The 457191-nt window shown below is 65.1% G+C and carries 419 protein-coding genes, 5 tRNA genes and 1 other RNA gene (2 of these 425 cut by a window edge); 215 read left to right on the forward strand and 210 right to left on the reverse strand.

Features of this window, described 5'->3' with window-relative positions; all coding sequences use genetic code 11:
• From AM2010_RS08815 to AM2010_RS08830, 4 genes are all read left to right on the forward strand, one after another.
• Positions 1–948 carry the 3' portion of a lipopolysaccharide biosynthesis protein gene (locus AM2010_RS08815; protein ID WP_236699492.1) on the forward strand. The gene continues 582 nt to the left of window position 1, outside the view, so the window shows 948 of its 1530 coding nt (coding positions 583–1530); its start codon lies off the left edge, out of view; its stop codon occupies positions 946–948.
• Positions 949–1043: 95 nt separating this feature from the next.
• Positions 1044–2021 carry a retroviral-like aspartic protease family protein gene (locus AM2010_RS08820; RefSeq protein WP_053044026.1) on the forward strand — a complete coding sequence of 326 codons (978 nt, stop codon included), beginning with the start codon at positions 1044–1046 and terminating at the stop codon, positions 2019–2021.
• 66 nt (positions 2022–2087) lie between these two features.
• Positions 2088–3905, forward strand: a complete 1818-nt coding sequence (locus tag AM2010_RS08825) for an ABCB family ABC transporter ATP-binding protein/permease (RefSeq protein ID WP_047806749.1) — start codon at positions 2088–2090, stop codon at positions 3903–3905.
• A 135-nt stretch (positions 3906–4040) separates the two neighbouring features.
• A complete protein-coding gene (locus AM2010_RS08830) occupies positions 4041–5546 on the forward strand; it encodes a SulP family inorganic anion transporter (protein ID WP_047807845.1) in 1506 nt (501 codons plus the stop codon).
• Between the two features lie 65 nt (positions 5547–5611).
• Here AM2010_RS08830 and AM2010_RS08835 read toward each other — a convergent pair whose 3' ends face one another.
• From AM2010_RS08835 to AM2010_RS08855, 5 genes are all read right to left on the reverse strand, one after another.
• A complete protein-coding gene (locus AM2010_RS08835; RefSeq protein WP_156178728.1) occupies positions 5612–5920 on the reverse strand; it encodes a hypothetical protein in 309 nt (102 codons plus the stop codon).
• 132 nt (positions 5921–6052) lie between these two features.
• The gene (locus AM2010_RS08840; RefSeq protein WP_047806751.1) at positions 6053–6457 is read right to left on the reverse strand and encodes an ACT domain-containing protein; all 405 of its coding nucleotides are present in this window, start codon (positions 6455–6457) and stop codon (positions 6053–6055) included.
• On the reverse strand, positions 6457–7758 hold the full coding sequence (gene hslU / locus AM2010_RS08845; protein ID WP_047807846.1) for an ATP-dependent protease ATPase subunit HslU: 1302 nt from the start codon (positions 7756–7758) through the stop codon (positions 6457–6459). Before hslU ends, AM2010_RS08840 begins: the two co-directional genes overlap by 1 nt.
• Before the next feature lie 26 nt (positions 7759–7784).
• The gene (gene hslV, locus AM2010_RS08850; RefSeq protein WP_047806752.1) at positions 7785–8345 is read right to left on the reverse strand and encodes an ATP-dependent protease subunit HslV; all 561 of its coding nucleotides are present in this window, start codon (positions 8343–8345) and stop codon (positions 7785–7787) included.
• A 51-nt stretch (positions 8346–8396) separates the two neighbouring features.
• Positions 8397–8867 carry an outer membrane protein assembly factor BamE gene (locus tag AM2010_RS08855; protein WP_047806753.1) on the reverse strand — a complete coding sequence of 157 codons (471 nt, stop codon included), beginning with the start codon at positions 8865–8867 and terminating at the stop codon, positions 8397–8399.
• 242 nt (positions 8868–9109) lie between these two features.
• Between AM2010_RS08855 and AM2010_RS08860 the strand changes: the two genes are divergently transcribed.
• Both AM2010_RS08860 and AM2010_RS08865 read left to right on the forward strand, forming a co-directional pair.
• A complete protein-coding gene (locus tag AM2010_RS08860) occupies positions 9110–9553 on the forward strand; it encodes a ubiquinol-cytochrome C chaperone family protein (protein ID WP_236699494.1) in 444 nt (147 codons plus the stop codon).
• Positions 9550–10074 (forward strand): YceD family protein, encoded by a 525-nt coding sequence (locus AM2010_RS08865; protein WP_053044027.1) that lies wholly within the window; start codon positions 9550–9552, stop codon positions 10072–10074. Before AM2010_RS08860 ends, AM2010_RS08865 begins: the two co-directional genes overlap by 4 nt.
• A gap of 44 nt (positions 10075–10118) precedes the next feature.
• Here AM2010_RS08865 and ssb read toward each other — a convergent pair whose 3' ends face one another.
• The 7 genes from ssb to AM2010_RS08900 form a co-directional block, all read right to left on the reverse strand.
• Positions 10119–10676 carry a single-stranded DNA-binding protein gene (gene ssb / locus AM2010_RS08870; RefSeq protein WP_047806755.1) on the reverse strand — a complete coding sequence of 186 codons (558 nt, stop codon included), beginning with the start codon at positions 10674–10676 and terminating at the stop codon, positions 10119–10121.
• 105 nt (positions 10677–10781) lie between these two features.
• Positions 10782–11246 carry an Rrf2 family transcriptional regulator gene (locus AM2010_RS08875; RefSeq protein WP_047806756.1) on the reverse strand — a complete coding sequence of 155 codons (465 nt, stop codon included), beginning with the start codon at positions 11244–11246 and terminating at the stop codon, positions 10782–10784.
• Between the two features lie 101 nt (positions 11247–11347).
• Positions 11348–11758, reverse strand: a complete 411-nt coding sequence (locus AM2010_RS08880; RefSeq protein WP_047806757.1) for a nuclear transport factor 2 family protein — start codon at positions 11756–11758, stop codon at positions 11348–11350.
• Positions 11759–11898: 140 nt separating this feature from the next.
• Positions 11899–12321, reverse strand: coding sequence for a nucleoside-diphosphate kinase (gene ndk / locus AM2010_RS08885; protein ID WP_047806758.1), 423 nt, complete (start codon positions 12319–12321; stop codon positions 11899–11901).
• Between the two features lie 97 nt (positions 12322–12418).
• A complete protein-coding gene (locus AM2010_RS08890) occupies positions 12419–12913 on the reverse strand; it encodes a hypothetical protein (protein WP_047806759.1) in 495 nt (164 codons plus the stop codon).
• Between the two features lie 58 nt (positions 12914–12971).
• A complete protein-coding gene (locus AM2010_RS08895; protein ID WP_047806760.1) occupies positions 12972–13415 on the reverse strand; it encodes a DNA polymerase III subunit chi in 444 nt (147 codons plus the stop codon).
• Between the two features lie 10 nt (positions 13416–13425).
• Positions 13426–14883, reverse strand: coding sequence for a leucyl aminopeptidase (locus AM2010_RS08900; protein WP_047806761.1), 1458 nt, complete (start codon positions 14881–14883; stop codon positions 13426–13428).
• A 114-nt stretch (positions 14884–14997) separates the two neighbouring features.
• Between AM2010_RS08900 and AM2010_RS08905 the strand changes: the two genes are divergently transcribed.
• From AM2010_RS08905 to rsmA, 4 genes are all read left to right on the forward strand, one after another.
• Positions 14998–17331 carry an LPS-assembly protein LptD gene (locus AM2010_RS08905; RefSeq protein WP_047806762.1) on the forward strand — a complete coding sequence of 778 codons (2334 nt, stop codon included), beginning with the start codon at positions 14998–15000 and terminating at the stop codon, positions 17329–17331.
• A 144-nt stretch (positions 17332–17475) separates the two neighbouring features.
• The gene (locus AM2010_RS08910) at positions 17476–18807 is read left to right on the forward strand and encodes a peptidylprolyl isomerase (protein WP_047806763.1); all 1332 of its coding nucleotides are present in this window, start codon (positions 17476–17478) and stop codon (positions 18805–18807) included.
• A complete protein-coding gene (pdxA, locus tag AM2010_RS08915) occupies positions 18804–19823 on the forward strand; it encodes a 4-hydroxythreonine-4-phosphate dehydrogenase PdxA (RefSeq protein ID WP_047806764.1) in 1020 nt (339 codons plus the stop codon). Before AM2010_RS08910 ends, pdxA begins: the two co-directional genes overlap by 4 nt.
• A complete protein-coding gene (rsmA, locus tag AM2010_RS08920; RefSeq protein ID WP_047806765.1) occupies positions 19820–20641 on the forward strand; it encodes a 16S rRNA (adenine(1518)-N(6)/adenine(1519)-N(6))-dimethyltransferase RsmA in 822 nt (273 codons plus the stop codon). The genes pdxA and rsmA overlap by 4 nt, the downstream gene beginning before the upstream one ends.
• Positions 20642–20770: 129 nt before the next feature.
• On the opposite strand, the gene AM2010_RS08925 is transcribed toward rsmA, so the two are convergent.
• Both AM2010_RS08925 and AM2010_RS08930 read right to left on the reverse strand, forming a co-directional pair.
• On the reverse strand, positions 20771–21649 hold the full coding sequence (locus AM2010_RS08925; protein WP_047806766.1) for an OmpA family protein: 879 nt from the start codon (positions 21647–21649) through the stop codon (positions 20771–20773).
• Positions 21650–21882: 233 nt separating this feature from the next.
• The gene (locus AM2010_RS08930) at positions 21883–23982 is read right to left on the reverse strand and encodes a malate synthase G (protein WP_047806767.1); all 2100 of its coding nucleotides are present in this window, start codon (positions 23980–23982) and stop codon (positions 21883–21885) included.
• Between the two features lie 154 nt (positions 23983–24136).
• On the opposite strand from AM2010_RS08930, the gene AM2010_RS08935 reads away from it, so the two are divergent.
• From AM2010_RS08935 to AM2010_RS08950, 4 genes are all read left to right on the forward strand, one after another.
• Positions 24137–25345 carry a hydrolase gene (locus tag AM2010_RS08935; RefSeq protein ID WP_047806768.1) on the forward strand — a complete coding sequence of 403 codons (1209 nt, stop codon included), beginning with the start codon at positions 24137–24139 and terminating at the stop codon, positions 25343–25345.
• Positions 25342–26358 (forward strand): arginine N-succinyltransferase, encoded by a 1017-nt coding sequence (locus tag AM2010_RS08940; protein ID WP_047806769.1) that lies wholly within the window; start codon positions 25342–25344, stop codon positions 26356–26358. Before AM2010_RS08935 ends, AM2010_RS08940 begins: the two co-directional genes overlap by 4 nt.
• Positions 26359–26419: 61 nt before the next feature.
• Positions 26420–27670, forward strand: a complete 1251-nt coding sequence (locus AM2010_RS08945; protein WP_047807848.1) for an N-succinylarginine dihydrolase — start codon at positions 26420–26422, stop codon at positions 27668–27670.
• A 131-nt stretch (positions 27671–27801) separates the two neighbouring features.
• Complete coding sequence (locus tag AM2010_RS08950) at positions 27802–28047, forward strand: hypothetical protein (RefSeq protein ID WP_047807849.1); 246 nt, start codon at positions 27802–27804, stop codon at positions 28045–28047.
• 46 nt (positions 28048–28093) lie between these two features.
• Here the strand turns inward: AM2010_RS08950 and ssrA are convergent.
• Both ssrA and mscL read right to left on the reverse strand, forming a co-directional pair.
• Positions 28094–28440, reverse strand: a transfer-messenger RNA (tmRNA) gene (gene ssrA, locus AM2010_RS14040).
• A gap of 44 nt (positions 28441–28484) precedes the next feature.
• Positions 28485–28922 (reverse strand): large conductance mechanosensitive channel protein MscL, encoded by a 438-nt coding sequence (mscL, locus tag AM2010_RS08955; protein ID WP_150115336.1) that lies wholly within the window; start codon positions 28920–28922, stop codon positions 28485–28487.
• Between the two features lie 157 nt (positions 28923–29079).
• Between mscL and AM2010_RS08960 the strand changes: the two genes are divergently transcribed.
• The 5 genes from AM2010_RS08960 to AM2010_RS08980 are packed head-to-tail and all read left to right on the forward strand — an operon-like array spanning position 29080 to position 32606.
• On the forward strand, positions 29080–29757 hold the full coding sequence (locus AM2010_RS08960; protein WP_047806771.1) for a LemA family protein: 678 nt from the start codon (positions 29080–29082) through the stop codon (positions 29755–29757).
• Positions 29754–30605, forward strand: a complete 852-nt coding sequence (locus AM2010_RS08965; RefSeq protein WP_338047398.1) for a TPM domain-containing protein — start codon at positions 29754–29756, stop codon at positions 30603–30605. The genes AM2010_RS08960 and AM2010_RS08965 overlap by 4 nt, the downstream gene beginning before the upstream one ends.
• A 3-nt stretch (positions 30606–30608) precedes the next feature.
• Positions 30609–31283, forward strand: a complete 675-nt coding sequence (locus AM2010_RS08970) for a TPM domain-containing protein (protein WP_047806773.1) — start codon at positions 30609–30611, stop codon at positions 31281–31283.
• Positions 31283–31822 carry an NUDIX hydrolase gene (locus AM2010_RS08975; RefSeq protein ID WP_047806774.1) on the forward strand — a complete coding sequence of 180 codons (540 nt, stop codon included), beginning with the start codon at positions 31283–31285 and terminating at the stop codon, positions 31820–31822. Before AM2010_RS08970 ends, AM2010_RS08975 begins: the two co-directional genes overlap by 1 nt.
• 1 nt (position 31823) lies before the next feature.
• Entirely contained in the window at positions 31824–32606 is a 783-nt protein-coding gene (locus AM2010_RS08980) for an SDR family oxidoreductase (RefSeq protein ID WP_047806775.1), read from the forward strand.
• 37 nt (positions 32607–32643) lie between these two features.
• Here the strand turns inward: AM2010_RS08980 and AM2010_RS08985 are convergent, their stop codons facing one another.
• The gene (locus AM2010_RS08985; protein WP_047806776.1) at positions 32644–32868 is read right to left on the reverse strand and encodes a PspC domain-containing protein; all 225 of its coding nucleotides are present in this window, start codon (positions 32866–32868) and stop codon (positions 32644–32646) included.
• Entirely contained in the window at positions 32865–32984 is a 120-nt protein-coding gene (locus tag AM2010_RS14335) for a recombination protein F (protein WP_201784070.1), read from the reverse strand. The genes AM2010_RS08985 and AM2010_RS14335 overlap by 4 nt, the downstream gene beginning before the upstream one ends.
• 229 nt (positions 32985–33213) lie before the next feature.
• On the opposite strand from AM2010_RS14335, the gene recF reads away from it, so the two are divergent.
• The gene (recF, locus tag AM2010_RS08990) at positions 33214–34296 is read left to right on the forward strand and encodes a DNA replication/repair protein RecF (RefSeq protein ID WP_047806777.1); all 1083 of its coding nucleotides are present in this window, start codon (positions 33214–33216) and stop codon (positions 34294–34296) included.
• Positions 34297–34320: 24 nt separating this feature from the next.
• Here recF and AM2010_RS08995 read toward each other — a convergent pair whose 3' ends face one another.
• Positions 34321–35028 carry an arylesterase gene (locus AM2010_RS08995; RefSeq protein ID WP_047806778.1) on the reverse strand — a complete coding sequence of 236 codons (708 nt, stop codon included), beginning with the start codon at positions 35026–35028 and terminating at the stop codon, positions 34321–34323.
• A 47-nt stretch (positions 35029–35075) separates the two neighbouring features.
• Between AM2010_RS08995 and AM2010_RS09000 the strand changes: the two genes are divergently transcribed.
• Together AM2010_RS09000 and AM2010_RS09005 are read left to right on the forward strand one after the other, a co-directional pair.
• Entirely contained in the window at positions 35076–35765 is a 690-nt protein-coding gene (locus AM2010_RS09000; protein WP_047806779.1) for an ABC transporter ATP-binding protein, read from the forward strand.
• Positions 35734–38277: an ABC transporter permease gene (locus AM2010_RS09005; protein WP_047806780.1), complete on the forward strand. Its 2544-nt coding sequence runs from the start codon at positions 35734–35736 to the stop codon at positions 38275–38277. Before AM2010_RS09000 ends, AM2010_RS09005 begins: the two co-directional genes overlap by 32 nt.
• Positions 38278–38631: 354 nt before the next feature.
• Here AM2010_RS09005 and AM2010_RS09010 read toward each other — a convergent pair whose 3' ends face one another.
• Together AM2010_RS09010 and AM2010_RS09015 are read right to left on the reverse strand one after the other, a co-directional pair.
• Positions 38632–41256 carry a TonB-dependent receptor gene (locus AM2010_RS09010; protein ID WP_047806781.1) on the reverse strand — a complete coding sequence of 875 codons (2625 nt, stop codon included), beginning with the start codon at positions 41254–41256 and terminating at the stop codon, positions 38632–38634.
• 252 nt (positions 41257–41508) lie between these two features.
• On the reverse strand, positions 41509–41997 hold the full coding sequence (locus tag AM2010_RS09015; protein ID WP_236699495.1) for a DUF805 domain-containing protein: 489 nt from the start codon (positions 41995–41997) through the stop codon (positions 41509–41511).
• 169 nt (positions 41998–42166) lie between these two features.
• On the opposite strand from AM2010_RS09015, the gene typA reads away from it, so the two are divergent.
• Positions 42167–44002 carry a translational GTPase TypA gene (gene typA, locus AM2010_RS09020; protein ID WP_047806782.1) on the forward strand — a complete coding sequence of 612 codons (1836 nt, stop codon included), beginning with the start codon at positions 42167–42169 and terminating at the stop codon, positions 44000–44002.
• A 66-nt stretch (positions 44003–44068) separates the two neighbouring features.
• Here the strand turns inward: typA and AM2010_RS09025 are convergent, their stop codons facing one another.
• Positions 44069–44830 (reverse strand): ZIP family metal transporter, encoded by a 762-nt coding sequence (locus AM2010_RS09025; protein WP_236699496.1) that lies wholly within the window; start codon positions 44828–44830, stop codon positions 44069–44071.
• A 215-nt stretch (positions 44831–45045) separates the two neighbouring features.
• Here AM2010_RS09025 and putP point away from each other — a divergent pair, with 215 nt between their 5' ends.
• Positions 45046–46518 carry a sodium/proline symporter PutP gene (gene putP, locus AM2010_RS09030; protein WP_047806783.1) on the forward strand — a complete coding sequence of 491 codons (1473 nt, stop codon included), beginning with the start codon at positions 45046–45048 and terminating at the stop codon, positions 46516–46518.
• A gap of 98 nt (positions 46519–46616) precedes the next feature.
• Positions 46617–47291 (forward strand): extensin family protein, encoded by a 675-nt coding sequence (locus AM2010_RS09035; RefSeq protein ID WP_047806784.1) that lies wholly within the window; start codon positions 46617–46619, stop codon positions 47289–47291.
• Positions 47292–47295: 4 nt separating this feature from the next.
• Here the strand turns inward: AM2010_RS09035 and AM2010_RS09040 are convergent, their stop codons facing one another.
• The 7 genes from AM2010_RS09040 to AM2010_RS09070 form a co-directional block, all read right to left on the reverse strand.
• A complete protein-coding gene (locus AM2010_RS09040; protein ID WP_047806785.1) occupies positions 47296–47898 on the reverse strand; it encodes a response regulator transcription factor in 603 nt (200 codons plus the stop codon).
• A gap of 169 nt (positions 47899–48067) precedes the next feature.
• Positions 48068–48838: a proteasome-type protease gene (locus AM2010_RS09045; protein ID WP_047806786.1), complete on the reverse strand. Its 771-nt coding sequence runs from the start codon at positions 48836–48838 to the stop codon at positions 48068–48070.
• Positions 48838–49653, reverse strand: coding sequence for a transglutaminase family protein (locus AM2010_RS09050; protein ID WP_047806787.1), 816 nt, complete (start codon positions 49651–49653; stop codon positions 48838–48840). The genes AM2010_RS09045 and AM2010_RS09050 overlap by 1 nt, the downstream gene beginning before the upstream one ends.
• Positions 49654–49656: 3 nt before the next feature.
• Positions 49657–50601 carry an alpha-E domain-containing protein gene (locus AM2010_RS09055; RefSeq protein ID WP_047806788.1) on the reverse strand — a complete coding sequence of 315 codons (945 nt, stop codon included), beginning with the start codon at positions 50599–50601 and terminating at the stop codon, positions 49657–49659.
• A 16-nt stretch (positions 50602–50617) separates the two neighbouring features.
• A complete protein-coding gene (locus AM2010_RS09060; RefSeq protein ID WP_047806789.1) occupies positions 50618–52045 on the reverse strand; it encodes a circularly permuted type 2 ATP-grasp protein in 1428 nt (475 codons plus the stop codon).
• Between the two features lie 71 nt (positions 52046–52116).
• Entirely contained in the window at positions 52117–52890 is a 774-nt protein-coding gene (locus tag AM2010_RS09065; RefSeq protein ID WP_047806790.1) for an esterase/lipase family protein, read from the reverse strand.
• Positions 52891–52994: 104 nt separating this feature from the next.
• The gene (locus AM2010_RS09070; RefSeq protein WP_047806791.1) at positions 52995–53537 is read right to left on the reverse strand and encodes a DUF3617 domain-containing protein; all 543 of its coding nucleotides are present in this window, start codon (positions 53535–53537) and stop codon (positions 52995–52997) included.
• Positions 53538–53640: 103 nt separating this feature from the next.
• Between AM2010_RS09070 and uvrB the strand changes: the two genes are divergently transcribed.
• The 6 genes from uvrB to AM2010_RS09095 all read left to right on the forward strand — a co-directional run bounded on the left by uvrB (position 53641) and on the right by AM2010_RS09095 (position 58601).
• Complete coding sequence (gene uvrB, locus AM2010_RS09075; RefSeq protein WP_047806792.1) at positions 53641–55830, forward strand: excinuclease ABC subunit UvrB; 2190 nt, start codon at positions 53641–53643, stop codon at positions 55828–55830.
• An 89-nt stretch (positions 55831–55919) separates the two neighbouring features.
• Complete coding sequence (locus tag AM2010_RS14490; RefSeq protein WP_338047428.1) at positions 55920–56057, forward strand: hypothetical protein; 138 nt, start codon at positions 55920–55922, stop codon at positions 56055–56057.
• 29 nt (positions 56058–56086) lie between these two features.
• Positions 56087–56200, forward strand: coding sequence for a type II toxin-antitoxin system RelE/ParE family toxin (locus AM2010_RS14495; RefSeq protein ID WP_338047426.1), 114 nt, complete (start codon positions 56087–56089; stop codon positions 56198–56200).
• Positions 56172–56492 (forward strand): HigA family addiction module antitoxin, encoded by a 321-nt coding sequence (locus AM2010_RS09085; protein ID WP_047806793.1) that lies wholly within the window; start codon positions 56172–56174, stop codon positions 56490–56492. Before AM2010_RS14495 ends, AM2010_RS09085 begins: the two co-directional genes overlap by 29 nt.
• A 50-nt stretch (positions 56493–56542) precedes the next feature.
• A complete protein-coding gene (locus AM2010_RS09090; protein WP_047806794.1) occupies positions 56543–58039 on the forward strand; it encodes a S10 family peptidase in 1497 nt (498 codons plus the stop codon).
• Positions 58011–58601 carry a hypothetical protein gene (locus tag AM2010_RS09095; protein ID WP_047806795.1) on the forward strand — a complete coding sequence of 197 codons (591 nt, stop codon included), beginning with the start codon at positions 58011–58013 and terminating at the stop codon, positions 58599–58601. Before AM2010_RS09090 ends, AM2010_RS09095 begins: the two co-directional genes overlap by 29 nt.
• On the opposite strand, the gene AM2010_RS09100 is transcribed toward AM2010_RS09095, so the two are convergent.
• Entirely contained in the window at positions 58519–60675 is a 2157-nt protein-coding gene (locus tag AM2010_RS09100; RefSeq protein ID WP_236699498.1) for a protein-disulfide reductase DsbD family protein, read from the reverse strand. The genes AM2010_RS09095 and AM2010_RS09100 overlap by 83 nt on opposite strands.
• A gap of 40 nt (positions 60676–60715) precedes the next feature.
• On the opposite strand from AM2010_RS09100, the gene AM2010_RS09105 reads away from it, so the two are divergent.
• Positions 60716–61927: an FAD-dependent monooxygenase gene (locus AM2010_RS09105; protein WP_082132989.1), complete on the forward strand. Its 1212-nt coding sequence runs from the start codon at positions 60716–60718 to the stop codon at positions 61925–61927.
• A 1-nt stretch (position 61928) separates the two neighbouring features.
• Here AM2010_RS09105 and AM2010_RS09110 read toward each other — a convergent pair whose 3' ends face one another.
• From AM2010_RS09110 to hemC, 3 genes are read right to left on the reverse strand one after another with little or no spacing between them, the layout of a single operon-like run.
• On the reverse strand, positions 61929–62843 hold the full coding sequence (locus AM2010_RS09110) for a hypothetical protein (RefSeq protein ID WP_047807852.1): 915 nt from the start codon (positions 62841–62843) through the stop codon (positions 61929–61931).
• 51 nt (positions 62844–62894) lie between these two features.
• Positions 62895–63578 carry a uroporphyrinogen-III synthase gene (locus tag AM2010_RS09115; protein WP_047806798.1) on the reverse strand — a complete coding sequence of 228 codons (684 nt, stop codon included), beginning with the start codon at positions 63576–63578 and terminating at the stop codon, positions 62895–62897.
• Entirely contained in the window at positions 63575–64504 is a 930-nt protein-coding gene (gene hemC, locus AM2010_RS09120) for a hydroxymethylbilane synthase (protein ID WP_082132856.1), read from the reverse strand. Before hemC ends, AM2010_RS09115 begins: the two co-directional genes overlap by 4 nt.
• A 45-nt stretch (positions 64505–64549) precedes the next feature.
• Between hemC and tsaD the strand changes: the two genes are divergently transcribed.
• The 9 genes from tsaD (at position 64550) to AM2010_RS09165 (ending at position 73100) form a co-directional block, all read left to right on the forward strand.
• Complete coding sequence (tsaD, locus tag AM2010_RS09125; protein ID WP_047806799.1) at positions 64550–65578, forward strand: tRNA (adenosine(37)-N6)-threonylcarbamoyltransferase complex transferase subunit TsaD; 1029 nt, start codon at positions 64550–64552, stop codon at positions 65576–65578.
• Positions 65575–66600, forward strand: coding sequence for an NAD(P)H-dependent glycerol-3-phosphate dehydrogenase (locus tag AM2010_RS09130; protein ID WP_047806800.1), 1026 nt, complete (start codon positions 65575–65577; stop codon positions 66598–66600). Before tsaD ends, AM2010_RS09130 begins: the two co-directional genes overlap by 4 nt.
• A complete protein-coding gene (locus tag AM2010_RS09135; protein WP_047806801.1) occupies positions 66597–68096 on the forward strand; it encodes a lipopolysaccharide biosynthesis protein in 1500 nt (499 codons plus the stop codon). Before AM2010_RS09130 ends, AM2010_RS09135 begins: the two co-directional genes overlap by 4 nt.
• Positions 68097–68180: 84 nt before the next feature.
• Positions 68181–68921, forward strand: coding sequence for an OmpA family protein (locus tag AM2010_RS09140; protein WP_047806802.1), 741 nt, complete (start codon positions 68181–68183; stop codon positions 68919–68921).
• A gap of 112 nt (positions 68922–69033) precedes the next feature.
• The gene (locus AM2010_RS09145; protein WP_082132857.1) at positions 69034–69660 is read left to right on the forward strand and encodes a hypothetical protein; all 627 of its coding nucleotides are present in this window, start codon (positions 69034–69036) and stop codon (positions 69658–69660) included.
• Positions 69661–69745: 85 nt separating this feature from the next.
• Positions 69746–70111, forward strand: a complete 366-nt coding sequence (locus tag AM2010_RS09150; RefSeq protein WP_047806803.1) for a response regulator — start codon at positions 69746–69748, stop codon at positions 70109–70111.
• 156 nt (positions 70112–70267) lie between these two features.
• Positions 70268–71443: an acyl-CoA dehydrogenase gene (locus AM2010_RS09155; protein WP_047807855.1), complete on the forward strand. Its 1176-nt coding sequence runs from the start codon at positions 70268–70270 to the stop codon at positions 71441–71443.
• Positions 71443–72093, forward strand: a complete 651-nt coding sequence (maiA, locus tag AM2010_RS09160) for a maleylacetoacetate isomerase (RefSeq protein WP_047806804.1) — start codon at positions 71443–71445, stop codon at positions 72091–72093. The genes AM2010_RS09155 and maiA overlap by 1 nt, the downstream gene beginning before the upstream one ends.
• A complete protein-coding gene (locus tag AM2010_RS09165) occupies positions 72090–73100 on the forward strand; it encodes a fumarylacetoacetate hydrolase family protein (RefSeq protein WP_047806805.1) in 1011 nt (336 codons plus the stop codon). The genes maiA and AM2010_RS09165 overlap by 4 nt, the downstream gene beginning before the upstream one ends.
• Before the next feature lie 138 nt (positions 73101–73238).
• On the opposite strand, the gene AM2010_RS09170 is transcribed toward AM2010_RS09165, so the two are convergent.
• The 4 genes from AM2010_RS09170 to AM2010_RS09185 all read right to left on the reverse strand — a co-directional run bounded on the left by AM2010_RS09170 (position 73239) and on the right by AM2010_RS09185 (position 80462).
• Positions 73239–76439: an autotransporter family protein gene (locus tag AM2010_RS09170; RefSeq protein ID WP_047806806.1), complete on the reverse strand. Its 3201-nt coding sequence runs from the start codon at positions 76437–76439 to the stop codon at positions 73239–73241.
• Positions 76440–76555: 116 nt separating this feature from the next.
• Positions 76556–78937 (reverse strand): TonB-dependent receptor, encoded by a 2382-nt coding sequence (locus tag AM2010_RS09175; protein ID WP_047806807.1) that lies wholly within the window; start codon positions 78935–78937, stop codon positions 76556–76558.
• Positions 78938–78939: 2 nt separating this feature from the next.
• Positions 78940–79878 (reverse strand): FecR family protein, encoded by a 939-nt coding sequence (locus tag AM2010_RS09180; protein WP_053044029.1) that lies wholly within the window; start codon positions 79876–79878, stop codon positions 78940–78942.
• Between the two features lie 56 nt (positions 79879–79934).
• Positions 79935–80462 (reverse strand): RNA polymerase sigma factor, encoded by a 528-nt coding sequence (locus AM2010_RS09185; protein ID WP_047807856.1) that lies wholly within the window; start codon positions 80460–80462, stop codon positions 79935–79937.
• 97 nt (positions 80463–80559) lie between these two features.
• Between AM2010_RS09185 and AM2010_RS09190 the strand changes: the two genes are divergently transcribed.
• The 3 genes from AM2010_RS09190 to AM2010_RS09200 are packed head-to-tail and all read left to right on the forward strand — an operon-like array spanning position 80560 to position 83163.
• Positions 80560–80847: a hypothetical protein gene (locus AM2010_RS09190; RefSeq protein WP_047806809.1), complete on the forward strand. Its 288-nt coding sequence runs from the start codon at positions 80560–80562 to the stop codon at positions 80845–80847.
• A gap of 18 nt (positions 80848–80865) precedes the next feature.
• Positions 80866–82077: an acyl-CoA dehydrogenase family protein gene (locus AM2010_RS09195; protein WP_047806810.1), complete on the forward strand. Its 1212-nt coding sequence runs from the start codon at positions 80866–80868 to the stop codon at positions 82075–82077.
• A 15-nt stretch (positions 82078–82092) separates the two neighbouring features.
• On the forward strand, positions 82093–83163 hold the full coding sequence (locus tag AM2010_RS09200) for an acyl-CoA dehydrogenase family protein (RefSeq protein WP_047806811.1): 1071 nt from the start codon (positions 82093–82095) through the stop codon (positions 83161–83163).
• A 16-nt stretch (positions 83164–83179) separates the two neighbouring features.
• Here AM2010_RS09200 and AM2010_RS09205 read toward each other — a convergent pair whose 3' ends face one another.
• Positions 83180–84412 (reverse strand): TetR/AcrR family transcriptional regulator, encoded by a 1233-nt coding sequence (locus AM2010_RS09205; protein ID WP_047806812.1) that lies wholly within the window; start codon positions 84410–84412, stop codon positions 83180–83182.
• 62 nt (positions 84413–84474) lie between these two features.
• On the reverse strand, positions 84475–86229 hold the full coding sequence (locus AM2010_RS09210; RefSeq protein WP_047807857.1) for a class I adenylate-forming enzyme family protein: 1755 nt from the start codon (positions 86227–86229) through the stop codon (positions 84475–84477).
• Positions 86230–86552: 323 nt separating this feature from the next.
• Between AM2010_RS09210 and AM2010_RS09215 the strand changes: the two genes are divergently transcribed.
• Positions 86553–87788 carry a serine hydrolase domain-containing protein gene (locus AM2010_RS09215; RefSeq protein WP_047807858.1) on the forward strand — a complete coding sequence of 412 codons (1236 nt, stop codon included), beginning with the start codon at positions 86553–86555 and terminating at the stop codon, positions 87786–87788.
• Between the two features lie 15 nt (positions 87789–87803).
• Positions 87804–89843 carry a 3-hydroxyacyl-CoA dehydrogenase NAD-binding domain-containing protein gene (locus AM2010_RS09220; RefSeq protein WP_047806813.1) on the forward strand — a complete coding sequence of 680 codons (2040 nt, stop codon included), beginning with the start codon at positions 87804–87806 and terminating at the stop codon, positions 89841–89843.
• A 111-nt stretch (positions 89844–89954) separates the two neighbouring features.
• Here the strand turns inward: AM2010_RS09220 and AM2010_RS09225 are convergent, their stop codons facing one another.
• Together AM2010_RS09225 and AM2010_RS09230 are read right to left on the reverse strand one after the other, a co-directional pair.
• Complete coding sequence (locus AM2010_RS09225; RefSeq protein WP_047806814.1) at positions 89955–91076, reverse strand: NADH:flavin oxidoreductase; 1122 nt, start codon at positions 91074–91076, stop codon at positions 89955–89957.
• A gap of 4 nt (positions 91077–91080) precedes the next feature.
• Positions 91081–91479 (reverse strand): RidA family protein, encoded by a 399-nt coding sequence (locus tag AM2010_RS09230; RefSeq protein ID WP_047806815.1) that lies wholly within the window; start codon positions 91477–91479, stop codon positions 91081–91083.
• Positions 91480–91613: 134 nt separating this feature from the next.
• On the opposite strand from AM2010_RS09230, the gene AM2010_RS09235 reads away from it, so the two are divergent.
• A complete protein-coding gene (locus AM2010_RS09235) occupies positions 91614–92504 on the forward strand; it encodes a LysR substrate-binding domain-containing protein (RefSeq protein ID WP_047806816.1) in 891 nt (296 codons plus the stop codon).
• Positions 92505–92527: 23 nt separating this feature from the next.
• Here the strand turns inward: AM2010_RS09235 and AM2010_RS09240 are convergent, their stop codons facing one another.
• Together AM2010_RS09240 and AM2010_RS09245 are read right to left on the reverse strand one after the other, a co-directional pair.
• The gene (locus tag AM2010_RS09240) at positions 92528–92935 is read right to left on the reverse strand and encodes a VOC family protein (protein ID WP_047806817.1); all 408 of its coding nucleotides are present in this window, start codon (positions 92933–92935) and stop codon (positions 92528–92530) included.
• The gene (locus tag AM2010_RS09245; protein ID WP_047806818.1) at positions 92935–93591 is read right to left on the reverse strand and encodes a hypothetical protein; all 657 of its coding nucleotides are present in this window, start codon (positions 93589–93591) and stop codon (positions 92935–92937) included. The genes AM2010_RS09240 and AM2010_RS09245 overlap by 1 nt, the downstream gene beginning before the upstream one ends.
• 106 nt (positions 93592–93697) lie before the next feature.
• Here AM2010_RS09245 and AM2010_RS09250 point away from each other — a divergent pair, with 106 nt between their 5' ends.
• From AM2010_RS09250 to AM2010_RS09260, 3 genes are all read left to right on the forward strand, one after another.
• Positions 93698–94597, forward strand: a complete 900-nt coding sequence (locus tag AM2010_RS09250) for a LysR family transcriptional regulator (RefSeq protein ID WP_160325592.1) — start codon at positions 93698–93700, stop codon at positions 94595–94597.
• Positions 94598–94753: 156 nt separating this feature from the next.
• Positions 94754–95692, forward strand: a complete 939-nt coding sequence (locus AM2010_RS09255) for an acyl-CoA thioesterase (protein ID WP_236699499.1) — start codon at positions 94754–94756, stop codon at positions 95690–95692.
• A gap of 182 nt (positions 95693–95874) precedes the next feature.
• Positions 95875–96687 carry an SDR family NAD(P)-dependent oxidoreductase gene (locus AM2010_RS09260; RefSeq protein ID WP_047806821.1) on the forward strand — a complete coding sequence of 271 codons (813 nt, stop codon included), beginning with the start codon at positions 95875–95877 and terminating at the stop codon, positions 96685–96687.
• A gap of 25 nt (positions 96688–96712) precedes the next feature.
• On the opposite strand, the gene feoB is transcribed toward AM2010_RS09260, so the two are convergent.
• From feoB to AM2010_RS09280, 4 genes are all read right to left on the reverse strand, one after another.
• The gene (gene feoB / locus AM2010_RS09265) at positions 96713–98569 is read right to left on the reverse strand and encodes a ferrous iron transporter B (RefSeq protein WP_047806822.1); all 1857 of its coding nucleotides are present in this window, start codon (positions 98567–98569) and stop codon (positions 96713–96715) included.
• Entirely contained in the window at positions 98566–98805 is a 240-nt protein-coding gene (locus AM2010_RS09270; protein ID WP_047806823.1) for a FeoA family protein, read from the reverse strand. Before AM2010_RS09270 ends, feoB begins: the two co-directional genes overlap by 4 nt.
• A gap of 71 nt (positions 98806–98876) precedes the next feature.
• A complete protein-coding gene (locus AM2010_RS09275) occupies positions 98877–99551 on the reverse strand; it encodes a COQ9 family protein (protein ID WP_047806824.1) in 675 nt (224 codons plus the stop codon).
• 2 nt (positions 99552–99553) lie between these two features.
• On the reverse strand, positions 99554–100189 hold the full coding sequence (locus AM2010_RS09280; RefSeq protein ID WP_236699500.1) for an ankyrin repeat domain-containing protein: 636 nt from the start codon (positions 100187–100189) through the stop codon (positions 99554–99556).
• A 101-nt stretch (positions 100190–100290) separates the two neighbouring features.
• On the opposite strand from AM2010_RS09280, the gene AM2010_RS09285 reads away from it, so the two are divergent.
• The 8 genes from AM2010_RS09285 to AM2010_RS13790 all read left to right on the forward strand — a co-directional run bounded on the left by AM2010_RS09285 (position 100291) and on the right by AM2010_RS13790 (position 107376).
• On the forward strand, positions 100291–100911 hold the full coding sequence (locus tag AM2010_RS09285; RefSeq protein WP_047807860.1) for an SCO family protein: 621 nt from the start codon (positions 100291–100293) through the stop codon (positions 100909–100911).
• Complete coding sequence (locus AM2010_RS09290; protein WP_047806825.1) at positions 100899–101342, forward strand: YcgN family cysteine cluster protein; 444 nt, start codon at positions 100899–100901, stop codon at positions 101340–101342. Before AM2010_RS09285 ends, AM2010_RS09290 begins: the two co-directional genes overlap by 13 nt.
• A complete protein-coding gene (locus AM2010_RS09295; protein WP_047806826.1) occupies positions 101339–102064 on the forward strand; it encodes a M48 family metallopeptidase in 726 nt (241 codons plus the stop codon). The genes AM2010_RS09290 and AM2010_RS09295 overlap by 4 nt, the downstream gene beginning before the upstream one ends.
• Positions 102065–102117: 53 nt before the next feature.
• Positions 102118–102567 (forward strand): hypothetical protein, encoded by a 450-nt coding sequence (locus AM2010_RS09300; protein WP_047806827.1) that lies wholly within the window; start codon positions 102118–102120, stop codon positions 102565–102567.
• Between the two features lie 7 nt (positions 102568–102574).
• Positions 102575–103588, forward strand: coding sequence for a bifunctional diaminohydroxyphosphoribosylaminopyrimidine deaminase/5-amino-6-(5-phosphoribosylamino)uracil reductase RibD (gene ribD, locus AM2010_RS09305; protein WP_047806828.1), 1014 nt, complete (start codon positions 102575–102577; stop codon positions 103586–103588).
• 5 nt (positions 103589–103593) lie between these two features.
• Positions 103594–104211 (forward strand): riboflavin synthase, encoded by a 618-nt coding sequence (locus AM2010_RS09310; protein ID WP_047806829.1) that lies wholly within the window; start codon positions 103594–103596, stop codon positions 104209–104211.
• Between the two features lie 193 nt (positions 104212–104404).
• A complete protein-coding gene (locus AM2010_RS09315) occupies positions 104405–106765 on the forward strand; it encodes a TonB-dependent receptor domain-containing protein (protein WP_082132861.1) in 2361 nt (786 codons plus the stop codon).
• A gap of 194 nt (positions 106766–106959) precedes the next feature.
• Positions 106960–107376: a hypothetical protein gene (locus AM2010_RS13790; RefSeq protein WP_058350945.1), complete on the forward strand. Its 417-nt coding sequence runs from the start codon at positions 106960–106962 to the stop codon at positions 107374–107376.
• Between the two features lie 71 nt (positions 107377–107447).
• Here AM2010_RS13790 and AM2010_RS09325 read toward each other — a convergent pair whose 3' ends face one another.
• A complete protein-coding gene (locus tag AM2010_RS09325) occupies positions 107448–108623 on the reverse strand; it encodes an amino acid aminotransferase (RefSeq protein ID WP_047807863.1) in 1176 nt (391 codons plus the stop codon).
• 90 nt (positions 108624–108713) lie between these two features.
• Positions 108714–109517, reverse strand: coding sequence for a DUF1134 domain-containing protein (locus AM2010_RS09330; protein ID WP_047806830.1), 804 nt, complete (start codon positions 109515–109517; stop codon positions 108714–108716).
• Between the two features lie 228 nt (positions 109518–109745).
• Here AM2010_RS09330 and AM2010_RS09335 point away from each other — a divergent pair.
• A tRNA-Ser gene (locus AM2010_RS09335) sits at positions 109746–109837 on the forward strand.
• Between the two features lie 79 nt (positions 109838–109916).
• Here AM2010_RS09335 and AM2010_RS09340 read toward each other — a convergent pair.
• Together AM2010_RS09340 and AM2010_RS09345 are read right to left on the reverse strand one after the other, a co-directional pair.
• A complete protein-coding gene (locus AM2010_RS09340; protein WP_047806831.1) occupies positions 109917–110705 on the reverse strand; it encodes a TSUP family transporter in 789 nt (262 codons plus the stop codon).
• Positions 110706–110823: 118 nt separating this feature from the next.
• On the reverse strand, positions 110824–111561 hold the full coding sequence (locus tag AM2010_RS09345) for a siderophore-interacting protein (protein WP_236699501.1): 738 nt from the start codon (positions 111559–111561) through the stop codon (positions 110824–110826).
• Positions 111562–111943: 382 nt separating this feature from the next.
• Here AM2010_RS09345 and AM2010_RS09350 point away from each other — a divergent pair, with 382 nt between their 5' ends.
• From AM2010_RS09350 to AM2010_RS09365, 4 genes are all read left to right on the forward strand, one after another.
• A complete protein-coding gene (locus AM2010_RS09350) occupies positions 111944–112933 on the forward strand; it encodes a right-handed parallel beta-helix repeat-containing protein (protein ID WP_047806832.1) in 990 nt (329 codons plus the stop codon).
• The gene (locus tag AM2010_RS09355) at positions 112930–113280 is read left to right on the forward strand and encodes a hypothetical protein (protein ID WP_047806833.1); all 351 of its coding nucleotides are present in this window, start codon (positions 112930–112932) and stop codon (positions 113278–113280) included. The genes AM2010_RS09350 and AM2010_RS09355 overlap by 4 nt, the downstream gene beginning before the upstream one ends.
• A gap of 31 nt (positions 113281–113311) precedes the next feature.
• The gene (locus tag AM2010_RS09360; RefSeq protein WP_047806834.1) at positions 113312–114700 is read left to right on the forward strand and encodes a P1 family peptidase; all 1389 of its coding nucleotides are present in this window, start codon (positions 113312–113314) and stop codon (positions 114698–114700) included.
• 236 nt (positions 114701–114936) lie between these two features.
• Positions 114937–117063, forward strand: a complete 2127-nt coding sequence (locus tag AM2010_RS09365) for a TonB-dependent receptor (RefSeq protein ID WP_047806835.1) — start codon at positions 114937–114939, stop codon at positions 117061–117063.
• A gap of 233 nt (positions 117064–117296) precedes the next feature.
• Here AM2010_RS09365 and AM2010_RS09370 read toward each other — a convergent pair whose 3' ends face one another.
• The gene (locus tag AM2010_RS09370) at positions 117297–118712 is read right to left on the reverse strand and encodes a peptide MFS transporter (protein WP_236699502.1); all 1416 of its coding nucleotides are present in this window, start codon (positions 118710–118712) and stop codon (positions 117297–117299) included.
• A gap of 34 nt (positions 118713–118746) precedes the next feature.
• A complete protein-coding gene (locus tag AM2010_RS09375; protein ID WP_053044031.1) occupies positions 118747–121851 on the reverse strand; it encodes an LpqB family beta-propeller domain-containing protein in 3105 nt (1034 codons plus the stop codon).
• Positions 121852–122184: 333 nt separating this feature from the next.
• Here AM2010_RS09375 and AM2010_RS09380 point away from each other — a divergent pair, with 333 nt between their 5' ends.
• The gene (locus AM2010_RS09380) at positions 122185–123273 is read left to right on the forward strand and encodes a PepSY-associated TM helix domain-containing protein (protein WP_047806836.1); all 1089 of its coding nucleotides are present in this window, start codon (positions 122185–122187) and stop codon (positions 123271–123273) included.
• On the opposite strand, the gene AM2010_RS09385 is transcribed toward AM2010_RS09380, so the two are convergent.
• A complete protein-coding gene (locus tag AM2010_RS09385) occupies positions 123239–124381 on the reverse strand; it encodes a carbohydrate porin (protein ID WP_053044032.1) in 1143 nt (380 codons plus the stop codon). The genes AM2010_RS09380 and AM2010_RS09385 overlap by 35 nt on opposite strands.
• Positions 124382–124604: 223 nt before the next feature.
• Here AM2010_RS09385 and AM2010_RS09390 point away from each other — a divergent pair, with 223 nt between their 5' ends.
• Positions 124605–125591, forward strand: a complete 987-nt coding sequence (locus tag AM2010_RS09390) for a LysR substrate-binding domain-containing protein (protein WP_047806837.1) — start codon at positions 124605–124607, stop codon at positions 125589–125591.
• 15 nt (positions 125592–125606) lie between these two features.
• Here the strand turns inward: AM2010_RS09390 and AM2010_RS09395 are convergent, their stop codons facing one another.
• Positions 125607–126800, reverse strand: coding sequence for a serine hydrolase domain-containing protein (locus AM2010_RS09395; RefSeq protein ID WP_047806838.1), 1194 nt, complete (start codon positions 126798–126800; stop codon positions 125607–125609).
• A gap of 159 nt (positions 126801–126959) precedes the next feature.
• On the opposite strand from AM2010_RS09395, the gene AM2010_RS09400 reads away from it, so the two are divergent.
• The 5 genes from AM2010_RS09400 (at position 126960) to AM2010_RS09420 (ending at position 133142) form a co-directional block, all read left to right on the forward strand.
• Positions 126960–127637 (forward strand): FMN-binding negative transcriptional regulator, encoded by a 678-nt coding sequence (locus AM2010_RS09400; RefSeq protein WP_082132865.1) that lies wholly within the window; start codon positions 126960–126962, stop codon positions 127635–127637.
• Positions 127638–127752: 115 nt separating this feature from the next.
• Positions 127753–129126, forward strand: a complete 1374-nt coding sequence (locus AM2010_RS09405; protein ID WP_047807868.1) for an aspartate aminotransferase family protein — start codon at positions 127753–127755, stop codon at positions 129124–129126.
• A 13-nt stretch (positions 129127–129139) separates the two neighbouring features.
• Entirely contained in the window at positions 129140–130603 is a 1464-nt protein-coding gene (locus AM2010_RS09410; RefSeq protein ID WP_082132866.1) for an NAD-dependent succinate-semialdehyde dehydrogenase, read from the forward strand.
• 105 nt (positions 130604–130708) lie between these two features.
• Positions 130709–131812, forward strand: coding sequence for an alanine dehydrogenase (gene ald, locus AM2010_RS09415; protein ID WP_047806840.1), 1104 nt, complete (start codon positions 130709–130711; stop codon positions 131810–131812).
• A 19-nt stretch (positions 131813–131831) separates the two neighbouring features.
• A complete protein-coding gene (locus AM2010_RS09420; protein WP_047806841.1) occupies positions 131832–133142 on the forward strand; it encodes a putative porin in 1311 nt (436 codons plus the stop codon).
• Here AM2010_RS09420 and AM2010_RS09425 read toward each other — a convergent pair.
• Together AM2010_RS09425 and AM2010_RS09430 are read right to left on the reverse strand one after the other, a co-directional pair.
• Positions 133139–134335: a CaiB/BaiF CoA transferase family protein gene (locus tag AM2010_RS09425; RefSeq protein ID WP_047806842.1), complete on the reverse strand. Its 1197-nt coding sequence runs from the start codon at positions 134333–134335 to the stop codon at positions 133139–133141. The two genes, AM2010_RS09420 and AM2010_RS09425, sit on opposite strands and share 4 nt — an antisense overlap.
• A 7-nt stretch (positions 134336–134342) precedes the next feature.
• A complete protein-coding gene (locus tag AM2010_RS09430) occupies positions 134343–135521 on the reverse strand; it encodes an acyl-CoA dehydrogenase (protein WP_047806843.1) in 1179 nt (392 codons plus the stop codon).
• Between the two features lie 148 nt (positions 135522–135669).
• Here AM2010_RS09430 and AM2010_RS09435 point away from each other — a divergent pair, with 148 nt between their 5' ends.
• Positions 135670–136533 (forward strand): LysR substrate-binding domain-containing protein, encoded by an 864-nt coding sequence (locus AM2010_RS09435; RefSeq protein WP_053044034.1) that lies wholly within the window; start codon positions 135670–135672, stop codon positions 136531–136533.
• 30 nt (positions 136534–136563) lie between these two features.
• Here AM2010_RS09435 and AM2010_RS09440 read toward each other — a convergent pair whose 3' ends face one another.
• Both AM2010_RS09440 and AM2010_RS09445 read right to left on the reverse strand, forming a co-directional pair.
• Positions 136564–137409, reverse strand: coding sequence for a formylglycine-generating enzyme family protein (locus AM2010_RS09440; protein WP_053044035.1), 846 nt, complete (start codon positions 137407–137409; stop codon positions 136564–136566).
• A gap of 40 nt (positions 137410–137449) precedes the next feature.
• Positions 137450–140725, reverse strand: coding sequence for an LpqB family beta-propeller domain-containing protein (locus AM2010_RS09445; protein WP_047806846.1), 3276 nt, complete (start codon positions 140723–140725; stop codon positions 137450–137452).
• 208 nt (positions 140726–140933) lie between these two features.
• On the opposite strand from AM2010_RS09445, the gene AM2010_RS09450 reads away from it, so the two are divergent.
• A complete protein-coding gene (locus tag AM2010_RS09450; RefSeq protein ID WP_053044036.1) occupies positions 140934–141494 on the forward strand; it encodes a GNAT family N-acetyltransferase in 561 nt (186 codons plus the stop codon).
• A 27-nt stretch (positions 141495–141521) separates the two neighbouring features.
• Here the strand turns inward: AM2010_RS09450 and AM2010_RS09455 are convergent, their stop codons facing one another.
• Complete coding sequence (locus tag AM2010_RS09455) at positions 141522–143873, reverse strand: TonB-dependent receptor (protein ID WP_160325593.1); 2352 nt, start codon at positions 143871–143873, stop codon at positions 141522–141524.
• A 114-nt stretch (positions 143874–143987) separates the two neighbouring features.
• On the opposite strand from AM2010_RS09455, the gene AM2010_RS14285 reads away from it, so the two are divergent.
• Positions 143988–144326: a hypothetical protein gene (locus tag AM2010_RS14285; protein WP_053044038.1), complete on the forward strand. Its 339-nt coding sequence runs from the start codon at positions 143988–143990 to the stop codon at positions 144324–144326.
• Between the two features lie 52 nt (positions 144327–144378).
• On the opposite strand, the gene AM2010_RS09460 is transcribed toward AM2010_RS14285, so the two are convergent.
• The 4 genes from AM2010_RS09460 to AM2010_RS09475 form a co-directional block, all read right to left on the reverse strand.
• Entirely contained in the window at positions 144379–145956 is a 1578-nt protein-coding gene (locus AM2010_RS09460; RefSeq protein ID WP_150115330.1) for a CehA/McbA family metallohydrolase, read from the reverse strand.
• Positions 145956–148415: a TonB-dependent receptor gene (locus tag AM2010_RS09465; protein ID WP_160325594.1), complete on the reverse strand. Its 2460-nt coding sequence runs from the start codon at positions 148413–148415 to the stop codon at positions 145956–145958. Before AM2010_RS09465 ends, AM2010_RS09460 begins: the two co-directional genes overlap by 1 nt.
• A 286-nt stretch (positions 148416–148701) precedes the next feature.
• A complete protein-coding gene (locus tag AM2010_RS09470) occupies positions 148702–149667 on the reverse strand; it encodes a FecR family protein (RefSeq protein WP_047806849.1) in 966 nt (321 codons plus the stop codon).
• The gene (locus tag AM2010_RS09475) at positions 149634–150191 is read right to left on the reverse strand and encodes an RNA polymerase sigma factor (protein WP_058350948.1); all 558 of its coding nucleotides are present in this window, start codon (positions 150189–150191) and stop codon (positions 149634–149636) included. Before AM2010_RS09475 ends, AM2010_RS09470 begins: the two co-directional genes overlap by 34 nt.
• Before the next feature lie 232 nt (positions 150192–150423).
• On the opposite strand from AM2010_RS09475, the gene AM2010_RS09480 reads away from it, so the two are divergent.
• A complete protein-coding gene (locus AM2010_RS09480) occupies positions 150424–151458 on the forward strand; it encodes a Vgb family protein (protein WP_053044040.1) in 1035 nt (344 codons plus the stop codon).
• Positions 151451–151963, forward strand: a complete 513-nt coding sequence (locus AM2010_RS09485; protein WP_058350949.1) for a choice-of-anchor V domain-containing protein — start codon at positions 151451–151453, stop codon at positions 151961–151963. Before AM2010_RS09480 ends, AM2010_RS09485 begins: the two co-directional genes overlap by 8 nt.
• A gap of 57 nt (positions 151964–152020) precedes the next feature.
• Here AM2010_RS09485 and arsH read toward each other — a convergent pair whose 3' ends face one another.
• From arsH to AM2010_RS09520, 7 genes are all read right to left on the reverse strand, one after another.
• Positions 152021–152761 (reverse strand): arsenical resistance protein ArsH, encoded by a 741-nt coding sequence (gene arsH / locus AM2010_RS09490; protein ID WP_047806852.1) that lies wholly within the window; start codon positions 152759–152761, stop codon positions 152021–152023.
• Between the two features lie 12 nt (positions 152762–152773).
• Positions 152774–153844, reverse strand: coding sequence for an ACR3 family arsenite efflux transporter (arsB, locus tag AM2010_RS09495; RefSeq protein ID WP_047806853.1), 1071 nt, complete (start codon positions 153842–153844; stop codon positions 152774–152776).
• Positions 153845–153864: 20 nt separating this feature from the next.
• Entirely contained in the window at positions 153865–154293 is a 429-nt protein-coding gene (gene arsC, locus AM2010_RS09500) for an arsenate reductase (glutaredoxin) (RefSeq protein ID WP_047806854.1), read from the reverse strand.
• Positions 154290–154646 carry an ArsR/SmtB family transcription factor gene (locus AM2010_RS09505; RefSeq protein ID WP_047807873.1) on the reverse strand — a complete coding sequence of 119 codons (357 nt, stop codon included), beginning with the start codon at positions 154644–154646 and terminating at the stop codon, positions 154290–154292. Before AM2010_RS09505 ends, arsC begins: the two co-directional genes overlap by 4 nt.
• A gap of 173 nt (positions 154647–154819) precedes the next feature.
• Positions 154820–156478: an alkaline phosphatase D family protein gene (locus tag AM2010_RS09510; RefSeq protein ID WP_047806855.1), complete on the reverse strand. Its 1659-nt coding sequence runs from the start codon at positions 156476–156478 to the stop codon at positions 154820–154822.
• 14 nt (positions 156479–156492) lie between these two features.
• Positions 156493–158820, reverse strand: a complete 2328-nt coding sequence (locus AM2010_RS09515; RefSeq protein ID WP_047806856.1) for a TonB-dependent receptor — start codon at positions 158818–158820, stop codon at positions 156493–156495.
• A 147-nt stretch (positions 158821–158967) separates the two neighbouring features.
• On the reverse strand, positions 158968–159582 hold the full coding sequence (locus AM2010_RS09520) for a TetR/AcrR family transcriptional regulator (protein ID WP_047806857.1): 615 nt from the start codon (positions 159580–159582) through the stop codon (positions 158968–158970).
• A 90-nt stretch (positions 159583–159672) separates the two neighbouring features.
• On the opposite strand from AM2010_RS09520, the gene AM2010_RS09525 reads away from it, so the two are divergent.
• From AM2010_RS09525 to AM2010_RS09550, 6 genes are all read left to right on the forward strand, one after another.
• Positions 159673–160314, forward strand: coding sequence for an NAD(P)H-dependent oxidoreductase (locus AM2010_RS09525; RefSeq protein WP_047807874.1), 642 nt, complete (start codon positions 159673–159675; stop codon positions 160312–160314).
• Between the two features lie 33 nt (positions 160315–160347).
• On the forward strand, positions 160348–160761 hold the full coding sequence (locus AM2010_RS09530; protein ID WP_047806858.1) for a DUF2946 family protein: 414 nt from the start codon (positions 160348–160350) through the stop codon (positions 160759–160761).
• A gap of 74 nt (positions 160762–160835) precedes the next feature.
• A complete protein-coding gene (locus tag AM2010_RS09535) occupies positions 160836–161405 on the forward strand; it encodes a copper chaperone PCu(A)C (RefSeq protein WP_236699503.1) in 570 nt (189 codons plus the stop codon).
• A gap of 25 nt (positions 161406–161430) precedes the next feature.
• Positions 161431–162021: an SCO family protein gene (locus AM2010_RS09540; protein WP_047806860.1), complete on the forward strand. Its 591-nt coding sequence runs from the start codon at positions 161431–161433 to the stop codon at positions 162019–162021.
• A gap of 34 nt (positions 162022–162055) precedes the next feature.
• Positions 162056–164056, forward strand: a complete 2001-nt coding sequence (locus tag AM2010_RS09545) for a TonB-dependent receptor family protein (protein ID WP_047806861.1) — start codon at positions 162056–162058, stop codon at positions 164054–164056.
• 15 nt (positions 164057–164071) lie between these two features.
• The gene (locus AM2010_RS09550; protein ID WP_047806862.1) at positions 164072–165415 is read left to right on the forward strand and encodes a PepSY-associated TM helix domain-containing protein; all 1344 of its coding nucleotides are present in this window, start codon (positions 164072–164074) and stop codon (positions 165413–165415) included.
• 262 nt (positions 165416–165677) lie between these two features.
• On the opposite strand, the gene AM2010_RS09555 is transcribed toward AM2010_RS09550, so the two are convergent.
• The 6 genes from AM2010_RS09555 to AM2010_RS09580 form a co-directional block, all read right to left on the reverse strand.
• The gene (locus AM2010_RS09555) at positions 165678–166118 is read right to left on the reverse strand and encodes a hypothetical protein (protein ID WP_047806863.1); all 441 of its coding nucleotides are present in this window, start codon (positions 166116–166118) and stop codon (positions 165678–165680) included.
• Between the two features lie 158 nt (positions 166119–166276).
• Positions 166277–167491: a hypothetical protein gene (locus AM2010_RS09560; RefSeq protein ID WP_047806864.1), complete on the reverse strand. Its 1215-nt coding sequence runs from the start codon at positions 167489–167491 to the stop codon at positions 166277–166279.
• Between the two features lie 77 nt (positions 167492–167568).
• Positions 167569–168093, reverse strand: a complete 525-nt coding sequence (locus AM2010_RS13800; protein ID WP_053044042.1) for a hypothetical protein — start codon at positions 168091–168093, stop codon at positions 167569–167571.
• Positions 168094–168095: 2 nt separating this feature from the next.
• Positions 168096–170270: a putative toxin gene (locus tag AM2010_RS09570; RefSeq protein ID WP_047806865.1), complete on the reverse strand. Its 2175-nt coding sequence runs from the start codon at positions 170268–170270 to the stop codon at positions 168096–168098.
• A 531-nt stretch (positions 170271–170801) separates the two neighbouring features.
• Positions 170802–171434 carry a hypothetical protein gene (locus AM2010_RS09575; protein ID WP_047806866.1) on the reverse strand — a complete coding sequence of 211 codons (633 nt, stop codon included), beginning with the start codon at positions 171432–171434 and terminating at the stop codon, positions 170802–170804.
• Positions 171431–183535: an RHS repeat domain-containing protein gene (locus AM2010_RS09580; RefSeq protein WP_047806867.1), complete on the reverse strand. Its 12105-nt coding sequence runs from the start codon at positions 183533–183535 to the stop codon at positions 171431–171433. Before AM2010_RS09580 ends, AM2010_RS09575 begins: the two co-directional genes overlap by 4 nt.
• A 574-nt stretch (positions 183536–184109) precedes the next feature.
• Here AM2010_RS09580 and AM2010_RS14290 point away from each other — a divergent pair.
• From AM2010_RS14290 to AM2010_RS09645, 13 genes are read left to right on the forward strand one after another with little or no spacing between them, the layout of a single operon-like run.
• Positions 184110–184562, forward strand: coding sequence for a flagellar basal body rod C-terminal domain-containing protein (locus AM2010_RS14290; protein ID WP_160325596.1), 453 nt, complete (start codon positions 184110–184112; stop codon positions 184560–184562).
• Complete coding sequence (locus AM2010_RS09590; protein ID WP_047806869.1) at positions 184559–185332, forward strand: flagellar hook basal-body protein; 774 nt, start codon at positions 184559–184561, stop codon at positions 185330–185332. The genes AM2010_RS14290 and AM2010_RS09590 overlap by 4 nt, the downstream gene beginning before the upstream one ends.
• A gap of 52 nt (positions 185333–185384) precedes the next feature.
• The gene (locus AM2010_RS09595; protein ID WP_047806870.1) at positions 185385–186023 is read left to right on the forward strand and encodes a hypothetical protein; all 639 of its coding nucleotides are present in this window, start codon (positions 185385–185387) and stop codon (positions 186021–186023) included.
• Positions 186020–186610 carry a flagellar basal body L-ring protein FlgH gene (locus AM2010_RS09600; protein ID WP_053044043.1) on the forward strand — a complete coding sequence of 197 codons (591 nt, stop codon included), beginning with the start codon at positions 186020–186022 and terminating at the stop codon, positions 186608–186610. Before AM2010_RS09595 ends, AM2010_RS09600 begins: the two co-directional genes overlap by 4 nt.
• A 2-nt stretch (positions 186611–186612) precedes the next feature.
• Entirely contained in the window at positions 186613–187740 is a 1128-nt protein-coding gene (flgI, locus tag AM2010_RS09605; RefSeq protein ID WP_082132871.1) for a flagellar basal body P-ring protein FlgI, read from the forward strand.
• Between the two features lie 10 nt (positions 187741–187750).
• Complete coding sequence (locus tag AM2010_RS09610; RefSeq protein ID WP_047806871.1) at positions 187751–188098, forward strand: flagellar basal body rod protein FlgB; 348 nt, start codon at positions 187751–187753, stop codon at positions 188096–188098.
• On the forward strand, positions 188095–188532 hold the full coding sequence (flgC, locus tag AM2010_RS09615; RefSeq protein ID WP_053044045.1) for a flagellar basal body rod protein FlgC: 438 nt from the start codon (positions 188095–188097) through the stop codon (positions 188530–188532). Before AM2010_RS09610 ends, flgC begins: the two co-directional genes overlap by 4 nt.
• Positions 188529–188855: a flagellar hook-basal body complex protein FliE gene (gene fliE / locus AM2010_RS09620; RefSeq protein WP_053044046.1), complete on the forward strand. Its 327-nt coding sequence runs from the start codon at positions 188529–188531 to the stop codon at positions 188853–188855. Before flgC ends, fliE begins: the two co-directional genes overlap by 4 nt.
• Before the next feature lie 28 nt (positions 188856–188883).
• Positions 188884–190095, forward strand: a complete 1212-nt coding sequence (fliF, locus tag AM2010_RS13805; RefSeq protein WP_053044047.1) for a flagellar basal-body MS-ring/collar protein FliF — start codon at positions 188884–188886, stop codon at positions 190093–190095.
• Positions 190088–190477 (forward strand): hypothetical protein, encoded by a 390-nt coding sequence (locus tag AM2010_RS14340; RefSeq protein WP_211255415.1) that lies wholly within the window; start codon positions 190088–190090, stop codon positions 190475–190477. Before fliF ends, AM2010_RS14340 begins: the two co-directional genes overlap by 8 nt.
• Entirely contained in the window at positions 190474–191217 is a 744-nt protein-coding gene (locus tag AM2010_RS09635; RefSeq protein WP_047806873.1) for a FliH/SctL family protein, read from the forward strand. Before AM2010_RS14340 ends, AM2010_RS09635 begins: the two co-directional genes overlap by 4 nt.
• Positions 191214–192536: a FliI/YscN family ATPase gene (locus AM2010_RS09640; RefSeq protein WP_047806874.1), complete on the forward strand. Its 1323-nt coding sequence runs from the start codon at positions 191214–191216 to the stop codon at positions 192534–192536. Before AM2010_RS09635 ends, AM2010_RS09640 begins: the two co-directional genes overlap by 4 nt.
• The gene (locus tag AM2010_RS09645) at positions 192526–192981 is read left to right on the forward strand and encodes a hypothetical protein (protein WP_047806875.1); all 456 of its coding nucleotides are present in this window, start codon (positions 192526–192528) and stop codon (positions 192979–192981) included. Before AM2010_RS09640 ends, AM2010_RS09645 begins: the two co-directional genes overlap by 11 nt.
• Before the next feature lie 316 nt (positions 192982–193297).
• On the opposite strand, the gene AM2010_RS14295 is transcribed toward AM2010_RS09645, so the two are convergent.
• The gene (locus AM2010_RS14295; RefSeq protein ID WP_169747784.1) at positions 193298–193579 is read right to left on the reverse strand and encodes a hypothetical protein; all 282 of its coding nucleotides are present in this window, start codon (positions 193577–193579) and stop codon (positions 193298–193300) included.
• Positions 193580–193598: 19 nt separating this feature from the next.
• On the opposite strand from AM2010_RS14295, the gene AM2010_RS14300 reads away from it, so the two are divergent.
• The 10 genes from AM2010_RS14300 to AM2010_RS09695 are packed head-to-tail and all read left to right on the forward strand — an operon-like array spanning position 193599 to position 199253.
• Positions 193599–193757, forward strand: a complete 159-nt coding sequence (locus AM2010_RS14300) for a hypothetical protein (RefSeq protein ID WP_169747785.1) — start codon at positions 193599–193601, stop codon at positions 193755–193757.
• Positions 193758–193759: 2 nt separating this feature from the next.
• The gene (locus AM2010_RS09655) at positions 193760–194218 is read left to right on the forward strand and encodes a flagellar hook assembly protein FlgD (RefSeq protein WP_236699513.1); all 459 of its coding nucleotides are present in this window, start codon (positions 193760–193762) and stop codon (positions 194216–194218) included.
• A 1-nt stretch (position 194219) separates the two neighbouring features.
• On the forward strand, positions 194220–195392 hold the full coding sequence (locus AM2010_RS09660) for a flagellar hook protein FlgE (protein WP_047806877.1): 1173 nt from the start codon (positions 194220–194222) through the stop codon (positions 195390–195392).
• The gene (locus AM2010_RS09665; protein WP_047806878.1) at positions 195389–196159 is read left to right on the forward strand and encodes a FliM/FliN family flagellar motor C-terminal domain-containing protein; all 771 of its coding nucleotides are present in this window, start codon (positions 195389–195391) and stop codon (positions 196157–196159) included. Before AM2010_RS09660 ends, AM2010_RS09665 begins: the two co-directional genes overlap by 4 nt.
• Complete coding sequence (locus AM2010_RS09670) at positions 196153–196422, forward strand: FliM/FliN family flagellar motor switch protein (protein ID WP_047806879.1); 270 nt, start codon at positions 196153–196155, stop codon at positions 196420–196422. Before AM2010_RS09665 ends, AM2010_RS09670 begins: the two co-directional genes overlap by 7 nt.
• Positions 196423–196433: 11 nt before the next feature.
• Positions 196434–196829 carry a flagellar biosynthetic protein FliO gene (locus tag AM2010_RS09675; protein WP_058350953.1) on the forward strand — a complete coding sequence of 132 codons (396 nt, stop codon included), beginning with the start codon at positions 196434–196436 and terminating at the stop codon, positions 196827–196829.
• A complete protein-coding gene (fliP, locus tag AM2010_RS09680) occupies positions 196826–197542 on the forward strand; it encodes a flagellar type III secretion system pore protein FliP (protein ID WP_236699512.1) in 717 nt (238 codons plus the stop codon). The genes AM2010_RS09675 and fliP overlap by 4 nt, the downstream gene beginning before the upstream one ends.
• Positions 197543–197544: 2 nt before the next feature.
• Positions 197545–198291 carry a sigma-70 family RNA polymerase sigma factor gene (locus AM2010_RS09685; protein ID WP_053044048.1) on the forward strand — a complete coding sequence of 249 codons (747 nt, stop codon included), beginning with the start codon at positions 197545–197547 and terminating at the stop codon, positions 198289–198291.
• A gap of 35 nt (positions 198292–198326) precedes the next feature.
• Positions 198327–198881 (forward strand): tetratricopeptide repeat protein, encoded by a 555-nt coding sequence (locus tag AM2010_RS09690; RefSeq protein ID WP_150115344.1) that lies wholly within the window; start codon positions 198327–198329, stop codon positions 198879–198881.
• 12 nt (positions 198882–198893) lie between these two features.
• Positions 198894–199253, forward strand: a complete 360-nt coding sequence (locus tag AM2010_RS09695; protein ID WP_047806881.1) for a hypothetical protein — start codon at positions 198894–198896, stop codon at positions 199251–199253.
• A 6-nt stretch (positions 199254–199259) separates the two neighbouring features.
• Here AM2010_RS09695 and AM2010_RS09700 read toward each other — a convergent pair whose 3' ends face one another.
• From AM2010_RS09700 to AM2010_RS09725, 6 genes are all read right to left on the reverse strand, one after another.
• On the reverse strand, positions 199260–200372 hold the full coding sequence (locus AM2010_RS09700) for a tetratricopeptide repeat protein (RefSeq protein WP_047806882.1): 1113 nt from the start codon (positions 200370–200372) through the stop codon (positions 199260–199262).
• Positions 200369–202423 (reverse strand): flagellar biosynthesis protein FlhA, encoded by a 2055-nt coding sequence (locus tag AM2010_RS09705; protein WP_047806883.1) that lies wholly within the window; start codon positions 202421–202423, stop codon positions 200369–200371. The genes AM2010_RS09700 and AM2010_RS09705 overlap by 4 nt, the downstream gene beginning before the upstream one ends.
• A complete protein-coding gene (locus AM2010_RS13810) occupies positions 202416–203504 on the reverse strand; it encodes an EscU/YscU/HrcU family type III secretion system export apparatus switch protein (protein ID WP_053044050.1) in 1089 nt (362 codons plus the stop codon). The genes AM2010_RS09705 and AM2010_RS13810 overlap by 8 nt, the downstream gene beginning before the upstream one ends.
• 2 nt (positions 203505–203506) lie before the next feature.
• Positions 203507–204277 carry a flagellar biosynthetic protein FliR gene (locus tag AM2010_RS09715; RefSeq protein WP_053044051.1) on the reverse strand — a complete coding sequence of 257 codons (771 nt, stop codon included), beginning with the start codon at positions 204275–204277 and terminating at the stop codon, positions 203507–203509.
• Positions 204278–204287: 10 nt separating this feature from the next.
• Entirely contained in the window at positions 204288–204557 is a 270-nt protein-coding gene (fliQ, locus tag AM2010_RS09720) for a flagellar biosynthesis protein FliQ (protein ID WP_047806884.1), read from the reverse strand.
• Between the two features lie 172 nt (positions 204558–204729).
• Complete coding sequence (locus tag AM2010_RS09725; RefSeq protein WP_047806885.1) at positions 204730–208062, reverse strand: amidohydrolase family protein; 3333 nt, start codon at positions 208060–208062, stop codon at positions 204730–204732.
• A 96-nt stretch (positions 208063–208158) separates the two neighbouring features.
• On the opposite strand from AM2010_RS09725, the gene AM2010_RS09730 reads away from it, so the two are divergent.
• Positions 208159–210366, forward strand: a complete 2208-nt coding sequence (locus tag AM2010_RS09730; RefSeq protein ID WP_236699510.1) for a thiamine pyrophosphate-dependent enzyme — start codon at positions 208159–208161, stop codon at positions 210364–210366.
• Positions 210363–211406, forward strand: a complete 1044-nt coding sequence (locus AM2010_RS09735; RefSeq protein ID WP_047806887.1) for an acyl carrier protein — start codon at positions 210363–210365, stop codon at positions 211404–211406. The genes AM2010_RS09730 and AM2010_RS09735 overlap by 4 nt, the downstream gene beginning before the upstream one ends.
• Here AM2010_RS09735 and AM2010_RS09740 read toward each other — a convergent pair.
• A complete protein-coding gene (locus AM2010_RS09740) occupies positions 211400–213424 on the reverse strand; it encodes a TonB-dependent receptor plug domain-containing protein (RefSeq protein ID WP_047807887.1) in 2025 nt (674 codons plus the stop codon). The two genes, AM2010_RS09735 and AM2010_RS09740, sit on opposite strands and share 7 nt — an antisense overlap.
• Positions 213425–213534: 110 nt before the next feature.
• On the opposite strand from AM2010_RS09740, the gene AM2010_RS09745 reads away from it, so the two are divergent.
• The 4 genes from AM2010_RS09745 to AM2010_RS09760 all read left to right on the forward strand — a co-directional run bounded on the left by AM2010_RS09745 (position 213535) and on the right by AM2010_RS09760 (position 217787).
• Positions 213535–215043, forward strand: a complete 1509-nt coding sequence (locus AM2010_RS09745) for a flavin-containing monooxygenase (protein ID WP_047806888.1) — start codon at positions 213535–213537, stop codon at positions 215041–215043.
• 73 nt (positions 215044–215116) lie between these two features.
• The gene (locus AM2010_RS09750) at positions 215117–215878 is read left to right on the forward strand and encodes a competence/damage-inducible protein A (protein WP_047806889.1); all 762 of its coding nucleotides are present in this window, start codon (positions 215117–215119) and stop codon (positions 215876–215878) included.
• A gap of 35 nt (positions 215879–215913) precedes the next feature.
• Positions 215914–216876: a polysaccharide deacetylase family protein gene (locus AM2010_RS09755; protein WP_047806890.1), complete on the forward strand. Its 963-nt coding sequence runs from the start codon at positions 215914–215916 to the stop codon at positions 216874–216876.
• Entirely contained in the window at positions 216876–217787 is a 912-nt protein-coding gene (locus AM2010_RS09760) for a GNAT family N-acetyltransferase (protein WP_053044052.1), read from the forward strand. Before AM2010_RS09755 ends, AM2010_RS09760 begins: the two co-directional genes overlap by 1 nt.
• A gap of 21 nt (positions 217788–217808) precedes the next feature.
• Here AM2010_RS09760 and AM2010_RS09765 read toward each other — a convergent pair whose 3' ends face one another.
• The 5 genes from AM2010_RS09765 to secE form a co-directional block, all read right to left on the reverse strand.
• Complete coding sequence (locus AM2010_RS09765) at positions 217809–217988, reverse strand: hypothetical protein (RefSeq protein ID WP_047806891.1); 180 nt, start codon at positions 217986–217988, stop codon at positions 217809–217811.
• A 129-nt stretch (positions 217989–218117) separates the two neighbouring features.
• Positions 218118–218813 carry a 50S ribosomal protein L1 gene (rplA, locus tag AM2010_RS09770; RefSeq protein ID WP_047806892.1) on the reverse strand — a complete coding sequence of 232 codons (696 nt, stop codon included), beginning with the start codon at positions 218811–218813 and terminating at the stop codon, positions 218118–218120.
• A gap of 4 nt (positions 218814–218817) precedes the next feature.
• Positions 218818–219249: a 50S ribosomal protein L11 gene (gene rplK / locus AM2010_RS09775; RefSeq protein WP_047806893.1), complete on the reverse strand. Its 432-nt coding sequence runs from the start codon at positions 219247–219249 to the stop codon at positions 218818–218820.
• A gap of 219 nt (positions 219250–219468) precedes the next feature.
• Positions 219469–220005: a transcription termination/antitermination protein NusG gene (nusG, locus tag AM2010_RS09780; protein ID WP_047806894.1), complete on the reverse strand. Its 537-nt coding sequence runs from the start codon at positions 220003–220005 to the stop codon at positions 219469–219471.
• Between the two features lie 32 nt (positions 220006–220037).
• Positions 220038–220232 carry a preprotein translocase subunit SecE gene (gene secE / locus AM2010_RS09785; protein ID WP_047806895.1) on the reverse strand — a complete coding sequence of 65 codons (195 nt, stop codon included), beginning with the start codon at positions 220230–220232 and terminating at the stop codon, positions 220038–220040.
• Between the two features lie 259 nt (positions 220233–220491).
• Between secE and AM2010_RS09790 the strand changes: the two genes are divergently transcribed.
• Complete coding sequence (locus AM2010_RS09790; protein WP_047806896.1) at positions 220492–222030, forward strand: alanine/glycine:cation symporter family protein; 1539 nt, start codon at positions 220492–220494, stop codon at positions 222028–222030.
• 83 nt (positions 222031–222113) lie between these two features.
• On the opposite strand, the gene AM2010_RS14305 is transcribed toward AM2010_RS09790, so the two are convergent.
• Positions 222114–222266 (reverse strand): hypothetical protein, encoded by a 153-nt coding sequence (locus tag AM2010_RS14305; RefSeq protein WP_169747786.1) that lies wholly within the window; start codon positions 222264–222266, stop codon positions 222114–222116.
• Between the two features lie 311 nt (positions 222267–222577).
• Here AM2010_RS14305 and AM2010_RS09795 point away from each other — a divergent pair, with 311 nt between their 5' ends.
• Genes AM2010_RS09795 through AM2010_RS09805 form a run of 3 tightly spaced genes read left to right on the forward strand, consistent with a single transcriptional unit; the run spans position 222578 to position 225200 of the window.
• On the forward strand, positions 222578–223222 hold the full coding sequence (locus tag AM2010_RS09795) for an SRPBCC family protein (RefSeq protein ID WP_082132876.1): 645 nt from the start codon (positions 222578–222580) through the stop codon (positions 223220–223222).
• Positions 223222–224403, forward strand: a complete 1182-nt coding sequence (locus AM2010_RS09800; RefSeq protein WP_047807889.1) for a zinc-dependent alcohol dehydrogenase — start codon at positions 223222–223224, stop codon at positions 224401–224403. The genes AM2010_RS09795 and AM2010_RS09800 overlap by 1 nt, the downstream gene beginning before the upstream one ends.
• A gap of 2 nt (positions 224404–224405) precedes the next feature.
• Positions 224406–225200, forward strand: a complete 795-nt coding sequence (locus AM2010_RS09805; RefSeq protein ID WP_047806898.1) for an SDR family NAD(P)-dependent oxidoreductase — start codon at positions 224406–224408, stop codon at positions 225198–225200.
• A gap of 95 nt (positions 225201–225295) precedes the next feature.
• Here AM2010_RS09805 and AM2010_RS09810 read toward each other — a convergent pair whose 3' ends face one another.
• The 5 genes from AM2010_RS09810 to AM2010_RS09830 all read right to left on the reverse strand — a co-directional run bounded on the left by AM2010_RS09810 (position 225296) and on the right by AM2010_RS09830 (position 231125).
• On the reverse strand, positions 225296–226189 hold the full coding sequence (locus tag AM2010_RS09810; protein ID WP_236699509.1) for a cation efflux transmembrane domain-containing protein: 894 nt from the start codon (positions 226187–226189) through the stop codon (positions 225296–225298).
• Positions 226190–226218: 29 nt separating this feature from the next.
• Positions 226219–226671, reverse strand: coding sequence for a hypothetical protein (locus AM2010_RS09815; protein ID WP_047806900.1), 453 nt, complete (start codon positions 226669–226671; stop codon positions 226219–226221).
• Between the two features lie 203 nt (positions 226672–226874).
• Complete coding sequence (locus AM2010_RS09820) at positions 226875–228149, reverse strand: aminotransferase class V-fold PLP-dependent enzyme (protein WP_047806901.1); 1275 nt, start codon at positions 228147–228149, stop codon at positions 226875–226877.
• Positions 228149–230518 (reverse strand): TonB-dependent receptor plug domain-containing protein, encoded by a 2370-nt coding sequence (locus AM2010_RS09825; RefSeq protein ID WP_047806902.1) that lies wholly within the window; start codon positions 230516–230518, stop codon positions 228149–228151. The genes AM2010_RS09820 and AM2010_RS09825 overlap by 1 nt, the downstream gene beginning before the upstream one ends.
• Positions 230519–231038: 520 nt before the next feature.
• Positions 231039–231125 (reverse strand) — tRNA-Leu (locus AM2010_RS09830).
• Positions 231126–231305: 180 nt separating this feature from the next.
• Here AM2010_RS09830 and AM2010_RS09835 point away from each other — a divergent pair.
• Positions 231306–232256, forward strand: coding sequence for an SDR family NAD(P)-dependent oxidoreductase (locus AM2010_RS09835; protein WP_047806903.1), 951 nt, complete (start codon positions 231306–231308; stop codon positions 232254–232256).
• Between the two features lie 61 nt (positions 232257–232317).
• On the opposite strand, the gene AM2010_RS09840 is transcribed toward AM2010_RS09835, so the two are convergent.
• A complete protein-coding gene (locus tag AM2010_RS09840; protein WP_047806904.1) occupies positions 232318–232803 on the reverse strand; it encodes an NfeD family protein in 486 nt (161 codons plus the stop codon).
• 3 nt (positions 232804–232806) lie between these two features.
• Positions 232807–233817: an SPFH domain-containing protein gene (locus AM2010_RS09845; RefSeq protein ID WP_047806905.1), complete on the reverse strand. Its 1011-nt coding sequence runs from the start codon at positions 233815–233817 to the stop codon at positions 232807–232809.
• A 151-nt stretch (positions 233818–233968) separates the two neighbouring features.
• Between AM2010_RS09845 and AM2010_RS14410 the strand changes: the two genes are divergently transcribed.
• Both AM2010_RS14410 and AM2010_RS09855 read left to right on the forward strand, forming a co-directional pair.
• A complete protein-coding gene (locus AM2010_RS14410; protein ID WP_236699508.1) occupies positions 233969–234346 on the forward strand; it encodes a hypothetical protein in 378 nt (125 codons plus the stop codon).
• Positions 234347–234438: 92 nt separating this feature from the next.
• Entirely contained in the window at positions 234439–234789 is a 351-nt protein-coding gene (locus AM2010_RS09855) for a response regulator (protein WP_269084060.1), read from the forward strand.
• Positions 234790–235550: 761 nt separating this feature from the next.
• On the opposite strand, the gene AM2010_RS09865 is transcribed toward AM2010_RS09855, so the two are convergent.
• A complete protein-coding gene (locus tag AM2010_RS09865; protein ID WP_047806908.1) occupies positions 235551–236432 on the reverse strand; it encodes a dienelactone hydrolase family protein in 882 nt (293 codons plus the stop codon).
• Positions 236433–236563: 131 nt separating this feature from the next.
• Between AM2010_RS09865 and AM2010_RS09870 the strand changes: the two genes are divergently transcribed.
• Entirely contained in the window at positions 236564–238078 is a 1515-nt protein-coding gene (locus tag AM2010_RS09870) for an aldehyde dehydrogenase family protein (protein ID WP_047806909.1), read from the forward strand.
• Here the strand turns inward: AM2010_RS09870 and AM2010_RS09875 are convergent.
• From AM2010_RS09875 to AM2010_RS09885, 3 genes are read right to left on the reverse strand one after another with little or no spacing between them, the layout of a single operon-like run.
• Positions 238062–238628 (reverse strand): DUF421 domain-containing protein, encoded by a 567-nt coding sequence (locus AM2010_RS09875; RefSeq protein WP_047806910.1) that lies wholly within the window; start codon positions 238626–238628, stop codon positions 238062–238064. The two genes, AM2010_RS09870 and AM2010_RS09875, sit on opposite strands and share 17 nt — an antisense overlap.
• Positions 238629–238688: 60 nt before the next feature.
• Positions 238689–239543: a formyltetrahydrofolate deformylase gene (purU, locus tag AM2010_RS09880; RefSeq protein WP_047806911.1), complete on the reverse strand. Its 855-nt coding sequence runs from the start codon at positions 239541–239543 to the stop codon at positions 238689–238691.
• A gap of 2 nt (positions 239544–239545) precedes the next feature.
• Positions 239546–240562, reverse strand: coding sequence for an NAD(P)H-dependent flavin oxidoreductase (locus tag AM2010_RS09885; RefSeq protein ID WP_047806912.1), 1017 nt, complete (start codon positions 240560–240562; stop codon positions 239546–239548).
• Between the two features lie 235 nt (positions 240563–240797).
• Between AM2010_RS09885 and katG the strand changes: the two genes are divergently transcribed.
• Both katG and AM2010_RS09895 read left to right on the forward strand, forming a co-directional pair.
• Entirely contained in the window at positions 240798–243014 is a 2217-nt protein-coding gene (katG, locus tag AM2010_RS09890) for a catalase/peroxidase HPI (protein ID WP_047806913.1), read from the forward strand.
• A gap of 150 nt (positions 243015–243164) precedes the next feature.
• Positions 243165–245216 (forward strand): S46 family peptidase, encoded by a 2052-nt coding sequence (locus AM2010_RS09895; protein ID WP_047806914.1) that lies wholly within the window; start codon positions 243165–243167, stop codon positions 245214–245216.
• 34 nt (positions 245217–245250) lie between these two features.
• Here the strand turns inward: AM2010_RS09895 and purT are convergent, their stop codons facing one another.
• The 4 genes from purT to AM2010_RS09915 form a co-directional block, all read right to left on the reverse strand.
• Complete coding sequence (gene purT, locus AM2010_RS09900; protein ID WP_047806915.1) at positions 245251–246417, reverse strand: formate-dependent phosphoribosylglycinamide formyltransferase; 1167 nt, start codon at positions 246415–246417, stop codon at positions 245251–245253.
• An 86-nt stretch (positions 246418–246503) separates the two neighbouring features.
• Entirely contained in the window at positions 246504–247415 is a 912-nt protein-coding gene (locus tag AM2010_RS09905; protein WP_047806916.1) for a GGDEF domain-containing protein, read from the reverse strand.
• Between the two features lie 223 nt (positions 247416–247638).
• On the reverse strand, positions 247639–248304 hold the full coding sequence (locus AM2010_RS09910; RefSeq protein WP_047806917.1) for a helix-turn-helix domain-containing protein: 666 nt from the start codon (positions 248302–248304) through the stop codon (positions 247639–247641).
• Positions 248305–248388: 84 nt separating this feature from the next.
• Positions 248389–249669 (reverse strand): aspartate kinase, encoded by a 1281-nt coding sequence (locus AM2010_RS09915; RefSeq protein ID WP_047806918.1) that lies wholly within the window; start codon positions 249667–249669, stop codon positions 248389–248391.
• A gap of 80 nt (positions 249670–249749) precedes the next feature.
• Between AM2010_RS09915 and ubiG the strand changes: the two genes are divergently transcribed.
• Positions 249750–250508: a bifunctional 2-polyprenyl-6-hydroxyphenol methylase/3-demethylubiquinol 3-O-methyltransferase UbiG gene (gene ubiG, locus AM2010_RS09920; RefSeq protein WP_047806919.1), complete on the forward strand. Its 759-nt coding sequence runs from the start codon at positions 249750–249752 to the stop codon at positions 250506–250508.
• On the opposite strand, the gene AM2010_RS09925 is transcribed toward ubiG, so the two are convergent.
• Together AM2010_RS09925 and AM2010_RS09930 are read right to left on the reverse strand one after the other, a co-directional pair.
• Positions 250505–251572 carry a glycerophosphodiester phosphodiesterase family protein gene (locus AM2010_RS09925; protein WP_047806920.1) on the reverse strand — a complete coding sequence of 356 codons (1068 nt, stop codon included), beginning with the start codon at positions 251570–251572 and terminating at the stop codon, positions 250505–250507. The two genes, ubiG and AM2010_RS09925, sit on opposite strands and share 4 nt — an antisense overlap.
• Positions 251551–251901 (reverse strand): ArsC family reductase, encoded by a 351-nt coding sequence (locus AM2010_RS09930; protein WP_047806921.1) that lies wholly within the window; start codon positions 251899–251901, stop codon positions 251551–251553. The genes AM2010_RS09925 and AM2010_RS09930 overlap by 22 nt, the downstream gene beginning before the upstream one ends.
• Positions 251902–252100: 199 nt before the next feature.
• Between AM2010_RS09930 and AM2010_RS09935 the strand changes: the two genes are divergently transcribed.
• Positions 252101–252586: a DUF2165 family protein gene (locus AM2010_RS09935; protein ID WP_047806922.1), complete on the forward strand. Its 486-nt coding sequence runs from the start codon at positions 252101–252103 to the stop codon at positions 252584–252586.
• A gap of 57 nt (positions 252587–252643) precedes the next feature.
• Here AM2010_RS09935 and AM2010_RS09940 read toward each other — a convergent pair whose 3' ends face one another.
• The 8 genes from AM2010_RS09940 to AM2010_RS09975 form a co-directional block, all read right to left on the reverse strand.
• Complete coding sequence (locus AM2010_RS09940) at positions 252644–252955, reverse strand: antibiotic biosynthesis monooxygenase family protein (protein ID WP_047806923.1); 312 nt, start codon at positions 252953–252955, stop codon at positions 252644–252646.
• A 7-nt stretch (positions 252956–252962) separates the two neighbouring features.
• Entirely contained in the window at positions 252963–253433 is a 471-nt protein-coding gene (gene ruvC / locus AM2010_RS09945) for a crossover junction endodeoxyribonuclease RuvC (protein ID WP_047806924.1), read from the reverse strand.
• Positions 253434–253661: 228 nt separating this feature from the next.
• Complete coding sequence (locus tag AM2010_RS09950) at positions 253662–254408, reverse strand: YebC/PmpR family DNA-binding transcriptional regulator (RefSeq protein ID WP_047806925.1); 747 nt, start codon at positions 254406–254408, stop codon at positions 253662–253664.
• Positions 254409–254501: 93 nt separating this feature from the next.
• Entirely contained in the window at positions 254502–254963 is a 462-nt protein-coding gene (locus tag AM2010_RS09955) for an AAC(3)-I family aminoglycoside N-acetyltransferase (RefSeq protein ID WP_047806926.1), read from the reverse strand.
• A gap of 1 nt (position 254964) precedes the next feature.
• Complete coding sequence (locus AM2010_RS09960; RefSeq protein ID WP_201784075.1) at positions 254965–255312, reverse strand: heavy metal-binding domain-containing protein; 348 nt, start codon at positions 255310–255312, stop codon at positions 254965–254967.
• Between the two features lie 13 nt (positions 255313–255325).
• Positions 255326–256141: an SDR family oxidoreductase gene (locus tag AM2010_RS09965; protein WP_047807892.1), complete on the reverse strand. Its 816-nt coding sequence runs from the start codon at positions 256139–256141 to the stop codon at positions 255326–255328.
• Positions 256142–256305: 164 nt separating this feature from the next.
• Entirely contained in the window at positions 256306–256542 is a 237-nt protein-coding gene (locus AM2010_RS09970; RefSeq protein ID WP_047806927.1) for a DUF2312 domain-containing protein, read from the reverse strand.
• 95 nt (positions 256543–256637) lie between these two features.
• A complete protein-coding gene (locus tag AM2010_RS09975) occupies positions 256638–256961 on the reverse strand; it encodes a DUF1244 domain-containing protein (protein ID WP_082132993.1) in 324 nt (107 codons plus the stop codon).
• A 47-nt stretch (positions 256962–257008) separates the two neighbouring features.
• On the opposite strand from AM2010_RS09975, the gene pyk reads away from it, so the two are divergent.
• Together pyk and AM2010_RS09985 are read left to right on the forward strand one after the other, a co-directional pair.
• Entirely contained in the window at positions 257009–258463 is a 1455-nt protein-coding gene (gene pyk / locus AM2010_RS09980) for a pyruvate kinase (protein WP_047806929.1), read from the forward strand.
• A 118-nt stretch (positions 258464–258581) separates the two neighbouring features.
• Positions 258582–259148 carry a cation efflux transmembrane domain-containing protein gene (locus tag AM2010_RS09985; protein WP_420834959.1) on the forward strand — a complete coding sequence of 189 codons (567 nt, stop codon included), beginning with the start codon at positions 258582–258584 and terminating at the stop codon, positions 259146–259148.
• A 7-nt stretch (positions 259149–259155) separates the two neighbouring features.
• On the opposite strand, the gene gltX is transcribed toward AM2010_RS09985, so the two are convergent.
• From gltX to rpoB, 4 genes are all read right to left on the reverse strand, one after another.
• The gene (gene gltX / locus AM2010_RS09990; protein WP_047806931.1) at positions 259156–260499 is read right to left on the reverse strand and encodes a glutamate--tRNA ligase; all 1344 of its coding nucleotides are present in this window, start codon (positions 260497–260499) and stop codon (positions 259156–259158) included.
• Positions 260500–260526: 27 nt separating this feature from the next.
• Complete coding sequence (locus AM2010_RS09995; RefSeq protein ID WP_047806932.1) at positions 260527–260970, reverse strand: hypothetical protein; 444 nt, start codon at positions 260968–260970, stop codon at positions 260527–260529.
• A 120-nt stretch (positions 260971–261090) separates the two neighbouring features.
• Positions 261091–265413 (reverse strand): DNA-directed RNA polymerase subunit beta', encoded by a 4323-nt coding sequence (gene rpoC / locus AM2010_RS10000; protein ID WP_047806933.1) that lies wholly within the window; start codon positions 265411–265413, stop codon positions 261091–261093.
• A gap of 62 nt (positions 265414–265475) precedes the next feature.
• Positions 265476–269669, reverse strand: coding sequence for a DNA-directed RNA polymerase subunit beta (rpoB, locus tag AM2010_RS10005; RefSeq protein ID WP_047806934.1), 4194 nt, complete (start codon positions 269667–269669; stop codon positions 265476–265478).
• A 421-nt stretch (positions 269670–270090) separates the two neighbouring features.
• On the opposite strand from rpoB, the gene AM2010_RS14465 reads away from it, so the two are divergent.
• From AM2010_RS14465 to rplL, 6 genes are all read left to right on the forward strand, one after another.
• Positions 270091–270219, forward strand: a complete 129-nt coding sequence (locus AM2010_RS14465) for a hypothetical protein (RefSeq protein ID WP_269084059.1) — start codon at positions 270091–270093, stop codon at positions 270217–270219.
• 14 nt (positions 270220–270233) lie between these two features.
• Positions 270234–270779, forward strand: coding sequence for a DUF2975 domain-containing protein (locus AM2010_RS10010; RefSeq protein ID WP_047806935.1), 546 nt, complete (start codon positions 270234–270236; stop codon positions 270777–270779).
• Positions 270779–271012, forward strand: coding sequence for a helix-turn-helix domain-containing protein (locus tag AM2010_RS10015; RefSeq protein ID WP_047806936.1), 234 nt, complete (start codon positions 270779–270781; stop codon positions 271010–271012). Before AM2010_RS10010 ends, AM2010_RS10015 begins: the two co-directional genes overlap by 1 nt.
• 91 nt (positions 271013–271103) lie before the next feature.
• The gene (locus tag AM2010_RS10020) at positions 271104–271361 is read left to right on the forward strand and encodes a hypothetical protein (protein ID WP_047806937.1); all 258 of its coding nucleotides are present in this window, start codon (positions 271104–271106) and stop codon (positions 271359–271361) included.
• A 321-nt stretch (positions 271362–271682) separates the two neighbouring features.
• Positions 271683–272198 (forward strand): 50S ribosomal protein L10, encoded by a 516-nt coding sequence (rplJ, locus tag AM2010_RS10025; RefSeq protein WP_047806938.1) that lies wholly within the window; start codon positions 271683–271685, stop codon positions 272196–272198.
• 74 nt (positions 272199–272272) lie between these two features.
• Positions 272273–272647, forward strand: a complete 375-nt coding sequence (gene rplL, locus AM2010_RS10030) for a 50S ribosomal protein L7/L12 (protein ID WP_047806939.1) — start codon at positions 272273–272275, stop codon at positions 272645–272647.
• 110 nt (positions 272648–272757) lie between these two features.
• Here the strand turns inward: rplL and AM2010_RS10035 are convergent, their stop codons facing one another.
• Positions 272758–273150, reverse strand: coding sequence for a c-type cytochrome (locus AM2010_RS10035; protein WP_082132994.1), 393 nt, complete (start codon positions 273148–273150; stop codon positions 272758–272760).
• Positions 273151–273310: 160 nt separating this feature from the next.
• Between AM2010_RS10035 and AM2010_RS10040 the strand changes: the two genes are divergently transcribed.
• The 3 genes from AM2010_RS10040 to groL all read left to right on the forward strand — a co-directional run bounded on the left by AM2010_RS10040 (position 273311) and on the right by groL (position 276944).
• On the forward strand, positions 273311–274726 hold the full coding sequence (locus tag AM2010_RS10040; protein ID WP_047806940.1) for an MATE family efflux transporter: 1416 nt from the start codon (positions 273311–273313) through the stop codon (positions 274724–274726).
• Positions 274727–274897: 171 nt separating this feature from the next.
• A complete protein-coding gene (gene groES / locus AM2010_RS10045; RefSeq protein ID WP_047806941.1) occupies positions 274898–275185 on the forward strand; it encodes a co-chaperone GroES in 288 nt (95 codons plus the stop codon).
• 112 nt (positions 275186–275297) lie between these two features.
• Positions 275298–276944, forward strand: a complete 1647-nt coding sequence (gene groL / locus AM2010_RS10050; RefSeq protein WP_047806942.1) for a chaperonin GroEL — start codon at positions 275298–275300, stop codon at positions 276942–276944.
• 115 nt (positions 276945–277059) lie between these two features.
• Here the strand turns inward: groL and AM2010_RS10055 are convergent, their stop codons facing one another.
• Positions 277060–279285, reverse strand: a complete 2226-nt coding sequence (locus AM2010_RS10055; RefSeq protein WP_047806943.1) for a DUF305 domain-containing protein — start codon at positions 279283–279285, stop codon at positions 277060–277062.
• Positions 279286–279475: 190 nt separating this feature from the next.
• On the opposite strand from AM2010_RS10055, the gene AM2010_RS10060 reads away from it, so the two are divergent.
• Both AM2010_RS10060 and AM2010_RS10065 read left to right on the forward strand, forming a co-directional pair.
• Positions 279476–279883, forward strand: coding sequence for a baeRF12 domain-containing protein (locus AM2010_RS10060; protein WP_047806944.1), 408 nt, complete (start codon positions 279476–279478; stop codon positions 279881–279883).
• 138 nt (positions 279884–280021) lie between these two features.
• Positions 280022–281074 (forward strand): serine hydrolase, encoded by a 1053-nt coding sequence (locus tag AM2010_RS10065; RefSeq protein ID WP_082132880.1) that lies wholly within the window; start codon positions 280022–280024, stop codon positions 281072–281074.
• Between the two features lie 146 nt (positions 281075–281220).
• On the opposite strand, the gene AM2010_RS10070 is transcribed toward AM2010_RS10065, so the two are convergent.
• A complete protein-coding gene (locus AM2010_RS10070) occupies positions 281221–281505 on the reverse strand; it encodes a hypothetical protein (protein WP_047806945.1) in 285 nt (94 codons plus the stop codon).
• A gap of 210 nt (positions 281506–281715) precedes the next feature.
• On the opposite strand from AM2010_RS10070, the gene polA reads away from it, so the two are divergent.
• The 3 genes from polA to AM2010_RS10085 are packed head-to-tail and all read left to right on the forward strand — an operon-like array spanning position 281716 to position 286966.
• Positions 281716–284574 carry a DNA polymerase I gene (gene polA / locus AM2010_RS10075; protein WP_047806946.1) on the forward strand — a complete coding sequence of 953 codons (2859 nt, stop codon included), beginning with the start codon at positions 281716–281718 and terminating at the stop codon, positions 284572–284574.
• Between the two features lie 44 nt (positions 284575–284618).
• Positions 284619–285839, forward strand: coding sequence for a sensor histidine kinase (locus AM2010_RS10080; protein ID WP_236699507.1), 1221 nt, complete (start codon positions 284619–284621; stop codon positions 285837–285839).
• Positions 285840–285886: 47 nt separating this feature from the next.
• Positions 285887–286966 carry a mechanosensitive ion channel family protein gene (locus AM2010_RS10085; protein ID WP_047806948.1) on the forward strand — a complete coding sequence of 360 codons (1080 nt, stop codon included), beginning with the start codon at positions 285887–285889 and terminating at the stop codon, positions 286964–286966.
• A 72-nt stretch (positions 286967–287038) separates the two neighbouring features.
• On the opposite strand, the gene AM2010_RS10090 is transcribed toward AM2010_RS10085, so the two are convergent.
• A complete protein-coding gene (locus AM2010_RS10090) occupies positions 287039–289345 on the reverse strand; it encodes a CDC48 family AAA ATPase (RefSeq protein ID WP_047806949.1) in 2307 nt (768 codons plus the stop codon).
• Between the two features lie 432 nt (positions 289346–289777).
• Here AM2010_RS10090 and AM2010_RS10095 point away from each other — a divergent pair, with 432 nt between their 5' ends.
• Genes AM2010_RS10095 through AM2010_RS10110 form a run of 4 tightly spaced genes read left to right on the forward strand, consistent with a single transcriptional unit; the run spans position 289778 to position 293068 of the window.
• Entirely contained in the window at positions 289778–290500 is a 723-nt protein-coding gene (locus AM2010_RS10095) for a CoA transferase subunit A (protein ID WP_047806950.1), read from the forward strand.
• Positions 290497–291282 carry a hypothetical protein gene (locus AM2010_RS10100; protein WP_058350952.1) on the forward strand — a complete coding sequence of 262 codons (786 nt, stop codon included), beginning with the start codon at positions 290497–290499 and terminating at the stop codon, positions 291280–291282. Before AM2010_RS10095 ends, AM2010_RS10100 begins: the two co-directional genes overlap by 4 nt.
• A gap of 3 nt (positions 291283–291285) precedes the next feature.
• Positions 291286–291921: a CoA transferase subunit B gene (locus AM2010_RS10105; RefSeq protein WP_047806952.1), complete on the forward strand. Its 636-nt coding sequence runs from the start codon at positions 291286–291288 to the stop codon at positions 291919–291921.
• Between the two features lie 4 nt (positions 291922–291925).
• Entirely contained in the window at positions 291926–293068 is a 1143-nt protein-coding gene (locus tag AM2010_RS10110; protein ID WP_047806953.1) for a CaiB/BaiF CoA transferase family protein, read from the forward strand.
• A 1-nt stretch (position 293069) separates the two neighbouring features.
• Here AM2010_RS10110 and metK read toward each other — a convergent pair whose 3' ends face one another.
• The 6 genes from metK to hisS form a co-directional block, all read right to left on the reverse strand.
• Positions 293070–294278 carry a methionine adenosyltransferase gene (gene metK, locus AM2010_RS10115; RefSeq protein WP_047806954.1) on the reverse strand — a complete coding sequence of 403 codons (1209 nt, stop codon included), beginning with the start codon at positions 294276–294278 and terminating at the stop codon, positions 293070–293072.
• Between the two features lie 46 nt (positions 294279–294324).
• Entirely contained in the window at positions 294325–295911 is a 1587-nt protein-coding gene (lnt, locus tag AM2010_RS10120; RefSeq protein ID WP_047806955.1) for an apolipoprotein N-acyltransferase, read from the reverse strand.
• A 42-nt stretch (positions 295912–295953) separates the two neighbouring features.
• Positions 295954–296847, reverse strand: coding sequence for a DUF4167 domain-containing protein (locus AM2010_RS10125; RefSeq protein ID WP_338047399.1), 894 nt, complete (start codon positions 296845–296847; stop codon positions 295954–295956).
• Between the two features lie 57 nt (positions 296848–296904).
• On the reverse strand, positions 296905–297747 hold the full coding sequence (gene prmC / locus AM2010_RS10130; RefSeq protein WP_047806957.1) for a peptide chain release factor N(5)-glutamine methyltransferase: 843 nt from the start codon (positions 297745–297747) through the stop codon (positions 296905–296907).
• A complete protein-coding gene (prfA, locus tag AM2010_RS10135) occupies positions 297740–298810 on the reverse strand; it encodes a peptide chain release factor 1 (protein WP_047806958.1) in 1071 nt (356 codons plus the stop codon). Before prfA ends, prmC begins: the two co-directional genes overlap by 8 nt.
• Before the next feature lie 145 nt (positions 298811–298955).
• Positions 298956–300206 carry a histidine--tRNA ligase gene (gene hisS / locus AM2010_RS10140; protein WP_047806959.1) on the reverse strand — a complete coding sequence of 417 codons (1251 nt, stop codon included), beginning with the start codon at positions 300204–300206 and terminating at the stop codon, positions 298956–298958.
• Between the two features lie 105 nt (positions 300207–300311).
• On the opposite strand from hisS, the gene ppa reads away from it, so the two are divergent.
• Positions 300312–300839: an inorganic diphosphatase gene (ppa, locus tag AM2010_RS10145; protein ID WP_047806960.1), complete on the forward strand. Its 528-nt coding sequence runs from the start codon at positions 300312–300314 to the stop codon at positions 300837–300839.
• A 40-nt stretch (positions 300840–300879) separates the two neighbouring features.
• Here ppa and AM2010_RS10150 read toward each other — a convergent pair whose 3' ends face one another.
• From AM2010_RS10150 to AM2010_RS10160, 3 genes are all read right to left on the reverse strand, one after another.
• The gene (locus AM2010_RS10150; protein WP_150115341.1) at positions 300880–302301 is read right to left on the reverse strand and encodes a mechanosensitive ion channel family protein; all 1422 of its coding nucleotides are present in this window, start codon (positions 302299–302301) and stop codon (positions 300880–300882) included.
• Positions 302298–303641 (reverse strand): TldD/PmbA family protein, encoded by a 1344-nt coding sequence (locus AM2010_RS10155; RefSeq protein ID WP_047806961.1) that lies wholly within the window; start codon positions 303639–303641, stop codon positions 302298–302300. The genes AM2010_RS10150 and AM2010_RS10155 overlap by 4 nt, the downstream gene beginning before the upstream one ends.
• A gap of 67 nt (positions 303642–303708) precedes the next feature.
• Positions 303709–304098, reverse strand: coding sequence for a hypothetical protein (locus AM2010_RS10160; protein ID WP_047806962.1), 390 nt, complete (start codon positions 304096–304098; stop codon positions 303709–303711).
• Between the two features lie 187 nt (positions 304099–304285).
• On the opposite strand from AM2010_RS10160, the gene lptB reads away from it, so the two are divergent.
• The 5 genes from lptB to trmB all read left to right on the forward strand — a co-directional run bounded on the left by lptB (position 304286) and on the right by trmB (position 309241).
• Complete coding sequence (lptB, locus tag AM2010_RS10165; RefSeq protein WP_047806963.1) at positions 304286–305071, forward strand: LPS export ABC transporter ATP-binding protein; 786 nt, start codon at positions 304286–304288, stop codon at positions 305069–305071.
• A gap of 67 nt (positions 305072–305138) precedes the next feature.
• Positions 305139–306587, forward strand: a complete 1449-nt coding sequence (gene rpoN, locus AM2010_RS10170) for an RNA polymerase factor sigma-54 (RefSeq protein ID WP_047806964.1) — start codon at positions 305139–305141, stop codon at positions 306585–306587.
• Between the two features lie 183 nt (positions 306588–306770).
• Complete coding sequence (gene ctrA, locus AM2010_RS10175) at positions 306771–307466, forward strand: response regulator transcription factor CtrA (protein ID WP_047806965.1); 696 nt, start codon at positions 306771–306773, stop codon at positions 307464–307466.
• 206 nt (positions 307467–307672) lie between these two features.
• Positions 307673–308437 (forward strand): sulfite exporter TauE/SafE family protein, encoded by a 765-nt coding sequence (locus tag AM2010_RS10180; RefSeq protein ID WP_047806966.1) that lies wholly within the window; start codon positions 307673–307675, stop codon positions 308435–308437.
• Between the two features lie 102 nt (positions 308438–308539).
• Complete coding sequence (gene trmB, locus AM2010_RS10185; RefSeq protein ID WP_047806967.1) at positions 308540–309241, forward strand: tRNA (guanine(46)-N(7))-methyltransferase TrmB; 702 nt, start codon at positions 308540–308542, stop codon at positions 309239–309241.
• 25 nt (positions 309242–309266) lie between these two features.
• On the opposite strand, the gene AM2010_RS10190 is transcribed toward trmB, so the two are convergent.
• Both AM2010_RS10190 and AM2010_RS10195 read right to left on the reverse strand, forming a co-directional pair.
• Positions 309267–310397, reverse strand: coding sequence for a PepSY-associated TM helix domain-containing protein (locus AM2010_RS10190; RefSeq protein WP_047806968.1), 1131 nt, complete (start codon positions 310395–310397; stop codon positions 309267–309269).
• Entirely contained in the window at positions 310397–312457 is a 2061-nt protein-coding gene (locus tag AM2010_RS10195) for a TonB-dependent receptor plug domain-containing protein (protein WP_047807896.1), read from the reverse strand. The genes AM2010_RS10190 and AM2010_RS10195 overlap by 1 nt, the downstream gene beginning before the upstream one ends.
• A gap of 177 nt (positions 312458–312634) precedes the next feature.
• Here AM2010_RS10195 and AM2010_RS10200 point away from each other — a divergent pair, with 177 nt between their 5' ends.
• Complete coding sequence (locus AM2010_RS10200) at positions 312635–313336, forward strand: DUF3592 domain-containing protein (RefSeq protein WP_053044054.1); 702 nt, start codon at positions 312635–312637, stop codon at positions 313334–313336.
• Between the two features lie 12 nt (positions 313337–313348).
• Here the strand turns inward: AM2010_RS10200 and AM2010_RS10205 are convergent, their stop codons facing one another.
• Positions 313349–315613 carry an NADP-dependent malic enzyme gene (locus tag AM2010_RS10205; protein ID WP_047806969.1) on the reverse strand — a complete coding sequence of 755 codons (2265 nt, stop codon included), beginning with the start codon at positions 315611–315613 and terminating at the stop codon, positions 313349–313351.
• 133 nt (positions 315614–315746) lie between these two features.
• Between AM2010_RS10205 and mutS the strand changes: the two genes are divergently transcribed.
• Genes mutS through AM2010_RS10220 form a run of 3 tightly spaced genes read left to right on the forward strand, consistent with a single transcriptional unit; the run spans position 315747 to position 319216 of the window.
• Positions 315747–318383 carry a DNA mismatch repair protein MutS gene (gene mutS, locus AM2010_RS10210; protein ID WP_047806970.1) on the forward strand — a complete coding sequence of 879 codons (2637 nt, stop codon included), beginning with the start codon at positions 315747–315749 and terminating at the stop codon, positions 318381–318383.
• 25 nt (positions 318384–318408) lie between these two features.
• Entirely contained in the window at positions 318409–318837 is a 429-nt protein-coding gene (locus tag AM2010_RS10215) for a hypothetical protein (RefSeq protein ID WP_047806971.1), read from the forward strand.
• Positions 318815–319216, forward strand: a complete 402-nt coding sequence (locus AM2010_RS10220) for a YidH family protein (protein ID WP_047806972.1) — start codon at positions 318815–318817, stop codon at positions 319214–319216. The genes AM2010_RS10215 and AM2010_RS10220 overlap by 23 nt, the downstream gene beginning before the upstream one ends.
• 15 nt (positions 319217–319231) lie before the next feature.
• Here the strand turns inward: AM2010_RS10220 and AM2010_RS10225 are convergent, their stop codons facing one another.
• From AM2010_RS10225 to gluQRS, 5 genes are all read right to left on the reverse strand, one after another.
• The gene (locus tag AM2010_RS10225) at positions 319232–319570 is read right to left on the reverse strand and encodes a hypothetical protein (RefSeq protein WP_047806973.1); all 339 of its coding nucleotides are present in this window, start codon (positions 319568–319570) and stop codon (positions 319232–319234) included.
• 53 nt (positions 319571–319623) lie between these two features.
• The gene (locus AM2010_RS10230) at positions 319624–320493 is read right to left on the reverse strand and encodes a 3-hydroxyacyl-CoA dehydrogenase family protein (protein ID WP_047806974.1); all 870 of its coding nucleotides are present in this window, start codon (positions 320491–320493) and stop codon (positions 319624–319626) included.
• Positions 320494–320588: 95 nt separating this feature from the next.
• Positions 320589–321158 carry a cob(I)yrinic acid a,c-diamide adenosyltransferase gene (locus AM2010_RS10235; protein ID WP_047806975.1) on the reverse strand — a complete coding sequence of 190 codons (570 nt, stop codon included), beginning with the start codon at positions 321156–321158 and terminating at the stop codon, positions 320589–320591.
• 15 nt (positions 321159–321173) lie between these two features.
• The gene (locus tag AM2010_RS10240) at positions 321174–321404 is read right to left on the reverse strand and encodes an HIG1 domain-containing protein (protein ID WP_047806976.1); all 231 of its coding nucleotides are present in this window, start codon (positions 321402–321404) and stop codon (positions 321174–321176) included.
• A 16-nt stretch (positions 321405–321420) separates the two neighbouring features.
• The gene (gene gluQRS, locus AM2010_RS10245) at positions 321421–322263 is read right to left on the reverse strand and encodes a tRNA glutamyl-Q(34) synthetase GluQRS (RefSeq protein WP_047807898.1); all 843 of its coding nucleotides are present in this window, start codon (positions 322261–322263) and stop codon (positions 321421–321423) included.
• Between the two features lie 137 nt (positions 322264–322400).
• On the opposite strand from gluQRS, the gene AM2010_RS10250 reads away from it, so the two are divergent.
• Both AM2010_RS10250 and AM2010_RS10255 read left to right on the forward strand, forming a co-directional pair.
• Positions 322401–323006: an HNH endonuclease gene (locus AM2010_RS10250; protein WP_047806977.1), complete on the forward strand. Its 606-nt coding sequence runs from the start codon at positions 322401–322403 to the stop codon at positions 323004–323006.
• Entirely contained in the window at positions 323003–323635 is a 633-nt protein-coding gene (locus tag AM2010_RS10255; protein WP_236699506.1) for a hypothetical protein, read from the forward strand. Before AM2010_RS10250 ends, AM2010_RS10255 begins: the two co-directional genes overlap by 4 nt.
• A 38-nt stretch (positions 323636–323673) precedes the next feature.
• On the opposite strand, the gene kynU is transcribed toward AM2010_RS10255, so the two are convergent.
• The 6 genes from kynU to dksA form a co-directional block, all read right to left on the reverse strand.
• Positions 323674–324891: a kynureninase gene (kynU, locus tag AM2010_RS10260; protein ID WP_047806978.1), complete on the reverse strand. Its 1218-nt coding sequence runs from the start codon at positions 324889–324891 to the stop codon at positions 323674–323676.
• Positions 324891–325682, reverse strand: coding sequence for a tryptophan 2,3-dioxygenase (locus AM2010_RS10265; protein ID WP_047806979.1), 792 nt, complete (start codon positions 325680–325682; stop codon positions 324891–324893). The genes kynU and AM2010_RS10265 overlap by 1 nt, the downstream gene beginning before the upstream one ends.
• 50 nt (positions 325683–325732) lie before the next feature.
• Positions 325733–326152 carry a DUF4112 domain-containing protein gene (locus tag AM2010_RS10270; protein WP_047806980.1) on the reverse strand — a complete coding sequence of 140 codons (420 nt, stop codon included), beginning with the start codon at positions 326150–326152 and terminating at the stop codon, positions 325733–325735.
• A gap of 20 nt (positions 326153–326172) precedes the next feature.
• Positions 326173–327648: an ABC transporter substrate-binding protein gene (locus AM2010_RS10275; RefSeq protein ID WP_047806981.1), complete on the reverse strand. Its 1476-nt coding sequence runs from the start codon at positions 327646–327648 to the stop codon at positions 326173–326175.
• Positions 327649–327725: 77 nt separating this feature from the next.
• Positions 327726–328103: a PilZ domain-containing protein gene (locus AM2010_RS10280; RefSeq protein WP_047806982.1), complete on the reverse strand. Its 378-nt coding sequence runs from the start codon at positions 328101–328103 to the stop codon at positions 327726–327728.
• Positions 328104–328238: 135 nt separating this feature from the next.
• Positions 328239–328697 (reverse strand): RNA polymerase-binding protein DksA, encoded by a 459-nt coding sequence (gene dksA, locus AM2010_RS10285; RefSeq protein ID WP_047806983.1) that lies wholly within the window; start codon positions 328695–328697, stop codon positions 328239–328241.
• A gap of 283 nt (positions 328698–328980) precedes the next feature.
• On the opposite strand from dksA, the gene AM2010_RS10290 reads away from it, so the two are divergent.
• Positions 328981–329310, forward strand: a complete 330-nt coding sequence (locus AM2010_RS10290; RefSeq protein WP_047806984.1) for an SEL1-like repeat protein — start codon at positions 328981–328983, stop codon at positions 329308–329310.
• Positions 329311–329340: 30 nt separating this feature from the next.
• On the opposite strand, the gene AM2010_RS10295 is transcribed toward AM2010_RS10290, so the two are convergent.
• Genes AM2010_RS10295 through AM2010_RS10315 form a run of 5 tightly spaced genes read right to left on the reverse strand, consistent with a single transcriptional unit; the run spans position 329341 to position 332618 of the window.
• The gene (locus AM2010_RS10295) at positions 329341–330492 is read right to left on the reverse strand and encodes a GNAT family N-acetyltransferase (RefSeq protein ID WP_053044055.1); all 1152 of its coding nucleotides are present in this window, start codon (positions 330490–330492) and stop codon (positions 329341–329343) included.
• Positions 330489–331253, reverse strand: coding sequence for a glycerophosphodiester phosphodiesterase family protein (locus tag AM2010_RS10300; protein WP_047806985.1), 765 nt, complete (start codon positions 331251–331253; stop codon positions 330489–330491). The genes AM2010_RS10295 and AM2010_RS10300 overlap by 4 nt, the downstream gene beginning before the upstream one ends.
• Positions 331250–331708: a RidA family protein gene (locus AM2010_RS10305; protein ID WP_047806986.1), complete on the reverse strand. Its 459-nt coding sequence runs from the start codon at positions 331706–331708 to the stop codon at positions 331250–331252. The genes AM2010_RS10300 and AM2010_RS10305 overlap by 4 nt, the downstream gene beginning before the upstream one ends.
• Complete coding sequence (locus tag AM2010_RS10310) at positions 331705–332349, reverse strand: HAD family hydrolase (protein WP_047806987.1); 645 nt, start codon at positions 332347–332349, stop codon at positions 331705–331707. The genes AM2010_RS10305 and AM2010_RS10310 overlap by 4 nt, the downstream gene beginning before the upstream one ends.
• Positions 332346–332618, reverse strand: a complete 273-nt coding sequence (locus AM2010_RS10315) for a DUF3572 domain-containing protein (protein WP_236699505.1) — start codon at positions 332616–332618, stop codon at positions 332346–332348. The genes AM2010_RS10310 and AM2010_RS10315 overlap by 4 nt, the downstream gene beginning before the upstream one ends.
• 102 nt (positions 332619–332720) lie before the next feature.
• Here AM2010_RS10315 and AM2010_RS10320 point away from each other — a divergent pair, with 102 nt between their 5' ends.
• From AM2010_RS10320 to AM2010_RS10340, 5 genes are all read left to right on the forward strand, one after another.
• Positions 332721–333104, forward strand: a complete 384-nt coding sequence (locus tag AM2010_RS10320) for a response regulator (protein WP_047807902.1) — start codon at positions 332721–332723, stop codon at positions 333102–333104.
• Positions 333105–333214: 110 nt separating this feature from the next.
• Positions 333215–333460, forward strand: a complete 246-nt coding sequence (locus AM2010_RS10325) for an acyl carrier protein (protein WP_047806988.1) — start codon at positions 333215–333217, stop codon at positions 333458–333460.
• Positions 333457–334707 carry a serine palmitoyltransferase gene (gene spt, locus AM2010_RS10330; RefSeq protein WP_047806989.1) on the forward strand — a complete coding sequence of 417 codons (1251 nt, stop codon included), beginning with the start codon at positions 333457–333459 and terminating at the stop codon, positions 334705–334707. The genes AM2010_RS10325 and spt overlap by 4 nt, the downstream gene beginning before the upstream one ends.
• Positions 334708–334739: 32 nt before the next feature.
• Positions 334740–335762, forward strand: a complete 1023-nt coding sequence (locus AM2010_RS10335; RefSeq protein ID WP_150115340.1) for a GSU2403 family nucleotidyltransferase fold protein — start codon at positions 334740–334742, stop codon at positions 335760–335762.
• A 39-nt stretch (positions 335763–335801) separates the two neighbouring features.
• Positions 335802–336233: an OsmC family protein gene (locus tag AM2010_RS10340; protein ID WP_047807903.1), complete on the forward strand. Its 432-nt coding sequence runs from the start codon at positions 335802–335804 to the stop codon at positions 336231–336233.
• A gap of 6 nt (positions 336234–336239) precedes the next feature.
• On the opposite strand, the gene AM2010_RS10345 is transcribed toward AM2010_RS10340, so the two are convergent.
• The gene (locus tag AM2010_RS10345; protein WP_047806991.1) at positions 336240–336878 is read right to left on the reverse strand and encodes a YqaA family protein; all 639 of its coding nucleotides are present in this window, start codon (positions 336876–336878) and stop codon (positions 336240–336242) included.
• 355 nt (positions 336879–337233) lie between these two features.
• Here AM2010_RS10345 and AM2010_RS10350 point away from each other — a divergent pair, with 355 nt between their 5' ends.
• From AM2010_RS10350 to AM2010_RS10440, 20 genes are all read left to right on the forward strand, one after another.
• Positions 337234–337770 carry a hypothetical protein gene (locus tag AM2010_RS10350; RefSeq protein ID WP_047806992.1) on the forward strand — a complete coding sequence of 179 codons (537 nt, stop codon included), beginning with the start codon at positions 337234–337236 and terminating at the stop codon, positions 337768–337770.
• Positions 337757–339124 (forward strand): DNA-packaging protein, encoded by a 1368-nt coding sequence (locus AM2010_RS10355; RefSeq protein ID WP_047806993.1) that lies wholly within the window; start codon positions 337757–337759, stop codon positions 339122–339124. Before AM2010_RS10350 ends, AM2010_RS10355 begins: the two co-directional genes overlap by 14 nt.
• 171 nt (positions 339125–339295) lie before the next feature.
• Positions 339296–340432: a phage portal protein gene (locus AM2010_RS10360; protein WP_047806994.1), complete on the forward strand. Its 1137-nt coding sequence runs from the start codon at positions 339296–339298 to the stop codon at positions 340430–340432.
• Positions 340433–340606: 174 nt separating this feature from the next.
• A complete protein-coding gene (locus tag AM2010_RS10365) occupies positions 340607–340915 on the forward strand; it encodes a DUF6127 family protein (RefSeq protein WP_047806995.1) in 309 nt (102 codons plus the stop codon).
• The gene (locus AM2010_RS10370; protein WP_047806996.1) at positions 340915–341304 is read left to right on the forward strand and encodes an HK97 family phage prohead protease; all 390 of its coding nucleotides are present in this window, start codon (positions 340915–340917) and stop codon (positions 341302–341304) included. The genes AM2010_RS10365 and AM2010_RS10370 overlap by 1 nt, the downstream gene beginning before the upstream one ends.
• A gap of 190 nt (positions 341305–341494) precedes the next feature.
• Complete coding sequence (locus tag AM2010_RS10375; protein WP_047806997.1) at positions 341495–342649, forward strand: phage major capsid protein; 1155 nt, start codon at positions 341495–341497, stop codon at positions 342647–342649.
• Between the two features lie 297 nt (positions 342650–342946).
• Positions 342947–343498 carry a head-tail connector protein gene (locus AM2010_RS10380; RefSeq protein WP_047806998.1) on the forward strand — a complete coding sequence of 184 codons (552 nt, stop codon included), beginning with the start codon at positions 342947–342949 and terminating at the stop codon, positions 343496–343498.
• Entirely contained in the window at positions 343495–343665 is a 171-nt protein-coding gene (locus tag AM2010_RS14210) for a hypothetical protein (protein WP_156178734.1), read from the forward strand. Before AM2010_RS10380 ends, AM2010_RS14210 begins: the two co-directional genes overlap by 4 nt.
• 3 nt (positions 343666–343668) lie before the next feature.
• On the forward strand, positions 343669–344073 hold the full coding sequence (gp17, locus tag AM2010_RS10385) for a tail completion protein gp17 (RefSeq protein WP_047806999.1): 405 nt from the start codon (positions 343669–343671) through the stop codon (positions 344071–344073).
• A gap of 181 nt (positions 344074–344254) precedes the next feature.
• Positions 344255–344662 (forward strand): phage major tail protein, TP901-1 family, encoded by a 408-nt coding sequence (locus tag AM2010_RS10390; protein WP_047807000.1) that lies wholly within the window; start codon positions 344255–344257, stop codon positions 344660–344662.
• Positions 344659–344994: a gene transfer agent family protein gene (locus tag AM2010_RS10395; protein ID WP_047807001.1), complete on the forward strand. Its 336-nt coding sequence runs from the start codon at positions 344659–344661 to the stop codon at positions 344992–344994. Before AM2010_RS10390 ends, AM2010_RS10395 begins: the two co-directional genes overlap by 4 nt.
• The gene (locus AM2010_RS10400) at positions 344995–345228 is read left to right on the forward strand and encodes a phage tail assembly chaperone (protein WP_082132882.1); all 234 of its coding nucleotides are present in this window, start codon (positions 344995–344997) and stop codon (positions 345226–345228) included. It abuts the gene before it with no gap.
• A complete protein-coding gene (locus AM2010_RS10405) occupies positions 345215–345790 on the forward strand; it encodes a hypothetical protein (RefSeq protein ID WP_047807003.1) in 576 nt (191 codons plus the stop codon). Before AM2010_RS10400 ends, AM2010_RS10405 begins: the two co-directional genes overlap by 14 nt.
• Before the next feature lie 366 nt (positions 345791–346156).
• Positions 346157–348493 carry a DUF2460 domain-containing protein gene (locus tag AM2010_RS10410; RefSeq protein ID WP_047807004.1) on the forward strand — a complete coding sequence of 779 codons (2337 nt, stop codon included), beginning with the start codon at positions 346157–346159 and terminating at the stop codon, positions 348491–348493.
• Entirely contained in the window at positions 348490–349305 is an 816-nt protein-coding gene (locus AM2010_RS10415; RefSeq protein WP_047807005.1) for a DUF2163 domain-containing protein, read from the forward strand. The genes AM2010_RS10410 and AM2010_RS10415 overlap by 4 nt, the downstream gene beginning before the upstream one ends.
• Positions 349302–349718, forward strand: coding sequence for an NlpC/P60 family protein (locus AM2010_RS10420; protein WP_047807006.1), 417 nt, complete (start codon positions 349302–349304; stop codon positions 349716–349718). The genes AM2010_RS10415 and AM2010_RS10420 overlap by 4 nt, the downstream gene beginning before the upstream one ends.
• Before the next feature lie 5 nt (positions 349719–349723).
• Positions 349724–351907 carry a phage tail protein gene (locus AM2010_RS10425; RefSeq protein ID WP_047807007.1) on the forward strand — a complete coding sequence of 728 codons (2184 nt, stop codon included), beginning with the start codon at positions 349724–349726 and terminating at the stop codon, positions 351905–351907.
• Between the two features lie 23 nt (positions 351908–351930).
• Positions 351931–352392: a DUF2793 domain-containing protein gene (locus tag AM2010_RS10430; RefSeq protein ID WP_047807008.1), complete on the forward strand. Its 462-nt coding sequence runs from the start codon at positions 351931–351933 to the stop codon at positions 352390–352392.
• A 193-nt stretch (positions 352393–352585) separates the two neighbouring features.
• Positions 352586–353671, forward strand: coding sequence for an OmpA family protein (locus AM2010_RS10435; protein WP_047807009.1), 1086 nt, complete (start codon positions 352586–352588; stop codon positions 353669–353671).
• A 91-nt stretch (positions 353672–353762) separates the two neighbouring features.
• A complete protein-coding gene (locus AM2010_RS10440) occupies positions 353763–354293 on the forward strand; it encodes a superoxide dismutase family protein (protein WP_047807010.1) in 531 nt (176 codons plus the stop codon).
• Positions 354294–354383: 90 nt separating this feature from the next.
• Here the strand turns inward: AM2010_RS10440 and AM2010_RS10445 are convergent, their stop codons facing one another.
• The 7 genes from AM2010_RS10445 to AM2010_RS14470 all read right to left on the reverse strand — a co-directional run bounded on the left by AM2010_RS10445 (position 354384) and on the right by AM2010_RS14470 (position 361193).
• Positions 354384–355997 (reverse strand): spinster family MFS transporter, encoded by a 1614-nt coding sequence (locus AM2010_RS10445; protein ID WP_082132884.1) that lies wholly within the window; start codon positions 355995–355997, stop codon positions 354384–354386.
• Positions 355978–356682: a 7-cyano-7-deazaguanine synthase QueC gene (gene queC / locus AM2010_RS10450; protein WP_047807011.1), complete on the reverse strand. Its 705-nt coding sequence runs from the start codon at positions 356680–356682 to the stop codon at positions 355978–355980. The genes AM2010_RS10445 and queC overlap by 20 nt, the downstream gene beginning before the upstream one ends.
• Positions 356683–356749: 67 nt before the next feature.
• Positions 356750–357187: a DUF3617 domain-containing protein gene (locus tag AM2010_RS10455; RefSeq protein WP_053044056.1), complete on the reverse strand. Its 438-nt coding sequence runs from the start codon at positions 357185–357187 to the stop codon at positions 356750–356752.
• A 45-nt stretch (positions 357188–357232) separates the two neighbouring features.
• The gene (gene hslO, locus AM2010_RS10460; protein WP_047807012.1) at positions 357233–358126 is read right to left on the reverse strand and encodes an Hsp33 family molecular chaperone HslO; all 894 of its coding nucleotides are present in this window, start codon (positions 358124–358126) and stop codon (positions 357233–357235) included.
• Between the two features lie 46 nt (positions 358127–358172).
• The gene (argF, locus tag AM2010_RS10465) at positions 358173–359102 is read right to left on the reverse strand and encodes an ornithine carbamoyltransferase (protein WP_047807906.1); all 930 of its coding nucleotides are present in this window, start codon (positions 359100–359102) and stop codon (positions 358173–358175) included.
• A complete protein-coding gene (locus tag AM2010_RS10470) occupies positions 359102–360292 on the reverse strand; it encodes an aspartate aminotransferase family protein (RefSeq protein WP_047807907.1) in 1191 nt (396 codons plus the stop codon). Before AM2010_RS10470 ends, argF begins: the two co-directional genes overlap by 1 nt.
• Before the next feature lie 130 nt (positions 360293–360422).
• Positions 360423–361193: a cold-shock protein gene (locus AM2010_RS14470; RefSeq protein ID WP_047807013.1), complete on the reverse strand. Its 771-nt coding sequence runs from the start codon at positions 361191–361193 to the stop codon at positions 360423–360425.
• A gap of 251 nt (positions 361194–361444) precedes the next feature.
• Here AM2010_RS14470 and AM2010_RS10480 point away from each other — a divergent pair, with 251 nt between their 5' ends.
• Entirely contained in the window at positions 361445–362251 is an 807-nt protein-coding gene (locus AM2010_RS10480) for a TerC family protein (protein WP_047807014.1), read from the forward strand.
• A complete protein-coding gene (locus tag AM2010_RS10485; RefSeq protein ID WP_047807015.1) occupies positions 362248–362688 on the forward strand; it encodes a protein tyrosine phosphatase family protein in 441 nt (146 codons plus the stop codon). Before AM2010_RS10480 ends, AM2010_RS10485 begins: the two co-directional genes overlap by 4 nt.
• 9 nt (positions 362689–362697) lie before the next feature.
• Here AM2010_RS10485 and AM2010_RS10490 read toward each other — a convergent pair whose 3' ends face one another.
• Complete coding sequence (locus AM2010_RS10490) at positions 362698–364131, reverse strand: amidohydrolase (protein WP_047807016.1); 1434 nt, start codon at positions 364129–364131, stop codon at positions 362698–362700.
• Positions 364132–364228: 97 nt separating this feature from the next.
• Between AM2010_RS10490 and AM2010_RS10495 the strand changes: the two genes are divergently transcribed.
• From AM2010_RS10495 to AM2010_RS10505, 3 genes are read left to right on the forward strand one after another with little or no spacing between them, the layout of a single operon-like run.
• Complete coding sequence (locus tag AM2010_RS10495) at positions 364229–364627, forward strand: hypothetical protein (protein WP_047807017.1); 399 nt, start codon at positions 364229–364231, stop codon at positions 364625–364627.
• A 9-nt stretch (positions 364628–364636) separates the two neighbouring features.
• On the forward strand, positions 364637–365584 hold the full coding sequence (locus AM2010_RS10500) for a sterol desaturase family protein (RefSeq protein ID WP_047807018.1): 948 nt from the start codon (positions 364637–364639) through the stop codon (positions 365582–365584).
• Positions 365585–365610: 26 nt separating this feature from the next.
• On the forward strand, positions 365611–367197 hold the full coding sequence (locus AM2010_RS10505) for a GMC family oxidoreductase (RefSeq protein WP_047807019.1): 1587 nt from the start codon (positions 365611–365613) through the stop codon (positions 367195–367197).
• Between the two features lie 149 nt (positions 367198–367346).
• Here the strand turns inward: AM2010_RS10505 and AM2010_RS10510 are convergent, their stop codons facing one another.
• From AM2010_RS10510 to glpX, 15 genes are all read right to left on the reverse strand, one after another.
• A complete protein-coding gene (locus AM2010_RS10510; RefSeq protein WP_047807020.1) occupies positions 367347–368684 on the reverse strand; it encodes an ammonium transporter in 1338 nt (445 codons plus the stop codon).
• Between the two features lie 29 nt (positions 368685–368713).
• The gene (locus tag AM2010_RS10515; protein ID WP_047807908.1) at positions 368714–369052 is read right to left on the reverse strand and encodes a P-II family nitrogen regulator; all 339 of its coding nucleotides are present in this window, start codon (positions 369050–369052) and stop codon (positions 368714–368716) included.
• Between the two features lie 153 nt (positions 369053–369205).
• Complete coding sequence (locus AM2010_RS10520; protein ID WP_047807021.1) at positions 369206–369904, reverse strand: endonuclease/exonuclease/phosphatase family protein; 699 nt, start codon at positions 369902–369904, stop codon at positions 369206–369208.
• A gap of 17 nt (positions 369905–369921) precedes the next feature.
• Complete coding sequence (locus AM2010_RS10525; protein WP_047807022.1) at positions 369922–370512, reverse strand: pyridoxamine 5'-phosphate oxidase family protein; 591 nt, start codon at positions 370510–370512, stop codon at positions 369922–369924.
• Between the two features lie 64 nt (positions 370513–370576).
• Positions 370577–372097: a peptide chain release factor 3 gene (locus AM2010_RS10530; protein ID WP_047807023.1), complete on the reverse strand. Its 1521-nt coding sequence runs from the start codon at positions 372095–372097 to the stop codon at positions 370577–370579.
• A gap of 66 nt (positions 372098–372163) precedes the next feature.
• Complete coding sequence (locus tag AM2010_RS10535; protein WP_047807024.1) at positions 372164–372916, reverse strand: SDR family NAD(P)-dependent oxidoreductase; 753 nt, start codon at positions 372914–372916, stop codon at positions 372164–372166.
• Entirely contained in the window at positions 372913–375303 is a 2391-nt protein-coding gene (gene pheT, locus AM2010_RS10540; RefSeq protein WP_047807025.1) for a phenylalanine--tRNA ligase subunit beta, read from the reverse strand. Before pheT ends, AM2010_RS10535 begins: the two co-directional genes overlap by 4 nt.
• A complete protein-coding gene (gene pheS, locus AM2010_RS10545) occupies positions 375300–376400 on the reverse strand; it encodes a phenylalanine--tRNA ligase subunit alpha (RefSeq protein WP_047807026.1) in 1101 nt (366 codons plus the stop codon). Before pheS ends, pheT begins: the two co-directional genes overlap by 4 nt.
• A 56-nt stretch (positions 376401–376456) precedes the next feature.
• The gene (locus AM2010_RS10550) at positions 376457–377341 is read right to left on the reverse strand and encodes an AraC family transcriptional regulator (protein WP_047807027.1); all 885 of its coding nucleotides are present in this window, start codon (positions 377339–377341) and stop codon (positions 376457–376459) included.
• A 156-nt stretch (positions 377342–377497) separates the two neighbouring features.
• Positions 377498–377857 (reverse strand): 50S ribosomal protein L20, encoded by a 360-nt coding sequence (gene rplT, locus AM2010_RS10555; protein ID WP_047807028.1) that lies wholly within the window; start codon positions 377855–377857, stop codon positions 377498–377500.
• A gap of 29 nt (positions 377858–377886) precedes the next feature.
• Positions 377887–378090 carry a 50S ribosomal protein L35 gene (gene rpmI, locus AM2010_RS10560; RefSeq protein WP_047807029.1) on the reverse strand — a complete coding sequence of 68 codons (204 nt, stop codon included), beginning with the start codon at positions 378088–378090 and terminating at the stop codon, positions 377887–377889.
• A gap of 149 nt (positions 378091–378239) precedes the next feature.
• Positions 378240–380252 carry an LTA synthase family protein gene (locus tag AM2010_RS10565; protein WP_160325595.1) on the reverse strand — a complete coding sequence of 671 codons (2013 nt, stop codon included), beginning with the start codon at positions 380250–380252 and terminating at the stop codon, positions 378240–378242.
• A gap of 54 nt (positions 380253–380306) precedes the next feature.
• Complete coding sequence (gene hisN, locus AM2010_RS10570; RefSeq protein ID WP_047807031.1) at positions 380307–381095, reverse strand: histidinol-phosphatase; 789 nt, start codon at positions 381093–381095, stop codon at positions 380307–380309.
• 12 nt (positions 381096–381107) lie between these two features.
• Complete coding sequence (locus AM2010_RS10575) at positions 381108–382043, reverse strand: ribose-phosphate pyrophosphokinase (protein WP_047807032.1); 936 nt, start codon at positions 382041–382043, stop codon at positions 381108–381110.
• A gap of 160 nt (positions 382044–382203) precedes the next feature.
• Positions 382204–383187 (reverse strand): class II fructose-bisphosphatase, encoded by a 984-nt coding sequence (gene glpX, locus AM2010_RS10580; protein WP_047807033.1) that lies wholly within the window; start codon positions 383185–383187, stop codon positions 382204–382206.
• A 57-nt stretch (positions 383188–383244) separates the two neighbouring features.
• Here glpX and AM2010_RS10585 point away from each other — a divergent pair, with 57 nt between their 5' ends.
• Positions 383245–383781: a hypothetical protein gene (locus AM2010_RS10585; protein ID WP_150115339.1), complete on the forward strand. Its 537-nt coding sequence runs from the start codon at positions 383245–383247 to the stop codon at positions 383779–383781.
• A gap of 10 nt (positions 383782–383791) precedes the next feature.
• On the opposite strand, the gene AM2010_RS10590 is transcribed toward AM2010_RS10585, so the two are convergent.
• Together AM2010_RS10590 and AM2010_RS10595 are read right to left on the reverse strand one after the other, a co-directional pair.
• Entirely contained in the window at positions 383792–385102 is a 1311-nt protein-coding gene (locus tag AM2010_RS10590) for a homoserine dehydrogenase (RefSeq protein WP_047807910.1), read from the reverse strand.
• Positions 385103–385190: 88 nt separating this feature from the next.
• Positions 385191–386045, reverse strand: a complete 855-nt coding sequence (locus AM2010_RS10595) for a hypothetical protein (protein ID WP_047807034.1) — start codon at positions 386043–386045, stop codon at positions 385191–385193.
• Positions 386046–386378: 333 nt separating this feature from the next.
• On the opposite strand from AM2010_RS10595, the gene AM2010_RS10600 reads away from it, so the two are divergent.
• From AM2010_RS10600 to AM2010_RS10615, 4 genes are all read left to right on the forward strand, one after another.
• Positions 386379–387050, forward strand: coding sequence for an energy transducer TonB (locus AM2010_RS10600; protein ID WP_047807035.1), 672 nt, complete (start codon positions 386379–386381; stop codon positions 387048–387050).
• Positions 387051–387127: 77 nt separating this feature from the next.
• Positions 387128–387928 carry a MotA/TolQ/ExbB proton channel family protein gene (locus tag AM2010_RS10605; RefSeq protein WP_047807036.1) on the forward strand — a complete coding sequence of 267 codons (801 nt, stop codon included), beginning with the start codon at positions 387128–387130 and terminating at the stop codon, positions 387926–387928.
• 75 nt (positions 387929–388003) lie between these two features.
• Positions 388004–388537, forward strand: coding sequence for an ExbD/TolR family protein (locus tag AM2010_RS10610; protein ID WP_201784074.1), 534 nt, complete (start codon positions 388004–388006; stop codon positions 388535–388537).
• A gap of 35 nt (positions 388538–388572) precedes the next feature.
• Entirely contained in the window at positions 388573–389019 is a 447-nt protein-coding gene (locus AM2010_RS10615; protein ID WP_047807038.1) for an ExbD/TolR family protein, read from the forward strand.
• A gap of 157 nt (positions 389020–389176) precedes the next feature.
• On the opposite strand, the gene AM2010_RS10620 is transcribed toward AM2010_RS10615, so the two are convergent.
• The 5 genes from AM2010_RS10620 to AM2010_RS10640 all read right to left on the reverse strand — a co-directional run bounded on the left by AM2010_RS10620 (position 389177) and on the right by AM2010_RS10640 (position 395222).
• Positions 389177–391636: a ligase-associated DNA damage response DEXH box helicase gene (locus tag AM2010_RS10620; protein ID WP_047807039.1), complete on the reverse strand. Its 2460-nt coding sequence runs from the start codon at positions 391634–391636 to the stop codon at positions 389177–389179.
• A 195-nt stretch (positions 391637–391831) separates the two neighbouring features.
• A complete protein-coding gene (locus tag AM2010_RS10625) occupies positions 391832–392650 on the reverse strand; it encodes a DUF2059 domain-containing protein (RefSeq protein ID WP_058350951.1) in 819 nt (272 codons plus the stop codon).
• Between the two features lie 28 nt (positions 392651–392678).
• Positions 392679–394082 carry a phosphoglucomutase/phosphomannomutase PgmG gene (pgmG, locus tag AM2010_RS10630; protein WP_047807040.1) on the reverse strand — a complete coding sequence of 468 codons (1404 nt, stop codon included), beginning with the start codon at positions 394080–394082 and terminating at the stop codon, positions 392679–392681.
• A 9-nt stretch (positions 394083–394091) separates the two neighbouring features.
• Positions 394092–394388 carry a J domain-containing protein gene (locus AM2010_RS10635; RefSeq protein WP_047807041.1) on the reverse strand — a complete coding sequence of 99 codons (297 nt, stop codon included), beginning with the start codon at positions 394386–394388 and terminating at the stop codon, positions 394092–394094.
• Positions 394389–394394: 6 nt separating this feature from the next.
• Complete coding sequence (locus tag AM2010_RS10640; RefSeq protein ID WP_047807042.1) at positions 394395–395222, reverse strand: division plane positioning ATPase MipZ; 828 nt, start codon at positions 395220–395222, stop codon at positions 394395–394397.
• A gap of 56 nt (positions 395223–395278) precedes the next feature.
• On the opposite strand from AM2010_RS10640, the gene panC reads away from it, so the two are divergent.
• On the forward strand, positions 395279–396145 hold the full coding sequence (gene panC / locus AM2010_RS10645) for a pantoate--beta-alanine ligase (RefSeq protein WP_047807043.1): 867 nt from the start codon (positions 395279–395281) through the stop codon (positions 396143–396145).
• A 27-nt stretch (positions 396146–396172) separates the two neighbouring features.
• Here panC and AM2010_RS10650 read toward each other — a convergent pair whose 3' ends face one another.
• From AM2010_RS10650 to AM2010_RS10675, 6 genes are all read right to left on the reverse strand, one after another.
• A complete protein-coding gene (locus tag AM2010_RS10650) occupies positions 396173–396694 on the reverse strand; it encodes a DUF4019 domain-containing protein (protein WP_082132886.1) in 522 nt (173 codons plus the stop codon).
• Positions 396691–397518, reverse strand: coding sequence for an outer membrane protein assembly factor BamE domain-containing protein (gene bamE / locus AM2010_RS10655; protein ID WP_053044060.1), 828 nt, complete (start codon positions 397516–397518; stop codon positions 396691–396693). The genes AM2010_RS10650 and bamE overlap by 4 nt, the downstream gene beginning before the upstream one ends.
• 53 nt (positions 397519–397571) lie before the next feature.
• A complete protein-coding gene (locus AM2010_RS10660) occupies positions 397572–406691 on the reverse strand; it encodes a hypothetical protein (RefSeq protein WP_082132887.1) in 9120 nt (3039 codons plus the stop codon).
• Positions 406692–406786: 95 nt separating this feature from the next.
• A complete protein-coding gene (locus AM2010_RS10665; RefSeq protein WP_047807046.1) occupies positions 406787–407227 on the reverse strand; it encodes a DUF4019 domain-containing protein in 441 nt (146 codons plus the stop codon).
• A 667-nt stretch (positions 407228–407894) separates the two neighbouring features.
• A tRNA-Gly gene (locus AM2010_RS10670) sits at positions 407895–407968 on the reverse strand.
• Positions 407969–408367: 399 nt separating this feature from the next.
• Positions 408368–409438, reverse strand: coding sequence for an acyltransferase family protein (locus AM2010_RS10675; RefSeq protein ID WP_047807047.1), 1071 nt, complete (start codon positions 409436–409438; stop codon positions 408368–408370).
• A 690-nt stretch (positions 409439–410128) separates the two neighbouring features.
• Here AM2010_RS10675 and AM2010_RS14215 point away from each other — a divergent pair.
• On the forward strand, positions 410129–410266 hold the full coding sequence (locus AM2010_RS14215; RefSeq protein ID WP_156178736.1) for a hypothetical protein: 138 nt from the start codon (positions 410129–410131) through the stop codon (positions 410264–410266).
• Between the two features lie 388 nt (positions 410267–410654).
• Here the strand turns inward: AM2010_RS14215 and AM2010_RS14220 are convergent.
• Positions 410655–410717, reverse strand: a tRNA-Gly gene (locus AM2010_RS14220).
• Between the two features lie 161 nt (positions 410718–410878).
• Between AM2010_RS14220 and cysD the strand changes: the two genes are divergently transcribed.
• Genes cysD through AM2010_RS10695 form a run of 3 tightly spaced genes read left to right on the forward strand, consistent with a single transcriptional unit; the run spans position 410879 to position 414464 of the window.
• Complete coding sequence (cysD, locus tag AM2010_RS10685) at positions 410879–411796, forward strand: sulfate adenylyltransferase subunit CysD (protein ID WP_269084056.1); 918 nt, start codon at positions 410879–410881, stop codon at positions 411794–411796.
• On the forward strand, positions 411796–413721 hold the full coding sequence (gene cysN, locus AM2010_RS10690) for a sulfate adenylyltransferase subunit CysN (RefSeq protein ID WP_047807050.1): 1926 nt from the start codon (positions 411796–411798) through the stop codon (positions 413719–413721). Before cysD ends, cysN begins: the two co-directional genes overlap by 1 nt.
• Before the next feature lie 5 nt (positions 413722–413726).
• The gene (locus AM2010_RS10695) at positions 413727–414464 is read left to right on the forward strand and encodes a 3'(2'),5'-bisphosphate nucleotidase CysQ (protein ID WP_047807913.1); all 738 of its coding nucleotides are present in this window, start codon (positions 413727–413729) and stop codon (positions 414462–414464) included.
• 3 nt (positions 414465–414467) lie between these two features.
• Here the strand turns inward: AM2010_RS10695 and AM2010_RS10700 are convergent, their stop codons facing one another.
• The 8 genes from AM2010_RS10700 to pepN all read right to left on the reverse strand — a co-directional run bounded on the left by AM2010_RS10700 (position 414468) and on the right by pepN (position 423956).
• Positions 414468–415043, reverse strand: coding sequence for an OmpA family protein (locus tag AM2010_RS10700; protein ID WP_160325573.1), 576 nt, complete (start codon positions 415041–415043; stop codon positions 414468–414470).
• A 17-nt stretch (positions 415044–415060) separates the two neighbouring features.
• Complete coding sequence (locus AM2010_RS10705; RefSeq protein WP_047807051.1) at positions 415061–416914, reverse strand: cation:proton antiporter; 1854 nt, start codon at positions 416912–416914, stop codon at positions 415061–415063.
• A 63-nt stretch (positions 416915–416977) separates the two neighbouring features.
• Positions 416978–417514 carry an adenine phosphoribosyltransferase gene (locus AM2010_RS10710; protein WP_047807052.1) on the reverse strand — a complete coding sequence of 179 codons (537 nt, stop codon included), beginning with the start codon at positions 417512–417514 and terminating at the stop codon, positions 416978–416980.
• 79 nt (positions 417515–417593) lie between these two features.
• Positions 417594–418454 (reverse strand): cytochrome c1, encoded by an 861-nt coding sequence (locus AM2010_RS10715; RefSeq protein ID WP_047807053.1) that lies wholly within the window; start codon positions 418452–418454, stop codon positions 417594–417596.
• A 27-nt stretch (positions 418455–418481) separates the two neighbouring features.
• Complete coding sequence (locus AM2010_RS10720; RefSeq protein WP_047807054.1) at positions 418482–419774, reverse strand: cytochrome b; 1293 nt, start codon at positions 419772–419774, stop codon at positions 418482–418484.
• Positions 419775–419791: 17 nt separating this feature from the next.
• Positions 419792–420379 carry a ubiquinol-cytochrome c reductase iron-sulfur subunit gene (gene petA, locus AM2010_RS10725; RefSeq protein ID WP_082132890.1) on the reverse strand — a complete coding sequence of 196 codons (588 nt, stop codon included), beginning with the start codon at positions 420377–420379 and terminating at the stop codon, positions 419792–419794.
• A gap of 177 nt (positions 420380–420556) precedes the next feature.
• Positions 420557–421309: a peptidoglycan editing factor PgeF gene (gene pgeF, locus AM2010_RS10730; protein ID WP_047807055.1), complete on the reverse strand. Its 753-nt coding sequence runs from the start codon at positions 421307–421309 to the stop codon at positions 420557–420559.
• Positions 421302–423956 carry an aminopeptidase N gene (pepN, locus tag AM2010_RS10735; protein ID WP_047807056.1) on the reverse strand — a complete coding sequence of 885 codons (2655 nt, stop codon included), beginning with the start codon at positions 423954–423956 and terminating at the stop codon, positions 421302–421304. The genes pgeF and pepN overlap by 8 nt, the downstream gene beginning before the upstream one ends.
• A 54-nt stretch (positions 423957–424010) precedes the next feature.
• Here pepN and AM2010_RS10740 point away from each other — a divergent pair, with 54 nt between their 5' ends.
• Positions 424011–424805: a Rossmann-fold NAD(P)-binding domain-containing protein gene (locus tag AM2010_RS10740; RefSeq protein ID WP_047807057.1), complete on the forward strand. Its 795-nt coding sequence runs from the start codon at positions 424011–424013 to the stop codon at positions 424803–424805.
• Between the two features lie 9 nt (positions 424806–424814).
• Here AM2010_RS10740 and AM2010_RS10745 read toward each other — a convergent pair whose 3' ends face one another.
• Together AM2010_RS10745 and AM2010_RS10750 are read right to left on the reverse strand one after the other, a co-directional pair.
• The gene (locus AM2010_RS10745; RefSeq protein WP_047807058.1) at positions 424815–425735 is read right to left on the reverse strand and encodes a DMT family transporter; all 921 of its coding nucleotides are present in this window, start codon (positions 425733–425735) and stop codon (positions 424815–424817) included.
• The gene (locus tag AM2010_RS10750) at positions 425732–426727 is read right to left on the reverse strand and encodes a threonine aldolase family protein (protein ID WP_047807059.1); all 996 of its coding nucleotides are present in this window, start codon (positions 426725–426727) and stop codon (positions 425732–425734) included. Before AM2010_RS10750 ends, AM2010_RS10745 begins: the two co-directional genes overlap by 4 nt.
• Before the next feature lie 51 nt (positions 426728–426778).
• On the opposite strand from AM2010_RS10750, the gene AM2010_RS10755 reads away from it, so the two are divergent.
• Positions 426779–427099 carry a GNAT family N-acetyltransferase gene (locus AM2010_RS10755; protein ID WP_047807060.1) on the forward strand — a complete coding sequence of 107 codons (321 nt, stop codon included), beginning with the start codon at positions 426779–426781 and terminating at the stop codon, positions 427097–427099.
• 13 nt (positions 427100–427112) lie between these two features.
• Here the strand turns inward: AM2010_RS10755 and AM2010_RS10760 are convergent, their stop codons facing one another.
• The 3 genes from AM2010_RS10760 to AM2010_RS10770 all read right to left on the reverse strand — a co-directional run bounded on the left by AM2010_RS10760 (position 427113) and on the right by AM2010_RS10770 (position 430008).
• Entirely contained in the window at positions 427113–428642 is a 1530-nt protein-coding gene (locus AM2010_RS10760) for a PH domain-containing protein (protein WP_047807061.1), read from the reverse strand.
• A gap of 2 nt (positions 428643–428644) precedes the next feature.
• Positions 428645–429112: a PH domain-containing protein gene (locus tag AM2010_RS10765; RefSeq protein WP_047807062.1), complete on the reverse strand. Its 468-nt coding sequence runs from the start codon at positions 429110–429112 to the stop codon at positions 428645–428647.
• 155 nt (positions 429113–429267) lie between these two features.
• Positions 429268–430008 carry an SDR family NAD(P)-dependent oxidoreductase gene (locus tag AM2010_RS10770; protein WP_047807916.1) on the reverse strand — a complete coding sequence of 247 codons (741 nt, stop codon included), beginning with the start codon at positions 430006–430008 and terminating at the stop codon, positions 429268–429270.
• A 100-nt stretch (positions 430009–430108) separates the two neighbouring features.
• On the opposite strand from AM2010_RS10770, the gene AM2010_RS10775 reads away from it, so the two are divergent.
• Positions 430109–430726 (forward strand): TetR/AcrR family transcriptional regulator, encoded by a 618-nt coding sequence (locus tag AM2010_RS10775; RefSeq protein ID WP_047807063.1) that lies wholly within the window; start codon positions 430109–430111, stop codon positions 430724–430726.
• Between the two features lie 58 nt (positions 430727–430784).
• Positions 430785–431813, forward strand: coding sequence for a LacI family DNA-binding transcriptional regulator (locus tag AM2010_RS10780; RefSeq protein ID WP_053044063.1), 1029 nt, complete (start codon positions 430785–430787; stop codon positions 431811–431813).
• 96 nt (positions 431814–431909) lie between these two features.
• On the opposite strand, the gene AM2010_RS10785 is transcribed toward AM2010_RS10780, so the two are convergent.
• Positions 431910–434915 carry a TonB-dependent receptor gene (locus tag AM2010_RS10785; protein WP_047807064.1) on the reverse strand — a complete coding sequence of 1002 codons (3006 nt, stop codon included), beginning with the start codon at positions 434913–434915 and terminating at the stop codon, positions 431910–431912.
• Positions 434916–435169: 254 nt separating this feature from the next.
• On the opposite strand from AM2010_RS10785, the gene AM2010_RS10790 reads away from it, so the two are divergent.
• Positions 435170–437698 (forward strand): glycoside hydrolase family 3 protein, encoded by a 2529-nt coding sequence (locus AM2010_RS10790; protein WP_047807918.1) that lies wholly within the window; start codon positions 435170–435172, stop codon positions 437696–437698.
• A gap of 18 nt (positions 437699–437716) precedes the next feature.
• Here AM2010_RS10790 and AM2010_RS10795 read toward each other — a convergent pair whose 3' ends face one another.
• The 3 genes from AM2010_RS10795 to AM2010_RS10805 all read right to left on the reverse strand — a co-directional run bounded on the left by AM2010_RS10795 (position 437717) and on the right by AM2010_RS10805 (position 440630).
• Complete coding sequence (locus tag AM2010_RS10795) at positions 437717–438916, reverse strand: MFS transporter (RefSeq protein WP_047807065.1); 1200 nt, start codon at positions 438914–438916, stop codon at positions 437717–437719.
• A 58-nt stretch (positions 438917–438974) separates the two neighbouring features.
• A complete protein-coding gene (locus tag AM2010_RS10800; RefSeq protein WP_047807919.1) occupies positions 438975–440264 on the reverse strand; it encodes a sugar MFS transporter in 1290 nt (429 codons plus the stop codon).
• 291 nt (positions 440265–440555) lie between these two features.
• A tRNA-Thr gene (locus tag AM2010_RS10805) sits at positions 440556–440630 on the reverse strand.
• A gap of 89 nt (positions 440631–440719) precedes the next feature.
• On the opposite strand from AM2010_RS10805, the gene AM2010_RS14310 reads away from it, so the two are divergent.
• The 11 genes from AM2010_RS14310 to AM2010_RS10855 are packed head-to-tail and all read left to right on the forward strand — an operon-like array spanning position 440720 to position 450749.
• Complete coding sequence (locus AM2010_RS14310) at positions 440720–440881, forward strand: hypothetical protein (protein WP_169747787.1); 162 nt, start codon at positions 440720–440722, stop codon at positions 440879–440881.
• Between the two features lie 34 nt (positions 440882–440915).
• The gene (gene gpmA / locus AM2010_RS10810; protein WP_047807066.1) at positions 440916–441602 is read left to right on the forward strand and encodes a 2,3-diphosphoglycerate-dependent phosphoglycerate mutase; all 687 of its coding nucleotides are present in this window, start codon (positions 440916–440918) and stop codon (positions 441600–441602) included.
• 1 nt (position 441603) lies between these two features.
• Positions 441604–442113 carry a 5-(carboxyamino)imidazole ribonucleotide mutase gene (gene purE / locus AM2010_RS10815; RefSeq protein ID WP_047807067.1) on the forward strand — a complete coding sequence of 170 codons (510 nt, stop codon included), beginning with the start codon at positions 441604–441606 and terminating at the stop codon, positions 442111–442113.
• Positions 442110–443165, forward strand: a complete 1056-nt coding sequence (locus tag AM2010_RS10820) for a 5-(carboxyamino)imidazole ribonucleotide synthase (protein ID WP_047807068.1) — start codon at positions 442110–442112, stop codon at positions 443163–443165. The genes purE and AM2010_RS10820 overlap by 4 nt, the downstream gene beginning before the upstream one ends.
• Positions 443166–443167: 2 nt before the next feature.
• Positions 443168–443662, forward strand: a complete 495-nt coding sequence (locus tag AM2010_RS10825) for a dihydrofolate reductase (RefSeq protein ID WP_047807069.1) — start codon at positions 443168–443170, stop codon at positions 443660–443662.
• A complete protein-coding gene (locus AM2010_RS10830) occupies positions 443659–444843 on the forward strand; it encodes a dipeptidase (protein WP_047807070.1) in 1185 nt (394 codons plus the stop codon). Before AM2010_RS10825 ends, AM2010_RS10830 begins: the two co-directional genes overlap by 4 nt.
• On the forward strand, positions 444840–445766 hold the full coding sequence (locus AM2010_RS10835) for a bifunctional riboflavin kinase/FAD synthetase (RefSeq protein WP_047807071.1): 927 nt from the start codon (positions 444840–444842) through the stop codon (positions 445764–445766). Before AM2010_RS10830 ends, AM2010_RS10835 begins: the two co-directional genes overlap by 4 nt.
• Entirely contained in the window at positions 445766–446830 is a 1065-nt protein-coding gene (locus AM2010_RS10840; protein WP_047807072.1) for a glycerophosphodiester phosphodiesterase family protein, read from the forward strand. Before AM2010_RS10835 ends, AM2010_RS10840 begins: the two co-directional genes overlap by 1 nt.
• Before the next feature lie 49 nt (positions 446831–446879).
• The gene (gene ileS / locus AM2010_RS10845) at positions 446880–449792 is read left to right on the forward strand and encodes an isoleucine--tRNA ligase (protein ID WP_047807073.1); all 2913 of its coding nucleotides are present in this window, start codon (positions 446880–446882) and stop codon (positions 449790–449792) included.
• Positions 449789–450319 (forward strand): signal peptidase II, encoded by a 531-nt coding sequence (gene lspA / locus AM2010_RS10850; RefSeq protein WP_047807074.1) that lies wholly within the window; start codon positions 449789–449791, stop codon positions 450317–450319. The genes ileS and lspA overlap by 4 nt, the downstream gene beginning before the upstream one ends.
• Position 450320: 1 nt before the next feature.
• Positions 450321–450749, forward strand: a complete 429-nt coding sequence (locus AM2010_RS10855; RefSeq protein WP_047807075.1) for a DUF3035 domain-containing protein — start codon at positions 450321–450323, stop codon at positions 450747–450749.
• 76 nt (positions 450750–450825) lie between these two features.
• Here AM2010_RS10855 and AM2010_RS10860 read toward each other — a convergent pair whose 3' ends face one another.
• Positions 450826–452118, reverse strand: a complete 1293-nt coding sequence (locus tag AM2010_RS10860; RefSeq protein WP_047807076.1) for a hemolysin family protein — start codon at positions 452116–452118, stop codon at positions 450826–450828.
• A 162-nt stretch (positions 452119–452280) separates the two neighbouring features.
• Here AM2010_RS10860 and AM2010_RS10865 point away from each other — a divergent pair, with 162 nt between their 5' ends.
• Positions 452281–452970: a YiaD family glycine zipper/OmpA-like lipoprotein gene (locus AM2010_RS10865; protein WP_047807077.1), complete on the forward strand. Its 690-nt coding sequence runs from the start codon at positions 452281–452283 to the stop codon at positions 452968–452970.
• A gap of 64 nt (positions 452971–453034) precedes the next feature.
• Here the strand turns inward: AM2010_RS10865 and AM2010_RS10870 are convergent, their stop codons facing one another.
• Positions 453035–453823, reverse strand: coding sequence for a 3'(2'),5'-bisphosphate nucleotidase CysQ (locus AM2010_RS10870; protein ID WP_047807078.1), 789 nt, complete (start codon positions 453821–453823; stop codon positions 453035–453037).
• A gap of 102 nt (positions 453824–453925) precedes the next feature.
• On the opposite strand from AM2010_RS10870, the gene sucC reads away from it, so the two are divergent.
• A complete protein-coding gene (gene sucC, locus AM2010_RS10875) occupies positions 453926–455125 on the forward strand; it encodes an ADP-forming succinate--CoA ligase subunit beta (RefSeq protein WP_047807079.1) in 1200 nt (399 codons plus the stop codon).
• A 21-nt stretch (positions 455126–455146) separates the two neighbouring features.
• On the opposite strand, the gene AM2010_RS10880 is transcribed toward sucC, so the two are convergent.
• Positions 455147–455644 (reverse strand): DUF6265 family protein, encoded by a 498-nt coding sequence (locus AM2010_RS10880; RefSeq protein ID WP_244881989.1) that lies wholly within the window; start codon positions 455642–455644, stop codon positions 455147–455149.
• A 236-nt stretch (positions 455645–455880) separates the two neighbouring features.
• Between AM2010_RS10880 and AM2010_RS10885 the strand changes: the two genes are divergently transcribed.
• On the forward strand, positions 455881–456627 hold the full coding sequence (locus AM2010_RS10885; RefSeq protein ID WP_047807080.1) for an electron transfer flavoprotein subunit beta/FixA family protein: 747 nt from the start codon (positions 455881–455883) through the stop codon (positions 456625–456627).
• Positions 456628–456680: 53 nt separating this feature from the next.
• Positions 456681–457191: the 5' portion of an electron transfer flavoprotein subunit alpha/FixB family protein gene (locus AM2010_RS10890; RefSeq protein WP_047807081.1), read on the forward strand. 419 nt of this gene lie beyond the right edge of the window; the window shows 511 of its 930 coding nt (coding positions 1–511); its start codon is at positions 456681–456683; its stop codon lies beyond the right edge, outside the window.

A 457191-nucleotide genomic window follows, 5' to 3' on the forward strand; every position in this document is an offset into this window, starting at 1 on the left:
CGCGCGGTAGGGCTGACCCTGGCCGCACGGGTACTGGTAAAGCCGGTGTTCGATCTGCGCGGTGCGGGCGATCTGATCACGTTCGGCGGCGCGCTGACGCTGTGCCAGCTGTTCTGGATCGTCCAGAGCCAGAGCGACATCGTGATCGCCGGCCGCGCGCTGGAGACGCACGATCTCGGCCTCTATTCCGAAGCCCTGTTCCTGACCCTGATCGTGACGGGCCGCTTTCTTCCCCCGATCAACGAGGTCGCCTTTCCCGCTTATGCCGAGCTGCACAAGGCGGGGCGCACGCTCGCGCCCTATTTCCTGCGCAACGCGCGCATGGTGCTGCTGGTCGTCGCCCCGATCTACGTCGGGCTCTCTCTCACGGCGGAACCTGCGATTCTCACGCTGTTCGGGGAGAAATGGGCGGAAATGGCGCCCTTTGTCGCGGGTCTGGCGCTGGCGATGCCGTTCTTTGCCCTGCAGATCATCTGTTCACCGACAACGAACGCGATGGGCCGTCCCCGGATCTATCTTACGACCGCGTTCTGCGGGGCGATCATATTCCCTGCGCTGTTCCTGGCGGGGATTCGCTTCGGCCCCATCGGTCTCGTCTATGCCTGGTGGATCGCCGCGCCGGCCCTGCTCGCCGTGACGCTGGCCCTGACCTTGCCCGTGATCGGCGCGCGCCTGCGCGATCTGGTCGTAGCGATCGCCCCCGTAGCGGCCGCAAGCGGACTGATGGCAGGAGCGGTTGCCGCGACCCAGCCTCTCGTTACGGAATGGTACCCGGTCGCGCAGCTCGCTGCCCTGGGTGCGATCGGCGCGAGCACATATGCCGTCACCTTGTGGTTTATATGGCCCGAAGTCGTTCGCGATGCCTGGGCAATGCTGCGCAGACGCTCCGCACCACTGGAGGTCGAAACGATCCCGCCCGATGCCGCTGCGGGTGCTTCGGCGACCTGACCGCTGCCGATTGCGCGCGGCACGCTTCCGGCGGCGATTCGTCGCTGAGCCCCCACTGTGGTATGATGGTCTGCCCGCCAAGGGGAGAGACCGCCATGCCGTTCCTGCTATTTGCCGCAAGCGCGCTGCTACAGACCGCTGCGCCCGAACCGATCGACACGCCGCCGCCGATCGTCGAGGCCGAGCCGATCGAGACGACGGCATCGCTGCTGGAACAGATCGCCTCCGCCGGGGGCGAGACCATCGAAAGCCGAACCGACTACTTCCAGCGGATGACCGTGCCGGTGACTATCGCCGGCCGCGGGCCTTTCCGTTTCATGATCGACACCGGGTCCCAGGCGACGGTGGTAACGCGCGGCCTGAAAGACATGCTCGCCCTCCCCTCTCTCGGCAGCGCGACCGTGGTCGGAATGGCGAGCGCGCGCGAAGTCGAACTGGTGCAGCTCGACGGCCTCGAATTTGCAGCTCGCACGTTCGACGACATCCACGCCCCGCTGCTGGAAGCGCGGCACATCGGCGCCGACGGCATTCTGGGCTTGGACAGCCTGCAGGATCTGCGCGTCCTGATAGATTTTCGCGAGAACACGATTTCGGTCGACGATGCGGAGGCGCTGGGCGGCAATCGCGGATACGAAATCGTCGTGCGTGCGCGGCGCAAGCTCGGCCGCCTCATAATTGCCAACGCCCGGATCGACGGCGTTCGTACGGCAGTGGTGATCGACACCGGCGCTCAGGGGAATCTGGGCAATATAGCGCTACAGCAGCGCCTGCGCGCGAGGAAGCGGGAAGAAGTCCGCACGACGGACGTTCACGGGACCGAGCTGGTCGGCAATCTCGCCATTGTCCGCAATCTGAAGATCGACGATTTCCAGCTGACCAACGTGCCGGTCGCCTTTGCCGATGGCCCGGCCTTCACTGCCCTCGGGCTGGCGGATACGCCCGCACTCGTCCTGGGTATGCGCGACCTGCGATTATTCGACCGAGTGGCGATCGACTTCGAATCGCGCACGGTCCTGTTCGATTTGCCTTATGGTGCCGCGCGCCGCCCCTATTATTCGTATGGGCGGATGTAGCCCGCTTCGCTGACCTGCCGCCGCCCTGCATTGCGCGCAGCGGGGGCAATCGCCACATAGCGCGCGATGCAGCGTAACGCTTCCCCCCCGGCCCCCGCGCCCGCAGATGGCTGGGCGACCATCCGCCGCTTCCTTCCCTATCTCTGGCCACGCGATAACGCCGCGCTTCGCCGCAGGATCGTCGGCTCGCTGATTCTGGTGCTGCTGGCGAAGGGGACCACGCTCGCCCTGCCCTACGCCTACAAGCATGCCGTCGATGCGATGACCACACCCGCCAACGAAGTGGCGATGGTCGCCATCGCTTTCGTCCTGGCCTACGCCGCCGGTCGGTTTGCCAGCGTCGTGTTCGACAATATGCGTAATGTGACGTTCGAGCGCGTCGGACAGGAAGCGACGCGCCACCTGGCCGAAGATACGTTCGCCCGCCTGCATCGCCTGTCGCTGCGGTTCCACCTTTCACGTCGCACGGGAGAAGTGACCAAAACCGTCGAGCGCGGGACCAAGAGCATCGATTCGATGCTCTATTTCCTGCTGTTCAACATCGCCCCCACGGTGATCGAGCTGATTGCGGTCGCGGTGATCTTCTACCTCAATTTCGGCTGGGGCCTCGTTCTCGCAACCGCGCTGACTGTTGCCGCCTACGTCGCCGTCACGCGCTGGATCACCGAATGGCGCGCGCGCCTGCGCAAGGAAATGAACGACCTCGACGGGCAGGCCCTGTCGCGCGCAGTCGATTCGCTGCTCAATTATGAAACGGTGAAGTACTTCGGGGCGGAGGCGCGCGAACGGGAGCGGTACGGAAACTCCGCCCGGGCTTATGCCGAAGCCGCCATTCGCAGCGAAAACTCGCTCGGCCTGCTCAACGTCACGCAATCGCTGATCACCAATCTGCTGATGGGCGGCGCGATGGCCTATACCGTTTGGGGCTGGAGCCGCGGCGAGCTGACCACCGGCGATCTCGTGTTCGTGAACACCTATCTCGTCCAGCTCTTCCGCCCGCTCGACATGCTCGGTTGGGTCTATCGCACGGTGCGGCAGGGGCTGATCGACATGGCGGCGATGTTCGAACTGATCGACACCGATGCGGAAGTCGCAGACGCCCCCGGCGCGCCTGCGCTGGTGGTTCGCAGGCCCAGCGTTGCGTTCGAAGACGTCGTCTTCGGTTACGAGCCGGAACGAACGATTCTTCACGGGCTCAGTTTCGAAGTGCCTGCCGGCGCGCGGGTCGCGATCGTCGGCCCATCGGGCGCGGGCAAGTCGACCATCGCCCGCCTGCTGTTCCGATTCTACGATCCCTGGTCGGGACGGGTGACGATCGACGGGCAGGATATCGCGCAGGTCACGCAGGCCAGCCTGCGCGCCGCAATCGGGATCGTCCCGCAGGACAGCGTGCTGTTCAACGATACGATCGGCTATAATATCGGATACGGCCGCGACGGGGCAACGGATGAAGAGATCGCCGCTGCCGCGCGCGATGCCGCGATCTGGCCGTTCATCGATCGGCTTCCCGAAGGCCTGAACACCGAAGTCGGCGAGCGCGGCCTCAAGCTTTCGGGCGGGGAGAAGCAGCGAGTCGCGATTGCCCGCACCCTGGTAAAGGACCCGCCAATCCTGCTGCTGGACGAAGCCACGAGCGCGCTCGATTCGCGGACCGAGCAGGACATTCTTGCGACGCTCCACCGTGTCAGCGAGAACCGGACCGGCCTGTCCATCGCGCATCGCCTGTCGACCATCGCCGACGCTGACGAGATTCTGGTGATGGACCAGGGCCGCCTGGCCGAAAAGGGCAGCCATACCGCCCTGCTGCGGGCCGATGGCCTCTATGCAGAAATGTGGCGACGGCAACAGGCGGAACGACGCCGGCCGGGAAATACGCCAGCCTAGAACCAGGCGGGCGAAGCGCCCCGCCTTGCTTCCCCAGCACGCCGCGAGCGGGTTGCACCGGGGGCGATGATCGGTCAGAGGGACATGCTGCATCGCAGCATCGCCAATGCAGGCGACCAACGACGGAACTTTGCCATGATTTCAACCGCCGCGTTCAAGCGCGACTGGTTCGGCCAGCCACGCGCCGACATTCTCGCCGGAATCGTCGTCGCTCTGGCGCTGATCCCCGAAGCCATCGGGTTCTCGATTATCGCCGGTGTCGATCCGCGCGTGGGGCTCTATGCCTCGGTCGCGATTGCGATGGTGATCGCCTTCACCGGCGGGCGCCCCGGCATGATCTCGGCCGCAACGGCGGCGGTCGCAGTGGTCGTGGTGCCGCTGGTGCGCGATCACGGGGTCGAATACCTCTTCGCCGCGACGATCCTGATGGGCATCTTCCAGGGTATCGCCGCGCTGCTGCGGCTCGACCTGCTGATGCAGTTCGTCTCCCGCTCGGTCATCACCGGCTTCGTCAATGCGCTGGCGATCCTGATCTTCATGGCGCAATTGCCGCAGCTCGACCCCACTGCCGACGGTATCGGCTGGATGACTTACGCCATGGTCGCCGCCGCGCTGGCGATGATCTACCTCATCCCCAAGGTCTTCACCGCCGTGCCCAGCCCGCTGATCGCGATCATCGTGCTGACCGCGCTGTCGATCTGGATCGATGCGCCGGTCAACACGGTGGCCGACATGGGCGAACTGCCCGAGGGCCTGCCCTATTTCGCGCTGCCCGATGTCCCGCTCAACTGGGAAACGCTGGCGATCATTGCGCCCTACTCGGCCACCATGGCCGCGGTCGGCCTGCTCGAATCGCTGCTTACCGCCCAGATCGTCGACGACATGACGCATACTGGCAGCAACAAGCGCCGCGAGAGCGGTGGCCAGGGCGTTGCCAATGTGGTTGCCGGGCTGTTCGGCGGCATGGGCGGCTGCGCGATGATCGGCCAGTCGGTCATCAACGTCACCAGTGGCGGACGCGGGCGCTCGTCCAGCTTCGTCGCGGGTCTTTCGCTTCTCATCCTCATCGCGGTGCTCGGCGATATCGTCGGCCAGGTGCCGATGCCGGCGCTGGTCGCGATCATGATCATGGTGTCGATCGGGACCTTCTCGTGGAACTCGATCCCCAATATCGGCAAGCATCCGTGGCAAAGCTCGGTGGTGATGCTGGTGACGGTGGCCGTGGTCGTGGCGACGCACAATCTGGCGCTGGGCGTGCTGGCAGGCGTGATCCTGTCGGGCGTGTTCTTCACCCACAAGGTGATGACCATGTTCGAAGTCGTACGCGAGCGCGAGGGCGAAACCGCGATCTACCGCGCCAAGGGGCAGATCTTCTACGCCAGCGTCGAACGGTTCGAGGCCGCGCTCGGCCCCGAAAGCACGCAGCCCGATCCCGCCGACCACGTGATCATCGACGTATCGAAAGCGCATTTCTGGGACATCAGCGCGGTCGGCGCGCTCGACAAGGTGGTCGAACGCATGCGCCGCAACGGTCGGAGTGTACAGGTCATCGGGCTCAACCGCGCGAGCTCGGATCTGGTCGACAAGTTCGCGCTGACCGACAAGACCGGCGTGGAGATCGGCCTGGCGCCGCATCCTTGAGCGAGCTTTCCGCTTGTGGGGTTGGAAAGGGATATGAAGGTTTGACGCCAACGTTGCACTGAGGCTCATTCTGAGATTGGATCGTCCAACCAAACTTCGTGGGCGTTTAGACTACTGAAGTCAGCTGCCATAACGAGGTCTCGCCAGTCTATCTGACCAAGCGCCGTTGCTTCTGCCAGTTTGTCGAGCGATCCAGAGCTGATCTTGAGCGCTGCTGCGCGGACTCGCTCTATCCACATTGGATCTGCAAAGCCGCCGGGAATACGTGGGCCACACTCAGATAACAGCAACTGGTGGGCGATTTGCTGCTCATCAGTGGCAAACAACTCGGCCAACTTGGTGGCTAAGCGCGGTGTTAAAGCGATTTCGGACACCATTGTATGGCTAGCTGCTCAGATCAAACCCGCAAGAGCAGCGCCGACAAAGCTGTTAACGTCCGCAATCGGGTCGCAAAGCACCATTCAGTAATGGCCGCTCTGGGTCGGGAACGCTTCCCGAAAAATCCGCTACTTCCATGACGCCGCCAGATTGCGCAGCACATTGAGTGCCTCGTCGGCGTCGCCGGTAGGCACGAAGGCATGATCGTGGTGGTACGCCGCGACCATGTTGCAGGCGATGCCCGTCTCGGCCAGCGCACCCGACACGGCGGCGGTCAGCCCCACGCCTTCGAGGTCCGAATGCACCATCAGCGTGATGCGCGCGAAGTCAGGGCCTTCGATGCCCAGTTCTTCGGCCACGGCGGTCGGGACGATCGCGGTTACGCCCTCATCCTCGCGAAACGTCCCGATGGCCGCGCCGAGCAGTTGCGGGGCGGTGTCCGGGCTGACGAGAACGAAGCGCCAGCTGCGCGGATCGAGCCGGGGCGCCATGGCGGCGATCATCGCCCGGCCATCGCGCACCGGCCCCTCCATTACAGGATGTACTTGCTGAGGTCGGCGTCGCCGGCCAGCTCCTCCAGCCGTTCGCGGACATAATCGGCGTCTATCGTCACGGTTTCGCCGGAGTGATCCTCGGCCGTGAAGCTCAGTTCCTCCAGCAGCTTTTCCATCACCGTCTGCAAACGCCGCGCGCCGATGTTTTCGACGCTTTCGTTTACCTGAGCCGCAATGCGCGCGATTTCCTGCACGGCATCGTCGCCGAGCTCGAGCGTGACCTGCTCGGTCCCGATCAGCGCCTTGTACTGTTCGACCAGGTTGGCCCGCGTTTCGCTGAGGATGCGGACGAAGTCCTCCTCCGTCAGGGCGCGCAGTTCGACCCTGATCGGCAGGCGGCCCTGCAACTCGGGCAACATGTCGCTGGGCTTGGACAGATGGAACGCGCCACTGGCGATAAAGAGGACGTGATCGGTCTTCATCGGCCCGTACTTGGTCGAAACCGTCGTGCCTTCGATCAGCGGCAGCAGGTCGCGCTGCACGCCCTCGCGGCTGACCGAACCGCCGCGCACATCGCTGACCGCGATCTTGTCGATTTCATCGAGGAACACGATCCCGTTGGTTTCGGCATTTTCCAGCGCAACGCGGGCGACGTCGTCCTGATCCAGCCGGCGTTCGGCCTCTTCCTCGACCAGCTTGTCCCAGGCATCGGGGACTTTCAGCTTGCGCCGCTTGAGGTTCTGCTTGCCCATTGCCTTGCCCAGCATGTCGGACAAGTTGATCATCCCCACGTTGCCGCCCATGCCGCCCAGATCCAGCGGCATCTGCGGCGCTTCCTCGACTTCGATCTCGACCTCTACGTCGTTCATCGCGTTCTGGACGATCCGTTCGCGAAACGATTCGCGCGTCGCCTCGCTGGCGTTTTCGCCGACCAGCGCCTTGAGCAGGCGATCCATCGCCGCCTTCGACGCTGCCTCGCGCACGGCCTCGCGCCGGCGATCTTTCTCCAGCCGGATCGCTTCTTCCACCAGATCGCGCGCGATCTGTTCGACATCGCGCCCGACATAGCCGACTTCGGTGAACTTGGTCGCTTCGACCTTCACGAACGGTGCCTCTGCCAGCTTCGCCAGCCGGCGGCTGATTTCCGTCTTGCCGCACCCCGTCGGCCCGATCATCAGAATGTTCTTGGGCGTCACCTCGTCGCGCAGATCGGGCGCAAGCCGCTGCCTGCGCCAGCGATTGCGCAGCGCGACCGCAACGGCACGCTTGGCATCCTTCTGGCCGACGATGTGCTCGTCCAGAGCGGCGACGATCGCCTTCGGGGTCATTGATTCGGTCATATTGCGATACAATCCGGTCAGCAGGTTCAGACGGTTTCGACCGTCACATTGCCATTGGTGAAAACGCAGATGGCGGCCGCGACCGCCATCGCCTTGCGCGCGATCGTTTCGGCATCGTCTTCATAGGCATCGAGCGCACGCGCAGCGGCAAGGGCATAGTTGCCGCCCGATCCGATGGCGGTGATCCCCGCCTCCGGCTCCAGAACGTCGCCATTGCCTGTCAGGACGAGCAGGGCGTCCTTGTCGGCGACGATCATCAGGGCTTCCAGATTGCGCAGATACTTGTCGGTCCGCCAGTCCTTGGCGAGTTCGACGGCGGCGCGCATCAGCTGGCCGCTATATTGCTCCAGCTTTTTCTCGAGCCGTTCGAACAGGGTGAAGGCATCGGCCGTTGCACCGGCAAATCCGGCGATGACCGCATCGTCTTTGCCGATGCGGCGCACCTTGCGCGCGTTGGGCTTCATCACCGTGTTGCCCATGGAGACTTGCCCGTCCCCGGCGATCACGGTCTGGCCGCCCTTCTTCACGCCGATGATGGTGGTTCCGTGCCACTGGATCAGGCCGTGACTTGCTGCGTTTTCGCTCATGCCTCGCGATATGGGGAGGCCGCGGCCCCGGTCAAGCGAAGCGGGCCCAGGTCAGGTGCCCGGACCGGCCCCGCCACCCACGCCGGCGGCACCGACCTGGCCGATATTGCCGAACAGATCCTCGAAGAAGCCGCGCTCGCGCCCGAGTGTCGGCGTTTCATCACCATCGGGGCTGAGATAGGCGACCTTTTCCAGCCCCGACTGTTCTGCCGCAACGACGTTGCCGCTGCCATCGAACGAAACCGCCAGAACCGAATGTTCCCTGATCGTCGGGCTGACGAAAGGCCGGCGGCCGGTCACGCTGGACACATAATACCAGGTCGGCTGGCCGAACTGGCTGGTGAACGTCGGGCGTCCCAGAGTCGCGGCGACCGACTGCTGATTGTCGATCCCCGGCTGAATGGCCGAAACGAGTGTCGGGTCCTGGATATAGCCGCGGCTTTCGCGGATCGCGCTGCACCCGCTTGCCGCCAGCGCCGCCGCCAGAACAGCCGCCACGCCGAGAACCTTGCCTGCCTTCATCGAGAAACCTTCCGAAATCGTCGCCCACACCCTTTGCCAGGTGCGGAGAAACCTTCTATCGGCGCGAGCCTTACGGCGATGCGCGCGCGCTTGCAACTTTGCCACTTGCGCGGATTGGCTGTGGCGGCTTGAATTGCCGCTGAACACGCGGACAGGCACGACAGGCAATGTCAATTCTAACGAAGATTTTCGGGCGTCGGAGCGATCCGAGGGACGACCTCATCCCACTCTGGCGCGCGGTCGTGGCCACGGCGCGGCAGCCGCAGTGGTATGGCGAATGCGGTGTCGCCGATAGCGAGGAAGGGCGTTTCGACATGCTCTGCGCCGCGCTGGCCACCGTGATCGTCCGCATGGAACGCGACGAAGATCTGCATGCCCGCACCGCGCTGCTGACCGAACTGTTCGTGGAGGACATAGAAGGTCAGTTGCGCCAGCAGGGGATCGGCGATCCGACGCTGGGCAAGCGCATGGGCAAGCTGATGAGCGCGCTGGGCGGGCGGATCGGGGCCTACCGCACCGGCCTCGCCGCTGCCGACGATAGCGCCCTGATCGAAGCGGTCGAACGCAACGTCACCTTCGCCGGGACGCCCGATGCCGGGTGCGTGGCGCAGCGCCTCAGGACATTTCACGGTGCCTTGCTGGAGATTGCCGACGCGAGATTTCTGGACGCGGAGTTTGCGCGATGAGCCAGAACCAGAACGAGATGTCGCGGATCGTCCGGCTGCGCCATGCGGATGGCGAAGCCATGACGATAGAGGCCACTGCCGATGAACGGATCGCGCTGGCCGAAAGGTTCGGCGTGGTTGCAGTCGACAGTCTGCAGGCACGGGTTTCGCTGAAGCGCGAAGGCGAAGTTGTCGCCGTGACCGGCCGCCTGGAAGCCGATCTGATCCAGAGCTGCGGGATTTCGAACGAGGATTTTCCGGTTCGGATCGAAGAACCGTTCGTGGTCCGCTTCGTACCCCAGATGGCGCACAGCGTGCCGGACGAGGAAATCGAGCTGGAGGAATCCCAGCTCGACGAAATCGAATATTCAGGCGATTCGTTCGATCTGGGCGAGGCGATCGCCCAGTCGCTGGCTCTCGCGATCGATCCCTACGCGGAGGGGCCAAACGCCGATGTCGTGCGCCGCGAAGCCGGTATAGTTTCCGATGAAGCACCTTCGGGCCCCCTCGCCGACGCTCTCAGGAAACTGAGCGAGGGATGAACGCGCCGGGCGCAGGGCAAGGCCCCGGCCCGGCTGCCGTAACCTCAGAACGGAATATCGTCGTCGAGATCGTCGTAATTGGAACCGCCGGACGCAGCGCCGCCGCCGACTGAGCCGCCGCTCGATCCTGCACCGCCGCCCTGGTTCCAGCCGCCGCCGCTTGCGCCGCCGCCGCTACCACCGCCGGACGAACCACGATCCCAGTTGCCACCGCCGCTGCGCTGGCCACCACCACCGCCCCCGGCACCGGGAGGACCGTCGAGCATCGTTAGCGTTCCGGTGAAGCCGCGCAGCACGATTTCCGTCGAATAGCGATCCTGACCGTTCTGGTCCTGCCACTTGCGGGTCTGCAACTGCCCTTCGACAAAGACCTTGGAACCCTTGCGCAGATAGTTCTTCGCAACGTTGATCAGCCCTTCGGAAAAGATCGCGACGCTATGCCACTCGGTCCGTTCCTGACGTTCGCCGGTGTTGCGGTCTTTCCACTGCTCGCTGGTGGCAATGCGCAAGTTGCAGACCGCGCCGCCGTTCTGAAATTCGCGTACTTCGGGATCGGCGCCGAGATTGCCGATCAGCATGACTTTGTTGAGGCTGCCCGCCATAGGAATCGCTTTCCTCTCGATATCAGGCCGGTGGCTTAGCCAATGGCACAGTGGCGCGCCACCCCGGGGCCGCGCCAAACTGAAGATAGTTTTGTACTCGCGACGTCAGCCGGAACAGCTTTCGTCCGCGTGATTTCCCCCGGCAATGCGGGCGAATCGCTGTTCGAAATCGTGGGCCAGATCCGCGACCGCTATCGATTCGAACCGATCGCGCAGCAGTGCCTCCGCTTCGCCCAGGGTTTCGGCCATGCGCGCATCGACGGCCTGTTCCACAAGGCAATCGGGCCGTTCGGCATTGGGGCCGATATTGAACAGGGTCGGCTCGCCGATGGCCCGATAAACGTCCAGCAGGGTGATGGAGCCGAGCGCACGCTTCAACTCCCAGCCGCCGCCATGCCCCTTCTCCGATGCGACGATGCCCCGGTCTCTCAGCCCGGCCATCATCCGGCGCACGACGACGGGATTGGTGTTCAGCATCCTGGCAATATCGTCCGAAGTCGCGCGCTTCACGTGCCGGTCCAGATGGATCAGCACGTGCAGGGTTCGGGCCATGCGGGTATCGCGGGACATGCGGCTCTGCCTTTCAGGAGGCCGGCGAATATGTCGGATGGGCGCCGCTGGCAACGCCCGGCCCCAGGCCTGGCAGAGGGCCCTGCTCAGGAAATTGGCGTTCAGCGCAGTTCTGCGCCGCGCGCCACCTCGGGCATGAGTATCCGGGCAAGCGCGGGCGAATCTTCGCCATAGCTTTGCCAGTGGGTCAGCTTGCCGCCCTGCGCACGCGCGCGCCATAGCGTGTCGTGCGACAACCGCTCTTCCCGCGCAGACGTGCGCCCTTTCAGCAGGACATCGCCTTCGTGCATGACGATCGTCATATCGTGCAGCTTGTATTCGGGGTCGAGTTCGAACAGGCGGCGCGTCGCGGTTGCGACGTTCTTGCGCCCTTCGATCCATTCACCGCGACTGTCGACGTAACGCACATGCTCATCGAGCAATGCGTCAACCCGCGCGGCATCGCGCGAGTTCATCGCCGCGACATACGATTTCACCACCCTTATCGGTTCGGGCGTGTTCCATTCGAACATGGTTCGGCCTTCCCGCACCGCCTTTGTGGCCGGATCCCGTCATACGGCCATCGAACGATACGGGCGCGACCCTACCACCGGGGGTCGAGTCGCGCCTAATCATGTAAACAGATTTACGATCAACTCGGCTTCAGCGGCGATCAGCCGACGATTTCGTCCTCGTTGAAGAAGAAATCGATTTCGATTTTGGCGTTCTCGTCGCTGTCCGAACCGTGGACCGTGTTCGCTTCGATGCTTTCGGCAAAAGTCTTGCGGATCGTGCCTTCGTCGGCATCGGCCGGGTTGGTCGCGCCCATCACGTCGCGGTTGCGCTTGACTGCATCGACGCCTTCCAGAACCTGGACCACGACAGGGCCGCTCATCATGAATTCGACCAGTTCGCCGAAGAAGGGGCGTTCCTTGTGAACGGCGTAGAAGCCTTCGGCCTGTTCGCGGGTCATGCGGATGCGCTTGGACGCGACGACGCGCAGCCCGGCGTCTTCCAGCATCTTGGTGACCGCGCCGGTCAGGTTGCGGCGGGTGGCATCGGGCTTGATGATCGAAAAGGTGCGGGTGACCGCCATGGGTTGTTCCTTCGGTATCGGGGAGTGCGGAAATTCGTGCGGCGCGCAAGTAGCCTCGCCGTGCGTTTGCCGCAAGCCCGGTTGATCACCGCGGCTACTAGAAGGCCTCGCCCGCCATCAGCTGGCCAGTGGTCTGTTCGCCCTCCGCCGTCGCGGTGAAGCTGAACGGCGAACCGTCGCGGGCCTTGCCGCCGATCATGCGCATGGTGTCGGTTGTCATGTCCAGCGTGATGTCGACGCCGGCGCTCTCCGCCTGCCTGCGATAGAACGCGATCATGTCTTCTGGCGCGGCGTCCGATTCCATCGTCACCAGCGCGCCTTTCGATCCGGCTTCCGCGAACACCGTATTGGTCGATACCGTCGCGCCGGGATAGACCGTGAAGCCCTGCGGCAGATCGACCGGCACATCCGCGCCCGACCGCATCACCGCAGTTCCATCGTCCGTTTCCATCCGCGCAGTGACGCCTTCCCCGTCACGCTCGACCGCATAAGTGCCCGATCCATCGTCCCCGTCGCCGAACGTGCCCGATGATTCCCCGCTGCACCCCGCCAGCCATATCGCCAGCGCCATTCCGATGATCGATCGCTTCATGGAAATCCCCTTCGGCCGGCCAAATGCAGGCGGCAGCCTAGGCCGCCGATGACAAAGATCAACGCTTGCGGACCCATTTGCCCGCCTCAAGCTCGTGGAATTCCCGCTCGATATCGTCGCGCCCGTCGAACCGCCGCCAGACATCGCGGGCAGCGGCGCGGCCGTCTTCGTCGAAGAACAGCAGCGCGCGGTCGAAGGCTTCGGCGGCGTCGCGCCATTCGCCGTCGGCCAGCGCCACGACCTGCGCGCCGTTTTCCGCAGCGCAGGCTTGCGACAGGAGCACGGGCTGATGTGCAGCATGAGCCCCGTCTGCGCGACCGTTGGCGAGAAATTCCGCCGGCGCATTGTCCCACAGGGCACCGCCGATACGGTCGAGCAGCTCTGCGTCACCAGCCACGACCAGAAGACGCTGCCCCTGGCGCAGCGCCGCGCGCGCTATCAGCGGCAGGACCCGCTCCACCGGCTGCCCCGGCGCGAGATAGAACCCGACGCGCGAGGCCACGCCGGCAGCCTCAGCCTTCCAGAGTGTTGCGCACGAAGCGATCTATCAGACGCGCGCCGTAGCCGGTTGCACCCTTGTCCCAGGTGGCACCCGGCTTTTCCGCCCAGACCATGCCCGCGACATCGCAGTGCGCCCAGGCCACGCCCTTGTCGATATAGCGCTGGAGGAACTGCGCGGCGGTGATCGAGCCGGCAGGGCGCGGCCCGACGTTCTTCATGTCGGCGATCTGGCTGTCGATCAGCTTGTCGTACGCCGGATCGAGCGGCATGCGCCACAGCTTGTCGCCGCTGGCCTTGCCCGCCGCCAGCAGATCTTCGGCCAGGCTGTCGTCGTTTGCGAAAACACCCGCGTGTTCGCTGCCGAGCGAAATCACCATTGCGCCTGTCAGGGTGGCGAAATCCACGATCCGCTTGGGCGAATATTCCTTCTGCGCCCAGTGCAGCGCATCGCACAGGACCAGCCGCCCTTCGGCATCGGTATTGATGACTTCGATTGTCTGGCCCGACATCGAGGTGAGGATATCGCCGGGCCGGATCGCATTGCCATCGGGCATGTTTTCGACCAGGCCGACCACGCCGACGACATTGGCCTTCGCCTTGCGCCGCACGACCGCGAGCATTCCGCCGACCACTGCGCCGGCGCCGCCCATGTCCCACTTCATGTCTTCCATGCCCGCACCGGGCTTGAGCGAAATGCCGCCGGTGTCGAAAGTGACGCCCTTGCCGACGAAGACGGTCGGGGCTTCCTGCCCGCCGCCGTTCCAGCGGATCGCCAGCAGTCGCGAAGGCTGGGCCGAACCCTGCCCCACGCCCAGCAGCGCACCCATGCCGAGCCGTTCCATCTCGTCTTCATCGAGAACGGTCAATTCGGCACCGGTCCCCTCGAACGCTTCGCGGCACTTTTCCACGAAGCTGAGGGGGTAGACCTTGTTCGGCGGCTCGGTCACGAGTTCGCGAGTCAGCTCGACCCCGTCGGCCAGTGCCGCCGCATCGGCCCAGGCACCCTCGGCGCCATCGGGTGCGCCCACGGCCACCACGGTTTCCAGCGAACGCTTCTGCTCGTCCTTCAGCCGGGTGCGATAGGCATCGTGCCGCCACGCCCGCAGGCGCAGGCCGAGAAGAACCGCGGCCACCGCGTCGGCGGACAGGCCGGACGCGGAAAAGTCGATCGTCAGCGTCGTTTCACCCGACGTCAGATAGCGGGCGGCGAGCGCCGCACCGGCTTTCTCCAGCCCGGCGGTCCGCGCTTCGCCATCCGGCGAACCCGCGCCGGCCAGCGCCACGCGCGTAACGGTGCCGCCGCGGTCGACGAACCCTTCGAACAGCTCGCCCGGCCTGCCCTTGAACCTGGCGGACCGTGCGCCTTCGGCCAGAGTGGGCTCGATCCCGTCGGGCAGAGTGTCGCGATCGGCGACCAGCGCAATCAAACGGTTTCCTGCCGGGAGGGTGGGGGAAAATTCGAAATTCATGAAAACTCCGGGAATTTGCTTTGCGCGGCACCCTGACGCCTGGCTGCGCCGGGCCGTGGGGGGCGATATGCGATGGCGATTGCGATTAGGCGCGACCGGTGCAATAGGCAAGCCATGCTCCCCGCTTCGCCGACCGCGCCGCAAGCCGACAACAGCCGCTTGTTTCGGGCTGCATGGCTCACGGGCGCAGCGCTGGCCGCGCTTGCGGTTCCGGCCATCTCACACGCGCAGGACGGGTCACCCGCCCCAACGGAAGAAAGCCCCGCCCCAGAAGACGATCTGCTGCGCACGCCCCTGCCGCCCGCCAACCCGGCCGACATGCCCGTCGCCCCGGCGAGCGATGACGAGATCGCGTTCGAAACCGATACGCTCGCCTACGATTCGAGCGGCGACATCGTCACCGCCACCGGCAATGTGGTGCTGCGCAGTGCCGACCGGTCGGTTCGCGCCGATCAGGTCACCTGGAACCGCGCCACCGGCCAGATCGTGGGCAGCGGCAATGTCCGCTTCGTCGATGAAGAAGGGAACCAGCTCTATACCTCGCGGATCGAACTGACCGACAAGTTCGAAGCGGGCGCGATGGAAGATCTGCTGCTCGCGCTGCGCGAAGGCGGAAGGCTGGCGGCGGAGGCGGGCACGCGGGGCGATGACGGCACCGTCATCCTGACCAGCGCGGCCTATACCGCCTGCGCGGTGAGCGACGCCGAAGGCTGCCCCAAGAACCCGAGCTGGCGCGTTACGGCGGACCGGGTGGTCTACGACCCGGCAGACAACCGGGTGCGTTTCACCGGCGCCTTCCTGGAAATCTTCGGCGCGCGCCTCCTGCCCTTGCCGGGCCTCTCGATCCGCACTGACGGGCGGGCGGTTTCGGGTTTCCTGGTCCCTGACCTGCGAGTTTCGGAATCGAACGGGGTGGAAGTCAGCGGCAGTTATTACTGGCGCGTGGCCGACAACAAGGACCTGACCCTTGGCGCGCACGTGTTCACCGAAGCCCCGCCGATGGCATCGGCCCAGTGGCGCCATCTTACGGAAAGCGGTGCCTATCAGATCACCGGCTACGCCACCCACAGCAGCCGCATTTCCGACATCACCAGCGCGGCGATTTCGGAAAGCGATCCGCGCGGATATCTGTTCGCCAACGGCAAGTTCCAGTTCGACCCGCACTGGAGCCTGACCGGGTCGCTCCGCCTCGCCAGCGACCGCACTTTCCTGCGCCGGTACGACATCAGCCGCGACGACCGCCTGCGATCGACGTTCGATCTGGAGCGGATCGACGACAATTCCTACCTCTCGATCGCCGGCTGGGCGACGCAGACCTTGCGGATCGGGGTGCCGCAGGGCGAAGTGCCGGTGGCGCTGCCGGTGATCGACTATCGCCACCGGCTGGCCGATCCGGTCGGCCTGGGCGGCACGCTGGAACTGCAGCTCAATTCGCTGGCGATCATGCGTGACGAGGGGCAGGACACGCAGCGCGCCTTTGCCGGTGCGCGGTGGGATCTGAAGCGCATTACCGGCATGGGCCAGGTGGTCACGCTGACCGGGATGGTGCGCGGCGATGTCTATCACAGCGACGAGAACGCGCTGACCGAAACCGCCGTCTATCGCGGTAATCCGGGCTGGGAAACGCGCGGGATCGCGGTCGCCGCGCTCGACATCGAATGGCCTTTCGTCGGCGAAGCTTTCGGCGGCACGCAGGTCTTCACCCCGCGGGTGCAGTTCGCCGCCAGCCCACCGATCCGCAATCTGCAGGTGCCGAACGAGGATTCGCGGGCCATCGATCTGGAGGATTCGAACCTCTTCGCGCTCAACCGTTTCCCCGGCTACGACCGGGTCGAAGACGGCGCGCGGATGACATACGGGTTCGACTGGGAGCTTCAGGTGCCCGACTGGCGCGTTCGCACCACCGTCGGCCAATCCTACCGCTTCGACAAGGACCCCGGCATCTTCATCGACGGCACCGGCCTTAGCGAACGGATATCCGATTTCGTGGGCCGGACCGAAGTGCGATACCGCGACTTCGTCAGCTTCACGCACCGGTTCCGGCTCGACAAGGACAACCTCGCCGTACGCCGCAACGAGCTTGACGCAACCGTGGGCAGCAAGCGGACTTACGCCGAGATCGGCTATCTCCGCCTCGACCGCGACATTGCGGAGGAGATCGAGGATCTGCAGGACCGCGAGGAATTGCGCCTGGCGACCCGTATCGCATTTGCCCGCTACTGGTCGCTGTTCGGCGCCGGTGTGTTCAACCTGACCGATCGGCAGGAGGATCCGACCTTCACATCGGACGGTTTCGATCCGGTCCGCACCCGGCTGGGCGTCGCCTACGAAGACGACTGCCTCGAATTCGGCGTCACCTGGCGGCGCGACTACACCGACGCGGGCGATGCCCGGCGCGGCGACACGTTCCAGTTCTATTTCGCGCTGCGCAACCTCGGCTTCCGCTAGCCGGTTGCACAGGTCGCCGACCATCGCGATTGGCAGTCGGGCGCAAGTGCGCTATCCGGCCGATCACTCAGCTTTGGTTAAGTCGTCGATGGCGATAGGCCGGGCCAGATGCGGGCGCCAGTTGCGCCGTAACGGGATTTGCACGTGATCGAATACAGGTTTTCCAAGTTTCTTGCCGGTCTTGCCGCCATGAGCCTCGCGACCGCGCCGGTCGCGCTTCAGGCGCAGTCGGCCGTGGCGTCCAATCCGCTCGACATTCCCGACAACGTGTCGCTGCTGAAACAGAGCGATCCGAACGTGCGCACCGCCACCGCGGTGGTCAACGGATCGGTCATCACCCGGACCGATATCGAACAGCGGCTGGCCCTGCTGCTGTCGTCGGCCAACCTCCCGCCCGAACAGATGCAGGCGGCCCGTATGCGGATTTTCCGCAATCTGATCGACGAAACGCTTCAGATCCAGGCGGCAGAGGCGCAGGAAATGCCCGTCACCGATCAGGAAGTTCAGTCCCAGTACGCTGAAATCGCCCGACGCAACGGGCAGGACGCGGCCGGAATGGATCAGGCGCTGCGGGCCATGGGATCGTCCCCCGCCTCGCTCAAGCGGCAGCTCCGCGCCGAAATCGCCTGGCAGCGCCTGTTGAGCCGCAACGTCGCCCCGTTCGTCAACGTTTCGGCGGAAGAGGTGAAGGAAGTTCTGGCCCGGATGGAGGCTGATCGCGGCAAGGAAGAATACCGTCTGGGCGAAATATTCCTGGCCGCCACGCCCGCGAGCAGCGCCGCGGTGCAGGAAAATGCTCGCCAGATCGTGGAACAGCTTCGCCGCGGGGCCGACTTTTCGGTCTATGCCCGCCAGTTTTCCGAAGCGACCACCGCGGCCAATGGTGGCGATCTCGGCTTCGTCCGGCTCGAAACGCTGCCCGCCGAAATGGCGTCCGTCGCCCGCGAAATGCAGCCGGGCCAGCTGGTCGGACCGTTCGAAATTCCCGGCGGGTTCGAAATTCTCTATCTGATCGACAAGCGGCAGATCGGCATGGCCAATCCGCGCAATGCGATCCTCAGCCTAAAGCAGATTTCGATCAGCTTCCCGCCCAATTCCACCGACGCGCAGGCAAGCGCGCGGGTCGAACAGTTCGCCGCCGCGATCCAGGGCATGCGCGGCTGCGGCGATGCAGAACGTGTCGCGGCGGAAATCGATGCCGAGGTGGTGACCAACAACGGGATGCGCGTCGCGCAGTTGCCCGAACCGTTGCAGCCCGCAATCCTCGAACTCCAGGTCGGGCAGGCGACACCGCCGTTCGGATCGATCGAGGAAGGCGTGCGCGTTCTGCTGCTGTGCGGACGCGACGATCCGCAGGCGGAAGGTGGCCCCACTTTCGATCGGGTCATGTCCCAGATCGAAGACGACCGCATTGCCAAGCGCGCGCAAAGCTATCTGCGCGACCTGCGCAACGACGCCTACATCGAATACAATTGAGCGTCGCGTCGCCCGGTCCACTCTCCGGCCCGCTGGCGATCTCGCTCGGCGATCCGGCAGGGATCGGGCCCGAGCTGATTGCGGAAGCATGGTCGCGCCGCGATAGCGAGCGGCTGCCCCCTTTCGCCGTGATTGGCGGAGCGGAGATTCTACGCGCCGCGGCACGCTCTCGCGGGATCGAGCTTCCGGTGAAAGCCATCGCCAGCCTCGATGCCGCGGGCGATGCCTTTGCCGCCGCCCTCCCCGTGCTGGACCTGCAAGACGGCGCATGGTCCCCCGGTGCCCCGTCGCGCGAAGGCGCGGAACTGGCGATGGGTTCGCTGGCAGAGGCAACCCGGCGCACCGTTCGGGGTGAGGCCGCCGCGCTGGTCACTGGCCCTGTCGCCAAGGCCCGTCTGGCCGAAGTCGGCTTCGACCACCCCGGCCAGACCGAATATGTCGCCACCGCCTGCGGGATCGCGTCCGGCGATGCGGTGATGATGCTCGCCGGCCCCCGCCTGCGTGCGGTGCCGCTGACCGTTCATGTCGCGCTGGCTCAGGTGCCCACCCTGCTGACGCGGGATCTGATCGTGCGCCGTGCACGGATCGTGGCGACGGCGCTGCAAAGCGATTTCGGCGTTTCGCGTCCGCGCCTCGCCATAGCCGGCCTCAATCCCCATGCCGGTGAAGACGGGCGGTTCGGTGATGAGGAGCAGCGCATCATCGCCCCCGCCGTGGCCCTGCTGCGCGAAGAAGGAATCGACGCCGCCGGCCCGTTCCCGCCCGATGCCATGTTCACCGCACGGGCGCGCGAGCAGTACGATGCCGCGCTGTGCATGTTTCACGATCAGGCGCTGATCCCGCTCAAGACGCTGGATTTCGATGAGGGCGTGAATGTCACCCTGGGCCTCCCGCTGGTCCGCACCAGCCCCGATCATGGCACGGCTTTCGACATTGCGGGCAAGGGGCTGGCCGATCCCGGCGCAATGATCGCGGCCATCCGCATGGCCGGCGATTGCGCAGCGCGCCGGGGATGAGCGTCACCCTCCCCCCCTTGCGCGAGGTGATCGCCCGGCACGGCCTCAACGCTTCCAAAGCGCTGGGACAGAACTTCCTGTTCGACGCACAACTGCTCGACCGGATCGCCGCAATTCCCGGCGATTTGCAGGGCAAGGCCGTGCTGGAGATCGGGCCCGGCCCCGGCGGGCTGACGCGCGCCCTGCTCAAGGCCGGGGCGCGGGTGACGGCGATCGAGATGGACCGCCGCTGCCTGCCCGCACTTGCCGAACTGGATCTGGCCTATCCGGGTCAGCTGCGGGTGATCGAAGGCGATGCCATGCGGATCGACCACGACGCGGAAATGGGCGAACCTTACGCGGTGGTTGCCAACTTGCCCTATAACGTCGGCACCGCATTGCTGGTGCGCTGGCTGGGCGGCGCGACATGGCCTCCACGGTGGACCAGCCTGACGCTGATGTTCCAGCAGGAAGTGGCGCAGCGCATCGTCGCAGGGCCGGGCACCGGCGCCTATGGCCGGCTGGCAGTACTGGCGCAGTGGCGCAGCGCCGCCAGGCTGGCGATGAAGGTGCATCGCAGCGCCTTCACCCCGCCGCCCAAGGTGATGAGCGCGATCGTCCATATCGAACCCGGAACAATGCCCGATGGGGTTGCGCCGCGAACGCTGGAACGGGTGACAGAAGCCGCCTTCGGCCAGCGGCGCAAGATGCTGCGGCAGAGCCTGAAGGGCCTGCCGGGCGCGCTCGACGCGCTGGCCGCCACCGGGATCGATTCGCAACGACGGGCGGAAACGCTAGACGTTGCGGATTTCGTAGCGGTTGCCCGCGCGCTCGGCTGATGGCCGGCCCCGCCGCGGACCGCCCGGAGGGCATCCGCGGCGGAAGACCCGGCGTGCATCAGAAGTCCGAGTAACTCGCCGGCAATCTGGTGACGCGGGGCAGGCCTGTACCGCCGCCCCGCGCGCCGGTCAGAGGCCTTCCACGCTCTTGCTGACGAGGATATTCACTGCGACGCGGCGGTTCTGCGCCTTGCCTTCCGGCGTCATGTTATCCGCCAGCGGATCGGCTTCGGCCATCCCGGTCGGGGTCAACATGCGATAGGGTGCCCAGCCGCAGGCCTGCTGCAGATAGTTGACCACGCGGCTGGCCCGCTTCTCGCTGAGCTGCTGGTTGAATTCCTGGCTTCCGGTCGAATCGGTGTAGCCGACGACCAGCATCAGGGCGTTCTCGGTCGCTTCGGCCTGAGCGGCGGTGGCGCAAAGATCGGCCTTCGCCTGTTCGGACAGAACGGCCTTGCCCACATCGAAATGCACGTTGGCCGTGCCCCTGATGTTGTATTTGTCGATATCGCCCATGCGGCCGCGCAGCGCCTCGGTCGCCGCAGTCTGCTCGGCAAAACCCTGCGCGGTGCCGTTGCGGATCATCGAGGCGATACGAAGATCCTTGTCCTTGAGGTCGATCCGGCTGGCAATCAGGCCGCCGCCCCATTCCACGGTTTCCACCGATACCGGCAAACCGTTGAGCAGCGCGTCGGCGGCAAGGGTATCGCGGTCGAGGCCCAGGAAACCGCCGCGAGCCCTGATTTCGGTGGCCTGCCCCACCGCGACAACGGTGTAGGTGCCGTCCTCACCCGTGACCTGCAACCTGTCGCCATCGCGCGCGGAGATGACGCCTTCGATCTCCGGCCCTTCGGGAAGGTCCGTCAGATCGGCTGGAAGCGAGCCGTAGACGGTCGTTTCGTACTGGTCCTGCGCCGCCTGCTGCTGCGCGTAGGCGCCGCCCGAAACCGACACCGAAAGCATCGCCAACAGGAACAGCCCCTTCGGCTTTCTGGAAATGAAACTCATTGCATTACTCCTTCGATCTGCATCAGCCGGCCCTGGGTGACCGGCTGTTGAGACCCCCCACCTTGTTCGCTGCATGTCGCGCGGCGCACACCCGCACCGTTCGACATCGCGACGGCACGGCTGTTCAGAATAACCTTTCGGACCGGTGAACGCTCCCGGTCCGTCGTGCCCAGTGCGGTCGGCCCGCGCGCGAGTTGCGATGAACCGAACCGCCGGGGTGGCGCCGGCAACCGCTACCCCTGCTTCGCCACCGCGCGCCATTCGTGCAGCAGCGGCTCGGTATAGCCGCTCGGCTGATCTACTCCCCTGAACACGAGATCGCAGGCAGCGCGGAAGGCCGGGCCGTCCTCGTTCCCGGCAAGCGGCACGTAAGATGGATCGCCCGCATTCTGCTGGTCCACTTTCGCGGCCATGCGGCGCAAGCTGTCCATCACCTGATCGCGCGTGCAGACGCCGTGGAGCAGCCAGTTGGCCATGTGCTGGCTGGAAATGCGCAAGGTCGCACGGTCTTCCATCAGCCCGACATCGTGAATGTCGGGGACCTTGGAACAGCCGACCCCGTGATCGATCCAGCGCACGACATAACCGAGCAGGCCCTGGGCGTTGTTGTCCAGTTCTTCGCGCACTTCGTCTTCCGGCCAGTTCGTCCCATCGGCCAGCGGGATCGCCAACAGCGCATCCAGCCCCGGCGCCGCGCCCAGTTCGCTCTGCCGGGCAAAAACGTCCAGCCGGTGATAGTGCAGCGCGTGCAGCGTGGCGGCGGTCGGACTGGGGACCCAGGCGGTGTTCGCGCCAGCCTGCAGATGGCCGATCTTCTGTTCCATCATATCGGCCATCATATCGGGCGCGGCCCACATGCCCTTGCCGATCTGCGCCTTGCCCGACAGTCCGCAGGCAAGACCGATCGCGACATTGCGCCTTTCATAGGCGTCGAGCCAGGTGCTGGTCTTCATCGCGCCCTTGCGGATCATCGGCCCGGCCTGCATCGACGTGTGGATTTCATCGCCCGTGCGATCGAGGAATCCGGTATTGATGAACGCGATCCGGTCCTTCACCGCGTGAATGCAGGCGGCGAGATTGGCGCTGGTGCGCCGTTCCTCGTCCATCACGCCGACCTTGATCGTATGGCGGTCGAGGCCCAGCAAATCCTCTACTGCATCGAACAGGTCGTTGGTGAAGCTGCATTCCTCGTCGCCGTGCATCTTGGGCTTCACGATATAGATGCTGCCCGCACGGCTGTTGCGGAACCGCGAATGCCCGCCAGTGTCGAGCGCGCCGATCGCGGCGGTGAACACCGCATCCATGATCCCTTCGGGGATTTCCGCCCCATCGGGCAGCACGATCGCCGGGTTGGTCATCAAATGGCCGACATTGCGAACGAACAGCAGGCTGCGCCCCGGTAGCGTGCGTTCGCTGCCGTCGGGGGCGGTGTAAGGCACATCGTCGGACAACGCGCGGGTCACACTGCGCCCGCCCTTTTCGAACGTCTCGTTCAGATCGCCGCGAATGACGCCCAGCCAGTTGCGATAGGCCAGCGCCTTGTCCTCGCCATCGACGGCGGCAACCGAATCCTCGCAATCGCAGATCGTCGTCAGCGCGGATTCCAGGACGACATCGGCGATCCCTGCCGGATCGTCCTTGCCCACCGGATGATCGCGGTCGATCACCACCTCGATATGCAGGCCGTTGTTCACGAACAGCGGGCCGCGCGCGGTCCGCCCGGCGAACTGCGCCGGATCGGCCAGCGCGATGTCACCTGAAAGGTCGGACACATCGGCCCACGAACCCGAAGCGAGCGGCACCGTATCATCGAGGAACCGGCGAGCGCGGGCAATCACCGCCGCGCCGCGATCCGCATCGTAACCGCCCGGCCGCGCGGCGGGCGCGTCGAGCGCATCGGTGCCGTAGAACGCATCATAGAGGCTGCCCCAGCGCGCGTTTGCAGCGTTGAGCAGGAAACGCGCGTTGAGCACGGGCACCACCAGCTGAGGGCCGGCCATCGTGGCGATTTCCGCATCGACATTGCGCGTGCCGATGGCGAACGGTTCAGGCTCCGCAACGAGATAGCCGATTTCTTCCAGAAACGCGCGATAGGCGCCGGCATCGTGGCTCCCCCCCTTGTGCTCCCGATGCCATGCGTCGATTCTGGCCTGCAGATCCTCGCGCTTCTGCAGGAGCACGCGGTTACGCGGGGCGAAGCGCGCCACGAGGTTGGCAAATCCGCGCCAGAAAGCGTCGATGTCCTGCCCCAGCACGGGGAGGACATCGTCCTCCAGCAGCTCCGCAAGCGCGGGGTGAACCTGCAATCCGGCGCGTTCGATCTTGTCGTTCATTGGTCCTCACTCGTTGCTGGCTGCACGAACACTACGTGCGCGATTGTGGCATTATCCCGGGGAGGAGGACAGCCGCGCTATGGCCAAGCCAGCGGCGGATTGCAACGGGAACGGGCTTGGACTGGCGCCCCCGCCGGGCTAGACCGGGTTACGAATGAAACCGGATCTGGACACCACCGCCGTGCTCGACGCGATCGACGCCCCCGCCATGCTGGCGCAAGTGCAGGCGTGGAGTGCGATCAACACGGGGACCGCCAACCTGGAAGGGCTGGCGCGCCAGGCCGATGCCCTGGCCGAAGCGTTCGCCGTGCTTCCGGGGGAGATCGAAATGATCGACCCTGCGCCGGTGACCGCGATCGCGGCCGACGGGGCGGAGGTGGAGCGGCAATTCGGCCGGCATCTCGTCCTGCGGGTGCGCCCCGATGCGCCGCGCCGCCTGCTGCTGACCGGACACATGGATACCGTCTTCCCCCTCGACCATCCGTTTCAGGACCAGCGCTGGCTGGACGACGAAACGCTGAACGGCCCCGGCCTTGCCGACATGAAGGGCGGGATCGCGGTCATGCTCCATGCCCTGAAGGCGTTCGAGGCGAACGATGCGGCCCCGCATCTCGGCTACGACGTGATGATCAATTCGGACGAGGAAACCGGATCGCTGGCCTCGGCCCCGCTGATCGAGCAACTGGCACAAGGCAAATATGCCGCGCTGACGTACGAACCATCGGCCCTGCCCGACGGCACGCTCGCCCACGCGCGGGGCGGCAGCGGCAATTACTCGCTGACGATCACGGGCAAATCCGCCCACGCGGGGCGCAACCCGGAAGATGGGCGCAATGCCATCGTCGCCGCCGCCGCGCTGACGATGGGGCTGAAGCGGCTCCAGGACGGGGACTGCCCGGTCAATCCGGCACGGATCGAAGGGGGCTCCGCCAACAACGTCGTGCCCGATCACGCGGTTCTGCGGTTCAATATCCGCCCCAAGAGCCCCGATGCCGCCGAACGGTTCGAACGCGGGCTGGCCGAACTGGTGGGCGAGGTGCAGCAGGCGCACGACGTCGCGATCCATCGCCACGGCGGGATCACGCGCCCGCCCAAGCCGGTCGATCGCCGGGCCCAGAAGCTGTTCGACCTCGTCCATGAATGCGGCGTCTCGCTGGGGCAGGACATCGGCTGGAAATCCACCGGCGGCGTTTGCGACGGCAACAATATCGCCGCCACCGGGGTCCCCGTGGTCGACACGATGGGGGTGCGCGGCGGCGCGATCCATTCGCCGGATGAATTTCTTATCGTTCCCTCGCTCGCCGAACGCGCCGCTCTCAGCGCGCTGGTGCTGGGCAGGCTTGCCACTGGAGATCCCGTTTGACTTTCGCCCTGCGCGCCGCGCGCACCGACGACCTCGAACCCATTTACGAAATGGCCAAGCTGACGGGCGGCGGGTTCACCAACCTGCCCCCCGACCGCGATGCGCTGACGGCCAAACTGGCACGCGCCGATGCCGCCTTCGCCCGGCGTGAAGACGAGCTGGGCGACGATCAATTCGTGCTGGTGCTGGAAAATACCGCAAGCGGCGAAGTGCGCGGAACGTGCCAGCTGTTCACCCAGGTCGGGCAGCAATGGCCGTTCTATTCCTATCGTCTGACCACACTGACCCAGCATTCGCAGGAACTGGACCGCACGGTCCGGGCCGAACTGCTCAGCCTCGTCACCGATCTGGAAGGGTGCAGCGAAGTTGGCGGCCTGTTCCTGCATCCGGGCGAGCGTGCCGGCGGGCTGGGCCTGCTGCTCGCGCGCAGCCGGTATCTGTTCATCGCCATGCATCGCCGGCGCTTTGCCGATCGCGTACTGGCCGAATTGCGCGGGATTATCGACGAACGCGGCGGTTCCCCCTTCTGGGACGGGGTGGCCGGGCGCTTCTTCGGCATGAGCTTTCAGGAAGCCGATTATTTCAACGCGATCAACGGCAACCAGTTCATCGCCGACCTGATGCCCAAGCACCCGGTCTATATCGCCATGCTGGACGATGATGCGCGCAGCGTAATCGGCCTGCCGCACCCATCGGGCCGGGCGGCGATGAAGATGCTGGAGAACGAAGGCTTCGCCTACGAAGGGTATCTCGACATATTCGACGGCGGACCGACGATGACGGCGCGAACCGACCGGGTGAAAAGCGTCGCCGCTGCAAAGCCGCTGGAAATCGAACGCTGCGATCTCGATTATGGCGAACGTGCGATCGTCGCGACCGGCGAACTCGAAGGGTTCCGGGCCGCATACGGGATGCGCGAAATCACGCCCGAAGGCACAGTGGCAATCGACCAGGCGGCGGCAGGCGCCCTGAAGGTTGCGCCCGGCGACGTGATCTGGAGCGTGGCGCGGTGAACCGGCATTGCCGCCCGCCCCGGCCGGCACCAGGAACGCGAAGATCGAAGGACAAGCCGCGATGGCACTGACGGAAATCAATTTCGACGGGATCGTCGGCCCCAGCCATAACTATGCCGGGCTCAGCCTCGGCAATATCGCCAGCGCCAGCCACAAGGGCGATCCATCCTACCCGCGCGCCGCCGCGTTGCAGGGTCTGGAGAAAATGCGCGGCAATCTGGCGCGCGGCCTGCCGCAGGGTTTTCTGCTGCCTCTGCCCCGTCCCAACGACAGGCTGCTGCACCGTCTGGCGGTCGATGGCACCGTCGATCGCGCGCTGATCGCCGCGGCCTGGTCTGCCAGTTCGATGTGGACTGCCAACGCGGCCACAGTCAGCCCGGCGCCCGATACGGCGGATGGTCGCTGCCACCTGACGCCGGCCAACCTGTCGACCATGCTGCACCGCGCGCAGGAATGGCGCGACACCAAACGCCAGCTGGCCATCGCTTTCGCGGACGAGGCCCATTTTGCCGTGCACGACGCCGTACCGGGCAGCTTCGGTGACGAAGGCGCGGCCAATCACATGCGTTTTTGCGAAGGGCACGGCGCGCCGGGGGTCGAGGTATTCGTCTATGGCCGACCCGGTGGCCGCTTTCCCGCGCGTCAGCACGAACAGGCCAGCCGCGCGGTCGCCCGCCTCCATGGCCTGGCGCCGGAGCGGACCGTTTTCGTGGAACAGAACCCTGCCGCGATCGAAGCCGGCGCGTTCCACAACGATGTCGTCGCCGTGGCCAATGAACGCGTGCTGTTCTGCCACGAGCAGGCTTTCGCCGACCGGTCGGGAGCCTACGAGGCGATTCGCGGGCGGTTTCCGGCGCTGGAGGTGGTGGAAGTTCCCGCCAGCGCGGTGAGCCTGGCCGAAGCAATCCGCACCTATCTGTTCAACGCGCAGCTCGTCACGCTGCCCACCGGGGCAATGGCACTGGTCGTGCCGGAAGAATGCCGCGAAAGCGCCGCGGTATGGAGCTGGTGCGAGGGGATGCTGGCAGGCAACGGGCCGATCCGGCAAGTCATTCCGGTCGATGTGCGCCAGTCCATGGCCAATGGCGGCGGCCCTGCCTGTCTGCGGCTGCGGGTGGTGGCCGATCCGGCGACGGTCGACCCGCGTTTTCTGCTGGACGAGGCGAAGGCCGAACGGATGGAGCGCACGATCGCCGCCCATTGGCCCGTACAGATCGATCCGGCCGATCTGGGCAGCAGCGACCTTGCCCGGCAAGTGCGCGCGGCCCGGCTGGCGCTGCTGGAACAGCTCGATCTGGCACAGCTTGGTTAACGCGCTGGACTCACCGTCGGCCCGGCTTACAATCCTGAAGCAGTTAACCATTGCGGCGCGCAGGTATCCACGACTGGCACGCCGCTTGCGTCCTGACCCGTTAACCGGGATCGGTTCGACAAAGGATGTTCATGCTTCGCAAGTTGGCCCGGCTGTTCGTGATCAAGACGCGGTTCGAAGCCTATCTGATCATCTACGCCCTGGCGCTGGGCGCGACCGCACGGGGCACGGCCTATCTCGGGCAATATCCGGGTTGGGGCGGCAAGCTGCTGTTCCTCGCCTGCACGGGCGCGGTGTTCCTTGCCGGCGCCAAGATCCTCGACGCGCTGCGTTACGAGCGGGAACGCAGGCAGGCGGACCGTGAGGCACCGCGCTGAGGGGAATGAAGGTGGGGGATTCTGTTGCTAGGCTCCCCCGGGCCCCCGGTATCCGTTCTGTTGACCGGTCGGTCCAACCGCGCTCTTAGCTTTATAAATTCAGGCCGTTAGGCCGTCACATTACGCAGCGAGAGCAAGTGCTTCATTATCGTTGGCACTTGTGAGTTTTGAGCCTTTAACGGGTTACTCAGCCCGGGCGAAAACGATGCCTTTCAACACACGTCGATCCTGGTTCGGCCCCATCAGGAAACGTTTGCCGTCAAACGCCTTTTGGTGGAGCCGCCGGGTACTGCCCCCGGGTCCGTTGTGCCTATTGCACACCGCAATTTATCGCCATAGCCGACTGACGCCGGCACCGCCCTATATAGGGCACTGGCGATTAATGTGAAGTGACCGGAAAATGGCCGCTGGGGTGCCCGCGCGACGCAGGCCGAACCTCAGCCCCGCTTCTTCAGCTCGTCGCGGATTTCCTTGAGCAGGTCGAGCTCGGTCGGACCGGCGGGCTTTTCTTCCGGCGGCTTGTTCTCGAACTCCGCCATCACCTTGTTGGCATAACGGACCAGCAGGAAGATGATGAAGGCCAGGATCAGGAAATTGATCACCGCCGTTATCAGCGCGCCATAACCGATCATCGCCGCACCCGCTTCCTTCAGCGCGGCATAGTCGCCGGTCGAACCTTCGTACCCCTCGGGTACGCTCAGGAGGATGAAATAGCTGGAGAAATCAACACCGCCGAAGATCCAGCCGATTACCGGCATGATCACGTCTTCGGTCAGCGAAGTGACGATGGTGGTGAAAGCCCCCGCGATGATGACCGCAACGGCCAGTTCCATCACGTTGCCCTTGGCAACAAACGCCTTGAATTCCGCAAGCACCGTTTCGAACCTCCAATGAACCTGGATGGCGGACATGCCAGTGTAAAGCGCTCCTGCCAAGTCCGGGGAAATTCTTGAAAAGCGCTTTGGGTGTGCTATCTGCGCAATACAGATTGTCGCGGTGCACGGTGCGACCGCGCAAGGGGAGCTTTGTTCGATGAACTGGAAGTCCGTCCGCCGCTTTTCGCTCGTTGCCCTCGCCTCGATCGGGCTGGCCGCCTGCGGGATCAACTCGGTCCCCGCTGCGGAAGAAAACGCCAAGGCGAAATGGGCCGACGTCCAGGCCGCGTTCCAGGAACGTGCGAACCTGATCCCCAATCTCGAACAGATCGTCCTGTCTTCGGCGGAGCAGGAACGCGAAACCCTGAACGAGGTGATCGAGGCGCGCGCTTCGGCCACCCGCCCCGAAATCCAGGTCGATGGCGCGGACCTCAGCAATCCGCAGGCAATGGCGCAGTACCAGCAGGCGCAGAGCCAGCTTGGCGGCGCGCTGAGCCGGCTGCTGGTGTCGGTCGAGCGCTATCCCGAACTGCGCAGCCAGGAAAACTTCGGCCGTTTCATGACCCAGATCGAAGGGCAGGAAAATCGCATCCGCGTCGCCCTGCGCGATTATAACGAGGCGGTGCGCCAGTATAACACCACGATCCGCACCTTCCCCGATACGATCGGCGCGAACATCATCCACGGTGCCGAAGCGATGGTCCCGTACGAAGCGGTGACCGAAGGGGCAGAAGTCGGTCCGACGCTGAACATGCGCGCCGGCAACGGCGGCGATACCAACGCAGGTGCGAACGATAACACCGCCGACCAGCCTGCCGCTGCGGCGAACAATTGACCCTGGCACCATCGCGCGCCGTGCGTGAGGCCCTGCGTCTGCTGCTGATCCTGGCGGCAGCGCTGGGCCTGGCACTGCCTGCCGCGGGGCAGGATTTCCCCGAGCGCGGCACCGCGCCCGTGGTCGATGCCGCGAACATCATCGACGAAGCGACCGAAGCCGAGCTGACCCAGGCGCTCACCGCCTTCGAACAGCGCAACCAGCGCCAGTTCGTGATCGCCACGATCCCCGATCTGCAAGGCTACGACATTTCCGATTACGGATACCGCCTCGGCCGCGAATGGGCGCTGGGCGATGCGGAGAACAACGATGGCATCATCCTGATCGTCGCGCCGAACGAGCGGCGGATGCGGATCGAGGTTGGCTATGGCCTCGAAGGGATAATCCCCGATGGCCTCGCCTTCGAATATGTCGAGGAAATGAAACCCTATTTCCGCGACGGCGATTATTCCGCCGGGATCGCGCTGGGCGCACAGCGGGTCATCAACCAGCTCGAATTGCCGCCGGAAGAAGCCGCGCAGGTCGCGGCGCAGGCCGAACAGTCACGCCAGAGCGAGGGGGGCTTCCCCTTCGGCGCGCTGATCTGGCTCGCCTTCCTGTTCATTTTCTTCGTCCTGCCGATGTTCGGCCGCGGGCGCCGGCGCCGTTATCGCAGCGGAATGGGCGGGGTCGTGGGCGACATCGTGCTGTGGGAAGCCGGCAAGGCAATCGCGCGCGGCCTGTCCGATGACGACTGGGGCGGTGGCGGCGGATTTGGCGGTTTCGGCGGCGGCGGAGGGGGCGGCTTCGGCGGCTTTTCCGGCGGCGGCGGCAGTTTCGGGGGCGGCGGCGCCTCCGGGGGGTGGTAAGCGATGGGATATCTTGACGCCAACGGACATCGCACCGTCACCGACGCGGTGGCGGCGGCCGAGCTGGAAACCTCTGGCGAAATCGTGACCGTGATCGGCGACCGGTCGGATGAATACAACGATATCGCGCTGCTCTGGGCCATAGCCGCCGCGTTCACCGCGATGAGCGTGCTCGCCCTTTTTCCCAAATTCTTCCTGGGTCTGATCGACGCATTGATGGGCGGGTGGACGCACGAATGGACGCCGGGCGAGCTGTTCGGCATTCTCACCGCAGTCGGCCTGCTGAAATTCGCCGGGGTCTGGGCGATCCAGCTGTGGCAGCCGCTCAAGTTCGCGCTCGTCCCCGGCCCGGTGAAAAGCGCGCGCGTTCATGCCAAGGCGGTCAAACTGTTCAAGGTGGGGGCGGAGCGGCGCACGCATGGGCGCACGGGCGTGCTGATCTACCTTTCAATGCGCGAACACCGGGCGGAAATCGTCGCCGACCAGCCGATCGCGGAGATCGTCCCGGCAGAAGTCTGGGGCGAGGCGATGGCCGACATGCTCGCGGAAATTCGCAAGGGCTGCGTGGCCGAAGGCATGGCCGCCGGGGTCCGCGATGTCGGCAAGGTTCTTTCCGGCGAGTTTCCGCGCGCCGAAGACGACCAGAACGAATTGCCCGACCGGCTGATAGAGGTCTGATGACCGCCGACCGGGACGCACCCGAACACGTCGTCTGGCAGGGCAAGTACATCGTCGCCAAAACCCGCGGGCGGTGGGAATACGTTTCGCGTGCGCGCGGCATTCGGGCGGCGGTGATCGTAGCTGTCGAAGACGGCCATGTCCTGCTGGTCGAGCAGTATCGCGTTCCGCTGGGCCGGGTGTGCCTGGAACTGCCGGCAGGGCTGGTGGGCGACGACGCGGGCTGCGAAGACGAAGCGGTCGAAGCCGCCGCGATCCGCGAGCTGGAAGAAGAAACCGGCTATACCGCAGCGCAGATGGAAAACCTGGGCGAATTCCATTCGTCGCCCGGCATGGTCAGCGAAAGCTTCACGCTGATGCGCGCCCGCGGGCTCAGCCGCTTCGGCGAAGGTGGCGGTACCGATAGCGAAGACATCACGGTCCACCGGGTGCCGGTGGGCGAGATCGGCGAATTCGTTGCCCGGCGCCGCGCGCTGGGCCATGCGGTGGACGTTCGGATCGCCCTGCTGCTCGCGGGCGGCATCGTTGGGGAGGATTGATATGGCAGGCAGATGCGCAGGCAAGCTGGCGCTGGTGACCGGGGCGGCTCAGGGTCTGGGGGCAGCGCACGCACGGCGCCTGGCCGAAGAGGGTGCGCGCGTGCTGTGCACCGATATCAATGGCGAAGGTGCGGCGGCGACGGCGGTGGCAATCGACCGCGATCTGGGCGATGGCACGGCGTTCTCATGCGCACACGACGTGACCGTGCCGGAACAGTGGGAGGCGGCAGTCGAAACTGCGCGCGACCGGATGGGCGGGCTCAACGTGCTGGTCAACAACGCCGGGATCGGCGTGGGCGGCAATATCGAAACTTGCGACTTCGCCGATTGGAAGCGCTGCTTTTCAATCAATGTCGATTCGATCTTCCACGGCTGCCAGAAGGCCCTGCCGCTGATGCGCGAGCACGCGCCGGGATCGATCGTCAACATCTCCAGCATCGCCGGGCTGATCGCGAGCGATACGATGCCCGCCTACAACGCCAGCAAGGCGGCGGTCTGGATGCTGTCCAAATCGATCGCGCTGCACTGCGCGAAGAACAACATGGGCATTCGCTGCAATTCGGTGCATCCGACGTTCGTCGATACGCCGATCCTCGACGGAACGGCGCAGCAGCACAATCTGGAAAAGGGTGTACTGCTGGAAAAACTGGCGCGGCAGATACCGCTGAAATTCGTGGGCGAGCCGAACGATATCGCCAATGCCGTGGTCTATCTGGCGAGCGACGAAAGCCGCTTCATGACCGGGGCCGAAATCAAGCTCGACGGCGGCATTTCGGCGATGTGACGGGGCGGCGATGTGACGGGCCCCGCCGGGGAGCCCGTCAATCGGCGATCAATGCGATGGCGAGATAAACCAGGATCAGCGATCCGAACCCGATCAGCGTGCCGGCGACGAAGGCGATCCGAACCCAGGTCGGATCGGTTTCGAAGTAGTTTGCGATCCCCCCGCATACGCCGAACAGCTTGGCATTGCCCTTGTCGAGGCGAAAATTGCGGTCCGGCGTCACTGCGGTCCTGTCGTCGTGGTGGTGGTCGAGCCGGCTCATACCAGGATACCGGCGGGGCTGGCGGGGACGATCGCTGCGGCGAAGAAGACGGCCGAAACGGCGAAGGCGGAAACCGCGGCGATGACCCGGTTGCTCATGTCGTTGAACGATTGCATGGTAAGTATTCCCTTCCTTTGTTGCGGTCCGAGGGGCGATCCCTGCGAACACCCAATGCTTTGCACGGGGCGTGCCAGTTTTGAAAAACCGCAGAATTCCGCGGTTTCTTTGGTGGAAGCGCTCAGTTCACCCACCGTTCATTCCCGGACTTTGGGAAATTTCACCACATATCGGGATCGGCAAAATGGATAGTCTTGCACGACGCGCCCGGCTATCGCCTGCGCTTCGATGACGCTCGATCTCATCTCCCTTTCCGACTTCCGCAATCATGCCCGCAGCGAGCTGTCGGGCACTGCCCATTTCAACCTCCTCACCGGGGAAAACGGTGCGGGGAAGACCAACGTTCTGGAAGCGCTGTCGTTGCTCGCGCCCGGCCGGGGGCTACGGCGCGCACCGGTGGCGGAAATGGCGCTGGCCGATGGCGCGGGCGGATTCGCGATCGGCGCCACCCTGGCCGACAGCGGGGGGGAACCGGTGCGGCTGGGCACCTTCGTCCGCCCCGACCGCCCCAACCGCCGGCTGGTTCAGGTCAATGGCGCGGAAGCGAGCGCGGCGAGCCTGGGCGAATGGCTGGCGCTGAGCTGGCTGACCCCGGCGATGGATCGCCTTTTCGCCGATAGCGCAGGCGGGCGGCGGCGCTTTGTCGACCGCATGGCCCTCGCGCTCGATCCCTCCCACGCCCGCCATGCGACCCGCTACGAAGCTGCCCTGCGCGAACGCAACCGGCTGCTGGGCGACGATGCCCCGCCCGATCCGGTGTGGCTCGACGGGGTGGAACGGCATCTGGCCGAACACGGCAGCGCGCTGGCCCAGGGGCGATCGCGCACCATCGCCGCGGTGGCGGGCGCGCTGGCTTCATTCCCGGACGAACCTTTCGCCCGCCCCACCCTCGCCTATGCGGCCGGGGGCCCGGTCGAACGGGCAGACCTTGCCGAGGCCCTGCGCGAAAATCGCCGCCGCGACCGGCAGGCTGGACGGACCCTGATCGGTCCGCATCGTGACGACATGGCGGTTGTCATGGCGGGAAAGGACATGCCCGCTGCGATCTGTTCGACCGGAGAGCAGAAGGCGATGCTGATCGCGATCACCCTCGCCCATGCCGAACTCGCGGCGCAGGGACGGCCCGGCGTGCTCCTGCTCGACGAAGTGGCCGCGCATCTCGACCCGGTCCGGCGAGAGGCGCTGTTCGATCGGCTGCGCACCGGCGGCTCGCAAGTCTGGCTGACCGGCACCGAGCCGACCCCGTTCGCCGCCATCGCAGAAGAGGCGGCGATGTGGACGGTCGAACGCGGGCAGGTCGCCCGGCGCTAGATACCTGGCGCCAGACCGCTGGCGTCAGCTACCGCTATCCGCTTCGTCGTCCGGCAGGGCCGTGACCACGGCGCCGGCCGTTGCCGCGACGAGAGCCTCGATCCCTTCGGCTGTGGGATGAATGCGGTCGGGCTGGATCAGCTCTGGCCGATCATAGACCGGCTCAAGAAAGAACGGCACCAGATCGGCATCATATTCCTCCGCCAGCGCGGGATAGAGCGCATCGAATGCCTGCTGGAATTCCGGCCCGTAATTGGGCGGCGCGCGCATTCCCATCAACAGGACCGGAATGTCGCGCTGCCGCAGGATTTCCAGCATCTGCGCCAGATTGGCCTGCGTTTCCGCCGGCTGAAGGCCGCGAAGCAGATCATTGCCCCCCAGTTCCAGAATCACCAGGTCGGGCGCGCGATCCTGCGCGTCGAGCGTGAAAGTCAGCCGCTGCAGGCCCGCCGCGCTGGTATCGCCGGAAACGCCGGCATTGGCGATCCGGGCATCTATCCCGCGTGCCCGAAGCGCGTTTTCCAGCCGCGCGGGATAGCTTTCCCCTTCGTCCAGATTGTATCCGGCAAACAGGCTGTTCCCAAACGCCAGAATGCGCCGTTCCGGCCCACTGACCGGGGCTGCCTCGGTCGCAATTTCCTCCTGCCCCGCAACTTCGCGCGGCGGCGCATCGCCGCTGCCGCACCCGGCCAGCAGAAAAGCGGCAATGATCGACGAACGGGCGAGACGCATCGGCAAGGCTCCTTGTTCCTTTCCCATGCCTATGCCATCGCCAGCACGTGACAAGTCCCTCTCTCGCCATTTCGGCACGAAATCTCACTCTCACCCTTGGCCAGTCCGGCACACCGGTGGAGATCCTTCGCGGGATCGACCTCGACGTGCGGACCGGCGAAATCGTGGCGCTGCTGGGCCCCTCGGGATCGGGCAAAAGCTCGCTGATGGCGGTTCTCTCCGGGCTCGAACGCGCCAGCGGCGGGACCCTGCAGGTCGCCGGGCAGAATTTCGCCACGATGGGGGAAGACGCGCTGGCTCTGGCGCGGCGGGGACAGATCGGGATCGTCCTTCAGGCCTTCCACCTTCTGCCCACGATGACCGCGCTGGAAAACGTCGCCACCCCGATGGAGCTTTCCGGGGCGAGCGATGTCAGGGCCCGCGCCAGGGCGGAGCTGGAGGCGGTCGGCCTGGGCCATCGCCTCGACCACTATCCGCAGCAGCTTTCCGGCGGCGAGCAGCAGCGCGTGGCGATTGCCCGCGCGATCGCGTCGCGCCCGCAACTGATCTTTGCCGACGAACCGACAGGCAACCTCGACGTGGCGACCGGGCATGACATTATCGACCTGCTCTTTTCCCGCCGCGAGGAAACCGGGGCCACCCTGCTGGTGATAACGCACGATCCCGAACTGGCCGCGCGATGCGGGCGGGTCGTGACGATCGAGGATGGCCGGATCGCGAGCGACACCGGTGGCTAGAGCGCTACCGCTGGCCACCGCCTGGGCGATTGCCCGGCGCGATCTCAACGCGCGGTTCAAGGGGCTGCGCCTGCTGCTCGTCTGCCTGTTTCTCGGCACCGGGGCGCTGGCCGCGATCGGCACGCTGACCGGCGCGATCGAAAGCGAGCTGGAAGAAAGCGGGCAGATCCTGCTCGGCGGCGATCTGGAAGTCGAGGTCTGGCAGCGCGACTTGCGCCCCGACGAGAAGGCGGCGCTTGGCGAATATGGCCGGGTGTCGGGCGGCACGCGGCTGCAGGCAATGGCGAGCGCGGGCGACAACGCCGCCCCGGTCGAACTGAAGGCCGTTGACGAGGCCTGGCCGCTCTACGGCACATTGACGCTGGCCGACGGGCGGACGGCAGGCGCCCCGGCAGCGGGGGAAGCGTGGCTGGCGCCGGGCGCAATCGATCGGCTGGGGATCGCAGTGGGCGACGAGTTCCGCATCGGCACGCAGAACGTGGTCGCCGCGGGAATTATCGCCGATGAGCCGGACCGCCTTTCCGAAGGGTTCCAGCTTGGCCCCACGGTCATCGTCGCCGAGGATCTGCCGCACCGTGCGGACCTGATCGCGCCGGGCGCGATGTACCAGAGCAAATACCGCGTCGCCTTCACTCCCGACCGCGACCCGGACACGGTGGAGGAAGCGCTGGAAGAGCGCTTCCCCGATGCCGGGTTCGATTTCCGCACCCGCGACCGCGCTTCGCCGGGGGCGGACCGGTTCGTCGGGCGCATGGGCGAATTTCTCGCCCTCGTCGGACTGGCGGCGCTCGTCATCGCCGGGATCGGGATCGGCGGCGGGGTTACCTCCTATCTGGAGGCACGCCGCGCGAGCATCGCAACGCTGAAAGTGCTGGGCGCGACCAGCAGCGATATCGCGCGGATCTACGCACTCCAGATCGCCGCCGCCGCGCTGGTGGGCAGCGGACTGGGGCTGGCGGCGGGCGTGCTGGTCACGCCGCTGCTTTCCGCCGTGCTGCAGGATCTTCTGCCGGTTCGCAGCGGCTTCGTGTTCGCGCCGGGCGCGCTGGCGCTGGCCGCCGGATACGGGCTGCTGGTTGCCCTGGTCTTCGCCGCGACGCCGCTGCTGCGCGCGCGCCGTTTTCCGGCAATGGCGCTGATGCGCGCCGGCATCGTCCCGCTGGTCCGCGACCGAACCGCCTTGCGCTGGGTGCTGGCGGGCCTTGCGGCAATCGTCGCGCTGGTCCTGCTCACTTCGCGCGATCCGATGCTGGCGGCGATGTTCCTGCTCGGCGCGGGGGCGACGCTGGGGATGCTGGCGCTGCTCGGCCGCGCGATTGCCTGGCTGGCGGCGCGCCTGCCCCGGCCCGCCAACCCACTGCTGCGCAATGCGATCGCCAGCTTCCATCGCCCCGGGTCATCGACCGGTCCGCTGGTCACGGCGCTCGGCTTCGGCCTGTCGGCGTTCGTCCTCCTGGCCGGAATACAGACGGCGATAAACGGCAATATCGAACGCCGCGTACCCCAGCAGGCGCCCGACTATTTCGTGCTCGACATTCCGCGCGACCGCGCTGCGCAGTTCGAAACGCTGGTGGAGCGGGAGCATCCGGCAGCGGAGATCCGAATGGTGCCGGCGCTGCGCGGGGCCGTGTTGGCCTACGGCCCGCGCGATGCCATGACGCGGGTCGCCGATCTGGAGGAAATTCCCGACGGCGCATGGGGCCTGCGCGGAGAGCGCGGCCTGACTTACGCCGATCAGGTGCCACCCGGAAACACCCTGGTCGAAGGCGAATGGTGGGGTCCGATGTGGAGCGGGGAACCGCTGGTCTCGGTCGACGAGGAACTGGCCGAAGCCGCCGGAATCGCGATCGGCGACTATATCACCATCGGTGTTCTGGGGATCGAGCGCACCGCGCGGGTCGCCAGCCTGCGGCGGATCGACTGGGAAAGCATGGGGTTCAACTACGTCTTCGTGTTCAGCCCCAATGTCCTGCAGGACGCACCGCACAATCTCGCCGCGACCATCCAGTTGCCCGAAGGGTCCGACACCGGCCCGCTGCTGCGGGAACTGGTCGGTGCCTTCCCGTCCAGCTCTGTGATCGAGATCGGCGGGGTCCTGGCACAGGCGCGTACGATTCTGGGGCAAGTGAGCATTGCAACCTTTGCCGCGGCCTCGGTCGCGGTTCTCGCCGGGCTGGCCGTGCTGATCGGGGCAATCGCCGCCGCCCGGGCCGCGCGCACATACGATACGGTGGTTCTGCGGGTACTCGGCGCAAGCCGACGGCAAATATTGACGATGCAGCTGGTCGAATACGGGCTGCTGGCGCTAGCCCTGGCGGCGGTCGCCTTCGCGCTGGGGTCTGCCCTGGCCTGGCTGGTCGTCACCCGCCTGTTCGAATTCGACTGGCTGCCCAACTGGGGCGCCATGCTGGCCGTGCTGGGTGCCGGGCTGCTGGTGGTCGTGGTGTTCGCCCTGGCCGGCTCCCTCCCCCTGCTCCGCGCCCGACCGGCACAAGCCCTCCGCGCGCTGTAGCGGCGCTGATCTGGGCACGGCGCAACGTGCGAACGTGTGAGGCACCGTCGTGTTTCTCCGATCCCTCGCACAGGAGGCGGAAAGGATCGGTCTTCGCGAGGTGATCCCCTGCGAAAGCAGGGGTCCAGGACGGCGGGCGCCGGGACTACTTCTGAGTTCCTGCTTTCGCAGGAACTCACGACGGGTGAAGCGCTCCTTGCGATGCCAAGCCGTCCGGCGATGACAACGAACGCTCTCCGCAAAACCTCTCCGATGTGATCCCCAGCCTGCGCGGGGGATCGGGCTCCATACGAGAAAGGGGGCCACCTTGCGGCGCCCCCCTTCGTCTTTGATCGTCGGCTGCCGCCGCGCCGGTCAGAACTTGAACCGCACGGTCCCGCCGTAAGTCCGCGGCTGGTTGGGGTAGCCCGAGACGGTGCCCGCCTGGGCCACGCCGTCGAAGATCTGCGTGATATACCGGTCGTCGGTCAGGTTGCGAACGAACGCGCTGACTTCCAGCCCCATGTCGAGCGCCAGCGTGAGCGACGCGTTCACCTGGTTGACCTCGCGCCGGTACAGGCGCGCCATCGCGATGCCTGCCTCGTTGCTGCCGAACCCGGTCAGGCCGTCGGTGATCTGCGTATTGCTCTCGTGATAATAATCGAGCCGGCCGATCAGCGCATTGCCCGTCATGCCGAATTCGTGCGTGTAGGTGGCCGAAGTTGCCAGCGTGAATTCGGGAATGCCCGCCGGGCGCGTGCCCGACAGGTCGCCCAGGGTGGAGTTCGGGAAGCTGTCGTACTTCGGATCGAGGTAGGTCAGCGCGAAAGTGAACACCAGCGGATCGGCCGGCTGGATCACCGAATCGAACTCGAAACCGCGAGTCGATTGCTTGCCCGCATTGGCCAGCGCGAAACCGGTGCCGGTGAAGACGTTCGACTGGAAGCCTTTCAGCGTCTGGTCGAACACCGCCAGGTTGAATTGCAGCCCGGGGAAATCGCCCTTCAGGCCGGCTTCGTAGACTTCCGCCTCCTCAGGACCGGCGAAACGCGTGCCGGTCGTCAGGTTGGGCACGCCCAGCCCGGCATCGCGGATCGGCGAAGACGGGGCCAGAATCGTGCTGCCGTAGGGACCCGGCGTGTAATCGGCAGGCAACGGCCGGCTGTCGCGCGACAGGTTGACCGAAGATGCCTTGAACCCGGTGGCATAGGTCACATAGGCGTTCAGCCGGTCGGTCACGTCGAACGCGGCGCGCAGCGTATAGCTGAAATCGTCGTCGCGCGTGCGGCCCGGCTCGACCGCGTTGGGCACGTTGAGGAACGGCGGCAGGAACTGGAGTGGCTGCAGCGCCAGCAGCGGGTTCGTCGCCGGGTCGGTCGCCGCCGCGGCAATCGCCCCGAAAGCGGCCGGATTGGCCTGCTGGAACGCCGCAATGGCTGCGCCATCGACGCTGCTGGGCGGCACGCCCATCGCCTGGGCGATCTGCCCCACGATCACTGCGTCCACCAGGTTCACGTTAGCCAGCGGATCGAGCGAAGTCTGCTCGAGCGAGAAATCCTTCTTGTCCTTGGTGTAATTGAACCCGGCGGTCAGCGTCAGGCCATCGAACGGTTCGAAATCGACCGTGCCGAAGATCGAATAGGCTTCGTTATCCAGGGTGAAGTATTCGCGGGTGGCAGCGCCTTCGGCGAAGATGGAGCCTTGCGCGAAGCCGAGCTGGCTTTCGACGAAGCCCAGCGTGCCCGGCGTGCCGCTGCCTGCCAGCAGGTCGAAGAAGGGCCGCGCGTCGGGCCCGTTGGTCAGGCCGCTGTTCTGTTCCACCTTCTCGTTGAAATAGAACGCGCCGAGCAGGAAGTTGATCGGCCCGTCGAAATCGGACGCGATGCGGAATTCCTGCGTGAAGGTGTCGTAGGCCTGGTCGCGCATCTCGCTGACCACGTCGGCGCTCGAGAAATCGACATCCTGCTGGCTGAGCGAACGCAGTTCACGATAGGCGGTGATCGAGGTCAGCGTCAGCGCGCCCAGTTCCAGATCCGCCTGGAGCGAGGCGCCATAGTTCTCGATCTCGTTGACCGGCAGGGTGTTGAGATAGGTCTGATCCGAGAACAGGTTTTCGGGATCGATCGCCCCGCCCACTGCAAACAGCAGCGGCACCGTGGGCCCGGCGACGACATTGCCGGCAAAACAGCACAGCTCGTCGATCTTGGAGTAATCGCCGATCGCGCGGATGCGCAGCGGGCCGCCGTTTTCGAACAGCAATTGCCCGCGCACAGAGTAGCGATCGCGTTCGTTGATCTTCTCGTCCAGGTTGACGACATCGACGTAACCGTCACGCTTGTTCATCCCGGCGTCGAGCGAGAAGGCGATGCTCTCGCTGATCGGGCCGGTGATGTCGCCCTTCAGCACGATCTGGTCGAAATTGCCGTAAGTCGCGCTGACCGATCCGCCGAAGTCGAATTGCGGCGCGCGCGTCACGACCGAGATGACACCGGCCGAAGCGTTCTTGCCGAACAGCGTCGATTGCGGGCCGCGCAGAACCTCCACCCGCGAAACGTTGGCGATGTCAGCGATCTGCCCGGCCGAACGCGAACGGAACACACCGTCGATGAACACGCCGACCGACGGTTCGATACCCGCGTTGTTCGCGCCGTTGCCGAAACCGCGGATGATGAAGGTGGTGTTGGCGGAGCTTTGCAGCTGGCTGACACGCAGCGAAGGCGCCACGGTCTGCAGGTCGATAAGGTCGCGGATCTCGGCCCGTTCCAGCGTTTCACCCGAAGTGACGCTGACCGAAACCGGGGTTTCCTGCAGGGTCATCTCGCGCTTGGTCGCGGTCACGACGATCGTGTCGCCGGTCGAAAGCGGGGCCGGGGCCTCGCTGCTTTCCTGCCCGGCATCGGGCGCCGCTGCCCCCGCATTCTGCGCAAACGCCGAAAACGGCAGGGCAACGCCGGCCACGCCTGCGAACAGGGCCGAGCGAACGGAAACTGAAAAACGCATCTGGATTCCTCTCCAACAACCTTCTTTTCAAAAGCCTTCTTGCACGAGGCTCTGCGGGTTTTGCCCCGACTGTTATGGTGAATACGTCCTCTGCCGGAGCCTCTCAAGCGCGCGAACACGCCCCGCAACACGCCAAACGGCTATGTGCCTTTCGAGTCACAGGTGCCCTTACGGCAATGCGGCGGGGCTGACGGGCAGACGGCAGGAATCGCTAAAAATCAACGCGCCAGGCCGCAGGGCGACACCATGCGGCTAGGCAAAAACATCCGATGCCAAAGTGCCCTTGGGATCTTCCCCAAACCGATTCGGCCCCGGCGTGCCGGGCAGCAGCATCAGCACGAGATAGGCGATGCTCGCGATCAGACCGATGAAAGGGATTATGCCTACGACGACGAGGCCCAGAAACCACCAACCCGACATGTCGCGATCGTGGAGCCGGCGCACATTGACCGCGACGTTCGGGATTACTGTTGCCAGCCACCACAGCGGCAGGAGCAGGCCGATGCCGGATAACAGCCCGCTATAAACGACTGTGGAGCCGGCCGGACTATCGAAGGAGGATCTCTCCGGACTTCCGAACCCGAAGACCAGCGCCATAATAGCCGCAACCACGATCACGTTAAGCAGCGTGAACATCCAGAATTCCATGCGCCGCGAGCGGCCCGAGAAATCGAAGTAGCGCTTCAGCGGCAAGATCATCCAGTGCATCGATAGCTCCCCATCCGCGAAGGCGGCCTTCATCGCCCCCTTCCGACCCCGAGAATGGACCACAAGCCGCAACCCCCGGCAACGCGAATCTTCATCGGGCGGCCCGCACCGCTTGCCCCGCGCCCCGCGCTCGTCTACGGCGCGCGCGTTTATTGCGCTGCACCATCGTCGCGCGCCAGCACCGAACCGAAAGCTCTGAAAGATGTCCGAACGTCTCCGTAACGTGGCGATTATCGCCCACGTCGACCATGGCAAGACCACTCTGGTCGACCAGCTCTTCCGCCAGTCCGGCACGTTTCGCGAGAATCAGCGCGTTGACGAGCGTGCGATGGATTCGAACGATCTGGAAAAAGAACGCGGGATCACCATCCTCGCCAAGTGCACTTCGGTCGAATGGTCGGGCGGCGACGGCGAAGCGCATCGAATCAACATCGTCGACACGCCCGGCCACGCCGACTTCGGTGCAGAGGTGGAACGGATCCTGTCGATGGTCGACGGGGTGATCCTGCTGGTCGATTCGGCCGAAGGCGCCATGCCGCAGACCAAGTTCGTGACCGGCAAGGCGCTGGCGCTGGGTCTGAGGCCGATCGTCGTGGTCAACAAGATCGACCGCCCCGACGGCCGCCCGCAGGAAGTGCTGGACGAAGTGTTCGACCTGTTCGTCAGCCTCGACGCCAAGGATGAGCAGCTCGACTTCCCCGTTCTCTACGCATCCGGCCGCGATGGCTACGCCAGCGAGGACCAGGCCGCCCGCGAAGGCACGCTGGAACCGCTGTTTCAGCGGATCGTCGACCACGTCCCCGCCCCCGGCCTCGACGATAGCGGGCCGTTCACGTTCCTTGCCACCCTGCTCGATCGCGACAACTTCATGGGCCGCGTTCTGACCGGGCGGGTCCAGTCGGGCACCGTCAACGTCAACGATCCGATCCATGCGCTCGATATGGACGGCAATGTGATCGAAACCGGCCGCGCGACCAAGCTGCTGGCTTTCCGCGGGCTGGAACGGGTCCCGGTCGACAGCGCGCGCGCCGGCGATATCGTCGCGCTCGCCGGGCTGGAGAAGGCCACCGTCGCCAACACGTTGGCCGATCCGGCGGTGAAGGAACCGATCGCCGCACAGCCGATCGATCCGCCGACGCTGGCCATGCGCTTTGCCGTCAACGACAGCCCGCTGGCCGGGCGCGAGGGCAGCAAGGTCACCAGCCGCATGATCCGCGACCGCCTGCTGCGCGAAGCCGAAACCAATGTCGCGATCCGCGTTACCGAGAGCGACGACAAGGACAGCTTCGAAGTCGCCGGACGCGGCGAACTGCAGCTGGGCGTGCTGATCGAGACGATGCGGCGCGAGGGCTTCGAACTGGGCATCAGCCGCCCGCGCGTGCTGTTCCGCGAAGACGGCGGTAAGCGGCAGGAGCCTTACGAAACCGTGGTCATCGACGTCGATGACGAGCACTCCGGCACGGTTGTCGAGAAGATGCAGCGGCGCAAGGCGGACCTGACCGAGATGCGCCCTTCCGGCATCGGCAAGACCCGCATTACCTTCTCCGCGCCCAGCCGCGGCCTGATCGGCTATCACGGCGAATTCCTGTCCGACACGCGCGGCACCGGGATCATGAACCGCCTGTTCGAGAAGTACGATGTCTACAAGGGCCCGATCGAAGGGCGCCAGAACGGCGTTCTGATCTCGATGGTCTCGGGCGAGGCAGTGCCTTACGCGCTGAACGCGCTGGAAGAACGGGGCGAGCTGTTCATCGGCGGCGGCGCGAAGATCTATGAAGGCATGGTGATCGGCGAAAATGCCAAGCCCGACGATCTCGAAGTCAATCCGATGAAGTCGAAGCAGCTGACCAACTTCCGCTCCACCGGCAAGGACGATGCCATCCGGCTGACCCCGCCCCGGCGGATGAGCCTGGAACAGGCGATCGCCTATATCGACGACGACGAAATGGTCGAAGTGACCCCGCAGTCGATCCGCCTGCGCAAGGCGATCCTGGACCCGCACGAACGCAAGAAGGCGAAACGCCGCGCCGAAGGCTAACTCGTCCAGCGCAGCATTCGCATTGTTCAGGGCGTCGGCCCCTCGCCGCCGCGCGGGCCCGACGCCTCAGTTCACAAGATGGAGTTCGGCCAGCGCGAGCGCGGCGTAGAGCGCGGTGCCGGCGAAGAACGGCAGGAAATAGCTCTGGCGTTCTTCGGGCAGCTCCTCTTTCAGAACGACCAGGATGATGGCCCCGCCGACGAAGGCGAAGAGCCCCCCGATCGCCAGCGGCGGAAGCGCCAGAGCCACGCCGGCCAGCCAGCCGCCCAGTGTCGCGAGCACCAGTGCCCAGCGCCCCCGCCGGTCGTAGAGTTCGACATGATGGCGGCGCGCGCCGTAATCGGCGGTGACGAAGTGGAGCATCATCGCCACGAAATAGAGCGCCAGCCCGGCCGCGCTCTCATCCTCCCGATGGTTGAGGAGATAGGCGATGACGAAAATCAGCAGCCCATTCGCGCCGATGTGGAGGCGGAACATCGCGTGTTCCGGCCTGTCCCGCCCTTCGCTTTCGCGCTGGGCATCGCGCGATGCGACGATCGCCCGTTCCATTCCGTAGAACAGGATCAGGCCGGCGAGGGCCAGGGTATAGACGGCCGCTTCGGCAAGCGGCGCCGCCAGGCCGGTCGCCCGTTCGAAACTCGCGGCGTGGGCCCCGATCTCGGGCATGATGTGCAGGAAAACATATCCGACCGCGACCCCGCCCGCGAAGCTCAGCCACCGGCTGCGAGGGGTCGCATCGAGAATGCGCAACCGCCCCACGAACAGGTGAACCGCGCAGAACGCGAGGGTCATGACGAACGTGGCGAAGGGCAGGAAAAGATCGGCCACCATCCAACAATACTGGGCCAGCCCCGGTCATGATGACAACTGCAAAGGCAGTCCTTCCCCATCCTGCATAAAATGTTGCGCAGGCAGATAACATCGTTTCCCCATCGCCAATCGACACTGTTACGATCGATTGCCCGCCAGCAATGCACGGCTGATCGCGGCGAATTTTGCCGAACCGGTAGTAATTGGCGCGGTTGCTTGTTACCCCCTCGCCCATGCAGACAGGGACCCTCGTTTCACTCGCCCTCTATTTCGTTCTCATGCTGGGCATCGGGCTCTATGCCTGGCGCAAGTCGACCGACACGTCCGAAGCTTATCTGCTCGGCGGGCGTCAGCTTCACCCCGCCGTCGCCGCGCTCAGCGCGGGCGCATCGGACATGTCGGGCTGGTTGCTTCTGGGCCTTCCCGGCGCGCTCTACGCTGCCGGCCTGGTCGAAGCGTGGATCGGTATCGGGCTGTTCGTCGGGGCGCTGGTCAACTGGATCGTGGTGGCCCCGCGCCTGCGCGAACAGACGGTGCGGCTGGGCAATGCGCTGACCATTCCCGAATTCCTCGCCAATCGTTTCCCCGACAAGGCGACCGCCCTGCGGGTGGTTTCGGCGATCATCATCGTCGTGTTCTTCACCGTCTATACCGCGGCCGGCCTGGTCGGCGGCGGCAAGCTGTTCGTGACCAGTTTCGCCGGCCTCTTCGGCGATGTGGGCATGAGCGATTACATGTTCGGCATCTGGCTGACTGCGGGCGTCGTGCTCGCCTATACGATGGTCGGCGGCTTCCTCGCCGTCAGCCTGACCGACTTCGTCCAGGGCTGCATCATGGTCGTCGCGCTGGTGATCATGCCGCTGGTGGTGATGTTCGGCCCCGGCGGCAGCGCGGGCGAATCGCTGACGCTGGTTCAGCCCGGCTTCCTCGACATCGGATACGGCCTGACCTTCATCGGCTTCCTCTCGGCGGTGACCTGGGGCCTGGGCTATTTCGGGCAGCCGCATATCATCGTCCGCTTCATGGCCGTTCGCAGCCAGAAGGACGTGGCCGTCGCGCGCAATATCGGCATGACCTGGATGTTCATCTGCCTGATCGGCGCGCTTGGCGTCGGGCTGGCCGGGCGGGCCTATGTCGCGCGCAACGGCCTGGTGGTGGACGACCCGGAAACGATCTTCATCGTGCTCGCCAACCTGCTTTTCCATCCGCTGGTTACCGGCTTTCTTCTGGCCGCCCTGCTCGCCGCGATCATGAGCACGATCAGCTCGCAGCTGCTGGTATCGTCCAGCTCGCTCACCGAAGATTTCTATCGTCTCTTCCTGCGCAAGGAAGCGAGCGAGCGCGAGATCGTGAATGTCGGACGCGGGGCGGTGCTGCTGGTCGCGCTGGCGGCGATCGTCATCGCTTCCGATCCGGAGAGCAAGGTTCTGGGCCTCGTCTCCAACGCCTGGGCCGGTTTCGGCGCGGCGTTCGGGCCGCTGATCATCCTGTCGCTGACCTGGAAACGCATGACCGGGGCTGGCGCGGTTTCCGGCCTGGTGGTCGGGGCCGGCGTGGTCGGCCTGTGGATCGCGATGGGGTGGAACGGCAGCTTCCTGGGCGGCGAAGGGGTGTACGAAATCATTCCGGGCTTCATCGCCTCGTGGCTGGCGATCTGGGGCGTAAGCCTTGCGACCGCCCCCACCGCGGTGGAGCAAACCGCCTGATCGCTCTGCCGACCCGGTAACCGCCCCGTGCCGGCGACAGAGCTTCTGGCAAGTTCCTGGCAATGCGCCATTAACCCGCGCCGTTGCACAAGGGCGAGATGGTTCGCGCGTTCGCAATTGGGATCAGCGTCCTGGCGCTGGCTGGATGCCAGATCCTGCCCGGAAGCGATCGATCCGGGTCCGACCGCTCACCCGCCAGCGGCGCCGGGAATACGATTTCGAACAATCCCGAGGCACGCCAGTGCCTCGCCGATCTGGGCGCCACCGGCGCTGGCTTCACCCCATTGCCCGATCGCCATGCCGGGCGCGGCTGTTCGCTGATCAACACGGTCGAACTGTCCCGCCTGCCCGGCGACCGCGGGGCCTTTACGGTGAGCAACCTCGGCCCTGTCGCCTGCCCGACCGCAACCGCCTTCACCGCTTGGGTCCGTTACGGTGTCGACCGCGCGGCGCGGGCCTATCTCGGCAGTCCGATCGTGCGGGTTGAAACGATGGGCAGCTATGCCTGCCGCAATGTCGCGGGCAGCGGGCGACGTTCCGCCCACGCCACGGCGGAGGCGATCGACATCGGCGCGTTCCATCTGGCCGACGGACGGCGCATCAGCGTGCTGAACGACTGGGATGGCGGAACCTCCGCCGAACGCAAGTTTCTGCGCGTGATCCAGCGCAGCGCGTGCAAACGGTTCGAAACGGTGCTGGGCCCCGAATACAACGCCGCGCATCGCGATCACTTCCATCTCGAACGCGGCGGCGACGGGGGTTTCTGCCGCTAGGCGATCAGGGCTGCGTTTCCAGGCAGATCCGCACCGCCTCGGCCGGATGCCGCGCCCCCAGCTTCGCCATCATGTTGGCCCGATGGATTTCCACCGTCCGCGGGCTGATCTTCAGCATGCGCGCTATCGCCTTGTTGCTGCTGCCCCGGGTCAGCCATTCCAGCACTTCGCGTTCGCGCCGGGTTAGCGCCCTCACCCGCCGGCGCGCGTCAATCAGGCGGCGCTGCGCCGCGGCGTGCGCTTCTGCATCGGGCTGCACCCGCACCAGCGCCGCGCGCAGGACCGCTGCGGTCAGCGGCAGTGGCAGGAAATCGATTGCGCCCGCGCGGATCGCCGCAACCACTTGCGCCGTATCGGGCCAGGGCGCGACGGCCAGCACCGGCAAGCCGACATAACGATCGGTGAAGTGTGCCATCGCCGCACGGATGCCACCCCACGGCGCATGGTCGCGGACCACCGCGATCCCCGCTTCGGGGCGGAAATCCGCCACTTCGCCGACCGTGCCGTAAACTTCCGCGTGGCGGCCCGCCGCCAGCGCCAGACGGGCCAGTTCCGCCCGCTGGCGCGCATCGGGGTCGACGATGTGGAGGGTCCTGCTTGCGTCCATGCGCGGCAGCGATGCCCCGATTTGCCGGTCGCGGGGGAGATGCAGTGGCCACCGTTTCGGATGTTTTACCTGCCCTGGCGCGAGACGGCGCAGGGCAGGTACGCAGGCGCCGGATCAACGCCGAAATGGAGCTATCAGGAGCGGGCTTTTTGATCGGCCCGGTGCCGCTTCAACTTTCGCCGGCAGCCTGGTCATCATCGCCGAAATAGAAGCTGTAATCCGGCAGCGAATGGAACGCGCTGCGCAGCGCATCGCCCCAGCTTGAAGAGATCGCCTGGAAATAGGGATCGTCGTGGGTGATCCGCCGCGTATGCGTCGGCGCGAACCCGTCGCGTTCTATCACCATCAGATCGAGCGGCAGGCCCACGGAAAGGTTCGCCTTCAGCGTCGAATCGAACGACACGGTCAGCAGCTTCACCGCATCTTCGAAGCTCATCGCCCGGTCGTATCCGCGGATCAGGATCGGGCGACCGTACTTCGTCTCGCCGATCTGGAAGAAAGGTGTGTCGAAGCTGGCTTCGATGAAGTTTCCTTCGGGATAGATCAGGAACAGGCGCGGCTCCATCCCGTCGATCTGCCCAGCCAGGATGACCGACGCGGTAAAGCGGCCCCGCCCGCGATCGCCGTTGGCCAGCTGGCGTTCCTCGATCGTCGCCCGCAAAAGCTGCCCGATCTCGGTCGCGACCTGAAACATGCTCGGCGCTTCCAGCAACGAATTGTGCCGGTCGTCGGGCGCCTTGGTCCGTTCTTCGAGCTGGCTGATGACCGCTTGGGTTGTCGCGAGATTGCCCGCGGTCATGACCGCCAGCATCCGTTCGCCCGGCACCTGCCAGTGGAACATCTTGCGGAACACCGAAATGTTGTCGACGCCCGAATTGGTGCGAGTGTCGCTCATCAGGACAAGGCCCTTGTCGAGCACCATGCCCACGCAATACGTCATTACTGATCCACCTGCTGCTGTTCGACCGCGACATCGACGTCGAGATTTTCGCTCGCCGCGCCGAAGCTGATCCCCGTGATCGGCGCCGCGTCGCGATAATCGCGGCCGGTCGCGACCCGCACATAGCGCGGATCGGGGCTGATCCCATTGGATATATCGAACCCGACCCAGCCCAGCCCTTCGACGTGCGCTTCCGCCCAGGCGTGGGTCGCGTCCTGTTCGACCCGGTCGTTCATCATCAGATAGCCACTGACATATCGCGCGGGGATCTGTGCCGCACGCGCTGCGCCGATGAACACGTGGGCGTGATCCTGGCACACGCCCTGCCCCGCCTCCGCCGCTTCTTCCGCAGTCGTGTCGACCCGCGTGCTGCCCGTCCGGTACTCGACCTCGCTGCGGATGCGCCCGGAAAGCGCGTGCAGGAAATCCAGCTTGGCATCCGGTCCGCAATCGAGATCGCGCAGGATGCGCCGAACCGCGTCGCCCGGCCGGGTCAGCCGCGTCTGCGCGAGAAAGCTCCACAAGGGCAGGTGTCCCGAATGATGGCCGATCACGCCGGCATTGTCTTCGGTGTCGACCGTTCCCGAACAGCTGACGACGACTTCGCGCACGCCCTGCTCGACCGCGATCAGGGTGACGTGGTTGAAATGCTGATCGTCATATTCGAGCTGGGGCACGGCGTTTTCGTATTCCATGTCCCAGGTCAGGATATCCTGCCCCTGCGTCGCCTTCGGCGTCAGGCGCAGCCGCTGCAATGCATGAACCACCGGTTCGGCAAATGCGTATCGCGTTCTATGGCGTATCGACAGGCGCATGGGTCAGCTCAGAAACCTGTAGTCTTCGGCAATGCCCTTGGCGATGGCGTTGTTCGCCTGCGTGAAATGGCGCAGGAAATCGTGCAGGCCGCGTTCGAAAATGCCGTCGATGGTGAGATCGGACAGCCGCGTCGCGCTTTCGCGCATCAGTGCGTTGCTTTCCCCTTCGCGGCCATGCATCCGCGCCAGCGCGGCCAGCTCTTCGCGCAGCGCGGTGTGACAGAAGGCGAGGCTGCGCGGGAAACGGTCGTCGAGGACGAGGAACTCAACGATGACGCGGGCATCGATCCGCCCGGCGTTGAGCCAGCGGAACGCGCGATCGCCCGATACCGACCGCAGGACCTGGTCCCACTGCCCGGTGTCGAGGCTGGTGCCGACGTAGGATAGCGAGGGCAGAAGCAGGTAGTATTTCATGTCGAGGATTCGGGCGACACAATCCGCCCGTTCCACGAACGTGCCCGCCCGCGCGAAATGGAACCCTTCGTTGCGCAGCATCGAACCGCTCATCGCGCCGTGCACGACCGTCCCCGCCCGCCGGATGATCTGGACTGCTTCGCCCACGCTGTTCTGGGCCAAGGGCCGCGCGAGCAGGCGGGAAATTTCCATCCAGCTTTCGTTGATCGCTTCCCACAGTTCGCCGCTGATCGCATTGCGCACGGCGCGCGCGTTGGTGCGCGCGGCGCCGATCATGGCCAGAACACTGGTGGCATTGTCGGGGTCGCGCAGCAGATAGTTCCACGCCTGATGGCCGGTATAGGTGCCGTGCTTGTTCTCGTACCCGGCGCGCTGGCCGAACGCCTCGATGACGGATCGCCATTCTTCTTCCGCCGTCGCGACATCGCGGGTCAGCGCCATGTGGAAACCCGCCTCCAGCAGGCGTGCGGTGTTTTCGGCACGCTCCAGACAGCGGCACATCCAGAACAGGCCGTGAGCGGTTCGACCTAGCAAGAGCGCCTCCCGACCATCAGTCCTTCAACACCCAGGTATCCTTGGTCCCGCCGCCCTGGCTCGAATTGACGACCAGCGAGCCCTTGCGCATCGCCACCCGGCTCAGCCCCCCCGGCACGATCTCGATCCCGTCGGGCGACACCAGCACGAACGGGCGCAGGTCGACGTGGCGCGGGGCCAGCCCGCTGCGGGTGAAGATGGGGCAGGTCGAAAGCGACAGCGTCGGCTGGGCAATGTAGTTTTCCGGCCGCGCCGTCAGCTTTTGGCGAAACGCGGCCAGTTCGCGCTTCGACGCGGCGGGGCCGATCAGCATCCCGTACCCGCCCGATCCGTGGACTTCCTTCACCACAAGATCGGCCAGATTGTCGAGGACGTAGGCGAGGCTGTCGGGGTCGGCGCAGCGCCAGGTGTCGACATTGGGCAGCAGAGGCTTCTCGCCGGTGTAGAACTCGACGATCTCGGGCATGAAACTGTAAATCGCCTTGTCATCGGCGACCCCCGTGCCCGGGGCATTCGCGATCGTGATCCCCCCGGCGCGATAGACATCCATGATCCCCGGTACGCCCAGCACCGAATCCGCGTTGAAGGTAAGCGGATCGAGGAAATCGTCGTCGACACGGCGATAGAGGACATCGACCGGTTCATATCCGCGCGTGGTGCGCATCGCGACCCGTCCGTCGGCCACGCGCAGGTCGCTGCCTTCGACCAGTTCCGCCCCCATCTGATCGGCGAGGAAGGCGTGTTCGAAGTATGCGCTGTTGTAAATGCCGGGGGTGAGCACGGCGACGGTCGGCTTGCCCGTAGTGCCGGCCGGTGCACAGGCCGCCAGGCTTTTCGCCAGCCTGCGGGGATAATCGGATACCTGGCAAACCGGGATGCGGGTGAACAGTTCGGGGAACATGGCCATCATCGTCTCGCGATTCTGGAGCATGTAGCTGACGCCCGACGGGGTGCGTGCGTTGTCTTCGAGGACATAGAAATCGTTCGGCCCCGTCCGCACCAGATCGATCCCGACGACGTGGGTATAGACCCCGCCCGGCGGGGTGAAGCCGACCATGTTCGGTAACCAGGCGGGATTGTCGCGCAGCAGCCGTTCGGGGATCCGCCCGGCGCGCACGATTTCCTGGCGGTGGTAGAGATCGTGAATGAACGCATTGATCGCGCTCACCCGCTGTTCGATCCCGCGGGTCAGGCGGCGCCATTCGCTGGCGGTGATGATCCGCGGCACCATATCGAACGGGATCAGCCGTTCTTCGGCCTCGTTCTCGCCATAGACGTTGAAGGTGATGCCGGTGCGGCGGAAAGCGGTTTCGGCATCGCGATGCTTGCGCATCAGCACATTCGATTTCTGATCGTCGTACCAGTTGCGGTAATCGCGGTAGGCCGGACGAACCGAGCCGTCCTCGGCCCGCATTTCATCGAATTTAGCGTCCGCCTCGTACATGAACCTCCTTGCCGCGATCGCGGACACGGAGTGCAGCCTACATGGGCCGGTCCGCATGCCAAGTAAAAGATTCAGACTTCGTCGAGTTCCCGCAACACCGCATGAATCGATTCGGGGGAGTAGGTGAAGCCCATGTGAGTGCAGCGCAGGGCGATCGCCCGATCGCGCTCGCAATCGCGCCCCCGGGCGCTGCGCGGGCTGACGATCCCGTCACGCGGGCTCCACAGGGCGACGGTGGCGACCGGCGGCTTTTCGCAGATGTCGGTTTCGATGGGGGGCTGATCGACCCGGTGCCCGGTCACGAACTGATAGACGCGCCAGGCATGGTTGGCCCGCGGATCGCCCGAAAACGGCGACCCCATCGTGATCACCTTGGCCACGCGATCGGGATGGCGCTTGGCGATTTCGCGCGCGAACAGGCCGCCCAGGCTCCAGCCGACCAGATAGACATCGCGTCCGTAGCGTTCGTGCACCTCGATCAGGCGCCGTTCCAGATAACGGATATTGTCTTCCGTCGGACCGAAGTTGACGCCCAGCCCCCACCGTTTCGCCTTGTGCCCGGCTCGCTCGATCAGACTCGCCATATAGCGCATACGAATGGGATGGGTCGCGAAGCCCGGCAGCAGCATCACGGTCCGCGGGTGTTCGGCCCGGGGAATGTCGATCTGGCGAAAGGGCCGCCGAACCGGTTCGGCCAGATGCGACAGCTCGCCGAGCAGATAGCGCAGTTTCGGCCTGCCGTGCGCCTCCGCTGCCGGTTCGCTGGCAAGCTCCCACCGCTGCACCAGCTCTTCGCGAGAGCTGGGCAGTTGCGAGAAAGACGAGGGGGCGGATGATGTTGCCATGGGACCGTTATGCCGTTGCTGGGATAATGGTCGCTGAACGGCTGCGTTCCCGCCGTTCCCTGGCGTGCCCGTCTGCCCCCCTGATGGTCCGGGCTGCGACCGGTTCAGGGACAATCGCCAATGCGTTCCGACTTGACCTGCATCGTCATCCGCATTTCGCCGCCGGGAATGGCATCCGATTTCTGGCTCATCGCCATGCGCATCGTGCTCGATTCCGCTTCGACCGTACCGTCGATCGTCATGTCGGCGCTCACGCCGCCGGGGCCCGAACAGGTCAGGGCGGCATCGAGGTCGCTACCCTGCGCATCGAACTGCGAAAATTCGCACGAAACGCCCTCATCGCCTTCGCCCAGGCGCTGCACGATCCGGCGGAAGCCTTCGTCGGCCTGTTCCTGGGTGAGGCACTGGGTCGTGTCTTCGCCCTGCAGCCCGGCGGCCATTTCGCGCATCCGCGCCGCCTGATCGGGCGAGATGCCGGGAATCTCGAAATCGACGATCTCCGCGTTGCTGCGATAGAGGCCGGGCCGCGGCTTCACCAGTTTGTCCGCCGCAGCGATCACTTCTTCCGCGGTCTTCGGTTCATCCGGCTCGTTGCCGCAAGCCGCCAGCGCCAGCGCGCCCCCCACAACCAGTACCATCGCGCGCATAACTATTGCTCCTTGCCGGATTTTTCCTTCGGCTTAGCTACCAAGCGGACGCCAGACTGCCAAGCGCTTGCCGCGCGCCGCGTGCGGGCCCATATCGCCAGACATGGCCGAACTCGTCATCCGCCGGGGTCTTGAAGAACCCGATACGTCCGAAAGTTTCACTCCGCACAAGCCGCAGCGGCCGGAAAAGAGCATGGGCGGGCGCAAGTTCGAACTTGTGTCCGAATATCAGCCCGCCGGCGACCAGCCAGCTGCAATCCGCGAGCTGACTGGCGCAGCCAACGAGGGTGAGCGAACCCAGGTCCTGCTGGGCGTGACCGGGTCGGGCAAGACCTTCACCATGGCCAAGGTGATCGAAGAACTGCAGCGCCCGGCGCTGGTGCTGGCGCCGAACAAGATTCTCGCCGCGCAGCTCTATGGCGAATTCAAGAGCTTCTTTCCCAACAACGCAGTCGAATATTTCGTCAGCTATTACGATTATTACCAGCCGGAAGCCTACGTCCCCCGGTCCGACACTTACATCGAGAAAGAAAGCTCGGTGAACGAGGCGATCGACCGGATGCGCCACAGCGCCACGCGCGCGCTGCTGGAACGCGACGACGTGATTATCGTCGCTTCGGTCTCATGCCTCTACGGCATCGGTTCGGTCGAGACGTATTCGGCGATGATCTTCGACATCAAGAAGGGCGAAACGGTCGACCAGCGCGAGCTGATCCGCAAGCTCGTCGCCCTGCAGTACAAGCGCAACGACGCCGCTTTCGCGCGCGGCAATTTTCGCGTGCGCGGGGACAGTCTGGAAATCTTTCCCAGCCACTACGAAGACACGGCCTGGCGAGTCAGCTTCTTCGGTGACGAGATCGAGGAGATCAGCGAATTCGATCCGCTGACCGGCAGCAAGGGCACCCGGCTGGACAAAGTGCGCGTCTACGCCAATTCGCACTACGTCACCCCCGGGCCGACGATGAAGCAGGCGAGCGAGGCGATCCGGTTCGAACTGACCGAGCGGCTGAAGGAACTTCATGCCGAAGGGCGCCTGCTCGAAGCCCAGCGGCTGGAACAGCGGACCAATTTCGACCTGGAGATGATCGCCGCGACCGGCAGCTGTGCAGGGATCGAGAACTATTCGCGCTTTCTGACCGGCCGCCTGCCGGGCGAACCGCCGCCCACCCTGTTCGAATATCTGCCGGAAAACGCCCTGCTGTTCGTTGATGAAAGCCACCAGACGGTGCCGCAGATTGGTGCGATGGCGCGCGGCGACCACCGGCGCAAGCTGACCCTGGCCGAATATGGCTTCCGCCTGCCGAGCTGCATCGACAACCGCCCCTTGCGCTTCAACGAATGGGACGCGATGCGCCCACAGACCTTCGCCGTGTCCGCCACGCCCGGCGGTTGGGAAATGGAGCAGACGGGCGGCGTCTTCGCCGAACAGGTCATCCGCCCGACCGGATTAATCGATCCGCCGGTGGAGATCCGCCCGGTCGAAGATCAGGTGCAGGACTGCATCGCCGAAGCCAAGGCCACGGCGGAAAAGGGCTATCGCACCCTGGTGACCACGCTGACCAAGCGGATGGCGGAAGACCTGACAGAGTTCATGCACGAACAGGGCGTGCGGGTCCGCTACATGCATTCGGACGTCGAAACGCTGGAACGTATCGAGCTGATCCGCGACCTTCGCCTGGGCGTGTACGACGTGTTGATCGGCATCAACCTGCTGCGCGAGGGGCTGGATATTCCCGAATGCGGCCTGGTGGCGATCCTCGATGCCGACAAGGAAGGCTTCCTGCGGTCGGAAACCTCGCTGATCCAGACCATCGGCCGCGCCGCGCGCAATGTGGACGGCAAGGTCATCCTCTATGCCGATCGCGTGACCGGATCGATGGAACGGGCGATGGCCGAAACCGAGCGCCGGCGCGAGAAGCAGCGCGCCTACAACGAAGAACACGGCATCACCCCGCAGACGATCCGGCGCGAGATCGCCGATATCGTTGCCCACACGGCATCGAAGGACGGCGTGACCGTGGACCTGGAGGCGGAGGACGGGCGCAACAACCTCGTCGGCCACAATCTGCGCGCCTATATCGAGGATCTGGAAAAGAAAATGCGCGCCGCCGCCGCCGATCTGGAGTTCGAGGAAGCAGGCCGCCTGCGCGACGAAATCCGCCGCCTCGAAAACGACGAACTCGGCCTGGCCGATGGCGAGAAGAAAGCCCCCCTCGTCGGCCGCAGCAACGAAGGCAAGCCCGGCACCCGCAAGCTGCGCTACGGCAAGACCCAGCGCAAGTGGGGGAAATAGGTCTGGGATGGCCAGCATCCGTCCGCAGCGTTGCACTCCGAGTTATCGAATGAACACAATCAGGCAGCGGAGGTTCGGGAGCGGCCGCCATGATCATGGCTTTTACATCCAGGGAAACCCAGCGCATCTGGGAAGGCCGGCGCAGCAGAAAACTGCCGCCGGACATCCAACGCCGCGCGCTGGCCACGCTGGCGATGATCGACGGGCGGACTTTCTCGACGACCTGAGAAATCCGCCCAGCAACCGCCTTCACACGCTGACCGGAGATCGCGCCGGCCAGCATTCGGTTTCAAGCAATCGGCAATGGCGTATATGTTTCACTTGGAAAGGCGGAAATGCGCATGACGTCGAAATCGTCGACTACCACTGATTCCGACTGGCTGCACAACCCGCACGCCGGCGAATTGCTGCTGTCGGAATTTATGACCCCGCTCGACCTCACCCCAGCCGCTTTGGCCGAAGCCATCGCCGTCGATGCTGCGCGGATCGTCGCTGTGATCGAGGGGGCAACCCGCATCGACGGTGAACTCGACCTGCGGCTCACACGCTATTTTCGAATGTCGGAGGGTTTTTTCCTCCGCCTCCAGGACCAGTTCGAAATCCGCGAAGGCAAGCGCGCGCTCGATGGCGAGCTGGAGCGGATCGTACCGCGCGCCGCATAACTTCGTCGCGCCCGATTTACCTCGCGCGCGCGCTTTGCCATAGCTGCGCCATGATCTTCCGAACCTTGCTGGCCGCAACGACGGCTTTCGCCCTTCTCTCTCCCGCCGTCGCGCAATCGGACGATGGCGAAGACGTGTCTGAGGCAAAGGAAACCTACAAAGCCAATTCGGCCAGCCGCACCTTCACCGGCACGTTCGGCGGGCGCAGCCTGCGTTATACCGCGACGGTCGAAGAGCAGGTTCTGAAGGGCAACGACGGTACGCCCAAGGCGGCGATTGTCACCACTGCCTATATCGCCGAGCCGCGCGATCCCTCGCGCCCCGTCACGTTCCTGTTCAACGGCGGCCCCGGCTCCGGCTCGGTATGGTTGCAGATGGGCGCTTTCGGGCCGCAACGGGTCGCCATCCCGTCCGATGCGCGCGACGACGGCGCGCCCCCCTTCCCCATCGTTCACAACCCGGAATCGATCCTCGACGTCACCGACCTCGTCTTCATCGACCCGGTCGGCACGGGGTTCAGCCATACCATCGGCGATACGAAGGGGGAGGAATACTGGGGCGTCACCAAGGACGCCAAATCGGTCGCCGCCGTCATCCGCAAATGGATCGGCGACAACGGCCGCTGGAACAGCCCCAAGTTTCTGGGCGGCGAAAGCTATGGCACCACCCGCTCCGCCGCGGTCGTGCACGAGCTGGAGGGCGGATACAACGACGTATCGCTCAACGGTGTGATCCTGATTTCCACCGTCCTCGATTTCGGCGCCGGGGCGGAAACGCAAGGGGCGGAGCTGGGCTATATCACCACGCTGCCGACAATGGCCGCGACCGCGCTGTACCATGGCAAGGCCACCGCACCATCGGTCGAACAGTTCGTGGAGGAAGCGCGCCAGTTCGCAATCGGCCCCTACGCCGCCTTCCTGCTGAAAGGGCAGAACGCGCCCGCCGGCGAACGTGCGGCGGTGCGCCGCGAGCTGGCCCGTTTTACCGGCCTTTCGGAACAGTTTCTGGAACGTGCGGACCTGCGCGTTTCCTCGCGCCGGTTCTACAAGGAACTGCTTCGGGACCGCGGCCTGACCGTCGGCCGGCTCGACAGCCGCTATACCGGCGTGGACTACGACAGCGCTGGCGAGGCACCCGACAACGATCCCAGCTTCTACGGCATCGACGGCGGGTATGCCGCCGCGATCAACCACTTCATGCGCGATACGATCGGCTATCGCACGCAGCGCGATTACGTGACGATCGGCAGCGTCGGCCCGTGGGACTGGCGGATAGAAGGTGGGCGCGACACCAACGCCTATCTCAACGTCGCGCCGTATCTGGGCAAGGCCATGCGCGAAAATTCGGGGATGCGAATTCTCGTCGCGCAGGGATGGTACGATTTCGCCACGCCGTTCTTCGCCGCCGAATATGCGTTGACCCGCACCGGTTTCCCGCAGGACCGGATCGAATGGCAGTACTACGATGCCGGCCACATGATGTATATTCGTGACGAGGATCGCCGGAAGCTGTCCGACGATGTCCGCGCCTTCATCCGCGCGCGCTGATCGGGTGGTGCGCCGGCTGGTATTCTGCGCGGGGCTGCTCGTGCTGGCAGCGTGCAAGCCGCCTGCGGTCGACGATTACGTCGAACGGGTGGCGCTGGACGAAGCGAAGACCCACGCCAGCGAGCCGCTGCCCTCGCCCGACACCACCGGGGCCCTATGGGCGGAAAGCGATCGCCCGGGGCGCATCCTTTATGGCAAGCCTGGTGCAGAACCCCTGCTCTCGCTGGCGTGCGAGGAAGGGGCAGACAATCCGCGCATCCATGTCACCCGCTATGTCGCGGCCGATGCCAAGGCGAAGGCCATTCTGGCGCTGATCGGCAACGGCCACGTCGCGCGCGTCCCGGTCGATGCGACATGGAACGGGCGCGCATGGCTGTGGGAAGGATATATCGAGGCGGAAGATCCCGGGCTGGACGTGCTGACCGGATTACGCCGGATCGAGGCGACCGTCCCGGGCGGGGGAACGGTCGAAATTCACCCTAGCGCCCGCCCCCAGCATCTGGTCGAAGTTTGTCTTGGCCAGCGCCAGCCGGATGATCCGGTGCCGCCTGTGCAAGAGTGACCAGCGCATCGGGGCCGAGGACTTGCGGCAGCTGCCGTCCTTCCTCGCCCGGTTCGTACCAGAGATAGAGCGGAACGCCCGCCGCGCCGTGGTTCGACAGGAATTCGGTGATGGCCGGATCGCGCCGCGTCCAGTCGCCCCGCAGGGTCACCACGCCGGCGCGCTGGAAAGCCTCGCGCGTTGCCTCACGCTCGATCGCGACGCTTTCGTTGACCTTGCAGCTCACGCACCAGTCGGCGGTGAACCAGACGAAGACGGGCCGGCCCGTGGCGCGCGCATCGGCGAGCGCGGATTTGCTGAAGGGTGTGGGATCGAGCAGGCTTTCCGCCACTTCAACTTCTTCGCTCACCACGCGGGGGAGGAAGGCGATTGCAGCCCCGGTGACGAGCAGCGCCGCGAGCAGTCCGGCCCAGGGCCGCGCAGCGAAGCGGCGGCGGCCCAGAACCGCGAGGATGACGACGATAACCGCAGCCAGGGCGGCGGCGCCCCAGCCGAATGTCGTGCCGCCCAGCCGGAAACACAGCCACAACAGCGCAGCCGCCGTCAGCGCCATCGGGACGGACATGATCCTGCGGAACGTTTCCATCCACGGCCCCGGCCGGGGGAGGAGCCGGCGCAGCGCCGGAATCAGACCGATGGCGAGGAACGGCAGGGCAAGCCCGAACCCCAGCGAGGCGAACAGCAGCAGCGCCTCCACCGGCGGAAGGATCAGCGCCGCGCCCAGCGCCGCCGCCATGAACGGGCCGGTACAGGGCGTCGCCACGAACGCTGCCAGCACCCCGGTGGCGAATGCGCCAGCAGGTTCGCCCCGGCGCGTCAGCGAAAACGAGGGCAGATCGAACAGGCCCGCGAGATTGGCGGCAATCGCCGTCGCCAGCGCCAGCAGCCCGATCACCACCCCCGGTTCCTGAAGCTGGAAGGCCCAGCCAACCGCCTCGCCGGCGGAACGCAGCGCCAGCAGCAGGGCGCCCAGCCCGATGCAGGCGATCAGCACGCCCGCAGTGTAGGCCAGCCCTTCGCGTCGCGCCTCCGCCTGGCTGCCGCCGGCTCTCGCCAGGCTGAGCGCCTTGAGGCTCAGAATCGGGAAGACGCAGGGCATGATATTGAGCAGCAGACCGCCCGCAATCGCTCCGGCCACGAGAATCCAGAACGGCGGGATCTCGCGCACCGGCACCGGATTTCCGGCATTGGGCACAGCCCCCGGAACCGCAGTGAACCGCACCCCGACATCGCGAGAAAACGCCAGAATCCCATCCAGCCGGGTCGGCGCGGGCTCGCGCACGATTTCTGCCGGGAGATTGAGCTGATCGAGCGGGATTTCCGCGATCAGCAGGTCGCCTTCGCGGAAGAACGTCTGCTGCCTGGCATAGGCCGGACGCAGGCCCCGGCCCAGTTCCCGTTCTTCGACGAACAGATGCGGTTCGGAAAGATCCATATCGACCGGCAGCGGGATGCCGATCCGCAGAAGGCGATCCTCGATCGCGAAGTTCGCGCGGCTGTCCAGCGTCGGCGCGATAGAGGCGCGCCAGCGCACGAAGCGCGGATCGTCCTCCGCCGCGGCGGGATCAAGCTCCAGCTCGGCCCGCTGGGGAACGCACAGCTTGTCGGTACACGCGAGATAGTCGGCAACCAGGCCAATCGGGTCGATCGCTTCGACATCGGCGCCGCGCGGGACGCGGATCGGCACCAGAACGGTATAGGCGCCTTCGTAAACGTGGTTCATCAGCCCGCCGATCACGAGCCGGCGCGGCACCGGATAGAGCGGTTCGCCCGCCGACCAGCCGCGCGGCAGATCCCACGCGAGTTCCATGCCCAGGCCCGCGTCACCCGGATTCGACCAGTAGCCGTGCCATTCATCGGTTCGCGGCACGAAATGGAGCGCCAGCATCCATTCGCCGCCAGCCGTCGGCCCGCCGTCGGCGATCAGTTCGGCCCGGATATTGTCGTCGGAGATCTGGGGCTGCGCCGCCGCACCTGCGGGCATCAACAGGGCCAGCGCAGCGAACAGCGCCAGCACGGCCCGCGCGAACCGACGCGCCCCCCCGTCCATTGTCCTTGCTTCGATCACAGGCATGGCCCTAGGACGGCGGAAGGATTACCGCAACGAGAAGGCGATGAACGACACCCGCGACCTGTTGATCCTGGGCGGTGGCCTGGTGGGCATGACCCTGGCTCTGGCGGCAGCGCGTCAGGGGATGTCGAGCCACGTGGTCGATCGCGCCGATCCGGCGGAGCTGACGGCGGAAGGGTTCGACGGTCGGGCGAGCGCGATTTCCACCGCAAGCTGGAACCTGTTCACCAATATCGGCCTGGCATCGGCGCTGGAACCGCACGGTTGCCCCATCGAAACCATTGCGGTCGCCGATCAGCTGCGGCCGGGCAGGATCGATTTCCGTCCCCAGCCGCACGAAGGATCGCTGGGCCGCATGTTCGCCAACCGCACCTTGCGCCTCGCCCTGTTCGAAGCGGCTGCGCAGGAACCGCTGATCGCCTGGCACCCGAAAGCGGAAGTGGTCGCGCGCGAGCGGGGCGAACACGCGGTTTCGGCCCGGCTATCGGATGGGCAGACGCTGCGGGCCGCGCTGATGATCGGGGCGGAAGGCCGGATGTCCCCGACGCGGGAGGATGCCGCGCTCAAGGTCGCAAAGTGGCAATACGGCCATCGCGCGATTATCGCGGGCCTCGAACATGCCCTGCCCCACGACGGCGTGGCATGGGAAATCTTCTATCCGGCCGGCCCTTTCGCACTGCTGCCCATGCGCAGCACCGACGGATCGCACCGGAGCGCGCTGGTCTGGACGGTGGACGAGAAGGATGCCGCCGGCACGCTGAAGCTGTCGGACCGCGCCTTCCGCGCCGAGGCGGAGAAGCGGATGGGCGACATCTTCGGCGGCGTGCTGGCGGTCGGCCCGCGCTCTTCCTTCCCGCTCGGTTTCCATCACACCGCGCGAATAACCGGCGAACGTCTGGCCCTGGTGGGCGACGCCGCCCACGGCATCCACCCGATTGCCGGCCAGGGGCTCAACCTCGGCCTGCGCGATGTTGGCGCGCTGGTGGAAGTGCTGGCCGAAGGGGCGCGGCTCGGCCTCGATCCAGGCGATGCGCAAATGCTGGCGCGATACGAACGCTGGCGCGGGCTCGATTCGTTCATGGTCGCACTGGCGACCGATGGCCTCACCCGGCTGTTCGGCGTTCCCGGTCGAACGGCGTCCGCCGTCAGGCGGGCTGGAATGGCGGGCGTTCAACGGATTCCAGCGCTGAAGCACTGGTTTATGGACGAGGCACGCGGCGTATCCGGCGACGTGCCGGCGCTCATGCGCGGATAACTTATTCGTCCTCCGCCGGATTTTCCGCCGGGCTGGGCTGTTCGATCTGATTGCCCGACCCGTCGCGCAGGCGCCGGGGCTCCAGAACCGCCGAAGTTTCGATCAGGTCCAGCGCCTGCCGGGCGGTGACATAGCGTTCGGCATCGGCAATCCAGCGCTCCGCCTTGGCCGCGCCCGGCATCTTGCCCACTTCTTCGATCGCCTTGTTCACGCGCCCGCTTTCGAGAAAGAACCGCGCCCGTTCTATCCGCCGCTGCGGTTGCGGCGACGGGGTGGTTTCACGGCGTATGACGAACAACTGCCCGAATTCGTGGCCGATCCGTTCCAGAAGCGGGGCGTCCGTCGCCTCGGTCAATTGCGGGGTCAGCCCTTCGAGGCGGGCGACGAGAACGTCGAGGGTCACCGGATTGCGCGAAAATTCGATGATCGTGGCCACGGCATTGGGCTTGGCATCGCCGAACCGCAGGCGCAGCTGATCGGCGAGGTAGCCCAGCTCCGCCCCGCGATCGAGCGCGCGCCGGGTGGCGAAAGCGATCAAAAGCCCTTCGGCCCGCGCTGCGTTGCCCGCTGCCGCCTGGGCCTGAAGATCCAGCCGGGCCAGCCGCTGTTCGGCCGCGGCCAGCCGCTGATCCAGACCGCCCTGCTGTTCCGCAACCTGCTCCACCCGCTCTTCCGCAGCCGTGGCCGGCGTAGCGGAAGGCGAAGGGAGCGGTGTTGGCGCGGGCGAGGCGTCGCCGGCAACCGGTTCGGCAAGCGCCCCCGCCGCCGGCTGCTCGTCACCGAAGCCGAAATCGACGCCCGACCGCCAGGCGAAATAGCCGACCAGCAGGGCGCCCAGCAGGAAAGCAGCCGTCGCGACCGCCAGAATGGGCTTGAACGAGCCACTGGAAGGGGTTTTGTCTGCGTATCTGTCCATCGAAATCCGTTCTGCGACCTGCATACCCTTGCAGGTGCCGACCCTAGCCGGTCAATGGCACATGTCGCGCGCCAATGCCAGCAAGGCCGCATCGGTGGGCTGAGGGGCGCAGCGCACTTCGCGCCAGCCCGGCCCGGCAAGGTCGGCGATTCGCGGCGCGAGGGCCGCGATGGCGACTCCCCCCCGCCCCACGCCGCACCGGTCGCATTCCTGGGCGAAATGGCGCGCAGCCTCGCCCGAATGCAGCAATACCAGCGCCCCATGACGAAGACGTTGGGCAAGATCGGGCGGAAGCTGGCGGTAATCCACGCGATAGACGATGCGCGTTTCGATGGCGACGCCCCTCGGGGGCGACAGGGGGCGATGGCGTTCCCCGGCGAGGCGCAGGAGACGGATCGGCGCATGAGGCCGCAAGGTTTCGACGAGCGGTTGCAGGCCGCCTTCGCCCACCGTTTCCACCCGCAATCCGGCTTCGCGTGCCGCGCTGGCCGTCGCTTCCGCCACGACATGCGCCGGGCGGCCCTGCCACCGGGTCAGCGCCGGCCCGGCATGGCGCACTGCATTGGCGCTACCGAGCAGCAATGCATCGAAATCGGCATCGCCGGGCGCATCCCACTTCAAGGGAGCAACGGCCGCCAGCGGATGCCCCCGGGTGCGAAGTCCTATCGCCTCTGCCGCCTCGAGGGTCGCCGACAAGCCCGGCTCGGGCCGGACAACGATGATCGGCAGGCTCATGCCGGGCCGACGAAATGCGCCGAGATGCCCGCTGTGGCCCGGGCCAGCAGGTCGGCGGCGAGCGCTGCGGGGGCCGCGCCATCCCCGGGGACAACGCGGCAGTCGCCCTCCACCCGCTCGTTGCCATCGGGACTGAACAATATCGCGCGCAGACGAATGGCATCGCCCTCGCGGATCGACAGCGCCGCCACCGGACTGTGGCAAGTCCCGCCCAGACTGGCCAGAAGCGCGCGTTCGGCCATGACGCTGGCGCGCGAGAATCCGTCGTCGATTGCTGCGATCAGCGCGTGTGCGCGGGCATCGTCTGCCCGGCATTCGATACCGATCGCGCCCTGCGCTGGCGCGGGAATCCAGTCATCGGGATCGAGCGGGGTCCCCACCCCGTTTTCGCCCAGCCGCCCAAGCCCCGCCGCGGCGAGCAGGGTCACCTCCGCCTCCCCCGCAGCGAGCCTGGCCAGTCGCGTGGCGACATTGCCGCGAAAGGTCACGATCTCGCAATCGGGCCGGTGATAGAGCATCTGCGCCGCACGGCGCGGTGCGCTGGTTCCCACCCGCGCCCCGCGCGGAATTTCCGACACGCTGACCGCACCGATCAAAACGTCGCGCACATCGGCGCGCGGCAGGATGGCCGCGATCGCCAGACCATCCGGCCGCAGCGTCTCCACATCCTTCATCGAATGGACTGCGCCGTCGATATGCCCTTCGCCAAGCCACTGATCGAGTTCCTTGGTCCACAGCGCCTTGCCACCGATTTCGGCCAGGGGGCGATCCTGCACCTTGTCGCCACTGGCGCGTACCGGCACCAGTTCGATCGCGCTTTCGGGCCACCCGTGCGCGGCGCACAGCCGCGTCCGCGCCTCGCGCGCCTGAGCCATTGCAAGCGGCGATTGACGGGTTCCGAGGCGAAGCTTTGGCGGTTCGATCATGAGCGATGCTTGCCCTAGCGAGCCAATTTGTTCAGGGAAAGCGGCATGGGGATCGTGCTTGGCATCGAATCGAGCTGCGACGAGACTGCAGCCGCCCTCGTCACCACCGACAGGCGGATCGTGGCGCAGCGCATCGCGTCGCAGGATGCGGAACACGCGCCCTATGGGGGCGTGGTGCCGGAAATCGCCGCGCGCGCCCATGCGGAACGGCTGGCCCCGATGATCGCCGCAGTGATGGAAGAAGCCGGGCAGGACCTTTCCGATCTCGATGCGATCGCCGCCACCGCCGGCCCCGGCCTGATCGGTGGGGTAATGGTCGGGCTGGTCAGCGCCAAGGCACTGGCAATGGCCGGCGACGTGCCGCTGATCGCGGTGAATCACCTGGAAGGGCACGCCCTGTCGCCGCGCCTGGCCGATGCCGACCTTGCCTTCCCTTACGCGCTCCTGCTCGTTTCCGGCGGGCACTGCCAGATCCTGCGGGTCGAAGGGGTGGGGCAGTATCGGCGGCTGGCGACGACGATCGACGATGCGCTGGGCGAAGCGTTCGACAAGACGGCAAAAATTCTCGGCCTCGGCTTCCCCGGCGGCCCGGCGGTGGAGCGGCTGGCGCGCGAAGGCGATCCGGGCGCCGTGCCCCTGCCCCGTCCGCTGGTCGGTAGCGGAGAACCGCATTTCAGCTTCGCCGGGCTCAAGAGCGCAGTCCTGCGCGCGAAGGAAAGCGGGCGCCACCGCGATGCGGACATTGCCGCCAGTTTCCAGCAGGCGGCCCTCGATTGCGTCGTCGACCGGCTGGCCGTGGCGTTCGAGGGAATCGCGCCGGTCCCTGCACTGGTGGTCGCCGGAGGGGTCGCCGCCAATCAGGCGATTCGCGGCGCGCTGGAAAGTTTCGCCGCCGAACGCGGCCTGCGCTTCGTGGCTCCGCCGCTGCCGCTGTGCACCGACAATGCGGCGATGATCGCATGGGCCGGCTGCGAACGGCTGGGCCAGTCCGATCCTCTCGACATAGCGGCACGGCCGCGCTGGCCGCTCGATCCCGATGCGGAACCGGTCCGCGGCGCGGGGTACAAGGCATGACCGCAACCGGTAAGGCACCGATTGGCGTGATCGGCGCAGGGGCCTGGGGCACCGCGCTTGCGCAAATGCTCGCTTCGGATGGGCGCGAGGTACGCCTGTGGGCGCTCGAGCCCGAACTTGTCGAGCGGATCAACGCCGATCACCGCAATCCGGTCTATCTGCCGTCGGCCGAACTCGCGCCGACGATCCGCGCGACCTCCACGCTCGGCGACCTGGGCGATTGCGCCACCATTCTGGCCGTCACGCCGGCCCAGCATCTCGGCAAAGTGCTGGGCGGCCTGCGCGCCGCGCCGCGCGATCTGGTGCTGTGCAGCAAGGGGATCGAGGCAGGCAGCGGGCGCCTGATGAATGCAGTGGTGACAGAAGCAGCACCCGACAGCGAAGTCGCCGTGCTTTCCGGCCCGACTTTCGCGCACGAGGTGGCAGCCGGCCTGCCGACCGCCGTGACGCTGGCCTGTGGCGGCGGGGAAGATCAGTGGGACCGGCTCGCCCCTGCCATCGCCCGCCCTTCGTTTCGGCCTTATTATTCGGATGACGTCGTCGGCGCGGAAATCGGCGGTTCGGTCAAGAACGTGCTCGCCATCGCCTGCGGTGTGGTCGACGGCCTCGGCCTGGGGCAGAACGCCCGCGCCGCGCTGATCGCGCGCGGCTATGCCGAAATGCTGCGGTTCGGGGAAGCGCTGGGCGCACGGCCCGAAACGCTTGCCGGATTGTGCGGGCTGGGCGATCTCGTGCTCACCTGCTCATCGACCTCCAGCCGCAATTTCTCGCTCGGGAAAGCGCTGGGCGAAGGGCAGTCCGCGCAGAGCCTGATGGCCGACCGGCGCACCGTGGCAGAAGGAGCCCATACCGCGCCCGTGCTGACCGAGCTGGCCATGCGCCACGGCATCGCCATGCCGATCGTCGCCGCCGTCTATCGCTTGCTGGGTGGTGCGCCCGCGCGCGAAATCGTCAGCGAACTGCTGGCCCGCCCGCTGCGGTCGGAACAGGATGAACCCGGCGCGCAGGATTCCCCTGCGTGAGCGAAACCGCGCAACAGGGGGATATCGCCGCGCTGGCGAAAGGCGGCCGGACGAATTTCTTCGGTTTCCTGCTGCGGCTGGCCGCGCGGCTGCCGTTTCTGTTCATTGCCGGCCGCCTTTATGGCGCGGAAGAACTTGGGCGGTTCGCATCAGCGCTGGTGGTGGTGGAACTGCTCGCGCTGGTCTGTTCGATGGGCGAGAAGCGCGGGCTGGCGCAGCGCCTGTCCGAAGGCGAGGACGTGCGCCCCGCCAATCTGGTGTTCGACGGGCTGCTGCTCGCGCTGCTGCTGTCCTGCGCGGCGGCGGTGTTCCTGTGGTTCGTGCCCGCGCCGATGTTCCCGGCTGGTGAATACGGCACGCTGGACAAATTGCTGGTCACCGCGATCCCGGCATATGCGCTGACCGAAATCCTCCTCGCGGCCCAGGCCTACCGCTACGACATTGCGACGACGGTGCGCGCACGCGCGATTGTGGAGCCGTGGACGATCTCGATCATGGCCGGCGTCTTTTTCTACCTGATCCCGCGCTCGGGCCTGTCGCTTGCCTATATCGCCTCGATCTATGCCGGGCTGGCGGCCGCGGCCTGGCCGTTCCTGCGGACATACGGGCTGCCCCGCAACTGGCGCCCCAACCTGCCCGACATGTGGCGCATGTCGACCCGCGCCTTCCCGCTTGCGACAGCCGATGCGATCGAATGGGGCACGCGCCGGCTGGACATCTTCATTCTGGGCCTGTTCGCCGCGCCCGCCGCGGTCGGCATCTATTACGTCGCGCAACAGGTCGCGAGCCTGCCGCAGAAGCTGAAGACCAGCTTCGAACCGATCCTGGGCCCGGTGATCACGCGCAATCTGAAGGAAAACAATTTCCCGGCGATCGCGAAGCAGGTCTGCCAGGTCGGCTTCTGGATCGTGGCCGCCCAGGCCGGGATTGCGCTGGCGCTGGGCGTTCCGGGCGAAGCGGTGATGGGCCTGGTCGGCCCCAATTTCGTGGGCGGGACCGGCGCGCTTTCATTCCTGCTCGCCGCCGAAGTCGTGGCCGCAACCGCCGTCGTGTCGGAGGCCGCGCTGGTCTACGTCGCGCGCAAACGCAATCTCGCCATCTCGCTGGCGACCATCGCCTTCCAGGGCGTTCTGACGGTTGCGGCGATCATGGTGGTCGAACGGATGGAGCTGGGCGAGCCGTACAAGGCGGCCGCCGCGGCGATTTCGCTGATGATTGCCCTTGGCGTTGCCTCGCTCGCCAAGGCATGGCTGCTGTCGCGCATTCTGGGCGAGCGGGTGAACAACTGGCGCTGGGCGCTGGTCTGGGCGGCGGTGCCGGCCATCGCGGTGGGTTACCTGGCGACCCGTATGCCCGAATGGGCCGAGCTGATTTTCGGCATCCCGCTGATCCTGCTGATGTATGGCTGGGTCATATGGCGCAAGGGCTTCGGACCCGAAGATCGCGTGCTGTTTCGCCGCAACGTCGGCAGCGACGACGAACCGCCAACCGCATAGACGGGCGCGTTCCGCGCCCTGCTCTCCCCGGTCCCACTGCCGCCGCGATTGCGCCGGGCGCGGGCAGGCTTTATGGCGCCGGCAATGCCCCTGCGTCCGACCATAGCCATCGTTGCCGGAGCGCTCGTCACGGCGGCGCTCGCGCTTATCGGCGCCACGATGTCGGCGCAGGATATCCAGTCCGATCTGGAACGTCGCACTGCCGAAACGATAGAGCGCACCGGTGGGACAGGCGTGCGCGCGCATTTCACCTCCCCTTCCGGCTGGGCGTCGCGCCATCCGCTTCTGGAAAGCGACGGCAGCCTGGACGAAGGCAAGCGCGCCGAAGTCGCCCGCGCGATCGCGGCGATCCCCGGTGTCGGGGGCGTGCGCTGGGCGGATGGGGAGGCCCGTGCGCAAGTCGCGGGCATCGAATATACGCCGATGCATTGCCAAGAAGACGTGGACGCCCTGCTCCGCGCCCGGACGGTCCGCTTCGAACAGTCGCGCAGCGCGATCGACCGGTCGAGCCAGCAGTTGCTCGACGAAGTGGCTGCCGCGCTGCGCCCCTGTCTCGGCAGCATTATCGCGATTACCGGCCACACCGACAGTTCGGGGACCGAGCCCGGCAATCTGGCGCTTTCGCGCGAACGGGCCGAAGCCGTCCGTCAGGCCCTGATCGCGCGCGGCATCCCCGGCGATGGGCTGCGCGCACGGGGCTTCGGCTCCAGCGAGCCGGTGGAGGGCCTGGCCCCCGCCGACCCGGCCAATCGCAGGATCGAATTTTCGGTGATCGCGACCGAGCCGCTGGAAATTGCGCCTGTCGATGTTCCGGGGGCACGCTGAATGGCACTTTGGTTCGAACTGATGGTTATGCTGCTGGTCACATACGCATTCGGCCTGGGGGCCGGCTGGCTGGTGTGGGGCCGCGTGTCGAAAGACCTGGGAGAATGATCGCATGATGCAGATAGTGCAGACGTGGTGGCCGTTTTTCATCGCCGCCCTGGTGTTGGGCATTGCGGTGGCCTGGTGGGTGTTCCGCCCCTCGCGCAGCGCGCGGGTGATCGATCGCGATGCGGCGGACGTTCTGGACGAAGGCGCAGCCCACGCGTCGCGCAACCAGGCGTTGATCGATGCCCCGCCCGCGGCAGCTGCCCAGCCGCCCGTCGTCCCGCCCGGCGTGGCCGGGACAGGCACGGCAGTGGCCGCGGCGGTCGAAGCCCAGCAGACGAGGGATCTTCAGGAAACCACCGACGAAGGAAGTGCCGCTGTGGGCGACGCTGACCAGGATACGCCGGCCCCGCCCGCGCCGGCCGCCGAACCAGCACCCGAACCCGCACCTGCCGGGGCCGACGACCTCACCCGCATAAAGGGTGTCGGTCGCAAGCTGGACGAGCTTCTCCGGTCGCTCGGCGTTACCGGCCTGGCACAGATTGCGGCGTGGACCGATGCCGATATCGACCGGATCGACGCCCAGCTCGGCCGCTTTCAGGGTCGCATCCGGCGCGATGGCTGGGTGGAGCAGGCACGATTGCTTTCGTCGGGTGATACTGCGGGTTACGAGGACAAGTTCGGCAAGCTCTGACGCCGCTGCCGAGGTAGTGGACGGGAACATTTCGCCTGTTCGGGATTTATTCGATTAATTGAAATCGTAATCTCGACAGGTTCTTATGTCCGATCATCTTCGTATTCTCGTCGCCGAAGACGAGTTCATCGTGGCTTTCGATTTATGCGATACGGTCAAGGAGGCCGGATTCGAAGTCGAAGGCCCGCATTCGGAAATTTCCACCGCAATGCTCGCCGTCCAGAAGGCGCGCCCCGATCTCGCCATTCTGGATGTTCGCCTGGAAGACGGCGACAGTTTCAGGCTGGCCGAAGCGCTCATGGCGGAAGACGTGCCGGTCATCTTTCACTCCGGCCAGTTCAGCCCGGATGAAGTGCGCCAGCGCTATCCGACCGCGATTGCCTGCGCCAAGCCATGCCCGCCCAACCTGATGCTGGAAAAGGTTCAGCAGGCGCTTTCGACGACCCACTAGGGTCGCTGCCGGGCGTGACGGGAGCTTCCTGCGCCCCAAGGATTTCTCCGTGACAGAACCGGCGTCTCCGCCCCGCAGCTGCGGAGCGCGGACTTGTCGTGCCTGCGCAAGCCTGCAAAGGAGAGCGAGACAGTTACAGGAGAAACCATGGCCGGAATGGTGCCGTTCAACTGGCAGGACCCGTTCGATCTGGATGGGCAGCTGACCGAAGACGAACGAATGATCCGCGATGCCGCGCGCGGCTTTGCGCAGGGCGAGCTTCAGCCGCGCGTGCAGCAGGCGTTCCGCGACGAAGCCGACGCGCCCGAACTGTTCCCCCTGATGGGCCGCGCCGGACTGCTCGGCGCCACGATACCGGAGGAATTCGGCGGCGCCGGTGCCGGCTACGTCGCCTATGGCCTGATCGCGCGCGAGATCGAGCGGGTCGATTCGGGTTACCGGTCGATGGCCTCGGTCCAGTCCAGCCTCGTCATGTATCCGATCCACGCTTACGGCTCGCAGGAACAGCGGCAGAAGTACCTGCCCGGCCTCGCCAGCGGCGAGCTGATCGGATGTTTCGGCCTGACCGAGCCCGACGCCGGTTCCGACCCGGGCGCGATGAAGACTTACGCGAAGAAGGATGGCGACGGCTATTCGCTGTCCGGTTCCAAGACCTGGATTTCGAACGCCCCCTTCGCCGATGTCTTCGTCGTCTGGGCGAAGAGCGAGGCGCACGGCGGCGCGATCCGCGGCTTCGTGCTGGAAAAGGGCATGGCCGGCCTCTCGGCACCGAAGATTGAAGGCAAGCTGAGCCTGCGCGCTTCCACCACCGGCATGATCGTGATGGACGAAGTCAAGGTTGGCGCCGATGCCCTCTTGCCCGAGGTGCAGGGATTGAAGGGCCCGTTCGGCTGTCTCAACCGCGCGCGCTACGGCATTTCGTGGGGCGCGATGGGTTCGGCCGAATTCTGCCTGGAGGCAGCGCGCCAGTATGGCCTTGATCGGCAGCAGTTTGGCGTACCGCTTGCCTCCAAGCAGCTTTATCAGCTCAAACTGGCCAACATGACCAGCGAGATCGCCCTCGGCCTCCAGGCCAGCCTGCGCGTTGGCCGCCTGATGGACGAAGGGCGGTTCGCGCCCGAAATGATCTCGGTCGTGAAGCGCAACAATGTGGGCAAGGCGCTCGACATCGCCCGCGCCGCGCGCGACATGCACGGCGGCAACGGCATTTCCGATGAATATCAGGTAATCCGCCACATGGTGAACCTCGAAACGGTCAATACTTACGAGGGCACGCACGATGTCCACGCGCTGATCCTGGGGCGGGCGATCACGGGGATCGCGGCGTTCTGATGAAGCTCCACGGATACTATCGCAGCTCGACCAGCTATCGCCTGCGCATCGCGCTGAACCTGAAGCGGCTGGATTACGAGTACGTCCCGGTGAACCTGCTCGCCGGGGAACAGGCGAGCGAGGCCTTCGCCGCTCGCAATCCTTTCGCTAGCGTGCCCCTGCTGGAGGCGGACGGGCGCGACCGGGCGCAGTCGATGGCGCAGCTGGAATGGCTGGACGAAGCCTATCCGCAGCATCCGCTGCTGCCGACCGATCCCGAACAGCGTTTCACCGTGCGCGAACTGGCCTATGCCATCGCGACCGAAACCCACGCGCCCAACAATCTTCAGGTTCTGAAGTATCTGAAGGCCAATTTCGGCGCTTCGCAGGATCAGGTCGATACCTGGTACCGCCACTGGCTGTCGCGCACGTTCGTGCCGGTGGAGGCGCGACTGGAGCAGCTGGGCACCGGGGACTTCCTGTTCGACAGTCCCGGCCTGTTCGAAGTCGTCCTGCTGCCACAGCTTTATAACGCGCGCCGTTTCTCGCTCGACCTGTCGGCCATGCCGCGGATCGAGCGGATCGAGACGGCCTGCCTCGCGCTCGAACCTTTCCAGCGCGCCCACCCCGACAACCAGCCGGACAACCCGGAAAAAGGACAGGACACATGAAGCTCGCAAGCCTCAACGACGGAACCCGCGACGGCAAGCTGATCGTCGTCTCGCGCGATATCACCCGCTACTGCGCGGCCGACAATATCGCGCCCACGATGCAGTATGCGCTCGATAACTGGGCCGAAGTCGCCCCCAAGCTGGAAGTGCTCTACCGCGATGTCGAGCACGAGACGGTGCCGTGCGAGCGGTTCCACGAGCGCGAGGCACATTCGCCGCTGCCGCGCGCCTATCAGTGGGCCGATGGCTCGGCCTACATCAATCACGTGGAACTGGTGCGCAAGGCGCGCGGGGCCGAAGTGCCCGAGAGCTTCTATCACGATCCGCTGATGTATCAGGGCGGCTCGGACGACTTCCTGCCCCCGCGGGCGGACATCCCGCTGAAGGACACCGCCTGGGGCTGCGACATGGAAGGCGAGATCGCCTGCATCGTCGACGATGTGCCGATGGGCGTTTCGGCAGAAGACGCGGCGGGGCACATCAAGCTGCTGATGCTGGTCAACGACGTGTCGCTGCGCGGCCTGATCCCCGGCGAGCTGGCCAAGGGCTTCGGTTTCTTCCAGTCCAAGCCGGCCACGGCCTTCAGCCCGGTGGCGGTGACGCCGGACGAGCTTGGCGATGCCTGGCGCGGCAACGTGGTCCATCACCCGCTGATGGTCGATTACAACGGCCAGCCGTTCGGCCGCGCGAATGCCGGGCAGGACGCGACCTTCAGTCTGGCCGAACTGGTCGCCCATGCGGCCAGGACGCGCAACCTGGGCGCAGGCGCAATCATCGGATCGGGCACGGTGTCCAACCAGGGGCCCGAAGGCGATCCCGGCAAGCCGGTGGCCGAAGGCGGGGCCGGCTATTCGTGCATTGCCGAAATCCGGATGATCGAAACGATCGCCCAGGGCGAAGCGAAAACCCGCTTCATGGCACCGGGCGACACAGTGGCGATCTGGATGGAAGACGAGGCCGGGCATTCGATCTTCGGCAAGATCGAACAGGAAGTGGTTCAGGCCTGACCCGGTCTGCGGTGCACGGCGCCTGCCGCTGACAGGCCCGTTACCGACAGCGATGGCCGATAAAGAGATGGCCATGCCGCCCGGCCGGAGGGGACCGGGCGACATGGCCGGCCCACGTAAAACGCGGGCTGGGGGGGCTCAGAATCCCATGCGGATGGTTCCCCGCAGGGTGAAACCGACATCGTCGTGGCGCTCTTCCGCTCCAGCTTCGCCGGAGATGGTGAAGGCTTCATCGCCGCCAAGAGCACGCAGGCGCGCATACCAGCCGTTGGCGCTCTGCTCTGCCTGCAGTGTGAAGGGGTCCCCGTCTTCGAACTGCGCGGTGGTATCGCCCAGCGAACCGCCGACAACCTCGCGCCAGCCGCCTTCGCCTTCGATCCGGAACCAGGTCCGGTCACGCGCGCGCATACCCTTGAAATCGACACCCAGCGTCAGGCCGCCGTTCACGGCAAATTCGTCGCTGGTGCGTTCCGAAACGGTGAGGTTCAGCCCTTCACCGCCGGTGTCGGTATAACCGTCTTCCTTCAAGCGCACGTAATCGAAGCTGACTGCGGGCCGGAAGAAGAAGAACTGGCTGCCGCCCTCGAACGAGGCGCCACCCATGAAGCTGGTGACGGTCCCGTCCCATTCCCGCTCGATATCGCGCGAGATGGTCTCATCCCCCACAGTGGCGTCGAAATGGCGGGTGCCGTCGAAATCGACCATGCCGATCCCGGCGCGAGCGAACGTCTGCAGCCCGCCCCACTTGCCGACCCAGTGCGCGGCCACTTCGTAAGTTCCCGAATGGACCGCGCTCGTGTCGCCGATGTCGTGGCGGTTCCACAGATAGGTGACGGTCCCGCCGAACCTGCCGAGGCTGGTCGCGATCTCGGCACCGGCGGCAAAGCCCAGGCCGCTCTGGTCGTAAGCGGCGGTTTCGCCCTGCTCCTTCTGCGATCCCCAGCCACCGGCATCGAAGATCAACTGGATTTTCGACTCCGGTTCGATCGGTCCCTGCGGATCGGTCAGGAAGCGCGACATCGTGCGGGTGCCCAGGCTCACGCCTTCGAACGCGCCACCGGCATGATCGGGCAGCATGAGCGTGACGGTATCGCGGAAGGAATCCCCATCGGTGATGTTGAGGAACACGCCCGCAATCTCGTCGTCTTCGCCCAGGGCATCGAGGATCGCGCCGTAAGCCGCCGATTGCGAGCGGTTGAGCCCCAGTTCGGTGCCGGTCTTGCGCTCGATATCGACTGCAAGTTCGTTCGCCGCCTCGGCATCGATCGTCGCCTTGTACATGAACGGCAGCAGCGAACTGTCGCCTTCAAGCTCTTCCCCGATCTGCAGATCGTCCGCCGTCAGAACGACATAGCGCCCTTCGGCATCGTCGATGTCCGCCAGGCGGAACCGCAGTTTGGCGCCATCATCGAACGTGGCCGTCCCGGCGACATCGATCAGCGTGCCTTCGCCCGCGTCTTTGTCCAGCGTCACGTCGAGGATCGCGCCCGAAGCCATGTCGAGCGACCCGATCGCGGTCGGCCTGGAAAGGCCGAGGACACCGCCGTCGACTTTGACCGCGAGATTGGCGGCATTGGTCAGCGAACCGGTGAACCGGGCCGATCCGGCGAGCGTCAGCTCGTCCGCACCGCCGCCGAAATCGACCGTGCCGTCGAACACGGATTTGCCGGCAAGGCTCATGGTATCGCCGCCGTCGCCGAACACGACGTTCCCGGTCTGCTTGGCATCGCCGGACAGGGCGAGCGTGTTGTCGCCGCCGCCGAAGGTGACTTCGCCGTCGACCGTCCCGTCGGCAATTTCGAAAGTGTCGTCGCCGCTGCCGAACAGGACATTGCCCTTGATCGAGGGCGCATCCTTGCCCGACGCCACTTCGGTCTGGCGCACGGTTGCGCCGGCCGTGTTGGCCGACAGGTCGATCGCAACATTGCGATCCGAATCCTTATCGGCGCCGGTGGCGGAAATCGCACCGCTGTTCTCGACCAGTTCGACCCCGCCGCTGTGATCGACGATCGCGGTCGCAGTGCCATCCTCACCCGAAACGGTGGCCTTGATCGTGCCGGAGTTGCGGATGGTTTCGACATTGGCGCCTTCGTCCACCACCACGGCCACGGCCGACGATTCGTCGTCGCTGCCGGCGCTGGCGCTGATCGTCCCCGAATTGCGGATCTCGGGCACGGTTGCGTCGGCACCGATCCGCAGGGCGGTCGCCTCTGCCGCGCCGACCGCTTTAGCGGCCACCGTGCCGGAAATTGCCATTCCGCCGGCAATATCGACCGCGCCGCCGCGCCCGCCGATCACGAGGCCATTGCCGTCGACGCCCGAGTAAACGCCCGATCCGCCGATTTCACCTTCGATGATGAGGCCGAAGTCGTTGCCGCTTCCCGCCACCGAACCGATGGCGATGTCCCGGTCTTCGGCGCCGATCACCATCGCGGGGGCTTCGCCGGCGGAAACGATCTTGGCCGTGCCTTCCTTGTCGTCGTCGATCCCGTCGCCGTCTTCGTCGTCGTTACCCGAATCGCTATCCTTGGGCGCCGCGGCGAGGACGATGCCACCGGTGACGTCGCCTTCGATGACGAGAGCCGATCCGCCCTGCAGCTTGTCGTCGGCGTCGAGCTTCGACTGATCGGATGGCGGCGTGGGGTAACGATATCCGGTGGAGGTGATTTCGCCCTGGACGACCATCGCGCCATCGACATCGCCGCCGAACTGCGCGCCGATTGCGCCTTCGCCGCGGACCGTTACTTTGCCGGCCAGGCGAACGTCGCCGTCAATGTCCTGCGTGCGAACGCCCACGGAATCGGTCCCGGTGACAGTCGTTTCACCGTCATGGGTAAAATCGCCGGTCAGTGTCCCGCCCAGCACGATACCGGCGGAATCGTTGCCTTCGACCACGATCTTGCCGCTGTTGGAAATGTCCCCGGTATGCGCGCCAAGCGTGCGAATTCCGGCCCGGCCCGTGCCGACCGCGAAGGGCCCGTCCAGGTCGCCGTCGTTATCGATATCTTCGGGCGTGTAGGTTTCGTCGATCGTGATCGTGCCCGAATTGACGATATCGCCAGTGGTGCCCGCCTCGGCAGCGATACCGGTCGCGCCGTCGGCGTTGGTGATCTTGATATCGCCTTCGTTGGTGACCGTGTGATCGCTGTCCATTGTGACCGCAGTGCCCCCCGACACCACGACCGAACCATCATCGTCGATACGGATCGAATCGGGCGACCCGTCTTTCACTGTCGAGGTTCGCACTGGCTGGGTCCGGTCGTCCGAGATCACGGTCTGGGCGGCCAGCGGCGTGGCAAGTGCGGCAATCGCAGTCGTGGCGAGCAAGTAGCGGTTCATGGGTCCTCCGGTCAGTTATTGACCGCAAGACGGAGCCGCCGGCGGCCAGCCTTGGCCGGAATGCAGGAATTTTTTACCGTGCTGGAAATACCCGCCGGATCGCCCGCCAGCTTGCCCTAGAACGAAAGGTCCAGCCCCAGGCGGAACGTTCGCGGACGCAGCGGCGTGATCTGGTCCCGCCCGATATCGAACGGGGTGCCCAACGCGAACCGGTTGCCTTCGGTATCGAAGATGTTGGAGATGCCAAGCGACAGGCCCATCGCCTCTCGCCCGATGCGGACGGTCAGCCCGCTGTCGAGATAATCGCCCTGCTCCTCCCCCAATTCGGGGCCGATGCCCAGGCGCGATTTGCCGACGTAGCGGGTCCAGCCCTGCGCGGCGAGTGTCAGGTCGCCGCGCAGCTGCCGCTGATAATCGAACCCCGCGCGAACATTGATGTTCGCGATGTTGGGCACTTGTCCGATCCGGCTGGCTTCCAGCGGTCGCGGGCTGTCGATCCGGCTGTCGTTCCACGATACGCCGCCTTCGATCCGCAAATCGCGCGTTATCGCCACGCCGCCCGACAGTGTGGCCGTCCAGACCTGGCCATCGCCGATATTGGCCGTGGTCGGCAAGCCGACCGGATCGATGAAATCCGCCTGGATATCCCGCCAGCGGGTGAAAGCGAGACTGCCGGCCAGATCGAACGGCCCAGTGCCGGGCTGACCGTGGCGCGCGCCGATTTCGAACGTCGCAGTGCGATCGCTGCGGAACCGGCGGACGAAATCGCCATCGATCGCGAGCCCGCCGGGCCGGAACCCTTCCTGATACTTGATGTACAGCGCCGTATCCGCGATCGGGCTGGCGCTCAGCGAAAGCGAGGGCAGGAACACCGTTTCATGGCGCTGGGCGGTCACCTCCGCGCGCAACAGGGCCAGGAACTGATCGACATCCTCACCCTGTCCGCCCAATTCGGACCGGGTGACCCGCCCGCCTGCCGTGGCGACGAGACCCTGCCGCAGGCGATAGCTGGCTTCGCCGTAAACCGTCAGTTCGTCCACGGTGTTGCGCACACCCGTGCTCGATGTGGACATCGAGCTGACGTTTGCCGTCCCGATCGTATCGAACCCGCGGGTCAGCTCGCTCCGGCTGCCGGTATAGCTCGCGCCCAGAACCCAGCCGAGGCGATCTTCCATCGGTTGCCAGACGCGGGTTTCGTTGGCGATCATGCGCGAATCGTTGTCCTGCACGAACAACCGCGTGTCCTCGCCCGGGCGGGTTGCGTCATAGCGTTCCTGAAGGGTCTGCCGCACGATGCCGGTGGAAGAACGGAAGCGCACCGATCCCAGCCGGCCGCTTACGACCACCTGCCCCTGCAGATAATCGGCGTCGAAGCCTTCGGTGACATTGGCCATGCGGACCAGCGGGGGCCCTTCGCGATCGGCATACTGGCTGTCCCGGCCTTCGGTCCACTGGCCCAGGCCGATCAGGTCGACCGTCCAGTCCCCGCCGGCATCGAACCGGGCCATCGCCCGCCCGCCATAGATGTTCGTGCGGTTCACATCGTCACGGCCGATCAGCGGCTTGTCGATATAGCCGCCCTGGCTTTCCGCATCGAACACCGCGCGCAAGGTCAGCCTTTCGCCTGCCAGCGGAAGGTTCATCACCGCGCCCGCGTCAGCACCCATCGCGCCGTGCTGGGTCGCGGAACCGCCGACACTGCCCGAAACGGCGGCCACGCCCGGTTCCGGCTCGTTCGGCACCAGGCGAATGATCCCGCCCAGCGATCCTGCACCGTAAAGCGTGCCCTGCGGCCCCTCCAGCACTTCGACCCGTTCCATGTCTGACAGGCGCAAGTCGGGATCGGGCGAGTTGTAGCTCAGCCGCAAGTCGCCAAGATATTGCCCGACTGTCGCCTGCGTGGGGCCGGTGAAGCTCGAATCCGCGATGCCGCGGATGAACAGCTTGTTCCGTCCGCTGCCCAGATAGGTCGACGTGACGCTGGCGACGCGATCGGCGATCCGGTCGGTGCCCACGGGGCCACCCAGGGAAAGCGAATCGCCATCGAGGATCGTGATCTGGCCCGCATAGTCGCGCAGCCGCACGTCGCGCTTGCTGGCAAGAACCACGATCGGCATCGTCCCCACGCCCGGCGGGGGGAGCGCGGGCGGCGCGGCGGCAGCCCGTGCCGGCGTGCGGGACGCAGCGTGGGCAACAGGCGCGCGGCGCTGATCGGCGACCAGTCGCCAGCCCAGCGATCCGGCGGCGACCGGCCGCGCGCCGATGGCCCGCGCGAGCCGCCTGACGGCTTCTTCCGCACTGTACCGGCCGCGTATTGCGGGCACCTGTCGCGCGGCCAGATCGGGCGCGGATATGACGATGCTGGTTCCGGTCTGACGTGCAATCGCCGCTGCCGCATCGCTCGCCCGCCCCGCCGGCACGTCGACGCGCCGCTCTTCCGCCTGAACGGCGGTGGCGGCGAGAAGTACGGCCAGAACTATTGGCAGACGGTAAGGCATCGTCAGCGGCGATCGATCATCCAGCTATCCCCCTCCTGCCGCACGGCGACGCCGAACAGCGGCCCCACGGCCTGCGGGTCCTGCGCCAGCGGAGCAAGCGCGACGCTGCCCGTCACGCGTTGCGCGGCCACCGCGGGCGCTGCGGCAAAGGCAATCCCGGTGCTGGCGGAAAGCTCGCGCGCGATGTCACCCAGCGGCGCGTCGTCGAATGTCAGATGGCCGGTTCGCCATTCGCCGATCCGTGCAACCGGCCTGGTGCTGCGGCTATAGGCATCGCTGCCGTCGGTCACGCTCAGCATATCGCCGGGTTCGAGCCGGGCCAGCTTGCGCTTCGGATTGACCAGGACGACACCTTCGGAAACGGCCACATTCGTGGTCTGCCCTGTGCGGGTCACGTCGAAGACGGTCCCGGCGTCAACCAGGGTCTGTTCCCCCACGGTAACGACGAAGGGATCGCTGTCGTCGTGGCGGACGGTGAACAGGGCGCGTCCACGTTCCAGCGCGGCGAAACGCGGCCGATCGCGGTCGAGCGTCACGCGCGCACCGCCCCCCAGGGCAATCTCGCTCCCGTCGTCCAGCGGCACGATCATCGTTTCGCCCGCCGCCGTCTCGATCACGTAACCCGATCCGCGCAGCTGGAGGAATCCGACCATGGCCACCAGAACCACCGTGGCCGCCAGTGCGAGCCAGCGCCATTGCCCCGCCGAAGACGCGGCGACGCCGACGCCGACCGCACTCTGGCCGATCTCGACCGACAAAACATCGTCGTTGACCGCCCGCGATTGGAGATCGGCGTCGGCCGCATCCGCCACCGCCGCCATTGCCCTGTCATAGGCGCGCGCATGTTCGGGGTCCGCCTCCAGCCACAGGGTGAAGGCTTCCCAATCCTCGAAAGAGGGGTCGCCGGTTTTCACGGCCCAGGCAATTGCGTCTTCGATCATCCGGTCACCTTGCCCCATTGCGAGCCCCTTTCGCAGACAAGACGGAGTCGTTCGTCTCAATCCTCATTCAGCCGCTCCCTGATCTCCAGAAGAGCGCGGTAGGCACGGCGCAAGTCGCTTTCCACCGTACTCAGGCTAACGCCGAATTCCTCGGCCACGGCCTTCTGCGGCACGCCGTCGATCCGGTGGCGGCGAAAAATCCCCGCCGGGCGCGGGCCCAGGGCATCGAGTGTTTCGGCCACGATCCGCGCATGCTGGCGGCCGATCAGAACCCTCTCGCCCGAAGGTGCATCGGAAACGCCGGGGATGGCCGCGCCCGCCGCCTCGCTCCACGCCTGCTCCCGCTTGCGTGCCTGACGTTCGGAGCGATAGCGGTCGATCATCACCAGATCGGCGGTACGGAACAGATAGGCCATCGGCGAAGCCAGCGGCCCTGGGCGCGCGGCGGCAATCTTCAACCAGACCTCTTGCACCAGATCTTCCGCAGCGTCGCCCGCCCCGCGCGCGCGCAGGAAACGCACCAACCGCTCGCGATTCGCGAGAAAGGCGGCTTCCAGACCGTTTGGAGCGGGATTGCTGGTCACGGACAAAACCTCATTGGCGGCGGCGCGCGATACGGCAAATCCCGTTGCGGGGGAAGACGGCATGGCCTGATGCAGGGGCTCCTGCCGTCCGCACCGAATGATCGACATCGCCCGCCTTGTGCCCATTCATATATCGGGTATGGTGTTTCAACACGACCCGCAAACGGGCGATGACGGTGGGGAGGACGCAATGATCCGCGAGCTGGAGATCGAACCTGCGTTGCAGGTCACGCGCGTTCGAATGACGGGACTCGGCACGACCGGCCTGGCATCGATCAGCGCGACCGCCGCACGGTCCGGCGCCAGCGATCAGAACAAGCAGTATCTCCGCCCCCTTCCCGCGAGCGAAAGCAGCGCGACGCGGCCCCGGGGCCCCGCCCGATAATTTGTTGAGGAGAATCGAATGGCCACCCAGCCCGATGTGAAAGCCCCCGATGCGGACGATGCCTTCCGCGAAGAGGTGCGCCAGTTCCTGGCCGCGAACTTCCCGCCCGAGCTCAAGGGCAAGGGAAACGCGCTCGCCAGTGTTGAGGGGCCGGCGCAGGAAAGCGACGCCCAGCGCAAGTGGCGCGAGGCGATGGGCGAACGCGGCTGGGGCACGCCCACCTGGCCGCGCGAATACGGCGGCGGCGGGCTGCCCCGGCGCCAGGCGCGCATTCTCGACGAGGAGATGGGCCGCGTCGGTGCCTATAATCCGATCGGCGGCATGGGCGTCATGATGTTCGGCCCCACCCTGCTCGAATACGGCAGCGAGGCGCAGAAGAAGGAACACATCCCGCCCATCTGCCGGGGGGAAATCCGCTGGTGTCAGGGATATTCGGAACCCAATGCCGGCTCCGACCTCGCCAACCTGCAGACTTTTGCGGAAGACAAGGGCGATCATTATCTGGTGAACGGCCAGAAGACCTGGACCAGCGGCGGCCAGTGGGCCGACAAGTGCTTCGCCATCGTCCGCACCGACAAGAGCGACAAACATCGCGGAATCAGCTTCCTGCTGATGGACATGGATGCCCCGGGGGTGGAAGTGCGCCCGATCCAGATGATCAGCGGGATGAGCCCGTTCTGCGAAACCTTCTTCACCGATGTGAAGGTACCCAAGGAAAACCTGGTCGGCGAGGAAGGCCAGGGCTGGACCATCGGCAAGCGCCTGCTTCAGCACGAACGGACCAATCTGTCGGGCGGCGGCAGTCTGGCCCGGATGATGGGCGCGAGCCTTTCCGACCTGGCGAAGAAGTATGTCGAGACCGACGACAGCGGCGCGATTGCCGACAGGGTTCTTCGCGACCGGATCGCCGATTTCGAAATCCGCTGGAACGCCTTCCTCCTCACCGCGCGGCGGGCAGTGGAAGAGAGCAAGGCAGCCGGCGGCGTCTCGGAAATCAGTTCCGTGCTCAAGAAACTGGGCACCAAACTGGGCCAGGAACGGGCCGAACTGATGATCGAGATCATGGGCTTCCAGGGCCTTGGCTGGGAAGGCGAAGGCTTTTCCGAAGCCGAGCTGGCCGGCGTGCGCGCCTGGCTCTTCGGCAAGGCGACGACGATCTACGGCGGTTCGACCGAAATCCAGAACAACATCATCGCCAAGCGCGTGCTTGGCATGCTCGACCATCAGTAAGGGGCGCGAAAGATCATGGCGGTTCTCAACGAAGAACAGGAAATGCTGCGCGACATGGCGCGCGAATGGGCAACCAACGAAAGCCCGGTGGCGGCTTTCCGCAAGATCCGCGCGAGCGGCGATCCCGAGGCGTTCGACCGCGACGCCTATGGCGCAATGGCGCAAATGGGCTGGAGCGGGATCATCGTGCCGGAAGAGCATGGCGGGTCCGATTTCGGCTGGCTTTCGGCCGGCCTTGTGGTGGAGGAACTGGGCAAGACCCTGACCGCCAGCCCGCTGATCGCAACGACACTGGCCGCGGCGGCCATCGTGCTGGGCGGTAGCGACGAACAGAAGGCCAAATGGCTGCCGCGCCTCGCCAGTGGGGAGACGATCGGGACCCTGGCGATCGACGAGGGCCCCCGGCACGATCCGGCGAAGCTGTCGGCGAGCGTTTCGGGCGGAAAGCTCTCGGGCACCAAGGCCTTCGTGCACGAGGCACACGGTGCGGACCTGTTCGTGGTCGCCGCGGCCGACGGCCTCTATCTGGTGGAGAAAGGCGACGGCGTATCGCTCGCCACCCGCAAGCTGACCGACCAACGCAGCCATGCCGAAATCACTTTCGACGGCGCGCCGGCGGACAAGCTGGAGAACGGGGGCGACAGCCTGCTCGACGACGTGCTCGACCGGGCCCGCATCCTCACCGCCTGCGAGATGCTGGGCATGGCCCAGGCGGTGTTCGACATGACGCTCGACTATCTGAAGCAGCGCGTTCAGTTCAACCAGGTGCTGGCGACCTTCCAGGCGCTGCAACATCGCATGGCCGACCTGTTCGGCGACCTGGCGATGATGCGCTCCGCAGTGGAAGGCGGCCTGCAGGCGCTCGACATCGGCGTCGGTGCGTCCCGCGCGGCAATCATCGCCAAAGCCGAAGCGAACCGCGCGCTCCACCTGATAAGCCGCGAGGGCATCCAGCTTCACGGCGGGATCGGGATGACCGACGAATACGATGCCGGCTTCTACCTCAAGCGCGCCCGCGTGCTGGAGGCGATCTGGGGCAGCACGCCCTATCTGCGCGATCGCTTCGCCGGGGCCAGCGGTTACTAGGCCGGAAGCGGGCTGACTATTCGACCGGGGCGAGCAGACCGGTCGAAAGGGTGGTGGCGTAAGTCCGCACCGCAAGCTCGGGGTCGCCGAAGCGGTCCGCCCAGTTGCGCGCTTCGTAGGCACCGTTGAGTGTGGACATGATCACCTGGCTCGCCACCAGGGGATCGATCGGACGCACCGACCCATCGGCCACCCCATCGATCAGCATTCCGGCAAACCGCCGCGCAAGTCGGTTCGAACGGGTGACGACATCGAGCTTGTGATCGGTGTCGAGCGCCTGGAGCGCGGTCGTGCGGAGCAGCGGCATGGCGTCGAAGAACTGCACGTCCAGCAATTCCGCCAGCACGCTGGTGAGCCGGGTCCAGTAATCGGCGTCGACGGTCTGCCCGGCCATCTGCACGGATGAAAGCCGGTCGTAACTGCGCTGGAAACAGGACAGGACGAGATCGTCCTTGGCATCGTGATGGTGGTAGAAACTGCCCTTGGTCACGTTGAGCGATCGGGCGATGCGGTTGACCGATGCGCCGCGATAACCGCGCTGATTGATCGTAACCGTCGCAGCGCGCAGGAATTCATCGTTCTGGCTGGGCTTTGCATCCTCCCGCGTGCGCCAGTCTCCGCTGTCGAGCGTGCGCGGACGCCATTCGCCGGGCCGGGACGGGATGCCGTAAGCGAGAATGTCGAACATACGCTCGCTCACCCGGGGGAAATCGAGCGTGGAATAGCGCAGCGACCAGACCGGCCACCACATCATCGCTTCCAGCAGAACATGGGCCCGGGCGGAAAACAGCGCATGCGCGCGATCCGATTGCGGCTCTCCGAAGAAACCGCGCACCCGGCCCACGATTTCACGATACCGCGCAAGCAGCGGTGCCTGGGCCGCAGGATCGAGCGTGCGGATTTCCGACAGTGCGGCGACCAGCCCTCTCTCCCCCCGCCGAATGCGGGTGCGCAGCGCGACGTGTTCGTCGATATAGCGGCGCAGTCGTGCAGGCGGATCGGGTTCGGCCAGGGCATCGCTGGCGATCTGCCCCATCAGATCCAGCGTCGCCTCGTACACCGCGACGACGAGCTGTTCCTTGCGCGAGAAGTAATAGGTGATGCTGGTGGCGTTGAGCCCGATGGCACGCGCCACGTCCGACAGTGTCGTGGCCTTGACGCCTACCTCGTTGATCAGGACCGAGGCGGCATGGATGATAGCCTGGCGCTTCTCGCCGAACCGTCTCGTTTCCGCACTCTTGCTCGCCATCGGCTCCCCCGTTTCAGTTCCGTTACATCAGCCGGAGCCGAAGTGCCAAGCCGGCAGCGGTGCTATTCCCCCTCGAACAGCACAGACAGATCTTTCTTGAGAATTTTCCCGTTGGCGTTGCGCGGCAGGGTGTCTTCAACGAACACGATCCGGACGGGCACCTTGAATTTCGCCAGCCGGGCGGCAACCCAGGCCTGCAACTCTTCCTCGCTGGCGGTGCTCCCCGGCGCGAGATGGACCACGGCAGCCGGCTCTTCCCCCAACTGCAGGTGCGGCAGCCCGATCAGCGCGGCATCGGTTACCGCCGGATGATCGTAGAGGACGTTTTCGACTTCGGACGAATAGATGTTCTCCCCGCCACGGATGATCATGTCCTTCGCCCGATCGACGATGTAGCAGAACCCTTCTTCGTCCAGCCGCGCGAGATCGCCGGTGCGAACCCAGCCGTCGATAAACGTTGCGGCGGTCGCTTCGGGATTGTTCCAGTACCCCTTCACCACCATCGGGCCGCGCGCCCACAGCTCGCCCACTTCACCCGCGGGCAACTCGCGCTCGCCATCTTCGCTCATGATCTTGAGGTCGGCGACTGCGACCGGCGGGCCGCAGCTATCGGGACGGTTCAGGTAATCCTCGCTCGAATGCCCGGTCACCGTGGCCATCGTCTCGGTCATGCCCCAGCCATTGCCCGGCAGGGCGCCGAACACTTCGCGGATCTTGCGCACCAGTTCCGGCGCGGCGGGCGCGCCGCCATAGGCAATCGCTTCTATGCTGGAGAGGTCGTAATCCTTGCGCGCGGGGTGTTCGATCAGTTGCCAGGCGATCGTCGGCACCCCGCCGGTGACGTGGACTTTCTCGCGCTCGATAATCTCGAACGCCTTGATCGGGTCCCACTTGTGCATGAAGATCAGCGTGTTGCCCGCCGCGAGATTGCCCATCAGCGCAGCCGAACAGGCAGTGACGTGAAACAGCGGAATGACCGTGAGGCCGACCTTGTGCGCCGGCTCCGGCATTGCCTCGCCCCGGCGCAGAACGGCACAGGCCGCGGTGTAGCCGCTGGACAGGATATTGGTGCACAAGTTGCGGTGCGTGCCCAGCGCGCCCTTGGGGTTGCCGGTCGTGCCGCTGGTGTAGAAAATCGTCGCGTCATCATCCGGCGCGATCTCCACCTCGGGCAGTTCCATGACGGGCAGGTCGCGATAGCCGGGCGGCGCGCCAATCACATCTTCCAGTCGTTCGGTCCCGGACGGGGCAATTTCGCTGCGCGAAACCAGCACGGCTTCCAGATCCGGGCATTCGTTCCGGTGCGGGGAAATCCGCTCCCACCGCTCCTCGTCGCAGATCAGCGCGCGCGTGCCCGAATTGGCCAGGCCATAGGCGAGTTCCGGCCCCGTCCACCACGCGTTCAGCGGCACGCAAATCGCGCCGATCGTTGCAGCAGCGAAGAAAGCCACTGGCCATTCGGGCAGATTGCGCATCGCGACCGCAACCCGGTCGCCCTTCCCCACCCCGCGCGCCTGAAGCGCATGGGCCAGCGTGGCGACCGCGCGGAACCACGCATCGTAGGTGACGCGTTCGTCTTCGTAGATAGTGAACTCGCGATCGGCATACATCCGGCCGAGGAGAGCAATCGCACGCAAACTGGGCGGCGCGTTCTTCCATACGCGCGTCGGCACACCGCGTATGTCGACCGTTTCCATTTCGAACGGCTGGCCGGGCGCGGTCAGAATTTCGCGGCACTTGTCGCGCGAAATCACCGGCCAGCCTGCCGGCCGGGTCCAGCCGATGGCCGAAGCGAGATCGCCTGCCTGTGTCGCCATGATCAAAGCCCCCCGAACCGGCAGCCAGCGGGGCCGGGCAGCCATTGGGCACGGGCAATCCCGAAGGCGCCATCCCGTACTCTCGTCAGGGGCGTATGGGCGGTGGACACGATCGCGGCGTCGCGCATTTCGGGCAGGTTCCTCTCGTCTTTCGCTTGTGCGATTCTTGTTTGGCGATTTATGCAGATGCCGGGCACCGTGGCAAGGCGCGAGGCCCGATTTTCTGAATGTCAGGTATGAGGCTTCAAAAGCGCTTCAAATTGTCTATCGTCCATTGTCAGAAGAAAAGGTATGCCCTCTAGCGGGGCTGTGTGGGAGGGATCATGATCGAACTTGCGGACGCAGGGGAACTGGGCTTCGACAAGGCGCGTCTGGCCCGCATCGACGGCTTTCTGCAGGAAAGCTACATCGACACCGGCCGTCTGCCCTGCGCCCAGATCCTGGTCGCGCGCGAGGGGCGCCCGGTGCACTACGCCCATTTCGGCACCCTGTGCGAAGACGGCACGCCAATGCGCGAGGATGCGCTGTTCCGCATTGCCAGCATGACCAAGCCGGTGACTTCGATCGCCTTCATGCAACTGGTCGAACAGTGCCGTGTCGCCCTGGAGGACCCGGTCACCCGCGTCTTCCCCGAATTCGCCGATCTCACCGTCTATGCCGGGGGCGGAGGATCCGTCCCATTTGCGCCGGGCACGCCCGCCCCGCCGATGCGCTTCGTCGATCTGCTGACGCACATGTCGGGCTTCACCTATGGCCTGCAGAACCGCACCAATATCGATGCGCTCTATCGCGACGAGAACCTAGATTTCGCGCGCGACCACCTTGACTCGGATGGCTACGTGGAAAAGCTGGCGCGCCTGCCGCTGGAATTCGCGCCCGGCACCGGATGGAACTATTCGGTTTCGACCGATGTGCTGGGCATCGCGGTCGAACGGCTGAGCGGGATGCGGCTGGGCAATTACCTCGCCGAACACGTCTTCGGCCCGCTGGGCATGACCGACACAGCCTTCGGCGCGGGGGACGCAGGGGCGGAACGGCTGGCCGATGCATACGCCTATCAGCCGGGCAAGGCCCCGCGCATGGTTGATGCCGGGGCGACCAGCAAGCTCAACCGCACCGGCACTTTCGACAGCGGCGGCGGCGGTTTGATCGGCACGATCGCGGACTACCATCGGTTCGCGGCGATGCTGGCGAATGGCGGCGCGCTGGGCGATACCCGGATCGTTTCGCCCAAGACGCTGCGGCTGATGCGGACCAATCACCTGCCGGGCGGCGCCGACCTGACCGAAATGTCGCGCAGCCTGTTTTCGGAATCGCACAATGCCGGCACCGGTTTCGGACTGGGTTTCGCCATGGTAATCGACCCGGCAAGAACGCTGATGCCCGCCAGCAAGGGCGAATTCTACTGGGGCGGCGCCTATTCGACCGCCTTCTTCGTCGATCCGGTGGAGGATGTGACCATGGTCTTCATGACGCAGCTCTACCCCTCGTCCGCCTATCCCATTCGCCGCCAGCTCAAGACACTGATCTACGCGGCGCTGACACACAGCAAAGTCTGAAGGAGAAACCGACCCATGACATCGCCCATTCGCACAGAGCGGCACGACAACGTGCTGGTCATCGTATCCGACAATCCCCCGGTCAACGCGCTGGGCCAGGCCGTGCGCGCCGGGCTCGCCGCCGGGATAGAGGAAGCGCTGGCCGATGACGCGGTCGAAGCGGTCGTGATCCGCTGCGACGGGCGCACGTTCTTCGCCGGGGCCGACATCACCGAATTCGGCAAGCCGCCACAGGGCCCCAGTCTGCCCGAAGCGCTCGACAAGCTGGAAGCGAGCGACAAGCCGGTGGTCGCCGCGATCCACGGCACGGCGCTGGGCGGCGGGTGCGAAGTCGCCCTCGCCTGCCATTACCGTGTCGCGGTGCCGAGCGCGAAGCTGGGCCTGCCCGAAGTGAAGCTGGGCCTGATCCCCGGCGCGGCGGGCACCCAGCGCCTGCCCCGCCTGGTCGGCGCGGAAGCCGCGCTGCCGCTGGTCGCAATCGGCAACCCGATCCCGGCCGGCAAGGCCCAAGCAATCGGGCTGGTGGACGAAATCGTCGGCGAAGACAGTCTGGAAGCCGACGCGATCGCTTTCGCCAGGGCCCGCATCGGCCAGCCGGTGCCCCGCACGTCGGAAGGCACCGCCAATCAGGACGGGGTGAAGAACCCGGCGATCTTCGACGAATTCCGGCAGAAGAACGCGCGCAAGATGCGCGGCTTCGACGCGCCCAATGCCGCGATCGAGGCGGTCCGGGCGGCGGGCGAGCTGCCCTATGCCGAAGGGGTGAAGAAAGAACGCGAGCTGTTCATGAACCTGATGGGCGGCACCCAGTCGAAGGCGATGCGTCATTATTTCTTCGCCGAGCGGGCGGCGAACAAGATCGACGACGTGCCGGCCGACACCCCGCTGATCTCGGTCCAGAAAGTCGGCGTCATCGGCGCCGGCACGATGGGCGGCGGGATCGCGATGAATTTCCTGTCTGCCGGCATTCCGGTGACGATCCTGGAAATGAAGCAGGAAGCGCTCGACCGCGGAACCGGGGTCATGCGCCGCAATTATGAAAACACCGCGAAGCGCGGGCGGATGACGGCCGAGCAGGTGGAGGCGGCGATGGGCCTGCTGACGCCCACGCTCGATTATGCCGACCTGGCCGATTGCGATCTCGTGATCGAGGCGGTTTACGAAAGCATGGACGTGAAGAAGGAGGTCTTCTCCAGGCTGGACGACGTGGTGAAGCAGGGCGCAATCCTGGCGTCGAACACCAGCTATCTCGATATCGACGAGATCGCGACGGCAACGCAGCGCCCCGGCTATGTCATCGGCCTGCATTTCTTTAGCCCGGCGAACGTGATGAAGCTGCTGGAAATCGTCCGCGGCGCGAAAACGCGCGACGACGTGCTGGCGACCGCGATGAAGCTGTCGCGCAAGATCGGCAAGGTCGCCGCCGTTTCGGGCGTGTGCCCCGGCTTCATCGGCAACCGGATGCTGTCCAAGCGGCAGGAACAGGCCAACGAACTGATCATGGAAGGCGCCAATTACTGGGAAGTCGATGACGTCCTGCTCGAATTCGGTTTCCCGATGGGGCCGTTCCAGATGGGCGACCTGGCGGGGATCGACATCGGCTGGCACCGCGATCCGTCGAAAGTGACCACCGTGCGCGAGGCGCTCTGCGCCGCCGGTCGCTTCGGTCAGAAAGCGGGCAAGGGCTTCTACGATTACGACGAAGCGCGCAGCCGCACGCCGTCGGACGAAGTGAAGGCGATCATCGCCGACTTCGCGCAGAAGGAAGGGCGCGACCAGCGCGAAATCTCGAAGGACGAAATCCGCGAGCGCCTGCTCTATCCGATGATCAACGAAGGGGCGAAGATCCTCGACGAGAAGATGGCCCAGCGCGCCAGCGATATCGATGTCGTCTGGATCAACGGCTACGGCTGGCCGCTCTATACCGGCGGGCCGATGTTCTGGGCCGATACGGTCGGGCTGGACACTGTTGTCGCCGGGCTGGAGAAGCACGGCCTGCCGGTCAGCGATTACCTGCGCGGCAAGGCGGAACGGGGCGAAGGCTTCACCGGCTGAAGCTTTCGAACATGCCAACAAGGCACTGCGGCACCGCCGGTTCAGGCCGACGGTGCCGTTTGCCTATGGCGGCGCATCTGGGCATCAATTGCCGCAGCCACTTCCGCTCGGTCAGGCTGCCGCCCGAAAGCGCTCCGCATTTTCCAGATCGGCCAGCGGCGCCAGAATTCGGCCGTCGAATTCGGCAATCTCCGCATCGGTCGCCACCCGGTGCGGCCAGTCCGCGTGAGTGAGGGCCCCGCGACCGAGAGTGACCACATCCGCCCCATGATCGGAGATCAATTCCGCCGCGCGCAGCGGATCGTGCAGCGACCCGTTCGCCATGACCGGCAAGCCACTGTGCCGTTTCGCCAGGCTGGCAAGGCTGGCCCCATCCCCGAAGGCCGGCTGCCATGCCTCGAACTCGGTAGTGTGGATATAATCGATCGGCAGGCCGCCAAGCAGTCCGTAGATCTCGGCCGCCTCTTCCGGCCCGCGCCATTTGTGGTGGAAATCGTTGACCTTGCCTTGCGAACTGCGCAGCCCGACGATGAAATCGGGTCCAACCGCCGCGCGAACCGCTTCGACCGTTTCGAGTGTGATCCGCAGGCGCCCCGCGACTGTACCTCCGTAGGCGTCGGCACGACGGTTTACGCCCTCGGTCAGAAACTGATCGAGGAGGTAGCCATTGGCGCCATGTATCTCGACCCCGTCGAAGCCAGCCTCGCAAGCGCGGAGGGCGGCCGCCGCGAAGCCTGCGATGGCTTCCTCGATTTCCGTCACGGACATTGCCACTGGCAGCGGGTATTTGCCCGCCCCGCGATAGAACGCCATCTGCTCGCCCGCCGGGCGCTCGGCCGAAGGGCCGCGTGTGCCAGACCGAAAGCGATTGCCCTGCGAAAGCGCCCCGGCATGCATGAGTTGCGCAATGATCCGCGCGCCGCTTGCATGAACACGCTCGACAATCGGCTTCCACGCATCGCGCTGGCTCGCGTCGGCCAGACCCGGCTGAAAATGATACCCCTGCGAGAATGCCTCGTCCGTATACAGACCCTCGGTTATGATCAGCCCGAAGCCGCCTTCGGCAAAGGCGCTGTAGTAGTCGCACATCGGCGCGGTGGCGTGGCCTGTTTCCGTGGCGCTAATCCGCGTCATCGGCGCGACGGCAAGCCGGTTGTCCAGCGCGAGGGAACCGAGTTTCACGGAATCGAACAGGCGCTGCGTGGCAGCCTTCGCTGTGGAATTCGTGGCCATCGGATCACCGTGCCTCCGTGTCGCGGATAGCGGCGATCGCCTCGATCTCGATCATGACTTCGGGTTTGTAGAGCGCCTTCACTTCGGCGATCGTATCCGCCGGGTACGGGGCGGAGAAGAATGCGCGGCGCAGTTCGACGACATCGTTGAAATGGCCCATGTCGGTGACGAAGATCGTCACCTTGATGACATCGTCGAGGCTGGACCCGCCGGCTTCCAGCGCGCGGCGCAGATTGGCGAAGGCCTGCCTCCCCTGGGCCAGAAAGCCTCCTTCGACGATCTTGCCGTCGTCGTCCGAGCCCGCCTGTCCCGAAACGAAGAGCAGATTGCCAAACCTGATCCCCTGGGAAAGCAGGAAGGGTTCATAATTGTCTGGCGTGGTGACGATGCGTTCCAGTTTCATCTTGTTGTTCCATCCGCAAGGGGGCTATGGTGAGAAAAACTAATCATACCCCGGGTTGAAACTGAGCATATGCGCCTGGATGAAGGCGCCGACAAACGCCCAATTCTCACTCAACAAATTAGATTGATTCATCCATGACTCGCCGCCTTCCCCCCCTTTCCGCGCTTCGGGCTTTCGAAGCCGCGGCACGCAATGGAAGTTTCAAGCAGGCGGCGGAGGAGCTGGCAGTCACGCCCACGGCAATCAGCCATCAGATTCGCGCACTGGAGGAGAATCTGGACTGCGCCCTGTTCGAGCGTCGCGTTCGAAAAGTCGTCCTGACCGATGCCGGGGCGCAGCTCTACCCGGTATTGAGGGATGGCTTCGATGCGTTCGCCGAAGCAATCGGACGCTTGAGACATCGCAGCAGCCGAACCCAGGTCACGATCTCGGCCACGACCGCATTCACGGCACGCTGGCTCGTCCCGCGCGTAAGCGGCTTTCGCCTTCAACATCCCGCCATCGACCTTCAGTTTCAGGCGTCCGACGACGTGGTCAATGTTGAGGCTGCCGGGGTCGATATCGCGATCCGCTATGGCGAAGGGCCCTACCCGGACTTTGCGGTGCTGCCTCTGTTTGCGGATCGGTTCGCGCCGGTGTTCAATCCTGTGCTCAAGATCGAAACGCTCGAAGATCTGGCGCAGCGGCCACAGATCGCTTTCCAGTGGCGTCGCCGCCACCCGGATAATCCGACCTGGTCCCGCTGGTTCGCAGAGGCTGGATTGCAGCCGCCGTTCGAACAGGCGCAGCTTCGCTTCTCTGAAGAGAGCCACGCCATCCAGGCGGCGGTGGCCGGCCAGGGCGTGGCGCTGGCCAGCCTCGCGCTGGTGAAGGAGGAACTGGCCGCCCGGCAACTCGTCCAGCCTTTCGGGCCAGCCATCTCCGGCTTTCGCCATCACCTGCTGATCAGAAAGGGAGAAACCAGCAAGGCCATTGGCGAAGTGGTGGACTGGCTTCGGGCCGAGGCTGCGGCCGAGGCGGCATAAGCGCAGTCGACGGCTGCGGGATATCAGGCAAGCAGTTCGTTGAATTCCAGAACGTTGCGGTCTGGATCGCGGACGAAGCATCCCCGGCGGCGGCCGCTGCCCATCACGACCGGGCCTTCGGTAATGGCGATCTTCATTTTGCGCAGCCAGGCGACGAACGCGTCCATATCCTCCACCAGGAAGGCGACGTGCGTATAGCCCGGCCGCTTGGGCTGCGTGTCCATGAGGACATTGCCCACGGCATCGTCTGCTATGCCATTGTAGATCAGATGGATCCTTATCCCCGATGGGTGAACCAGGCCTCGCGCGGCGGCGTCCGGCGATTCCTCTTCGGGATCGGCCACGAAGCCCAGGCTTTCATAGAACGCCTGGGCCCGAGCAATGTCGGTGACGCGAATGCCGACGTGGTCGAAGCCGGTGACGAGCGCCATCACCGTGCCCCCATCGCTGCCACATCGCGATAGAACTCGCTGTGATCGCCGGCGAAATTGTCCATCCCCTCTTCGGTCAGGTGTTCGCTGTATGGAGGCGCGAGGAACGATATCGCCTTGCTGGCCGGGCCCTGATACCAGCGAATGTTGAAGGCGCAGAGCGGACGGAAGAACGTCACTTGCGCGTAATCCTCGATATTGTCGCGAATCCACCAGGCCAGCGGGCGATAGTCGCCCGTGCGTTGATGGTGGTCGAGGTAGGCGGGGATAACGAGCGTCAGCGTCCCGCCGAGAAACCCGGCCTCGTCCGGCCTGTCCCATATGTGCTGCGCTGCGTTGCTGGCATTGTCGGTGCACCAGCAGGCAGTGTCGCCGGCGACGTAGCGTTCGTTGCAATGGGCATTGAGGGTAGGAGAACGATAGGCGCTGCGTATGCTCACGTGGCCGAATGCGCGCTTGAGCGGTTCAAGCAGGCGCGTCGCGACCTCTCGCCCCACCTGCACCGCCAGATCGGGACGTTCCGGTATGTTGGGCACACCGTGAAAGTTGCCGACTTCGGAACAGAGCATTTCACGCATGAAGAAATTGTCCGACAGCCTGGTCCGGCCGAATTCGGTCAGCGTGGCCACGTCGTCGATGGTTGTCGGGATCGTCATGGGTGCTCCTGCAAGTATGGATGGTCTTGACAGGGCGCACATCGTACAATTCATATTCCGCAACAATCCGCCAATTGTGTAATCATATATTTTGGATGATGAAATGTTGACCGACGATTCCCTGCGCCACCTGCGGATCATCGTCGCGATCGACGAAGAAGGCTCGCTCGCCGCCGCCAGCCGCAAGCTGGGGCTTTCGCTGCCTTCGATCTCGCGCATCCTGTCGCAGTCCGAGGCGAATATCGGGGCGAGACTGTTCGAGCGGACAGCGCGCCGGTGCGTCTCCACCGAAGTGGGGAGCATCGTGCTCGAACGGTCTCGCCAGATCCTGGCCGACTATACGGAGATGTTCGAAATCGCCGGTGGAAGCTGGCGGGAACCGAAAGGCCTGGTCCGCATGACTGCGCCGGTGACTTTCGGCCGTCTGCACGTGGTGCCCAGCCTGTGCCGTTTTCTCGATGCAAACCCTGCCATCGATGTCGCCCTGCACCTGACCGATGCGGTCGTCGACCTGACCGACGCGGGCTTTGACGTGGGGCTTCGCATCGGCCCGGTTACATCGCCCTCTCTGGTCGCGAAACGGGTGGGGGAGGTTGCCTGGTGGACCCTGGCCAGCCGCGATTATCTCGACCGGCATGGGACGCCCGCCAGTCCGGCGGATCTGGGCGGCCACAAGTGGATTCAGCATTCGAGCATTCTGCAGCCCGCCCGGTCGCCGCAGGACCTGTTCGGTCCGCAAACCGCAACGCCTTCAACGCGCCTTGCCGTGAACGACGCGATGGCCGCGCTGGAGGCGGCGCGCAGAGGCATGGGGATTCTGTCTGCGCTATCCTATCAGGCGCAGAAGGATGTCGATGAAGGTCGGCTGGTGCGGATACGCTTTCCGGGTGAGGCGGAGCCCATTCCCGTCTCGCTCGTCTATCCCGAAACGAGGCGCAGGATCGAACGCTCGCGGCGCCTGGTGGACTTTCTGGCCGAAGACTTTGGCAAGCTGCTGCGGAGCTAGAGCCTGTCGGCGAAGATTCCGATGCAGGGTATGGAACCCATCCTCCCCAGAGCCGGGGCATTGACGACCGACGGCAATCCACACCCTGCGGACATGCGGGTTGCAATCCGATGACGAATTGCGCATCGATCATGCCGAGAAGGCAGGGGAGCGGATTTGGAACATAGGGTACGCATCGACGAAGAATTGAACGAGCAGCCGCTTGAGGTCATCCTGCGCCCGACCGCCGATGAAAAGGGCGCCTGGACCGGCGCACCCGGCCCCCGAATGGGGCCTCGCCTGTTCGGGGGGCAGGCGGTGGCGCAGGCGCTGATGGCCGCTTCGCTGGAAGAGGATGCGGAACGGCTGGCGCATTCGCTCCATTGCTATTTCCTCAAGCCAGGCATGGCCGAGGAGCCGGTCGAATATCGCGTGACTCACCTGACCGCGGGCCGCAGCTTCGCCGCGCGCCGGGTGGAGGCATGGCAGGGCCAACTGTGCATCTTTTCCATGATCACATCGTTCCACCGGCCCGAGCCCGGCTTTCGCCATGCCGACGAAAGCCCTTATCCGCTTGACGTAGAGGGTGCGCGCGCTGCGCTGGACGAATGGCGCGAACGTGGCGGGGATGGCGGCGAACACCCACTCGCGCAGCGGCTGCAGCGACGGCCGATCGAGATCGTGCCGCTCGATCCTTCCGCCATTTTCGGCGGAGCCGGGCACGAACCGCGGGCCGCGTGGTGGATGCGCCTGCGCCGGCCGGCCAGGGCCGATCCGGCAATGCAGCGCGCGCTGCTCTCCTATGCCTCCGACATGCTGTTCATGCGCAACGCAATGCTGCCGCACGCGATCCAGCCGGGCAGCCACGAGGTTCAGGCGACCAGCCTCGACCATGCGCTGTGGTTCCACGAGACGCCCGACTTCGACCGCTGGCACCTGTTCGTCAGCGACAGTCCGTGGGCCGGTAGCGCGCGCGGGTTGAGCCGCGGGCATTTCTTTGCCGAGGACGGCCGGATGATCGCCACCGCGCAACAGGAAAACCTGATGCGCCCGCAAGGCGAAGCGCTGGAACGCCTTGCCGCGCAGGACCAACCTGCCCCGCCGTCCCCGGCCTGATCGCCCCCGGCCCGCACACCGACGACGAGAACGACAATAAGAACGAGAGGAACCCCCATGTCGCCATTCCACCCTGACCGCAAAATCACACAAGCTCTCGCCAGGGCAGCGGCCCATCGCCCCTCGCCCGCCGCGCGCTCGGTCGCTGGCCAGATGGTCGCGTTCGACAGCGGGGCAGGGATATGAGCGACCGGCTGGCGGGCAAGATCGCGGTCGTTACCGGCGCGGCCTCGGGCATTGGCCGGGCGAGCGCGCTGCTGTTCGCGCGCGAGGGTGCCCGCGTGGTCGCTTTCGACCGGGCGGAGGCAGTGCATGACACCGCAGAAGCCGTGCGCGCCGCCGGAGGGCAGGCGCTGGCGAGAACGGGCGATGCCGGCGACGAAGCCGACATTGCCGCGCTGGTCGCAGCGGCCGGGGCCGAATTCGGCGCGCTGCACCTGTTCTTCGCCAATGCCGGGATCACCGGCGGGGTGCGCGGCGGGTTCTTCGACGCATCGCCGGACGACTGGGCCGAGGTGCTGCGCGTCAACCTGATCGGCCCGTTCCTGGCGGTGAAGCACGCGGCGCCCGCGATCCGCGACAGCGGCGGCGGCGCGATCGTCTGCACCGCATCGGTCGCCGGCCTGCGTTCGGGGGCCGGCCCGGCGCAATATTCGGCGAGCAAGGCGGGGGTGATCAACCTGGTGCAGACGGCGGCGCAGCAGCTCGCCGGCACCGGCGTGCGGATCAACGCGGTCCTTCCCGGCCTGACCGAAACGGGCATGACCCGCCCGCTCTACGAAGGCGCGCGCGCGGCGGGGAAAGAGGACCGGATCGGCCAGCTCAACCCGCTGCTACGCGGCGGCGAGCCGGAGGAGATCGCGGCGGCGGCGCTGTTCCTGCTGTCCGGCGATGCCAGCTACATCAATGGGCAGGCGCTGGCGGTGGACGGCGGGCTGTCGAGTTCGCACCCGACCTCCCGCCCGCCGGGCGATCCTGGCCGCCCCAGCTCGTGACCAACCTGTACCGCGGGCGGCGAGCCTAGAGGCCGGCGGCGACCGCGATCCAGTAGGTCGCCCCGGCGAAGACGTAAGCGAGCGCGAAGAGATAGCCGACCATGAACATCGGCCATTTCCAGCCGTTCGTCTCGCGCCGCGCGACCGCGATGGTCGAAAGGCATTGCGGCGCGAAAACGAACCAGGCGAGGAAGGCGAGCGCAGTCGGCAGGCTCCACCGCGCCGTGATCTGTTCTTCCAGCGCCAGGGCTGTTTCGTCCTCATCGCCCGAATCGACGGCATAGGTTGTGGCGAGCGAGGAGACCGCAACCTCGCGCGCGGCCATCGCGGGCACCAGCGCCAGCGCCATCTCGCGGTTGAAACCAATCGGTTCCACCACGGCATGGACGCCGGTCGCGATCGTGCCCGCGAACGATGCGTCGATCTGGCTTTCGCCGGGATCGGCCTTGGGGAATGACAGCAGGACCCAGAGGGCAATCGTTGCGACAAAGATGATCGTGCCCGCGCGCCGCAGGAACACCCAGGCGCGCTGCCACAGGCCGATCGCGAGATCGCGCAGGCGCGGCATCTGGTATCGCGGCATTTCCATGATGAAGCCGCTGGCGGCGCCTTTCGCGACCGTGCGCCGCAGGACCAGCGCAGCAATCATCGCGCCGGCAATCCCGGCGACATACAGCGCGAACATGACCAGCCCTTGCAGCCCGACGCCCGGCCCGACGGTGGTGTTGGGAATCACCGCGGCAATGATCAGCGCATAGACCGGCAGCCGCGCCGAACAGGTCATCAGCGGTGCGACCAGAATCGTAGTCAGGCGATCTTTCGGATCGGCAATGCTGCGCGTCGCCATGATCCCCGGAATCGCACAGGCGACGCTGGAAAGCAGGGGAATGAAGCTTTTGCCCGACAGGCCGACGCGGGCCATCAGGCGATCCATGATATAGGCCGCCCGGGCCATATATCCGCTCGCTTCCATCACCAGGATGAAGGCGAAGAGGATCACGATCTGCGGCAGGAACACGACGACCGAACCGACACCGGCCAGAACGCCTTCGGTCACCAGGTCGCGCAGAAAGCCGCCGGGGAAAGTCGCAACGACCCATTCCGAAATCGCACCGACGGCGCCTTCCAGCGCATCGGCGAACGGGGTCGCCCAGGCGAACACGGCCTGAAAGATGACGAACAGCAGGGCGAGCAGGATCGGTGCGCCAAACCAGGGATGCAGCAGGATCGTGTCCAGCCCGGAATGGAGCCGGTGCTGCGCGGATTCGGACAGGGTCGCGCCCTTCGCCATGTGCCGTGCCGCCAGCCGGCGTTCGGGCAATGTCAGATGCTGCCGCGTGTGCGTTTCCGCCTCTTCGTCGCTCGCCTGGATTTCGGCGCGGGCGATCGCTTCCGCCAGCTCGTCCAGACCGCGGCGGCGCACCGCGACGGTCGGGATCACGGGCACGCCGAGCGCCTGCGACAGCGCAGCGGGATCGAGCGTCAGCCCGTCCCGTTCTGCCAGGTCGATCATGTTCAGCGCGACCACGGTCGGCCGGCCGAGCGCGATCACTTCCTGCGCGAAGACCAGATGCTGTTCCAGATTCGCGGCATCGAGCACCAGCACGAGAACTTCGGGCAGGGCCTCGCCCGGAAATTCGCCGTGGACGACCTTGCGCGTCACTTCCTCGTCCGGGCTGGCCGAATCGAACGAATAGGAACCGGGCAGGTCGATCAGTTCGACCGGCTCGCCCGAGGGCAGGATCAGTCGTCCCGCCTTGCGCTCCACCGTCACGCCCGGATAGTTCGCGATCTTCTGCCGCGCGCCGGTGAGGGCGTTGAACAGCGCGCTCTTGCCCGCATTGGGGTTGCCGACCAGCGCGGCGGTGCGTTGCCGGGTCATGAGTATTCCACCTCCATCGCGGCGGCGTGCGCGCGGCGCAGGGCGACCGTCATGCGGCCGACCGTAACCGCGAGCGGATCGAAACCGCCGAACATTCCGCGATGCGCCAGCGTCACGCTGGCACCTTCGTCCAGACCCATAGCGCGCAGGCGCTTGGCGTCTTCGGGGGCGAGAATGGCCCAATCGACCGAAACGACGGTCGCCTGCTGGCCGTGATCGAGCTGATCGAGCGTCATACCCAGCCCGCTATGGGATACGAACTACATTTGCAACTCGTTATCAATAAAAGGTGGCGCGGCGCCCTGTGTCAGCGTGCCGGATAGCGCAGACGGCCAAGGAAACGCGCAATGCTGAAGTGCTCGCGCTCGCCGCCCAGCAGCTGCGCCTTGGCCTTTTCGAATCGCATGATCCCTTCGATCCGGCGGTCGAGGAACGCGCGCGTCTCGCTCTTGTCCGCGCTCTCGTCGTCGACGAAGACGGTCAGCGTCGCACCGTAGATCGCGCCCAGCATCGTGCGTTTGGTATAGTGGTTGTAATCGGTCGCCGTATCCCCGGCACAGCGCCACATCACATCCGCAGTGCGCCAGCCGAGCCGCAGGGCCTGCGCCGCATTCTGCGGCATCGCCATGACCGACAGCGCCCGTCGCAAAGCCTCTTCCCGCCCGCGCATCGCATCGAGCCGCGCGAACACGAGACCCGCGATCCGTTCGCGGATCTTCATTTGCGCAAGCCGTTCGGCCGGCAGCGCTGCGATCATCGCCAGATCGACCGATTCGATCCACGCCGCGATCATGTCCATCGGACCTCCGGGATAGGCGAGCGCGGCGACATCGGGGTCCACCCCTTCGGCCGTCGCCGCAGCGCGCACCGCCGCATCCCCCCAGCCATCGAACACGACGGCATCGGCCACTGCCGGGGCCAGCGCCAGCCGCAATTCGTCCAGGGTGGGATCGTCGGGCAGCGTCGCGGGGGTCGTGGTCATGGTCAGAACCGCGGCCCGTATGCGGGGCCATTGCCGCCTTCGCGCTTCGCATCGGCATCCGCGATCGCCTTGGCAATCCGTGGGTCGCTGCCCGGCAGGCCCGCGTAATCGCGCGCCGAACGGCCCGAATTGTCGGTCCGGTCGGGGCTGGCCCCATGTTCGAGCAGCATGTCCACCATCGCCGTGTCGCGCCGGTGGATCGCCGCAATCAGCGGAGTTTCGCCGGTGGCATTGGTTTCCTCGATCCGGGCGCCCGCTTCGATCAGCTCCTCCGCCCCTTCGACGAAGCCGAGACTGACGGCGATCGACAGCGGGGTATTGCCCCGCTTGTCGCGCACGTTGGGATTGGCGCCTTTCTGGGTCAGGAAGCGAATCCACACCGCGTCGCGCCGTTCGGCCACGATATGCAGCGCGCTTTCGCCATTGGAAATGTCGCGCGCGTTGACGATGACGGAGCCGGGCTGGCTCAACGCCTCGGTCACCGCAGCGCCGTCGCGATCGCGCACGGCCTTCAGGAACTCGTACCCTTCGGACATCAACTGGGCCGAAGCCGGCGCCATGAGGAGCGCGGCCGCGAGACCGGTGATCGCAATCGCCTTGCGCGAAATGGCCCGGACCATGCCTGTTCTACCTTTCATCGCTTCATCGTCTTGCAGGCGGCCCATCACCGTCTGCCGTTTCTTCGCGGGGCCGAGGCCCCTTGCCGAACGGCGATTAGCAGAGCATGAAGCGGCGCGCCATGCCCCTCCCCCATACCACCCCGTTTCGTCGCGCGATCTCCGGCCTTGGCCTGGCCCTGGCCGGCGCGCTCGCCCTGTCCGCCTGCGACAGCCAGCCCGCCTTGCAGACCGCCCCCCTCCACGGTGCGGCGATCGGCGGGCCTTTCGCGCTGACCGGGGCGGACGGCGAAATCCATCGCTGGGGCGACTTTGCCGGCCAATGGCGGATCGTCTATTTCGGCTATACCTATTGCCCCGATATCTGCCCCACCGATGTCCAGCGCCTTTCCCAGGGGCTGTCGCAGTTCGAGGATGCGGATCCCGAACGCGGGGCTGGCGTGCAGCCGATCTTCATCACCATAGATCCGGCCCGTGATACGCCCGAAGCGCTGGGCCAGTTCGCTTCCAATTTCCACCCTCGCCTGATCGCGCTGACCGGCAGCGAAGAAACGATTGCAGAGACTGCCAGAACCTTCGGCGTCTTTTATTCGCGCGGCCGCGAAGGCGAAGGCGGGGCCTACGACATGAACCATTCGAACATCGCCTATCTCTTCGCGCCCGACGGCGCGCCGGTGGCGATCCTGCCGACATCCGAAGGCGCGGATGCGATTGCCGCGGAACTCGACCGGTGGGTGCGCTGAGAGCCCGTTTCTGGGAGCTGCCGCTGGCGGAGCTTTCGCGCGAGGAGTGGGAAAGCCTGTGCGACGGCTGCGGCCGGTGCTGCCTGCACAAGATCGAGGATGCCGATACCGGCGAAATCGCCGATACCAACGTCGCCTGCAAGCTGCTCGACACCGATACCGCGCGCTGCAGCGACTATCGCCATCGCAAGGCCTATGTCCCCGATTGCCTGCGCCTGACGCTGAAGATCGTGGACCAGGTCGAATGGCTGCCCGAAACCTGCGCCTATCGCCGCCGCGCGGCGGGGGAACCGCTGCCCGAATGGCACCACCTGCTGACCGGCGACCGCGACGCGGTGCACCGCGCCGGGGCCTCGGTCGCCGGGCGCGTAATCAGCGAGCGCGAGGCCGGGCCGCTCGAACATCATATCGTCGACTGGGACGAAACGTGATCGACTGGCTTCGCCGCGAACCGCGCGAAGTGCCGGAAATCGCGCTGGGCGAACGGCGGCTGCCGGTGGTCGTGGTGCGCCACCCGCGGGCAAGGCGCATGACCCTGCGCCTCGCCCCGTCGGGCGATGCCGTGCGCGTCACCCTGCCGCAGTGGGGCCGCACGGCCGAAGCGCTCGCCTTTGCCCGTTCACGCGCCGAATGGCTTGCGGCGCAGCTCGATAAAGTGCCCCTTGCCGATCCTCCGCGCGCGGGCGGCACCGTTCCCTATCGCGGGGAACCGCTGGCGATCCACTGGGCCGCCGACGCCCCGCGCGGCCCGCGCCTTGCCGACGGCGCGATCGCCATCGGTGGGCCGCAGCGGCATCTGGTGACCCGGCTGGCGCGCTGGCTGGAGAAGGAAGGCCTGCGCCTGATGCAATCGGACCTGGCCGATTTCTGCGCCGCCGCCGGCGTGCCGCAGCCCGCGCTGCGCCTGTCGCGCGCGCGGCGGCGCTGGGGAAGCTGCGCGAGCGACGGGACCGTGCGGATCAACTGGCGGCTGGTCATGGCCCCCGATGCCGTGCGCCGTTCGGTCGTCGCGCACGAAGTCGCCCACTTGCTCCATTTCGATCATGGCCCCGCGTTCAAGGCCGCGCTTGGGCGGATTTACGACGACGATCTGTCCGCCGCCGACCGCTGGCTGAAGGATCGCGGGCGCACGCTCTACGCCCCCTTCGGCTGAACCTTGCGCTTACGGCACTGGCGCTCGTGCGCCAGAGGCCCTATCTTGCCGCCATGCGACTGATCAGCCGTCTCAATCCCGCCGAAGGTGTCGGCGATTTCTGGGCCTATATCCGCCGTCCGCAGCCCTATCGTCTGCCGATTCTGGCCCTTTCGTTCCTGATGACCGGCAGCCTGCTGTTCTGGGTCGTGCAGGAACGGTATTACATGCCGCCCGAACGGCCCGAGATCACCTATATCACCACTTTCGCGCCGGGGCGCACCGATGCGGAAATCGCCGCATCCAACCGTGCGAACCAGGAACGGCAGGATGCGCTCGCCGCCGAACGCGCCGAGCGCGAGGAACTGCGGCGCGAAATCTACCGCAGCCTCGGCCGCGCCACCGGGATGGACGTGGACCGGATCGAACGCGAAGCTGCGGAAGAGCAGGCGCGCGAGGAAGCGGCCGAGGCAGCGCGCCGCGCGGCCCTGGTCGGCGATTCCGTTGCCGAAGATTCGCAGTAACGCGCACTTGCACGGGGCCGGCGGCAATACCGGGGCCGACGATGCCCGCTGGCTGGCCGCCGCCGCTCGCCTGGCCGCACGCGGCAGGCCGCTCAGCCGCCCCAACCCCGCAGTCGGGTGCCTGATCGTGCGCGACGGGATCGTGGTCGGACGCGGATGGACGCAGCCCGGCGGCCGCCCCCATGCGGAGGCAGCGGCGCTGGCCCAGGCGGGGGACGCAGCGCGCGGGGCCACGGTCTATGTCACGCTGGAACCCTGCGCCCATCGCGCCGGACGCGGCCCGGCCTGTTCGGACCTGCTGGCCGAAGCGCAGCCCGCCCGCGTCGTGATCGGCCAGCGCGACCCCGATGAACGCACGCGCGGGCGCGGGATGGAACGGCTGAGTGCAGCCGGGATCGCGGTCGCGACGCTGGGGTGCCCCGCCTCGCGCGCGAGCCTGGCCGGCTATCTCACGCGCGCCGAACGTGGCCGCCCGCATGTCACGCTCAAGCTCGCGACTTCGCTCGACGGGGCGATTGCGACGGCCGGGGGCGAAAGCCGCTGGATCACCGGGGCCGCCGCGCGCGCGCATGTTCATTCGCGCCGGGCAATGGCCGATGCGATCCTGGTCGGCGGCGGCACCTGGCGCGCCGATGCGCCGGGGCTGGACGTGCGCCTGCCGGGGCTGGAGGCGCGCAGCCCGCGCCGCCTGATCCTGTCGCGCAGCATCGAAGCGCCGGGGATCGAGGTTCTGCCCGCGCCGCAGGCGATCGCCGGACTCGACGCAGTAAACTATCTCTATGTCGAAGGGGGCGCGCAGACCGCCGCCGCCTTTCTGGCCGCCGATCTGGTCGACCGGATCGAGCTGTATCGCGCGCCCATCGTCATCGGCGGGGGGGCAGGCGCGATCGGCGACATCGGGCTCGCCTCGCTCGCCGCCGCGCACGGGCGCTGGCACCTGGCGGAACGGCGCCAGCTTGGCAGCGACACGTTCGAAGCCTATCGGCGGCAGGGGCAGGATCAGCCGCAGGACGGGAATTAGCGAGAATGTTCACCGGAATTGTCAGCGCCATCGGCACGATCGAGGATGTCCGCGAAGGCGGCGATCTGCACCTTCGCATCGCCTGCCCCTACGACCCGGCGAAGATCGCCATCGGTGCCTCCATCGCCTGTTCGGGCGTCTGCCTGACGGTGGTGGAGCGCGGCGGGGAACCGGGCAAGGCCTGGTTCGCGGTCGACGTTTCGGGCGAAACCGTCTCGCGCACGGTGCCCGGCATGTGGAGCGCGGGCCGCCGCCTCAACCTGGAAACCGCGCTGCGCCTGGGTGACGAGCTGGGCGGCCATATCGTCACCGGCCATGTCGACACCGTCGGCGAAGTCCAGCTCGCCCGCCCCGAAGGCGGATCGACGATGATCGCGATCCGCACCAGCGCCGCCTTCGCCCCGTTCGTCGCGCCCAAGGGCTCGATCACGGTCGACGGCGTTTCGCTGACCGTCAACGACGTGCGCGACCGCGACGACGGGGCGTGCGACTTCCTGCTCAACGTGATCCCGCACACCGCCGATGTCACCACGCTGGGGGCATTGGCCGAAGGCGAGCGGGTGAACCTGGAGATCGACGTGCTCGCCCGCTATCTTAAGCGGATGCAGAGCCTCCAGCGCTGATCCCTTCCCGCGGCCAGCGGGGGCATCCACCAGCACCGTAACCGTTCACGCCCGGCGCGCCCTCTGTCCGCACGGGGCGCAAGCGCGTGCGCGCGGTTCGCACAATTCGGCCGACCGCTCCACACAGCACTTGACGATACAACATCTCATTGACTATCGGCGCCGCTCACACCGGACAAGGGGTAGCCGAACCATGACATTGCCGAATTCTTCACCTGCGCGCTTCCGCTGGCTGGCCACTGCCGCCACCGTCGCGCTGTTCATCCCGGCAGGCGCCTGGGCGGAAGATGCGGCCGATCAGCGCGACGAAACGATCACCGAAGCAGAAGCCGGGCGCACCGCGGCGCCCACCCGGCCCGCGCGCAGCGACATCGTCGTCACCGGGCGTTCGCTGGGCAGCGATCAGGCGACCCAGCCGCTGCCGGTCCAGGTCCTGTCGGGCGACGAACTGGCCCACCGCCGGCGCGGCACGCTGGGCGAAACGCTGGACGGGCTGCCGGGCGTGCACATGGACAATTTCGGTGCCGGCGCCTCACGCCCCGGCATTCGCGGGCAGACGATGCCGCGGATCGAGATCCTGACCGACGGGGCGAACCTGTTCGACGTCGCCTCCGTCTCGCCCGACCACGCGATCGTGACCGATCCCCTGCTGCTCGACGCGATCGAGATCCAGCGCGGCCCCGCGGCGATCCGTTACGGCGGCGGCGCAGTCAACGGCGCGATAAACCTGATCGACGGCAAAGTGCCCAAGGCGCTGCCCGATGGCGGTATCGCCGGCGCTTACGAAATGCGTTACGGCACCGGCGACCAGGAAATGACCACGGCCAGCCGCGTCACGGCCGCCATCGGCCCGATCGCCTTCCACGCCGAAGGCTCCTATTCCGATCGCGAGAACTACGAGGTGCCCGACGCCTTCGGAACCGACAAGCTGCGCGATTCCTTCGGCGAAAGTTCGAGCTATGCCTTCGGTGCCTCGTGGATCACCGACAGCGGCTATATCGGTGCGTCCTACACCCGCAACGAAGCCGAATACGGCCTGCCGGGACACAGCCACATCAACGGTGTGTGCCACACCCACGGCAGCGACCTGCACTGCGCCGCACACGGCGATTATGACGACCCGTTCGGTTCGCCCGACGACCACACGGCCTATATCGACCTGAAAAGCGAGCGCGTGGACCTGCGCGGAGATTTTCAGGATCTTCTGCCCGGCATCGCCAATATCCGCCTGCGCGGGTCCTACACCGACTATGTCCATTCGGAGATCGATGGGCCGTCGCTGTTCAGCCGCTACACGAACGAGGTCTGGGACGGCCGGATCGAGCTGACGCACAAGCCATTGTTCGGCTTCACCGGAACGCTAGGCCTGCAATATACCGACGGAACTTTCACCGGCCTCAACGTCAGCGATCTTCATCAGATCGAACCGGGGCCCGACACCATTCTGTCCATCGGGTTCCTGCCGCCGTTCGAATACGTCACCGAGAACATCGGGCTTTTCCTCGTCGAACGGCGATCCTTCGGTCCGGTCGACATCGAACTTGCCGCGCGCAAGGACTGGCGCGAGATAACACTGCCGACGCCCGAATTTTCGATCTACGTCGCGCCGGAGTTCGAAGAGCGTTTGGACGAGATTTACGGCTCCCTCTACGGGCCAGACTGGCGAAGCCTCATGCACGAACGCCGGATCGAATCCTATCATGAGGACAGCCCGGATTCGGAGCACAACCCGTTCTCGGCCTCGATCGGGGCGACCTGGAACATCGCGAACGGCTATTCCGCGGCGCTGTCGCTGGCGCGCACCGAGCGCGCGCCCAATGTCCGCGAGCTTTACGCTTACGGCAACAATCTGGCGACCAACAGCTACGAACTGGGCCTGCTGCAGGCCCATCGCGCATCATCGCGTTTTCCCGATCCGCGGCTGGACGTCATGGAGACGGCGAAGACGGTCAATCTCACCTTCCGCAAGGCGGGCGGCCCGCTGGAGTTCGAGATCGGCCTGTACCACCAGGACGTCAGCGATTACATTTTCGCCCGGCTCCTGGAGACCGAGACGGAAACCGGCGTCCCGCACCACTACCTGCTCTACACTGCGTCCGATGCCAGCTTCACCGGCATCGACGGGCAGGTCAGCTATGCCTTTTCGCCAGAGGCGCGGGTCACCGTGTTCGGCGACTATGTCGGCACCGACCTGACCAGCGAGGAGGTGGACGTCGATCTCGACGCTTCCGCCGACAACCTGCCCCGCATCTCGCCGGGCCGGCTGGGTACGCGGGTCGATCTGGCGAGCGGGCCGATCAGCGCCGATATCGAATATTACCACACGTTCGCGCAGGACAAGGTCGCGCTCTACGAAACGCCGACCGATGGCTACGGCATGCTCAACGCCACGTTCGCCTATCGCTTCGAAATTCCCGGCGGCGGCGATCTGGAGGTTTACGCCCGCGGCACCAACCTGACGAACCAGCTCGCCTATGTGCACACTTCGTTCGTCAAGGATCAGTCGCCGCTGCGCGGGCGCAGTGTGGTGCTGGGCCTGCGGCACAGCTTCTAAGCGCTGACGGCGGGCGGCGCGGCAGGGGCCGCGTCGTCCGCCGCCATCGGCGGTTGCGCCCTGCCTTGCGGCCGAGGCACGAAAACACTTTCCTACAGGCGGGCGCCTGTGCCTTATCCTGCGGGATGAAACGTTATAGCGCAGACCCGCCCCGCCGCATTCCCCCGCGCAGCCGCATCCCTGTCTTTCACGCGGTGCCCACCCGCCAGCGCGCCGATGGCTGGACGCCCGAGCGGCAGGCCCGCTTCATCGGATACCTTGCCGAAACCCGTTCGGTGACAGAGGCGGCCCGGCGCGTTTCGATGGCGCGCGAAACGGCCTACCGCCTGCGCGAGCGGCCCTGCGCCGAAAGTTTCGCCCGCGCGTGGGATGCGGCGCTGGGCCGAAGCGCGCGCGCCGTGGTGCGCGAAAGGTCACAAGACGAAAGGTCACAGGCCGAAAACGGCCCGCGAAAGGTCACGAACGAAGAACTCGGCTGGCGCGTGGGAACCGGGCTGTGGCAAGTGCGGATCTATCGCGGACGGTTCGTCGGCGTAATGCGAAAACCCGACAATACCGCGCTTCTGCGGCTGCTCGCGCGGCTCGATCGCGCCTGTGGCGAAGCCCGGTGACCGCCGCCGGGCGCACGAAAGGTCACGCGATCAACACGTCGATTGTGTGTAACGCCGGGAAAGCCCGGCCTTCAGCCGGTTACGTCGGCCAGTGCCTTCACGAACTTGTCGATATTGCCCTGATGCAGCCCGGCCACGTTGATCCGGCCCGATCCGGCCATGTAGATCGCGTGTTCCTTGCGCAGCCGCTCGACCTGTTCCTTGCTCACCGGCAAAGTCGAAAACAGGCCGTTCTGGTGGGCCAGCGGGGCCAGATCGACCGACCCCGCCGTGCCGGCAGCGGCCAGCGTCTCGCGCACCTGGCGCATCCGCGCGCGCATGGTTTCCAGCTCGTCCAGCCACAGCCGCGTCAGTTCGTCGTCGCGCAGGACGACCCGCACTGCCGCGCCGCCATGATCGGGCGGCATCGACCACGAAGCGCGCGCCAGCGCGTTGAGGTTCGACTGGATCGCCGGGAGCTGCCCGGCATCGGGCGCCAGGACATAGAGAGCGCCCACACGGTCGCGGTACATGCCGAAGTTCTTGTCGCAGCTATAGGCGACCAGCGCCTCGGGCACGGCGGCCAGCACGCGGCGCAGGCCGTAGGCATCCTCGTCGATCCCCTGGCCCAGCCCCTGATAGGCGAGGTCGAGGATCGGCAGCGCCGCACTGTTGGCGAACGCTTCGGCAATCGTGTCCCATTCCTCGGGCGAATAGTCGATCCCGGTCGGGTTGTGGCAGCAACCGTGGACCAGCACCGCCTCGCCCGCCGCGGCATTGCGGATCACCGACAGCAGCGCATCGGCATCGGCCGTGCCATCGGGCCGGGCATGATCGAACGTTGCCGTCTCGACCCCGACATCGGTGAGGATCTGCGCGTGGTTGGGCCAGCTCGGCGTGCCCAGGTGGACGCGGTCCACACCCGCCCGCCGGGCCAGCGCCACGGCCAGCCGCACGCCGCCGGTGCCGCCCGGGGTCTGCATCCCGGCCAGCCGGCCGCCCATCGTGCCATCCTTGCCGAAGGCATAGGGCATCAGCGCGTGGACGAAGCCCATGTCGCCTTCGGGGCCGAGGTAGGATTTGGAATCCTGTTCCTCCACCAGGCGCGCTTCGGCCTTCTTGATCGCGGTGAAAACGGGGGTGTCGCCCTGCCCGGTGCGATAGACGCCCACGCCAAGGTCGATCTTGTCGCTCCGCTCGTCATCGGCATAGAGCTTGATCAGCGCCAGCAGGGCGTCGGGCGATTGGGGTTCGAGTCTGTCGAGCATGGCCAGCGCCATGCCCAGACACGCGAGGGGCCGCAACAGGAAATGCTGTTGCGGCCCCTCTTCAGACCCGGAGTTTTTCTTGCGCCGTGCCTAGAACGGCAACCAGCGCTGCTTCTTCGAAAACTTCATGTACCCCGCATTGATGCCCAGGCGCAGCCCGGCGCCGACGCGGATCGGGATCAGAACGACATCGCCCTTGCGCAGATAGCTCGCCGTCATCCCGCCGACGACATAGGCCTGCCCCTCGCCTGCGGGATAGCGTTCGTAGAGTTCCTCGCTGTCGTAAAGGTTGTAAACCAGAACGAAGGTGTTCCCCGCATTGGCACCGACATCGAAGCCGATCGACGGTCCGGTCCAGTACACCGGACGTTCGCCCTCGACCTTGTGGTAAAGCGTGCCCGAGCCATAACGCGCGCCGACCACGAAGGCGCCGCCCGCCTCGCGCCCGACGATATAGGCATTGGGCTCGCCCTGCTTGTCCAGCAGGTCCTCGATCATTCGGGCGACACCCTCGGCCCCTTTGCCGAATACGCCCTCGGCAGCGCCGATCAGGTCGTCTTCCTTGTAGGTGTCGCTTTGGGCCGAGGCGACTTGCGCATTGGCCGATCCCTGCCCGGTGGTTGCCGGCGCCGCGCTGGTCGCCGTGCCCGGGTCGGACCAGGTCGGGGCGACTGGCGCGTCGGTGGGGGGCGTGGGCGAATAGACGACGCCATTGTCGGTCGTGTTCGGTTCGGCATAGACCGGCTGGTCCCCCGGCCGTTCCATCAGGTCGCCATCGATGGCTGTGTCGGGATCGAATGTCTCGATCGTCTGCGCACCGACCGGCGCAACTGCGAGCGCCGCTGCGCCGGCGACCATTGCGAGTGTGCCGCGAATTGCGGGAATGATCTTCATCGGCCCCTCCTGGCTCGAAATCCTGGCCCGCGACGCGGACCTGTCCACATGCGAACAGAATCCTTCGCGACTGAAGCAGCAATGAACCGGCGACGAAGCGAATCGAAAACGCGGCGAAGCGAGTCGTTCGGCGGGCTGAGCCGCGCTTCTGTCGCTTGTGCGACAGGCCGCTTGCAGCCACCGGCGCGGGCCGTTATAGCGCGCCCCTCGCCCGGCCCCCGGGCATGCGGAGACGTGGGTGAGTGGCTGAAACCAGCTCCCTGCTAAGGAGCCATACCTGGTAACGGGTATCGAGGGTTCGAATCCCTCCGTCTCCGCCATTTGACCTTCGGCTTTACTGGGCGAACGCGCCCCATGCCGGCGTATCGGCTCCGGGACCAGCCGGCCAGGCATATGCGATCACCCCAGCCAGTTCGTGATCAGGGCAGTCAGGGGGTTGGCGGGGTCCGAAAGCAGATTGGCGGTCAGCCCCAGGCACATGATGATCAGCAGCGGCCTCACCGCCCTGGTTCCAAAGCGCATGGTGCTGTGGGCGCCCAGGAAGGCGCCTGCCATGCTCGCCACTGCCATCAGGAGCCCGGCAACCAGCATGACCTCTCCTGCGGCGAGCAGAACCATCAGGCTCGCCAGATTGCTGGAAAAGTTCAGCAGCTTGGTGTGCGCGATGGCATTGATCGTGCCCAATCCGAACACCGCGATCAATGCGGTGGTGTAGAACGAGCCGGCGCCGGGACCGAAGAATCCATCGTAGCATCCGATCACTGCCGCGAAGGCCAGCAGCAGGATGGGCCGGGCGCGCACGTGGCGATCTTCGTCGCCGAGGTTCGGCTTGAGCGCGTAGTAGATCGCCATGGCGACAAGCAGAACCGGTATCAGGCCGGACAAGATAGTCGGATCTACACGGGTCAGGACGAACGCTCCCGCAGCCGAGCCTAGAAACGCCGCAAGTGCGGGCTTCGCAAATCTGCGGAAATCGATGCGCCCCTTGCGTGCAAAGGTAAGTACGGCAGTCGCAACGCCGAAGGTGCTCTGGAGCTTGTTCGTCCCTATCGTCGCAGCGGGCGAGGCGCCGACAGCCAGCAGGGCTGGAAGCGTCAGCAACCCGCCGCCCCCGGCGATCGCATCGATCGTTCCTGCGACAAAGGCCACGGCGACCAGAAAGCCGATCATCTCGACGGTAAGTTCCATCGCTCGCGCCTACGGCCCGCTTTTCCCGGTTTGCAAGAGGCAAAGGCTCATGTCGGCCTTTCGTCCTGGCCGCGAAGCCACTCCCCACAGGCATGAACGCCGCGGACACTGCGCCATCCTAGAGAGGTGCGGCTTCCGCATCTTCGCGCTTCACCACTTTGTGCGCATCCTCGGTCAGGCCGCTCTTCCAGTAGCTCGACAGATAGAGCCGCTCCGAACCCAGCCCCTGTTCCTGGCGAAGATAGGATCGCAGCCGCCGCATCGCCGAAAATTCGCATGCGGCCCATGCGTAAACGCTCCCGGCGGGCCAGCCATAGTCTCGCAGGGCAGTTTCGAGCAGGTCCGGGCGAGAACCCGGCGCGGGATTGACCAACCAGCGGACCTGCATTCCTGGTGGAAGGGCAAGCGCCTGACGGTCGTTTGCATCCTGTATCTCCAGCGCGACAAAGCCGGTCGCGTCGCCCGGCAATGCCTCGAGATTCGCCGCAATTGCCGGCAGCGCGGCCATATCGCCGGCCACCAGATAATGCTGGAAGCCAGCGGGCAATGGCTTGGCCGGTCCGGGGCCGCCGACTTCGATCGCATCTCCGGGCCTGGCCGCCAGCGCCCAGCGCGTCGCAGGGCCTGCCTGGTGGTCCGCATCGCCGTGCAGGGCGAAGTCGATATCGAGTTCCCGATGGCGCTGGTCGCGAATGGTATATGTTCGCACGACCGGTCTGCCCCCTTCGCTCTGCGGCAGCAGCATCAGCTTCACATAGCCGCCCTTCTGCCCGGGTGGGTAATCGACCATGCCCTGTCCGCCGAGAGTGAGGCGAAGCATGTTGGGCGTGACCTTGCGAGAGCCCAGAACAGTCATGGTTCGCGGTGCTGGACGAGAGGCCATCCGGGTTATCCTTTCTCTGATGATCGGGCATCTGAAGGCGACTTGCGCGAGGGAAGTCGCGGCATCGCAGGGCATCCAACGATAATGCGAGTGATTTGCAAATACAAGGTGAGCTTTGCGGGGCCATCGCTTGCAAGCTCACCAATGCAGAGGTGCGCTGGGGGCACCGCTGGTGTCGTATTTGTCCTCTCGCAGAACGCGAACCGCTCTGTTGGATTGTTCGAATTGGCTTCAGCAGGGGGATGACTGATGCATCGCGCGCTTTCGATCACTGCTTCCGCGCTATCGCACGCAACCTGAGCGCATTGCCGCTGTGCCGCACACCTTCCCCCAGTATCATCGAGATTGGCCCACTATGATCCGCAAATTCCCTTTGGCACTGTGCGCCGGAATCGCCCTCTGTGCCCCTGCGTCGGCGGAAACGCTTCGCGTCTGCGCTGAAGATTCTCCGGCTGAGGCGTGCGACTTCAGCGGGCACGATGCGATCCAGGCCGCTGTCGATCACGCCGCCGACGGGGACGAGATACGCCTGGCGCCCGGCCGCTATGTGCCGGCATCGGTGCGCGACGTGCCCTTCCAGGACATCGTCGCCCGCGGGATGGTGGTCGTGCGCGACAAACGGCTTTCCATCGAAGGCGGCGAAGGCGTCGTCCTCGATGGAGCAGAAGGCGTCCCATCCATCGCATTCGTGCTCGAAAACGCCGACGTGACCCTTAGGAACCTGGAAATCCGGGACTTCCGCTGGGAGGAGGAGGAAGACGACACGTACGACGGCCACGGCGTCTTCGCGATCGACAGCCGGGTGCGCGCAAACGGCATCGTCATGCGGGGGATCGTCAAGATGGCGCTGACCGGACGCGGTCGGACGCTTATCGATGCATCGGGCCTCCGCCTGCTCGACGGCCATCTGGGCATCTGGCTGGAAGAGACCGCCCATGCCCATGTGCACGACAGCGTGATCGCCGGCGGCGATTCCGCCGGCATTGCGACCTATGGCGACAGCACGCTTCATCTGTTCAATTCGGTGGTGGCGAACAATACGGACGACGGCATCTATGCGGCCGATAATTCGACAATCGTGGCCGCGCAGTCGATCATCGTCGAGAATGCACCTTATGGAATCAATGCTGCAGGAAATGGCCGTGTAACCGTGCGCGCGAGTTCCATCCACGGCAATTCAACGCCTGCGAACACGGAGTTCGAACCCGACCAGCTCATCATCGGCGACGACGTTTCGCGCGCCGATCCGATGCTGGATGCGCATTGGCGTCCGCAACCGGGATCGCCGCTGCTTGCCGGCGATCAGGCGCAAATGCCGATCGGCCCGACCGGTGAGCAGCCATGAAGTGCTGGTGCACCCCACTCGCGCTGCTGAGCCTGCTGCTGGCGACGCCGGCGCAGGCGGAACAGTACTGGACCACGACGCGGATCGTGCAGATCGGCGCCGTCGCCCAGGATCTCGATTATCCGCATTACAGCGATGTGATCTACATCGGCGTGGAAGATCGCGAATGGCTTCCGGAAACCTGCCGCCAGATGCCGGGCCTGCTCGCGCGGGCAGACGACACCGCCCTTCTCCTCATGGCCAAGGCGGCGTTCGAACATGGTCGCCCAGTCGTTGTCAAAGCCGACGATCAGGGCAAGATCGGCGAATACTGCCGGTTCTTCCAGATCACCGACACTGCGCCGTGATCCACGGTTGGACAAGAAAGAGAGACACACGATGACGTTCGGCACCCGCACACTGGCCCCGGCACTCCTCCTCTGCGCAATCGCTGCACCTGCAACCGCGCAGAACAATGACGGGCCGAGCGTTCAGGGCGACCTTGCTGTCACGCTCAACGACGGGTTCGACGATGACGATGCCCTGAATTTCGATTGGCCCATGCTCTCGATTGGCACCGGCCAGTACGAAGACGGGCCGACCGGGGTCACCGTCATCCGGTTCGGGCGCAAGGTGCACGGCGCAGTCGATGCCCGCGGGGGCGGCCCCGGCACGGTCAATGCGCCCTATCTCGATCTTGGCTATGTTCAGCCGGAACTCGACGCGGTCGTGCTCGCCGGGGGGTCCTGGTACGGCCTTGAAGCGGTCACTGCGGTCAACACCGCAATGAAGGACGATGGATATCGCGGCGGCCACTGGAACAACGTCGGCCTCGCCGTCGGCTCCATCATCTACGATTTCGGCGGACGCCGGTTGAACGAAATCTATCCGGACAAGCGCCTGGCGCAGGCCGCCTATCGCGCCGCCCGGCCCGGGACCTTCCCCATTGGCCCTTATGGTGCGGGACGTTCGGCAATGACCGGCGGACTGTTCGGCTGCAACGCCCGATCGGGACAGGGCGCGGCATTCCGGCAGATCGGCGAGGTCAAGATCGCGGTGTTCACCGTCGTCAATGCACTTGGCGTCGTTACCGATCGCGAAGGGAAGGTCGTGGCGTGTCATGCGGGCCAGAGCTGGCCACGCGACCTGCGCGCCCACGACCTGCTGAACGCTTCCCCCGCCAGCCTCAGTCCCGATTGGGACGGTCAGCAGGCGGCGGAGCCCGACCGCAAGAACACCACCATCAGCCTGGTCGTCACCAACCGGTCGATGTCGAGCGCCGAACTGAAGCGTCTGGCGGTTCAGGTCCACACGTCGATGGCACGGGGGATTCAGCCGTTCGCAACCGAACTCGACGGGGATGTGCTCTATGCCGTTTCCACGGACGAGGTCGAGGCGGGGCCGGGTGACGGCCTCGTCACCGCAGAAATCGGCGCCGTCGCGTCGGAGCTTATGTGGGACGCTATCCTGAGCAGCGTCCCGCAACAGCCCGTCGCACCGCAGCCGCGACGCTCCGCGGACGGATCCGACCTGCAGGAATTCGCGGGCACTTATACCTTCGGCCCACTCGCGTCGCTGGAAGTGACTGCCGAAAAGGGCCGTCTCTACGGCCGTGCAACCGGTGAGCGGGACGTCTTCGCCATACGCAAGGACGGCCCGACTGAGCTCCGCCCCGCCGGATCGAACGTGTTCGTCGTGCCTGGCCGCTATCCCTTCAGCATTCGGTTCGAAGGGGACGAGGTCGTCGTCAATCCCGGCCGATGGCAACAGGTCGGCACCCGCAAGTAGCGTCGCACCGAGGGCGCCTTCTTCGTCAGACGATCGGCACGGCACGCACCTTGCGGGCATAGCCGAGCGCAGCCTGCGAGATTCCTTGCGCGGATTCCATCCGCAGCATATCTGCGCGGAAGAACGGAAGACCGGCGGTGCAAATGAGGCACCACCTTACCCTCTTTTCGCATCTGCAACAGACCCTGCGCTGTCATATTCTCGCAATGTCATACACTGCGAGGACGGGGGAATTTATGGTAGGGAAGTACGGATTCATCTGCACGGCGTCGATACTGGCGCTTGCACAGGCTGGGCCGGCGCTCGCCCAGTCGGGAGAAAGCCGTGACGCGCTGAACGAAATCGTCGTCACGGCGCAAAAACGCGAACAGACGCTCATCGAAGTGCCGATGGCCATTTCGGTGGTCGGCGGCGAAGAACTGGGCGAGCGCGGGATCGAGAACGTTCAGGACCTGTCCTTCGCCGTCCCCGGCCTCACCATGCGGGAAGACGGCCCGGGCAGCTACACCATCTTCCTGCGCGGCCTGGCCAACCAGTCGGGTTCGGGTGCGCTAGTTACCCAGTATCTCGATGAGGCACCGCTTTCGCTGAGCGGCTACGATCAGCTCAGCCCCATCCCCCTCGATCTTCAGCGGGTCGAAGTTCTGAAGGGGCCGCAGGGCACGCTGTACGGGCAAGGCTCTGCCGGCGGGACCATTCGCTACATCACGAACGCCCCCGACGCGACGCAGTTCGAAGGCCGCGCCGAAGGCCAGCTCTATTCCGTCGCACAGGGCGAGACGGGCGGCAGCGTGACCGGCGTTATCAACCTGCCTCTGGTGCGCGACCAGCTCGCGCTGCGTGTCGCGGGCAAGTACGAAACCGGCGGTGGCTGGATCGACCAGCCCGAAGCCGGGATCAAGGACGGGAACGGCACCGAACTGTTCAACCTGCGCGCCAAGCTGCGCTGGACGCCCAGCGCGGCTTTCGAAGCGACCGGCATGGTGCAGGTCCACCGTGCGGAGACGGCCCTGGGCCTGGGCTTCGAAGAACCCGATCGTACCGTGGATATTGGCCCGGATCGCAGCAAGGTGATGATTCCAAAGGAATTCGACTTCACGCTGTACAATCTGGAGCTGCGCTACGACTTCGGCTTCGCCGAACTGGTCAGCGCATCGACATATGTCGAACACGATCACCAGTATCCCTTCACCTACATCCCCCGGCCGGGCAATTATTCGTACGGCATCGTCGAGGGGAACGACGATCGCTGGGTCGATGCCGACCAGTTCAGTCAGGAACTGCGCCTTTCCTCCAGCGAGGGGCCGTTCCAGTGGACGCTGGGCGGGTTCTATACCACCAGCGACCGGACAATGGTCGCCGAGTACGAGTATGCTTACGCGCCCAACGGCGATCTCTATTCCGGCGGCGGGTTTCTGGTCGAAGACCTCTATTATCTCAGCGCTTCATCCTCCGAAACGGTGTCGCTCTTTGCCGACGCCGCGTATGACATCACGGATCGTCTGACACTCGGCGCGGGCATTCGCTATTTCCGCGATGAACAGACCAGCCTCATCACTTACGTCCCGGATACAGGCACCACGCTGGAGGCCACGTTCGATTCGATCGATCCGCGTGTTTATCTGAGCTACCGCTATGCCGATCAGGCGAACTTCTACGCCAGCTTCGCCAAGGGGTTCCGCAGCGGCGGCTTCAATTCGGAGCCGTTCGACCCCTACGATCCTGAAAAGATCTACACTTACGAAATCGGGACCAAGGGCGCCGCGCTCGACGGGCGGCTCCAGTTCGAGCTGGCGGCGTTCTATACCGAATACAAGGACATGATCCGTCGCCGGCTGACCGAAGTGGACGGCGCTTTCCTTGGCGAATCCAGCAACATCGGCAAAGTCGAAGTCAAAGGTGTGGAACTGGGCATAGCGGCCCGGCCGGTCACGGGTTTCACCCTGTCGGCGACCGGTGCCTATATCGACAGCGAAATCGTCGAAACCGCGGCGACCGATCAGGTCAACATTCCGGGCGATCCCACCGACTACACCCCGGAAATCAGCTTCACCCTTGGCGCCAATTACGATTTCGACTGGGCCGAAGGCGTTCCGGGCTTCGTGCGGGTCGATTACAACTATCGCGATGCGGTAACCTATATCGACCGTTCGAGCTTCCTGCCCAGCGCTCTGCCGCAACGATCCGACAGCGTCGGCTTGCTCAATGCGCGCTTCGGCGGGACCGTGAGTGGATTCGACGTGGCGTTGTTCGCGCAGAATATCACGAACGAGAACAAGGCAATCGACCCCTATCAGGGCTGGGCCAACTCGAACCGCACCCGTCCGCGGGTGGTGGGTGTAGAGGTCGGCTACTCCTTCTGAAGTCCTCTGCCAGTCAGGCAGTCTGGGCCGGGACCTTCGGGTTCCGGCCCATTTTTTGTGTCGCCTCCAGGCACTCCTCCCGCCTTCGCTGGCCCAGCGGTGTCGCTCGATGACCGCAGAGACCGTCGCAAATGCGGGGAGTCATCACCGGACGACGAGAAACGCCCCGGCTCCACTGCGGGAGACGGGGCGTCGAAGGCCGCCGCGCTAGCGCGGTCAGCGCTGCTTCTGGATCAGCCCGGCTGGCGCGGATTAAGCTTCATCGCCCGGAGCAGCGGAGCCTTGAACACGAACAGCAGCACTGCGCCCGCGCCCACCACTGCAGCGTGGATCAGCCAGAAGACAGACGGCGACACCGTTTCATAGAACCGTCCAAGCCAGCCGCTCGCGATGCCGCCGGCGAAGATCGCCAGATAATAAGAACCCACCATCATCGCGTTGACTGCGGGAGGGGCCGCACGCGACGTCAACGCCAGCGCAATCGGGCCGACGTAAAGGAACGACCATGCGCAGATGAAGTGAAACATGACCGGCCACCAGAGCGCGACGGCACTGTCGCCCGAAAGCAGTTCGCCAACCGACAGCCAGACCATCGCGACTGCGAAAACCAGGCAGCCGATCGCGATCTTGGGAAGATCGTCAGGCTCGGCCGAACGCCGGGCCTGCAAACGCCAGAACCACAGAACCGCCGGCGCCAGCATCAGAACAGCCAGCGAATCGAGCGACTGGAACCACGTGACGGGCACCAACAGTCCCAGGATCTCGCGATCGACGCGAGCCCTGATCCAGAGCGGATATGTGTTCCAGACCTGGCTTTGCGCGGTCCAGAAAAGCGCCGTGATCGCCAGCATCAGCAGAATCGCGGCGATGATCCGCCAGTCACCGCGCGCGAGCCGTGGCCGCTCGCTTGCGGTCGGCCCGACATTATCCGCGGGAAGATGGTGCAGACCGCGCACGTAGATGACGATCCCGACCAGCATACCGATGCCTGCCGCACCGAACCCGTAATGCCAGCCGTACAGTTCACCCAGCGTGCCGCAGATGAGCGGCGCGATGAAGGCGCCGATATTGATCGCGAGCACATAGAGGGAGAACGCCGTATCGCGGCGCGGATCATCCTTCGAATAGAGATCGCCGACTTGCGCCGCCAGATTGCCCTTCAGCAGGCCGGCCCCCAGGATCAGGAGGGAGAGCGCGGGAAGAAACAGGTTCTCGAACGCCATCAGGAAATGCCCGATGGCCATCAGCCCCCCGCCGAGCAGAACGGCGCGCCGCCGGCCGATCCAGCGATCGCCCATCAAGCCGCCGAGAACCGGCATGAAGTAGATCAGCCCGACATAGAGACCGAAAACCTGGGTCGCGAGCGCCTGGATGCTGAGCGGCCCGAAAACCGCTTCCACCCCCATGCGGAAGCCGGCGAACCCCGCTACCCCGCCGATATTCTCCGGCTGGAACAGGTAAGTCGCCATGTAGAGCACGAGCAGCGCCTGCATCCCGTAGAACGAGAAGCGTTCCCAGGCTTCGGTAAAGACGATGAAGGCGAGCCCCCTGGGGTGGCCGAGGAAGAGCTTTTCCGCCCGCTCGCCTCCATCGCCGTCCGCACTTGAATGCGCGTTCGTCTGCGCGTTCACGCCGTCTGCTGCTTGCACCCTTGATCTCCCCTCGGCACGGCAAGGGGCATCGTCATTGATGCGCCCATGCCGGTTCCCAATCGATTCCGTTGAAGTCCCGCCCCGTTTCCCAGAAGAACGGCCCGCGCTTGCGCGAATAATTGCCGATCTCGTTCATCGTGACCGAGTCGTAGAGCCGCCCGTTCGCGACCGTGTATCGAACGCTGTTGGAATTGCGGATATCGTCGAGCGGGTTGCGGTCAAGCACCAGCAAGTCCGCCAGCTTCCCCGGGGCGATAGTACCGATCTGCCCATCGACGCCCAACGTTCTGGCGCCATTGATCGTGGCCGTGCGAAGAACGCGGTGGTTCGACATGCCCCCTTCGGCAAGCAGCCACATCTCCCAGTGAAGCGCCAGGCCGGTGACCTGCCCGTGCGATCCTGCGTTGATCACGACCCCGGCGTCGTCCAGCGATTTCATCGATCGCGCCGCGGCACGAAACCCGATGTCGTACAGCTCGTCCGCAGCGTGGATCGTGGTCATCCCGCGCACGTGTGGCGGCGCGCCGTAGGGGGCGCCCAGCGGACTGTATCCGCTCGTCGTCAACTGAACGAAACGCCGGGCCTTCGGGTCCTCCCAGGCGCGGGTATGCTGGAAAAGGTAGTTCTCCCCCATCAGTTCGCCGAACAGGACGATCAGCGTCGGTGTATGGGAAACCCGCGAAGCCGACATCAACTGGACGACATCGTCGTAGATATTTTCCAGCGGCATGTTGTGTTGCAGGTTCGTGTGCCCGTCCAGAATCATGGTGATGTTGTTGTAGAAATGGCTTTCGCCTTCCACGTCCACCATGATCCCGGCGCGACGCCCGGCGGCCAAAATATGCTGGCGCTGCTGCCGCATCGTCTGGCGATAGCTCTTGACGATCGTGCCCCCTAGCGCCTGTTTGCGCGCCATCAGCGCGTCGGCATCGGCCTCGCTTTCGATCGGAATGTAGACTTTGTCGACTTTTCCGGTGCGGCCATAGACGACCATCCCTGAATCGATCGCGCGTGGCCCAGTCATGATCCCCGCCATCGTCATCTCGCGCGTGGCGTAGGTGGGCAGTTCGGACGTATAGGGATCGTAATTGGTCGTGACGCCATATGCGAGATCGGCATACTGGGTCGGCTGCTTCTGCGGCGTGAGGCCGGAGGAGCTGTAGTAGCAATTGTCGACATGGCCATGCATGTCGACCAGGCCCGGCATCACCGTCTTGCCGCTGATATCGATCACTTTGGCATCGGCCGGGACATCGATTGCCGCGGCAGGCCCGACGGCCTGGATGCGATTGCCGCGCACGATAACCGTGCCGCCTTCGATCACCTCGTCGCCGCGCATGGTGATGATGCGGCCGTTGACGAACGCCAGCGCGCCATCCGGCACGTCCGCCCTGGCCGTCAGCGCGACCTCGGCATAGACTTCGGGCGAAGTGTCCCCCACCGCGCTGCGATAGAGTGTCGGGCCCACCGCCCAGAGCACCGCGCTCGAATCCGGCGCCCAGGTCAGCTCGTATCCACCCAGGCGGCCAAGCGGTCTCGCCCCGTCCAGAGTGATCTCGACCGGGTCCGCGCCAGCGGCGAAGGGTTTCAGATGATACTGCTGCTCATGGCGGAAGGCGATCCAGGCAAGGTCGGGGCTGATCTTCAGCTCGTTCAGGTCTGCGTGCGACGCGCGGGCACGAACCTGGCGGTCGCTGCCGTCGAGCCGCATGCTTTCGACTTGCGAAACCAGATCGTGCCCTTCGTAACTTTCCGTGCTGAACCAGATACGCTCACCATCGGGCGAGAAGGCAGCTTCGAGGGCGGGCGGGCCCACGTAGTTCGCCTCGCCCCCTTTCGCGTCGATCCAGTATATCCCTGGCCGGGCCCGATGTCCGCCAAGGCAGCGATCGCCCTCGGCCACGATATAGAGGATGCGCCTTCCGTCCGGCGAGAATGCCGGTGCGCGCAGGATTCCATTGTTTTCCACCAGCGTGCGAACTTTGCCGCCGGTGCTTCTGACCTTGAGCGTACCGCCGCGATCATCCTTCCAGTCGACGAAGGCAACGTGCGCACCATCAGGTGAATAGGCCGGATCGAATTCGGGCAGATCCCCCGCCGTGAGACGGGCCGGCGCATCGCTGGCCGACTGGCTCCAGACCCGGCCGAGCGCATTGAAGCTTACCCGATCGCCGCCGGGCGCCCAGGCGAGCTGGCGGATGATTCTCGCGCGAAATTCCTCCGGCGCCAGATCCTGCGCCACCCGCGGGGGCGTGAAGAGGCGATGCGTGGCCGAGGCCGTGAACGGAATTTCCGCCGCCTCGCCAGTTTCGGTGTCGAGCCGCAGGATCTTCCCGCCCGCCCAGATTGCAAGGTGGCGGTTATCGGGGAACCAGTCGTACTGCGAGTAATAAATCCCCTGCCCCAGAAAATCGGCCTGATCATCACGGTCGAGCCCCGCAAACACCGGCCACTGCTCTCGCGTTTCGAGATCGTAGAGAAACAGCACCGTGTCCGTCTTGACCCGCCGCAGGAAAGCGAACTTGCTGCCATCGGGAGACAGCACCGGGCTGGTCGCGCTGCCGAACCCCTTGGCCAGTTCCTCTACCGCGCCCGTGCGCAAGTCGCGTCGCTTGACCGCATAATTGATGTGGTTCGCATCGACGTAAACGACGGATGCCGTCGGCGGGGATACCTTCTCGGTATAATACAGCCAGCGGCCGTCATTGCCGAAGGCCGGCTCGTGCACATTCTCGCCATTCGCAGGGGGGGCAACGAGTTGCCTGCTGTCACCTGAATCGAGGTCGTAGAGGCGGATCTGCGATGCATGGAGCTTGTCGGCGCTGTCGAACATCCGCGCAGCGGCAATGCTCTTGCCCTCCGGCGCCCAGGCCGGCCCGGTCACGGCGAGCGTCGTCTCCCGCGAAACCTGCCGGGCATCCGATCCGTCGATGCGCGATGTCCAGACGTTGTCCGCGCCATCTTCGTCGCTCAGATAGAGCAGGCGGCTGCCGTCGCGATTGAATCGCGGGCTGCGCTGCATCGCCGAACCGCCGTGGATCAACCTTGCCTCGCCTCCGTCCGCAGGCATGACGTAGATATCGTTCAGGAGATCGAAGGCGATCGTCTTCCCGTCGGGGCTGACATCCACGCTCATCCAGGTTCCTTCGGATACCGTGATCCTAGCGTCCTGATGAGGCGGCCCGGCGGAGGCAGAATGTTCAGCAGGCGCAGAGGCATTCGAAGCCCAGGGTGCCAGGGCGAAGGCCATCGCCAGCCCCAGTCGGACTATCTGCCTTGATCCCATGCCCACAAGCACCCGCCCCTCTGCCCAATGGTTGAACTATAAATGCACCACAGCGCCGCCAGCCTAGACAGGCGCGTTCGAAGCATCCCCTGTTGCGGTCAGGTCACCACAGGCGCCCTCGTATGCATCTGGCGCGGGCTTGCACCGTCTCGGTACCTCTCGGGCCAAGGGGAAGAAAACACCATGGCGACTGTCCGCACCGATGCTCGACGCATACACAAGTACCTCAGCCTCGCCGCAGCGGCCTTCTGGCTGCTGCAGGCACTCAGCGGCATTGCGATCTCGTTCCGCGCGGAAATCGACGACTGGCTGTTGACCGGGGTGTCCACGGGCACCAGCGTAGAGGCACTGGGCGAAAGGATCGAGCAGGCGGAGCGCGATGGTCTGCACGTCAGCGGCATGTGGGCGACCGGGGGCATTCCCGGCCAGTACGACATCTATGTCTCCTCGCCCGAGGGGGACCGGACCTTCCGCGTCGACGGCGCGGGCCAGGTGCTCCGTGACAGGTCGGATCGGGAGAAATTCTCCGACGGTGCCGTTTTCGAAACCCTGACGACGTTCCACAAGTCGCTTCTGCTGGGGAGCACGGGCAGTGTGCTGATCGGCATCAGCGGTATCCTGCTCCTGACCAACATCGCGCTCGGGTTCACGACGGCATGGCCGGCACGCAACCGCTGGCGGGCCTTGACCACCAAGCCCCGCGGCCCGGCGGCGGCCCGGATTGTGGGCTGGCACCGATTGCTGGGATTGTGGATGGCAGTACCCGCTGCGATCCTGGTGACGGCAGGGATTCAGCTCGCCTTCGCGGACACGATCGAGGCGACCGTCGACGGCGGGCTGGCCGAACCGACAAGCGCCCCCGCCGGACCTTACCGACTGGACCCGGGCGATGCGATGGCACAAGCGCTCGCGCGCTATCCCGGGGGCGAACTCACTGCGCTGTCGATGCCCGGCGAGGATGCGCCCTGGTACCGGATAAGATTGCGCGCGGATGGCGAAATCCCTCGCCAGTTCGGTGCGACCACGGTGTGGATATCGGCGGTCGACGGCAGCGTCCTGGCCGATCACGATGCCCGGTCCAGCCGCCCCGCACGCCGTCTGATGGAATGGCTTTATCCCATTCACACCGGGCAGATCGGCGCAGTGCCCGGTCGCTTGCTGAACTTCGCGATCGGGTGCTGGCTGGTGACGATGATCGTCCTCGGCCTGCTCAGCTGGCAGCGCCGGGCGCGCCGGGTCAGCGAAAGCCGACGCTCAGCCGCAGGCCAATGACCAGCGCATCGTCGAGCGCAGGGTCCCAACCAGGATTGCGTACGTATTGAAGATCGGGCTGAACCGAAATCATCGGAGTCAGCGCGTGGAGATAGCTGAGTTCGAAATTGGTTTCCGCCCGTTCTGCCCGGTCGCCGGCAGCTTCCGCAATCTCGATCGCGGTGTCGCCCAGCCGGGCATGGGCGATAGCGAAGCCGATCGCGCGATCATCCGTGCCGTAGCGCAGGCCGCCGCCCAGATACGTTGCAATCGGCAGAGCCCGGGCATTGGCAACGCCGATGCGAACCCAGGAATCGAGCGCCTCCCCATTGGGGCCATTCGCCAGTGTCGCCTCGACCGCGGCGTATGCGCCCCGGCTGCGCCACCGATCGCCGGGCGCATCCTCCGGCTCCGACAGGAACGGGGTCGCTGCGCTATAGCCCCAGGCACCGGCATAGACCCGGCCGATTTCGAAAGACCGCTCCGCCTCCGCGATCAGCAACAGGCCATCTTCTCCCGGCACAGGCACGACCGTCTTGCCGGGGTTCTCGGGATCGCCCGCGACGGCATTGAACGCCCCCACCCGCACACCCCAGCGACCGGCCTGATGGCCATAGACGAGGGCAGTCGTGGTGGTCGGAAAGATCGATGGGCCATTGGCGCCCGATTGCGCAAGCTCGGGGCCAATGCCGTGCGAGCTGTTGAGAAACATGCTCCCCACTTCTTGCATATCGAACTCGCGATTGAGATCGATGAGCCCCGCCTTGATGCGATGGCCTTCGCCATCCAGACTGAGCTGCAGCCAGGCTTCCAGCGCGCGGAACCCCGAGTCAGCCTCGATATTGCTGACGCCCTGGCCGTCGCCCACCACGCCGTCCGAAAAGCCGCTGCCTTCGACAAGCTGCAGTTCGGCATAGCCGGAAACCTCCACCGGTCCATCGCCCAGATCGTTCGCGCCGGCGGACATCGTGGCCAGCCCCAGCATGCGGGTATCCTGCCCATCGCCGCCGGATGTATTGCTCAGGGTGTCGATGGTAATGCTGCCCTCGACAAACGTCTCCGTCTTTTCCGAAGCTGCGGCGGATGGCGGCATCGCCATTCCCGTGGCGGTGAGCACGGAACCGAGCATGGCATGGGCCGAGGTCGGAAATCGAAAGCGCCGCTGGGCGGCTGTGTCTTGCGTGTCTCTCATCAGGGGTGCAATGAAACACCGGCATCTGTGCCCAACCAGATGCCAAGGTCGGATGAGATGGTGCAGATGCCGCACCGCACCCGATCGACGGCGGCCCTTGACCGGTCAGCCGCGGCGTCGATAGGCAAACCAGCTTTCGCAAACCATTGAAGGAATTCAATTGACGGACGACCAGCCCCAGCCCCCTGCAAGATCGGAAAATCCGCCATCCCGGAAATCGCTGCCGCCGTTCGAGGCCCTGCGTGCTTTCGATGCCGTGGCCCGGCTGGGCGGGGTGCGGCGGGCGGCACAATGGCTGGACCGCGATCATGCCGTCATCAGCCGCCACCTTCGCGCGATTGAAACCTGGGCCGGTGTGCAACTGGTCGAACGCACCCCCTACGGCATTGCCTTGACCGAACGCGGGCGCGGCTATCACGAACGGGTTTCCTTCGCGATGGACATGCTGGCCCACGCAACGCTCGACCTCATGAGCGAGGGCCACCATCGCCGGCTCCATATCTGGAGCACGTCGGGCTTCGCCCTGCACTGGCTGTCGAGCCGGCTCGAGGAGTTCGAGCGGCGCAATAGCGATGCCGACATCGTCCTTCGCCCAAACGATCACAGCCCGGACTTCGCCGCGCACGAGGCCGATATCGATGTCCGTTTTCACGCCACCTACGAACCGGAACCCGAATTGCCGCCGCTGCTCAAGCGGCAGGTTCTGGTGGAGGCTCCGATCATAGCAGTCGCAAGCCCGGATTACCTGGGCAGCACCGGAACACCGCAAACGCCCGACGACCTCCTCCAGCACCGCCTGCTGCACGAAGACAGCTTCAAGACCTGGGCCAAGTGGCTCGCTTCCTACGGCGTCGACGATGCCTCACGCCTGTCCGGCGCGCGCTTGTGGGAAGGGCACCTCACGCTCGACGCTGCACGGCATGGCCGGGGCATTGCCCTCGCCAATCCGGTGACCGCCGGCGCGGATCTGGAATCGGGATCGCTGATCGATATCGGCAGGGACAATCCCGAATTCGCGCCGCGTCTGGGCCGCTACACGCTCTATGCCCGCCGCGATCGGTGGAATGATCCGCTGCTGCGGCGGTTCAGGAAGTGGGTGACCTCCGCCGTGCTTGCCGATTACCCCGCGCTGAAATCCGCCACCTGACCGGCGGGTTGCCGGTCACCGCAGCGCTTCGACCGCCGAATTGAAGAAGTGGTTGTCCAGTATCGCCTCGGCGAACTTCGGCTTGGACCGCGCGCTCAAAACCGTGAGCACCACGCGTTCGGCGGGATTGACGTAGATATATTGCCCGAAGATCCCGCGCGCGCTGAAAGCGCCGTCGGCGAAAGACCCTGCGGCATCGGGAACGGGCCACCACATGTATCCATAATTCAGCGGATTGCCGCCTGCCTCTCGCGGAACGGTCGATTCTTCGATCCAGCCCGCCGGCAGGACCTGCTCACCCTCGATCCGGCCATCGTTCATCGCGAACAGACCAAGGCGCGCATAATCGCGGAGCGTGGCGCAGATGCCGCTGCCTGCCACTTCCAGCCCATCGGGTGATTCCAGCCACCAGGCGGCATCCGCTTCCATCCCGAGCCGCGACCAGATCTTGTCCGATGCATAGTCGGCCAGCCAGTGCCCGGTTGCCGCTTTCACCAATGCGCCCACAACATGCGTCTCGCCCGTGCTGTAGTTCCACAGCGTTCCCGGTTCCGCGATGCGCGGCAGACTGGCCATGTAGGTCATGATCCTGTCCGGCTCCTGCCCGATCTGCAGATCGAGCATGTGGCGCCTGTGCGACCTGGAGTCGGTATGCGTGTCGTCCCATTCTACGCCGGATGTCATCTGCATCAGGTGGCGGATAGAGACCCCGTCATATCCGCTGCCGCGCAGGCCGGGCAGATAATCGGTCAACATATCGTCAACCCCGCCGATGAAGCCATCGCGGATCGCGATGCCGATCAACAGGGTGCTGACCGACTTCGCCATCGACATGGACATCCAGCGGGTGGAGGCGTCGATCCCCAGCTCGTAACGCTCGTGAACGACCTTGCCGTCTTTCATCATCAGCAGTCCGACAAGCCGATTGCGCGACACATAGTCGTAAAGATCGAATTCCTGGCCGTCCGCCCGGATCGGGAGATCCTCGATCATGCTCGCGCTCTGCGGCAAGTCGGCGACCGGCCCATCCCCGCGCGAGATACGCCGGCAGGGAAAGGCGCGATGGGTATTGCGGAACAGGTGCACCTGTTCGCCAGGCATCAGCTTGCCTGCATAGGCCTGCTCTATCGATGCCAGTGGCTGCCGGCTTTCATCGGCGCTCGCGTTTGTTTCCCCCACGGCATCGTCCTTCCTGCTTTCTTGATCCATGCCTGCAATGTCTATCGGGCCGCCGGCGGATGATCCGGTGCGAAAGCCATCCGCACCCGGTGAGGCCCGGTCACCACCGTTACCGCGTCGCACTCGGTGCCCCTTTCGCACCGGCGCGCGCGGATTCGGCATCTGTCGGCGCCCGGCAGGACGAACAAGATGGAGCTGTATTTTGGGAGAGACACGACCATGAACCACGAACGCCGGCTCTATGCCCCCGAAGCCTATGCCGCGCGCGAGCCGCGCCAGATCGTGCGCGATTATCCGTTCGCGCTGCTTTTCACGAATGGAGCGGACGGACCGCTGGCGACATCCGTGCCGATCTATTTCGAAACCGACGATCCTGCCGAAACGCGGTTGATCGGTCACATGGCCCGCAAGAACCCGCACGCGCAGGCCCTGCAAACGGGCGACCGCGCGCTGGCGGTGTTTGCCGGCCCCCACGCCTACATCTCGGCCGGATGGTATCGCGAACGGCCCACGGTGCCGACCTGGGACTACGTCACCGCGCACGTGCGCGGCACGCTGGAGCCGTTCGATGACGACGCGACCCAGTTGCAGCTGCTCGAACGGGTAACCGACATGGTCGAGCAAGATCGCGATCCCGCCTGGACCATGGCGCAGGCGCCCGAAGGCAAGGTGGATGCCCTGCTCCCCCATATCCGTTCGTTTCGTATCGAGATCGACAGCATCGAAGGGGTCACCAAGTTGAGCCAAACCCATCCCGCGGGCGACCGCGCAAGGGTGATCGATGCGCTGGAGACCCGCGGACAGTTCGGCGATCGGGAAATCGCGGCCCTCATGCGTGCCAACGAACGGTCTGGCGAACCGAGTTGAAGCGAGGCCTGCCCCGATGGTGCGCATTGCGCACCGGGGCTGGCGATTTAATCATCTGATGCCTCCCGCCCCGGCAGCATACCCCGGCCCGGAACCAATGGAATGGGAGTTCGAGATGCAGCAGATTACCACCACCACCGCCGAATGGCAGGCGCTGGACCGTGAACATCACCTGCATCCGTTCACCGATCCCAAAGTGCTGGGCGAACAGGGCGTTCGCGTCTTCACCCATGCCGATGGCTGCTACATCTGGGACAGCGAAGGCAACAAGATCCTCGATACCATGGCCGGGCTGTGGTGCGTGAATGTCGGCTATGGCCGCCAGGAACTGGTCGATGCGGCATCGAAGCAGATGGAAACGCTGCCGTATTACAACACGTTCTTTTCCAGCTCTACGCCGACCCAGATTCAGCTGGCGCGCCGCCTTTCGGAAGTGACGCCGGCGGGGCTCGACTACATCTTTTTCGCCAATTCGGGGTCCGAAGCGAACGACACGATCATCCGGCTCGTGCGCCATTTCTGGGAGCTTCAGGACCAGCCGAGCAAGAACGTCTTCATCGGCCGCACCCTCGGCTATCACGGCAGCACCCTGGCCGCGACCAGCCTCGGCGGCATGGCCCCCATGCACGCCATGGGCCAGTCTCTCCTCCCCGGGTTCGAACATATCATGGAACCGCACTGGTACCGCCATGGCCAGGGCAAGACAGCCGAAGAATTCGGATTGGAAGCCGCCCGCGCTCTCGAAACGAAAATCCTGGAACTGGGTGCGGAAAATGTCGCGGCATTCATTGGCGAACCTGTGCAGGGTGCTGGCGGCGTAATCGATCCGCCTTCCACGTACTGGCCCGAGATCCAGCGCATTTGCCGCAAGTACGATATTCTGCTGATCGCTGACGAGGTCATCTGCGGATTCGGCCGCACGGGACACTGGTTCGGGTCGGATACCTACGGGATAGAACCCGATCTGATGCCGATGGCTAAGGGGCTGTCGTCCGGCTATCTCCCGATCGCCGCCGTCGCCATGAACAAGCGCGTCAGCGATGTCGTGAACGGCGGCGGAGTGATCTCGCACGGCTATACATATTCGGGCCACCCGGTGGCCTGCGCCGTCGCCCTCGCCAATATCGACATTATCGAACGCGAAGGTCTGGTGGAGAAAGTCCGCGAGGAAACCGGCCCCTATTTCCGCCAGGCTCTTCAGCAACTGGCGGATGCGCATCCGATCGTCGGGGAGCTGCGCGGGGTCGGCCTGATCGCCGGCCTGCAACTGGTGCGCGACAAGGCGAACCGCGAATTCTTCCCAGCCGAAGAGCAGCCGGCCATTCAATGCCGTGAGCATTGCATCGAGGAAAATCTGATCCTGCGCGCCGTCGGCCATACGATGGTCGCATGTCCGCCGCTCACGATCAGCCGCGCCGAAATCGATGAGATGATCGAGAAGACGAAAGCCGCCCTCGACAAGACCGCTGCGGCTTACGGCCTTTTGTAACGGGAGCCGGCCGATGAACGCTATGACCGACATCGATCGCGCGAAGGATGCGCAAATCCTGGCCCGGATCGCGCCCGGACCCGAGGCGACGGACCGTTTTCCGGTGAGCAATCCCGCCACCGGGGACCAGATTGCCGAAGTCGCCGATATGGGCGCGGAAGACGCCCGTCAGGCCATCGCCCGCGCCGCGGCTGCGCTGCCGGCATGGGCGGCGAAGACGGCCAGGGAACGCGCCGCGATCCTGCGCCACTGGCACGATCTGATCCTGGCCAATCAGGAAGCGCTCGCAGTCCTGCTCACGCGCGAACAGGGCAAGCCCCTGATCGAAGCGATGGGCGAAGTCGCCTACGGCGCGAGCTTCGTCGAATGGTTCGCCGAGGAAGGGAAACGGGCCTACGGCGACATCATCCCGACCAACGCCGCGGGTCGTCGGCTACTCGTGCTGCGCCAGCCCGTCGGCGTGGTGGGCGCGATCACGCCCTGGAACTTCCCGGTCGGCATGGTGACGCGCAAGGTCGCACCCGCGCTTGCAGCCGGTTGCACCATCGTTCTCAAGCCGGCTGAAGATACGCCGCTCTGCGCCCTGGCCCTGGCCCAGCTCGCACGCGATGCCGGGATACCCGATGGCGTGCTGGAAGTCGTCACGGCGGCACGGGCCGAACCGATCGCCCGCGTCCTGACCGACAGCCCGGATGTGCGCAAGCTGTCCTTCACCGGGTCCACCAGAGTGGGCAAGCTGCTGATGGCCCAATGCGCCGACACGGTGAAGAAGCTCTCGCTGGAACTGGGCGGCAACGCGCCGTTTATCGTGTTCGACGATGCAGACCTCGATGCCGCGGTTACCGGCGCGATCCAGTCGAAATTCCGCAATGCCGGGCAGACCTGCGTCTGCGCCAACCGCCTGTTCGTCCAGGCCGGGGTCGCGGAAGAATTCGCCGCCCGCTTCGCCGCTGCGGTGGAGGCACTGTCGGTGGGCGACGGCATGGAAACGGGCACTGCGATCGGACCGCTGATCAACGCGGCGGCCACCGCGAAAGTCGATGGCCTGGTACGCGATGCCGTGTCGAAAGGGGCGCGCTGCACGCTGGGCGGCGGGGCGCACGATCTGGGGGGCAATTTCTATGCACCGACGATCCTCACGGGCGTCGACCCTTCGATGGAGATTGCCGACGCGGAAATCTTCGGCCCCGTGGCACCGATACTGACATTCGAGACCGAAGATGAAGTGATCGCCCGCGCCAACGACACCCCTTACGGGCTCGCGGCCTATTTCTGGACGCGCGACCTCGGGCGGGCATGGCGCGTGGCCGAACAGCTCGAATACGGGATGATCGGCCTCAACGAAGGCTTCATATCCAGCGAGGCCGCACCGTTCGGCGGAGTGAAGGAATCGGGCATCGGCCGCGAAGGGTCGAAGTACGGTTTGGATGAATTCCTCGAGCTGAAATATTTCACGATGGGCGGCCTTTCCGCCTGAAGCACCCGACGGCGAAGCCGCCTTGGGTTTCGCCGATCCACGACATGGCAGGGGGACTGCGGCGCCAGGCCGCCCCCCGGGGCCTGAACATCCAGGAGACAATCGATGCGCGTCGGCGTTCCCAAAGAGATCAAGAGCAATGAATACAGGGTCGGCCTGACTCCCGCCGCGACTGCGGAACTCACCGCGCGCGGGCATGAGGTGGTCGTCCAGTCCAGCGCCGGCGAAGGGATCGATTTCACGGATGCGGACTATCAGGAAGCCGGTGCCCGGATCGTGCCCGCAGCAGAGGCGGTGTTCGAAAGCGCCGACCTGATCGTCAAGGTGAAGGAACCGCAATTGCCCGAATGCGCGCTGCTGACGCCGCGGCATACGCTTTTCACATACCTGCACCTCGCTGCCGACCGGCCGCAGACCGAAGCGCTCCTGCAATCGGGCGCGACCTGCATCGCCTATGAAACGGTCACCGATGCACGGGGCGCCCTGCCCCTTCTGCGGCCGATGTCCGAAGTCGCCGGCCGGATGAGCGTGCAGGTCGGCGCGCGGTTCCTGGAGAAGGAGCAAGGCGGACGCGGTGTGTTGCTGGGCGGTGTTCCAGGCGTGGAACCGGCCCGGGTCGTCGTGCTCGGTGGCGGTGTCTCCGGCCTCAACGCTGCGCAGATCGCCCTGGGCATGAGAGCGGACGTCACGATCTTCGATATTTCCACGGTCCGCCTGGCGGAACTGGACGGGTTTTTCGACGGCAAGGTAAAAACGGCTTTCGCATCGCGCGCCGCCATTGCGGAAGCCGTTGCAGAGGCACACCTGGTCATCGGTGCGGTCCTCGTCCCCGGCGGCGCGGCGCCCAAACTCGTCACGCGCGAGATGCTCAAGACGATGAAGCGTGGCTCGGTCCTCGTCGACGTCGCGATCGATCAGGGAGGCTGCTTCGAAACCTCGCGCGCGACGACCCATCAGGATCCCGTTTTCGAAGTCGATGGCATCGTCCATTACTGTGTCGCCAATATTCCCGGCGCGGTTGCCCGCACCAGCACGCTGGCGCTCAACAACACGACGCTGCCCTTCGTGCTCAATCTGGCGGACCGCGGTGTCGAGGCGGCACTGGCCGCCGATCCCCACCTCAGGAACGGATTGAATGTGGCCGGGGGCGAGATCACGCACCCTGCGGTATCCGAAGTCTTCCCCGATCTCGTGCGCAGCGCTGCGTGAACGACGAAGGGGAACGCTGATGCAACGGAAGATCGCCGCCGCCCTGCTCGCGACGACATTCGCAACCGTCCCCGCACTGGCCGGTGACGGAGCGGAGCAGGATTCCCGCATGGCCGAGCTGGAAGCCCGGCTGGAAGCGCAGGAAGCGCGCATTCTCCAGCTCGAGCGTCAGTTGCTGGCGGCGACCGCGGCACCCGTGTCGCCCCCCCGGACGCAGGTGGATGGGCAAGCCGGAAGCGTGAGGGTAGCCGGAAGCCCCTCACCCAGCCCAATGCCCGCCATGGCGACGGCCGCCCCGGCCTCCCCGTCCGCTCCGGCATTGAGCGTTTCGGGGGACCTGCGCCTGCGCTACGAACATAATGGGAGCGACAACGATGCGCCTGACGACGGGCGCGGCGTAATCCGCGCCCGGATTCGCGCAGGTTACCAAGTCAACGATTGGCTCCAGCTCGGCGCGCAGCTGGCGACCGGCAGCCAGGACGATCCCAACACGACCGACGTCACCCTGGGCAACTTCAACGACGATCTGGAAGTCAGCCTCGATCAGGCTTACGCCCATGTTTCGCGCGGCGGCCTGGATGTCTGGGGTGGGAAGTTCCCGCAAGTGTTCCGGCGAACCGATCTGGTCTGGGACGGGGACGTCAGCCCGCAAGGGCTTGCCGCCCGCTACCGCGTTCCCCTGGCCGAAGGGCTCTCGCTCGGCGCGACCGGGATCTATTTCCCCATCGATCGTTCGGTGGCCGGACCTGACAGCACAATGACGGGCGGCCAGGTGGAACTGGCTGCCGACGGTGCGGCATGGTCCGCGGCCATCGCCGCCGCATACTACGATTATCGCCTGGGAAGCGTCGCCAGTGCCGACGCCGGCGATTTTCGCGGCAACCTGCTACGCCCCGATGGGCGCTATCTCTCCGACTTCGATCTTGTCGACGTGATCGCCGAAGTCCGGGTGCAGCCGTGGGATGCCCGCTGGCCGATTTCTCTTAAGGCGGACTACGTGAAGAACTTCGGCGCCGCGACCGGGGCCGACAGCGGATATAGCGCGGCCCTGGCAATCGGGCGGGCGGAAGAAGCGGGGGATTTGCGCTTCGGCTATGCCTACTCGCAGGCCGAAGCCGACGCGGTCTTCGCCGCGTTTTCCCACGACAACATCAATATCGCGACGAACTATCGCCTGCACGCGCTGAGCGCCGATTACGCCTATCGCGACGATCTGATGTTCAACGCGACGCTCTACCTCTACCGGCCGGACGAACCGCTTCACGCGGGGGCCAACGATCCCGGCGACTGGCTCTCAAGGTTCCGCCTGAACGCGCTCGTAACCTTTTAACCGCGTGGGCTGACGCCAGCCCAACCGTCGGCGCGCAGGGCATCGCCGTGCTCGTCCAGAACTGGCGGACCCAGATCGTCGCGCGGCGCGGATGCGGAAAGGCGCACCGGACAGGCCACGCCCGGCAGCTCGCCCAGCGCCCGGTGCTGCATGACCCTGCGAACGCCCCGTGCCTGCACATGCGGATCGGCGAAGACATCGCCCATCGCGTTGACCGGCCCCGCCGGGATGCCGGCGGCGCGCAGAGCGTCTAGCCATTCGGCGGCGCTGCGGCGCAGGAACTCTTCCTCCAGAGCCGGGATCAAGCGATCGCGGTTGGCAACGCGTCCGGCGTTGGTCACAAGGTTGGGATCGCGGCTCAGATCCTCCCGCTCCAGCAGCACGCAAAGCTGCCGGAACTGTGCATCGTTGCCGACTGCGAGCGCAATCGTGCGGGTGGATGTCGCGAAGGCTTGATAGGGCACGATGCTGGGGTGGGCGTTGCCATGCCTTGGCGGATCGCGCCCCTCGGCGAGATAGGCCGCAGCCTGGTTGGCCAGCGACGCGATCTGCACGTCGAGCAGCGACGTCTCCACCCACTGGCCCAGGCCTGTGCTCTCTCGCTGGTGGAGCGCGGCCAGAATGCCGTTGCAGGCATAGAGGCCGGTCAGGATGTCGGTCAGGGCAACGCCGGCCTTCATCGGCTGGCCATCGGGTTCGCCAGTCAGGCTCATCAGGCCGCCCATGGCCTGCACGATGAAATCGTATCCGGGCAGGCTGGCATAAGGTCCGTCCTGCCCGAAGCCGGAGATCGAGCAATAGATCAGCCGTGGATTGCGTGCACGCAAGGTTGCCTGGTCGAGACCATAACGGGCGAGCCCGCCAACCTTGAAGTTTTCCACCAGCACATCCGCTTCGTCGGCCAGCGACGCGACGAGCGCTGCGCCTTCGGGCGTACCGATGTCGACGGCCAGCGACCGCTTGCCCCGATTGGCGCAGGTGAAATAGGCGGCTTCGCGGCTGCCGTCGGGCGCGGTGAACCAGGGCGGTCCCCATCCGCGCGTGTCATCGCCCGTGCCGGGCCGCTCGATCTTGATTACCTCCGCGCCGAGATCGGCGAGAAGTTGAGTGGCCCACGGGCCGGCGAGGACCCGACTGAGATCGAGCACCCGCACCCCTTCGAGCGCCCGCGCCGCCCTGTTCTGCCCCGGCATCGTTTCCTCAGCCAAAAGCCGCCAGCCCCGTCTGCGCGCGGCCCAGGATCAGCGCATGAATGTCGTGCGTCCCTTCGTAAGTATTGACCGCTTCCAGATTGCACAGGTGCCGCATGACGTGGAATTCGTCCGAAATTCCATTTCCGCCGTGAATGTCGCGCGCCTCGCGGGCGATGGCCAGCGCCTTCCCGCAGCTGTTGCGCTTGACGATCGAGATATTCTCTACCGGGCAGCGGCTTTCGTCGAGCAAGCGCCCCACCCGCAGACAGGCCTGCAGACCCAGCGTGATTTCCACCTGCATTTCCACCAGCTTGCGCTGGACGAGCTGGGTCGCCGCGATCGGGCGGCCGAACTGTATCCGGTCGAGCGCGTACTGATGCGCCGCCTGCCAGCAGAATTCGGCGGCACCAAGCGCACCCCAGGCAATCCCGTACCGGGCCTTGTTCAGGCAACCGAACGGCCCGCCCAAACCGCGGGCCCCGGGCAGAAGCGCGCTTTCGGGCACGAACACATCGTCCAGCACGATCTCTCCGGTAACGGAAGCCCGCAGCGCCAGCTTGCCTTCGATCTTCGGGGCGGAGTAGCCGGCCGCACCTGCCTCCACGATGAAGGCACGGATCACACCGTCCAGCTTCGCCCAGACGATCGCAATGTCGGCAATCGGGCTGTTGGTGATCCACATCTTGTTGCCATTGAGGCGATAGCCACCCTCGACACGGTCCGCGCGGGTGCGCATCCCGTCGGGGTCGGAACCGTGATCGGGTTCGGTCAGGCCGAAGCATCCTATCATCCGCCCGGCAGCGAGTTCGGGCAGATACATGGCGCGCTGCGCATCGTCGCCGTAAGCAAAGATGGGATGCATGACGAGCGACGACTGGACGCTCATCGCGGAACGGTATCCTGAATCGACGCGCTCCACCTCGCGCGCGATCAGTCCATAGGCGACATGGCCGGCATCGGCCCCGCCGTATGCTTCGGGCAGCGTCGCGCCGAGAAGGCCAAGCGCGCCCATCTCGGTCATGATTTCCCGATCAAACTGCTCGTGCCGGCCAGCCAGCAGGACACGCGACATCAGTGATGACTGACAGTAATCGCGTGCCATATCGCGGATCAGGCGCTCCTCTTGCGTGATCTGCGATTCCAGATCGAAGGGATCGTCCCATTTGAATGCCGTCCGTTCCGCCAATTTCCTGCTCCTGCCGTTCAACGATTGGGGGCAGGAAAGCGGAAGGCGGGTGAAAGCGAAAGCGAACACTTGCCATGAATTCATGCGTGCTGGTAATGATATGGGGGTGCAACCGATAGAGATCCCACCGCGCCGGCAAATGCCCCGAATGCACGAACTCGTCGCGTTCGAAGCCGCCGCGCGCCATCGCAGCTTCACCGGCGCGGCGGTGGAACTGAACCTGACGCAAGGGGCGATCAGCCGGGCAGTCGCTGCGCTGGAACAGCGGTTGCGCACGCCGCTGTTCAAACGCGTCCGCCAGCGCGTGAGCCTGACCCCTGTGGGCCGCGACTATCAGGATCAGGTGCGCGCCCTGTTGGGGCAGCTCAACACCGCGACGCGGCAGGCCATGTCGGCAGGGACGGTGGAACAGACGCTCCATATCGCGACGCTACCGACATTCGGCATACACTGGCTGACACCGCGCCTGCCGCAGTTCCTGGCCCTGCACCCGCACGTAACGGTCAACCTGGCATCGCGGACACGCCCGTTTTCGTTCGAGGCCGAAGGCTTCGACCTGGCGATCCATCATGGAGAGGATGCCTGGCCCGGTGGGACCCTGCGGCGCATTGTCGACGAGACGATGGTGCCAATGTGCAGCCCTGAATATCGGGAGGCCAAAGCAATCGAAGCTCCTTCCGACCTGGGGCGGGCAACGCTGATCCATCTCAGGACCAGACCCGCGGCCTGGGCCGAATGGCATGCCGCGGCCGGGCTGCGCGGGGACGGCGCCTATCGCGGCCCCGTTTACGACCAGTTCGGCATGGCCGTATCCGGCGCGGCGGCGGGTCTGGGCGTGGCGCTCCTCCCCGAACTGTTCGCGGCGGAGCAGATCGAGGATGGCAAACTGGTTACGCTGTTCGATCTGGAACTGCGCACGGGCAGTGCATATTACATCGTGCTGCCGGAAGCGGGCGACAAGCCAGCCGCAGTGGACTTCGCCGAATGGCTGGCCACCCAACTGCCGGGGTAAGCAACGTAAACCGGCAGAGGGCGCGGCAACTCAGCGTCCCTTATTCGCCCCTTCGGCAGAATGCGCGAGCCGGAAGCCGACGGTGAAAAAGCCCTGGTCTTCCGGTCCGCGAAGCCGAAAACGTTCTTCCAGAAATTCGCCCGCATCGCCGTAGGAACCGCCACGTATCGAATGGTATCCCCCAGTGGGGCATTCGCCCCTGGCCGAGCCATCAGCGGGCGCGCCAACGTAATCGTCGTGATAGCAGTCGGCCTGCCATTCCCACACGTTGCCGCGAATATCGTAGAGACCCAGCCGATCGGCGGGAAAGCTGCCGACCGGCGCGGTTTCGATCCACACATCGCGCCCTTCGGCCTTGCCGCCGCAACATTTCACCTTACCAATATTGGCGAGTTCGTGCGTCACGCCGGGACCGCCGCCCCGCGTGTCGCCGAGATCGGCCAGGGTCGCGACGTATTCCCACTCCGCTTCGCTCGGCAGGCGATATTGCCTGCCGGTCGCGGCATTCAGCCAGCCGATGAACGCCTGGGTATCGCGCCAGCTCACGCAGACCACAGGATGATCGGCGGCCTGGACAAATCCCGGTGTCTGCCAGTTGCGATCCGGGTCGATGTGCCAGCTGGTATCGTCGGTATAGACGTTGCACTTTCCGGCCGAGACATAGCCGGTTTCCTCAGTAAATCGGCGGAAGGCGTCCAGGGTCACTTCGTGCGCAGCAAGGTGGAACGGAGCGACGGTGACCTGGCGTGTCGGGCCGTCGATCGGGCCATATCCGCGATCGACCGTCGCGCCCATGGCGAAAGTCCCGCCGGGAACAGCGACCATTTCCGGCACTGCCTCCTGATACCGCGCCTCACCCTGAGGCGAAGCCGCCACCAGCAGGATAGACGCAGCGGCGACACCCGCCGCAAGCCGTTTAGCGCTGGCGCGCGCTGCCGGCCCAGGCCGGGTTCCAGTCGATTCCGTGCTGATCGCTCATCTCCCAATAGAACTTGGTTCGTGGCCGGTCGTAATTGCCGATTTCGTTCATCGTCGCGGAATCGTAGAGCCGCCCATTGACCATCGTGTAGATAACGCTGTCGGAGTTCTGGATATCGGCCAGCGGGTCCCGTTCCAGAACGATAAGGTCCGCGAGCTTCCCGGGCTCTATCGATCCGAGCTGATGATCGAGGCCCCAGGTCTTCGCGCCGTTGATCGTGGCGGCACGCAGGATGCGCATCGGTGCCATTCCGCCTTCCGCCAGCAACTGCATTTCCCAATGGAGCGCAATGCCTGCCGCCTGTCCGTGGGACCCGACATTTACGACCACGCCTGCATCGTCGAGCCGCTTGATCGAACGCGCGACCGAACGGAAACCGACGTCGTACAGTTCATCCGCCTGATGGACCGATTGCATCGCCCGCACATAGAGCGGCGCGTCCGAAGGCCCCTGGATCGGGTTGTAGGCATTGTTGATCCCGGGAATGAAGGTGCGGACCTTCGGCGCCTTCCACGGTTCCTGGTTCTGGTAGATATAGTTCTCGCCGAACAGTTCACCGAACGTCACCACGAGCGTGGGCGTCGTGGACATTTGCGAATTTCTGAACAGCTGCAGCAGGTCGTCATAATACGTCGCGACCGGCAGATTGTGTTCCAGGTTGGTGTACCCATCGAGGATCATCGACACGTTGTCGTAGAAGTGGCCCGCCCCTTCTGCGTCGACCATCAGCCCTTCTTCCGCGGCAGCCTGCAGCAGCCATTGCTTCTGCTCGCGCGTGGTCAGCTTGTAGCTTTTCAGCACCGTGCCACCGATGGCGGCCTTGCGGCGAATTACGGCGCGGGCATCATCGAGATTGCGGATCCGGTTGAAGACGCGATCGGGCTTCCCCGACCGCCCGTAGATGACATGCCCCGTCGTCAGCCAGCGCGGGCTGACCATCAGGCCGGCGATGGTCATTTCGCCGGTTTCGTAACTCGGCAGCTCGTTCGCATAAGGATCGAAGTTGGTCGTCACACCATAAGCCAGCGCCGCGTAGCGGACGGCGTGCTTCTGCGGCATGGCGCCGGTTCCGTAACAGCAATCGATGTGACCGTGCGCATCGAAGAAGCCGGGCATCAGCGTCTTGCCCGTCAGGTCGTATATTTTGGCCGCATCCGGTATCGCCACCTCACCCGCCGGCCCCACCGCAGTGATGCGATTGCCTTCGACCACCACGGCCCCGTTTTCGATGATCGTGTCGTCGCCCGTCATCGGCAGAATGCGCGCGTTGACGAAGGCTATGCTGCCTTGCGGCACGTCGGCCGGCGCGCTTAGCGCGACCGAGTGTGCCGGCTTCTCCACAACCCCGCCCGCATCGGGACGCGTTGCGAAGACATCCGGGCCGAGCGTCCAGAAAAGCTGACCGGAAACGTCACTCCATGCCAGTTCGAAACCGCCCGAGCGAGTCAGCAGGCGGGCCGCCGGGTTGTTCCGCGCGGTGATCGCGATCGGCTCGCCGGCGGGCCGAAACGGCATCACGTTCAGTTCCTGGAATTCCTTGAATGCGATCCATTCAAGATCGGGGCTCAGCGTGAAATCCCCGGTATCGGCGGTTTCGGCATATGCGTGGTCGCGTATGTCGCCGCCTTGCGCCGCGACGCTGCGCAGGATTACGGCGCGCCGGGCATCGAAGTCCGGCAGCCCCATGAAATAGATCCGCTGATCATCGGGGGAGAAGCGCGCCACCCCCCTGGCCGGCGCCAGATAGCGCGGCTGCCTGCCATCGACGCCAACGACGTAGAGCCCCGCAACGTCGTGCGCGCCGCCCATCTGGGTATCGGGGTCGAGAATGCGGTAGGCGATCTGTCGGCCGCTGTTGGCAAACACCGGCTCGGCAATGATCCCGCCGCTGCGCACCAGGACTTTTTCCTCATCCCCTTCGGCGCTGCGCAGGCGAAGCGTGCTGCCCGACTCGTCATCCCATTCGACGTAAGCAATCCAGCGACCATCGGCAGACCATCGCGGATCGGTCTGGGCGGCATCGCTATCGGTCAGGGGGCGCGGCGGAGCATCGCCAGCCATGTCCTGGCGCCAGATGCGCCCCAGCGCGCGAAAAAGAATCTCGTTGCCGCCAGGCGACGGAGCGATCTGGCGGACGACCTTTACGTCAACGCGGTCGGGCGCCAGGTCCAGTTCGGTACGCACGGCCCGATGAATCTCGTGCCGGGCATTCGCGCGGAAGGGAATGTCGGCGGCTTCGCCGGTTCGCATGTCGACTTTGACCAATTCACCCTTGGCCCAGACGGCCACGTGCCGATTGTCGGGAAACCAGTCGAACGCGGGATAATAGTGCTCCTGCGCCAGATAGTCGGCCTGGAGATCGCGGGCGAGTTCGTCGTAGACCGCGTTCTGTCGGCCGGTCGCAATGTCGTAACGGAACAGCACGGTTTTTGCCCCCACCCGCCGGACGAAGGCTATCGCCGATCCGTCGGGCGAAACCTGGGGGGACGTTGCGCTCCCGAAGCCGGAAATCAGATCGACCGCCTCGCCGCTCTGCAAGTCGCGCCGGCGGATGACAAAATTGCTGAGGTTGGGATTGAGGTGGACATAGTGGATCCCCCCAACCCGTTCCGTATAATAGAGATAGCGGCCATCGGGGGAATAGCGCGGTTCCTGCACATCCTTGCCGCTTTCCGGCGGCGCGACCAGTTGCCGCTGCTGCTCACCCTGCAGGTCGAATGCGACCAGTTCCGAGGTGCGCATATCGAACACCGAGGTGCTCGTCTTGGTCGCAACGATGGCGCTTCCGTCGGGCGACCACGAAGGCGCCGTGATCATGTCCGCCGTTTCGTGACTGATCTGGCGCGGCTCGGAACCGTCCAGATTGGCAATCCAGATATTGTCCGCGCCGCTTGCATCGCTGAGGTAGAGGATCTTGCGGCCATCCGGGCTGATTTGCGGGCTGCGCTGGGTCGCAGGGCCGGAAAGGATCACCCGGGCTTCGCCGCCGGCCGCCGGTATCGCATAGATGTCGTTGAGCAGATCGAAAACGATCGTTTGCCCATCGGGGCTGACGTCGGTGCTCATCCAGGTGCCTTCGCTGAGGGTGAGCGTCACCTCGCGTGTGGGCGTTTCCAGTATCTCGGGCGCGGCGATCGCCGGCTGAGCGCTTGCCAGGGCGACAAGCAGCGAAACGCTTCCAAACAGATTCTTCCGGTTAGCACCCAATGCCATTCCGTCCCCCCATCTTCGGCCAAGGCCAAATCTTCCACCTTGTGACAGGTAAAATACAACATGCATCGCTGACCGGTGCGAAAGGGGAAAGACCTGTTGCGGCGCCGTCACCGGTTGCCTTGTCCCGTTCTCTTCGACCACAAGGATGGCCGTCCCCGCCTGGCGACGAACCGGTTGCAGTATTCGGAAGGCTGGGAGAAGAAGCGCAATGGCCGATGCAAGCGCACAACCGTCGATTGAAACGATGAACCTTGCGGATATGTCCGCGGTGCTTGCTATCCAGTCGCGTACATATCCACCCTCGCTCATCGAAGACGAAGCGGTATTCCTCAACCGCCTGGCCCTGCCCTGTTCCTATTGTCTGTCCGCCAGGATAGCGGGCGAGGCCGTGGGCTACCTGCTCGCGTATGGATGGCGCGACGGCTCGCCGCCGCCCATTGGGGCGATCGTCGAAGGCAATGATCCTGGCGAAGTGCTGTTCATCCACGATCTCGCCGTATCGGAGACCGGGCGGGGCCTCGGCATCGGCAAGCTGCTTGTCGACCACGCCCTCGCCGCTGCGGCGCGCGACAAGCTGCACGAAGCGCAACTGGTGGCGGTGGAAGGTGCGCATGAATACTGGCACCGGCTGGGCTTTCTGGAACCACCCGTGTCAGGCGAACTGAAGACGAAGCTCTCCAGCTACGGTGCCCGCGCCAGATGGATGACGCGCAGTATCCCTACAGAGCACCCGGTCCCTCGCGGCGACGGAACGGCATCATCGCCGTAGACGCGACCGGATTCATAGGCTCACGGTCTAGAATTCGAACGCCATTTCCAGGCGAACCGTCCGTGCAAATTCCGGCCGGGCAAAGAAGTATTCGCCCGTCGATGAACCGGCATCGAACGACCCGTTGCGCGGATTGCCTTCGGTCAGGCCGAGTGTGTCGGTCAGGTTGGTGACATGGGCGCGCAAGCTGATCCTGTCGGACAGCAATGCCCGCAAATTCAGGCCGACGAGCAGGTAAGCAGGCAGTGCCTGTTCATTCGCGATATCGCCGAAGCGTCGCGAGAAATACTCACCCGTCAGCTCGATCCGCAGCCGATCTTCGATCAACGCAATTGCCGGCACCGCGCGCACCGCCATTCGCGGCACACGGATCAGGCGATTGCCTGAAAATACGCGGTGCACCGGCTCACCATCCATCACCTGGGTGAAACTGAAATTGCGATATCGCCCGTCCTGCAAAGTCGCCTGGACCGTGACTTCGAACGGCCCGGCCGGGTTCCAGAACGCTTCCAGTTCCGCCCCGAACGTTCGCGTATCGGCAATCTCGGTCTGTTCGACATAGGCGTTGGTCGCGAAATCGAATCGGAAATCGCTGAATGGCAAGCGCTGGAAATGGGTGGCGAAGGCCGTGGCCGAAAGGTCAAACGTGTCGCCGGTATAATTCGCCCCCAGTTCGGCCATTGTGATCGGCACGGTCTTCTGGTCGGTGCGGAGCGGCGTAGTGTTGAAGTTGCTGGCACTGGGCAGCCGGAAGCTGCGCGTATACCGCGCGAACAGCGCCAGATCGGGCGACATTTCGTAGCTGCCGCCAATCGACCAACCGAACCCGCTGTCGCTGCGCCGAACGGGAATGATCGTGCCATCGGGCGCCAGAATCTGGTCGTCGGCAAGGGTCGACGGATCGCCCAGATCCAGTGTGGTCTGGCCCGCCACCTGGCCATCGATACGGTTCACTTCCCAGCGCGCGCCGAAATCAATTCGCAAGCGCGGCGACATTCGCCATTCGTCGGACGCATGCACCGCCAGGGCATCGACCGTCATGCGGGCGGAATCGAATATCGACCCGTACCGCTGAACTCCGCCATCGGTATAACGTCCCGCGATCCCGCCTTGCGCATCCAGCGCCACAGCGTCGATCAGGCGCGCACTGTCCGCCACTTCCAGCAGCACGGTGCCCATGTAGCGATCGAAACGATAGGCATAATGCGCCCCGCTGATGCCCAGCGCGATGTCGTGCCGCCCTGCTGCCTCAAGCGTCGTGGTCAGCTTCGTTTCGGCCAGCACTTCGTCCAGCGGGACAGAGACAGCCAGCAAATTTCCGCCGGTGACCAGCCCGTTCGCGCCAGCTTCGGCGGGAAATTCGGTGCCATCGAGGGCATAGCGCAGCGCAAGACTTGCCGTATCGGGAAAGGCCGCCTTCATGCGATCTTCGATCGAGGCCAGGTAGGACTGGCCCGTCATCGGAGTCCCGGTTGGGAACAGCGCGTTGCGGATGGTTTCGCTTGTGCGCCAGCGCAGCCCACCATGCCATTCGCTCCCGCCGCCCAGGCTCAGCATGCCGCGCATTGTGAGCGCCGTCAGCCGCGTATGCGTGCCTTCCGACGTGTCGAACTCCGTCGGCATCCGGCCGTTGTAAAGCGGCAGCTTGAGCGTTTCCGGTCCCGCCAGGGAATCTCGAAGGGGATCGAACCCGGCGATGGCTTCTGGCTCCCCCTCTTCATCCAGCCGCAACGGCACGGGCAGATAGAAAGTGACCCTGTCGTCCATATGCCGCAGGTCCAGCAATAGACTGTTCCCGGCGCTGCGATGATCGAGGGACAGGCGAAACTGCCCGCCGCTGTCGGCCGTATAGGACGGCGGACGACGGCCCCCATCGCGGCGATAGAAGCCCCCGGCAACCACCCCCCATTCTTCCGACAGGCGCAGTGCCTGCCAGGCATCGATGCGGCGGTATCCGTTGTCGCCCCCTGTCAGCGTGATCCGCCCGCCCTGCTCATCCAGGCCCGATCGGGTGATGAAGTTGGCGACCCCGCCGGGAGCGTTGGGCATGAACAGGCTGGCCGGTCCTCCCCGAACGGCCTCTACCCGCGCCACCGTATCGTCGATGCGAAAGGATTGATCGGTGTTAAGATAGCCGAGCGCGCCGTCGTATTGCACCGGAATGCCGTTTTCCGCGAATGCAACCGCCGAAAATCCGTCGGTCGGTATCCCGCGCGAGCGAACATTGTTCCCCGCTTCCCCGCCCGACGATTCGACCCAGAAGCCGGGGATCTGCCGGAAAAGTGCGGAGGATGACAGCGGTGCTGATAGATCGAGATCGCTGCGGGAAAGGGCTGTCAGGGAATAGCTCGTTTCACTGACCGTAAGGGGCGCCGACACGGCGCGCCCTGTCACCACGATCTCTATCGGTTGCGGTGGTGGTGCTGGTTCAGGTGGCGGCGGCCGCGGCACCGATTGCCGCCTGGTGGCCCGCCGCTGCCGGGTCCGGGGATCATGCCCGGCCGGGGCCGCTCGCAATGTAATCCGCTGCCTGTCACTCTTCACCACGACCAGCCGCTGCCCGGCCAGCAGTCGTTGCAGCGCTGCGGATATCGTCATGCGTCCTTTCACTGCGCGGCTGGGCTTTCCCTGCGCCTGATCGTAGGGGAACAGGATCTGCACGCCAGCCTGTCTCGCGAACCGTTGGAGCGCCTGAGACAGTTCGCCCGCAGGAATATCGAATTCGCGCTGCTGTTCCTGTGCCTGAGCCGGTGCGGGCAGGACGATCAGGCCTGCGCCTGTGCACAGCTGCAGGCCAAGGACAAGCGCGCAGGCAGGGGAAAGGGCACGTGACGCATTGCGTACTGGGCCAAGCATCGCGTGCCCTTATCCCACCTATGGGTCACTATCGTGTCAGCGGTGCCTCATCCGGACGCGCCTCGATCTCGATCTGCACCGCGTTGCCGATGGCCAGCAGAGCGCCGGCCGCCGATCTGATCCGCAGATGCACGGGATGAAAGCCGGCGCCCAGATCGACATCAACCCCCTTCTCCGCGTCCGCCAGCGCCAGTTCCGCAATTCGCTGCTCGCCGCGGTAGAACTGGATCACGCTGCCGGCAGGCGCCGTGACATCGGGGTTCAATCTTACCGTCGGATTCGTCGATCGCAGAGCCCCGCCCATCTGGGCCGTCTGCCCATCGGCAACAGCGACAAAGTCGACATGGAGCGGCGCGATCGAAGGGTCGACGACGATGAAACTGCGGCCCTCGCGAATCCCCTGGAACAGGGCCTGCGGCGTGAGGTCAGCCGCCTCGATCACGGTCAGCGGCGTACCGACTGCGCGAAGCCCCTCTCCATCGGGATCGTGATTGTCGCTGCCGCCCAGCGGCGCCATCGTGTAGCCATCGGAAAGCCGTTGGGTCCAGAAGGGGATGGCAGATACGATCCCTTCGGCATCCCGGTCTGCCGATGCCAGCGACGCCCCGTTCACCAGCTCGATCGCATCGGCTTTGGCATAATCGACGCCATCCATCGTCCAGCCGCAGCCCATGCAGATTTCTCCGCTGGGAAGACCTGGATGGTTGATCGATACGATACCGCCCAGATCATGAACTCTATCGGCAATCGTGTCGAACGTGACCGGACCGCCCCTGGTGATACGGTAATCGATCGGGCTGGTGATTCCGAAGACGTTGAAATGGCCGAAGAATGTGGTGATCTCGCGGCCCGGGATCAGCAACATGCGATCGAAATAGTCCTGCACTTCGAACAGTGCATTGGCGTGGCTGGAGGTATTGTGTTCGGTGACGGCGATGAAATCCAGCCCGCGAGCTTTCGCTGCTTCGACCGTGCGGAACAACGGGCACGGCACCCGACGGCCGGCGTCGCTGTCGCAAGAGGCATCGCTATGGCCGGTGTGCATATGCAGATCACCGCGATACCAGCCGGGGCCGCGCCCCTCGGTGGGTGGCGGTGGCATCTGCGCCTCGGCACCGTGCAGGAACCAGATGCGCGCACGCCATCGGGATGTCACACCCTGCCGGATATTGGGTATCGCGAGTGCGAGGGCCCATTCGCCACCATCGATCGGACCTGCGAGATAGGACGGGGTCGCATCGCTGCGCGCGATGGTGAAATGCGGCTTGTTGCCTCCACTCGCGCCGCGAAAACCATGCATATCCTCTATGCCGAGATCGATGACGGTCTTGTCCTCCCGCCCATCGTAATCGAAGGCGACGACCAGGCGATCCACCCCTTCCGGGACCGGGAACGGGACGCGCTTGTAACTCTGGTGATCGGCGCCAGTGATCGTGCCGGTCAGGCGCAGATCGACATCGCGCGAAGGCAGGCCCCTGTCCCGCGCGGCAGGCTGATCTTCCGCGAAGGCAGGTGCAGGCATACCCACCAGCACCGGCGCAGCCAGCACCGCGAGCATGAGTGCCGGCCCGAAGGCCGGCACTCTATTCCCGGAACGCATTACCATCAGAACTTGAAGCCCAGCGATGCCCGGATCGTGCGGCCGAACACGGGGCGAGCCAGGAAGTAATCCGCGTTGGCATCGCCTGAGTCGAACGATCCGGCACGCGGATTGCCTTCGGTCAGGCCCAGCTCGTCGGTCAGGTTCGTGACGTTCAGACCAAGCACGAGATTCTCCGTCAATTCGCCGCGCACATTGATGTTCAACTGCGTGTAGGACGGCAGCGTCTGGTTATTGGCGATATCGGGATAGCGGTCCGAATAGTGCTCGACCTCAAGCTCGGCGCGCAGCCGGCCGTCGAACAGGTTGACGCCCGGGACCGCGCGCAGGGCCAGCTTGGGCACGCGGATCAGCTGGTTGCCGTCGTAGTCGATCAGGTTGCCGGCCTGGTCGGTATAGGTGAACCCCTTGTACTGCGGATCCTGCCACGTGGCCTGCACGGCGAAATCGAAGAAATCGGCCGGCTTCACCAAGGCTTCCAGTTCGATGCCCAGGGTTTCGGTATCGGCGATCACGACCTGCGGATCGTCATACTGATTGGTCTCTTCGTTGAAGCGGTAGTTGGTGAAGCGAACGCCTTCGAACTTCGAATAGAACGCGGTCGCAAACAGATCGAAAACCGGGCTACCGTACTTGAAACCGAGTTCCGCCATCTTGATCGGAATGGAACGCTGATCGGTCCGCTCGGGATTGCCATTGTACTCGCCCGCACTCGGTAGGCGGAACGTGTCGGTGTAGCGTGCGAAAACGCCGGCATAGCGGGTAAACTGATAGTTCGCGCCGATCGTCCAGCCCCAGTCGTCGAAAGAGCGGTCGACCGGAGTGAAGGCGCCGCTCCCCGTCAGCACGTTATCGTCTGCCAGATTGGTATCGTCGCCGAGGCTCACCGTCGTCTTCTGCGCAACGACGCCGTTGATATTCGTCCTTTCCCAGCGCGCAGCGGCATCGAGGCGCAGTTCCGGGGTGATCTGCCATTCGTCACCGCCATAGATCGCGATGTTTTCGGCTCCCATCGAGACATTGTCGTAGATCGAACCATAGCGCAGGAAGCCGTTGTCGGTGACCGATCCGACAACATCGCCGTTCGCATCGAGCGCCACGACATCGACGAACCGGGCGTTGCCCTGCACATCGAGCAGCGACGTGCCCATGTAGCGGTCGAAGCGGAAATCCGCGCTGCCATAGGTGAAGCCCAGCGCCAGGTTATGTATCCCGCCCGCTTCGATTTCGGCGACGAGGCGGTTGTCGGTGATGATCTCCTCGATCGGGACCGAGACCGACAGCAGATTGCCGCCGATCAGCAGGCCATTGCCGTTGGTCGTGGACGTCAGGACCGAACCGTCGCTGGCATACTGGGCCCGCAACTCGGTCGCGCCGGGGAATGCCGCCAGCGCGCCGGACAGCGAGGCAAGGTATTCATCCAGGGGCGTGACGTTGCCGGTGGGGAACACGGCGTTGCGCAGGATATCCGCATCCTTGTAGCGAGTCCGCGATTCCAGCGTCAGAGTGTCGCTCAATGCCAGCGACCCGGTCAGGGTGACCTGGGTCAATTGAGTATGCGTGCCTTCCGACAGATCGAAATCGTAAGGCTGGCCAACGTTGAGGATGTCGACGCGCCTCGTATCGCCCCCCGCAAGCGTGTCCGAGCGAGAATCGAAACCCGGTACATCGGCGATGTCACCATCGGCATCGTAAGTCAGCGGCACAGGCAGGTAGAACGGCACCTTGTCGTCGATGTGCTTGATGTCGAGCGCGAAACTGTTGCGGCCATCGTTGTAGTCGATCGTGCCCCGGATCTGGCCGCCCTTCTCGGCCTTGAAGCCCATGTCGCGCATCCCGTCGCTCTGGCGGTAGAAACCGCCAACGAACACGCCCCAGTTGTCGCCAAGACTGGTCCCGTAATAGGCGTCGAGACGGTTGAGGCCGTAATTGCCCCAGGTGTACTTCACCAGCCCGCCGGGATTCTCGCTTCCCTTGCGGGTAATGAAATTGACCACACCGCCCGGCGCATTCGGTGCATAGATCGATGCCGGGCCACCACGCACCGCCTCGACGCGGGCAATGGTCTCGTCGAAGCGAAAGGACTGGTCGGCGTTGAGATAGCCGAGACCGCCATCGTATTGCACCGAGATGCCGTTTTCCTGCAGCGCGACCGAGGAATAGCCATCGGTCGGGATGCCGCGGGCGCGCACATTGTTCGACCCTTCGCCGCCGGACGATTCCACCCAGAAGCCGGGCACCATCTTGAAGGTTTCCGCTGCCGACGATGGATTCGTGATCCGCAATGCCTCGTCGCTCAGTGTCGTCACGGCGTAGCTCGCTTCGGCCTTGCGCAGATCGGAGGTGCCGGCGCGGCCGGTCACGATGATCTCGTCAAACTCGCTACCGCGCTGCCCTTCGGCCTCTGGTTCTTCCCGAGCATCGGCGACAGGGGCGCCATCTTGCGCCCAAGCTGGCGTGGCCAAAGCGGTAGCCAGGGAAATGGCAGACACTGCGATCAACTGCGTTTTCATAAAACCCCCATGAGGTGAAATCCGTTCGCGGGTGTCCTTGCGCCAGGCACAGCTTCCCCCAGTCCGGAATCGCGCTGCGCCTGTGCTTGCGCGCGCGCCGGATGACGGCACTGCCGGGCCTGCGTTTTGAACACCCTGCGTCCAAGACGGGGGCGGACGGAAATTCCGCTATCGTATCCGGGAAAAATTTTTCAGGCCGTGGCGGCGACGCCTGAAGGGCGCTGTTTCAGCGAAATTTCTACTGTTGATAGAGTAAGATAGCCGCATCCTCGCGGCGACTTCGGATGCCGAAACCGTCGTTCAGACTTTGCAGAAAACCCGCAGGATCGTCGACATGGAACCGTCCACCCAGCCGGACCGCGCCAATCGAAGGATCGGCCAGCCGGATCGGCCGTGTCAGATAGCGATTGAACTCGTCCAGCGCAGCGGCCAGCTCCATGCCATCGAAGATGATCTCGCCGCGTTGCCAAGCATCGGCCTGCTCGCGGTCTTCGCTGCTCAATGCCGTTTTGGCGAACCCCGATGCATTGCCGATCAACACCTCGTTCGCCCGCAGCGTTTGGGCGAGTTCGCCCGCACCGCTGACAATGGCGACACCGGTCATCACCGCCAGGCGCGGCCCCCTGTCGAACAACCGCAAGTTGTAGCTGCCGGCAACAAGTTCGGCGCGGATCGTGGCGGCATGCAATATGGCGCGTCCTGCCTCCCCACCGGAGAGGCGAAATGCCGCTTCGCCTTTCTCGACCCAGATTTCCAGAATATCGCCCATGTGCCAGGCGATCTCGGTATCGGTGTTGAGGTTGGCGAGCGCACCGCCCGGCAAGCGCACTAGGCGTCGCTCGCCAATGCCGGTCGCGGCAGTTTCGCGCCGCGTGTGCAGCCATACCCCCCCACCGGCGACTATGGCCGCAAGACCGGCAGCAAGGCCTGTCACGGCCACCCGCCGGTTCATGCCGGAACGTTGCCGTTCTTCCGCCGGGGCAATGTCCTGATCGCCATCTGTCGGCGCTTCTGCCGAAACCCAGCGCAATTCGCCCGAGCGTTTCCATGTTCCCGCGAGTTGCGCGAATGCGGACGCGTGACGCGGATCGCTGCTTCGCCATGCTTCGAATTCGGCAGGATCGACCGAACCGGCATCCAGCCGAACCAGCCAGTCTGCGGCTCTTGCCGCTATTTCATCCCGAGCTTTCGCATCTTGCGGCATTCGCGAGCGGATTCCGTTGCGCCTGTTTCGTCAATGCCCGGGCCGGTGGCGGAATGCCATTTGGCAAGCAGGCGGAGACCCTTGGACAAATGTTTCTCCAAGGTCGAGACGGAAATGTCCATCTTTGCCGCTACTTCGCGTGGTGGAAGATTGTCGATTTTTCGTAGTTTGACAGCTTCGCGACAGCGCGCTGGCAGGCTGTCAAAACATCCGGCCAGGCGGCGCAGGTCGTCACGCGCAATGGCGACGCGATCCGGCAAAGGCTGATCGTCCACCGGTTCGAGCGCCTGCAGCGAGAGGGATTGATCGAGCTGCACCAGTCGCGCCTTGCGAAAGCGTTCAACCGCTTCGTTGTGGATGATGCGCATGGTGAAAGCATGCGGATTGGCAATCTCGGCCCAGTTCTCCAGCCGGAACAGCCGGGCATACGCTTCCTGCACGAGGTCCTCTGCCGCGTCCTGGTCCCCTGCCAGCCGCGCCGCATAAGCCCGGTGCCTGGCCTGATAGACGAAGACCCGGTCCACGAACCATTGATCTATCGGACGAAGCCAGGACATGGATACCCCAAACAAGTGTGCCCGCGCCGGATAGGTGCCGGAGGTGACAGTTTGCAGTCAGCCTGGCCTTTTGAAGGACTGGGGCGCGCTCGAACCACGAAGAGCGGCTGCACGACAGCAGTCCTACAAGCCGGCGAACGTCTGTTTTCCGCCCCTGCAATAGTGTATCGGGCGGGCGAGAGAGCAGGAGATCCCACCGATGTTGAAGATACTGAACAGATGCGCGATCCCGGTCCTGGCAATTGCCCTGTCGATGCCCGCTGCCGCGATCGCTTCCGACAGCGATACGTCGTCGACAATCTCGGCCCCACAGGCCGATCTCGATATTCGGGAATGGCAGGTCCCGTGGGACGAGACACGGCCGCGCGATCCCTATGCGATATCGGCAGAAGAAGTGTGGTTCGTCGGTCAGCGCGGCGATTATGCGGCCAGGTTCAATCCCCGCACCGAAGAATTCTCGCGGATAGATCTCGAAGCAGGCGCCGGGCCGCACAACCTGATTGTCGCCGACGACGGCACGATCTGGTACGCGGGCAATCGGGCCGCGCACATCGGCCGGATCGATCCGGCGACCGGGACAATCGAAAAGATTGCCATGCCCGACGAGGCTGCCCGCGATCCGCACACGCTGGTGTTCGACGAAGCCGGCGACATCTGGTTCACCGTCCAGGGCGGCAACTTCATGGGCAAGCTCGACACGGCGACGCACGATGTGCAGCTGATCGAAGTGCCGACACCGCGCGCACGCCCTTACGGCATAGAGGTCGCGGCTGACGGCACGGTATGGGCGGTTCTTCTCGGCACGAACAAGCTTGCTTCCATCGATCCGAAAACGATGGAGCTGACCGAATACGATCTACCCCGTGCCGAAGCACGCCCGCGCCGCATGGGCATAACCGGGGACGGGCGGATCTGGTATGTCGATTATGCCAAGGGCAAGCTCGGCGCCTATTCGCCCACTTCAGGCACGTTCGAGGAATGGGACGCCCCTGCGGGCGAAGCATCGCGCCCTTACGGAATGGCAATCGACGGCGACGACCGGATCTGGTTCGTCGAAACCGGGGTGGAGCCCAATCGTTTCGTCGGCTTCGATCCGGCGAAGCGCGAGTACTTTGCCGTCGACGCCGTGCCATCGGGCGGTGGGACGATCCGGCACATGCACTATCACGAACCGACCAACGCGATCTGGTTCGGCGCCGATACCAACACGATCGGTCGTCTGGCCCTTGACTAGACTGGCCCTGGTTCCGCTGGCGGCGGCGGCACTTCTTCCCGTCGCTGCCGCCGCTTTGCCCGATGGCGCGCCCTGGCCGACGGCCCAGCACCGAAGCGATGCCTGCGCCAGTTGCCATTTCGGCGCAGCGCCGGTGGAAAGTTCCACTGCGTTCAGTGTCGAAGGGCTGGACGGGCCATTGCAGGTCGGCCGGACATATACTGTCCACCTGCGCTTTTCCCCTGACGACGGGGCTGTCGCGGGGTTCCTCGCCTCCTTCGATAGCGAGGATGACGGGGCGGGTGCGGTGATTGCCGCAGACGGCCTGGAAAGCAAAGGCGCGGCGGTCCGTTCGACAGCGGTCAAGACGCTGGCGCAAGGCAGCACGGCCTGGACGTTCGACTGGACCGCGCCGGACAGGCAGGGCCCCGTCACGCTGTTGATTGCCGCAAATGCCGCGAACGACGATGCCTCCCCCTTCGGCGACACGATCCATTATGCATCGGTGCCGCTGGAAGTGCAGTAGCAACGCAACCCGCTCTCGGCCCGATCCCGCCGGACGGGCAACCGGTGCGTCCGCGGATCAGTCTTTCACAAGCTTCGCCTGTTCGACGTATGTCTCGACAGGTTCGTCCCGCTCCTTACGCTCGGAATAGCGATCGACCATTTGCTGGGCATGCGGGCGCAGCAGAACGGTAAAGCGGACCAGTTCTTCCATCACGTCCACGATCCGGTCGTAATAGCTCGATGGCTTCATCCGCCCGTGCTCGTCGAATTCCTGAAACGCCTTGGCGACGCTCGACTGATTGGGAATCGTGACCATGCGCATCCACCGGCCAAGAACGCGAAGCGTGTTGATCGTGTTGAACGACTGCGATCCGGCGCAAACCTGCATCACCGCCAGGGTTCTGCCCTGGGTGGGGCGCAGTCCCTTGTAGGCAAGCGGCAGATGATCGATCTGCGCCTTCATGATTCCGGTGATCTGGCCGTGGCGTTCGGGGCTGCACCAGACCTGCCCTTCGGACCAGAGCGAGTGTTCGCGAAGCTCGTGCACCGCCGGATGATCATCGTCCTCCACCTGATCCGGCAGCGGCAGATCGGACGGATCGAATATTCGCGTCTCGCAGCCGAACAGGCGCAACAGCCGCGCCGCCTCCTCTACCGCCAGCCGGGAATAGGATCGCGCACGCAATGATCCGTAAAGCAGCAGAATGCGCGGCGGCGGGTCCAGTTTCCCCAGCCCCAGCGCCGGGTTCTGCCGGACATAGTCCCGGCGAAGAGCGGGCAGGTTGTCGGGATCGGGTAGTGTGCGGAGACGCTCCATTGCGATGCTCACTCAGGATTCGGGAAAGCGGTCGCGTGTGCGGTTTGCATAGGCGACCAGGGAGAGCATGACCGGCACTTCCACCAGCACCCCAACGACGGTCGCCAGCGCTGCCCCGCTGGAAAGACCGAACAGGCCGATGGCCACGGCCACGGCAAGTTCGAAGAAGTTCGAGGTGCCGATCATCGCGCAAGGGGCGGCGATGTTGTGGGGCACCTTCCACGCCTTGGCAGCCGCATAGGCCAGGGCGAAAATGCCGTAGGACTGGATCACGATCGGGACCGCGATCAGCACGATCAGCAAGGGATTGGAAACGATCGTTTCCGCCTGAAAGGCGAACAGCAGCACTACGGTCGCCAGAAGACCGACGATCGACCATGGCTTGAGGCGGGCAATGAACGGTTCGACGGCCGCTTCATCGCCGCCGTGGCTCGCGACCAGCCGGTGCCGCGTAAAGGCGCCAGCGGCCAGAGGAATCACGACATAGAGCCCGACCGAAAGCAGCAGGGTCTGCCACGGCACCTCGATCTCCGTCACTCCGAGAAGCAAGGCGACGATGGGGGCGAAGGCGACGATCATGATGAGATCGTTCACCGATACCTGGACCAGCGTGTAGGCGGGATCGCCGCGGGTGAGCTGCGACCACACGAAGACCATCGCAGTGCATGGCGCAGCCCCCAGTAGGATGAGCCCGGCGATATACTGATCGGCAGCCCCTTCGCTGATCAGACCCGTATAGAGATAGTCGAAGAACAGCACCGCGAGCGCCGCCATCGTGAACGGTTTGATCAACCAGTTCACGACCAGGGTGATGACGAGGCCCTTGGGACGTTTGCCGACGTCGCGGATGCTGGTGAAATCCACGCTGACCATCATCGGATAGATCATCGCCCAGATCAGGATCGCGACGACGAGATTGACCGAAGCAAACTCGAGGCTGGACAGTATGCCCACCACGCCGGGAGCGACCAGGCCGAGGGCGATGCCCGCAGCGATTGCCACGGCCACCCAGACCGACAGGAAGCGTTCGAAAGAGCCCAGCGGCGACTGCACCGCCGCCGGGGTCGCGGTTTCACGAGACATGGCGGTTCCTTGGGTTTCGCTCAACGAATGCGCTCGCCATCGGCGCCGATGACTTGCTCTCCGTCCTCTTTCACGAAGGCGCCGGCCTGCGGCGCGGGGAGGATATCCAGAACCTCTTCCGAAGGCCGACACAGCCTGACCCCGAGCGGGGAGGCCACCAGCGGACGATTGATCAGGATCGGATGCTCCATCATCGCATCCACGATCTGCGTATCGCTGAGCGTCGGATCACCCAGGCCCAGTTCGGCATAGGGCGTGCCTTTCTCCCGCAGCAGCGCGCGCGGTTCGAGCCCCGCCCTTGCGATCAGGCTTTCGAGCATGGCCCGGCTTGGCGGCGTTTTGCGATATTCGATCACATGCGGTTCGATGCCGGCATTGCGGATCATCGCCAGCGTATTGCGTGAGGTGCCGCATTCCGGGTTGTGATAGATGATGACGTCGCTGCTCATGCGGGTTCTTCCGCCTCCTTGCTGGTGCTTGCGATGGGGCCCGTGCCGGCAGGCAGGGGCGTGCAGGGAGCACCGCCACAGCAGTTCTCCAGAAGATAGCCCATCAGCGCGTCCATCGCGGCATAATCGGCCGTATAGATGATCGAGCGCCCTTCCCGACGTTGCGCGATCAGCCCGGCCCGCGTCAGATGTGAAAGATGGAACGAGAGCGATGAATTCGGCACGCCGAGCGCATCGGCGATGCCCCCTGCTGCCATGCCCCGATCGCCCGCCTGAACAAGCAGGCGAAACAGGGCCAGACGGTGCTCCTGCGCCAGCGCGCCGAGCGCATCCACCGCGGTCGAAGACGTCATTTCCATAACAATCGAAATATGGGGCCTGACGGCGAGCGTCAAGACATTTCCAGTATTCTCGAAATAATTCGACGGCGTGCGTCGCGTGTGCTCAAGGCTCGACAATGCACGCCGCTAACCGCGACGGTGCCGGCAACTGATCGGCCCGGACATGATCCGGGCGGACGAGTGGATCAGTCAGACGTCGGCCCCAACGGGCCACCGTTCGCCGAAGCGCGGAAGCTGGCGGTGACGCGACGTTCGAACGGCTTGGCGAATATCGTCGAGACAGCGACGTGTTCGGCCTGCGCCTGTTCGGGCGTCAATGTCACGAGGGCATAGCCCTTGTTGTCCTGATCGCAGAACGCCACTTCTTCGTTCGCTTCGGCAAGTGCGCGCCCGATTCCGGGAAGGATCGACCCGTACGATGGGCTGGAAATCGCGGTGCAGCCGATCTCGATCCCGGCAAGACGGCCCGCGCTGTCGTGAAGATTGTTGCTCCACGCAGCATGGCTGTCGCCAGACAGAACCATCGGGCGCGATCCGGCACGTGCGAACAGGCCGTACAGCCGTTCGCGCGCATGGGGGTAGCCGTCCCAACTATCGAGGTTGAACGGTACGCCGGCGCGATAGCCGGCCAGCGCTTCGTCGATACGATCGCGAAACTGTTCGGGCATTTTCGCCCGCATGGCGGCGAAGGCTTCCGCACCCAGGCTCGCCTCCAGATCCGGCCCGGCGACGCGCGCCATCACCACCTGGTTGCCGATCACCTGCCAGGGCTTGCCGGCCCGGACCGAGGCGCTCAGCACACCTTCCAGCCATTCGCTCTGCCCCTGGCCCAGCAGCCCGCGCTCCGCTCGATCGCGTTCGGCCAGCAGGGCTTCGACGCGGTCGGCCTGCGGCAGTTCGCCTTTCGGCATGACCTGCTCGTCACGCGCCAGCAGCCGGGTTTCGACCATTGCCAGCGTGGCGAGATCGCCGAACTCGAAGCTGCGGAAGATCGCCTCGTGCGCGCGCAGCGGGTCGGGATCGCGGATCGGCATCCATTCGAAATAGGCCTGCATGGCCACCGCCTTGCGCCCGGCCCAGTCGCCTTCGGTTTCCGGCTGGTGGTTCTGCGCGCCGCCGATCCATCCATCGTTGGTGACTTCGTGATCGTCCCACACGCAGATGAACGCCGCCCGCGCGTGCGCCGCCTGGAGATCGGGGTCGGACTTCACCTGGGCATGGCGCCGGCGATAGTCGGCCAGGGTCACGATCTCGTGCGGGGGATCGGGCAGGCGGCCCAGCCGCTCGCCGATCTCGGCGCCGTAGCCCGCTTCGCCGTATTCGTAGATGTAATCGCCCAGGTGCACGACCGCGTCGAGCCGCGGCAGCGCGGCCATGTCGGCATAGGCGTTGAACAGGCCGCCGGGATAGAGCTGGCACGAAGCGACCGCGAGAACGACCTGGTCCACCGCGCCCGCCGGCAGGGTGCGGAAACGCCCCGTGGGCGAGCGTGTGCCATCCGCCGCCTCGAACCAGTAGTGATATTCGGCCCCGGACCGCAGCGAAGCGACCTCCACTTTCGCCGTGTGGTCGGCTGCGGCGCGTGCCCAGACCTCTCCGCTGGCGACAGGGGAGGCATCAGGTGCAATCGCGACGTACCAGCGCAGGGCAATATCGCCGGCAAAGCCTTCCTCTGCCGTTGCGCGGGTCCAGATCACCGCACCATCCTGCGCAGGGTCGCCGCTGGCAACCCCGTGCACGAAACGCACCTGCGCCGGTTCCTGCCGGGCGATGGCGACGGAAGGCAGGGTCAGGGCACCGCTGGTGCCCATCAACCTCAAAACGTTGCGGCGGTTCATCGTCATCGCTCAGCCCCCCTTCAGAACAGTCGTGCCGTCAGTTCCACGCCATAGAAGCGCGGTTCCGCCGGAATGAACGTCGGATAGCCGAAGGCACCGCCGGTATTGCCGGCATCCAGCAGGTAATCCTCGTTCGTGGCGTTGCGGACGAAGCCCGCGATCTCGAACCGGTCCTGCGCGAAGGCGATCCCTGCGCGGGCGTTCAGCAGAGTGACCGCCCCTTGCGAAGTGACCGGGTTGTTCGGCAGCTCGAAATAGATCTGGCTGCGGTGGGTCACGCTGGGCGTTGCGAAGAACCGCATCCCCTCGCCGATCGGCGCGTCGATCGTAAAGCCGGCCGCGGCCTGCCATTTGGGCTGCAGGCGGAACCGCGCGCCTGAATAGGCTTCCGCCAGCGCCGAGTCCTCGTCCACCTTGGCGTCGATATAGGCGCCGTTGGCAAACAGGTTCAGCCACGGCGCCGCCTGGACGGCCAGCTCCGCCTCGATCCCGAGGTTGGAAGCCGATCCGGCGCTTTCGGTGCGGGTCGTGCCGTCATCCTGCTGCACGCTGACCTGAAAGCCCGAATAGTCAAGGTAATAGGCACCCAGCGAGGCCGAAACCGGGCCGCTGCTCAGCTTCGCGCCCAATTCGTAGTTCCAGACGACTTCCTCCGGCACGAGCTGGTAGTTGGGCACCGCCGTTCCGTTCTCGTCACGCGTCGCGCCCAATTGCACGACGGCGGAGCGGCGGCCCTTCGACACGGTGGCATAGAAGTTCAGATCCGGCGTCGCGCGGTAAAGCGCGTTGACGCGCGGCAGAACGTCGAAGAAGCTGTCCTGCGCGGTGAAAGTCTTTCCGCCGGTATCGGTTTGCCCCGGTATCAGGGAGAGGCCGCCGGTCAGCACCGAAGGCGCGACTTCGGCGAAATAGCCCGACTGGCGATCTTCCCACAGCAGGCGGACGCCGGCGGTCAGCTCCAGCGCCTGGGTCGCGATCCAGGTCGCATCGGCGAAGACGGAATAGCTGTCGTTCTGGCCCTGGTTCTCGAACATCGACTGGTAGGGAAGCTGGCTCACCTGCCCCCCGGTGAGCAGGCCGGTCACCTGTTCCGCAGGGACACTGCCATCCGGCGCGACGCAGGGGATATCGGGTACGACCCCGGCCGCGCATTGCAGGAAGATCCCTTCTTCCGAAGAGAACGGGACGTTCTGCCGGCCATCTTCGGTAAAGACGTTCCAGCCGAACGATCCGCGCAGGTCCAGGCCGGAATAGGCGAAGCGCCCTTCATGGCTGAACTGCCAGCCTTCGGCGATTTCGGCGAATTCGAGGAACCAGGCCGCCGAACCATCCGCGTCGAACGTCTCGAGGCTGTCGAACTCGCGATATCCGTTGACCGTGGTGAAAGTCCAGCCATCGGCAAACTCGTATTCGGCCGTGAGGTTCACGTCGTAGATCTCACGGTCGAGGCCGAGCTGGTCCTTGCCCAGGACTTCCTTGGAAAACGGCGATCCGCCCAGGTTCGCCGGGCCGAACGGATTGGCCGGGCCGGCCTCGGTCGGGAAGTTGCCCGAAATGAACGGCGTGCCGCCGTTGCGCTGGCGATCGAAAGTGCCGACCAGGTCGATCGTGAGATCGGCACTGGGGGTCACCCGCAGCGAGCCGCGCAGGCCGAGGTTGTCGAGCGCGTAGAGCTCCTCCTCCTGCGAGGGGTTCAGGTTCTCGACATAGCCATCGCGCCGCTTCCATTCGAAAGCGATGCGGCCCGCCACCTGGTCGCTGCCCGCGTTCAGGTAGCCGGTGAGCATAGTATAGTCGTAATTGCCGTAGACACCGGTCATTTCCGCCGACAGGCCCGGTTCGGGCCGCGCGGGCACGATGCTGATCGCGCCCACGGCCGATGCGGTGCCGAACAGCGTGGCCTGCGGGCCCTTGATCACCTCGACCCGGTCGAGATCGTAGATCGACTGATAGCTGCCGCGCGAACGCGAGATGTCGACGCCATTGTAATAAAGCGTGACGCGCGGCCCCTGTTGGGCGGAGCCGGAATCGGACGTGACCCCGCGGATCACGATACCCGGATTATTGGCGCTCTGTTCCTGCACGTTGAGGCCGGGGATATAGTTGGACAGTTCGTCAAGATCGCTGACGCCCAGTTCCTTCATCCGCTCGCCCCGCAGCGCCGAAATGGTAATCGGCACATCCTGCGCGCGCTGTTCGAATTTCTGCGCCGTGACGACGATCTGGTTGCCCGACTGCGCGACTGCTTCGCCGCCGTCTTCTCCTTCCGCCTCCTGCGCCAGGGCCGGGAAGGCCATCAATGCCGTGGAAAGAAGAATCGCGCGCGCGCTTGCATACCGAACGTTCATACCGGGCTCCCGATGTTGAGATACGAGGCGCAGCTAGGTCCGGCATATGACGCGCCGACGGCGGTTCGATTGCAGAACGATGAATGCACGCCTCGCGCATGCAAAATGATGCGCGATCGGACGCCAACCGGCAGTGCACGCGTGGCTTCAGGCGTTGCTGCCGCCCGGCATCCGTCGCACGGCATCGGCTATTGCTGCGGACAGTTCCGACGCGGCCTCCGTTTGCGAGATCTCGTTTCGAACGGCTGCGAACGACAGTGCCTCCGCTGCCCCGAGTATCGAACGCAGCGCAGGCAGGCCGATCTCTCCGGTCGGGCTGAAGCGGGCCAGCGCCATCCGCACCCGCTCCATAAACCCGCTTTCGTAGTTCAGACGAATGGCTTCCAGTTCGGCCGACCCCGACAGGGCGGCCGAAACGCCGGGAATCTCGCTGGCTTGCGTGACGACACATTCGACATACGAACCGGCGATGACGGCGGCCTGACTCTCCAGTTCGGGCGGCGCCGCTGCCATCGCCTCCGCCATTCGCGCATTCTGCCGGTCGTCGTAGGCGCGGTAGAGCGCGGCCAGAAGGCCAGTCCGCGACCCGAAGTGATCGTAAGGGATCGGTTTGGAAACGCCCGCCCTCTGGGCCAGGTGCCCCAGGGTCAACGCCTCGCTCCCTTCGTCGCGCACAATTTCGCGGGCGACAGCCAATAGCTGCCGGCGACGTTCGTCGCGCGAAAGCCGGCGACTGGGCGATGGCATATCCGGTGTTGACATGAACAACCTACTATCTGTAACCTACTATGAGTAAGTTAGCCTTGCCCTCCCTATTCTCCTACCCTCCCGATGTACAGGAAGAGCCTGATCATGCACGCATTGATTGTCGTCTCCCACCCCGATCCCCAGTCGTTGACCTCCTCCGTCGCCCGGACCCTTGCGGACAGTATCGAACGCTCTGGCCATAGCGCCGAAATCGCCGATCTGGCGGCAGAAGAGTTCGATCCGCGTTTTGGGAAAGCGGATCTCACGGCGCATCTGCGCCAGTCGCCCCCGCCCGCCGACGTCCTGGCCGAACACCGGCGGCTCGAACGCGCAGATGCACTGGTGCTGGTCTATCCGGTCTATTGGTGGTCGATGCCCGGCCTCATGAAAGGCTGGATCGATCGGGTCTTCTCCAACGGCTGGGCTTACGAGGAAGGCGATGAGTCGCGGCTCATCAAGAAGCTGGGCCACCTGCCGGTCCACCTCATCGCACTTCCGGGCGCGTCGGAGCGAACCTATCTTCGCCGCGGCTACCGCGATGCCATGACGACCCAGATCGACCATGGCATCTTCGACTATTGTGGTGCCCCCGTCATCCGGCACGACTTTCTGTTCGGGATTGTGGAAGATGGCGGCCCCGATCCTCTCGACACTGTGCGGGCCATCGGCACCGGGCTGTTCGATCACCGCGCCGGATTGGCGCCCCGCCTGCCCGCCACGAATGTCGAAGTCGCACCAACCGGATGACAATCGCGGTCCGCGGCGATAGGGGCGCGGTCGATGACGCAGTTGCGCGCCTTGATTCGACGGCATCGCCACCTGGCGATCGCGCTGCTCGTACTCGCGTTCTGCTTCAAGATCGTGGTGCCTGCCGGGATGATGGTCTCGGCGACGCCCGACCGGCTGCTGACCGTTACGATCTGTACCGGCGGCGTGAACGAAACCGAGACGGTCGATATCCTCGTGCCCGGTTCTCGCGATCACGGACCCGCCCATCCCGGCGATGCAGCCAAGGCCGATCACTGCGCCTTCGCCGGCCTGGCCAAGGCGGCTCTGGGCGGCGCGGACCCGATCCTTCTGGCCGCCGCGTTCGCCTTCATTCTCGTGCTCGGCCTTGCGCCGCGCACGCTCGCGCCGCTGGCGCGCATTCCCTATCTCCGCCCGCCCCTGCGCGCACCCCCGGCAGCAGCCTGACGATCTGAACCGATCCTGTTTGGCCACCCGGCCGCGCCCGCCTGGGCGCATCCGGGCTGTCGGAGATACATTTCATGACACAGTACATTCACCGCCCGCACGGGCGGTATGGGGCGACCGGCGTTCTTTCCGGTCTCCACCCGATGGCGCGCGCCATTGCCGCCGCGTTCACACTCGCCGTTCCGCTTGCCGCTTGCGACGGGGCGCCGGGCACCGACACCGCGACCGAAACCCGCCCTGCCGCGACGGGTATTTCCGTCGAGCGGCCCTGGTCCCGTGAAACCGCGGCCGGTCAGGATGCCGGCGGCGGCTTCCTGACCATCCACAACGCCGGGGACGAAGCCGACCGTCTGACAGGCGGAGCCACGCCGATCGCCGGCGATGTCCAGATCCACACGGTCGATATGGAAGGCGGGGTGATGCGCATGCGCGAGCTGGCCGAGGGGCTGGATATCCCCGCCGGCGAGACGGTGACGCTGGCGCCCGGCGGATATCACATCATGCTGATGGGCCTTCGCGAACCTCTGGCGCGCGGCGCAGGTGTTCCCCTGACGCTGGAGTTCGAGCGCGCCGGTACCATCGCCGTGACGCTGGATGTCCAGCCAATCGGAGCCGAAGGACCGGCGGAGGGGCAAGATGACTGATCAAACCCCCACCCCCCGGAGCAGCATGAAGTCGCTTCGCCTCGCGCTCTGGTTCGTCGTTCTGGTTGCAGCCGGCTTCGCGCTCTATGCCGTAACCAACAGACCGGGCGATCCGCCCGAATCCGGCGGCTATGCCGACAGTGTCGGCGGGCCGTTCACGCTCACCGCCGCAGACGGTTCGACCGTTACCGAGCGGGACCTGGCCGGCAAGCCTTTCGCGATCTTCTTCGGCTTCACCCGCTGCCCCGATGTCTGCCCGACGACACTCGCCCGCCTGGCCCAGCTTCGCAAACGACTGGGCGAGGATGGCGACAGGTTCGAGATCGTGTTCGTTTCGGTCGATCCCGAATCCGACAGTCCGGAGGATATCGGGAACTATGTCGCGCTGTTCGACACGCCGATCGTGGGGCTGACGGGCACGCCCGATCAGCTGGCACAGATCACCGGCGCCTATCACGTGTTCTACGAGAAGGTGCCGATCGACGGCGGCGGATATACCATCGACCATTCGGCCTCCGTCTTCCTGATGGACAGCGACGGCAGGCTCCAGTCGATCATCGATCATCACGAGGATGCGGACAACGCGCTCGCCAAGCTTGAGCAGCTCGTCGCCTGACATCCTGCAGACCCGATTTACGGAAAGTCCGATCATGACCATTTCACGTATCGCCCTTGCGGCGGCCCTGGCGGCCGTCGCCCTTCCCGCGCATGCCGAAACGGCTGCCGAAACCGCCCGCGACGGCGGGCGCACCATTATCGTCACCGGTGCCCGCGCGGCCGACGAGGCGGAAGAACGCGCCGCCGCCACCCCCGGCGGCACCGATGTCGTCACGCACGAAGACTATGCCGACAAGTCGCCGGTGTCGCTGCGCGACGCCCTCGCCTTCTCGCCCGGCGTCTATCTCCAGCCGCGCTACGGCCAGGAAGTGCGCATTTCGATTCGCGGATCGGGCCTGTCGCGCGGCTACCACATGCGCGGGATCACGCTGTTGCAGGACGGGGTGCCGATCAACCTCGCCGACGACAACGGCGATTTCCAGGAACTCGACCCGATCTTCTTCGATCATCTGGAGGTCTATCGCGGGGCGAATGCGCTGCGCTTCGGCTCGGGCACGCTGGGCGGCGCGATCAACGGGGTGACGCCGACGGGCAGGACGGCCAGCGGCATCTACCTGCGCGCCGACGCCGGCAGCTTCGACACCGTTCGCGGCCTCGCCTCCGCCGGGGTCGCTGCCGGGCCGGGCGATGCCTGGGGCGCGGTTGCCTTCGACCGGTCGGACGGCGACCGCGACCATGCCGCGCGCCGATCGTTCCGCTTCCACGGCAATGCCGGGATCGCGCTGTCCGACAGGGTGGAGACGCGCTTCTATGCCAGCGCCAACACCATCAACCAGGACCTGCCCGGCGCGCTGGATCTGGAAACCGTGCGCGCGGCGCCGAAGACCGGCAATTTCGCCGGAGACATGGCGCGCGATATCGATTCGCTGCGCCTGCAGAACCGCACCAGCTTCCGCTTCGATCGCGGCCAGATCGACGCCGGTGTGTTCGTGAACGCCAAGGCGCTTTACCACCCGATCTTCCAGGTGGTGGACCAGGAATCGCTCGACCGCGGGGTCTATGCCCGGTTCAACTATGCCGACGGCCCGTTCGAACTGACGATGGGCGGCGAGGCGCGCTTCGGCGACACGCGTTCCAAACGCTTCGTCAATATTGAGGGCGAGCGCGGCGATCTGACGTTCGATGCCGATCAGGACGCGCACAGCGCCAGCCTCTACGGCGAAGTCCGTTTCCGCCCGGTCGCACCGCTGCAGCTGATCGCCGGCGGGATCTATGCCGACGGCCATCGCGAGCAGCACTTGCGCTACAATTCGTTCATGGGCGGCGCGGTCGATGTGACCGGGCGGGCGGACTACCACGCCTTTTCGCCCAGGTTCGGCGTGCTGTTCGAACCGGCGGCGGGTATCCAGGTCTTCGCCAACTACAGCCGCTCGGTCGAATTTCCCGGCTTCATCGAGCTGGCGCAGATCGCCGGCTTCGTCGATCTCGACCCGCAGCGCGCCTGGACGCTGGAGGCGGGGACGCGCGGGCGGAGCGGGATCGCCGAATGGGACATTGCCGCCTACCGCGCCGATCTGAAGGGCGAGCTGCTGCAGTTCGACGTCGGGCCCGACATCCCCGCCGCCACCTTCAACGCGGGCGAGACGCGGCACCAGGGGATCGAGGCGGCGCTGTCGCTCGATCTCGCGTCCTGGGCCCGGCTGCGGCAGATCTACCAGTACAGCGATTTCCGCTTCATCGCCGATGCGCAGTACGGCGACAATCGCCTGCCGGTCGTGCCCGAGCATCTCTACCGCGCGGAGCTGCGCCTGGGCACCGATGCCCTGCATCTGGCACCCAGCGTCGAATGGGTCCCGCGCGGGGCCTGGGCCGACTATGCCAACAGCCTGCGAGTGGCGAGCTATGCCCTCGTCGGCCTGACCGCCGGCGCGACCGTGACCGAGGGGATCGACCTGTTCCTCGACGCGCGCAACCTGCTGGGCGAGACGGCGGTGGGCGACATCAGCGCGGCGATTACCGCAACGCCCGAATCCGCGATCTTCTATCCGGTCGAGCGGCGCGCCGTCTTCGGCGGCGTTCGCGCGCGGTTCTAGGGGGGAGCGGGAGCGATGGCCGATACGGCACTCTATCGCAGGGTATGGCGGTGGCATTTCTATGCCGGGCTGTTCGTCCTGCCTTTCATCCTGATCCTTTCGGTCACCGGCGCGATCTACCTGTTCAAGCCGCAGATCGACCGGTGGGAGGAACGCGATTACCGCGCGCTTTCGAGCGCGGGCACCGTATCGGCCGACCGGCAGTTGCAGGCCGCGCTGGCCGCCCACCCGGGCAGCCGGTTCGACCACTATCGCCTGCCCGAACAGCCCGGCGATGCCGCGATGCTGAAGCTGACGCTGCCTTCGGGCAAGGCGGCCGAAGTCTATGTTTCGCCGGCGGGCGAGGTTCTGGGCACCCTCTCGCCCGAGGCGCGCATTTCGCCCACCGTGGCGCGGGTTCACGGTTCGCTGCTGCTGGGTGACTGGGGCGATCGCCTGGTCGAACTGGTCGCGAGCTGGACGATCGTGATGATCGTGAGCGGCCTCTACCTGTGGTGGCCGCGCCCCTTCCGCGCCGCGGGCACGGTCTGGCCGCGCCTTTCGCTGCGCGGCAGGCCGCTGCTGCGCGACATACACCGGGTCACCGGCTTCTGGATCGCGGGGCTGGTGCTGGTCATGCTCGCCAGCGGGCTGCCCTGGGCCGGCGTATGGGGCAGCGCGTTCAAGTGGGCACGGACCGAGCTGGGCCTGATCGAGGGGCCGCAGGACTGGAAGATCGGCAGCGGGGCCGCTCCCGCCCAGGCTGACACCCACGCGCACGACCACACCCCCGCCGCCGGGCCGCCGGCACCCCACGCGGCCCCCGCGCCGACCGCGGGCCTGCCGCTGTCCACCTTCGTCGCGAAGGCGCAGGCGGAGCGGCTGGCCTTCCCCGCGCTCGTCCTGCCGCCCCATGCAGCGCAGCCCTTCGGCCCGCCGACGGGCAACGAATGGACGGCGCGCTCGATGACGCAGAACCGACCCCTGGCACTGACGGTGACTTACGACCCGCAGACCGGCGCCGAAACCGGGCGCAGCGGCTTTGCCGACAAGCATCCGATCGACCGCGCGGTCGGCTATGGGATCGCCTGGCACGAAGGGCAGCTGTTCGGCCTCGCCAACCAGTTGCTCGGCCTTGCCACCGCGCTCGCGCTGATGGCGGTCAGCCTGCTCGGCGCGGTGATGTGGTGGAAGCGCCGCCCACGCGGCCGGCTCGCCCCGCCGCCGAGGGTCGAACACCGCGCGGGCGTGGGCCTGTGGGCACTGGTGATCGCCCTCGCGATCCTCCTGCCGCTGTTCGGCCTCTCGCTCCTCGCCGTGCTGGTGCTCGACCGCGCCATGACCGCCTGGCGCGGGAAGCGAACGGCTGGCGGGGCGTGACGCATAACGCACGTATCGAAAGCGTGACCTTGCGGGAAAGAGCTCGCCTTTCCCGCAGGTTACACAGCCCCCGGCGCGAACCGATGTGACCTTCGGGCCGACACCGGACCGGAGCCGGCGGCCCGCGTGTGACCTTCCGGGCCGGGCGGAAGACAAAGCAGATAGCCAACAATGCGAAAGAACGATTCCGCAAAGGCTAGCAAGCTCGCAGGCCTGTAGGAAAGCGCTTTGGCCACCCGCGTATGCGGGTGGCAACACCACCTCAATCGCCCGCGTCACCACCCGAACCCCGGGCGGCCCATTGGCCAAGGCGCTGCTGCACGACGTCCGGCAGCATGCCGGGGCACTTCGTGTCGAGCTGTCGCAACAGCGGCGCCAGTTCCTTGTCGCGCAGCGCCAGCGAGTAGAGCCAGATATGCCGCTCGTCGTATTCCTCAGTCGCACCCTTGGCGGTCAGGCGGAGCAGCTGGAACGGGAGCAGGAAGGACCTCGCCCCGGGATCGTTCACGGTGATGGCATCAAGGCTGGAAATCTCGTCATAGGCCAAGCTGCGCCATGGCAGGCGCGCCAGCCATGGCCTGCGCCAGCTCGGCGGCCGGAAGCTTTGCGGACGCATGTAAATCCGATGCTCGTCCCAGGCGAGCTTCAGCCCAGTGCCGTTGGTGTAAAGGAACAGCCATGGGAGACCGCCGCATAGGAACACTGTAGCAGCTAGAGGATAATTACCATCATAGAGTCCTCCGAGCCCCCCATAGAGGATAAGAGGCAGCATTATGACTGATATGAACAACAAAGGCCCCGGTATCTTTTCGTGCAACCATATGGCCTCAGGGGAGGGGTAGTTGAAATCGGCTCGCGCCATTATCTACCTCCCCTCTGCTTCATGCCGTCAATCAAAGTTCCGACAGCCTGTCGACCGGAGCCCACCACGGCATTGGCTGCGCCCGCGTTAACAGGATAGCGCAAGCGCGTCTGGACTATATTGCCGCTGTTCAGCTTAGTGTTCAAACCTTGGTAGATGCTGAGGCTGCTGTTCCTGCCCGACGTGAAGCCGCTAATGCGCACGTCCAATGGCATCACAGCGCCCAGACCACCGCCTTGCACAGTCGCCAGGCCGAGTTGCGTGTAGCTGATCTGCGAACGGTTACCCCCGTTGGTGACCAACTGACCGGCAAAGTCCCCGGTAAAGCCTGAGGCTCCCCCCAAGCCAATCGTCTGCGCGCGAGTGCTAACCGCTCGTCCCAGCACGGTATTCGGCAGGAGCCGCAAGCCCGACCCACCGACGCCGCCGGCAAGAATAGCGGTCGTGTATCCGCCCGCCGTATGCTCGAGCCCGAAGGCCTCATTCTTCGAGAACTCGAACCCGGCCCCAAACAGGCCACCTGTTGCAAAACCGGCGCTGCCCGATGCGATCGTGCTGGCCGTACCACCGACATAGAAGCTCCCGGCATAGCCGGCAGCCGCCGGTGCCGCGACCATACCGCCAGCGATCAACGCCGGCGCCCCTATCCCGACGAACAGCAGCTTGTTCACCTCGCCAGTCGCATAGTTGCCCAGTTCATCGACATACACCTGGTTCACTTGCAAATTGTGGTAGCGCTGGTCGATATCGGCGCGCAAGGCTGCTTGCTCAGGTGCGGCAAGGGACGGGAGAATGTTCTCAAGCACGTCCGACCTCCAGGCATTGAAAGCACCCCACCGCTGACGCATCTCAAACCCGAAAATCGCATGGCCGCCATCAGAGAACGCCCCCCGTCCGATATCCGTCCGGTAAGGATCATGATCGACATCGACCGCACCGTGCCCGAACGGCCCGCCCCTGCGGGCATGTTCGGCCAGGATGATGTCGAGCTTGGCCGCCTCCCGCGCTTCGAGAAGCGTCGTACCGATCGCAAGACCATCGCCAAGCGACAGAACCGGGGCAAGCAGGGAGTCGATCCCGGCATCGCCAATATAGCCCGCACTCGACAGGTTGACGATCGCCCCGCTCAGTTGCTCGCCGGTGGTCTCGCGCACCCCGGGGGTGGCGGTGGCGTGTTCGGCGGGGGCCAGCGCCTTGCCGATCGTCCCGCCCACGGCCTGCCCGACGATATCGGGGATCGCGGTGGTGAGGTTCCTGCCGAAGCTCTCGCCGTTGAGCGCCGAGCGGGTGGCTACGCCGGCTTGCGCTTCTTTGCGCTCTTTATCGCCATCTCCAACATGCGTGCGACGCTGTCGTCGCGTTCTCTGGCCGCGAGCTCTTCCAGTTCGGGGATCATTTCGGCATCGGCGATCACATCGAAAGCATTGGCCATCGCCCAGCGAATCCGGTGGTGTTCGTTGCCCGAATTGCGAAACTCGGCGAGCATGATCCGGGCACCCTCGCCGCGTGCTTCGCGAACGGTAAGCGAGCGGATTATGCTCTCGCGAATTCGCAAGGGATAGTCGCGTTGCAGATGCTCAAGCAGCACCGGAATGGCGTCGGGATAGGATTCCGATGTGTTGATGAACTCGCCGAGACTTCGAACATGTATCCCGCGCTTGGCCAGGTCCGCCACCACTGGCGCGACATCGCGATCATACTCTTCGGCGAGCTTCTGCTGTTCACGCTCGCGCTGTTCTTCGCGCGCAACCCATTCGGGGTCGGCGTGCAAGTCTGCCATGATCTCCGCTAGCGTGCGCCCCTCGTCCTTGCTCATATTCAGGTTCCCGGAATGTAACGAGGGACAATTTCACCTCGTTGAAATGCAGCCTCCAAAGGCCCGGTTACTCTGGTATTGCTTCTCAAATAGAGATCAAACCTCGCCCCCTGGCTCCGCGCGATCGTCACATTGTCGCGCAACTGCTGAGTATAGCTCAAGCTCTTGACGTTCTTCACCTCGGAAATCGTGTTCAACAAGTCATCAAACCCATCGACTACCCGATACCGATCCGTGCCGGGTACATTGAGACGCACTTTCTGCCCGATATCGCCCACTGCCCGCTCTCCGGCAATACCCAGACTGCGCACCTCGGCCATGCTCGCCGCACGAACCTCAAACGCGTCGATCCATGGCGAACGATAGCTTCCCGCACGCGCCAGCGCGGCACCCCTGGCAGGGGTCGCGATGGAAGCAACGCCGAACGCCACATCACCAGTGCCCAGCGCGATTTGGGTGCTGCTGGCCCGGCCCAGCGCCATTCGCGTGTCGGAGACAACCTGCATCGCTGAACGATTGTCAAGGAACACGCTGTCGAGACCGCGGGCTATCGGCGCAAGGCCCCGGTCAATCGGATGCGCAAGCATACCCGGGACGCTCGCCAGAGCGCTCGCGGCGCTGGTTAGGAAGCCAACGCCGATGTCCCGACCATAGACAAGCGGGTCATAGGAATAGGCCTCCTTGTAAGACGCGCTACTCACCGCATAGTCGGTACGGAACTCGGCAATCTCCGCCAACGATGCGTCCGAGAGCCAAGCCAGACCGTCTCTCAAGCCGGCTATCGCCAGAGTGCCGATATCGATTGTCGTTGTGGCAATATCATCAAGCCGCCCCGGATCGGTGGCTGCGACTTGCATGCCCCCCCTTCCGGCCAATACCGCTTGAGCTTGCCGGTCCCAGTAGCTGGCCCAATATGCGGCTTCGGTTTCCTGATAACGTTCATCACCCCGTAGACGCCGCCATTCTTGCGCAAAGCCGCGCATCTCTTCAGGCGTGTAATCGGCACCGTTTTCAAGCCGATACGGCCCATTTGGCACGCTGCCTGCCGGCGCGTCTGCTGCCGAAGCGAGCCTGACCTCGACTGGAGGTGCATTCCCAGGCCTTGGCAGCAGCGCCTTGCCGATCGTCCCGCCCACGGCCTGCCCGACGATATCGGGGATCGCGGTGGTGAGGTTCCTGCCGAAGCTCTCGCCGTTGAGCGCCGAGCGGGTGGCGGCGTCGGCTATGCCGCCGGCGGTGTGCGTGGCAAGGCTGGCGCCGAACCCGGTTCCCACCCTGCCTGCGATGGCGCGGCCCGTCGCTGCGCCCACGCCCGCCGCTGCAACGCCGGCGAAGTCGAACTTGCTCTGCAGGCCTGTCGCAACCCCGACACCTTGCGTGAGCGCGTTGCCGACTGCACCGCGCACTGCCGCCCCTTGCCAGCCGGCACCGAAGTTCGGGCCGAGGCCGCCGCCGATCCCGCCAGACAAGGCCGCAAGGCCCACGCCCTTCCAGTTGAACCTGTCCTGCAGGCCGGTTGCGACACCCACTCCCTGGCTGGCGATCGAACCCGCAGCACCGCCGATCGCGCCGCCCGCCATCCACGCGCCCGCACCCACACCGCTCGCCGTCGCGCCGCCGGTCATCGCACCCAGCACCGTGCCGAATGCCTTGCCCGAGATGGCCGCCGCAGCACCCACTGTGGCAATCGTCGTCACCGCAACCGCGACCACCGTGAGCAGCACCGCACCGACCACGCCGCAGTCATCGCCCTTCTGCTTCTTCGGCTGCGGCGTCGTGGGCGAGATATCGCCCAGCGCGGCAGACGGATCGTAAGGCCGGACCGTGTCTGCGTTATGGGTGTTGACCTGCACCCCTGCCGGAATGCGCAGGCTCTGCCCGGCACCCAGGATCGCGCCTGCGCCAAGGCTGTTGGCTTCGGCCAGCTTGTACCACAGCGAGGCATCGCCCCAGACCGCGGCGGCGACCTGCTGCAGGCTCTCGCCCCCGCGCGCGACATAGCCTGACCCATTGACCTGCGAGGTCGCCGCCAGCGTGCGGTGGTTGAGATCGAAGTCGGCATGGGTCTGACCCGTCGTCGCCCCACCGCGGAACGAGCCATTGCCGGTATCGTCACGCCGCGCGATCGCGGTCGCGAAGTCGACGTTGTCGCTCCCGTCGGTCCCGATCTCCCCCATCGCCCGGCCACCGAAGGTATAGTACCGCGCCGATGGATCGTAGGTCGTCCCGCTGCGATAGAGATCGCGCGCCAGAACGCGCCCGTCGATATCGGTCCGGTAGTGCTGCGTCTGCGCCGGAGCGGACCCCGACAGCGCGCTCGACGACGCACGCTCGATCGCACGTCCGCGCCATAGACGTTGGTCGTCTGCGTCGTCCCGTCGCGGTTGATCAGCTTGTGCGTCGCCTGCCGCGCACCGCCACCGCCGCTCGCAACGCCGAGCATCCCGCCAGTCAGCTCGATGAACTACTTCCCTAGAACTGGCAGAACCGACAGATCGCCAACGCCGTCTGATCCAACCTAGACTGCGGTCCTCACCGGATGGCTACACTTCAACAACATGCATCCCGAAAGCGCGGGGTAGGGTGTGCCGGGTATCTTACCCGCTCACGAGTTGCTGTTTGGGGACCGGTGTTAAAGGCAAGGAGAACAATGAAGGGATGGAGCAAACTTATGACCGGGGCGCGCTACGCACGTCTCCAAGGGCAACCTATTCAGAAGGATTGCCTGCAATCGCATCTTCCAAGAACGCTTTTCCGTGCCCAGATTCGATGGCTCCTGCCAGTTCACGACCGAAGGTTCGCATGGCATCTTCCCATTCGGGCATAGGGGCAAGCATCGGAGGTGAGCAGTGCTGCATTCGTTCACAATATCCGAGCGCTTCCGCATCGCGACCTAGCCATGTCGACAGGATCGCCAGCATCGTCATGTTGTTGGTCGTGTCCTGCATCGTGCCAGCTTCCGCCTCACACAGCGCTAAAACATCGGTAATGTCGAGCGGCTTGCGAACATCGGGCCGGAACTGCTGCTCCATCGCCGCAAGCATCCCCGGCATGCGTGATGCGTGCTGCTTTAAATTGGATTCGCGGTTCCGAACATCCAGCATCTGGGGAAGCATGCGGATGTATGCTTCAGGCAGTACAAGCGAGCTAATCCCATGCGTAGGGCGATAGTCGCCAGTGCGTAAAGCTTGGAACCAGATCATCTGTCGAACCGGCCCAGACTCTCGCACAAAGGCTGCGCCGTCCGCATACGGAGTCCATTCCGGAAAATGTGCGGCATACTCAGCCACGATTTCCTTGATCTGCTTCTTGGTCATTTTCTGATAACGGTTGGGCTTCATGGCTTGATCTCTAACACGGGAACATTGGCACCATTAAGAATGCCGTTCTGAATCTGAGTAATTCGTGACTGCGATAGCGTCGCATTCCCGAACTTGTAATCCCAAACCTTCGTAGGATTGAAGACTGATCCCTCGACAACATCAAGTCGGATCGAACCCTTAGTTGGCATACCTTGTTCCCAAAGCTGACCACCGACATAACGAACCTCTGTCGATAGGCCGCGGTCACCAAACATGCGCTGGTAACGTGTCAGCATGACATCGGCTATATCGTGCTTTGCCGTTCCAGCGACAGGACCATTCCCAAGCCCCCGTCGCAGCGACCCTATCCTGTCAGCCCGCGTGGCAATGTTTTGAACCAACTCACCGTTGGTCGCGTAGGCCCCGCTGAACGCTCCCCTCTCTGCAACTCTCCCACTCTTGAGTAGCTTGCTGCCAGGAAGTAGGCCTATCGTCAGCTCGACGGCACTAATCTGACCATTGCGGTAGTCGATCAGCGAGTCCGCCACTCCGATTGGAGTGATCACCGACCCCGCCACATCGACCCAGATACCGCCGATCGCCTTGCCAGTTTCTAGCACGACTTGCTCGGCATGGGCATCGAGCGCCCTGACGTACTCCCCCTCTGCACGCAGCGACGCTGCTATTCGGTCGACATCCTTCTGCTCAGCAGGCGTGATATCGCTTCCGAGACCGCTTACGAGCGCTGCGAAGTTGGCAAGATGCGCGCGGTGCCCAAACTGGGTAACAGCCCAGTCGTCAATCGCCGTCTGCATCTCCACACGCTTCGTTTCAATATAGGGCGTGCCGGACGCCGCCCCGTGCCCGAACGGCCCGCCCCTGCGGGCATGTTCGGCCAGGATGATGTCGAGCTTGGCCGCCTCCCGCGCTTCGAGAAGCGTCGTACCGACCGCAAGACCATCGCCAAGCGACAGGACCGGGGCAAGCAGGGAGTCGAGCCCCGCATCGCCAATATAGCCCGCACTCGACAGGTTGACGATCGCGCCGCTCAGTTGCTCGCCGGTGGTCTCGCGCACCCCGGGGGTGTCGGTGGCGTGTTCGGCGGGCGCCAGCGCCTTGCCGATCGCCCCGCCCACGGCCTGCCCGACGATATCGGGGATCGCGGTGGTGAGGTTCCTGCCGAAGCTCTCGCCGTTGAGCGCCGAGCGGGTGGCGGCGTTGGCTATGCCGCCGGCGGTGTGCGTGGCAAGGCTGGCGCCGAACCCGGTTCCCACCCTGCCTGCGATGGCGCGGCCCGTCGCTGCGCCCACGCCCGCCGCTGCAACGCCGGCGAAGTCGAACTTGCTTTGCAGGCCTGTCGCAACCCCGACACCTTGCGTGAGCGCGTTGCCGACTGCACCGCGCACTGCCGCCCCTTGCCAGCCGGCACCGAAGTTCGGGCCGAGGCCGCCGCCGATCCCGCCAGACAATGCAGCAAGGCCCACGCCCTTCCAGTTGAACCTGTCCTGCAGACCGGTTGCGACGCCCACTCCCTGGCTGGCGATCGAACCCGCAGCACCGCCGATCGCGCCGCCCGCCATCCACGCGCCCGCACCCACACCGCTCGCCGTCGCGCCGCCGGTCATCGCACCCAGCACCGTCCCGAATGCCTTGCCCGAGATGGCCGCCGCAGCACCCGCTGTGGCAATCGTCGTCACCGCAACCGCGACCACCGTGAGCAGCATCGCGCCCAATACGCCGCAGTCATCGCCCTTCTGCTTCTTCGGCTGCGGCGTCGCGGGCGAGATATCGCCCAGCGCGGCAGACGGATCGTAAGGCCGGACCGTGTCTGCGTTATGGGTATTGACCTGCACCCCTGCCGGAATGCGCAGGCTCTGCCCGGCACCCAGGATCGCGCCTGCGCCAAGGCTGTTGGCTTCGGCCAGCTTGTACCACAGCGAGGCATCGCCCCAGACCGCGGCGGCGACCTGCTGCAGGCTCTCGCCCCCGCGCGCAACATAGCCTGACCCATTGATCTGCGATGTCGCCGCCAGCGTGCGGTGGTTGAGATCGAAGTCGGCATGGAGCTGGCCGCTCGTCGCCCCACCGCGGAACGAGCCATTACCCGTATCGTCACGCCGCGCGATCGCGGTCGCAAAGTCGACGTTGTCGCTCCCGTCGGTCCCGATCTCCCCCATCGCCCGGCCACCGAAGGTATAGTACCGCGCCGATGGATCGTAGGTCGTCCCGCTGCGATAGAGGTCGCGCGCCAGAATGCGCCCGTCGATATCGGTCCGGTAATAGTGCGTCTGCACCGGAGCGGACCCCGACAGCGTGCTCGACGACGCACGCTCGATCGCACCGTCCGCACCGTAGACGTTGGTCGTCTGCGTCGTCCCGTCGCGGTTGATCAGCTTGTGCGTCGCCTGCCGCGCACCGCCACCGCCGCTCGCAGCGCGCCAGTCGTAGGTATAAGTCGAATACTCATCGGCCCAGTTCGCATCGGGTGTGCCGGGCGAAGTCGTGCCGTTGGGATTGACGTTATAGTGCGGGGGATATGGCCCGTTCAGCCAGTTCTTTGTTTCCGAACGGTATAGCAGTTCGCCGCTCGAACTGCCCGTATCCGAGCTGTATCGGATGACCCCCGGATTGCTCCCCGCGCCCGTATCGCTGTAGTAATTGGCCGTGTGCGTGTAGTTCCAGTCGCCGTTGTCGAGCTTGCGCCGCCCCTTTTCCGACAGAACCTGATCGCGCGAGTTGTAGACGAAGCTGTGACGCTCGTAGACGAGGCTACCGCTTGCATTGCGTTCGATATGACCCGTTAGCCGCCCGAGCGCATCGTAGCTCGCGCTCATCCGCGTCACCGAACCGACGCGTACCGAAGTGATCCGGTCGTTCGCGTCGTAGCCGTAGATTTCCTGCGCGGCGTAGCCCGTCTTCGACGTCGTCCGGCGCCCGGCAGCATCATAAGTCAGCGCAACCCCGCTGCCCCCCGCGACGATCGTGCTGCCCGAACGGATACCCTTCGACACCACCACCCGGTCGAGCGCGTCGTATCGGTAGTGGTAGCTGGTCGTTACCGCGCTCCCCAGCGTCTTGTTCAGGTTCATCGGACGATAGGTCGTGGTGATGGAGCGAACGTTGCTATTGGCATCGAAAGCCCAACTCTTGTCGACCAGCGTGCTCCCGTTCGCATCGCGGTCGAGATATCGGGTCATTCGCCCGAGAGCGTCGTACTGCGCCGTCCCGTCCTGCAGCACCGTCCGGTTTACGGTATAGCTCTCGGGAACCCAGACCCATTCGCCTTGCTCCGGATCGTCCGGTATGATTATCGGTGTGTCCCCGCCGGGGAAACCGGGCTCACCGTTTTCGGGTGGGATGTACTCCATATGGCCGGGAATGAACGTGCCCTGCGCGCTTTCGAGCCGCTCGAAAGTCAAGCGACCGAGTTTGTCGTATCCATAAGTGGCGATCTTGTTCTTCCAATTGGTGTTCGCCACCTCGCTCTCGCCCGACAGGACGCTCCGCACCAACCCGGAGTTGTAGTAATCGTATTCCTTATTGAGGATGAGACCGTTCGACGCGACAACCGTCCGTTCGTGCGTCAATCGCCCGGCGATGTCATAGGTGTAGGCGTATTCCTCGCCGCTGGCATCCGTGCGAGATACGGTTCGGCCGAACACGTCGGCTTTCGTAACGCTTGCCTTGATATTGTCGCTGCTGCTGGCGCGATCGGCATCGGTGCTGACCGTCTTCACCCAGCCGCCGAAGTTTCCAATCGCGTTGGTGGCGGAGCCAGCCTGCCAAGCGTAGGTCGTATGCACTTCATCGCCGCCATAGGCACGCTTCGAGACCACCCGGCCCTGAACGTCATAATCGGTCGTCTCCCGATCGGCCGCGCCGTAGACGTTGTTCCAGCGACTGACCTGCTGTCCAAGACTGTCATAGGCATAGTAGTCGATGAGGCCGCCGGCGCTGTTCACCTGGGTGACGCGCCCCACCTTGTCGAAACGTTGCGTGATCACGCGGCCGATCTCGTCGGTGATCTTGCGCGCGTCACCGTGGACGTCGTACGCGGTGCGTTTGATGCCCCCGTCCGCGTGGGTTTCGGCGGTGACAAGTGCTTCGCTGCCGCCATAGCCGGTGCCTGCAAGCAGCGTCAGGCGCGTGAGATTGCCTGTGTTCGCTTCCTTTTGATCATAGAATGCGGGGTCCGGATTGCCCATGCTGCCGATAGGGTAGTCCCCGTTCGCATCACGCATTGCAACGAGACGGCCCGATGCGTCATAGTAATAATCCTGAGAAGGCTTGATCCACTGGACCCGACCGTCTTCGTTGGTCATCCAGACCGTCGGCCCTTCGGAGCGAATCATACGTCCGGCGGTATTGTAGATGTAAGACGTGACCGCACCGCCGGCATCCGTCTCGCTCACCACTTCACCGAAACCATTGTAGGTTCGGCCCATGGTCAGGGTCGCGGTCGTGCTATTGCTTAGTTGACGCCCCTCTTCCACCACACTCTTCGCAAGACCGCGCTTGTCGTAAACCGTGTAGGTTGCGTTGACCCCGCTACCCGACACCAGCGCGCGTGCCTGGTCGAAGGTCTTGCCGGCAAGGTTGGTGCCCGCGCTGGTGATGGCGACCGTCTGGTTGCCGCTTTTGTCATAACCGAAGTATTTCCACACCCCGTCGCCCGCATTGGTCGCCCACAGGCGTCCGGCAGCGTCGTACTTGTTTTGGGTCTGCCACAGCCGGCTGCCTTCGGCGATCGCACCGCCATTGATACCACTACGGCTCACCTCGCCGAATGCATTGTAATCAGTGGTTACGACTTCACCCGGCGTCCAGGCCGAACCGTTCCACACAGCCACTGTCCGTTCGATCATGCGGCCCAGTTCATCCACCTTCGTCAGAACGGCGTTAAGCGTGCCGGTGCCGCCCGCCGACCCGGCGCGATAGTATTGGTCGCGGATCAGGATCCCGCGCTTGTCGTAAGCGTAGCTGTGGGTCACCCCTTCCGCATCGGTCATAGAGGCGAGTAACCCGCCCGCGCCATAGCTGTAGGCGGTCCCACGCGACACGGCATCGCCGGCACCCGCCGCGACGGTACGTACAAGATCGCCGAGCCCGTTGTAGCGATAATGGAGCGTTGGCGTGACACTCCCTCCTTGGTGACTGGTGAACGCCGCGCGCCGTTCCTGAAGCAGGCGGCCGCCCTCATCATGAATATAATTGATCTGATCACCCGTCGCTTCGGTCTTGCGGGTGACTTGCCCAAGCCCGTTGTAGAGCCAAGATACCGTGGCGGTCACCGTCGAGGTGCCACCCGAGCCGTTGTGGACGATGACGCCGCTGCGCGCCTCGGAAAGCCGATTGCCGGTCCGATCGTAGGTAAAAGTCGTCACCCGGTCAGCGCCGTTCGTCGAGACGCTCGGCGGTGCAGCGAGTGACGGTGTGCCGGTATAGCGGTTGGCATAACGACGCTCAGTCAGCACATTGCCCTCGCCGTCGTAGGTCCAGATCGTCTTGTACCCCTCAGCATCGACTGAGGCCGTCTTGCGCCCGAGGTTATCGTAATAGGTGTAGGTCGCATGACCATTGGGGTCGGTCACCCTCACAACATTGCCGAGCGCATCGTATTGATAGCTGGTAGTGATCGTGCCGGTCGCCGCGACCCAGCCCGATCCGTTCCAATGTCCCGTCTCCACACCCGCCACACTGCTGGTCAGCAGACGACCCAGATTGTCGTATGTAAAGCTCGTCGCGCGCGATGAGCCCGAAGGCGCAGTGGGCGCCTCTCCCTGCGAGCCGCCGTCGATCGGAACCGCTACCAGGGTTTCATAGACGCGCGTCGCGGTGACATTGCCGTTCTTGTCATAGCCGTACGCAGTATATGTGCCGGCCGGGTCGATCTCCACCACCTTGCGGTCAAGATCGTCGTAATAATAGACTGTTCGATTGCCCGCGGCATCGGTCACGCTCGTCACATTGCCGCGACCGTCGTAGCTACGGGTTTCCCTGGGCACGAAATTCGCGATGATCGTCTTATGATCGGCCTGGCTGAGCACTGCACGCGCCTCGCCGCGCGTTTCGACAAGCCGGTCGGCCTTGTCGTAAACATAGCTCGTGGTCCGCGCCTCGGCGAGTCCGACGGCTTCGATCATCTGCGTGCGGTTGCCGCGCGCGTCGTAGCTATAGCTGTTGGCGACGCTCGTTGCCTGCGCGGTGCCGTCGGTATTGTAGGAGGTGATCGGGAGCGTTTCTCTTACGAGCAAGCCGCGCTTGTCATAAACATAGGTCGTGACACCCCCGAGCTTGTTCGTCATGCTCGTGCGGTTTCCGAAAGCGTCGTAAATGTAGCTTTCGGAGAAGCTTTCGGCATCGGTCGTCTTGGAAACGAGGCCGCGCTTGTCGTATTCGAAGCGAGTTATGGCATCCTTCGCGTGTGCCGCTACCAGAGGCAACGTAGTGGTGCTCGGCGTGCTCGCGGTCTTGTTATAGTAGCGCCTGACACTCTCAACCTCTCCGAAAACCGTATAGCTCGTCACGGTCACATAGTTTTCGGCATCGCGCGTCCTGACTTCCTGACCGAATGTATCATAATAGTGGTAGGTTACGCCGCCGCCCGGGTCGATCGTTTTCACCACTTCACCAAATGCATTGTATTCGTAGTGCGTGACCCCGCCTTCCGCATCGGTCGTCGTCAGCAACTGGCCGCGCTCGTCGTAGGTATAGTGTGTGACCTTGCCATTGGCATCGGTCATGCTCGTGCGGTTGCCTAACCCGTCGTAGGTATAGGCCACGTTCGCACGTTCAGCCTCGCCATAGGCGCGGTACTCCCTGATAATGCGGCCAGCACCATCATTGACGAAAACGGTCACGCTCTGATCTGCAGTGCCGTAGGCACGATAAACAGACGCCCGCGTACCGTTCGCACGCCAGCCGTAGAGTGTACGATTCCCCTCACCGTCGTTGACACTGTTGCGGCGGCCAGCAGCGTCATAAGTATACGTCAGCTCGGCCCAGCTGCCGGCGCTACCGGTCAGGGCGTCGATCTGCGCAATCGTCGTCGTCTGGGTGGCTGCCACCGCGTTGGCCCAACTTACCTCGCGCGTAAGCCGCCCTTCAGCATCGTAGTCGAAGCGTTTCACATAGCCTTCAGCATCGACTGTGAAGCGTAGCTCACCGCCTGCGGTATACCAGCTGCGCGTGGTGCGATTGCCGCCGTTGCCTGCCTGTGCCGCCGCCCAATTGTTCATCGTCACGAGGCTCGGCAGGCTCGGCGTGTTGCGCAGTGCGGCATAGCGCACCGCCTCGGTCACATTGCCGGCCAGGTCATAGCTGAAGCCGTTCACCACATTGCCGGCACCGATCGTAAAGGCGACCTGGCCTTCGCCATTGTAGACGTTGTAGCTCTCGCGATCGTCGGCCTCGCTCGCGATTGCATTCACCAGCGCCTTCACATTGTCATAGGTGAAATCGCCGGTGCTGATCGGTGCGGCATGGACGATCGTCGTCGTCAGCTTGCGCGCATAGTTATAGGCATGGCTCGTAACGTAGCCGCCATTATCAATGGTGTGGCGCAGCAGCCCCTGACCATCGTAGACATAGTGCGTGCGCCGATTAGCGCTCGCCGTCGGTGCGGCGTTCGCACGAAGCTGGTTGAAGCTTCCCGATGCCCAGTAGCTCGACGAGATCTTCTTGGCATAGGCGACCTCTTCGACCTTCTGCCCAGCCTCGTCGTAGACGATCTCGGTCAGGTAGCCTTCACCGTCGAGCTTGCCGATCAGCTGACCCTCGCGATCGTAGAAGCTGCGGCTTACCGCGTCCTTCGCGGTGTTGGCCGCCGGCAACACCAGGGCCGTCGGCGGCTCCGCCTTGAAAGCCGCAAGCTGGGCGGTACTGAGCTTACCCGCATAGCTGACCGTCTTGATCAGGCGATCGGAGGCGTCGTAGCTGAAAGCCGCAACCCCGCCCTTGCCATCGATACTCTCGATCAACCGGCCCGCATCGTCATAGATCGACCAGGTCCAGATATCGTAGCTGTGCGCAGAGGGCCGGATATCGGCCATCTCGAGCGTGTTGTCCGGATCACCGAGCGCCGCAATCTGCGCCGCCGTCAACGCATAAGTGTAGTTTGCCGTTGCAATCACCCTGCCCGCGGAGTCGTGGCGGTATTCGGCGACGTGGCCGTAGTGATTGATATCGGCGATCTTCCGCCCGGCCTTGTCGTAGAGATAGTAGCTCTTGCGCCCCGTCGCGTCGGTCGCGACGCGCAGCCGACCGTTCCGATCGTAGAGGTTGCTGGATTCGCTGACGTGCGATTTCGACATGCTTGGCGCAGATGCGATAATCGCATTGCCGAGGACAGAGCCGCCGGGAAAATCGGGATAAAGCATGACCGATGCCGTCTGCTCCCGATCGAAACGCCTTTGGATTTCGATCACCGTGGGCTCCGTTGTGGAAAGCCCGGTGACGTAGAAGAACCCTTCCGAACTCCATGCCTTTGCAACCGTTCCAGGGCCCGACACGATCCGGGCGACACCCAAGGTGGGATCGCCATATCCCCAACCCGTAGCGCTGCCATGAACACCGAAAGCAGCGGAATTTGAGCTTGTCGTCGCCTGGAGGGCTATGGTGGCAGTTATGACATCGTTGGCGCCAACAGCGCCCGCGCTAGGCGCTGTGATGTGTTGCGATTGCCCGCTTTGAGACCCGGCGACGGTGTAGCGTACGGCAGGCTCACCGTTGATCGTTCCAGCGGATGATGCGGTATTCCGTCCCAGCGACCAATTATCGAGATCCTGTGCAGCAATGAGATTGCTGGTCGCAGTATCATTGAAATTCTCTGTCTCGATCTCGCTGATCAGATCTCCCGCCCTGTTGAACACCGAGGTGGTTACTTTGCCCGTACCGAGCGCGACGATGGTCGTGCTGGCTGCATCGTCGTAGATTATCCTGGTCGTCCCCCCCGCCAGATCGGTCGAGGCCGTGTGCCTCCCGAGGCCGTCGTAGATAAAACTTTCGGTGTTCTGCCCCGGAACGTATCGGCTGAGCAACTGCCCGGCCTGATCGTAGTTGTAGTACGTCCGGCTGTAGCCTTCCGCCGTCGTCGCGGCCCCCGCTGCCGTGGCCGTGCCATACTCGAGCGTCGAAGTGAGGTTATCCCGCGCATCGTAGACATAGCGGCGAAGCTTTACCGATGAACGGTCGACAAGTCCGTCGCGCCAGGCATTCATCGTCGCCTCGGTCAACGCGCCTGAGCCGATCGCATAGCTGTGCTCGGGGTATTCAATGGTGTAGTAGGGGGCACCCCAATAGGTATAGCTATATTCCGTGACTCGCCCTTCGGCACTTACGACGTAGCGCAGGTGATTCTCGCTGTCGTAGACATAGCGCGTCGTATGACTGACGTTCGCCCCGGCTGCATCCGATCCGGCGCGTGTTTCGGTGAGCAGTTCGCTCTTCGACCCGTAGGTGCGCGTAACGACATTGCCGTTGGCATCGGTACGGGTCAGCACATTGCCGTTGGCATCGTAGGTATAGCGCGTGGTCCGACCGCCCTCATCGTAGACAATGCCAAAGGGATCGGCATTGTCGGTGGCTAGGTCGCCAGCTTCGATCGCAACGACTTCAGGGGCCAGCCAGTCGGTCGACCATCCATGCTGGGTTTCATCGTAGTATGTGAAAAAGCGTGCGTAGACCTGATCGTTGGGCATCGATTCGTGCCAGCGGAACGTACCAACGCTGGCTACCCGTTCCCCTGTTGCGGCATCGTAAACACCGCCTAAGCTACCAACTGCCACGTTGGCCGAGCCTTTTGGCAAAACATAGCCAATGATCTTGTACCAGCCATCTTCCTCCATGTAAGCCTGTTGAGTGCTTGGTGCCCATGAGAGAAAATACGGGTTGGAGTTATCAGCGCCGTTGGTTGCGCTCCTGACATAGGGCGTGCTTGAAGTGCTCAACCCGAAATAGATGTTGTGCTTCGCAAGGTCCGATTTGCGGACGTACTGGGTGAAGCGATAAGTTTTGCTCGGATCGACTGTGAAGCGATTGGTGAAGCCCCCACCCCCGTTGGCAACACTATCGAACTGACCGGTTTCGAGCCCGATTTGCCATGCACCATCGGGGCCGACGACTTCGCCCCAACGCGCTTCGTTGTCGCCAGCAATCGTTTGCACATTCGACCATCCGCTGGGATATGGAACTTCCAGAAGATTGCGATCGCGGTCAGTATCCAGCGCATCGCCACTACGCAGGATCGCGGTGTCGGACACCTCGCGCACTTCCGGCTTGAAGAAGTGGGTGAACTTCCCTTGCCGATCCTGATTGTAGTAGTTGAAGAATCGCGCGAGAGTGCTGCCGTGTGTTTGAGTATCGTCCCAGATAAAATGTTTAACGGTCTTTATCCGCTCACCAGTTTCAAGATCATAGATGCCACCGTAACTACCGTCGGCTTCAAGCGGCGTCGATTCCGGCAGGACATATCCAACAATCTTGTACCATTTTCCCGCTTCTTCACCGGTCGCTGAAGACGGGTGATCCCACGTGAAATATGGGTTCCCATTATAGGCGCCGCTGGCACCATCCTTGACTGTGCCGCTACCCAGGCCAAAGTAGACTCGATGCTTATCCAAGGCGTCGACCTTGAAGTAGAGTGTAAATTCATAAGCCTTCGATTTGTTGATCGGAAAGCTTTCGCTATACGCACCGCCGCCTGGATCGTCGGCATCGTCTTGTCCGGTGTGAAGCGACACGACCTGCTTTCCGTACGGACCAGTTGTTACCGTCCATTCGGTCTCGCTGAGGTAGCTGCCGGTCCACCCTTGTCCGACGGTGCCGTTGGCCGGCAACGCGCCATCGACATCTTGGGGCCAGCCGCCATCGTCAACTAGATTTTCGCCGCGCCCCGCCGCCTCGCCGTCGGCCCAGGCAGATGCGTCGACCAAATTGTTCGGGATCGAGGCGTTGGCGCTATCGGTCTCAATCGTGCGGATCAGATTGCCGGCGGCATCGTATTCATATTGAACGACCTGTGAGATCCCGCCCTGGGTCGCAGGCGGGCCCATCACCTGAACCAGTTGCTGTTTGTTGTCGTACCACAGCCGCGTAACCCCGCCATCGGGGCCAGTAATGCTGGTGACGTTCACGCCATAGCCGATGCGGGTCACCCGCACGTCGCCCATCGCCACATGCTGGGTCAATGTCGCGACGCGGCCCGCTTCGTCGTACGCGATCGCAAGACTCGATCCGTCAGTCTGGGTGATCGAGGCAACACGATTGCTGTTGCCGTCGTAGGTATAGCTGGTGACGTATATCCTGCCGTCGGAGACGCTGTTGTCCTCGGGGCTAAGATCGACCGTCACCTCGATCAGCCGGTTCTGCGCATCGTAAGCATAGCGCGTACGCGTCAACGTGCGGTTGACATTGTCGGCCGCCGTCGATGAATCGCCATAGTCGGTATAGCCGGTCACGATCCGGGCGATATTGTTCCCGGACCAGACATACTGGATATAACTTTGCTCGGCGATGCCGGTGTCCGCATTGGCATAGCCATGGTTGTGCGTCGTGATCCGATCGAGCTTGTTGGTGCCCGACACATAGGCGAAACTCACCCTGTAGCCGTCGCTGTCCTTCTGCTCTTTGATCCGGAATACCGAAGGATCCGCGACATAGGCCTCGTAAGTCTCGGTCACTCGGCTCGATCCGTCGGTCCAGATCCAGGTCGACCCGGATTTGACGATCGTATCATGCGCGCCGTCGCCGTCGGTCGCTACATACGCTGCCTGCGCCGCGTTCCATGTATGGACGATTATGGAGCCGTCCCCCGCCTGCCGCTTGATCGTGCTTCCCGCGGTATTGAGCGTCCCTGTCAGGCCGAACAGCCGTCGCACAGTCGATTGATGCCACTGGTCGCCATTGTCGCCATCGGTCGCCAGAGTCAGGCTATTGTATGTCCGCTCGACCGTCGCGTCGGGCCCGCGACCGGCCAGGAACTCATCCCGCCGCGCGATGACCAGATTGCCCGTTGCGGCGTTTACGGAAACATTCTCCCCGCCACGCCCCAGGGAAGCCCCGCCGATTTGCCCCGCAGCGCCGAGGATATTGGCCGAACTGCGTATCAAGCCTTCACCGCTGCCGCTAAAAATCGCAACCATTCGGATAACTCCTTCGACATCTTACCGCATGCGAACTCTGGCGCAGGCAGGCGCTTCGAACGGTCAATCCGACGGATTGGGGGAAAGTTTAGCTCCGAACTGGTGCAAGTTTTTCGGCAAGTGAAGGTCGATCATCAATTCTATTGCAAAATTAGATGCTTAACTCGGAATGCCGGAACTCTCCGATGCGCGCGAGGCGCCCTCGACAGTGCCGATGACACGCAGTTCCTCAGATATCCACAGAGGTCGACCGGCTCTTGTTTGACTCATGCTTTATGCATTTTAACTAGTCGACTAACGGGATCGAATTTGGGGGTCGCGAATGCCGGATTTAATCGAGTCCGCACGCGCTATACTTGTGTCCAGCGAGCTAAGGGCGCGATCCTCTGCGCAGGATATCGCAAATTCGTCGACTGCCGCCTACAAACAGCAGATATCCTTTGCCCAGATTCTCGAAGAGGGCGAGCGCGATGGTCTACCGGCCACTCGGTTCGCCACCCAGTTCGTCCAGGGCAGGCTCACGCATACCGGCCGCGATCTTGATCTGGCGATAGTCGGCCCGGGCCTGTTGCAAATGCGCGATGGCGAATCCCTAATCTATTCGCGCGGCGGAAGCTTCGTCCGCGGTCCGGATGGCACAATTGCCGACGAACGGGGGCGCGTCCTTCAACAAGCCGGCGGGGGAGACCTGGTCGCGGCCGGTGAGCAGGTGGAAATTGTTTCCGACGGCACCGTTCTTGCGAACGGCATGCCCGTAGCCGCCGTTGGGATCTTCGAAACATCCGCGCCCGGGGCCGTCGAAGCGCTGGGCGGCAGCCTCTACGGCGTGCCGCTCGATGCGATTATCGAGGCCGAAGTCTCTTCGCTGCGCCAGGGCTACCTGGAGAGTGCCAACGTGGTGCTCAGCGACGAACTCGTCGCCATGATGACGGCATCGCGCCAGGCCGAAAGCGGCGCACGCATTTCTCAGGTTTACGATCAGTTGATCGGGCAGGCGATCACGACCTTCGGCAGGGGAACGCAATGAACGGAGCATTCGAGGTAGGCGCGGCGGGATTACGCGCCGAGCAGAAGGCATTGGAAATTCTCGCGAACAATATCGCCAATATAAACACTGCCGGATTCAAGCGCTCCGATGCGCAGTTTTCCGAAATTCTGGCGCAACGAGTGGATGCGGAGATCGCCGAGCCGATCGCGACCGGCGACATTTCACCTGCGGCCGGCGGTGTACGGGTTACGGCGCGGGGGACCCAACTTTCCCAGGGGGCAATACGGCCGACGGGTAATCCGCTTGATATTGCGATCGACGGCCAGGGTTTCATCGAGCTGATGGGGCCAAATGGCCAATCGCTCCTCTGGCGCGGCGGCCGCCTGAGAGTCAATGAGGATGGCCTCCTGGCTACGGCGGCTGGCATCCCCTTGCGCGCGACGATCAATGTTCCGATGGATTTGTCCGCTCTGACGATTTCAACGGATGGAATAGTTTCGGCCGAGACGGCAAGTGGCGAGCGGCTCGAGCTCGGGCAGATTGGGCTGATCCGGGTCGAACGCGAAGCCGAACTCGAACGCCTGGAAGACGGGTTTCTGCGGCTTGTCGAAGACGCGCGACCGGTCGACACGGTCGCCGGAGAGGACGGCAGCGGCCGCCTGGTTCAGGGCGGTATCGAGGAATCGAATGTCGCGCTTACCGAAGAAATGGTTCAGATGATGATCGTTCAACGTGCCTACGCGGCCAACGCGCAAGCCGTGCAGGTGGCCGATCAGCTTGCCGCCATTACCAACAACTTGCGGCAATAGACGGATGCGCTTCCCTACACTCCTGCCCCTGCCGGTAGCTTTATGTGCAGGCGTGGCTGCCCTGGCGCAGAACGCACAGCCACAAGTCGATCTCGAAGAACGGGTGATCCGGATCGTGGATATCGCGGATCTGGAATGCTCCGACGGCCGCACCCTGTGCGATCGCCCGGTCGCAATCGTTCCCGCGGAGACCAACGTTGCCATACTATCCGAGGCCCGGCGTCGCCAACTTCTTCGCCGTCACTTTCCACTGGTGCAACCGGCGCTTCGCCACACGGGCACGGTATCATTTCATACGCCGTCTACCGATAGTTCGCCCCCCCGTCGCCGTTGTCTGATGTTGCGCCAGGCGGTGCGGGCCGGCGAATATATCGTTGGCGAACATGTCGAAACAGCTCCTTGCAAAGAGGAAGTCGCCATGGCCGCCGTCCGATACGATCGCGATGCACATGCCGTGCGGGCCGGGACGGATCTCGAGCGCGGCACCTATCTTGGATCGCTCGCCGTTCGCGACCACCGACCGCTCGCTGCCGGAATTGGGTTGACGCTCGTGGCTCGTTCAGGATCCGTCGAGTTGAATCGGGAGGTCCGGCTGCTGCAGCCCGGCCGACCGGGCCGGGCTGCTTTCGTCCAGACCGGCGATGGCGAAGTCTTTCCCGTCCCGCTCTCGGGCGGGGAGGAACGGCAATGAAGCCGTACCCTAGTCGCAAGGCAGCGGTATGCGCGGCGTTCCTGGCATGCACAGCGTGGCCCACATACGCTGCCGCCGACCAACTCTACAGCGGGGATCGCTGGGCCTCTGTCGCAAGCGACGAACGCGCTTCCGAAGTGGGTGACATCCTGACGGTCCTTATATCGGAATCGGCAAGCTCATCGAGCCGACTGCAACAGAATTCCTCGCGCAGTACCAGCCTGGGTGGATCGTTCGGCGCCGGACCGATCGACGAATCCGCATCGCTCGATTTCGGCAACAACCACAATGGACGCGGCGAAATCGTTCGCAACGAACGTTTCGCGACACAGATGTCCGCTCTCGTCGTGGCAGTCCTCCCGAACGGCGATCTGGCGATAGAAGGCTCGCAATTCATGCAAATAAACGGCGAAGAGACGCGCGTCGCCGTGCGCGGGCAGGTCCGCAAGCAAGACATTCAGCCGGGCAATTACGTCCTCTCTGCGCGCATCGCGCGGGCCGAGATCGACTATGACGGCAAGGGGTTTGTGACGCGAAGCGCCAGGCCCGGTCTCATCAACCGCATCTTCAATTTTCTCGGGCTGTGACAATGCTTCGTTCCCGCTTGTGCCGGACCCTGCTGGCCGCGCTGCTTGGCATCATGATGCTGCCCGCCGTCCCCGTATCGGCACAGGAAGTTCCGATCAAAGGACTCGGCAGATTCGACGGTTGGCGCGAAAACGCGCTCATCGGCTACGGAATCGTTACCGGGTTGGCCGGATCGGGCGACTCGCGTCGCAACGAAATCACTCGTCAGGCACTGCGCAACGTGCTCTCGCGTCTCGGCAGCGTCGTTGGCGAAGACCAGATCAATAGCCGCAATGTGGCTGTTGTGATCGTCACTGCCAGGCTCCCCGCATCCGCCAACCCCGGCGACCGCATCGATGCCATCGTTTCATCGATCGGAGACGCTCGCTCGCTTGCAGGCGGCACTCTCCTGATGACCCCGTTGCTCGGGCCCGATCAAAAACCCTACGCCCTGGCGCAAGGGTCGCTCACGGTCGGTGGATACGATTTCGAAGCCAACCTGAACCGACAGCAGCGCAATTATCCGACCAGCGCCGTGCTACCCGGCGGGGCAACGATTGAGAATGCGGTCGAGGCCTCGGTCCTGAAAAACGGGTACATCTCGTTCCTCCTTGCCGAGCCGGGCTTTACGACAGCGCAATCGATCAGCGATGCGATCAACTTGCGGCTGGGCTACGGCACGGCCACAGTGCGAAACGCCGACGAGGTGCTGATCCGCTTCGATCAGCCTGTCAGCCAGCTGGCTACGTTCCTTTCGACCATCGAGAACCTTCCGGTCAGGCCCGATCGAACACCGCGAATCGTGATCAATGAACGGACCGGCACGATCGTAGCGGGTGGCGACGTGCAGATTTCGAGCGTCGTCATTTCGCAAGGCGACATCAAGGTTTCCGTCAAAAGCGAAAGCCACGCCTCCCAACCAAGCTTTATCGCCGGTTTCGCCAGCGACATTTCCAGCCTGGTGGTGACCAATACCGAACTGGCTGTAGAACAAGGAGGCGACGACGCGGTGCTGTCACTGCCCGACACCAATGTCGCCGCGCTGTTCCGCACGCTCGCCCAGGCAAAAGTCGATACGCGCCGCACGATCGGAATTCTGCAGGCAATCAAGGCCGCAGGTGCGCTGCACGCAGAAATCGTGATTCAATGAGGAGGTGAGGATGGACACGCTATCCATAGCATTGGTTTCCAAGGCGCTCGACGGACTGAGTCTGCGCGCCGCGGCGACCGCGCAGAATATCGCCAACGTCAACTCCGAAGGCTACAGCCCAGTCGGGGTTTCCTTCGAGGAAAGCCTGCGTGAGGCCTCGCGCATGGGAATCGATGCCATCGGCAAGGTCCGCCCGGAAATGGCTCGCACTCCGCAAGGCGACATCGGCGGCAGTATACGCCTCGACCTCGAAATGGCCGAAGCATCGCGGACCTCTCTGCGATATTCCGCTCTCGTCGAGGTGCTCAATCGCCAGTTGCAGATCGGCCATGCGATCGTGCGAGGAGGACGGCAGTGAACGCCTTGGAAATCAGCCGCACGGGTCTCGACGTCGAATGGCGGCGGATGGAGATCATCGCGCAAAACATCGCGAACATGAACACTTCGCGCACCGCCAGCGGCGATCCCTTCACACCGCTTCGGCTGGTCTCAGGACCGGATCGAACGTTCGCCGAAAGTCTTGTCGCCGCCCGCCGCGAAGGAGCCGAACCGCGGCCAACCGGCGTGCGCGTCTATGGCGTCGAGCGCGAAGACGGCGGGGTGCGTAAAGTGTACGAACCGGGCCACCCGCATGCCGATCCCGAGGGATTCGTCTCCTATCCCGATATCAGTCACGCACGAGAGATGACGCTGATGATCGAGACAGCCCGGGCCTACGAAGCGAACCTGGTCGCGATGTCGAGCGCACGGCAGATGTATTCCAGCGCACTCCAACTCGGGCGCCCGGCATGACCGAGGTAACAGCGATAAACAGCGCAATTGCACTCGATGGCACGACACCGGCCATCAACCGGCTGGGTCTGGCCCCCTCTTCTCAAAACGTTGCTGACAATGCTGCGAGCTTCCACGCAATTTTGACGACCGGCCTGGAAACAGTCGATCGGAAGATCGCGTCAGCCGACAACCTCGTCCGTCAGTTCGCGGTCGACGACGATATTCCGATTCATCAAGTGACGCTTGCGCTCGAACAGGCCCGCATGTCGGTAGAGCTCGCACTGGAAGTGCGCACCCGCATGCTCGAAACCTATCGCGAGCTGATGAACATGCAGGTCTAGCAGCGGGAAGAGGGAAAAGGGCCTACACATGCAGCACAAGCAACTCATTCTGGCCGGCGGTCTGTTTGCAGGCGTTATGGCCATGCTCCTTGCCGCATACGTTCTGTTGCTGCGCCCGGACAACGTCTTGCTTGTGCAGGACGTGCGGTCCGAAGATGCCGCTACGATCGTCGGTGAGCTGGAAAGCCATGCGATTCCCTACGAACTGGCAGACGGCGGGAACCGGATCATGGTTCCGGAGGATCAGGTCGGCGAGGCCCGGATTGCTATTGCCGGAACCGAACTGGTGGCGGGCGGCACCGTCGGCTTCGAGTTGTTCAACGAAGCGGACATGGGCCTCACCGAATTTGCCCAGAAGGTCAACTATCAGCGCGCCCTCCAGGGGGAACTCGCGCGGACAATCATGATGATGGAAGGGGTGTCCTTCGCCCGCGTTCACCTGTCGCTGTCCGAACGAACCCTGTTTCGCGGCGACGCGCCTGCCGCCAAGGCCGCCGTTAGCGTGCAACCGACAGCCGGGCGGCAGATCGGCGGCGAACGTGTCGAGGGGATTCAAGAGCTAGTGGCATCCGCGGTGAATAATCTTTCGTCGCAGGATGTCTCGGTGCTCGATGAGCGGGGCGAACTGATCAGCGCAACACCCCTGGCGATCGGAGAGGGCGCCGAACCCCGAGACGAACGAGCTGCCCTAGAAGACTACTTCAGCGCCAGGGCCCGCAAAGCTGCCAAGCCATTCCTTGAGGGGCTGGACCATGCCATTCGGGTGACCGCTGTCGACCTCGATCCGGCAAGTGATACAGCTTCTTCGGCATCCGGCCCGCAGGGACGCAACTTCAGCCTGCGAATTGCCGTGCGCACCGAGGTGCGAATCGATGCGGACGATCGCGTCGAAATCGAACGGACTATTGCTGACGCAGTGGGATTGGATGCCGGAAGGGGGGACAACTTGCGGTTCGAAGTCGCACCGCTGGAAACGTTCGCTCCCGCCGCGCTACCCGCCCCTGCACCGGCCGCGACCAGGCAGCAGGTCTTACCTCCAAACACGCCAGGCACTGATTGGATCGCGTGGGTGTTCGGCTTGCTTTCGAACCGATGGTTCTGGCTCGGCGCGCTTGCCGTCGCAGCTGTCGCAGTGCCCCTGGTCAGGCGGTCGCGGCGCATGTCGGAGGAAGAGCGGCAAAGCTTCGCACAACTTCTCGACGAACATATCGAGGCGCGTCGGGACCAGGCCCATGTCTGACACGACAACAAGCGACAATCCGGTTCTAGCGCGATGGCGGACAATGCACCCAGCCGATCGGGAGGCGATACTGCTTGCACTGCCTCTGGGGCAACGCGAGATTTTCGAACAGATGCTTGTCGAAGAGGCGAATGACTCCGCCGATAATCGCAAAGGCGAGTTCCGAAACTATTCGGCATGGGCCGCACGGATTCTCACGGATTGCACCGAGCAGGATGGAACCGGTCAACGCGCGGAGAAGTTGCCGGTGACGCCGCTCGTGTCATCGACCCTGGTCGACATTCATGCAGAGCTGCGTGATCGACCCGATTTTTCGCGAAAGGGATGGGGTCTTGCTGATCGTATCCGATCGCTTCTCCACGCGTGGGGCCTGGCGACATGATTAGCATTCTCAAGCATGGCGACCGCCGGCATCAGAACGCGATCGAGCCCTTCACAGGGAGCATCCCTCGCCTGCAACGGGCGAGCGAGGACGCCGGGCCAATCGCGAACGATTCTTCTGATCCGTCGCATTTACAGCCGAATGTCGTGCAGGTGACCGGCGAAAATTCGGCGGCCGGACGCACGGCGTTCGAACAGGAAATCGAAAGGTTGCGGCAGCAGATCGAAGACATGGAAGCGAGCGTCGAGCGGCAGATCGCGGAAGCGTTCGACAATGGGCGCGACGCAGGCCTCGCGGAAGCGCGGGAGGGGGACAACAAACGGCTCGCTCTACTTGAGCAAGCTTTGCATCGTGCACGGCAGGATTTCAATTGCAAGACCGCCGATGTCGAAGCACTTGCAATTATAATTGCACGCGCGGTCCTCGCCAGGATCTTCGGCGATGATACACTGGACGCACGTCGGATCGAAGCCACTGTGGCCCATCGACTGGAGCAGATCGATCCGGCCGAAGTGCGCGCGGTCCGCGTTTCGGCGTCTGATTTCCCCGACGCATCCGAACTGGAACGTATCGCCGGGAGGTTCCCCGATCTGATTGTGCATCGCGATCGCAACCTTGCAGCAGGGGAAAGCTTGATCGAACTTGATTTGGGAAGGATCGACCCTTCGCCAGTGCGGCAATGGGAGAAGGCCGATGCTCATCTGGCCACACTAGCCGAAGGCGGGGGTCAAATTCGGTGAGCGACGCGATTGTCTCTCGCATTCTTGAAGCGGATTACGCGCCGCCTTGCGGATCGGTCACCGCGCTGGGCCAGGGCTTTGTTGCTGCAGACGGTCCAGCCGCCGGTGTTGGTGATTACTGCAGCATCGATGCCGCTGGGACGGGCACCATCCTAGCCGAAGTCGTCTCGGTCTCCCGGACAGGCCTTCGCTTGTCACCACTGGCGCCCACCCGGGCGATTTCCTTGGGTGCGAAAGTGGTGCGGATGCCTGGCGGACGCGATTTTCCGGCAGGCGACGCATTCGCCGGCCGAGCTATCGATGCGTTGGGGCGGCCCATCGACGGCTTGGGTGACATTGGATGCTCAAGCCAGGCGGCTGCGGCGAGCGCGACGCGGGTCGAAGCGCTCGACCGGGCGGTTGGGGCCGCCCGTTTCACAACCGGCATTCGGGCGATCGACGGCTTGCTTCCAATGGCTCAGGGACAGCGCGTCGGCATTTTTGCCGCCAGCGGCGTCGGCAAGACGAGCCTGATCGAGCAATTGCTGGAGCAAGCGCAATTCGATCGCGCGGTCATCTGCCTGGTTGGTGAACGCGGTCGCGAAGTCGCCAAGGTCTGGGATGCGGTGACACGCGGGGATCGGGGGAGCCGCGTTGCTCTGGTTGCTGCTACTGCTGATGAAAGCCCAGCCTTGCGTGTGCGCGCAATCGAACAGGCACTCGCACTGGCCGAGCACTGGCGCGCGGAAGGCAAGGATGTGCTGCTACTGGTCGACTCCATCTCGCGCGTCGCAACCGCGCTGCGCGAAATCGGCCTTGCCGCGGGCGAGCCACCAGCCGCTCGGGGCTATACCGCCAATGTGTTCTCGGCCGTGCCGCGCCTGGTCGAGCGCTGCGGCGCAGTGCGCGGCGGAGGTGCCGTTACAGCCATCCTGTCGGTGTTGAGCGAAACCGACGACGTCGACGACCCGATTGTCGAACTGATGAAATCGGTTCTCGACGGGCACATCGTGTTGTCTCGCAGTTTGGCCGAGCGTCGGCATTATCCGGCGATCGATATCGCCCGAAGCGTCAGCCGCCTCTCAGATGAACTCTTGAGCGAAGAGCAAGCCGAGGCGGCGGCCAATGTTTTCCGTCTCCATGCGACGTACGAGGAAGCACGACCGATGATCGAAAGCGGTCTCTACGTTGCCGGGAGCAGTTCTGAAATCGATCGCGCGATTGAAGCCCACCCCCATCTCATGCGCTTCCTACGGCAAGGTCGGCGCGAAACATGCTCGATAGACGAAACGGAGGCCGAACTCACGGCGGTGACAGCAGGAGCGCACCATGTCGCGTAGCCGGGCCGGATCGCAGGACCTGAAACAACTTACCCGGTTGCAGGCGCTGCGGACGGCACGCGAGCAGCGTAAGCTCGAAGATGCAACCGCAGCGCATCGCAAGCTCCAGGATGCGATGAAGAATGCGGAGCAGAGGCACCGAACCGCAAGTGACGAGGCCGCACAGGCCTTGTCGTTGAATCTGCTCGACCCCGAACGCATGGTCCGTCTCAATGCGATTCTTCGGCTTTGCGACCAGGCGCATCAGCAAGCGCGGCACGACGTCCTTCGCGCCGCCCGTCGCGAAGATGCCGCCCGCCGCGATTGGCACGCCGCCGACAGACAGCGCGACCAGCTGCACAAGCGCCATGCAAGGCTGAAGAAGAAGGAGGCCGAGGCGCGCGATACCCGCGCGACGCTGGCGGTGATCGAACATCTCGCAGCCACATCGGCGGAGGAACGATAGTGAAGATTGCATCCCCGTTGCTCCCGGTCGAACGGCAGACCGGAATGCTTGGCAGAGCCGTCGCGCGAAAGACAGTGTCGTTCGATGATATCCTCGCGCAACTCGGCGTCTCGGCCGCGAGCCAGCCCGAACGCGGCGCAGCGCGATCGAACACGGCGCCAGAGATCGGCGATACCGCTGTCGGGTTCGGAGAAAGGCCGGTCATCCTGCTGACGGTCCCGCCCGGTTCGCACGAAAGCACGTCGGGAAGAAACCACGCAGTCGAAGGAATTGCGCGACAGGTCGCCGCGGTCGCGCGGGCGCTCATACGAGGAAGTCACGATTTCGGCACGGCGGAGGTTCGTAATGCAAGTGCGCCCCTTATAACAAAAAAGCGGCCGCCATCGACGTCTGGATCGGCATCAGGCGTGACAAAGACATCGTCGCCAGCTCTCCCCAAGCCGAACGCAATTGTGGATACCGAGGGGGTATCGACGGGCCGCTTCACAATGCAGGCCGCCAGCGCCGCCGCAAACCGGCAAACCGGCGATCTGTCCGCACCAGCCGGCAGCGCGGCTGGACGCGTCGCAAGCAACCACACCGCCGGATCGATTCCCATTCAGGCCGCGCTTGTCGCCATGGACGATGGTTTCCGGTTGATCGTGCGCCTTCCGAGCCTGAGCGACGAAGAGCAGGTCGAGCTGTCCAAACGCCTGACGGAACTTTTCGCGCAAATGGGCGAAACGCCGCCCGAACTCGTGATCCACCGTTCCGCCATGTCCAGCGAGGGAGATTGACGATGCAGGCTGGCCCAATCGACACCATGGTCGCGACGAATCAGGTTGCTGCCGCTCAAACGCAGACCCCCGAACAATCCGTGGCGGCCACGGATGCGTTCGGACTCGGGTTCGAAGATCTGCTGAAGATCGTACTCACTCAGCTGACGTACCAGGATCCGCTGAAACCGATGGAGAATTTCGAGTTCGTATCGCAGCTCGCACAATTCTCACAGATCCAGCAGGCGCAGGAAACCAACAACGCCTTGCAGACGCTCGTGACAGCACAGGCGAGTTCGCAGGCGGCAAGCCTGCTTGGCAAGACGGTCGATGTGGGTTCGGGCACCGCCGCGCTGAGCGGAGAGGTGGTCGCAGTCACTTTCGGCCAGGCCGGCCCCACCGTGACCATCGAGACCGGTGAGAATCAGACGATCAGCAATTTGCCACTCAGCGCGATCATGCAAATCAGGGAGAGCAGCTGACATGTTCGGTGCAATCTACATCGGCCTGAGCGGCCTCAACGCCTATTCGGATGGTCTGAGGGCCGTGAGCAACAACGTCAGCAATCTCAACACGACCGGCTTCAAAGCCGCTGATATATCCTTCTCCGATCTTTTCGGACTGGGAAGCCACGGCGGCCTTGCGCTCAACCGCGAACGCAGCGGCGAGGGATACGGCGTGGGCCTCAACGCCCTTTCGATAGATTTTTCGCAGGGCGAACTGCGCCAAACCGATCGCGATCTCGACCTAGCGGTGGAAGGTTCGGGCTTCCTCGTCCTGATCGACGGTGACCGGACCTACTACGCCCGCACCGGCAACTTCGCCGTCGACCAGGAAGGCTATATCGTGCTCGGCGAGACCGACATGCGGCTTGCTGTTATCGACGACAGCGGTCGTCCGGTCGCGGTCAGCATCGACGACAAGCGGACCGACCCGCCGGTCCAAACGACCAGAATCGCCTTTGCCGACAACCTTTCCTCGACCGCAACCAGCTATACAATCCCTGATCTGGAAATATTCGATGCGCGCGGCGAGCGGCACGAATGGACGGTCGACTTTACGCGTACGGAAACCGAGTTTGATAGCTGGACGGTAACCGTCACCGCCGCTACCGGCGAAATCGGTACCCAGACGCTGCGCTTCGCAGCCGGCGCAGTCGCATCGGACAGTACAGAGCTTGTCTTCGCCAAGGATGGTGAGGATTTTCCGGTCACGTTCGATTTTTCGAACGTCACGTCGTTTTCGTCTGGCACGGTTTCATCGCTGCGCGCGGCGGATATCGATGGCCATGCGGTCGGCTCCATCACCTCCATCTCTATCAACGCGATCGGCGAGCTGGAGATCGCTTATTCCAACCAGGAAACGCTTGGCCTTGGCGCCGTGGCGCTGGCGGATTTCCGCGACCCACAGGCGTTGGAGCAACGAGGCAACGGGCTCTTCGCCCATGATGGCTACGGCCAGGTCCAATATCTGTCTGCGGAGGACGACCGGGTCGGTTCGATCCTCTCGCGCAGACTGGAAGCGTCCAACGTCGATCTCGGCGCGCAGTTCGGCGATTTGATCCTGGTTCAGCGGGGCTATCAGGCATCATCGCAGATCATCAGCGTCAGCAACGACATGATCCAGCAACTCTTTGGTATCCGGGGGCAAGGATGACGGCCGAACCGGAGCCCTGGTTGCCTGACTGCGCATTCACGGGACAGACAACTCTTGCGCCGCTTGCTTCCTGTTCAGCCGAATGGAGCGCGGCCTGGCTCGCGAACGAGACGCTCGAACCTGATCTCAACTGGAACCGAGGAGGCATTGATGCAGCATTCACCCCGCAGGCGACGGTGAACGGATTTGCCCTATTCGCGACCCCCGAGCGCAGGCTTCGGCTAGCGTCGGCGCTGCTTGGCCGAACCCTGGAGGCCAGGCACTTGCGGACCGAATATGATCGGGCGCTTCTCGACAAGCTCGTGGACCGCGCGCTCGCCGACCTCACCGATCGGATTCGCCAAAGTCTGAGCTTCACAAGCTCGAAACTGACCCAGCCGGCAATGCGCCCGGACTCAATCTTCCGGGCCGCCCTGCGAACCGGCAACGGACTTGATGTGGTCCATCTTGTAACCAGCAAGAGTGTCCTGATCGAAGTCGCGCGACGTCGCGCAGCGCGCCCTCGCGCGCGTAATCCAATACATTCAAGAGCTCGCGCGATCGAAACGCAGGCCGTCGAACTATCCGCCCTTGTCGGGCACACCTCTCTCAGCTTTCACGACCTCCAGGAACTGGAGACCGGAGACGTCATCGCACTCGACGACCAGGCGAACCGGCCACGCGATCTTTTCGCTGGCGGGCGATTGTGCGCGAAAGCCTGTGTCGAAATCGCCGCCAACGACGGTCGTCTCTCACTAATAATCGAAAGGGCGGTAAACGAATGGTAGACGACCAATCACCCCAAAACATTTCCACATCGAGCGCGCGCCGCTTTGTCGACCATGTTAACGTCGAGGTGGACGTGTTTCTCGGCGGCGCCCGCCTGACCATTGCCGAAATGACCGCTCTCGCCGAGGGTTCGGTGCTCGAAGTCGATCGGCTGATCAGCGAGGCGGTCGACATTCGCGTCAACGGGAAGGTAATCGGTCGCGGAGAGATCGTCACAATCGGAGACAAATTCGGCGTGCGGGTCACGCAGATCGGGGAATGAGACCGCAGACGATGCGTACGCTTGCAGCGATCCTGACCGGTTTTCTGGCCGAACCTGCCAGAGCAGCTGCACGGCTTGCAGGCGGTTCCTCGCCCGACATTCCGTGGCTGCGCCTCGTGCTCAGCTTTGCGGTGTGCATCGTCGTTGCCTTTGGTGTGATTGTGGCACTCAGGAAATTTCAGCGAACAACGCGCGGCAATCGCTTTGCAAGAATGCTTGGCCGCGATTCCGCGCGCGTAAAGCCGACCATACGTCTGCTCGAAATGCGCCAGATCGGAATGCATGCCGATCTTTGCCTGATCGAGTTCGACAATCAGCAATTGCTTCTCGCTGCAACTGCGCACCGGGTCGAAGTGCTGGAAAAGCGCGCCGTTCCATGTGCCACCAAGGTGGGAGACGACGCGTGAAACGCTCTCTGCGGAGTCAATTGCGTGTTCTGGCGCTAGCAGGCCTTGTGCTGCCGGTCCCCGCAATCGCCGCATCGACCGACCCCGCCGCCACGGAGGCGGTTCGCGTCGGGGTTATGCTCACCGTGCTAGCAATCATTCCTGCGCTGCTGATCAGCACGACCAGCTTCATTCGGATCGTGGTTGTGCTCGCAATGATCCGCCACGCCTTCGGGATGCCTCAGACGCCGCCTAACGCGGTATTGACCAGCCTCGCCCTCTTCCTGACTGCCTTCGTCATGGGGCCGACGCTGACCGACCTCAACCAAGACGCCGTGCAACCCTTTATCGAGGGACGCACGGAAATTTCCGAAGCAATGGAAAACGGCGCGCAGCCACTCAAGCGATTCATGCTTCGCCACACCCGCGATGCAGACCTGGAGATGGTCTACCGCATCTCGGACTCGCCCTTGCCCGCCACCGCCAAAGAGGTCGACCTGCTCAAGCTAACGCCCGCGTTCATGCTCAACGAACTGCGGGTTGCCTTCACCATAGGGTTCGTCATCCTTCTGCCGTTCCTCCTTATCGATCTCGTCGTCGCCAGCATCCTTCTCTCGCTCGGCATGATGATGGTCCCGCCGACGACGATTTCTTTGCCTATAAAAGTCCTGATGTTCGTGCTGATCGACGGCTGGAGTCTGGTGGTGGAAGGTCTTCTCGGAAGCTTTGCCTAGCAATGGCCGAGAGCAGGCGGGATACCAGCGGGCTCGCCCTTCTCGTTCGACCCGATCGGATGGAGGCGGCATGGTGGCGGGCATGGACGCAGGACGCCTGCGAGGAAGCGCGCCGCAAGCTGTTTGACCATCACCGAAAGCTCGCAGATTCGATCGCTCTGGCGCAGCACGGAAAGCGTCCCCCCGGCACCCACGACCTCGGCGATGTTCGGCAACTTGCCTACGAGGGCCTGATTCAGGCGATTACCCGGTTCGATCCGACCAGGGCGGTTCCCTTTAGCGCCTTTGCCCGAATGCGCATTACGGGAAACATCGCCAATGGGCTTGCATCAATGTCCGAAGCCAGCGCACAATATGCATACGCACGCCGGGTGGAACGCGATCGCCTGCGTTCGCTAGAACCGTCGCCGGCGGAAACCTCCAGTCCAATCTCCGCTTTGGCTGGCCTTGCATCGCGTATCGCCCTCGGCCTGATGCTGGAGAATCGCGAGCCGGTCGAACCGGATACGATTCCCACGCCGGCGCCGGATGCGTACCAGAGCCTCGCTTGGCGCGATATGCAGGAACGGCTAACCAGGGCGCTGGAACAACTCAGCGATCGCGAAGCCTATGTGCTTCGGCAGCACTATCACCATGCGGTCAACTTCGTGCAGATCGCCGGGTTGCTCGGCGTGACAAAGGGAAGGGTCTCACAAATTCATCGCGCGGCGCTCGATCGATTGCGTCAGATTCTCGGCGAGGTTGGATAGGACATTCGGACATGACGCTATGCAGTGAAAACGAAATGCGCAATCTCATCGCGAAGCTGGAGCGCGGCGATGGTGACCGTGATGCGATCGAGACATACCTCTCGTCCCACCCCGACGATCCGCGCCTGCACTTCATGCTTGGTTCGGTGCTCGTCGAACAGGGCGATGCGATAGCGGCTCACGGCGCGCTCGAACGCGCCGTCGTGCTGGCACCTGAGTTTCATATCGCACGCTACCAGCTCGGATTTTTCGAGCTGACTTCTGGAGAAGCGGATCGGGCCCTGTCGACTTGGGGGCCGCTTCTGCGGCTCTCGGACGAGAACTATCTGCGCAAGTTCGTCGAGGGTTTCACGTTCCTGATCCGCGACGAGTTTCCCGCGGCCGTGGTTAAGTTGCGTGAAGGCGTTGCGCTCAACCGAGAGAACGAAGCCGTCAACGACGATATCCGACTTCTCGTATCGCAAGTGGAAAAGCTGGCGCAAACTCACGCCCCGACCAATATGGCTGACGAAGGTGATAAAGGCGACACGGATCAGTCAGCGACATCGGTGCTGTTGGGACAGTTCGGCGCAAGCCGCACCCAGCATTGAGGAGATGAACGGATGACGCGCATCGGCAATGTCGACCACATCATGGTGCTGTTACGACAGCAGCTCCAGCGCATGGGGAAAGTGAACGGCAAAGTACACGGTACAAGACCCGGCGCCGCACCGCATGTCGCGCACCGCAGCGCAATCGATCGCATTGCTCCGCTCGCCAAACTGGAAGATCTCGATGAGCAAGAGCTGGAGCGCGCTTTGATACGTGCCCTGCTTACCGACGAGTTCGGCGCTTCGATCGCGGAAGATCGCCGGTTCGAACGCGTCGCAAGCGAAGTTCACCGGATTATTCAGTCGGATGGCCAGGCGCGATCGCTCCTCACCGCTGCGATAGATCAGGCGCGTTCGCAACAGAGCAACTGAACCTGTTCAGCGCGCGATGCGGGCAATCGAATCGAACAGCGTACGTCCGTTTGGCCCGATTGGTTCGCGCAAGACACGCTCGACGATTTGCGCCGCCGACATTTCATCGCCGCTACTGCGCGCAATGAGGACTTTAGCCAGCATGGCGGAATAGCAGTGACGATCAAGACGTAGGGCGACTTCGGCCCTTTTTCTCGCTTCGGCCGTATTGCCTTCCATCGCAGCCAATGCTGCCAGCGAACCATGCGATTCCGCGAAAGTGTCGTCCAGCGCGAGCGCATGATGGAAGCGCTCACGCGCGGCGCCTCGGTTGCCGGCCACCAAGTATGCCCAGCCCGCACCGATCCAGCTTCCGAGATGATCGCCGAACTGGCCGGCGCCCTTGTCGATCAGTGGCCCTGCTTTCTGCGCGTCTCCGGCCGCAAGATTCGCTAGCCCTAATCCTACCCAGGCACGCGGATTTCGTTCATTGATCGCCAGCGCCTGCTCAAACATCGCTCGCGATCGTGACTGTTCCGACGCGGCAAGATTCAGCATCGCCAAAGTCGTGAGCGCGTCGGGATGCGCGCCGGCTTCCTCTGCGCAACGCCGCGCCAGTGGCTCGTCATCCAAATCAAGCGCAAGGACAGAAGTCGCGGCGAGCAAAGGCCGATACGCTGGAAATCGAGCGAGATGTTGCTTGGCGCGCTCGGCAGCCTGTTCGAACTCATGCCCTTCGTGAAGCAGTTGCACGTCCAGCAGAGCCGCCTGTGGCAGGGCTTCGATCGTCTCGGCGGTCAACGCCGCGCGCGCACCCGCAAAATCCTCCGCGAGCGCGCGCGACCATGCAAGATTGAATTGCAAGGCCGGGTCGCCGCCCGCGGCCGCCAGAAGCTCCTCGAACAAGGCAGCGGCTTTCTCAGGCTGCCCACCACGCATCAAGGCGAGGCCGCGCAGATTGCGATCCTCGCGCGATACCGCTTGCTCGTCGAGCCCATCGAGCAGTTCGAGAGCCCTATCGAACCGGGACGCGGCCAGCGCCGCATGGGCGGCATCGCGACGCAGCTCGGCATTGCCCGGGTCGTGCTCCAGATAGCCCAGTAGCGTTTCCACTCTGTTGGCGGCGTTTCGATCGGTCATACGTTCTCCAGCGGCCGCGTCCCGGCGGGATCCTCAAGTTTGACCACGTCAAACGATTGCAGTGTTATCCGCATCGGCACCTCCTCGACCGCAAGCACCGAAAGCTGGGGAATCGACCGACGCGACAGCTTGGCCAAAACCCTGCGGACCGAACCCGAGCAAAGCAGGACAGGCGACCTGCCCTGCCTCATCATCGTATCGGACATTTGGGCCAGTTTGCGCAGAAGGCGATCGGCCAGCCGCGGATCCATCCCCAGGGTGCTTGCCTCCGGGGCCTGCATGCCCTGGATGATCCGGTTCTCGATCGCGGGATCAATGCTGAGAACCGACAACTGGCGATGATGGCCGCGCAGGCCGTTGCATATCGCAGAACCCAAGGTTCTTCGCACGTGCTCGGTCAATTCATCCGGTTCTTTGACCGAACGCCCCAGGTCGACCAGCGTTTCGACGATCAAATCGAGATTGGCGATCGAAACGCGCTCGGCAAGAAGGTTCTGCAGGATACGCTGAACGTCCGAAATCGTCATGATATTCGGGATCAGTTCCTCGATAAGCCCCGGCTGGCGTTCGCGCAAAGCTTCGAGCATTTCCGCAGTGGCGGAGCGGGTCAACAGATTGGTCACGTCGCTACGCACGATTTCGGTGAAGTGAGCAATAAGCACGGTTTCAGGGTCGACAACCTTGTAACCCGCACTCTCCGCAGGATCGGCATGCTCAGGTTCGATCCACACCGCGGGAATTCCGAACGCCGGATCAGTTCCTGCAATGCCCTCGATCTTCGGCAGCGAGTCGCGATGTGCGACGGCCAGCATCCTGTCGGGATATATCGTGCCGATGGCATGCGGTACGCCGTGAAGATTGATGGCGTAGTCGAGCTTGCCGAGATCCGCCGAATCGACAAACTTGACCGGTGGAAACGGCAACCCATAGCGCTTTTCGTGCTGGTCGCGGCTCATCGCGATCCGTTCCAGCAATACAGTGCGGCTGGCGGCCCAGCGTTCAGCAAGCTTCGAACCCAGCGCGATCTCAATCTCCGCCGTGCCGCGAGCGAAAGAATTCGCCTGGTCATCCGATTTCGCCCCCTCTCCGACTTCCTCGTGAACCTGCCGGGCGCGACGAATGCGGATCCAGGCGACCAGGGCGATCGCGAGCAGGATCACAATCGGCCACTTCGGCATACCCGGCAACAGCATCAGCGCGCCGATTACAGCCATGACGATCAGGGGAATGCGGGGCTCACTCGCGAGCTGGCGGAAGATTTCGGTGCTCAACTGCCGGTCGGCCGAAGATCGGGTAACGATTATACCGGTTGCGATCGCGATGATAAGCGCGGGCAACTGGGTCGCGATCCCGTCGCCGATCGTCAGCAGCGTGAAGCGCTGAATCGCTTCACCCCAGCTCATTCCCATCTGCGCAACACCTATTGCCAATCCGGCGATGATATCGATCAGCAGGATCAGGATTCCGGCAACCGCATCGCCCTTGACGAATTTGCTGGCACCATCCATCGCGCCGTAGAAGGACGCTTCCTTCTCCAGTTCCTCGCGCCGCGCGAGCGCCTGCTTCTGGTCGATCAGTCCAAGATTGAGGTCGGCATCAATGCTCATTTGGTGGCCCGGCATCGAATCGAGCATGAACCTAGCGGCGACTTCCGACACACGCTGCGCCCCAGAGGTGACGACCACATACTGAACGATGATCAGAATGGCGAAGACGACAAGGCCGATCACGAAGTTGCCCTGCACTGCGTAATCGCCAATCGATTCGATCACATGGCCCGCGTTCGCATCGGTGAGGATCAGTCGGGTCGCCGCGACGTTTAGCGAAAGACGAAAGAGCGTGGCGACCAACAGAAGCGATGGAAAGGTCGAAAACTCGACGGGCTTCCTGACGTAGAACGTCAGCAACATGATGGTCAGCGCAAAGCCGAAGTTCACGATGATCGCGAGGTCGAGCAGCGCCGGCGGAACTGGTGAAAACAGGATCAGCAGGATCAGGATCGTGCCAAGCACAAGCAGAAGATCCTTGTTATGATCGAACAGTTTACCCATCGCCTCGACCTCGCGGGTCCTCGCCTTCGCGGCGATCCAGAAATCTGCTGTAGTGCTGGGCCACCGCACGAAAATGCCGAGAGGCGATCGGGGCGCCCCGCGGCGTACTCCGATAAAGCTCGCGAGCGAGCGGCGCGTCCGCGACGATGGTCATGCCCAGAAGTCGGGCCTTGCGCTTGAGCAACTGCGCAAGATGATTGCGCCCCTTCGCGCGGACCTCGGGTGCTTCCATCTCGCCTTGCCTGTAGCGCAGGGCAACCGCAAAGTGCTCGGGGTTCACGATCAGTATGTCGGCATCGCCCAGACCGGCAAGCCCCTCGGTCTGCTGGCGTAGTTGTATGTGCAGGTCGCGGCGCTTTTGTTTGAGACGCGGCTCTCCTTCCCGCTCCTTCGTTTCACGCTTCACTTCGCTGCGGCCCATCCGCATTTGCTTGCGAAACTCGCCGCGTACGATGATCTGATCCACCGCTGCGAAAAACACCGCCGCCAGAATAAATGCGAAGAGCAGGCGCTTCGCCCCTCCCTCCATCGCTCTCGCTAACGCAGCAGCATCGGCGAGGCTATCGCCGAAAATCTCGATTGCGCTGACGATCATCAGCCAGGCCAAACTCGCATAGACAGCCATTTTGACGATGTTTTTGAGTGTCTCCTTGAGCAGCCGCATCGAAAACAGGCGCTTCAGTCCTTGGGCGGGATCGAGCCGTTTGAAATTGGGTTTGAGCGGCGCAGTCGTGAAGATGAACCCGCGCAGCTGCACAAGTTCGAGCGCGATCAGAACCACCATCACGATCGCGCCGAGCAAAAGAAGCGGCTGGAAAGCCGACCAGTAGACCGACCGGACCGTAGCAAACACGTCGCCCGACTCGGCCGCTCTTCCCACGCCTGTGATAAGAATGCCTCGCATGAGTTCGCCGAGCCGGGCGACGAACGTCGGACCGGCGAGCAGCGCAAAACACGTCAATGCGAGGAGACTGCCTACGAAACCGAGGTCCATCCCGCGCGCGACCTGACCCTTTTTGCGTGCGCGCTGGAGCTTGAACGGCGTCGCTTCCTCTGTGCGATTTTGCTCTTGTTGCTCCATCGTCAGGCGCTTCCCGAGACCACGAGACCTGGCGCAGTTTCGAGCGCAATCCGCAATAGCCGCAAGATGAGAGCGCCTGAAATTGCCACAGTGATCGGAAGTGTCACGAGCATCGCCATGGATTTAATCTGGAAGCCGAGCAGCAGGACATTCATCTGCGGCAGCGTGCGCGACATGAACGCAATCGCCACATCGAGCAGAAAAATAACCAGCATGACGAGCCCGAACAGTCCGGTCGCGATCAAAAAGACGGCACTCAACAACATAGCCAGAGCGACCGGATTGAGCGAACCAGTGCTGGCTGCAAACGGAAGTATATCCAGTGATGCGGACCACAAAGCCAGCAGGTCGAACATCCCCCCCATCCCGCAGAACACCGCTGCGGCGGCGTAGACGAAAATTGTGCCCGCGAGCGGCATCTGCGCCTGCGTCGTCGGATCGGCGACCATGGCCAGCCCGAAGCCGGCCTGGATGTCGACGGCACCGCCGGCCCACAGAATTGCACCAAAAGCGAGCTGCAGGCAAAGCGCGATCGCCCCTCCAATAAGCAATTCCCCGGCGGCGATCGTTACGAGCGAGCTTCCGGCGGCAAGCGCCGCCAATATCTCTCCTTGCCGCCCGCCGACGAGCACGAGCGCGAGCGCGAGCCCCACGAGAATCCGTATCAGAGGCGGAATGCGCAGCAGCGTAAACGGCGCTGCAAAAGCCAGCGTTGGAACGACGCGCAGCGACACCAGCAGGATCGCCTCGAAAGTCAGGACGAGTTCCTGCACGGACGCCCCCTCAACTGCCGAGTGAGGGGATAAGCAGATAGAGTGAGCGCGAGAAATCGCTCAGCTTGGCCACCATCCACGGACCGAGAACGATCAGCGCCAGCCCCGCGGCGATGGTTTTCGGGACATAGCTGAGAGTGATTTCCTGTATCTGCGTGGCCACTTGTAGCACCGAGACGAGCAACCCGACCACCAATGTAATCAGAAGCACCGGACCGGCGATCAACGCGGCATTCCACAGCATGTCGTTCATCAGGCTCAAGGCCCGGTCAGCCCCCATCTCATGCCCCCGCGATTCGCCGATTCCGCATGCACATCATCAAGAGCTGCCGGCCACGGCAAGATGGAACGTCAAATCATCCCCAGCTACCTGACACTCTCGCGAAAGCCGCTAGAAGCGAGCCCCCTAATGTATCAGTGATCGCCCCGGTGACGCTGCGCGGGACCGCCGCTTAATCCTCCCACCAGTAAGGCAGGCGCCGGGCGTTGCCGGTTTCGACCTCGTTCATGGTTCGTGTGTCGTAGAGGCGGCCGCCCAGCATTACCCGTTCAATGTCGTCGCTGGCCATGATGTCCTGCGACGGATCTGCGGAAAGCATCACCAGGTCGGCCAGCTTGCCCGGTTCGATACTGCCGATGTCGCGATCCATTCCCAGCGAACGGGCCGCGGCGATCGTGCCGGCGCGCAGCGCCTCGACCGGGCTCATCCCCCCGCGCACGAAGCTCCACAGTTCCCAGTGCGCGGCAATCCCGGCTTGCTGACCATGGGCGCCGATCGCAACCTCCACCCCGCGCGCGGCCAGTTTGCGAGCCTCGCGCGCGGCATCGTCATCGACGAAAGCCCATTCGGGCGCCTTCGTTCGCCGCGCGGTTGCCGCCAGCAACTCGCGCGGTGGCGTATGCACCAGCAGGGGGTTCTCGAACACATCGGTCGCCTGGCGCCAGTAGGGGTCGGCCGCGAGGCCGCCATAGGTGACCACCAGGGTCGGGGTATAATTGCTCTGGCTCTGGCTGAAGAACTGCAGCACGTCCTCGTAGAACACCTCGCCCGGCACGTTGTGCTCGATCGTCGAGTTGCCATCGGCAATCAGGTTCATGTCCATTCCAAACAGCGAACCGCCTTCGGCCACGACCAGCATATTTTCGGCACGGCTGGCGACCGCGACCTGCTGGCGCTGTTCACGGCGCGGCTGGTTGTAGTTCTTGATCGAGATCCCGCCCTGCGCCTTGATCCGCCGAACGTGCGCCAGAGCATCCTCATAGCCGTCGATCCGGGCATAGACGCCGGGCGCCTTCGCGCCATAGACGATTTCCCCGGTCGAGAAGATCCGCGGTGCCAGCAGGTCGCCCGCCCGCTGACGTTCGGCGGCGGCGAAGATCATGCTCGCACTCGATGAAGGGTCGTGGATCGTCGTCACTCCCATCGCCAGCGCCTGGATCAGTGCCCAGTTCTGCTGGGGCACCAAATCGCCGGCGCCCTGCGGCCCATGGGCATGGGCATCGACCAGACCAGGCATGATCGTCTTGCCGGCAGCGTCGATCGCCCTTGCGCCCGGCGGCACCGCGACCGCCTCGGCCGGCCCGACCGCGGCAATGCGATCCCCTTCGATCACGATCGTGCCCACGGGGATAACGCCCGCCCCCTCACCGCGCATGGTCAGGATGCGGGCATTCGTGATTGCGACGACCCCTGCCGGTCGCTCGGCACGGACCGTGCGCGCAATCGAAATGCCGGTGTCGGGCGGGGCGAAAGTAAGTGCGTCCTCAGTCTGCGGCGCGGCGGAAAACAGTGCGGCGGTGGACGCGCGATAGACTGTCGGGCCCATCGACCAGTACAACGTGTCGCCCGGTGCCGACCAGCCGATGTATTCGGCGCCCCCCTTGCTCGCCTGCACCACCGGCAACGTCTTGGCGTCCTCGCCCACTTCGACTGCCTGCCCGCCAGGCATCAGCGGCATAGCAAATGCCTCGTAATTCTGGCGGAACGCGAAATGGCGGCCATCGGGCGAAACGCGAAAGTCGTTGACCAACTCGCCCTGCGCATGAACCCGACGCGCCTCGCCGTCCAGATCGGCGGATATGAGCTGAAGCTTGCCCCCTTCGCGACCGAGCATGAACACCCGGTCCGGATCTGCGCCGAACTGCGGTTCACCGAGATCGCGCGCCACCAATACCGCCTCGCCGCCAGCGGCCGTCATGCGGTACACGCCAGGGTTCTCCGAATGCTCGGGAGCGGTCATGCCGCCGCCGCCCCGCCGTTCGAAAACCAGCGTGGTACCGTCGGGCGAAAAGCGGGGCACGGCGTAGTGACCGGGCCGGCGCGTGACCACGCGCGCATTGCGTCCGTTCGCATCGGCAACCACAATCTCGCCCAGCCCGGCATCGGTCCAGCGTACCCAGGCCAGCCTGCGCCCGTCGCGCGACCAAGTGGGCCACAGCTCCAGCGCATCGCTGTTCTTCGTCAAGCGCCGAGGTTCACCGCCAGCGACATCCTTGAGGTAGAGCTTGCCCAAGCTTTCGAACACGATCCTGCGGCCATCGGGTGACAGCGCGGCGAACTTGGGCATCCGGGTGACGAAGCTGTCCGGCGCCACCGCAATCTGCGGATGCGGGGCATCGGCCACCCCGCGCGTGTCGTCGATCACGAAGGGAATTTCTACCAGACCGCCGCCGTCGGCATTCACCCGGCGAAGCTTGCCCCCGGCCCAAAACACCACGCTGCGGCTGTCGGGCGTCCAGTCCATATTCGGATAGACACCATAGACGGCCCAGGTTTCCTGCATGTCGCGATCAAGAGCGCCATAAATCATCCGCTCCGCGCCGCTGCCCAGATCCTTGACCCACAGCTGCGACTGGTCCTTGTCGCGGCGAACAAAGGCCATCCGCCTGCCATCGGGGGAAGGCGTGGGGCGCACTGACCCGCCATAGCCCGATACGGCAGTCGTCACCTCGCCCGTAGTCAGATCGTAGCGTTCGATTTCGAACATGCTCTGGGTCGAATCCTGGGCATATTCGAAGATCGGGCCGGGGGTAACGTTGCGCGTATAGTAGATCGAGCCGCCGTCGGGGGCATAGACCGGCTCGCCCAGTTCCTTCTGCAACTGCTCGCTCGCGCGTTCGACCAGCGCGACCCCCGCACCGCCCGAAACGTGGTAGATCCACACTTCGCCGGTGCCGAGCGAGCGGCCGGTGGTGAAATGCTTCTTCGCCGCGATGAAGCGCCCGTCCGGGCTCCAGCTCGGGTGATTGAGCAAGCGGAACTTTTCCGTGGTGACTTGGCGCTTGTCGGACCCGTCGGCGTTCATCACCCAGATATTGTCGCCCCCGCCGCGATCGGAGGTGAAGGCGATCCGGCTGCCGTCGGGGGAAAAGTGCGGCTGCACTTCCCAGGCCAGCCCTTCGGCGACGCGCCGCGGCTGCCCGCCGGCAAGCGGCATAGTGTAGATGTCGCCCAACAGGGCAAAAGCCAGCGTACGGCCATCGGGACTGACGTCGACGTCCATCCACGTGCCTTCGTCGGTACGAATGGGCACTTGGCGGATCGTTGAACCCGGGGGTGCGGTAACGTCCCATTCGGCCTTGTCCCCGGTGTCCTCCACCGAGTCCAGCGGGCTGGCGGCGACCGGCTGGCCACTGCCTTCGGCGGGCAGATCTCCATCGCCCTGCGAGGCATCGACCTCGAATTCCTCCACCGGATTGGGCGAGGGCTGCTGTCCCGCCTGCTGCGCGCTCAACGAATTGGCGAACAGAAAAACAGCAATGACGGATGCGACGCTGAACTTCATGTGATCCCCTCTAGAACCAATGTTTTGTAACAAGTCTCCACGTCAGGTCCATATCACCGGTCGATCCTTAACGCTCCCCTTCCCTTTTGCGCCGAAATGGCTAGCACCGCGGGCATGGATCGCGCTTCCGTTGTGCATGAGAACTTCCTTCGCCGGGTGGCGCAGGGGGACTTTCCCCGGGGCGATGCTCCGCAGGGGCCGCTTGCCGCGGCGGCGGCGGTGCAGCTCTATCGTTCGGGGTGTCTGACGCGCGCGCTCGATATCGTCAGCCGGCGAATGCAGGCGGCGGGCGAAGGGTTCTATACCATCGGTTCTTCCGGCCACGAAGGGATGGCGGCGGTCGCCGCGGCGCTGCGGCCGAGCGACATGGCCTTCCTCCATTACCGCGATGCCGCGTTCCAGATCGAGCGGGCCAGCCAGGTGCCCGGCCAGTCGATCCTGTGGGACATGCTGCTAAGCTTCGCCTGTTCGCGCGAAGACCCGATTTCGGGCGGGCGGCACAAGGTCCTGGGCTCGAAGGCGCTGAACATCCCGCCGCAGACGTCGACCATTGCCAGCCACCTGCCCAAGGCGGTCGGCGCGGCCTATTCGATCGGCCCGGCCCGCCGCGTCCGGCCCGAACATCAGGTTCTGCCCGACGACGCCATCGTCATGTGCAGTTTCGGCGATGCCAGCGCCAACCACTCGACCGCACAGGGCGCGATCAACACCAGTTGCTGGACCGCGTTCCAGAAAGTGCCGATGCCGCTGCTGTGGGTGTGCGAGGATAACGGGATCGGCATTTCGACCAGGACCCCGACGGGCTGGATCGCCGCCAGCTTCGCGAACCGCCCCGGCCTCGGCTATTTCGCCTGCGACGGGCTCGACATCTACGACACATATGCCACCGCCCGCGCGGCGGCGGAATATGTCCGCACGCGGCGCAAGCCCGCCTTCCTCCATGTCCGCACGGTGCGGCTATACGGCCATGCGGGGGCGGACATGCCGACGACCTACATGGCCCGGCACGAGGTGGAGGCGGAAGAGGCGAACGACCCGCTGCTGCATTCGGTCCGCCTGCTGGACGAGGCGGGCGCCCTGTCCCCGCCCGAAGCGCTGGCGATTTACGAGCAGACGCTGGAGCGCGTCGAGCGCGTGCGGGCCGAGGCGGTCACTCGCCCGCGGCTGAAAACGGCGGGCGAAGTCATGGCCAGCTTGATCCCGCCCGCGCGCGCCCATGCGCCGGGCAATGGCCCTTCGGCCGAAGCGCGCGCGGCCGCCTTCGGGGCCGACCTGAAGGCGATGGAAAGCCCCCAGATCATGAGCCGCCTGATCAACTGGGCGCTGACCGACCTGATGCTGGAACACCGCGAAATCGCGCTGATGGGGGAAGACATCTGCGCCAAGGGCGGCGTCTATGGCGTGACGCAGAAACTGGGCCAGCGCTTCGGCCGGGCGCGGGTGATCGATACCCTGCTGGATGAACAGTCGATCCTCGGCCTCGGCCTCGGCATGGCGCACAACGGCTTCCTGCCGATCCCGGAAATCCAGTTCCTCGCCTATTACCACAACGCCGAAGACCAGATCCGCGGCGAAGGGGCGACCCTGCCGTTCTTTTCGGACGGGCAATATACCAACCCCATGGTCGTGCGGATCGCGGGCCTCGGGTACCAGAAGGGGTTCGGCGGGCACTTCCACAACGACAATTCCTTCGCCGCGCTGCGCGACGTGCCGGGCGTGATCCTGTGCTGCCCCTCCAACGGGGCCGACGCGGCGAGGCTGCTGCGCGAATGCGTGCGGCTGGCGCGGGAGGAACAGCGGCTGGTCGTGTTCCTCGAACCGATCGCGCTCTACCCGATGCGCGACCTGCACGAGGCGGGCGACGGCCTGTGGCTGCGCCGCTATCCCGCCCCGGACGAACGGATCGCGCTGGGCGAAGTGACCACCCACGGCGAGGGGCGCGATCTCGCCATCGTCAGCTACGCCAATGGCCTGCACCTCTCGCTCCAGGCGCAGAAGCGGCTGGCGGATGCGGGAATCGCCAGCCGCGTGATCGACCTGCACTGGCTCAATCCCCTGCCCGCCGATGCCCTGATCGACGCGATCGGCGATGCCGCGCGGGTCCTGGTGGTGGACGAGACGCGGCGCACCGGCGGCCTGGCCGAAGCGCTCATGGCGCTGATGGCCGAACGCAGCGACAGGCCGCTCGCGCGCTATTGCGCGGAGGACAGCTTCATCCCCACCGGCCCGGCCTATGCCGCGACGATGCCGGGCGTGGAGGGGATCGTCGCCGCCGCGCAGGCGCTGGCGGGGGACGCGGCATGAGCGGGCGCAGGACCGCCGTGGTCGTGTGCCCGGGCCGGGGCACCTACAACAAGGCGGAACTGGGCTATCTCGCCCGCCATTTCCCCGATGCGCGCCTGCTGGCGGCCTTCGATGCCCGGCGCGAGGCGGCGGGGCAGGACAGCCTGAGCGCGCTCGACGGGGCGGAGCGGTTCAGCCTCGCGCGTCATACCCGCGGCGACAATGCCTCGGCCCTGATCTACGTCGCGACGCTGGGCGATTTCCTCGCCATCGACCGCGACCGGGTGGAGATCGTCGCCGTCACCGGCAATTCGATGGGCTGGTATTCCGCGCTCACCTGCGCCGGGGCAACTTCGCCCGAAGACGGCTTTGCCATCGCCAACACGATGGGCACGCTGATGCAGGAGGCGCTGATCGGCGGCCAGCTGGTCCACCCCTTCCTGGGCGAGGACTGGCGGCCCGATCCGGCGCGCAAGGCGCAGTTGCTGGCGCTGGTGGCGGAGATCGACGCGCGGGCGGGCCATGCACTGGCGCTGTCGATCGATCTGGGCGGAATGCTGGTCCTGGCCGGCAATACCGCCGGGCTGGAGGCGTTCGAGGGCGCGGTCGAGCCGGTCGATGGCCGTTTCCCGATGCGGCTGGGCAATCACGCGGCCTTCCACACCGCCTTGCAGGACCCGGTGGCGGCGCGCGGGCGCGAGGCGCTGGGCCCCGGCCTGTTCGCCCAGCCCGCACTGCCGATGATCGACGGGCGCGGCGCGATCTGGTGGCCCGGCGCAACCGATGCGGGGGTGCTGCGCGACTATACCCTGGGCCATCAGGTCACGCGCAGTTACGACTTCACCCGCGCGATCACCGTCGCCGCGCGCGAATTCGCGCCCGACATGTTCATCGTCACCGGCCCGGGCACAACGCTGGGCGGCGCAGTGGCGCAGTCGCTGGTGCTCGCCGGCTGGCGCGGCATGGGCGACAAGGCCGCGTTCAAGGCACGGCAGGGGGAAGAGCCCCTGCTGGTGTCGATGGGCCTTGCCGAGCAGCGCCCGCTCGCCGCCGGTCAGTAACCCCAGCGCAGGCCCGCCCATAGCGTGCGCGGCGCGCCCAGGTCGATATTGCCGCCCGAATTGCGCGTCACCACCGTTTCGCCGGTCAGGTTCTCTCCCCGCAGGACCAGCGCCAGCCGCCCGGTCAGCGGCATCTGGGCATAGGCGCCCAGCGTGGTCGCCGCGGGCAGGACATCGCTTTCCAGATCGTCTTCGAACTGCGCGCCGACATGGCGCAGCGAGGCGGCAAGCAGCCAGCCGGGCGACGGGGCCCAGGCGAGCGAGGCACCGGCGGCCCAGCGCGGGGTCTGCGCCGGGCGATTGCCGTCCAGATCGGCCGAGGGGCCGCGCCCTTCGACTGCGGCATCGGTATAGGCCACCGTCGCATCCAGCCGCAGGTCGCCGCGCGTGACCGCCAGGGCGCCCTCGATCCCGCGCGCCTCGATCGCGGGCAGGTTGCGCCGCTGGCGCAGGTCGGGGGCCAGGGTGACATTGGCGATCGCCCCTTCGACCCGGTTGTCGAAGGCGGTCAGCGCAATCTCGATCCCTTCGGCCGGGGTCAGGTCGATCCCCGCTTCGAACCCCTCCAGCCGCTCGTTGTCGAGCGCGGCATTGGCCTGCGTCACAACCGGGAAGACCACGAAGGGGCGGTACAGTTCGTTCAGCGTCGGCTGGCGCAGGCCGGTATAGGCCGCCGCGCGCAGGCGCAGACGCGGATCGGCCGCATACGTCGCGCCGGCGCGCCAGCCCAGGGTCCAGTCCGCGCGATCGGGCGCGATCGTTTCTTCCACCACCGCGCCGGCCGCGTCGCGCGCGCGGTAGAAACCGTCGGCCACCGTCGTCCGGTCGAGCCGCAGGCCGCCGGTCAGCACGAGGCCGGGGGCCGCGGTCCAGTCGTTTTCCGCAAACAGGCCGAGATCGCTGTTGGTCCCGCCCGCGCGGCGCCGTTCGGTCAGCGCGCCGGAGAAGGCGCTATAGGCTTCTTCCTGCAATCCGCCCGAGGCGCGGCGATAGTCGAGCCCCAGCCGCAGGACATGATCCCGCCCCACCGGCGGGCGCAGTTCCAGCTTGCCGCCGATCCCGGTGGACGGGGTGTTGCGCTGGTCCAGCACGCGGGTGAAGCGGCTGGAACTGATCACGACATTGGAGAAATTGCGCGCTTGGACATAACCGAGCGCCTCGAACTGCCAGTCGCCCCGGCCCACGATCCGCAGGCTCGCGTCCTGCCCCTCGCTCGACGAATCGGCCCCGTCGAAACGAAGCGTGCGATCGTCGCGGAAGACCAGCATCCGCGCCTGCAGCTCGACCGCCTCGCCCAGCGGCGCGCCCCCGCGCAGCGCGGCTGACCACGAATCGAACGCCGCGCGGGCCGATGCGGGAACGCGCTGGTCGGCCGGCGTGGTGTAGAATCCCTTGCCCCGGTCCCACCGCGCATCGGCGGCGACGAAGCCCGCGCCCAGCTCGCGCGCGAGGCCGAGGCTCGCCTCCGTCTCTCCGCGATCGTTGGCGAGCAGCGAGGCGGATAGCGGCGCGAGCGCGCGCGGGTCGGCGCTTTCGAGCGCGATCCGCCCGGCCAGCGCGCCCGCGCCGAACGGGCCGGACCCGCCGCCGCGCGCGACGCGCACCGCGCCGAGGCGATCGGGCGCAATCGCGCTGAGCGGGATATAGCCGAAGAACGGATCGGCCATCGGCACCCCGTCGAGCGTGACGAGCGCGCGGCTGGTGGCGTTGCCCCCCAGCGCGCGCAGGGTCACCCCTTGGGCCGAGGGGTTGGAGGATCGGCTGTCCGACCGGCGATATTGCTGGAAACCCGCAACCGCGCCCAGCACGTCCTCGATCCGGCCCGAAGGCGCGGCGACGATCTGCTCGCGCGAGATCTCGATACTGTCGTAAGCCGGCGCGGCGGGCGTGGGATCGAGGCCGGTGCCCCGGACCACGATGATCGGGCGCGGGTCGCCCCGGGCATCATCCTGGGCCGCAGCGGGCGATGCGAAAACGACCAACGACAGGGCGACGGGGGCTGCAGTGCGAAGAAGCATGGGCACGCCCCTAACCCATCGTTCCGCTCCAGTCAGTTGCATTTCGCTATCGGGACTCGCCAACCGTGGCACGATGATTTACGTTCGCGTCAAGAGGAGAGGGAAGACACATGCTAGCAACACCGCCGGATCACGAGGTTCTGATCGTCGGTGCCGGCATTTCCGGCATCGGCATGGCCGCCCACATGGAAAAGCTCTGCCCCGGCCGCAGCTACGCCATTGTCGAGCGGCGCGAGAACCTGGGCGGCACCTGGGACCTGTTCCGTTATCCCGGCATCCGGTCCGACAGCGACATGCATACGCTGGGCTTCAACTTCGAACCGTGGAAGCATGAGAAGTCGATCGCCGATGCCCCGGCGATCCTTGATTACCTGAACCGGATCGTGGACGAGCGCGGTATTCGCAAGCACATCCGCTTCGGCCACCGCGTCGTATCGGCCGACTGGCGCGGGGACGAGGCGCGCTGGCACGTCGAAATCGCGCTGGACGACGGCACGACCACGCGGATGACGGCGCGCTTCCTCTACCTCGGTTCGGGCTATTACGATTACGACGAGCCTTACGATCCCGGCTTCGATTTCGGGGACTTCGAAGGCCAGGTCGTGCACCCCCAGTTCTGGCCCGACGATCTCGATTACGAGGGCAAGCGCGTGGTCGTGATCGGTTCGGGCGCGACCGCGGTCACCCTGGTCCCGGCGATGGCGAAGCGCGCCGGGCACGTCACCATGTTGCAGCGCACGCCGACCTGGATGTTCTCGCGTCCGGCGAAAGATCGGCTGGCCAATTTCCTGCGCCGGGTCCTGCCCGAAGAGCTGGCCTATCGCATCACCCGGTGGAAGAATATCAAGCTGCAGGACATCGGCTTTCGCCGCGCGCGCACGCGGCCTGAAAAGGTCAAGCAGTTCCTGCACAAGCGGATCGACAAGGTCTTCGGCGATGCGCCCTACGACCCCGCCGACTTCACCCCGCCCTATAATCCGTGGGACCAACGGTTGTGCCTGGTTCCCGACAACGACCTGTTCGAAGCGATGAAGCGGGGCGATGCGGCAATCCGCACCGGCCGCATCGCGCGCTTCACCAAAGACGGGGTGGAACTGGAAGACGGTGAGGCCTTGCCCGCCGACGTGATCGTGACCGCGACCGGACTGCGCCTGGCAATCGCGGGCAAGATCGCCTTCAGCCAGGACGGTGTGCCGGTCGATTTCGCCCAGCGGTTCTATTACAAGGGGTGCATGTTTTCGAACCTGCCGAACCTGGCGGTGGTGTTCGGATATCTCAATGCCAGCTGGACGCTGCGGGCGGATCTCAATTCCGACTATGTCTGCCGCCTGCTCAACGAAATGGAACGGCGCGGCGCGGATATCGCTGTTCCCGCGCTCAGCCCGGCGGAGGAGGCCGCGCTGGAGGAAGACGACATCTTCGATTTCTCCTCCGGCTATATCAAGCGTTCGAAGCATATCATGCCGCGCAACGCAGTCGCCTATCCCTGGCGGCTGAACCAGGAATACGTCAGCGATCGCAAACGCATGGCTCAGGACCCGGTGGACGATGGCATCATGGTGTTCGGTGGCGCAGGCGATGCGGCCTTTGCCGAAGAGCAGCGCGAAGCCGCGGAATGACCGTTTCGCACCGGTCCTGCCGCTGATCGGGAGAGGGCTGGCGCCATCGCCGGCACTCCCCTAATCCATGGGCATGAGCGCAACCGATCGCATCTACACCGCCGGCCTCGTCGTGATCGGCGACGAGATCCTTTCCGGTCGCACCCACGACCGCAACATCGCACAAGTCGCCTCGTGGCTGCAGGTCCAGGGCATCAGGCTGGCGGAAGTGCGCGTGGTGCCCGACGTGATCGACCGGATCGTCGAGGCGGTCAATGCGCTGCGGACGGCTAACGACTATCTCTTCACCACTGGCGGAATCGGCCCGACGCACGACGACATCACCGTCGATGCGATTGCCGCCGCGCTGGGCGTGCCGGTGGTAATCCATCCGCAGGCGCGCGCGATCCTCGAACGCTATTACGCCGACAAGGGCGGGCTGACCGAAGGGCGCCTGCGCATGGCCCGCGTGCCCGAAGGGGCGGAGCTGATCCCCAACCGCATGTCGGGCGCGCCGGGCATTGCAATCGCCAATATTCGCATGATGGCAGGCGTGCCGCACATCGCCGCGCAGATGCTCGATTCGCTGACCGGCACGCTGGAAGGCGGCGCCCCGCTGCTCAGTGAAACGGTCGGCGGCTATATCCCGGAAAGCGAAGTCGCCGTGCTGCTGCGCGAAGTCGAACAGGCGCACGAAAACTGCCAGATCGGCAGCTATCCCTTCTTCCGCGAAGGACGGGTCGGGGCGAATTTCGTGATCCGTTCGACCGATGCCGATGCGCTGCAAAGCTGCATGCACACATTGTGCGAAGGGCTGGGCGAACTGGGGTTCGATTTTACCCCGGGCGGCATCTAACCGGGTCTTAACCCTGTTCCCCTAAGCCACCGCGCATGACGGCGGTCTATATCACCATCGACACCGAATATGCGGCCAGCCTGGCCGCGCGCGGACGTGCGGAAAACTTCGCGCGCTCGATCGCGTGCGAAACGCCCGCCGGGCCGGTCGGCCTGTTCTACAAGATGCAACTGATGGATCGCTATGGGTTGAAGGGCGTGTTCTTCGTCGATCCCATGCCCGCGCTGCTGTGGGGGCGGGAAGCGATCGCGGATGTCGTCGGCCCGATTGTCGAAGCCGGGCACGATGTCCAGTTGCACTGCCATACCGAATGGCTTGCCCTGGCCGGGGCCGCCAATCCCTTCGGCGGCCGAACCGGACAGAACATCGCCGACTTCGCGTTCGACGATCAATGCGCGATCCTGGACTGGGCGCGCGAAACGCTGATCGCGGCGGGCGCACCGGCACCGGTCGCCTTCCGCGCCGGCAATTACGGCGCCAGCGACGACACCCTGCGGGCGCTGGCAGCGATCGGGCTGCAGTACGACACCAGCCACACACCGGGCATCGCCGACGGCGCCTGCCGCATTTCGCTGAGCCGCAAGGATCGCAGGCCGATGCGGCACTGCGGGGTGGTCGAAGTGCCCGTTGGCTGCATTCGCGCGTTCGGCGGCGGTCTGCGCCATGCGCAAGTGACGGCGATTTCCGCGCGCGAGATGCTTGCCGCGATCCGGCACGCGCGCGACCACGGATTGTCGGGCTTCACCCTCGTTTCGCACAGCTTCGAACTGCTGTGCCGCGCGCGGGAGAGGATCAATCGGGTGGTCCGCCACCGGTTCGAACGCCTTTGCCACGGGATTGCGGCGATGGACGGGGTGGAGAGCGGCACTTACGTCAGCCACCCGCCCCGCCCCTCCGTCGTGCGCACGGCGCGCCCGATCCTGCCGACCGACCGCCTGCGAACCGGGCTGCGCCTGGCGGAGCAGATCGTGTCCAACGGCCTGTACGGCGCGCGATAATGCTGCGCGACACGCCCGTCCGCTTCGTCGTCGGATCGCGTCAACTGTTCGCGGTGCCCCGCCGCCTGCTGGCGGTGAGCCACTCGCTCGATCGCCTCGTCGCCGGGCAGCCGGCTCCGCTGCCGGACCTGCCGCCCGATGCCGATGGCTATCGGGTTCTCTCCGCCCCGGCGGGCGCTATCGGCCCGATGCTCGAAAGCCGGCCCGATCTGGTCCCCGGCGGGCTTCAGCATTATCGCCGCCATTACATCGCGATGGACGGCGGCTTCGACCAGTACATGGCCGGCTTTTCAGGCAAGACCCGTTCCACCCTGCGGCGCAAGCAGCGCAAGTTTGCGCAAGCGGACGGCGGGCAGCTCGACATTCGCGAATATCGCGGCACGGCGGGCCTCGATGCGTTTCTGGAAGCCGCCCTGCCGCTGTCGCGCCGGACCTACCAGGGCAAGTATCTGGACGCCGGATTGCCCGAAGGGGCGGAGGAACTGAACGCCCTGCGCGCGGCGGCGAGCGAGGACCGCCTGCGGTGCTTCATGCTCTATCTGGCTGGCGAGCCGGCAAGCTATCTGTGCCTGCCGGTCGAAGGGCGGACGCTGGTCTATGCCTGGCTGGGATACGATCCCGAAACCGCCCATCTATCGGCCGGAACGGTCCTGCAACTGGCCGCGCTGGAGCGCCTTTTTGCGGAAGAGCGGTTCGATTTCTTCGATTTCACCGAGGGCGAAGGCCCGCACAAGGCGCTGTTCGGCACGGCCAGCGTAGAGGCCGCCAGCGTCCTGCTCCTGCGGCGGCGCGCAGCCAACCGCGCCCTGCTGGGGGCGCTGCGCATGTTCGACGATTCGGTCGCCGCCGGCAAACGCCTCGCCCAGCGTAGCGGCGCGGTCGCCAGCGCGCGGCGCCTGCTCAAGGCCTAGCGCGCGGCGGCTGGGCCGCCGTCAGAGATCGACGGTGCGATCCTGCCTGTCTTCGAGATCGTCGCGCAATTCGCGCGCGCCGCGTTCGGAACGATCGATCGATGCCCGGCTTGCCTGCCGGTTCCTGGCCCAGACGTAAATCGCCGTCGCGAGCAGCAGGATCGGCCCCAGGATCAGGGCCACGGCCCAGAAATCACCCATTGGTATGCTCCTTGAAGGTCATACCCCCGGCAACGCCCGAGCGCGGCGATCTTTCCTGATGGGCGCAAAAGGAAGGGGCCGGGAAGATCGCTCCTCCCGGCCCCTGCCCTCGGTTCGGTCAATTCAGAATCAGGCGCCTTCGATCTCGCTCAGGTCGAGCTTGAGGCCCGGGCCCATCGTGCTGGTCAGCGAGACCTTGCGCACGTACTTGCCCTTGGCGCCGCTCGGCTTGGCCTTCACGATCGCTTCGGTCAGCGCCTTGAAGTTCGTCTTCAGATCTTCGTCCTTGAACGACAGCTTGCCGATGCCCGAATGGATGATGCCCTGCTTCTCCACGCGGAATTCGACCTGGCCGCCCTTGGCGTCCTTCACGGCCTGTTCCACGTTCGGGGTGACGGTGCCCAGCTTCGGGTTCGGCATCAGGCCCTTGGGGCCGAGCAGCTTGCCGAGCCGGCCGACGACGCCCATCATGTCCGGCGTGGCGATCACGCGGTCATAATCGAGGTTGCCGTTCTGCATGTCTTCCATCAGGTCTTCGGCACCGACCTTGTCGGCCCCGGCGGCGGTCGCCTTCTCGGCATTGTCGCCGCGCGCGAAAACCGCGACCTTGACGTCCTTGCCCGTGCCCGAAGGCAGCGAAACCATGCCGCGGACCATCTGGTCGGCGTGGCGCGGATCGACACCCAGGTTCATCGCGACTTCGACCGTTTCGTCGAACTTCTTGCTCGCGAACTGGCGCAGCGTGGTCAGGGCCTCGTCAACGCCATAGAGCTTTTCCGTATCGAGTTCGGCGATCGTCTTCTGCTTCTTGGTCAGCTTGGTCATCGGATCAGCCCTCCACCACTTCGAGGCCCATCGAACGCGCGGAGCCTTCGATGATCTTGGTCGCCTGATCGATGTCGTTCGCGTTCAGGTCCTTCATCTTCGTCTCGGCAATCTCGGCGAGCTGCGAGCGCTTGATCGTCCCGGCCGAAACCTTGCCCGGTTCCTTCGAACCCGACTTGAGCTTGGCCGCGCGCTTGATCAGGAAGCTGGCGGGCGGGGTCTTGGTGACGAAGCTGAACGAGCGATCCGCATAGACCGTGATGATGGTCGGGATCGGCATGGACTTTTCGAGATCCTGCGTCGCGGCGTTGAACGCCTTGCAGAATTCCATGATGTTGACGCCGCGCTGGCCCAGCGCGGGGCCGATCGGCGGGCTGGGGTTGGCAACGCCAGCCGGCACCTGCAGCTTGATATAGCCGTCGATTTTCTTGGCCACGGGTGGCCTCCTTTCTCACTGTCGGCACCGCGCGAACGCGGCGCCTCATGGTAAGCGGTCAAGCAGCCTGCCCAGATCGCTGGAAATGCAGGCCTTCCGCATGGATTTCCTCCCCTCCCCCAAGAATCGGGATGGGCAGGAAGGCGCGCCGATAGGCGCAAACGCTTCGAAATTCAACTCATCGATGCATGGCCGGCGCGGGGGCGGCCCCGCGCCCGGTCACTTGACCAGTTCGACCTGCTCGAAATCGAGTTCCACCGGGGTCGCACGGCCGAAGATCGAAACGCTGACCTTGACCTTCTGCTTGTCGAAATCCAGCTCTTCCACCACGCCGTTGAAGCTGGCGAAAGGACCGTCGAGCACCTTGACCTGGTCGCCGATCTCGTAATCGACGCTGATGTCCTTCTTGGGCGCGGATTTCGCTTCCTCGACCCCGCCGAAATAGCGCGCGGCCTCTTTCTCCGAAATCGGCTGCGGCTTGTTGTTCGAGCCGAGGAATCCGGTCACCTTCGGCGTGTTCTTCACAAGGTGATAGACATCGTCGGTCATCTTCAGCTTGGCGAGGACGTAGCCGGGCATGAACTTGCGTTCGACCTGGACTTTCTTGCCCCGCTTCAGCTCGGTCACGGTTTCGGTCGGAACTTCCACCTCTTCGACAGCTTCCGACAGGCCGAGCCGTTCGGCTTCGGCGATGATCGCGTCGCGCACCTTGTTCTCGAACCCGGAATAGGCGTGAATGATGTACCAGCGAGCCATTGTGATCCTTAGTCTAGTCTTTGGTGCCCGAATCAGGCCAGCGTAAGCAGCCAGCGCACGACAGCGCCGAAAGCCGAATCGATCCCCAGGAAGAACAGCGAGAGGATTACGACCATGATGCCGACGAAAATCGCCGTGCGAACGGTCTCCTCGCGCGTCGGCCATACGACCTTGCTGCCTTCGCTGCGGACCTGACGGATGAATTCTCCGGGGTTCGTCTTGGCCATCTGCGCTCGTTCCCTGCCTGGTAAAACCTGTCTCGCCTTCCGGGATGGGGCCATCGCCGCCCCGGATCAAGTCCGGGAGGGGCTGGCGAAAGCTCCGATGTCGGAAAGCGCGGTCGCATTTAGGCGTCGCACGGCACAAAAGCAAGGCGGCACGCGCCATCGCGCAAACGGTTGCAAACGAAACTTAAGGCTGGCGTTGCGCGCGCCACGGCTCTAGCGTGGCTTGTCATACGAGGGACGTTTGAGGGGAATATCGCGAATGGCGACTGGCCAGGCACTCACGCTGGGCGAACGACTGGTGCAACCGGTCACCAATATCTCGGATTTCATCTGGGGGGGCACCTGGAACGGCGAACAGCTGATTCCCATCCCGCCACTGGCGGTGATCCTGCTGGGCATTGGCCTGTGGATCATGATCGGCCTGCGGTTCTATCCGATCGTAAAGCTCGGCGCGGCGATCCGCGGCCTGTTTGCCGGCCGGAAGAGCGCCGGAAAGGGCGAGATCAGCCCCTTCGCCGCCCTCTCCACCGCACTTTCGGGCCAGGTCGGCACCGGCAATCTCGCCGGGGTGGCGACGGCCATCGCTCTCGGCGGCCCCGGCGCAGTGTTCTGGATGTGGATCACCGCACTGTTCGGCATGGCGTTGGCCTTTGCCGAAGGAAGCCTGGCGATCCGCTATCGCGAAACCACGTCCGACGGCGTCTCGCGCGGTGGACCGATGAGCTACATCATGCTCGGCCTCGGCCCCAAGTGGACCTGGCTCGCCATCGTCTTCTGCCTCGGCACGCTGTTTTCCGCACTGGTGACGGGCAATTCGATCCAGGCCAATGAAGTCGCCAGCGGGCTCAACGAACTGTTCGGGTTCGAACGCTGGCTGGGCGGCCTGATCGTCGCGGTCGCGGTGTTCATCGTGATCATCGGCGGGATCAAGTCGATCGGGAACGTGGCGGAAAAGGTCGTGCCGTTCATGGCCGCCACCTATCTCGTAATGGCGGTCACCGCGCTGATCCTGAACTTCGGCGATCTGCCCGAAACGTTCAGCCGCATCTTTGCCGGCGCGTTCAACTTCCAGAGCGCCAGTGGCGGCTTTGCGGGCGCGGCGATCATCCTGGCGATCCGCGCCGGGGTGGCGCGCGGGCTGTTCTCGAACGAGGCGGGCCAGGGCTCGACCCCGATCGCCCACGCCGTGGCGCAGACCGACGATCCCGAACAGCAGGGCCGCATGGCCATGCTGGGCACATTTATCGACACGATCGTCATCTGCACGATGACCGCGCTGGTTATCCTGACGGTACAGGGCGACTTCACCTATCAGGGCCAGCCGGTCGATCACGTCTGGCAATCGGACCTGGGCACCACGGCCATGTCGGGCTTCGTCACGACGTCGGGCGCATTTGCCGCGGCCTTCCCGTTTGAAATCGCCTCGATCCCGCTGGGCACGCTGGTTGCCAGCACGGCGCTGATCCTGTTCGTCTTCACCACGCTGCTGACATGGTCGTATTACGGTGAGCGCGCGATCACCTTCATCTACGACCGGTTCCCGGGTTCGACCCGCGGCGGGGAAAAGGCGCTGCACATCGGCTGGCGGGTGATCTGGTGCATCGCCATCTTCATCGGCGCGACCCAGCCTTCACAGCTCGTCTGGCGGCTGGGCGACATCTCGAACGCGACGATGGTGCTTCCCAACCTGCTCGCGCTGATGCTCCTGTCGGGCGTGGTATTCAAGCTGGCCCGGGGGGAACGCAACGCCGGGCGGGACTTCAAGCAGGAAACGCCAGAAGAACCCGAAGAGTACTGACGGCGCTAGCCGAAAACAGAAAACGGGCCGGTTGCCACGCGGCGACCGGCCCGTTTTTCTGGAACGTCAACTTGTCTGAAACGTCAACGCAGGCCGAACAGACGGGCCAGGAACCCCGGCTCTTCCTCCATCGGCTGGATCGGCCCGTGCGTCATCAGGCGCAGCGTGGCATCCCGATAGGGACGAGGCTGGGTCCACCCGTCGGGGCGGCTACTGCGGAAAGACTGGCTCGACATGGCTTTTCCTCCATGAGACTGGATTTCCCCTCCATCTATCCCGCATAACGAACGGCCTGCCGCATGGGTTCCCGGGAAAAGCGCGATCACATCGCGGGCGCGCCGCTATCCGAACTCATGCGAGAGCGCGGAGATCGCTTCTTGCGATCACCGACTTATGCAAGCTCACGCCCCGTCCTTGATGCATCGAACCGTTACATGCCGCACGTATTTGATGAAATCTGGGTCGATTGTCCGAAGATACCTCGCCGCAAATGTCCGGAACGGTTTGAGCGGGAATTCGCTGCGTCATCATGTCGCGGAGAAAATCTATGTCTCAAAATTCCAAAATCGGCGCCGGATTGGGCGGCGTCGTTCTTACCGCTGGAGCGATCGCGTTCGGAGCGTTCCTGTCCAACAGGCACCAGAATCGCGGATATGACGATGCCGCCAACCATACCAAACGCCAGCCTGAAGGCAGTAACGCGCAGGTCGGCCGATCGGTAACGATCCGCAAGCCGCGTGCCGAACTGTTCGCCTTCTGGTCGGACTTTTCCAACCTGCCGCAATTCATGGAGAATGTGGAAGCGATCGAAGCCGGCGCAGACGGGGCATCGACCTGGCGGATCAAGGCCCCCCCGGGCCAGACGGTCGCGGTGAAAACCGAAATCGCCAGCAAGAAGCAGGACGAGTTGATCGCCTGGCGCTCGGTCGAGGATTCCGAGATCGAAACCAGCGGCGAGGTTCGCTTCGAGGATGCACCGGGCGAGCGCGGAACCAGGGTCAGCCTGGTGATGGCCTACGACCCGCCCGCAGGCGCGCTCGGCCGAGCGGTGGCGAAGCTGTTCCTGCGCGAGCCGCAGGTCCAGGCCCGGCACGATCTGAAGCGTTTCAAAATGCTCATGGAAACCGGGGAAATAGCGACATCGGCGCGAACGCGGGACGAAACCCGTGCAGCCAAGCAGGAGAACGGATGATGCGAGCACTTACCTGGCATGGAACCAACGACGTTCGCGTGGACACGGTCAGCGATCCGGAAATCATCAATCCCCGCGATGCGATCATCAAGATCACCAGCACGGCCATCTGCGGGTCCGACCTTCACCTATACGATGGCGTCATTCCCGGCGTGGCGCCGGGCGATGTGCTGGGCCATGAATTCATGGGCGAAGTCGTCGAGACGGGGTCTGCGAGCGATCTGGAGAAAGGGCAGCGCGTCGTCGTGCCCTTCACGATCAGCTGCGGCGGCTGTTTCCATTGCAAGCAGCAGCAATATTCGGCCTGCGACAATTCCAACCCGGCTGAAAAGCAGGATATGTCGGCGACGCTCTACGGCCAGCCGATGGCCGCGCTGTTCGGCTATTCGCACCTGACCGGCGGCTACTCGGGCGGACAGGCCGAATACGCCCGCGTGCCCTTTTCCGATGTCGGCCCGATCGTCGTTCCCGACCATCTGGAGGACGATAAGGTGCTGTTCCTTTCGGACATCCTCCCGACCGGCTGGATGGCGGCGGAAAATGCCGACATCCAGCCCGATGATACGGTTGCGGTGTGGGGCTGCGGCCCGGTCGGATTGTTCGCGATCCAGTCGGCCATCGTGATGGGCGCATCCAAGGTGATCGCGATCGACCGCTATCCGAACCGCCTGGAGCTGGCGAAGCAGCTGGGCGCGGAGATCATCGACTTCCGCGAGACCGATGTGCGCGAGGCCCTGATGGAAATGTCCGGCGGGATCGGCGTGGATGCAGTGATCGACGCGGTCGGCATGGAATCGCACGGCTTCGCGATCGACAACATGTTCGACGTCGTGAAGCAGAAGGTCGGCATGGGCGCCGACCGCGCGAGCGCGCTGAAGCAGGCGATTCTCGCGGTCCGGTTCGGCGGCAAGGTCTCGATCCCCGGCGTTTATGGCGGGATGACCGACAAGTGGCCGCTCGGGGCGATGATGGAGAAGGGCCTGCAGATCCGCGGCGGCCAGACCCATGTGCAGAAATATACCAAGCAGCTGCTCGAGAAGATCGAGGATGGCACGCTCGATACCACATTCCTGATCAGCCACCGGCTGCCGCTCGAACAGGCAGCCGAGGGCTACAAGAACTTCAAGGAGCAGCAGAATGAATGGACCAAGGTCATTCTGAAGCCCGGGATGGAGAACTGATCATGGCCGGGAAAATCGACAAGCTGTCCGGGCTATGCGTGATCACCGGTGCTTCGAGCGGCATCGGGCTTGAGTTCACGAAGCTGGCGGCCCGCGATGGCTGCGACCTGATCCTCGCCGCCGACCGCGATCTTGGCGCGGCCGAAGCCGCCGCGCGGCAGTGCGGTGCCGCTGGCGTCGAGACGGTCGAAGCCGATCTCGCCACCCGCGACGGCCTCCAGGCCCTCGTGACGGCGCTCGGCGACCGTACGCCCGATGTCCTGCTCGCCAATGCCGGCCACGGGCTGGGCGAAGCGTTCCTCGATCAGGAGTGGAAGGACATCGCCCATGTGATCCACACCAATGTCACCGGCACGACCTGGCTGCTGCACCATGTCGGGCAGAAGATGCGCGCGAAAAACGCCGGCCGCATCCTCGTGACCGGTTCGATCGCGGGGCACATCCCGGGCGCTTTCCAGCTCGTTTACAACAGCACCAAGAGCTACATCGATTACTTCTGCTTCGGGCTGCGCAACGAGCTCAAGGATACCGACGTGGTCGTCTCGTGCCTGATGCCGGGGCCGACGGATACCCAGTTCTTCGACCGCGCCGGGCTCGAGAACACCGATGTCGGCAAATCGGACAGCAAAGATGATCCCGCCATGGTCGCCGAGGCGGGCTACAAGGCCCTTCTCGAAGGCGACGCGCACACGGTCAGCGGCTTCATGAACAAGATCCAGGATATGTTCGCCGGCGTGATCCCCGACACGGTGCTTGCCCAGATGCATCGCCGCATGGCCGAACCCGATGATCGCTGAAGCGTGAAACGGCGCCCCGACGTGCTTTCTGGCGTATGTGTCCAGAGGGGCTTGCGCTGTTGCTTGCCGCCCTGAATGCGAAAGGCTTCCTTCACCTAGTCTTCGACAAGGCCTCTCGCGCAACCGGGCGGGGTGAAGCTTAACTGGGCCAGGCGCCAGGCCGGATCGTCCGCCATGAGCTCGTCGAGGCTCGGCAGCTGCGGCGGCGGGTGCACCCCGCGCACATCGGCGAGGATGTAGCGACCGGATTCGCGCAAGCGGATATCGGCGCCGGGCCAGCGTTCGGCAAGACGCCGGCACAGTCGCTCCGCTTCGGGCGAAAGCTTCGCACTCGCGAGCGCACGAGGCGCACCGTCGAGCAGTTCCGCGCCAGCTGTCCGAACATTCTTGATACCATCGTAGAGGATCGAAACCGAAATCGCGGCTGCGGCGGCCGAGTCCGCCCACCAGAAGCCCAGCCCCACGCCGACGATTCCGGCTATGCCCGCAACGCCGGTGTGCCAGTCGGCCTTCTGCATGTCGGCATCGGTATGGAGAACTTTGTCGCGCAGCTGCTTCGCGACGGGCGTTTTGAGACGGCCCAGGACAACCGGGATCACAACCGAATAGGCAAGCGCCGCGATCATCAGCCAGCCCATCCAGAAGGTCTGGCCGAACAGGGTCACCGGCCCGATCGTCGGGTGTTCCTGTTTCATCAGACCCGTAAGACCATCGTAAAGCAGCCACAGGCCCATCGCACAGAGCACTACCGCGCTCGTCAGGAAGGCAAGGCTGTTCACCCTCACAAAGCCATGCGGATAGAACTCGGTGGGCTTACGGCGCTCGAGACTGGCGGAAATCAGGAAAGTAGCGGCGGGCACCAGCCCCAGCATGTCTTCGAGGAAGGCGGTCTTCATCGCCTGGCTGGAACCCATGGCGAAATACATCACCACGACGACAGATCCCATGCCCAGCAGCGTCCACCATTCGAGTTTCCTGGCTTTCGCCATGGCCGGCTGAATATCTTGCGGAAGCTCATTCATGGTTGCGATGCCGCTTCCACCATCATGATCCAGCCGTTTTCACCGTTACGCATGGCGAAGCGCGGGGCGAACTTTTCGTCTGGAGGCTCCGCGCGCCAGCCTAGCGCGGAGCCGAAATGGACTTCCCTCGCCCATGGGCTCTTTTTGGGGAAATGACCGTACACCAGATCGAGCTTGCCATCGGCGAGATCATGCAGGATTCTATCACTTTCGCCGTCGTGGCGCTCGATGCGGGCATCGGTGCGTGAAGAAAGTTTCCGCAGCGCTTCGGTGCCCGCATCGGCGGGTTCGGCCCCGCCCACCCAGCCGAGCCGGATAACCCCGGTTTCCCGAACAAGGGCTTCGGTCCGCTCCGGATCCTGGGGAATATCAGCGCAAGCAGCAAGCGCGGTGATCGCCCCGGCAAGGGCAACAAGGCGAAACCTGCAAGCGTGCACAATGCTCGGCATGCCGGCCCAACGCACCAAACTGCGCAGCCGTTCCGTTCGCGATCATTGTTCGACTGGCCGCCTTTCCTTTAAGCTGTTGATTTGATGATTTTCTGAGGACTCGAGACTTAAATCAGCTTCAAGGCCGGACCTCCATCTCACCGAGGAGTCATGATGGAACCATATCCCGGGGGAGGCCGGCGCCCGGGATATGGTTCACACAGCTAAGCGTGTCGCTCTGCAATTTCACCGAGGGCTCTGGCCAGCGAATCCATATCAGCCATGGAATTGAAGAGCGCCGGAGTAATCCGAATACACGAGCCACTCGCCAGTCCGGTGCGCAACACAGTGAATATGCCATGCCTCTCGAGCAGGCGCTCAGCGAGCGCGCGATTGTCCGCGAAAGAGGTCAGGCCCCGCAGCCGGAATGAGGTTATTCCGGCATACATGCGCGGGTCGTTCGGCGTCAGAACTTGAATCGCGTCATTTGTTTTCACTGCCTCGACCCAGCGGTCGCGCAGCGCACGCAGTCTCGCCGCCCGGCGAGGGGCCGTAATTGAAGCCTGGAAGCCCAGTGCATCGGGCACGCTCAACAGAGCGGCGAAATCGACGGTGCCTGTATGTACGCGCGACCTGATATCGCCCGACTGTCGATTGGCGTCTGCCATGTCCGGGTCAATTGCCGCGATACGGTCCCGCCGGATATACGCTGCTCCAACGCCCAGCGGCGCGCCGATCCACTTGTGCAGGTTGAGGCCCACGAAATCGGCATTGAGATCGGGCAAAGTGAAATCGACCTGGCCCAGACTGTGTGCGGCATCGACAATCGCGTCGATCCCCCGCTCCCGCGCCATTGCCACGATCTCGCGCACCGGAATCTGCAGCCCTGTGCGATGGCTGACATGCGTGAGGAGCACCAGCCGCAGATGAGGATGCGCATCAAACGCACGCCGATAAGTGTCGAGCACGTTTTCGTAGCTTGCCGGTTCTGGAAGGGCGATACGGATCACCTCGGCACCACGCCGCGCCATGGCGGAGACCATGCCGTCCTGCATGCTGTCATAGTCGAGATCGGTAAACAGCGCCGCTTCGCCGGGCCCGATCCGGTTGTAGCCGCCGATCAGTGTCTTCAAAGCCTCGGTCGCGTTGCGGGTAAACACGATCTCTTCGACATCCACCTTCAGGAAGTCGGCCACCTCATCGCGCACACGAGCGAGGTCGGCGCCCATCCCGCGACGCGCGTAATAGCTGGTGTCGCGGTTCACCCGGGCGACGTGCCCCTGATAAGCCTCCAGCACCGGGCGCGCCATCATCCCCCAATTGCCGTTCTCGAGCTGGATGACCTCGTCGGTTCCGTCGTATTGGGCCGCGATACGCGCCCAATAGGCTTCGTCATCGCCCGGCGTAGTGGCGAAAGTCGCGCGCAGCGGCAGCGCCTGCGCGGCCAGACCTGCCGCCGCACCGGCGAGCACCGTGCGGCGGCTGAGCGAGGCGGGCATCAGAAATCCAGGCCCAGACGGATGTAATAAAGGCCGCCATCGGTATCGTACGGCGCATTACGCGAGTAAACGAGGCCGCGGTTCGCCTGGAAGGTGGCTTCGTCCGGGTAGGTATCGAACAGGTTTTCTGCACCCACAGTCAGATCGAAATGCTCGCCTAGATTCGCTGTCACGGACGCATCGAACAGCACGATCGAATCGAAACGCTGGAATATGTCGCCCGAGGCGTTTCCGCTGCTATCCGTCCACGGTCCGTAATAGCGACCATGCAGATCGACCGTGAAGGCACCAATCTCGTAGCCCAGGGTTGCAACGGCGTTGTGCTGAGGCAGTCGCTCTTCGAAGATACGACGCTGCGTGTCATTGCCGACGGTGGCACTATCCTCGCTGGTCACCTTGGTGTCGTTGTAATTGTAGGCGAGGCTGGCATTCAGCTTCCCCGAGCCGACATAGTCCCGATAGGCGACGACAGCGTCTATGCCCCGTGTCCGGGTATCGAAGTCGTTGGTGAAGAAGTTCACACGGGTAAAGCGCAGCGGGTTGGGTATGTCTGCAGGCACGGTGAAGGCGGCTGACTGCCCGAAACGCCCTTCAATCTCGATCTGGTAGAAATCGACGCTGGCGGTGACCGGTCCGCGCTGAAACGCAAGACCGGCGGTGATGTTCTCCGATTCCTCGGGCTCCAGCGGTTCTGCGCCCAGCGCCAGCGCGATAGGGTCGTTGGGTGAAAGGCGGCCGGCCGTGAATACTTCCAGCGTCACCGTATCGAGGCCCTGCGAGGTGCTCGAAGTGTTGAGCTGGCCCGGAGTCGGAGCGCGAAAGCCGGTGGAATAGGTAGCGCGCATGGCCAGCCCGTCGACTGGTTCGACGCGGCCGGAGAACTTGTAATTGAAAGTGTCACCGAACTCGGAGAAATCCTCGTAGCGGCCCGCGGCACCTACTGTCACGATCTCGCCCAGCGTCCACTCAAGGTCCAGATATCCGGCATAGCTGGTCTGGTCCCATTTGCCCGCCTGGGTGGGGCTGAAGCCGGGGAAGCCGTTGGAATTGGGTGCCAGCCCGTCGACCGCGCCCGGTCCGATTGCGTAAGAAGCTGGATCACCCGGCGCGACCGAATAGGTTTCTTCGCGGCGTTCGGCGCCAAACGCCAGATTGACGGGTCCGCCGGCAAGATCGAGCCGGTACACGAAATCGGCATTAAGGTTGAATTCGCCCTGCTCGAGCCGTCCGAGATAGAACGCTGTAGGGCTGGCCGGACCGAGCGAGGCGTTGAGCGATTCCTGCATGTTGTAATCGATCCGGCTGCTGCCAGCCGAAGCGCTGATATCGTAGCTCAGTGCATCGGTGATATCGCCGCGCGCGCCCGCTGCACCTTGCAGGTCGAGAAATTCGGTCCCGAAGCGAGGCGTGAAGCCGGTGGGATAGATCGAAGTGAAGCTGAAATCGGGAAACGCTGCGGCGCTGTTGAAAACGCTGCCCGTGGTGGCCGGGTTGCGCCAGTTGAAATCCGTTACCGCATCGCCGTCCGCCAGGGTCCCAAAAGCGTAAAGTTCGAACGCATCGGCAAAGGCATAATTCAGGTTGCTTGCCGCGCGGATAGTATTCGCCTCCGGCTGCCCCCACCGCTGGACGGGATTGGGAATGTCGAGATCAGGGCGGGCTGCCTGCAGCTCGATGGCATCGGGGCGCTGGCGTGTGCGCGAGGTAGCGGCGCTGTCGGCATACTCCCAGGTAAAGATGGCCGAGCCGCGGTCGCCGAGCGGCAATCCGCCCTGCAGGCCAATCTGGTAGGAATCGCCGTCATCCTCGTAATATTGCGAGAATTGCGCGTAAGCATCGGCACCCGGCTCGTCCTCAAGGATGAAGTTGATGACCCCAGCGATCGCATCGGAACCGTATTGTGCCGAGGCACCGTCGCGAAGAACCTCTACCCGTTTGACCGAGAATCCGGGGAAGGTGTTGAGGTCGGGCGCCTGCGAGCCGCGCGAACCGAGCAATGCCGAACGGTGGTAGCGCTTGCCATTGACGAGCACGAGCGTTTGGTCGGGCGAAAGACCGCGAAGCGTCGCCGGCCGCACGAAGGCGAGACCGTCTGCGGCTGGCAGGCGCTGTACGTTGAAGGACGGCAATTGCCGCGCCAGGACATCCGCCACGTCGTCCGACGTAACCGATTGAAGCACTTCTTGCGAAAGCACATCTACCGGTGCCAGGGTATCGAAAGGCGTGCGCCCTACTTCGCGTGTGCCGGTGACGATAATCACCTCGTTATCTGCGCGCGGCCGGGCGCTGGTGCCACTGTCCTGCGCCCGCGCGCCGGTGGCGCTGGCAAGCGCGAGAGCCAGAAGAGAAATACCGGTTAGACGCTGCATCTAAAGCCACCCTGTTCTTATTTCCAAGACGGGCACCCGCTAGGATGGAAACGGGTCAGTGTGATGAAAGCGCGATGACGATCCAAAGACGATCCCGGAACGGCTGGGTCCGGTGGCTCGCCACCGCACCGGGAGCGGATCAGGGGTTGCCGCTGCTAGGGCTCCGGTAACCGGGGGCTTCCTGCCGCTTGAGTGGAGCCGGGGTTTCGAACGGCTCGATTTCATTCATGGGTCGGTTCTCGATGCGATCGCCGAGCGCGCTTCATCAGCCGATATAGAGACCGCGCTGGTCAGCGACCGTGTAAGGCTTGTCTTTGGTCTTCAGCGCACGGAGCCGCGTTTCGGCCAGAGGCATGTGCGGGCCTTTTCCCAATGCGGTTTTCGCAAAGGCCCGCAAAAGGCCAACAAAATCTCAGGAGCCCCCGAGGTTTCGCAGGACGCTCCGGAACGATCCAAGGGCCAAATCCCCAGGATTTCTGCGGGTTTTATAGATTATTTGGGAGAACGTGAGAAGAACAAATGGTGCCCAGAAGAGGACTCGAACCTCCACGCCCTTGCGAGCGCCAGCACCTGAAGCTGGTGCGTCTACCAATTCCGCCATCTGGGCACCGGATGCGGTCGGATCGTCGAAGTCCGGCTCGCGGGTAGGGGCGGGCCACTAGCGAAGCGGGGGGGACCTTGTCAACGCTTTGTACGAGCGGTTGCGGCTTGCGCCGCATTGGGGCAATGCGGCGGCAGATTCGCGAACATGTGCGCGAGCGGACAGCACGATAAACGGCAAGGGCCCATGGCAGCAAACGATCCTCTGAACGGCAAGCTGGTGACGCTGACTGGCGGAAGCGGCTTTTTCGGGCGTCATGTCGCCCAGGCGCTGCTAGAGCGCGGTGCGCGGCTCAGGATCGCCAGCCGCGAACCGGGCAAGGCCTATTCGCTCAAACCGCTCGCCAATCTGGGCCAGATCGCCTTCATGCCCTGCGACGTGCGCGATCCGGCGCAGGCGGCGGCGGCCGTGCGCGGCGCCGATGCCATAGTCAATCTGGTCGGATCGTTCGAAGGCGACCTGATGAAGCTGATTTGCGGCGGCGCGCGCAATGTCGCGGTGGCCGCGCGCGATGCCGGCGCGGCGGCGATGGTCCACGTCAGCGCAATCGGCGCCGATGCGGGGTCCCCGGCAGGCTATGCCGAGGCCAAGGCCCGCAGCGAGGAAGAGGTGCTGCACGCCTTCCCCGCTGCGACGATCCTGCGCCCTTCGCTGCTGTTCGCCGAAAACGGCGGGTTCGTGAACATGCTCGCCGATGTCATCGCGACATTCCCGGTGGTCCCGGTGTTCGCCCCGCAGGCGAAGGTACAGCCGCTGTTCGTGGACGATGCCGCCGATGCGGTTACCGCCGCGCTCGCCGATCCGGGGCGGCATGGCGGCAAGACTTACGAGATCGCCGGCCCTGAGGCGATCGGCATGATGGAACTGCACGAGCGCATCGCCGATGCGCAGGAGCGCGAGCGGCATCTGATTGCGATGCCCGATGCACTGTCGTCTCTGTTCGCGGCGCTGCCGGGAACGCCGATGAACACCGACCAGTGGACCATGCTGCGCCAGGGCAACACGGCATCGGGCGCGCTGCCCGGGCTCGACAAGCTGGGCGTGCAGCCGCGGCCGCTGGGGCTGTTTCTTGACCGGTGGATGACCCGCTATCGCAAGCACGGCCGCTTTGCCGAACGCACGCGCGACGCGGCCTGATTGTCGTTCTGATTAAGGCGCGGCAGCGCGCCTGGTGCTGCCGCGCACAAGAAGACAACTTCTAGCCGCTGGCGGGCGGCGCCGTGCCTTCATCGGCAAGCAGGGTGAGCGGCTCGACCAGCAGAACCGCGCCTTCGTGCCCGATAATCCGCACCCGTTCGCCGGTGGCGACATCGGCCCCGCGCGCCAGCCATTCGCTGTCGCCATGGCGAATGCGCCCCGTGCCGCCTTCGAACGCCTGAGTGACGAGCGCGGTTTCCCCGATCAGCCGGCTGCCCCGCTTGTTGAGCAGCGGATCGGCGCCGACGATCGGCTTGTCGCGCAGGAACCGGCGCGCCGAAAACGCCAGAATCAGCGCGAGGAAGACGAAGTTGCTGATCTGCACCGCCAGGCCGAGGTCGAGAACGAATGTCAGAAACCCCGTGGCGAGCGCCGCCGCCGCGAGCCAGATCAGATATACGCCGGGCACCACCAGTTCGAGCGCGGCCAGCGCCAGCCCGATGGCGATCCAGATCCAGTGCGGATCGAAGTTGTCGAGCCCGTCCACCGGCTATCCCGTATCGCCGGAACGCGGCACGCTGGCGCGCGGTGCGCGTTCGCGCTGCTGCGGCAGGGGCGTGCCGCGATCGCCGGTCTTGGTGGTCACTGCGCCTTCGACCGGGGCGACCGCATCGCGCACCAGTTCGCCAATTCCGCCGAGCGAGCCGATCAACTGGGTCGCTTCGACCGGGAACAGGATCGTCTTGGCATTGGGGCTGGTGGCGAACTGGCTCACCGCCTTGGTATATTCCTGCGCGACGAAGTAATTGATCGCGGCATTGCCGCTTTGCGCGATTGCGTCCGACACCATCTGCGTCGCCTTCGCTTCCGCCTCCGCCGCGCGTTCGCGGGCCTCGGCATCGCGGAAGGCCGCTTCGCGCTTGCCCTCGGCCTTCAGGATCGCGCTCTGCTTATCCCCTTCGGCGCGCAGGATGTTGGACGCGCGATCGCCTTCCGCCTCCAGGATTTCGGCGCGCTTGAGCCGTTCGGCCTTCATCTGCCGCGCCATGGCCTCGGAAATGTCGATCGGCGGGCGGATATCCTTGATCTCGACGCGGGTGATCTTGACCCCCCAGGGCGAGGTCGCATGGTCGACCACGCTCAGCAACCGGGCGTTGATCTCGTCCCGCTTGGACAGCGTTTCGTCGAGATCCATCGATCCCATCACGGTCCGCAGGTTGGTGGTCGTGAGCGCCATGATCGCGTTGTAGAGATTGGCGACTTCGTAAGCGGCCTTGCCCGCATCGAGCACCTGGAAGAACACCACTGCGTCGACACCGACCATGGCATTGTCTTTCGTGATGATTTCCTGGCCCGGAATGTCGAGCACCTGTTCCATCACGTTCACTTTCTGCCCGACGCGATCGATGAACGGGATGATCAGATGCAGCCCGGGTTCCGCGGCGAGCGTGTATTTGCCCAGCCGTTCGATCGTATAGACGTAACCCTGTTTGACCACGCGCACCGCCATCAGGAGGAACATCACCGCCAGCACCAGCAACATTATCAGCACGAGACCCATCGACATTCTCCTCCATCCGCCTGCCCGCATCGTAGCGCAGCGGGGGTGGGGGGCAAGCGAAACCGGTGGCGGCCCGGGACCCGCGCAAAGCGTTACCATTCGGCAAGGATTGGTCGCTAGCGTCGCCGCAAAACGACCACCGGGGGCGCGCGTGATCGAAGTCGAGGTTCAGAACGAGACCCACCAGACGCAGGATCGGCTGCGATTCGCATCGGTGCCCCGCATCGGCGAAGGCATCCGGCTGCGCGAGCCCGACGGGTGCTGGGCATCGTACGACGTGATCGACGTCTGGTATCAGAAGGCGGAGTTCGGCGACGTCTGGATGCCGTACCTCCATGTCTGCATCACCCCGGACGAACAGCCCGCGGCGCCTGCCCCTGCCCCCGGCAACGCAACCGTGCCGCCGGTTCCGGGCGGCCATTCGCCCCTGCACGGTGCGGCGGATCGTTCGCCGCTCGCCAGCCCGCGCGGCGACCAGCCCCGCACCCCGGTCTGGGGCGAGGAGGAGGTGCCGCCATTCACGGGCTGATCAAACGCGCCGCCGCGCCGGCCGCCCCGGCCCCGCGCGAGGACGGCGCGCCGCCGCCGCCCGCACCGTCGCCACAAACGCGGCGATGCTTGGTGGTCGACGATTCGCGCATGATCCGCAAAGTGGCGCGCCGCATTGTCGAGGAGTTGGGGTTCGAAACCGCCGAAGCCGAAAATGGTGAAGAGGCGCTGGCACGGTGCCGGGCGGCCATGCCCGATCTGGTCCTGCTGGACTGGAACATGCCGGTGATGAGCGGGATCGAATTCGTCACCCGCCTGCGCGCCCTCCCCGCCCAGCGCCCGCCGCGCGTGGTGTTCTGCACGTCCAATTCGGATACGGTCGACGTTCACAAGGGGATCGAGGCCGGCGCGGACGAATATGTGATCAAGCCGTTCGACCGGGCAACGCTGCAGGCCAAACTGCACGCCATCGGATTGAACTAGAACCAATGGCCGCCGCGCTCCCGCGCAGGCGGGGGATCGGCTATGGGCGGATGTTGGCACATTTAACTTGACATTTATAACCGTTTTGGTTATGCAGTGAGGGCCAGTCCACGCTGGCACAAGCGACGGGGGCGAAGCGTGTACGCGTCACGTCTGGCCGCTTCGTCCATACGGCCGGTGCCTCGGGGGGCTAGTGACCTTCTAGAGAAAGCACCCTGTGCCGGGATGCGAGGAGTTTGGAACGGCAGGTTCGTTCTTCGCGGTGGCCCTCAACGCCGTGAACGACAGGGACCCGAGTTCCAGACGGATTGGGTGAGCGCGAGCCCTGGCCCTGTCCGTGCCTTGCACCCCTCTTAGGGCTGAGCGGCAGGTTGTGCGTAACCCCTTCCGCCACTCGCGACGATGTTACCAAGGCAACCCTGTGACGCCCAGGTGGCAATCCTGTGATGCCCAGGCGGCACCGGCCGATTCCGTCCGCTTGCCTTTCCCGGCGCAACCGTCCGCACTCGCCAGCGGATGATCGGGTGTGGGCTGGCCCTGACCGCCCCCCGTGAGTTCCTGCGAAAGCAGGAACCCAGACACAGCCGCAACGCCCGCCGTCCTGGGCCCCTGCTTTCGCAGGGGATCACCGCCCGCGAAGACTGTCCGTTTCCCCCCGCCGTCCCCGCGCAGGCGGGGGCCTCATGCTATCGGGCACAGCGCCTGCGGCCTGAGGCCCCCGCCTGCGCGGGGGACCGGGTGACGTTCGACCTACCCCGCCCTCACGCCAGCGCGCGGCGGTAGAGGGTCAGCAGGTCGGCCCAGGCGCGTTCGGCTTCGGCTTCGGCGTAAGCGGGGGCGTCGGGGACGGTCCAGCCGTGATCGCCGGCGTAGACTTCGACTTTCGCGGCGCGGCCGGCGGCCTGGGCCGCTTGGCGCAGGATAGTCTTGTGTTCGGGCGCATCGGCATCGTCGTCCTGCGCGATCGCGATCAGCAGATCGGCCTTCGCCTCGTCGAACAGCGCGTGGGGACTTGCCGCCTCCGCCTCGCGCACCAGCCCGCCACCGTGGAAGCTCGCCGCCGCTCGCACCCGCGAAGGCACCGCGACGGCGGACCACATCGCGAACGGTCCGCCCATGCAATATCCCTGGGTGCCGACCCCGCGCGTGCTGTCCACCGCCTCCTGCCCATCCAGCCAGGTGATCGCGGCCACGGCATCGCGCAGGATCGCCCCCATATCGAGCTTCGCGCGCCACGGCGCCACTTTGCTGAAGCCGCCGCTGCCGGCAAAATCGGCAAAATCCTCGAACTGCTGGCCGGAGACGTCGCGGTAATAAGGATTGGCGACGAAGACGGCATAGCCCTGGCGCGCCAGCCGCCGGGCCATCATGCGCTTCGCCTCGCGCAGGCCCGCGATATCCGGCCAGAACAGGATCGCGGGCGCCGGGCCGGACACCGGGTGGACGAAAAACCCGTCCATCATCCCGTCGCGGGTGGAGAAGCCCAGCGTCTCCTCCCGCAGTTCCGCCAGCACCGCTTCGTCCGCGCCGCCGGCCCCGACCGGGGCGCAGGCGGCCATTGCGGCCATTCCGCCCAGCGCACCGAACTGCCGCCGGCTAAGCCCCTCGCGCGCCCAGCGGGCCAGCTTGTCTTCGTCGCACATCGTCCGTCTCCATCTCGCCGTCGCGGCATCGTGTGCCCTCGCGTGCACCGATGCAAGCGGAACGCGATTGGCATGGGCGGCAGGCATGGTAGGTTGCGGCGAAAGACCGATTCTGACCGGGAGAGAGAAACGTGAACGAACAGACCGCCATCAGCCGCGAACAGCTCGAATATTCGCAAGGGGCCAAGGATTTCCTCGCGCGCAAGCCGCAGCTGTTCGTCGGCGGCGAATGGGTCGACAGCACGCATGACAGGACGCTGCCGGTCGAAGACCCGTCGTGCGGGCGCGAAGTGGCGCGGATCGTCGATGCTTCCACCGAGGATGTCGACCGCGCGGTTGCCGCGGCGCGCACCGCCTTCGACGACGGGCGCTGGTCCAACCTGCCGCCCATGAAGCGCGAGGCGACGATCCACCGGCTCGCCGACCTGATCCAGCGCGATGGCGAGCTGCTGGCCGAACTGGAGGCGATCGACAACGGCAAGCCCAAGACGATGGCCCATGCGGTCGACGTCAACGGCGCGATTTCGATGCTGCATTACCACGCCGGCTGGGCAAGCAAGCTGAGCGGCGAAATGATCGAGCCGGCCAATGCCCCGCGCGGGGTGTTCCACAGCTATACCCGGCGCGAGCCGGTTGGCGTGGCGGCGCAGATCGTGCCGTGGAACTTCCCCCTGCTGATGGCGGTGCAGAAGATCGCCCCCGCCCTCGCCGCCGGGTGCACCCTGGTGCTCAAGCCGGCGGAGCAGACCAGCGTGACCGCGCTGAAGCTGGCCGACCTGATTGCCGAGGCGGGCTTCCCCGCCGGCACGGTGAACATCGTCACCGGGCTGGGCGAAACCGCGGGCGACCGCCTGGTGCGCCACCCGGATGTGGACAAGGTCGCCTTCACCGGATCGACCGAAGTGGGCAAGATCATCAACCGCACCGCGACCGACAGCATGAAGCGGGTAACGCTGGAACTGGGCGGCAAGAGCCCGGTGATCGTGCTGCCCGACATGGACCCGGCGGTCGCCGCCGGCGGCGCGGCGAACGCGATCTTCTTCAATTCGGGCCAGGTCTGCGTCGCGGGCAGCCGCCTCTATGCCCATCGCGACGTGTTCGACCGCCTGATCGAAGGGATCGCCGAAACCGCCCCCGCCTGGGCCCCGCGCCCCAGCCTCGACCCCCAGGCTCGGATGGGTCCGCTGGTGAGCCACGAACAGTTCGAACGCGTCATGGGCTATATCGAAGCGGGCAAGAAAGACGGGGCGAGCGTCGCGATGGGCGGCGATGCCGCGCCGTCGAACGGCGGATATTACGTCAACCCGACCGTGATGGTCGACGTGAACCCTTCGATGAGCGTGGTACAGGAAGAGATTTTCGGCCCGGTCGTCGTCGCCCAGCGGTTCGACGACCTCGACGATGTGGCGAAGCAGGCGAACGACACGCTCTACGGCCTCGGTGCCGGGGTCTGGACCCGCGACGTCGGCGCGTTCCACACGCTCGCTGCGAAGATCAAGTCGGGCACCGTCTGGGGCAATTGCCACTCGATGCTCGACAGCGCGCTGCCCTTCGGCGGCTACAAGCAGTCGGGGATCGGGCGCGAACTCGGCAGCGAAGGGGTGAAGGCCTATACCGAGCTGAAGACCGTCATCCTTCAGCTCTAGCGGCGCCGCCGGGCAGGCTCTCCGGCTTTTCGACGTGGTCCATCGCCTCCGCCTTGTCGATCGCGATGTCGCCGCGGGGCACGACCGCGAAAGTACCGTCGGTCTCCAGGATCACCCAGTTCGCCTCCGCCGGATCGACGATCCCTTCGCTTCTGAGCGCGGATTCGATCTCGGCGCGGGTGATCCGGGTCTGCTTCATCGCGTCTTCGAGGAACACGCCCTTGTGCAGCAGCAGGGTCGGCTGCGCCTTGATCGCCTTGGTGACGGTGGAGGAGCGGACCAGCACGAATGTCACGACATACTGGCACAGGCCCAGCGCGATGATCGCCACGGTCGCTTCGGCATAGGATACGTCGCGCAGCAGGATTCCGCTGGCCGCCAGGCTCCCCACCGCAACGGTGATGATCCAGTCGAAATTGTTCATCTGGCCCGTCGTGCGCTTGCCCGAAAGACGCGTGAGGATGACGACGGTGAGGTAGAAGGCGAGCGACAGCACCGCCACCTCTGCCAGGCGGGAACGTTCAGCCCAGAGGCCGGGATCGAATTCCATGATAGTCCTCCTGCCTGATAGAAGGCACGAGAACGCGATCCGTTTCCGGCCGGGCGGGAATCAGTTGCGGAAGACGACCGTACGCGCGCCGTTCAGCACGACGCGCTCTTCCACATGCAGGCGCACCGCCTCCGCCAGAACGCGGCTTTCGATCTCGCGCCCCTTGCGGACGAGTTCGTCCGGGCTGTCGGCATGGGTGATCGGTTCCACGTCCTGGTGGATGATTGGCCCTTCGTCGAGGTCGGCGGTGACATAGTGCGCGGTCGCGCCGATCATCTTCACCCCGCGCGCGTGCGCCTGATGATAGGGCCTGGCCCCCTTGAACCCCGGCAGGAACGAATGGTGGATGTTGATGCAGCGCCCGGCGAAATGGGCCGCCTGCCCATCGGACAGGATCTGCATGTAACGCGCCAGGATCACCAGTTCGGCATCGCTGTCTTCCGCGATCCGGCGCACTTGCGCTTCCTGCTCCGCCTTGGTCGCGGCGGTCACCGGCAGGTGGTGGAAGGGAATATCGCCGATATTGGTGTGGCTGATCGCCTCGCGCGGGTGGTTGGAAACGATCGCCACCGGGTCGATCGGCAATTCCCCGATGCGCCAGCGATAGAGCAGGTCGGCGAGGCAGTGATCGAACTTGCTGACCATGATCAGCACCCGCCGCGCCCGGTCGCGCCGGACCAGCTTCCAGCGCATTGCGCATTCTTCGGCGAAAGGCGCGAACGCCGCGCGGAAGCTTTCCGCATCGGATTGGCCGGGATCGAAGGCAATCCGCATGAAGAAGGCATCGCTCGCCCGGTCGTTGAACTGCTGCGCCTCCAGAATATTGGCGCCGCGTTCGAACAGCAGGCCGGTGACCTGCGCGGTGATGCCGGGCCGGTCGGCGCAGCTCAGGGTCAGGATCAGCGGCTCGGCCATCGTCAGCGGCGTCCCAGCGCCTCTTCGCATTCGGCCATCAGGGTGGCGACGATCTGCGCGACCGGCTCTTCCTCGCGCACCATGCCGACCGACTGGCCGGCCATCAGGCTGCCGCCTTCCACGTCGCCATCGATCACCGCGCGGCGCAGCGCGCCGGCCCAGTAATGCTCGATCTGCAATTGCGCCTCGCCCATCGCGATTTCCTCGCGGTCGAGCCTGCCGGCAACCTCGATCTGCTTGGCGGTGAAAGTTTCGGTGCCCTTGTTGCGCAGCGCGCGGACCGGGATCACCGGCAGGCGGGGATCGACCTGCACGCTGGTGATTGCATCACGCGCGCTGGCGCGGAAGAACGCCTTCTTGAAATCGGGATGGGCGATGGACTCGGTGGCACAGGCAAAGCGGGTGCCCAGCTGAACCCCGGCGGCGCCCATTTCCAGATAGCCGGCAATCGCCTGCCCCTTGCCGATCCCGCCGGCGACGAAGATCAGATGCTCTTCCGCCAGCGCAGGCAGAATTTCCTGCGCCAGGACGCTGGTGGACACCGGGCCGATATGGCCGCCCGCCTCCATCCCCTCGATCACCAGCGCATCGACGCCCGAACGCAGCAGCTTCTTCGCCAGCGCCAGCGTCGGCGCGAAGCAGATCACCCGGGCCGGATTCGCCCCGCCCTTGATCGCCTCGACACTGCCCTTGGGCGGAATGCCGCCGGCCAGGACGACGTGCCCGACCCCGTGGCGCGAGCAGACTTCGATCAGGTCGAACAGCTGCGGGTGCATCGTGATCAGGTTCACGCCGAAGGGCCTGTCCGTCATCGCCTTCGTCGCGGCGATTTCGGCATCGAGCAGCTCGGGCGTCATCGCGCCGCAGGCGATCACGCCGAAACCGCCCGCGTTGCTGATCGCGGAAACCAGGTTGCGTTCGGACACCCAGCTCATCGCGCCGCACAGGATCGCGGTCTCGCAGCCGAGGAAATCGGTGCCGCGCTGCATCAGGCGGCCTGTCTTGGGATAGTCTGTCATCGCCGCGCGCTTAGGGCGCGTACGGCGGAGCGGCAAGTGCCCAGACAGCCTGCCGGGAACCGTCGCGCGCCTTGGCCCTTGTTCAAGAGGGGGAAGATCGCGCGATATTCAATCGGATTCGTCGATTAGCCTGACAGGAGTTAATTGCTTTGCTCGATTGTTACGCAGGCGTAGCCTCCCGACTGTATCGACTCGCACGGCCGCTGGACGGCCCACAGAACCGGAGGATGCCAAGATGGACGTAGCAACTGGATCGATTCCCGGGGGCGGCTGCCCCTTCAGCGGCGATGGCGGCGTACGCAGCCTGCTGGGCCGCACCAACCGCGACTGGTGGCCCGATGCGCTCCAGCTCGAAATTCTGCACCAGGGATCGCTCAGCGCCGATCCGCTGGGAGACGATTTCGATTACTGCGAAGCCTTCAACGCGCTCGATTACGAAGGGATCAAGCGCGACCTGCGGGCACTGATGACCGACAGCAAGCCCTGGTGGCCGGCGGACTATGGCCATTACGGCCCGTTCTTCATCCGCATGGCCTGGCACGCGGCGGGGACCTATCGGACCGGTGACGGGCGCGGCGGCGCCTCCAGCGGGCAGCAGCGTTTCGCCCCGCTCAATTCATGGCCCGACAACGCCAACCTCGACAAGGCGCGGCGCCTGCTGTGGCCGATCAAGCAGAAATACGGCAAGCACATCTCGTGGGCCGACCTGTTCGTGCTGACCGGCAATATCGCGATCGAATCGATGGGCGGCCCGGTCTTCGGCTTCGGCGGCGGGCGCAAGGACGTGTTCGAACCCGAAACCGACGTGTTCTGGGGCACGGAAGAACAGTGGGTCAGCGAAGGCGTGCAGACCCGCATCGACCCGGACAAGGAACTCAAGCTCGAAAACCCGCTCGCCGCGATCCAGATGGGGCTGATCTACGTCAATCCCGAAGGGCCGGGCGGCGAGCCCGACCCCGAAGGTTCGGCGCGCGACATCCGCGAAACGTTCGCCCGCATGGCAATGAACGACGAGGAAACCGTCGCGCTGACCGCCGGCGGCCACACCTTCGGCAAGTGCCACGGCGCGGGCGATGCCTCGCTGGTCGGCGCGGACCCGGAAGGGGCCGACATCGCCTTCCAGGGCCTCGGCTGGACCAGCGGCTACGAAAGCGGGGTGGGCGAACACGCGATCACTTCGGGGCTGGAAGGATCGTGGACCAACACCCCGATCGAATGGACCGGCAACTACTTCCGCCTGCTGCTGGATTACGAATACGAACTGGTCAAGTCGCCCGCCGGGGCGAACCAGTGGCAGCCGGTGAACCAGAAGGAAGAAGACATGGCGCCGGCGGCGCACGATCCTTCCAAGAAGGTGCCGACCATGATGACCACCGCCGACATGGCGATGAAGGTGGACCCGGAATATCGCAGGATCTCCGAACGGTTCCGCAACGATCACGAGGCGTTCCGCGATGCCTTCGCGCGCGCCTGGTTCAAGCTGACCCACCGCGACATGGGGCCCAAGGTTCGCTATCTCGGCCCCGACGTGCCGGAAGAGGATCTGATCTGGCAGGATCCTGTGCCCGCCGGGACGATGCCGTCGGACGGCGATGTCGTCGCCTTCAGGGACAAGATCCTCGATAGCGGGCTGTCGGTCGGCCAGCTGGTCAAGACCGCCTGGGCATCCGCCTCCACCTTCCGCAAGTCCGACCATCGCGGCGGTGCCAACGGCGCGCGCCTCCGCCTGGCCCCGCAGAAAGGCTGGGCGGTGAACGAGCCGGACGAGCTGGCGAAAGTGCTGGGCACGATCGATTCGCTGCGCGGCAACCTGTCGATGGCCGACGCGATCGTCCTGGCCGGGACCGCCGCGGTCGAGAAGGCGGCGCGCGATGCCGGCTTCGATGTCGAGGTGCCGTTCCTCGGCGGGCGCGGCGATGCCGGCGACGAGCATACCGATGTGGAAAGCTTCGAACCGCTCGAACCCCAGGCCGACGGGTTCCGCAATTATCTGAAAACCAAGATGAGCGTGCGGACCGAAGACCTGCTGATCGACCGGTCGCAGCTGCTCGGCCTGTCGGCACCAGAGATGACCGTCCTGATCGGCGGGCTGCGCGTGCTGGGCGCCAATTATCAGGATAGCGAACACGGCGTCTTCACCGATCGCAAGGGGCAGCTGACCAACGACTTCTTCGTCAACCTGCTCGATATGAACACCGCCTGGGAAGTGGTGGACGAGAGCGGCGACGAGGAATTCGTCGGCCACGACCGCGCCAGCGGCGACGAGAAATGGCGCGCGACGCGGACCGATCTGATCTTCGGTTCGAACAGCCAGTTGCGCGCGATCGCCGAAGTCTATGCGGAAACCGGGCACGAGGAGAAATTCGTGCGCGATTTCGTCAACGCCTGGACCAAGGTGATGAACGCCGACCGCAGCGACGTGGCTTACGCCCGGTACCACAAGGCGGCCTGATCCCTGTCGCCGCCGTGAGGGCCCCTGGCACCGGATGCCGGGGGCCCTTTCCTGTCAGAGCCGCCAGCGGCCCATGCAGGGAAAATCGCTGGACTTTCGGAGCGCGGAAGAGAACACATCCCCCAGCACGAATTTGGGAGATAATGTCTCATGACCACCCGTACCGCCCTGCTCGCCGCCGCCTCGTTCGCGGCCATTCCCCTGCTCGCCGCCCCGGCCGCCGCTGACGAGGGGATGTGGACATTCGACGGCTTTCCCGCCGATCAGGTCCGCGAATCTTACGGCTGGGCCCCGGATCAGGCGTGGCTGGACGAAGTGCGCAATTCCTCCGTCCGGTTGACGGGTGGCTGTTCGGCCAGCTTCGTTTCGCCCGAGGGGCTGATCCTGACCAACCATCACTGCATCGCGAGCTGCCTCTACGACAATTCGACCGATGCGAAGGATTACCTCGCCGACGGGTTCACCGCCCGCCAGCGGGAAGACGAACTGACCTGCCCCGGCCAGCAGGCCGAAGTGGTCACCGCGATTTCCGATGTGACCGGCGATGTCATGGGCGCGATCGGCAATCTTTCAGGCGAAGCGCTGACCAAGGCGCGCGACGCAAAGATTGCGGAGATCGAATCGGCAAACTGCACCGATACCGAAACCACCCGGTGCCAGGTCGTCACCCTGTTCGGCGGCGGACAGTACAAGCTCTATACCTATCGCAAGTATTCGGACGTGCGCCTCGCCTGGGCCCCCGAAGCGCGGGCGGCGACGTTCGGCGGCGACCCCGACAACTTCAATTTCCCGCGCTACTCGCTCGATGCCTCGTTCCTGCGCGCCTATGAAGACGGGCAGCCGGTTTCGAACCCCGCCCATCTGAAATGGAACCCGCGCGCGCCGGAAGAAGGCGAGATCACTTTCGTCGTCGGCAACCCGGGTTCGACCAGCCGCCTGTTCACCCAGAGCCAGCTCGCCTTCGAACGCGAAGTGCGCCTGCCGCTGACGCTCGCGACATTGAGCGAACTGCGCGGCCGGCTGATCCGCGCGATGGACGAAAGCCCCGAACATGCCCGCGAAGGGCAGGATCTGCTGTCGGGCGTGGAAAACAGCCTGAAGGTCTATATCGGCCGGACCAGGGCGCTCAACGATCCGGCCTTCACCGGCAAGCTTGCCGCCGCCGAAGCCGATCTGAAGGCGAAGAGCGCGGACAACGGCGATATCGGCGATCCCTGGGGCGCGGTGGAAGAAGCAGTCTCTGCCTACCGCGCGCTCTATCTGCCGCTGCGCTTCACCCAGCCTTCGGGCGATCTCTACGGCTATGCCCAGACGCTGGTCTTCGCAGCGCAGGAACGGGCCAAGCCCAATGCCCAGCGCCTGCCGGGCTATACCGACAGCGCGCTGCCGCTGACCGGGAAACGGCTGCTGGACGAACGGCCCGTCTATCCCTGGCTCGACGAAATGACGATGGAATGGAGCCTGTCGAAGGCGCGCGAATATCTCGGCGTCGACGATAGCGATTCGAAGCTTCTGCTCGGCAGCGAAAGCCCGGAACAGCGCGCGGCGCGGCTGGTCAACGGCACGAAGCTGGCCGACCCCGCGGTGCGCAAGGCGCTGTGGGACGGCGGGCTGGAAGCGATCGAGGCGTCGGACGATCCGATGATCCGCTACGCCCTCGCCCTCGCCCCGCGCCAGCGTGAGCTGAAGGCGCTGTCCGATGCGCAGTATTCCGGCCCGCTCGCGGCAGCCGGGGCCAGCCTGGCCGATGCCCGCTTCGCCGCCTATGGCGACGCGCTCTACCCCGATGCGACGTTCACCCTGCGCATTTCCTACGGCCAGGTGAAGGGCTGGACCGAGCGCGGCAACGCGGTTCCGATCCGCACGACGATGGGCGGCACCTTCGACCGCGCGACCGGCAACCCGCCGTTCGACCTGCCCCCCGCCTTCGCCGCCAACGAGGCGCGGATCGACAAGGATACGACTTACGACTTCGTGACCACGAACGACATCATCGGCGGCAATTCCGGCTCCCCGGTGATCGACCGCGCCGGCACCGTGATCGGCGCCGCCTTCGACGGCAATATCCACTCGCTGGGCGGCAATTACGGTTACGATGGGACGCTGAACCGCACGGTCGCCGTGTCGACCGCCGCAGTGCAGGAAGCGCTTGAAACGATCTACCCCGCCCCCGCACTGGTCGCGGAACTGGCGGGCGAATGATGCGTCGCGAGCGGGGACCGGTGCCCCGCCCGCCTCACCCGTATTCGATGCGGACCCGGCCTGCCGCCTCGCCCGCGATGCGGCGGGCGGTGTCGGTGTCCCCCGCGCTGGCGAGCGCCACGCCCATGCGGCGCCAGGGCCGGCTGGTCGGCTTGCCGAACAGGCGCACGTCGACCGTTCCGCCCGCAACCACAAGAGCATCCGCCAGCCCGGAATAGCGCAGGTTCGCGCTGTCGCGGTCGGCCAGGATCACCGCGCTGGCCGAAGGGCGCGCGCGGATCGGCGCGGGGATCGGCAGGCCCATGATCGCACGGGCGTGAAGGTCGAATTCGCTGAGGTTCTGGCTCACCAGCGTCACCATGCCGGTATCGTGCGGCCGCGGGCTCAGCTCGGAAAAGATCACCTCGTCCCCGCGCACGAAGAACTCGACCCCGAACAGGCCATAGCCGCCCAGATCGTCCACCACCTTGCGCGCCATGTCCTGCGCCGCGGCGATCGCGGCGTCGGTCATCGCGGCGGGCTGCCAGCTTTCCTGATAGTCGCCGCGTTCCTGCCGGTGGCCGATCGGCGGGCAGAACAGGACCCCGTCCCGCGTCCGCACGGTCAGCAGCGTGATCTCGTAATCGAAGTCGACGAACTGCTCGACAATCACGCGCCGGCGATCGCCGCGCATATTGGCGACGGCATGGTTCCAGGCGGCCTCAAGCCCGGCGGCATCGTCGACTTTGCTCTGCCCCTTGCCGGACGAGGACATGACCGGCTTGATCACGCAGGGAAAGCCGGTGTGCCCGGCCCCGGCGCGCACGTCCTCCAGCGTTTCCGCATAGCGATAGCGCGAAGTCGCCAGCCCCAGTTCCCCGGCGGCGAGATCGCGAATGCGGTCGCGGTTCATGGTCAGCTGCGTCGCGCGAGCGGAAGGGACGACATTGAACCCTTCGCCCTCCAGCTCGACCAGCATCTCGGTACGGATCGCCTCGACTTCGGGCACGATAAAGTCGGGCCGATGTTTCTCCACCGCCGCGCGCAGGGCCGCGCCGTCGAGCATCGGGAACACCTCGCGCGCGTCGGAAACCTGCATCGCGGGGGCGTTGTCGTAGGCATCGCAGGCCACGACCCAGGCGCCAAGGCGCTTTGTCGAAATCGCGAACTCGCGGCCAAGCTCTCCGGCACCCAGCAGGAGGATTTTCGTAGTGAAAGCCATGCCGGCGATCTAGCGCGAATGGCGCGCCGCGACCATGCCGGATTCGCCGCCGCGTGCGCCCCGGGACGAAGCGGCCGGCAACCGTGTCAGGCGCGCCGCCGATGTCCCAGCAGCGCGTCGCGCCGCTCCACCTGGCCGCGACCACGGGCGCGGGCATGAACCAGCGCCAGCTCCGCCCGGCGCAGGGTTTCGTCCGCATCCGCACATATGGCGGAAATCCCCACGCTGGCCCTGAGATCGATCGCGCCGGCGACCCCGTCCTTGTCGGTCGCCCGGTCCAGCTCCGCCAGGGTCGCTGTGGCAACCGCCTCGGCAGCCGGGGCGGCATCGTCGGGCATCAGAACGGCGAAGCGCTCGTCCCCGATGCGGGCCAGAATGTGATCGCGGTGGAGGAGCGCCCGCAGCAGATCGGCAAAGGCCGAAATGATGCGATCGCCCTCGCTTGCCCCGTGGCGCAGCCATAGCGGGTGCAGATGGCCGATATCGAACAGAGCAAGCGAGCCGCCCGCGCGGCGGTCCACCAGATGGCCGAGCATGGTGTGGAAGGCCCGCCGGTTCGCAAGGCCGGTGAGCGGATCGGTCATCGAAGCGGCGAACAGGCGTTCTTCCAGCGCCCGCCGTTCTTCCATCGACCGCATGATGCCGACCGCGGCGTAGACCGCCCCCTCGCCATCGAGCAACGGGCGGAGCTGCAGCGTGAACCAGGCGGTTCCGCCGTCGGCTTTCCGCGCCGCGAATTCGAACCATCCGGGCGCGCCGCCATCGTGCATGACCGTATCGAGATAGGCATGGACCGCATCGGCCCGACCGGGTTCTGCCAGATCCGCGAGATGGGGACTTGCCGGCCTGTCGGGGCCGGCGATGCCAAGCTGCTCGATCCCCGAAGAGGCATGTACGACGAACCCCGCTCGGTCGAGCTTGAGCACGATGTCGCGCTCCCCCTCCGCCAGCAGCCCATAAAGTGCCGCCCCCTCGTGGAGGGTAAAGTCCTGAATCATTGTGTGCGCCCCAGCCCTGTTATTTGCAGTTAACCCGGCATGCGCCCTTATTAAGATCGGCGGGCGCATTACCAACAAGATAAGACAGAAAGTAAGATAAGCCCGTTAATCGTGTTAACTAAAGTTATCTAACTATCGAATCACCTTGTCTTTACATTAACCAAAGAGCGCGATTTGTGGAGTCATTCATCGCCACGCTGTAAGATTTGCGTATAGGCACTGCCTACAATTCGATCATTATGCGGACTTTGCCCGGCTCGACGCCGTAAGAGCGGGCAATCGCATCGCGGCTTCGCCCCAGCGTTTCGCGCACATCCGCGCTTTCATGCGCATCGCCGAGATCGTCCGGCGGCACCGACAGCGCTTCGGCAATCGCCGCGATCCGGCTGTCGAGCGGGCGCGCCTTGCCCTTTTCCCACGCCCACACCGTGGGCTTGCTGACACCCAGGCGATCGCCCAGCTCGGCAAGGGTCAAGCCGCGCGCCTTGCGCAGGCGCTGGAGACGGCCACCGAACGATTCGCCCAGCGCCTGCGGCCGCTGGCTCGGTTCGCCCAGGTCGAGGCCGCTTTCGCTCTTCAACTGGGCGGCAGACAGCGCCGCGGCCGACAGCGGCTCGTCGAAACGGCAACCGAACAGATTGTCGCTCGCCCAGACCACGCGCGCCGCGACCATGCCCGCTTCGGGAAAGTCGATGTCGATCGGATCGCCGACAGCCAGTTCGGTCTCGCTTTCCAGCAACAGGCCGGTTGCGGACGCGTTGTGGACCCGCACCGGGCGTCCGCCGCCCGACTGGTCGCTGCCGATCGTTTCGAAACGCAAGGTCCGGCGCAGTGCGCGCGGTTTGCCCCCCGGCGCCCCTTCATCTTCCAGATGTGCCGAAATCGCCATTCACCGCTCCTTTTCGGGAGAGGCTCGACCAGGCGAGTTAAGGAATGGTTAGCCGGTGTGACCGAACGAGCAGTTAACCGTCTGCTATGCCGCCTCGTCGTCCACATCGAGGCCGTAGGCCGTGTGGAGAACGCGCACCGCAAGCTCGGTCTCATCCTCGTCGATCATCACCGAAACCTTGATCTCGCTGGTGGAAATCGCCTGAATGTTGATCCCGCGATCGGACAGCGAGCGGAACATCGTCGCGGCGACCCCGGCATGGCTTTTCATGCCCACCCCGACGACCGAGATCTTGGCGATCTTCGAATCGGTGATGATGCGGTTGAAGCCGATGTCGCCTCGCCGATCCTCCAGCAGCGCCTGAGCGCGCGCCAGATCGGCCTGCGGAACGGTGAAGGTCACGTCGGTCTCGCCCTTGTCGCGGCCGACGTTCTGGATGATCATGTCGACGTTGATCGACGCCTGGGCGAGCGGTTCGAAGATGAAGGCGACCGCCCCCGGCTTGTCGGGCACGCGGGTGAGAATGACCTTGGCCTCGTTCTTGTCGTGCGCAATGCCGGTGACGAGTTGGCGTTCCATGTCGCCCTTCTCCACTAGTTGGTTCATCTCTTCTTCGGAAACGATCATCGTGCCGGGAATATCGTCCGCCGCCGCGGCATCGTCACCGATGAAGCTGGACAGGACCTGGAGCCGGACATCTTCCTTCATCGCCAGGCCGACTGAGCGGGTCTGCAGCACTTTCGCACCGACCGATGCGAGTTCGAGCATTTCCTCGTACGTCACGGCCTTCAGCTTGCGCGCCTTGGCCACGATCCGCGGGTCGGTGGTATAGACGCCGTCGACATCGGTATAGATATCGCATCGGTCGGCCCCGACCGCCGCCGCGACGGCGACCGCGGAAGTATCCGAACCGCCGCGCCCCAGCGTCGTCAGCCGCCCATCGTCGCCAATGCCCTGGAAGCCGGGAATGACCGCGATCTCGCCCGCTGCCATCGAAGACATCAGGGCCTCGGGATCGATCGCGTCGATCCGCGCCTTAGCATGAGCTTCCACCGTGCGAACCGGCAATTGCCAGCCGAGCCACGAGCGCGCCTTGCAGCCAAGCGACTGCAGCGTCAGCGCCAGGAGGCCGCTGGTCACCTGTTCGCCGCTGGCGACGACCACGTCGTATTCGGCCGGATCGTAAAGCGCATTGGCCTCGCGGCAGAAATTGACCAGGCGATCGGTTTCCCCCGCCATCGCGGAAACGACCACCGCCACTTCGTGCCCGGCCGCCTGCTGCTTGCGCACGATATTGGCGACGCGGCGGATGCGCTCGGTCCCGGCCATCGAAGTGCCGCCGAATTTCATCACTATGCGCGCCAAGTCTCGTCGCTCCCCTGCATTGATGCCCGCCGTGCCTGCGGGCGCTGGTGCCGGTCCTTGCGCGCTGTTAGGGGGGGCGCATGGGCGATGCAACAATCTCGGGTGAAACCAATTCTACGGGCGGCCAAACCATCCGCCCCGGCGAAGCCGAGCATTTCGGCGCGCTGGCGCACGACTGGTGGGACCCGAAAGGGTCCTCTGCCATGTTGCACCGGCTCAACCCCGTTCGCCTCGCCTTCGTGCGCGATGCGATCGACGGCCACTGGGCGGGCGATCCGCGCGGGGCCAGGCCGCTTGCCGGGCGCAGCGCGCTCGACGTCGGCTGCGGTGCCGGGCTGCTGTGCGAGCCGCTGGCCCGCCTGGGCGCCGAAGTCACCGGCGTGGACGCCGCGCCCGAGAACGCCGCCGCCGCCGCGCATCATGCGCAAGGGGCCGGGCTCGACATCCGCTACATCGCCGGCGAGATCACGACGCTCGATCTCGGCACGTTCGATCTCGTCACCGCGATGGAAGTGATCGAACATGTCGCGGACAAGCGCGCCTTCCTCGCCGCGCTGGCCGAGCGGCTGGCACCGGGCGGGCTGATGATCCTTTCCACCCCCAACCGCACCGCCCGTTCGCGCGTGCTGCTGGTCGGCGCGGCAGAGGCGGCCGGCGCGATCCCGCGCGGGACCCACCACTGGGACGATTTCGTCACCCCCGACGAACTGCGCGACATGCTGGCCGAAACCGGCCTGACGATGGGCGAACCGCGCGGCATCGCGTTCTCGCCCACCAGGGGGCTGCACCTGTCGGGCGACCTCGCGCTGAATTACATCGTTACGGCCAGCCGCGCCTAGGCCGGGCAGGTCGCCCCGGCGCGCGCAGCCACCGCGATCGCGGGATCGTCGGTAAAGACACCATCGACCCCCGTCCGCGCGAGTAGGGTCCAGAGCTTCTCCGGGCAGCCGCGCAAGGCATCGCCATCTCCCTGCCGCAGCGATGGCGGGAGGAAGGCATTCTCCTTGCGCAAGGTCCAGGCATGGACCTGCAACCCGGCGGCATGGGCGGCGCTGACCAGCCCGCTCGGCGTGCCATCGATTTCGATCACGAGGCGGATGTCCGCGCCGATCGCGTCGGCATATTCGGCGATCCGCCGCGTGCCGGCCATCGTCACCATGTCGGCATAGCGCATATCCGGCGCGTCCGCCGGCCCGCCCTCTGCCGCGACGAGCTGCACCAGCCGGTAATCGCTGGCCGCGTCGAGCCGGCGCAGCGGCGCGATCTCGAAGCTCTGGATATAGATCGGGTCGTCCGGCGCGATTTTCGCTGCCGCAAGCTCGCGCAGCAGCAGATCGACCGTGTCGATCCCCGCTTCCGCCAGCAGGTGCCCCGAATGCTTGAGTTCGGGATAGAGGCCGATACGGCGGCCGGTTTCCGCTTCCCTGGCGCGGACCAGCGCGATGATCTCGGCAAACGTGGGCACCTGATAGAGGCCGTCGTGACGCGCATTGGTCGGGCGTAGCGCGGGCAGGCGCTCCTTGGCGCGCAGGCGGCGCAGTTCGGCGAGCGTGAAATCTTCGGCAAACCAGCCGGTTACGGTGTGCCCGTCGATCGTGCGGGTGCGGCGGCGGTCTGCGAACTCGGGCCGTTCGGCCACGTCGGTCGTGCCCGAAATTTCCGTCTCGTGCCGGGCCACGAGCACGCCGTCGCGCGTCGCGACTAGGTCAGGCTCGATATAGTCGGCGCCCTGGTCGATCGCCCGTTCGTAAGCCGCCAGCGTATGTTCGGGCCGTTCGCCGCTTGCCCCGCGATGGGCGATCACCAGCGGCTGGCCGAAATCCTGCGCGACGGCGGGGATGGCCGACGGGACGAAGACGGCGGCGATCAGCGCCGGCGCACTCAGGAAAAGGCTGCGTCCCATTCATCCTCCGCAAAACCGACCAGCAGGCCGCCCGGATATTCGACCACCGGGCGCTTGATCATGCTCGGCTGTTCTTGCAGCAGCATGACGGCCTTGTCCGCATCGATATCGGCCTTCTGCGCGTCGGACAGCTTGCGATAGGTCGTCCCCCGCCGGTTCAGCACTGTGTCCACCCCCACGGCCGCGATCCATTCGCGCAGCCGGGCCGGATCGGCGCCTTCCTTCTTGTAGTCGTGAAACACGTAATCCACCCCGCGCGCATCAAGCCACTTGCGCGCCTTCTTCACCGTGTCGCAGTTGGGGATGCCGTAGAAGTGAATGCTGGTCATGAATCTCGATACCTCGTGCCTTGGGCGCCGGTCGTAAAAGCCGGAGGAACGCTCCGCAAGGCGATACGGGGTGCCAAGGACGATGGAAGCGCGGATCGGGCCCATGCGGCCCGGTCGCCCTGCCTGCGGGCAACGCCAGTTGCGCGCTTTGCCGCAGCGATCCTCCCCTGCTAGGTTTCGCGAAGGGGAGGGTTTTGTCATGGTGAGACTTCTGAAATCGGCGCTCGTTCTTTTCATCGGGCTTCATGCATTGTTCTACGCCTTGCAGAACATGGCCAACATCGATGCCGCGCACGGGGCTCTGGCCTATGTCCTGAGCGGCGCGGATCACGAGGTCTATCCGGCGACTATATTCTTCAAGACCGGCAATCCCCTGCTCGCATGGATCGGGCTCGCGGTGGTCCTGATCGGAGAATTTGCCGTGGCGTTCTTCGGTATCAAGGGCGGCTGGGACCTTTTCGCAGCACGTTCGGCAACGGCCGAAGAATTTCACGCGGCCAAGCGAAGCGGCGTGATTGCCGCGGGCCTTGCGCTGCTGGTCTGGTTCGGGTTTTTCATGAGCTTCGGCGCCGCTTTCTTTCAGATGTGGCAGACGCAGATCGGAACCGGATCGATGGAGGGCGCCTTCATGTATGCCATCGCATCGGCCATCACCATGATCTTCGTCAGCGCGACGAACGACTGACGGGCAAGCGGCAGGCGTTGCAGGCTGCAGTGAAAAGCTGCAACGCCGCGCCGCCCGTTATCCGGCCCCACCCCCGAACCGGTGAACGCGGGGATCGGGGCAGGCGAAGAGGGTGTAGCTTTCGTAGTATTCCCCGCGCCCGCGGGTCTGGACCAGGCGGTGTTCGGCCATGCGGCCCCAGGCGCGGGCGGCGGCTTCATCGGCCCATTCGGACAGCGCGATCACTTCGCCGTCTTCGGCGGTGTAGCTCTTGAACGAGACGAAGCCGGGCTGCGCCTGCGCCAGTTCCAGCATGTGCTGCGCGTCCGCCTCGTAAGCGGCATAGTCGATATCGGCCCGCTTGCGATTGCGAAAAACGACCAGGAACATCGGCCTTTTACCTCCCACCCAGATGCGCGTCGGCGATCGCCACGGCCAGTGCGTCCGCCGCGTCTGGCCCGGTGACGGCGGTGCCGGGAAGCAGGATCTTGAGCATGGCCTGAACCTGCTGCTTGTCCGCCCCGCCGGTGCCCACCACAGCTTTCTTCACCAGCCGCGCGGCGTGTTCGCGCACGTCGAGCCCGGCCCCACCGCAGGCGGCCAGCACCGCACCGCGCGCCTGCGCCAGCTTGAGGGTCGATTGCGGGTTCTTGTTGAGGAAGATCTCCTCCGCCGCTGCGCGGTCGGGCCGGTGTTCCGCAAGCACCGCGTCGAGCGCCGTCACCAGATGCGAGAGGCGCGCGGCGATGGGCGCCTTGGGGTCGGTCTTCACCTGCCCGTTGGCGACGTGGCTGATGCGGCTGCCCTCCACCCGCACGACGCCCCAGCCGGTGCAGGAGAGCGAGGGATCGAGGCCGAGGATGATCATGCCGATGCCAATCCGCCCGAACCGTCATGCTGAACTCGTTTCAGCATCCATTGTGCCTCCCCGCTCGTGCGATGCGGGTGGAGGAATGGACCCTGAAACCAGTTCAGGGTGACGGGATTGGAAATGTACAGCCTCACACGGGATCACCGTGCATGAAAAAGCCCCTGATGAACATAAGGTAGAGCAGCCCGATCACGATTGCGATCACGGCGCCCCACCCTATCCGCCTCACGCCTCCAGCTTCTCCATCACTTCGTCGGAAATCTCGTAATTGCCCCACACGGTCTGCACGTCGTCGTCATCGTCGAGCGCGTCGACCAGCTTGAGCAGGGTGCCGGCGGGGCCTTCTTCCATTTCCACGGTGATGTTGGGCTTCCACGCCAGCTTGACGTTTTCCGCCTCGCCCAGCGTCTTTTCCAGCGCGCCGGCGACTTCGTGCAGCGCCTCCATCTCGGTCCAGATCGTGTGGCCGCCCTCGTCGCTTTCGACATCGTCGGCTCCGGCCTCGATCGCGGCTTCGAGAACCTTTTCCTCGTCACCCACGCTGGCCGGGTACTCAATCAGGCCCTTGCGCTCGAACCCGTGGGCGACCGATCCTTCGGTGCCCAGGTTGCCGCCGTTCTTGGAAAAGGCCGTGCGCACGGCAGTGGCGGTGCGGTTGCGGTTGTCGGTCAGCGCCTCCACGATCAGCGCCACCCCGCCGGGGCCATAGCCTTCGTAACGGACTTCTTCGTAATTATCCTCGTCCCCGCCACTCGCCTTGTCGATCGCGCGCTGGATATTGTCCTTCGGCATCGACTGCGCCTTGGCGTTGTTCACCGCCAGCCGCAGGCGCGGGTTCATGTCGGGATCGGGCGCGCCCATCTTCGCCGCCACGGTGATTTCGCGGCTGAGCTTGGAAAAGAGGTTCGAACGCTTCTTATCCTGCGCACCCTTGCGGTGCATGATATTCTTGAATTTGGAATGGCCTGCCATGGTCACCTACGATCTGTGTGGATCATGCGGGCACCACGTCCGGCGCGGGCCGCATCGTCTGCCGCTCCTAGCGGAGCATGAAGGGCCGGGCAATCAGGGTGCGATATCGAAATGCAGAACTTCCTCGCGCGTGCCGATCCTGTCGTACAGCGCGATCGCTGCGGCGTCCTCTTCCCCGATATCAGCCTGGACGTAAACGACCCAGGACCCGACCGCGCGGGCGATCCGGCGCACTTCATCGATCAGCCCGGTCGCGACCCCGCGCCGACGCCAGGCGGATACGACGGCCAGGTCGTAGATATAGATCTCGCTCCGCGCCTGTTCGAACTTGGGCAGGACATAGCCGGCAAGCGCGCCGACCATCGCGCCGTCCGCTTCCGCCGCCAGCAGGATCGTGTCCTTGCGCGCCAGCAGCCGCGCGGCGTAGGCATCGTCGGGCGGCTGGCGGCAATAGCTTTCGCGATCGTCGAAAACTTCGCCGAACAGATCGTTCAACCTGCGAAATCGCCGCAAGTCGCCCGGCCCCAGGCGAACAACTCCGAAGGCGCGATCCACGTCAGATCTTCACTGCGGTTCCGCTGGCGGAGACCATCAGCATCGATCCGGTATCGCCAATCACCTCGTAATCGAGATCCACGCCGACCACGGCATTGCCGCCGCGCGATCCGCATTCGGCCTGCAATTCCTCGATCGCCTGTTCGCGCGCATCGCGCAGAATGCGCTCGTAGCTGCCCGACCGTCCGCCCACGATGTCGCGGATATTGGCGAAAAGATCGCGGAACAGGTTGGCGCCCACGATCACCTCGCCGGTGACGACACCCAGATAATCCTGGATCGGACGCCCTTCCACAGTGTGAGTGGTGGTGACGATAATTCCGCGCGCATCCTTCCAGGGGCCTGCCATTGCCGTTCGCTCCTCAGCCGTTGACGATGATCCCGCCGTTGGGATGCAGGACCTGCCCCGACATATAGGACGAATCCTCGCAGGCAAGGAAGAGGAACGCGGGCGCCACTTCGTTGGGCTGGCCCGGGCGGCCCATCGGCGTGTCTTCGCCGAAATGCTCGACCTTTTCGGGCGGTGCGCCGCCGCACGGGTTCAACGGGGACCAGATCGGGCCGGGCGCAACCGCGTTTACGCGAATGCCGTCGCCGACCAGGTTCTCGCTCAGCGAGCGGGTGAAGGCGGTGATCGCCCCCTTGGTCGCCGAATAATCGAGCAGCCCGCCCGACCCCTTGTACATCGTCACGCTGGTGCAATTGACGATCGCCGCGCCGGCCTTGAGATGCGGCCGCGCGGCCTGGGTGAGGTAGAACATCGAGAAGATGTTGGTCTGGAACGTGCGCTGAAGCTGTTCCTCGGTAATGTCGGTCACGTCGTCGTCAGGGTGCTGCTCGCCCGCGTTGTTGACCAGTACGTCCAGCCGGCCCCAGCGGTCTATCACCGCGCGCACGAACCCATCGGCGTGTTTGGGATCGCCCAGGTCGCCGGCGGACAGCAGCACTTGCGCGCCTTCCGCCTCGCACAGCTCGCGGGTCCTGTTGGCGTCGTCATGCTCTTCGAGATAGGCGATCGCGACATTCGCGCCTTCGCGGGCGAAAAGCACTGCGGTGGCGCGGCCGATTCCGCTGTCGCCGCCGGTGACGATCGCCACCTTGCCCTTCAGCCGCCCCGATCCGGGATAGCGCGGCTGCCATTCAGGCTTCGGCTCCAGCGCCGATTCGTGGCCGGGCATTTCCGGCTCTTCCGCGGTTTCGTCGATATGTGCCTTGTCGAACGTTTTCAAATCCTGTTCGGTCATCGGTCGGTCCTGCATTGTCTTGGAGGGGACATGCAGAACCAACCGCCGTGGCGCCCCGGCCGTTCCGGGAAAGCGCCACGGCTCGACCGGCAGGACCGTCAGCCCAGCCCGAGCGCGGCCTTGTAGGTATCGAGCACCATTTCCATTTCCGCGCGGTCATCGGGCGTCATCTTCCGCAGGCGGACGATCTGGCGCATGATCTTGGTGTCGTAACCGACAGCCTTCGCCTCCGCATAGACATCGCGGATATCGTCGGCGATGCCCTTCTTCTCTTCTTCGAGGCGTTCGATACGCTCGATCAACAGGCGCAGGCGATCGTCGGTGGTTTCGGCCATCTGGTGCTTCTCCGCATAAGGCAAGAATCGTTCGGCCCGTCCGTTAGCGGGCGCGTGGGGGACGGTGAACCCGCCTTTCCACAGCTTGCGCCTTTTTAACGCAGATCGGCGCGATTGCGGGTCAGGCTGGCTTCCATCCGCGCGATCTGTTCCTCGCTCGCGGCCGTCTGGTGGCGGGCCTTCCATTGATCCTGCGGCATCCCGTGGATCAATTCGCGCGCCGCCGCCTTGTCTTCGGGATAGCCGGCATCGCGGATCCAGTCGGCCAGGCAATTGCGGCAGAACCCGGCCAGGCCCATCAGGTCGATGTTCTGCGCATCGTGCCGGTGGCGCAAGTGGCGCACCAGGCGGCGGAAGGCCGCTGCCGCCACTTCATCGTCGAGCCGGTCGAGCGGGTCGGAGGAATTCGTATCCGTCATCGCGTTTTCCTTGTCTTGCAACACTCGTCTGGCATAGCGCATCGCACATGCAAAAGCTCGATCCGCGCGCCCGCAAGGTCAAGATCCTGGCCACCACCGGCCCCGCCAGCCGTGAACCGGAGATGCTGCGCAAGCTTTTCCGGGCCGGGGCGGACGCCTTCCGCGTCAATATGAGCCACGGCGACCATGCCACGCACGCCCAGACGATGCAGGCGATCCGCGCCCTTGAGAAGGAATTCGGCCGCCCGATCGCGATCCTGTGCGATCTGCAGGGGCCGAAGCTGCGCGTGGGCGAATTCAGGGACGGGCAGGCCGTTATCCGCCATTCGGGGCACTTCACGCTCGACCGCAATCCCGAACCGGGCGACGATACCCGCGTCCATCTGCCGCACCCCGAACTGTTCGGCCTGCTGGCCAAGGGGCAGCGCCTGCTGATCAACGACGGCAAGATCCGCCTGCGGGTGATCCGGGCGGACGAGAACGAGATTTTCTGCTCTGCCGAAGTCGGCGGCGTGATTTCCAACCGCAAGGGCGTGAACGTGCCCGATGCCGAAGTGCCGATCCCCGCACTGACGGAGAAGGACCGGCGCGATCTTGCCTTCGCGATGGAACAGGGCGCGGACTGGATCGGCCTGTCCTTCGTCCAGCGGCCCGAGGATCTGGCCGAAGCGCGCAAGCTGATGGGCGGGCGCGGATCGCTGTGCGCCAAGATCGAAAAACCGATGGCAGTGCGCCGGATCGACGAGATCGTCGAACTGGCGGACGGCATCATGGTCGCGCGCGGCGATCTGGGCGTGGAACTGGAACCGCAGGAAGTTCCGCCGCTGCAGAAGAAGATCGTCAACAAGGCGCGCACCGCTGGCAAGCCGGTGATCGTCGCGACCCAGATGCTCGAATCGATGATCGAAAGCCCCGCACCGACCCGCGCCGAGGTTTCGGACGTGGCCAATGCCGTTTACGACGGCGCCGATGCGGTGATGCTGAGCGCGGAAACCGCTGCCGGCGAATGGCCGGAAGAAGCGGTGACGATCATGGACAAGATCGCCACCCAGGTCGAACGCGACGATGCCTATCTGGAACGGGTTCGTTTCCTCGACACCCCGCCCGACCGCACGACGGCCGATGCGCTGTCCCACGCCTGCATGACGATCGCGGACACAGTGGCAATATCGGCGATCACCGTCTTCACCGGTTCGGGCAGCACCGCCCGCCGGGTGGCGCGCGAACGGCCGAGCGTGCCGATGCTTGTCCTGACCCCCTCTATGGCAACGGCGCGCCGGGTCGGCCTGTTGTGGGGCGCTCATGCGGTCGCGACCAAGGATATCGGCAGCTTCGAAGAAATGATCGCCAAGGGCAAGCGCATGGCCCTGCGCCACGGTTTCGGCCAGGCGGGCAGCAAGCTGATCGCGCTCGCCGGGGTGCCTTTCGGAACGCCGGGCAGCACCAATCTGCTGCACGTCGTCACGCTGACGGGCGACGAACTGAACAAGCGCGCCGACTGAAATCCGCGCGGTTGATCCATCCCGCCCGCCGCGCCATATCGCGCGCATGGCGGACGATTGCTGCTCTGCAAAAGGTCCTGAACTCGAACGCCTCGCGCGCAGATCGGGGCAACGCCGCGTGCTCATCGCCGTCCTCGGCATCAACGCGGCGATGTTCGTGGCCGAATTCGGCGCCGGCCTGATCGCCGGCTCCGCCGCGCTGATGGCGGATGCCACCGATATGCTGGGCGACGCGCTGGTCTATGCCGTCAGTCTTTATGCCCTGAATCGCAGCGACCGATGGAAAGCGGGCGCAGCGGTGATGAAGGGGATCTTCATCCTGGTGCTGGGCCTGGGCATCCTGGTCAACGTGGGGATCAAGATCGCCAGCGGGGTTCCGCCGTCTTCCACCCTGATGCTGATTTTCGGCGCGCTTGCGCTGGGTGCCAATCTCATATGCCTGCGCCTGCTGTGGCAGTTCCGCGATCAGGACGTGAACATGGCCAGCACGTTCGAGTGTTCGCGCAACGACGTGGTGTCCAATGTCGGCGTTCTGCTTGCCGCGGGCGCAGTCGCGCTGTTCGATTCGCCCTGGCCCGACATCCTCGTCGGCCTGGCGATGGCGGCCATCATCCTGCGTTCGGCGATCCGTGTTCTGCGCGCGGCATGGCCGCAACTGCGCATGGGTCCGGCAGAAAGCCGCTGAACGGGTTTCAGCCGGCCGCGTTTTCCAGCCGGCGACGCGCCTCGTCCTCACCGATCAGCGGCAGCAGTTCAGCCATATCGGGCCCGTGGTCCATCCCCGTCAACGCCTGGCGCAGGGGAAGGAACAGCGCCTTGCCCTTGCGCTCCGTCGCCGCCTTCAGCGCGCCGGTAAGCGCGCGCCACGGATCGTCGCCCCAGGCCAGCAGTCGCGCCGCTTCGCGCAGATAGGCGCGGTCGTCTTCGGTGAATGCCGGTGGATCGATCGGTCCGGTCACCAGCCGCCACCATTCCGCCGCCTCGCCGACATGCGACAGATTGGGGCGGATCGCGTGCCAGCCGGCCGCATCCATGCCATCGGGCAGCCGCGGGGCGACCGCATCGAAATCGAGCTGATGGACGATCGCGGCATTGATCCGTTCCAGCTCTGCATCGTCGAACTTGGCTGGTGCGCGGCCGAATGTCTCAAGGTCGAAACTCTCGATCAGCGCCGCTCGTTCGCCAATCGGCTCGACAGGCAGCGAAGTGCCGAGCCGCGCCAGCAGCGCGATCAGCGCCTGCGGCTCGATCCCCCGTTCGCGAAAGGCATCGCAGCCGAGCGAGCCGAGCCGTTTGGACAGCTTCCCTTCGCTGCCGACCAGCAGCGCTTCGTGCGCGAAGCGGGGCCTCTGCCCGGCATGGCCTGCCGCGATGAGGGCATCGAACATCTGGATCTGAACCGCAGTGTTGGAAACATGATCTTCGCCCCGCAGCACATCGGTGACCCCCATCGCAAGATCGTCCACCGCACTGGGCAACATATAGAGCCACGATCCGTCCGCCCGGCGGATCACCGGATCGGAAAGCTGGGCCGGATCGAACTTCTGCGCACCGCGCACGCCGTCGTCCCACGTGATCGATGCCTCGTGGTCCAGCCGGAAGCGCCAATGCGGCGCGATGCCTTCGGCGGCCTTTTCCGCATGATCGGCCTCGTTCAGCGCCAGGGCGGCGCGGTCGTATATCGGCGGCAGGCCGCGACCGAGCAGGATCTTGCGCTTCAGCTCCAGTTCCTGCGCCGTTTCGTAACAGCGATAGACCCGCCCGGCGGCGCGCAGCGCCTCGAACGCCCGCTCGTAGTGATCGAGGCGTGCCGACTGCCGCTCCTCCCCGTCCGGCTCCAGCCCGAGCCAGGCGAGGTCGGCGCGGATCGCCGCGACATATTCCTCGCGGCTGCGTTCCGCATCGGTGTCGTCGATCCGCAGCAGGAAACGCCCGCCCTGCTTGCGCGCCAGCATCCAGTTATGGAGCGCGGTGCGGATATTGCCGACATGCAGGCGCCCGGTCGGCGAAGGGGCGAAGCGGGTGGTCGTGGTCATGACCGGCGCGATAGCCGAGGCTTGCGCTTATTGCGAGAACAGGGTGACGCTGTGTCCGCCACCGGTAAGCTCTATGCCATTCGATGGCGTTCGCGCGACACGCGCGACCAAATCGAGCGCCTCGGCGAGACGCTGTTGTTCTGGATGGACGCCGATCGCGCACACTTCCGTGTCGGCTGGCCGCTCGGTCGTTAGCGCTCCGGCCTCGTAGGAATAGGTCCAGTCGAACCCGGCACAGCGCGGCTGGTAGAAGATGGCCGTTTCGGTGATCGACAGACCGATACCGATATCTCCACCCACTTTGGCGCCATCGATCCCGGCGACGCGATATTCACCGACCAGGGATGCCGGCGCTGCGGCAGGCGTCGCATCGTCAGTCGGAGTGGCTGGACCGGATGGAGCGGAATCTCCAGCAGGCTGGCACGCCGCGAGCAGGATCGCGGGGACCACAACGTGCACATGGCGGGTCATGTCAGCGCTCCATCGGTTAGATGCGGTGTTATCGACCACCAGTCTAGCGTCGATCCGGCGCACGAAAAAGCCCCGCCGGATCGATCCGGCGGGGCCTGTTTCGTGTGCGGCGCGAGGGGCTTATTCCTCGTCGGCAGCCTTGGTGGTTTCACCCTCGTCCGACTGCTGCAGGTATTCGCCCGCATCGGCATCGGTGCCGTGGGTTTCGCCCTCGACCCGTGCGAGCGGATCGTCGCCCACCGCGGCTTCGGCGCCCTGGGCCAGTTCGGCCTCACGCTCCTCGGCAGCGGTCTGCGCGGCCAGCAGCGCTTCCTGCTGCTTCTTCCACGTCGCCCGCAGTGCGGCATCGCGGCTGGAAGCGGTGACCCGCGCCCGGTTCATCGCCGCGCCGGTACCGGCGGGGATGAGACGGCCGACGATCACGTTTTCCTTCAGACCAACCAGCGTATCCTTCTTCCCTTCGACCGCCGCCTGCGTCAGCACGCGAGTGGTTTCCTGGAACGAAGCGGCAGAGATGAAGCTGCGCGTCTGCAGGCTGGCCTTGGTAATGCCGAGCAGGATCGGATGGCCCTGCGCCGGCTGCTTGTTCCGGCCCAGCTTGCCGTTGATCTCGTTCATCTCACCCAGATCGACCTGCTCGCCCGGCAGCAGCGTGGTATCGCCACCATCGGTGATCTCGACCTTCTGCAGCATCTGGCGAACGATCACCTCGATGTGCTTGTCGTTGATCTTCACGCCCTGGAGTCGATAGACTTCCTGGATCTCGGTGCAGAGATATTCGGCCAGCGCCTCGACGCCGAGCACTTCCAGAATGTCGTGCGGATTGGGTGAGCCCGAGATCAGCGTATCGCCCTTCTTGACGAAGTCGCCTTCCTGCACGTCGATCACCTTGGTCTTGGGCACCAGGTATTCGACCGGGTTACCCTCCTCGGGAACGATCGCGATCTTGCGCTTCGCCTTGTATTCGCGGACGAATTCGATCTTGCCCGAAATCTTGGCAATGATCGCATTGTCCTTGGGAATACGCGCTTCGAACAGCTCGGCAACACGCGGCAGACCGCCGGTGATGTCGCGCGTCTTGGCGGCTTCGCGCGAGGCACGGGCGAGAATGTCGCCCGCTTCGACCCGCTGGCCATCCTCGACCGAGAGCGATGTGCCGGGCGCGAGCATGTAGCGCGCTGCCTCGGTTTCCTCGCCCTTCTTGCCTTCCTCGCCCAGCAGGGTGAGGCGCGGACGAAGATCTTCCTTCTTCTTGCGCCCGCTGGCACGCAGTTCGGTGACGACACGCTGGGCGATGCCAGTGGCCTCGTCCACGCGCTCTTCCATCGTCGTGCTGTCGATCAGATCCTGATAGCGCACGATGCCCGATTGCTCGGTGATGATCGGCAGGGTGAACGGATCCCATTCGGCCAGGCGATCGCCTTCCTTCACCTTGGCGCCATCCTTGTGCATCAGCACGGTGCCGTAGGGGACCTTGTGGATCTCGCGCTCGCGCCCTTCGGCGTCGATCACCGCCAGCTCGCCATTGCGGGCGAGGCTGAGGATGCGGCCCTTCTTGTCGGCGATGGTCGGCATGTCGCGATACACGACCTTGCCGTCCGACACCGCTTCGAGGTGGCTCGTTTCGTTGAGCTGCGCCGCACCGCCGATGTGGAACGTCCGCATCGTCAGCTGCGTGCCCGGCTCGCCGATCGACTGGGCGGCGATCACGCCGACCGCCTCGCCGATGTTGACCGGCGTACCGCGGGCCAGATCGCGGCCGTAGCAGCGCGCACAGACGCCCTGTTCCGCCTCGCAGACCAGCGGGGAACGGATCTTGGCAACCTGCACTTCGGCATCTTCGATCGTCTTCACCATCGCTTCGTCGAGGAGGGTGCCCGCCTTGACGATGACGTCGCCGCTCGACGCATCGAGGATATCCTCGGCCACGGTCCGGCCCAGGATACGCTCGCCAAGCGACGCGATGACCGAACCGCCCTGCACGATGGCGCGCATTTCCAGGCTGTTGTCGGTCTTGCAATCGTCTTCGACGATCACGCAATCCTGCGACACGTCGACCAGACGGCGGGTCAGATAGCCCGAGTTCGCCGTCTTGAGCGCGGTATCGGCCAGACCCTTACGGGCGCCGTGGGTCGAGTTGAAGTATTCAAGAACGGTCAGGCCTTCCTTGAAGTTCGAGATGATCGGCTGTTCGATGATCTCGCCCGACGGCTTGGCCATAAGACCGCGCATGCCCGCCAGCTGCTTCATCTGCGCGGGCGAACCACGCGCACCGGAATGGCTCATCATGTAGATCGAGTTGATTTCCGCCTCGCGGCCATTCTCGTCCTTCGGGCGGGCCTTGATCATGTCCATCATGGCGTCCGCCACCTGGTCGCCGCAGCGGCTCCAGGCGTCGATCACCTTGTTGTACTTTTCCTGCTGGGTGATCAGGCCGTCCTGATACTGCTGCTCGTAATCGGCGACGAGGGCCTTGGTCTCGTCGACCAGCTTTTCCTTCTCGCCCGGGATGATCATGTCATCCTTGCCGAACGAAATGCCGGCCTTGAACGCGTGGCGGAAGCCGAGCGACATGATCGCGTCGGCGAACAGCACCGTGTCCTTCTGCCCGGTGTGGCGATAGACCTGGTCGATGACGTCGCCGATTTCCTTCTTGGTCAGAAGGTGATTGACGATGTCGAACGGCACCTTGTGGCTCTTGGGCAGGCATTCGCCGATCAGCATGCGGCCCGGGGTCGTCTCGAACCGCTTCATCGAGATTTCGCCCTTCTCGTCCGCCTGCGGCACCCGGCTGGTGATCTTGGTGTGCAGCGTGACGGCACCGACTTCCAGCGCCTGATGCACTTCGGCCATGTCGGCCAGCGCCATGCCTTCGCCGGGCTCGCCTTCGCGATCCATCGACAGGTAATAGAGGCCCAGCACCATGTCCTGCGAAGGCACGATGATCGGCTTGCCGTTGGCGGGGCTGAGGATGTTGTTGGTCGACATCATCAACACGCGCGCTTCCAGCTGCGCCTCAAGGCTCAGCGGAACGTGGACGGCCATCTGGTCGCCATCGAAGTCGGCGTTGAAGGCGGCGCAGACCAGCGGGTGCAGCTGGATCGCCTTGCCTTCGATCAACACGGGTTCGAACGCCTGGATGCCAAGGCGGTGAAGCGTCGGCGCGCGGTTCAGGAGGACCGGGTGCTCGCGAATGACTTCGTCGAGGATGTCCCAGACTTCCTTGCGCTCCTTCTCGACCCACTTCTTCGCCTGCTTGAGGGTCATCGACAGACCCTTGGCGTCGAGGCGGGCGTAGATGAACGGCTTGAACAGTTCGAGCGCCATCTTCTTCGGCAGGCCGCACTGGTGCAGCTTGAGTTCGGGACCGGTCACGATGACCGAACGGCCCGAATAGTCGACGCGCTTACCCAGAAGGTTCTGGCGGAAGCGGCCCTGCTTGCCCTTGAGCATGTCGCTGAGCGATTTCAGCGGACGCTTGTTGGCGCCGGTGATCACGCGGCCGCGGCGGCCGTTGTCGAACAATGCGTCGACCGCTTCCTGCAGCATGCGCTTTTCGTTGCGGACGATGATGTCCGGCGCGCGCAGTTCCATCAGCCGCTTGAGGCGATTGTTACGGTTGATGACGCGGCGATAGAGATCGTTGAGATCCGAGGTCGCGAAACGCCCCCCGTCGAGCGGCACCAGCGGGCGCAGTTCGGGCGGGATCACGGGCACGACTTCAAGGATCATCCATTCGGGACGGTTGCCCGAATCGATGAAGCTTTCGACGACCTTCAGACGCTTGATGATCTTGGCCGGCTTGAGCTTGGACTTGGTGGTTTCCAGCTCTTCGAGCAGGTCGGCCTTTTCCTGTTCCAGGTCGAGGTCCATCAGCATGATCTTCACCGCTTCCGCGCCGATGCCGGCGGTGAAGGCGTCTTCGCCATACTCGTCCTGCGCTTCGAGCAGCTCGTCTTCGGTCAGCAGCTGGAATTTCTCCAGCGGCGTCAGGCCCGGTTCGGTGACGATATAGGCTTCGAAGTACAGCACGCGCTCAAGCTGCTTGAGCTGCATGTCGAGCAGCAGGCCGATGCGGCTGGGCAGCGACTTGAGGAACCAGATATGCGCGACCGGCGCGGCCAGTTCGATATGGCCCATGCGCTCGCGGCGCACCTTCGTCACGGTCACTTCGACGCCGCACTTTTCGCAGACGACGCCCTTGTACTTCATGCGCTTGTACTTGCCGCACAGGCACTCGTAGTCCTTCACCGGGCCGAAGATGCGCGCACAGAACAACCCGTCACGCTCTGGCTTGAACGTGCGGTAGTTGATCGTTTCCGGCTTCTTGATCTCGCCGAACGACCACGAACGGATACGCTCTGGCGAGGCGATCCCGATCTGGATCTGGTCGAAGGTTTCCGGCTTGGCCAGTTGGTTGGTGAATTTGGTCAGTTCGTTCATGACTTCGTTTCCCTAGCGGGTGAATTCGCGATGGCGGGGTGGAGCAGGCTTGCGCCCGCCCCTTACTCTGCCGCCTCCGGCCACTGATCCTCGCCGTCCTCGTCCTCGGTCAGCGACTTGAGTTCGACGTTGAGGCCCAGGCTGCGCATTTCCTTGACGAGCACGTTGAAGCTCTCCGGGATGCCCGCCTCGAAAGTGTCGTCGCCCTTGACGATCGCTTCGTAGACCTTGGTCCGGCCGATCACGTCGTCCGACTTCACGGTGAGGATTTCCTGCAGCGTATAAGCGGCGCCGTAGGCCTGGAGCGCCCAGACTTCCATTTCCCCGAAACGCTGGCCGCCGAACTGCGCCTTACCGCCCAGCGGTTGCTGGGTGACGAGCGAGTAGGGACCGATCGAACGGGCGTGGATCTTGTCGTCGACCAGGTGGTGCAGCTTGAGCATGTACATATGCCCAACGGTCACCTTGCGGTCGAAGGCATCGCCGGTGCGCCCGTCGAACAACGTGACCTGACCCGAACCGTCGAGGCCGGCGCGTTCGAGCATCCGGGTCACGTCCGCTTCGCGAGCGCCGTCGAACACCGGAGTGCCCATCGGAACGCCCTTGACCAGATTGCCCGCCAGTTCGACGATCTCGGTCGACGAACGCGCGTCGATCTCGTCATGGTACTGGTCGCCGTAAACGTCCTTCAGCTTCTCGCGAATCGCCTCGGGTGGCTTGCCCGCCTGCGGATCGGGATTGGCCAGGCGCCAGTCCTCCAGCGCGGCGGCGACCTGGTGGCCGAGCCCGCGCGCCGCCATGCCGAGGTGCGTTTCGAAGATCTGCCCCACGTTCATGCGCGAAGGCACGCCGAGCGGGTTCAGCACCATGTCGACGGGGGTGCCGTCTTCCATGAATGGCATGTCTTCCTGCGGCAGGACGCGGCTGATGATGCCCTTGTTCCCGTGACGCCCGGCCATCTTGTCGCCCGTCTGAAGCTTGCGCTTCACCGCGACGAAGACCTTGACCATCTTGAGCACGCCGGGGGCCAGTTCGTCACCGCGCTCCAGCTTCTCCTTGCGGTCTTCGAACTTGTCTTCGATGACCTTGATCGCTTCGTCGTACTGCGACTTCACGGCTTCGATCTGCGCCTGGCGATTGTCGTCGGCCACCGCGAACTTGAACCATTCGTGGCGATCGACACCGTCGAGAACCTCTTCGGTGATCTCGCTGCCCTTCTTGATCCCCTTCGGCGCGGCCGAAGCGGTCTGTCCGGTCAGCATGTCGCGCAGCCGGTTGTAGGTCGCGCGGTTGAGGATCGCGCGTTCATCCTGGCTGTCCTTGCGCAGGCGCTCGATTTCCTCGTTCTGGATCGCGCGGGTACGATCGTCGATCTCGATCCCGTGGCGGTTGAACACGCGAACTTCCACGACCGTGCCGGAAACGCCCGGCGGCAGGCGGAGCGAGGTGTCGCGCACGTCGCTGGCCTTTTCGCCGAAGATGGCGCGCAGAAGCTTTTCTTCCGGCGTCATCGGGCTTTCGCCCTTGGGCGTGATCTTGCCCGCCAGGATATCGCCCGGATGCACTTCGGCGCCGATGTAGACGATGCCCGCCTCGTCGAGGTTGCGCAGCGCTTCCTCGCCGACGTTGGGAATGTCGCGGGTGATGTCTTCCGGGCCCAGCTTGGTGTCGCGGGCCATGACTTCGAATTCCTCGATATGGATCGAGGTGAAGACGTCGTCCTTCACGATGCGTTCGGAGATGAGGATACTATCCTCGTAGTTGTAGCCGTTCCAGGGCATGAATGCGACAAGGCTGTTCTTGCCCAGCGCCAGCTCGCCCAGATCGGTCGAAGGACCGTCGGCGATGATATCGCCCGGCTCGATCGTATCGCCCACCTTCACCAGCGGACGCTGGTTGATGCAGGTGTTCTGGTTCGAACGCTGGAATTTCTGCAGGCTGTAAATGTCGACGCCCGACTGGCCCGGTTCGACATCGCCGATCGCGCGGATCACGATGCGGGTGGCATCGACCTGATCGACCACGCCGCCGCGGGTCGCGGCGATCGCGGCCCCCGAATCGCGGGCCACAGTCTCTTCCATGCCGGTGCCGACGAACGGCGCCTCGGCCCGCACCAGCGGGACCGCCTGACGCTGCATGTTCGACCCCATCAGCGCGCGGTTGGCGTCGTCGTTTTCGAGGAACGGGATCAGCGATGCGGCAACCGAAACGAGCTGTTTCGGGCTGACGTCCATCAGCGTGATCTGTTCACGCGGAAGCATCACGAACTCGCCTTCCTGACGGGCCGAAACCAGCTCTTCGACGAACGAACCGTCGTCGTTGAGTTCAGCCGATGCCTGCGCCACGGCGTGCTTCTGTTCTTCCATCGCGGACAGATAGATGACGTCGCCGGTCACCTTGCCATCCTCCACCTTGCGATAAGGCGTTTCGATGAAGCCGTACTTGTTGACGCGGGCGAAGGTCGACAGCGAGTTGATCAGGCCGATGTTCGGGCCTTCCGGCGTCTCGATCGGGCAGATACGGCCATAGTGCGTCGGGTGAACGTCGCGCACTTCGAAGCCGGCGCGTTCACGCGTAAGACCGCCCGGGCCGAGCGCCGAAACGCGGCGCTTGTGGGTGACTTCGGACAGCGGATTGGTCTGATCCATGAACTGCGAAAGCTGGCTGGAGCCGAAGAATTCGCGCACCGCGGCGACCGCAGGCTTCGCATTGATCAGATCGTTCGGCATGACGGTCGACACGTCGACCGAGCTCATACGCTCCTTCACCGCGCGCTCCATGCGCAGCAGGCCGACGCGGTACTGGTTTTCCAGCAGCTCGCCCACCGAACGCACACGGCGGTTGCCGAGGTTGTCGATGTCGTCGACTTCGCCCTTGCCGTCCTTCAGGCCGACAAGTTCCTTCACCACGGTCAGGATGTCTTCCTTGCGCAGCGTGGTCACGGTGTCTTCGGCATCGAGGCCGAGGCGCATGTTCAGCTTGACGCGGCCCACGGCGGAAAGGTCGTAACGCTCGGAATCGAAGAACAGGCCTTCGAACAGCGCCTCCGCCGTTTCCTTCGTCGGCGGTTCGCCGGGGCGCATGACCTTGTAGATCGCCTCCAGCCCTTCGTCGCGATTCTCGGCCTTGTCGACCTTCAGCGTATTGCGGATCCACGGGCCGGTGTTGACGTGATCGATGTCGAGCAACTCGATCCGATCCACGCCCGCCTTGTCGAGAACTTCGAGGTTCTCCGGACCGATTTCGTCACCGGCTTCGACCCAGATGCGGCCGGTCGATTCGTCGATCATGTCGTTCGCGGCGTAGCGGCCGATGATCTCTTCGGTCGGGATCAGGAGGTGTTCCAGCCCGTCCTTCAGCGCCTTGTTGGCGGCGCGCGGCGAAATCTTCTGATTGGCAGCGAAGATCTCTTCGCCGGTGGAGGCATCGACCAGCGGGAACGCCGGCTTGGCGCCGCGCCACTGTTCCGGCACGAACGGCATTTTCCAGCCTTCGCCGGCCTTGCCAGACACACGTTCCCAGACGACGGTGTCGTAGAAATAGTGGAGGATTTCCTCGCTATCGAGGCCGAGGGCATAGAGCAGCGCGGTGACCGGCAGCTTGCGCTTGCGGTCGATACGCACGTTCACGATATCCTTCGCGTCGAACTCGAAATCGAGCCACGAACCGCGATAGGGGATCACGCGGGCAGCGAACAGCAGCTTGCCCGACGAATGCGTCTTGCCCCGGTCGTGGTCGAACAAAACACCCGGCGAACGGTGCATCTGCGACACGATCACACGCTCGGTGCCGTTGATCAGGAAGGTGCCGTTCTCGGTCATGAGCGGCATGTCGCCCATGTAAACGTCCTGCTCCTTGATATCGAGCACGGAACGGGTTTCGGTTTCCTGATCCACCTCGAACACGATCAGGCGCAGCGTCACCTTCATCGGCGCAGCGAACGTGATGCCGCGCTGGCGGCACTCGGTCGTGTCGTACTTGGGCGGCTCCAGCTCGTAATGAACGAAGTCCAGCTCGGCCGTGCCGGCGAAATCGCGGATCGGGAAGACCGAGCGCAGCGTCTTTTCCAGGCCGGAGACATAGCCAGTGGCCGGATCGGAGCGCAGGAACTGTTCGTAGCTTTCGCGCTGAACCTCGATCAGGTTCGGCATCTGCACCACTTCGTGGATGTCGCCGAAAATCTTGCGGATGCGCTTCTTCGCGGTGCCGGTGTTGGCCGATGCCTTGGGGCCGGTCGCCTTTGCCTTGGTCGCCATGGAGGTGATTCGCCTCTTCGTGTGCTGCGCCGGCGACATTGCGCCACCGGTCGAGATTCATGCCCATGCGCGTGGGATGCCCATGCCGGAGACGCGAAAAAGCCACAGCAATTCAAGCCTGTTCGGCCCTGCTGCAGCTACTCAAACGTCGCGACTATGGATTCGCAGCTTCCATTCCGTGGCCAGTCCCCGCGCATGAACGGCCTTGCTCGAAGCGTGCGGTTGCCCGGCGATGTAGGAAACCCGGGCGATTTTGTCAAACGCGGAGGACCAGCGGCGAGCGAGCGGAACCCCCGCGCCTCCAGCCGCCCGGACGCCGCGTAAATATCGTTTTTCGATATTATCGATTGACAATAAGAATTGACAATAAGAATTGCTGCCCATATTGAATATCGATATCACCATTCAAGGAGATCGATAAATGCCGAACATTCTGACCAATACCGTCGCGGCGGTTGCCGCCCTGCTCATCGTCACCGTTTCGATGGGCGCCGTCATCACTGTCCCGGCCACCGACACTGCGATCGCGGTCGCACCGCTGGTCGCCTGAGGGGAGACACTGCCATGTCCGCCATAAACGACCCGCTACTGATGATTGCCAAGATCGTGCTCGCGTTCCTGATGGGCGTGCTGGCGTTCGTCACCGTCGTGCTCATCGCCGGCGCGGTCGCCGCGCCAATCTTCGAAGGGAGCATCGTCGCCGAACTGATCGCCGACGGCAAAGGCCAACCGCCCGCAGGTTTCGTCTGGCTCGTCAGCATCCTGCTGATCGGCATTGCGGGGCTGCTCGGGCTGTTGATCTACTTCCTGCTGCTGCTGTGGCGCATCGTCGGCACGGTCGGCGCGGGCGATCCGTTCGTGCCCGAGAATGCCGCACGCCTCAGCCGGATGGGCTGGGTTGCGGTGGCCGGCAACATCCTTGCCCTGTTCGTGGCCGCAGCCGTCACGCGGGTCGCCACCGTTGCCGCCGACATGGGGGACGATGTCGATTTCAACGCCGATATCGACTTCGGGGGTGGCGGGCTGCTGCTGATCCTCGTGCTGTTCATCCTCGCCCGCGTGTTCCGCCACGGCGCCGCGATGCGCGAAGACCTGGAAGGGACCGTGTAATGCCAGCCGAAGACGGAACCGCCATCGTGGTGAAGCTCGACGACCTGCTCCACGAACGGCGCATGACGCTCACCGAACTGGCCGAACGGGTCGGCCTCACCCTCGCCAATCTCTCGATTCTCAAGACCGGCAAGGCCAAGGCCATCCGCTTCTCCACGCTGGAAGCGATCTGCCGCGAACTGGGCTGCCAGCCGGGCGACTTGCTGGTCTATCGCTCCGGCGAGACAGGCTGAGAGCCTCGATTACCGGGAGGGGGCGTTGCGAAGTTCGGGAACTTTGGCGGATTGTGGCAATTGTATGGCAAGTAGCGAAAGGAAATTCCCGATGAAACAGCTTGCTATTGCCGCCCTCCCCCTCGCTTTCGCGCTTGGCGCGTGCGACAACACTGCCGAAGAAACGGTGCCGGAAGACACGATGATGGAAGATACCATGACCGATCCGGCAATGACCGACCCGGCGATGACGGATGAAACCATGACCGATCCCGCCATGGGTGAAGACGCCATGGTCGATGATCCTCTGGTCGACGATGCCGATGAATCGGTTCAGCCCGCGGACGAGCCGGTCGCCGATACGATGTAATCGCCGGCGCGAACGATTGCCGCGGCGGCTTGACCCGCCCGGACTTTCTGCTAGAGGCCCGCCCCGACCGGCGGGCCTCTTTGCGTTTGCCCGGTCAATCCGTCCGAGACAGTTGGTGACCCGGAATTGCCGGGTCTTAATTTCCAGCCGAGGCGGGGAAAAGAGATTTCGCGGGTATTCGGCCTGGCCGGCCCGCATCGCACGCCTGGCGTGTCTCCTTCCCTTGTCGAACGGACTGCCCCGTGCCGGTTAGCGGCGCTGGGCGATGTGAGCCGGTCGTATTCGCGCCAGCGGGTGCGGCCATATGTGAAGGAGTATGGCATGGATCGTTCGCAGAAAACCGACGCGGTCGCCCAGCTCAATGCGGTCTTCAACGAGGTCGGCGTGGTGGTTGTCACCCGCAACCTCGGCCTGTCGGTGGCCCAGTCCACCGACTTGCGTTCGAAGATGCGCGAAGCGGGTGCGTCCTACAAGGTTGCGAAGAACCGTCTTGCCAAGCTCGCCCTGAAGGAAACCCAGTACGAAGGGCTCGAGGATTATCTCTCGGGTCCGACAGCCCTGGCCTGGTCGGAAGACCCGGTCGCGGCTGCCAAGGCTGCGGTGGATTTCGCCAAGACGACCGACAAGATCGAAATCGTCGGTGGTTCGATGGGTGGGCAGTTGCTCGACGAAGCCGGTGTCCGGGCGCTTGCCTCGATGCCTTCGCTCGACGAGCTGCGTGGCACACTGGTGGGCCTCGTCAACGCCCCGGCGACCAAGATCGCCCGGGTCGTCAACGAACCCGCTTCCAAGCTCGCCCGCGTCTTCGGTGCCTATGGCGCCAAGGAAGCGGCGTAAGCGGTTTTCGCACAACGCGATTTTTCCGGGGCGCATGCGCCCCAGCCGACAAGATTTATCTGGAGTGAAACATCATGGCCGATATCGCCAAGCTGGTTGAAGAACTTTCGAAGCTGACCGTCCTCGAGGCGGCCGAACTCGCCAAGGCGCTGGAAGAAGAGTGGGGCGTTTCCGCCGCCGCTGCCGTCGCCGTTGCCGGCCCCGCCGCCGGTGGCGATGCCCCCGCAGCCGAAGAGAAGGACGAATTCGACGTCGTCCTGACCGGCGACGGTGGCAAGAAGATCCAGGTCATCAAGGAAGTCCGCGCCATCACCGGCCTGGGCCTGACCGAAGCGAAGGCCCTGGTCGAAGGCGCGCCCAAGCCGCTCAAGGAAGGCGTGAACAAGGCCGAAGCCGAAGAAATCAAGGGCAAGATCGAAGCCGCTGGCGGCACGGTCGAGCTCAAGTAAGGCTTCTCGCCACCGAGTATATGCGAAGGGCGGTGCCGCAAGGTGCCGCCCTTTTCATATGACTGTTCGATAGCGGCCTCGTCGCCGCGCGCACGCCGGCCCGAATGAGGTCAGAGCGTTTCGAGATAGGCGACGATCGCGGCCCGCTCCTCCGCCGAACGGACCCCGGCGAAGGCCATCTTGGTCCCCGGCACGACACCGCGCGGATCGGCAAGATAGGCGTCGAGCGTTTCGGCGTCCCAGACAAGTCCCGAAGCGCGCAACGCCTTGCTGTAGGCATAAGTCGGCTCGTGTCCGGCAGGGGCGCCGAACACCCCGGCGAGCGAGGGGCCGACCCCATTCCGGCCCGGCGCGGTCTGGTGACATGTGGCGCACCGCGCGAACGCGGCCGGCCGGTCGCCCCGGTCCATCCCAGCACCCGCCACGGCGCGCCCGTCTGCCGTATCCTGCTCGCTCGCCCGATCCCCGGCGCCGCAACCTGCCAGCGCGAGCGCGAGTGTCATCAGCGCGAAATTCCTGCCTGCTTTCATAATAACGGCTCATGCCGCGCAGGCCCGCAACGCGCAAGCTGTGGCCCCATGGCCGCACTCCCGGCCCGAAGCCTCGCAGCGGCGGAAATTTCGCTTTCCCCCGCGATTCACCGCTCGTAACCGGGACGGCTTTATGTCCGACGCACACATCTCGACAGGTCTTTCGCACCGCCCCTGGCGTACCGAGCTGGCTGCCACCTTCAAGCTGGCCTGGCCGCTGGCGCTCGCCAACCTGCTGCAGATGCTGACGTATGCGGTGGACGTGATCTTCATCGCGCGGCTGGGGGAGGCACCGCTGGCCGCATCGGCGATTGCGGTTGCCCTGTTCGGCCTCGTCCTTTGGGCCCTGTCCGGGCTGACCGGCGCAGTGGCGCCCCTGATCGCGGAAGAGCTGGGCGCGCGGGCGCCGGCGCTTCGCCCGGTGCGCCGGGTAACGCGCATGGCGCTGTGGCTGGCGGTCTTGAGCGGAGCGGGCGGCATGGGCCTGTGCCTGCTGCTCGAACCGCTCATGCGCGCGACTGGGCAGCAGGAAGACATCATCGCGCTGGCCACTGTCTACAATCTGATGATCGTCTGGTCGCTGATCCCGATGGTGATCAACAACGTGCTGCGAAACTTCGTCTCGGCACTCGGCCGCCCGGTCTTCGCGACTGCGATCACCGCGGCGGGGATCGGGGTCAACGCGCTGGCCAACTACGCCTTCATTTTCGGCAACCTGGGCGCGCCCGAGCTGGGCCTGCGCGGCGCCGCGGTGGCAACGATCATCACCGGCGTGACCACGATGTTCATCTATATCCTCGCCATCCGGCTCGATGCCCGGCTGCACCGTTATCACATCTTCGGCTTCTGGTGGCGCGTCGACATGCACCGGATGATGCAGATCGTCCGCCTGGGCACGCCGATCGCGCTGACCATTACCGCCGAAGCGGGGATCTTCGGCGGCGCAGCCTTCCTGATGGGCAACATCGGCACTTCGCAGCTGGCCGCGCACACGGTCGCCCTGCAGATCGCCGCGCTGGCTTTCCAGGTGCCTTTCGGCATCGGCCAGGCGGCAACGATCCGCGTCGGCTACTTCTTCGGTGCGCGCGACCGGGCGGGGATGATGCGGGCAGGCTGGACCGCGATCGCGATGGGCACCGCTTTCATGGCAGTCACCGCCACTTCGATGATCGTGCTGCCCAAGCCGCTGCTGGCAATCTACGTCGACCCCTGGGCGCCCAAAAATGCGGTACTGGTCGCATTCGCCCTGCAGTATCTGGTGATCGCCGCCGCCTTCCAGCTGGTCGACGGGGTGCAGGCGGTTGCCGCCGGCGCGCTGCGCGGATTGCAGGATACGCGCATCCCGATGTGGATCGCGATCTTCAGCTACTGGGTGCCGGGCATGGGGGTTTCCCTGTTCCTCGGCTTCGCCACTCCGCTGGAGGGGCGCGGCGTATGGCTGGGCCTCGCCACCGGGCTTACCGTGGCGGCGATCCTGCTCGTCTGGCGCTGGTGGCGGCGCGATGCCCTGGGCCTGACGATGCGCTCCACCGCGACCGCGAAAGCCTGACCCGCCACCGTTCGGCAGAACATCGGCGGAAAGTCCGCAAGAAACGGGCATGTTTTTTGGCGGGGCGCCTGTTGACTCGGGCATGCCCCATCCACATATGCGCCTCGCTGGCACTCTCCACCCGAGAGTGCCAGACCCGATCATTCACTCTTAACTGAAGAGGTCATCACCATGGCATTTCGTCCGCTGCACGACCGTGTACTGGTCCGTCGCATCGAAGCCGAAGAAAAGACCGCCGGCGGGATCATCATTCCCGACAGCGCCAAGGAAAAGCCGAGCGAAGGCGAGATCGTCTCCGTGGGCTCTGGCGCCAAGGCGGAAGACGGCACGGTCACCCCGCTCGACGTCAAGGCCGGCGACCGCGTGCTGTTCGGCAAGTGGTCCGGCACGGAGGTCAAGCTCGACGGCGAAGACCTGCTGATCATGAAGGAAAGCGACATCATGGGGATCATTGGCTGAGCCTCTGTGTCCCCGCATTAGGCGGGGATCTCAGGCCGCCTGGCCCCACGCTTTAGACCAAGAACACTGAGACCCCGCCTTCGCGGGGGATCGCAAACCAGGAGTAACACCAATGGCAGCCAAGGACGTAAAGTTCGGCCGCGACGCGCGCGAAGGCATCCTGCGCGGCGTCGACACCCTCGCCAATGCCGTCAAGGTCACGCTGGGCCCCAAGGGCCGCAACGTCGTGATCGACAAGAGCTTCGGCGCCCCGCGCATCACCAAGGACGGCGTCACCGTCGCCAAGGAAATCGAACTGAAGAACAAGTTCGAAAACATGGGCGCGCAGATGATCAAGGAAGTCGCATCGAAGGCGAACGACGCCGCCGGTGACGGCACCACCACTGCGACCGTTCTGGCGCAGTCGATCGTGACCGAAGGCATGAAGTCGGTCGCCGCGGGCATGAACCCGATGGACCTGAAGCGCGGCATCGATCTCGCCGTCACCAAGGTTGTCGAAGACCTCAAGGCCCGTTCGAAGGACGTCTCCGGCTCGAACGAAATCGCGCAGGTCGGCATCATTTCGGCCAATGGCGATCGTGAAGTCGGCGAAAAGATCGCCGAAGCGATGGAGAAGGTCGGCAAGGAAGGCGTGATCACCGTCGACGAGTCGAAGGGCCTCGAATTCGAGCTCGAAACCGTCGAAGGCATGCAGTTCGACCGCGGCTATCTGTCGCCCTACTTCATCACCAACCCGGAAAAGATGACGGTCGAACTCGAAAACCCGTACATCCTGATCCATGAAAAGAAGCTGAGCAATCTGCAGGCGATGCTTCCGGTGCTCGAAGCGGCTGTCCAGTCGGGCCGTCCGCTGCTGATCATCGCGGAAGACATCGAAGGCGAAGCGCTGGCCACCCTCGTGGTCAACAAGCTGCGCGGCGGCCTGAAGGTCGCGGCGGTCAAGGCACCGGGCTTCGGCGATCGCCGCAAGGCCATGCTGCAGGACATCGCGATCCTGACGCAGGGCGAAATGATCAGCGAAGATCTCGGCATCAAGCTCGAGAACGTGACGCTGAACATGCTCGGCCAGGCCAAGAAGGTCACCATCGACAAGGACAACACGACCATTGTCGACGGTGCCGGTTCGGAAGACGACATCAAGGCCCGCGTTTCGGAAATCCGCACGCAGATCGATAACACCACCAGCGATTACGACCGTGAAAAGCTGCAGGAACGTCTGGCGAAGCTCGCCGGCGGTGTTGCGGTGATCAAGGTCGGCGGTGCGACCGAAGTCGAAGTGAAGGAACGCAAGGACCGCGTCGACGATGCGCTGCACGCAACCCGCGCAGCCGTCGAAGAAGGCATCGTCCCGGGCGGCGGTACCGCGCTGCTCTACGCGACCAAGGCGCTCGACGGCCTCGAAGGCAGCAACGACGACCAGACCCGCGGCATCGACATCATCCGTCGCGCGCTGCAGGCTCCGGTTCGCCAGATCGCCACCAACGCCGGCCATGACGGTGCGGTGGTTGCCGGCAAGCTGACCGACGCCAACGACACCTCGCTCGGCTTCAACGCGGCGACCGACACTTACGAAGACCTGGTCAAGGCCGGCGTCATCGACCCGACCAAGGTTGTGCGCACCGCGCTGCAGGATGCCGCTTCGGTGGCCGGCCTGCTGATCACGACCGAAGCCACCATCACGGAAATTCCGGACGACAAGCCGGCTGCTCCGATGCCCGACATGGGCGGCATGGGTGGCATGGGCGGCATGGGCTTCTAAGCCACTGCGCTGCTCCGGCTTCCCGCCCGGCGCGGGGGCCGACGCACAAAATCAAGGCCCGGCGGAGCGATCCGCCGGGCCTTTTTTGCAGTCACGGACGGGCTGTCCGCGCCCCTCACCCTTCCTTGCGGCTGGCCTCCGCAGCGGCGACGGCCTCGGCGGGCCAGGTCACCTGCGTTTGTGTCTGCGGATTGAAGACATCGCCCGGATACTGCGCGGCGGCGGCCGCGGCGATCTCCGCTTCGGTCAGGAACTCGCTCGGTTCCAGCGCGAAAACGTCGAGCCCGCGGGTAATCTCCGTCGCGTAGATCCGCCCGTTGTACCAGTAGGCCGACCAGTACCCGCCGGTAACCAGCTGATCCCTGTCGACCGGACCGCGATCGAAGTACGCGATTTCGAACGGATTTTCCGCATCCGTGAAATCGATCACGCTGATGCCCCCCTGATACCAGGCCTGGACGAAGATATCGCGCCCCGGAACCGGAATGATCGAACCGTTATGCGCGACGCAGTTTTCCTTGTCGGTCTGCGGGGCCGGCAGCTTGTAGAGGCTGCGGAACGCCAGCTTGCCTGCTTCGATCGCGTAGATCGCATTGGCACCCCAGTTGCGCGGGTCGCCTGCCTGGCAACGGGGCCGCCCGCCACCGCCCCATTCGTCGGTAAACAGCACTTTCGTCCCGTCGTTGTTGAACGTGGCCGAATGCCAGTAGGCGAACCCCTTGTCGGTAACATCGTCGATCCGCACCGGCTTCAGCGGGTCGGAGATATCGAGGATGATGCCGTTGCCCGAACAGGCCCCGGCAGCCAGGTCGAGCGCCGGGAACACGGTGATGTCGTGGCACTGATCGGTCCGGCCGGTGTTCTGCGTGCCTTCACCATGATCGCCGCCGCGCCAGAGGCCGGCGATCCGCCCCTCACTGGCGAAAACGCGCGGTCGATCGACGATTTGTGCGGCGGCCGGGTTGGCCACAGGAATTGCGATCACGTCGATGGAAAACAGCGCGGTATCGTCGCCAGTCGTGTCGCTGCACCCCTCCAGCTCGTCCTCCTCCCGAACGTAGGACGTGCCCGAATTGTACACCACGATCCGCTCGTCATCGGCCGTGACGATCGAATGCGTGTGGCTGCCGCGGCAGGTTTGCACCTGGCCGACCTGAACCGGCCGTGTCACGTCGGTGATGTCGAAGATCCGCAAGCCGCGGAACCGATCCGGGCTGGTGCGACCGTCGACGCCCTGCAGGCCGCAATCGACCCGTCCGCGACTGTCCTCGACGCTCATGATCAGAAGATCGCCAACAATCGACACATCGCCCTGCCCGCCCGGACAGACGGTGGAGCTGACGAGCTGCGGCACGCCGTCCTCGCCCAGACGATAGGCATTGAACCCATGATAGCTTCCGGCCACGAGCAGATCGCCGGAGAAGGCCATGTCGGTATTGGCGAACGATAGCAGGGAGCTGCGCTCACCGAACTGCGGCTCCTCTTCTTCACCCTCCTCGTCGCGGTCCTTGCGCGGCGCTTCGCCGCCATGCCCGTCATGTGCGGCATCGTCCGCGTCTTTCTCCGGCTTGAGCGGGCGTAGCTGTGCAGGGTTGTCGGGATCGAAGAATCCCGCCGGCTTGGGCAAGGCGGCCACCAGGCGCAAATTGGCGATCGCTTCGCCCGCATCGCGAAAACCCGGTGCCAGCGCCACGCGCGGATCGTCGGAAAGCCCGGCAAGCACCGCGTTCATCCGGTCGATTTCCGCTTCCTGATCGCTGACGACGTCGTTGGTGAATTCGAACAGCACCGGCTCGTAGGCAGTGCCTGGCTGATCGTGCAGTTCCTCCACCATATCGACAGCGCCCAGATGGTGCGGGATCATCAATTGCAGGAACAGCCGGTCGAAGGCCGTGCCGCGCGATTCGGCGAGCTGCGCCATCTGCTCGGGCGTCGCCATGCCTTTCATCGCCTCGTGGTGGTGGGCGTGCCCCATCCCCGCCATCGCAACATCGCGGCTCCGCTCACGCAGCCATTCGGTCATGAAGCCGATCTCGTCCTTCTGGCTGACGTCGATGCGCCCGGCGATCGCCACGATGTCGGGATTGTTCGTCCGCTCCTCCACCAGCGCGGCCATATCGACCGCTTGCTGATGGTGGACGATCATCGCCTGCATGAAAGCCACGTCGGCGGGCGAGAACGCCGTATTGGCGAGCCGGGTCGCTTCTTCGGCGGCAAGCGTGCGGGTCGGCTGGCCCGGCGCGCCCGGCTGGAGGATCGGTGCCTCCTGCGCAGCAAGAACGCTGGTCCCGGCGAGCAGGCCCCCGACAAGCGACATACGGGCAAAATTGCGTAAGATCATTCTGGCATCCCCTCGTGCGATCTATCGCGGAAAATGGGGACTATCGCGGCACTCAAGTCAATACGACGCTCGTCGAACGACATGGGCCGTTCGTCGCACCTGCCCGCCCTGCCAGGCCCGACCGATCGGCGGGCCGGCGCAACATTTTCCGCGCTGAACCGTTGATGGCAGGCAACCAAGGAGGAAATACATGAAGCTGCCGCACAAGGCTCACGTCGCGCTGGTCGACGGCACCACTTTCGTCGTCATGCAGAACACAGGCAAACCTTTCGCGCCGGAACTGGAAGCGGTCGCCAAGCCCGAATTGTCGGCCACGAACTTCAGCGCCGGGGTGCGCCATCAGGACCCCGTAAGCCAGCAGCAGGGGCGCACCGACCTGAACGAACTGGCCCACGGCGCGGCAGCGGCCGAATGGCTCAACGCCCGCGCCATCGCCGGCGAGATCGAGGGGGTGCTGATTGTCGCCGACCCGAAAACGCTGGGCGAAATGCGCCGCCATTATCACAGCGAGCTGGAGAAGCGGATTTTGGGCGAGATCCCGAAAACCATGACCGGTGAAACGAGCGCGCGGATCGCGGAAGCGATTTCAACCGCCTGATGTCGCCTGATTTCCCCGTCTGAACGGTTTCAGCCGACATTCATCGTTTTCGCGCCACTGCTCGTCGCCACTCCGCTTGCCGGTGCGCTTTCGCGCCCGTTAAGTTATTGCAAACCAAGGGAGGGTTACGAGAGCCGCATGGCTTTGGGATCGCACATCACGAAATCGCTGACGGGATTGGCCGGCGCGCTGACGCTTGCCCTCACCGCATTTCAACCGGCGCAAGCGCAGACGGCAAATTTCGAAGCCGTGTTCGACAGCGTCCTGGGCACGGAAGCGCGCGCACCGCGCACTTTCGAGGCCGTGTACGAATCCGGCTTCGAACGCCGCATTGCGCAGGCCGCCGATGGCTCGGACGGGCGCATCGGGGTGGCCGTGCTCGATCTGGCGACGGGCCAGGAATTCTCGATCCTGGGCGATCAACGTTTCCCGATGGCCAGCACCAGCAAGATCGCGATCGCGGCGACGTTCATGGAAGGCGTCGAGCAGGGACGCTGGAGCCTGTCGAGCGAGTTCCCATTGCTGATCCCCGTCCGGTCCGAACGGTTTTCTAGTGCCAAGGCGCCGGTCAGGCGGGGCAAGCATCTGCCGGCCAGCGAGCTGATCGAACTGATGATCACGCGGTCCAGCAACCCGGCAACCGATGCCCTGCTCGCAGCGGTCGGCGGGCCGGCGGCAGTCAACGACTGGATGCGCCGTGCCGGGATCACGGATTTCCAATTGACCCGCGACATCGCAACCCTGGTGCGCGACGACGGTGAGATCGATCCCGCATCCGCGATTGACCTGCGCGACAGCGCCACCCCGCGCGCGATGACGAGGCTGCTTGCCGGCCTGTATCAGGGCGAGTGGCTCTCCCCCACCAGCCGCAGGGTCATCATCGGTGCGATGGAGCGCTGCCGCACAGGCACGCGCCGCATCCCCGCGCTGTTGCCGGCGGGCGCCACCGTGGCGCACAAGACCGGGTCGCTCAACAACACATCGAGCGATATCGGGATCATCAACACGCCCGATGGACGCGCCTTTGCCGTGGCCATTTATGTCACCGGACAGGGCACGCGGCTGGCGCGCGAAGGCCGCATCGCGCAGATCGCCCGCGCAGCTTACGCCGGATACGACAACCCCGGTGGCGGCACCTGGGCGGAAGCGGTCTACGCCAACGCCCGCGACGGCGCGGCCGCCAGCCCCTAGACGCCATTCCGTTTCGCAGGGCCGGTGTGCGGACACAAGTTCGCACCGATCATTCCCGCCGGCCTGCCCCATGACATGCGCGCAAAGAGAAAGGGCGGCGCCTCGCGGCACCGCCCTTCCCTTTATTCGCTAAGCGAAAGCGAAGATCAGTCAGCCTGAGCTTCGGCTTCCGTTTCGCCGTGCACTTCGGCTTCCGCAGCAGCGGCAGCTTCGTCGGCAGCGGCAGCGGCTTCTTCGGTCGCGCCTTCAACGGCGGCACCGGCGTCGGTCGCGGCGCCTTCAACGGCTTCGCCCATGGCGTCGGCATTGGCTTCGGCGTCGGCAGCGGCGCCTTCAACGGCGTCGCCAGCAGCGTCCTGGGTGCCTTCCGAGCAAGCGGCGAGGGTCAGGGCGGCGCCGGCCGCGGCAGCGGCGAGAACGATCTTACGCATATGTCAGTATCCTTGAACAGCGAGTGGTTTCATTCCGGCCCAGAAGGCTGGAATGCGAAGCCCACAAGCGAGCAGACTTCGAATGTCCCAAATAATGGCAGATTTGTGGCGATGCAAGCGGTTTGACACTTTTAGGCCGTATTTGCCTAACCGTTCCCGGGCGCACGAAACCGGCTGACCGGGGGAAATTGCGCTGCTACCAACCCTGCGATGGCAGACAAGCAGCACCTCTATCTCGTCGACGGGTCCTCGTACATTTTCCGGGCCTATCACCGCCTGCCGCCCCTGACGGACCCCGAAGGGACCCCGGTCGGCGCGGTCTATGGCTACACCACAATGCTGTGGAAGCTGGCGGACGACCTCGACAAGGCGGAGGGGCCAACGCACCTTGCTGTCATCCTGGACAAGGGATCGACCAGTTTTCGGAACGAAATCTATCCCGAATACAAGGCGAATCGCCCCGATCCGCCCGAAGATCTGGTCCCCCAGTTCCCGCTGATTCGCGATGCGACGCGGGCATTCAGCCTTCCCTGCATCGAGGAAGCGGGGCTGGAAGCCGACGACCTGATCGCCAGCTATGCGCGCGAGGCGACCCGCAAGGGGTGGGACGTGACGATCGTTTCGTCGGACAAGGATCTGATGCAGCTCGTCGGCCAATGCGCCGAACCTGACGATGGCGTGGCCGAAGGCGGTTGTATCGACATGCTCGATACGATGAAGAATGTGCGGATCGGCCCCGACGAAGTGATCGAGAAATTCGGCGTTCCGCCCGAACTGGTTGGCGATGTGCTCGCGCTGATGGGCGATTCGGTCGACAATATTCCCGGCATCTACGGCATCGGGCCGAAGACCGCTTCAAAGCTGATCGTCGAACACGGCGGTTTGACGGCCGCGCTCGACGCCGCGCCCGACATGAAGAAATCCAAGCTGAAGGAACGCCTGCTCGAAGGTCGCGAAATGGCCGAATTGAGCCGTGTTCTGGTCCAGCTGAAAGAAGATTGCGCGCTTCCCATGGCGCTCGATGAATTCAAGCTGGTCACCATCCCGCCCGATCCGCTTGCCGCATTCTTGAGCAAGCATGGCTTCACCAGTCTGCTGCGGCGGCTGGATTCGGGCAGTGGCAGCCCCACGCGGGCGACCGATCTCAATCCGGCCAAGCCGGTGACAAAGGGGGCGGACGGTTCGCCGGACGGAAACCGCCAGCCCCTTCCCGATCTGCCGGCGGTGGATCGCAGCGCCTACGAGTGCGTGCAGACCGCCGAACGGCTCGAACACTGGATTGCGCGCGCTTTCGCCGCCGGCCTGGTCGCGGTCGATACCGAAACCAGCGCACTCGATGCGATGCGCGCCGATCTGGCAGGGATCAGCCTTGCGCTGGGCGCAAACGATGCCTGCTACATCCCACTTGCCCACGGCGGCAGCGACATGTTCGCCGAACGGCCGGAACAGGTCGCGCGCGAGACCGCGCTGGCCATGCTGAGGCCGCTGCTGGAAAGCGATGCGGTGCTGAAAGTCGGGCAGAACATCAAATACGATCTCAACGTCGTCGCCCGCCACGGGATCGCGATGGCACCGGTCGACGATACCATGATCGTTTCCTTCGCGCTCGACGCGGGCCGCAGCCTGGACGGGATCGGCGGCGGGCACGGGATGGACGAACTGTCCCAGCGGCATCTCGGCCACACGACACTGACCTTCAAGGACATCTGCGGCACCGGCAAGAAAGCGATCCCTTTCGGCGAAGTCCCGCTCGATCGCGCGACTGAGTATGCCGCCGAAGATGCCGATGTGACCTGGCGCCTGCACTGCCTGCTCAAACCGCGTCTGGCGGCCGAGGGCGGAACGCGGGTTTACGAGCGGGTCGATCGCCCGTTGATCCCGGTCGTCGCCCAGATGGAGCGGCACGGCATTCGGGTGGACAAGGCGCAGCTGGGCAAGCTGTCGGACGAATTCGCCACGGAAACCGGCCGGCTGGAAGGCGAGATCCACGAAATTGCAGGGACCCAGTTCACCATCGGCAGCCCGCGCCAGCTGGGCGACGTGCTGTTCGACAAGATGGGATACAAGGGCGGGCGCAAGGGCAAGAGCGGCCAGTATTCGACCGATCAGGCGATGCTGGAAAAGCTATCCGCGCAGGGCGCGGAGATTGCCGACAAAGTGCTCGAATGGCGGCAGCTGACCAAGCTCAAGAGCACTTATACCGATGCGCTGCAGGCGGCGATCAATCCCGATACCGGCCGCGTCCACACCAGTTACAGCCTCGTCGGCGCGCAGACCGGGCGGCTTTCCTCGACCGATCCCAACCTGCAGAACATCCCGATCCGTACGGAGATCGGCCGCCAGATCCGCGACGCCTTCGTGGCCGAGGAAGGCAACGTCCTGCTCGCCGCCGACTATTCGCAGATCGAACTGCGGCTGGCCGCGCACATGGCCGACGTGCCCGAATTGAAGCAGGCTTTCGCCAATGGCGAGGATATTCACGCGCGCACCGCCACCGAAATGTTCGGCGAAGTCACGCGCGACACCCGCGCGCGCGCCAAGACGATCAATTTCGCGATCCTTTATGGCATCAGCCGCTGGGGCCTGGGCGCCCGGCTGAAGGTTGAGCCGGACGAGGCGCAGGCGATGATCGACACCTATTTCCAGCGCTTCCCCGGCATCCAGCGCTATATCGTCCATACGCTGGAGCAGGTGCGCGAGCGCGGCTATTCCGAAACGCTGTTCGGCCGCAAGACCTGGTTCCCGCGGATCGGATCAAAGAACCAGGGCGAGCGCCAGGGGAGCGAGCGGGCCGCGATCAATGCCCCGATCCAGGGCACAAGCGCCGATATCATCAAGCGCGCAATGGTGCGGATGATGCCCGCGCTGGACGCAGCCGGCCTCGGGCACGTGCGGATGCTCCTGCAGGTCCACGACGAACTTGTCTTCGAATTGCCCGAAGCCGACATTGCTGCGGCAAAGCCGGTGATCGAACGGGTCATGGCCGAGGCGGCGCTTCCGTCCGTGACGCTCGACGTGCCGCTGGGCATAGAAATCGGCACCGGTCTGAGCTGGGGACAGGCCCACTGATGGGACGATTGCGGCTCCGGCGTCCGCGCACGGGCAACCTCGTAATGCTGGGGCTGATCGCCGTCGCATTGTTTGCGGGCATGTTTCTGGTGTTCCAGACGATCGAGGCGGAGCGCGCCGAACGCCAGCAGGTGCGCGAAACAAGCGAGATATTGCTGGAGCTGCGCAATGTGACGCGCGCGGCGCTCAATGGCGAAACCGGACAGCGCGGTTATCTGCTGACGCTCGATCGCCGCTATCTCGAACCCTATCACGTCGGGCGCGAGCAATATCGCCCCGCCTTGCAACGCCTGCGCCGGCTGGTGGGCGCCGATGCGCCGCAGCGCCAGCAGGAACTGCTCGACGAAATCCAGGCGCTCGCCGAATCGAAATTTGCCGAGATGGAAGAAGTCGTCGCCCTGGTGGACGAGCGCCAGGTGATCGAGGCGCGGCGGCGTCTGCTCGATGACGAAGGGGCAGAGGCGATGGCGCGGCTGCGGCGGGCGACGCGCGAAATGGAACTGATCGAAAATCGCATCCTGCTCAACGCCGCCAGCGAAACCGCGCGGGCGGAAGGCCGCGTGCTGCCCCTGCTGGCCGGGGTCGTGCTGATCCTGCTGGTCACGCTGGTCCTCGGTTACCGGCTGGTCACGCGGACCGCACATGCCGAGGCGGAGGCAGCCCAGGCGACCGCGCTGGGCGAGGCCCGCGATCGGGCAGACCTTCTGGCCCGCGAACTGAACCACCGGGTGAAGAACCTGTTTGCCGTGATCCTGGCGATCATTCGTATGAGCGCGAAGGATTCGCCCGAAGCGAAACCGGTGATCGACCGCATCACCGAACGCATCCACGCCTTGCTGACCGCGCACGACGTGAGCCAGGGAACGCTGGAGCGCCCCGTCGCGTCGCTGCGCACGCTGGTCGAGACGACGCTCGCCCCCTACCGATCCGAGAAGCTGGCCGCCAAAGTCGATGGGGACGAGATCGAATTGCCGGCAAAACAGGTCACGCCGCTGGGGCTGGTATTGCACGAGTTGACCACCAACGCGGTCAAATACGGCGCGTGGAGCAAGGGCGGGCTGCTGGAAGTCACCTGGCGCGAAGCCGATGGCCAGGTGACGATCGAATGGCGCGAGCATTGCGAAGGCGACGGCAAGCCGCCCGAACGCACCGGTTTCGGCAGCCTGCTGATGACCAGCGCCGCCCGCCAGCTGCGCGGCGAGATCGACCGGCGGTTCGGCACCGATGGTGTCGAAGTCACGATTGCCTTCCCCCTCGGGGCCTGACCGCAGCTCGCTTGCCAGCGCCCCCGCCAGGCCATATTCCCGCAGCGATGCCCGAACGTTTCGATCCGCGCAGCTGGACGGTCGCCTGGGGCGAGATTGCGGTCATGGCGGTCGCGATTGCCCTGGCCGTTATCGCCGCCTTCCTGATCCACAAGGCGGTTTTCACCATTCTGCGCCGGCTGGCCCGCAATTCCCAGTCGCAGGTCGACGGGATCGTGTTCGACCAGATTGCGCGCCCGATCCGCTGGTCGGTCGTGGCCCTGGCCGTCGCCCTGGTTGCCCAGGCCCATTCGGATATCGGTCGTGTCTGGCACTGGATTGCACCATTCCTGGTCCCGGCGCTGATCGGGTGGCTCGCCCTGTCGCTTGTCCGTGCCTTTGCGGCGGCGATGCAGATCCGCAGCGAGCTGTCGTCCGATGCCATTGCCGCGCGCAGCCGGCGCACACGGATCGCGATCCTTTCGCGCACCGCGGCTTTCCTGATCATCCTGCTGACGGTGGCCCTGATGCTGCTGGCGATCCCCGGGGTGCGCGATGTCGGCGTAACGCTGATGGCCTCCGCCGGGCTGGCTGCACTGGCCGTAGGTGCCGCCGCCCAGCCCGCGCTCAAATCGCTGATCGCAGGGCTGCAGATGGCCCTGACCGAACCCTTGCGGATTGGCGATCTGGTGGTCGTCGACGGCTTCGGCGGGCGGGTCGAGGAAATCCGCATGAGCTTCGTGATCGTTCGCACCTGGGACGAGCGCCAGGTCGTCGTGCCCACCAGCAGCTTCCTCGATGCCAGTTTCGAAAACTGGTCGCGCGATAGCGAACAGTTGTCGGGCCCGGTATTCCTCCATCTCGATCCCGCGACCGAGGTCGCGCCGGTGCGTGCCGAATTCCTGCGTTACGTGGCCACTCGCGAGGAATGGGATGGCCGCACCGCCGAACTGCTGATGACCGAAGCGCACCCGGAAAGCATCGAATTGCGCATTGCCGTCAGCGCAGCGACCATCGGCGATCTGTGGGTCCTGCGCTGTGCGGTGCGCGAACACATGATCGACTGGCTGCGGGTGAATATGCCCGATGCGCTGATCCGGCATCGTCTCGGCGTCGAAGACACCAATGCCAGGGTCCAGCAAAGCTAGAACCGGCTTTCAGCAAGCCCGAAGCGGCGCGGGCCCGCACCCCGCGCGCTATGCGAACGGGGTGCGAGCGTTCTATCCGTGCTTCCGGTCGCGCGTGGGTTCCACCATGCCTTCCGAAATGAAGCCGATCGGCGTCGCTTCCGCCGCGCGCTTCTTCAGCTCGCCCCGCATCTTGCGATATTCGGCTTCCATCTGCGAAGTCACCGTGGCGCGCGAATCTTCGAGCGCTTCGGCAAAATCCGCCGCTGTCACTTCCTGAACTTCTCCGCCAACGCGGCGAAGGGCGTTCAGGCCGGCACGGCGCACGACATCTTCCAGATCGGCCCCGGTGAAGCGCCCCGTCTGGGCCGCAACCGCTGCCAGATCCACATCCTGCGCCAGCGGCATGTCGCCGGTATGGATGCCGAGGATTTGCGCCCGCCCCTTCTGATCCGGTGTTCCGACATAGACCAGCTCGTCGAACCGCCCGGGACGCAGCAGCGCCGGGTCCACCAGAGTGGGCCGGTTGGTCGCCCCGATGACGATGACGGATTGCAATTCTTCCAATCCGTCCATTTCGGCCAGGATCGTGTTGACCACGCGCCCGGTCACCTGCGGCTCCCCCTGGCCGCTGCCGCGGGCGGGAACGAGGCTGTCGATCTCGTCGATGAAAACGACGCAGGGCGCCACGGCGCGCGCACGCTGGAACATGCGGGCGATCTGCTGCTCGCTCTCGCCGTACCACTTCGACAGGAGGTCGGAACTCTTCATCGAAATGAAGTTCGCTTCCGCTTCCTTGGCCACTGCCTTGGCCAGCAGGGTCTTGCCGGTCCCCGGCGGACCATAGAGCAGGAAGCCCTTGGCCGGGCGAATGCCCAGGCGGCGGAATGCCTCGGGGTTCTTCAGCGGCAGTTCGATCCCTTCGCGCAACATGCCGATGGCATCGTCCACCCCGCCGATATCGTTCCACCCCACACGCGGGACCTGTACCATCACCTCGCGCATGGCGCTGGGCTGCACGCGCTTGAGCGCGGAGAGGAAATCCTCGCGCGTGACCGACAGGTTGTCGAGCACTTCGGGCGGGATCGTTCGTTCGTCGAGGTCCAGCTTGGGCATGATGCGCCGCACCGCATCGATTGCCGCCTCGCGCGCCAGAGCCGCAATATCGGCGCCGACGAAGCCGTGTGTGACGCGCGCCAGTTCGTCCGGGTCGACCCGATCGCCCAGCGGCATCCCGCGGGTGTGGATCGACAGGATCTCGCGCCGCCCCTTCTCATCGGGCACGCCGATCACGATTTCGCGATCGAAGCGGCCGGGACGGCGCAGCGCCTCGTCCACTGCATCCGGGCGGTTGGTTGCAGCGATCACGACCAGGTTGGAACGCGCTTCCAGCCCGTCCATCAGGGTCAGAAGCTGCGCGACCAGACGCTTTTCCGCCTCGCCCGAAACCTGCGCCCGTTTCGGGGCAATCGAATCGATTTCGTCGATGAACACGATGGCGGGGGCGTTCTTGGTCGCGTCTTCGAACACTTCGCGCAGCCGCTTCTCGCTCTCGCCATAGCCCGAGCCCATGATTTCGGGCCCGTTGATGGTGAAGAACTGCGCATCGCTCTCGTTCGCGACGGCTTGCGCCAGACGCGTCTTGCCGGTGCCCGGCGGACCGTGGAGCAGCACGCCCTTGGGCGGATCGACACCCAGCCGCGTGAACAGTTCCGGATAGCGCAGCGGCAGCTCGACCATTTCGCGCAGCTGCTGGATCGTGTCGTCCATCCCGCCGACGTCGTCGTAATTCACGACGGCGCGGCCGGTGGGCGCTTCCTCGTACTCGGCCCGCAGTTCGACTTCGGTATTCTCGTCGATATGGACGATGCCCTTGGGCACGGTGGAAACGACGGTAAGGCGAATCTGCGTCAGGGCGTATGCGGGCGCGTTGAACATCCGCTGCACTTCGGGCGGCATGTTCTGCACCGGCTGCTGGCCAGTCGTCGCGACCAGATCGCCGGCAGTCAGCGGCTTGCGGAAGAAATTGCGCTTGAGCGCCTGTGTCGGGCCCTGCAACCGCATCTCTCGACTGGCGGGCGCGAACACCACGCGCGATGCGGCGCGCGAGCGGCCGGCGGATACCCGGACATGTTCGCCCGATCCGCATTCGGCATTGTTGCGCTGCAAACCGTCGAGCCGGACCACGTCGAGCGACTGATCCTCGTCATAAGCGGCCATGGCGATCGCCGCCGTCGCCCGCTTGCCCGCGATTTCGACAACATCGCCTTCGGTGATCCCGAGCGCCTGAAAGGCCGAGCGCGGCAATCGCGCCACGCCGCGTCCGCTTTCTTCCTGCCGCGCCGCCGCGACCTGAAGCCGGACCGCCTTATCTTCTACCGTCGCGTCGACTTCGGCCATCCGCCCGTATCTCCCTGTATCGTTTCGGTTCCGGCGATCCTCCCTTAGCTAGGGACAGATTGCGTCGAGTCAAACGAACGAACAGCTTACGAGTGCCGATGAACCCCGATGGCGCAGCCACCGGGCAAAGAAAAAGGCCCGGTCACGAGGACCGGGCCTTGAAAGTCTTGGGAGAGGATGCCTGAAAAGGCACGCCCTATGTGCACCGCAGCAATTATTTGTGCAAGTGCGAAAACCGCATTTTACATTGCAAAAAACGCAACCGTGAATTGCGCCGCACTGAAAATATGACATTTTTATAACGCCGGAGATTCGCAGCGCTCACCACCTTGCTGCATTGCAGCATTTGATGGGCGCTGCCTTGGCAACCGCGTGGAGGGGTGACAGCCCGCCGCTTCGCGCTTAGACGCTGGTGCCGCTTTAGGAGGTTCGATGCAGAAGCTATATCGCGATGCCGCCAGCGCCCTCGACGGGCTGCTCAGGGATGACATGCTTATCGCCGCCGGAGGCTTCGGCCTGTGCGGAATTCCCGAAAGACTGCTCGATGCGATCCGCGACAGCGGCGTCAAGGGGCTGACCTTCTGCAGCAACAATGCCGGGATCGACAACGAAGGCATCGGCAAGTTGCTGCGCACGCATCAGGTGAAGAAGATGATCTCGTCCTACGTCGGCGAGAACAAGGAATTCGAACGACAATTCCTTTCGGGCGAGCTGGAGGTCGAATTCTGCCCTCAGGGCACGCTGGCGGAACGTATGCGCGCCGGCGGCGCCGGCATTCCCGGCTTCTATACCAAGACCGGCGTCGGCACCCAGGTGGCCGAGGGCAAGGAAGTGAAGACCTTCGACGGAGAGGACTATATCCTTGAGCGGGGTATTTTTGCCGATCTTTCGGTCGTGAAGGCCTGGAAGGCCGACGAAACCGGCAATCTGATGTTTCGCAAGACCGCGCGCAATTTCAACCTGCCGGCTGCCACCTGCGGCAAGGTATGCGTGGTCGAGGTGGAAGAAATCGTGCCCGCGGGCAGCCTCGATCCCGACTGCATTCATCTGCCCGGCGTCTATGTCCAGCGAATGATCGTCGGCGCGCCCTACGACAAGAAGATCGAATTCCGCACGACCCGGGAACGGACCGGGAAAGAGCACGAGGCTGCGTGATCAGGCGGCGGCTCCATACCGCCTGCGCGGTATCGGCGCTTGCCATGACGCTGGGCGGCTGCGTCGCTGCGGCGATCCCGGTCGTCGCCGGCGGCGCCATCCTCTCCGCCCACGATGCCCAGACGCGGCGCGGCAACGCCTCGCTTGCTTCTGTGCCCACCGCGGAAGCTCCGGCAACGTCCGGCGCGGTTGGAAGCGGACGTGCCGAAGCGCCTGGTTCGCGAAGCGCGTTTGAGCCCTTTATCGGCTACGCCCTGGCCGAAACGGCGCGGCATCCGACCGACGACCGGCGACGTTCCGCCATTCTTGCCGACCCCGGCACGCTTCAGCCGGTCACGACCGACTGCTCGATCCTCCCTCCCGCAGTGCTGATCGACCTCGATCCCGCCGGTGGCACGCTCGACATTGCCTCGCTGACGCCCGACGCCCCGCTCGGGCGCGCGCTGGAAGATCTCCGCGCGCAGGAAACGGACGTTTTCTGGATCAGTGAGACATCGGCCGGGGATGCCGGCACGCTGCGCAACCGCCTGCGCGAAACCGGGCTCGATCCCGCGGGGCGCGACACCCTGCTGCTGATGCGCCGGCCTGGCGATCGCAAGCAGCTGCGCCGCAAGGAACTGGCCCGGACCCATTGCGTCATGGCCATCGCCGGCGACGAGCGCAGCGATTTCGACGAATTATACGCCTATCTGAAGGACCCTTCCGCCGCCGCGGCGCTCGATGCGCTGATCGGCCGGGGCTGGTTCCTCGTTCCGACACCTCCAGAGACCAAGGAAGATTGACCGATGCCCTGGGACCGCAACCAGATGGCCGCACGCGCGGCACAGGAACTGCAAGACGGATACTATGTGAACCTGGGGATCGGCATTCCCACCCTGGTCGCCAACCATATTCCCGAAGGGATGCATGTCACGCTGCAAAGCGAAAACGGAATGCTGGGCATCGGCCCCTTCCCCTATGACGACGAAGTCGATGCCGATCTTATCAATGCCGGCAAGCAGACGATCAGCGAGCTGCCGCACAGCGCCTATTTCGACAGCGCCGCCAGCTTTGCGATGATCCGCGGCGGGCATATCGACCTGACGGTGCTGGGCGCGATGGAAGTCGCGCAGAACGGCGACATCGCCAACTGGATGATCCCCGGCAAGATGATCAAGGGCATGGGCGGCGCGATGGATCTGGTCGCCGGGGTGAAGAAGATCATCGTGGTGATGGAGCACACGGCCAAGGATGGCAGCCCCAAGTTCATCCCCGAATGCACCCTGCCGCTGACGGGGACCAATGTGGTCGACATGATCGTGACCGACCTTGCGGTATTCCAGCGGCCCGACCACGACAGCCCGTTCCGCCTGGTCGAGCTGGCGCCCGGCGTAACGGCGGAAGAGGTCGCGGAGAAGACGACCGCGCACTACCTCGCCTGACGCGGTGAGCGATCGGCCGTCCCCCCTTGCCGGCCTGCGCGTGGTCGAACTGGCCCGCGTGCTCGCCGGCCCCTTCGCCGGCCAGACGCTGGCGGACCTGGGGGCGGACGTGATCAAGGTCGAAAGCCCCGAAGGCGACGGCACCCGCCAGTGGGGTCCGCCGTGGATCGAGCACGATGGGGAGCGTGCCGCCGCCTATTATCATGCCTGCAATCGGGGGAAGCGATCGATCGTCGCCGATTTCACCGATCCGCACGACCGCGCAATGGTGGCAAACCTGTGCGCCGGTGCAGACGTGGTGATCGAAAATTTCAAGGCGGGCACGCTGGCCCGTTACGGCCTCGACTATGCCACGCTCGCGGCCGAGAATCCGCGTCTCGTCTATTGCTCCATCACCGGTTTCGGCCAGGACGGCCCGCGACGCGAAGAGCCGGGATACGACTTTGTGATTCAGGGCATGAGCGGCTTGATGGGACTGACCGGGGAACCGGACGGGGACCCGATGAAGATGGGGGTTTCAATCTCCGACCTTGCATGCGGCCTCTATTCCACGATCGCGATCCAGGCCGCGTTGCTGATGCGGGAAAGGACCGGGGCCGGCCAGCATATCGACATGGCTTTGCTCGACTGTTCGGTATCGCTGCTTGCCAATCAGGCGATGAGCTTCTTCGCCAGTGAGGCGAACCCGCCGCGGATGGGCAATTCGCACGCGCAAGTCGTGCCTTACGGCGTCTACCGCGCGAAAGATGGCGATATCGTGCTGGCCCCTGCCAACGACCGGCTGTTCGGTGCGCTCATGCAGGCACTTGGCCGGGCGGATCTGGCGGACGATCCGCGCCTGGCCGACAATGCCGGAAGGATCGCCCAACGCGGCTGGCTGGAAGCAGAAATCGCGCGCGAGATCGCGGGCTGGACTCGCTCGGACCTGCTCGCCGCCTGCCGGGACAGCGGCGTCCCTGCAGGCCCGATCAACGATTGCGATGCGGTGTTTTCCGACCCGCAGGTCGTCGCGCGGGGCATGAAGATCGCGCCATCGGGCATTCCCGGCCTGCGCAGCCCGATCCGGTTTTCCAATGCCGATCTGGCACTCGACCGCCCCTCTCCCCGTCACGGGGAGCACGGGGCCGACATCGCCTGGCGCGATTAGATCAGGCCAGCGCGGCCTTCAGGTCGTCGGCCAGATCGGTGCGTTCCCAGGGGAAGTGATCCCCTTCGGCGGCGCGCCCGAAATGGCCATAGGCCGCACTGCGACGATAGATCGGCTTGTTGAGCTTCAGATGCGTGCGGATGCCGCGCGGGGTCAGGCCGCCCAGCTTGTCGATGCTGCGGATGGCATCTTCGATCCGCTCGTCGCCAACCGTTCCGGTGCCATGCGTATCGACATAGAGCGACAGCGGCTCCGACACGCCGATGGCATAGGAAAGCTGGATCGTGCACCGGCGGGCGATGCCGGCCGCGACGATGTTTTTCGCCAGATAGCGGCTGATATAGGCGGCCGAACGGTCCACCTTCGTCGGGTCCTTGCCGCTGAAAGCGCCGCCACCGTGGGGCGATGCACCGCCATAGGTATCGACGATGATCTTGCGCCCCGTCAGACCGGCATCGCCGTCGGGCCCGCCGATCACGAACGTTCCGGTGGGATTGATATGCCAGCGCGTTTCGTCGGACAGGAAGCCTTCGGGCAGGATTTCGGCGACGACACCCTTCACGTAATCCTTCAGTTCGGCTTCTTTCGCGCCCTCGTCATAACCGGGGGCGTGCTGGGTCGATACGACGATTGCGGTCGCGGCGACCGGCTTGCCATCGCGGTAACGCAGGGTCACCTGGCTCTTCGCATCGGGTTCGAGGAACGGCGCCGCGCCGCTCTTGCGGTCGGTGGCGAGGCGCTGGAGTATCTTGTGGCTGTAATCGATCGTGGCCGGCATCAGGTCAGGCGTTTCGTCGCAGGCGAAACCGAACATGATGCCCTGGTCGCCCGCGCCCTCATCCTTGTTGCCGCTGGCATCGACGCCTTGCGCGATATGCGCGCTCTGGCCGTGCAGATGGTTTTCGAAGGTCAGCGTTTCCCAGTGAAAGCCGTCCTGCTCGTAACCGATCTCGCGCACGGTGCGGCGAACGGTCTGCTCGATTTCCTCAAGCGCGCCATCGACCCATGCACCGTTTTCGTACACACCCTTGCAGCGCAGTTCGCCGGCAAGAACGACACGTTGCGTCGTGGTCAGTGTTTCGCAGGCCACGCGCGCTTCCGGGTCTTTCGACAGCAGCAGATCGACAATCGCGTCGGAAATCTGGTCCGAAACCTTGTCGGGATGCCCTTCGGAAACGCTTTCGGAGGTAAAGAGGTACGTGCTGCGCATACGTGATATTCCGATATAAAGATAGCTTTATGTCTGAACCGACTTCCTAGCCGCGTCGCAACCGCGTGGCAACCAGAGATCCGGCGATCAGCAGCCCTGCCCAGCCCATTGCCAGCCAGTTGCCCCACCGGGCGAACCAGGTTTCGGGCGCAGCCGGAGGCACGGTGCCGTCGATCCGCCCGGGCACCCGCATTCCGATATGGTCGCGCACCACCCCGCGCGCATCGATAACGGCGCTGATCCCGGTCGTGGTCGATCGCAGAACCGGCAACCCTTCCTCGATCGCGCGCATTCGCGCCTGGGCGAGATGCTGGGGTGGCCCCCAGGTGCCGAACCAGCCATCGTTGGAAGGGTTGAAGATGTAATCCGGCCGGTCGGCCCGGTCGGTGACTTGCCCCGAAAACACGATCTCGTAACAGATCTGCGCACCTGCGCGCCCCCAGGGGCCCAGGTCGATTGTGCGCGGGCCAGGTCCCGGAATGAAGTCGAGCGTTCCCGCAACCAGCCGCGTCAGGCCCAGGGGCGCCAGCCAGTCGCGTAGCGGCAGATACTCGCCGAAAGGCACGAGGTGCGCCTTGGCGTAACGTTCGCCCAGCGTTCCGTCGGCCATGATCGGCGTGATCGCATTATAGGCACCCGTCGCCCGCTCACGCCCATCGACGTTCCCGATTTCCAGGTCGACTGCACCGGTAAGCAGAGTTGCGCCTTCCCCAATCACCCTTCCGATGCGCCAGCGGGCATAGGCGGGATTTCCGGCGGCGGTCATCTGATCGTAATAGCGCTGGGGATAGTCGTCGCGCAGGTAATCGGGCACCCCGGATTCGGGCCACAACACCAGCCGCGGCCCGCCCGGCTCGCGCGGGACCGACAGGCGGGCGAGGCGCGCGAACTGCTCTTCGAACTTCGTCGGATCGTCCAGATCTTCCTGCCGGATATCGGGCTGGACCAGCGTGAAACGCAATGTGCCTTCTTCGGGCGGCGGGGCAGGCCAGTGCATTCCCGCCGCCAGCAATGCGAACGCCAGCGCGAAAGGCACGAAACGCCGTTCGCGCAACAGCGCAACGGTGAGGAATGCGATCAATGCGGCAAGCGCCGACAGGGCGTAGGTGCCCATCCAGGGCAGGATCGCCGCCAGTCCGGGCCGGTCGAATGTGCCCAGGAAGATCAATCCGAACGGATCCCACGCATAGCCGGTGAGCACCCAGCTGCGCAGCCATTCGGTCACTGCCCAGACCCCGCCGAACAGGCAGGCCGCCGCGCCCGGCCCCATTCGGCCTAACAGGACGCGAAAGGCCAGCGCTGCCAGCGCCGGGTAGAGCGCGAGATAGAGCGCGGCGAGAGGAACCGCGAACCAGCCCAGCCAGGCCGGCATTTCGGCCTGATAGGTGAACGCCGTGGCGATCCAGTTGTTCGCGAGCGTGAAGTGGGCCAGCCCGAACAGCCAGCCGCGCAGGAAAGCGCTCCGCCGGTCAGGCGCTTCGAGCGCTATCCAAGCGAAGACACCCATTGCCAGCAATGCAATGGGCCACAAGTTGAGCGGAGGAAATCCGGTCGCGGAAAATGCGCCGCAAAGCAGCGCAGATAGCTTCGGCCGCGCGTGGAACCAGCTGGCGATCCGACCGATCCGATCCATCCGCGCCTCGTTTCCGGTTGCCAGCCCGCGCCCGGCGACCCGTCAGCCCAGCGCCTGCACCGTTTCGCCGTCGTCGGCCGGTTCGGCCTTCTTGCGGGCGCGGGTTGCGCGCTTTTTCTTCGGCGGTTCCGCATCGTCCGATGCACCGATGGACGGCGGCAGGGCCGCGGCGTCTATCTCGCCCACATCGCTGGTGGGTGTCGCCTCGCTCTTCGGCTTGCGCGGGCTGCGCGGCTTGCGCGGCTCGGCCTGCGACTGGCGCCCCTCGCCCCGGGTCTGACGACCTTCACCGCGCGGCTTGCGCTTGAACGGGTTTTCCGACGGTTCGAAATCATCATCGTCGCCGGAGCTTTCGCCCTCGTCGCGATCGTTCGCATCGTCGCGGCCGTTGTCGCGGCCATTGGCGTCTTCGCGGCGGCCGCGGGTGTTGCGCGGCTGGCGGCGGCGAGTGTTTTCGCCCTCGTCCTCGTCGCTATCGTCGTCGTCCTGGTCGCGTTCGTCCGAACGCTTGCCGCGCTGTTCGTCCTGCCGCGCCTTGTTATCGGCGATAACGCGGAAATAGTGATCGGCGAACTGCAGGTAGTATTCCGCCTGCACCCGATCGCCGTTGTGCTGCGCATCCTGCGCCAGCTTCTTGTATTTATCGAGCAGCTGGGGCGCGTTGCCGCGCGCCCTGCTGTCGATCCGATTAGACTGGTTGCCGCCGCCCTGCTGGCGATTGCCGCGACCGCGACGGCGATTATTACGATGATTGTTCAAGGAATGATCTTCCTCATCCGTGATCGCCCTGCCGGCACCATTGCCCGTGCGATCGCATGACCCCTCGCCGCGTCCGCTTCCCTGCGGCCCGCGGATGTTCCATCTGCACCTGTGCGCGGACCCAATGCCCCGCCGGTTTGCAAATGTCGGAACCAGGCCTTTCCGGGAGACGAACACGTCGCGAACCGGGGGCCTGCATCAAGAGTTAGCTATCGCAAGGGTCTTTGCCAACCCCTAACGCAAAATCAGTGTTCGTGGCCGTCCGGCGAGGTCATGCCGCAATTCGGTGGAAAAGCCGCCTTCGCGGGCTATGGCCCCGACCGATTGCGCCTGCGCCGCCCCGATTTCGAGGATTGCGACGCCCCCCGGCGCCAGCAATGCGCGCATCTGGGGAATGAGCACGCGATAGTCGTCCAGCCCCTCGCGCCCGGCGAACAGAGCGCCGGCAGGCTCATACGCGCGGACAGACGGCGCCAGATCAGCCGCCTCCTCGACATAAGGTGGGTTGGCAATCACCCGGTCGAAACGGCCGAGCCCGCTCGCCCACCCCTCGCAATGCCAGTCGGCTTCGATCAGCCGCGCGCGCGCGACCAGGCCTATCCGGGCGGCGTTTTCCCCCGCAACTGCCAGCGCCGGGGGCGAACGGTCGATCCCGACCCCCTCCCAGCCCGGCTTTTCTGCCAGGAAGCTCAGAAGCAGTGCCCCCGAACCGGCTCCGCAATCCAGAACTCGCCCGCAATCGCCCGTTCCTTCGAGCGCGGCAGCCAGCGTCGTTTCGCTGTCGCTGCGTGGGATCAGCACGGCGGGCGACACCTTGAAGGGCCGCCCGTAGAACTCCTGCTCACCCACGATATAGGCCACCGGCTCATGCTCCGCGCGCCTTTCGACCAACTGCACGAAGGCGGCAGGCGCGCTATCGTGCATCCGCCGCAGCAGCAGGTCGGACCGCGACACGCCCAGCACATGCGCCATCAGGATTTCGGCATCGAGCCTGGCAGTGTCAGACCTGTCGGCAAGCCGTTCCGCAGCATCGCGCAGCGCCCGTGCCACGGTCAGGGCCTGCTGCGGATCAGCCATCCATCGCCGCGAGGCGCTTGGCTTCGTCCTCGGCAATGAGCGCGTCGACCAGTTCGCCCAGCCCTGGCCCGGCAAGCACTTCGTCGAGCTTGTGCAGCGTCAGCCCGATCCGGTGGTCGGTGACGCGCCCCTGCGGGAAATTGTAGGTCCTGATCCGTTCGGAGCGGTCGCCGCTGCCGACCATGGCCTTGCGCGCCTCCGCCTCGGCGCCCTGCGCTTCCGCCCGCTTCAGGTCGTAGAGGCGCGTGCGCAGGACCTGCATGGCCTTGGCCCGGTTCTTGTGCTGACTGCGCTCGTCCTGCTGGATCACGACCAGGCCGGTCGGCAGGTGGGTCAGGCGCACTGCGCTGTCGGTCGTGTTCACGTGCTGCCCGCCGGCGCCGCTGGCGCGATAGATGTCGATCTTCAGGTCCCTGTCGTCGATCTCGACATCGACTTCGGTCGGTTCCGGCAGGACGGCGACCGTCGCGGCAGAAGTATGGATGCGCCCCCCGCTTTCCGTCACCGGAACGCGCTGGACCCGGTGGACGCCGCTTTCGAACTTCAACTTGGCGAAAACGCCGGTGCCGCTGACGTTGGCGACCACTTCCTTGAAGCCGCCGATATCCGAGGCGTTCATGCTGATCGTCTCGACCCGCCAGCCGTTTTCGGCGGCATAGCGTTCGTACATGCGGAACAGGTCGGCGGCGAACAGCGCGGCCTCGTCCCCGCCGGTGCCCGCGCGAATTTCCAGCATTGCGGGCCGTGCATCGGCGGCATCGCGCGGCAGCATCGCGATCGCCAGTTGGCGCTCGGCCTCGGGCAGCCGTTCGCGCAGGCGGGTAATCTCTTCCCCGGCCAGCGCCTTCATCTCGGGATCGGCGTCGTCGAGCGCCTCCAGATCGGCCAGCTCGGCCCGCATCGCGCGCACGTCCTGCGCCGCGCGGGCGACCGGCTCCAGCTCGGCATAGTCGCGGCTGGCGGCAACGAAAGCCTCGCCCTCAAGCGTGCCCGACGCCAGCCGCGCCTCAAGCTCGGCGAAGCGATGCGCGATCTGATCCAGACGTTCGGCGGGGATGGTCAAGGCGCCGAGCCCTCCCGACCGTCATGCTGGACGCGCTTTGGCATCCATTGCGCCCCACCAACCGGTGGTGCGAGAGGAGAAATGGACCCTGAAACAAGTTCAGGGTGACGGGAGGATGGAGCCATTTCGCTGTTCGCGGAGCGGGTCATCGATCGAGCGCTGCTTCGATGCGGTCCTCGGGCGTCTCGTATCCGCGAATGTTCCTGTGCTCGGCACCGTCGCGCAGGGAAAATGAGACCAGCCCTCTGGCGCCCATTTTTGTTGCCTTATCAAACCGTTTTCGCGGGCTGCCTGTCGAAATCATCTCTGCGCTCAACCCCGCGAGCCGCAGCTTCTGAAGCGCCGCAATGCACTCTGGCAGAAGCTGATCGTCTTCCACGACTACGATGACATCGGGTCTTGATGCCGGACGTTCCCCCACCAGCATTGCCAGCCGCTCGATCCCCGCGGCCCAGCCGACCGCGGGCGTGGCCGCGCCGCCGAGCGATTCCATCAGGCCGTCGTAGCGCCCGCCGCCCAGCACCGTGCTCTGGCTGCCCAGCGCGGCGGCGGCGGCGGAGCCTTCGTCAGGGACGAATTCGAACGCGGTGTGGCGGTAATAGTCCAGCCCGCGCACGAGGCTTTCGGCGCGGCGCCATTTCACGCCCGAGGCGTCGAGCCCGTCGGTAACCTTGCCGAAGAAGGCCTGCGCCTCGTCCGACAGGAAGCTGTCGATCTTCGGCGCATCGGCCACGAACCGGCGATCGCGCGGGTCCTTGCTGTCGAGGATGCGCAGTGGGTTTTTCTCCAGCCGTTCCTGCGAATCCTCCGACAGTTCACCCTTCACGGCACGGAAATGGTCCACCAGCGCGGCGCGCCAGGCCTCCCGGCTGTCGGCATCGCCCAGGGTGTTGAGCTGCAGCGTGACCCCTTCGATCCCCAGTTCGCGCAGCAGCTGGTCGGCCATGGCCAGCAGTTCCACGTCGGCCTGCGGCTCGGCAGCGCCGATGATTTCCGCGTCGATCTGGTGGAACTGGCGGTAACGGCCCTTCTGCGGGCGTTCGTAACGGAACAGCGGCCCGTGCGTCGCGACCTTGAGCGGTGCGTGCTGCTGCCACCCATTGGTGATCCAGGCGCGCGCGATCCCGGCGGTGAATTCGGGCCTGAGAGTCAGCGATTCCCCGCCGCGATCCTCGAACGAATACATTTCCTTCGACACGATATCGGTCGTCTCGCCGATCGAGCGGGCGAAAACCTCGGTCTTCTCGAACACCGGCATTTCCGCCCGGCGGAAGCGGTAGAGCTTGCGCACCCGTTCGAAGGTTTCGACGACGTGCGCGAAGCCTTCCGCATCGGGGCCGAAAATGTCCTGCGTTCCGCGGATCGCCTGGGGTGTCTTGCCGGATGTCTTCGCCATGGCGAGCGCTTAGGCGAGAGCGTGGCTTGCCGCAATATCGCCGGCCCGCTAGAGGCCCCGCGCGAAGTCCTTTGGGAGAGGGGCCGACCGCAACAGAGAGACAATATGCGCATCGACAAGGTTCCCGTCGGCGACAACCCGCCGCACAGCCTCAACGTCATTATCGAGGTTCCTACCGGCGGTGAGCCGGTGAAGTACGAATTCGACAAGGAATCGGGCGCCCTGTTCGTCGACCGTATCCTGCACACACCGATGCGCTATCCGGCGAACTACGGCTTCGTTCCGCATACGCTCAGCCCCGATGGCGACCCGCTGGATGCACTGGTTATCTCGCGCAGCCCGTTCATCGCCGGCTGCGTCGTGCGCGCGCGCCCGATCGGCGTGCTGAACCTGGAAGACGAGCACGGCGGCGACGAGAAGCTCGTCTGCGTCCCGATCGACACCACGTTCCCGTACTATTCGGACGTCGCCGAAACCAAGGACCTGCCTTCGATCATCTTCCAGCAGATCGAACACTTCTTCACCCACTACAAGGATCTGGAGAAGGAAAAGTGGGTCCGCATCGGCCAATGGGGCGACGCAGCGGAAGCCAAGCGAATCGTGCTCGAATCGATTGAGCGGGCCAAGGGCTGAGCGCACACGCCGGGGTCGGCAGGCGCCGGCCCCGCCGCCGCTATTCCACCGGCCTGCCGGGATCGAGCAAGTCGCGGCTTTCGCCCTGAGCGCGCTCGGCATCGACCATCCGCTCTATTTCCGCATCGGGCGCAACGTCCTCTGCATCCGAAGCCGGGGCGGCGGGGCGAGGCATCGCCTTGACGCTGTCGCGCTCTCCATCGCTTTCGGCTGATGCGCCTGGCGAGGGTGCGGCCACGTTCTCGAACGGTAGCGGCATGGTGCGCTGATCGAACCGCAGGCGATAGATCGGCTCCGGCAGCGCGAAGCCGCCTTCCTCCAGCGCACGCTTGACCGCCGCGATCGCCCGGCTGCGCGCCTTGAGCCAATCGCTTTCGCGCTGGTCGATCCAGCCGAAGAACCGCAGGACGATGTTCGAATCACCAACTTCCATCACCGCCGCGTCGGGCGGCGGATCGGCCAGGACGAAAGGCAGCGCGGCCAGCGTCTCGCGCCCGACCTGCCGGCCTGCATCGGGATCGTCGTCGGCGTCGATCCCGAGGTCAAACTCGAACCGGCGCTGCGGATTGCGGGTATAGTTCAGGATGACCGCCTTGAAGACGGTGGAGTTGGGGATTCGCAAATGGTTCCCCTCCAGCGTCATCAGCACTGTCGCGCGACTGGTCAGGCGCATCACGCGCCCTTCCCTGTCGTCGATCAGGACATGGTCGTTGGCCCGGAACGGCTGGCGCAAGCTGAGCATCAGCGAGGCGACATAGTTCTCGATCGTGTCGCGCATGGCGAAACCCAGCGCGATCCCGATGACCCCGGCACCGCCCAGCACTGCGCCCATCAGCGCCCCCGCGCCCAGCAGATCGAGCGCGACAACGAGGCCGATCAGGATGGACGCGAAACGAATCGCGCTTGCCACCAGGTCGGCCAGGAACACATTGGGCAGAAGCCGCCGCCACAGCGCGCCGAAGCCGGCGATCAGGTGACCGACGAAGGCGATCCCGATCGCCAGCGCGAGCGCCACGCCAATCAGGGGCAACATCGCGACAAGCGCGGCAAAGCCGGAAGAAAGGCTGCCGAGCGCGCCCAGATTTCGGTCGAGCGACAGATCGCGAACAATGGCGCTCTCAACCGTGGCCACGCCCGAAACCCGGCTCGCGATGCGTTCGGCGCGTTCGCCATCGTCGGTTGCGGGGACCGTCCCCGAAAGCGTCACCACCCCCTCGCGCACCGATACTTCGATGTCGGAAAACGCCTCGATCTCACCGAAGATCGCGCGGATTCGCTCGGCAATCCGCGCGTCGGCACCGGCATCCTGCTGATCGGCAATGGCCGCTTCCGCCACTGGGACGGGCGGGGTCGCACTGCCATCCGGGATCACCGGGGCGGCCAGGATAGGCGCGGAAAGCACCAGCAGGAGCGCGGCAATCAGGCCGCATAGTGCCGGGTGCGGGCCGCGCCGGGCGATCATGTGCCCGCCACCGTCATCCCTTCTATGCGCAGGCTGGGAACGTTGACCGACCGGTGCATCTGGAGGTCATCCGCTGCGCGCATTTCAGCGAACATCGCCAGCAGATTGCCGGCCACGGTAAATTCGGCAATGGGGCCGGCAATCTGGCCGTTGACGATACGAAAGCCGCTGGCACCGCGACTATAGTCGCCGGTAACGGCATTGACGCCCTGCCCGGCCAGTTCGGTCACCAGTACGCCATCGGCGATATCGCGAATCAGATCGGCCCGGCTGACACTGCCCGCCGGAATGTGAAGATTGCTCGCCGAAACCCCCGGCGCACCGGCCCCGCGAGAGGCATGGCCCGTCGGTGCGAGCCCCAGCTTGTTCGCGCTCGCGACATTGAGCAGCCAGCCGCCCAGAACCCCGCGATCGACCAGCTTGCGCGGCGCGCAGCCAAGCCCCTCGCCATCGAACGGGCGCGAACGCAGCCCTCGCGGGCGGTGCGGGTCTTCGATCAGGTCGATAGTCTCGGGCAAAATCGCCGTGCCTTCGCGTTCGAGCAGGAAGCTCGACCGGCTGGCAATGGCCGGCCCTGCCATCGCGCCGACCAGATGCCCGACCAGCGATGAACCGACGCGCGGATCGAAAACAACCGGCATTCGGCCACCGCGCGGAATTTGCGGGTTGAGGCGTGCCACTGTGCGTTCCCCGGCGAGGCGGCCGATGTCTTCGGGTGCGGGCAGATCTTCCAGATGGCGTGCGCTGCGCTGGGCATAGTCGCGCTGCATATCCGCTCCGCTGCCCCCGATAGTCGACGCGCCGATCGCATGATAAGTGGCGCCATACGCCCGCGCGAAGCCGTGGCTCGTCACCAACGCGAAGAGCGACCGGCCGAACGATGCAGACGCCCCTTCGCTATTGGTCACGCCCGTCACCGCACGGGCCGCATCTTCGGCAGCTTCTGCGCGACGGCGCAGCATAGCGGGGTCGGGACAGGCGGCATCTTCCAGATCCAGCGGCGGCGAAGTACCGCGATCGAGGCGCTCCGCCGGGGCCAGTCCGGCATAGGGGTCTTCGGGTGCGGCGCGAGCCATGGCGACGGCGCGTTCGGCCAGATCCTCCAGCGCGGCCGGGGCGTAGTCGCTCGTCTCGATCGAAGCCGAACGCCTGCCGACAAAGACGCGCAAGGCGATGCCTTCGCCTTCCGAGCGTTCGACATCCTCCAGCTTGCCCAGGCGCACGCCGACGCTCTCGGACGACTGGGCCCGCGCTGCCGCATCGGCCGCATCGGCGCCATGGCGGCGGGCCAGATCGATCAGGCGTGCGCAGCGATCGAGTGCCGTCGCCGCGTCGATCATCGGGAAACTCGCAGAAATATCATGTGCCGCCTGCTAGGAGCGCGCGCGGCCGGCTGCAAGGCAGCGCTCAGATCGCAGCGATGCCCTTGAAAATGCCGGTAAGCAGAAACGGCAGGCCAATCGCCAGCACCCAGAGCATGATCTGGTCGCGGCGGAACGCGCCCCTCAGCGCAGGATCGCCTGCTTCATCGTCCGACAGGTCGCGCCAGCGCTTCTCGAACCAGCGACAGGCCGGGATGATACCCGCGACCAGAACGACAAGGGCGAGATAGGGAAGGATCGACGCGCCGACTTCCTTGATCGCATGAACCGTCACGAAAATCTGCAAGGCAGTATAGGCCAGCAGGGCGTATGCGACATTGTCGCTCATTGCCTTGCGCCAGTCGCGAGCGCGGCCCCCCGCCGCTATGGGCCCGCGGGCCTTGCTGTCGACTGTGCTTCGAAGCGCCTCGGTCATAGCGCCTTCTCCTCCGTATTCCCCATCCGAATCGGAGTATTTCAGACGCGAGACATGAAGACAAGCGCGATAACCATGTCGTGCCCCTGCACGTGCCGCGGTGCCCATGCACGAATCCTGCCAGATTGCCGACCAATTGCCGGATCGGGGGTTTCCTGCCGCCGCAGCGATGCTACATGATCGCGTAATGGAAACCGCCGAGCCCGCCGCCGACAACGCCCAGAGCGTCGCCGCCACCGCCCCGATGCCCCATGGCGGGCTGGAAGTCGTCTCGATTGCCAAGAGCTACGACAAGCGCAGCGTGCTGACCGACATCTCGCTCACCGTCGACAAGGGCGAAGTGCTCGGCCTGCTGGGCCCCAACGGCGCCGGCAAGACGACCTGCTTCTATTCGATCATGGGCCTGGTGAAACCCGATGCCGGCCGCATTCTGATGGATGGCGAAGATGTCACCAATCTGCCGATGTATCGCCGCGCGATCCTGGGCCTCGGCTATCTGCCGCAGGAAACCAGCATCTTCCGCGGGATGACGGTGGAACAGAATATCAACTGCGTGCTCGAAATGGTCGAACCCGATGCGCAGACCCGCGCCGGCGAGCTGGAGCGGCTGCTCGACGAATTCGGCCTGACCCAGCTGCGCGACAGCGCCGCGATGGCGCTTTCGGGCGGTGAACGGCGCCGCTGCGAAATCGCCCGCGCGCTCGCCGCGAAGCCTTCGATCATGCTGCTGGACGAACCCTTCGCCGGCATCGACCCGCTTTCCATCAGCGACATCCGCGATCTCGTGATCGATCTGAAGGAGCGCGGGATCGGCGTTCTGATCACCGATCACAACGTCCGCGAAACGCTCGATATCGTCGATCGCGCCTGCATCATCTACGGCGGACAGGTCCTGTTCGCCGGGACCCCGCAGGATCTGGTCGCGGATGAAAACGTCCGGCGGCTCTATCTGGGCGAAGGGTTCACGCTGTGACATCCGGGGTCGCGCCGGTCATCCCCCCTGTGGCACCGGCCCAGCACGAACAGGTTTAGGGCCGGGTATGGCGCTGGCGCCTCGTCTCGATCTGCGGCAATCGCAATCGCTGGTGATGACGCCCCAGCTCCAGCAGGCGATCAGGCTGCTGGCGCTGTCGAATCTCGAAATCGAAACCTTCATCGGCGATGCTCTGGAAGCGAACCCGTTGCTCGAAGCGGGCGAAGTGCAGCGCGAAGACGGCGAGGTCGCCGACCTTTCCGCGCCGGAGCCGACCGCGGATGCGGCGGCGGGCGACGAAAGCGCGCTCGATATCGATCCCGGTGCGCTCGACCGTGACCGCGATACCGGCGACGGTGAATGGGGCGCGGCACAAGGCGGCGCGATTGCCGGCGATCTTCCGGGAATCGACGAACGCGGGGCGGAAGGGCCCACGCTGGCCGAACATCTCGACGGGCAAGTGGGCGCCGCGGCGGGCGATGAGCGCGAGGCGTTTGTCGCGCGGCACCTGATCGGATTGCTTGACGAAGCCGGCTATCTCACCGCCGACCTGGGCGATATCGCTGCGGAACTGGGTATTCCAGTGGCCGAGGCGGAGCGCGCCCTGGCGGTCGTGCAATCGCTCGATCCCACAGGGATCGGCGCGCGCAGCCTGAGCGAGTGCCTGGCACTGCAGGCGCGGGAGGCCGACCGCTACGATCCCTGCATGGCCCGCCTGATCGACAATCTCGACCTCGTGGCGCGCGGCGAATTCGCCCGGCTGAAACGCATGTGCGAGGTCGACGACGAAGACTTCGCCGAGATGCTGGGCGAACTTCGCAGTTACGATCCGAAGCCGGGCTGCCAGTTCGGCGGCGCTGGCGAAAGCGCGGTCGTGCCGGACGTTCTGATAGCGGCGGGCCGCGATGGCGGGTGGGACATTGCCCTGAACGAGGAAACTTTGCCGCGCCTGGTGGTCAACCGCGATTACTATCTGGAATTGCGTCGCGGCTGCGCCGGCAAGGAAGCGCAATCGTGGCTGGGCGAGAAACTGGCCGACGCGAACTGGCTGATCCGCGCGCTCGACCAGCGGCAGAAGACGATCTTGAAGACCGCTGCCGAAATCGTGAAGAAGCAGGAAGGTTTCTTCCGGCGCGGAGTGTCGGAGCTGCGACCGCTGACTCTGCGCGAAGTGGCCGAAGCGATCGACATGCACGAAAGCACGGTCAGCCGGGTGACCAGCAACAAGTATCTGCATTGCGATCGCGGCACTTTCGAACTGAAGTATTTCTTCACCAGCGGTGTCGGCAGCGCGGACGGCGAAGGCGCCAGTTCGCAGGCAGTCAAGGCACGGATCAAGGCGCTGATCGACGCCGAAGATGCCAGGAAAATCCTGTCCGACGACACACTGGTCGCGAAGCTGAAGGGCGAAGGGTTCGATATCGCGCGCCGCACGGTCGCCAAGTATCGCGAAGCGATGGGCATCGGCAGTTCGGTTCAGCGCAGGCGGCAGAAACGGCTGGCGGCCGGCGGATAGCGCAGGTGCCATGCGATTCGGACTGCCATTCACGGCGCACGGCTCGCCGTCTTTCATGTGTTTAAGGCTTGTTAACCTTTCCCGTTCATATCTTATGTGGTTAACGTTGGGCTAGGTTTTGGAGTGGGGCAAAGCGGTCGCATTTTTCCGAGACCGGGCCGAAGGGGCAAAGGGGGGATACCCATGCGCGTGTTGTTGATCGAGGATGAACCGGCCACCGCGAAGGCCATCGAACTGATGCTCACGACCGAGGGGTTCAACGTCTATTCGACCGATCTGGGCGAAGAAGGCCTCGATCTCGGCAAGCTCTACGATTACGACATCATCCTGCTCGATCTGAACCTGCCCGACATGCACGGATACGACGTGCTGAAGAAACTGCGCGTGGCCAAAGTGCAGACGCCGGTTCTGATCCTTTCGGGCATTGCCGAAATGGACAGCAAGATCCGCAGCTTCGGCTTCGGTGCCGACGATTACGTGACCAAGCCGTTCCACCGCGACGAGCTGGTGGCCCGCATCCACGCCGTCGTCCGCCGTTCGAAGGGGCATAGCCAGTCGATCATCCGCACCGGCAAGCTGGCAGTGAACCTCGATGCGAAGACGGTCGAGGTCGACGGTGCGCGCGTCCACCTGACGGGCAAGGAATATGCGATGCTGGAACTGCTCAGCCTTCGCAAGGGCACCACGCTGACCAAGGAAATGTTCCTCAACCACCTTTACGGCGGGATGGACGAGCCGGAACTGAAGATCATCGACGTCTTCATCTGCAAGCTGCGCAAGAAGCTCAGCCACGCCTGCGGCGGCGAAAATTATATCGAAACCGTATGGGGCCGCGGTTACGTGCTGCGCGATCCCGAAAGCCAGGCCGAAGCGGCCTGATCGCTCCCAGCAGACAACAGGGCCGGTTGCGCATAATCGCGTGACCCGGCCCGCGCCGCCTGCTTGCGGGCGCGCCCTCCCCCGACACATGGACATGCCGACGCATCCCCTTTTCTTTCAGGGGGCGTAGCTTTTCGGCTGTCGCCAGCCGATCCGATCAGCCGTACCTCCCGACCCGAAATAGCCGGGACAAAGGCGCAGGTGCGATGGATCTGTTCGGAATCGATCTGACCGCGATACTCCCGTTCATCGCGATCGGTTTCGTCGCCCAGCTTGTCGACGGCGCGCTGGGCATGGCGTTCGGCGTGATTACCAATACCCTGCTCGTGGGTGTGCTCGGGCTGCCGCCGGCACAGGCTTCGCAGCGCGTTCACCTGGTCGAATGCTTTACCACCGCGACGAGCGGGCTCAGCCATCTGCTCAGCGGCAATATCGATCGCGCGTTGTTTTTCCGGCTGCTCGTCCCCGGCATGATCGGTGGGGTTACCGGGGCCTATCTGCTGACCTCGATCGACGCTTCGATCGTAAAACCGCTCGTGCTCGCCTACCTCGCGATCGTCGGGCTCTACCTTCTGGCGCGCGGGCTGCTCTACCCGCCGAAACTGCGCGAGGCGAAACATGTCGCCCCGCTCGGGCTGATCGGCGGGTTCCTCGATGCCGCAGGCGGCGGCGGATGGGGGCCGGTGGTGACATCGAACCTGCTGATCCAGGGGGCGGAACCGCGCAAGGTGGTGGGCACGGTGAACTCGGTCGAGTTTTTCCTCACCCTCGCCATCTCGGCCACGTTCATCTTTCAGATCGGGATCGCGGATCTGGCCGGGGCGACGCTCGGCCTCCTGATCGGGGGTATCGCCGCCGCGCCGCTGGGCGCGATTGCGGCGAAGCGCTTCAGCCCCAAGGTCATGCTGATCCTCGTCGGCGCCGCGCTGACGGTAACCAGCGCCTATGGCATCTGGACGGCGCTGTCCTGACGCGTGCCGCGCGCCCGGTACGACGGCTCCCGCCCGCTGACACCGCGCACGCACGGTCACCCACGCTTGAGGCTGAAACGAAATCCTGTATGCGCCCCACGCATGACCGCGAACAAGCCCGGCGATCCCACCACCCTCAACCGACTGTACGGCCGCAGCCAGGGCAAGCCCCTGCGCAAGGGCCAGGCCGACCTGATCGACAATCTGCTGCCGCAGATCGCCGTGCCCGAAGATGGGCCGGTTACGGCGGAGCGTCTGTTCGGCGACGATCGCCCGCTGCATTTCGAAATCGGGTTCGGCGGCGGAGAGCACCTGGCCTACCGCGCGGATCTGCTGCCCGATCACGGCTTCATCGGGGCCGAACCGTTCGTCAACGGCGTCGCCCAGGCTCTGGTCCACGTTCGCGACGGGGCGCTCGGCAACGTGCGGCTGCATCTGGGCGACGCGCTGGAGGTGCTGCGCCGCGTGCCCGATGGCGCGCTGACGATGCTCTATCTGCTCCACCCCGACCCCTGGCCCAAGGCCCGCCATGCCAAGCGGCGCATGATGAACGATGGACCGGTGGAAATGTTCGCCGCCAAACTGAAGCCGGGCGGCGAATTCCGCTTCGGCACCGATCACCCCGTTTACCTGCGCCACGCCCTGTCGGTCATGCGCCGCCATACCGACACCTTCGAATGGCGCGCCGAAGGCCGGAAAAGCTGGGAGGATCGGCCCGGCGGCTGGTGCGAAACCCGCTACGAAACCAAGGCCCGCGAAGTGTACGGGCACGAAGTCTGGTACTATCGGTACCGGCGTCGCTAGACCGCCAGGGTTTCCCCGAAATCCGCTATCTTGAGGGCCGGTACGCGCGGTCACTGCGCCGTCGACGTCGCCACCACAGCAGATAGCCCGAGATGCACAGATAGGCTGTGACGAGGCCCGCCAGCGTTACGACGAGCCGCCCGGCCAGTCCGAAGGCATGGCCGGAGTGCAATGCGTATTGCCAGATGAAGAACGTATCGCCTGCACTGTCGCCGGCATCGTGTCGCTGGGCGGTGATTTCGCCGGTTTCCATATCGACATAGGTCCACAACCTCCCCTGGTTGTCGACATCGCGCTGGTCGAAGGTTCGCACGGCATAGAGGCCGACTTCGGGATGCGGACGCACGCTGTGCACCGCGGCGCGGTCTGGCGTCACGCGGGCTATCGCAGAGTCGAAGCTAATCGGATTGGCCGGCGGTTCGCGCTCCTGCATTCCGTAATGCAGGCGTTCGCTTATCGGCGAGACGGTTTCGACCACCTCGCGGCTTTCCATCGGGAAGGACAGCGTCGCGCCTGTCAGCGCCAGCATCCCGGTAACCGGCCATAGCCAGATTCCGCTCGCGCGATGGCGGTCCCATATGCGACGCAGCGAGCCCGCATGTCCGCCAATCCTGAAGGCGCTCAATGCACCGCGCAATCGCGGGAAGGCGAGCGGGAGCGACAGGAAGTGATCGAGCAGCCACACAAGCGCGATCAGGCCGACGAATATCACCCCGCTCTCCCCGGCCATCAAATCGGTGTGAAGGCCGTAAAGCAGGTCCGGCAGATGGTGCCGGTGCAGGCTGATCGCCCCGCTTTCGCGCCAGCCGGCCAGCTCTGCCGTGATCGGATCGACGAACACCTGAACAGCACGGAATGAGCCATCCGGCAGCGATTGTCGTCCAAGCAGCCAATGGGTCCGATCCGGTTCCTGCGCGAGCAGGATATTGCCCGGCTCGAACCCCGGCAGTGCCTCCTTCGCGCGCGAGACCACCTGGTCGACAGGTGCCGCCTGACCTGCCGAGCCGGACGCGTGGCGCAAGTCCGGGTTCAGCAGTCCATCCAGCTCGTCATACCAGGCAATCGCGCAGCCGGTGATTGCCAGCAGCATGAGCCACACCCCGCCAAGGATTCCGAACCAGCGATGCCAGAACCGGAAGGCGGGGCGTGTGCGCATCAGAAGCGGATCGACGCGCCGAGGCGGATGTTACGGCCCGGCTCGTTCACGCCGCGCACGATCCCGTAATCGGGAATCGCGGTGTAGTCGCCAACACTGGCATGGGCGATGCACGTCTCGTCGAACAGATTGTAGATCGCCGCCAGCACCTCGAACCGATCCGTACCGAAGGGCCGCCAGCGGGCGAACAGATCGACCGTGGTGTAACCGGGTTTGTCGATGAATTGCGTGGACGGGACGTAACCCAGATCCTGATCGCGGAACAGAACCTCCAGGTCATCCACCCGCTCGAACCGGGTCAGGCTGGCTTCGAACCCCAGGGCGCGCGAAGGGTCGAACGTGGCGCTGACGTTCCATTGATCGCCCAGCGTGTTGCCCAGCGCAAGGTGTTCGTAACCGTTCACCGGCATGCCGTTCAGTTCGGGGTTGTAGTGGTTATAGAAACCGTCGATCCCGAACGCGCCGAAGCGATAGCCTGCGCGCAATTCGAACCCTTCCGAGCGGAATTCGCCGACGTTCTCGTAAAACGTGTTGTTCTGCGGCGGGGCGCCGGTCCGGTCGCGATAGAGCTGATCGAGAACCACATCCTCGATTTCCATCCGGTAGTAGGCGGCCGAAGCGTACAAGCCATCGCGATCGTAGACGAGGCCCGCCTCGATATTGTTGACCTTTTCCGGGCGCAGGTCGGGTTGCAGGATCGCCCAGGCGGCGTTGTGCTCCAGCGTGAAGGCGTCGCCGATCTCCTTGCCGCGGAAAGCCTCGGCATAGCCGATGTTCGCGACAAGACCGGGCACGAGCTCGTAATTGGCACCGGCATTGAACGACACGCCGTCGCTATCCGCGCCCCCGCCATAAGTGACCAGGTCGAGGCTGTAGTTGTCGTAGCGCGCGCCAAAGCTGACCAGCAGCCGCTCGGTCACTTGCCACCGGTCCTGCACATAGATGCCGAACAGCTCACCCTCTTCGGTAAAACGTCCGATCGCAGGGTCCCATGCCCAGGGCTGCCACATTGCCGGATCGCCGAGATAGGCGCTGGTCACGCTGTCGTTCCGGTATTCGACCCCAGTGGTGACATCGTGCGCCCCGAGGGCGAGGTTGAGACGCACGTCACCGCCCCAGTTTTCGATATCAGCACCGTAAAGGCCCCAGCGGTCGAAGCGGTCGAGTTCGAATTCGGCCTTCGACCAGTATCCGGTGAGTTCGAGACCAATCGGGCCGCCGCCGTCATAGCGGTAGTTCGCGATCGCCGTGCGGCGCTGCGCCTGCGCGGGGAACAGCGGATCGCCTTCGAGCACCGGCCAGTTGGGCCGTGCGCCGAACTCGCCCTTCTCTTCCCGCTGTTCGTAGCTGAGCGAGAAATCGTGACCCAGGCCGACATTGCCGCCAATCTTCACGAAGCCGACATTCTGCTCCGCTCCGCTGCCCGGCACGGTGTTGCCGTCGCCGTCCTCGTACGGATCGCGGTTCTGATGCACGTAGGAGGCAATGATCCCGACATCGCCTGCGATCCGGCCATAGGCCGTGCCGGACAACTTGTAGCCATCGTTGGAGAACCAGCCGGCGCGCCCGATTGCGCCGAAATCGCGGCCCGGTTCGAGCAAGTCGACCGCATCCCGGGTGCGGAAACGGATCGCGCCGCCGATCGCGCCGAAGCCTGACGTCGCTTCGCCTGCGCCCGTCTGGACATCGATGCTTTCGAGGAGTTCCGGCTCCACCGAAACGCGCCCGACATGGTGGAACAGGGTGCCCTGAACCTGGGCGCCATCGATCGAGATGTTGAGCTGCGCATCTTCCAGGCCCCGGACATAGATCTTCTCGGCAATGCCGATCGCACCGCCGACCGACACCGAGGGCGTGCGCCGGAACAGGTCACCCAGATCGTTCGCCTGGGTGATCTCGATGTCCTCGCGATCGATGACGGAATCGGTGAGCTTTCCGACGACGACGATCGCCGCTTCGTTCGATTCGGTGTCGATCCGGTCATCCGTCGATTGCGCCGAAGCCAATGTTGGCCAGAAAAGCGCCGCGGCAGCGAGAAGACCCGCCTTGTATTCCCTCATGATATGCCCCTCGTTCACGTCGTCTCGCCCCCTCGCCGACGCGGAGATGCGGCATCGGGGTGTGGATCGTCCTGTCGGGCCACCCGCTAATGCGATTAATTTGCGATTGCAAGTGGGCGCAAGAAGGATTCGGAGGTGGCACTACCGATATTTGCGGAAGTGAGGTAACAGCGTTCGATGCCTAGGATATTCATATGGATCGGCGGCGCGTTTCTGGCGGTCGGGCTTGTCTTTGCCGCGGTTGGCTTGTGGGCGTGGACGGAGGATCGCGCGTTAAGCAACGGCGGTGCGCGAACCACCGGCACAGTGATGGAACTCGAACGCCGTTACGATTCTGACAATGGATCGACATTTCGCCCGGTGGTGGTGTTCCACGACAGGGAGGGCACGCGGCACCAGTTCGTGGGCAATGTCGGCAGCAGTCCGCCCGCCTATGCGCCAGGCGAAACCGTTTCGGTTATCTATGACCCTGCCGCGCCGGGCCGGGCGATAATCGATGGCTTTATGGACCGTCACTTCGTGCCGCTGATATTCGGCGGAATAGGCAGCGTCTTTGCCATGTTAGGCAGCGCATTCCTGTTCCTTTCCATTCGCCGCCGTCGCATTGTCGCGCGGCTCAAGGCGACCGGCATCCCGATCAAGGCCAGGTTTGTCGAATGCTATCGCGACACCAGCACCAAAGTGAACGGCCGCAGTCCCTGGCGGGTCGTGGGGCAGGCGAAGCACCCTGCCACGGGCAAGCTGTGCAGCTTCAAGAGCGACCAGATCTGGGTCGACTTGTCCCGGCATCTCGCCGGCCGGGACCTTCGCGTGCTGGTCGACCCGGCCCGGCCGGACCAGCACTTCGTCGACCTGTCCGAATATCTGGACGAAAGCTGACAGCCCTGCCGGTCAGCCCGCGACCCCGGCTGCGGCCAGTACGGCCAGAGTCAGGACGTCGGGCGCGATCGCGGTCATCGGGGCGATCTGAACCGGCTTTTCCATCCCGATCAGCATCGGGCCGATCGTCGCATCGCCTGCGATTTCCCGCAGCAGCTTGGCCGACAGGTTCGCCGACTGCAGGCCGGGCATGATCAGTACGTTGGCCGGTGCCGAAAGGCGGCTGAAGGGATAGAGTTCCATGACCTTCGGGTTAAGCGCCGCGTCGGGTGCCATCTCGCCTTCGTATTCGAAGCCAGGCTTTTCCGCATCGAGGATCGCCACCGCGTCGCGAATATTGCCCAACCATTGCCCCGGCGGATTGCCGAAGGTGGAATAGGACAGGAACGCGACCCGCGGTTCATGCCCCATGCGCCGCGCGACGGCAGCGGTCTCGCGCGCGATGTGGGCCAGTTCTTCCGCGGTCGGCCGCTCGTTGATCGTGGTATCGGCCAGGAACATGGTGTGGTTCTTGCCGATCATCATGTGAATGCCGAACGGCACCTGGTCCGGCTTCGGATCGAGCACGAGGTTCACTTCGCGCGCGGTCTGCGAGAATGTTCGCGTCAGACCAGAAATCATCGCGTCGCCATGGCCGAGTGCGACCAGCAGCGCGGCGAAGATATTGCGTTCCTGATTGACCAGGCGGCGCACGTCACGCTCCGTCCGACCCCTGCGTTGCAGCCGCTGATAGAGGTATTCGACCATCTGCGGGACATATTCGGAATCGGCCGAGTTCTGGATTTCCCACTCGTCGGGATCGTCCACCGCCAGCTCTACCAGGCGTTCGCGCACTTTCTCCGTCCGTCCGACCAGCACCGGGGTGCCGTATCCGAAATCGCGGAACTGGATCGCCGCGCGCAGCACGACATCTTCTTCCGCTTCGGCGAAGACCACCCGTTTCGGGTTGCTGCGTGCCACTTCGTACGTGTTGGTCAGCGCCGCCGTGGTCGGGTTGAGCCGCGCCTTCAGCGACATGCGGTAAGCGTCCATATCGGCAATCGGCGCCAGCGCGACCCCGGTATCCATCGCCGCCTTCGCAACAGCCGACGATACCACTTCCATCAGGCGCGGATCGAACGGCGCGGGGATGATGTAATCGGTGCCGAAGGCGTGGCTCTTGCCATAGGCCGCGGCGACTTCGTCGGGAACGCGTTCGCGCGCCAGTTCCGCGATGGCATGGGCCGCGGCGATCTTCATCTCTTCGTTGATTGCCGTCGCCTGCACGTCGAGCGCACCGCGGAAGATGAAGGGGAAACCAAGGACATTGTTGACCTGATTGGGGAAATCGCTGCGCCCGGTGGCAATGATCGCGTCCGGGCGGACGGCCTTGGCCTCGTCCGGCATGATTTCCGGCACGGGGTTCGCCATCGCGAAGATGATCGGCTGATCGGTCATCTTCGCGACCCATTCGGGCTTGAGCGCGCCGGCAGCCGACAGGCCCAGGAAGATATCGGCCCCTTCCAGCGCCTCTTCCAGGCTGCGCGCGTCGGTGTCGATGGCGTGCGCGCTCTTCCACTGGTCCATCGAATCGGTCCTGCCGCGATAGATCGGGCCCGATCGGTCGCAGACGGTCACCTGATCGTGGGGCACCCCCATTGCCTTGATCAGCGCGGTGCAGGCGAGCGCGGAGGCGCCGGCGCCGTTCACCACCATGCGCACGTCTTTCAACTTGCGCCCGGTCAGATGGCAGGCGTTGATCAACCCGGCCGCGGCGATGATCGCGGTACCGTGCTGATCGTCATGCATGACCGGGATGTTCATCCGTTCGCGCAGGGCCTGCTCGATGATGAAGCATTCGGGCGCCTTGATGTCTTCCAGGTTGATGCCGCCGAACGTCGGTTCCATCAAAGCCACCGCTTCGATGAACTTTTCCGGGTCTTCGGTGTCGAGTTCGATGTCGATCGAATCGACATCGGCGAAGCGTTTGAACAGCACCGCCTTGCCTTCCATCACCGGTTTGGAAGCAAGCGCGCCGAGATTGCCGAGACCGAGGATCGCGGTGCCATTGGTGATGACGGCAACGAGGTTGGACCGGGCGGTGTAGCGCGCGGCATTGGCCGGATCTTCGGCAATCGCTTCAACAGGTGCCGCGACTCCGGGCGAATAGGCCAGGCTGAGGTCGCGCTGCGTCGCCATTGGTTTCGAAGCGACAATCTCGATCTTACCGGGACGAATCGTCTCGTGGTAGAACAGCGCCTCGCGCGCGGTGAAGCTCGCCTGTTTTTCCTCGGCCAAATTTTCGTCTCCTGATCTGCGGCTCACTTTTGGGGGCGCCGCGCCCTAAACCACACTCGACGCGCGAGCGGTAGGGGAAAGGCGCGAGCCCTGCCCTTTCCGAATCGCCATTGCGGGGGCTAGGCCCGATAGCATGGCGGGCAAAAGCACCCCGATGATGGAACAATACCACGCGCTGAAGCGCGAAGCAGGCGATTGTCTGCTGTTCTATCGCATGGGCGACTTCTTCGAACTGTTTTTCGACGATGCGCGCACGGCCGCCGGGGTGCTCGATATCGCGCTGACCACGCGCGGCGAACATGGCGGCGAGCCAGTGCCGATGTGCGGGGTGCCGGTCCATTCCGCCGAAAGCTATCTCGCCCGCCTGATTCGCGCCGGTTGCCGGGTCGCCATCGCCGAGCAGGTCGAAACGCCGGAAGAAGCGAAAGAGCGCGCCCGGCGCGAGGGCTCCCCGGTGTCGAAAGCGCTGGTGAAGCGCGACATCGTGCGTTTCGTGACCGCCGGCACACTGACGGAAGAGGCGCTGCTGGAACCGCGCCGCGCCAATGTGCTGGCGGCGGTATGCGATGTGCGCGGGACGGCAGGCATCGCCGCAGTCGACATCTCGACCGGGCGCATGGCGCTGGAAGACTGTGCGCCGGAACGGCTGGGCGCAGCGATCGCGCGCCTCGGGCCGAGCGAGATCGTGATCCCCGAAGACTGGCCCGCCGATTGGGGCGAACGCCCGCCCGAGGCGATCGAGCGGGCCCGTGGGGATTTCGCCAGCGACGCAGGACAGCAACGGCTGCAGGAGATCCACGGCGTTGCCACTCTCGACGGGTTCGGAGCCTTTACCCGCGCGATGCTGGCCGCTGCCGGGGGGCTGGTCGCCTATCTCGACCATGCCGGGCGGGGCAAGCTGCCCCTGCTCCTGCCCCCGGTCGTGCGCGCGGGCGAAGCCGCCCTGGCGATGGATGAAGCGACCCGGACGAGCCTGGAAATCGTGCGGTCGCAACAGGGCACGCGCGAAGGCAGCCTGATCGCCGCCATTGATCGCTGCGCGACCGGCGCCGGCGCGCGGCAACTGGCGGAAGACCTTTCGGCTCCGCTAACCGATGCCGCAGCGATCGAAGCGCGCCTGGCGCTGGTCGGCTGGCTCCATGCCGACCCCCTGATGCGCGCCGAACTGCGCGAAGTGCTGCGCGCCCTGCCCGATATCGGTCGCGCGCTGGGGCGGATCGTCGCGGGGCGCGGCTCTCCACGCGATCTGGGGCAAGTGCGCGACGGCCTGGCCGAGGCGCGGCGTATCCGCGACCACCTTCAGGCGCGGCCCGACCGCCCCGCCCTGCTCGATACCCTGTTGCCGCACCTCGGCGGGCACGGCGCGCTGGTGGACCTGCTCCAGCGCGCGCTGGTCCCGGCCCCGCCGACCGAACGGCAGAACGGCGGCTTCATCGCCGAAGGCTACGACGCCGCGCTCGACGAACTCCGCCAGACTTCGGGCAACGCGCGCCGGGCGATTGCCGCAATGGAAAGCCGCTATCGCGACGAGACCGGGATCGGCGCGCTCAAGATCAAGCACAACGGCGTGCTCGGTTACTTCATCGAAGTGCCCAGCAAGCATGCCGACACGCTGATGGCACCCGACAGCGGGTTTACGCATCGCCAGACGATGGCCGGCGCGGTCCGCTTCAATTCGCTGGGCCTGCACGAAGAAGCCGCGCGCATTGCCGAAGCCGGCGGGCACGCACTGGCGGCGGAAGATGCGCATTTCGAGGAGCTGACCGAGGCAGTCGTCGAGCGGCGCGAGGCGGTCGCACAGACTGCGGCGGCACTGGCACGGCTGGACGTGGCGGCCGGCAATGCCGAGCGCGCGGCGGAAGGGGACTGGTGCCGCCCGGAAATCCTGGAGGATCGCTGCCTTGAGATCGCGGGCGGGCGGCATCCGGTGGTGGAAGCTGCGCTGGCGAAGGCAGGCCAGCGGTTCGTGGCCAACGATTGCCGGCTCGACGATACCGATCGGCTGTGGCTGATCGGTGGCCCCAACATGGGCGGCAAATCCACATTTCTGCGGCAGAATGCGCTGATCGTTCTGCTGGCCCAGGCCGGGTGCTTCGTGCCGGCGGCCAGCGCGCGCATCGGGCTGGTGGATCGCCTGTTCAGCCGGGTCGGCGCATCGGACAATCTGGCGCGCGGGCGCTCCACCTTCATGGTCGAGATGGTCGAAACCGCCGCGATCCTTGCGCAGGCGAGCGAGCGCAGCTTCGTCATCCTCGATGAAGTCGGGCGCGGAACGTCCACGTACGACGGGCTCGCGCTGGCATGGGCCGTGGTGGAGGCGGTTCATGAAACGCTGCGCTGCCGATGCCTGTTCGCCACCCATTATCACGAGCTGTCGCGCCTTGCCGAAACCTGCGACGCGCTGAGCCTGCATCATGTTCGCGCGCGCGAGTGGAAGGGCGATCTCGTCCTGCTGCACGAACTGGCGCGCGGACCGGCAGACCGCAGTTACGGGCTGGCCGTCGCGCGGCTGGCCGGGGTGCCGGATACGGTGGTCGGTCGCGCGCGTTCGGTGCTGGAACGGCTGGAGAAAGGACGCGCCGAAACCGGTGGCCTCGCCGCCGGGCTGGGCGATCTGCCGTTGTTCGCCGCGGCGAGCGCGGTCGAGGAAGAGCGGGTCGATAGCCTGCGCGAAAGCCTCCAGACACTCGATGTCGATGCGCTTTCCCCGCGCGAGGCGCTCGACACGCTCTATCGCCTGAAGCAGGAAGCGGCATCCACCAACCTTTAAGGTTTCATGCCTATTACGTAGGGTCATGGACGCCAATCCGTTCACCAACAAGTGGGCCGCAATCGCGCTCGCTCTGCTCGTCATTCTCGCGGCAGTTGCGCTCGTCGGGGACGAGGATGGGCAAGGGGTGCTGGGCGATCTGGCAGACCGCGCAGCGGGCCGTCACGCAAGGGCGGGCGACATGCCGCCGCCGATGGCCGACATCGCGCCGCCATCCCGGCCGGCTGCACCTTCGCCTGCCGAGCCGGTTGCGGACTTTGTCGACGACGATGTTTCACACACCTTCGACGATGATGTCGATTTCCATCCCGACAGCGAACTTGTCGACGATGCGGAAGGGTTCGATTCGACCCCGATGATCGTTCAGGAGCGGGAACCGGACAGCGGCACCGTGTTTGAGGTGGAAGGAGAAACAGCTATCGTCTTGGCCGATGCCGGAGAAGAAGGACTCTAACGATCTTGCGGCCGAACGGACACGCTATGCCGAAGACCGCAATATCATGGCGACCGAGCGAACATTCGCCGGATGGATCCGCACGGCCTTCGCCGCCATCGGGATAGGGCTGGCGTTTCGCGTCCTGTTCGGGGCGTTCGAACCGCCATGGCTGGCCAAGGCGATCGCGACCCTGTTCATTGCCGCAGGTGCGGTCCTGGCCTTTTCCGCCCAGCGCCGCGCCTGCCACACGCTTTCGCGGCTCGATTCGCACGAGTTCGAACGCGCCTCCAGCCCCAATTTTCGCCTGCTCGCCTATGCCGTCATGCTTGGTGCCGCGATCCTCATCGCCGGGCTATGGGTGCTCAACGACGGGGATCTGGCCAAGGCCGCGGGGTAGCCGCGCCGGCAGCGATCAGGTTCCGTCGCCGCGCAATCCGTCGGGCTTGGCCGGCTTGCCGTATTTATCGACATTGTCGTCGTGGTTGGTCTCGCCGCGATAGGCGTCCATGTCGATCCGGCCCGAACTTTCCATGTCGCGCATCCGGTCGACGACGTCCTGGGTCGAATCGTTCATCAGCCCGCTGGAATTGTCGCCCTTCTCGCTTTCGGTCGGGCTGACGCCGGCCGGCTCGCGCGCTTCGCCGGCAATCTCCTGCGCCTGCGCGCGGTGATCGTCCTGTTCGTCGTTGTGCATTTCGGGCGCGAGATCGCGCTGACGCTCTTCCTGGCTCTTTACTGGCTTGTCGGTCATGCAAATTCTCCTTTGCATGACCAACGGATAGAACGCGCGGCCTGTTCCGCGTTTCAGCGCGTCGGCACAGGCTCATCACCCGAATAATCGTAGAAACCGCGGCCGGTCTTGCGCCCGTACCAGCCGGCCTCGACATATTTCACCAGCAGCGGCGCGGGGCGGTAGCGGGGGTCGCCGGTGGTGCCGTGGAGCACCTTGATAATCTCCAGGCAGGTATCCAGCCCCACGAAATCGGCAAGCTGGAGCGGCCCCATCGGATGATTGAGGCCGAGGCGGCAGCCCTTGTCGATATCCGCGACATTCGCGGTGCCCTGCCCCAGCACGCAGACCGCTTCATTGATCATCGGCATCAGGATACGATTGACGACGAAGCCGGGCTCGTCCTGGCTCAGCACGACTTCCTTGCCCAGGCTTTCGGCGAAGGCGCGCATCCGTGCGGTGGTATCGTCGGACGTGGCGAGCCCGGGGATCACTTCGATCAGGCCCATCACCGGCACGGGATTGAAGAAATGCAGCCCGATGAAGCGCGCCGGATCGGGCGCCCAGTTGGCCATGCGCGTAATGGGGATGGAACTGGTGTTGCTGGCGAGAATGGCCCCGCTGCCCAGGACCTTGCCCGCCGCTTCGAAGATCGAGCGCTTGATATCTTCGCGTTCGGTCGCCGCTTCAATAATCAGGTCGGCATCGCCCATCGCATCGTATCCGGCGACCGGGGCGATCCGTGCCAGCGCGGCATCCGCCTCCCCCTGCGCAATCTTATCCTTGCTGACCAGCTTGCCCAGTGTCCGCTCGATACCGGCCTTGGCCTTCTCCGCAAGGGACAGTTCGACATCGGCCAGCAGGACCTCGATCCCGTTCTGGGCCACGGTCTGCGCGATGCCCGAGCCCATCTGGCCGGCCCCGACGATTGCCACTTTTTGCATTTGCACACGTCCTTCGCAGTTGCAGCAGGGGCGCCTCGTAACGTCTGCTGCCGGGCCTGGCTAGAGCGGCCCGGCCTGCTGTGGATCGGTGCGGATCAGCGGTTGGCGCCCGGCACCCATTTCACGTCGCTCGCGCCGTAATCGTTCAGTACGCGGGCAAGAACGAAAAGATGGTCCGACAGGCGATTGATATAGGCGAGCGCCGCCGGGTTGACCGGCTCGCTTTCGGCCAGTGCGGTCATCGCCCGTTCCGCTTCGCGCGTGGCCGCCCGGGCCACATGCACCCGCGCTGCTGCCTCGCTGCCGCCCGGCAGGACGAAGCTCCTGAGCGGTTCCAGCGTTTCGTTGTGCCGGTCGATTTCGTGTTCCAGCCAGTCGACTTGTGCCGGCACGACGCGCAGCACCATTTCCGACGGTTCGAAATCTTCACCCGGCGTGGCGAGATCCGCGCCGAGATCGAACAGGTCGTTCTGGATCCGGTGGATCGCCGCGGCATGGGGCCCATCGCGGAGCGCCGCCGCGGCCAGGCCAAGCGCGCTGTTGGCCGCATCGACCCGCCCGATCGCGGCAATGCGCAGCGAATGCTTGGCAGTTCGCGAACCGTCGACCAGCCCGGTCGTGCCGTCGTCACCGGTGCGGGTATAGATCTTGTTGAGCTTGACCATGCGCGCGCCGGCGCGTCAGTTGGCGATCGCGAGCAGGACCGCCACGACCACGACGGCCAGCGCCTGATACTTGATCCGCGCGAACATCATCTTGTTCTGCAGCAGCTGCATCTCGCTGGCGGTGCCGGTGTCTTCACGTTCCAGATCCATCTTGGTGCTTTTCAGGAACGCGATGATCCCACGCACGAGCGAGAACACCACCAGGGCGATGAGGATCAGGAGGACGATGACGAGGAATGTAGTCATGGCCGCGCTGTAACCCCTAGCCGAGCGAAATGCCAGCGGGGAAGCGCCGCCCGCGCAGCGCGGCCGCCAGTTCCGCACCGCATTCGCCCGCCCGGCGCCGATCTGCCAGCGAGGGGGAATTGCGCCGCTTGGCCAGTTTCGTGCCCGTCGCATCGTCGAGCAGGAGCGGATGATGATGCCACTTCGGCACCGGCAGATCGAGCAGCGCTTGAAGCAGGCGGTGAACATGCGTCGCCGCGAACAGATCGTGGCCGCGCGTCACCAGCGTCACCCCATCGGCGGCATCGTCGAGCGTTGCGGCAAGATGATAGCTGGCCGGTTCGTTCTTGCGCACCAGCACGACATCGCCCAGTCGCGCCGGATCGGCCGCCTGTGGCCCGGCCAGGGCATCATCCCATTCGAGCGGCCCGGTGCGGGCGAGCGCGGCAGCAACGTCCAGCCGCCAGGCAACCGGCACCCCGCCCTCCGCCGTTGCATCGGCGCCGCCCCGGTTCCTGCACGTGCCGGGATAGACCGGCCCTTCCGGCCCGGCCTGCTTCGCGCGCGCCGCGATTTCCGCGCGGGTGCAGGTGCAGGGATAGAGCAGCCCTTCGCCGCGCAGGCGCTGCGCAGCGGCGGCATAGCTTGCAAGCCGGGCGGACTGGGGCGCGACCTCCCGCCATTCGAGGCCGAGCCAGGCCAGGTCGGCCCGAAATTCCCCCGCCAGTTCGGGCCGGCTGCGCGCACCGTCGATATCCTCGATCCTCAACAGGAACCGCCCACCGCCTGCGCGGGCGATGTCGTGCGCGGCAATGGCCGAAAAGGCATGGCCCAGATGCAGCGAACCGTTCGGGCTGGGGGCAAATCGGGTGACGGGCAGGGGGTGTCTTTCGTGACTCAAAAGTCGCGACTCGCGCAAAAAGCTTGTGGATTCGCATAGTGTAACAGGCTTGACGCTTTTTGCCGCAAGTGCTCCCTTTAAGGCATCAGGGAGGACACGCGAACGTGTCATGACCAATGTTCAGGGCTGAACTGATCGAGCGCGCGGCGCGGTTCAGAAGCGCCGATGAAGACCCGACACGCAACCTGTCGGCATGTCCGTCGCTCGTCCTCAATGCCGACTATACGCCGCTGTCCTATTATCCGTTGAGCCTGTGGCCGTGGCAGACCGCGATCAAGGCGATCTTCCTCGACCGGGTGGACGTTGTCGCGACGTACGAGCGTGAAGTGCATTCCCCCTCGCTCGACATGAAGATCCCCAGCGTGATCGCGCTGCGGCAATACGTGAAGCAATCCGAATTTCCGGCCTTCACCCGCTTCAACGTGTTCCTGCGCGACCGCTTCACCTGCCAGTATTGCGGTTGCCCCGATCACCTGACCTTCGACCACGTGGTACCCCGCCGGCAGGGGGGCAAGACGACGTGGGAGAACATCATCACCGCCTGCGCGCCGTGCAACATGAAGAAAGGCGGCCGCACGCCCCGGCAGGCGCACATGCCCGCAGTCAACCCGATCCGCCCGACGACCTGGCATCTGCAGGAACGCGGCAAGGCCTTCCCGCCCAACTACCTCCACGAAACCTGGCGCGACTGGCTCTATTGGGACATCGAGCTGGAGGAATGAGCGACCGGCTGCAGCCGGTGCGATGGCTATCTTGGCGGAGAGGGATCACGATGTTTGGGAAGCTATTCTGGTTACCGGCGCTTCTGCTTGCAACGCCGGTTGCGGCACAAGACGAGCGAGATGACACTGTATCGCAGGCTGTCGAACATCCGACCAATCCCGAAATGACCGCAATCTTCGCAGCGGATCAGGCTGCACGAAAAGTGTCGGATATCGACTGGGCGACTGTCACGGTCGAGGACGCAGCGCGGCGAAAGCGGGTAGGAGAATTGCTCGACGCAGGCGAATTGCACAGTGGCGACGATTTCTACCACGCTGCGTTCGTCTTCCAGCATGGCAGCGAGCCTTCGGATTATCTGAAAGCTCATGCACTGGCGCTGGTTGCGGTGGCCCGGGGAAAGACCACGGCCACGTGGATCGCCGCCGCGACGCTGGACCGCTATCTCATGGCCATCGGGCAACCCCAGATATACGGCACACAGTTTCAGCGGCACAACGACGGCTGGTCGCAGGAACCCTACGAGTGGAATCTGTTAAGCGATGCCTTGCGCTCAGCCTCCCAGGTGCCGTCCATTGCCATGCAGGAGGAGCGGCTTGCCGAGCTAGAGGCGCGTAAAGAGGGCGAGTAGTCCCTCGCCACAAACCGGGGTCGATTTCTGCCCGTCGCTCAGGTAACCGCCGCCCTCTCGCGAAACTCGTCGCGCTGCCATTCGCCGGTTTCGAGCACTTCGGCCAGGTGCCGGACGGCCTCCGCCACGTCTTCGAAGGAGACGTAGGCCGGGGCAAAGCCGAAGCGTAGGATGTCGGGATCGCGGAAATCGCCGATCACGCCGCGGGCGATGAGGGCCTGGCAGATCGCGTATGCTTCCGGGTGGCGGAAGGAGAGCTGGCTGCCGCGCTGCATGGGATCGGGCGGGCTGACGAGTTCGAGAGCGACGCCTGCCTGGTCGAGGCAGGTACGGAAGAATTCGGACAGCGCGCGCGATTTTGCGGCGAGGCGTTCGATGCCGATCTCCGCAACCAGGTCCACCCCCACCTCCAGCGCCGAAAGGCCCAGGATCGGCGGCGTGCCACACAGCAGCCGGCCGACGCCGGGCGCGGGCTGGTAGTCGTCGGAGAAGGCGAACGGTGCGGCATGGCCCATCCAGCCGGTCAGCGGCTGTTCCAGCGCGGCATGATGGCGCTGCGCGACATAAGCGAAGGCCGGCGCGCCGGGGCCGCCGTTCAGATACTTGTAGCCACAGCCGACCGCGAAATCGGCCCCGCACCCGTCAAGTTCGACCGGGATCGCGCCGGCACTATGCGACAGGTCCCACAGGACCAGCGCCCCGGCCTCGTGCGCGGCGCGGGTCAGCGCGGCCATGTCGAACACCTCGCCGGTCTTGTAATGCACGTGGGTCAGCAGCAGCAGCGCGACGTCGCCGTCCAGCGCATCGGCAATCCGGTCGCGCGGGGCGAGGCGGCGTTCGGCGAGGCCCTGCGCCTCCAGCCCGGCGATCATGTAGAGGTCGGTCGGGAAATTGCCCGGTTCGGACAGGACGACCTTGCGCCCCGGCCGCATGGCGAGCGCGGCGGCGATCAGCTTGAACAGATTGATGCTGGTGCTGTCGCAGGCGATCACCGTGTCCGGCGCGGCCCCGACCAGCGGGGCGATCCTGCCGCCCACGCGCCGGGGCAGGCCGATCCAGTCGGCGCTATTCCAGCTGCGGATCAACCCTTCGCCCCATTCGCCGCGCACGACGCCGGCCATGCGGCCCGCCGTCGCTTTCGGCAGGACGCCGAGCGAATTGCCGTCGAGGTAGATCACCCCTTCGGGCAGGGCGAAGTGCGCGCGATATTCGCGCAGGGGATCGGCGGCATCGCGGGCGCGCGCCTGTGCCAGCATCAGATTGCCGTCCTGACGCTGAGCAGTTCGGGGAAGAACGCCTGTTTCAGCACCCCTTCCAGATAGGGCACGCCGGGCGTGCCGCCGGTGCCCTTCTTGAAGCCGATGATCCGTTCCACCGTCTTCAGGTGGCCGAAACGCCAGCGCTGGAAATGGTATTCCAGATCGACCAGCTTCTCGGCCAGCTCGTAGAGATCCCAGTGCTGCGCGGGGTCGCGGTAGATTTCGGCCCAGGCCGCCTCGACCTCAGCCGAATGTTCCCACGGCAGGCGGTGGTCGCGCCCCAGCACGGCATCGGGAATCGCAAGGCCGCGCCGCGCCAGAAGGCGCATCGTTTCGGCATAGATGCTGGGCCGGTCCAGTTCGGCCCTCAGCGCGGCGGCCACATCGGGCGTCGCCTCGTGCATCGTCACCATGTCGGGATTGCGCCCGCCGAGCAGGAATTCCATCATCCGGTACTGCGCCGACTGGAACCCGCTCGAATTGCCCAGGTGCGGGCGCACGGTCGAATAGTCGTGCGGCGTCATCGTGGAAAGCACGTCCCACGACTGGATCAGCTGCCCTTGCGCGCGGGCGACGCGGGCGAGCATCTTGAACGCGGGGCGCAGGCGATCTTCGCCGATGCAATCGCGCGCGGCCTCCAGCTCGTGCAGGCACAGCTTGAGCCACAGCTCGCTGGCCTGATGGACGATGATGAACAGCATCTCGTCATGCGCGCCCGATACCGGGTGCTGCGCCGCCAGAATGCGGTCGAGATCGAGATAGGATGAATAGGTTACGTCACGCGCCATGGCGATGGCCTAGCGCCAAGCGGTGACGAATGAAACTACCCCGCCGGATCCTAGCCTTCGATCGTGCGGGTTTCCGGGTGATGCTTGTCGAGGTGCTTGCGCACGATCTTCAGGTTGCGCGTGTTGGAACGGAACACGAGATCGAACGCATCGCCCGCCACCGGAACTGCGCCCAGCGCCGTATCGAAAACGATATTGCCCGCCATGCGCCACAGCTTCCATTTGGGAAGTCCCAGATTGCGCGCTTCCCACACGATATAGGCCCCCATCGCGGCGGTGATCACGTCGCCCACCACGGGCACCAGGCCAACAATCGAATCGAGCCCGACCGCGTAGTTGATGCCCGGAATGCGGAAACTGCGTTCGAGCATGTATTCCATCGTTTCGATCCGGCGCCGGATCGACTGGGGATCGGTGCCGGTCGGCAGTTCGATAGCCATCGGGCGGGGTTGCTGCCGGGACTGGTTCATCGCGTTCTCCTCACGCCCCACTAGATGGGACGCATGGCGAGCGGCAGCAAGGGATGGATGTTCCAGCGGTTTTCCTGGAACCCCTCCACCCCGCCGCGCACCAGCGACCAGCGGATCGGCGCGCCTATGGGTATGTAGACGTTGCTGGCGGCCAGTTCCGCCTCCGCCTCGGCATAGAGCGCGGCGCGCACGATGGTGTTCTGGGCCGAAAGCGCTTCTTCCACCCGCGCATCCGCTTCCGGCACGCAAAGACCGCCGTCCAGCGAACAGGCGAACTGGTTGAGGAACCAGCGCGGTGCGCCATAGCGTGCGACGCGGTCCACCAGCACCAGATCGGCCTGCGCCGGATCGTCCTCGCGGTCGAGCGTGACGCCGATTGCGGCAAAATCGTTAGCCAGCCGCGCGAACAGCATGTCGGAACCGGGGCCGGGCGGCAGGGCCAGCGTCACGCGCGCAACACGGCCATCCTCGCCGCTCACCCAGCCGGCAATGCGCCGGGCCGCCAGACCGCGCCGCGCCTCCAGCGAAAGATCGCTCCAGCGTTCGTCGATAGTTCCGATGTCGTCGGGCAATCCCGGCGCAACGATGCGGGTGGTCGGGACCCATCCGCCGATGTTGAACGGCTGCAACAGTTGCGGGCGGTCGATCGCCATTGCCAGCGCCTCGCGCCGGGCGGCATCGGCCAGCAACCCTTCGCCCGACCGGACCCGCAGACCGAACAGCCCCAGCGCCGCGTCGAGCCGCACGGTCCCGCGCGAAAGTGCGCCGACATCGGCCAGCGGCAGGTTGGCGAGCGTGCCGTTGAGCACGAGATCGGCGGCGCCGGCATCGAACGCGGCGACGGCTTCGTCGGCCGGGAGCACGCGCAGGAATATCTGGCGAATCCGCTCGTTCCATTCGGCCACTTCGGGCAGGCCGCGGGTTTCAGGCGGGCTCGGTTGCAGTAGCCAGCCGTTTTCTACGTCGGTGGCAATCATTGGCCCCATGCCTGCCCCTGCACGGCGCAGCCCCAGTTCGGGCTGGGCGAGGATTTGCAGGAGATCGGGCAGCGGGCTGGTCAGGCGAATTTCGATCACCCGCCCGGTCATCGCCCGCACTTCGCTGACTTTCGCAAGGTCGAGCCCGAGCGAGGTGCCGCGCAACCGGCGAAGCACTGCGCGCAGCTCGTCGCGAACATGCTCCGCCTCGATCTGCTCGCCATCGTCCCACGCCGAATTGCGCAGGCGGAAAATGTAGCTGAGGCCATCGTCGGTGACGACCCACCGTTCGGCGACGGCGGGAACCACCCCGCCCGCGGCGTCCAGCGCGACCAGCCCTTCAGCCGTGGCGGCGCGCAAGTGCTGGCCCGCCGGGGAGAGCCGCAGGCCGCTCTGCTCCAGTTCCCCCGCCTCGCCGATGAATACCACATCGACCCGGTCGCCGCCCCCGCCGCTGCAACCGGCGAGCACGAGCGCAAGAGCGGCACAAAGCAGGGCGAGTGGATGGGAGAGGCGCATCGCCAGCGTGCCTAGCAGGCAATCGGCGTCAGGTCAGCGTTCAAGAGAGGGCCGCCTGCAATTGGCAGGCACCAACCCTAAAGCTTGCGCAAGCGGGAGAAATCGATCGTTCCGGGTTCGGAGGTGCCCAGCGCGGGGCGCCGGAATGGCGGGGCCGGACTGTCCCCCTGCGCGACGGGCGCGCGCACGGCGCGAGCGTCGATTTCCTGGGTAAAGGCAATGCCGAAGCGTTTGTCCTGCACCCATGCCACGGCCCCTTCGACCCAGCCGACATTGCGCAGATCGACGGCAAGCCGCGTGCCGCGTTCGACGCGCACGTCACCCTCGGCCATCATACCGCCGGCGGAAAGGTTGCGCACCTTGACGCGATGCTCCGCCGAATCGCCGGCAATGCGCACGGTGGCCAGCAGGAACAGGCTATCCCTGGCAATGTGTCGCGTATCGACGCCGGACATGGGTTTGCTTCCGTCCTTTCCTCGGCCAACGGTTCAGCTTGCGAGGCCATCGCAAGTGCCCGCTCCCCATAGCCTGCGATAGGCTAATGAAGCTTTAAGCCTGTTCCGCGTGCTGCCCCGGGCGGGCCGCCGACGTCAGTCGTCGCGGGAAATCTTCTCGCGCCGTTCGTGCGCTTCCTGCGCTTCGACCGTCATCGTCGCCACCGGGCGCGCAATCAGGCGGCGCAGGCCGATCGGATCGCCGGTCACTTCGCAATAGCCGTATTCGCCATCGTCGATCCGGCGCAGGGCGGAATCAATCTTGGCGATCAGCTTGCGCTGCCGGTCGCGGGTGCGCAGTTCGATGCTCCAGTCGGTTTCGCTGGAGGCGCGATCGTTCAGATCCGGTTCGCGGATCGGCCCGTCCTGCAATGATTGCAGCGTTGCCGAAGATGCGCTCAAGATCGACCGTTTCCATTCGAGAAGAAGCATCCGAAAAAAGTTCGTCTGCTGTTCGTTCATGTAAGGCTCGTCGTCGCTCGGCTCGTAATCCGGAGCGATCGATTGCCTGGCCTTTTCGAGAACTTCGATGTCGGTGGACGTGGCCGACGCCATACTTGCCTCTCAACCCCTGCCGGCCGCAGCCGACGCTTTCCAGTCCGGCCCGCCGGCGTGTCCGACGGCCCGGGCCCCGCTTGGCCGGGCCTATAAGCGGGGGGTCGGGCACGCACAAGCGGCAATTGGACGGTGGCCCGATGAATTCGATTCGCTGCCGCAATGCGCGTGCCCTGCCCCCCTTTGGCGCGCCCGTTGATTAACCTTTTGTTGACCATGTTCGGCGCACATCATGCATCGGGTGCCATTGGGGAGCGCCCGGCAACAGACGGGGGGCAGACAAATGAAGCTCACTCCAATCGACGGCGGGATGGCAATTCCTGCAGATGACACGACGGCCGACCGGCTGGTCGCGCAGTACCTCGCCGCGGCGAGCCAGGGGGAGGCATCGGCGTTCTTCGATCTCGGCGTTGCGTTCTCTACCGACGATCACGAAGTCGAATGCGACCTGGTGGAAGCGCACAAGTGGTTCAACCTCGCAGCCGTGAACGGGCACGAGGAAGCGGCCTTCTGCCGCGCGGAGATTTCCGACGAAATGACCGCACGCGAAATTGCCGAGGCCCAGCGCCGCGCGCGCGAATGGCTCAATGCCGATGCCCGCCGCGCTGCCTAGGGGCTACGCTGCCTAGGGGAGAGGCCGCCCCTACCCCTCCTTGAACGGGGTATGTCCGGCCATTGCGGAACGATCATGCGCCACCGCATCGCGCTCGTGCCGCAGAAAATCGCCGATCGCCTCGCGCAGGCCCGGATCGGCGATCCAGTGGGCGGACCAGGTTTCGACCGGCTCGTATCCGCGCATCAGCTTGTGCCCGCCCTGCGCCCCGGCCTCGACCCGCGCCAGGCCCCGCGCAATGGCAGCGTCGATCGCCTGATAGTAACACAGTTCGAAATGCAGGAACCGGCGCTGCTGCGTGCAGCCCCAGTAACGGCCGAACAGCGTGGTGCCGCCGATGAAATTGAGCGCGCCGGCAATCGCCTGGCCGCTATCGTCCGCGCCATCGTAGGCCAGGACCAGCAGGATGCGATCCGCCATCCGTTCCCCCAGCAGGGCAAAGGCCTCGCGCGTCAGATAGGGCTGCCCCCATTTTCGCGCGCCGGTGTCCTGGTAGAATTCCCAGAAGGCATCCCAGTGCTCGGCCCGGATCTCCGGGCCGCTGAGATGGCGGATCGTCAGCCCTTCCTGCGCCGCAGCGCGTTCCTTGCGGATCGCCTTGCGCTTGCGCGAACTGAGCGCGGCCAGAAAGGCGTCGAAGCTGTCGTAACCGCGGTTTTCCCAGTGGAACTGGATATCGCTGCGCATCAGCCAGCCGCCATCGGCGAACAGGGGCTGCTGCTCGGGCGCGATGAAGGTCGCGTGGGCGGAGGACAGGCCGAACCGGGTGCACACCGCCTCCGCCGCGCGCAGCAGCAGGGCCGCATCGGCATCGCCGCGCGCCAGCAGCCGCGGCCCGGTCGCCGGGGTGAATGGGGCCGCGATCTGGAGCTTGGGGTAATAGGACCCGCCGGCCCGTTCGTAGGCATCGGCCCAGGCATAGTCGAACACATATTCGCCCTGGCTGTGCGACTTGGCATAAGCGGGCATGGCGGCGCACAGCGCATGGTCCGCGCCGCGTTCGATCACGATCGGCAGCGGCTGCCAGCCGGTACCCGGCCCGACGCTGCCCGAATCCTCCAGCGCGGTGAGGAAATCCCATGACGTAAAGGGATTGTCGCCCCCGGCCAGCCGGTCCCAGGCATCGCGCGGCAGCGTACCGACCGCATCGGCCACGCGAATCCGCTCGTCACCCTCGCTCACTCCAGCCCGTCCCCTTCGGCAATCGCCGCGTCGGCACAGCGGGCCGCACGCTCGCGCTGATCGGGATCGCGCACGGTCCAGGTCAGGACCGGCAGACCGCGATTGCGCTGCGCAGCGGCGAACGTGCTGGGCAGATCGCGAATGTCGTAAGCGAGGAAATCGGGCCGTGCGTGCCACAATGCCGCATGGCGCCGCCAGCTTCCGCCGATGCCGCGATCGTTTTCCTCCGTCACCACCAGCCCGCGCAAGGTGCGCGGCGAATGGACGGAAAACCAGCGCGATACCCGCGGATCGAAGCTCATCACCGCATGGCGGCCGCGATATCCGTCGAGCGCGCGGTGGACGGCAAGACACAGCGGCCCGACCCTGCGTTCCCGCTTCGATTTGAGTTCGATCAGCAGCGGCACGCGCCCGCCGACCTGGGCGAGCGTCCGCTCCAGCGAGGGAATCCGGTCGCTGCCGCCCGACAGCACGATCCCTTCTATCGCCGACAGCGGGCGGCGCAGCAGGGGCCCGCTTTCATCGGTCAGCCGGTCCAGTTCCCAGTCGTGAAACACCACGGCATGTCCATCGCCGGTACGCTGCACATCGCATTCGATACCCAGCCCGCCGGCCATCGCTTCGGCAAAGGCGGCCGGCGAATTTTCCGGCACGCCGGGCGAATGCCGCCCGCGATGGGCATAGGTCGCCTGCCCGAGCCATTCGACGCGCCGGGGTTCGGGCGCGGGCGCGCGCCATGCGTCGAACAGGCGCAGGATCACGGCTTCACGGCGACGATCGCGTCCACTTCGACCGCCACGCCCAGCGGCAGCACCGGCACGCCGACCGCGCTGCGCGAATGGCGCCCGGCTTCGCCGAACACCTCGAACATCAGGTCCGATGCGCCATTGGCGACTTTGGGCTGGTCGGTGAAATCGGCGGTCGAGTTGACGAAGGCGCCCAGCTTGACCACGCGTTCCACCTTATCGAGCGATCCGAGCGCGGCCTTGAGCTGGGCCAGGATCATCAGGCCGCAGGCGCGCGCGGCACCGGCGCCGTCTTCCAGCGCGACATCATCGCCCAGCCGGCCCTTGATCAGGTCGCCTTCCACGAACGGCAACTGCCCCGAAACATGGGCGAATCCGCCGTGGATGACGACCGGCTGGTAACTGGCGACCGGCGCCGCGGCCTGCGGCAGTTCGATCCCCAATTCGGCAAGTTTTTCGTCGATTGTCATGCGTTTTCCCGATCCAGAGTTTCGTTGGCAAGCTGGCCGAGGAGCCAGGGCAGCGCCTCCCCCCAACGGTCGATCCGTGCATGGGCGTGGCCCGCGCGGTGGGCGCAATCGATATGCGGCGCCAGCAGCGGTTCGCCGCACAAGTGCAGCCGGCGTACCTCGGGCGCGATTTCGGCGACCGAATGGTGGTGCTGCGGCAGATCGTCGATGAAGACCGCCCGGCTGGGCGCATATTCGTCGAGAATCGCCTTGAGCGCCGGCCCCTTCGGTCCCTGATTGGTGAAGACCCGCGCGTCAATCCCGTGGTCCATCAGCTGGCGCGCGCGGCGATCGCGCCGCTCGTCGTTGAGATTGGTCAGGATCACCACGTCGGCGTGATCGGCCAGCGCGGCGATCCCTTCCACCGCCCCTTCGATCGGGTGCTGGCGATCCATTTCGGTGTCGAAGAATCGGCCCAGCAGACGCCAGATCTCGCGCTCCTCCACAATTTCGCCGCTGTCGCGCCAGCGCATCGCCTGCGCGAAACTGTTGCTGCCGATGGTGAAATCGACGCCCTCGCTTTCGCCCAGCCAGTCGCGGAAATGGGCAACCATGTGCAGCAGCACTTCGTCGCAATCGGATATGATCAGTGGTCGGTTCATTTGGAAGAATTCCCGTCGGTCGCCAGCGCCCGGTGCGCGGCAATCAGCGTTTCGGGTGCAACATTCAGCGCATCGGCCGCGAGGACCAGGTCCGGTTCGTGATTGGCGAGAAATTCCAGCACGGCGCCGAGCACCGCGCGGTCGGTCAGCCGTTCGCGCAGGATTTCCGGCGTCAGCCCGGTCAGGGCAAGCAGGCGCTGCGCCCGATCCTCGTCCTGCAGTACCCAGCCGAGCGCGCCGAGCGCCAGCGATTCGGGATCGCCGGGCACATGGTCGGAGGATGGGGCAGGATGAATAATTGTCAGCGTCCTCGTCAGCTCATAAGGCGGGCAGGCGGCAAGTTTAAGGAGCACGCCCCGGTGATCGAGGCTGTGGCAAAGAGAATACTGGTTGTCGAGGACAACGACCTCAACCGGAAACTGTTCTGCGACGTTCTGCGCGCAAGCGGGTTCGAGGTGGAGCCGGTGGCCGATGGCGAACTGGTGCTGGACGCCGCGCGCAGTTTCGCCCCCGATCTGGTGCTGATGGATATTCAGTTGCCCAACGTATCGGGCGTCGACCTGATCACCGCGCTCAAGGGCGAACATACCCTGGCGCAAGTGCCGGTGCTGGCCGTGACCGCCTATGCCGGCAAGGGGGACGAGGACCGGATTCGCGCGGCGGGCGCGGCCGATTATCTGGCCAAGCCGGTTTCGATCGGCCCGTTCATGGCGGCCGTGCGGCGCCTGGTCCCCGCGCAGGGCCAACCGGCGTAAGGCGCGGGCCGCAAACCCGTGATGCTTGACAAGCGGGGTGACGAACCGCTTTGCCGCATCGTAGGCATGGCGGGCACCGGCCCGCCGCATCGAGATTGGAACACTTTCGCATGGATCGCGCGCAAACCGACCAGACCATCAGATCGCTGATCGAACCGTTCAACCAGAAGGGCGTCGAAGTCACCGACGCGACGACGTTCGCCGGCGATCTCGAATTCGACAGCCTGACGGTGATGGATTTCGTCGCCGCGATCGAGGATGAATTCGACGTCATCATCTCGATGAACCAGCAGGCCGAAATCGAGACGTACGGCCAGCTCGTCGATGCGGTCCACAAGATGCAGGCCGACGCGTGAGCGAAGGCATCAGCCAGCCCGACCGGCCGCAGGTGCGCGAAGGCGACACGCCCGACCTGTTCAGCAAGTTCGACGATCTGATCGCGATGCGCGAGGGGCTGCTGGCCAGCGGGCAGGAAGATCCCTTCAACCTGGTGATGGAGAAAGTCCTCTCCCCCACCCGCGCGATCTGCAACGGGCGCGATACGATCCTGCTCGGCACGTACAATTACATGGGCATGACCTTCGACCCTGACGTCGTCGCCGCGGGCAAGCAGGCCCTGGCCGATTTTGGCAGCGGGACGACCGGCAGCCGCGTGCTCAATGGTACGTACCAGGGTCACCGGGAATGCGAAGACGCGCTGCGCGAATTCTACGCGATGGACCACGCGATGGTCTTTTCCACCGGGTACCTCGCCAATCTCGGGATCATCTCCACCATCGCGGGCAAGGGCGACTACATCGTCCTCGACATCGATAGCCACGCCAGCATCTGGGATGGGTGCGCGATGGGCAAGGCGGAAGTCGTGCCGTTCAAGCACAACGATGTCGAGGCGATGGAAAAGCGCCTGCGCCGCATTCCCGAAGGGGCAGGCAAGCTGGTCGTTCTGGAAGGCGTCTATTCGATGCTGGGCGACATTGCCCCGCTGAAGGAAATGGTCGCCATCGCGAAGAAACACGGCGCAATGGTGCTGGTGGACGAGGCCCATTCGATGGGTTTCATCGGCGAAAACGGCCGCGGCGTGGTCGAGCAGGCGGGCGTGATCGACGATGTCGATTTCATCATCGGCACTTTCTCGAAAAGCGTCGGCACCGTCGGCGGCTTCTGCGTGTCGAACCATCCCAAGTTCGAGATCATGCGACTGGTCTGCCGCCCTTATGTCTTCACCGCCTCGCTGCCCCCCAGCGTGGTCGCCACCGCGGCGACCAGCATTCGCAAGCTGATGCACGGCGGCAACAAGCGCGCGCACCTGTGGGAAAATTCGCGGCGGCTCCACGGCGGGCTGAAAGATCTGGGCTTCCAGCTCGGGACCGACGATCCGCAAAGCGCGATCGTCGCGGTGATCATGCCCGATCTCGCCAGGGGCGCGGCGATGTGGGAAGCGCTGCTGAAGGAAGGGCTCTACGTCAATCTCGCCCGCCCGCCGGCAACGCCCGCCAACATGACCCTGCTGCGCTGCTCGCTCTGCGCCGAACACTCGGCCGAAGAAGTCGAAACGATCCTCGGCATGTTCGAACGCGCGGGCAAGGCTGTCGGGATTATCTAATCGATTGAAATTGAACGATTTATCCTGCATTCTTGCGTTCTTCCAAAATGCAGGATAAATCGTTGCTCGTGGAAGACCGCGTAAGCCCCTTCAGCGACGAACAGGCGCGAGCGCTGATCAACCTGCGGCCGCGCTACGAGGCGATGATCGAGGCGCAGCGCGGCCTCTCCCAGCTGCCTTACAATCTCGTGCGCAAACGAGTGGGCAAGTACGAATATCTCTACGAGGCAATCGACAGGTCGAACAACGGCAAGAGCCTCGGCCGGATGTCACCCGAACTGGAACGACGGCTCGCCGATTATCGCACCACCAAGTCGGACCTGCAGCACCGCCTGACCAGGGCCAGCGGGCTGGTCGAAGAGATCGGACGCATGGCCCGCCCCCTGCATCTTCCGATGCTGTCGAGCGCAGCGGGCGAACTGCTGCGCGAGCTTGACCGGCGCCGGTTGCTCGACGAAACCCTGCTGGTCATCGGGACGAATTGCCTCCCGGCCTACGCTATCGAGGCCGGTGGCGCGATTGCAGATGCGCCCGACGAGACCGAAGACTTCGATCTCGCGTGGGTCGCCGAAGAGCAAGCCGAGGAGGCGGGACTATGGGCGGCGCTCAAGGCGGTCGATCCGACCTTCACGATCAATAGCGAGCGACATTGCCAGGCGCGGAACGCCGCGACCTACGAAGTCGATCTGCTGGTCGCGCCGTCGCGCGCCAGAACGCTCGCCCCGCGCGAACGGCCGCGCCCGATCCCGCTGCCTTCTCAGGAATGGCTGCTGCTCGGGCGCTCGGTCAATCAGGTCGTCCCGTGCCGTGACTGGACCGCCGCCCGGCTGGTAGTGCCCGACCCCCGCTGGTTCGCCCTGCACAAGCTTTGGCTCGCCGAGCAGCCCGAGCGTGACCCGTTGAAACGGCGCAAGGATCGGGCGCAGGGCAATGCCGTGCTCGACGCGGTCGCGCAGGCGATGCCGCACTATCCGCTCGATGCGGCATTCGCGCGGTCGATCCCGCAGGACCTTGCGCCGCTGTGGCGCGAATGGCGCGGCGGTGCGGAACGCTAGGGCGCGCCAGTCGTCTCGATGGTGAAGGAGATTGCGACGATGAAGACGACCAACACCGGCAGCGCGCGTTACGACGGGTTCGGCAAGGACGGCAAGGGCAGCCTGTCGACCGGCTCCGGCGCGCTGGACAATCAGCCCTACGGCTTCAACACCCGGTTCGAGGATGCGCCGGGCACCAATCCCGAAGAGCTGGTCGCCGCCGCCCATGCGAGCTGCTTCACCATGGCGCTCAGCTTCGCGCTCGCCCGCGCCGGGCACGAACAGGGCACGCTGGAAACGCAGGCCCGGGTGACGCTGGAGAAGGATGGCGAAGGCTTTACCGTCACCCGTTCCGACCTCACGCTCACCGGCAAGGTCGAAGGAATCGGGCGCGAGGATTTCGAGAAGCTGGCCGCCGAAGCGAAGGCCAATTGCCCGATTTCCAAGCTGCTCAAGGCCGAGATTTCGCTGGAGACGACGTTCGAGGGCTAGTGGGTTTCACCTCGCCGCTTCGATCGCCGCAGCGGCGCACTTGTGCTGGCCTGAATCGTCTCCGCCGGAAAGGTAGGACAGCGCGAGGAAGCCGCCCACCACCAGCACCGCGAAAACGGTGGTGACGGTCGCCAGGTATTCGTCGATCACCCGCTTGATCGGCGCGCCGAACATGCGGAACAGGATGCCCACGGTCATGAAGATCAGCGCCCGCCCGGCGATGCTGGCGAGGATGAAGGGCACCAGCGCCATTTCGATGAAACCGGCGGTGATCGTCAGCAGCTTGAACGGGACCGGGGTGCTTCCGGCGAGGAAGATCACTTCCCAGTCCCGCTCGCGCAAGTGGCAGGCGGCGACGGGGAATTCCTCCGCCAGGCCGATGGCGGAAAGCATCGCGGTACCGACCGTGTCGTAGAGGAAATAGCCGATCGCATAGCCGAACAGCCCGCCCAGAACCGACGCGAGCGTGCAGACCAACGCGAAGCGGATCGCCTTCTTCGGTTCGGCCAGGCACATCAGGCCCAGCAGCGGATGGGGCGGGATCGGGAAGAAACTCGATTCGATGAAACTGATCAGCGCCAGCCACCCTTCCGCATGGGGGTGCGCGGCCTTTTCCATCGTCCAGTTATAGAGTTTGCGCAGCATCGCCGCGCCCTATGCCAGCGGTGCGGGGCGCGCAAGCGAGTCGGGTATCGTCGGAACCTCCCCAACGGCTTGCGATGCGGAGGATTGCGTAGACGTGCGAGTCCCCGCGCAGGCGGGGACCCCGGGCCGCTGGCGCTTCGGGCGATAGCCTGAGGCCCCCGCCTTCGCAGGGGACCAGAAGGGAACGGACTGCTTGGACATGCCCTTGAAATAACCTATTTGGCACTTTTATCTTGACATCGCAACGATGATTGGTTAGGTAAGACGAACATCGCGATAGTGCGATTCGCCGGATTTCCTCGTTCGGCCCCACCCCTTCTTCAAGACCCCCTCCCTCAAGAAACGGACCAGAATCATGACCAAGGCGAAATCTTCGCCCGCTCGCGGCCGTGCGGCTTCGGGCAGGGCATGGCGCAAGCCCTTCCTGGCCGAACTTGCGCGCACCTCCAACGTCGCCGCCTCCGCCCGCGCGGCGGGGATCGAGGCCAGCGCGGCCTATAAGGCGCGCCGCAGCGACCCGGCCTTTGCCCACCATTGGTTCGAGGCACTGTGCGAGGGCTACGACAATCTGGAACTGGATATGCTGTGCCGCCTGCGCGAAGGCGAGCTGGCGGGTGCCACCACCCCGGCGGGCAAGGCGCGGCGCAAGTACGACAATGCCACCGCCTTCCGCCTGCTCGCGGCCCACCGGGCGAGCGTGCAGCGCGAACGCGGCCGCAACGATTACGCATACGAAGACGAGCTGCTCGCCTCCATCAATGCGAAGCTGGAGAAGATGCGCCAGCGCGTGCTTGCGGCGTCCGGGTCCGGCTCGGGCGCCGATGCGGCCGAGCGCGGGGAGCGCGAGAGCGCCCCTCCCGCCGCAACCGGAATGACCAATGGCGATCGATGAAACGCTCGATGCGCGGCTCGCCGCCCTGCTCCGCCTAGACTGCGACGATCGCCAGCGCGAGCTGGCCCGCCTGCCCGAGGCCGAGCGGCACGAGCTGCGCCATCACTGGGAACTGTGGGCCCGGCGCGACCAGTTGCCCCCGCCCGGCGACTGGTCCGCCTGGCTGGTCTGTGCCGGGCGCGGTTTCGGCAAGACGCGCGCCGGCGCGGAATGGGTGCGCGAAATCGCCAAGCGCGATCCGCGCGCCCGCATCGCACTGGTCGGGGCGAGCCTGGCCGAAGCGCGCGCGGTCATGGTCGAGGGCGAGAGCGGGATTCTCGCCTGCTCGCCGCCGCACCGGTGCCCGGTTTACGAGCCTTCGCTGCGCCGGCTTACCTGGCCCAACGGGGCGCTGGCCACGCTCTATTCGGCCGCCGAACCCGAAAGCCTGCGCGGCCCGCAGCACACCCATGCCTGGTGCGACGAGATCGCCAAGTGGGACATGGCGGGCGAGCGGGCAACGCGGGCGTGGGACAATCTCGCGCTCGGCCTGCGGCTCGGCGAGCGGCCCCGCGCGCTCGCCACCACGACGCCGCGCCCGGTCCCCCTCCTCCTGCGTCTGCTGGCGGGGGAGGAGACGGGCGAAGTCGCGGTGACGCGCGGGACCACGCTCGACAACCGGCCCAACCTGCCCGACCGGTTCGTGCAGGCGATCGAAAGCCAGTTCGGCGGCACCAGCTTCGCACGGCAGGAACTGGGCGGCGAGCTGCTGGACGAAGTCGACGGCGCATTGTGGAGCCGGGCGCTGCTCGAACGCTGCCGCATGGCGCAGGCGGGTGCCGTCCTGCCCGATGATCCGGTGCGCGTCGTCGTCGGGGTCGATCCCCCCGCCGGCACGCGCGGCGATGCCTGCGGAATCGTGGTCGCGGGGATGCTGCCAGGCGACGGGCTCCGCCAGCGCGGCGTGGTGCTTGCCGATTGCTCGGTAGAAGGGGCCAGCCCCGAAGGCTGGGCGCGCGCAGTGGCCGAAGCGGCCCGCGCGTGGGATGCCGATCGCGTGGTGGCGGAGGCGAACCAGGGCGGCGCAATGGTCGCCAGCGTGCTCCACGCCGCGGATCTGTCGCTGCCGCTGCGGCTGGTCCACGCCAGCCGCGGCAAGGCGGCCCGCGCCGAGCCGGTCGCCGCGCTCTACGAAAGCGGGCGGGTGCGCCACGCGGGGCTGTTCGCGCAACTGGAAGACCAGATGTGCGGGCTGATGGCCGGCGGCCGCTACCAAGGCCCCGGCCGCAGCCCCGACCGCGCCGACGCGCTCGTCTGGGCCCTGACCGAACTGATGCTGTCCCGGCGCACCAGGCCGCGGATTTCGGTGATCTGAAACGTTGCACGCGTCCCCGCACAGGCGGGGACCCCAGGCCGCCGACGCACCGCCCGATAGCCTGAGGCCCCCGCCTGCGCGGGGGCTCACACATGTTCCGAACAGAGCAATTCCCGCTCCTCCCCATCGCAAGACGGCGGAGAGGCTTCTTGCATCACGAAAGGAAACCCCATGTCCTTCCTCGCCACTATCGCTTCCGCCTTCAAGGGCGGGGGCGGGGCTCGTGTGCCGCTGGCGCGCGGGTTCGTTTCGCCCTGGGCGCTTGCTGTCGAAAGCGCGGGCGCGCCGCCTTACGAATATGGCCGCAGCGTGCGGCGGGCCTATCTCGACAATCCGGTCGCGCAGCGCAGCGTGCGGCTGGTCGCCGAAGGGGCCGGCAGCGCACCGGTCCAGGCCAGCGATCCGGCGCTCGCGGCACTGGTCGGCGCGACCAGCGCGGGCCAGGCGCTGGTGGAAACGGTCGCCGCGCACCTGCTGCTGCACGGCAATGCCTATGTCCAGGTGATGAAGGATGCCGCGGGCCAGCCGGTCGAGCTGTTCGCCCTGCGGCCCGAGCGGGTTTCGGTCGTGGCCGGGGACGACGGCTGGCCCGCCGCCTACGCTTACCGCCTGGCCGATCGCACGCTCACCATCGCGGTGGAGGACGATGCCGGATGGCCGAACCTGATCCACCTGCGGCATTTCCACCCGGCGGACGATCACTATGGCGCGGGCGCGCTCGCCGCGGCCGAACAGGCGGTGGCGATCCACAATGCCGCCTCTGCCTGGAACCGCGCCCTGCTGGAAAACGCCGCCCGCCCTTCCGGCGCGCTGGTGTTCGAAGGGGGCGACGGCGCGCCGTTGACCGGCGAACAGTTCGAACGGCTCAGGGGCGAACTCGCCGCCGGCTTTCAGGGACAGGCCAATGCCGGACGGCCGATGCTGCTCGAAGGCGGGCTGAAATGGCAGGCAATGGCCCATTCGCCGGCGGACATGGATTTCGCCACCCTGAAAGCCGCCGCCGCGCGCGACATCGCGCTGGCTTTCGGCGTGCCGCCGATGCTGCTCGGCCTGCCGGGCGACAACACATATGCCAATTACCGCGAGGCCAATCGCGCGCTCTGGCGGCTGACCCTGCTGCCGCTGGCGGGCAGGATTCTCGACGGTCTGGCCGAAGGGCTGGAAGCCTGGTTCCCGCAGGCCACGCTGGCGGTCGATCTCGACCGTGTGCCCGCGCTGGCCGAAGACCGGGAGAAGCTGTGGGCGCAGGTGAGCGCCGCCGATTTCCTCTCCGCCGAAGAAAAGCGCGCGCTGCTGGGGCTGGCGTAATTGAAGAGAGGGTCCTCCCTATCGTCTTGCGATGGGGAGGGGGACCGCGAGACGCGAAGCGGCTCGTGGTGGAGGGGCCTTGCGTGACATCGCCCCTCCGACCGACGCCTGCGGCGTCGTTCACCTCCCCAACGCAAGTCGTTGGGGAGGACTAGCGACAAGGATACCGATCACATGGACAGGACCGATATGATCGCCCGGCTGATGGCCGAGGCGAAGGACCACGGCTGCGAGCTGGTGACGCTGCGCGCGATCGTGGAAGAGGCGACCGATCTGGGCGCCGATCGCGCGCTCCAGCGCACCGGCCTCGCCGATCCCGACGCGCGCGAGGATCTGGCCGAGCTGCGCGAACTGCTCCAGGCCTGGCGCGATGCCAAGGCCAGCGCCTGGCGCGCGGCGATCGCCTGGCTTGTGCGCGGGGCGCTGGCGCTGCTGCTGATCGGTATCGCCGTGCGGCTGGGCCTGGCCGGGGCGCTGCGGTGATGCGGCTGGCCGGATACGCGGCGCTGTTCGGCCGCGCCGATGCCGCCCGCGACACGATCCGCCCCGGCGCCTTCGCCCGCACGCTGGCCGAGCGCGACGGACCCCTGCCGCTCTACTGGCAGCACCGGCCCGATCGGCGGATCGGCTGGATCGAACGGGCGCGCGAGGATGCGCGCGGCCTGCGCGTGATCGCCGCGCTCGACAATCCGGCCGGGCGCGCCGCCGCCCTGCTGCGCCACCGCGCGATAAGCGGCCTCAGCTTCGGATATCGCGCGCGCCGGTTCCACCGCGAGGCCGAGGGCCGCGTGCTGGAGGACGTGGAGCTGTTCGAGGTCAGTCTCGTCACCCACCCGCTCCAGCACGGCGCGCGGGTGTTTTTCGTTTGTTAGCCGGAGTTCTTTTGTTGGCCTCAGGCGCCTGAGACCGGTCCGCCACCGATAGTCCGCATCGCCAGTAATCCCGTGAGTCCCCGCGCAGGCGGGGACCTCGGGCCGCTGACGCTTCGCCCAATGGCCTGGGACCCCTGCCTTCGCGGAGGGCTCACACGCTTTCCCCACCCCCAAGAAAGGTGAATTACCTATGGATATGCCCGTCACCACCCCCGCCAGCGACACTGCCGCTGATCCGCTGGAGGAAAGCTTCGACCTGCTCGCCCGGCAGGAGAAGACCGAAAGCGACGTCGCCGCGCTGCGCGGCGATGTCGAGGAAGTGAAGGCCCGCGTCGACCGGATCGGCAGGGCGGCCACGCGCCCGGCGCTGTCCGGCGCCTCCGCCAGCCCCGAGGTCAAGGGCTTCGTCGAGGGATATCTGCGGCGCGGCAGCACGGCGGAAGTGAAGTCGCTTTCCACCGGGGTGCCCGCCGATGGCGGCTATGCCGTCCCGCGTGAAATCGACGCCGCGATCGCGCGCGAGCTGACCGCGATCAGCCCGATCCGCGGCATCGCGCAAGTCGTGCAGACCGGCAGCAGCGGCTATCGCAAGCTGGTCAGCACCGGGGACACCGCGTCGGGCTGGGTCAGCGAGACGGCCGCGCGGCCCGAAACCGATACCCCGCAGTTCGCCGAAATCGCACCGCCGACCGGCGAACTCTACGCCAACCCGGCGGCGAGCCAGGCGATGCTCGACGATGCGGCCTTCGATGTCGAAGCCTGGCTGGCGAGCGAGATCGGGCAGGAATTCGCCCGCGCCGAAGGGGCCGCCTTCGTCAACGGGACCGGCACCGACCAGCCGCAGGGCTTCCTCGCCGGGCCGTCCGCCACCGCCGGCGACGGCGCGCGCGCGTTCGGTACGCTGCAATATATCGGCAGCGGCGATGCCGCGGGGCTGGGCAGCGAGCCCGAGCTGACGCTGATCGTGCTCGTCCACACGCTCAAGGCCGGATATCGCCAGGGCGCCAGCTTCGTGATGAACTCGGCAACCCTGGCCGAAGTGCGCAAGCTCAAGACCGCCGACGGCGCATTCCTGTGGCAGCCGGGGATGGTCGAGGGGCAGCCCGATCGCCTGCTCGGCTACCCGGTGGTGGAGGCGGAGGACATGCCCGATATCGGCGCGGGCGCCTGCCCGATCGCCTTCGGCAACTTCCGCGCCGGATACCTGATCGCCGAACGCTCCGCCACGCAGATCCTGCGCGACCCCTTCACCAACAAGCCCTTCGTCCACTTCTACGCCACCAGGCGCGTGGGCGGCCAAGTGCTCGATTCGAACGCGATCAAGCTGCTGAAGATCGAGGCGTAGCGGGAGGGAGTCTTTGGTTTCGCGCCCGCATCCGCGGGCGCGATATCCTCGCTCCCTTCGGTCGCTGCGGGCGGCCGGTCGGCCTTGCGGTCCGCTGTTCGCGGACCGGACCTCTCCAGGCATCCGCGGCCGGGAAGGGGCCTCTTCAGGCACTTCCGGTTGGAAAGGTCCGGGGCTGCGCAAGCAGCCCCGCAAGCGCGACCGCGCGCCCGGAGCGCTCCGCGCGGAGGAAAGCCAAGGGGCCGGATGGCCCCGCCGGCGCCTGAGGTGCCAACAAGAAAGAAAGGACACCCGCACATGAGGCGGACCATATTGACGCCGCCCGATTTCACGGGCGGCGCGCTGGCCGATGTCAAGCAGTGGCTGGCGATCACCAGCGCCGCGCAGGATGGCGCGCTTGCCCGCCTGATCGGCGCGGCGGCCGAAGCCTGCGAGGCCTTTACCGGCACCCTGCCGCTGGAGGCGACGTGCGAGGACGTGCTGCCCGCCAGCCGCGAATGGCAGACGCTGGCCGCGCGGCCGGTCAACGCGATCCTGGCGGTCGAGGGCATTCCGGCCGAAGGGGCGCGCTTCGCCCTGCCCGCCGAAGCCTATGCGATCGCGCTCGACCACGACGGGTCGGGCCGGGTGCGCGTGATGCATCCCGGCGCAGCGGGGCGGATCGCCGTGCGGTATACCGCCGGATACGCGAGCGACTGGGCCGCCCTGCCCGATACCCTGCGCCACGGGATCGTGCGGCTGGCCGCCGAACTGTTCCGCGCGCAGGACGGCGGCGGGCCCGGCGCGCGCATCCTGCCTGCCGCGGTCGCCGCGCTGTGGCACCCCTGGCGCCGGATGCGGCTGACATGATCGCGGCCCGCATCCGCCAGTCGCCCGCCGCGCTGTCCGCCATCCTCGCCCGCAAGGCCGCGCGCATCGCCCGCGCACGGGCCGAAGAGGCGCTGCGGGCGCGGCGGGGCGAGGCCTCCCGCTGGCGCGAGCCGCGCCTGCTCTGGCCCCTGTTCGCAAAGGATTGAGCGATGGAACATGCCCTGCGCGCCGCGCTGATCGAATGGCTGCGCACCGCGCCCGCCCCCCTGAACGCGCTCAACATGGTGGAGGAAGAAGCGCCCCTGCGCGCCGCGCCGCCCTGGCTGGGCATTGCCGCGAGCGCGAGCGCGGACTGGAGCACCAAGGACCGCGCGGGGCGCGAAATCCGCCTGGCGCTGGAACTGCGCACCCGCGGCGACGATCCGGCGGCCGACGGCGCGCTGGTCACCGCGCTGGATCGCCGGGTGGAGGACCTGCCGCGGCAGCAGCCGGAGTTCGCGATCGCCTCGACCTTTTTCCTGCGCGCCCGCGCCGAGCGCCGCGCGAACAACCGCCGCAGTATGCTGCTGGAATACCGGTTCCGCTGCCTGGCGAACCAGAGTCGTTCCCCTTGAGACGGCACAAACTCCCCTCCCGCTTGCGGGAGGGGAGCGAGACTTGGCCGCGCGAAGCGACGCCTAGTCGCAGCGGGGTGGGCCCTGCCAGACCGCAATTCGCCATCGGGCCCACCCCCGGCCCCTCCCGCAAGCGGGAGGGGGGATTTTTGTTTCGTTTCCCATCTTTTGGAGTACCCCTATGACCGCCCAGAAAGGTTCCGCCTTCCTCCTCAAGATCGGCGACGGCGGCGATCCGCCTGCTTACGCCACCGTCGCCGGGCTGCGCACGACGCAGATGTCGGTCAACGGCGATACCGTCGTCGTCACCCACAAGCAGAGCGGCGGCTGGCGCGATCTGCTTTCGGGCGCGGGGACGCGCTCTGTCTCGGTCGCGGCGAGCGGGATCTTCCTCGCCAGCGAGGCGGAAGCGGCGATCCGCGCCCATGCGCTGGCCGGAACAATCGACGATTACGAGCTGTCGTTCGAGGATGGCGAGCGGATGCGCGGGCGCTTCCTCGTCCAGCGGCTCGACTACGCCGGCGATTTCAACGGCGAGCGGACTTACACGATGCAGCTCGAAAGCTCCGGCCCCGTGGTGCCGGCATGAACGGGCAGCCCGCCGCCTCTCACCCGCCGGCCAATCCGCATCGGGGCGAAGCTGCGCTGCCGGTCGCCGGGGCCATGCGCCGCCTGCGCCCCAGCTTCGCCGCGCTGGTCGCGGCGGAGGAAGACCTGGGCCCGCTGTTCGCACTGGTCGAGCGGGCGGGCGAAGGGCGGCTGGCCCTGTCCGAAATCGCCACCCTGTTCTGGCACTGCATGGACGATCACGAAGGCCTGTCGCGTGAGGCGGTCGGCCAGGCGGTGATCGAACAGGGGCTGGCCGCCTGCACCCGCCCGCTGCGCGTGCTGCTGGGCCAGATCCTCAAGGGATCGGGCTAGATGGGTACGAAACCCCCCTCCTGCCCGCGGGAGGGGGGATTGTCGTTCGGCGCCGTCGCCCTCTCCCTCGCCGGGCTGGCGGCGCGCGTGCTGGGCTGGCGGCCCGACGATTTCTGGCGCGCGACCCCGGCGGAACTGGCGACCAGCCTGGCCGACCCGGCCGCCCCGCCCGCCGCGCCGACGCGCGCGGATATCGAACGCATGATGGAGCGCGAGAACGATGGACGAGATTGACGAATTGCTGATCGAGGTTCGCGCGGGCACCCAGGGCTTCGCGCAGGATATCGCGCAGATGCGCGGCACGTTCGATGCCACGCTGGTCGATGGCTTTCGCGACGCGGGCGCGGTGCTCGAACGCGGGCTGCTGTCCGCCGTGCGCCGGGGCAGCCTGGGGTTCGAGGATCTGAAACGCACGGCACTGGCCGCGATCGACCAGATCGCCGCCCAATCGCTGCGGCTCGGCCTCGATTCGCTGTTCGGGGGGGGCACCGGCCCTTCGACCGGGGGGCTGGGCGGGCTTCTGGGTGGCCTCGCCGGCGCGCTGTTCGGCCTGCCCGGCCGCGCCACCGGCGGACCCGTTTCGCCCGGCCGTCCCTATCTGGTGGGCGAGCGCGGACCGGAAATGTTCGTCCCCACCAGCGCCGGCCGGGTCGAGGCCTCGCCCGGCCCCACCGCCGCGCGCGCGGTGCGCGTTTCGATCGGCATAGCCGCCCCGCGCGGCACCACCGCCCCAGTCGCCCTCCAACGCTCCAGCCGCCAGGTCGCGAGCGCGGTGCGGCGGGCTTTGATCGGGTGAGATTTTTTGGGCGTCGGGAGGATTGGTTTTTTGTGCGTCAAGCGGGGGTTTTTGTTGGGCCTCAAGCGCCGGCGGCCGCATCCGCGGCCTTGGCTATCCTCGCTCCCTACGGTCGCTGCGGGCGGCCGGTCGGCCTTGCGGTCCGCTGGTCGCGGACCGAATCTTTCCAGGCATCCGTGACCGGGGCGGGGCCTCTTCAGGCACTCGTGGCCAGGAAGGGTCCGGGGCTGCGACCAGCAGCCCCGCAAGCGCGACCGCGCGCCCGGAGCGCTCCGCGCGGAGGAAAGCCAAGGCCGCGGATGCGGCCGCCGGCGCCTGAGGCGCAAAAAACTTCGCCTGAGGCCCCAACAAAAAGGACACCAAACAATGCCCTACTGGCTTGCGCGCGAGCGGCGTGGGCAGGATGGCGACTGGATCCAGCGGTTCGATCCGCGTTTCTGGACGGTCGACTTCCCGCGCCCGATGATGGCCTGCGTGGTCGCGACCGCGCCCGATGCCCTGCGCGTCGATTGCGAGTTCCTGTACGAAGGCCAGCTCTCCGGGCTGATCTGGTCGAGCGAGGACCGGCTCGATCACCCGCTGCTCGCCTATGAAACCCGGCGCGACTATTCGCACGCCGTCCTGCGCTTTCACTGGCGTTCGGGCGGGATCATCGCGCTCGACCAGGCGAACGGGCCGACCCTGACGATCGAGGGGCGCGATGCGGCGGGGCAGGCGCGCAGCTGGTATGTCCGGCTGTGGAACTATGCCAGCGGCACCCCCACCGATGCGCAAGTAGAGCTGCCCTTCTCCGCTCTGGGGAGCGGCTGGTTCCTGCCGGGCACGCCGGTCCACCCGGCGGACATCGACCGCATGTTCATCTCGCTGGTTCCCGAAGGCTTCGTCCCCGGCAGCACGGCGCCGCTGGCCACGCGGGGCGAAGGGTTCGTCGAACTGAGCGGGATCGCCTATCACGGCGACCACGCAAGCCTGGCGATCGGCGATGTCATGCTGCCCCCGCATGAGGAACGGATCGCGACCGCTTACGACGATGCCTACAACCAGGAACCGACCCGGCTGCTGCGCAATATTCGCGGGCTCGGCTATCGCGACCGCATCCTGCACTATCTGGGCATGAGCCACTTCCCCCGGCTGGAAGCCGAAGGCGGGGCGATGCCCGTCGCGCGACCGGCGGCGATCTGCACCCCGGCGCGGCGCTGGCACGAACGGTTCTATGCCGCGGCGGGGGCCGCCGGATATGCGGTGATCAATTCGCTGTCCTACGAACTGCTGGCCGATCACTGCCCCGCCGAATGGCAGCAGCGCGCGCACGATGGCAGCGCGGCCCGCACCGGATGGGACCCGCCCTCTGCCCTGCTTTCCCCGGCCAATGGGGAGGCGATGGCCTGGCTGCAATCGGCCGCGGTGCAGTTCACCGCGATGCAACAGGCCGCGGGCCTGCCGGTGCTGTTCCAGGTGGGCGAGCCGTGGTGGTGGGTCGTCCCGCACAGCGGCGCGCCGTGCCTCTACGACGATGCCGCGGTTGCGGCCCTGGGCGGCTCGCCGCCGGTGATCGCCGACATGCGCGCCCCGCTGGACGGCGCGCAGACCGCGCTGCTGGACGATGCCGGGGCATTGCTGGCGCAATCGACCACGGCGCTGGGGCAGGCGGTGCGCGATACGGCGGGCGGGGCGGCGGGCGGCACGGCGGAGATTCTGCTGCTCGCCTTCACGCCGACGATTCTCGACCCCGCCATGCCCGAACTGAAACGCGCCAACCTGCCGGCGGGCTGGGCCTGGCCGGCTTTCGACCGGCTCCAGCTGGAAGACTACGACTGGCTGACCGCCGGTTTCGACGCCCGCTGCCGGGCCGCGATTGCCGAAGTCGATGCCCGGCTCGGCTATCCGGTCGAGCGGCAGGATTACCTTTCGGGCTTCGTGCTCGATCCCGCCGATGCGGAAGCATTCTGGCCCCGGATCGACGCCGCGCTGGACCGCGCCGCCGCGCGCGGGGTGGGCCAGCGCTACGTCTGGGCGCTGCCGCAGGTGGCGCGCGATGGATACACGCGGCTGCCGCCGCCGAAGGAGGATGACGTGCAGGCTTTCGACGACGTGGAATATCCGCTCGCGCTGGGGCGCGACGCGGCGGTCAGCCCCGAGTTCTCGACCTCGATCGCGCTCACCGCATCGGGGCACGAACGGCGCAATACGCTGTGGTCCGATGCGCGGTTGCGGTTCGATGTCGGGCCCGGCATCCGCTCCGAAGAGGAGCTGGGCACGCTGATCGCCTTCTTCCGCGCACGGCGCGGGGCGGCGCGCGGGTTTCGCCTGCGCGATCCCTTCGATCACAGCTCCGGCGGAATGACCGGCCCGCCCGGCCCGCTCGACCAGCCGCTCGGCACCGGGGACGGCGCGCGCGACAGCTTCGCGCTGGTCAAGCTCTATGGCGATGGCGCACAGGCGCAGCGGCGGCCGATCACCCGGCCGCGCGCGGGCACGGTGCGCGTCTCGGTGAACGGGGTCGAAAGCTTTGCCTGGACCCTGCTGCCCGGCGGCCGCGTCCAGTTCGTCGAGGCCCCACCCGCCGGGGCGGACATTCGCGCCGGGTTCCTGTTCGACGTACCCGTGCGGTTCGAGCAGGACCGGCTCGACGTGACCGGCGCGAACTTCGCCGCCGGCGAGGCGCCTTCTGTGCCGCTGATCGAAATCCGCGAGGCGACATGAGCCGGGCCTTCTTCGCGCGCGCACTCGATACGGTCGCGACGTTCTGGCGCATCTATCGCCGCGACGGGGTTGCGCTCGGCTTCGTCACCCACGATCGCGATCTGCGCTTCGACGGGCTGCTTCACCGCGCCGCGCCGGGCATGGTGCCCCATGCCCTGCGCCGTACCGCCGGCCTGGCCGACGACAGCGCCGAAGTGCGCGGCGCGCTGACGCACGACGGGATCGCCGCGGCCGACCTTGCCGCGGGCCGGTTCGACGGGGCGCGGGTGGAAGTCGGCGCGATCGACTGGGAGAGCCTGGAGCGCACGACGCTGTACACGGGCACGATCGGGCGCGTCGGCGCGAACGCCGGGCAGTTCGGGGCCGAGCTGCACTCTGCCAAGGCGGCGCTCGAGCGCGACTATATCCCGCGCACCAGCCCGACCTGCCGGGCGCAGTTCTGCGGACCGGGCTGCGATCTCCCCCCCGCGCTGTTCACGCACGAAACGGCCCTTGAGGCGGTCGACTTGGAGGCCAATGCCGCCGTCTTTTCGGCTCCCGAATGGTCCCGCATGGCCGGCGGGCGAGTCCGCTGGATCGACGGGCCGCATTGCGGGATGGCAATGCGCGTGCTTGCCGCATCGGCGGAAGGGCTGGTGCTCGACAGGCCGCTCGATCCGGCACTGGCGCCGGGCACCCGGGCGGAACTGCGCGAAGGGTGCGACCGCCGGCTGGCCACATGCGCCGGGCGTTTCGGCAATGCCGCCAATTTCCGGGGCGAGCCCTACGTCCCGGGCCTCGATCTGCTCGCGCGCTATCCGGTCGCCCGATGACCGATAATACCGGGGCAGCGGTGGCCCGCGCGGCGGAGGCGCTGGTCGGCGTGCCCTTTCGCCTCCACGGGCGCGATCCGCGAATCGGGCTCGACTGCATCGGCCTCGTCGCTGCCGCGCTTCGGGGCGCGGGCCGGAAGGTCGATCCGCCTGCCGGCTATGGCCTGCGCAATCGCGACCCCGCCGATCCCGATGCAATCGCCCGCCGCTGCGCGCTCCTGCCGGCACGCGGGCCGGTGCGGGGCGGAGACATTCTTATGGTTCGCCCCGGCCCGGCACAGATGCACCTGCTCGTCTGTGCCGGGCCGGATCGTTTCATTCACGCCCATGCCGGGCTGCGCCGGGTCGTGGCGATGCCGGGGCCAATGCCCTGGCCCATCCTCCGCCAATGGCGCCCTGCCGAAAAGGACTGAACGCAATGGCTACTCTGGTACTCGGCACTATCGGCACGCTGGTCGGCGGCCCCATTGGCGGGGCGCTGGGCGCGCTGGTGGGGCGCGGGATCGACAGCAGCGTGATCGGTGGCAACGGGCGCGAAGGCCCGCGGCTGAAAGACCTGGCGGTCACCACATCCAGTTATGGCCAGCCCCTGCCCCGCCATTTCGGGCGGATGCGCGTCGCGGGCAGTGTGATCTGGGCCACCGATCTGGTCGAAAACCGGGAAAGCGAAGGCGGCGGCAAGGGCCGGCCGAAGACGACGACCTACAGCTATTCCATCTCGTTCGCGGTCGCGCTCGCCAGCCGCCCTATCGCCGAGGTCGGGCGGATCTGGGCTGACGGCAACCTGCTGCGCGGCGCGGCCGGCGATCTCAAGACCGGGGGCACGATGCGCCTCTATCGCGGGCACGGCGACCAGCGGCCCGACCCACTGATCGCTGCCGCCCAGGGTGACGGGTGCCCGGCCTTTCGCGGTTGCGCCTATGTCGTGTTCGAGGATCTCGACCTTGCGGATTTCGGCAATCGCATCCCCGCCCTCACGTTCGAAGTGATCGCGGATAGCGGCGGGGTCGCGCTGGCCGACGTGATTGAACCGCTGGTGCCCGATGCCGCCGGCGCTGTCGCGCTGCCGGGCCTCGGCGGTTACTCCTACGAAGGCGGGAGCTTGCGCGGCAGCCTGGAGACGATCGACAGCCTGTTTCCGCTGGCCGGCGACTGCGCCGGTGCGCAGCTCACCATTGCAAGCGGCGATCCGCCCGCGCAATCCGCCATGCTTCTGCCCGAGCCGGTCGTCGTCCCGGGCGATGGGGACGACACGGGCAGTTCAGGCCCCGAATACGAACGTGATGCCGGGCATCCCGATGTCCCCGGCTCGCTGCGCTATTACGATAGCGAACGCGATTATCAGCCCGGCCTGCAACGAAGCGACCCCGGTGGAGACGCGGGGCGGACGCTGGAATTTCCTGGCATGCTTTCCCCCGACGACGCCCGCGCCCTGATCGATGCCCTCAACACCCGCGCTCAGGGTTCGCGCGACAGGCTGTCGCTGCGGGTGGCCGAAGTGAACCCCGCGATCGGCCCCGGCGCGCTGGTGCGCGTGCCGGACATCGACGGATTGTGGCGGATCGAAAGCTGGGAGTGGGATCAGGACGGCGTTGCGCTGGAACTGCGGCGACACATGACGATGCGGCTCGCGCCCTCTCCGGGGGACGCAGGCACCCCCTCCAGGCCGGTCGACAGTGCCCCCTCGCCCACGCTTCTGCGCGCGTTCGAACTGCCCTGGGAGGGGATGGGCGATTCGTCGGACCCGCCGATCTACGCCGCTGTCAGCGCGCCCGGCCCCGGCTGGCGCGGGGCGGCGCTCTATCTCGATCGCGCGGGAGCGCTTGAGGATCTTGGCCCCGCCGACCGCAGGCGCGCCGTTACCGGCGTTCTGGCGGCGATGCTGCCGCCTTCGCCCGCCCGGCTTCTCGAACGCGGCGCAACCCTGGCAGTCGATCTTGCCGGGGCGGACATGGTGCTGGGCTCTGCCAGTGCCGAAGCGCTGGCGACCGGCGTAAACCGCCTTCTGATCGGGGAGGAGATCGTGCAATTTTCGAGTGCCGCGCGCGAGAGCGACTATCGCTGGAGACTGGAAGGGTTGCTGCGCGGACGCGGCGCGACCGAAGCCGCCGCCGCCACTGGCCACCCTGCAGGTGCACCGGTTACGCTGCTAGACACGGCGCTGACGCCGCTCGCGATCGACCGCGCGCTGCACGCCCAGCCGCCCGTAATCGCCGCGATCGGCCGCGCCGAAGACGATCCGGTCATGGCCACGGTCGAAAGTTTCGGGCGCGCGCGCAGGCCGCTGGCCCCGGTCCATCCGCGGAGCCGGGTCCTCCCATCCGGCGCGCTCGCGCTGGAGTGGACCCGCCGTGCACGCGGCGCATGGCGCTGGCTACCCGAAGTCGACGCTCCGCTCGTCGAAGAGGCCGAGCGCTACCGCGTCGGCGTCGGCCCGTTCGCGAGCCCGCTGGAAAGCTGGGAAACCGCCGAACCCCACCTGACGCTCGAGGCCAGCCGCCACGCCGCACTGTCTGCCGAGGCGCCAGGCGCGCCTGTCTGGGTGCGGCAGATCGGCAGCTTCGCTGCGTCCGACCCTCTCCCCTTGTGCACTCTCGACTGAACGCCCGAACAGGAGCCTCCATCATGACACAACCGGCCGCCTTCGCTTCCACCACTGCCAGGTTCGCGCTGCCCCACCTTTTTCCGGCGCAGGCTCAGAAGGAATTCGTGGTCAACGAATCGCTCGCACGGATCGACGCCCTGCTTCACTGCACGGTCGAAGGGACCGCGAACGAGCCCCCCGTCGACCCTGCCGAAGGGGCCAGCTGGATCGTTTCCGACACGCCTGCCGGCGCGTGGACCGGACAGGCCGGAGCCATTGCCGCCTATCAGGCAGGGACCTGGCTATTTCTCGCGCCCAACCGAGGAATGCGTATTTTCGACAAATCCAAATCGGCGTTTGCCCATTTCGATGGCGGGTGGCACTATGCCCTTCCACCAGCGCTGCCTGCGGGCGGCAACTCGATCGACGAAGAGGCGCGAACGGCAATCGGTAACCTGATCGAAACACTTAGAGTTGCAGGGATTCTTTCGGCAACTGGGTGAGGAACCCGATCGCCGGTCGTGCGTTCGGGGGGTACAGGAGGGTCGTTTTCGATCAAGATTTCGGTCACAACATCCCAAATCGAGGCATTAATGCAACAGTTTTGGGCGATTGGCCGCTTGCCTCCCTCTTGGGGAAAAGTTAGAAAACCCGCCACTCGGTGGCTCCAATTTCGCTAAAAAGGGGAATTACATAATGCGGAAACTCGTCATAGGATTGGCGATGGCCTCTACGGCCCTTGCGTCGCCTGCCCTCGCCCGTGACGGCCAATGGTACATCGAAGGCCAGGGTGGCCCGATGATCGTTGAAGATCTCGACTTCGACATCGTCGATGGCGATGGTGAAGTCGTCGATACCGTCAACGCCGATACCAAGACCGGTTACGACTTCGGTGGCGTCGTCGGTTACGACTTCGGTGCATTCCGTCTCGAAGCGGATGGCAGCTATCGCCGTGCCGCGATCGATCAGCTGGTCGCCGATGGCGAGCAGTTCGATGCCGGCGGCAGCGCGAGCGCGCTTGCGTTCATGCTCAACGGTCTGTTCGATTTCGGCGACGATGACGGCCTTCAGGGCTTCGTCGGCGGCGGTGCCGGTGTTGCACGCACCAGCGTCGACGCAATGGTCGGCGGCCCGGACCTCATCGACGATTCGGACACTGGCTTCGCATGGCAGGCCCTCGCCGGCGTGCGTGCGCCGCTGACCGACGCGATCGACGTTGGCCTGCGCTATCGCTTCTTCAACGCTCCAAACGTCGATCTCATCGACGCGAGCGGGGAAGCAGGGGAAACGCGTTTCCGTTCGCACTCGATCCTCGGCACGCTGACGTACAACTTCGGTGGCGCCCCGGCTCCGATGGTGGCACCGCCGCCGCCGCCGCCGCCGCCGGCTCCGACCCCGCCGCCCCCGCCGCCCCCGCCGCCGGCTCCGGTGTGCAACAAGGGCCCGTACATCGTGTTCTTTGAATTCGATAAGTCGAACATCACGCCCGAAGCTGCCACCATTCTGGACAACGCCGTTTCGGCCTACACCAGCTGTGGCACTGCGGCCGTCATGCTTGCCGGTCACACCGACCGTGCCGGTTCGGCTCGCTACAACATGGGCCTGGCCGAGCGTCGTAACGCTTCGGTTCGCAGCTACCTTGCTGGTCGCGGCGTCCCGGGCGCACGGATCTCGAGCGAAGCGTTCGGCGAATCGCAGCCGCGCGTTCCGACCGCGGACGGCGTTCGCGAGCTTCAGAACCGTCGGGTGGAAATCACCTACGGTCCGGGTTCGGGCATGTAAGTTTCGCAAAAGCGAACAACTTGAAAGGGGCCGGAGCAATCCGGCCCCTTTTTCGTTAGGGATCATGAAACCTTGGCAACAGGAGCTTTCCATGACTCGTCTTCCCGTACTCGCCGCCGCAGTTGCATCGATCTCGCTCGCCGGATGCGCATCGACGCCGGCACCCACCGCTGAGACCCTCGGCACGGCGCAGCTCTCGCTCGCCAATGGGGCGCCGGCAGGCACGGCCGAAATCGTCGCTGCGGGCGATCACGTTTCCATGCATGTGACCGTCAGCGGCATCGACGCGGGTCCTCATGGGTTTCACCTGCACACGACGGGTGCGTGCCGAGCGCCGGATTTCAAATCCGCCGGCGGCCATCTCAATCCGACCGATAACGAACATGGAGCCGAAAACCCGGACGGCAGCCATTTCGGCGATCTGCCCAACCTGCAGGTAGGCAGCAACCGCACCGCCTCCGCCTCGTTCGATCTCGGTCACGGCCGCGCGCGGGCGATGGAATGGCTGTTCGATGCCGATGGCACGGCAGTGGTGATCCACGCCGGGGCCGACGACTATCGCAGCGACCCAGCGGGCAACGCAGGCGCGCGCATTGCCTGCGGCGTGCTCGAACAGGGCTGAACGCCCCCGTCTGGACGATCGTCAGGTTGCGAAAGCAGTCTGTTCCCCGGGTGCCGACCCTCGATCAGGCGGCACCCGGGGAAACTGTCGCTACAGCGGCTCGCCCGCGGCGCGTGCGCGTTCGACGAGCGAACTGGCCGCGGCCGGGACAAGCTTGATCGCCGCCAGAAGCAGGACGAACCCGATCGGGACCACGACCAGCGTCGACAGGACTCCCATCGAGAGATCATCGCCATTCACGGCTGAAACGTATCCGACCATGAACGGTCCGATGCCCAGACCAACCAGCGTGGTCGACAGGAAGAACGTCGCCGTCGCCAGTCCGCGCATCCGGGGCAGAACCAGCGCCTGACTGCTCGCCGCCGCTGCGCCGAGCGCCGATGCCGAAGTTAGCTGCGTAACGAAGCTCGCCACGTAGAACAGCGGCAGGCTGTCCGTGCTGTACGCAAGGATGAGCGGCGGAACCGAAGCAAGCAGGCCGAACATGACGACCCACAGACGGCCGGTGGCATACCGTTCCAGCAGATGGTCCGCCATTCGGCCGCCGAGGATCACGCCGAGGAAACCCGCGACGGCCGACGCCGCGCCCAGGAACCAGCCAAGATCGCTCTTGTCGGCACCCAGCGCACGCTCGGCATAGGGCGCGCCCCAATAGGCGGCGGAGTACGAGATGAAAGCCACGGTTCCGTAGCCGAGCACGACGGTGAGGAACGCGGGTGATCCCCAGGTGAGGCGGAACGTCGGCAGATCGCGCGACTTGAGCGACGTCGCCCAACTGAACACGGCGTAGTAACCCACGCCGAGAAACAGCCATTGGTCGGATATTCCGTCGATCAGCGAAGAAGTTGCCGGGACCGCGCGCGAGAGAACGGTTGCCGCGACCGCAAAGAACGCCGCGCCTGCGAGATTCAGCGCCAGCGCCGGCAGCCCGCGCATCGCCGCGCCGATGACGGTGAAAGGCGGGATGACCTGCAGCAGTTCGTTCACGAAACCCCGGAACGGGTGGGGATCTTCAGGCGTCGGCAACCCGTCTATCGCCCCGCGCACCGGCTCGCGCAGGGTCATGACCCAGAACGCCAGCAACACGCCCGGAATGCCAACGGCAAGGAAGGCCGCCTGCCATCCGGCCAGCCCTAGCGGGCCGCCGTCGGGAAAGGCGGCGTTCCAGTTTTCCACCACCAGCCCGCCGATCAGAAGCGAGACCCCGCCACCGATGTAGAGGCCGGACGAATAGATCGCGAGCGCGGTCGCGCGCAGGCGCGCGGGAAACCAGTCGGAAATCAACGAATAGGCCGCCGGGCTGGCTGTCGCCTCCCCGACCCCGACACCGATCCGTGCTGCCGTTAACGTCGCGGTATCGCGTGCAAAGCCCGAAAGGGCCGTCATCGCCGACCACAGCGCCAGGCCCAGGCTCATCAGTCTGATGCGTTTCCAGCTATCCGCCAGCCGGCCCAGCGGAATGCCAAACAGCGCGTAGAACACAGCAAAGGCCGTGCCGTAGAGAAAGCCGAGGTAGTCGTCTTCCACGCCCAGATCGAGCTTGATGTCGTTGGCCAGGATCGAGAGAATCTGCCGGTCGATAAAATTGAGAACGTAGATCACAACCAGCACGCCGAGCGCATACCAGCTGTAGGCGGGCACCTTGTCGTTGTCGGGAACGGCGCCCGACTGCGCCTGCGGTGCCTCAGCCTGTGGTTCGTTCATATGTTATCCCGTCCTCTATCCCAGCCTCTGCAAACCCCTTCTGCCGCAATCGGCAGCTATCGCAAAGCCCGCAGGCAAGCCCCGCCTCGGTGGGGGCATAGCAGGACCAGCTCATCCCGGTGTCGAGGCTGAGGCGCGCCGCCTCGGCGGCGATCTGCGCCTTGCTCATGAATTGCAGCGGCGCGCGGATCGACAGGGCGCTGCCTTCCGCGCCAGCCTTCGTACCGATGCGGGCCATCTGTTCGAAGGCAGCGATGAATTCCGGCCGGCAATCCGGGTATCCCGAATAATCGAGCGCGTTCACGCCGATGAAGATGTCGTCGGCGCCCACCGTCTCGGCCCAGGCGAGCGTCAACGACAGGAACACGATATTGCGCGCCGGAACGTAAGTGACGGGAATATCCTCGCCCACGCCATCCGTCGGAACGGCGATATCGTCGGTCAGCGCAGATCCGCCGAATATCGTCAGGTCGAGCGGCAACACGACGTGGCGTTCGCAATCCAGAGCCGTCGCGATCCTGCGGGCCGCGTCCAGTTCCACCCTGTGGCGCTGGCCATAATCGATCGTCAGCGCATTGAGGCGGAAGCCCTGTTCGCGCGCGATCGCGGCGGCGACCATCGAATCGAGACCGCCCGAAAGCAGTACGACAGCGGGATTATTCGTCTTGCCAGATTCCGAACCCATCCGATGGAGCTAGGGCGAAAAGCGGGCCCAGGCAATCACAACCGTGGCAGCCTTCGCCCCCTTGCCATCAGTGGCAATTGCCAACCCGGCGCGCTTCCGCCGTGAACTGAAACGGCAGACCGCGTGCGATCCCCTGGCTTTCGATCTGAACGAGGGAGGCGTTTTCGCGGCGGATGCTCGTGCGCCCGTAATTGCTGCCGCGACATGTGTATTGCACAGTCACTTCGCTGGTGCCGTCTTCGACCACGTAATGCGAACAATTGCTGTCGGGGTGGCGCAGCTGGATCAGGTCCCGCCCGTTTCCGATACAGATCCGCTGCCGCTCGCCCCCATCGCGCGGGCGCAGTTCCCACGCCCCGGGTTCGAGCCGGTCGAGCATGGCAAGGCCGGGCGCCTGTGCCGCCGCGGGGAACAGCGCACCGCCTGCGATCAGCACCGCGACAAGTGCAATGCGGCTGAACGTCATCATTCGATCTCCGGCCAGTTTCTGCGACAGACTATCCATAGAACGCGCATCCCGGCAAGGCGTTGGACGGATGCGACAGCCCGCTTACGCTTCGATTTCGAACACTTTGGAACAGAACGCGCAATCGACCAGGATTTTCCCGGCCTCGTCGCGCATCTCGGCACGGTCCTGTTCGGGGAAACGCGCGATGACCTGTTCGTAGTGCTCCACCGAACACCGGCATCCACGCACGATATCCGGGCCGGGCTGAATGCGCACCGTCGATTCCTCGTGGAACAGGCGCCAGACAAGCGCCTCCATCGACAGGCCGGGATCGGTCAGTTCCTCGTGCCGCGTACTTCCGGCGAGCACTGCGACATGCTCCCATTCAGGGTGATCGGGGCGCACGTGGAGCCTTTCCCGCCCCTCCTCACCATCGGCAAGGTGCTGAACGAGAATCCCGCCGGCAATGCACCCTTCGGGGCCAGCGTGCGCGGCCACACGGATCAGCGTGGGCACCTGCTCCGATTGGGCGAAGTAGCTTTCGACGGCCTCCGCCAGCGATTCGCCTTCCAGCGGAACCACCCCCTGATAGCGCCCCTGGCCGTCGTTCATGTCGAAGGTGATCGCGAGATAACCCTTGCCGAACAAAGCCGGGAGCGACGGGTTTGCGCCAAGACCGTCCAGCCGCGCCCCGTCAAAATCGACATAACCCCGCAAGGCCCCGTCGCGATAATCGCAGACCAGGAGGCGCACCACACCTTCTTCGGTCTGGGCCTGCATCGTCAACTGACCGCTTGCGTCTTTCAGCAAGCCTCCGGCCAGAGTCGCCAGAACCAGCGCTTCGGCCAGAAGGTGGGTGATGGCGGGCGGATAGTCGTGCGCGGCGAGAATCTCGTCGATCGTACGGTCGAGCCGCACGGCCTTGCCGCGCGCGTCACGCCCGGGGATCGCGAAGCCCAGCAGCCTGTCGGCGAATGTTTCAACCTCTTGCGTCATGTCCGCGATATGGGGGTGTTGCCCGGGAAAATAAGGCGAGACGGGGTCAGAGCCGTCCGAAGCACCACAGCAGAACCGATTTCTGCGCATGAATGCGGTTTTCCGCCTCGTCGAACACGACCGATTGCGCGCCTTCGAACACTTTCTCGTCCACCTCTTCACCAACGTGAGCCGGCAGGCAGTGGAGAAAGCGGGCATCGGGCCGGGCACGCGCCATCAGCGCTTCGTTGACCTGAAACGGCGCCATCGCGGCCAGCTTGTTATGGGCATGGTCCTGCCCCATCGACACCCAGGTATCGGTAACGACGACATCGGCACCCTCGGCGGCTTCCGCAGCGTCGGTCGTTAGCGAAACCTTCGCCCCCCCCGCACGCGCCATATCGACAAATTCCGCTTCGGGTTCGTAGCCCGGCGGCGTTGCCACGCGAACGTTGAACTTGAACAGGCCAGCCGCCTCAAGCACCGAATGCAGCACGTTGTTGCCATCGCCAAACCAGGCGAGTTCCAGCCCGGGCAGGGGCTTGCCCTGTTCGATGATCGTCAGCAGATCGGCGACGATCTGGCATGGGTGCGAACGGTCGGTCAGCCCATTGATGACCGGCACGCTGGCGTGACGCGCCATCTCTTCGGCCTTGGCATGATCGTCGGTGCGCAGCATGATCGCGTCGCACATGCGGCTGAGCACGCGCGCCGTGTCGGCAATCGATTCGCCGCGTCCCAGCTGGCTCGACGCCGAATCCAGAACCAGCGCCGAACCGCCCAGCTGGCGCATGGCGATATCGAAGCTGACGCGGGTTCGGGTGGAGTTCTTCTCGAACACCATGGCGAGCACGTGCCCGGCAAGCGGCGCATCGGCATCGGTCCGCCCCTTGGGCCAGCCGGCGCGCGCGGCCTTGCGCTGCTGCGCATCGTCGATCATCGCCGCGATGGCATCGGTCCCCGCATCCGAAAGGTCGAGGAAATGGCGCACCGGCATCATCCCGCTTCAGGAATCTGGTAATCGGCCGCACCGGCCGACAGTTTCTCGAAAAACTCGTCGATTTCGGCATCGCCAATGACCAGCGGCGGCAGAACGCGAAGCGTGTTGTCTCCGGCTGCGACGGTCAGCAACTGGTGCTTGTCGCGCAAGTGGACGAAGAACGGACGGCTTTCGACCTTCATCCTGATCCCGAGCATAAGGCCGGTACCCCGGACCAGTTCGAACAGTTCGGGATAGTTGCCGATGAACTGTTCGAGCCGCGTGCGGATGCGCTCCCCCTTCTCGGTCACTTCGGCGAGGAATTCGTCATTGGCGACCGCGTCCATCACCGCCATCCCTGCGGCCATTGCCAGCGGATTGCCGCCGTATGTCGATCCATGCGTGCCGAAAGTCATGCCCCGTGCGGCCTTCTCTGTCGCGAGGCAGGCGCCGAACGGGAAGCCGCCGCCGATACCCTTGGCCGTGGCGAGGACATCGGGTTCGATGCCATAGTGTTCGTGAGCATAGAACTTGCCGGTCCGCGCCACGCCCGATTGCACTTCGTCGAGGACCAGCATCAGGTCATGCTCGTCTGCCAGTGCGCGCAGGCCGCTCATGAATTCCTGCGATGCAGGGCGAATGCCGCCCTCGCCCTGAATCGGTTCGACCAGAAAGCCTGCTGTGGCCGGGCCAATAGCAGCCCTGGCGCCTTCGAGATCGTCGAATTCGACGTACCGGAAGCCGCCCAGCAGCGGGGCGAAGCCCTTGTGCATCTTTTCCTGGTTCGATGCGCTGATGGTTGCCATCGTACGCCCGTGGAACGCGCTGGTGAAGGTGATCAGTTCGTGGCGTTCTTCCGCTCCGGCAGCCTGGTGATAGGCGCGCGCGGTCTTGATCGCGCATTCCACCGCTTCAGCGCCCGAATTGGTGAAGAACACCGTATCGGCGAACGTCTTGTCGACCAGCCGCTGCGCCAGGGCTTCGCCCTGCGGGCTGCCATAGAGATTGGACACGTGCATCAGCGTCGCGGCCTGGCGCTGAATCGCACCGATCAGCCCCTTGTGGCTATGGCCGAGCAGGTTGACCGCAATGCCGCTGGCGAAATCGAGATAGCGCGTGCCGTCTTCGTCGATCAGATGGCAATGGTCGCCGCGCACCGGGCGCACTCCGCAACGCGGGTAGACGGGCATGAGCGGCGTGATCGACATCGGCTGTTCCTTCGTAAAGTGAACGATCGGGCAATTCGGAAACGACAAATGGCGGCTCATCAGAGCCGCCATTCGCACCGTCTAGATTTTCGCATTCGCCCGGTCAAACATCGGGCGGAAAGCAAGCAGGTCAGCCCTGTACGGGCACCAGGTTGACCGCCGAGTACTTGCCTCGTCGATCGACCTCGAGGTCGAATTCATAGCGTTCGCCCTCGTTGATCGCGGTCAGCCCGGACCGTTCGACCGCACTGATGTGCACAAAGGCATCGGGCTGGCCATCGTCACGGACGAGGAAACCGAAGCCTTTCATCGAATTGAAGAACTTGACCGTACCGGTTGCCTTCTCGCCGGTAAGCTCGCGCTGCGGAGCCGCAGGGCGATCGCCGCTCGGGCTCGGGCCGCGCGATTCGACCGGAACGACATCACCCACGATCTGGAGATCCTGCGCGGAAATCTTCCCGCCGCGATCGACCAGATTGAATTCCAGTTCCTGTCCTTCGCCCAGCCCTTCGAGCCCGGCACGCTCGACCGCGCTGATGTGAACGAACACGTCCTCGCCGCCGGTTTCCTGCTGGATGAAACCGAAACCCTTCTGCGAATTGAAGAACTTTACCGTACCCTTGCCGGTACCGACGACCTGGGCGGGCATGCGGTTGAAACCGCCGCCACCGCCGCCAGCACCACCGCCACCGCGCGGGCCGCCGCGGTCACCACCGCCGAAACGGTCGCCGCCGCCGCCACCGCCGCCGAAGCGATCACCGCCCCCGCCGAACCGGTCGCTACCGCCGAAATTGCTTTGGCCGAAATCTCCGGGAGGTCCACCGAAAGGATCGAAACCATCTTCACCGAAACCATCGCGCTTGTCGCGTCCGCGACCCCGGCGGCCTCTATCATAACCCATAACCAACAACGTACCTTCGCACCGCCCCTAGCATTCCATGCCGTGCGGGCGGACGGGTCCCGCAAGGTCACGTGGTGTCCCAACCGCGAAGAAATCGCCGGTTTCCCCACCTGTCAGATGCCGATCATAGCGTAGAAACCCGCTCTGCGCGAATGATTTAACGGCTCGCCGCTCAATGAAGTAAAATTGTGACATTTTCGCATTGCGCGGACCCGCTTGCGCGACAATCCGGCTTGAGGCATCAGCCGCGCATGGACATCGTTGCCCTTCTTTCCGATCCGGCCGCATGGGTGGCGCTTCTGACGCTAATCGCGCTGGAGGTCGTGCTCGGCGTCGACAATCTGATCTTCATCGCGATCCTTTCGAACAAGCTGCCCGAACATCAGCAGCAGCGCGCGCGCAGGATCGGCCTGTCGCTCGCGCTGATCATGCGCATCGGGCTGCTGATGCTGATCGGGTGGATCGTGACACTGCAGACGCCGCTGTTCGATCTGGGGCTGGAGGGCGCGCCCAACGCCTATGGCGAACCCAGCTTCGAAACCGCCTTTTCAGGCCGCGATCTGATCCTGCTGGTGGGCGGGCTGTTCCTGTTGTGGAAAGCGACCAAGGAAATCCATCATTCGATGGAACCGGCTGACAATTCCGGCGACCTGCTCGACAAGACGCCCGGCCTCGCCGAAGCGGCGAAGGCGACCTTCGGCACGGTCATTGCGCAGATCGTGGCGATCGACATCGTGTTTTCGGTCGATTCGATCCTTACCGCCGTCGGGATGACCGATGAAGTTCCGATCATGGTGGCTGCCGTCGTGATCACGGTGGGGATCATGATGGTCGCGGCAGATCCGCTGGCCCGATTCATCGAGAAGAACCCCACCCTGGTCATGCTGGCGCTCGCGTTCCTCGTCATGATCGGCCTGGTTCTGATCGCCGATGGGTTCGGGTTCCACGTGCCCAAGGGGTATATCTACGCCGCGATGGGCTTTTCCGTCGGGGTGGAAATCCTCAACATTGTTCAGCGCCGGCGCCGCACCGGCACCGCGCAGGGAGACGCCGGATGACCGATTTTCGCCGCCTGAGCGACAGCGTGTTTGCAAGCCCCCAGATCATGCCCGGCGATATCGCCGCTGCAAAAGCGGCCGGGATTGCGCTGGTCATCAACAACCGCCCCGATGGTGAGGCCGAAGATCAGCCGACCGGCGCGGAGATCGAGAACGCAGCGCACGAGGCCGGGCTGGATTACTGCGCCATTCCCGTGGGCGGCGCGGGCTTCGGCGAAGTTCAGGTGGAAGCGATGGCCCAGGCGCTGGACGCGGCGGATGGCCCGGTTCTCGCCTATTGCCGGTCGGGCACACGTTCCACCCTGCTGTGGTCGCTCGCCCAGGCGCGCGAAGGGCGCGACCCGGACGAGATCGCGGCGGCCGCGCAGGCGGCGGGATACGATATTACCCCCATCCGCCCGGCGGTCGACATGCTGGCCGCCCGCGCGCGGGCCTGATCGCAGAGCCTATTTGCGGAAGTCGAGCGGCGGATCGCGGTCGCCCAGCAGCGAGCGATATTCGTAATTCTCGCCGCGTGCGGCCTCGAACTCCGCGCGGGCTTTCTGCCGCAGGTCCGGGTCGCTGAACAGCTCGATCGCTGCCAGTGTCATCGCCTTGGCCGCAACTTGTGCGCCCTTGTACCCAATCGTGGTGCCGCTTGCCGCCGCGGACTGCCACGAATGGGCCGACGTTCCGGGCACCCAGGTGGCGGTCCGCACGCCGACGGTCGGCGTGGCCCAGGACACGTCACCCACGTCGGTGGAGCCGTAACCGAGCGACGTTTCATAGGGCTGGATCTGCTCGGCCATATCGAGCGGCTTCGCGGCATCGCCCAGGCTTGTGGCCAGCTGCTCGGCCCAGGCACGTTCCTGCGCCGTGTACTCGACACCGCCGACCTGCCGCAGCTTCGCATCCATCATCTTTGCCAGCGCCTGATTGACGAGCAGCGGATTGTTGCCGTGGATGATTTCCCACTCGACGCGGGTGCCGGTGCCCATTGCCGCCCCTTCGGCGGCGGCTTCGAGCCGCTCCCACATCGCTTCCACTTCGCCAGGGTCGGAATGGCGGACGTAATAGAACACTTCGGCGAAATCGGGGATCACGTTGGGCGCAGTGCCGCCTTCGGTGATGACGTAGTGAATGCGCGCGTCCATCGTCGTGTGTTCGCGCATCATGTTGGCCATCATGTTCATCGCTTCCACCCCGTCGAGGGCGGAGCGGCCCTGCTCCGGCGCGCCGGCGGCGTGGGCCGATCGGCCGTGGAAGCGGAACTTGGCCGAACGGTTGGCGAGGCTGGTGTTGGCCGCTGCGCTGTTCTCGTCGTCCGCATGCCAGTGGATCGCGAAATCGGCATCGTCGAACAGGCCCGCGCGGGTCATGTAGACTTTGCCCGATCCGCCTTCTTCCGCCGGAGTGCCGTAGAACCGGATGCGCCCCGGGGTGCCCGTCGCCTCAAGCCATTCCTTGATCGCGATGGCCGCCGTCAGCGATCCCGCCCCGAAAAGGTTATGGCCGCACGCGTGCCCCGCATGCCGCCCGGCAACGGTCTCTCTCGTGGGTGCATCGGACTGGCTGATCCCCGGCAGCGCATCGAATTCGCCCAGAATCGCGATCACCGGGCCGCCGCTGCCGTATTCCGCAATGAAAGCCGTTGGGATCTCGGCCACGCCCTCCGTAACTGTAAAGCCGTTGGCCGCCAGCTCGGTCTGGAGCAACGCGCTCGATCGGGTTTCCTGATAGCCGACTTCCGACCATTCCCACAGCTGGCGCGCAACGCGCGCAGTGCGGTCGTACTGTGCGTCGACCGCCGCCACGGCATCGAACGTTTCCGCCGACACCGGGGGCGCAGCGGCAAATGTCAAAGCACCGGCAAGGGCTGTCAGGAAGGCGGCATTCTTCATCGGTCTCTCCTCGTAACCCGGCCAGCTCTAGGTTCGATGCCGCCGCCTGGCAACGCCCGCGCTCGACAGGTTCGCAAGCCAGTGGCAAACCAGCGCGATGGATCTGGACATCCTCTTGCAACTGGCCGGTTCGCTCCTGGCAATCCTGGCGCTTGCCGGGCTTGCGTGGAAACTCGGCCTGGGCGGCGAGCAGCGTATTCGGGATCAGGACCATGCCCGCGAGCTTGCGGACGAGGCCATTCCCGGCTTTGCTGCGCAGGAAATCGCGCTCGACCGGGCGGGACAGGCGGCGCTGGCCCGTGACGGCAATGGCCGCATCCTCTTGCTGCGGCGGCACGGTGTGCATTTCGCGGCGCGGATGCTGGCCGGACATGCCCACGCTCGGCTCGATCGCGGGCTGCTGATCGTCGGCACGGACGATCGGCGCTTCGGCAGCATCGCGCTCGATCTCGGTCCGCAGGCTCAGTATTGGGCCGCCAGCCTCAGGAGGCTTTGAGCCGTCGCGATGCCCGATTTTTCTCCCGTCGATTACGCGATCCCGGCCTTCGTCGTCCTGGTGCTGGCGGAAATGCTCTGGGCCTGGAAACGGCGGCCGGACGCCTATGAGCCGCGCGACACACTGACCAGCCTGGCCCTGGGACTGGGCAGCACCGTCGCCGGTATCCTGTTCGGCGGCGGCGCCCTGCTCGTTTTCTTCGCGGCCTACGAATATCGGCTGTTCGACATCGGTTGGGCCTGGTGGGCCTGGGCGCTGTGCTTCGTGCTCGACGATCTCGCCTATTACTGGGTCCACCGCACCGGGCATCGCGTTCGCTGGTTCTGGGCCAGCCACGTCAACCACCATTCCAGCCAGCACTACAACCTCAGCACCGCCCTGCGGCAGACCTGGACCGGGGCCTTCACGTTAGGGTTCGCGTTCAAGCTGCCGCTGGTTCTGGCTGGCTTCCATCCGGCAATGATCGCGATCTGTGCGGGCTTCAATCTGATCTATCAGTTCTGGATCCATACCGAGGCGATCGGGCGGATGCCCCGGTGGTTCGAAGCGGTGATGAACACGCCCAGCCACCACCGGGTCCACCACGCAACCAATCCGCGCTATCTCGACCGCAACTACGCCGGGGTCTTCATCGTCTGGGACAAGCTGTTCGGCACGTTCGAGCCGGAAAGGGCCGGGGAACGGATTCGCTACGGGATCGTGCGGCAGCTCGGGTCCTTCAACCTGCTGTGGTCCGTGTTCCACGAATGGATCGGGATGCTGGGCGACATCCGGCGCGCGCCCTGGCGCCACAAACTGTCCTATCTCCTGCGCGAACCCGGCTGGTCGCACGACGGCAGTCGCGAAACGAGCGACATGATCCGCGCCCGCTGGCGCGCGCGGACGACGCGCGAGAATGAGGGCGAGAAAAAGGTCTCGATCCAAAACCCGATTGCAGTTGAGGGCGAGGCTGCCTAACCCTGTCTTCCGGGAGAGGAGAGGGTATCATGGAATTCGATGTCATCGTCATCGGTGGCGGCAGCGCGGGCAGCGCGGTCGCCGGGCGGCTCGCAGCAGAGGGCAAGCGCAGGGTCTGCCTGCTGGAAGCCGGGGGCACCAACGACAACTTCCTGGTCAAGACGCCGGGCATGATGCCCTTCCTGCCCAAGGCCGCGAACTACCGCTACGATACCGTGCCGCAGAAGGGCCTGAACGGCCGCACCGGCTATCAGCCGCGCGGCCGGGGCCTGGGTGGATCGAGCGCGATCAACGCCATGCTCTATATCCGCGGCCACCGCTGGGATTACGACAACTGGGCCGCGCTCGGCTGCACCGGCTGGAGCTACGACGATGTCCTGCCCTGGTTCAAGCGGGCGGAAAGCAACGCGCGCGGGGCGGACGATTTCCACGGCGGCGACGGGCCGCTCCATGTCTCCGACCAGAAATGGCCCAACCCCGGCAGCCTGGCCTTCGTCGAAAGCGCTGCCGCGTTGCAATTGCCGCGAAACGCCGATTTCAACGGCGCGAAGCAGGAAGGTTTCGGCCTCTATCAGGTGACCCAGAAGGGGGGCGAGCGCTGGTCCGCCGCGCGCGCCTATGTCGAGCCGCTGCGCGAAAGGGAGAACCTCGCGATCCTGACCGGCACGCTGGTGGAGCGGCTGGTGATCGAGCAGGGCCGGGTGACCGGCGTTGCCATCCGCCGCGGATCGCGCCGCGAAACGCTGCGCGCGCGCGGAGGCGTCGTGCTCTCGGCCGGGGCCTTCAACAGCCCGCAGATACTGATGCTGTCGGGCATCGGCCCGGCAGATCATCTGCGCGAGCGTGGCATAGCGGTGGCGCTGGACCGCCCTGCAGTGGGCAGCGATCTTCAGGACCACATCGACTACGTATCGAGCTGGGAGACCGAAAGCCGCGACTTTATCGGCGACAGCCTGCCCGGCACCTGGCGCATGGTGAAGGCGATCGTCGAACATCGCCGGCGCCGCACCGGGGCGATGACCACGCCCTATGCCGAAGCCGGCGGGTTCTGGCGGGTCATGCCCGATGCGCCGGCGCCAGACGTGCAGTGGCATTTTGTCCCCGCCATGCTCGAAGACCATGGGCGGACCAAGGTGAAAGGCCATGGCTTCTCGCTCCACGCCTGTGTCCTGCGGCCCGCAAGCCGGGGAACGGTGCGCCTGGCGTCAGGCGACGCGGCCGATGCGCCGCTGATCGATCCCAATTTCCTCGACCACGAGGCAGACATTGCCACTTTGCGCGCGGGCGTGCGCCTGTCTCACCGCATCGTCGATGCTCCGCCAATGCGCGATTACCGGCCCACCGACCGTTATCCCATCGACCTAGCGGATGACGATGCGCTGGACGAGCTGATCCGCAATCGCGCCGACACCGTCTATCACCCGGTCGGCACCTGCCGCATGGGTCCCGACGCAGATGCCGTGGTCGATCCGGCGCTGAAGGCGAACGGGGTGGAAGGCCTGTGGGTCGCCGATGCCTCGATCATGCCGCGCCTCGTCAGCGGCAACACCAATGCGCCCAGCATCATGATCGGCGAACGCTGCGCCGATTTCGTGCGTCAGGCCCTGGCCTAGCCGCCGGCACGCATCTTCAGCTGCCACGAAAAAATGGGCCGGAGCGGCTGGCTCCGGCCCATAAAGGCGGTGTTCGCAGGAGGAACAATGCTTGGCGAGCCGGAAGGTGGAGAGGAGAAAACCCCGCCGGCCCGCCAATTTCGTGAAAGTCAGTTGTAGGCGCGCTCTCCGTGTTCGGAGATATCGAGCCCGTCGACTTCGGTTTCTTCGGAGACCCTCAGGCCGATCAGAGCCTTGACGATCAGTCCGGCGACCAGAGTGCCCAGCGCTGCCCAGACGATTGTGACGATGACGCCGAATGTCTGAATGCCGAGCTGCGCACCGAGCGCGGTCGAACCATCGCCCGGGCCGCCCAGGAAGGGCTGATAGACGATCGCCGTCCCGATCGCGCCGACGATACCGCCCACGCCGTGGATGCCGAATGCGTCCAGGGCGTCGTCATATCCGAACTTCGCCTTCATCTTCGCCACTGCGAGGTAGCAGACGATCGAGGAAACGATGCCGAGCAGGATCGCGCCGAATGGGCCCGAATTGCCCGCCGCAGGCGTCACTGCGACGAGGCCGGCGATCACACCCGAACAGAAGCCGAGCGCCGACCCCTTGTGGCCCGCGAGCCGTTCGATGACCATCCAGGTCAGGGCAGCGGCAGCGGTCGCGACGAAAGTGTTGATCATCGCCAGGCCTGCAAAGCCATCGGCTTCGAGCGCGGAACCGGCGTTGAAGCCGAACCAGCCCACCCACAGCAGACCCGTGCCGACCATCGTCAGCGTCATGGAGTGCGGCGGCATCGGCTCTGCCGGATAGCCGCGACGCTTGCCCAGCAGGTAGGCGAGGACGAGGCCAGAGATACCGGCGTTGATATGCACCACGGTGCCGCCCGCAAAATCGAGCGCCCCGTCTTCGAACAGCAGCCCGCCCCCGGCCCAGACCATATGGGCGATCGGGAAATAGACGATCGTCAGCCAGATCGGCACGAACGCCATTAGCGCGGAAAACTTCATCCGCTCTGCAGTCGCGCCCAGAATCAGCGCTGCGGTGATCGCGGCGAATGTCATCTGGAAACTGATGAAGACGTACTTGCTGATGACTTCGTCGGTGAAGGTCGCCGCCGTGCTGCTGGCATCGGTTCCGGCGAGGAAATAGCTGCCCCCGCTGATGAACAGGCCCAGCGTGCCTTCGTAAGTGGTATCGCCGAACGCGAGCGAGTATCCCCACATGACCCAGATCAGCATGGCCAGCGCAGCCGTGGCGCCCACCTGCGTCATCGTCGACAGCATGTTCTTCTGACGGGTGAGGCCGCCGTAAAACAGCGCCAGGCCCGGCAGGATCATCATCAGGACGAGAACCGTGGAGGTCATCATCCAGGCGTTGTTGCCCGGGTTGGGCACGGCGGCAGCGGCCTCGACCGCCTCCTGCGCGAAGGCGGGCGCAGCGGCAAACAGCGCGGCGCCGGCCGCACCCGCGCGGTATAGCGTTTTGCGGATCATTGTCTGGTCCCTCATCTCTCTTCCCGCACTCACAGCGCGGTATCCCCTGTCTCGCCGGTGCGAATGCGCGTGGCCTCGGCAAGGTCGATCACGAAGACCTTGCCGTCGCCGATGCTTTCGGTGCTGGCGGTTTGCTGGATGGTCTCGACCACTTGCGGGGCAAGGTCGTCGCTGGCGGCAATCTCCAGCTTCACCTTGGGCAGCATGTTGGTGGAGTATTCGGCCCCCCGATAGATCTCGGTCTGCCCTTTCTGGCGGCCAAAGCCCTTGACTTCGGTCACGGTCATGCCGGCCACGCCGACGCCCGCGAGCGCCTCGCGCACTTCGTCGAGCTTGAACGGTTTGATGATGGCGATGATGAACTTCATCGATCCCCCCTGGTTGGTCACCGGAACCCCCCGGCCTCGCAAAGTTTGCAAGGGCCGTGCCAGAAGAGAAATTTCCCGTCTTTTCAGCTCACGATAGCGAAAGAGACTATCGCAAGCTCAATATTGACTGCCCAACGGATAGGCAGTGATTACTTATTGTGCAATTTCCAGGTGGGCCCAGACGGGCAGGTGATCCGACGCCCGTGCGGACAGCGCGCTATGGTGAACATGCACCTCGCGCGGATGGCAGTGTTCCGAGGTCACGATCCGGTCGAACCGCGCGACGGGGCGGCGGCTGGGGAAGCTGCGGCCGGGATCGAGCACGCGCCACCCTTGCGCAAATTCCCGCATCGCGCCGGTCCGGATGCCCCACTGGTTGAAATCGCCCATCAGCACGGTCGGACACTGCGGCTCGCACGCGCCATGATGATCGAGGATCGCCCTGACCTGATCGCGCCGGCGCAGGCCCGACAGGTCCAGGTGGGTGCCGATCACCCGCACCCTGACACCGTGGCAGTCGACATCGGCGCGCACAGCACCGCGCGGCTCCAGCGTTGGCAGATTGAGCGGTTCCGCCTCGATCACATTATAGCCGCGCCGCACGAGGATGGCATTTCCGTGCCAGCCCAGGCTGCGCGGCCGGCGGGCCAGCGCAACGGGCTTCCACGGCGTGTCGTCCAGCGCCGCGCGCGACAGCACGCTGGCGCGGTCCCCGATCCGCCGGTCCACTTCCTGCAGGGCGATAATGTCCGCATCGATCTCGCGCAGGACGGCAATGATCCGATCGGGATCGCGCCGCCGGTCGAGCCCGACTGCCTTGTGAATGTTGTAGCTCGCGAAAGTCAGTTGCACGCGGGGGAGAACGAACCTCAGGCCGGTCCGGCGCCAGGATCGCCCGCGATGTAGCGGTCGGTCGGCCGGGTCGGCAGGCCATCGATGCTGCTGGTCCGCTTTCCGGTCTTCTCCGCCCATTTCTGTGGGTCGGCCTGGGCATGATATTTCACCAGCGTCGGACGCTCTTTCTCGAACTCCATCAAGGGCACGCCCCAGCCGCAACTCGTTTGCACGCTTTCGACTGCGATCTCGAAAATCTGGCGCGTGCCGGGCATCAGCGTGAAGTGCCCGGCCAGCTCGTCCCATTCGGGATCGGCCGGCAGGACCGGTCGGCCACGGCCATAGATGCGCAGGATCAGCGCCGGCTGTTCGAAATTGCAGAACATCACCGTAATGCGCCCGCCGCTGCCGTTATCGTCGGCCAGAAGGTGCGCGTTGGTTTCGTTCCCCGACCCGCCGAGATCGAGATAGCCGACCCTGTCGGGCGCAATCACGCGGAAGGAATCGAGGCCCTTGGGGCTGAGATTGATCCGTGCACCCTCCGCCGCGGTCGCAACGAAGAACATCGGCTGCTTCGCGATCATCGCGATATGGGCATCGGTGAGCGTGTCGGTGAAGTCGGCCATAAAGGCGATCTATCGCACCTTCCGCCCGCCGTCACCCCTGCCCGGGCGCGGCGGGATACACGGCCTAGCGTTCCTTGGTGGCGGAGAACGTCAGATCGGGATTGCGTTCCTGCTGATAGTTCACATCCCACACGCTCTTGGCCATGAAAACCAGATCGCCATCGCGGTCCCGGGCGAGGTTCGCGCGGTTGAAACTTTCGAATTCGTCCATCGCCTTCGCATCGCCGGCCAGCCAGCGAGCGGTTGCGAAGGGGGATGCTTCCAGCACCGCCTCCACCTTGTATTCCGCCTCCAGCCGCGAGACGAGCACGTCGAGCTGCAACTGGCCGACGACGCCGACGATCCACTGGCCGCCGATCTCGGGATAGAAGACCTGGATCACGCCCTCTTCGCTCAGATCGTCGAGCGCCTTCCTCAGCTGCTTGGTCTTGGTCGGATCGCGCAGAACGACCCGGCGCAGGATTTCCGGCGCAAAATTGGGCAGGCCGGTAAAGCGGATCTGGTTCTTCTCGCTCAGCGTGTCGCCCACGCGCAGCGTGCCGTGGTTGGGAATGCCGATGATATCGCCGGCCTGCGCGGTATCGGCCAGTTCGCGATCCTGGGCCATGAACAGGATCGGAGAATGGATCGCGATCGGCTTGCCCAGACCGCTCGGTGTCAGCTTCATCCCGCGTTTGAAGGTGCCCGACACCTGCCGCATGAAGGCAATCCGGTCGCGATGGTTCGGGTCCATGTTGGCCTGGACCTTGAAGATGAAGCCGGTGACCTCGTCCCGATCGGGCGTGATCTGGTCCTCGCCCGCCGGCTGCGGACGCGGCGGCGGGGCCCAGCGCGCGATGGCGGCGATCAGTTCCTCGACCCCGAAATTCTTGAGCGCCGAACCGAAGAACACCGGCGTCAGATCGCCGTTGCGATAGGCTTCCAGATCGAATTCGGGATAGCCGATCCGGGTCAGCTCGATTTCCTCGGCCAGATCTTCAGGCAGATCGCCCGGCGCATCGCGCTTGCCGCGATATTCGCGGCTTTCCCCTTCGGGCCGGGCCACCGTCCCGCTCGCGAAATCGAGCACGCCGGTGAACAGCCCGCCCATGCCCAGTGGCGCGCTCTGCGGCGACACGTCGAGCGCCAGGGCGTCGGCCACTTCGTCGAGCGTTTCGAAGATCGAACGGCCTTCGCGGTCGACCTTGTTGACGAACGTGATGATCGGCACCGATCGCAGGCGGCAGACCTCGAACAGCTTGCGCGTCTGCGGCTCGATCCCCTTGGCCGCATCGATCACCATGATCGCCGAATCGACCGCGGTCAGCGTGCGGTAGGTGTCTTCGGAAAAATCCTCGTGCCCCGGCGTGTCGAGCAGGTTGAAGGTGATCCCGTCCTTTTCGAACGTCATTACGCTGGAGGTGACCGAGATGCCGCGCTGCTGCTCGATCTTCATCCAGTCCGAGCGCGCGCGCCGCGCCGCACCGCGCGCCTTCACTTCGCCTGCAAGATGGATTGCCCCGCCTTGCAGCAACAGCTTCTCGGTCAGCGTGGTCTTACCCGCATCGGGGTGCGAAATGATCGCGAACGTGCGGCGATTGGACATGGCCGGCGCGCCTAGCCGCAGCGCACGGTTTCGTCCACCCAAGATGCATGGGCGGGCGCAGCGCGCTCAACCCCCGCGCGCGACCTGGAAGCCGGCGTAGCTCTGGCTCACCGGCATCAGTTCCAGCGTGTTGATGTTGAGATGCGGCGGCAGTTCCGCGACCCAGCGGACGGTGTCGGCGATATCGCCGGCCGTCATCGGCTGCGCGCCGCCGTAAAGCCGCTCGTGCGCTTCCTTGTTGCCACCGGTCCGCACCAGAGTGAATTCGGTTTCGACCATGCCCGGCTCGATTGAGGTCACCCGCACGCCGGTGCCGTGCAGATCGCTGCGCAGACCAAGCGCGAACTGGCGCACGAAAGCCTTGGTGCCGCCGTAGACGTTACCGCCCGAATAGGGGTAATTCGCCGCGACGGACGAGATGTTGATCACCGCGCCCTTGCGCTCGATCAGGGCGGGAAGCAGCTTGTGCGTCAACGAAACCAGCGCGGTCACATTGGTTTCGATCATCGTTGTCCAGTCCGCGAGGCTGGCTTCCTGCGCCGGCGACGTGCCCAGCGCCAGCCCGGCGTTGTTGAGCAGCAGGTCTATCCCCGCGAACGAATCGGGCAGGTTGCCGAGCGCGTCGTCGCGTGCCGCTTCGTCGCGCACATCGAATACCGCCGCGTGAACCTTGTCGGACCCAAGCTCGGCCACCAGCGCCTCCAGCCGTTCGGCGCGGCGTCCGGTTGCGACACAGCGCCAGCCGGCGGCGGCGAGATTGCGAACGCAGGCTTCGCCAATGCCCGCGGTTGCGCCCGTGACGAGTGCCGTCCTGTTCATGCTCTCAGCTCCGCTCCCACTTTGCCGGCCGCCGCGACGATCTTGTCAGAAATTGCCTTGATCTCGGCATCGGTAAAGCTCTTCTCGCCGGGCTGCAGGACGACCTCGACCGCAACAGACTTGCGCCCTGCCTCCACGCCCTGGCCGGTGAAGACATCGAACGCGCGCGCATCGACGACCGCTGCCTTGTCCGCCCCGCGCACCGCGCGGACCAGATCGGCCGCAGCAAGGCCCGCAGGGACGAGGAAGGCGAAATCGCGCGTCACCGGCTGCAACGCCGGCGGCGCATAGGCAGGCCGGGCAAACCCTGCAGACGCCTTTCGCGCAGGGATCGCGTCAAGAAACAGCTCCGCCGCGACCACCGGGCCATCGATGTCGAAAGCCTTCAGCGTGTTCGGATGCAGCGCACCGAACCGGGCGAGAACATTCTTGGGCCCGAGCCGCAGCGTGGCCGACTGGCCGGGATGGAACTGCGGCCCCGCCTCGCCCATGACCATCAGGTTGCCGACCGGGGCACCCGCGGCTTCGAGCAGCGCCGTGGCCTCGGCCTTGGCGTCGAAGGCGTCGAAACCCTGCGCCTTACCGGTCGCCCAGCCGCGCGCGACCTTTTCACCGGCTAGCACCAGGCCCAGCGTCGGCTTCTCGTCGCTCGCGCCGTTCTTGCCGCGGAAATAGCGGCGACCGATCTCGAACAGGCGGCTGCCCGGCGCGCCGCGATCGGCATTACGCTTGGCCGCGGCCAGCAGCCCCGGAAGGAGCGAAGGCTGCATCGCCTTCATGTCCTCGCTGATCGGATTGTCGAGCACCCACAGGGCCGCGCCGTCCGCGAAATGCTCTGCCTCGGCAACAGGTAGGAACGACCATGTCACGGCCTCGTTCAGCCCGCGCGCGGCGGCGCTGCGGCGCAGCTTGCGTTCGGTCTGCTGCAACGCGGTCGCGGTAGGCCGGGCAACCCCTTCCGCCCGCGGCAGGGGCACGCTTTCCACTGTGTCGAGGCCGTGAATACGCACGACTTCCTCGACCAGATCGGCAGGCCCCTCGATATCGTGACGGCGCGCGGGGCATGTGACCTGCCAATCCTCGCCGACCTCGAAATCGAGCGCGCGCAGGATGCGCCGCTGCTCGTCATACTCGATCTCCACCCCGCCCAGACGCCGGGTCAGGGCGGGATCGAAAGCAACGACTTTCGGCCCCGCCGGCGGCGAGCCGGCTCTTACGACATCGCTTGCCGTCCCTCCGCACATTTCGACAATGAGAGCGGTAAGAATCGCCAGCCCACCATCGAGGAACGCCGGGTCCACCCCGCGTTCGAACCGGGTGCGCGCATCGCTGGCGAGGCCGAGCTTGCGCCCGCTAACACCGATCCTCTCAGGGTCGAAATAGGCGATTTCGAGCAGGATATCGATCGTCTCGGGCGTCACGCCCGAATGCTCCGCGCCCATGATCCCGGCGATATCGTGCACCCCGGCATCGTCGGCGATCACGGTCATCGTCGGATCGAGGGTGTAGGTCTTTTCGTTCAGCGCCAGCACTTCTTCCCCGTCGCGCGCGAGACGGGCAGTCATCGCACCGCTCAGCTTGTCGAGATCGTAGGCATGGGCCGGCCGGCCATAAGCCAGCATCAGGTAATTGGTGACATCGACGATCGCGCTGATCGGCCGCTGGCCGGCCGCCAACAGGCGGCGCTGCATCCATTCGGGCGAGCTGCCGTTGGCCACGCCGCTGATGACCCGGCCATACCAGGCCGGGCAACCTGCGGAGTCTTCGATCCGAATCTCGACCGGACAGGCGCCTTCGCCGGCGACCGGCGCGATCTCCGGCAGTCTGAACGTGCCCAGACCCGCCGCGGCCAGATCGCGGGCGATCCCCATCACGCCCATGCAATCGGGCCGGTTCGGGGTAATCGCCACGTCGAGCACCGGGCTCGCCCCGTGATAGTCCGCGAAATCGGCACCGACCGGAGCGTCTTCGGGCAGTTCGATAATGCCGCTGTGCTCATCGCCCAGCTCCAGCTCGCGCACCGAGCACATCATGCCGTTGGATTCGACACCGCGGATCGCGCTCTTGCGCAATTGCATTCCGTTCGACGGCACGACCGCACCCGGCAGGCCGAGCACGCCCTTCATCCCGGCGCGCGCATTGGGCGCACCGCACACAACCTGGAGCGGTTCCCCCTTGCCGGTCGTGACGGACAGCACCTGCAGCTTGTCCGCATCGGGGTGAGGCGCGGCGGTCAGCACTTCGGCCACGTGGAACCCGGCGAGCTTTTCCGCCGGATCCTCGATCCCTTCCACCTCGTGCCCGATCGCGTTCAACGCGGCGGCGATCTCCGCCACCGTCGCCTCGGTCTCGAGGAAATCGTTCAGCCATTCGAGCGAGAACTTCATGCCCGTGCCCCCACACCGCCGGAAAGGGTCGGCTGATCGAACGCCGAAAAGCCGTAATGCGTCAGCCAGCGCCGGTCGCCGTCGAAGAAGGCACGCAAGTCGTCCATCCCGTACTTGAGCATGGCCAGCCGGTCGACGCCGACGCCGAAGGCGAAGCCCTGCCACTCTGCCGGATCGAGCCCGGCGAATTCGATGACGCGGGCATTGACCATCCCGCTGCCCAGCAGTTCCATCCAGCCGTGCCCCGGCGCATCGCCGTCGCCGCCCAGCACGCGGCGGCCCTTCACGTCCTGCCACCCGACGTCGACTTCCACCGAAGGTTCGGTGAAGGGGAAATAGCTCGGGCGCAGGCGCAGGACGATGTCCTCGCGTTCGAAAAAGGCCTTGAGGAAGGTTTCCAGCGTCCACTTGAGATGGCCGAGGTGGATGTCGCGGTCGATCACCAGCCCTTCGATCTGGTGGAACATCGGGGTGTGGGTCGCGTCGCTGTCGCTGCGATAGACACGGCCCGGCGCGATAATGCGGATCGGCGCGCCTTCCTTCATCATCGAGCGGATCTGGACCGGCGAAGTATGGGTGCGCAGCAGCATCCGGTTCCCCGCGCCGTCGCGGTCGGGGAAATAGAACGTATCGTGCATCGCGCGCGCCGGGTGCGTTTCGGCCATGTTGAGCGCGGTGAAATTGTGCCAGTCGTCCTCGATCTCCGGCCCGGTGGCGACCGAGAAGCCGAGGTCGGCGAAGATTTCCGCCAGCTCGTCCATGACCTGGCTGACCGGGTGGACCGAGCCGGAAGGCGTTTCCGGTGCCGGCAGGGTCAGATCCAGCGTCTCGGACGCCAGCCGCCGGTCGAGCGCGGCGGCTTCGAGCGCCTGCTTGCGCGCGGCGATGGCATCGGCGACTTCGCCGCGCGCCGCCTGGATCGCGGGCGCGCGTTCCTGCCGTTCCTCGGGCGTCATCGCGCCCAGCGTCTTGAGCAGCTGGCTGATCCAGCCCTGCTTGCCCAGCGCCTCGACCCGAAGGGCCTCGACCGCGTCTGCATTGTCGGCGGACGCGATGGCGGCGAGCGCTTCGTTCTTGCGGGATTGGAGTTCGTTCATGGCACCGGCCCGCTAGCGCCAATTTGCCCGCAAGGCAAAGCGCATGTCGCGCCCGCTCAGGTGGCGGAGGGGCGGTCGAGCGTCTGCACCGCGCTGCCGTAAAGGCGATGTCGTTCGCGCACGAAACCGGCCATGACCGGATGGTCCAGCGCCGCATAGTCGCTCGGCGACATGCCCAGGAACCGGTGGCAATCGCGCACGAAGTGGGACTGGTCGTAATAGCAGCCGTCGATCGAACCGCTCCAGTTCGCATCCGGGTCGAGCATGAAGCGCGCCAGGCTGCGCATGAAGCGCTGCCGCCGCAGCAGGAGTTTGGGCGGAAATCCGAAAGCCCGCCGGGCCAGACGCTCCAGGGTGCGCGTGGTCAGCCCGGCGCGGCGCGCCATCGCAGCGACATCGCCGAAGTCGTCATCGAGCAGCATGGCGTGGATCGCGGCGATACGCGGGTCCTCGCGGCCATGCCGGGGCGCCTCGTGGCGGAAGAACCGCACCAGCCGCTCGTACTCCTTGCGCTCGTGTACCGGCTCTGCATCGAGATCGTCGGCCAGCGGCACAAAAGGCGCGAAGGCCGCGTCCTTCCGCCCATCGAACGCGCGGTTCGCCGCCAGGTGTGCCGATTGGCCGACGAAGGTTGTCCAGCCGAGCGGGAGCAGGCCAATCCCCCAGAGCCGCGTGCTGCCGACCGAGAAATTCAGCGGCCCGCTGCTGGGCCCGGTCGCCACGAAATCCGCGTTCTCAATCCGGTCGCCTTCGGGCGATCGGCTTTCCGGCAGATCGCCGGCGAAAAATCGCAGGTTGCCCCATTCCGGCTGCAGCGCGTCGGCGACACGCATTCCTTCCGGCACGGTTATCTCCACACGATAGAACGTGGTGAAGAACCGCGCCAGGTCGGCCGGCGGCGCGTGAAACCGCACCGCAATCTCGCATTGCGCCGAATCCACGACGAATATGCCCCGTATGATTTCCCCCGCGGCGGGGAATATCGCAAGGCAGGCCGCTTGGCAAAGCAGCCGGCATGTTTGGTCCGGACGGCAATGGGGCGCGGGAAGCAATGCCGCCCGCGCCCCTTCAGATTCTGTCGTGCAGGCCGGCGTGCCTTAAGCGGGCAGCGCCTTCTTGGCCTGCGTGATAATCGCCTTGAACGCGCCGCCTTCGTTCATCGCGAGGTCGGCCATGACCTTCCGGTCCAGTTCGATCCCGGCGAGCTTCGCGCCGTGCATGAACTGCGAATAGGTCAGCCCCTCGGCGCGAACGGCCGCGTTGATGCGCTGGATCCACAGGGCGCGGAAATTGCGCTTCTTAACCTTGCGGTCGCGGTAGGCATATTGCCCGGCCTTTTCGACCGCCTGGCGGGCGATGCGGATGGTGTTCTTGCGGCGACCGCGATAGCCCTTGGCCTGGTCGAGCAGCCGCTTGTGCTTCTGGCGCGTGGTTACGCCGCGTTTGATGCGAGGCATGTGCTAGTACTCCTGAAAGTCGAACGGGCTCAGTCGAGGCCGTAGGGGGCCCACTTCTTCACCGTCCTGGTGTCCGCTTCGGACAGGACGGAGGTGCCGCGGTTCTGGCGGATGTACTTCGCATTGTGGCTGATCAGGCGGTGGCGCTTGCCGGCGACCCCGTGCTTGACCTTGCCGGTGGCGGTGAGCTTGAAGCGCTTCTTCACGCCGCTCTTGGTCTTCAGTTTGGGCATTTTCGTCTCCTGTTTCAGAAACACGTCCAGCCAGCCCTGGCAGCCCTTTCGGCCAGACCGGCAGATATCTGCGTGTCGGTGAAGCGCGCGCCACTAGGGCCAATCGCGGCAAATGGCAAGCGATTCGCGGTTCAGCAGCGCGAGAAGCGTCAGTCGACCCGGGTGCGCCGATGTTCGCGCCAGCGTTCGCTGCCCCAGCGGGCAATCAGCGCCTCGACCCTGTCCCTCCCCGCGCCTTCCAGCGCCCCGTAGGGCGCACATTCGCCGCGTTCGACGAGACACGCTTCCCCGGTATCGAGACGCAGGCTGGTAAGCACCCCGTCGCGCCCCGCCATCCCGATCGCGGTCGGTGCCGAAAGCGGCCCGATGTGGAGGAACGGCGGGACCGTGGGCGCAGGCGATGCGTCGCCGTTGATGGCCGCGGACAGGATCGCGCGATAATCGGCGAGTCCTATCGGACCGGGTGGCAGCATGCCCGGTCGATTGGCGACCAGGACGGTGCCGTACTGGCGGTGATTGATCACGTGCCCGTGACCGAGGAAGCCGTCTTCGAACAGGTCCTCCCCATGATCGCCGGTGACGATCAGAATGGTATCGTCCCACACCCCCGCCGCTTTCAACCGCGCGACGACTTCGCCCAGCCATGCATCGGCATGGGCGACTGCGTTCCAGTATGTCGCCTGAACATCCTTCGCCCGGTCGGCCCCAATCGCTCCGCGCGCGATCGGTTCTTCGATCAGGCGAGGGGCGACGTCACGATGGTGATAGGGGAAATGGGCGGTCTGAAAATTGAAGTAGGCGAAATGCGGCGTTGCCTGCCAGTCTTCCGTCCCCAGCGTGCGATCGAACGCGGCAAGGAGGTGGCTTTCATCGACCAGCAGACTGCCCTTGGCGGCAAAATCGAACGCGCGCTTTTCGCGCAGCAGCTCTGCATCGACATAGACATCGGCGCTCTCGCGCATTCCCACGGTCTCGGAGATATCGCCGAAATCCTCAGGCTGACCGGAGAAGACGCCAATGCGATAGCCACTCGCCTTGAGGTCGCGAAACAGCGACGGTGCACCCGGCTGCGGGACCAGTTGGCCGGTGAAGAGCGATTTGAGGCTCTCCGTCGTAAAGCCGACGTGGCTGTAAGCCGGGCTGGCGATGCTGCCTTCTTCGGCCAGTCGTTCGAGATTGGGCGCGGCCGGTTTACCGTTTATCCGCTTGCCCAGAACATCGCCGCGCATCGATTCCATGACGACGACGACCACATGGGGCCGATTTCCGGTAAAGACCTGCGGGCCGATCGGGGCAGCAAGCGGAACCGGGACCAGATCACCGCCATAGCCATCTTCGTCTATCCTGTTGCCCGGAATATCGAGCGCGAGCGGGTGGCGGCTTCCATCGAAAGGGGCGGTGTCGCGCTGGACCGCAAACAGGCCATAGCCATCGCGATCGAAGTCGGTGGCGCGGTTGAGCATCGCGGTCAGAGCGGACCATGCAAGCGTGCGGTCGAGGCCGAATGCCGCATCGGACCGGATCGCGAAGATCCCCTGCGCCGCGACGAGGAACATCCCCACCAGTGCCAGCTGCGTAACGGTTCGGGGCCGTCGGGGGCGTGGCATCCCGACCGGCAGAATGCGCAGGGCAAGACGCCAGACCGCCCATGCGCAAAGCAGCAGCGCACCCAGCCCCGCCAGTGCGATCCCGATCTCGCTCGCGGCGAACAGAAGCGCATCGGCCAGGCTGCCCCCGCCCAGCTTGCTGAGCAGAGCAAAATTCACCGTGTCGCTGAAATAGGAATGAAGCTGATACTGCGCCGCGAGCAGAAGGCAGAAACCCACCCCATTGATCAGCGCAAACAGATAGGCGGCGGTCCACGGCGGCCGGCTGCGCGCCAGCCGCACGGCCAGCAACCAGCCGGCGAGGGCGACAACCGCCTGTGCCAGCCCGTACCCGGCGGCGAACTGTGCCAGCTCTCCCACGCTGTCGACCGCTCGCGACTGTCCGAACCCGCCGGTGAACAGGCCATATTTGCGATCGGCCAGCACAAGTTCGATCGCGGAGCCGACCAGTACGACGCCAAACGGCACCAGCGCCAGAAGGCGCGCCGGCAGGCGGGATGTCGCCGCGGCGGAAAGGGATTTCTCGATCCCGGCCTGTCCTGCGGCAGTTGCCATCGCCATCCCCGTTCCCGAAGGTTGCGGGGTTAGCGTGCCAGGGTTATCATTGTGCTAACCGTGATCGTGCCCGGCCATCGCCTTGATCACGTCTTCCAGCCGGGCCGAATCGCCCAGGGCAATGACCTCTCCGGTCGAATCCTCGTTCAGGGGATCGCCCTGCCAGTCGCACATCGTGCCGCCGGCCCCCTCGACCACGGGAATGAGCGCGGCGAAATCGTGCAGCTTGAGGCCGGCTTCGCATACGATGTCCATATGGCCGGAAGCGACCAGGCCATAGCTGTAGCAGTCCCCGCCATAGACGATCTTGCGCTCTGCGACTTTGCCGGCCAGGCCCATGAAAGCGTCGACCTGATCGCCGGAAAAGCAATGCGGGCTGGTCGTTCCCAGAACGGCGTTCGACAGATCGGGACACGGCGCGGTGCGTGTGGGCTTGCCGTTGAAGGTTGTCCCTTCGCCGACCCGCGCGGCCCAGCGTTCACGCAGGATCGGCTGATCGATCACTCCAATAACCGGCCAGCCGCCTTCCATCAGCGCGATCAGCGTACCGAAGATCGGCCGGCCTGCGATGAAGCTGGTGGTGCCGTCTATCGGGTCGAGCACCCATTGACGCCCGGCGCCCGGATTGCGGTTGCCGTATTCTTCCCCGATGATCCCGTCGTCGGGCCGTTCGTTTTCGATGATCGCCCGCATCGCCGCCTCGGCAGCGCGATCGGCCTCGGTAACGAAAGTCGCGTCGCTCTTGCGCTCTTCCGTCCAGTCGCCGCGAAACAGCGGACGGATCGCCTCGCCGGCGGCATCGGCCAGCCGGTTGGCCAGGGCAAGATCGGCAGAACTTGGCATTCCGGCTCGCGCTCAGTCGAACAGGCTGGAGACGGAGCTTTCATCGGCAATGCGGCGCACCGCCTCGCCAATCAGCGGGGCAATGGTGAGGATGCGGATCTTGTCGCTATCCTGCGCCGCGTCGGTCGGGCGAATGCTGTCGGTGATGACCAGTTCGGTCAGCATCGAGCCATCGACCCGCGCCACTGCGCCGCCCGACAGCACGCCGTGGGTGATATAGGCCGCGACCGAGCTTGCGCCCTGATCGAGCAGCGCCTGCGCCGCGTTGCACAGCGTGCCGCCCGAATCGACGATATCGTCGATCAGGATGCAGTGGCGCCCCTTGACCTCGCCGATGATGTTCATGACTTCGCTCTCGCCCGGGCGGTCGCGGCGCTTGTCGACGATCGCCAGCGGGGCGTTGTCGAGCCGCTTGGCCAGTGCGCGTGCCCGCACGACACCGCCGACATCGGGCGAAACCACCATCAGGTCACGGTCGCCATAGCGGGCCTGGATATCGGCGGCCATCACCGGCGCGGCATAGAGATTGTCGGTCGGGATATCGAAGAAACCCTGGATCTGCCCGGCGTGCAGGTCCACCGCGAGGACACGATCGGCGCCCGCCTCGGTCACCAGATTCGCGACCAGCTTGGCCGAAATCGGCGTGCGCGGGCCGGGTTTGCGATCCTGCCGGGCGTAACCGAAATAGGGCACGACCGCCGTGATCCGCTTGGCCGAAGCGCGTTTGAGCGCATCGATGCAGATCAGCAGTTCCATCAAGTTGTCGTTCGCCGGGAAGCTGGTCGGCTGGATCAGGAAAACATCCTCGCCCCGCACGTTCTCGTGGATTTCGACGAAGACTTCCTCGTCCGCGAAGCGGCGTACGCTGGCGTCGGTCAGCGGCAGTTCGAGATAGGCCGCGATCGCGCGTGCTAGCGGCAGGTTCGAATTGCCGGACATGATCTTCATGACGAGGGGTGCCCTTCGGTTACTACGGCGGGAATCGGCTTCGCCTCGCTTAGCCGGGAGTCACGCGATTGCAACAGGCGGGCCGGCAGCGGCAGTGCAGAAATCCACGCTTTCCTGTGCCGGTACCGATCGCCGGCACCGGTCGGAAACCGCGGTGCGATCAACCCAGCCGATGTTCGCCCTTGATCCAGCGAACGGTGCCGCTGCTGGCGCGCATAACCACGCTTTCGGTCGTCATGCGGCCGCCGCGAAGACGCTTGACGCCATCGAGCAGCGATCCGGGCGTGACCCCGGTGGCCGCGAAGATGCAATCGCCCTTGGCCAGATCTTCCAGTTTGTAGATGCGGTCGAGATCCTCGATGCCCCACTTGCGTGCGCGCGCCTTCTCGTCCTCGTTGCGGAAGACCAGGCGACCGTTGAACTGGCCGCCGACGCAGCGCAGCGCCGCCGCGGCCAGCACCCCTTCCGGCGCACCGCCCTGTCCCATGTACATATCGATCGTGGTTTCGGGGTCGGTCGTCGCGATCACGCCTGCGACATCGCCGTCACCGATCAGAACGACGCCGCAGCCGAGCGCACGCAGCTCCGCGATCAGGGCCGCGTGGCGCGGCCGATCGAGAACGCAGACGATGATATCGCCAGGCTCGACCCCCTTGGCTTCCGCCACGGCGCGCACATTATCGCTCGGGCTCTTGGCCAGATCGATGATCCCTTCGGGATAGCCCGGCCCAACGGCCAGCTTGTCCATGTAAGTATCGGGGGCGTTGAGCAGGCACCCTTCTTCCGCCGCGGCCAGCACGGCCAGCGCGTTGGGGCCGGCCTTGGCGGTGATCGTCGTGCCTTCCAGCGGATCGAGCGCGATATCGATTCGCGGCCCCTTGCCTGCAGCGCCCCCGACCTTCTCACCGATATAGAGCATCGGGGCTTCGTCCCGCTCACCCTCGCCGATAACCACGGTCCCGTCGATTTCGAGCTGGTCGAAAGCCTTGCGCATCGCCTCCACCGCAGCGGCGTCGGCGGCCTTTTCATCGCCGCGGCCGATCAGGCTGCTGGCGGCAATGGCGGCGGCTTCGGTAACGCGAACGAGTTCGAGCACGAGCACCCGATCGAGCTGCGAGCCAGTGGCTGGAAGGTCGGTATTCATGCTGGATTCAGTCCCCCGGGAGTGCTTGAAGGCGGCGCTTAGCCAGCGGGAGCGGGAATGTCGAGAATACACCTGACGCTTGTCTTGGCCTGGGCCGTCTGGGCGGCGCCCCTGACGGCACAGAATGCCGGCCCCGATGCGGTGGACGAAGCGTTCGAAGCTGCACGTGAGACTTATGGACCACCTCCGCCATCACGCTCGCAGCCCGATTGCAAGCAGCCCGAAGGCAATGAAATCGTGGTCTGCGCGCGGCTGGAGGAGCAATCGCAGTTCCGCATACGGTCAGATGAAGATGCGGAGGACGAATACGCCGCGGCGACGATGAACAAGGGCAATCCCCAGGCCCCCGATGTCGCGGGCCCGGGAATATTCAAGGGGCCGGCGACCGTTTCCGGCCTCTGCGTCATCCCGCCCTGCCCGCCGCCGCCGGCCTATATGGTCGATTTCGACGAACTGCCCGAAGCCCCGCCCGGCTCCGATGCGGAACGCGCCGCTCGCGGGCTGGCCCCGCGCGGATACGATGGCGAATTCACGCCCGAACCGGCAGAGGACGGAACCGCCGCGCCCGAAGACCCGGCGGGCACCGCGGAATGAGTCGCGTCGATCAGCCTTCGAGGATCTGCATCGACAGCGGCGGCGCCGTCAGGCTGTCCGAATCACGCAGGAGATCGAGCGCGCGCGCGACATTGCGCTGCGGCCCTTCGTGCGCGACCATCGCCACCAGGACTTCGCCGCCTTCTTCCTGCCGGCCCTGCTGAATCAGGCTTTCGATCGAAACGCCCGCGTCGCGCATCGCCGCGGTCAGTTCGGCCAGAACGCCCGGCCGATCCGCGACCGTGAAGCGCAGATAGCTGCGGCCCGTACGATGCCCAGCCTCGGCCCGCGCCATCGGGATCATCTCTGCCGAAGGGATCGAGAACGGCGCGCCGATTTCTCCGCGCGCAATGTCGATCAGGTCGGCGACCACCGCGCTCGCCGTCGGTCCGGCCCCGGCCCCGGCCCCCTGGAACAGCAGCCGGCCCGAGAAATTGCCTTCGGCAACCACCGCATTGGTCGCACCGGTCACATGGGCCAGCGGATGCCCCTTGGGCACCAGGCACGGTTTGACCCGCTGCAGCAGCGCGCAGGAATCGTCGCCGGTCCGTTCGAGATCGGCCATGCCGATCAGGCGGACGACATATCCCAGCGTGTCCGCCCGCGCGATATCTTCCGCCCGGATCGATGCGATCCCCTCGCACTCCACACCGGCGAAGTCGACTTTCGCGCCGAAGCCGATCGCCGCCAGGATTGCGAGCTTGTGGGCGGCATCGGTTCCTTCGATATCGAATGCCGGATCGGCTTCGGCAAAGCCGAGTTTCTGCGCATCGACCAGCGTCTCGCCGAAGTCCGCACCGCTCGCCTCCATCGTAGAAAGGATATAGTTAGAGGTGCCGTTGAGGATGCCGTAAATGCGCTCGATCGCGTTGGCGGCCGCCCCCTCGCGCAGCGCCTTGACCACCGGGATGCCGCCAGCCACGGCTGCTTCGAATTTAAGCGCAACGCCGCCGCTTTCCGCCAGTTCGGATAGTGCCTGGCCGTGATGCGCAACCATCGCCTTGTTCGCGGTGACCAGCGCCTTGCCCGCGCCGAGCGTGCCGCGCGCCAGGGTCAGTGCAGGCCCGTCGGCACCACCGACCAGTTCCACCACGACGTCGATATCGTCGCGCGCGGCCATTTCCGTCATGTCGTCGTGCCAGTCGAACCGCGTCAGATCGACGCCGCGATCCTTGCCCCGATCGCGTGCCGAAACGGCGACAATCTGCATCTCCCGGCCGGCCCTGGCGCGCAGAAGGGCAGCGTTGGTGTCCAGCAGGCGGATTACGCCTGCCCCGACAGTGCCAAGCCCGGCAAGGGCGATTCGCAGCGGTTCAGCCATCGGTGCGGCGAGCATGTTTAGCGCGTTTCATACGCGCGCCCTAACGCGCCGCCGCGCCGCATGGGAGCCAGTTTCGCTTGGGACCGCGCTAGTTGCGGTTGCGATGGCAAGGGCCGAGGCTCTGCCGCACGAAGGCGAAATCCTCCGCCGCCTGATAGCGCGAGGCGGAATCCTGCGCGATATTGGCTTCGCGCGGCAGCTCTTGCGGCAGGAAGCACGCGATCCGGTACCAGGCCAAGGTGTCGCGGGACGGCGGGCGCGCCGCCTGGTCGACGATCTCCGTCCAGGAAACGCCCCATACGGGGGCCATGTTGGGGCGCCGGACCACGGTGATCGAAACCGGGCCGTCCCCCTCGGTATCGAGGAACATCTGCGTTTCCGATTCGCCGGCAAGGTTGCCCTGCATCGAAAGAATGTCGCGCACCCCGGTGACCGAAGGCGGCGCGTCGGGCGCAGCAAGCTCTGCCAGGATGGGCCGCAAGCGCGCTTCGAGCGATTCGCTCCAGCGCAGTTGCGCCGTCGGGGCGATGAGCTGGATCTCGCCGGGACGGCCGCCGGTGCGCGCGAAGAGGACGACTTCCTGCCGCTTCAGCTTGGGCGGATCGCCATCCTCATCGAGCGGAACGTCAACCAGATAGCGAATCGATTCGCCGATCGGCGCATTGCCCGCGATCAGCGAAACGGTGCGCGCTTCGATATAGAGGCGGCCGTAGCCGGGCCGGACGTTGGGCGCGCGCTCGGGCTTGAGCTGCGCCTGCCTGCGCACCTCCGCGCGGATCACCAGATCGGCGGGATCGGCCAGATCGGCCAGATCGGCGTAAGTCGGGCCCGCACCCGGTCCGCTCGGTGCCGCCGGCTGGGCAGACGCGGGGATGGAACAGGCGAGCGCGAGGCCCCCCAGAACGGCAGCGCAGAGTGAATTGAGAGATCGGGTATGGGTCATATGTAATCCATTCTGATGCCGGATCGTAATTTCGTGAACCGTTCGGCGCCTCGGGCGTTCCAAGACTTGCAGGCCTGAATCGGCGGTTAACCGATAAAGCGTTTGCGCACCCTGGGTATCGAAGCTAATGATCGCGCTAGTCCGAGGCAATGAAACGATAAACGCCGCGGACGGGCCCATGCTGGCCAAGCGGCGCCTGGGTCTGATTGGCCTACGCGTCGCCGTGGTGCCGGCAGGGTGGACAATTGGGATTGCCCTCTGGCAAGGGTTTTCTTGTCGTGAGGAGAGTCGCCGGTCCTACACCGGCGAGAGACGATGGAGTGACGCGACTGAATGGCTTACGCTGACCAACAGATGAGCGGAAACCGGGTTGTCGCCCTGATCATAGTGGCGATCATCCATGTTCTGGTCGGGTATGCGCTGATCACCGGGCTTGCCTATGAGGCAGTGTCCCAGGTGGTGGAGCGTGTGACGACGGTCGATATCGAGGAACCGCCGCCCCCCGAACCAGAGGACGAACCGCCGCCCCCGCCCGAGCCCGACACGGCCCCGCCGCCGCCGGTCGCTCCGCCCCCGCCGATCAGTATCGCGCCGGCTCCGCCGCCGATCCGGACGCAACCGACGATTCCGCCGCCTGCGCCGCCTGTTCTGCGCGTGCCGCCACCGGCACCGCCGGCTCCGCCGCCGCCCCCGCCTCCGCCGCGGGTGCAGCCGAAGTCGCCGGAACCCCGGAACAATCCGGGTAGCTGGGTGACCAATTCGGATTATCGGAGCAGCTGGATCAACCGCGAATACAGCGGCACGGCATCCTTCGCGCTTCGCATCGGAACCAACGGTCGGGTGGAATCCTGCTCGATCACCGGCGGCTCGGCCCCGCAGGAGCTCAAGGAAGCGACCTGCAACCTGGTCGAACGCCGCGCCCGGTTCCGTCCGGCGACCGACGGTAATGGCGACGAAGTTGCCGGCTCGTACTCGAGCACCGTCCGCTGGGAGATCCCGAACTAGCAATTCCCGTGCGGCGCGCCGTGCGCGCGCCATGGTAACTCCTTCCTAATTTGCTTCTTTCTGAGAGGACTTTCGCAATGCTTATCGAACTTCTTGCCGCGGCGGGTGAAGCTGCTCCGCAGAACTCCTTCGGCTTCATGGAAGCCATGAACCAGGGCGGCCTGATCGCCTGGTCGATCTTCGGCGTGCTCGTGATCATGTCGGTCGGTTCGTTCTACATCCTGATTACCAAGCTGCTCGAACAGCAGAAGATCTTCAATCAGTACAAAAACGTGCGCTCGCACTTCTGGAAAGCCGGCACGCTGCGCGAAGGCTCGACCAAGCTCGACAAGAACAGCGCATGGCGCCAGATCGTCGACGATGGTCTCGCTGCTGAAGAAGCGCACACCAAGATGACCGACAGCCTCGAAGCGCACGACTGGATGCACGGCTCGCTCGCGCGTTCGGAAGCTGCGATCAATTCCAAGCTGGCCGGCGGTCTGCCGTTCCTCGCAACGGTCGGTGCGACTGCGCCGTTCGTGGGTCTGCTCGGGACCGTTATCGGTATCTACCGCGCCCTGATCAACATCGGCATCGCCGGTTCGGCCTCGATCGACAAGGTCGCCGGCCCCGTCGGTGAGGCGCTGATCATGACCGCCATCGGTCTTCTCGTCGCGGTTCCCGCGGTGCTCGCCTACAACTGGCTGCAGAGCCGCAACAAGCGCATCGCCGAACTGCTTTCGGGCTTCTCGACCGATCTGCTGGCCAACATCAATTCCAAGGGTGCGGTGAAGCCGGCCCTGATGACCAAGCCTTCGACGCAGCAGGCCGGGAAGGCCGCAGCGACTGCGCCGGCGGCAAAGCCGGCCGGGTCGACCACCGCCGCGCCGAAGCGCTGATTGCGCCGTTACGCCGGGCCGGAACATTCCGGCCCGGCGACGCAGGCAAGTGAAATAGTTGGATAGGATATAGCCATGGCGATTTCGATGGGAGGCGGTGGTCAGGAACGACCGATGTCGGACATCAACACCACGCCGCTGGTGGACGTGATGCTGGTGCTCCTGATCATCTTCCTGATCGCGGTTCCGGTCGCGATCCAGACGATCGAGAAGCTGCGCATTCCGGTGTTCGAATCGACCGAATCGAAGGATAAGGTCGAAAACCTGCAGCTCACCGTCAGCACGACCGACAACGCCGGGCGCAGCGCGGGTGAACCAGGGTTCGAAGGGGCATCGCGCGAAGGCCAGTGCCGGGTCTATTTCGGCAATACGACGCCGGTGGATTCGCAGGAGCTTTACGATCGTGCGTTCGAACGGCTCGACGCGATCGTTCAGCGCGCCGGTGGCGCGGAAGCGATCATGGATGATCCCGACCAGATACCACAGGTGCACATTCGCGGTGACGTGAACGCCCCGTGGCAGTGCATAGCCGGCACGATCTACAACGTGCAGGCGGCCGGCTATCCGACCGTCGGTTTCATCTCCAACCCGGTCGATCCGAACGGCTGATCGGGCGCAAGGACAGGATTCAGGAGTAGCCCACCATGGCAATGTCAGGCGGCCGCGACGACGGCGCACCGATGATGGAAATGAACACGACGCCGTTGATCGACGTCATGCTCGTGCTCCTCATCATGTTCATCATCACGATCCCGGTGGCGACCCACTCGGTCGACATCGATCTTCCGGCACCGAACCCCAACCCGCCGCCGGAAAACCAGATCGATCCGATCAAGAACAAGATCGTCATCACCCAGGCAGGCGAAATCCTGTGGAACGGCGATTCGATCGATCAGGGCGAACTCGTTCGCAATCTGGAAATCAGCAAGACGATCGATCCCGAGCCGGAACTGCAGTACGAGCCCGAGCAATACGCCAGCTACGATCTGTCGGTGAAGGTGCTCAACATCATCAAGGGCTCCGGCGTCTCCAAGTTCGGCTTCGTCGGCAACGAAAAGTACCGGACTTTCGACAAGCCAGCCGGCGCGTAAGCTCTCGGTTAGATACCGCATTGAAGAGGGGGTGGAGCAATCCGCCCCCTTTTTTCGTTACCTCTCTAGCCGGACCTCCCCGCAAAGCACGGGGCCGAACCCGCCATGCGATTTCATGGCGTGACCGGACCGGGGGATTTCGCCAACCGGCACCAGGTCAGGTCTGTTCATCTTCCTCAGCCGCCTCGACACGCATTGCCACCGCCCCGAGCGCTTCGGCTTCCAGCAGCAGTTCCTCATCCACCGCGCCCTGCGGCATGGATTCGCGACCGATCATCGTCATGACCGGCACTGCCAGGGGGCTGACCCGATCGAGCGAAACGTGAACCAGCTGCTCCGCAGAACGTTCGAGCAGATCCGCCAATCGACCGACATCCGTTAATCGCGCACGCGCATCGGCCCAGGCCGCTTCGAGCAGGACATGTTCCGGCTCGTACTTGCGCAAGACATCGTAGATGAGATCGGTCGAAAACGTGACCTGCTTGCCGGTCTTGCGTTTGCCCGGGTGCTGCCGCTCCACAAGGCCGGCGATAACTGCCACCTCGCGAAACGCCCGCCGCAGAAGGTGTGATTCCGTCACCCACTCAACGAATTCGTGCGCCAGAATGTCGGGCGAGAGAAGCGGGGCCGGATCGACCACTGGCTTCAGGCCCCAGACGGCAAGCGAGTAATCGTTGGCGACGAACCCGCCGGGGGCCAGCCCGCGATCTTCCATCCGCCGGGTGATCAGCATCCCGAGGCTCTGGTTCGCGTTCCACCCTTCGAAGGTGTAATAGACGCTGTAGTGCTTGCGCGCGTGAGGGAAGCTCTCGACCAGCAGTTCACCGGGGCCCGGAAGGCGGCTGCGCCAATCCTGCACTTCCAGCCACTCGCGCACGTCGTCGGGGAAGCGGGCCCAGCCCGCGCGATCGACCAGCATGGCCCGGACGCGGTCGGCCAGATGCGTGGTCAGGGGCAGGCGCTGCCCGCCATACGACGGGATCGTGGCGGATGCCTTCGCCGCACGCACGATGACATCCATGTCCTTGAGCTGCTCCACCTCCAGGCTCATGCCGGCAAAGAAGAACGTATCGCCGGGCGAAAGCGTCGCTGCGAAACGCTCCTCCACTTTCCCAAGCTGGCGACCGTTGCGGAAACGCACGGTGAGCATTTCGGAATCGACGATGATCCCTGCGTTCATCCGGTGGCGCTGCGCCTGTTCGGGATGGGCCAGGCGCCAGATCCCCTGCCGATCGCGCACGATCCGTTTGAAACGGTCGTAAGCGCGCAGCGCGTAGCCGCCGTTCTCGACGAAGCCGAGCACTCTCTGCCAGACCTCGTCGTCCAGCCAGGCATAGGCGAGGCTGGACCGGACTTCGGCCAGCAGGGCCGCCTCCTCAAACGGTGCAGCGCAGGCGCAGGCCATTACATGCTGGGCCAGAACATCCAGCCCGCCGGGGCGGAAATCCTCGCGGTCGCGTTGCCCGGCGTCGACCGCTTCCCTGGCCGCGGTCGCTTCGAGAAACTCGAACCGGTTGCCCGGCACCAGGATCGCGCGGCTCGGCTGGTCCAGCCGGTGGTTGGCACGGCCGATGCGCTGGAGCAGCCGGCTCGACCCCTTGGGCGCGCCCATCTGCACCACGCAGTCGATATCGCCCCAGTCGACCCCGAGGTCGAGGCTGGCAGTGGCCACCAGTGCCCGCAGTTCCCCGCGCGCCATGGCCCCTTCGACCTTTCGCCGCGCCTCTTTCGCGAGCGAGCCGTGATGTATCCCGATGGGCAGATTGTCGTTGTTCACATCCCACAGGAGCTGGAAGACGAACTCGGCGAGGAAGCGGGTATTGGTGAAGATCAACGTCGTGCGGTTGCGCCGTATCTCTTCGTAAAGTTGGGGTATCGCCCAGCGTCCCGCGTGCCCGCCCCACGGGACGCGTTCTTCGACGGGCAACAGGATCTCGACCTCTGCCGGCGCGCCCGGCTCCCCCTCGACCAGGGCGACAGTCTCGATCTCGCCCCACGGCGCCAGCCATTCGCGGTATGCTTCGGGCCGGGCGACAGTGGCCGACAGCGCAGCGCGCTGCATCTTCGGGGCGAGCGCCTGCAAGCGGGACAGTGCCAGTGCAAGCAGGTCCCCCCGCTTGCCCGTCGCGAAGGCATGAACCTCGTCGATGACCACTCGCCGCAGATCGGCGAACATCTCCATGCTGTCGGGATAGCTCAACAGCAGGGACAGCGATTCCGGCGTGGTCAGCAGCACATGCGGCGGACGCCCGCGTTGCCGTCGCTTGCGGTCGGCGGGGGTGTCTCCGCTGCGGGTTTCAACCCGTATCGGCAGGCCTATCTCTTCGATTGGCGCCATCAGGTTGCGCTGGACATCATGCGCCAGCGCCTTGAGCGGCGACACGTAAAGCGTATGCAGCCCTGCCGGCGGAGGATCCTCTCCAGTCCGCGAGGAGCAGAAATCCGCCAGGGTCGGAAGGAAGCCGGCGAGCGTTTTGCCCGCCCCGGTGTCGGCGACCAGCATGGCATGTCGCCCCGCGTCGGCTGCCGCCAGCATTTCCGCTTGGTGCCGCCGTACCCGCCAGTCGCGCGCGGCGAACCAGGCTTCTATTTCCGGCGGAACCACCGCGTCAGGCATCGGGCGAAGGTTTTGGAGGCATGGCAGTCACTCCAACAGATTTCGCGAGCTTGCGAAAGGTTCCACGCCGACGTTCGCTGGTGCGGTTCAGCTTCGCACTGCAGCATCCATCGCATGCGCCGAACAGTGCGGAACTCTCCAGCGAACGAAAAATGCGGTGAAGTAATGCAGGTCGGCGTGCGCAGCCGGCCCGCGTTATTCGTGCCCTTCGTTCTCGGCATCCGCGGCAGCGCGGAGATCTTCCGGAGCAACGCCGAGCAGCGCCGAAAGGCGATCGAGTTCGCTGTCGTCGAGATCGGACAGTTCGCGGGGTTGCGGCAGTTGCTCACTGCGCTCCTGAAAGTTCTCCATCATATCCGGCATCATTTCCAATACCGCCGGCATGACCTCGTTCATCGCGGACATTACTTGCGGATCGGCGAAAATCAGCATCGATTCCGCCGCATAGCGGCCCCCGACCGGGGTCTGGAAAAAGCGATCGAGCTCGACAAGATCGGACCGTTCGAACCGCACGGCGTAGGCGCGGGCCAACCCGGCACGATACGAAGGTTCTATTCCCTCGACCAGATCGCCGACCATTTCGACCATAATCTGCGAGAAAACGGCGCTGCGCTCCTCATACGCGGGATCGAGAATCGCAATGATGTCGCCCAATCGCGCATCACCCATTTCCGCGAGATCGCTCTGGTCCATGCCGCCAATCGCGCGGAGCTGCGCCAGTGGCACCTGTTTCATGGAGCCCATGATCGCGTTCATCATCGGTTCCATGGTTTCATCCATCAGCCGGGCATAGGTCCCTTCCGGGAAAATCCTGGCAACGACCGCTTCGGCCTGCGGCAGGCGGGCTTCCTGCGCCGGCGTCAACGCTTCGGTGGGGAACATGTCCGCCAGGTTGCCGGCGAGAGCTTCGACGTCTTCCATGCTTTCGGCAGGGGACTGCGTGTCCTGCGCCACAAGGGGAGACAGCGGCACCGAAACCAGAGCCGCCGCAAAACACCAGTTCTTCATCTTCACGTCGCTTCTCCCCACCCAATTGCCAGCTTCAATGCCCCGCCTGGGCACCACGCTCCAGACCCGATAGCGCAAGCTGTTCGTCGATCTGCGCCATCAGCCGCTCCAGCCCCGCCTCGCTATCGCTCTCTGCCCGGGCGACCAGCACGTCCTGCGTGTTGGAAGCGCGGAGCAGCCACCAGCCGTCATCGGTCGTCACCCGCACCCCGTCCGTTCCGTCGACCTGCGCAGGCCCGTCGGCCAACCGCGCACGGACTTCGTCGATAGCGGAGAACTTGCGGCTTTCATCGACCTGAAAACGCATTTCGGGCGTGTTGATCATTGCCGGCATGGCCCCGCGCAGCGCCGTGACCGACTTGCCCAGCCGCGCGCTCGCGGCCAGCAACCGCACCCCGGCATAGAGCGCATCGTCATACCCGTAGTAATCGTCGGCGAAGAAGACGTGCCCGCTCATCTCGCCCGCAAGCGGCGCCCGAGTTTCCTTCATTTTGGATTTAATCAGCGAGTGCCCGGTCTTCCACATCACCGGCTTCCCGCCCAGCGCGGCCACCTGATCGAACAGGGCGCGGCTGGCCTTCACATCGGCGATAACCGTCGCGCCGGGCTGCCGGATCAACAGATCTTCGGCGTAGATCGAAAGCAGCTGGTCCCCCCAGATCACGCGCCCTTGGCCGTCGATCGCGCCGATCCGGTCGCCATCGCCATCGAATGCAACGCCGAAATCGAGGCTCTTTTCCGCGACCAGCGCCCGCAGGTCGGCCAGATTCTCCTCGACAGTGGGATCGGGATGATGATTGGGAAAATTGCCGTCGACATCGGTGTAGAGAAGGTGGTGCTCGCCCGGCAGGCGCGCCGCAAGCGCTTCGAGTGCGGGGCCGGCGGCGCCGTTCCCCGCGTCCCAGCCCACCCGCACGTCCGCCAGTGCGCCGCGGTCGATCCCGGCGAGACCGGCGAGCAACCGTTCGATGTAGTCTTCCAGGATTTCGCGCGTTTCGACCGCCCCGGCGCCATCGGGCCAGGCCCCCTCCGCAGACAGTCTGCCGAGCCGCTGAATATCCTCCCCGAAGAACGGCCGTCCCTGGAATACCATCTTGAAGCCATTGTAATTGGCGGGATTATGGCTGCCGGTTATCTGAATGCCGCCATCCACCTCTTCCGCTGAGGCTTCGGCAAAATAGAGCATCGGTGTCGGCCCCATCCCGACCCGCACGACATCGCAGCCGCTCGCAGTGAGCCCTTCTACCAGCGCGTGTTCGAGCACCGGCGAACTGACGCGCCCGTCATACCCCACTGCAACGGTGCGACCGCCCGCCTCGCGCAGGAGAGTGGCGAAGCTGCGCCCGATCGCGCGGGCATCGTCGGGGCCGAGCGTTTCGCCGATTATACCGCGAATGTCGTATTCGCGCAGAACGGTGGAATGGAACTGATGCGCCATGCGATCCCTTCAAGATTGGTCGAGCCCCTGGGGGGGCAGATGATCGAGCAACAGGTCGCGCGCGGCATTGGCCTCGTGCACCTGTCCGGCGGTTCCGCCCCGGTCAGGGTGGACCACGGCCACTAAACGCTTGTGCGCGGCAATTATTTCCCCGCGATCGGCACTACCGGCAACCCCGAGCAGCCGCTGCGCCCGCGCCACCGCCTGCTGGCGGGAGGAACCGGCACGAAGATAGTCCCACGGCCACTTGCCGAAAAGCATTCTGCAGCCGATCGCAATCACTGCCGCGATGACGATCAGCCGCATCACGGGTCAGGCAAGCTCCAGCTCGGGCGATCGGCGCGTCGTCTCCGGCAAGTGAAGCCCTGCGACCAGACTGCGCAGTTCCTGGCGGGCGACCAGATGGCTGGTGCCCAGTTCCCCCAGATGCCCCTTGTCGAGCAGGGTGAGGCCGGAGGGGAACAGTTCGCGGTAAATCACGCGTTCCGACAGTCCCTTGGCCACGCGGAACCCGGCCCGCTTCGAAAGTTCGGTCAGCGCGCGTTCGATCCGCTGCATGTTGCGCGCCTCGACATGGCCGGTCCGATTGCGCACCACGACCCAGTCGATTTCCTGGCGGCGTTCCAGCGCGCGGGTCTTGCGGGTTTCCCAGATCAGTTCGGCATAGAAGCTGAGCCGGCGGACCTTGAAAGTCTCGGCATCGACCTGGCCGATCAGATCGAAATCGACGAAGCTGTCGTTGAGCGGGGTGACGAGCGTATCGGCACCGGTGGCCGCGTGGCGTGCCAGCGGATCGTCGCGGCCGGGCGTATCGATGACGATGAAATCCATCCCCTCGCCCAGACGCTCCAGCACGCTGTCGAATTCGTCCGCCTCACCCCCGCCGAAAACGTCGCATCGCGCGCTCGGCAGATGGATGCCGCGCCGCTCTTCGGTCTCCGCCCGATTTTCGAAATAGCGGTGCATGGTGCGCTGGCGCGAGTCCAGATCGAGCGCAGCGACCCGAGCCCCGCGATAGGCCAGCGCAACCGCGACATGGACCGCGGTGGTCGACTTGCCGGTCCCGCCCTTCTCATTGGCGAAAACGATCCGATGGGGGCTCTGATCGGGCACGGCGGCAGGGTTCCTGTCTGTTGTCATTGGCGGGCGTCAACGGCTAGTTGGCGCGATCCAGCTTTATCGGAGGCCCCGGGCCCGTGCAAACCGCGACCGAGCTTGAAATGTTGAGAACGACCGTTGCCCGGCTGAGGGCGGGCGGCAAAACACTCGCCCTGGTCCCGACAATGGGTGCGTTGCACGAAGGGCACCTGACATTGGTGCGCGAGGCGCGCGCGCGCGCGGATCGGGTGGCGGTATCGATTTTCGTGAATCCGACGCAGTTCGGGCCCAACGAGGATCTCGATGCCTATCCCCGTCAGATGTCCGAAGATGCACGAATGCTGGAGGCGGAGGGGGTGGACCTGCTCTGGGCCCCCGGGGTCGGACAAATGTATCCTGATGGTTTTGCCACCACGATTTCGGTGGCTGGGGTGAGCGAAGGCTTCTGCGGTGCCACCCGGCCCGGACACTTCGACGGCGTGGCGACAGTCGTTTGCAAGCTGTTCAACCAGGTCTGCCCCGACCTTGCGCTGTTCGGCGAGAAGGACTGGCAACAGCTCGCAGTGATCCGCCGCATGGCTCGCGATCTCGATCTGGTCGAACCCCGCGCCGATGCGATCCATGGCGTGCCGACCGTGCGCGAGGCAGACGGTCTCGCGATGTCGAGCCGTAACCGGTATCTCTCGCCCGAAGCGCGCGAAGCGGCCGCCACGCTGCCGCGCGCGATGCGCGAGGCGATCGCGCGAATGGAAGGCGGCGATGACGTGCAGCCAACGCTGGCTTCGCTGGAAGAAACGCTGCTGGGCGCGGGTTTTTCGCAAGTCGACTACGCAGATCTTGCCGATGCGGCGAGCCTGGAGAGGCTCGACACGCTCGGCCCGGCCCCCGCGCGGTTGCTGGTGGCCGCCCGGATCGAGGGGACGCGGCTGATCGACAACATGGCGGTCGGGCAGAAGCCCGGCTGAAAGCCAACCTCCCGGCTTATTCCCGGATTAGCTGGTGCGATTGATGGTATATCCTGCGAGTTTCCATTGGCCGTCGGTATCGAGGTGGAAGGAGACGACTTCTTCCATTGTGATGCCGCTTTGTCCTGCTGTTGCGAAGCGGATGGACATGTATCGGCCTGGGGGCAGCGGTCCGTTGTCGCTGGGGCTGATGACGACGCGCATGATGGCGCGCCATTCGCGGTTGCTGACGGCGCCGAGCATGGCGCGTTGCTGTGCGGTGTTGCCGACGAAGCGGTCGCGCGCGATGCTGGCCTGCATGATGGGCGAGGATTTGTCCCAGATGTCGCCCATTTCGTAGCGGTCCACCGCTGCCACGATGTGGAGCGCGGCGTTGAGGAACTCGCTCGGCCCGAGTTGCACGGGCACCGCGGCGGGCGGCGAACCGCCCGCCTGGGCCGCAGGTCCGTTGCGACCCTGCGCGGCAAGACCGGACGATGCAGCCATGCAGCACGCGGCCACGAATGTCAGGGCGATGCGCCCCGGCAGATGCGACCGCGACACTATCATCGACGGGTAACCGGCGCCGGCCGCTCGACAGCCGTGGTATAGAGTTCGATCAGGACCTGGCGATTGCGCAGTTCGCGTTTCTGCGAACCGGTCGGCACTTCCAGATCGCGCGAGGCGCGGGCATAGACGGGGACCTCGCCGACCATGCTGCGCAGGGCATTGGCCGATGCCGCCGCACGGCGGGCAGCCAGCGCATCGTTGTATTCGGTGTCGCCCATGGTGTCGGTGAACCCGGTCACGATAACCTCCCGGTAGTCGCCGCCGCGGACCTCTTCGGCCACCTGGCGGAGCGTGGCGTGACCCTGATCGTCGATCGCGGCGCTGTCAAATGCGAAGTTGAAGCGATAGGTCTTGGCCGGCTTGGCCGGGGTTGCCGGCCCTGCGACGGTGACGACTTCGGGCGCCAGAAGGCGATCGAGCAGCGATGCGCATTCCGGCTCGCGGAAGTAGGTGTTCTCCACCCGTGCCTTCTTGTCGAACCTGATCTGGTACTGGCACGAGACATATTCGTCGCCGTTGCCGGTGTAGAAGTTGAGGATGTAATTCCACTTCCGGACGAAGAACACCCCTTCGTGGAAGTGCGGCACGTCGAGCAGGGTGTAGATCTGGTTCTTGGTCATGCCCGGGGTGACCATCGCGACATTGCGCGGCGGTACGAAGGCCCCGTCCTTGCGCGTGGCCTTGCGCGGTTCGGGAAACTCCACCGAAGTGTCGTGCCCGGGGCGGTAGGTGGGCGTGCCCTGGCCTGGCTCTGCGGCTCCGGCAGAGCCGGCACAGGCCATGGCAAGGGCGGCGGCAGCGATCACGGGGTTGCGAATGTTCACCTGACGATCTCCAAAATTTGTTAGGTCGAAGGGGGATGCGGCGATCCAGCGTGTCAGAACTGGATCCCTGCACCGATCGCCGCACCGGCCTGGTTGCGAGTGTTGTAGGTACCGGTGGCGCGGACCACGAACCGGCCGTTGTCCGAAGCCTTCGAGAACCCGATCGCGATGGCCTGTTCACCCTGCCAATGCGAAATCCCGAAGCCCATGATCCCCATGCCCGGCTCGAAAGCCTGCGGGACCATGCCCATCGCCATGGCCGAAGCCGTGCCGCCGTTCGCATCGTTGCGATAATCGGACAGGTCGAACCGCAGATCCGCGATCATGGCATCGGTATAGTAGTTCGCCTGGTTGAGCGTATCGGCCAGGCCGGCATTGAGCTGGCCCAGGTTCACCGCATCGGTGGGGGCGACCCCGGCTGCAAGGTTGGTGATCCGGGTCCCGCCCATGTCGATGCCATTGCCATCGATGGTCGGACCGTTCTCGATCGCAATGCTCTCAAGCCCGGTCAGGTTGGGGTTCAGTGCGACCTGAACCTCCGTCCCATTCTGGTGGATCATCATGTTGTTGCCGGCCGTGAAGCTGGCGGTGGAACCCGGTGCGACATTGGCCACACTCGAACCCGTCGCCACGCCCGACCCGGTCGCGCCGGTGGTAACGTTCCACCCGGCAGCAGCCGTGTCGCCGACCGCCTGGATCGCCGCTTCGACGTTGTTGTAGACGTTGCCACCCACCGCAATCTGCGTGTTGATGGTGTTCGTCGTCGGATCGTAGCTCGATCCCGGGCTGAGCGAGGAAGCAATGCTGTCGCCCAGGGCAACGATCTGGCTGCCGTTCACCGCATCGGTGCTGGTCGACGAAAGCTCGCCCGCCGTCACCCCGGTGATCTTGCCGGTCCCGTCGGCATTGACGGTCACGTTGCCGAACTGCGGGCTCTCCGCCATCTCGATGTTCACCGAACCCGTCGCCGGATCGGTAACCGTGCGAATGTTCGCACCCGAATACCCCCCAGACGTCGTACCCTCACCCTGAATGGTCAAAACCTGACCAGACGAACGGCTCACCGTACCACCAGCATTGCCGGCGAAAGCGATACTGACACTGCCAACCGCAGCCTGCAGCTGGTCGACATTGACGGCATCGGTTCCGGCCACGCCGGCAGCCAAGTTGGTGATCCGGTTACCGCCGTTGTCCAGCCCCGAACCGCTCAACGACACAGTGCCGTTCGGCCCACCGGCGACAGTCACGCCGTCATTGTTAAGCGTGGTATCGCCAGCGGTAACACTGCCCGCAGCCGTCAGATCGAGATCGGGATTGAGAGCGACTTCGATCTCACCCGCATCGTCGCCGCCCGTCTGGGCGATGGTAATGTTCCCATCGCCGGTGAACGTCACCGTGCCATTCGGGCCGATGTTGGCACCGTTGGTCCCATCGGTGATATTCCAGCCCGAACTTGCGATGGCTTCGACCGCCTGCAGCTGGGCGACATTGACCGCATCGGTATCCGCGCTGCCGGCGGCAACGTTGGTCAGCTGGCGCTCTGCCCCGGCCGAACCGATGGATACTTCGCCCGCCGAGTTCTGCGGAGCGGCAAGCGCGAACGCGGTATAGCCGATCTGCGAACCGACCGAAGTCGTGCTACCGGCTCCCAATGCCACGCTGCCGGAGAAGCTGGCGTTGGCACCGGCACCGATTGCAATCGACTGAACGCCGTCGGAGATCGAGTTGGTCCCCAGGGCAATGCCGTCCGCCTGCGACACCTGCGAGTTCTGGCCGATCGCGGTACCACCCGGCGCCGTCATCTGGACCACTGCACCATTGCCGAGGCCGATACCGTTGTCGCCATTGACCACCGTCGTCGGCCCGACGGCCACCGAATCCTGTCCCACCGCGAGCGAATCGACTGCGGTCGAATTGGCATGGAAGTACATCGTCGAAGTGACGGAGATCGAACCGATCGCACCTTGCAGCTGCCGCAGGGTAACGGCGTCCTGCGACTGCGTACCATCGGCCACATTGGTGATCTGCCGATAGTCGCCGGTTGCCGCGTTGCCGACAGACACTGCGCCCAGCAGGGTCGCGTCCGTCGTATTATACGGCACATATCCCAGCCCCGCCGGCGTCGTGCCGACGACCGGAGCGATTGCGCGGTTGGATACCGAACCTGCGCCGAGCGCCAGCGAACCGTCGATACTTGCCTGCGCACCCGCGCCGATCGCGGTGGACGATGCGCCTGTTGCGCTCGCGGCCACACCTGCCGCCATCGAATCCGTTCCGGTAGCCCCGTCGTTGTTATAGTTGGCCTGGATCACTCCCCCGTCGTTGACGCTGTAGTAACGGGTTCGCGCATCTTCCAACTGGTTCACATTGACCGCATCGGTGCCGGCGACGCCGGGCCCGACATTGGCGATCACCAAGCCGCCTGCGTCGATCCCGCTGCTGGTCACGCTGGGCCCCGCGGCGATGGTCAGACCATTGGTGTCGATGGTGGTATCACCCACCGTCAGGCTGCCCGCCGGGGTCAGATCGACATCGGGGTTGAGGGCGATCTCGACTTCGCCGTTGTCGTCGGCGCCCGTCTGGGCAACCGTGATGTTGCTGTCACCAGTGAACGTCACCGTCCCGTTCGGGCCAATGTTCGCACCCGTCGTTCCGTCGGTCACGTTCCAGCCGGCGTTGGCCACGCTGTCCAGCTGCGTCAGTGCATCCTGCACATTGGTGTAGGTGTTCGTGCCGACCGTCAGCGAAGCCGTCACCGTGTTGGTCGTCGGATCATAGACCGATCCACCGCCCAGCGAGGTCGCCGTGCTGTCGCCCAGCGCCGTCAGCTGATCGACGTTCACCGCATCGGTGCCGGCAACGCCCGGGGCGACGTTGGAGATCACGAGGTTGCCCGCGTTGATCCCCGTCGTGGCGATCACCACCGGTCCGGCCGTCAGGCTGTTCACGGTGATATCGTCAGCCAGGTCGAACGTAACATCGTTGCTGCCGGCGGTTTTCGTAACCTCGATATTGCCGTCGGCATTATTGAGATCGACATCCGCACCGGTCGCGCTCGCCACCGAGACATTGGTCGCATTCGCACCCTGCGCACTGACGTTCCAGCCCGCGCTCGCTGTCTGGTTGACGAGATCAAGCTGCTCTTCCGTCGCCGCACGGCCGACGGTCGCAAAGCTCGGATCGGCCAGCGTCGTGTTGCTCAGGCCCGTGATGTCGTTCGTCACCCCGCTCAGGGCAACCGTCCCGCTGGTCACACCATCGGTGTTCACGACAGTGTTGCCCACCGTCAGGCTACCCGCCGGGGTCAGATCGACATCCGGGTTGAGGGCGATTTCGACTTCGCCGTTATCGTCGGTACCCGTCTGGGCGACCGAGATATTCGCATCGCCGGTGAACGTCACCGTTCCATTCGGGCCGATGTTGGCGCCCGTCGTGCCGTCGGTCACGTTCCAGCCGGCATTGGCCAGCGATTCAACCTGCTGCAACTGCGCCACGTTGACCGCGTCGGTCAGTTCGGTGCCTGCCGCAACGCTCGTGATCTGGCGGGTTTCGGTGTCGCGGTTGCCGACACTCACCGCTCCTAACGTGCTGCGCCAGATCGCCGAAGTGTCGGTCGAGGCCAGGCCCGTCAGCGGGTCATACCCCGCAACGCCCGCAGCAGTACCAGCAACCGAACCACTGCCCAGTGCGACACTATCCTCGACAATGGCGCCCGAGCTGGCCCCAAGAGCCACCGCGCGATTTGCGGCGGCGCCGGAACTGCTACCGATGGAAACCGTGGAGTCGGCCGTTACGTTGTTACCGGCCAGGAAGCCCAGCGACACATTGTTGTCGCCTGTGACGTTGTTGCCAGCGTTCTGACCCATGGCGGTGTTGCTATCACCCGTGACAGTGCGGCCCGCTGCCACACCATAGGCGGAGTTGAAATCACCGATGGTTTCAAACCCGGAGGCATAACCGACCGCCGTATTGTTGCTGCCCTCGCTGTTGCGGAAAGCGAACGAGCCCATGGCGACATTCTGAATGCCGACCAGATTGGAGGCCGACTGGCGCCCGATCAGGACGTTGTCCTGCCCCTGCGCGCTCAGGCCCGCGGCGCTGCCGACCACGACACTATAGGGTGCATTGGCATTCTGCGCCGCGCTCGCGCCGATAGCGACGATATTGCGGCTCGCAGGATCCATGCCGCTCCCGGCACCGTCGCCGACCGCGACGACTGCAATGCCTGGCGCAGAAGCACCCGATCCGACTGCAACGCTCGTGTTTCCGGCGGCGGATGCACCGTTACCAACCGCCGTGGCACCGCTCCCTGCCGCGGAAGCGTTGATCCCGGCGGCCAGGGCCTTGTTCCCTGTCGCGCCGTCGTTGTTGTAGTTGCCATCGGCCGCAGAGCCATTGTTGACGCTGTAGAAGTGCGTCGTCGCAGCGGCCTGCGCGGCCTGAAGCTGGTCGATGTTGACCGCGTCGGTGCCGGCAACGCCGGGCGCGACGTTGGAGATCACCATGCCGCCGGCATTGATCCCCCCGGTGGTCACACTGGGACCGCCGGCAATGGTCAGGCCATTGGGATTGATCGTAGTGTTGCCCGCAACCAGGCTGTTCACGGTGATATCGTCAGCCAGGTCGAACGTGACATCGTTGCTGCCGGCGGTCTTGGTCACCTCGATATTGCCGTCGGCATTGTTGAGGTCGACATCTTCGCCGGTCGCGCTTGCCACCGAGACGTTGGTCGCATTCGCACCCTGTGCGCTGACGTTCCAGCCGGCGCTCGCCGTCTGGTTGACCAGCGCAAGCTGCTCTTCGGTCGCCGCGCGGCCTACCGTGCCGAACGTCGGATCGGTCAGCGTCGTGTTGCTCAGACCCGTGATGTCGTTCGACACCCCGCTCAGAACCACACCGCCGCTGGTCACACCATTAGCCGCAACCGCCGTCGTCGTGACGCCGTCAGTCACTGTGACGCCGGTGGTATCGACCACCGTATCACCCACCGTCAGGCTGCCCGCCGGGGTCAGATCGACATTCGGGTTGAGGGCGATTTCGACTTCGCCGTTATCGTCGACACCCGTCTGGACGACCGAGATGTTGGCGTCGCCGGTGAACGTCACCGTTCCGTTCGGGCCGATGTTCGCACCCGTCGTGCCGTCGGTCACGTTCCAGCCGGCATTGGCCAGCGATTCGACCGCCTTCAGCTGCGATACGTTCACCGCGTCGCTATCCTGCGTACCGGCGGCCACATTGGTGATCTGCCGGGTATTGCCGGCACTGCCGACGCTGACCGCTCCGCGCGAGGTGCTGTCGGTCGCGGTAATGGCCGCGGCGTCGCCCGGCAGCGCGCCGGTCGGGACATAACCCGTTGCACCCGCCGCCGTATTGGCAATCGACCCGCTACCCAGAGCCAGACCGCCCGACACAGTCGCGCTGGCACCGGCGCCCAGTGCCGCACCATTCGCCGCTGAAACGTTCGCCAGCGGTCCCACCGCGACGCCGCCGGGAGCCAAGCCAGACACCGTTGCTTCGGTACCAAGGGCAACACCGGTTATGCTCGCCGCACTGACTTCTGCCCCGTCACCGACCGCGGTTGAAAATTGGGCCAGAGCGTTGGCATCGTCGCCTATGGCCGTCGCTCCGTCCGCATTCGCGATTGTCTCGGAGCCAATCGCAGTCGCTCCGTCGCCGTTGGTCGTGGCAGCCCGGCCAATGGCGACCGCGCCCCCATCGGTGTTCCCACCGGTCGCGAGAGCGTTCTGCCCCATGGCAATACTGCCATCATCGTCAGCCAATGCATCCACGCCGGCGGCCAGTGCGTTCGTTCCAGTGGCACCGTCGTTGTTGTAGTTGCCACCGACAACGCCGCCATCGTTGACGCTGTAGTAGTGTGTCGTTGCCTCAGCCTGCGCGGCCTGCAACTGCGCCACGTTGACCGCATCGGTCAGTTCGGTGCCCGCTGCGACATCGGTGATCTGGCGGGTGATGCCATTCGCCGCATCGCCGACGCTCACCGCGCCCGACGTGCTCTGCCAGGTCGGCGTCGTGTCGGTCGAGGCAAGGCCCGTCACCGGGTCATAGCCTGCCACACCGGCAGCGGTATCCGCAACGGAGTTGCTGCCCAGCGCCACGCCGTCTTCGACCGTCACGCTGCTGCTCGTGCCCAGCGCGGTGGCGCCGCTGACATCGGCCAGGGCATTTTCGCCAAGCGCCGCGCCTGCATTGATCGCCGGATCGACCACGCCGCCGTTGTAGGTGGCAACCGCGCCGTCACCGAAGGCCGCGCCGCCATTGCCGGCCCGCGCCGAGGCGCCCATTGCCACCGAACCGGTAGCGATGGCGTCATGGCCGATTGCAATGCTGCGTTCGCCCAGCGCCCTTGAAGCGGCACCGAGGGCAACGCTTCGCGTGCCGACGGCGGTCGCCGACGCACCCCCTGCAAAAGACTGCGAACCGCTTGCAGAAGCGGAGCTGCCAACTGCTACGGCCTGAAGATTGGAAGCAGCGGCATAATTGCCCAGCGCCGTCCCCTGGGCACCGCTGGCGTTGCTATTGAAGCCGAGGGCGGAAGATTGCGCACCGGTTGCGACGGATGAACTACCGACAGATACGGATGATCCGCCACTCCCCCTAGCATTAGCGCCCAGAGAAACGTTGTTCGATGTGAGGACGTTGTTACCCGAGGAGACACCCAACGCCACGTTCCCGGAGCCAGTGCCGCCGTTCCCCGCACTCGCACCCAATGCGACATTGTTTACGGTCTGGGCGCCCGTCAAGTTCCTGCCGCTGCCCTGCCCGATGGCCACATTGCCCCAGCCATTGGCGATATCGCTGCCGGTAGAACGGCTACCGATCGCGATATTGCCGTAGCCATTGATGTTGTTGCCGACGTTAGATCCCAGCGCCACATTCCCGCCTTCTTCAGAGGGGACACCCGCTTGGACGCCACCAGCGACGTTCTGGCCGGAATTTGCGCCGACCGTCACACTCGGTCGGATGATTGCATTGGTGTACTGAATACTCGTGCCGGAGTTCTGCCCAATTGTCACCGACGCGAGGTTTTTCGCCACGGCGCTGTCGCCGATCGCGATCGCGCCCTCACCGCTCGCAGCGGCATTGACACCTGCGGCAAGCGCGTCCGTACCCGTCGCTCCGTCGTTGTTATAGTTCGCCTTCACAACGCCGCCATCGTTGACGCTGTAGTAGTGCGTCTGCCCGGCCTGAAGCTGCGCGACGTTGACCGCATCGGTCAGTTCGGTGCCGGCCGCAACGCCGGTGATCTGGCGGGTTACGCCGCCTGCTGCGTCGCCAACAGCAACCGCGCTGGCCGTGCTCTGCCAGGTTGGCGTGGTATCGGTCGAGGCTGCGCTTGTGCTCGGATCGAAGCCGGCAACACCTGCCGCTGTGCTGGAAACCGAGCCGTTGCCCAGCGCCACACCGCCGGCGACGGTCACATCCGCGCCGTTGCCGATCACGAAGGCATCCGCGACATCGACATCGTTGCCGTTGCCGATGATCCGGCTGCCGTCCGCCGTGGCAGCGAGCACACTGTCGTTGCCGAACACGCCGGCGTTATCGGCATCGATCGTGTTGTTGTTGCCTAGCGAATAGCTGCCCGTACCGGTAATCGTGGTCGGATCGCCGATCGCGCCCGAATTATCGCCATTGACTACATTGCCGGTGCCGATGCTGATCGCGTTCAGGCCCGTTGCCTGCGCGCCATCGCCGATCGCGATCGCCGATGCGCCGCTCGCCGAGGCTTGGACGCCGATGGCCGTCGCGTTACCTGCGCCTGCATTGGCCAATCGACCGATGGCCGAACTGTTCGCACCGCCTGCCGATGCATCTACGCCGACCGCCGTGGCGGATCCGCCGGCTGCTGCTGCGTTCATGCCGATCGCCTGGGCCGCTTGACCCGAAACGTTGGATGATGTCCCGATCGCGATGCCGTTGTCTGCCGTAGCATTTGCCAGATAGCCCAATGCATAGCTTGCAACACCGCTCGACACGGCGCTTGTGCCAAGCGAAACGGAATTCTGTGCGCTGGAGGAAGAGAAAGAGCCGATAGCGATACTGTCGAATTGGCCATTGTCGATGACGCTTGCCCGAAACCCGATAGCGGTGCCGCGAGCCCCGGCAGCGCTGGCCGCCGAACCGATGGCGGCGGAATTCGCGCCAGATGCGACCGCCTGATAGCCACCTGCGAACGATTGACCCCCGCTGGCCTCAGAGAAGGCGCCAATGGCAGCGGAGTTCCCTCCGCTGGCAGCACTGAGCGAGCCTATGCTAATATCGCCGGCCAGGGCGGCATTCGAATTCACGCCGATGGCGACGGCATTGGTACCGCTTGACGTTGCGCCGCCCCCGATCGCAACCGCGCCGCCAAGGCCGGTCGCGCTGGCATTCAAGCCGATAGCCACACCATATTGCGTTGTTGCATCAACAGTCGCCTGACCGCCGATCGCGATTGCGTCAGCGCCGCGCGCCTGCGCGCCGCGAACACCGTTGCTGCCGATCGCAACCGCACCGGCACCCGAGGCAGTGGTCGAATTCGCCACGGTCAGCGGCGTCGTGCCATTGCCGCCCGCGCTGCCGATCGCAACCGCGTTGGCGCCGCTCGACACCGCGCTGAAGCCAAGCGCGACTGCACCGGTCGCCGAGGCATTAGCATCAAGGCCGAAGGCCGAGCCCCATTTTACCGCATTGGCGTTATAGCCAACCGCCACCGCGCCTGCCCCAAAACCGTCGGCATGTGCCCCCAGAACCGTGACGCCAAGTTGGCCATTACCACTCGCTCCACAACCGCCAACGGTCGACAGTTGACCGCTCCCATCGACCGTGTTGAACGTGTTACCCTGAGGCGCCTCATTGCCAACGACCGCAGTCCCGCCGGCCCCGCAATTCGGAGTTTGTTCGCGCTGAAGCGTATCCGCTGCAGCAGGTGCCGAGAAACCAAGCGCCAGCACCGAACCCAGCGCCGCAGGCACGACAAAGGCTACGCGCGAAGACGAATGGCCCAGCGCGCCCAGGCCGCGCTGGCGACCAAACGCCACGCACGAGGAGGAAAGACGCAGGATCGCCATGATCCGCCGACGGACGCCTTTGCCGAGCCCCTGAGAGTTCATAAGCATCTGGCTGGCATCGTGGCCATACTGGCAATCGGAACGGGTGTTACGGATGTTGCTCATGATTCGTCCTCTTCAGTCGACGTCAGGCACGGCCCCGGCCGCGGGCCGGGACAGAAAGGGAAAAGTCAGCGCGCGACGGATCGGCGCTCAACGGATCAGCCCTGCGACTGCTCAGGCAGGAGGGCGGTCACACCGGAAAGGCGCCACTGGTTGTCTTCGTCGAGGCGGAAGCTGACCTGCTCCAGATGCGCAGTGCCGCTGGCCGTGCGCGCGAGCAGGTAAACCGTGATGTAGTTGCCACCCGGCACTGCCGGGGCGTTCGCGCCTTCGGCTGGCGGAGCGACCCGAACACGTTCGACCCGCGACCATTCGCGCGCGACCACGCCGCCCGTTCGGGCATTGGTCGAAGCCACTGCTTCCGTGAACTGTTGCCTGGTCGTGGACGCCTTCAGCGCTGCCGAACCGGTGTCGTAGACCTGGCCGGCACCGCCAGCGTCAAGCGCCTGCGCCGTTGCGATCGCGTTGCGGATGAAGATGTCGCCCGACAATTGCTGGGCCGAAGCCGGCGCGGCCTGGACCTCGGCAGTTTGGGCCATGACAGGGGGCGCCGATAAAGCAGCAAGAGAACCCGAAAGGAACGTTGCAAGTATTATCTTCATATACGGCCTCCTCATTATTCAACCGGCACGGCGGTTTTACATCTGAATACGCTCTTCCATTCCATCTACTGCCGGCACGCAAACGCGCTTTCCCGCACGCGCACACTGCAGCACGCGATTGTCCGCGAGCAGGAGTCCGCCAATGTACGGGATTAAAGCAGGTGCGCAGCGCGCATCAACTTCAACAGTAGTTACGAAGAGTTCAGACATATCGCCCTCTTCTGCGACAATCTACCAAGAGATTGATCTTGATGATTTCGTTATGATCCCACTTTCTTAAAAGGGAATTAAAGCGATTTCAGGTCGAAAGGCATATATTTCGGCTAAGGTTTGTCAATTGGAGGGCTCGCTAGGGGTGCCAGTTATAATTATCTTAGATAGTTACCTGGCAAGTAACTTTCGACGCCGAGCACGAGGGAGAATATTCCCGCTCCCCATGTTTAATACCTGCGGGCGATACAGGCCGATTTCGGTGTAATTTGGTGTCGCGGGCAGCCCGCCTCTTCCATTCGGCGCCCGGACGAAGATCGCCGTCCGGCGAACGAAGGGCGCGGGACACCCAATGCCGAACGCAGGGCGACCTCGGAGCTCAAGAATGGAGGGATGGAGCGGGTAGCGGGAATCGAACCCGCATAACCAGCTTGGAAGGCTGGGGCTTTACCACTAAGCTATACCCGCTCAATCAAGCACTTAGGCCCGGTTGGGCGGCCGTGCTTACACGGCGTTTTACATCGCCTCGGCGATGCGCTTGCCAATTGCCACGGCGATCGCAGTTTCGTCAACATATCGTTTGCGGATCGCGGCGACCTGTTTTTCAGTCCAGCCCAACACCGTTGCGATCTGCGCGTCGATGAGGCCGCCCCCCCCCCCCGGAAGCGTTATCAGCTTGGTAGCATAAGTGCCGCGCAGATCGTGCAGGTGCTTCGCGCGAACCTGCTCCTCATCGAATTCGGCGGGGTGGACGATCCCGGCGCCGGCGTTGGCCTAGTCGCGGTATTTCGAGAACTCGATCGACAAGTCGTGTTCGCATCAGGGGCACTTCCGATACGAAGCCGCACCCTTCATATCGATATTCGATTAGCCCCGAACGCCCTCCATTTCAGGCTGCGGGGGTCGCGCGACCTCATCCTCGACCGGTTTGATCGACTTGCGCTTCAAGGCAAGCGCCGGCTTTTCGACGCAGAACCAAGACACCGCAGCGGCGGCGACCACCAAAGGAATCGCGAGCGCTGGATCGGGAAAGCCCATGACGATCAGAAGATTGATGATCGGCATGTGCCAGACATACGTGCCGTAGCTGATATCGAAACGGAGGGGGAATGCCCGAATGCCGAACGCGGCGTAGAGTATGAGGCCGGCGTAACAGGCGAAATAGAGCAAGCCCATCCGCTCGCCGGACAAATTGAACAGCGGGCCGCTGCCGTAAAGCGCCATTGCGACCATCGGGACCAATGCGATCGGAAAATACTTCAGGTTGGGCGCGATCCTGCTCCAGTTTTTGACTGCGAGCATGCCGAACCCGAACATCCACCCCCAAGCGATCGGGGTGATGGCAAGATATTCGTAGAGTCCCTTCCCCGCGAGGCGGAAAGTCAACGCAGCCGGCCCGGCGACATAGATCGCGAACGACGCGCCCGAGAGGAGCGCTACCGCATGCTTGGTGACGTTCCGCTCCATCCAGACGATCACCGGCACAGCGACGTAGAACAGGATTTCGACGGTGATCGTCCACAGCGAACCGTTGATCACGCCGACGCCGACATCGCGAAAGTGCGCCGGGTTGAATGCCTGGCCCAACGTGACTTGAGAGAAGAACCAACCGAAATAGAGGCCTGGACGTGCTGCAAGATCGGGAAGCCCTTTCGCCAGCAATGCGACGATCAGTCCGCCGATCGCCACGAGGAAGAGGGCCGGGAAAAGCCGGAGAAAGCGGTTCTCGAAGTATCGCCGATCAGGAGCGTTGCAGTACGAGGCGTAAATCAGAAAGCCGCTGACGAAAAAGAAGGCGGGGACGCCGGGGAATGCGGCCAGCCAAGCTGGCGTCCCGGTGCCGATATGGGCCGTGGTATGCACAAGCACGACCTGCATCGCGAAGACAAGGCGCAGCCATTCAAGGTTGTTCGCTCGGGGGAATCTCATCTTCGTCATGGGCCTACCATCTCGCCTTCCGCTTCCCGCATTTCGTGCAGACCTTCACGCCGTGCACGCGGCTGCTACTCCCCAAGCGGTGGCTGCCAGAAAGTAAGCAAAGCAATCGCCTCAATTGATCACTGACCAGAGCCCACCAAAGTTGTTCGATGCATCCTGCCAGAGCACTCGCGATCTGTCCAAACCATTCAGCGCGTCGATACGAGCCAAGAACATGGCCACCCACCAATCTCTCACCCCGCTCGCCATGATGACGCTTTCCGTCGTAAGCAACTCGGCATCGATGCTCTTCGTGTGAAGGCGGTGCGTATGACCCACGAAAGCATGATCGAGACCACGATCGGCAAGGAGGGCGCAACCTGACGACTTCTCGCCATGAGCGACTGATCGCGAACTTCACACTCGGCGAAATGATCCGCTCGGATTCGGTTGCGCGCAAGGGCATCCGCAACATCCCCGGCCGAGCAGAGATCGCTGCCCCTCGCCTGCTGTGCGAGGAGGGCTGCAGCAAGTGCGCGATCACTACAATCCGCCCTGAATGCAGCCTTCGGGGCCCGCACGAGCAGTCAGCACTGCAAGGGTGAGACTGCGGATTTCACCGTGTCCGGGGTGAGCCACATCGAGGTGAGCCACTGGATCTAGCGCAACCTCAACTACGACCATCTACCGCTCCTGCGGGACCAGCTCGTCATGATCGAAAAACGCGCCGCGCAGCAATCCGAACAATCGAAACAGTTGGAGGCGTCGAATGCCGAAGTCAAAGAGCTGCTGGGCAGTAGGTTGCCTGCTCGAACCGAGGTGACGTCCAGTCAGCACCGGCGGGGCTGATGGCGCCGTGCATGGTCATCAACATCATTCTCGATACGGCGGCGATCGCATCACAAGCTAGGAGCTTTACCAAGTCGGTTTCGAAGCGCGCGCAGCTCGTTCAGCGCTGGGATGACTTCGCGTTCAATCAGCTTACAGAGATCGGCCGGCGTACCAACGCCGATCAACGCCTTCGGTCGTTCAGAGAAGTCAACTCGCATCCGGGGCGATCCATTGAAATAGTGAAGCGAGCACCACCACAAAGGAGGCGGCGATCAAAGTTGCGAAAACCATGCGTTCAATACGATCGTCGATCGCGGGTTCCTCGTCTCCCTCGGTTTCATTTTACAGCCCCGTCCTAAGTGACTGAAATGGAACACCGCGAACGTTGCCGGTTTACATCGGAATTGGCGGGCACGGGCGCTTGTCGGCAGCTTGGAAGGCTGGGGCTTTACCACTAAGCTATACCCGCCCGCTCGGCGCCTGCGTTGCCATCATTGGCGCGGATTCGCAATATCGCGTTTCGGAAATCCTGCCTTTGGGCAGGCTTACCTTGCTGCCCCCAAAGCAAATCCGCTTTTGCGACGTTCTGTCGATGGTCTAGCCAGCTTGGCCGACCCCCAGCAGCGGCAGATTTTCCATAGCGCCATGCGTCGACTAACCCATCTCGAACGGCTCGAGGCCGAGAGCATTCACATCATGCGCGAGGTCGCGGCAGAGGCCGTGCGTCCCGTCATGCTCTATTCCGTCGGCAAGGACAGCGCGGTCATGCTGCACCTTGCCCGCAAGGCCTTCCATCCCTCGCCGCCGCCCTTCCCTCTGCTCCACGTCGACACGACGTGGAAATTCACCGCCATGTACGAAATGCGCGACAGGATGGCCGAGAAGGCGGGGATGGAGTTGCTCGTCTGGCATAACCCGGAAGCGAGTGAGCGCGGGATCAACCCGTTCGACCACGGGCCGCTGCACACCGACATGTGGAAGACGCAGGGGCTGAAGCAGGCGCTCGATCACTACGGGTTCGATGTCGCCTTCGGCGGCGCGCGGCGCGACGAGGAGAAGAGCCGGGCGAAGGAGCGGATCTTCTCCTTCCGCACCGCCAGCCACGGGTGGGACCCGAAGAACCAGCGGCCCGAGCTGTGGAACCTCTACAACGCGCGCAAGGCCAAGGGCGAAAGCATCCGCGTTTTCCCCCTGTCCAACTGGACCGAGCTCGACATCTGGCAGTACATCATGGCCGAAGGGATCGATATCGTCCCCCTCTACCTCGCCGCGCCGCGCCCCACGGTGGAGCGCGACGGGCTGCTGCTGATGGTCGACGACGAACGTTTCCCGCTCGAACCCGGGGAGGAGCCGGTGATGCGGTCGATCCGCTTCCGCACGCTCGGCTGCTACCCGCTGACCGGCGCGGTCGAGAGCGAGGCCTCGACCCTGAGCGAGGTCGTGCAGGAAATGCTCCTGACCACCACCAGCGAACGCCAGGGCCGCGCGATCGACAAGGATGAAGGCGGCGCCGGCATGGAGAAGAAGAAGCAAGAGGGGTACTTCTGATGGCCCGCGACGCTTCGCACGAGCCGGCTTACAAGGCCGACAGCCTGATCGCCGAGGATATCGACGCCTATCTGGAGCAGCACCAGAACAAGGGCCTGCTGCGTTTCATCACCTGCGGCAGCGTGGACGACGGGAAGTCCACGCTGATCGGGCGGCTGCTGTACGATTCGAAGATGATCTTCGAAGACCAGCTCGCCAGCCTTGAGGCGGATTCGAAGAAAGTCGGCACCCAGGGCCAGGATCTCGATTTCGCACTGCTGGTCGACGGGCTGGCGGCCGAGCGCGAGCAGGGCATCACGATCGATGTCGCCTATCGCTTTTTCGCGACGCAGAAACGCAAGTTCATCGTCGCCGACACGCCCGGGCACGAACAGTATACGCGCAACATGGTCACCGGGGCTTCGACGGCCGATCTCGCGGTGATCCTGGTCGATGCGCGCAAGGGCGTGCTGGTGCAGACCCGCCGCCATTCCTATCTCGCGCACCTGATCGGCATTCGCCATCTCGTGCTGGCGGTGAACAAGATGGACCTGGTCGATTACGACCGCGAGACCTTCGAAAGCATCGTTGCCGACTATCGCGCCTTCGCCGAGCAAATCGGCATCGAGGATTTCACCGCGATTCCGATTTCGGGCTTCAAGGGCGACAACATCACTGCTGCGCCGTCACCCGCCACGCCGTGGTACGATGGGCCGAGCCTGATCGATCATCTCGAAACGGTCGAAATCGCCAACACCGCGGCCCAGGCGCGATCGTTCGCCATGCCGGTACAATGGGTCAATCGGCCCAACCTCGATTTCCGCGGATTCTCCGGTCTCATTGCCGGCGGCACCGTCAAGCCGGGCGATCCGGTGCGCATTGTGCCTTCGGGCAAGACCAGCACCATCAAATCCATCGTCACCTTCGACGGCGAATGGGACGAAGCGGTTGCCGGGCAGTCGGTCACGCTGACACTCGAAGACGAAGTTGACTGTTCGCGCGGCGATGTGATCGCCGCAGCCGAAGATCCGCCCGAAGCGTCCGACCAGTTCGAAGCGACGATCGTGTGGATGAATGACGAAGCGCTGAAGCCCGGGCGCGGCTACTGGCTCAAGCTCGGCACCCAGACCGTGACCGCCACGGTGCAGGAGCCGAAGTACGAGATCAACGTCAACACGCTGGAACAGCTCGCGGCCAAATCGCTGACTCTCAATGCCATCGGCGTGGCCGAATTGCGTACCGACCGGCCGATCGTGTTCGAACCCTATGCCGACAGCCGCGCGCTGGGCGGGTTCATCCTGATCGACAAGATCACGAATGCCACGGTCGGCGCGGGGATGCTGCATTTCAGCCTGCGCCGCGCGCAGAACGTTCATTGGCAACCGACCACGATCACGCGCGAGGACCACGCGGCGATGAAGAACCAGCGGCCGCGCGTGCTGTGGTTCACCGGCCTTTCCGGGTCGGGCAAATCGACCATCGCCAACGCGGTGGAGCAGAAGCTGAATCTGATGAACCGGCACACGTTCCTGCTCGATGGCGATAACGTTCGCCACGGCCTGAACAGGGATCTGGGCTTTACCGAAGCCGACCGGATCGAGAACATCCGCCGCGTGGGCGAAGTGGCCAAGCTGATGACCGACGCGGGCCTGATCGTCCTAACCGCTTTCATCAGCCCGTTCCGCGCCGAACGGCAGATGGTGCGCGCGATGATCGACGAATGCGAATTTATCGAAATTTTCGTCGACACCCCGCTCGAAGTTGCCGAAGCGCGCGATGTGAAGGGGCTGTACAAGAAAGCTCGCAGCGGCCAGCTTAAGAACTTCACCGGGATCGACAGTCCTTATGAAGAACCCGAAGCCCCCGAAATCCGCGTCAACACGGTCGAAATGACCGTGGAGGAAGCGGCAGACTACATCGTTTCCAGGATCCTTCCCCTCAAATGACCGCAATGACCGACGCCGATCTGGCAGCCCATCTGGCCAAAGTTGCCGGACGAATCCTGATCGAAGTGCGCGACAGCGGCATGTTCAAGGGCAAACAGCTTGGCAGCGCCGGGGACGAAGTGTCAAACCGCTATCTGCTCCACGCGCTGCGGGCGCAGCGCCCGGACGATGGCATCCTGTCGGAAGAGAGCCGTGACACGCTGACCCGTATCGACAAGAGCCGCGTCTGGATCATCGACCCGGTGGACGGCACACGCGAATACGGGGAAGCGCGCGCCGACTGGGCCGTTCATGTCGGGCTGTCGATCGATGGAGAGGCAAAAGTGGGCGCCGTCGCGCTGCCCGGCCTCAACGGCGGCGAAGTGCTGCGCAGCGACCGCGTCGCGCCGCTGGCATCCGCTGCGGAGCGGCCGCGCCTCGTCGTCAGCCGCACCCGTCCGGCTCCTCAGGCCGAAGCGGTCGCGCAGGCAATCGGCGGGGAGCTGGTGGAAATGGGCTCGGCAGGGGCGAAGGCGATGGCGGTTGTTCGCGGTGCTGCGGAAATCTATCTTCACGCCGGCGGGCAGTATCAGTGGGACAATTGCGCCCCGGTCGCGGTTGCCGCCGCCCACGGGCTGCACTGTTCGCGCATCGACGGCAGCCCCCTGCGGTACAACGGACGGGATACGTCGTTGCCCGACCTGCTCATCTGCCGGCCGGAGTGGGCCGAGCGCGTCCTGGCGGAAGTTCGCCAGACTATCTGACGCTCATTCGGCTGTCGCCGCATCGTCCGGCAACGGTGCCTGCCCTTCCGCCAGGGGCTCTTCATCAGTCGGCACCGCGATATTGACGTCCACCCGCCGATTGGCAGCCCGCCCGGCTTCATCGGGAGAGCCGTCGAGATTGGCATTGGGCGCGATCGGACGCTGTTCGCCCAGCGCAATTATGCGGATGCGCTCCGCATCGACGCCGCGTTCGACCAGCCAGTCGCGCACCATTTCCGCGCGGCGGCGCGAGATGCGCAGATTGGCCTCGTCCTCGCCCAGCGAATCGGTATGGCCGCGCAGGACTATCGCACCGCCCGCATCCAGCTGGGGCGATTCCACGATCGTTTCGAGATCGGAGATGGCCTCGTCCGACAGCGCGCCGCCCGCGTCCGCGAATGTGACGCTGGCTTCCAGTGGTTCGAGGGCAGGCTCGATCCGTTCAACCTCCACGTCCGGCCTGATGATGGACGCGGGCGAAGCCGTCGGCGTCGGGCTGGGTTCGGGCGGGGCGGGCTGTTCGCTGCCGTTGCAGCCTGCGAGTGCGAGCGCGGCCGTTGCCGCCACCCATCGTCTCATAGTGCTAGTCCTCTCGCTCATGCCGGTTGCGCATCCGGTTCGTCGGACGCCGGAGGCCGAACCGCCTCCCCCGCCACCCGGCTTTTGGGCGGGGTGAATGAAATGATCGTATCGCCGGGCCTCGGGTCCGGTCGTGCAGCATGGGTGAAGAAGCGGAGTGTTCCGCCCTTGCGTACCAGCAGCAGCAGGTGCCCTTCTTCCGGCAACAGTTCGCGCGCGTCGTCGAAATCGAACTCTTCGGAAAGCTTCGTCTTGCGAAACACCCAGCCTTTTGCCTGGCGTTCGTTCACGTCTCCGACGCCGAACCCCGATTCGAACAGGGCCCGCCCGCGCAGCGATGCAGGGATCGCATGTTTATCGGCTTCATCGGCGGATTCGCCGAGCTGATAGACGGTGTCGCGCCCGATTTCATACGCGAACTCGTTACAGACCAGTGTATTGTACGCCTCGTTCTCGGTCGCCGCGACGAGGACCTGGAACGGGGAGAGATCGAGGTTGTGCTCGGTCGCTTCGTTCAGAATTTCCCCGTGATAATAAGGCAGCCCCGCCCGCCGCGCCGCAGCCAGGCGCTGCCAGCTGGAATCGACGATCATCACCGGTGTCTTGAGCGACTGCATTTCGTGAGCCAGGGCAATTGTCCACGGCGTGCTGCCCACGATCAGCAGCCCCGGACGGGTCGTGCCCTTCACCCCCAGCAGCCGGGCCACGAGGTTGACGGTGAACCCATGCGCGACAATCGTTGCGACGACGACCGCGAAGCTGAGGCCGATCAACACCTCGCCATCGGCGTAGCCCAGATCGGACAGGCGCAGCGCAAACAGGCCCGAGATAGCGACCAGCACGATCCCGCGCGGTGCGATCCAGGCAAGGAACAGTCGCTCGTTCCAGGGGACCGAACTGAACAGCAGGCTGGTCAGGATCGTGAGCGGCCGCACCAGGAACAGAAGCGCGAGCAGAAACAGGCCGAAGCGCCAGTTGAGATAGCTCAGCTCGCTGTAATCGAGCGAGGCAGACAGCAGGACGAAGATCCCGGAAACCAGCAGCACCGCGATGTTCTGCTTGAACGGGTGGATAGAGCGGAGGCTGGAAACGTTCATGTTCGCCAGCGCGACGCCCATCACCGTCACGGCGACGAGCCCCGCTTCGTGCTCGATCTTGTTGCTCAGCACAAAGACGCCGATGACCATGGTCAGCAGCACGGGAACCTTCAGATATTCGGGAATCAATCCGCGCGGGAACGACCAGGCCACGAAGCGCGCGGCAACATAGCCGATCCCGCCCGCGAGAAAGGCCGCGATGATCATCGGCGGCACGACCTCGACCACCGTTGCGCCGGGCGCTGCGGCGACCATGCGGAAGTATTCGTAGGCGATAACCGCGCATAGCGCGCCGATGGGATCGTTGACGATCGCTTCCCATTTCAGAACCGCCGCCGGGCGGGGCTGAACGCTCGACTGGCGCAGCATCGGCAGAACGACGGTGGGGCCCGTTACCACCAGAATGCCGGCGAACAGGATCGCGACCGGCCAGACGAGGCCGGCAATGTAATAGCCGGCGAAACTGCCCAGCAGCCATCCGATCGGCACGCCGAAGAAGACCAGACGCCAGACCGCATCGCCGGCATGGCGCAATTCGCGAAGGTCCAGGCTCAAACCGCCTTCGAACAGGATCAGGGCCACGCCGATGGCGACCATCGGTTCCAGCAGCTCGCCGAATGCATGTTCGGGATCGAACAGGCCAAGGACCGGGCCGGCGAGAAAACCCGCCGCCAGCATCAGCACGATTGCGGGCCAGCCGGTGCGCCAGGCGACCCATTGGGCGCCGATGCCGAGCACGCCCACGAGCGCGATGACGAGTGCCTGTTCTTCCATGGTGTCGGAGTGTTCCCCTCTGCCGCCCCCTGAATATACGCACCGGGAACGGAATCTATCCCGTCAGTCGCCCGGAAACTGCATCAGCGCATCAACCGCGATACCATCGGCCCGCAGTTTGGCCGCCCCGCCCAGATCGGGCAAGTCGATCGCGAAAATCGCCGTTGGGACGACGGCGCCAGCCTTGCGCAACAGCGCCGCCGCGGCGAGCGCGGTGCCCCCGGTCGCGATCAGATCGTCGACGATGATCACCCTCTCGCCAGCCGCAATCGCGCCGGGATCGATTTCCAGGCGGTCGCTGCCATACTCAAGCACGTAGTCCACGCCCAGCGTCGCAACCGGCAGCTTGCCGGGTTTGCGCACCGGTATGAAGCCGACGCCCAGCTGCACCGCCACGGCTGCGCCGAAAATGAAACCGCGCGCCTCCATCCCGGCAATCGCCTGCGCCCCGGCAGCCTGCGCCAGGCGAGCGAGATGACCGACTGCAGCGGCGAAGCCCACGCCGTGCCCGATCAGGGTCGTGATATCGCGAAACTGCACGCCGGGCGCCGGAAAGTCCGGCACGGTTCGGACAATGGCCTTGAGATCTTTGGGTGTCATCGCTCAGGCCCCAAATGCAAAGCCCCCCTCGCATCGCATGGGATGGAGGGGGGCATCATGCTGCGTATTGCGATCGGTATCAGTCGTGCTCGCGCCTGGGCGAACCGCTGGACCAGACCTGCTTCTTGGCGAAGAATGCCAGGATCGTCGCAAAAATCAGGAAGCCGAGCACCGGCCACCCGGTCTGGCGCCGCTCAACCATCTTGGGTTCTGCGGTCCAGGTCAGGAAGGCCGCGACGTCGGCGCTCATCTGCCGGATCGTCGGTTCGGGATTGCCTTCGGCATAAGTGACCTGACCGTCCGCCGTGATCGGGGGCGCCATCGCGAGATTCAGGTTGGGGAAGTACTGGTTGAAGTGCAGCCCGGCCGGCGTGTCGAAATCCGGGAACTGCGCCGTCAGCTCGTCAGGGATCGGGCCATAGCCGGTCAGCAGCGAATAGACGTATTCCGGCCCGTGATGACGCGCCTTGGTCATCAGCGAAAGATCGGGCGGGATCGCGTTGTTGTTCGCCGCGGCCGCCGCCACCGCGTTCGGATAGGGTGACGGGAAGTAATCGGTCGGCACACCTGCACGGAAGGTCGCTTCGCCCGTGTCGGGGTTGATGCCCGGAACCTGATAGCTCGCTGCCTCGGCCTTGATCTGGCCTTCGGTGTAACCGAGCCCGGCAAGGTCGCGGAAGGCGACGTACTTCAGGCTGTGGCAGGCGGCGCACACTTCCTTGTACACCTGATAACCGCGCTGCAACTGCGCCATGTCCCAGGTGCCCAGGGGCCCGTCATGCTCGAAGCCGCCTTCGGGCCCGTGGGGCGCGAGATGGAATTCATGCTCGGCAGTGTGCTGGGCTTCTTCGGTCGCCCAGGTGTAGGCGCCGGTGACGAAGGCTAGCAGCACGACGATGCTGAAGCCGAGACCGACGAGGATTGCGATAGGCCGGATCATGTTGCGTCTCTTTCTCTCGTCCTCAACTCAGGTCGCGGGCGTCGTGTTTTCGCCGAGCACGGCCTTCTTGTCCGACCCCAGCACGGCTTCGGTGATCGAATAGGGCAGCGGCTCGGGCTTCTCGAACGACGAGACGAGCGGCAGGATCACGAGGAAGTGCAGGAAGTAGTATGCGGTCGCGATCTGGCTCAGCATCACATAGGGTTCTTCAGCCGGGGCGCCGCCGCAATAGAACAGCACCGCCATCGCCGGAATCAGACCGAACCAGAAGAACTTGCGGAACAGCGGGCGGTAATGGCCGCTGCGCACCGGCGAACGGTCGAGCCAGGGCAGGAAGAACCACAGCAGGATCGCCGCGAACATCGCGATCACGCCCCACAGCTTCGCCGGCAGGATGAAGTCCATCGTGAAGGCGCGCAGGATCGCGTAGAAGGGCCAGAAGTACCATTCGGGAACGATGTGTGCCGGCGTCGAAAGCGCGTTCGCTTCGATGTAGTTGTCCGGGTGACCCAGCGCGTTGGGCAGGAAGAACACCATGATGGCGAACAGCACCAGGATCACGCCCAGGCCGAAGCCGTCCTTCGCCGTGTAGTACGGGTGGAACGGCACGGTGTCGCTTTCGCTCTTCACTTCCACGCCCGTGGGGTTCGACGAACCCGGAATGTGCAGCGCCCAGATATGCAGGATGACGACACCCGCAATCACGAACGGCAGCAGGAAGTGGAGCGAGAAGAAGCGGTTGAGCGCCGCGTCGTCAGGCGCATAGCCGCCCAGCAGCCAGACCTGCAACGGCTCGCCCACGACGGGGATCGCACCGAACAGGCCGGTGATGACTTTCGCACCCCAGAAGCTCATCTGGCCCCAGGGCAGGACGTAGCCCATGAAGGCGGTGGCCATCATCAGCAGGAAGATCACCACGCCCAGCAGCCACACCATCTCGCGCGGCGCCTTGTACGACGAGTAATAGAACCCGCGGAAAATGTGCAGGTAGATGACGATGAAGAAGAAGCTGGCACCGTTGGCGTGCGCATAGCGCATCAGCCAGCCCCAGTTCACGTCGCGCATGATGTGTTCGACCTTGCCGAAGGCGACGGTCGCATCGGATGCGTAGTGCATCGCCAGCACGATGCCGGTGACGATCTGCAGCACCAGGAAGAACCCGGCGAGAACGCCGAAATTCCACATGTAGTTGAGATTGCGCGGCACCGGATAACCGGCACCAACGGCATTATAGACGAGCCGCGGCAGGGGCAGCTTCTCGTCGAAGAATTTCGTGACCGGATTGGTCGGCGTATATTCCTTGGCCCAGGGAAAGCTCATTTTCTGTCTCTCGCTCCTCAGCCGACCGTGATCACGGTGTCGGAAGTGAACTCGTATTCCGGCACTTCGAGGTTGGTCGGCGCCGGACCTTTGCGAATGCGCGCGGCCGTGTCGTAGTGCGAACCGTGGCAGGGGCAGAAATAGCCGCCAAACTCACCCTTGTTCTCGCCTTCGGCCGCACCCAGCGGCACGCAGCCGAGGTGGGTGCACACGCCCATGGTGACGAGCACGTCCTCGTGCCCTTCCTTGGTCCGATCCTGCAGGGTCTGCGGATCGCGCAGCGAACCGGCGTCGACCGCATTGGCTTCCGCGATTTCCTTCGCCGTCAGTCGGCGCACGAACAGCGGCTGCTTGCGGAACACGGCCTTGATCGCCTGCCCGGGCTCGATCGCCGAAACGTCGACTTCCGTGCTGCTTTCGGCAAGAACGTCTGCCGAAGGGGCCATCTGGCTGATCAGCGGATAGAGCACCGCCACCCCGCCGAAGCCGGCGGCGCTTACCGCCGCAATGTTGATGAAGTCGCGCCGGTGAACCCCCTCGCCGTGCCCCGCATCATGCGGATCGGCGACGGCTTCGGGTGTCGCGGCGCCAGTCGTATCAGCCATCACTTCTGCCTTAGTTCCGACGTGTCTTGCCCTGATCCGGCCCGTCACCGGCGGGGAGAACCCCCGCACAGCCGCCGCCTGCAGATATGCAGACGAGGCCCCCTACGGAGCCGGTTTGGGCGGCCTGTAGACGCGAAAGCCACCGCTGCCAACCGCCTTTTTCCAACGGCAGGAAGGCTATGGACGCAGCCCGACGAGAGAAATCAGCCGCCCGTAATTCGCCTCCCCCCGGTGGGTGGCGCGCCGGAAGGAGTAGAACAGGTCCGGTTCCGCATATGTGTCGCAACCCAGGGTTTCGACCCGTTCGACGCCCGCCACGCCCAGCCGCATGGCGGCATAGGCCGGCAGATCGAACTGCCAGTGACCGGGCCCGCCAGGGTTGAAAAAGCGGCTGTCGCCAGCATCGAACTGATCGCGGAAACCATCGTCCACTTCGTAACTGGGCTGCATGATGCACGGCCCGATGGCGGCCGCAATGGCGGAGCGGTCCGCACCCAGGGCGACCATCGCGTCCACCGTGTTTTCCAGCACGCCCGCCCTCGCGCCGCGCCAGCCGGCGTGAGCGGCCCCGACCACGCCGGCCACGCTGTCCGCCAGGAGCACGGGCGCGCAGTCGGCTGTCACGATGCCCAGCAGAATGCCGCGCCGGTGCGTGACGAGGCCATCGGCGCGGGGACGGTCTTCGTCCGCCCAGGGCTCGTCCACTGTCACGACGTCGGGCGAATGGATCTGGTGCACGCTGACCAGCGGCGCGCCCGGCAGGACCGCTTCAGAGGCAAGCCGCCGGTTTTCGCGCACTGCCGCCGGGTCGTCGTCAGCCCCGAAGCCGCATTGCAGCCCCGCCGCCTCACCCAGAGAGACACCGCCGCGCCGGGTCAGAAACCCGTGTGGCACGCCTTCGAGCGCGTCCGCCGCCAGCGGTTCAACCAAGCGACCGCTCCACCTGCTCGCGCGTGTCCCGCGACAGGCCGGGAGCGGCTGCGATCCGTTCAAGTTCAGCCCGCATCAGTGCCGCCCGGCCCGGTTCGATCCGCCGCCAGCGCCCGAGCGGTGGGACAAACCGCGCGGCAGTCTGCGCGTTGATCGGATCGAGGTCGAGGATCAGGTCCGCGACCAGCCGATATCCTTCGCCGCTCTCGGTATGGAAGGCATGGGGATTGCCCGCAAATGCCATGTAGAGCGCACGCACGCGATTGGGATTGCGCAGTGTGAAATCCTGATGCTCGCGCAAAGCCTTCACGTGTTCGATCGCCGCGGGGTGGAGCGACATGGCCTGGAGGCTGAACCATTTGTCGATCACCAGCGCATTGCTCCGATGCCGACGGTAGAAATCGATCAGGCGATCGGTGCGCGCCGCGCTGTCGAGACCGCACAGCGCCATCAATGCGCCCTGACGGTCGGTCATGTTATCTGCCGCGTCGTATTGCCGTGCGGCCAGCTCTGCCGCCGCTTCGCGATCTCCGGCGGCGAGATAGGACAGGGCCAGCGTCTTGACCTTGCGCGCGCCCCGGGCCTTTCGATCGAGGGCGTAGGGAACGGCGCTCGCCCGGGAATGCAGGGTGCGGAGCCGGTCGCCCAGTTCGCCGGCCAGCCAGCGTTTCAACCCTTCGCGTTCGCGATGGATTCGCCCCGGATCGGCAACAAGCATCTGTTCGGCCAGGTAAGCCTCGCCAGGCAGGACCATCAGCTCGCCGCGCATCAGATCGTCCAGCCGGCTATCTTCAAGGACGGCGGCGAGCGCTTCCGCGATCGCATCCTGCCCCTGCTGGCGGTCGCTGGCATCAAGGCCTTCGCCGGCGGCCGCGACCAGATGGCCGACAACCAGTTCCTGCATTGCCTCCGCCCGGGCAAAGGCGTCATCGTCGCGCGCAGCGAGAAAAACCAGATCGTCCCGCGACGCCTGGCGTTCGATCGAAATCGGCGCGGAGAAGCCCCGATTGATCGAGAGGACGGGCCGCTCGGCAAAACCATCGAAGGCGATGGTTGCCTCCGCATCTTCCAGCACGATCAGCTGTTCGCCCGCGTGCGTGCCCGATGCGCGATCGAACAACGCCAGGCGCAACGGGATAGGCATCGGCTGCTTGGCAGGCTGGCCCGGCGTCGGCGGGACATACTGACGCAGGGTCAGCGTCGCTGTGTTGCCACGGTGATCGAGCTCGACCGAAACCTTCGGCGTGCCCGCTTGCGAATACCAGCGGCGGAACGTGCCCAGGTCCAGCCCGGCGCCATCCTCCATCGCAGAGACGAAATCCTCGCACGTCGCCGCTTCGCCGTCGTGGCGGTCGAAATAGAGATCAGTGCCGGCGCGAAACGCCTCCGGCCCGGCCATCGTGCGCATCATGCGGATGACTTCGGCGCCCTTGTTGTAGACGGTGGCGGTGTAGAAGTTCGAGATCTCGCGGAAACTGTCGGGGCGGATGGGGTGCGCCAGCGGGCCCGAATCCTCGGGAAACTGGACCGAGCGCAGGACGCGGACGTCCTCGATCCGCTTGACCGCCTCGCCCTGCAGGTCTTGGCTGAACAGCTGGTCGCGCAGAACGGTGAAGCCTTCCTTCAGCGACAGCTGGAACCAGTCGCGGCAGGTCACCCGGTTGCCCGACCAGTTATGGAAATACTCGTGCCCGATCACGCCCTCGATCGCGTCGTAGTCGCCATCGGTGGCGGTTTCGGGATCGGCCAGGACGTACTTCGTATTGAAGATGTTGAGGCCCTTGTTCTCCATTGCGCCCATGTTGAAATCGCCGACGGCGACGATGTTGAACTGATCGAGGTCGTATTCGCGGCCGAAAGCGTCCTCGTCCCACTTCATCGCACGTTTGAGCGATTCCATCGCGTGTTCGGTGCGCGGCAGATCCTCTTCGCGGACCCAGACGTTCAGCGCCACTTCGCGCCCGCCCATCGTGGTGAACCGATCGGACCGGGCGACCAGATCGCCAGCGACCAGCGCGAAAAGGTAACTCGGCTTGGGCCAAGGGTCGTGCCATTCGGCCCAGTGACGGCCATCGTCCGATTCGCCATGCGCCACTGCGTTGCCATTGGACAGCAGCACCGGGAATTGCGTTCGCGAACCTTCCATCCGCACCCGATAGGTCGAAAGGACATCGGGCCGATCGGGGAAGAACGCGATCCGGCGAAACCCTTCCGCCTCGCACTGCGTGCAAAGCATTCCGTTCGAGGCATAGAGGCCCATCAGCTGCGAGTTGGCCGAAGGATCGATCTCGGTTTCGATCATGATCTCGTGCGCATCGCCTGCCAGAGGCAGCACCAGATCGCCTTCGTCCATCGCCCAGTCGTTCACCGGCGCACCGTCGATCGCAACGCGGCGCGGGGAAAGCCCGTCGCCGTTCAGGCGGATCGTGTCCGCCCGGTCCCCCCGCGCATTGCGGGCGACGGTCAATGTCGAGCGCACGATTGTGCGATCGAGACCGAGATCGAAATCCAGCACGATTTCGGGCACCAGCCAGGGAAAGGGCCGGTAATCCTCGCGCCGAATCAGGGGCGGTTCCTTCGGCTCGGGTGCCGCGTCGGCCATTTCCGGGTTCCCGTCAGGGGTGGTGGGGTCTGATCGAATATCCATAGTTCGAAGCTTCTAGGTCCTTTCGCTTGCGCGTCCATCGGATAGAACGCGGATATGCGCACAATGTTCATCTTCGGCATGGGTTACACCGCCAGCCGCATCGCAAGCGTGCTGAGCGCCCGCGGCTGGACGGTCAACGGAACCGGGCGGCACGGCGATACCGCCTTCGACGATACCGCGGCGGTGCGCAGCGCACTCTCCCGCGCCGATCACGTGCTGTCTTCGGTTCCGCCCGATCGCGCGAGCGGCGAGGATCCCGTTCTGGCGCGATACGGCGGGCTGATCGATCATGCCGGGCGCTGGGTCGGCTATCTGTCTTCTACCGGAGTCTATGGTGATACGGGCGGGGCATGGGCCGATGAAAGCGCACCGATCGGCACGGGCCGCCGGGCCAACCGCGCTGCCGCCGACGCGGTCTGGCTGGAGCGCGGGGCGCGGGTCTTCCGCCTGCCGGGAATCTACGGGCCGGGGCGCAGCGCTCTCGACCGCGTGCGCGAGGGCAAGGCGCATCGGATCGACCTGGGTCCGGGCGCGCAGGGCCAGGTGTTCAGCCGGGTCCATGTGGACGATATCGTCACCGGCGTGCTCGCCGCGCTGGAGGCGCCGGCGGGGGCCTACAACCTCGCCGACGACTTGCCCACGAGCCAGAACACGGTGGTGGAAGAAGCCTGCCGCCTGCTCGGCCGCGCGCCACCACCGTTGATGAGCCCGGACGAGGCCGGCCTGTCGGCGATGGCGCGCGGCTTCTATGCGGAAAACCGCCGGATCGCCAACGGCAAGGCACGCCGGGTTCTCGGCTGGCGGCCCAGCTATCCCACCTTCCGCGAAGGACTGGCGGCCCTGCTCTGAAACGCCGGGTCAGACCTGCCGCGCGCGCAAGGCAATGATCATTCCGCCCAGGCCCAGGACGGCACCGGCCACTGCCAGCGTGGACCAGGCATAGCCTTCCACCAGCGTCGAAATGAACATGGCGACCACGATTACCAGCACGCCGTTGTAAGCCGCCCTGCCCGCACCGATCTGCCGCACGATCGTGTAGTACAGCGGAAAGGTCACCACCGACCCGGCAATGGCAAGCCAGGCCGTACCGAACCAGAATGCCGACGTTACCGGGATCACCGGCGGCCCCGTCATGCTCCAGGCAAAGGCGATATCGAAGCCCGTGCCGTAAAGCATCGACCATGCCAGGAGGCTTGCCATCGGCAGGGCCCGGCCCGTCTCATTGGCCTGGATCACGTTGGCGATCGAAGCGGACAGAATACCGCCAATGGCCAGCGCTACGCCCAGCAGGACGCTGCCGCCCAGCGGCGACAGACGCGCTTCGTGCAGCAGCAACAGCCCGATGCCGACAATTGCGATTGCACTGCCGGTCAGAAACCGGGGGGTCACCTTCTGTCCCAGCAGCCAGCGACCGAAGAGCGCATTGGGCACCATCAACATGCCGAACATGACCGCGACGACGCCCGAGGTCAGGTGAAGCTCCGCCCGATAGACGAAATTGAAATTGCCGCAGAACTGCGTCAGCCCGACAGCGAGCGCAAGCAGGTGCCCGGCCCTGCCAATGGCAAGCGAACGGCGCATCGCCAATGCGACGATGAACATCGCCGGGGTCGCGAGGGCAAAGCGATAGGCGACCGACCAGCTAGGGGGAACGTCATGAATCTGCCCGGTGATGACATACCAGGTGGAACCCCAGATCAGGGCAACGATCAGAAACGGCAGCGCGATCCGCAGGCGCAGCAGCGCGTGTCGGCGCGCGCTACCCGCTGCCTCGCTCACAGGCCGGATATCGCACGTGCGAGCGCGGCGACAGCGCCGGGATCGTTGTTCCAGGCGGTTACGAACCGGCCCGCTTCTGCTCCCCAATCGTAGAATCCGAAACCCTGCGCGCGCAGTGCCGAGCGTTCTTCAGGCGACAGGCGAACGAACAGCTCGTTCGCCTCGACCGGGTGCATCAGCCGCTCTCCGCACGCTCCGGCAATCTCGGCGGCGGCTGCATTGGCCGCGCGCGCGTTTTCCAGCCAGAGATCCCCCTCGGCCATGGCCAGCACCTGCGCGGCGAGGAAGCGGCCCTTCGACTGCAAATGTCCCGCGCGTTTGCGCCGATAGCGGGCCAGATCGGCGGCGGCGGGATCGAAGAAGACCACGGCCTCCGCACTCATCCCCCCGTTCTTGATGCACCCGAAACTCAGAACGTCGGCCGGCCCCGCAGCCTGTGCCGCGGAACAGCCGAGAAAGGCAGCCGCATTGGCGAAACGCGCACCGTCAACGTGCAGGCCCAGCCCACGCTCGCGTGCCAGGCTGCCAATCGCAGCCAGTTCTCCAGGGCGATAGCATCGTCCGTACTCGCTCGCCTGAGTGATCGAAATCGCATGCGGCTGGACCTGGTGGACGTCGTCCCGAATCGGATCGATGACCTCGCGGATCGTACCGGGGTCCAGCTTCGCCCCGTCCCCGCCGGCAAGCATCAGCTTGGCACCGTGCAGATAGAATCCCGGCGCGCCGCCTTCGTCCATCTCGATATGAGCTTCGTGATGGCAGACCACCGCGCCATGCGGCTGCACCAGCGTTGCCAGCGCGAGGCAATTGGCAGCAGTGCCGGTCGCAACCCAGATCGCGGCACATTCGCGTCCGAACAGGTCGCCGAAGGCATCATCCAGCCGCCGCGACAGTCCATCGCCGTCGTACGGTGCATCGGCCGCGTCGGCGGCCTGCATGGCTGCCCATACACGGGGGTGGACGGCGGCGGCATTGTCGGAAAGAAACTGCATCGCGGAACGCGTCTAACCACCGCAGCGTTTAGCGCAAGAAGGAGCGCACCCATGACCGTCGAAGGCCTCGAAACCACACGTCACCCCGGACCGGGCGAGGAGCCGGTGCACGGCGAATATCGGGCTCACGTGCCCGGCACCGATCATATCGGGCGCTTGACCTGGAAGGCGCGCGGTAATGCGCGGATTGCCGATCACACCCTTGTTCCGTCGGAAATTGGGGGCCGCGGTGTTGCCGCAGCGTTGGTGAAAGCGTTGATCGCCGACGCGCGCGAGCAAGGCTTCACGATCGTGCCGCAATGTTCCTATGTCGAGGCGCAGTTTCGCCGCCACCCGGAATGGAGCGATCTTCTCGCGCCCACGCCATCCTGACGCGAAGTTGGCGCTAGCCCAGCTGCGAGAAATCCTGCGTGCAAGTGCTGTCCAGGATTTCATCACGCAGCGTCTGGGCACGCGCCAGCGGAATGCCCGCGAGTTCCAGCGTGCCCCCGGCCAGGCCCAGATGCAACGTGGCATAGCCCCGTCGCCGCGCAATCGGCCCCTGGGCGATTTCCGCCGAATGCAGCTTCACCCGGCTGGCGACATCGGTCCGCGGCGCAAGCCAGCCCCTGCGGGCGTAAAGCCAGGTGCCATCTATTGCATGACGCTCGAACCGCCAGAGACGCCATTGCCAGAGGCTCAGAACCCCGCCCAGCACCAACGGCGCGAGCGCGAATAGCGGGCTCGCGGCCTCCGTAACCGTCAGCGAGGCGAAAACGGCAAAGGCGACAATCACACCTATCGCGGCTGCCAGCAGCGCGCTGTCAAAACGGTAGCGACCGCTTGCCCGGTGCCAGTCGAGCCCTTCGGTCGGCATCGCAAATCCGGCTGCCTGCGCGATAGGCGCCAGTTCATTCCAGCGTGCGAATGGCGCCACATCGTGGCTGGCCGCGCCTGCATCTTGTGCCAGGCTGACGAACTTAAGCCCGTGCCACCCGAAGCGCCGGCGGATAAGGCCGGTGCGGAACTGGAGCGCCTGAACCCTGTGCGCCGGCATGACCACGTCGGTCCGGGTCAGCAATCCGCGGCGGCGGCGAAAGCCCTTGTCGGTCCGGTCGAGCACGAAACCCCATTCGCGCAGCACGGTACGGATAAGCCCCGTGGTAACGCCGAGCGCGATGAACGAGGCCACCGCCAGCGCGCCGCCCACGATCTTCGCCGTCGACCCGAGGCCGGAGAGCCACGATCCCGGACCGGCCAGCCTCTCCTCCCACCGGTCGAAGTCCCAGATGTCGAACGGCAGGAGGAAATCGAGCTGCTGCGCCGCGCCGGCAACTATTGCGACGACCGCGAGCGAGAATTCGAACACTCCGAAGGTGAATATCCTGCGCGGCCCCATCGCGAACAGGGGCCGCGCGTCAGTCGCCGCTTCGCCCTGCGGCACCTCGTCAGGGGTACTTTCACTCTCTTTGCGCGAGCGGACCACTTCGCGCAGGCGTTCGCCCTCAACCTCCCGCACGAACGACAGCTTCAGCTCGTCCTTGCCGCCGGCCCCGGTTTCGAAACGCACTTCGACCAGGCCGAACATGCGCGCCAGCAAACCCTGTTCGAGGCTGACGTCCTGGATGCGTTCGTACGGCACGGAGCGCGCCGCCCGGCTCAGGACCCCGCTCTCGACCCGAATATCCTGTTCACCGATGCGATAGGTCAGGCGCCGCCATTGCAGCCAGACAACCGCCAGCGTCGCGCCCAGAATCAGGAAGGCGAGCGGGACGATGGCGAGCAGCCACGCCCCCTGGTCGCGCAGAACGAAAGCGGCAGCAATAAGGGCTGGAACAGTCTGCCGCATCCCGGTGGCGGCATGGAGGGCAAGGCCCACAGGCTCCGTTCGCTGTTCGCGTCCGTCGTCCGGTTCGCTGTCTGCCAGCTCGGCCATCGTCACATCGTGTCGCGCCGAATGCGCGCGCGGATCGTCTCGCGCATCGCACGCGCATCGCCTTCGGCAAGGCCGGGCAGCGTCACCGAAGCATTATGATTGCCCGCGGTGTGCAAAGTGAGCGTGGCAAGGCCGTAAGCACGCTCCAGCGGCCCCTGATCCACATCGATATGCTGAACCCTGCCGAACGGCACGATGGTATCCGAACGAAACAGGATGCCCCGCACGACCCGCAGCCGATCCTCGCCCATCATATAGCCGCGCGCCGCATAACGGCGAAGCGGCACACGTACGACGAGAAACGCAGCGACCAGCAGTACCGGCACGATAAAGGCACCTGTGGGCAGGAGATCGGCCATTTCGAGCACGAACGCACCGATCGCAAACGGCGCCGCCACCACCAGAGCCATGATGCGCATGACCTTGACATGATTGGGGTGCAGCGCGGTTAGCTCTTCGCTCTCTTCCATAGTGCATTACATGGATAAGACGGTCGCGAAGGGCAAGGGACTGTTTTTGTGCCAGGTCAGACATCGAGCCGAACGACGTTTCCCATGTCGAGGTCGAAGGGGGCCAGCGAAAGGCGGCTTATCCCGAAGGACCGTCTTCTTCGCAGCAGATAGCATCAGGCGTTCGCGCCGTTATCGACGAGGATCGATGTGCCGGTCACCGCACCTGCCTCGGGCGAGGCAAGATAGGCCACGGCAGCGGCGACATCGTCGGGCACGGCGAAGCGCTTCAGCGCGGTTCGTGCGATCTGTGGGGCGGAATGTTCGCCCGCCGCGGGGTTCATGTCTGTGTCGGTCGATCCGGGGTGGACCGTGTTGACCGTAATTTCGCGCTCGGCAAGATCTCGCGCGAGCGCCTGGTTCATCATGGTCAGGCCAGCCTTGCTGGCGGCATAGGCGGCCAAGCCGGGATCCGGTGCCTGAGTCGCCAGATTGCTGCCGATCCCGATGATGCGCCCCCCTCTGCCCATATGCTTCAGCACCGCCTGAATCGCAACGAAAGGCGCGCGCAGATTGACCGCGATCGAGGTGTCGAAGTCGTCCAGAGTCAGCGACCCGACCGGTCCGACCGCGAATATCCCGGCGTTGTTCACGAGAATATCGATCCCGCCGAAAGCATCCGCCACCTGTTCGACCGCCGCGGTAACCGCGCCGGCATCGCGGTTATCCGCCCCGATCGCCAAAGCGCGCCGACCCGTTGCTTCGATCCCGCTCACGACCTCGGCAGCAGCGGCGGCCGATGTCGCATAAGTGATCGCCACATCTGCGCCTTCGCGTGCCAGTCGGCGCGCAATGGCCGCCCCGATTCCCCGGCTGCCACCTGTCACCAGCGCTCGCTTGCCATCCAGTCGTGTCATCTGCACCTCCATATATGTAGTGATTGATACAGATATGGAGGTGCTTGGCCCCGCTGGTCAATACCTTTATATAGCGGGCGTTATAAAAATGAGGTTTTCTATGGCTGAACGCGGACGGCCGCGCGGTTTCGACCGTACCGAGGCACTCGAACGGGCAATGGATCTGTTCTGGCGCGAGACATACGAGGGCGCGTCCCTCGCGGATCTGACCGGCGCAATGGGTATCGCCGCCCCGAGCCTCTACGCCGCCTTCGGCAGCAAGGAGCAGTTGTTTCGCGAGGTGGTGGAGCATTACGCAAACACTCAGGACTGCGGGATCTGGCAAACGCTGGACGAGGTCGACGATATACGTTCGGCGGTAGAGGGGTTTCTCCTCGCCACGGCTGACGCCTATTCGACCGGCGAGACGCCGCCGGGATGCCTCATTGTCCTGGGCGCCCAGCATGGCCTGGACGACGGCAGCCCGGCTCGCCGCGAGCTGCGGGAACGGCGCAGGGACAATCGTCGCAGGCTTGCCGCACGGTTCGATCGCGCCATCGCCGAAGGGGCGCTGCCTGGCGATTTCCCGTCCCACGACGCAGCGGCATTCTATCTCAGCGTGCAGACCGGCATGTCGTTGCTGGCGCGCGACGGCGCTGATCGCGCCTGCCTCAGGGCTGTGGCGCAGGGGGCCATGCTGGGCTGGGACCATTGGATCGAAGGTGCGCTGGGCGGCTGAGAGGCGCCTGGCCATCGCTTCGTTGACAGCGTGGGACAACTGCGCCACGAAATGATGAATGGCTCGCGGAAACAAGCGTTCGACAATCGTCGATGTCGCCAAGCTGGCGGAAGTCTCGCCCAAAAGCGTGTCCCGCGTGTTCAACAACGAACCGCACATTACCCCGGCACTGCGCAAGAAGGTTCTGCGCGCGGCGGAACAGCTCAACTACCATCCCAATGTTATGGCGCAGGGGCTGGTGCGGCGCCAATCCTACCTTATCGGACTGGTCTATGAAAAGCCCAGCCCGAGCTATGTTGTCGAACTGCAGCGGGGTGCGCTGGAACGGCTGCATGGCGAACGCTACCGGCTGATCGTGCTGCCAGTCGAATCGGTCGGCGATCATCCGAAGGACGTGGTGGACACGATCCGTTCGGCTGCGCTTGACGGGGTCATTCTTGCCCCGCCCGCGGCCGACCACCCCGATGTGCTCGACGGCTTGGTCCAGGCCCGCATTCCCTTCGCCCGCATCACCCCGCAATCGCGTGAAGGTCTCGGCCTGGCGACGACGATGGACGGCATCGCCGCGGCGCGCGAGATCGCCGAACACGTCATTGGCTATGGTCACAGGCGTATCGCGATTATCAAGGGCGACCCGGACCACCCGGTCAGCGCGCAGCGACTGATTGCCTATCGTGCAGCCTTTGAAGAAGCGGGAATCGAATATCTTCCCGAACTGGTCGAAGCGGGGGACTTCAGCTTCGAATCCGGTTACGAGGCGACCAAGCGGATCCTCTCGCGAAAATTGCGCCCGACCGCCATCCTCGCGCAGAACGATGACATGGCCGTGGGCGCAATTTCCGCCGCGCGTGAGCTTGGTTTCGAGGTTCCGGGCGACCTCAGTGTGGCGGGCTTCGACGACTCCGAAATCGCGCGCGTGGTCTGGCCGCGTCTGACCACGGTGCGCCAGCCGGTCGTGGAAATGGCCCATACCGCTGCGGACATGTTGATAAGGCAGCTCGCCGGCGAAGATCCGGGGCCGACCGTGGTTCACGCGCATAGCCTGATCGAACGACTGACCGTAGCGGCACCGCCAGCAGAGGCGTGAACCTGGCCCGCTTAGCTGTAGGCTGGGGCGGGAAAGGGCAATGGCGGCCGTTGCTGTGGCAAGGGCCGCCATCACGTTTTCGGAATCGCGCGAGTATCAGAAGGTGAATTTGACCCCGCCGTAGATCCGCCGCGAGCCGGATTGATAGCGGAAGGGCAATTCCGGGAACTGCAGATAGACGCTGGAGTTCGCCTTGGTGATATTGATTGCCTCGGCAAAAACCTCGAAGTTGTCGGTCAGCTGGTAACTGATCTGACCGTCGAGCTGGCCGTAGGATTTCTGATAGATCCCCATCGTCCGCGTGACCGACCCGTCGGCAAAGCTGAAATTGCCCATGTATTGCTTCGAACGCCAGCTGTACGATGCGCGTGCGGCAAAGCCCGAGTGTTCGAAGTAGACCTGACCGTTGGCCGAATGCTTCGACACCCCGGGCAGGGGCAGCTTGTCGTCGAAATCGGTGCTGAAGTCGGTTTCGGTGTCCGAGAATGTGTAGTTCGCGGTGAAGCCCAGACCGAAATCGAACGCATATTGCGCCGCCAGCTCCAGGCCCCTGACCCGTCCCCCGGAACCGTTAGCCGGCTGGGACACCGGCCCCATGCGCCCGCCGCCCTGATCGTTGACGAAGACCGTCACGGTTTCGTTGACGATGAAGCTGTCCACTTCCTTCCAGAACAGCCCTGCCGAAAGCAGTCCCTGATCGCCGAAATAGTGTTCGAAGCCCAGATCGAACTGATAGGCGCGGAACGGATCGAGCTCTGCATTGCCGCGCTTGCCGTTGGTGAACTTGAACAGGTCGTCCGCCGGGTCGCGGGTGAACGTGGTGGAGAACCCTTCGCCCAGCGAAACCAGCGGCTGGCGGGCGACAACCCGCGCAGCGGAGAAGCGAACCTTGCTGCCTTCCGCCACGTCGAACACCGCGTTCGCGCTCGGCAGGAAATCGGTATAACTGCGGACGACGGTATTGGTCGTATAATCGCGCAGCACACCATTCCAGCTGTCCGTGCCCCAATAGCTGGGATCGGCATTGGCTGGCTGGTTCTGGTCCACCGTAAGGTTGGTGTTGACCACCCGCAGACCCACGTTGACGTGGTAGGAATCGTCCGGCCCGCCCAGGTCGGCCATGAGATAGCCAGACTTGGTCTCCTCCTTCACCCGGTAGCTTTGCAGCGGATCTTCGAAGAAGGTGAAGGACGTATCCGGATAGAGCGCCTGAATCCATTCGAGGGCGTTCGTCATTTGCGAACGATCGGCAACCAGCACCGTATCGCCCTGTATCCGGCCGCCGCCGGCGAAGTTGCGGATCGCTTCCATCCGCTCGGGATTGCTCACCAGGGTTTGATACGGCGTGATCAGTGCCGGCGAATTGCCGAAGCGGGTACAGCCGGCAAATGCCGCGGGCTTGTTGGGTTCGGGCAAGTCGCAAATCTTGTAGCCGATCGCCCCGTCCTGGAAATAGCCATAGGGCGTCCAGTTGTAGGAATAACCGTCCACACGCTCATCTTCGGGAATCGCGGTGGCGTCGAGCTCACCCTTGCCGCTGTAATCGGCGAGATAGCGGCCCGAGACGAAATCGACCGTGCGCTGGCCATAGCGGAAGCCCGCGCTGAGGGTGATCGTGTCTTCGAAACCGTCGGCGACATCATAAGCGAAATCGCCGCGGATCGAATGGCCATCGATGTCGGAACGATCGCCGAAAGCCCAGTGCGATTTGAAGAAGCCGTAATCGGGATTGCTGAACAGATCCTGCGGGCTGCCGGGCGCTATACCGAAGCTGGGGAAATCGCCGTTGGTATAAGTGAAATCGAATGTCGGGGGGGCGTCTGCATTCGGCGTGAAGCCGGGTTGCGGCCCCGAGGTGCCCGGCCCGCGCACGCCATAGGCAGTATACCGCACGTCATTGTTGGCCACTTCGCGCTTCATGCTCGACGATGCATAGTTGGCCATGACAGATGCGCGGAAATTGGTGTCGTTGTCCCATTCCAGCGCGAACTGCACATTGTCCGCCTTGATGTTGGACACGTCGACGAACGAAATCGCCTCGGCAGACTGGGCGCGCACCGTGCCCTGGGTCAGGACGCCGTTTTCGTTGATCGAATAGTCGCCCACCAGGCCCTGCGATTCGCCCTGGCCGAAGGGAAATTTGACCGAAGCTTCGCGCGTATCGATCTTCATGTCCGAATGGAAATACTGCGCGCTGACTTCCAGCGTATCGGTCGGGCGATAAGTAATCCCCAGCGATGCACCCCAACGCCGGCGATACTGGTCGCGATCGGTGACGTATCGATATTCGGGCGCGTAATAGTTGGTCGGCACGGTCGCCGTGTCTCGCCGCCCCTCGTCAAATGCCCAGTTGCCGCGATTGTCACCGCCCAGCACGTTGACGTGGTTGTTGGTCTTTTCATAACTGAAGGAGGCGATAACGCCGAGCCGGTCATTGAAATTATAACCAATGACGGCCGCACCCGCCGGCTCCCAGCCCGCGATTTCGCTGCCCTTGCTCATCTTCGCGTTGCCCGCCAGCGTCAGGCCGGACTTCAGATCGAGCGGATTGCGCGTCTTGAGATTGACGATGCCGCCGAGCCCGCCTTCAAGCAGCGAGGCATTGGGCGATTTGAACACTTCGATCCCGCCGATCAGCTCGGAAGGCACGCCTTCGAGACTGTCGTAGCGGTTATAGTTTCCCTCGCCGACCTTGTAGACTTCCAGGCCACTGACGAAGAGCTCGCCATTCAGCAGCGTGACGTTCTGCTCCAGCCCGCGAATGCGCACTTTGGAGCCCTGGCCGTTTTCGCGGTCGATCTGGATGCCGGGCAGGCGCTGCAGCGATTCGGCCACGTTCTGGTCGGGGAACTTGCCAATATCCTCTGCCGTGACCGATTCGATGATCAGGTTCGATTCGCGCTTGGCGTTCAGCGCGCTTTCCAGCGAAGCCCTGAAGCCGGTGACGACGATAACGTTCTCGCCCGCTTCCTCGCTTACCGCCTGTCCCGTGTCGGTCGCATCCTGCGCCTGCGCGAACGCCGGTGCGGAACCGGCCCCCAATGCCAGTACCGATGCGGCGGCCAGGAACGTCGACCGGTTGCGTAAAATTCCGCTGTGCATTTCAGTATCCTCCCCAAACCGCATCTTCGCGTGCGGATCTTTCGTGGTGTGCCGGCCCCCTGCCTCCGACTCGGAGAGCAGTCGACCTGACGTGACTTTACTGGTTGCATATTTCTGTCAACGTTGTCAAACAACATGCATCATTCGCTGAAAAATCGCGCTTTTCCGCGAGGTTTCTGTCAAGGTTGTCAGGGCCGATCGGGCCGGAAACGCGCCGATTGGGGTCGTATGGGATGGGATCTATGCTTTCGAAAATGCTTCTTTTGACAGCGGCCGCAGCCGCGCTCGCGGTGCCGGCACACAACGCCGCCCAGGCCCGCGATACGGCGATCAGCCCTTCGGGCAAAGCCACCGTCCATCCCGAACAATGGCCCGAAGTCGCCTTTCCCAAGGTGCTGACCGAGGAAGGCGAAGCGCATGTGCAGGCGCTGCTCGCGCAGATGACGCTCCGACAGAAGGTGGGCCAGATCATCCAGGCCGATATCGCCAGCGTGACGCCCGAAGAAGTGCGCGAATATCGGCTCGGGTCGATACTCAACGGCGGCAACTCGGGGCCCTGGGGCGACGATCTCGCCCCCGCGGCGAAGTGGCTCGAACTCGCCGATGCGTTCTACGATGCTTCAATGGACGTGCCCCCCGGCGAACCTGCGATCCCGGTCGTATGGGGCACGGATGCGGTGCACGGGCACAGCAACATTGTCGGCGCGACGATATTTCCGCACAACGTGGGGCTCGGCGCCGCTCGCGATCCCGAACTGATCGAGCGCATCGGGCAAGTCACTGCGGTTGAGATTCGCGTTACCGGTCAGGAATGGACCTTCGCCCCCACTGTCGCGGTACCGCAGGATTATCGCTGGGGCCGCGCCTACGAAGGGTACTCTTCCGATCCCGCGCTGGTCGCCGCCTATGTCGGCAGCATGATTCGCGGGTTGCAGGGGCCGCCTTCGGTCGCGCCGATCCTTGCCGGGCCGCACGTCGCCGCCTCCACCAAGCACTACCTCGCCGATGGCGCCACCACCGATGGCAAGGACCAGGGCGATGCGGCGATTTCCGAACTCGAGCTGCGGCTGGTGCATGGCGCGCCTTATATTCCCGCAATAGAAAACGGCGTCGCCACGATAATGACCAGCTTTTCCAGCTGGAACGGGGTCAAGCTGTCGGCCCATCGCGGACTTGTGTCCGACGTGCTGAAAGGACGCATGAATTTCGGCGGTCTGGTCGTCACGGACTGGAATGCGCACGGGCAGGTGGCAGGCTGCACCAATGCCAGCTGTCCCAAGGCAATCGATGCGGGAATCGACATGCTGATGGCGCCCGACAGCTGGCGCGACCTTTACGACTACACGCTGTCGCAGGTCCGCGACGGCACGATTCCCATGGAACGGCTGGACGATGCGGTGGCGCGCGTGTTGCGCGTCAAACAACGGCTGGGCCTGTTCGAAATGGGCAAGCCTTCGCAGCGCGCCCTGTCCGGGCGCTACGAACTGCTAGGCGCGGCAGACCATCGCGCCGTCGCGCGAGAGGCGGTGCGCAAGTCGCTGGTCTTGCTCAAGAACACCGGCGTCCTGCCGCTCAGGCCCGATGCGCGGATTCTCGTTGCGGGCGATGCGGCGGACGATATCGCGCGCCAGTCGGGCGGATGGACATTGAGCTGGCAGGGGACCGGGCTCGACAACAGCCTGTTTCCAGGCGCAACGTCACTGTGGGACGGCATCGAACAGGCCGTAACGTCCGCCGGGGGCAGTGCTGAACTGTCTGTCGGCGGTGAATATGCCGCCCGCCCCGACGCGGCGATCGTTGTCTTCGGCGAAACGCCTTACGCAGAGTTTCAGGGCGACATTGCCTCGCTGCAATTGCGCCCCGAACTGCGCAGGCCGATCGCGACGATGCGGCGCCTGAAGGAAGAAGGCATTCCCGTGGTCGCCGTAATGATCACCGGTCGCCCGCTTTACGTGAACGAGGCACTCAATGTCGCTGACGCCTTTGTTACCGCCTGGCTGCCGGGTTCGGAGGGAGGCGGAGTGGCCGATGTGATGTTCGCAGGGACGGATGGCGAACCGGTCCATGATTTCCAGGGCCTGCTGCCAGCCGCGTGGCCCGCCAGCGCGCGGCATGATGGGGAAACGCTGTTCCCCTTCGGCTATGGCCTGCGCTACGCGGATGGACCGGGCGCGTGGACACCCTTGCCCGAAGACAGCGGCGTAAGCGACGACGGCAGTGATGGGGGCGTATTTTTCGAACGCGGCCTCCCCGCGTCGTCATGGTCGCTCACCGTGTCGCGTTCCGATGGCGGCGAATCGCTGCGCGTAACCACCGTTCCCGCTGAAGCCGTGCAGGGTCGTGTGCGCATCACCGCCAGTGATTACGGCGTGCAGGAAGGCGCGCGCAGCTTCACCATCGATCCCCATCCTGACGGAGCTGCAATCGAACTCGGCACATTCGATCCGATCGACCTATCGCGCCAGACCAACGGCGACATGCTGCTTCTCGCCACCGTTCGGCTGGACGCCCGGCTTTCGCAGGCACCGCGCGTGGCCGTGCGCTGCGAAGGCGCGGATTGCAAAGGGGAAGTTCCGATCGCCGAGTTTGGGACGCTGCCCGTCGGAGAATGGCGGACCCTGGGCGTGCCCCTCAAATGCTTCCAGACTGCGGGCGCCGAGATGGGCGCGATCAGCGCTCCGTTCCGCCTGACGACTTCGGGACCGGCACGCTTCAGCCTGGCGCGCGTGGCCCTGGGCAGTCTGTCCGATGTCGATGTCCTTGCCGGTTGCCCGACCGACTGATGCAGCTGCCGCGTCACATTATGCGGGGAAGGCACGCGGGCGTTCGCGCACGCCCAGAATCACGATAGCACCAAGGGCCTTGAGCGCAGCGAAAGTCAGCAGCACGGGCGTGAAGTTTTCCGGTGTGGCCAGGTGCCAGACGATCAGGGTCCCGATAATTGCCGGTACGGTATTGGTCAGGTTGACCAGACCCAGGTCGCACCCCCTCCGGTCCGGTCTCGGGAGCAATTGCATGGCGAAAGTGACATGCAGGCTCAGGAACACCGCGGTGCCGGTCGCATAGACGCAGAATGCAACCGCCCCGTGCCAGGCGGTTTCCGCGAATGCCATCCCGATCAGGCCCACCGTTCCGACCAGAGCTGCACCAAACAGAAACGGCTTGCGCGTCCCTGCCAGGTCGGACCACCGGCCAATCACCAGCGCAACCGGCAGGGGGATGATGTAGGAAATCGTCAGCACGCGACCGACCAGTCCGGCTGCATCGCCTTCGACAAGCGTCAGCGTCTTGAAATAATAAAGCAGGTAGAGCGTCAGGGTCGCGCAGCTCAGCTGGACGAGCAGCCGGGAGATCGAGGCTATCAGGATGTCGCGTCGCTCCCACGGTATCGCAAGTTCCGGTGCGAGGACTTCCTTGCTGGGGCGCAGTGCCAGCAAGGGCAGGATCAGCGCGAAGGCAGCAGCGGGGACCAGGGCGAACCGGGCCATCTGCGCCAGATCGGCTTCCGCCAGAAGCACGACCGCGAAGGCGGCCGCGACGGGATTGCCCAGTGCCAGCATCCCGCCCGCTATGCCTTTCCGCCTGGCCGGCACTTCTTCTGCGATGATTGCAAATAGCGGCGCGAGCACTGCGTTGATTGCCGCTTGCGCCAGTGCGACCGCGAGCACCAGTTGCGCCGGCGTCCCGGCCAGACTCAGACCGATATAAGACACCCCCAGTGCGACCAGTCCCCCCACCACCCAGCGCCGACGCCCGCCCCCTTTCGTCGCCGAAAGATCGCTCAGCCAGCCGAACAGGATGTTGGCCCCACTGGCGACAATTCCGCCGACGACCGCTGTCGCGGTCAGCAGGTCGATCTTGGCCAGTTCGTCCAGGGCCTCCACCCTCAGCGGCAGCAGGAGGGTGAACAAGGGAAGATAGGCAACCACACCGCCGGCATTGGCCAGCGCGACTGCCAGAAGGAGCGCCGCCGTGCGCGTGCGGGGCTGGAGCCTGTCCATCAGGCCCTCGCCTTGCCGACCATAAATGCGCAAGGCAATCCGGCGCGACTTGCCGGGTTCAGTTTGCAACAGGGCGTCGGGCGTAAATGCCGAACACCGCGATTACTGCATAACAGGCGGCGGGCAGCACCAGTGAGAAGGCGAGGCTGCCGCTGAGATCGGCCAGCGCGCCGGTGGCCAGCGGGATAACCGCTCCGCCGAAGATCGCGACATTGATGATCCCCGATCCATCGGCCGCACGGCTGCCCAGCCGCTCGCAGGCGAGCGAGAAGATGGTCGGGAACATGATCGAGTTCATCAGGCCGATCGCCAGCAGGCTGTAGGCGGCCAGCGTGCCGCTGCTGTTGGTCGACAACGCGATCAGGGCGATCGCACCGACTGCCACGGCGGCAAGGATCTTGCCCGGGCTCACCATGCGCAGCAGCGCCGAGCCGATAAACCGGCCCACCATCGCGCCGCCCCAGTAGAGGCTGACCATCCACCCGATGGCGTTCTCGGGCTCGCCCAGAACATCGTCGAGCATCAGATAGTTGATCACGACCGAGCCGATCGCGACCTCGGCGCCGACATAGAGGAAGATGCACAGCGCGCCGAAGCCGAAGCGCGGGCGCTTGAGCAGGTCAAAACCGGCCAGCCCGCTAGAGGCTTCGTGCTTTTCGCCCTGCAGCCGGTTGCGAAACAGCCAGACCGCGCCCGCGACCACGGTAATCGCCACCGCGAGGCCGAGATAGGTCTTCACGATCATCGCCGATTCCGCGGTGCGATAGGCGGCCAGCGCGGCGCCTTCGAAATCCTCCGCCGAGACATCGGCAAGCTGGCCGAGGATCAGTCCGGCGCCCACCAGCGGGAAGACGAAGGTGCCGAAGGAGTTGAATGCCTGGGCGAAGGTCAGCCGGCTGTGCGCGGTCTTCTGCGGGCCCAGCAGGCTGATCAGCGGATTGGCCACCACCTGCACGATCACCACCCCGCTGGCGAGGATGAACAAGGCCAGCAGGAACAGCGGATAGGTCGCGGTGGTGCTGGCGGGGATGAACAGCAGGCAGCCCGCGGTCATCGTCATCAGCCCGGCCACCGCGCCGCGCATGTAGCCGATCCGCTTGACCAGTTTCGCCCCCGGGATGCCAATGACGAGATAGGCGGCGAAGAAGCAGAATTGCACCAGCATCGCCTGCGTATAATTGAGCGTGAACAGTTCTTTCAGCTTCGGGATGAGGATATCGTTGAGGCTCGTGATCCCGCCGAAGATAAAGAACAGCGCGAAGACGAAGGGCGGCAGGCTGGGCGCATGGACATGGCCCTCCCCTTCGGCCGGCGCCGGATCGCTCGAGGAGATTTCCTTCGCCGTGATCGCTGCGGAATCCGTCACCACCAACTTCCCTCCCGATACTGGTCCGCCGCCTCTCGTGTGCAGGGTGCCTGTCTCAGGGAATATGAGGGCAAGCCTCTATTGTCAACGTTGTCAGGGAACGGCGGCGCCTCACGGGAATGCGCCCTGATCTGTGCCGACAATATCGACGGGCCACCCGTTTCGACGAAGCGCTGACTTCGGAGCCGAAGCCCCGGATTCGGCGGCCATCGCCGAACAGCACCAGCAAATTTTCATGGATCGCGGCGCTGACATCGCCAGCACCGGAAAGGATGGTGCTGCTGGGGAGGATTGAACTCCCGACCTCACCCTTACCAAGGGTGCGCTCTACCACTGAGCTACAGCAGCGCCTGACAAGGCGGGCGCGCTATTGTCGCGCACCATACGAAAGTCAAGCCAAGCTTGAGCCTTGCCGGCATTCGCGGCAAGACAATTCGATGTCACACGATCCCGACACCAAGATGACGCGCGAGGAGCGGCTCGCCGCAAAGCTGCGCGAGAACCTGCGCCGGCGCAAGGCACAGTCGCGCGGGCAAACCGGCGCATTAGCGGGCGAATCGGAGGACAGCAGGCTTTCCAATCGGGACATGAAAAGCTAACCGCACACCCCCGACCGATAAGAGGAGCCTTCGCTTGCCCACGCTGATCCTAGTCCGTCACGGCCAGAGCCAATGGAATCTGGAAAATCGCTTCACCGGATGGTGGGATGTCGACCTGACCGACAAGGGCGTATCCGAAGCGATCGCGGCAGGCGAACTGCTGGCGGCGAAAAACGTTCTACCCACTCGCGCCTTTACGTCATTGCAGACCCGCGCGATCCGCACACTGCATCTCGCGCTGGAAGCGTGCGGACGGCTGTGGATACCCGAAACCAAGAACTGGCATCTCAACGAGCGGCACTATGGCGGGCTGACGGGGCTCGACAAGCAGGAGACGCGCGATCGCCACGGCGACGAGCAGGTCCATATATGGCGCCGCAGCTTCGACGTGCCGCCGCCGGTGATGGAAGACGGCAGCGATTACGATCTGGCCGCCGATGCGCGCTATGCCGGGATCGACGTTCCCAGAACCGAAAGCCTGAAGCTGACCATTGAGCGGGTCCTCCCCTATTGGGAAAGCGAGATCCTGCCGGTTCTGGCCAGCGGCGAAACGGTGATCGTTTCCGCCCACGGCAATTCGCTGCGCGCGCTGGTCAAACATCTTTCGGGCATTTCGGACGACGACATTACCGGTCTGGAAATCCCGACCGGCCAGCCGATCGTCTACGAATTCGACGACGCAATGAACCCGGGCGAACGCCAGTATCTGAAGGATCGCTGAGATGGGTGCCGACAGCGAAGCCGGCACGGGGCCGAAAGTCGCCATCGTCATGGGCAGCCAGTCCGACTGGCCGACAATGCAGTGCACGGCCGAGGTGCTCGACGAACTTGGCGTCCCCTACGACGCGCGGATCGTTTCAGCGCACCGCACCCCCGACCGCATGTACGCTTTTGGCAAAGGGGCAGCGGACGAGGGGTTTCGCGTCATCGTGGCCGGGGCCGGCGGTGCGGCGCACTTGCCGGGAATGCTCAGCGCGCTGACCCATCTGCCGGTGCTGGGCGTGCCGGTCGAATCGAAGGCGCTTTCGGGGCAGGACAGCCTGCTTTCCATCGTCCAGATGCCCGCCGGGGTCCCAACCGGCACGCTCGCGATCGGAAAGGCGGGGGCGACCAACGCCGGCCTGCTCGCCGCTGCGATTCTGGCGCTTGGCGATGCCGACCTTTCGCGCCGATTGCAGGACTGGCGCGCCGCACGCGGGGCCGCCGTGGCGGAGCGGCCCGAAAACGCATGATCCAGCCGGGGGGGACAATCGGCATCCTGGGCGGCGGACAGCTCGGGCGGATGATAGCGGTGGCCGCCGCCCAGCTCGGCTATCGCTGCCATGTCTATGAACCCGGGCGCGCCAGCGTCGCTGCCGAGGTCAGCGCGCAATTCACGTGTGCGCCCTGGAACGACGAGGCCGCGTTGGGCCGGTTTGCGGAATCCTGCGACGTGATAACGTGGGAGTTCGAGAACGTGCCGGTCGGGCCGCTGGCCGCGATCGAACCACTGCTCGCCCCCCATCCTCGCGCGCTCGAAACGGCGCAGGACCGGCTGAAGGAAAAGCGTTTTGTCGAAGGGCTCGGCGGTGTGCCCGCTGCCTACGCGACTGTCGATACGGCGGAAGAGCTGGTCGCCGCCGTCGACCGGATCGGCGCGCCCGGCATCCTGAAAACCCGCCGCGACGGTTACGACGGCAAGGGCCAATGGCGCATCCAGACAGCCCGCGATGCCGACGCGATCCGTCTGCCCGATGCGCCGACGATCTACGAAGGGTTCGTCGAATTCGCATGCGAGTTCTCGGTCATCCTCGTGCGCGGTCGCGATGGCGAGGTGCGCTTCTGGGACAGCCCGGAAAACACCCATGTCGGCGGCGTGCTCTCCACGTCCACCCTGCCCGCCAATGCGATGGTGATCGAACAGACGCCCGCCGCGCGCGCCCTGGCCGCGCAGGCTGCCGAAGCGCTGGGATATGTCGGCGTGCTGACGCTGGAGTTCTTCGCCACCGGCGAAGGGCCGGTGTTCAACGAAATGGCGCCCCGAGTGCACAATTCGGGCCACTGGACGATCGAGGGCGCGGCCACCAGCCAGTTCGAGAATCACGTGCGCGCGATCTGCGGACTGCCGCTGGGCGACACCGCGACGACCGCCGGCAGCGTGGTGATGTCGAACATTATCGGCGAAGATGTATCGAGCGCGCATGATTGCCTGAACGATCCCGACGCCCACCTCCACCTCTACGGCAAGCATCAGGCACGCCCAGGGCGCAAGATGGGGCACGTGACGCGAATTGGTGGGCGGTGACGATGCCGCAATCGATTTTCTGCATTTTTGCCCGTGCGGCCAATGGCGTTATCGGCGACCGGGGCCGGCTGCCCTGGCATATCCCGGCCGACCTCAAGCGATTCAAGGCGCTGACGATGGGCAAGCCGATGATCATGGGGCGCAAGACGTTCGAAAGCCTTCCCGGCCTGCTGCCCGGTCGCCGCCATGTCGTTCTGACCCGGCGTGAGCGCTGGGCCTGCGAAGGCGCCCATGTCGCCCGTTCGCCGCAGGAGGCGCTCGCGCTGGCCGGGGACGAAGAGGCGGAGATCGCAGTGATCGGCGGCGCGGCGATCTTCGACGTCTTCCTGCCGCTGGCGAACCGGGTCGAGCTGACCGAGATCCACGCCGATTACGAAGGCGACGTGCTGATGCCCCGGCTCAGCCCCGAATGGGCGGAAACCGCGCGCGAATCGCATCCGGCCAGCGGAGAGACACCCGCGTTCGATTTCGTTACCCTGCGGCAGGAGGCGGCGTGAAGCGCTGGCTCGCCTGGGGCGCACTGGGGCTGCTGGTCCTGGCCGCAATCGGTTTCTTCGCATTCGCGCCCGGAATTGCCGAGCGCGGCATGAACCGGATCGACGGCAAGCCGCTGATCGCGGTTTCCGACGAAGCACAGGCGCTGCACGAAACGCTGACGATCGTCGATCTGCATTCCGACACCCTGTTGTGGGATCGCGACCTGCTCTCCCATGCGAATCGCGGGCACGAGGATCTGCCGCGGATGGAAGCCGGCAACGTCGCGCTGCAGATCTTCTCCAGCGTCACCAAGACGCCGAAAGATCAGAATTACGAGGCGAACGATGCGGATAGCGACAATATCACCGCGCTGGTGATCGCGCAGTTGCAGCCGATCCGCACCTGGACATCGCTGCTCGAGCGTTCGCTCTATCATGGCGAGAAGCTCGATCGCGCGGTGGCGGATGCCAAGGGGCGTTTGCTGAAAGTCGCCGCGCCCGAGGATGTCGCCGGCCTTCTCGCGCGCCGGCAAAGTTCGGCAACCGGCCCGGTGGGCGCAATGCTCTCGATCGAAGGGTTGCAGAACCTCGAAGGCGATCTCGCCAATCTCGACCGGCTCCACACCGCGGGCTTTCGCATGGCGGGGCTGACCCATTTCTTCGACAACGATCTTGCCGGGTCGATGCACGGTATCGAGAAGGGCGGGCTGACCGCTAAGGGGCGCGAGGCGATCCGGCGCATGGAAGACCTGGGCATGATCGTCGATATCGCGCACTGCAGCCATGCCTGCGTGGCCGACATTCTGGCGATGGCACGGCGCCCGGTCGTCTCCAGCCACGGCGGGGTGCAGGCCACCTGCAAGGTCAACCGAAACCTCTCCGACGAGGAAATCCGCGGCGTGGCGCGCACCGGTGGCATTATCGGGATCGGGTACTGGGACGCCGCGATCTGCGATACCTCCCCCCGCGCCGCAGCGCGGGCGATGAAGCACGTGCGCGACCTGGTCGGGATCGAGCATGTGGCACTGGGCAGCGATTACGACGGGGCGACGACCGTGCGGTTCGACACCAGCCAGCTGGTTCAGGTGACGCAGGCGCTGCTGGACGAAGGATTTACCCACGAAGAGATCCGCGCGGCGATGGGCGGCAATGCCCTGCGCGTTCTGCAGGCAGGCGTTGCGCCGATGGGGCCGGTCCGATGAGGTGGCTCGACCATCGCCAGCCGCTGCCCGAAAGCCTGCGCGGCGCGATCATCGCACTGGGCAATTTCGACGGTTTCCACCTCGGCCATCAGGCTGTCGCACGCGAAGCCATCGAATGGGCACGAAGCGAAGGCCGCCCGGCAATCATCGCGACATTCGATCCGCATCCGGTGCGCTTCTTCAAACCCGACGCGGCCCCATTCCGCCTGACGACGCTGGAACAACGGCAGGAACTCTACCTCGCCGCCGGGGCGACCGCGATGCTGGTGTTCCATTTCGATGCCGAGCTGGCCGGAACCAGTGCGGAAGATTTCGTCCGCGTCCTGCTGGGCCAACGTCTGGGCGCCGCCGGCGTGGTCACGGGGGAGGATTTCACCTTCGGCAAGGGGCGCACAGGCAACCGCGCGGTGCTGGAACAGCTGGGCCGCGACGCCGGCATTGCCACACGCGCCGTCGCCCCGGTGATGGACGGCGGTGCCCCCGTATCCTCCAGCCGCGTGCGCGAGGCATTGCGCGCCGGCGACCCGGAAGAGGCCGCCCGCCTCCTTACCCGCCCCTTCGCCATTCGCGGAGTCGTGGAGCATGGCGACAAGCGCGGACGTGAAATCGGCTATCCCACCGCCAACATCGCGATCGAAAGCTACCTGCGTCCGCGTTTCGGCATCTATGCTGTGACCGGCCGGGTGCTCGCCAGCGGACACACACTGACCGGCGCGGCCAATATCGGCGTGCGACCGCAGTTTGCCCCCCCGCGCGAGTTGCTGGAGCCGCATTTCTTCGATTTCTCCGGCGACCTCTATGGACAGGAGATCGAGGTGGCGTTCCGGCATTTCCTGCGGCCCGAGGCGAAGTTCGCTTCAATCGCGGAGCTGGTCGAGCAGATGGATCGCGATTGTGCGCAGGCGCGGGATCTTCTGGGCTGATGCGCTGGCTGCGCTATCTCGCATTCGCGGCGGCACTGGCCTTCCTTGTCCTGACAGTGGTCAACGCCAGCTGGCTTGCGCCCGAACCCAAAGGCGCGGTGAAGCTGATCGCCAACGGCGGGCTGCGCCAGCTCGCCGCCCCCGATGCCCCGGTGGGTGCCGACAGGGATGCCGAGGTGGATGCGCCCTGTCCCGGCACGCGAATCGAACAGCCGGCGCACGACTATCTGGAAAACACCGCCCCTTCGATCGCGCGGGCGGCGAAGCTGGGCGCGCAGGTCATCGCAATCGACGTGGCATCGACTGCCGATGGGCAGATCGCGCTGTTTGCCGACCAAATGCTCGATTGCCGAACCGACGGCAGCGGGGCGGTAAGCGAAACCGCGATGGCAGCGCTCAAGGCGCTCGATGCCGGCCACGGCTATAGCGCGGAAGGCGGGACCTATCCGCTGCGCGGGTCCGGCACAGGCGCGATACCCAGCCTGGACGAGGCGATTCGCGCGGCAGGCCGCGCTCGCCTGCTCTATCGCTTTACGGGCCAGGAAGCGCAGGAGGCGGATCGGCTCGCCGCCGCGCTGCGTGCGGCGGGCCGCGACCCGGTGGCTGCCGGCGACGGCTTCTACGGTTCGCCCGCGCCGATCGCGCGAATCGCGCAGATCCATCCCGATGCCTGGGCTTTCTCGCCGGAAAGCGCCCGGAAATGCACCAGCGCCTACATGTGGCAGGGATGGTTCGGGATCGTGCCCGCCGCCTGCCGTGGCGGGACGATGACGATCCCGCTCGATCGCCAATGGGCCTTCGCCGGCTGGCCCAATCGGCTGATCGCGCGGATGGAGGAGGCCGGGGCACGGATCGTCGTCGTAACGGGCGGCGATGCGGCGGCCCCTGCCGGGCTGACATTCCCCGAGCAGTTGGGCGACATTCCCGCCAGCTTCAACGGCTACGCCTTCGTGGACGACGGCTTCACCGTCATCCCCGCGCTGATCAACCGGTTCGACGACCGTTCGCAGGCAGAAATCGACGCCGCGCAGGCCGCGCTCGAACGGCGGCGGGCCGCGCGGTGACGCGAACCGGCTTTATCGCGCGCGGCAATTGCCCTAACGGCCCATCCGCATGACTGAACAGCGCGACTATAAAGACACGGTCTTCCTGCCCAGGACCGATTTCCCCATGAAGGCCGGCCTTCCGCAGAAGGAGCCGGGCATTCTCGCGCGCTGGGAAGAACAGGACATCTATCGCACGCTGCGCGAGGAACGCGCGGGGCGCGAGACGTTCGTGCTCCACGACGGGCCGCCCTACGCCAATGGCGACATGCATATCGGCCATGCGCTCAACCACGTGCTGAAGGACATGGTGGTGCGCACGCAGACGCTGCTGGGCAAGGACGCGCCTTACGTGCCCGGCTGGGACTGCCACGGCCTGCCGATCGAATGGAAGGTGGAGGAACAGTACCGCAAGAAGAAGCTGAACAAGGACGAGGTGCCCCCGGCGGAATTCCGCGCCGAATGCCGCGCCTATGCGCAGCACTGGGTCGATACGCAGCGCGAACAGCTCAAACGGCTGGGCATTAACGGCGACTGGGACAATCCCTACCTGACGATGGATTTCGGGGCCGAGGCGACAATCGTCGCCGAGCTGATGAAATTCGCCGAGGCGGGCAATCTCTACCGCGGCGCCAAGCCGGTGATGTGGAGCCCGGTGGAAAAGACCGCGCTGGCCGAAGCCGAAGTCGAGTACGAGGATATCACCTCGACCCAGATCGACGTGGCGTTCGAAATCGTCGAGAGCCCGATCCCCGAACTAATCGGCGCCCACGCGGTGATCTGGACGACCACGCCGTGGACGATCCCGGTCAACCAGGCTTTGGCCTATGGGCCGGAGATTGAATATGTCCTGCGCGATGTCGATGGGCGCCGGCTCTTGCTGGCTGCGTCGCTGGCCGACGAAACCCTCCATCGTCTCGCGGGTGGAAGCGACACCCCGGATCAAGCTCAGGGGGAAACGGTCTGGCGCGGCAAGGGCTCTGACCTCGCCGGCACCGTCGCCCGCCACCCGATCGCCAAGCTCGTGAGTCCCCGCGAAGGCGGGGACCTCAGCCGATCGCGCGCGACGTCCGACCAGGGGGCCCAAGGTCCCCGCCTTCGCGGGGACTCGCAGGCGATCGAGTTCTTCCTCAAGCCCCGCCCGCTGCTCGCCGGCGATTTCGTCACGACTGACTCGGGCACCGGCCTCGTCCACATGGCGCCCGATCACGGCGAGGACGACTTCGCATTGTGCAAGGCGCACGGCCTGACGCCCAAGTTCGTGGTCGAAGCCGATGGCCGCTATCGCGACGACTGGGCCTGGCTCGGCGGCGACGACGAACGGCGCATGTCGGTCATCAATCCGAAGTTCAATGCGCCAGACGGCCCGATCTGTTCGGACTTGCGCGAAGCGGGCGCGCTGCTTTCGGCCAGCGCCGACTACAAGCATTCCTACCCCCATTCGTGGCGGTCCAAGGCCAAGGTCATCTATCGCTGCACCCCGCAGTGGTTCGTGCCGATGGACCGCGAGCTCGATGGTGGCGGCACGCTGCGCAGCCGGGCGATGCAGGCGATCGACGATACCCGCTTCGTGCCCGAAAAGGGCCGCAACCGCATCGGCGCGATGGTGGAGGGGCGACCCGACTGGGTTCTTTCGCGCCAGCGCGCCTGGGGCGTGCCGATCACGCTGTTCGTCGACCGCAAGACCGGCGAATACCTCGCCGACCCGGCGGTCAACGCGCGGATCGTGGAGGCCGTGCGCGCGAAAGGCGTCGATGCCTGGACGGAAGAAGCCGCCGCCGACCTGCTCGGCCCCGATTACGACCCGGCGGATTACGAACGGGTGACCGACATTCTCGACGTGTGGTTCGATTCGGGCTGCACGCACGCCTTCGTGCTCGAAAGCGGGCGCTGGCCCGAACTGCGCTGGCCGGCGGACCTCTACCTCGAAGGGTCGGACCAGCATCGCGGCTGGTTCCAATCCTCGCTGCTCGAAGCCTGCGCCACGCGCGGGCGGGCGCCTTACGATGCCGTGCTCACCCACGGCTTCACGATGGCGCGCGACGGCAAGAAGATGTCGAAATCGCTCGGCAACACCGTCGATCCGAACAAGGTGATGCAGCAGTATGGGGCGGATATCATCCGCCTCTGGGCGCTATCGGTGGACTTTACCGAGGATCACCGGATCGGCGACGAGATCCTGAAAGGGGTCGCCGACCAGTATCGCAAGCTGCGCAACACCTTCCGCTACATGCTCGGCGCGCTCGACGGGTTCGACCGCGATGCGGAAGGCGTGGACCCGGCCCAAATGCCGGAGCTGGAGCGCTATGTCCTGGGCGAACTCCACGCGCTCGACGCCACGCTGCGCCGCGCGATCGCCGATTTCGATTTCAACGAATATACCCGCGCGCTGGTCGATTTCGCGAACGAGGACCTTTCGGCCTTCTTCTTCGATATCCGCAAGGACAGCCTCTATTGCGACGGCGAAGGCGACTTGCGCCGCCGCGCCTATCGCACCGTGCTCGACATCCTGTTCCACGCGCTGGTGCGCTATGCCGCCCCGGTTCTGGTGTTCACGGCGGAAGAAGTGTGGACGACCCGCTTCCCCGATCGCGGCAGCGTGCACCTGCTCGAACTGTCGCCGATGCCCGAAAGCTGGGTCGATCCGGCCCTCGCCGACCGCTTCGGCAAGCTGCGCGACTTGCGCGAACAGGTGATGGAAGCAATCGAGCCGTTGCGGCGAGAAAAGACGATCCGCTCCGGCCTCGAAGCGGCAGTCACCGTGCCCGCGGGCGCCGTGCCCGATGGCTTCGGCGATGCCGATCTGGCGGAGCTGTTCATCACCGCGTCAGTCGCGCGCGGGCAGGGCGACGGCGTGACCGTGACGCGCACCGAAGACCACAAATGCGGCCGCTGCTGGCGGCTCCTGCCCGAAGTGGCGGAAGACGGCGCGCTGTGCGGGCGCTGCGAAGATGTGATCGCACGAATGGACGATGCGGCATGAACAGGGTCACGAAATTTCGCCTGATCGGGTTCGTGGTGGCCGTCGTGCTGTTCCTGGCCGACCAGGCGATGAAGCACCACGTCACCCAGACGCTGGCGATGAAGCGGGGCGACGTGGTCGAACTGCTGCCCTTCTTCGATTTTCGCATGACCTACAATTTCGGCATCTCGCTGGGCATGTTCCAGGCCGATTCGATGGAAATGCGCTGGATGCTGGTCGGGGTGACCAGCCTGATCGCACTCGTCGTCACCGTGTGGATGCTGCGCGAGAAGGTGCTGGGCGAAATCCTGGGGCTTGCCCTGATCCTGGGCGGCGCGCTGGGCAATATCCGCGACCGGTACGAATACGGCTATGTCATCGATTACGCCGATCTGCATTTCGGCGAGTTTCGCCCCTTCCTGATCTTCAACATCGCCGATGCCGCGATCACCATCGGCGTCCTGATTATCCTTGCCCGCGCGTTTTTCCTGCGCGACAAGGAGGAAACATCCCAAACCGAGACGGCGCCCGACGCCGCGGAGAGCTGATATGAGCCATTTTTCGAGGCGCAAAGCGACCACCATCGCCCTTCTTTCCGGCGCGAGCGCCATGCTGGCCGCGTGCGGCAGCGACGGCGGCATTCTCGCCCGCGAACGGCCTGACGAATTCGCAGTCCAGCGGCAGGCTCCGCTGGTCGTGCCGCCCGATTTCAACCTCGTGCCCCCCGCCCCCGGCGCGCCGCGCCCGGCAGAAGGCACTGCGGGCGAGCAGGCGCTGGAGGCGCTGTTCGGCGGCCCGGCACCGCGCAGCGCGGTCGAAACCAGCGTTCTCGACCGTGCGGGCGCGGCCGAACCCGGCATCCGCTCCACCGTCGGCGATCCGGAAACCAATACGGTCGCCAAAGGCAGCGTGACCCGCGACATCGTCGCCGCGCCCGAGGGTGACGGTCAGTATGCCCAGGCGGTTATTCCGGGCTGAGCCACACTGTTTCCGCCGGCGCGGGGCGTAGGCCCCCCCCCCGGCGATGCTGGTATGCATGTGATATGCGGCTGGCCTATTCGGCCGCGACCAGCACCTTGTCGATCTTGCGCCCATCCATATCGACGACTTCGAATCGCCAGCCCTGATCGGTGAAGGTTTCCCCTTCCTGCGGCAGATTCTTGAGGACCGAAAGCACGTAGCCGGCGACGGTCGCGAACTCGCGATCCTCGCCGTATTCGAGGCCCAGGCGGTCGGCCAGGTCGTCCGCAGGCAGCGCGCCCGATACCAGCAGCGATCCGTCGGCACGTTCGACGATACCGGGCTGTTCGCCCTGGTCCTGATCGCTGACGAACTGGCCGGCGATCGCCGTTAGCAGGTCGGACGGAGTGACGATCCCGTCGAGATGGCCGTATTCGTCATGCACCATCGCCATCGCGACTTCCGACTGCTGCAGAACGCGCAGCGCATCCATCGCGTCGAGCTGGTCCGGGACGACTTCCGCCTGACGCATGATCGCGCGCGGCGACACCGTTTGGCCCGCGACCATTCGTGCCAGCACTTCGCGCACTTTGACCACGCCCACGATCCTGTCGGGGGAGCCATCCGCCACCGGCAGCAACGAGTGCGGGCTCGCGTCGATCGCGGCGCGCATTTCGGTCTCGTCGGCATCGACGTGAACCCAGTCGAGTTCCGTCCGCGGCGTCATCACATCGCGCACCGGTTTTTCGGCCAGCCGGACGACGCCGGCCAGGATCTGATGCTGATCGACCTCGATTACGCCCGACCGGGTCGCCTCGGCAAAGATCATGTGCAGTTCCTCGGCCGTAACGCTCGATTGTCCGCCAGGCCGGACGCCGAGCAGCCGAATCAGAAGGCCCGACGATGTATCGAGCAGCCACACCAGCGGCGCAGCGACGCGGGCGAGGAATGCCATCGGCCGCGCCATGACCAGCGCAATCGGGACTGCGGCGCGCAAAGCGACCTGCTTGGGCACCAGCTCACCCACCACGAGGCTGCCGTATGTCGTCAGCGCGATAACCACCGCGAAGCCTGCCTCGTCCGCATAGGCCGGCGACAGCCCCAGCGCCTCAAGCCGTTCGCCGACCGGCCCGCCGAGGCTGGAGCCTGAATAGGCGCCGGCGATAATGCCGACGAGCGTGATGCCGATCTGCACGGTCGAAAGGAACTTGCCCGGATCGGCGGCCAGCGCGATCGCAGTCGCAGCGGCGCTGCTTCCCTTGTCCGCCGCGGACGTGAGCCGCGCCGTGCGGGCCGAAACGATCGCCAGTTCGGACATCGCGAACACGCCGTTGAGCAGGATCAGCCCGGCGATAATGAGCAAGTCTGGCCAGGGGAAAGGTGTCACGCCGCGATCGCTAGCACAAATGCCGCGCCGCGCCAGCCTCATGTACACGCAGCGTTGACGGGAACGGGGAACAGGCGCACCCTTGCGGCGTTTCGCAATGGCGAGACGGGGGGCCATCCGGCCCCGACGGCTCAATGCGTTTGCAGCAGAGGGGAATTACCCATGAAGAAGTCGAAAATGATCGTTGCCAGCCTTGCCGCGATGTCGCTGGTAAGTGTTTCGGCCTGCGTAACCGATCCGAACACCGGTGAGCGCAAGATTTCGCGCACAGCGATCGGCGGCGTCGGCGGTGCGGCAGCGGGTGCGCTGCTCGGCGGGCTGATCGGTGGCAAGACCGGTCGTATCATCGGCGCGGTCGGTGGCGGCGCAGTCGGCGGTGTCGTGGGTTACAAGATGGATCAGCAGATCAAGGAACTGCGCGAATCGACCGCCGGTTCGGGCGTGGACGTGACCGAAGTCGACGATGGCCAGGCGATTCTGGTCAACCTGCCCGATGGCGTGACCTTCGATGTGGGCAGCGCGACGCTCAAGCCCGCGTTCCGTTCCACGCTGGATGATGTTGCAGGCAGCCTGACGCAATATCCCAACAGTCTGATCGACGTTTACGGCCATACCGATTCGACCGGCTCGGATTCGTTCAATCAGAGCCTTTCCGAACGCCGGGCGCAGACGGTTGCCAACTACCTGACCAGCCGCGGTGTGAATTCCGCCCGTATCCGCTGGCAGGGCTTCGGCGAAACGATGCCGGTTGCCGACAATTCGACCGACTATGGCCGGCAGCGCAATCGCCGCGTCGAAATCAAGATTATCCCGCTGAGCCAGGCGGAAATCGACGCAGCGCAGAACCGCTGACGTCCCCAATTCTCTGACAAGAGCTGGAAGGGCCGGTCCTGACGGATCGGCCCTTTTTTGTGTGCTATCGCTGGGGCCGCGCCAGCGTGTGGGCGCGCGTGGCAAGACGATCGACCGCAGCGGCATGAATGTCGGGCGCGCTGACCAGCAGCCCGAAGGCTCTCGGGTCGCGCTTGTTGTAATTGAGGGGGTGGCCGAAGGCGTCGCTGATTGCGGCCCCCGCCTCGCGCGCGATCAATGCCGCGGCGGCAATGTCCCATTCGTACCCCCACCGCAGCGTGGCCAGCAGGTCCGCTTCGTCCGCCGCAACCATCGCCGCGCGCAGGGCAATCGAATTGGGTTTGTCGACCGTCGTCAGGTCGCGATCCTCTTTGGGTAGCGAATCGGCCGGAACCCGCGCCCCGGGGAAAGTCGTGCGGCGCGACGCATGAAGCGCCTCCCCATTCCGCCAGGAGCCCTGCCCGGAAACACCGATCCACTCTTCGTCGCGAGCCGGGGCGGCGAGCATCCCCATCAGCGGGCGGTGCTCGCTGATCAGCGCGACCGATACCGCCCACCCGGTGCGCCCACGAATAAAATCGCGCGTGCCGTCAATCGGATCGACCAGCCAGATCAGCCCGCGTTCGAGCCGGGCCGGATCGTCGACCGTCTCTTCCGAAAGCCAGCCCGCCGAAGGGAGCAGCCGCCCCAGTTCGCGGCGCAGAAACGCGTCGACCGCAAGATCGGCCGCGCAAACCGGGTTACCCGGCGTCTTCTCCCAGCTTTCCAGCGCGTGCCCGGCACCCGGCCAGGCACCATAGGCAATGCGCCCGGCTTCACGGACGATTTCTTCCAGACGGGCGCGATCGATCATCGTCCTTCGCTGTTGGGAGCGGACGCCGGACTTTTCAAGTCGGCTAATCCGTGCTTATGCGCGCGGCATCCTTCCCATCCGCAACAACGGGGCCCGCCTTCCATGAACATCCACGAATATCAGGCCAAGGAACTGCTCGCGAAATATGGCATCGGCATACCGGCCGGCCATGCCGCAACGACCGTCGAAGAAGCTGTCGAAGGCGCGAAGAAACTTCCCGGCCCGCTTTACGTGGTCAAGGCGCAGATTCACGCCGGCGGCCGCGGCAAGGGCAAGTTCACCGAATTGGCCCCCGATGCCAAGGGCGGCGTTCGTCTTTCGAAAAGCGTCGAGGATGTCGAAGCCAACGCCAGGGAAATGCTCGGCAACACGCTCGTGACCGTGCAGACCGGCGATGCGGGCAAGCAGGTCAACCGCCTCTATGTCACCGACGGTGTCGACATCGCCGAGGAATACTATCTTTCGATGCTGGTCGATCGCGCCACCGGCCGCGTCGCCATGATCGTTTCGACCGAAGGCGGCATGGATATCGAGGAAGTCGCCCATTCGACGCCCGATAAGATCACCACCATCACCATCGACCCGGCGCAGGGCTTCATGCCGCACCACGGCCGTGCGGTGGCCTTCGCGCTCAAGCTGAAGGGCGATCTCAACAAGCAGGCGCAGAAGCTGGCCAAGCAGCTTTATACCGCGTTCATGGATCTCGATTGCGAAATGCTCGAGATCAACCCGCTGGTGGAAACCGAAGACGGCAACCTGCTCGTGCTCGACACCAAGATGAGCTTCGACGGCAATGCTCTGTTCCGCCACAAGGACGTGGAGGCGCTGCGCGACGAGACCGAGGAAGACCCGGCCGAGGTCGAAGCCAGCGAGTACGACCTCGCCTACATCAAGCTCGACGGCAATATCGGCTGCATGGTCAATGGCGCGGGCCTGGCGATGGCGACGATGGACATCATCAAGCTCAACGGCGCCTTCCCCGCCAACTTCCTCGACGTTGGCGGCGGCGCCACGACCGAGAAGGTGACCGCTGCCTTCAAGATCATCCTCAAGGACCCGGCGGTCGAAGGCATCCTCGTCAACATCTTCGGCGGCATCATGAAGTGCGACGTGATTGCCGACGGCATCGTGGCCGCGGCGAAAGACGTCAATCTTTCGGTCCCGCTGGTCGTCCGCCTCGAAGGCACGAACGTCGAACAGGGCAAGGCCATTCTCAACAACTCCGGCCTGCCGATCGTCAGCGCGGACGATCTTGGCGACGCCGCCCGCAAGATCGTGGCGGAAGTCAAGCAGGCTGCGTGACCGGTTCGGGCGGGGCTGTCGCTAAGGCGTCGGTCCCGCCTCGGCAGCCGCTTTGCGCCGCACGAAACGGAATACCAATTCGTTCACGTCCTTGTCCGCACCTTTCATTCGCACCGCTACGACCAGGCCGTTTTCGCCGTCGCAGCGATAGGTGAGCGCGCTGAAATAGACTGCACAAGGTTCGATCGAGACCAGGCGGAACCGGACCATGTCGTCCTTTTCCTCCCAGCCGGTAAGATCTGGATCGAAGTGCTTGAGCTTAACGACAAGGCTGCCGTTTTCCTCGGCGATGTACATGTGCTCGGTGAACATTAGTCCACCGGCCGAATTTTCCTGAACGAACAGGCCGACCATCGTATCGCCTGACGGCGGCAACCACATTTCCGCAGCCGGCGCCCCATCGATCCCGGATCCTGTCCAGTCGCCAGCCAGCCACGCGACTTCCCCAATAGACGCCGGCGGCGGCACGTGATCTGGAGGTGGAACCCGGGTTTCCTGCGCAGCCGCGGGGATCGACAATATCGCGGCCCAAATGCCAATCACATTTCGAAACATCGCTGGCTCCCCCCGCAATCGACTGGGCCAGCAGTATCCCGAGATGGGAGCCGCGTAAAGCGATCGTGGGTTGACCTCATCGCCCCGGAACGCGAGGAGAGACGGCAAGTTCAACCATCACAGGCAAGCCCTCGCGACTTGACGCTTACGTAAACGCTAGCTAGGCGAACCCTCGTGTAATTCGAGAGGAAGGACAACCGATGAAAATCCTCGTGCCCGTCAAACGGGTGATCGACTACAACGTCAAACCGCGCGTCAAGACGGACGGTTCGGGCGTCGACCTGGCCAACGTCAAGATGAGCATGAACCCGTTCGACGAGATCGCGGTGGAAGAGGCGATCCGGATCAAGGAAGCGGGCAAGGCGGAAGAAATCGTCGCCGTTTCGATCGGCCCGGCCAAGGCGCAGGAAACGCTGCGCACTGCGCTTGCCATGGGTGCCGACCGGGCGATTCTGGTTCAGACCGACGACGAGGTCGAGCCGCTTGCCGTCGCCAAGATCCTCAAGGCGATCTACGAGGCGGAACAGCCGGGCCTGGTGATCCTGGGCAAGCAGGCGATCGACGACGATTCGAACCAGACGGGGCAGATGCTCGCCGCGCTGACCGGCCGGCCGCAAGGCACCTTCGCCAATACGGTCGAGATCGACGGCGAAAGCGTGACAGTGAAGCGTGAAATCGACGGCGGGCTGGAAACGGTCAAGCTGACGATGCCGGCGATCGTGACCACCGACCTGCGCCTGAACGAGCCGCGCTACGCCTCGCTGCCGAACATCATGAAGGCCAAGTCCAAGCCGCTCGATACCAAGAGCCCTGCGGATTACGGTGTGGATACGACGCAGCGGCTTACGACGACCAACGTTGCCGAACCCCCGGTGCGCCAGGCCGGCATCAAGGTCGCCGACGTCGACGAGCTGGTCACCAAGATCAAGGCGCTGGGTATCGCTTGAACTTCGAATCCATCATCCGTTCGTGCTGCGAACGGACATTGAGGTAGGAAATCATGAAAACTCTCGTTCTGGTCGAACACGATAACGCTTCGGTGAAGGATGCCACGCTGGCCACGGTCGCCGCGGCCACCAAGATGGGCGACGTCAACCTGCTCGTGGCCGGCAGCGGCTGTTCGGCCGTCGCCGATGCAGCCGCCAAGATTGCCGGCGTGGGCACCGTCTATCTGGCGGACGATGCGGCTTACGAACATCAGCTGGCCGAAAACGTCGCCCCGCTTGCGGCGGACCTGATGAAGGATCACGACGCCTTCCTCGCGCCCGCGACGACGACCGGCAAGAACATCGCCCCGCGCATTGCCGCGCAGCTCGACGTGATGCAGATTTCGGACATTCTTTCGGTGGAAGGCGACAAAACTTTCACTCGCCCGATCTATGCCGGGAACGCAATCGCCACGGTGAAGTCGAGCGATGCGAAGCTCGTGATCACCGTTCGCGGCACAGCGTTCGACAAGGCCGAGGCCGAAGGCGGATCGGGCACTGTCGAAGCCGTCTCGGGCACCGGCG

Origin of the sequence: Pelagerythrobacter marensis (assembly GCF_001028625.1) — a bacterium.
Lineage (GTDB): Bacteria > Pseudomonadota > Alphaproteobacteria > Sphingomonadales > Sphingomonadaceae > Pelagerythrobacter > Pelagerythrobacter marensis.

Bases quoted from the DNA above. Each gene is read 5' to 3' on its own strand.
- AM2010_RS08820 (WP_053044026.1), top strand. From the start codon at position 1,044: ATGCCGTTCCTGCTATTTGCCGCAAGCGCGCTGCTACAGACCGCTGCG.
- AM2010_RS08825 (WP_047806749.1), top strand. From the start codon at position 2,088: ATGCAGCGTAACGCTTCCCCCCCGGCCCCCGCGCCCGCAGATGGCTGG.
- AM2010_RS08830 (WP_047807845.1), top strand. From the start codon at position 4,041: ATGATTTCAACCGCCGCGTTCAAGCGCGACTGGTTCGGCCAGCCACGC.
- AM2010_RS08840 (WP_047806751.1), bottom strand. From the start codon at position 6,457: ATGGAGGGGCCGGTGCGCGATGGCCGGGCGATGATCGCCGCCATGGCG.
- hslU (WP_047807846.1), bottom strand. From the start codon at position 7,758: ATGACCGAATCAATGACCCCGAAGGCGATCGTCGCCGCTCTGGACGAG.
- hslV (WP_047806752.1), bottom strand. From the start codon at position 8,345: ATGAGCGAAAACGCAGCAAGTCACGGCCTGATCCAGTGGCACGGAACC.
- AM2010_RS08855 (WP_047806753.1), bottom strand. From the start codon at position 8,867: ATGAAGGCAGGCAAGGTTCTCGGCGTGGCGGCTGTTCTGGCGGCGGCG.
- AM2010_RS08865 (WP_053044027.1), top strand. From the start codon at position 9,550: ATGAGCCAGAACCAGAACGAGATGTCGCGGATCGTCCGGCTGCGCCAT.
- ssb (WP_047806755.1), bottom strand. From the start codon at position 10,676: ATGGCGGGCAGCCTCAACAAAGTCATGCTGATCGGCAATCTCGGCGCC.
- AM2010_RS08875 (WP_047806756.1), bottom strand. From the start codon at position 11,246: ATGTCCCGCGATACCCGCATGGCCCGAACCCTGCACGTGCTGATCCAT.
- AM2010_RS08880 (WP_047806757.1), bottom strand. From the start codon at position 11,758: ATGTTCGAATGGAACACGCCCGAACCGATAAGGGTGGTGAAATCGTAT.
- ndk (WP_047806758.1), bottom strand. From the start codon at position 12,321: ATGGCGGTCACCCGCACCTTTTCGATCATCAAGCCCGATGCCACCCGC.
- AM2010_RS08890 (WP_047806759.1), bottom strand. From the start codon at position 12,913: ATGAAGCGATCGATCATCGGAATGGCGCTGGCGATATGGCTGGCGGGG.
- AM2010_RS08900 (WP_047806761.1), bottom strand. From the start codon at position 14,883: ATGAATTTCGAATTTTCCCCCACCCTCCCGGCAGGAAACCGTTTGATT.
- AM2010_RS08905 (WP_047806762.1), top strand. From the start codon at position 14,998: ATGCTCCCCGCTTCGCCGACCGCGCCGCAAGCCGACAACAGCCGCTTG.
- rsmA (WP_047806765.1), top strand. From the start codon at position 19,820: ATGAGCGTCACCCTCCCCCCCTTGCGCGAGGTGATCGCCCGGCACGGC.
- AM2010_RS08925 (WP_047806766.1), bottom strand. From the start codon at position 21,649: ATGAGTTTCATTTCCAGAAAGCCGAAGGGGCTGTTCCTGTTGGCGATG.
- AM2010_RS08930 (WP_047806767.1), bottom strand. From the start codon at position 23,982: ATGAACGACAAGATCGAACGCGCCGGATTGCAGGTTCACCCCGCGCTT.
- AM2010_RS08935 (WP_047806768.1), top strand. From the start codon at position 24,137: ATGAAACCGGATCTGGACACCACCGCCGTGCTCGACGCGATCGACGCC.
- AM2010_RS08945 (WP_047807848.1), top strand. From the start codon at position 26,420: ATGGCACTGACGGAAATCAATTTCGACGGGATCGTCGGCCCCAGCCAT.
- AM2010_RS08950 (WP_047807849.1), top strand. From the start codon at position 27,802: ATGCTTCGCAAGTTGGCCCGGCTGTTCGTGATCAAGACGCGGTTCGAA.
- AM2010_RS08960 (WP_047806771.1), top strand. From the start codon at position 29,080: ATGAACTGGAAGTCCGTCCGCCGCTTTTCGCTCGTTGCCCTCGCCTCG.
- AM2010_RS08970 (WP_047806773.1), top strand. From the start codon at position 30,609: ATGGGATATCTTGACGCCAACGGACATCGCACCGTCACCGACGCGGTG.
- AM2010_RS08975 (WP_047806774.1), top strand. From the start codon at position 31,283: ATGACCGCCGACCGGGACGCACCCGAACACGTCGTCTGGCAGGGCAAG.
- AM2010_RS08980 (WP_047806775.1), top strand. From the start codon at position 31,824: ATGGCAGGCAGATGCGCAGGCAAGCTGGCGCTGGTGACCGGGGCGGCT.
- AM2010_RS08985 (WP_047806776.1), bottom strand. From the start codon at position 32,868: ATGAGCCGGCTCGACCACCACCACGACGACAGGACCGCAGTGACGCCG.
- AM2010_RS14335 (WP_201784070.1), bottom strand. From the start codon at position 32,984: ATGCAATCGTTCAACGACATGAGCAACCGGGTCATCGCCGCGGTTTCC.
- recF (WP_047806777.1), top strand. From the start codon at position 33,214: ATGACGCTCGATCTCATCTCCCTTTCCGACTTCCGCAATCATGCCCGC.
- AM2010_RS08995 (WP_047806778.1), bottom strand. From the start codon at position 35,028: ATGCGTCTCGCCCGTTCGTCGATCATTGCCGCTTTTCTGCTGGCCGGG.
- AM2010_RS09005 (WP_047806780.1), top strand. From the start codon at position 35,734: ATGGCCGGATCGCGAGCGACACCGGTGGCTAGAGCGCTACCGCTGGCC.
- AM2010_RS09010 (WP_047806781.1), bottom strand. From the start codon at position 41,256: ATGCGTTTTTCAGTTTCCGTTCGCTCGGCCCTGTTCGCAGGCGTGGCC.
- AM2010_RS09015 (WP_236699495.1), bottom strand. From the start codon at position 41,997: ATGAAGGCCGCCTTCGCGGATGGGGAGCTATCGATGCACTGGATGATC.
- typA (WP_047806782.1), top strand. From the start codon at position 42,167: ATGTCCGAACGTCTCCGTAACGTGGCGATTATCGCCCACGTCGACCAT.
- putP (WP_047806783.1), top strand. From the start codon at position 45,046: ATGCAGACAGGGACCCTCGTTTCACTCGCCCTCTATTTCGTTCTCATG.
- AM2010_RS09035 (WP_047806784.1), top strand. From the start codon at position 46,617: ATGGTTCGCGCGTTCGCAATTGGGATCAGCGTCCTGGCGCTGGCTGGA.
- AM2010_RS09040 (WP_047806785.1), bottom strand. From the start codon at position 47,898: ATGGACGCAAGCAGGACCCTCCACATCGTCGACCCCGATGCGCGCCAG.
- AM2010_RS09045 (WP_047806786.1), bottom strand. From the start codon at position 48,838: ATGACGTATTGCGTGGGCATGGTGCTCGACAAGGGCCTTGTCCTGATG.
- AM2010_RS09050 (WP_047806787.1), bottom strand. From the start codon at position 49,653: ATGCGCCTGTCGATACGCCATAGAACGCGATACGCATTTGCCGAACCG.
- AM2010_RS09060 (WP_047806789.1), bottom strand. From the start codon at position 52,045: ATGTACGAGGCGGACGCTAAATTCGATGAAATGCGGGCCGAGGACGGC.
- AM2010_RS09065 (WP_047806790.1), bottom strand. From the start codon at position 52,890: ATGGCAACATCATCCGCCCCCTCGTCTTTCTCGCAACTGCCCAGCTCT.
- AM2010_RS09070 (WP_047806791.1), bottom strand. From the start codon at position 53,537: ATGCGCGCGATGGTACTGGTTGTGGGGGGCGCGCTGGCGCTGGCGGCT.
- uvrB (WP_047806792.1), top strand. From the start codon at position 53,641: ATGGCCGAACTCGTCATCCGCCGGGGTCTTGAAGAACCCGATACGTCC.
- AM2010_RS14490 (WP_338047428.1), top strand. From the start codon at position 55,920: ATGATCATGGCTTTTACATCCAGGGAAACCCAGCGCATCTGGGAAGGC.
- AM2010_RS09085 (WP_047806793.1), top strand. From the start codon at position 56,172: ATGACGTCGAAATCGTCGACTACCACTGATTCCGACTGGCTGCACAAC.
- AM2010_RS09090 (WP_047806794.1), top strand. From the start codon at position 56,543: ATGATCTTCCGAACCTTGCTGGCCGCAACGACGGCTTTCGCCCTTCTC.
- AM2010_RS09095 (WP_047806795.1), top strand. From the start codon at position 58,011: ATGTCCGCGCCTTCATCCGCGCGCGCTGATCGGGTGGTGCGCCGGCTG.
- AM2010_RS09100 (WP_236699498.1), bottom strand. From the start codon at position 60,675: ATGCCTGTGATCGAAGCAAGGACAATGGACGGGGGGGCGCGTCGGTTC.
- AM2010_RS09105 (WP_082132989.1), top strand. From the start codon at position 60,716: ATGAACGACACCCGCGACCTGTTGATCCTGGGCGGTGGCCTGGTGGGC.
- AM2010_RS09110 (WP_047807852.1), bottom strand. From the start codon at position 62,843: ATGGACAGATACGCAGACAAAACCCCTTCCAGTGGCTCGTTCAAGCCC.
- AM2010_RS09115 (WP_047806798.1), bottom strand. From the start codon at position 63,578: ATGAGCCTGCCGATCATCGTTGTCCGGCCCGAGCCGGGCTTGTCGGCG.
- hemC (WP_082132856.1), bottom strand. From the start codon at position 64,504: ATGATCGAACCGCCAAAGCTTCGCCTCGGAACCCGTCAATCGCCGCTT.
- tsaD (WP_047806799.1), top strand. From the start codon at position 64,550: ATGGGGATCGTGCTTGGCATCGAATCGAGCTGCGACGAGACTGCAGCC.
- AM2010_RS09130 (WP_047806800.1), top strand. From the start codon at position 65,575: ATGACCGCAACCGGTAAGGCACCGATTGGCGTGATCGGCGCAGGGGCC.
- AM2010_RS09140 (WP_047806802.1), top strand. From the start codon at position 68,181: ATGCCCCTGCGTCCGACCATAGCCATCGTTGCCGGAGCGCTCGTCACG.
- AM2010_RS09145 (WP_082132857.1), top strand. From the start codon at position 69,034: ATGATGCAGATAGTGCAGACGTGGTGGCCGTTTTTCATCGCCGCCCTG.
- AM2010_RS09150 (WP_047806803.1), top strand. From the start codon at position 69,746: ATGTCCGATCATCTTCGTATTCTCGTCGCCGAAGACGAGTTCATCGTG.
- AM2010_RS09155 (WP_047807855.1), top strand. From the start codon at position 70,268: ATGGTGCCGTTCAACTGGCAGGACCCGTTCGATCTGGATGGGCAGCTG.
- maiA (WP_047806804.1), top strand. From the start codon at position 71,443: ATGAAGCTCCACGGATACTATCGCAGCTCGACCAGCTATCGCCTGCGC.
- AM2010_RS09165 (WP_047806805.1), top strand. From the start codon at position 72,090: ATGAAGCTCGCAAGCCTCAACGACGGAACCCGCGACGGCAAGCTGATC.
- AM2010_RS09170 (WP_047806806.1), bottom strand. From the start codon at position 76,439: ATGAACCGCTACTTGCTCGCCACGACTGCGATTGCCGCACTTGCCACG.
- AM2010_RS09175 (WP_047806807.1), bottom strand. From the start codon at position 78,937: ATGCCTTACCGTCTGCCAATAGTTCTGGCCGTACTTCTCGCCGCCACC.
- AM2010_RS09180 (WP_053044029.1), bottom strand. From the start codon at position 79,878: ATGATCGAAGACGCAATTGCCTGGGCCGTGAAAACCGGCGACCCCTCT.
- AM2010_RS09190 (WP_047806809.1), top strand. From the start codon at position 80,560: ATGATCGACATCGCCCGCCTTGTGCCCATTCATATATCGGGTATGGTG.
- AM2010_RS09195 (WP_047806810.1), top strand. From the start codon at position 80,866: ATGGCCACCCAGCCCGATGTGAAAGCCCCCGATGCGGACGATGCCTTC.
- AM2010_RS09200 (WP_047806811.1), top strand. From the start codon at position 82,093: ATGGCGGTTCTCAACGAAGAACAGGAAATGCTGCGCGACATGGCGCGC.
- AM2010_RS09205 (WP_047806812.1), bottom strand. From the start codon at position 84,412: ATGGCGAGCAAGAGTGCGGAAACGAGACGGTTCGGCGAGAAGCGCCAG.
- AM2010_RS09210 (WP_047807857.1), bottom strand. From the start codon at position 86,229: ATGGCGACACAGGCAGGCGATCTCGCTTCGGCCATCGGCTGGACCCGG.
- AM2010_RS09215 (WP_047807858.1), top strand. From the start codon at position 86,553: ATGATCGAACTTGCGGACGCAGGGGAACTGGGCTTCGACAAGGCGCGT.
- AM2010_RS09220 (WP_047806813.1), top strand. From the start codon at position 87,804: ATGACATCGCCCATTCGCACAGAGCGGCACGACAACGTGCTGGTCATC.
- AM2010_RS09225 (WP_047806814.1), bottom strand. From the start codon at position 91,076: ATGGCCACGAATTCCACAGCGAAGGCTGCCACGCAGCGCCTGTTCGAT.
- AM2010_RS09230 (WP_047806815.1), bottom strand. From the start codon at position 91,479: ATGAAACTGGAACGCATCGTCACCACGCCAGACAATTATGAACCCTTC.
- AM2010_RS09235 (WP_047806816.1), top strand. From the start codon at position 91,614: ATGACTCGCCGCCTTCCCCCCCTTTCCGCGCTTCGGGCTTTCGAAGCC.
- AM2010_RS09240 (WP_047806817.1), bottom strand. From the start codon at position 92,935: ATGGCGCTCGTCACCGGCTTCGACCACGTCGGCATTCGCGTCACCGAC.
- AM2010_RS09245 (WP_047806818.1), bottom strand. From the start codon at position 93,591: ATGACGATCCCGACAACCATCGACGACGTGGCCACGCTGACCGAATTC.
- AM2010_RS09260 (WP_047806821.1), top strand. From the start codon at position 95,875: ATGAGCGACCGGCTGGCGGGCAAGATCGCGGTCGTTACCGGCGCGGCC.
- feoB (WP_047806822.1), bottom strand. From the start codon at position 98,569: ATGACCCGGCAACGCACCGCCGCGCTGGTCGGCAACCCCAATGCGGGC.
- AM2010_RS09270 (WP_047806823.1), bottom strand. From the start codon at position 98,805: ATGACGCTCGATCAGCTCGATCACGGCCAGCAGGCGACCGTCGTTTCG.
- AM2010_RS09275 (WP_047806824.1), bottom strand. From the start codon at position 99,551: ATGACCACGACCCCCGCGACGCTGCCCGACGATCCCACCCTGGACGAA.
- AM2010_RS09280 (WP_236699500.1), bottom strand. From the start codon at position 100,189: ATGAAAGGTAGAACAGGCATGGTCCGGGCCATTTCGCGCAAGGCGATT.
- AM2010_RS09285 (WP_047807860.1), top strand. From the start codon at position 100,291: ATGCCCCTCCCCCATACCACCCCGTTTCGTCGCGCGATCTCCGGCCTT.
- AM2010_RS09300 (WP_047806827.1), top strand. From the start codon at position 102,118: ATGCGACTGATCAGCCGTCTCAATCCCGCCGAAGGTGTCGGCGATTTC.
- AM2010_RS09310 (WP_047806829.1), top strand. From the start codon at position 103,594: ATGTTCACCGGAATTGTCAGCGCCATCGGCACGATCGAGGATGTCCGC.
- AM2010_RS09315 (WP_082132861.1), top strand. From the start codon at position 104,405: ATGACATTGCCGAATTCTTCACCTGCGCGCTTCCGCTGGCTGGCCACT.
- AM2010_RS09325 (WP_047807863.1), bottom strand. From the start codon at position 108,623: ATGCTCGACAGACTCGAACCCCAATCGCCCGACGCCCTGCTGGCGCTG.
- AM2010_RS09330 (WP_047806830.1), bottom strand. From the start codon at position 109,517: ATGAAGATCATTCCCGCAATTCGCGGCACACTCGCAATGGTCGCCGGC.
- AM2010_RS09340 (WP_047806831.1), bottom strand. From the start codon at position 110,705: ATGGAACTTACCGTCGAGATGATCGGCTTTCTGGTCGCCGTGGCCTTT.
- AM2010_RS09345 (WP_236699501.1), bottom strand. From the start codon at position 111,561: ATGACTGTTCTGGGCTCTCGCAAGGTCACGCCCAACATGCTTCGCCTC.
- AM2010_RS09350 (WP_047806832.1), top strand. From the start codon at position 111,944: ATGATCCGCAAATTCCCTTTGGCACTGTGCGCCGGAATCGCCCTCTGT.
- AM2010_RS09355 (WP_047806833.1), top strand. From the start codon at position 112,930: ATGAAGTGCTGGTGCACCCCACTCGCGCTGCTGAGCCTGCTGCTGGCG.
- AM2010_RS09360 (WP_047806834.1), top strand. From the start codon at position 113,312: ATGACGTTCGGCACCCGCACACTGGCCCCGGCACTCCTCCTCTGCGCA.
- AM2010_RS09365 (WP_047806835.1), top strand. From the start codon at position 114,937: ATGGTAGGGAAGTACGGATTCATCTGCACGGCGTCGATACTGGCGCTT.
- AM2010_RS09375 (WP_053044031.1), bottom strand. From the start codon at position 121,851: ATGAGCGTGGATGTCAGCCCCGACGGGAAGACGATCGCCTTCGATCTC.
- AM2010_RS09380 (WP_047806836.1), top strand. From the start codon at position 122,185: ATGGCGACTGTCCGCACCGATGCTCGACGCATACACAAGTACCTCAGC.
- AM2010_RS09385 (WP_053044032.1), bottom strand. From the start codon at position 124,381: ATGCTCGGTTCCGTGCTCACCGCCACGGGAATGGCGATGCCGCCATCC.
- AM2010_RS09395 (WP_047806838.1), bottom strand. From the start codon at position 126,800: ATGGATCAAGAAAGCAGGAAGGACGATGCCGTGGGGGAAACAAACGCG.
- AM2010_RS09400 (WP_082132865.1), top strand. From the start codon at position 126,960: ATGGAGCTGTATTTTGGGAGAGACACGACCATGAACCACGAACGCCGG.
- AM2010_RS09405 (WP_047807868.1), top strand. From the start codon at position 127,753: ATGCAGCAGATTACCACCACCACCGCCGAATGGCAGGCGCTGGACCGT.
- AM2010_RS09410 (WP_082132866.1), top strand. From the start codon at position 129,140: ATGAACGCTATGACCGACATCGATCGCGCGAAGGATGCGCAAATCCTG.
- ald (WP_047806840.1), top strand. From the start codon at position 130,709: ATGCGCGTCGGCGTTCCCAAAGAGATCAAGAGCAATGAATACAGGGTC.
- AM2010_RS09420 (WP_047806841.1), top strand. From the start codon at position 131,832: ATGCAACGGAAGATCGCCGCCGCCCTGCTCGCGACGACATTCGCAACC.
- AM2010_RS09425 (WP_047806842.1), bottom strand. From the start codon at position 134,335: ATGCCGGGGCAGAACAGGGCGGCGCGGGCGCTCGAAGGGGTGCGGGTG.
- AM2010_RS09435 (WP_053044034.1), top strand. From the start codon at position 135,670: ATGCACGAACTCGTCGCGTTCGAAGCCGCCGCGCGCCATCGCAGCTTC.
- AM2010_RS09445 (WP_047806846.1), bottom strand. From the start codon at position 140,725: ATGGCATTGGGTGCTAACCGGAAGAATCTGTTTGGAAGCGTTTCGCTG.
- AM2010_RS09450 (WP_053044036.1), top strand. From the start codon at position 140,934: ATGGCCGATGCAAGCGCACAACCGTCGATTGAAACGATGAACCTTGCG.
- AM2010_RS14285 (WP_053044038.1), top strand. From the start codon at position 143,988: ATGCCCGGCCGGGGCCGCTCGCAATGTAATCCGCTGCCTGTCACTCTT.
- AM2010_RS09460 (WP_150115330.1), bottom strand. From the start codon at position 145,956: ATGGTAATGCGTTCCGGGAATAGAGTGCCGGCCTTCGGGCCGGCACTC.
- AM2010_RS09470 (WP_047806849.1), bottom strand. From the start codon at position 149,667: ATGCCGCAAGATGCGAAAGCTCGGGATGAAATAGCGGCAAGAGCCGCA.
- AM2010_RS09480 (WP_053044040.1), top strand. From the start codon at position 150,424: ATGTTGAAGATACTGAACAGATGCGCGATCCCGGTCCTGGCAATTGCC.
- arsH (WP_047806852.1), bottom strand. From the start codon at position 152,761: ATGGAGCGTCTCCGCACACTACCCGATCCCGACAACCTGCCCGCTCTT.
- arsB (WP_047806853.1), bottom strand. From the start codon at position 153,844: ATGTCTCGTGAAACCGCGACCCCGGCGGCGGTGCAGTCGCCGCTGGGC.
- arsC (WP_047806854.1), bottom strand. From the start codon at position 154,293: ATGAGCAGCGACGTCATCATCTATCACAACCCGGAATGCGGCACCTCA.
- AM2010_RS09505 (WP_047807873.1), bottom strand. From the start codon at position 154,646: ATGACGTCTTCGACCGCGGTGGATGCGCTCGGCGCGCTGGCGCAGGAG.
- AM2010_RS09510 (WP_047806855.1), bottom strand. From the start codon at position 156,478: ATGACGATGAACCGCCGCAACGTTTTGAGGTTGATGGGCACCAGCGGT.
- AM2010_RS09515 (WP_047806856.1), bottom strand. From the start codon at position 158,820: ATGAACGTTCGGTATGCAAGCGCGCGCGCGATTCTTCTTTCCACGGCA.
- AM2010_RS09520 (WP_047806857.1), bottom strand. From the start codon at position 159,582: ATGTCAACACCGGATATGCCATCGCCCAGTCGCCGGCTTTCGCGCGAC.
- AM2010_RS09525 (WP_047807874.1), top strand. From the start codon at position 159,673: ATGCACGCATTGATTGTCGTCTCCCACCCCGATCCCCAGTCGTTGACC.
- AM2010_RS09530 (WP_047806858.1), top strand. From the start codon at position 160,348: ATGACGCAGTTGCGCGCCTTGATTCGACGGCATCGCCACCTGGCGATC.
- AM2010_RS09535 (WP_236699503.1), top strand. From the start codon at position 160,836: ATGACACAGTACATTCACCGCCCGCACGGGCGGTATGGGGCGACCGGC.
- AM2010_RS09540 (WP_047806860.1), top strand. From the start codon at position 161,431: ATGAAGTCGCTTCGCCTCGCGCTCTGGTTCGTCGTTCTGGTTGCAGCC.
- AM2010_RS09545 (WP_047806861.1), top strand. From the start codon at position 162,056: ATGACCATTTCACGTATCGCCCTTGCGGCGGCCCTGGCGGCCGTCGCC.
- AM2010_RS09550 (WP_047806862.1), top strand. From the start codon at position 164,072: ATGGCCGATACGGCACTCTATCGCAGGGTATGGCGGTGGCATTTCTAT.
- AM2010_RS13800 (WP_053044042.1), bottom strand. From the start codon at position 168,093: ATGAGCAAGGACGAGGGGCGCACGCTAGCGGAGATCATGGCAGACTTG.
- AM2010_RS09570 (WP_047806865.1), bottom strand. From the start codon at position 170,270: ATGGGGGAGATCGGGACCGACGGGAGCGACAACGTCGACTTCGCGACC.
- AM2010_RS09575 (WP_047806866.1), bottom strand. From the start codon at position 171,434: ATGAAGCCCAACCGTTATCAGAAAATGACCAAGAAGCAGATCAAGGAA.
- AM2010_RS09580 (WP_047806867.1), bottom strand. From the start codon at position 183,535: ATGGTTGCGATTTTTAGCGGCAGCGGTGAAGGCTTGATACGCAGTTCG.
- AM2010_RS14290 (WP_160325596.1), top strand. From the start codon at position 184,110: ATGCGCGATGGCGAATCCCTAATCTATTCGCGCGGCGGAAGCTTCGTC.
- AM2010_RS09590 (WP_047806869.1), top strand. From the start codon at position 184,559: ATGAACGGAGCATTCGAGGTAGGCGCGGCGGGATTACGCGCCGAGCAG.
- AM2010_RS09600 (WP_053044043.1), top strand. From the start codon at position 186,020: ATGAAGCCGTACCCTAGTCGCAAGGCAGCGGTATGCGCGGCGTTCCTG.
- flgI (WP_082132871.1), top strand. From the start codon at position 186,613: ATGCTTCGTTCCCGCTTGTGCCGGACCCTGCTGGCCGCGCTGCTTGGC.
- AM2010_RS09610 (WP_047806871.1), top strand. From the start codon at position 187,751: ATGGACACGCTATCCATAGCATTGGTTTCCAAGGCGCTCGACGGACTG.
- fliE (WP_053044046.1), top strand. From the start codon at position 188,529: ATGACCGAGGTAACAGCGATAAACAGCGCAATTGCACTCGATGGCACG.
- fliF (WP_053044047.1), top strand. From the start codon at position 188,884: ATGCAGCACAAGCAACTCATTCTGGCCGGCGGTCTGTTTGCAGGCGTT.
- AM2010_RS14340 (WP_211255415.1), top strand. From the start codon at position 190,088: ATGTCTGACACGACAACAAGCGACAATCCGGTTCTAGCGCGATGGCGG.
- AM2010_RS09635 (WP_047806873.1), top strand. From the start codon at position 190,474: ATGATTAGCATTCTCAAGCATGGCGACCGCCGGCATCAGAACGCGATC.
- AM2010_RS09645 (WP_047806875.1), top strand. From the start codon at position 192,526: ATGTCGCGTAGCCGGGCCGGATCGCAGGACCTGAAACAACTTACCCGG.
- AM2010_RS14295 (WP_169747784.1), bottom strand. From the start codon at position 193,579: ATGGGAATCGATCCGGCGGTGTGGTTGCTTGCGACGCGTCCAGCCGCG.
- AM2010_RS14300 (WP_169747785.1), top strand. From the start codon at position 193,599: ATGGACGATGGTTTCCGGTTGATCGTGCGCCTTCCGAGCCTGAGCGAC.
- AM2010_RS09655 (WP_236699513.1), top strand. From the start codon at position 193,760: ATGCAGGCTGGCCCAATCGACACCATGGTCGCGACGAATCAGGTTGCT.
- AM2010_RS09660 (WP_047806877.1), top strand. From the start codon at position 194,220: ATGTTCGGTGCAATCTACATCGGCCTGAGCGGCCTCAACGCCTATTCG.
- AM2010_RS09665 (WP_047806878.1), top strand. From the start codon at position 195,389: ATGACGGCCGAACCGGAGCCCTGGTTGCCTGACTGCGCATTCACGGGA.
- AM2010_RS09670 (WP_047806879.1), top strand. From the start codon at position 196,153: ATGGTAGACGACCAATCACCCCAAAACATTTCCACATCGAGCGCGCGC.
- AM2010_RS09675 (WP_058350953.1), top strand. From the start codon at position 196,434: ATGCGTACGCTTGCAGCGATCCTGACCGGTTTTCTGGCCGAACCTGCC.
- AM2010_RS09685 (WP_053044048.1), top strand. From the start codon at position 197,545: ATGGCCGAGAGCAGGCGGGATACCAGCGGGCTCGCCCTTCTCGTTCGA.
- AM2010_RS09690 (WP_150115344.1), top strand. From the start codon at position 198,327: ATGCGCAATCTCATCGCGAAGCTGGAGCGCGGCGATGGTGACCGTGAT.
- AM2010_RS09695 (WP_047806881.1), top strand. From the start codon at position 198,894: ATGACGCGCATCGGCAATGTCGACCACATCATGGTGCTGTTACGACAG.
- AM2010_RS09700 (WP_047806882.1), bottom strand. From the start codon at position 200,372: ATGACCGATCGAAACGCCGCCAACAGAGTGGAAACGCTACTGGGCTAT.
- AM2010_RS09705 (WP_047806883.1), bottom strand. From the start codon at position 202,423: ATGGGTAAACTGTTCGATCATAACAAGGATCTTCTGCTTGTGCTTGGC.
- AM2010_RS13810 (WP_053044050.1), bottom strand. From the start codon at position 203,504: ATGGAGCAACAAGAGCAAAATCGCACAGAGGAAGCGACGCCGTTCAAG.
- fliQ (WP_047806884.1), bottom strand. From the start codon at position 204,557: ATGGGGGCTGACCGGGCCTTGAGCCTGATGAACGACATGCTGTGGAAT.
- AM2010_RS09725 (WP_047806885.1), bottom strand. From the start codon at position 208,062: ATGAAGTTCAGCGTCGCATCCGTCATTGCTGTTTTTCTGTTCGCCAAT.
- AM2010_RS09730 (WP_236699510.1), top strand. From the start codon at position 208,159: ATGGCTAGCACCGCGGGCATGGATCGCGCTTCCGTTGTGCATGAGAAC.
- AM2010_RS09735 (WP_047806887.1), top strand. From the start codon at position 210,363: ATGAGCGGGCGCAGGACCGCCGTGGTCGTGTGCCCGGGCCGGGGCACC.
- AM2010_RS09740 (WP_047807887.1), bottom strand. From the start codon at position 213,424: ATGCTTCTTCGCACTGCAGCCCCCGTCGCCCTGTCGTTGGTCGTTTTC.
- AM2010_RS09745 (WP_047806888.1), top strand. From the start codon at position 213,535: ATGCTAGCAACACCGCCGGATCACGAGGTTCTGATCGTCGGTGCCGGC.
- AM2010_RS09750 (WP_047806889.1), top strand. From the start codon at position 215,117: ATGAGCGCAACCGATCGCATCTACACCGCCGGCCTCGTCGTGATCGGC.
- AM2010_RS09755 (WP_047806890.1), top strand. From the start codon at position 215,914: ATGACGGCGGTCTATATCACCATCGACACCGAATATGCGGCCAGCCTG.
- AM2010_RS09760 (WP_053044052.1), top strand. From the start codon at position 216,876: ATGCTGCGCGACACGCCCGTCCGCTTCGTCGTCGGATCGCGTCAACTG.
- AM2010_RS09765 (WP_047806891.1), bottom strand. From the start codon at position 217,988: ATGGGTGATTTCTGGGCCGTGGCCCTGATCCTGGGGCCGATCCTGCTG.
- rplA (WP_047806892.1), bottom strand. From the start codon at position 218,813: ATGACCAAGCTGACCAAGAAGCAGAAGACGATCGCCGAACTCGATACG.
- nusG (WP_047806894.1), bottom strand. From the start codon at position 220,005: ATGGCTCGCTGGTACATCATTCACGCCTATTCCGGGTTCGAGAACAAG.
- secE (WP_047806895.1), bottom strand. From the start codon at position 220,232: ATGGCCAAGACGAACCCCGGAGAATTCATCCGTCAGGTCCGCAGCGAA.
- AM2010_RS09790 (WP_047806896.1), top strand. From the start codon at position 220,492: ATGGCGACTGGCCAGGCACTCACGCTGGGCGAACGACTGGTGCAACCG.
- AM2010_RS14305 (WP_169747786.1), bottom strand. From the start codon at position 222,266: ATGTCGAGCCAGTCTTTCCGCAGTAGCCGCCCCGACGGGTGGACCCAG.
- AM2010_RS09795 (WP_082132876.1), top strand. From the start codon at position 222,578: ATGTCTCAAAATTCCAAAATCGGCGCCGGATTGGGCGGCGTCGTTCTT.
- AM2010_RS09800 (WP_047807889.1), top strand. From the start codon at position 223,222: ATGCGAGCACTTACCTGGCATGGAACCAACGACGTTCGCGTGGACACG.
- AM2010_RS09805 (WP_047806898.1), top strand. From the start codon at position 224,406: ATGGCCGGGAAAATCGACAAGCTGTCCGGGCTATGCGTGATCACCGGT.
- AM2010_RS09810 (WP_236699509.1), bottom strand. From the start codon at position 226,189: ATGGCGAAAGCCAGGAAACTCGAATGGTGGACGCTGCTGGGCATGGGA.
- AM2010_RS09815 (WP_047806900.1), bottom strand. From the start codon at position 226,671: ATGCCGAGCATTGTGCACGCTTGCAGGTTTCGCCTTGTTGCCCTTGCC.
- AM2010_RS09820 (WP_047806901.1), bottom strand. From the start codon at position 228,149: ATGCCCGCCTCGCTCAGCCGCCGCACGGTGCTCGCCGGTGCGGCGGCA.
- AM2010_RS09825 (WP_047806902.1), bottom strand. From the start codon at position 230,518: ATGCAGCGTCTAACCGGTATTTCTCTTCTGGCTCTCGCGCTTGCCAGC.
- AM2010_RS09835 (WP_047806903.1), top strand. From the start codon at position 231,306: ATGGCAGCAAACGATCCTCTGAACGGCAAGCTGGTGACGCTGACTGGC.
- AM2010_RS09845 (WP_047806905.1), bottom strand. From the start codon at position 233,817: ATGGGTCTCGTGCTGATAATGTTGCTGGTGCTGGCGGTGATGTTCCTC.
- AM2010_RS09865 (WP_047806908.1), bottom strand. From the start codon at position 236,432: ATGTGCGACGAAGACAAGCTGGCCCGCTGGGCGCGCGAGGGGCTTAGC.
- AM2010_RS09875 (WP_047806910.1), bottom strand. From the start codon at position 238,628: ATGGAATTCGATCCCGGCCTCTGGGCTGAACGTTCCCGCCTGGCAGAG.
- purU (WP_047806911.1), bottom strand. From the start codon at position 239,543: ATGGCCGAGCCGCTGATCCTGACCCTGAGCTGCGCCGACCGGCCCGGC.
- AM2010_RS09885 (WP_047806912.1), bottom strand. From the start codon at position 240,562: ATGACAGACTATCCCAAGACAGGCCGCCTGATGCAGCGCGGCACCGAT.
- katG (WP_047806913.1), top strand. From the start codon at position 240,798: ATGGACGTAGCAACTGGATCGATTCCCGGGGGCGGCTGCCCCTTCAGC.
- AM2010_RS09895 (WP_047806914.1), top strand. From the start codon at position 243,165: ATGACCACCCGTACCGCCCTGCTCGCCGCCGCCTCGTTCGCGGCCATT.
- purT (WP_047806915.1), bottom strand. From the start codon at position 246,417: ATGGCTTTCACTACGAAAATCCTCCTGCTGGGTGCCGGAGAGCTTGGC.
- AM2010_RS09905 (WP_047806916.1), bottom strand. From the start codon at position 247,415: ATGATTCAGGACTTTACCCTCCACGAGGGGGCGGCACTTTATGGGCTG.
- AM2010_RS09910 (WP_047806917.1), bottom strand. From the start codon at position 248,304: ATGGCGATTTCGGCACATCTGGAAGATGAAGGGGCGCCGGGGGGCAAA.
- ubiG (WP_047806919.1), top strand. From the start codon at position 249,750: ATGGGCGATGCAACAATCTCGGGTGAAACCAATTCTACGGGCGGCCAA.
- AM2010_RS09925 (WP_047806920.1), bottom strand. From the start codon at position 251,572: ATGGGACGCAGCCTTTTCCTGAGTGCGCCGGCGCTGATCGCCGCCGTC.
- AM2010_RS09930 (WP_047806921.1), bottom strand. From the start codon at position 251,901: ATGACCAGCATTCACTTCTACGGCATCCCCAACTGCGACACGGTGAAG.
- AM2010_RS09935 (WP_047806922.1), top strand. From the start codon at position 252,101: ATGGTGAGACTTCTGAAATCGGCGCTCGTTCTTTTCATCGGGCTTCAT.
- AM2010_RS09940 (WP_047806923.1), bottom strand. From the start codon at position 252,955: ATGTTCCTGGTCGTTTTTCGCAATCGCAAGCGGGCCGATATCGACTAT.
- ruvC (WP_047806924.1), bottom strand. From the start codon at position 253,433: ATGATCATCCTCGGCCTCGATCCCTCGCTCTCCTGCACCGGCTGGGGC.
- AM2010_RS09950 (WP_047806925.1), bottom strand. From the start codon at position 254,408: ATGGCAGGCCATTCCAAATTCAAGAATATCATGCACCGCAAGGGTGCG.
- AM2010_RS09960 (WP_201784075.1), bottom strand. From the start codon at position 255,312: ATGGCAGGCCCCTGGAAGGATGCGCGCGGAATTATCGTCACCACCACT.
- AM2010_RS09965 (WP_047807892.1), bottom strand. From the start codon at position 256,141: ATGCCCGGCCACGAATCGGCGCTGGAGCCGAAGCCTGAATGGCAGCCG.
- AM2010_RS09970 (WP_047806927.1), bottom strand. From the start codon at position 256,542: ATGGCCGAAACCACCGACGATCGCCTGCGCCTGTTGATCGAGCGTATC.
- AM2010_RS09975 (WP_082132993.1), bottom strand. From the start codon at position 256,961: ATGACGGATACGAATTCCTCCGACCCGCTCGACCGGCTCGACGATGAA.
- pyk (WP_047806929.1), top strand. From the start codon at position 257,009: ATGCAAAAGCTCGATCCGCGCGCCCGCAAGGTCAAGATCCTGGCCACC.
- gltX (WP_047806931.1), bottom strand. From the start codon at position 260,499: ATGACCACGACCACCCGCTTCGCCCCTTCGCCGACCGGGCGCCTGCAT.
- AM2010_RS09995 (WP_047806932.1), bottom strand. From the start codon at position 260,970: ATGACCCGCCATGTGCACGTTGTGGTCCCCGCGATCCTGCTCGCGGCG.
- rpoC (WP_047806933.1), bottom strand. From the start codon at position 265,413: ATGAACGAACTGACCAAATTCACCAACCAACTGGCCAAGCCGGAAACC.
- rpoB (WP_047806934.1), bottom strand. From the start codon at position 269,669: ATGGCGACCAAGGCAAAGGCGACCGGCCCCAAGGCATCGGCCAACACC.
- AM2010_RS14465 (WP_269084059.1), top strand. From the start codon at position 270,091: ATGCCGAACATTCTGACCAATACCGTCGCGGCGGTTGCCGCCCTGCTC.
- AM2010_RS10010 (WP_047806935.1), top strand. From the start codon at position 270,234: ATGTCCGCCATAAACGACCCGCTACTGATGATTGCCAAGATCGTGCTC.
- AM2010_RS10015 (WP_047806936.1), top strand. From the start codon at position 270,779: ATGCCAGCCGAAGACGGAACCGCCATCGTGGTGAAGCTCGACGACCTG.
- AM2010_RS10020 (WP_047806937.1), top strand. From the start codon at position 271,104: ATGAAACAGCTTGCTATTGCCGCCCTCCCCCTCGCTTTCGCGCTTGGC.
- rplJ (WP_047806938.1), top strand. From the start codon at position 271,683: ATGGATCGTTCGCAGAAAACCGACGCGGTCGCCCAGCTCAATGCGGTC.
- rplL (WP_047806939.1), top strand. From the start codon at position 272,273: ATGGCCGATATCGCCAAGCTGGTTGAAGAACTTTCGAAGCTGACCGTC.
- AM2010_RS10035 (WP_082132994.1), bottom strand. From the start codon at position 273,150: ATGACACTCGCGCTCGCGCTGGCAGGTTGCGGCGCCGGGGATCGGGCG.
- AM2010_RS10040 (WP_047806940.1), top strand. From the start codon at position 273,311: ATGTCCGACGCACACATCTCGACAGGTCTTTCGCACCGCCCCTGGCGT.
- groES (WP_047806941.1), top strand. From the start codon at position 274,898: ATGGCATTTCGTCCGCTGCACGACCGTGTACTGGTCCGTCGCATCGAA.
- groL (WP_047806942.1), top strand. From the start codon at position 275,298: ATGGCAGCCAAGGACGTAAAGTTCGGCCGCGACGCGCGCGAAGGCATC.
- AM2010_RS10055 (WP_047806943.1), bottom strand. From the start codon at position 279,285: ATGATCTTACGCAATTTTGCCCGTATGTCGCTTGTCGGGGGCCTGCTC.
- AM2010_RS10060 (WP_047806944.1), top strand. From the start codon at position 279,476: ATGAAGCTGCCGCACAAGGCTCACGTCGCGCTGGTCGACGGCACCACT.
- AM2010_RS10065 (WP_082132880.1), top strand. From the start codon at position 280,022: ATGGCTTTGGGATCGCACATCACGAAATCGCTGACGGGATTGGCCGGC.
- AM2010_RS10070 (WP_047806945.1), bottom strand. From the start codon at position 281,505: ATGCGTAAGATCGTTCTCGCCGCTGCCGCGGCCGGCGCCGCCCTGACC.
- polA (WP_047806946.1), top strand. From the start codon at position 281,716: ATGGCAGACAAGCAGCACCTCTATCTCGTCGACGGGTCCTCGTACATT.
- AM2010_RS10080 (WP_236699507.1), top strand. From the start codon at position 284,619: ATGCTGGGGCTGATCGCCGTCGCATTGTTTGCGGGCATGTTTCTGGTG.
- AM2010_RS10085 (WP_047806948.1), top strand. From the start codon at position 285,887: ATGCCCGAACGTTTCGATCCGCGCAGCTGGACGGTCGCCTGGGGCGAG.
- AM2010_RS10090 (WP_047806949.1), bottom strand. From the start codon at position 289,345: ATGGCCGAAGTCGACGCGACGGTAGAAGATAAGGCGGTCCGGCTTCAG.
- AM2010_RS10095 (WP_047806950.1), top strand. From the start codon at position 289,778: ATGCAGAAGCTATATCGCGATGCCGCCAGCGCCCTCGACGGGCTGCTC.
- AM2010_RS10105 (WP_047806952.1), top strand. From the start codon at position 291,286: ATGCCCTGGGACCGCAACCAGATGGCCGCACGCGCGGCACAGGAACTG.
- metK (WP_047806954.1), bottom strand. From the start codon at position 294,278: ATGCGCAGCACGTACCTCTTTACCTCCGAAAGCGTTTCCGAAGGGCAT.
- lnt (WP_047806955.1), bottom strand. From the start codon at position 295,911: ATGGATCGGATCGGTCGGATCGCCAGCTGGTTCCACGCGCGGCCGAAG.
- prmC (WP_047806957.1), bottom strand. From the start codon at position 297,747: ATGGCTGATCCGCAGCAGGCCCTGACCGTGGCACGGGCGCTGCGCGAT.
- hisS (WP_047806959.1), bottom strand. From the start codon at position 300,206: ATGGCGAAGACATCCGGCAAGACACCCCAGGCGATCCGCGGAACGCAG.
- ppa (WP_047806960.1), top strand. From the start codon at position 300,312: ATGCGCATCGACAAGGTTCCCGTCGGCGACAACCCGCCGCACAGCCTC.
- AM2010_RS10150 (WP_150115341.1), bottom strand. From the start codon at position 302,301: ATGATCGCCCGGCGCGGCCCGCACCCGGCACTATGCGGCCTGATTGCC.
- AM2010_RS10155 (WP_047806961.1), bottom strand. From the start codon at position 303,641: ATGATCGACGCGGCGACGGCACTCGATCGCTGCGCACGCCTGATCGAT.
- AM2010_RS10160 (WP_047806962.1), bottom strand. From the start codon at position 304,098: ATGACCGAGGCGCTTCGAAGCACAGTCGACAGCAAGGCCCGCGGGCCC.
- lptB (WP_047806963.1), top strand. From the start codon at position 304,286: ATGGAAACCGCCGAGCCCGCCGCCGACAACGCCCAGAGCGTCGCCGCC.
- rpoN (WP_047806964.1), top strand. From the start codon at position 305,139: ATGGCGCTGGCGCCTCGTCTCGATCTGCGGCAATCGCAATCGCTGGTG.
- ctrA (WP_047806965.1), top strand. From the start codon at position 306,771: ATGCGCGTGTTGTTGATCGAGGATGAACCGGCCACCGCGAAGGCCATC.
- AM2010_RS10180 (WP_047806966.1), top strand. From the start codon at position 307,673: ATGGATCTGTTCGGAATCGATCTGACCGCGATACTCCCGTTCATCGCG.
- trmB (WP_047806967.1), top strand. From the start codon at position 308,540: ATGACCGCGAACAAGCCCGGCGATCCCACCACCCTCAACCGACTGTAC.
- AM2010_RS10190 (WP_047806968.1), bottom strand. From the start codon at position 310,397: ATGCGCACACGCCCCGCCTTCCGGTTCTGGCATCGCTGGTTCGGAATC.
- AM2010_RS10195 (WP_047807896.1), bottom strand. From the start codon at position 312,457: ATGAGGGAATACAAGGCGGGTCTTCTCGCTGCCGCGGCGCTTTTCTGG.
- AM2010_RS10200 (WP_053044054.1), top strand. From the start codon at position 312,635: ATGCCTAGGATATTCATATGGATCGGCGGCGCGTTTCTGGCGGTCGGG.
- mutS (WP_047806970.1), top strand. From the start codon at position 315,747: ATGGCGGGCAAAAGCACCCCGATGATGGAACAATACCACGCGCTGAAG.
- AM2010_RS10215 (WP_047806971.1), top strand. From the start codon at position 318,409: ATGGACGCCAATCCGTTCACCAACAAGTGGGCCGCAATCGCGCTCGCT.
- AM2010_RS10220 (WP_047806972.1), top strand. From the start codon at position 318,815: ATGCCGGAGAAGAAGGACTCTAACGATCTTGCGGCCGAACGGACACGC.
- AM2010_RS10225 (WP_047806973.1), bottom strand. From the start codon at position 319,570: ATGACCGACAAGCCAGTAAAGAGCCAGGAAGAGCGTCAGCGCGATCTC.
- AM2010_RS10230 (WP_047806974.1), bottom strand. From the start codon at position 320,493: ATGCAAAAAGTGGCAATCGTCGGGGCCGGCCAGATGGGCTCGGGCATC.
- AM2010_RS10235 (WP_047806975.1), bottom strand. From the start codon at position 321,158: ATGGTCAAGCTCAACAAGATCTATACCCGCACCGGTGACGACGGCACG.
- AM2010_RS10240 (WP_047806976.1), bottom strand. From the start codon at position 321,404: ATGACTACATTCCTCGTCATCGTCCTCCTGATCCTCATCGCCCTGGTG.
- AM2010_RS10250 (WP_047806977.1), top strand. From the start codon at position 322,401: ATGTTCAGGGCTGAACTGATCGAGCGCGCGGCGCGGTTCAGAAGCGCC.
- AM2010_RS10255 (WP_236699506.1), top strand. From the start codon at position 323,003: ATGAGCGACCGGCTGCAGCCGGTGCGATGGCTATCTTGGCGGAGAGGG.
- kynU (WP_047806978.1), bottom strand. From the start codon at position 324,891: ATGCTGGCACAGGCGCGCGCCCGCGATGCCGCCGATCCCCTGCGCGAA.
- AM2010_RS10265 (WP_047806979.1), bottom strand. From the start codon at position 325,682: ATGGCGCGTGACGTAACCTATTCATCCTATCTCGATCTCGACCGCATT.
- AM2010_RS10270 (WP_047806980.1), bottom strand. From the start codon at position 326,152: ATGAACCAGTCCCGGCAGCAACCCCGCCCGATGGCTATCGAACTGCCG.
- AM2010_RS10275 (WP_047806981.1), bottom strand. From the start codon at position 327,648: ATGCGCCTCTCCCATCCACTCGCCCTGCTTTGTGCCGCTCTTGCGCTC.
- AM2010_RS10280 (WP_047806982.1), bottom strand. From the start codon at position 328,103: ATGTCCGGCGTCGATACGCGACACATTGCCAGGGATAGCCTGTTCCTG.
- dksA (WP_047806983.1), bottom strand. From the start codon at position 328,697: ATGGCGTCGGCCACGTCCACCGACATCGAAGTTCTCGAAAAGGCCAGG.
- AM2010_RS10290 (WP_047806984.1), top strand. From the start codon at position 328,981: ATGAAGCTCACTCCAATCGACGGCGGGATGGCAATTCCTGCAGATGAC.
- AM2010_RS10305 (WP_047806986.1), bottom strand. From the start codon at position 331,708: ATGACAATCGACGAAAAACTTGCCGAATTGGGGATCGAACTGCCGCAG.
- AM2010_RS10310 (WP_047806987.1), bottom strand. From the start codon at position 332,349: ATGAACCGACCACTGATCATATCCGATTGCGACGAAGTGCTGCTGCAC.
- AM2010_RS10325 (WP_047806988.1), top strand. From the start codon at position 333,215: ATGGATCGCGCGCAAACCGACCAGACCATCAGATCGCTGATCGAACCG.
- AM2010_RS10340 (WP_047807903.1), top strand. From the start codon at position 335,802: ATGAAGACGACCAACACCGGCAGCGCGCGTTACGACGGGTTCGGCAAG.
- AM2010_RS10345 (WP_047806991.1), bottom strand. From the start codon at position 336,878: ATGCTGCGCAAACTCTATAACTGGACGATGGAAAAGGCCGCGCACCCC.
- AM2010_RS10350 (WP_047806992.1), top strand. From the start codon at position 337,234: ATGACCAAGGCGAAATCTTCGCCCGCTCGCGGCCGTGCGGCTTCGGGC.
- AM2010_RS10355 (WP_047806993.1), top strand. From the start codon at position 337,757: ATGGCGATCGATGAAACGCTCGATGCGCGGCTCGCCGCCCTGCTCCGC.
- AM2010_RS10360 (WP_047806994.1), top strand. From the start codon at position 339,296: ATGTCCTTCCTCGCCACTATCGCTTCCGCCTTCAAGGGCGGGGGCGGG.
- AM2010_RS10365 (WP_047806995.1), top strand. From the start codon at position 340,607: ATGGACAGGACCGATATGATCGCCCGGCTGATGGCCGAGGCGAAGGAC.
- AM2010_RS10370 (WP_047806996.1), top strand. From the start codon at position 340,915: ATGCGGCTGGCCGGATACGCGGCGCTGTTCGGCCGCGCCGATGCCGCC.
- AM2010_RS10375 (WP_047806997.1), top strand. From the start codon at position 341,495: ATGGATATGCCCGTCACCACCCCCGCCAGCGACACTGCCGCTGATCCG.
- AM2010_RS10380 (WP_047806998.1), top strand. From the start codon at position 342,947: ATGAGGCGGACCATATTGACGCCGCCCGATTTCACGGGCGGCGCGCTG.
- AM2010_RS14210 (WP_156178734.1), top strand. From the start codon at position 343,495: ATGATCGCGGCCCGCATCCGCCAGTCGCCCGCCGCGCTGTCCGCCATC.
- gp17 (WP_047806999.1), top strand. From the start codon at position 343,669: ATGGAACATGCCCTGCGCGCCGCGCTGATCGAATGGCTGCGCACCGCG.
- AM2010_RS10390 (WP_047807000.1), top strand. From the start codon at position 344,255: ATGACCGCCCAGAAAGGTTCCGCCTTCCTCCTCAAGATCGGCGACGGC.
- AM2010_RS10395 (WP_047807001.1), top strand. From the start codon at position 344,659: ATGAACGGGCAGCCCGCCGCCTCTCACCCGCCGGCCAATCCGCATCGG.
- AM2010_RS10400 (WP_082132882.1), top strand. From the start codon at position 344,995: ATGGGTACGAAACCCCCCTCCTGCCCGCGGGAGGGGGGATTGTCGTTC.
- AM2010_RS10405 (WP_047807003.1), top strand. From the start codon at position 345,215: ATGGACGAGATTGACGAATTGCTGATCGAGGTTCGCGCGGGCACCCAG.
- AM2010_RS10410 (WP_047807004.1), top strand. From the start codon at position 346,157: ATGCCCTACTGGCTTGCGCGCGAGCGGCGTGGGCAGGATGGCGACTGG.
- AM2010_RS10415 (WP_047807005.1), top strand. From the start codon at position 348,490: ATGAGCCGGGCCTTCTTCGCGCGCGCACTCGATACGGTCGCGACGTTC.
- AM2010_RS10420 (WP_047807006.1), top strand. From the start codon at position 349,302: ATGACCGATAATACCGGGGCAGCGGTGGCCCGCGCGGCGGAGGCGCTG.
- AM2010_RS10425 (WP_047807007.1), top strand. From the start codon at position 349,724: ATGGCTACTCTGGTACTCGGCACTATCGGCACGCTGGTCGGCGGCCCC.
- AM2010_RS10430 (WP_047807008.1), top strand. From the start codon at position 351,931: ATGACACAACCGGCCGCCTTCGCTTCCACCACTGCCAGGTTCGCGCTG.
- AM2010_RS10435 (WP_047807009.1), top strand. From the start codon at position 352,586: ATGCGGAAACTCGTCATAGGATTGGCGATGGCCTCTACGGCCCTTGCG.
- AM2010_RS10440 (WP_047807010.1), top strand. From the start codon at position 353,763: ATGACTCGTCTTCCCGTACTCGCCGCCGCAGTTGCATCGATCTCGCTC.
- AM2010_RS10445 (WP_082132884.1), bottom strand. From the start codon at position 355,997: ATGAACGAACCACAGGCTGAGGCACCGCAGGCGCAGTCGGGCGCCGTT.
- queC (WP_047807011.1), bottom strand. From the start codon at position 356,682: ATGGGTTCGGAATCTGGCAAGACGAATAATCCCGCTGTCGTACTGCTT.
- AM2010_RS10455 (WP_053044056.1), bottom strand. From the start codon at position 357,187: ATGGATAGTCTGTCGCAGAAACTGGCCGGAGATCGAATGATGACGTTC.
- hslO (WP_047807012.1), bottom strand. From the start codon at position 358,126: ATGACGCAAGAGGTTGAAACATTCGCCGACAGGCTGCTGGGCTTCGCG.
- argF (WP_047807906.1), bottom strand. From the start codon at position 359,102: ATGCCGGTGCGCCATTTCCTCGACCTTTCGGATGCGGGGACCGATGCC.
- AM2010_RS10470 (WP_047807907.1), bottom strand. From the start codon at position 360,292: ATGTCGATCACGCCGCTCATGCCCGTCTACCCGCGTTGCGGAGTGCGC.
- AM2010_RS14470 (WP_047807013.1), bottom strand. From the start codon at position 361,193: ATGGGTTATGATAGAGGCCGCCGGGGTCGCGGACGCGACAAGCGCGAT.
- AM2010_RS10480 (WP_047807014.1), top strand. From the start codon at position 361,445: ATGGACATCGTTGCCCTTCTTTCCGATCCGGCCGCATGGGTGGCGCTT.
- AM2010_RS10485 (WP_047807015.1), top strand. From the start codon at position 362,248: ATGACCGATTTTCGCCGCCTGAGCGACAGCGTGTTTGCAAGCCCCCAG.
- AM2010_RS10490 (WP_047807016.1), bottom strand. From the start codon at position 364,131: ATGAAGAATGCCGCCTTCCTGACAGCCCTTGCCGGTGCTTTGACATTT.
- AM2010_RS10495 (WP_047807017.1), top strand. From the start codon at position 364,229: ATGGATCTGGACATCCTCTTGCAACTGGCCGGTTCGCTCCTGGCAATC.
- AM2010_RS10500 (WP_047807018.1), top strand. From the start codon at position 364,637: ATGCCCGATTTTTCTCCCGTCGATTACGCGATCCCGGCCTTCGTCGTC.
- AM2010_RS10510 (WP_047807020.1), bottom strand. From the start codon at position 368,684: ATGATCCGCAAAACGCTATACCGCGCGGGTGCGGCCGGCGCCGCGCTG.
- AM2010_RS10515 (WP_047807908.1), bottom strand. From the start codon at position 369,052: ATGAAGTTCATCATCGCCATCATCAAACCGTTCAAGCTCGACGAAGTG.
- AM2010_RS10525 (WP_047807022.1), bottom strand. From the start codon at position 370,512: ATGGCCGACTTCACCGACACGCTCACCGATGCCCATATCGCGATGATC.
- AM2010_RS10530 (WP_047807023.1), bottom strand. From the start codon at position 372,097: ATGTCCAATCGCCGCACGTTCGCGATCATTTCGCACCCCGATGCGGGT.
- AM2010_RS10535 (WP_047807024.1), bottom strand. From the start codon at position 372,916: ATGAACAGGACGGCACTCGTCACGGGCGCAACCGCGGGCATTGGCGAA.
- pheT (WP_047807025.1), bottom strand. From the start codon at position 375,303: ATGAAGTTCTCGCTCGAATGGCTGAACGATTTCCTCGAGACCGAGGCG.
- pheS (WP_047807026.1), bottom strand. From the start codon at position 376,400: ATGAACGAACTCCAATCCCGCAAGAACGAAGCGCTCGCCGCCATCGCG.
- rplT (WP_047807028.1), bottom strand. From the start codon at position 377,857: ATGCCTCGCATCAAACGCGGCGTAACCACGCGCCAGAAGCACAAGCGG.
- rpmI (WP_047807029.1), bottom strand. From the start codon at position 378,090: ATGCCCAAACTGAAGACCAAGAGCGGCGTGAAGAAGCGCTTCAAGCTC.
- AM2010_RS10565 (WP_160325595.1), bottom strand. From the start codon at position 380,252: ATGGCAACTGCCGCAGGACAGGCCGGGATCGAGAAATCCCTTTCCGCC.
- hisN (WP_047807031.1), bottom strand. From the start codon at position 381,095: ATGCCAAGTTCTGCCGATCTTGCCCTGGCCAACCGGCTGGCCGATGCC.
- AM2010_RS10575 (WP_047807032.1), bottom strand. From the start codon at position 382,043: ATGAAGATCATGTCCGGCAATTCGAACCTGCCGCTAGCACGCGCGATC.
- glpX (WP_047807033.1), bottom strand. From the start codon at position 383,187: ATGAATACCGACCTTCCAGCCACTGGCTCGCAGCTCGATCGGGTGCTC.
- AM2010_RS10585 (WP_150115339.1), top strand. From the start codon at position 383,245: ATGTCGAGAATACACCTGACGCTTGTCTTGGCCTGGGCCGTCTGGGCG.
- AM2010_RS10590 (WP_047807910.1), bottom strand. From the start codon at position 385,102: ATGGCTGAACCGCTGCGAATCGCCCTTGCCGGGCTTGGCACTGTCGGG.
- AM2010_RS10595 (WP_047807034.1), bottom strand. From the start codon at position 386,045: ATGACCCATACCCGATCTCTCAATTCACTCTGCGCTGCCGTTCTGGGG.
- AM2010_RS10600 (WP_047807035.1), top strand. From the start codon at position 386,379: ATGGCTTACGCTGACCAACAGATGAGCGGAAACCGGGTTGTCGCCCTG.
- AM2010_RS10605 (WP_047807036.1), top strand. From the start codon at position 387,128: ATGCTTATCGAACTTCTTGCCGCGGCGGGTGAAGCTGCTCCGCAGAAC.
- AM2010_RS10610 (WP_201784074.1), top strand. From the start codon at position 388,004: ATGGCGATTTCGATGGGAGGCGGTGGTCAGGAACGACCGATGTCGGAC.
- AM2010_RS10615 (WP_047807038.1), top strand. From the start codon at position 388,573: ATGGCAATGTCAGGCGGCCGCGACGACGGCGCACCGATGATGGAAATG.
- AM2010_RS10620 (WP_047807039.1), bottom strand. From the start codon at position 391,636: ATGCCTGACGCGGTGGTTCCGCCGGAAATAGAAGCCTGGTTCGCCGCG.
- pgmG (WP_047807040.1), bottom strand. From the start codon at position 394,082: ATGGCGCATCAGTTCCATTCCACCGTTCTGCGCGAATACGACATTCGC.
- AM2010_RS10635 (WP_047807041.1), bottom strand. From the start codon at position 394,388: ATGCGGCTGATCGTCATCGCGGCAGTGATTGCGATCGGCTGCAGAATG.
- AM2010_RS10640 (WP_047807042.1), bottom strand. From the start codon at position 395,222: ATGACAACAGACAGGAACCCTGCCGCCGTGCCCGATCAGAGCCCCCAT.
- AM2010_RS10650 (WP_082132886.1), bottom strand. From the start codon at position 396,694: ATGATAGTGTCGCGGTCGCATCTGCCGGGGCGCATCGCCCTGACATTC.
- AM2010_RS10660 (WP_082132887.1), bottom strand. From the start codon at position 406,691: ATGAGCAACATCCGTAACACCCGTTCCGATTGCCAGTATGGCCACGAT.
- AM2010_RS10665 (WP_047807046.1), bottom strand. From the start codon at position 407,227: ATGGCCCAAACTGCCGAGGTCCAGGCCGCGCCGGCTTCGGCCCAGCAA.
- AM2010_RS10675 (WP_047807047.1), bottom strand. From the start codon at position 409,438: ATGACGAAGATGAGATTCCCCCGAGCGAACAACCTTGAATGGCTGCGC.
- AM2010_RS14215 (WP_156178736.1), top strand. From the start codon at position 410,129: ATGATCGAAAAACGCGCCGCGCAGCAATCCGAACAATCGAAACAGTTG.
- cysN (WP_047807050.1), top strand. From the start codon at position 411,796: ATGGCCCGCGACGCTTCGCACGAGCCGGCTTACAAGGCCGACAGCCTG.
- AM2010_RS10695 (WP_047807913.1), top strand. From the start codon at position 413,727: ATGACCGACGCCGATCTGGCAGCCCATCTGGCCAAAGTTGCCGGACGA.
- AM2010_RS10700 (WP_160325573.1), bottom strand. From the start codon at position 415,043: ATGAGACGATGGGTGGCGGCAACGGCCGCGCTCGCACTCGCAGGCTGC.
- AM2010_RS10705 (WP_047807051.1), bottom strand. From the start codon at position 416,914: ATGGAAGAACAGGCACTCGTCATCGCGCTCGTGGGCGTGCTCGGCATC.
- AM2010_RS10710 (WP_047807052.1), bottom strand. From the start codon at position 417,514: ATGACACCCAAAGATCTCAAGGCCATTGTCCGAACCGTGCCGGACTTT.
- AM2010_RS10715 (WP_047807053.1), bottom strand. From the start codon at position 418,454: ATGATCCGGCCTATCGCAATCCTCGTCGGTCTCGGCTTCAGCATCGTC.
- AM2010_RS10720 (WP_047807054.1), bottom strand. From the start codon at position 419,774: ATGAGCTTTCCCTGGGCCAAGGAATATACGCCGACCAATCCGGTCACG.
- petA (WP_082132890.1), bottom strand. From the start codon at position 420,379: ATGGCTGATACGACTGGCGCCGCGACACCCGAAGCCGTCGCCGATCCG.
- pepN (WP_047807056.1), bottom strand. From the start codon at position 423,956: ATGGATATTCGATCAGACCCCACCACCCCTGACGGGAACCCGGAAATG.
- AM2010_RS10740 (WP_047807057.1), top strand. From the start codon at position 424,011: ATGCGCACAATGTTCATCTTCGGCATGGGTTACACCGCCAGCCGCATC.
- AM2010_RS10750 (WP_047807059.1), bottom strand. From the start codon at position 426,727: ATGCAGTTTCTTTCCGACAATGCCGCCGCCGTCCACCCCCGTGTATGG.
- AM2010_RS10755 (WP_047807060.1), top strand. From the start codon at position 426,779: ATGACCGTCGAAGGCCTCGAAACCACACGTCACCCCGGACCGGGCGAG.
- AM2010_RS10760 (WP_047807061.1), bottom strand. From the start codon at position 428,642: ATGGCCGAGCTGGCAGACAGCGAACCGGACGACGGACGCGAACAGCGA.
- AM2010_RS10765 (WP_047807062.1), bottom strand. From the start codon at position 429,112: ATGGAAGAGAGCGAAGAGCTAACCGCGCTGCACCCCAATCATGTCAAG.
- AM2010_RS10770 (WP_047807916.1), bottom strand. From the start codon at position 430,008: ATGACACGACTGGATGGCAAGCGAGCGCTGGTGACAGGTGGCAGCCGG.
- AM2010_RS10775 (WP_047807063.1), top strand. From the start codon at position 430,109: ATGGCTGAACGCGGACGGCCGCGCGGTTTCGACCGTACCGAGGCACTC.
- AM2010_RS10780 (WP_053044063.1), top strand. From the start codon at position 430,785: ATGGCTCGCGGAAACAAGCGTTCGACAATCGTCGATGTCGCCAAGCTG.
- AM2010_RS10785 (WP_047807064.1), bottom strand. From the start codon at position 434,915: ATGCACAGCGGAATTTTACGCAACCGGTCGACGTTCCTGGCCGCCGCA.
- AM2010_RS10790 (WP_047807918.1), top strand. From the start codon at position 435,170: ATGCTTCTTTTGACAGCGGCCGCAGCCGCGCTCGCGGTGCCGGCACAC.
- AM2010_RS10795 (WP_047807065.1), bottom strand. From the start codon at position 438,916: ATGGACAGGCTCCAGCCCCGCACGCGCACGGCGGCGCTCCTTCTGGCA.
- AM2010_RS14310 (WP_169747787.1), top strand. From the start codon at position 440,720: ATGTCACACGATCCCGACACCAAGATGACGCGCGAGGAGCGGCTCGCC.
- purE (WP_047807067.1), top strand. From the start codon at position 441,604: ATGGGTGCCGACAGCGAAGCCGGCACGGGGCCGAAAGTCGCCATCGTC.
- AM2010_RS10820 (WP_047807068.1), top strand. From the start codon at position 442,110: ATGATCCAGCCGGGGGGGACAATCGGCATCCTGGGCGGCGGACAGCTC.
- AM2010_RS10825 (WP_047807069.1), top strand. From the start codon at position 443,168: ATGCCGCAATCGATTTTCTGCATTTTTGCCCGTGCGGCCAATGGCGTT.
- AM2010_RS10835 (WP_047807071.1), top strand. From the start codon at position 444,840: ATGAGGTGGCTCGACCATCGCCAGCCGCTGCCCGAAAGCCTGCGCGGC.
- AM2010_RS10840 (WP_047807072.1), top strand. From the start codon at position 445,766: ATGCGCTGGCTGCGCTATCTCGCATTCGCGGCGGCACTGGCCTTCCTT.
- ileS (WP_047807073.1), top strand. From the start codon at position 446,880: ATGACTGAACAGCGCGACTATAAAGACACGGTCTTCCTGCCCAGGACC.
- lspA (WP_047807074.1), top strand. From the start codon at position 449,789: ATGAACAGGGTCACGAAATTTCGCCTGATCGGGTTCGTGGTGGCCGTC.
- AM2010_RS10855 (WP_047807075.1), top strand. From the start codon at position 450,321: ATGAGCCATTTTTCGAGGCGCAAAGCGACCACCATCGCCCTTCTTTCC.
- AM2010_RS10865 (WP_047807077.1), top strand. From the start codon at position 452,281: ATGAAGAAGTCGAAAATGATCGTTGCCAGCCTTGCCGCGATGTCGCTG.
- AM2010_RS10870 (WP_047807078.1), bottom strand. From the start codon at position 453,823: ATGATCGATCGCGCCCGTCTGGAAGAAATCGTCCGTGAAGCCGGGCGC.
- sucC (WP_047807079.1), top strand. From the start codon at position 453,926: ATGAACATCCACGAATATCAGGCCAAGGAACTGCTCGCGAAATATGGC.
- AM2010_RS10885 (WP_047807080.1), top strand. From the start codon at position 455,881: ATGAAAATCCTCGTGCCCGTCAAACGGGTGATCGACTACAACGTCAAA.